General features: G+C 58.2%; 446 protein-coding genes, 4 tRNA genes, 2 pseudogenes and 2 riboswitches (2 of these 454 cut by a window edge). Of the genes and pseudogenes, 225 read left to right on the top strand and 227 right to left on the bottom strand.

The features are described from left to right. The 4 genes from AC2TAD_RS04505 to AC2TAD_RS04490 all read left to right on the top strand — a co-directional run. Positions 1–117: the end of a formate--tetrahydrofolate ligase gene (locus tag AC2TAD_RS04505; RefSeq protein WP_170769970.1), read on the top strand. It extends 1,560 nt beyond the left edge of the window; the window shows 117 of its 1,677 coding nt (coding positions 1,561–1,677); its start codon lies off the left edge, out of view; its stop codon occupies positions 115–117. Positions 118–175: 58 nt separating this feature from the next. Further along, positions 176–481, top strand: a complete 306-nt coding sequence (locus AC2TAD_RS04500; protein WP_170354923.1) for a chorismate mutase — start codon at positions 176–178, stop codon at positions 479–481. A 48-nt stretch (positions 482–529) separates the two neighbouring features. After that, entirely contained in the window at positions 530–1,420 is an 891-nt protein-coding gene (gene folD / locus AC2TAD_RS04495) for a bifunctional methylenetetrahydrofolate dehydrogenase/methenyltetrahydrofolate cyclohydrolase FolD (RefSeq protein ID WP_480866191.1), read from the top strand. 203 nt (positions 1,421–1,623) lie between these two features. Next, positions 1,624–2,370, top strand: a complete 747-nt coding sequence (locus AC2TAD_RS04490; RefSeq protein ID WP_480866190.1) for a LytTR family DNA-binding domain-containing protein — start codon at positions 1,624–1,626, stop codon at positions 2,368–2,370. Between the two features lie 5 nt (positions 2,371–2,375). On the opposite strand, the gene pdeM is transcribed toward AC2TAD_RS04490, so the two are convergent. From pdeM to AC2TAD_RS04415, 15 genes are all read right to left on the bottom strand, one after another. After that, the gene (gene pdeM, locus AC2TAD_RS04485) at positions 2,376–3,038 is read right to left on the bottom strand and encodes a ligase-associated DNA damage response endonuclease PdeM (RefSeq protein WP_480866188.1); all 663 of its coding nucleotides are present in this window, start codon (positions 3,036–3,038) and stop codon (positions 2,376–2,378) included. Positions 3,039–3,056: 18 nt separating this feature from the next. After that, positions 3,057–5,480: a ligase-associated DNA damage response DEXH box helicase gene (locus tag AC2TAD_RS04480; protein WP_480866186.1), complete on the bottom strand. Its 2,424-nt coding sequence runs from the start codon at positions 5,478–5,480 to the stop codon at positions 3,057–3,059. Positions 5,481–5,519: 39 nt separating this feature from the next. Further along, positions 5,520–6,827, bottom strand: a complete 1,308-nt coding sequence (locus AC2TAD_RS04475; RefSeq protein ID WP_480866184.1) for an ATPase — start codon at positions 6,825–6,827, stop codon at positions 5,520–5,522. A gap of 115 nt (positions 6,828–6,942) precedes the next feature. Next, entirely contained in the window at positions 6,943–7,488 is a 546-nt protein-coding gene (locus AC2TAD_RS04470) for a prepilin peptidase (protein ID WP_480866183.1), read from the bottom strand. Positions 7,489–7,492: 4 nt separating this feature from the next. Further along, the gene (locus AC2TAD_RS04465) at positions 7,493–8,344 is read right to left on the bottom strand and encodes a tetratricopeptide repeat protein (RefSeq protein ID WP_170753748.1); all 852 of its coding nucleotides are present in this window, start codon (positions 8,342–8,344) and stop codon (positions 7,493–7,495) included. Positions 8,345–8,355: 11 nt separating this feature from the next. Then, on the bottom strand, positions 8,356–8,910 hold the full coding sequence (locus AC2TAD_RS04460; RefSeq protein ID WP_480866182.1) for a tetratricopeptide repeat protein: 555 nt from the start codon (positions 8,908–8,910) through the stop codon (positions 8,356–8,358). 49 nt (positions 8,911–8,959) lie between these two features. Continuing rightward, positions 8,960–9,949 carry a type II secretion system F family protein gene (locus AC2TAD_RS04455; protein WP_480866180.1) on the bottom strand — a complete coding sequence of 330 codons (990 nt, stop codon included), beginning with the start codon at positions 9,947–9,949 and terminating at the stop codon, positions 8,960–8,962. Positions 9,950–9,959: 10 nt separating this feature from the next. Further along, a complete protein-coding gene (locus tag AC2TAD_RS04450; RefSeq protein WP_170354932.1) occupies positions 9,960–10,928 on the bottom strand; it encodes a type II secretion system F family protein in 969 nt (322 codons plus the stop codon). A gap of 12 nt (positions 10,929–10,940) precedes the next feature. Then, complete coding sequence (locus AC2TAD_RS04445) at positions 10,941–12,380, bottom strand: TadA family conjugal transfer-associated ATPase (protein WP_480866178.1); 1,440 nt, start codon at positions 12,378–12,380, stop codon at positions 10,941–10,943. A 24-nt stretch (positions 12,381–12,404) separates the two neighbouring features. Then, positions 12,405–13,640: a CpaE/TadZ family protein gene (locus AC2TAD_RS04440; protein WP_480866176.1), complete on the bottom strand. Its 1,236-nt coding sequence runs from the start codon at positions 13,638–13,640 to the stop codon at positions 12,405–12,407. Positions 13,641–13,840: 200 nt separating this feature from the next. Further along, entirely contained in the window at positions 13,841–14,464 is a 624-nt protein-coding gene (locus AC2TAD_RS04435; RefSeq protein ID WP_480866175.1) for an OmpA family protein, read from the bottom strand. Between the two features lie 17 nt (positions 14,465–14,481). Then, complete coding sequence (locus AC2TAD_RS04430; RefSeq protein ID WP_480866173.1) at positions 14,482–15,888, bottom strand: type II and III secretion system protein family protein; 1,407 nt, start codon at positions 15,886–15,888, stop codon at positions 14,482–14,484. A gap of 191 nt (positions 15,889–16,079) precedes the next feature. Then, complete coding sequence (gene cpaB, locus AC2TAD_RS04425; RefSeq protein WP_170753757.1) at positions 16,080–16,955, bottom strand: Flp pilus assembly protein CpaB; 876 nt, start codon at positions 16,953–16,955, stop codon at positions 16,080–16,082. A 154-nt stretch (positions 16,956–17,109) separates the two neighbouring features. Further along, positions 17,110–17,313, bottom strand: coding sequence for a hypothetical protein (locus tag AC2TAD_RS04420; protein WP_480866171.1), 204 nt, complete (start codon positions 17,311–17,313; stop codon positions 17,110–17,112). Positions 17,314–17,399: 86 nt separating this feature from the next. Then, complete coding sequence (locus AC2TAD_RS04415; RefSeq protein ID WP_170354939.1) at positions 17,400–17,609, bottom strand: Flp family type IVb pilin; 210 nt, start codon at positions 17,607–17,609, stop codon at positions 17,400–17,402. A gap of 357 nt (positions 17,610–17,966) precedes the next feature. Between AC2TAD_RS04415 and AC2TAD_RS04410 the strand changes: the two genes are divergently transcribed. Next, complete coding sequence (locus tag AC2TAD_RS04410) at positions 17,967–18,827, top strand: lytic transglycosylase domain-containing protein (protein ID WP_170753761.1); 861 nt, start codon at positions 17,967–17,969, stop codon at positions 18,825–18,827. Between the two features lie 34 nt (positions 18,828–18,861). On the opposite strand, the gene AC2TAD_RS04405 is transcribed toward AC2TAD_RS04410, so the two are convergent. The 5 genes from AC2TAD_RS04405 to tldD form a co-directional block, all read right to left on the bottom strand. Further along, complete coding sequence (locus AC2TAD_RS04405) at positions 18,862–19,488, bottom strand: 3-oxoacid CoA-transferase subunit B (RefSeq protein WP_170354941.1); 627 nt, start codon at positions 19,486–19,488, stop codon at positions 18,862–18,864. Next, a complete protein-coding gene (locus AC2TAD_RS04400; protein WP_170354942.1) occupies positions 19,488–20,192 on the bottom strand; it encodes a CoA transferase subunit A in 705 nt (234 codons plus the stop codon). The genes AC2TAD_RS04405 and AC2TAD_RS04400 overlap by 1 nt, the downstream gene beginning before the upstream one ends. A gap of 91 nt (positions 20,193–20,283) precedes the next feature. Then, positions 20,284–22,923 carry a type I DNA topoisomerase gene (gene topA, locus AC2TAD_RS04395; RefSeq protein ID WP_480866169.1) on the bottom strand — a complete coding sequence of 880 codons (2,640 nt, stop codon included), beginning with the start codon at positions 22,921–22,923 and terminating at the stop codon, positions 20,284–20,286. 152 nt (positions 22,924–23,075) lie between these two features. Then, positions 23,076–24,206, bottom strand: a complete 1,131-nt coding sequence (gene dprA / locus AC2TAD_RS04390; protein ID WP_480866168.1) for a DNA-processing protein DprA — start codon at positions 24,204–24,206, stop codon at positions 23,076–23,078. Between the two features lie 239 nt (positions 24,207–24,445). After that, on the bottom strand, positions 24,446–25,867 hold the full coding sequence (tldD, locus tag AC2TAD_RS04385) for a metalloprotease TldD (protein WP_480866166.1): 1,422 nt from the start codon (positions 25,865–25,867) through the stop codon (positions 24,446–24,448). 176 nt (positions 25,868–26,043) lie between these two features. On the opposite strand from tldD, the gene coxB reads away from it, so the two are divergent. From coxB to AC2TAD_RS04330, 11 genes are all read left to right on the top strand, one after another. Then, entirely contained in the window at positions 26,044–26,955 is a 912-nt protein-coding gene (gene coxB / locus AC2TAD_RS04380; protein WP_170354946.1) for a cytochrome c oxidase subunit II, read from the top strand. Positions 26,956–27,028: 73 nt separating this feature from the next. Then, on the top strand, positions 27,029–27,985 hold the full coding sequence (gene cyoE / locus AC2TAD_RS04375; protein WP_170354947.1) for a heme o synthase: 957 nt from the start codon (positions 27,029–27,031) through the stop codon (positions 27,983–27,985). Then, positions 27,982–28,143 (top strand): hypothetical protein, encoded by a 162-nt coding sequence (locus AC2TAD_RS04370; protein WP_209194069.1) that lies wholly within the window; start codon positions 27,982–27,984, stop codon positions 28,141–28,143. The genes cyoE and AC2TAD_RS04370 overlap by 4 nt, the downstream gene beginning before the upstream one ends. Beyond that, entirely contained in the window at positions 28,143–28,718 is a 576-nt protein-coding gene (locus tag AC2TAD_RS04365; protein WP_480866164.1) for a cytochrome c oxidase assembly protein, read from the top strand. Before AC2TAD_RS04370 ends, AC2TAD_RS04365 begins: the two co-directional genes overlap by 1 nt. 22 nt (positions 28,719–28,740) lie before the next feature. Further along, on the top strand, positions 28,741–29,556 hold the full coding sequence (locus AC2TAD_RS04360; protein WP_480866162.1) for a cytochrome c oxidase subunit 3: 816 nt from the start codon (positions 28,741–28,743) through the stop codon (positions 29,554–29,556). A 155-nt stretch (positions 29,557–29,711) separates the two neighbouring features. Next, positions 29,712–30,389, top strand: coding sequence for an SURF1 family protein (locus tag AC2TAD_RS04355; RefSeq protein WP_480866161.1), 678 nt, complete (start codon positions 29,712–29,714; stop codon positions 30,387–30,389). Continuing rightward, a complete protein-coding gene (thrC, locus tag AC2TAD_RS04350; RefSeq protein ID WP_480866159.1) occupies positions 30,386–31,774 on the top strand; it encodes a threonine synthase in 1,389 nt (462 codons plus the stop codon). The genes AC2TAD_RS04355 and thrC overlap by 4 nt, the downstream gene beginning before the upstream one ends. Then, a complete protein-coding gene (locus tag AC2TAD_RS04345) occupies positions 31,771–33,033 on the top strand; it encodes a M16 family metallopeptidase (RefSeq protein WP_480866157.1) in 1,263 nt (420 codons plus the stop codon). The genes thrC and AC2TAD_RS04345 overlap by 4 nt, the downstream gene beginning before the upstream one ends. Further along, entirely contained in the window at positions 33,033–33,617 is a 585-nt protein-coding gene (locus AC2TAD_RS04340; RefSeq protein ID WP_170354954.1) for a GNAT family N-acetyltransferase, read from the top strand. The genes AC2TAD_RS04345 and AC2TAD_RS04340 overlap by 1 nt, the downstream gene beginning before the upstream one ends. 132 nt (positions 33,618–33,749) lie before the next feature. Next, a complete protein-coding gene (locus tag AC2TAD_RS04335; protein WP_234899448.1) occupies positions 33,750–34,538 on the top strand; it encodes an MBL fold metallo-hydrolase in 789 nt (262 codons plus the stop codon). 38 nt (positions 34,539–34,576) lie between these two features. Next, complete coding sequence (locus AC2TAD_RS04330; protein WP_480866156.1) at positions 34,577–35,989, top strand: FAD-binding oxidoreductase; 1,413 nt, start codon at positions 34,577–34,579, stop codon at positions 35,987–35,989. 40 nt (positions 35,990–36,029) lie between these two features. Here AC2TAD_RS04330 and AC2TAD_RS04325 read toward each other — a convergent pair whose 3' ends face one another. Then, positions 36,030–36,509 carry a fasciclin domain-containing protein gene (locus AC2TAD_RS04325; RefSeq protein WP_170354958.1) on the bottom strand — a complete coding sequence of 160 codons (480 nt, stop codon included), beginning with the start codon at positions 36,507–36,509 and terminating at the stop codon, positions 36,030–36,032. Positions 36,510–36,680: 171 nt separating this feature from the next. Further along, the gene (locus tag AC2TAD_RS04320; protein WP_170354959.1) at positions 36,681–37,220 is read right to left on the bottom strand and encodes an adenine phosphoribosyltransferase; all 540 of its coding nucleotides are present in this window, start codon (positions 37,218–37,220) and stop codon (positions 36,681–36,683) included. Positions 37,221–37,540: 320 nt separating this feature from the next. On the opposite strand from AC2TAD_RS04320, the gene AC2TAD_RS04315 reads away from it, so the two are divergent. After that, positions 37,541–37,714: a hypothetical protein gene (locus AC2TAD_RS04315; protein WP_170354960.1), complete on the top strand. Its 174-nt coding sequence runs from the start codon at positions 37,541–37,543 to the stop codon at positions 37,712–37,714. Here the strand turns inward: AC2TAD_RS04315 and AC2TAD_RS04310 are convergent. Then, the gene (locus tag AC2TAD_RS04310) at positions 37,711–38,340 is read right to left on the bottom strand and encodes a LysE family translocator (RefSeq protein ID WP_480866154.1); all 630 of its coding nucleotides are present in this window, start codon (positions 38,338–38,340) and stop codon (positions 37,711–37,713) included. The genes AC2TAD_RS04315 and AC2TAD_RS04310 overlap by 4 nt on opposite strands. Positions 38,341–38,392: 52 nt before the next feature. Continuing rightward, positions 38,393–39,397, bottom strand: coding sequence for a DUF418 domain-containing protein (locus AC2TAD_RS04305; RefSeq protein WP_480866153.1), 1,005 nt, complete (start codon positions 39,395–39,397; stop codon positions 38,393–38,395). Between the two features lie 247 nt (positions 39,398–39,644). Between AC2TAD_RS04305 and AC2TAD_RS04300 the strand changes: the two genes are divergently transcribed. Then, positions 39,645–40,505: an alpha/beta hydrolase gene (locus AC2TAD_RS04300; RefSeq protein ID WP_480866151.1), complete on the top strand. Its 861-nt coding sequence runs from the start codon at positions 39,645–39,647 to the stop codon at positions 40,503–40,505. Positions 40,506–40,511: 6 nt separating this feature from the next. On the opposite strand, the gene AC2TAD_RS04295 is transcribed toward AC2TAD_RS04300, so the two are convergent. Both AC2TAD_RS04295 and AC2TAD_RS04290 read right to left on the bottom strand, forming a co-directional pair. After that, entirely contained in the window at positions 40,512–41,384 is an 873-nt protein-coding gene (locus AC2TAD_RS04295; RefSeq protein ID WP_480866149.1) for an S-methyl-5'-thioadenosine phosphorylase, read from the bottom strand. A gap of 76 nt (positions 41,385–41,460) precedes the next feature. Next, a complete protein-coding gene (locus AC2TAD_RS04290; RefSeq protein WP_480866147.1) occupies positions 41,461–42,018 on the bottom strand; it encodes a hypothetical protein in 558 nt (185 codons plus the stop codon). Positions 42,019–42,180: 162 nt separating this feature from the next. Here AC2TAD_RS04290 and AC2TAD_RS04285 point away from each other — a divergent pair, with 162 nt between their 5' ends. After that, complete coding sequence (locus AC2TAD_RS04285) at positions 42,181–43,815, top strand: SulP family inorganic anion transporter (RefSeq protein WP_480866146.1); 1,635 nt, start codon at positions 42,181–42,183, stop codon at positions 43,813–43,815. 134 nt (positions 43,816–43,949) lie between these two features. On the opposite strand, the gene AC2TAD_RS04280 is transcribed toward AC2TAD_RS04285, so the two are convergent. Next, positions 43,950–44,555 carry a flavin reductase family protein gene (locus tag AC2TAD_RS04280; RefSeq protein ID WP_480866144.1) on the bottom strand — a complete coding sequence of 202 codons (606 nt, stop codon included), beginning with the start codon at positions 44,553–44,555 and terminating at the stop codon, positions 43,950–43,952. A gap of 72 nt (positions 44,556–44,627) precedes the next feature. On the opposite strand from AC2TAD_RS04280, the gene AC2TAD_RS04275 reads away from it, so the two are divergent. The 4 genes from AC2TAD_RS04275 (at position 44,628) to AC2TAD_RS04260 (ending at position 47,141) form a co-directional block, all read left to right on the top strand. Next, positions 44,628–45,122: a GNAT family N-acetyltransferase gene (locus tag AC2TAD_RS04275; protein WP_480866142.1), complete on the top strand. Its 495-nt coding sequence runs from the start codon at positions 44,628–44,630 to the stop codon at positions 45,120–45,122. A 50-nt stretch (positions 45,123–45,172) separates the two neighbouring features. Beyond that, the gene (locus AC2TAD_RS04270; RefSeq protein WP_170753797.1) at positions 45,173–45,916 is read left to right on the top strand and encodes an EcsC family protein; all 744 of its coding nucleotides are present in this window, start codon (positions 45,173–45,175) and stop codon (positions 45,914–45,916) included. 127 nt (positions 45,917–46,043) lie between these two features. Continuing rightward, positions 46,044–46,499, top strand: coding sequence for a DUF1178 family protein (locus AC2TAD_RS04265; RefSeq protein ID WP_480866140.1), 456 nt, complete (start codon positions 46,044–46,046; stop codon positions 46,497–46,499). A 3-nt stretch (positions 46,500–46,502) separates the two neighbouring features. After that, positions 46,503–47,141 carry an SDR family NAD(P)-dependent oxidoreductase gene (locus AC2TAD_RS04260; RefSeq protein ID WP_480866138.1) on the top strand — a complete coding sequence of 213 codons (639 nt, stop codon included), beginning with the start codon at positions 46,503–46,505 and terminating at the stop codon, positions 47,139–47,141. Here AC2TAD_RS04260 and AC2TAD_RS04255 read toward each other — a convergent pair. After that, a complete protein-coding gene (locus AC2TAD_RS04255; protein ID WP_170354972.1) occupies positions 47,135–47,491 on the bottom strand; it encodes a hypothetical protein in 357 nt (118 codons plus the stop codon). The two genes, AC2TAD_RS04260 and AC2TAD_RS04255, sit on opposite strands and share 7 nt — an antisense overlap. A gap of 165 nt (positions 47,492–47,656) precedes the next feature. Here AC2TAD_RS04255 and AC2TAD_RS04250 point away from each other — a divergent pair, with 165 nt between their 5' ends. The 6 genes from AC2TAD_RS04250 to AC2TAD_RS04225 all read left to right on the top strand — a co-directional run bounded on the left by AC2TAD_RS04250 (position 47,657) and on the right by AC2TAD_RS04225 (position 56,442). Next, positions 47,657–48,895, top strand: coding sequence for an aspartate kinase (locus AC2TAD_RS04250; protein WP_480866137.1), 1,239 nt, complete (start codon positions 47,657–47,659; stop codon positions 48,893–48,895). A gap of 46 nt (positions 48,896–48,941) precedes the next feature. Then, on the top strand, positions 48,942–51,185 hold the full coding sequence (gene ptsP, locus AC2TAD_RS04245) for a phosphoenolpyruvate--protein phosphotransferase (protein ID WP_480866135.1): 2,244 nt from the start codon (positions 48,942–48,944) through the stop codon (positions 51,183–51,185). Between the two features lie 125 nt (positions 51,186–51,310). Continuing rightward, complete coding sequence (gene zwf / locus AC2TAD_RS04240; protein WP_480866134.1) at positions 51,311–52,756, top strand: glucose-6-phosphate dehydrogenase; 1,446 nt, start codon at positions 51,311–51,313, stop codon at positions 52,754–52,756. A 2-nt stretch (positions 52,757–52,758) separates the two neighbouring features. Next, a complete protein-coding gene (gene edd / locus AC2TAD_RS04235) occupies positions 52,759–54,564 on the top strand; it encodes a phosphogluconate dehydratase (protein WP_480866133.1) in 1,806 nt (601 codons plus the stop codon). Between the two features lie 3 nt (positions 54,565–54,567). Continuing rightward, positions 54,568–55,200: a bifunctional 4-hydroxy-2-oxoglutarate aldolase/2-dehydro-3-deoxy-phosphogluconate aldolase gene (locus AC2TAD_RS04230; protein ID WP_480866132.1), complete on the top strand. Its 633-nt coding sequence runs from the start codon at positions 54,568–54,570 to the stop codon at positions 55,198–55,200. Between the two features lie 51 nt (positions 55,201–55,251). Next, a complete protein-coding gene (locus AC2TAD_RS04225; RefSeq protein ID WP_480866130.1) occupies positions 55,252–56,442 on the top strand; it encodes a pyridoxal-phosphate-dependent aminotransferase family protein in 1,191 nt (396 codons plus the stop codon). Between the two features lie 90 nt (positions 56,443–56,532). On the opposite strand, the gene AC2TAD_RS04220 is transcribed toward AC2TAD_RS04225, so the two are convergent. Next, positions 56,533–57,636: a pyridoxal phosphate-dependent aminotransferase gene (locus AC2TAD_RS04220; protein WP_480866128.1), complete on the bottom strand. Its 1,104-nt coding sequence runs from the start codon at positions 57,634–57,636 to the stop codon at positions 56,533–56,535. Positions 57,637–57,729: 93 nt separating this feature from the next. Here AC2TAD_RS04220 and AC2TAD_RS04215 point away from each other — a divergent pair, with 93 nt between their 5' ends. Both AC2TAD_RS04215 and AC2TAD_RS04210 read left to right on the top strand, forming a co-directional pair. Continuing rightward, positions 57,730–58,806 carry an SMP-30/gluconolactonase/LRE family protein gene (locus AC2TAD_RS04215; RefSeq protein WP_480866126.1) on the top strand — a complete coding sequence of 359 codons (1,077 nt, stop codon included), beginning with the start codon at positions 57,730–57,732 and terminating at the stop codon, positions 58,804–58,806. A 58-nt stretch (positions 58,807–58,864) separates the two neighbouring features. Then, positions 58,865–59,647 carry a crotonase/enoyl-CoA hydratase family protein gene (locus AC2TAD_RS04210; RefSeq protein ID WP_480866124.1) on the top strand — a complete coding sequence of 261 codons (783 nt, stop codon included), beginning with the start codon at positions 58,865–58,867 and terminating at the stop codon, positions 59,645–59,647. Here the strand turns inward: AC2TAD_RS04210 and AC2TAD_RS04205 are convergent, their stop codons facing one another. From AC2TAD_RS04205 to AC2TAD_RS04190, 4 genes are all read right to left on the bottom strand, one after another. Next, positions 59,648–59,977, bottom strand: coding sequence for a DnaJ family domain-containing protein (locus AC2TAD_RS04205; RefSeq protein ID WP_480866122.1), 330 nt, complete (start codon positions 59,975–59,977; stop codon positions 59,648–59,650). It lies immediately after the preceding gene. 36 nt (positions 59,978–60,013) lie between these two features. Beyond that, positions 60,014–61,177: a benzoate/H(+) symporter BenE family transporter gene (locus AC2TAD_RS04200; RefSeq protein ID WP_480866121.1), complete on the bottom strand. Its 1,164-nt coding sequence runs from the start codon at positions 61,175–61,177 to the stop codon at positions 60,014–60,016. 124 nt (positions 61,178–61,301) lie between these two features. After that, positions 61,302–64,454 (bottom strand): valine--tRNA ligase, encoded by a 3,153-nt coding sequence (locus tag AC2TAD_RS04195; protein WP_480866119.1) that lies wholly within the window; start codon positions 64,452–64,454, stop codon positions 61,302–61,304. Between the two features lie 78 nt (positions 64,455–64,532). Next, the gene (locus AC2TAD_RS04190) at positions 64,533–65,264 is read right to left on the bottom strand and encodes a dienelactone hydrolase family protein (RefSeq protein WP_480866118.1); all 732 of its coding nucleotides are present in this window, start codon (positions 65,262–65,264) and stop codon (positions 64,533–64,535) included. Between the two features lie 116 nt (positions 65,265–65,380). Between AC2TAD_RS04190 and AC2TAD_RS04185 the strand changes: the two genes are divergently transcribed. The 3 genes from AC2TAD_RS04185 to AC2TAD_RS04175 all read left to right on the top strand — a co-directional run bounded on the left by AC2TAD_RS04185 (position 65,381) and on the right by AC2TAD_RS04175 (position 69,528). Beyond that, on the top strand, positions 65,381–67,672 hold the full coding sequence (locus AC2TAD_RS04185; protein ID WP_480866116.1) for a xanthine dehydrogenase family protein molybdopterin-binding subunit: 2,292 nt from the start codon (positions 65,381–65,383) through the stop codon (positions 67,670–67,672). Continuing rightward, positions 67,650–68,726, top strand: a complete 1,077-nt coding sequence (locus AC2TAD_RS04180) for a DUF2235 domain-containing protein (protein ID WP_480866114.1) — start codon at positions 67,650–67,652, stop codon at positions 68,724–68,726. Before AC2TAD_RS04185 ends, AC2TAD_RS04180 begins: the two co-directional genes overlap by 23 nt. Before the next feature lie 268 nt (positions 68,727–68,994). Next, positions 68,995–69,528 (top strand): N-acetyltransferase family protein, encoded by a 534-nt coding sequence (locus AC2TAD_RS04175; RefSeq protein WP_480866112.1) that lies wholly within the window; start codon positions 68,995–68,997, stop codon positions 69,526–69,528. A gap of 242 nt (positions 69,529–69,770) precedes the next feature. Here the strand turns inward: AC2TAD_RS04175 and AC2TAD_RS04170 are convergent, their stop codons facing one another. After that, positions 69,771–70,349, bottom strand: a complete 579-nt coding sequence (locus AC2TAD_RS04170) for a GcrA family cell cycle regulator (protein WP_170354987.1) — start codon at positions 70,347–70,349, stop codon at positions 69,771–69,773. A gap of 126 nt (positions 70,350–70,475) precedes the next feature. Here AC2TAD_RS04170 and AC2TAD_RS04165 point away from each other — a divergent pair, with 126 nt between their 5' ends. The 3 genes from AC2TAD_RS04165 to AC2TAD_RS04155 all read left to right on the top strand — a co-directional run bounded on the left by AC2TAD_RS04165 (position 70,476) and on the right by AC2TAD_RS04155 (position 72,905). Further along, on the top strand, positions 70,476–71,279 hold the full coding sequence (locus AC2TAD_RS04165) for an ABC transporter permease (RefSeq protein WP_480866110.1): 804 nt from the start codon (positions 70,476–70,478) through the stop codon (positions 71,277–71,279). Between the two features lie 100 nt (positions 71,280–71,379). Beyond that, positions 71,380–72,489 (top strand): Hint domain-containing protein, encoded by a 1,110-nt coding sequence (locus tag AC2TAD_RS04160; protein ID WP_480866108.1) that lies wholly within the window; start codon positions 71,380–71,382, stop codon positions 72,487–72,489. Continuing rightward, complete coding sequence (locus AC2TAD_RS04155; protein ID WP_480866107.1) at positions 72,486–72,905, top strand: NusA N-terminal domain-containing protein; 420 nt, start codon at positions 72,486–72,488, stop codon at positions 72,903–72,905. Before AC2TAD_RS04160 ends, AC2TAD_RS04155 begins: the two co-directional genes overlap by 4 nt. Here AC2TAD_RS04155 and AC2TAD_RS04150 read toward each other — a convergent pair. Next, a pseudogene (locus tag AC2TAD_RS04150) lies at positions 72,877–73,792 on the bottom strand (DMT family transporter). The gene AC2TAD_RS04155 and the pseudogene AC2TAD_RS04150 sit on opposite strands and share 29 nt — an antisense overlap. A gap of 288 nt (positions 73,793–74,080) precedes the next feature. On the opposite strand from AC2TAD_RS04150, the gene AC2TAD_RS04145 reads away from it, so the two are divergent. Then, the gene (locus tag AC2TAD_RS04145) at positions 74,081–75,268 is read left to right on the top strand and encodes an aspartate aminotransferase family protein (RefSeq protein ID WP_170753837.1); all 1,188 of its coding nucleotides are present in this window, start codon (positions 74,081–74,083) and stop codon (positions 75,266–75,268) included. Between the two features lie 28 nt (positions 75,269–75,296). Continuing rightward, positions 75,297–76,223 (top strand): ornithine carbamoyltransferase, encoded by a 927-nt coding sequence (gene argF, locus AC2TAD_RS04140; protein ID WP_480866106.1) that lies wholly within the window; start codon positions 75,297–75,299, stop codon positions 76,221–76,223. Here the strand turns inward: argF and AC2TAD_RS04135 are convergent. Both AC2TAD_RS04135 and AC2TAD_RS04130 read right to left on the bottom strand, forming a co-directional pair. Next, positions 76,220–76,816 (bottom strand): ferric reductase-like transmembrane domain-containing protein, encoded by a 597-nt coding sequence (locus tag AC2TAD_RS04135; RefSeq protein ID WP_480866104.1) that lies wholly within the window; start codon positions 76,814–76,816, stop codon positions 76,220–76,222. The genes argF and AC2TAD_RS04135 overlap by 4 nt on opposite strands. A gap of 3 nt (positions 76,817–76,819) precedes the next feature. Beyond that, positions 76,820–77,299: a twin-arginine translocation pathway signal gene (locus AC2TAD_RS04130; protein WP_480866103.1), complete on the bottom strand. Its 480-nt coding sequence runs from the start codon at positions 77,297–77,299 to the stop codon at positions 76,820–76,822. Between the two features lie 149 nt (positions 77,300–77,448). On the opposite strand from AC2TAD_RS04130, the gene AC2TAD_RS04125 reads away from it, so the two are divergent. The 3 genes from AC2TAD_RS04125 (at position 77,449) to AC2TAD_RS04115 (ending at position 80,409) form a co-directional block, all read left to right on the top strand. Then, complete coding sequence (locus tag AC2TAD_RS04125; RefSeq protein ID WP_480866102.1) at positions 77,449–78,291, top strand: phytanoyl-CoA dioxygenase family protein; 843 nt, start codon at positions 77,449–77,451, stop codon at positions 78,289–78,291. A 119-nt stretch (positions 78,292–78,410) separates the two neighbouring features. Next, positions 78,411–79,373: a pirin family protein gene (locus AC2TAD_RS04120; RefSeq protein WP_480866100.1), complete on the top strand. Its 963-nt coding sequence runs from the start codon at positions 78,411–78,413 to the stop codon at positions 79,371–79,373. 67 nt (positions 79,374–79,440) lie between these two features. Continuing rightward, the gene (locus AC2TAD_RS04115) at positions 79,441–80,409 is read left to right on the top strand and encodes a 2-dehydropantoate 2-reductase (protein WP_480866099.1); all 969 of its coding nucleotides are present in this window, start codon (positions 79,441–79,443) and stop codon (positions 80,407–80,409) included. 8 nt (positions 80,410–80,417) lie between these two features. On the opposite strand, the gene AC2TAD_RS04110 is transcribed toward AC2TAD_RS04115, so the two are convergent. From AC2TAD_RS04110 to hrpB, 3 genes are all read right to left on the bottom strand, one after another. Beyond that, positions 80,418–81,896, bottom strand: coding sequence for an inorganic phosphate transporter (locus tag AC2TAD_RS04110; RefSeq protein WP_480866097.1), 1,479 nt, complete (start codon positions 81,894–81,896; stop codon positions 80,418–80,420). A 92-nt stretch (positions 81,897–81,988) separates the two neighbouring features. Beyond that, positions 81,989–82,447 carry an NUDIX hydrolase gene (locus tag AC2TAD_RS04105; protein ID WP_480866095.1) on the bottom strand — a complete coding sequence of 153 codons (459 nt, stop codon included), beginning with the start codon at positions 82,445–82,447 and terminating at the stop codon, positions 81,989–81,991. 139 nt (positions 82,448–82,586) lie between these two features. Then, positions 82,587–85,019: an ATP-dependent helicase HrpB gene (gene hrpB / locus AC2TAD_RS04100; protein WP_480866093.1), complete on the bottom strand. Its 2,433-nt coding sequence runs from the start codon at positions 85,017–85,019 to the stop codon at positions 82,587–82,589. A gap of 153 nt (positions 85,020–85,172) precedes the next feature. Here hrpB and meaB point away from each other — a divergent pair, with 153 nt between their 5' ends. The 5 genes from meaB to AC2TAD_RS04075 all read left to right on the top strand — a co-directional run bounded on the left by meaB (position 85,173) and on the right by AC2TAD_RS04075 (position 89,151). Continuing rightward, positions 85,173–86,162, top strand: coding sequence for a methylmalonyl Co-A mutase-associated GTPase MeaB (gene meaB, locus AC2TAD_RS04095; RefSeq protein WP_480866091.1), 990 nt, complete (start codon positions 85,173–85,175; stop codon positions 86,160–86,162). Between the two features lie 109 nt (positions 86,163–86,271). Further along, positions 86,272–87,423 (top strand): Hint domain-containing protein, encoded by a 1,152-nt coding sequence (locus tag AC2TAD_RS04090; protein ID WP_480866089.1) that lies wholly within the window; start codon positions 86,272–86,274, stop codon positions 87,421–87,423. A 160-nt stretch (positions 87,424–87,583) separates the two neighbouring features. Further along, positions 87,584–87,871, top strand: coding sequence for a 50S ribosomal protein L28 (gene rpmB / locus AC2TAD_RS04085; protein WP_008756960.1), 288 nt, complete (start codon positions 87,584–87,586; stop codon positions 87,869–87,871). A gap of 414 nt (positions 87,872–88,285) precedes the next feature. Continuing rightward, entirely contained in the window at positions 88,286–88,636 is a 351-nt protein-coding gene (locus tag AC2TAD_RS04080) for a hypothetical protein (protein WP_170355001.1), read from the top strand. 41 nt (positions 88,637–88,677) lie between these two features. Further along, on the top strand, positions 88,678–89,151 hold the full coding sequence (locus tag AC2TAD_RS04075; protein WP_170355002.1) for a copper chaperone PCu(A)C: 474 nt from the start codon (positions 88,678–88,680) through the stop codon (positions 89,149–89,151). Positions 89,152–89,231: 80 nt separating this feature from the next. Here the strand turns inward: AC2TAD_RS04075 and AC2TAD_RS04070 are convergent, their stop codons facing one another. Both AC2TAD_RS04070 and AC2TAD_RS04065 read right to left on the bottom strand, forming a co-directional pair. Next, positions 89,232–89,840, bottom strand: a complete 609-nt coding sequence (locus AC2TAD_RS04070; RefSeq protein ID WP_480866087.1) for an HdeD family acid-resistance protein — start codon at positions 89,838–89,840, stop codon at positions 89,232–89,234. Positions 89,841–89,900: 60 nt separating this feature from the next. Continuing rightward, positions 89,901–90,596: an NAD-dependent deacylase gene (locus tag AC2TAD_RS04065; RefSeq protein ID WP_480866085.1), complete on the bottom strand. Its 696-nt coding sequence runs from the start codon at positions 90,594–90,596 to the stop codon at positions 89,901–89,903. A 28-nt stretch (positions 90,597–90,624) separates the two neighbouring features. On the opposite strand from AC2TAD_RS04065, the gene AC2TAD_RS04060 reads away from it, so the two are divergent. Further along, a complete protein-coding gene (locus tag AC2TAD_RS04060) occupies positions 90,625–91,068 on the top strand; it encodes a low molecular weight protein-tyrosine-phosphatase (RefSeq protein ID WP_170355005.1) in 444 nt (147 codons plus the stop codon). Here AC2TAD_RS04060 and AC2TAD_RS04055 read toward each other — a convergent pair. The 3 genes from AC2TAD_RS04055 to AC2TAD_RS04045 form a co-directional block, all read right to left on the bottom strand. After that, complete coding sequence (locus AC2TAD_RS04055) at positions 91,065–92,006, bottom strand: LysR family transcriptional regulator (protein ID WP_480866083.1); 942 nt, start codon at positions 92,004–92,006, stop codon at positions 91,065–91,067. The genes AC2TAD_RS04060 and AC2TAD_RS04055 overlap by 4 nt on opposite strands. 66 nt (positions 92,007–92,072) lie before the next feature. Next, on the bottom strand, positions 92,073–92,381 hold the full coding sequence (locus AC2TAD_RS04050) for a hypothetical protein (RefSeq protein WP_170770048.1): 309 nt from the start codon (positions 92,379–92,381) through the stop codon (positions 92,073–92,075). A 163-nt stretch (positions 92,382–92,544) separates the two neighbouring features. Next, a complete protein-coding gene (locus AC2TAD_RS04045) occupies positions 92,545–93,666 on the bottom strand; it encodes a hypothetical protein (protein ID WP_480866082.1) in 1,122 nt (373 codons plus the stop codon). A 56-nt stretch (positions 93,667–93,722) separates the two neighbouring features. Between AC2TAD_RS04045 and lepA the strand changes: the two genes are divergently transcribed. Continuing rightward, positions 93,723–95,522, top strand: coding sequence for a translation elongation factor 4 (gene lepA, locus AC2TAD_RS04040; RefSeq protein WP_480866080.1), 1,800 nt, complete (start codon positions 93,723–93,725; stop codon positions 95,520–95,522). A 34-nt stretch (positions 95,523–95,556) separates the two neighbouring features. On the opposite strand, the gene AC2TAD_RS04035 is transcribed toward lepA, so the two are convergent. Further along, positions 95,557–96,504 (bottom strand): aldo/keto reductase, encoded by a 948-nt coding sequence (locus AC2TAD_RS04035; protein WP_480866078.1) that lies wholly within the window; start codon positions 96,502–96,504, stop codon positions 95,557–95,559. 191 nt (positions 96,505–96,695) lie between these two features. Between AC2TAD_RS04035 and AC2TAD_RS04030 the strand changes: the two genes are divergently transcribed. The 3 genes from AC2TAD_RS04030 (at position 96,696) to AC2TAD_RS04020 (ending at position 97,888) form a co-directional block, all read left to right on the top strand. Then, positions 96,696–97,010 carry a hypothetical protein gene (locus tag AC2TAD_RS04030; protein WP_234899444.1) on the top strand — a complete coding sequence of 105 codons (315 nt, stop codon included), beginning with the start codon at positions 96,696–96,698 and terminating at the stop codon, positions 97,008–97,010. 116 nt (positions 97,011–97,126) lie between these two features. Then, positions 97,127–97,576: a hypothetical protein gene (locus tag AC2TAD_RS04025; RefSeq protein ID WP_234899443.1), complete on the top strand. Its 450-nt coding sequence runs from the start codon at positions 97,127–97,129 to the stop codon at positions 97,574–97,576. A gap of 165 nt (positions 97,577–97,741) precedes the next feature. Beyond that, positions 97,742–97,888, top strand: coding sequence for a hypothetical protein (locus AC2TAD_RS04020; protein WP_480866075.1), 147 nt, complete (start codon positions 97,742–97,744; stop codon positions 97,886–97,888). 72 nt (positions 97,889–97,960) lie between these two features. Here the strand turns inward: AC2TAD_RS04020 and AC2TAD_RS04015 are convergent, their stop codons facing one another. From AC2TAD_RS04015 to AC2TAD_RS04000, 4 genes are all read right to left on the bottom strand, one after another. Further along, on the bottom strand, positions 97,961–98,098 hold the full coding sequence (locus AC2TAD_RS04015) for an entericidin A/B family lipoprotein (RefSeq protein ID WP_209194128.1): 138 nt from the start codon (positions 98,096–98,098) through the stop codon (positions 97,961–97,963). Positions 98,099–98,172: 74 nt separating this feature from the next. Further along, a complete protein-coding gene (locus AC2TAD_RS04010; protein WP_170355011.1) occupies positions 98,173–98,967 on the bottom strand; it encodes a metal ABC transporter permease in 795 nt (264 codons plus the stop codon). After that, a complete protein-coding gene (locus AC2TAD_RS04005) occupies positions 98,967–99,722 on the bottom strand; it encodes an ATP-binding cassette domain-containing protein (protein WP_480866073.1) in 756 nt (251 codons plus the stop codon). The genes AC2TAD_RS04010 and AC2TAD_RS04005 overlap by 1 nt, the downstream gene beginning before the upstream one ends. Then, the gene (locus AC2TAD_RS04000; RefSeq protein WP_170753880.1) at positions 99,719–100,198 is read right to left on the bottom strand and encodes a Fur family transcriptional regulator; all 480 of its coding nucleotides are present in this window, start codon (positions 100,196–100,198) and stop codon (positions 99,719–99,721) included. The genes AC2TAD_RS04005 and AC2TAD_RS04000 overlap by 4 nt, the downstream gene beginning before the upstream one ends. Positions 100,199–100,290: 92 nt before the next feature. Here AC2TAD_RS04000 and AC2TAD_RS03995 point away from each other — a divergent pair, with 92 nt between their 5' ends. Beyond that, positions 100,291–101,316, top strand: a complete 1,026-nt coding sequence (locus AC2TAD_RS03995) for a zinc ABC transporter substrate-binding protein (RefSeq protein WP_480866072.1) — start codon at positions 100,291–100,293, stop codon at positions 101,314–101,316. Between the two features lie 15 nt (positions 101,317–101,331). On the opposite strand, the gene AC2TAD_RS03990 is transcribed toward AC2TAD_RS03995, so the two are convergent. Further along, on the bottom strand, positions 101,332–101,673 hold the full coding sequence (locus AC2TAD_RS03990; RefSeq protein WP_170355015.1) for an ArsR/SmtB family transcription factor: 342 nt from the start codon (positions 101,671–101,673) through the stop codon (positions 101,332–101,334). A gap of 338 nt (positions 101,674–102,011) precedes the next feature. On the opposite strand from AC2TAD_RS03990, the gene AC2TAD_RS03985 reads away from it, so the two are divergent. From AC2TAD_RS03985 to AC2TAD_RS03960, 6 genes are all read left to right on the top strand, one after another. Further along, a complete protein-coding gene (locus AC2TAD_RS03985; protein WP_170753885.1) occupies positions 102,012–102,644 on the top strand; it encodes an ATP-dependent Clp protease proteolytic subunit in 633 nt (210 codons plus the stop codon). Positions 102,645–102,779: 135 nt separating this feature from the next. Beyond that, complete coding sequence (gene clpX / locus AC2TAD_RS03980) at positions 102,780–104,045, top strand: ATP-dependent Clp protease ATP-binding subunit ClpX (RefSeq protein WP_170355017.1); 1,266 nt, start codon at positions 102,780–102,782, stop codon at positions 104,043–104,045. Between the two features lie 63 nt (positions 104,046–104,108). Further along, a complete protein-coding gene (locus tag AC2TAD_RS03975) occupies positions 104,109–104,468 on the top strand; it encodes a RidA family protein (RefSeq protein ID WP_170753888.1) in 360 nt (119 codons plus the stop codon). Positions 104,469–104,547: 79 nt separating this feature from the next. Beyond that, the gene (locus AC2TAD_RS03970) at positions 104,548–104,931 is read left to right on the top strand and encodes an NADH:ubiquinone oxidoreductase subunit NDUFA12 (RefSeq protein ID WP_170355019.1); all 384 of its coding nucleotides are present in this window, start codon (positions 104,548–104,550) and stop codon (positions 104,929–104,931) included. Between the two features lie 12 nt (positions 104,932–104,943). After that, entirely contained in the window at positions 104,944–105,393 is a 450-nt protein-coding gene (mlaD, locus tag AC2TAD_RS03965) for an outer membrane lipid asymmetry maintenance protein MlaD (protein WP_170753891.1), read from the top strand. Further along, positions 105,393–105,761, top strand: coding sequence for a DUF2155 domain-containing protein (locus tag AC2TAD_RS03960; RefSeq protein WP_170753893.1), 369 nt, complete (start codon positions 105,393–105,395; stop codon positions 105,759–105,761). The genes mlaD and AC2TAD_RS03960 overlap by 1 nt, the downstream gene beginning before the upstream one ends. On the opposite strand, the gene aat is transcribed toward AC2TAD_RS03960, so the two are convergent. The 4 genes from aat to AC2TAD_RS03940 all read right to left on the bottom strand — a co-directional run bounded on the left by aat (position 105,716) and on the right by AC2TAD_RS03940 (position 108,940). Next, positions 105,716–106,348: a leucyl/phenylalanyl-tRNA--protein transferase gene (aat, locus tag AC2TAD_RS03955; RefSeq protein ID WP_209194136.1), complete on the bottom strand. Its 633-nt coding sequence runs from the start codon at positions 106,346–106,348 to the stop codon at positions 105,716–105,718. The genes AC2TAD_RS03960 and aat overlap by 46 nt on opposite strands. A 48-nt stretch (positions 106,349–106,396) precedes the next feature. Beyond that, the gene (accC, locus tag AC2TAD_RS03950; RefSeq protein WP_353390546.1) at positions 106,397–107,746 is read right to left on the bottom strand and encodes an acetyl-CoA carboxylase biotin carboxylase subunit; all 1,350 of its coding nucleotides are present in this window, start codon (positions 107,744–107,746) and stop codon (positions 106,397–106,399) included. 9 nt (positions 107,747–107,755) lie between these two features. Continuing rightward, positions 107,756–108,253, bottom strand: coding sequence for an acetyl-CoA carboxylase biotin carboxyl carrier protein (gene accB, locus AC2TAD_RS03945; RefSeq protein WP_170355024.1), 498 nt, complete (start codon positions 108,251–108,253; stop codon positions 107,756–107,758). A gap of 150 nt (positions 108,254–108,403) precedes the next feature. Further along, positions 108,404–108,940, bottom strand: coding sequence for a LuxR C-terminal-related transcriptional regulator (locus tag AC2TAD_RS03940; protein ID WP_480866069.1), 537 nt, complete (start codon positions 108,938–108,940; stop codon positions 108,404–108,406). Between the two features lie 206 nt (positions 108,941–109,146). Here AC2TAD_RS03940 and AC2TAD_RS03935 point away from each other — a divergent pair, with 206 nt between their 5' ends. The 5 genes from AC2TAD_RS03935 (at position 109,147) to AC2TAD_RS03915 (ending at position 115,032) form a co-directional block, all read left to right on the top strand. After that, positions 109,147–110,442: a helix-turn-helix domain-containing protein gene (locus AC2TAD_RS03935; protein ID WP_480866067.1), complete on the top strand. Its 1,296-nt coding sequence runs from the start codon at positions 109,147–109,149 to the stop codon at positions 110,440–110,442. Between the two features lie 78 nt (positions 110,443–110,520). Beyond that, a complete protein-coding gene (locus AC2TAD_RS03930; RefSeq protein ID WP_170355027.1) occupies positions 110,521–110,901 on the top strand; it encodes a response regulator transcription factor in 381 nt (126 codons plus the stop codon). Next, complete coding sequence (locus AC2TAD_RS03925; RefSeq protein WP_170355028.1) at positions 110,898–111,200, top strand: hypothetical protein; 303 nt, start codon at positions 110,898–110,900, stop codon at positions 111,198–111,200. The genes AC2TAD_RS03930 and AC2TAD_RS03925 overlap by 4 nt, the downstream gene beginning before the upstream one ends. After that, entirely contained in the window at positions 111,200–113,878 is a 2,679-nt protein-coding gene (locus AC2TAD_RS03920; RefSeq protein WP_480866065.1) for an ATP-binding protein, read from the top strand. Before AC2TAD_RS03925 ends, AC2TAD_RS03920 begins: the two co-directional genes overlap by 1 nt. 77 nt (positions 113,879–113,955) lie before the next feature. After that, positions 113,956–115,032, top strand: coding sequence for a FliM/FliN family flagellar motor C-terminal domain-containing protein (locus AC2TAD_RS03915; protein WP_480866063.1), 1,077 nt, complete (start codon positions 113,956–113,958; stop codon positions 115,030–115,032). A 6-nt stretch (positions 115,033–115,038) separates the two neighbouring features. On the opposite strand, the gene AC2TAD_RS03910 is transcribed toward AC2TAD_RS03915, so the two are convergent. Genes AC2TAD_RS03910 through AC2TAD_RS03895 form a run of 4 tightly spaced genes read right to left on the bottom strand, consistent with a single transcriptional unit; the run spans position 115,039 to position 117,216 of the window. After that, positions 115,039–115,470, bottom strand: a complete 432-nt coding sequence (locus AC2TAD_RS03910; protein WP_170753907.1) for a protein tyrosine phosphatase family protein — start codon at positions 115,468–115,470, stop codon at positions 115,039–115,041. A gap of 9 nt (positions 115,471–115,479) precedes the next feature. Continuing rightward, the gene (locus AC2TAD_RS03905) at positions 115,480–115,911 is read right to left on the bottom strand and encodes a DUF6691 family protein (RefSeq protein ID WP_480866060.1); all 432 of its coding nucleotides are present in this window, start codon (positions 115,909–115,911) and stop codon (positions 115,480–115,482) included. Further along, positions 115,911–116,333: a YeeE/YedE family protein gene (locus AC2TAD_RS03900; RefSeq protein WP_170753912.1), complete on the bottom strand. Its 423-nt coding sequence runs from the start codon at positions 116,331–116,333 to the stop codon at positions 115,911–115,913. The genes AC2TAD_RS03905 and AC2TAD_RS03900 overlap by 1 nt, the downstream gene beginning before the upstream one ends. Before the next feature lie 19 nt (positions 116,334–116,352). After that, complete coding sequence (locus AC2TAD_RS03895) at positions 116,353–117,216, bottom strand: MBL fold metallo-hydrolase (protein WP_170355034.1); 864 nt, start codon at positions 117,214–117,216, stop codon at positions 116,353–116,355. Positions 117,217–117,462: 246 nt separating this feature from the next. Between AC2TAD_RS03895 and AC2TAD_RS03890 the strand changes: the two genes are divergently transcribed. Next, the gene (locus tag AC2TAD_RS03890; protein WP_170355035.1) at positions 117,463–117,678 is read left to right on the top strand and encodes a hypothetical protein; all 216 of its coding nucleotides are present in this window, start codon (positions 117,463–117,465) and stop codon (positions 117,676–117,678) included. Between the two features lie 9 nt (positions 117,679–117,687). On the opposite strand, the gene AC2TAD_RS03885 is transcribed toward AC2TAD_RS03890, so the two are convergent. Then, a complete protein-coding gene (locus AC2TAD_RS03885) occupies positions 117,688–117,906 on the bottom strand; it encodes a hypothetical protein (protein WP_170355036.1) in 219 nt (72 codons plus the stop codon). Between the two features lie 162 nt (positions 117,907–118,068). On the opposite strand from AC2TAD_RS03885, the gene AC2TAD_RS03880 reads away from it, so the two are divergent. Continuing rightward, positions 118,069–118,338 (top strand): DUF2312 domain-containing protein, encoded by a 270-nt coding sequence (locus tag AC2TAD_RS03880; RefSeq protein ID WP_170355037.1) that lies wholly within the window; start codon positions 118,069–118,071, stop codon positions 118,336–118,338. A 127-nt stretch (positions 118,339–118,465) separates the two neighbouring features. Here the strand turns inward: AC2TAD_RS03880 and AC2TAD_RS03875 are convergent, their stop codons facing one another. After that, positions 118,466–119,341, bottom strand: a complete 876-nt coding sequence (locus AC2TAD_RS03875) for a hypothetical protein (protein ID WP_353390536.1) — start codon at positions 119,339–119,341, stop codon at positions 118,466–118,468. A gap of 184 nt (positions 119,342–119,525) precedes the next feature. Here AC2TAD_RS03875 and AC2TAD_RS03870 point away from each other — a divergent pair. The 3 genes from AC2TAD_RS03870 (at position 119,526) to AC2TAD_RS03860 (ending at position 120,430) form a co-directional block, all read left to right on the top strand. Then, a tRNA-Thr gene (locus AC2TAD_RS03870) sits at positions 119,526–119,601 on the top strand. Between the two features lie 20 nt (positions 119,602–119,621). After that, complete coding sequence (locus tag AC2TAD_RS03865; protein ID WP_480866057.1) at positions 119,622–119,906, top strand: DUF6538 domain-containing protein; 285 nt, start codon at positions 119,622–119,624, stop codon at positions 119,904–119,906. Positions 119,907–120,344: 438 nt separating this feature from the next. Further along, positions 120,345–120,430, top strand: a tRNA-Leu gene (locus tag AC2TAD_RS03860). Positions 120,431–120,766: 336 nt separating this feature from the next. On the opposite strand, the gene AC2TAD_RS03855 is transcribed toward AC2TAD_RS03860, so the two are convergent. After that, positions 120,767–121,264 carry a hypothetical protein gene (locus tag AC2TAD_RS03855; RefSeq protein ID WP_170752270.1) on the bottom strand — a complete coding sequence of 166 codons (498 nt, stop codon included), beginning with the start codon at positions 121,262–121,264 and terminating at the stop codon, positions 120,767–120,769. Then, a complete protein-coding gene (locus AC2TAD_RS03850; protein ID WP_480866055.1) occupies positions 121,257–121,997 on the bottom strand; it encodes a helix-turn-helix transcriptional regulator in 741 nt (246 codons plus the stop codon). Before AC2TAD_RS03850 ends, AC2TAD_RS03855 begins: the two co-directional genes overlap by 8 nt. 599 nt (positions 121,998–122,596) lie before the next feature. Here AC2TAD_RS03850 and AC2TAD_RS03845 point away from each other — a divergent pair. The 5 genes from AC2TAD_RS03845 to AC2TAD_RS03825 all read left to right on the top strand — a co-directional run bounded on the left by AC2TAD_RS03845 (position 122,597) and on the right by AC2TAD_RS03825 (position 131,202). Beyond that, positions 122,597–125,050 (top strand): beta strand repeat-containing protein, encoded by a 2,454-nt coding sequence (locus tag AC2TAD_RS03845; protein ID WP_480866053.1) that lies wholly within the window; start codon positions 122,597–122,599, stop codon positions 125,048–125,050. Positions 125,051–125,189: 139 nt separating this feature from the next. Then, a complete protein-coding gene (locus AC2TAD_RS03840) occupies positions 125,190–127,127 on the top strand; it encodes a type I secretion protein (RefSeq protein ID WP_480866051.1) in 1,938 nt (645 codons plus the stop codon). 180 nt (positions 127,128–127,307) lie between these two features. Beyond that, positions 127,308–129,392 (top strand): type I secretion system permease/ATPase, encoded by a 2,085-nt coding sequence (locus AC2TAD_RS03835; RefSeq protein WP_480866050.1) that lies wholly within the window; start codon positions 127,308–127,310, stop codon positions 129,390–129,392. Continuing rightward, complete coding sequence (locus AC2TAD_RS03830) at positions 129,392–130,744, top strand: HlyD family type I secretion periplasmic adaptor subunit (RefSeq protein ID WP_480866048.1); 1,353 nt, start codon at positions 129,392–129,394, stop codon at positions 130,742–130,744. Before AC2TAD_RS03835 ends, AC2TAD_RS03830 begins: the two co-directional genes overlap by 1 nt. An 80-nt stretch (positions 130,745–130,824) precedes the next feature. After that, positions 130,825–131,202: a rhodanese-like domain-containing protein gene (locus AC2TAD_RS03825; RefSeq protein WP_480866046.1), complete on the top strand. Its 378-nt coding sequence runs from the start codon at positions 130,825–130,827 to the stop codon at positions 131,200–131,202. A 75-nt stretch (positions 131,203–131,277) separates the two neighbouring features. On the opposite strand, the gene AC2TAD_RS03820 is transcribed toward AC2TAD_RS03825, so the two are convergent. Further along, positions 131,278–132,036, bottom strand: a complete 759-nt coding sequence (locus AC2TAD_RS03820) for an alpha/beta fold hydrolase (protein ID WP_480866044.1) — start codon at positions 132,034–132,036, stop codon at positions 131,278–131,280. 91 nt (positions 132,037–132,127) lie between these two features. On the opposite strand from AC2TAD_RS03820, the gene AC2TAD_RS03815 reads away from it, so the two are divergent. Continuing rightward, positions 132,128–132,502: a hypothetical protein gene (locus tag AC2TAD_RS03815; protein WP_480866043.1), complete on the top strand. Its 375-nt coding sequence runs from the start codon at positions 132,128–132,130 to the stop codon at positions 132,500–132,502. Positions 132,503–132,550: 48 nt separating this feature from the next. On the opposite strand, the gene glyA is transcribed toward AC2TAD_RS03815, so the two are convergent. Continuing rightward, complete coding sequence (glyA, locus tag AC2TAD_RS03810; protein ID WP_170354725.1) at positions 132,551–133,846, bottom strand: serine hydroxymethyltransferase; 1,296 nt, start codon at positions 133,844–133,846, stop codon at positions 132,551–132,553. Between the two features lie 166 nt (positions 133,847–134,012). Between glyA and AC2TAD_RS03805 the strand changes: the two genes are divergently transcribed. After that, positions 134,013–134,774 (top strand): NAD kinase, encoded by a 762-nt coding sequence (locus tag AC2TAD_RS03805; RefSeq protein WP_234899338.1) that lies wholly within the window; start codon positions 134,013–134,015, stop codon positions 134,772–134,774. A 259-nt stretch (positions 134,775–135,033) separates the two neighbouring features. Here AC2TAD_RS03805 and AC2TAD_RS03800 read toward each other — a convergent pair whose 3' ends face one another. The 3 genes from AC2TAD_RS03800 to AC2TAD_RS03790 form a co-directional block, all read right to left on the bottom strand. Next, on the bottom strand, positions 135,034–136,473 hold the full coding sequence (locus tag AC2TAD_RS03800) for an amidase family protein (protein ID WP_480866041.1): 1,440 nt from the start codon (positions 136,471–136,473) through the stop codon (positions 135,034–135,036). An 81-nt stretch (positions 136,474–136,554) separates the two neighbouring features. Beyond that, positions 136,555–138,447, bottom strand: coding sequence for a propionate-CoA ligase PrpE (gene prpE / locus AC2TAD_RS03795; protein ID WP_170724390.1), 1,893 nt, complete (start codon positions 138,445–138,447; stop codon positions 136,555–136,557). A 280-nt stretch (positions 138,448–138,727) separates the two neighbouring features. After that, positions 138,728–141,001 (bottom strand): NADP-dependent malic enzyme, encoded by a 2,274-nt coding sequence (locus AC2TAD_RS03790; protein WP_480866039.1) that lies wholly within the window; start codon positions 140,999–141,001, stop codon positions 138,728–138,730. Between the two features lie 185 nt (positions 141,002–141,186). On the opposite strand from AC2TAD_RS03790, the gene AC2TAD_RS03785 reads away from it, so the two are divergent. The 7 genes from AC2TAD_RS03785 to upp all read left to right on the top strand — a co-directional run bounded on the left by AC2TAD_RS03785 (position 141,187) and on the right by upp (position 147,528). Beyond that, the gene (locus AC2TAD_RS03785) at positions 141,187–141,855 is read left to right on the top strand and encodes a hypothetical protein (RefSeq protein ID WP_480866037.1); all 669 of its coding nucleotides are present in this window, start codon (positions 141,187–141,189) and stop codon (positions 141,853–141,855) included. Continuing rightward, positions 141,830–142,921 (top strand): cupin domain-containing protein, encoded by a 1,092-nt coding sequence (locus tag AC2TAD_RS03780; RefSeq protein WP_480866035.1) that lies wholly within the window; start codon positions 141,830–141,832, stop codon positions 142,919–142,921. Before AC2TAD_RS03785 ends, AC2TAD_RS03780 begins: the two co-directional genes overlap by 26 nt. Before the next feature lie 89 nt (positions 142,922–143,010). Further along, complete coding sequence (locus AC2TAD_RS03775; protein ID WP_480866033.1) at positions 143,011–143,397, top strand: cytidine deaminase; 387 nt, start codon at positions 143,011–143,013, stop codon at positions 143,395–143,397. A gap of 3 nt (positions 143,398–143,400) precedes the next feature. Beyond that, complete coding sequence (locus AC2TAD_RS03770) at positions 143,401–144,708, top strand: thymidine phosphorylase (protein ID WP_480866031.1); 1,308 nt, start codon at positions 143,401–143,403, stop codon at positions 144,706–144,708. Further along, the gene (locus tag AC2TAD_RS03765; RefSeq protein WP_480866029.1) at positions 144,705–145,916 is read left to right on the top strand and encodes a phosphopentomutase; all 1,212 of its coding nucleotides are present in this window, start codon (positions 144,705–144,707) and stop codon (positions 145,914–145,916) included. The genes AC2TAD_RS03770 and AC2TAD_RS03765 overlap by 4 nt, the downstream gene beginning before the upstream one ends. Further along, positions 145,913–146,899 (top strand): adenosine deaminase, encoded by a 987-nt coding sequence (locus AC2TAD_RS03760; RefSeq protein ID WP_480866027.1) that lies wholly within the window; start codon positions 145,913–145,915, stop codon positions 146,897–146,899. The genes AC2TAD_RS03765 and AC2TAD_RS03760 overlap by 4 nt, the downstream gene beginning before the upstream one ends. Further along, positions 146,896–147,528, top strand: coding sequence for a uracil phosphoribosyltransferase (gene upp, locus AC2TAD_RS03755; protein ID WP_170354714.1), 633 nt, complete (start codon positions 146,896–146,898; stop codon positions 147,526–147,528). The genes AC2TAD_RS03760 and upp overlap by 4 nt, the downstream gene beginning before the upstream one ends. A 6-nt stretch (positions 147,529–147,534) precedes the next feature. On the opposite strand, the gene AC2TAD_RS03750 is transcribed toward upp, so the two are convergent. Further along, on the bottom strand, positions 147,535–148,548 hold the full coding sequence (locus AC2TAD_RS03750; RefSeq protein ID WP_480866025.1) for a hypothetical protein: 1,014 nt from the start codon (positions 148,546–148,548) through the stop codon (positions 147,535–147,537). A 148-nt stretch (positions 148,549–148,696) separates the two neighbouring features. On the opposite strand from AC2TAD_RS03750, the gene AC2TAD_RS03745 reads away from it, so the two are divergent. Both AC2TAD_RS03745 and AC2TAD_RS03740 read left to right on the top strand, forming a co-directional pair. Continuing rightward, entirely contained in the window at positions 148,697–149,632 is a 936-nt protein-coding gene (locus AC2TAD_RS03745) for a DMT family transporter (protein ID WP_480866024.1), read from the top strand. A gap of 23 nt (positions 149,633–149,655) precedes the next feature. Continuing rightward, on the top strand, positions 149,656–150,288 hold the full coding sequence (locus AC2TAD_RS03740; protein WP_480866023.1) for a sulfotransferase family 2 domain-containing protein: 633 nt from the start codon (positions 149,656–149,658) through the stop codon (positions 150,286–150,288). 83 nt (positions 150,289–150,371) lie between these two features. Here the strand turns inward: AC2TAD_RS03740 and AC2TAD_RS03735 are convergent, their stop codons facing one another. From AC2TAD_RS03735 to AC2TAD_RS03700, 8 genes are all read right to left on the bottom strand, one after another. Next, positions 150,372–152,573 carry a 3-hydroxyacyl-CoA dehydrogenase NAD-binding domain-containing protein gene (locus AC2TAD_RS03735; protein ID WP_480866021.1) on the bottom strand — a complete coding sequence of 734 codons (2,202 nt, stop codon included), beginning with the start codon at positions 152,571–152,573 and terminating at the stop codon, positions 150,372–150,374. Continuing rightward, on the bottom strand, positions 152,570–153,055 hold the full coding sequence (locus AC2TAD_RS03730) for a cupin domain-containing protein (protein ID WP_170354709.1): 486 nt from the start codon (positions 153,053–153,055) through the stop codon (positions 152,570–152,572). The genes AC2TAD_RS03735 and AC2TAD_RS03730 overlap by 4 nt, the downstream gene beginning before the upstream one ends. Beyond that, entirely contained in the window at positions 153,055–154,266 is a 1,212-nt protein-coding gene (locus tag AC2TAD_RS03725; protein WP_170354708.1) for an acetyl-CoA C-acetyltransferase, read from the bottom strand. Before AC2TAD_RS03725 ends, AC2TAD_RS03730 begins: the two co-directional genes overlap by 1 nt. Before the next feature lie 10 nt (positions 154,267–154,276). Next, on the bottom strand, positions 154,277–154,915 hold the full coding sequence (locus AC2TAD_RS03720; protein WP_480866019.1) for a glutathione S-transferase family protein: 639 nt from the start codon (positions 154,913–154,915) through the stop codon (positions 154,277–154,279). 79 nt (positions 154,916–154,994) lie between these two features. Further along, on the bottom strand, positions 154,995–155,207 hold the full coding sequence (locus tag AC2TAD_RS03715; RefSeq protein WP_170354706.1) for a hypothetical protein: 213 nt from the start codon (positions 155,205–155,207) through the stop codon (positions 154,995–154,997). A 53-nt stretch (positions 155,208–155,260) separates the two neighbouring features. Beyond that, complete coding sequence (locus tag AC2TAD_RS03710; RefSeq protein WP_170752307.1) at positions 155,261–157,042, bottom strand: acyl-CoA dehydrogenase C-terminal domain-containing protein; 1,782 nt, start codon at positions 157,040–157,042, stop codon at positions 155,261–155,263. A 50-nt stretch (positions 157,043–157,092) separates the two neighbouring features. Then, positions 157,093–157,494, bottom strand: coding sequence for a MerR family transcriptional regulator (locus AC2TAD_RS03705; RefSeq protein WP_480866017.1), 402 nt, complete (start codon positions 157,492–157,494; stop codon positions 157,093–157,095). Positions 157,495–157,789: 295 nt separating this feature from the next. After that, positions 157,790–158,158 (bottom strand): MerR family transcriptional regulator, encoded by a 369-nt coding sequence (locus AC2TAD_RS03700; protein WP_170354703.1) that lies wholly within the window; start codon positions 158,156–158,158, stop codon positions 157,790–157,792. A 113-nt stretch (positions 158,159–158,271) separates the two neighbouring features. On the opposite strand from AC2TAD_RS03700, the gene AC2TAD_RS03695 reads away from it, so the two are divergent. The 3 genes from AC2TAD_RS03695 to AC2TAD_RS03685 are packed head-to-tail and all read left to right on the top strand — an operon-like array spanning position 158,272 to position 160,532. Beyond that, positions 158,272–158,691, top strand: a complete 420-nt coding sequence (locus AC2TAD_RS03695; protein ID WP_170354702.1) for a PaaI family thioesterase — start codon at positions 158,272–158,274, stop codon at positions 158,689–158,691. Further along, a complete protein-coding gene (locus AC2TAD_RS03690) occupies positions 158,691–159,209 on the top strand; it encodes a PaaI family thioesterase (RefSeq protein WP_480494534.1) in 519 nt (172 codons plus the stop codon). Before AC2TAD_RS03695 ends, AC2TAD_RS03690 begins: the two co-directional genes overlap by 1 nt. Before the next feature lie 6 nt (positions 159,210–159,215). Further along, a complete protein-coding gene (locus tag AC2TAD_RS03685; RefSeq protein WP_480866015.1) occupies positions 159,216–160,532 on the top strand; it encodes an MATE family efflux transporter in 1,317 nt (438 codons plus the stop codon). Here the strand turns inward: AC2TAD_RS03685 and arsC are convergent. Genes arsC through AC2TAD_RS03665 form a run of 4 tightly spaced genes read right to left on the bottom strand, consistent with a single transcriptional unit; the run spans position 160,529 to position 162,688 of the window. Further along, on the bottom strand, positions 160,529–160,870 hold the full coding sequence (gene arsC, locus AC2TAD_RS03680) for an arsenate reductase (glutaredoxin) (protein WP_170752315.1): 342 nt from the start codon (positions 160,868–160,870) through the stop codon (positions 160,529–160,531). The two genes, AC2TAD_RS03685 and arsC, sit on opposite strands and share 4 nt — an antisense overlap. Further along, entirely contained in the window at positions 160,867–161,925 is a 1,059-nt protein-coding gene (locus AC2TAD_RS03675; RefSeq protein ID WP_480866013.1) for a quinone-dependent dihydroorotate dehydrogenase, read from the bottom strand. Before AC2TAD_RS03675 ends, arsC begins: the two co-directional genes overlap by 4 nt. Continuing rightward, positions 161,922–162,353 (bottom strand): DUF1330 domain-containing protein, encoded by a 432-nt coding sequence (locus tag AC2TAD_RS03670; protein ID WP_480866011.1) that lies wholly within the window; start codon positions 162,351–162,353, stop codon positions 161,922–161,924. Before AC2TAD_RS03670 ends, AC2TAD_RS03675 begins: the two co-directional genes overlap by 4 nt. Then, on the bottom strand, positions 162,350–162,688 hold the full coding sequence (locus AC2TAD_RS03665) for a DUF952 domain-containing protein (protein ID WP_480866010.1): 339 nt from the start codon (positions 162,686–162,688) through the stop codon (positions 162,350–162,352). Before AC2TAD_RS03665 ends, AC2TAD_RS03670 begins: the two co-directional genes overlap by 4 nt. A 108-nt stretch (positions 162,689–162,796) precedes the next feature. On the opposite strand from AC2TAD_RS03665, the gene AC2TAD_RS03660 reads away from it, so the two are divergent. Beyond that, positions 162,797–164,374, top strand: coding sequence for a bifunctional metallophosphatase/5'-nucleotidase (locus AC2TAD_RS03660; RefSeq protein ID WP_480866008.1), 1,578 nt, complete (start codon positions 162,797–162,799; stop codon positions 164,372–164,374). Between the two features lie 50 nt (positions 164,375–164,424). Here AC2TAD_RS03660 and AC2TAD_RS03655 read toward each other — a convergent pair whose 3' ends face one another. Then, the gene (locus tag AC2TAD_RS03655) at positions 164,425–166,077 is read right to left on the bottom strand and encodes a tetratricopeptide repeat-containing sulfotransferase family protein (RefSeq protein ID WP_480866006.1); all 1,653 of its coding nucleotides are present in this window, start codon (positions 166,075–166,077) and stop codon (positions 164,425–164,427) included. A 55-nt stretch (positions 166,078–166,132) separates the two neighbouring features. Between AC2TAD_RS03655 and AC2TAD_RS03650 the strand changes: the two genes are divergently transcribed. Together AC2TAD_RS03650 and mnmH are read left to right on the top strand one after the other, a co-directional pair. Further along, a complete protein-coding gene (locus AC2TAD_RS03650; protein WP_170752980.1) occupies positions 166,133–166,798 on the top strand; it encodes an SOS response-associated peptidase in 666 nt (221 codons plus the stop codon). Between the two features lie 44 nt (positions 166,799–166,842). Continuing rightward, positions 166,843–167,895, top strand: a complete 1,053-nt coding sequence (gene mnmH / locus AC2TAD_RS03645) for a tRNA 2-selenouridine(34) synthase MnmH (protein WP_480866005.1) — start codon at positions 166,843–166,845, stop codon at positions 167,893–167,895. Here mnmH and selD read toward each other — a convergent pair. The 7 genes from selD to AC2TAD_RS03610 are packed head-to-tail and all read right to left on the bottom strand — an operon-like array spanning position 167,890 to position 175,970. After that, positions 167,890–170,046, bottom strand: a complete 2,157-nt coding sequence (gene selD, locus AC2TAD_RS03640) for a selenide, water dikinase SelD (protein WP_480866003.1) — start codon at positions 170,044–170,046, stop codon at positions 167,890–167,892. The two genes, mnmH and selD, sit on opposite strands and share 6 nt — an antisense overlap. Positions 170,047–170,051: 5 nt before the next feature. After that, positions 170,052–170,438 carry a Na+/H+ antiporter subunit G gene (locus AC2TAD_RS03635; protein ID WP_170354691.1) on the bottom strand — a complete coding sequence of 129 codons (387 nt, stop codon included), beginning with the start codon at positions 170,436–170,438 and terminating at the stop codon, positions 170,052–170,054. 7 nt (positions 170,439–170,445) lie between these two features. Next, the gene (locus tag AC2TAD_RS03630; RefSeq protein WP_480866001.1) at positions 170,446–170,715 is read right to left on the bottom strand and encodes a K+/H+ antiporter subunit F; all 270 of its coding nucleotides are present in this window, start codon (positions 170,713–170,715) and stop codon (positions 170,446–170,448) included. After that, positions 170,712–171,212, bottom strand: coding sequence for a Na+/H+ antiporter subunit E (locus tag AC2TAD_RS03625; RefSeq protein WP_480865999.1), 501 nt, complete (start codon positions 171,210–171,212; stop codon positions 170,712–170,714). The genes AC2TAD_RS03630 and AC2TAD_RS03625 overlap by 4 nt, the downstream gene beginning before the upstream one ends. Next, positions 171,209–172,744: a monovalent cation/H+ antiporter subunit D gene (locus AC2TAD_RS03620; RefSeq protein ID WP_480865997.1), complete on the bottom strand. Its 1,536-nt coding sequence runs from the start codon at positions 172,742–172,744 to the stop codon at positions 171,209–171,211. Before AC2TAD_RS03620 ends, AC2TAD_RS03625 begins: the two co-directional genes overlap by 4 nt. After that, entirely contained in the window at positions 172,741–173,100 is a 360-nt protein-coding gene (locus AC2TAD_RS03615; protein WP_480865995.1) for a Na+/H+ antiporter subunit C, read from the bottom strand. Before AC2TAD_RS03615 ends, AC2TAD_RS03620 begins: the two co-directional genes overlap by 4 nt. Further along, on the bottom strand, positions 173,100–175,970 hold the full coding sequence (locus AC2TAD_RS03610) for a monovalent cation/H+ antiporter subunit A (RefSeq protein ID WP_480865993.1): 2,871 nt from the start codon (positions 175,968–175,970) through the stop codon (positions 173,100–173,102). The genes AC2TAD_RS03615 and AC2TAD_RS03610 overlap by 1 nt, the downstream gene beginning before the upstream one ends. Positions 175,971–176,191: 221 nt before the next feature. On the opposite strand from AC2TAD_RS03610, the gene AC2TAD_RS03605 reads away from it, so the two are divergent. Both AC2TAD_RS03605 and AC2TAD_RS03600 read left to right on the top strand, forming a co-directional pair. After that, on the top strand, positions 176,192–176,665 hold the full coding sequence (locus tag AC2TAD_RS03605; RefSeq protein WP_480865991.1) for a rhodanese-like domain-containing protein: 474 nt from the start codon (positions 176,192–176,194) through the stop codon (positions 176,663–176,665). Next, positions 176,662–177,486, top strand: a complete 825-nt coding sequence (locus AC2TAD_RS03600; RefSeq protein WP_480865989.1) for a CE1 family esterase — start codon at positions 176,662–176,664, stop codon at positions 177,484–177,486. The genes AC2TAD_RS03605 and AC2TAD_RS03600 overlap by 4 nt, the downstream gene beginning before the upstream one ends. Here AC2TAD_RS03600 and mdoH read toward each other — a convergent pair whose 3' ends face one another. The 7 genes from mdoH to AC2TAD_RS03565 form a co-directional block, all read right to left on the bottom strand. Next, complete coding sequence (gene mdoH, locus AC2TAD_RS03595) at positions 177,487–179,355, bottom strand: glucans biosynthesis glucosyltransferase MdoH (protein WP_480865987.1); 1,869 nt, start codon at positions 179,353–179,355, stop codon at positions 177,487–177,489. It lies immediately after the preceding gene. After that, the gene (locus AC2TAD_RS03590) at positions 179,352–180,851 is read right to left on the bottom strand and encodes an OpgD/OpgG family glucan biosynthesis protein (protein ID WP_480865986.1); all 1,500 of its coding nucleotides are present in this window, start codon (positions 180,849–180,851) and stop codon (positions 179,352–179,354) included. Before AC2TAD_RS03590 ends, mdoH begins: the two co-directional genes overlap by 4 nt. After that, positions 180,848–182,065, bottom strand: coding sequence for an OpgC family protein (locus AC2TAD_RS03585; protein WP_480865984.1), 1,218 nt, complete (start codon positions 182,063–182,065; stop codon positions 180,848–180,850). Before AC2TAD_RS03585 ends, AC2TAD_RS03590 begins: the two co-directional genes overlap by 4 nt. A gap of 35 nt (positions 182,066–182,100) precedes the next feature. Then, positions 182,101–183,471, bottom strand: coding sequence for a tetratricopeptide repeat protein (locus AC2TAD_RS03580; RefSeq protein WP_480865983.1), 1,371 nt, complete (start codon positions 183,469–183,471; stop codon positions 182,101–182,103). A 180-nt stretch (positions 183,472–183,651) separates the two neighbouring features. Further along, the gene (locus tag AC2TAD_RS03575; RefSeq protein WP_480865981.1) at positions 183,652–184,836 is read right to left on the bottom strand and encodes a CaiB/BaiF CoA transferase family protein; all 1,185 of its coding nucleotides are present in this window, start codon (positions 184,834–184,836) and stop codon (positions 183,652–183,654) included. Continuing rightward, entirely contained in the window at positions 184,823–186,442 is a 1,620-nt protein-coding gene (locus tag AC2TAD_RS03570) for a thiamine pyrophosphate-binding protein (RefSeq protein WP_480865980.1), read from the bottom strand. The genes AC2TAD_RS03575 and AC2TAD_RS03570 overlap by 14 nt, the downstream gene beginning before the upstream one ends. Before the next feature lie 78 nt (positions 186,443–186,520). Continuing rightward, positions 186,521–186,979, bottom strand: coding sequence for a DUF302 domain-containing protein (locus AC2TAD_RS03565; protein WP_480865978.1), 459 nt, complete (start codon positions 186,977–186,979; stop codon positions 186,521–186,523). 127 nt (positions 186,980–187,106) lie between these two features. Between AC2TAD_RS03565 and AC2TAD_RS03560 the strand changes: the two genes are divergently transcribed. After that, positions 187,107–187,463 carry a DUF1636 family protein gene (locus AC2TAD_RS03560; RefSeq protein WP_234899339.1) on the top strand — a complete coding sequence of 119 codons (357 nt, stop codon included), beginning with the start codon at positions 187,107–187,109 and terminating at the stop codon, positions 187,461–187,463. Here AC2TAD_RS03560 and AC2TAD_RS03555 read toward each other — a convergent pair. The 9 genes from AC2TAD_RS03555 to cbiE all read right to left on the bottom strand — a co-directional run bounded on the left by AC2TAD_RS03555 (position 187,460) and on the right by cbiE (position 194,315). Then, complete coding sequence (locus AC2TAD_RS03555) at positions 187,460–187,954, bottom strand: hypothetical protein (RefSeq protein ID WP_480865976.1); 495 nt, start codon at positions 187,952–187,954, stop codon at positions 187,460–187,462. The genes AC2TAD_RS03560 and AC2TAD_RS03555 overlap by 4 nt on opposite strands. A gap of 65 nt (positions 187,955–188,019) precedes the next feature. After that, a complete protein-coding gene (locus tag AC2TAD_RS03550; protein WP_353390461.1) occupies positions 188,020–188,718 on the bottom strand; it encodes a CbtA family protein in 699 nt (232 codons plus the stop codon). Between the two features lie 4 nt (positions 188,719–188,722). Further along, the gene (locus tag AC2TAD_RS03545; protein ID WP_170354675.1) at positions 188,723–188,893 is read right to left on the bottom strand and encodes a CbtB domain-containing protein; all 171 of its coding nucleotides are present in this window, start codon (positions 188,891–188,893) and stop codon (positions 188,723–188,725) included. A 36-nt stretch (positions 188,894–188,929) separates the two neighbouring features. Then, a riboswitch (cobalamin riboswitch) is annotated at positions 188,930–189,134 on the bottom strand. A gap of 43 nt (positions 189,135–189,177) precedes the next feature. Next, positions 189,178–189,921 (bottom strand): precorrin-6A synthase (deacetylating), encoded by a 744-nt coding sequence (cobF, locus tag AC2TAD_RS03540; protein ID WP_480865975.1) that lies wholly within the window; start codon positions 189,919–189,921, stop codon positions 189,178–189,180. Continuing rightward, on the bottom strand, positions 189,914–190,642 hold the full coding sequence (cobA, locus tag AC2TAD_RS03535; RefSeq protein WP_480865973.1) for a uroporphyrinogen-III C-methyltransferase: 729 nt from the start codon (positions 190,640–190,642) through the stop codon (positions 189,914–189,916). Before cobA ends, cobF begins: the two co-directional genes overlap by 8 nt. Next, on the bottom strand, positions 190,639–191,967 hold the full coding sequence (locus AC2TAD_RS03530) for a cobyrinic acid a,c-diamide synthase CobB (protein ID WP_480865972.1): 1,329 nt from the start codon (positions 191,965–191,967) through the stop codon (positions 190,639–190,641). The genes cobA and AC2TAD_RS03530 overlap by 4 nt, the downstream gene beginning before the upstream one ends. Then, entirely contained in the window at positions 191,960–192,754 is a 795-nt protein-coding gene (cobM, locus tag AC2TAD_RS03525; RefSeq protein WP_480865970.1) for a precorrin-4 C(11)-methyltransferase, read from the bottom strand. The genes AC2TAD_RS03530 and cobM overlap by 8 nt, the downstream gene beginning before the upstream one ends. Continuing rightward, positions 192,751–193,119, bottom strand: coding sequence for a cobalamin biosynthesis protein (locus AC2TAD_RS03520; protein ID WP_480865969.1), 369 nt, complete (start codon positions 193,117–193,119; stop codon positions 192,751–192,753). Before AC2TAD_RS03520 ends, cobM begins: the two co-directional genes overlap by 4 nt. After that, entirely contained in the window at positions 193,116–194,315 is a 1,200-nt protein-coding gene (gene cbiE, locus AC2TAD_RS03515) for a precorrin-6y C5,15-methyltransferase (decarboxylating) subunit CbiE (RefSeq protein ID WP_480865967.1), read from the bottom strand. The genes AC2TAD_RS03520 and cbiE overlap by 4 nt, the downstream gene beginning before the upstream one ends. Between cbiE and AC2TAD_RS03510 the strand changes: the two genes are divergently transcribed. Beyond that, positions 194,314–195,063 (top strand): cobalt-precorrin-6A reductase, encoded by a 750-nt coding sequence (locus AC2TAD_RS03510; protein WP_480865965.1) that lies wholly within the window; start codon positions 194,314–194,316, stop codon positions 195,061–195,063. The genes cbiE and AC2TAD_RS03510 overlap by 2 nt on opposite strands. On the opposite strand, the gene cobJ is transcribed toward AC2TAD_RS03510, so the two are convergent. The 7 genes from cobJ to AC2TAD_RS03475 are packed head-to-tail and all read right to left on the bottom strand — an operon-like array spanning position 195,036 to position 202,982. Continuing rightward, entirely contained in the window at positions 195,036–195,788 is a 753-nt protein-coding gene (gene cobJ, locus AC2TAD_RS03505) for a precorrin-3B C(17)-methyltransferase (protein WP_480865963.1), read from the bottom strand. The genes AC2TAD_RS03510 and cobJ overlap by 28 nt on opposite strands. Continuing rightward, positions 195,785–196,510 (bottom strand): precorrin-2 C(20)-methyltransferase, encoded by a 726-nt coding sequence (locus AC2TAD_RS03500; RefSeq protein ID WP_170354667.1) that lies wholly within the window; start codon positions 196,508–196,510, stop codon positions 195,785–195,787. Before AC2TAD_RS03500 ends, cobJ begins: the two co-directional genes overlap by 4 nt. After that, positions 196,507–197,136, bottom strand: a complete 630-nt coding sequence (locus tag AC2TAD_RS03495) for a precorrin-8X methylmutase (RefSeq protein WP_480865961.1) — start codon at positions 197,134–197,136, stop codon at positions 196,507–196,509. Before AC2TAD_RS03495 ends, AC2TAD_RS03500 begins: the two co-directional genes overlap by 4 nt. Continuing rightward, on the bottom strand, positions 197,136–198,257 hold the full coding sequence (locus AC2TAD_RS03490) for a cobalamin biosynthesis protein CobG (RefSeq protein WP_480865960.1): 1,122 nt from the start codon (positions 198,255–198,257) through the stop codon (positions 197,136–197,138). Before AC2TAD_RS03490 ends, AC2TAD_RS03495 begins: the two co-directional genes overlap by 1 nt. Further along, positions 198,254–201,547, bottom strand: a complete 3,294-nt coding sequence (gene cobN, locus AC2TAD_RS03485) for a cobaltochelatase subunit CobN (RefSeq protein ID WP_480865958.1) — start codon at positions 201,545–201,547, stop codon at positions 198,254–198,256. Before cobN ends, AC2TAD_RS03490 begins: the two co-directional genes overlap by 4 nt. 3 nt (positions 201,548–201,550) lie before the next feature. Continuing rightward, positions 201,551–202,606, bottom strand: coding sequence for a cobalamin biosynthesis protein CobW (gene cobW, locus AC2TAD_RS03480; RefSeq protein WP_480865956.1), 1,056 nt, complete (start codon positions 202,604–202,606; stop codon positions 201,551–201,553). A gap of 1 nt (position 202,607) precedes the next feature. Beyond that, positions 202,608–202,982: a DUF1636 family protein gene (locus tag AC2TAD_RS03475; RefSeq protein WP_170354662.1), complete on the bottom strand. Its 375-nt coding sequence runs from the start codon at positions 202,980–202,982 to the stop codon at positions 202,608–202,610. 85 nt (positions 202,983–203,067) lie between these two features. Further along, positions 203,068–203,276: riboswitch (cobalamin riboswitch) on the bottom strand. 111 nt (positions 203,277–203,387) lie between these two features. On the opposite strand from AC2TAD_RS03475, the gene AC2TAD_RS03470 reads away from it, so the two are divergent. From AC2TAD_RS03470 to AC2TAD_RS03455, 4 genes are all read left to right on the top strand, one after another. Next, positions 203,388–204,380, top strand: a complete 993-nt coding sequence (locus tag AC2TAD_RS03470; RefSeq protein ID WP_170752378.1) for an NAD(P)-dependent oxidoreductase — start codon at positions 203,388–203,390, stop codon at positions 204,378–204,380. Positions 204,381–205,311: 931 nt separating this feature from the next. Next, positions 205,312–205,713, top strand: coding sequence for a hypothetical protein (locus AC2TAD_RS03465; protein WP_480865954.1), 402 nt, complete (start codon positions 205,312–205,314; stop codon positions 205,711–205,713). After that, a complete protein-coding gene (locus AC2TAD_RS03460; protein ID WP_480865952.1) occupies positions 205,667–206,563 on the top strand; it encodes a terminase large subunit domain-containing protein in 897 nt (298 codons plus the stop codon). Before AC2TAD_RS03465 ends, AC2TAD_RS03460 begins: the two co-directional genes overlap by 47 nt. Beyond that, positions 206,560–207,378: a hypothetical protein gene (locus tag AC2TAD_RS03455; protein WP_480865950.1), complete on the top strand. Its 819-nt coding sequence runs from the start codon at positions 206,560–206,562 to the stop codon at positions 207,376–207,378. Before AC2TAD_RS03460 ends, AC2TAD_RS03455 begins: the two co-directional genes overlap by 4 nt. 80 nt (positions 207,379–207,458) lie before the next feature. On the opposite strand, the gene AC2TAD_RS03450 is transcribed toward AC2TAD_RS03455, so the two are convergent. Continuing rightward, the gene (locus tag AC2TAD_RS03450; RefSeq protein WP_480865949.1) at positions 207,459–207,776 is read right to left on the bottom strand and encodes a hypothetical protein; all 318 of its coding nucleotides are present in this window, start codon (positions 207,774–207,776) and stop codon (positions 207,459–207,461) included. A 161-nt stretch (positions 207,777–207,937) separates the two neighbouring features. On the opposite strand from AC2TAD_RS03450, the gene AC2TAD_RS03445 reads away from it, so the two are divergent. Next, the gene (locus AC2TAD_RS03445; RefSeq protein ID WP_480865947.1) at positions 207,938–208,477 is read left to right on the top strand and encodes a hypothetical protein; all 540 of its coding nucleotides are present in this window, start codon (positions 207,938–207,940) and stop codon (positions 208,475–208,477) included. 3 nt (positions 208,478–208,480) lie between these two features. After that, positions 208,481–208,786, top strand: a complete 306-nt coding sequence (locus AC2TAD_RS03440; RefSeq protein WP_480865945.1) for a hypothetical protein — start codon at positions 208,481–208,483, stop codon at positions 208,784–208,786. 148 nt (positions 208,787–208,934) lie between these two features. On the opposite strand, the gene AC2TAD_RS03435 is transcribed toward AC2TAD_RS03440, so the two are convergent. The 13 genes from AC2TAD_RS03435 to AC2TAD_RS03375 all read right to left on the bottom strand — a co-directional run bounded on the left by AC2TAD_RS03435 (position 208,935) and on the right by AC2TAD_RS03375 (position 220,461). Continuing rightward, on the bottom strand, positions 208,935–209,732 hold the full coding sequence (locus AC2TAD_RS03435; RefSeq protein ID WP_480865944.1) for a hypothetical protein: 798 nt from the start codon (positions 209,730–209,732) through the stop codon (positions 208,935–208,937). A gap of 468 nt (positions 209,733–210,200) precedes the next feature. Next, complete coding sequence (locus tag AC2TAD_RS03430; protein ID WP_480865942.1) at positions 210,201–210,404, bottom strand: hypothetical protein; 204 nt, start codon at positions 210,402–210,404, stop codon at positions 210,201–210,203. Between the two features lie 595 nt (positions 210,405–210,999). Next, a complete protein-coding gene (locus AC2TAD_RS03425) occupies positions 211,000–213,192 on the bottom strand; it encodes a DNA polymerase (protein WP_480865941.1) in 2,193 nt (730 codons plus the stop codon). A 287-nt stretch (positions 213,193–213,479) separates the two neighbouring features. Then, the gene (locus tag AC2TAD_RS03420; RefSeq protein WP_480865939.1) at positions 213,480–215,048 is read right to left on the bottom strand and encodes a DUF3631 domain-containing protein; all 1,569 of its coding nucleotides are present in this window, start codon (positions 215,046–215,048) and stop codon (positions 213,480–213,482) included. 59 nt (positions 215,049–215,107) lie between these two features. Further along, positions 215,108–216,043 carry a bifunctional DNA primase/polymerase gene (locus AC2TAD_RS03415; RefSeq protein WP_480865937.1) on the bottom strand — a complete coding sequence of 312 codons (936 nt, stop codon included), beginning with the start codon at positions 216,041–216,043 and terminating at the stop codon, positions 215,108–215,110. Next, positions 216,036–216,335, bottom strand: a complete 300-nt coding sequence (locus tag AC2TAD_RS03410; protein ID WP_480865935.1) for a hypothetical protein — start codon at positions 216,333–216,335, stop codon at positions 216,036–216,038. Before AC2TAD_RS03410 ends, AC2TAD_RS03415 begins: the two co-directional genes overlap by 8 nt. After that, positions 216,325–216,837 (bottom strand): hypothetical protein, encoded by a 513-nt coding sequence (locus AC2TAD_RS03405; RefSeq protein ID WP_480865934.1) that lies wholly within the window; start codon positions 216,835–216,837, stop codon positions 216,325–216,327. The genes AC2TAD_RS03410 and AC2TAD_RS03405 overlap by 11 nt, the downstream gene beginning before the upstream one ends. 98 nt (positions 216,838–216,935) lie before the next feature. Then, positions 216,936–217,271 carry a DUF6378 domain-containing protein gene (locus AC2TAD_RS03400; protein ID WP_480865932.1) on the bottom strand — a complete coding sequence of 112 codons (336 nt, stop codon included), beginning with the start codon at positions 217,269–217,271 and terminating at the stop codon, positions 216,936–216,938. Further along, the gene (locus AC2TAD_RS03395; RefSeq protein WP_480865930.1) at positions 217,268–217,798 is read right to left on the bottom strand and encodes a class I SAM-dependent methyltransferase; all 531 of its coding nucleotides are present in this window, start codon (positions 217,796–217,798) and stop codon (positions 217,268–217,270) included. The genes AC2TAD_RS03400 and AC2TAD_RS03395 overlap by 4 nt, the downstream gene beginning before the upstream one ends. Next, positions 217,798–217,989: a helix-turn-helix domain-containing protein gene (locus AC2TAD_RS03390; protein ID WP_480865929.1), complete on the bottom strand. Its 192-nt coding sequence runs from the start codon at positions 217,987–217,989 to the stop codon at positions 217,798–217,800. The genes AC2TAD_RS03395 and AC2TAD_RS03390 overlap by 1 nt, the downstream gene beginning before the upstream one ends. Before the next feature lie 67 nt (positions 217,990–218,056). Continuing rightward, positions 218,057–218,686 (bottom strand): hypothetical protein, encoded by a 630-nt coding sequence (locus AC2TAD_RS03385; RefSeq protein ID WP_480865928.1) that lies wholly within the window; start codon positions 218,684–218,686, stop codon positions 218,057–218,059. Between the two features lie 119 nt (positions 218,687–218,805). Next, entirely contained in the window at positions 218,806–220,170 is a 1,365-nt protein-coding gene (locus AC2TAD_RS03380; RefSeq protein ID WP_480865927.1) for a tyrosine-type recombinase/integrase, read from the bottom strand. Between the two features lie 217 nt (positions 220,171–220,387). Beyond that, positions 220,388–220,461: transfer RNA gene (locus AC2TAD_RS03375), tRNA-Cys, on the bottom strand. Positions 220,462–220,688: 227 nt separating this feature from the next. Here AC2TAD_RS03375 and AC2TAD_RS03370 point away from each other — a divergent pair. From AC2TAD_RS03370 to AC2TAD_RS03360, 3 genes are all read left to right on the top strand, one after another. Continuing rightward, on the top strand, positions 220,689–221,342 hold the full coding sequence (locus AC2TAD_RS03370) for a protein-L-isoaspartate O-methyltransferase family protein (RefSeq protein ID WP_480865925.1): 654 nt from the start codon (positions 220,689–220,691) through the stop codon (positions 221,340–221,342). A 96-nt stretch (positions 221,343–221,438) separates the two neighbouring features. Beyond that, entirely contained in the window at positions 221,439–222,857 is a 1,419-nt protein-coding gene (locus AC2TAD_RS03365) for a TolC family outer membrane protein (RefSeq protein ID WP_480865923.1), read from the top strand. Positions 222,858–222,931: 74 nt separating this feature from the next. Continuing rightward, positions 222,932–223,651, top strand: a complete 720-nt coding sequence (locus AC2TAD_RS03360) for a hypothetical protein (RefSeq protein ID WP_480865921.1) — start codon at positions 222,932–222,934, stop codon at positions 223,649–223,651. A 3-nt stretch (positions 223,652–223,654) separates the two neighbouring features. On the opposite strand, the gene AC2TAD_RS03355 is transcribed toward AC2TAD_RS03360, so the two are convergent. Further along, positions 223,655–225,112: a cobyric acid synthase gene (locus AC2TAD_RS03355; protein WP_480865920.1), complete on the bottom strand. Its 1,458-nt coding sequence runs from the start codon at positions 225,110–225,112 to the stop codon at positions 223,655–223,657. Positions 225,113–225,173: 61 nt separating this feature from the next. Here AC2TAD_RS03355 and AC2TAD_RS03350 point away from each other — a divergent pair, with 61 nt between their 5' ends. Continuing rightward, positions 225,174–225,743 carry a cobalamin biosynthesis protein CobQ gene (locus AC2TAD_RS03350; RefSeq protein WP_480865918.1) on the top strand — a complete coding sequence of 190 codons (570 nt, stop codon included), beginning with the start codon at positions 225,174–225,176 and terminating at the stop codon, positions 225,741–225,743. Between the two features lie 74 nt (positions 225,744–225,817). Here AC2TAD_RS03350 and AC2TAD_RS03345 read toward each other — a convergent pair whose 3' ends face one another. After that, the gene (locus AC2TAD_RS03345; protein WP_108785849.1) at positions 225,818–226,138 is read right to left on the bottom strand and encodes a DUF6280 family protein; all 321 of its coding nucleotides are present in this window, start codon (positions 226,136–226,138) and stop codon (positions 225,818–225,820) included. 218 nt (positions 226,139–226,356) lie between these two features. Between AC2TAD_RS03345 and efp the strand changes: the two genes are divergently transcribed. Then, a complete protein-coding gene (efp, locus tag AC2TAD_RS03340) occupies positions 226,357–226,920 on the top strand; it encodes an elongation factor P (protein WP_480865917.1) in 564 nt (187 codons plus the stop codon). A gap of 52 nt (positions 226,921–226,972) precedes the next feature. Here efp and AC2TAD_RS03335 read toward each other — a convergent pair whose 3' ends face one another. Together AC2TAD_RS03335 and ygfZ are read right to left on the bottom strand one after the other, a co-directional pair. After that, positions 226,973–227,917 (bottom strand): ABC transporter transmembrane domain-containing protein, encoded by a 945-nt coding sequence (locus tag AC2TAD_RS03335; RefSeq protein WP_480865916.1) that lies wholly within the window; start codon positions 227,915–227,917, stop codon positions 226,973–226,975. Between the two features lie 105 nt (positions 227,918–228,022). Next, positions 228,023–228,760 (bottom strand): CAF17-like 4Fe-4S cluster assembly/insertion protein YgfZ, encoded by a 738-nt coding sequence (gene ygfZ / locus AC2TAD_RS03330; RefSeq protein ID WP_480865914.1) that lies wholly within the window; start codon positions 228,758–228,760, stop codon positions 228,023–228,025. Between the two features lie 73 nt (positions 228,761–228,833). On the opposite strand from ygfZ, the gene AC2TAD_RS03325 reads away from it, so the two are divergent. After that, positions 228,834–229,508, top strand: a complete 675-nt coding sequence (locus AC2TAD_RS03325; protein WP_170354652.1) for a TIGR04283 family arsenosugar biosynthesis glycosyltransferase — start codon at positions 228,834–228,836, stop codon at positions 229,506–229,508. Between the two features lie 839 nt (positions 229,509–230,347). Here AC2TAD_RS03325 and AC2TAD_RS03320 read toward each other — a convergent pair. Beyond that, on the bottom strand, positions 230,348–231,211 hold the full coding sequence (locus tag AC2TAD_RS03320; RefSeq protein ID WP_480865912.1) for a MurR/RpiR family transcriptional regulator: 864 nt from the start codon (positions 231,209–231,211) through the stop codon (positions 230,348–230,350). 161 nt (positions 231,212–231,372) lie between these two features. On the opposite strand from AC2TAD_RS03320, the gene AC2TAD_RS03315 reads away from it, so the two are divergent. The 9 genes from AC2TAD_RS03315 to AC2TAD_RS03275 all read left to right on the top strand — a co-directional run bounded on the left by AC2TAD_RS03315 (position 231,373) and on the right by AC2TAD_RS03275 (position 241,818). After that, positions 231,373–232,128: an N-formylglutamate amidohydrolase gene (locus AC2TAD_RS03315; protein ID WP_480865911.1), complete on the top strand. Its 756-nt coding sequence runs from the start codon at positions 231,373–231,375 to the stop codon at positions 232,126–232,128. Further along, entirely contained in the window at positions 232,125–232,709 is a 585-nt protein-coding gene (locus AC2TAD_RS03310; protein ID WP_170354650.1) for a TRAP transporter small permease subunit, read from the top strand. Before AC2TAD_RS03315 ends, AC2TAD_RS03310 begins: the two co-directional genes overlap by 4 nt. Then, entirely contained in the window at positions 232,706–234,025 is a 1,320-nt protein-coding gene (locus AC2TAD_RS03305) for a TRAP transporter large permease (RefSeq protein WP_480865909.1), read from the top strand. The genes AC2TAD_RS03310 and AC2TAD_RS03305 overlap by 4 nt, the downstream gene beginning before the upstream one ends. Before the next feature lie 51 nt (positions 234,026–234,076). Then, complete coding sequence (locus AC2TAD_RS03300) at positions 234,077–235,111, top strand: TRAP transporter substrate-binding protein (RefSeq protein WP_480865907.1); 1,035 nt, start codon at positions 234,077–234,079, stop codon at positions 235,109–235,111. A gap of 148 nt (positions 235,112–235,259) precedes the next feature. Next, positions 235,260–236,945 carry a Na/Pi cotransporter family protein gene (locus AC2TAD_RS03295; RefSeq protein WP_480865905.1) on the top strand — a complete coding sequence of 562 codons (1,686 nt, stop codon included), beginning with the start codon at positions 235,260–235,262 and terminating at the stop codon, positions 236,943–236,945. 56 nt (positions 236,946–237,001) lie between these two features. Continuing rightward, positions 237,002–238,363, top strand: coding sequence for a glutamine synthetase family protein (locus tag AC2TAD_RS03290; RefSeq protein ID WP_170752402.1), 1,362 nt, complete (start codon positions 237,002–237,004; stop codon positions 238,361–238,363). A 92-nt stretch (positions 238,364–238,455) separates the two neighbouring features. Beyond that, positions 238,456–239,838, top strand: coding sequence for an aldehyde dehydrogenase family protein (locus AC2TAD_RS03285; protein WP_480865903.1), 1,383 nt, complete (start codon positions 238,456–238,458; stop codon positions 239,836–239,838). Beyond that, entirely contained in the window at positions 239,835–240,980 is a 1,146-nt protein-coding gene (locus AC2TAD_RS03280; RefSeq protein ID WP_480865902.1) for an iron-containing alcohol dehydrogenase, read from the top strand. Before AC2TAD_RS03285 ends, AC2TAD_RS03280 begins: the two co-directional genes overlap by 4 nt. A gap of 58 nt (positions 240,981–241,038) precedes the next feature. Then, a complete protein-coding gene (locus tag AC2TAD_RS03275; protein WP_170752407.1) occupies positions 241,039–241,818 on the top strand; it encodes an alpha/beta hydrolase in 780 nt (259 codons plus the stop codon). Here AC2TAD_RS03275 and AC2TAD_RS03270 read toward each other — a convergent pair. The 3 genes from AC2TAD_RS03270 to parE all read right to left on the bottom strand — a co-directional run bounded on the left by AC2TAD_RS03270 (position 241,808) and on the right by parE (position 245,009). Then, positions 241,808–242,089: a hypothetical protein gene (locus AC2TAD_RS03270; RefSeq protein WP_480865900.1), complete on the bottom strand. Its 282-nt coding sequence runs from the start codon at positions 242,087–242,089 to the stop codon at positions 241,808–241,810. The two genes, AC2TAD_RS03275 and AC2TAD_RS03270, sit on opposite strands and share 11 nt — an antisense overlap. A 259-nt stretch (positions 242,090–242,348) precedes the next feature. Further along, positions 242,349–243,041 (bottom strand): hypothetical protein, encoded by a 693-nt coding sequence (locus AC2TAD_RS03265; RefSeq protein ID WP_480865898.1) that lies wholly within the window; start codon positions 243,039–243,041, stop codon positions 242,349–242,351. 9 nt (positions 243,042–243,050) lie between these two features. Next, the gene (gene parE, locus AC2TAD_RS03260) at positions 243,051–245,009 is read right to left on the bottom strand and encodes a DNA topoisomerase IV subunit B (protein WP_170354640.1); all 1,959 of its coding nucleotides are present in this window, start codon (positions 245,007–245,009) and stop codon (positions 243,051–243,053) included. A gap of 172 nt (positions 245,010–245,181) precedes the next feature. On the opposite strand from parE, the gene AC2TAD_RS03255 reads away from it, so the two are divergent. Together AC2TAD_RS03255 and AC2TAD_RS03250 are read left to right on the top strand one after the other, a co-directional pair. Continuing rightward, a complete protein-coding gene (locus AC2TAD_RS03255; RefSeq protein WP_170752415.1) occupies positions 245,182–245,994 on the top strand; it encodes a class I SAM-dependent methyltransferase in 813 nt (270 codons plus the stop codon). 91 nt (positions 245,995–246,085) lie between these two features. Continuing rightward, a complete protein-coding gene (locus AC2TAD_RS03250) occupies positions 246,086–246,694 on the top strand; it encodes a peroxidase-related enzyme (RefSeq protein ID WP_170354638.1) in 609 nt (202 codons plus the stop codon). A 4-nt stretch (positions 246,695–246,698) separates the two neighbouring features. On the opposite strand, the gene AC2TAD_RS03245 is transcribed toward AC2TAD_RS03250, so the two are convergent. After that, positions 246,699–247,574, bottom strand: coding sequence for an alpha/beta fold hydrolase (locus AC2TAD_RS03245; protein WP_480865896.1), 876 nt, complete (start codon positions 247,572–247,574; stop codon positions 246,699–246,701). A 128-nt stretch (positions 247,575–247,702) separates the two neighbouring features. On the opposite strand from AC2TAD_RS03245, the gene ppk2 reads away from it, so the two are divergent. Then, a complete protein-coding gene (gene ppk2 / locus AC2TAD_RS03240) occupies positions 247,703–248,611 on the top strand; it encodes a polyphosphate kinase 2 (protein ID WP_170354636.1) in 909 nt (302 codons plus the stop codon). Between the two features lie 105 nt (positions 248,612–248,716). Beyond that, positions 248,717–250,078: an MATE family efflux transporter gene (locus tag AC2TAD_RS03235; protein ID WP_170752423.1), complete on the top strand. Its 1,362-nt coding sequence runs from the start codon at positions 248,717–248,719 to the stop codon at positions 250,076–250,078. Here the strand turns inward: AC2TAD_RS03235 and AC2TAD_RS03230 are convergent. After that, complete coding sequence (locus AC2TAD_RS03230; RefSeq protein WP_170752425.1) at positions 250,075–250,476, bottom strand: hypothetical protein; 402 nt, start codon at positions 250,474–250,476, stop codon at positions 250,075–250,077. The genes AC2TAD_RS03235 and AC2TAD_RS03230 overlap by 4 nt on opposite strands. 13 nt (positions 250,477–250,489) lie before the next feature. After that, positions 250,490–251,692 carry a pyridoxal phosphate-dependent aminotransferase gene (locus AC2TAD_RS03225; RefSeq protein ID WP_480865895.1) on the bottom strand — a complete coding sequence of 401 codons (1,203 nt, stop codon included), beginning with the start codon at positions 251,690–251,692 and terminating at the stop codon, positions 250,490–250,492. A 91-nt stretch (positions 251,693–251,783) separates the two neighbouring features. On the opposite strand from AC2TAD_RS03225, the gene AC2TAD_RS03220 reads away from it, so the two are divergent. From AC2TAD_RS03220 to AC2TAD_RS03210, 3 genes are all read left to right on the top strand, one after another. Further along, positions 251,784–252,176, top strand: a complete 393-nt coding sequence (locus AC2TAD_RS03220) for a helix-turn-helix domain-containing protein (protein WP_480865893.1) — start codon at positions 251,784–251,786, stop codon at positions 252,174–252,176. Beyond that, positions 252,173–252,430, top strand: a complete 258-nt coding sequence (locus AC2TAD_RS03215; protein WP_480865891.1) for a succinate dehydrogenase assembly factor 2 — start codon at positions 252,173–252,175, stop codon at positions 252,428–252,430. The genes AC2TAD_RS03220 and AC2TAD_RS03215 overlap by 4 nt, the downstream gene beginning before the upstream one ends. A 78-nt stretch (positions 252,431–252,508) precedes the next feature. Next, complete coding sequence (locus AC2TAD_RS03210; RefSeq protein ID WP_170354630.1) at positions 252,509–253,006, top strand: MarR family winged helix-turn-helix transcriptional regulator; 498 nt, start codon at positions 252,509–252,511, stop codon at positions 253,004–253,006. Here AC2TAD_RS03210 and AC2TAD_RS03205 read toward each other — a convergent pair whose 3' ends face one another. From AC2TAD_RS03205 to AC2TAD_RS03195, 3 genes are read right to left on the bottom strand one after another with little or no spacing between them, the layout of a single operon-like run. Then, complete coding sequence (locus tag AC2TAD_RS03205) at positions 253,007–253,729, bottom strand: DUF1194 domain-containing protein (protein WP_480865890.1); 723 nt, start codon at positions 253,727–253,729, stop codon at positions 253,007–253,009. After that, complete coding sequence (locus tag AC2TAD_RS03200) at positions 253,726–254,430, bottom strand: DUF1194 domain-containing protein (RefSeq protein WP_480865888.1); 705 nt, start codon at positions 254,428–254,430, stop codon at positions 253,726–253,728. The genes AC2TAD_RS03205 and AC2TAD_RS03200 overlap by 4 nt, the downstream gene beginning before the upstream one ends. Continuing rightward, positions 254,427–254,855 (bottom strand): VOC family protein, encoded by a 429-nt coding sequence (locus tag AC2TAD_RS03195; RefSeq protein WP_170752437.1) that lies wholly within the window; start codon positions 254,853–254,855, stop codon positions 254,427–254,429. The genes AC2TAD_RS03200 and AC2TAD_RS03195 overlap by 4 nt, the downstream gene beginning before the upstream one ends. Before the next feature lie 177 nt (positions 254,856–255,032). On the opposite strand from AC2TAD_RS03195, the gene thyX reads away from it, so the two are divergent. Both thyX and AC2TAD_RS03185 read left to right on the top strand, forming a co-directional pair. Next, positions 255,033–255,944 (top strand): FAD-dependent thymidylate synthase, encoded by a 912-nt coding sequence (gene thyX / locus AC2TAD_RS03190; RefSeq protein ID WP_170354614.1) that lies wholly within the window; start codon positions 255,033–255,035, stop codon positions 255,942–255,944. A gap of 159 nt (positions 255,945–256,103) precedes the next feature. Continuing rightward, positions 256,104–256,304: a hypothetical protein gene (locus AC2TAD_RS03185; protein ID WP_480844989.1), complete on the top strand. Its 201-nt coding sequence runs from the start codon at positions 256,104–256,106 to the stop codon at positions 256,302–256,304. A 76-nt stretch (positions 256,305–256,380) separates the two neighbouring features. Here AC2TAD_RS03185 and AC2TAD_RS03180 read toward each other — a convergent pair whose 3' ends face one another. Further along, positions 256,381–256,587: a cold-shock protein gene (locus tag AC2TAD_RS03180; RefSeq protein ID WP_008758035.1), complete on the bottom strand. Its 207-nt coding sequence runs from the start codon at positions 256,585–256,587 to the stop codon at positions 256,381–256,383. Positions 256,588–256,637: 50 nt separating this feature from the next. Here AC2TAD_RS03180 and AC2TAD_RS03175 point away from each other — a divergent pair, with 50 nt between their 5' ends. The 3 genes from AC2TAD_RS03175 to AC2TAD_RS03165 are packed head-to-tail and all read left to right on the top strand — an operon-like array spanning position 256,638 to position 257,530. Next, positions 256,638–256,772: a hypothetical protein gene (locus tag AC2TAD_RS03175; protein ID WP_269149578.1), complete on the top strand. Its 135-nt coding sequence runs from the start codon at positions 256,638–256,640 to the stop codon at positions 256,770–256,772. 30 nt (positions 256,773–256,802) lie between these two features. Next, positions 256,803–257,120 (top strand): ArsC/Spx/MgsR family protein, encoded by a 318-nt coding sequence (locus AC2TAD_RS03170; RefSeq protein ID WP_480865885.1) that lies wholly within the window; start codon positions 256,803–256,805, stop codon positions 257,118–257,120. 41 nt (positions 257,121–257,161) lie between these two features. Beyond that, positions 257,162–257,530: a hypothetical protein gene (locus tag AC2TAD_RS03165; protein ID WP_170752445.1), complete on the top strand. Its 369-nt coding sequence runs from the start codon at positions 257,162–257,164 to the stop codon at positions 257,528–257,530. A gap of 1 nt (position 257,531) precedes the next feature. Here AC2TAD_RS03165 and AC2TAD_RS03160 read toward each other — a convergent pair whose 3' ends face one another. From AC2TAD_RS03160 to thrS, 5 genes are all read right to left on the bottom strand, one after another. After that, positions 257,532–258,050 (bottom strand): DoxX family membrane protein, encoded by a 519-nt coding sequence (locus tag AC2TAD_RS03160; protein ID WP_170354610.1) that lies wholly within the window; start codon positions 258,048–258,050, stop codon positions 257,532–257,534. Beyond that, positions 258,047–258,808 carry an HvfC/BufC family peptide modification chaperone gene (locus AC2TAD_RS03155; protein ID WP_480865883.1) on the bottom strand — a complete coding sequence of 254 codons (762 nt, stop codon included), beginning with the start codon at positions 258,806–258,808 and terminating at the stop codon, positions 258,047–258,049. The genes AC2TAD_RS03160 and AC2TAD_RS03155 overlap by 4 nt, the downstream gene beginning before the upstream one ends. Next, positions 258,805–259,662, bottom strand: a complete 858-nt coding sequence (bufB, locus tag AC2TAD_RS03150; protein ID WP_480865882.1) for an MNIO family bufferin maturase — start codon at positions 259,660–259,662, stop codon at positions 258,805–258,807. Before bufB ends, AC2TAD_RS03155 begins: the two co-directional genes overlap by 4 nt. A gap of 72 nt (positions 259,663–259,734) precedes the next feature. Further along, entirely contained in the window at positions 259,735–260,037 is a 303-nt protein-coding gene (locus AC2TAD_RS03145; protein WP_170354607.1) for a BufA1 family periplasmic bufferin-type metallophore, read from the bottom strand. 221 nt (positions 260,038–260,258) lie between these two features. Further along, a complete protein-coding gene (thrS, locus tag AC2TAD_RS03140; protein WP_480865880.1) occupies positions 260,259–262,217 on the bottom strand; it encodes a threonine--tRNA ligase in 1,959 nt (652 codons plus the stop codon). A 217-nt stretch (positions 262,218–262,434) separates the two neighbouring features. Here thrS and AC2TAD_RS03135 point away from each other — a divergent pair, with 217 nt between their 5' ends. The 4 genes from AC2TAD_RS03135 (at position 262,435) to AC2TAD_RS03120 (ending at position 265,597) form a co-directional block, all read left to right on the top strand. Beyond that, the gene (locus tag AC2TAD_RS03135) at positions 262,435–263,184 is read left to right on the top strand and encodes an alpha/beta hydrolase (protein WP_480865879.1); all 750 of its coding nucleotides are present in this window, start codon (positions 262,435–262,437) and stop codon (positions 263,182–263,184) included. Further along, complete coding sequence (locus AC2TAD_RS03130) at positions 263,181–264,164, top strand: alpha/beta hydrolase (RefSeq protein WP_480865878.1); 984 nt, start codon at positions 263,181–263,183, stop codon at positions 264,162–264,164. Before AC2TAD_RS03135 ends, AC2TAD_RS03130 begins: the two co-directional genes overlap by 4 nt. A 20-nt stretch (positions 264,165–264,184) precedes the next feature. After that, positions 264,185–264,799, top strand: a complete 615-nt coding sequence (locus tag AC2TAD_RS03125) for a hypothetical protein (RefSeq protein WP_480866648.1) — start codon at positions 264,185–264,187, stop codon at positions 264,797–264,799. An 81-nt stretch (positions 264,800–264,880) separates the two neighbouring features. Continuing rightward, a complete protein-coding gene (locus AC2TAD_RS03120; RefSeq protein ID WP_170752458.1) occupies positions 264,881–265,597 on the top strand; it encodes an alpha/beta fold hydrolase in 717 nt (238 codons plus the stop codon). Between the two features lie 136 nt (positions 265,598–265,733). Here AC2TAD_RS03120 and AC2TAD_RS03115 read toward each other — a convergent pair whose 3' ends face one another. Then, positions 265,734–266,171, bottom strand: a complete 438-nt coding sequence (locus tag AC2TAD_RS03115) for a DUF6151 family protein (RefSeq protein ID WP_480865876.1) — start codon at positions 266,169–266,171, stop codon at positions 265,734–265,736. A gap of 5 nt (positions 266,172–266,176) precedes the next feature. After that, a complete protein-coding gene (gene phaZ, locus AC2TAD_RS03110; protein WP_170752462.1) occupies positions 266,177–267,448 on the bottom strand; it encodes a polyhydroxyalkanoate depolymerase in 1,272 nt (423 codons plus the stop codon). A gap of 114 nt (positions 267,449–267,562) precedes the next feature. Here phaZ and AC2TAD_RS03105 point away from each other — a divergent pair, with 114 nt between their 5' ends. The 4 genes from AC2TAD_RS03105 (at position 267,563) to AC2TAD_RS03090 (ending at position 271,402) form a co-directional block, all read left to right on the top strand. After that, entirely contained in the window at positions 267,563–269,365 is a 1,803-nt protein-coding gene (locus AC2TAD_RS03105) for a PHA/PHB synthase family protein (RefSeq protein WP_480865874.1), read from the top strand. A gap of 132 nt (positions 269,366–269,497) precedes the next feature. Continuing rightward, positions 269,498–269,944: a phasin family protein gene (locus AC2TAD_RS03100; protein ID WP_170354599.1), complete on the top strand. Its 447-nt coding sequence runs from the start codon at positions 269,498–269,500 to the stop codon at positions 269,942–269,944. Between the two features lie 133 nt (positions 269,945–270,077). Then, positions 270,078–270,632 (top strand): polyhydroxyalkanoate synthesis repressor PhaR, encoded by a 555-nt coding sequence (gene phaR, locus AC2TAD_RS03095; protein WP_480865872.1) that lies wholly within the window; start codon positions 270,078–270,080, stop codon positions 270,630–270,632. Between the two features lie 11 nt (positions 270,633–270,643). Further along, positions 270,644–271,402 (top strand): trypsin-like serine peptidase, encoded by a 759-nt coding sequence (locus AC2TAD_RS03090; RefSeq protein WP_480865871.1) that lies wholly within the window; start codon positions 270,644–270,646, stop codon positions 271,400–271,402. A gap of 3 nt (positions 271,403–271,405) precedes the next feature. Here AC2TAD_RS03090 and AC2TAD_RS03085 read toward each other — a convergent pair whose 3' ends face one another. Next, entirely contained in the window at positions 271,406–272,620 is a 1,215-nt protein-coding gene (locus AC2TAD_RS03085; protein ID WP_170752468.1) for a DegT/DnrJ/EryC1/StrS family aminotransferase, read from the bottom strand. Positions 272,621–272,835: 215 nt separating this feature from the next. Here AC2TAD_RS03085 and AC2TAD_RS03080 point away from each other — a divergent pair, with 215 nt between their 5' ends. After that, positions 272,836–273,783 (top strand): formylglycine-generating enzyme family protein, encoded by a 948-nt coding sequence (locus AC2TAD_RS03080; RefSeq protein WP_480865869.1) that lies wholly within the window; start codon positions 272,836–272,838, stop codon positions 273,781–273,783. A 34-nt stretch (positions 273,784–273,817) separates the two neighbouring features. Here the strand turns inward: AC2TAD_RS03080 and AC2TAD_RS03075 are convergent, their stop codons facing one another. The 6 genes from AC2TAD_RS03075 to AC2TAD_RS03050 form a co-directional block, all read right to left on the bottom strand. Next, positions 273,818–275,122, bottom strand: coding sequence for an NAD(P)/FAD-dependent oxidoreductase (locus tag AC2TAD_RS03075; protein ID WP_480865867.1), 1,305 nt, complete (start codon positions 275,120–275,122; stop codon positions 273,818–273,820). Positions 275,123–275,128: 6 nt separating this feature from the next. Then, on the bottom strand, positions 275,129–276,487 hold the full coding sequence (locus tag AC2TAD_RS03070) for a glutamine synthetase family protein (protein ID WP_480865865.1): 1,359 nt from the start codon (positions 276,485–276,487) through the stop codon (positions 275,129–275,131). After that, positions 276,487–277,167 (bottom strand): type 1 glutamine amidotransferase, encoded by a 681-nt coding sequence (locus AC2TAD_RS03065; protein ID WP_170752475.1) that lies wholly within the window; start codon positions 277,165–277,167, stop codon positions 276,487–276,489. The genes AC2TAD_RS03070 and AC2TAD_RS03065 overlap by 1 nt, the downstream gene beginning before the upstream one ends. Before the next feature lie 59 nt (positions 277,168–277,226). Further along, a complete protein-coding gene (locus AC2TAD_RS03060; RefSeq protein WP_480866646.1) occupies positions 277,227–278,546 on the bottom strand; it encodes a glutamine synthetase family protein in 1,320 nt (439 codons plus the stop codon). Between the two features lie 111 nt (positions 278,547–278,657). Beyond that, on the bottom strand, positions 278,658–280,844 hold the full coding sequence (locus AC2TAD_RS03055) for a xanthine dehydrogenase family protein molybdopterin-binding subunit (protein WP_480865864.1): 2,187 nt from the start codon (positions 280,842–280,844) through the stop codon (positions 278,658–278,660). Positions 280,845–280,847: 3 nt separating this feature from the next. Beyond that, positions 280,848–281,312, bottom strand: a complete 465-nt coding sequence (locus AC2TAD_RS03050; protein ID WP_170752479.1) for a (2Fe-2S)-binding protein — start codon at positions 281,310–281,312, stop codon at positions 280,848–280,850. Between the two features lie 142 nt (positions 281,313–281,454). On the opposite strand from AC2TAD_RS03050, the gene AC2TAD_RS03045 reads away from it, so the two are divergent. The 5 genes from AC2TAD_RS03045 (at position 281,455) to AC2TAD_RS03025 (ending at position 285,594) form a co-directional block, all read left to right on the top strand. After that, on the top strand, positions 281,455–282,057 hold the full coding sequence (locus AC2TAD_RS03045; protein ID WP_170752481.1) for a TetR/AcrR family transcriptional regulator: 603 nt from the start codon (positions 281,455–281,457) through the stop codon (positions 282,055–282,057). 106 nt (positions 282,058–282,163) lie between these two features. Further along, complete coding sequence (gene dusA, locus AC2TAD_RS03040) at positions 282,164–283,195, top strand: tRNA dihydrouridine(20/20a) synthase DusA (protein WP_480865863.1); 1,032 nt, start codon at positions 282,164–282,166, stop codon at positions 283,193–283,195. 31 nt (positions 283,196–283,226) lie between these two features. After that, positions 283,227–284,051, top strand: coding sequence for a sulfite exporter TauE/SafE family protein (locus tag AC2TAD_RS03035; RefSeq protein WP_480865861.1), 825 nt, complete (start codon positions 283,227–283,229; stop codon positions 284,049–284,051). Further along, positions 284,048–284,830, top strand: coding sequence for a hypothetical protein (locus tag AC2TAD_RS03030; protein WP_480865860.1), 783 nt, complete (start codon positions 284,048–284,050; stop codon positions 284,828–284,830). The genes AC2TAD_RS03035 and AC2TAD_RS03030 overlap by 4 nt, the downstream gene beginning before the upstream one ends. A gap of 35 nt (positions 284,831–284,865) precedes the next feature. Then, complete coding sequence (locus AC2TAD_RS03025) at positions 284,866–285,594, top strand: SpoIIAA family protein (RefSeq protein ID WP_480865858.1); 729 nt, start codon at positions 284,866–284,868, stop codon at positions 285,592–285,594. Between the two features lie 243 nt (positions 285,595–285,837). On the opposite strand, the gene AC2TAD_RS03020 is transcribed toward AC2TAD_RS03025, so the two are convergent. From AC2TAD_RS03020 to ccmI, 3 genes are read right to left on the bottom strand one after another with little or no spacing between them, the layout of a single operon-like run. Continuing rightward, entirely contained in the window at positions 285,838–286,071 is a 234-nt protein-coding gene (locus tag AC2TAD_RS03020; protein ID WP_170354584.1) for a DUF1289 domain-containing protein, read from the bottom strand. Between the two features lie 16 nt (positions 286,072–286,087). Further along, complete coding sequence (gene ruvX / locus AC2TAD_RS03015) at positions 286,088–286,552, bottom strand: Holliday junction resolvase RuvX (protein ID WP_170354583.1); 465 nt, start codon at positions 286,550–286,552, stop codon at positions 286,088–286,090. Further along, positions 286,549–287,769 (bottom strand): c-type cytochrome biogenesis protein CcmI, encoded by a 1,221-nt coding sequence (gene ccmI / locus AC2TAD_RS03010; protein WP_480865856.1) that lies wholly within the window; start codon positions 287,767–287,769, stop codon positions 286,549–286,551. The genes ruvX and ccmI overlap by 4 nt, the downstream gene beginning before the upstream one ends. A 196-nt stretch (positions 287,770–287,965) precedes the next feature. Between ccmI and AC2TAD_RS03005 the strand changes: the two genes are divergently transcribed. The 4 genes from AC2TAD_RS03005 (at position 287,966) to AC2TAD_RS02990 (ending at position 293,248) form a co-directional block, all read left to right on the top strand. Then, on the top strand, positions 287,966–289,210 hold the full coding sequence (locus AC2TAD_RS03005; RefSeq protein ID WP_170752492.1) for a sarcosine oxidase subunit beta family protein: 1,245 nt from the start codon (positions 287,966–287,968) through the stop codon (positions 289,208–289,210). Positions 289,211–289,286: 76 nt separating this feature from the next. Then, positions 289,287–289,616, top strand: a complete 330-nt coding sequence (locus AC2TAD_RS03000; protein ID WP_170756359.1) for a sarcosine oxidase subunit delta — start codon at positions 289,287–289,289, stop codon at positions 289,614–289,616. 43 nt (positions 289,617–289,659) lie between these two features. Beyond that, the gene (locus AC2TAD_RS02995) at positions 289,660–292,689 is read left to right on the top strand and encodes a sarcosine oxidase subunit alpha family protein (RefSeq protein WP_480865855.1); all 3,030 of its coding nucleotides are present in this window, start codon (positions 289,660–289,662) and stop codon (positions 292,687–292,689) included. After that, positions 292,682–293,248, top strand: a complete 567-nt coding sequence (locus AC2TAD_RS02990; RefSeq protein ID WP_480865853.1) for a sarcosine oxidase subunit gamma — start codon at positions 292,682–292,684, stop codon at positions 293,246–293,248. The genes AC2TAD_RS02995 and AC2TAD_RS02990 overlap by 8 nt, the downstream gene beginning before the upstream one ends. A 1,184-nt stretch (positions 293,249–294,432) precedes the next feature. Here AC2TAD_RS02990 and AC2TAD_RS02985 read toward each other — a convergent pair. Then, positions 294,433–295,194: an FkbM family methyltransferase gene (locus AC2TAD_RS02985; RefSeq protein WP_480865852.1), complete on the bottom strand. Its 762-nt coding sequence runs from the start codon at positions 295,192–295,194 to the stop codon at positions 294,433–294,435. A 100-nt stretch (positions 295,195–295,294) separates the two neighbouring features. Between AC2TAD_RS02985 and AC2TAD_RS02980 the strand changes: the two genes are divergently transcribed. Further along, on the top strand, positions 295,295–295,894 hold the full coding sequence (locus AC2TAD_RS02980) for a superoxide dismutase (RefSeq protein ID WP_170354575.1): 600 nt from the start codon (positions 295,295–295,297) through the stop codon (positions 295,892–295,894). 199 nt (positions 295,895–296,093) lie between these two features. Here AC2TAD_RS02980 and AC2TAD_RS02975 read toward each other — a convergent pair whose 3' ends face one another. Then, the gene (locus tag AC2TAD_RS02975) at positions 296,094–296,840 is read right to left on the bottom strand and encodes a calcium-binding protein (protein ID WP_480865851.1); all 747 of its coding nucleotides are present in this window, start codon (positions 296,838–296,840) and stop codon (positions 296,094–296,096) included. 570 nt (positions 296,841–297,410) lie between these two features. On the opposite strand from AC2TAD_RS02975, the gene AC2TAD_RS02970 reads away from it, so the two are divergent. Further along, positions 297,411–297,863, top strand: coding sequence for a host attachment family protein (locus AC2TAD_RS02970; RefSeq protein ID WP_170354573.1), 453 nt, complete (start codon positions 297,411–297,413; stop codon positions 297,861–297,863). 35 nt (positions 297,864–297,898) lie between these two features. Here the strand turns inward: AC2TAD_RS02970 and AC2TAD_RS02965 are convergent, their stop codons facing one another. Beyond that, a complete protein-coding gene (locus tag AC2TAD_RS02965; RefSeq protein WP_480865849.1) occupies positions 297,899–298,462 on the bottom strand; it encodes an LOG family protein in 564 nt (187 codons plus the stop codon). Positions 298,463–298,588: 126 nt separating this feature from the next. Here AC2TAD_RS02965 and AC2TAD_RS02960 point away from each other — a divergent pair, with 126 nt between their 5' ends. From AC2TAD_RS02960 to AC2TAD_RS02950, 3 genes are all read left to right on the top strand, one after another. Then, positions 298,589–300,001 (top strand): Ig-like domain-containing protein, encoded by a 1,413-nt coding sequence (locus AC2TAD_RS02960; protein ID WP_480865847.1) that lies wholly within the window; start codon positions 298,589–298,591, stop codon positions 299,999–300,001. Between the two features lie 78 nt (positions 300,002–300,079). Further along, on the top strand, positions 300,080–301,885 hold the full coding sequence (locus AC2TAD_RS02955; RefSeq protein ID WP_480866644.1) for an ABCB family ABC transporter ATP-binding protein/permease: 1,806 nt from the start codon (positions 300,080–300,082) through the stop codon (positions 301,883–301,885). 40 nt (positions 301,886–301,925) lie between these two features. Continuing rightward, complete coding sequence (locus AC2TAD_RS02950) at positions 301,926–302,324, top strand: DUF2147 domain-containing protein (protein WP_170354569.1); 399 nt, start codon at positions 301,926–301,928, stop codon at positions 302,322–302,324. Positions 302,325–302,357: 33 nt separating this feature from the next. Here AC2TAD_RS02950 and AC2TAD_RS02945 read toward each other — a convergent pair whose 3' ends face one another. Both AC2TAD_RS02945 and AC2TAD_RS02940 read right to left on the bottom strand, forming a co-directional pair. Then, the gene (locus AC2TAD_RS02945; protein WP_480865845.1) at positions 302,358–306,119 is read right to left on the bottom strand and encodes an efflux RND transporter permease subunit; all 3,762 of its coding nucleotides are present in this window, start codon (positions 306,117–306,119) and stop codon (positions 302,358–302,360) included. Next, entirely contained in the window at positions 306,116–307,348 is a 1,233-nt protein-coding gene (locus AC2TAD_RS02940; RefSeq protein WP_480865844.1) for an efflux RND transporter periplasmic adaptor subunit, read from the bottom strand. The genes AC2TAD_RS02945 and AC2TAD_RS02940 overlap by 4 nt, the downstream gene beginning before the upstream one ends. Before the next feature lie 225 nt (positions 307,349–307,573). On the opposite strand from AC2TAD_RS02940, the gene AC2TAD_RS02935 reads away from it, so the two are divergent. The 5 genes from AC2TAD_RS02935 to AC2TAD_RS02915 all read left to right on the top strand — a co-directional run bounded on the left by AC2TAD_RS02935 (position 307,574) and on the right by AC2TAD_RS02915 (position 312,927). Continuing rightward, positions 307,574–308,245 (top strand): hypothetical protein, encoded by a 672-nt coding sequence (locus tag AC2TAD_RS02935; protein WP_170354566.1) that lies wholly within the window; start codon positions 307,574–307,576, stop codon positions 308,243–308,245. Between the two features lie 41 nt (positions 308,246–308,286). Continuing rightward, on the top strand, positions 308,287–309,609 hold the full coding sequence (locus AC2TAD_RS02930) for a PQQ-like beta-propeller repeat protein (RefSeq protein ID WP_480865842.1): 1,323 nt from the start codon (positions 308,287–308,289) through the stop codon (positions 309,607–309,609). A gap of 48 nt (positions 309,610–309,657) precedes the next feature. Then, positions 309,658–311,121: a ribosome biogenesis GTPase Der gene (gene der / locus AC2TAD_RS02925; RefSeq protein WP_480865840.1), complete on the top strand. Its 1,464-nt coding sequence runs from the start codon at positions 309,658–309,660 to the stop codon at positions 311,119–311,121. Between the two features lie 165 nt (positions 311,122–311,286). Further along, a complete protein-coding gene (locus AC2TAD_RS02920) occupies positions 311,287–312,273 on the top strand; it encodes a fatty acid desaturase (protein ID WP_170752519.1) in 987 nt (328 codons plus the stop codon). A 60-nt stretch (positions 312,274–312,333) separates the two neighbouring features. After that, positions 312,334–312,927: a helix-hairpin-helix domain-containing protein gene (locus AC2TAD_RS02915; RefSeq protein ID WP_480865838.1), complete on the top strand. Its 594-nt coding sequence runs from the start codon at positions 312,334–312,336 to the stop codon at positions 312,925–312,927. Between the two features lie 55 nt (positions 312,928–312,982). On the opposite strand, the gene serS is transcribed toward AC2TAD_RS02915, so the two are convergent. Both serS and AC2TAD_RS02905 read right to left on the bottom strand, forming a co-directional pair. Beyond that, on the bottom strand, positions 312,983–314,275 hold the full coding sequence (serS, locus tag AC2TAD_RS02910) for a serine--tRNA ligase (protein ID WP_480865836.1): 1,293 nt from the start codon (positions 314,273–314,275) through the stop codon (positions 312,983–312,985). 72 nt (positions 314,276–314,347) lie between these two features. Further along, entirely contained in the window at positions 314,348–316,009 is a 1,662-nt protein-coding gene (locus AC2TAD_RS02905; RefSeq protein WP_480865835.1) for a mechanosensitive ion channel family protein, read from the bottom strand. Positions 316,010–316,211: 202 nt separating this feature from the next. On the opposite strand from AC2TAD_RS02905, the gene yajC reads away from it, so the two are divergent. The 10 genes from yajC to AC2TAD_RS02855 all read left to right on the top strand — a co-directional run bounded on the left by yajC (position 316,212) and on the right by AC2TAD_RS02855 (position 323,204). Continuing rightward, the gene (gene yajC, locus AC2TAD_RS02900) at positions 316,212–316,499 is read left to right on the top strand and encodes a preprotein translocase subunit YajC (RefSeq protein ID WP_170325331.1); all 288 of its coding nucleotides are present in this window, start codon (positions 316,212–316,214) and stop codon (positions 316,497–316,499) included. A 33-nt stretch (positions 316,500–316,532) separates the two neighbouring features. Then, positions 316,533–318,194 carry a protein translocase subunit SecD gene (secD, locus tag AC2TAD_RS02895; protein ID WP_480865833.1) on the top strand — a complete coding sequence of 554 codons (1,662 nt, stop codon included), beginning with the start codon at positions 316,533–316,535 and terminating at the stop codon, positions 318,192–318,194. A 2-nt stretch (positions 318,195–318,196) separates the two neighbouring features. Further along, positions 318,197–319,165 carry a protein translocase subunit SecF gene (secF, locus tag AC2TAD_RS02890; protein ID WP_170752525.1) on the top strand — a complete coding sequence of 323 codons (969 nt, stop codon included), beginning with the start codon at positions 318,197–318,199 and terminating at the stop codon, positions 319,163–319,165. Beyond that, positions 319,146–319,904, top strand: a complete 759-nt coding sequence (locus AC2TAD_RS02885; protein ID WP_170752526.1) for a TSUP family transporter — start codon at positions 319,146–319,148, stop codon at positions 319,902–319,904. Before secF ends, AC2TAD_RS02885 begins: the two co-directional genes overlap by 20 nt. A gap of 10 nt (positions 319,905–319,914) precedes the next feature. Beyond that, positions 319,915–320,268 (top strand): Mth938-like domain-containing protein, encoded by a 354-nt coding sequence (locus tag AC2TAD_RS02880; RefSeq protein ID WP_480865830.1) that lies wholly within the window; start codon positions 319,915–319,917, stop codon positions 320,266–320,268. Between the two features lie 146 nt (positions 320,269–320,414). Next, entirely contained in the window at positions 320,415–321,029 is a 615-nt protein-coding gene (gene ccmA, locus AC2TAD_RS02875) for a heme ABC exporter ATP-binding protein CcmA (protein ID WP_170354555.1), read from the top strand. Then, complete coding sequence (gene ccmB, locus AC2TAD_RS02870; RefSeq protein ID WP_170354554.1) at positions 321,026–321,682, top strand: heme exporter protein CcmB; 657 nt, start codon at positions 321,026–321,028, stop codon at positions 321,680–321,682. Before ccmA ends, ccmB begins: the two co-directional genes overlap by 4 nt. A 61-nt stretch (positions 321,683–321,743) precedes the next feature. After that, positions 321,744–322,517, top strand: a complete 774-nt coding sequence (locus tag AC2TAD_RS02865; RefSeq protein WP_480865829.1) for a heme ABC transporter permease — start codon at positions 321,744–321,746, stop codon at positions 322,515–322,517. Further along, the gene (gene ccmD / locus AC2TAD_RS02860; protein WP_170354552.1) at positions 322,514–322,672 is read left to right on the top strand and encodes a heme exporter protein CcmD; all 159 of its coding nucleotides are present in this window, start codon (positions 322,514–322,516) and stop codon (positions 322,670–322,672) included. Before AC2TAD_RS02865 ends, ccmD begins: the two co-directional genes overlap by 4 nt. Then, positions 322,665–323,204, top strand: coding sequence for a DsbE family thiol:disulfide interchange protein (locus AC2TAD_RS02855; protein ID WP_170752530.1), 540 nt, complete (start codon positions 322,665–322,667; stop codon positions 323,202–323,204). The genes ccmD and AC2TAD_RS02855 overlap by 8 nt, the downstream gene beginning before the upstream one ends. A gap of 109 nt (positions 323,205–323,313) precedes the next feature. Here the strand turns inward: AC2TAD_RS02855 and acnA are convergent, their stop codons facing one another. Next, complete coding sequence (gene acnA / locus AC2TAD_RS02850) at positions 323,314–326,004, bottom strand: aconitate hydratase AcnA (protein WP_480865827.1); 2,691 nt, start codon at positions 326,002–326,004, stop codon at positions 323,314–323,316. Between the two features lie 246 nt (positions 326,005–326,250). Here acnA and AC2TAD_RS02845 point away from each other — a divergent pair, with 246 nt between their 5' ends. Further along, on the top strand, positions 326,251–326,952 hold the full coding sequence (locus AC2TAD_RS02845; protein WP_480865825.1) for a DUF1223 domain-containing protein: 702 nt from the start codon (positions 326,251–326,253) through the stop codon (positions 326,950–326,952). Here AC2TAD_RS02845 and AC2TAD_RS02840 read toward each other — a convergent pair whose 3' ends face one another. The 5 genes from AC2TAD_RS02840 to purB form a co-directional block, all read right to left on the bottom strand. Next, the gene (locus AC2TAD_RS02840) at positions 326,953–327,876 is read right to left on the bottom strand and encodes a lysophospholipid acyltransferase family protein (RefSeq protein ID WP_480865823.1); all 924 of its coding nucleotides are present in this window, start codon (positions 327,874–327,876) and stop codon (positions 326,953–326,955) included. A gap of 93 nt (positions 327,877–327,969) precedes the next feature. After that, complete coding sequence (locus AC2TAD_RS02835) at positions 327,970–329,061, bottom strand: flagellar motor switch protein FliG (RefSeq protein ID WP_480865821.1); 1,092 nt, start codon at positions 329,059–329,061, stop codon at positions 327,970–327,972. A 68-nt stretch (positions 329,062–329,129) separates the two neighbouring features. Next, complete coding sequence (locus tag AC2TAD_RS02830; protein WP_480865819.1) at positions 329,130–329,672, bottom strand: tetratricopeptide repeat protein; 543 nt, start codon at positions 329,670–329,672, stop codon at positions 329,130–329,132. Between the two features lie 103 nt (positions 329,673–329,775). Continuing rightward, positions 329,776–329,928, bottom strand: coding sequence for an adenylosuccinate lyase (locus tag AC2TAD_RS02825; protein ID WP_170752535.1), 153 nt, complete (start codon positions 329,926–329,928; stop codon positions 329,776–329,778). A 121-nt stretch (positions 329,929–330,049) separates the two neighbouring features. Further along, on the bottom strand, positions 330,050–331,354 hold the full coding sequence (purB, locus tag AC2TAD_RS02820) for an adenylosuccinate lyase (RefSeq protein ID WP_170752536.1): 1,305 nt from the start codon (positions 331,352–331,354) through the stop codon (positions 330,050–330,052). Positions 331,355–331,443: 89 nt separating this feature from the next. Here purB and AC2TAD_RS02815 point away from each other — a divergent pair, with 89 nt between their 5' ends. The 5 genes from AC2TAD_RS02815 to AC2TAD_RS02795 all read left to right on the top strand — a co-directional run bounded on the left by AC2TAD_RS02815 (position 331,444) and on the right by AC2TAD_RS02795 (position 333,909). After that, positions 331,444–331,776 carry a hypothetical protein gene (locus AC2TAD_RS02815; RefSeq protein WP_480865817.1) on the top strand — a complete coding sequence of 111 codons (333 nt, stop codon included), beginning with the start codon at positions 331,444–331,446 and terminating at the stop codon, positions 331,774–331,776. Continuing rightward, entirely contained in the window at positions 331,773–332,195 is a 423-nt protein-coding gene (locus AC2TAD_RS02810; protein ID WP_480865815.1) for a DUF6314 family protein, read from the top strand. Before AC2TAD_RS02815 ends, AC2TAD_RS02810 begins: the two co-directional genes overlap by 4 nt. A gap of 77 nt (positions 332,196–332,272) precedes the next feature. Beyond that, positions 332,273–332,860, top strand: coding sequence for a biotin transporter BioY (locus AC2TAD_RS02805; RefSeq protein WP_170354541.1), 588 nt, complete (start codon positions 332,273–332,275; stop codon positions 332,858–332,860). 132 nt (positions 332,861–332,992) lie between these two features. Further along, positions 332,993–333,541, top strand: coding sequence for a hypothetical protein (locus AC2TAD_RS02800; RefSeq protein WP_480865814.1), 549 nt, complete (start codon positions 332,993–332,995; stop codon positions 333,539–333,541). Positions 333,542–333,552: 11 nt separating this feature from the next. Further along, a complete protein-coding gene (locus AC2TAD_RS02795) occupies positions 333,553–333,909 on the top strand; it encodes a hypothetical protein (protein WP_170354539.1) in 357 nt (118 codons plus the stop codon). A gap of 6 nt (positions 333,910–333,915) precedes the next feature. Here AC2TAD_RS02795 and AC2TAD_RS02790 read toward each other — a convergent pair whose 3' ends face one another. After that, a complete protein-coding gene (locus AC2TAD_RS02790; RefSeq protein ID WP_480865812.1) occupies positions 333,916–335,130 on the bottom strand; it encodes a bifunctional alpha/beta hydrolase/OsmC family protein in 1,215 nt (404 codons plus the stop codon). 239 nt (positions 335,131–335,369) lie between these two features. Between AC2TAD_RS02790 and AC2TAD_RS02785 the strand changes: the two genes are divergently transcribed. Beyond that, positions 335,370–335,552: a hypothetical protein gene (locus AC2TAD_RS02785; protein WP_170752544.1), complete on the top strand. Its 183-nt coding sequence runs from the start codon at positions 335,370–335,372 to the stop codon at positions 335,550–335,552. Here the strand turns inward: AC2TAD_RS02785 and dddP are convergent. Then, positions 335,549–336,904 (bottom strand): dimethylsulfonioproprionate lyase DddP, encoded by a 1,356-nt coding sequence (dddP, locus tag AC2TAD_RS02780; protein ID WP_480865811.1) that lies wholly within the window; start codon positions 336,902–336,904, stop codon positions 335,549–335,551. The genes AC2TAD_RS02785 and dddP overlap by 4 nt on opposite strands. Before the next feature lie 123 nt (positions 336,905–337,027). Between dddP and AC2TAD_RS02775 the strand changes: the two genes are divergently transcribed. Next, positions 337,028–337,768, top strand: coding sequence for a heme-dependent oxidative N-demethylase family protein (locus AC2TAD_RS02775; protein ID WP_480865809.1), 741 nt, complete (start codon positions 337,028–337,030; stop codon positions 337,766–337,768). Between the two features lie 35 nt (positions 337,769–337,803). Here AC2TAD_RS02775 and AC2TAD_RS02770 read toward each other — a convergent pair whose 3' ends face one another. The 5 genes from AC2TAD_RS02770 to AC2TAD_RS02750 form a co-directional block, all read right to left on the bottom strand. Continuing rightward, positions 337,804–338,718: a hypothetical protein gene (locus AC2TAD_RS02770; RefSeq protein ID WP_480865807.1), complete on the bottom strand. Its 915-nt coding sequence runs from the start codon at positions 338,716–338,718 to the stop codon at positions 337,804–337,806. A gap of 199 nt (positions 338,719–338,917) precedes the next feature. Beyond that, a complete protein-coding gene (locus tag AC2TAD_RS02765; protein ID WP_480865805.1) occupies positions 338,918–339,709 on the bottom strand; it encodes a lytic murein transglycosylase in 792 nt (263 codons plus the stop codon). A gap of 57 nt (positions 339,710–339,766) precedes the next feature. Next, positions 339,767–340,396 carry an MSMEG_1061 family FMN-dependent PPOX-type flavoprotein gene (locus tag AC2TAD_RS02760; protein ID WP_480865803.1) on the bottom strand — a complete coding sequence of 210 codons (630 nt, stop codon included), beginning with the start codon at positions 340,394–340,396 and terminating at the stop codon, positions 339,767–339,769. A 99-nt stretch (positions 340,397–340,495) separates the two neighbouring features. Then, a complete protein-coding gene (gene glnA, locus AC2TAD_RS02755; protein ID WP_170354533.1) occupies positions 340,496–341,902 on the bottom strand; it encodes a type I glutamate--ammonia ligase in 1,407 nt (468 codons plus the stop codon). Positions 341,903–341,932: 30 nt separating this feature from the next. Then, positions 341,933–342,271 (bottom strand): P-II family nitrogen regulator, encoded by a 339-nt coding sequence (locus AC2TAD_RS02750; RefSeq protein ID WP_170354532.1) that lies wholly within the window; start codon positions 342,269–342,271, stop codon positions 341,933–341,935. A gap of 170 nt (positions 342,272–342,441) precedes the next feature. Here AC2TAD_RS02750 and AC2TAD_RS02745 point away from each other — a divergent pair, with 170 nt between their 5' ends. Together AC2TAD_RS02745 and tig are read left to right on the top strand one after the other, a co-directional pair. Continuing rightward, positions 342,442–344,109, top strand: coding sequence for an NAD(P)H-hydrate dehydratase (locus AC2TAD_RS02745; protein ID WP_480865801.1), 1,668 nt, complete (start codon positions 342,442–342,444; stop codon positions 344,107–344,109). 204 nt (positions 344,110–344,313) lie between these two features. Beyond that, positions 344,314–345,645 carry a trigger factor gene (gene tig / locus AC2TAD_RS02740; protein ID WP_170752995.1) on the top strand — a complete coding sequence of 444 codons (1,332 nt, stop codon included), beginning with the start codon at positions 344,314–344,316 and terminating at the stop codon, positions 345,643–345,645. Between the two features lie 95 nt (positions 345,646–345,740). Here tig and AC2TAD_RS02735 read toward each other — a convergent pair whose 3' ends face one another. The 6 genes from AC2TAD_RS02735 to rpsF form a co-directional block, all read right to left on the bottom strand. Then, positions 345,741–346,592 (bottom strand): acyl-homoserine-lactone synthase, encoded by an 852-nt coding sequence (locus AC2TAD_RS02735; protein WP_480865800.1) that lies wholly within the window; start codon positions 346,590–346,592, stop codon positions 345,741–345,743. Positions 346,593–346,688: 96 nt separating this feature from the next. Further along, positions 346,689–347,390: a helix-turn-helix transcriptional regulator gene (locus tag AC2TAD_RS02730; protein WP_170354529.1), complete on the bottom strand. Its 702-nt coding sequence runs from the start codon at positions 347,388–347,390 to the stop codon at positions 346,689–346,691. A gap of 212 nt (positions 347,391–347,602) precedes the next feature. Continuing rightward, a complete protein-coding gene (locus tag AC2TAD_RS02725; protein WP_170354528.1) occupies positions 347,603–348,079 on the bottom strand; it encodes a transglycosylase SLT domain-containing protein in 477 nt (158 codons plus the stop codon). 149 nt (positions 348,080–348,228) lie between these two features. Then, positions 348,229–348,852 carry a 50S ribosomal protein L9 gene (gene rplI / locus AC2TAD_RS02720; protein ID WP_170354527.1) on the bottom strand — a complete coding sequence of 208 codons (624 nt, stop codon included), beginning with the start codon at positions 348,850–348,852 and terminating at the stop codon, positions 348,229–348,231. A 12-nt stretch (positions 348,853–348,864) separates the two neighbouring features. Then, complete coding sequence (gene rpsR / locus AC2TAD_RS02715; protein ID WP_005982441.1) at positions 348,865–349,092, bottom strand: 30S ribosomal protein S18; 228 nt, start codon at positions 349,090–349,092, stop codon at positions 348,865–348,867. Between the two features lie 28 nt (positions 349,093–349,120). Beyond that, a complete protein-coding gene (gene rpsF / locus AC2TAD_RS02710) occupies positions 349,121–349,474 on the bottom strand; it encodes a 30S ribosomal protein S6 (protein ID WP_170354526.1) in 354 nt (117 codons plus the stop codon). A gap of 286 nt (positions 349,475–349,760) precedes the next feature. On the opposite strand from rpsF, the gene AC2TAD_RS02705 reads away from it, so the two are divergent. Together AC2TAD_RS02705 and AC2TAD_RS02700 are read left to right on the top strand one after the other, a co-directional pair. After that, positions 349,761–350,279 (top strand): hypothetical protein, encoded by a 519-nt coding sequence (locus AC2TAD_RS02705; RefSeq protein WP_170724420.1) that lies wholly within the window; start codon positions 349,761–349,763, stop codon positions 350,277–350,279. A 126-nt stretch (positions 350,280–350,405) separates the two neighbouring features. Beyond that, positions 350,406–350,978: a YceI family protein gene (locus AC2TAD_RS02700; protein ID WP_170770485.1), complete on the top strand. Its 573-nt coding sequence runs from the start codon at positions 350,406–350,408 to the stop codon at positions 350,976–350,978. 68 nt (positions 350,979–351,046) lie between these two features. Here the strand turns inward: AC2TAD_RS02700 and AC2TAD_RS02695 are convergent, their stop codons facing one another. Continuing rightward, positions 351,047–352,273: a cytochrome b/b6 domain-containing protein gene (locus tag AC2TAD_RS02695; RefSeq protein WP_480865797.1), complete on the bottom strand. Its 1,227-nt coding sequence runs from the start codon at positions 352,271–352,273 to the stop codon at positions 351,047–351,049. A 171-nt stretch (positions 352,274–352,444) separates the two neighbouring features. Here AC2TAD_RS02695 and fabD point away from each other — a divergent pair, with 171 nt between their 5' ends. The 7 genes from fabD to mltG all read left to right on the top strand — a co-directional run bounded on the left by fabD (position 352,445) and on the right by mltG (position 358,768). Continuing rightward, complete coding sequence (gene fabD, locus AC2TAD_RS02690; RefSeq protein ID WP_480865795.1) at positions 352,445–353,383, top strand: ACP S-malonyltransferase; 939 nt, start codon at positions 352,445–352,447, stop codon at positions 353,381–353,383. A gap of 41 nt (positions 353,384–353,424) precedes the next feature. After that, positions 353,425–354,162, top strand: a complete 738-nt coding sequence (fabG, locus tag AC2TAD_RS02685; RefSeq protein ID WP_480865793.1) for a 3-oxoacyl-[acyl-carrier-protein] reductase — start codon at positions 353,425–353,427, stop codon at positions 354,160–354,162. A gap of 208 nt (positions 354,163–354,370) precedes the next feature. Further along, positions 354,371–354,604: an acyl carrier protein gene (locus AC2TAD_RS02680; RefSeq protein ID WP_008756330.1), complete on the top strand. Its 234-nt coding sequence runs from the start codon at positions 354,371–354,373 to the stop codon at positions 354,602–354,604. Between the two features lie 141 nt (positions 354,605–354,745). Further along, on the top strand, positions 354,746–355,285 hold the full coding sequence (locus AC2TAD_RS02675) for a GNAT family N-acetyltransferase (RefSeq protein WP_170752566.1): 540 nt from the start codon (positions 354,746–354,748) through the stop codon (positions 355,283–355,285). A 117-nt stretch (positions 355,286–355,402) separates the two neighbouring features. Beyond that, positions 355,403–356,146, top strand: a complete 744-nt coding sequence (locus AC2TAD_RS02670) for a 1-(5-phosphoribosyl)-5-[(5-phosphoribosylamino)methylideneamino]imidazole-4-carboxamide isomerase (protein ID WP_170752567.1) — start codon at positions 355,403–355,405, stop codon at positions 356,144–356,146. A gap of 195 nt (positions 356,147–356,341) precedes the next feature. Continuing rightward, the gene (fabF, locus tag AC2TAD_RS02665) at positions 356,342–357,607 is read left to right on the top strand and encodes a beta-ketoacyl-ACP synthase II (protein ID WP_209194334.1); all 1,266 of its coding nucleotides are present in this window, start codon (positions 356,342–356,344) and stop codon (positions 357,605–357,607) included. Then, positions 357,608–358,768 (top strand): endolytic transglycosylase MltG, encoded by a 1,161-nt coding sequence (gene mltG / locus AC2TAD_RS02660; protein ID WP_480865791.1) that lies wholly within the window; start codon positions 357,608–357,610, stop codon positions 358,766–358,768. A 34-nt stretch (positions 358,769–358,802) separates the two neighbouring features. Here the strand turns inward: mltG and AC2TAD_RS02655 are convergent, their stop codons facing one another. Then, the gene (locus AC2TAD_RS02655; RefSeq protein WP_480865789.1) at positions 358,803–360,059 is read right to left on the bottom strand and encodes a DEAD/DEAH box helicase; all 1,257 of its coding nucleotides are present in this window, start codon (positions 360,057–360,059) and stop codon (positions 358,803–358,805) included. 372 nt (positions 360,060–360,431) lie between these two features. Between AC2TAD_RS02655 and AC2TAD_RS02650 the strand changes: the two genes are divergently transcribed. The 3 genes from AC2TAD_RS02650 (at position 360,432) to AC2TAD_RS02640 (ending at position 364,496) form a co-directional block, all read left to right on the top strand. Beyond that, positions 360,432–361,313, top strand: coding sequence for a DMT family transporter (locus AC2TAD_RS02650; RefSeq protein WP_480865787.1), 882 nt, complete (start codon positions 360,432–360,434; stop codon positions 361,311–361,313). A 471-nt stretch (positions 361,314–361,784) separates the two neighbouring features. Further along, a complete protein-coding gene (locus tag AC2TAD_RS02645) occupies positions 361,785–364,244 on the top strand; it encodes a phage tail protein (RefSeq protein WP_480866642.1) in 2,460 nt (819 codons plus the stop codon). A gap of 3 nt (positions 364,245–364,247) precedes the next feature. After that, positions 364,248–364,496 carry a DUF7742 family protein gene (locus AC2TAD_RS02640; protein ID WP_462362596.1) on the top strand — a complete coding sequence of 83 codons (249 nt, stop codon included), beginning with the start codon at positions 364,248–364,250 and terminating at the stop codon, positions 364,494–364,496. Here AC2TAD_RS02640 and AC2TAD_RS02635 read toward each other — a convergent pair. Then, entirely contained in the window at positions 364,477–364,815 is a 339-nt protein-coding gene (locus tag AC2TAD_RS02635; protein ID WP_480865785.1) for a TraR/DksA family transcriptional regulator, read from the bottom strand. The genes AC2TAD_RS02640 and AC2TAD_RS02635 overlap by 20 nt on opposite strands. Before the next feature lie 84 nt (positions 364,816–364,899). Here AC2TAD_RS02635 and cysE point away from each other — a divergent pair, with 84 nt between their 5' ends. Then, a complete protein-coding gene (cysE, locus tag AC2TAD_RS02630; RefSeq protein ID WP_170354513.1) occupies positions 364,900–365,709 on the top strand; it encodes a serine O-acetyltransferase in 810 nt (269 codons plus the stop codon). Between the two features lie 6 nt (positions 365,710–365,715). Here the strand turns inward: cysE and AC2TAD_RS02625 are convergent, their stop codons facing one another. From AC2TAD_RS02625 to AC2TAD_RS02600, 6 genes are all read right to left on the bottom strand, one after another. Then, positions 365,716–365,952, bottom strand: a complete 237-nt coding sequence (locus AC2TAD_RS02625; protein WP_480865783.1) for a hypothetical protein — start codon at positions 365,950–365,952, stop codon at positions 365,716–365,718. A gap of 154 nt (positions 365,953–366,106) precedes the next feature. Next, positions 366,107–367,405, bottom strand: coding sequence for a pyruvate dehydrogenase complex dihydrolipoamide acetyltransferase (locus tag AC2TAD_RS02620; RefSeq protein ID WP_480865781.1), 1,299 nt, complete (start codon positions 367,403–367,405; stop codon positions 366,107–366,109). A 12-nt stretch (positions 367,406–367,417) separates the two neighbouring features. Next, positions 367,418–368,788, bottom strand: a complete 1,371-nt coding sequence (locus AC2TAD_RS02615) for a pyruvate dehydrogenase complex E1 component subunit beta (RefSeq protein WP_170752604.1) — start codon at positions 368,786–368,788, stop codon at positions 367,418–367,420. Between the two features lie 15 nt (positions 368,789–368,803). Next, complete coding sequence (gene pdhA / locus AC2TAD_RS02610) at positions 368,804–369,793, bottom strand: pyruvate dehydrogenase (acetyl-transferring) E1 component subunit alpha (protein ID WP_170752606.1); 990 nt, start codon at positions 369,791–369,793, stop codon at positions 368,804–368,806. A gap of 149 nt (positions 369,794–369,942) precedes the next feature. Then, complete coding sequence (locus AC2TAD_RS02605; RefSeq protein WP_170354508.1) at positions 369,943–370,242, bottom strand: FtsB family cell division protein; 300 nt, start codon at positions 370,240–370,242, stop codon at positions 369,943–369,945. A 123-nt stretch (positions 370,243–370,365) separates the two neighbouring features. Further along, entirely contained in the window at positions 370,366–371,556 is a 1,191-nt protein-coding gene (locus tag AC2TAD_RS02600; protein ID WP_480865779.1) for a phosphoglycerate kinase, read from the bottom strand. A gap of 132 nt (positions 371,557–371,688) precedes the next feature. On the opposite strand from AC2TAD_RS02600, the gene AC2TAD_RS02595 reads away from it, so the two are divergent. Both AC2TAD_RS02595 and AC2TAD_RS02590 read left to right on the top strand, forming a co-directional pair. Further along, positions 371,689–372,195, top strand: coding sequence for a peptidylprolyl isomerase (locus AC2TAD_RS02595; RefSeq protein WP_170354506.1), 507 nt, complete (start codon positions 371,689–371,691; stop codon positions 372,193–372,195). Then, a complete protein-coding gene (locus AC2TAD_RS02590; RefSeq protein WP_480865776.1) occupies positions 372,188–372,736 on the top strand; it encodes a peptidylprolyl isomerase in 549 nt (182 codons plus the stop codon). Before AC2TAD_RS02595 ends, AC2TAD_RS02590 begins: the two co-directional genes overlap by 8 nt. A 48-nt stretch (positions 372,737–372,784) precedes the next feature. Here AC2TAD_RS02590 and aqpZ read toward each other — a convergent pair whose 3' ends face one another. From aqpZ to AC2TAD_RS02560, 6 genes are all read right to left on the bottom strand, one after another. Further along, positions 372,785–373,471: an aquaporin Z gene (gene aqpZ, locus AC2TAD_RS02585; RefSeq protein WP_170354504.1), complete on the bottom strand. Its 687-nt coding sequence runs from the start codon at positions 373,469–373,471 to the stop codon at positions 372,785–372,787. Positions 373,472–373,537: 66 nt separating this feature from the next. Continuing rightward, positions 373,538–374,347 (bottom strand): M90 family metallopeptidase, encoded by an 810-nt coding sequence (locus AC2TAD_RS02580; protein ID WP_480865774.1) that lies wholly within the window; start codon positions 374,345–374,347, stop codon positions 373,538–373,540. An 89-nt stretch (positions 374,348–374,436) separates the two neighbouring features. Further along, positions 374,437–374,937 (bottom strand): bactofilin family protein, encoded by a 501-nt coding sequence (locus AC2TAD_RS02575; protein ID WP_170354502.1) that lies wholly within the window; start codon positions 374,935–374,937, stop codon positions 374,437–374,439. Continuing rightward, positions 374,927–376,249, bottom strand: coding sequence for a DUF5930 domain-containing protein (locus AC2TAD_RS02570; protein ID WP_170354501.1), 1,323 nt, complete (start codon positions 376,247–376,249; stop codon positions 374,927–374,929). Before AC2TAD_RS02570 ends, AC2TAD_RS02575 begins: the two co-directional genes overlap by 11 nt. 181 nt (positions 376,250–376,430) lie before the next feature. After that, the gene (locus AC2TAD_RS02565) at positions 376,431–377,246 is read right to left on the bottom strand and encodes a ferritin-like domain-containing protein (RefSeq protein WP_480866641.1); all 816 of its coding nucleotides are present in this window, start codon (positions 377,244–377,246) and stop codon (positions 376,431–376,433) included. An 83-nt stretch (positions 377,247–377,329) separates the two neighbouring features. After that, positions 377,330–377,791 carry a peroxiredoxin gene (locus AC2TAD_RS02560; RefSeq protein WP_170354500.1) on the bottom strand — a complete coding sequence of 154 codons (462 nt, stop codon included), beginning with the start codon at positions 377,789–377,791 and terminating at the stop codon, positions 377,330–377,332. A gap of 68 nt (positions 377,792–377,859) precedes the next feature. Here AC2TAD_RS02560 and AC2TAD_RS02555 point away from each other — a divergent pair, with 68 nt between their 5' ends. From AC2TAD_RS02555 to AC2TAD_RS02540, 4 genes are all read left to right on the top strand, one after another. Continuing rightward, positions 377,860–381,249 (top strand): YhdP family protein, encoded by a 3,390-nt coding sequence (locus AC2TAD_RS02555; protein ID WP_480865772.1) that lies wholly within the window; start codon positions 377,860–377,862, stop codon positions 381,247–381,249. Positions 381,250–381,293: 44 nt separating this feature from the next. Then, positions 381,294–382,343 (top strand): tRNA preQ1(34) S-adenosylmethionine ribosyltransferase-isomerase QueA, encoded by a 1,050-nt coding sequence (gene queA, locus AC2TAD_RS02550; protein ID WP_480865770.1) that lies wholly within the window; start codon positions 381,294–381,296, stop codon positions 382,341–382,343. Between the two features lie 109 nt (positions 382,344–382,452). After that, positions 382,453–383,736 (top strand): MFS transporter, encoded by a 1,284-nt coding sequence (locus AC2TAD_RS02545; RefSeq protein ID WP_170354497.1) that lies wholly within the window; start codon positions 382,453–382,455, stop codon positions 383,734–383,736. A 109-nt stretch (positions 383,737–383,845) separates the two neighbouring features. Then, positions 383,846–384,421: a DUF924 family protein gene (locus AC2TAD_RS02540; protein WP_170354496.1), complete on the top strand. Its 576-nt coding sequence runs from the start codon at positions 383,846–383,848 to the stop codon at positions 384,419–384,421. Here AC2TAD_RS02540 and AC2TAD_RS02535 read toward each other — a convergent pair. Beyond that, positions 384,418–384,852, bottom strand: a complete 435-nt coding sequence (locus tag AC2TAD_RS02535) for a hypothetical protein (protein WP_170752621.1) — start codon at positions 384,850–384,852, stop codon at positions 384,418–384,420. The two genes, AC2TAD_RS02540 and AC2TAD_RS02535, sit on opposite strands and share 4 nt — an antisense overlap. A 217-nt stretch (positions 384,853–385,069) precedes the next feature. Here AC2TAD_RS02535 and lpdA point away from each other — a divergent pair, with 217 nt between their 5' ends. After that, positions 385,070–386,464, top strand: a complete 1,395-nt coding sequence (gene lpdA, locus AC2TAD_RS02530) for a dihydrolipoyl dehydrogenase (RefSeq protein WP_480865768.1) — start codon at positions 385,070–385,072, stop codon at positions 386,462–386,464. A gap of 137 nt (positions 386,465–386,601) precedes the next feature. On the opposite strand, the gene AC2TAD_RS02525 is transcribed toward lpdA, so the two are convergent. Then, positions 386,602–387,987 carry a M20/M25/M40 family metallo-hydrolase gene (locus AC2TAD_RS02525; RefSeq protein WP_480865766.1) on the bottom strand — a complete coding sequence of 462 codons (1,386 nt, stop codon included), beginning with the start codon at positions 387,985–387,987 and terminating at the stop codon, positions 386,602–386,604. A gap of 311 nt (positions 387,988–388,298) precedes the next feature. On the opposite strand from AC2TAD_RS02525, the gene hemA reads away from it, so the two are divergent. The 4 genes from hemA to AC2TAD_RS02505 all read left to right on the top strand — a co-directional run bounded on the left by hemA (position 388,299) and on the right by AC2TAD_RS02505 (position 392,819). After that, on the top strand, positions 388,299–389,522 hold the full coding sequence (gene hemA, locus AC2TAD_RS02520; RefSeq protein WP_480866639.1) for a 5-aminolevulinate synthase: 1,224 nt from the start codon (positions 388,299–388,301) through the stop codon (positions 389,520–389,522). Between the two features lie 127 nt (positions 389,523–389,649). Then, complete coding sequence (locus AC2TAD_RS02515) at positions 389,650–390,864, top strand: helix-turn-helix domain-containing protein (RefSeq protein ID WP_480865764.1); 1,215 nt, start codon at positions 389,650–389,652, stop codon at positions 390,862–390,864. A 71-nt stretch (positions 390,865–390,935) separates the two neighbouring features. Continuing rightward, positions 390,936–392,057, top strand: a complete 1,122-nt coding sequence (ispG, locus tag AC2TAD_RS02510) for a flavodoxin-dependent (E)-4-hydroxy-3-methylbut-2-enyl-diphosphate synthase (RefSeq protein WP_480865762.1) — start codon at positions 390,936–390,938, stop codon at positions 392,055–392,057. A gap of 93 nt (positions 392,058–392,150) precedes the next feature. Next, positions 392,151–392,819, top strand: a complete 669-nt coding sequence (locus AC2TAD_RS02505; protein ID WP_170752631.1) for a DUF1194 domain-containing protein — start codon at positions 392,151–392,153, stop codon at positions 392,817–392,819. A 42-nt stretch (positions 392,820–392,861) separates the two neighbouring features. On the opposite strand, the gene AC2TAD_RS02500 is transcribed toward AC2TAD_RS02505, so the two are convergent. Further along, positions 392,862–393,620 (bottom strand): DsbA family protein, encoded by a 759-nt coding sequence (locus AC2TAD_RS02500; protein ID WP_480865760.1) that lies wholly within the window; start codon positions 393,618–393,620, stop codon positions 392,862–392,864. Next, positions 393,617–394,999 carry a M48 family metalloprotease gene (locus tag AC2TAD_RS02495; RefSeq protein ID WP_480865758.1) on the bottom strand — a complete coding sequence of 461 codons (1,383 nt, stop codon included), beginning with the start codon at positions 394,997–394,999 and terminating at the stop codon, positions 393,617–393,619. The genes AC2TAD_RS02500 and AC2TAD_RS02495 overlap by 4 nt, the downstream gene beginning before the upstream one ends. Between AC2TAD_RS02495 and AC2TAD_RS02490 the strand changes: the two genes are divergently transcribed. The 6 genes from AC2TAD_RS02490 (at position 394,998) to AC2TAD_RS02465 (ending at position 403,637) form a co-directional block, all read left to right on the top strand. Continuing rightward, the gene (locus tag AC2TAD_RS02490; RefSeq protein ID WP_480865756.1) at positions 394,998–396,161 is read left to right on the top strand and encodes a pyridoxal phosphate-dependent aminotransferase; all 1,164 of its coding nucleotides are present in this window, start codon (positions 394,998–395,000) and stop codon (positions 396,159–396,161) included. The genes AC2TAD_RS02495 and AC2TAD_RS02490 overlap by 2 nt on opposite strands. A 66-nt stretch (positions 396,162–396,227) precedes the next feature. After that, a complete protein-coding gene (locus AC2TAD_RS02485; RefSeq protein ID WP_170752639.1) occupies positions 396,228–397,448 on the top strand; it encodes an N-acetylmuramoyl-L-alanine amidase in 1,221 nt (406 codons plus the stop codon). Between the two features lie 95 nt (positions 397,449–397,543). Next, positions 397,544–400,030, top strand: coding sequence for a penicillin-binding protein 1A (locus AC2TAD_RS02480; protein WP_480865754.1), 2,487 nt, complete (start codon positions 397,544–397,546; stop codon positions 400,028–400,030). An 83-nt stretch (positions 400,031–400,113) separates the two neighbouring features. Next, entirely contained in the window at positions 400,114–401,238 is a 1,125-nt protein-coding gene (gene prfB, locus AC2TAD_RS02475; protein ID WP_170752641.1) for a peptide chain release factor 2, read from the top strand. A 184-nt stretch (positions 401,239–401,422) separates the two neighbouring features. Continuing rightward, positions 401,423–402,820: an amidase gene (locus AC2TAD_RS02470; RefSeq protein ID WP_480865752.1), complete on the top strand. Its 1,398-nt coding sequence runs from the start codon at positions 401,423–401,425 to the stop codon at positions 402,818–402,820. Positions 402,821–402,848: 28 nt separating this feature from the next. After that, the gene (locus AC2TAD_RS02465; protein ID WP_480865750.1) at positions 402,849–403,637 is read left to right on the top strand and encodes a DUF2189 domain-containing protein; all 789 of its coding nucleotides are present in this window, start codon (positions 402,849–402,851) and stop codon (positions 403,635–403,637) included. Positions 403,638–403,649: 12 nt separating this feature from the next. Here the strand turns inward: AC2TAD_RS02465 and AC2TAD_RS02460 are convergent, their stop codons facing one another. The 3 genes from AC2TAD_RS02460 to AC2TAD_RS02450 form a co-directional block, all read right to left on the bottom strand. Beyond that, positions 403,650–404,396: a helix-turn-helix domain-containing protein gene (locus AC2TAD_RS02460; protein WP_480865748.1), complete on the bottom strand. Its 747-nt coding sequence runs from the start codon at positions 404,394–404,396 to the stop codon at positions 403,650–403,652. A 290-nt stretch (positions 404,397–404,686) separates the two neighbouring features. After that, the gene (gene ilvN, locus AC2TAD_RS02455; RefSeq protein WP_170354480.1) at positions 404,687–405,247 is read right to left on the bottom strand and encodes an acetolactate synthase small subunit; all 561 of its coding nucleotides are present in this window, start codon (positions 405,245–405,247) and stop codon (positions 404,687–404,689) included. Between the two features lie 66 nt (positions 405,248–405,313). Next, positions 405,314–407,065: an acetolactate synthase 3 large subunit gene (locus AC2TAD_RS02450; protein ID WP_170774566.1), complete on the bottom strand. Its 1,752-nt coding sequence runs from the start codon at positions 407,063–407,065 to the stop codon at positions 405,314–405,316. Between the two features lie 424 nt (positions 407,066–407,489). On the opposite strand from AC2TAD_RS02450, the gene AC2TAD_RS02445 reads away from it, so the two are divergent. Both AC2TAD_RS02445 and AC2TAD_RS02440 read left to right on the top strand, forming a co-directional pair. Next, positions 407,490–408,335: a HalD/BesD family halogenase gene (locus AC2TAD_RS02445; protein ID WP_480865746.1), complete on the top strand. Its 846-nt coding sequence runs from the start codon at positions 407,490–407,492 to the stop codon at positions 408,333–408,335. Positions 408,336–408,381: 46 nt separating this feature from the next. Further along, positions 408,382–408,765 carry a bleomycin resistance protein gene (locus AC2TAD_RS02440; RefSeq protein ID WP_480865745.1) on the top strand — a complete coding sequence of 128 codons (384 nt, stop codon included), beginning with the start codon at positions 408,382–408,384 and terminating at the stop codon, positions 408,763–408,765. A gap of 75 nt (positions 408,766–408,840) precedes the next feature. Here AC2TAD_RS02440 and AC2TAD_RS02435 read toward each other — a convergent pair whose 3' ends face one another. Beyond that, positions 408,841–409,488: a response regulator transcription factor gene (locus AC2TAD_RS02435; RefSeq protein ID WP_480865744.1), complete on the bottom strand. Its 648-nt coding sequence runs from the start codon at positions 409,486–409,488 to the stop codon at positions 408,841–408,843. Further along, positions 409,485–410,918: a cache domain-containing protein gene (locus AC2TAD_RS02430; RefSeq protein ID WP_170354475.1), complete on the bottom strand. Its 1,434-nt coding sequence runs from the start codon at positions 410,916–410,918 to the stop codon at positions 409,485–409,487. The genes AC2TAD_RS02435 and AC2TAD_RS02430 overlap by 4 nt, the downstream gene beginning before the upstream one ends. Positions 410,919–411,165: 247 nt before the next feature. Between AC2TAD_RS02430 and AC2TAD_RS02425 the strand changes: the two genes are divergently transcribed. The 3 genes from AC2TAD_RS02425 to AC2TAD_RS02415 all read left to right on the top strand — a co-directional run bounded on the left by AC2TAD_RS02425 (position 411,166) and on the right by AC2TAD_RS02415 (position 415,665). Then, entirely contained in the window at positions 411,166–412,248 is a 1,083-nt protein-coding gene (locus AC2TAD_RS02425; RefSeq protein WP_170354474.1) for a TRAP transporter substrate-binding protein, read from the top strand. A 118-nt stretch (positions 412,249–412,366) separates the two neighbouring features. Then, positions 412,367–413,293: a TRAP transporter small permease subunit gene (locus AC2TAD_RS02420; RefSeq protein WP_170752655.1), complete on the top strand. Its 927-nt coding sequence runs from the start codon at positions 412,367–412,369 to the stop codon at positions 413,291–413,293. Between the two features lie 17 nt (positions 413,294–413,310). After that, the gene (locus AC2TAD_RS02415; protein ID WP_170354472.1) at positions 413,311–415,665 is read left to right on the top strand and encodes a TRAP transporter large permease subunit; all 2,355 of its coding nucleotides are present in this window, start codon (positions 413,311–413,313) and stop codon (positions 415,663–415,665) included. Between the two features lie 56 nt (positions 415,666–415,721). Here AC2TAD_RS02415 and AC2TAD_RS02410 read toward each other — a convergent pair whose 3' ends face one another. The 5 genes and pseudogenes from AC2TAD_RS02410 to AC2TAD_RS02390 all read right to left on the bottom strand — a co-directional run bounded on the left by AC2TAD_RS02410 (position 415,722) and on the right by AC2TAD_RS02390 (position 419,543). Then, positions 415,722–417,080 (bottom strand): dicarboxylate/amino acid:cation symporter, encoded by a 1,359-nt coding sequence (locus AC2TAD_RS02410; RefSeq protein ID WP_480865742.1) that lies wholly within the window; start codon positions 417,078–417,080, stop codon positions 415,722–415,724. A gap of 243 nt (positions 417,081–417,323) precedes the next feature. Continuing rightward, positions 417,324–417,712 (bottom strand): annotated as a pseudogene (locus AC2TAD_RS02405) (VOC family protein). A 6-nt stretch (positions 417,713–417,718) separates the two neighbouring features. Beyond that, positions 417,719–418,543, bottom strand: a complete 825-nt coding sequence (locus AC2TAD_RS02400; protein ID WP_170354469.1) for an arginyltransferase — start codon at positions 418,541–418,543, stop codon at positions 417,719–417,721. A 78-nt stretch (positions 418,544–418,621) separates the two neighbouring features. Next, a complete protein-coding gene (locus tag AC2TAD_RS02395) occupies positions 418,622–419,053 on the bottom strand; it encodes an RDD family protein (protein ID WP_480866637.1) in 432 nt (143 codons plus the stop codon). A 67-nt stretch (positions 419,054–419,120) separates the two neighbouring features. Further along, the gene (locus tag AC2TAD_RS02390; protein WP_480865741.1) at positions 419,121–419,543 is read right to left on the bottom strand and encodes a DUF2852 domain-containing protein; all 423 of its coding nucleotides are present in this window, start codon (positions 419,541–419,543) and stop codon (positions 419,121–419,123) included. A gap of 188 nt (positions 419,544–419,731) precedes the next feature. Between AC2TAD_RS02390 and AC2TAD_RS02385 the strand changes: the two genes are divergently transcribed. Genes AC2TAD_RS02385 through AC2TAD_RS02370 form a run of 4 tightly spaced genes read left to right on the top strand, consistent with a single transcriptional unit; the run spans position 419,732 to position 424,555 of the window. After that, entirely contained in the window at positions 419,732–422,518 is a 2,787-nt protein-coding gene (locus tag AC2TAD_RS02385; protein WP_480865740.1) for a [protein-PII] uridylyltransferase family protein, read from the top strand. After that, the gene (locus tag AC2TAD_RS02380; protein ID WP_480865739.1) at positions 422,505–422,774 is read left to right on the top strand and encodes a hypothetical protein; all 270 of its coding nucleotides are present in this window, start codon (positions 422,505–422,507) and stop codon (positions 422,772–422,774) included. The genes AC2TAD_RS02385 and AC2TAD_RS02380 overlap by 14 nt, the downstream gene beginning before the upstream one ends. A gap of 39 nt (positions 422,775–422,813) precedes the next feature. After that, the gene (locus AC2TAD_RS02375; protein WP_480865738.1) at positions 422,814–424,016 is read left to right on the top strand and encodes an RSP_2647 family RNA methyltransferase; all 1,203 of its coding nucleotides are present in this window, start codon (positions 422,814–422,816) and stop codon (positions 424,014–424,016) included. Next, the gene (locus tag AC2TAD_RS02370) at positions 424,013–424,555 is read left to right on the top strand and encodes an RSP_2648 family PIN domain-containing protein (protein WP_480865737.1); all 543 of its coding nucleotides are present in this window, start codon (positions 424,013–424,015) and stop codon (positions 424,553–424,555) included. The genes AC2TAD_RS02375 and AC2TAD_RS02370 overlap by 4 nt, the downstream gene beginning before the upstream one ends. A gap of 71 nt (positions 424,556–424,626) precedes the next feature. On the opposite strand, the gene AC2TAD_RS02365 is transcribed toward AC2TAD_RS02370, so the two are convergent. Continuing rightward, positions 424,627–425,316 (bottom strand): M48 family metallopeptidase, encoded by a 690-nt coding sequence (locus tag AC2TAD_RS02365; protein WP_480865736.1) that lies wholly within the window; start codon positions 425,314–425,316, stop codon positions 424,627–424,629. A 108-nt stretch (positions 425,317–425,424) separates the two neighbouring features. On the opposite strand from AC2TAD_RS02365, the gene AC2TAD_RS02360 reads away from it, so the two are divergent. Then, the gene (locus AC2TAD_RS02360) at positions 425,425–425,889 is read left to right on the top strand and encodes a GFA family protein (protein WP_480865735.1); all 465 of its coding nucleotides are present in this window, start codon (positions 425,425–425,427) and stop codon (positions 425,887–425,889) included. Positions 425,890–425,897: 8 nt separating this feature from the next. On the opposite strand, the gene AC2TAD_RS02355 is transcribed toward AC2TAD_RS02360, so the two are convergent. The 5 genes from AC2TAD_RS02355 to AC2TAD_RS02335 all read right to left on the bottom strand — a co-directional run bounded on the left by AC2TAD_RS02355 (position 425,898) and on the right by AC2TAD_RS02335 (position 430,012). Beyond that, positions 425,898–427,082 (bottom strand): vWA domain-containing protein, encoded by a 1,185-nt coding sequence (locus AC2TAD_RS02355; RefSeq protein ID WP_480865734.1) that lies wholly within the window; start codon positions 427,080–427,082, stop codon positions 425,898–425,900. Positions 427,083–427,084: 2 nt separating this feature from the next. Continuing rightward, positions 427,085–427,255: a hypothetical protein gene (locus AC2TAD_RS02350; RefSeq protein ID WP_353390253.1), complete on the bottom strand. Its 171-nt coding sequence runs from the start codon at positions 427,253–427,255 to the stop codon at positions 427,085–427,087. Between the two features lie 3 nt (positions 427,256–427,258). Next, the gene (locus AC2TAD_RS02345) at positions 427,259–428,623 is read right to left on the bottom strand and encodes a DUF2927 domain-containing protein (RefSeq protein WP_480865733.1); all 1,365 of its coding nucleotides are present in this window, start codon (positions 428,621–428,623) and stop codon (positions 427,259–427,261) included. After that, positions 428,620–429,069 (bottom strand): N-acetyltransferase family protein, encoded by a 450-nt coding sequence (locus tag AC2TAD_RS02340; RefSeq protein ID WP_480865732.1) that lies wholly within the window; start codon positions 429,067–429,069, stop codon positions 428,620–428,622. Before AC2TAD_RS02340 ends, AC2TAD_RS02345 begins: the two co-directional genes overlap by 4 nt. Before the next feature lie 97 nt (positions 429,070–429,166). Next, a complete protein-coding gene (locus AC2TAD_RS02335; protein ID WP_353390247.1) occupies positions 429,167–430,012 on the bottom strand; it encodes an AAA family ATPase in 846 nt (281 codons plus the stop codon). 372 nt (positions 430,013–430,384) lie between these two features. Between AC2TAD_RS02335 and dksA the strand changes: the two genes are divergently transcribed. Both dksA and AC2TAD_RS02325 read left to right on the top strand, forming a co-directional pair. Then, entirely contained in the window at positions 430,385–430,807 is a 423-nt protein-coding gene (dksA, locus tag AC2TAD_RS02330; RefSeq protein ID WP_170354457.1) for an RNA polymerase-binding protein DksA, read from the top strand. A gap of 70 nt (positions 430,808–430,877) precedes the next feature. Continuing rightward, the gene (locus tag AC2TAD_RS02325) at positions 430,878–432,029 is read left to right on the top strand and encodes an FAD-dependent monooxygenase (protein WP_480865731.1); all 1,152 of its coding nucleotides are present in this window, start codon (positions 430,878–430,880) and stop codon (positions 432,027–432,029) included. Positions 432,030–432,031: 2 nt separating this feature from the next. On the opposite strand, the gene xth is transcribed toward AC2TAD_RS02325, so the two are convergent. After that, entirely contained in the window at positions 432,032–432,811 is a 780-nt protein-coding gene (gene xth / locus AC2TAD_RS02320) for an exodeoxyribonuclease III (RefSeq protein ID WP_480865730.1), read from the bottom strand. 278 nt (positions 432,812–433,089) lie between these two features. Continuing rightward, positions 433,090–433,413, bottom strand: a complete 324-nt coding sequence (locus AC2TAD_RS02315; protein ID WP_170354454.1) for a HesB/IscA family protein — start codon at positions 433,411–433,413, stop codon at positions 433,090–433,092. A gap of 76 nt (positions 433,414–433,489) precedes the next feature. Here AC2TAD_RS02315 and AC2TAD_RS02310 point away from each other — a divergent pair, with 76 nt between their 5' ends. Continuing rightward, positions 433,490–434,662: a deoxyguanosinetriphosphate triphosphohydrolase gene (locus AC2TAD_RS02310; protein ID WP_480865729.1), complete on the top strand. Its 1,173-nt coding sequence runs from the start codon at positions 433,490–433,492 to the stop codon at positions 434,660–434,662. Here AC2TAD_RS02310 and AC2TAD_RS02305 read toward each other — a convergent pair. Next, on the bottom strand, positions 434,644–435,195 hold the full coding sequence (locus tag AC2TAD_RS02305) for a putative pterin-binding protein (RefSeq protein ID WP_480865728.1): 552 nt from the start codon (positions 435,193–435,195) through the stop codon (positions 434,644–434,646). The genes AC2TAD_RS02310 and AC2TAD_RS02305 overlap by 19 nt on opposite strands. A gap of 133 nt (positions 435,196–435,328) precedes the next feature. Between AC2TAD_RS02305 and argS the strand changes: the two genes are divergently transcribed. From argS to AC2TAD_RS02275, 6 genes are all read left to right on the top strand, one after another. Further along, positions 435,329–437,074 (top strand): arginine--tRNA ligase, encoded by a 1,746-nt coding sequence (gene argS, locus AC2TAD_RS02300; RefSeq protein WP_480865727.1) that lies wholly within the window; start codon positions 435,329–435,331, stop codon positions 437,072–437,074. A gap of 88 nt (positions 437,075–437,162) precedes the next feature. Beyond that, positions 437,163–438,227 (top strand): SPOR domain-containing protein, encoded by a 1,065-nt coding sequence (locus tag AC2TAD_RS02295; protein ID WP_480865726.1) that lies wholly within the window; start codon positions 437,163–437,165, stop codon positions 438,225–438,227. Then, positions 438,224–439,231, top strand: a complete 1,008-nt coding sequence (nagZ, locus tag AC2TAD_RS02290) for a beta-N-acetylhexosaminidase (RefSeq protein ID WP_480865725.1) — start codon at positions 438,224–438,226, stop codon at positions 439,229–439,231. The genes AC2TAD_RS02295 and nagZ overlap by 4 nt, the downstream gene beginning before the upstream one ends. Next, positions 439,221–440,015, top strand: coding sequence for a segregation and condensation protein A (locus tag AC2TAD_RS02285; RefSeq protein WP_480865724.1), 795 nt, complete (start codon positions 439,221–439,223; stop codon positions 440,013–440,015). Before nagZ ends, AC2TAD_RS02285 begins: the two co-directional genes overlap by 11 nt. Then, entirely contained in the window at positions 440,008–440,658 is a 651-nt protein-coding gene (gene scpB, locus AC2TAD_RS02280; RefSeq protein WP_480865723.1) for an SMC-Scp complex subunit ScpB, read from the top strand. Before AC2TAD_RS02285 ends, scpB begins: the two co-directional genes overlap by 8 nt. Positions 440,659–440,722: 64 nt before the next feature. Further along, positions 440,723–440,962, top strand: coding sequence for a hypothetical protein (locus AC2TAD_RS02275; protein ID WP_480865722.1), 240 nt, complete (start codon positions 440,723–440,725; stop codon positions 440,960–440,962). Here AC2TAD_RS02275 and AC2TAD_RS02270 read toward each other — a convergent pair. The 5 genes from AC2TAD_RS02270 to AC2TAD_RS02250 form a co-directional block, all read right to left on the bottom strand. Beyond that, positions 440,959–442,038 carry a 2'-deoxycytidine 5'-triphosphate deaminase gene (locus AC2TAD_RS02270; RefSeq protein WP_480865721.1) on the bottom strand — a complete coding sequence of 360 codons (1,080 nt, stop codon included), beginning with the start codon at positions 442,036–442,038 and terminating at the stop codon, positions 440,959–440,961. The genes AC2TAD_RS02275 and AC2TAD_RS02270 overlap by 4 nt on opposite strands. 61 nt (positions 442,039–442,099) lie before the next feature. Then, a tRNA-Pro gene (locus AC2TAD_RS02265) sits at positions 442,100–442,176 on the bottom strand. Between the two features lie 61 nt (positions 442,177–442,237). After that, on the bottom strand, positions 442,238–442,864 hold the full coding sequence (locus AC2TAD_RS02260) for a MerR family transcriptional regulator (protein ID WP_480865720.1): 627 nt from the start codon (positions 442,862–442,864) through the stop codon (positions 442,238–442,240). Between the two features lie 18 nt (positions 442,865–442,882). Further along, positions 442,883–443,185, bottom strand: a complete 303-nt coding sequence (gene ihfA / locus AC2TAD_RS02255; protein ID WP_008755922.1) for an integration host factor subunit alpha — start codon at positions 443,183–443,185, stop codon at positions 442,883–442,885. Positions 443,186–443,281: 96 nt separating this feature from the next. Continuing rightward, positions 443,282–444,230, bottom strand: partial view of a beta-ketoacyl-ACP synthase III gene (locus tag AC2TAD_RS02250; protein ID WP_353390221.1) — the 3' portion only. The gene runs 23 nt beyond the window's last position; only the last 949 of its 972 coding nucleotides appear in the window; its start codon lies off the right edge, out of view; its stop codon occupies positions 443,282–443,284.

The raw sequence follows: 444,230 nt of genomic DNA, 5'->3' as shown, positions 1-444,230 counted from the left end.
GCCGGCTTCATCGTGGTTGTCTGTGGTGAGATCATGACCATGCCCGGTCTGCCCCGCAAACCGGCCGCGGAAACCATCTGCCTTAACGACGCAGGCGAGATCGAGGGCTTGTTCTAAGCCCCCAAATAAGACATCTCGTGGTCCGGGGATATCCCCGGGCCATGAGGAGACGAACATGCCCACTCTGACACCTCCGCAGGACTGTCATTCGATGCAGGAACTGCGGGTTCAGATCGACAAGCTGGACCGCCAACTGATCGAGATGTTGGTGATGCGTGCGGGATATATCGACCGCGCCTCGCAGTTGAAACCTGCCGAGGGGCTGCCCGCCCGCATCCCGGACCGTGTCGAGGAAGTGGTGCAGCGCGTGCGCGCAAGTTCGGACGATCTGGGTATGGACCCGGACCTGGCCGAACGGCTGTGGCGCATATTGATTGATTGGTCGATCGCACGCGAGGAACGTGTGCTCGGCGCCGACTGATCGGGCGTTTCAGGCGCCTGATCCGTTTTTGATAGAAGGGATGACAGGATGGTAGCCGAGGTTATCGACGGTAAAGCTTTTGCGGCGAAAGTGCGCGTGCAGGTGGCGGATCAGGTTGCGAAGCTGAAAGAGCAAAGCGGCATCACGCCCGGTCTGGCCGTAGTTCTGGTTGGTGAAGACCCGGCCAGCCAGGTCTATGTGCGCTCGAAAGGCAAACAGACCGTCGAGGTCGGCATGAACTCGTACGAGCATAAGCTGGATGTCGAGACCTCGGAAGAAGATCTGCTGGCGCTGATCGACAAGCTGAACAACGACCCGGCCGTACACGGTATTCTGGTCCAGCTGCCGCTGCCCAAGCACCTGAATGAAGACCTTGTGATCAACTCGATCGCCCCGGCCAAGGATGTGGACGGCTTCCATATCTCGAACGTGGGTTTGCTGGGGACGGGCCAGAAATCGATGGTGCCCTGCACCCCGCTGGGCTGCCTGATGATGCTGCGTGACTACCACGGGTCCCTGTCGGGGATGGACGCGGTGGTTATTGGTCGTTCGAATATCGTGGGCAAGCCGATGGCGCAGCTGCTGCTGGGTGACAGCTGTACCGTGACCATCGCGCATTCGCGCACCAAGGACTTGCCAGACGTTGTGCGCCGGGCCGACATCGTCGTCGCCGCCGTTGGCCGCCCCGAAATGGTGCCGGGCGACTGGATCAAAGAAGGCGCAACCGTAATCGACGTAGGCATCAACCGGATCGAGCGTGACGGCAAGAACAAGCTGGTCGGTGACGTGGACTATGCCAGCGCGGCCGAGCGTGCAGGCGCAATCACCCCGGTTCCGGGCGGTGTCGGTCCGATGACTATCGCCTGCCTGCTGGCCAACACCCTGACCGCCTGCTGCCGTGCAAACAGCCTGCCGGAACCTGAAGGGCTGACGGTCTAGCGCGTACGATCCGCGCGAACCAAAGAATACGACGGGCCGGGAGTGGAAACACTTACCGGCCCGATTGTTTCACGGAACAATCAACGAAACTTAATCTGGCAGGGTTTGAATATGGCGAGAACGATGATAAACCTATGATCTCAGCGAGTTAGACGTTTCAGTGTCATGCTCGACTGGAAACAGGAGAGAGTATCTGAGCTGTCATGCCGAATAAACTAAGCTCATTGGTTGCCGAGTTTACGATGCGCCGGGTGGTTGCCGGTGCGATTTTCCTGCCCTTAATGGCCATTGCATTTCAACCGTTCCAGAATATGGATCTGAGCTTTTCCTTGCGCTTGATATTTTGGACCGGGGTCACAGCCTTGGCTTTGGGGGTGACATGGGCGGCGCGACAACTGCTGAAGAAATGGTTCGCTGAAACCTCTTTCACGGGGTGGGATCTTGCTTTTACGTTTGTTGCTTTTGCGCTGTTCGTTCCTTCGCTGTGGTTGATGACCTTGCTTGTCTTCTCGGCTGGTGGGCAGCAGGCACCAGATGTTCTGTCAGTGGTATCTTACGGAGCTTTGTTTACGACCGGGTTGTTGATCATCCGGCGGGCTCCGGTTCAGCCTCCTACGGATCATGACATCAACCGCTTTGCGCCACGACTTTACAGACGATTGCCGCAAGAGTTCACGGGGCAGGTTCTGCGTTTGGCAGTCCGGGATCATTCCGTTGACGTCGTCACAACCGAGGGACTTTTCACCATCCGATCAAGGTTTACCGATGCCATTGCCGAGATGGAGCCCGAGCGTGGGCATTGCACCCACCGCTCGCACTGGGTGGTCGACGCTGCTGTGACCGGGATTGAAAAGAGTCACGGAAAAACTTTTCTACGCCTGACAAATGGCGAACTGGTCCCAGTCAGTCGCAAGTACAAACCCATACTTGAAAAAGACGGCGTGATCTAAACGCCTCAGCGAGGCATCGGGATCATCTGCGGGGATTGGCCCGTTAGAATCGCCATAGCGCGGTCGCTCATTAGTCCTTTTAGCGCCTCGTCAGAGCTGTATAGACCGCCGGTGTATGTACCATACGCGGGCAACAGTAGGCGCGTTTCGTCGACCAGAAACGCAGCACGCGTGATTGTTCGTCCGCGCAGCCGGAACCGAGCCTTGGGATGGAAGTGACCTGAAACCTCTGCTTGACCGTCCGGTAGGGCTATGTGTCGGAACACAAGCGATCGCAGCTTGTGCTCAGCCAGATGGGTGCCACCCAATTCGACCGGGCCGGGGTCGTGGTTGCCTTCGATCCAAATCCAGGTCCGACCGGCTTGCAACGCCGCGATTTGCAGCTTTTCCCGATTTCCAAGGGCCGAGGCCGCATCTAGGTCGTCAAAGCTGTCACCAAGGCAAATCACTGTGGTTGCTTTGGTGTATTCCATATCGTTTGCTAACCGCACCAGCGTGTCCAGCGTGTCGTAGGGCGGTAGTGAAGCGCCTCCTCGCCGTGCGATGCGTTCTGCCTTTCCCAGATGCAAATCCGAAACGCATAGAAGGCTTTCTTCCGGCCACCACAAAGCCCCGGTTCCAAGTGCGCGCAGGTCATGACCGGCGAAGGAAAACGACAATTCGTTCATGGTACGTTCTTTGCTTGTTTACGCGCCCGAGGCAAGTGATTCCAAGCCCGCCTCTTGCAGCAAACGCGCGCTCTCTTCGGCCAGCAGGCGCTCTTCGGCTGATCCTTTGACTGGGACCTTTCCAACCTCAAGAAACAGCGGTGCCGCAAGGGGTGACACCCGGTTCAGCCGTTTCAAGTCGATCTGGTCGCCGATTCGCGCAATCATGGCTTCGATCCGCCCGAAGTCGACCAGGCCTCGCATGGCTTCTTCACGGGTAATTTGCATCAGCAGGTGATCGGGGTCGTATTTCAGCAATGTGTCGTACAAAATATCCGAAGAAAACGTTGCCTGACGACCGCTTTTGCGTTGTCCGCCCGTGTTGCGTTCGATTAGCCCTGCAATAGTGGCTGAGGCCCGGAAGGTTCGCTTCATAACGGCGTTCCCGGCCAACCAAGTTTCAAGCCCATTGCGCAGTGCCTCTAGTTGAAACAGTGGGCGGGGGTCCGTTACGGCATCCAACCCCCAAATCAACGTTGCGTAGTCGGTCGCGACAAAGCCCAAGGGGGCAAGGCCGGTTTCTTCCATCCGTTTTGTCAGCAACAAGCCCAGTGTTTGCTGCGCGTTGCGACCCGCAAAACCGTAGACGCAGAGGTGTTCGCGCCCATTATCGGGAAAGCTTTCGATTAGCAGCCTGTCGCGGTTGGGCAGGCGCGAGACCTGCCGCTGGAGCGTCAGCCACTCGGCCGTATGCGCGGGCAGTTGCGGCCAGCCAGGTTGCGCGAACATGCGCAGAATACGATCGCTCAACTGGGTTGAGGTGGCAAATTTGGTGCCCGAGAAGGTGGCGATCTTGGGCTTTTTGTCCGCGCGGCGGCTGACCTCGACCGTCATCTCGCGCAGCCCCTCATAGCGCACGATCTGACCGCCGATCAGGAAGGTATCGCCGGGGGTCAGCGAGGCGGCAAAGGCCTCTTCGACCTCGCCCAGTGGCCTGCCGCCCCGACTGCGTTTCAGGCGCACTTTCAGCGTATCGGTGTCCTGAATGGTGCCAAGGTTCATGCGGATACGCTGCGCGGCACGGGGATCACGCAGTTGCCATAGACCGTCAGGGCGCTGTTGCAGCCGCTGCCAGCGGTCATAGGCGCGCAGGGCGTAGCCGCCGGTGGCGCAAAACTCCAGACAATCATCGAACTGCATGCGGCTGAGATCGGCAAAAGGCCCGGCGGTTGTCATTTCGGAATAGAGCGTATCCGCATCAAACGGCCCCGCCGCCGCCGCGATCAGGATATGTTGGCACAGCACGTCACGGGGGCCTGCGCCGCGTGGCTCTCCGTCCAGATCATGCGCGCGGGCGGCCTCAAGCGCTGCGACGCATTCTACCACCTCGAACCGGTTGGCCGGCACCAGTAGGGCCTTGGAGGGCGCGTTGTATCGGTGATTGGCCCGCCCGATCCGCTGGACCAGCCGTTTGACGTTCTTCGGCGCACCGATCTGGATCACAAGGTCCACGTCGCCCCAATCGATGCCCAGATCAAGGCTGCCGGTGCAGACGATGGCGCGCAGATCGCCGCGTACCATGGCGGCCTCGACCCGCTCGCGCTGTTGCCGCTCAAGGCTGCCGTGATGGATACCGATGGGCAACGCATCGTCATTAGCCAGCCAGAGATTGTGAAAGAATATCTCGGCTTGCGCGCGGGTGTTGTGAAAGATCAGCGTGGTCTTGTGCTGTTTGATCTGCTCCAGCACAGCGGGGATGGCATAGGCGGCACCGCCCCCGGCCCAAGGCGGCAGCTCCTGCGTTTCCAGCATCCGAATGTCGGGGTCCGGACCTGGATCGGCCTGCACGATCTGGCAGGGGTCAGGGTGGCGTGCCAGAAAGCGCGCGATGGCCTGCGGGTCTTCGACCGTGGCCGACAGACCCACCCGGCGCAGATCAGGGCACAATGATTGCAAACGCGCAAGCGCCAGCATCAACTGATCACCGCGCTTGCTTTCGGCCAGCGCGTGAATTTCGTCGATGATCACCCGCTGCACCCCCGCAAACATGCGCGGCGCGTCCTCATACGAGGTCAGCAGAGCAAGACTTTCCGGCGTCGTCAGCAAGATATGCGGCGGGTCCACGCGCTGACGTTTCTTCTGCGTAGCCGAGGTGTCGCCAGTGCGGTCCTCGATCCGGATGGGCAGGCCCATTTCGTCAGCAGGGCCGCGCAGGTTGCGGCGGATATCGGCGGCCAGCGCTTTTAGGGGCGAGACATAGATCGTGTGCAGACCGCTATGCGCGCCATCGGCCAACTGCGCCAGAGTCGGCAGAAATCCGGCCATGGTCTTACCCCCACCCGTCGGCGCAATCAGCAGCGTTGCCGAATCGGCAGCCCGGTCGAACATCTGTTGCTGATGAGGGTGGATCGACCAACCTTTGGCGGTGAACCAGTCGGTGATCCGGGTGGGAATCTGCGTCATGGGCGCAGACTACCTGCCCGGCATCGAAATGACAGTGGCTTAGTGAACGATCTTTTCTTCGCGCACGAACATGTTGGCCCAGGCGCGGTCGATCAGGTTGGGGCTCATCTGGTAGGGGATGCCTTCGAATTCGCAGATCGAGATCATCTGGTCGATCAGGAAGATCGGCTGATAGTTCGCATAGATATTGTTAATGGTCGGATACTTGACCTTCAGCAGATGCACCAGCGCGGCCTCATCCAGCGGCATCCCGCGTTTGCGGGCGACCATTGCAAAGATTTTCAGGAAGTTTTCCTGGTTCGGCCCGTCGATCTTGATCTTGAAGAAAATCCGACGCAGGGCCGCTTGGTCGAAGATTTCATTCGGGTGGAAGTTGGTCGAGAAGATGACCAGCGTGTCAAAAGGCACCTCGAATTTCTCACCTGACTGCAAACCGAGGATATCCTTGCTTTCTTCCAGCGGAACGATCCAGCGGTTGATCAGTGCCTGCGGAGGCTCGGCCTGACGTCCAAGGTCGTCCACGATAAAGATGCCGCCCGTCGATTTAAGCTGCAGTGGGGCCTGATAGGTCCGCGCAGTGGGGTTGTAGACCAAGTCCAGCATGCTGAGCGACAGTTCACCACCGGTCACAACGGTGGGGCGCTCGCATTGTACATAGCGTGAATCGAACCGTTTGCGGCGGCGTAGGCTGTTGGGGTCGTCGGCCTCTTGCTCGATAGCTGTGTGAACGATCGGATCATAAACGGTGATCACCTGACCGGCATATTCAATTGCGCGCGGGACATAGACATTGTCGCCAAGCGCGTCACGAATACCGTTTGAGATGGACGACTTACCGTTGCCCGGAGGACCATACATCAGGATCGAACGGCCTGCGCTTACTGCAGGTCCAAGGTGATCCAAAAGACTGTCGGGCAGAACCAGATGCCCCATTGCCCCGGTTAGCTGGTCGCGGGTGACCTGAATGTTTCGGATGGATTGGCGTTTGACCTGTTCGCGGTAGACATCCAGTGGAACCGGCATGGCACCGAAATATTCCGACTGGCTGAGCGCGTCCAGTGCACGGGCTTTACCTGCATCTGTCAACTGATAGCCCATCTCGTTGCCGCTGTTGGCGTTCAGGGTACCTGTCGCCTCGATCAGTTTCTGTTCGCGCGAGATATCGATCAGTTCTTGAGTCACCGAGCCCGGCAGGCAGATCGCTTCCGCCACTTCCGAGACCGTATCAACGTTCTTGCGAAAAATGGTTTTCAACAAAATGTCCCGCATCATCACGATGGGCAATTGCATTTCGCCCAAGCCTTTGGGGGCAGGGGGGGCCATTACCGAGGTCGTCTGCATATTCATGAGGGGTGCTCATCCATCCAGTATTCACGCCATTGGCCCACTCGGGCCGCTTGCGAAAAATCTGGTCCCGCTTTGTGGCATCACCAAGGCGGGGACAAGGCGGAGTAATGATAGTTTACGAGCCGTAAACAGTCCCAAGGATCAGGTAGATGGCGAGGCTGCCGCCAAGTGCAAATCCCATGGGAAACTGTTTGTCGCGGGACCAACTTTCCCAATTAGGTGCGATAGCGCGCAAAGCAGTGTTTTTGGCCAGCCTGTGCGTTACAAACGCTGCGAGCGTTGTGGACATTAGAATGAACATCATCGTCACATAGTCGCCGCCCCAAACGAACGCGGAAGCAGCCGCAATAAATTTGGCGTCGCCCGCTCCCATGACCCCGGCGGCGTTGGCAAGAATGCCTATTACTAAAGCGACAAGAATGTGCAGCAACTGCCAAAGGTAGGGCGGAAGCGTTACCGCAAAGGGGCCGATCCAGCCTTCGGACCAATCGGTCGTCCATGGCGGGATGACGATCAGACCGACAAAGGCAAATACTCCGGCCAAGGCAATAACCGCGTGGTTCTTGATCAACATGTCGCGCATATCGGTGAGCGCGACATAAAAGCAGATCGGCAGAACGAAAGGCAAGAACCACCCCGCCGCGGCTGCCGGAATTTGCATCAACTTAGGCTTCCTCGAGCGCGCGCAACGAGCGGACGGCTTCTTCGAAATGTTGCGGATGCGTGGCAATCGCTTCGCGGAACAGGTTCTTTGCAGTTGTTACATCGCCCTGTTTGACCGCGGAAATGCCCATAGTATTCAACAGCATGGCCCGTTCGGCCTGTGTCAGCGGCACGACCGGCATGCTGTAATTGCCTTGCGCCGCGCGGGCAAGAACGAGGTTGTTTTTGGCTGTGAACAGAGACTTGTCCTGTCGAATGGCTTCAGCGAACAAGCGCTCGGCTTCTTCATATTGACCGCGTGTCAGTTTGGAATAGCCCCAGTTGTTCATCACGCCGCCAGGCCGCGTGGTCAGGCCAATCGCCGTTTCATAGAATTGATCCGCCCGTTTCCAGTCCTGGTTTGAGTCGGCGACAACAGCCTCCAACCGATACCTTTTGAAGGTCTCGAAAGTCGGCGGAACGGAATCCAGTACTTTTTTCGCCTCGGTCCAGTTTCCTGCGCGAACCAGTGCGTCGGCATATTCGACCCGATCAACACTGGCCGAGCCCTTCATGGTGGTCACTTTTTTCCAGGCGGCTGCTGCCTCGGTGGTGCGCTTTGCCCGCGCCAACGAAATCGCCAGCCCTCTTTGCAGGTCAATGCGACCGGGATTCTTGGCTGCAGCACCCTGAAAATAGGTGACGGCCTCATTAGGATCGGCTGCTGTTAGCAACACTTCGTTCAGGTTGGTTTCGTCGATAACGTTCACTTCCTGAAACGTCTTTTCGACCTTTTCTTCCTCGGTTTCTTTCGCGCAGGCGGACAGGATCAGCCCGCACGTCACCAATGACATAATCAAGAATTGTTGGCGCATTTTTGCGTCCCTTACTGCTCTTGCCTGTTTTCCTGAAGCTTGCGAAGCTTGAATTGCCCGTCGCCTTGTTGCTCCAGCGTGTATTCTTGTTCTTCGACGTCAGTATTATCAGAATTTTCCATTTTTGCGAGTGCTAAGCGCAGATTGTCCCGAATTGCGTCACTTTCGCCATTGTCTAACGCAAAAGCCCGTCGAAACACCTGAGCCGCCTCTGGATACTCGCCTTTCTCCATCAGAATGACGCCCAGATTGTTCCATGCAACCGGCCAGTCGGGTTCCTCGGAAACGGCGCGACGCAGCAGAGTTTCGGCGGGCTTCAACTGGCGCAATCCCAGGTTGGCAGTGCCCATGGCAGCCATGATTTCGGCGGTCATGCCCTGGTTCAGCGCGGCGCGGGCAAAGGAATCCAGTGCCAAGTCATACTCACCGGCCCGCAGCAGTCGGTTCCCGACCACCAAAGGATCCTGACCTTGGCCTTGTGGATCAATGCCCGGAGCATCCAAATCACCAGGCAGGTTTTCCGTGCAAGAGGCCACCATGGCACATACCATGGCGGCCCCGATCACGTGGCGAATCCTTGGCCGGACACACCTGAGTGTTGAAATCATAAGGCTATCAGCCCCCTGGATTACCGCCTGCAAACTCTGCGATACCTTTTGCCGAAGGTCCAACCAGAATGACCAGCAACGGCGGCACCGTCAGCATCATTGTGGCAAGTGTCATTTTCGTTGGCAACTTGTTAGCAGCTTCTTCTGCACGCATCACGCGTTTGTCACGCATTTCGCCGGCATAAACACGTAGAGCTTCGGCAATCGAAGTACCGAATGTGGCCGATTGGATCATAACGGTCACGAATGAACTGACGTCCTGAACGCCGCAACGTGTTCCGAAATCCCGAAGAACAGTGTCCTTGTCCTTACCAGCTTTCATTTCGTGGGCTACAACCTCGAATTCCTGCGCAATGTCGGGATAGGAAGCCTTCATCTCAGCCGCGACGCGCACGATAGCCTGATCCAAAGACTGGCCTGCCTCAACACAGACAAGCATCAGGTCAAGGGTATCAGGAAAACCGGCGACAATGGCTTCTTCGCGTTCTGCTACACGGCGGGTGATCCAATACCGTGGAAGGAAGTATAAGGCGATGGCGGGGAAACCAATGCGGATCGCCATTTGTTGGCCGGTAAACTCGTTGTCCCCAGCCAAAACGGTCACCAACATCACGCCGATCGCGATCCCGACCATCCCCAAAGCAAACTGGGCGAAGTGAAAGAACCGTACCGCGTCCTTAGAGTGATATCCCGCCTGCCGCAGTTTAAGCTGCATCGCTGACAGCTCTTCCTGGTTCTGCGGTTCCAGGAACGTAGAAAACTTTTCAAGCTGTTCGTTGCGGCCGGCGTTGCGCAGGCGATCCTGCTTGCCCTTTTTCGTTTTCTTCGGAGCTGCCGTTGAACGCTGTAGCTTTTTCAACGGATCTTCTGGTTGGTTCATCATCAAAGGAACCGCGACCAGGATCATGATCAGGCCGAGGACACCGACGACAATAAGCGGACCGAACTGTCCAAGGCTTTCAGTCAGTAAGGTGTTGATTCGGTTAAAAAATTCCATGGTACTGCCCTCAGACCTTAATGTTTGTCAAAATGCGCATGACGATCAGGTTCAACGTCAGCATGATGCCGACAAAGAAGCAGGCCGGAATGAACCACGGATGGTCAATCACCTCGTCATAATAACCGGGGTCTTTCACAAGGATGAAGACAAGACAGAAGACAGGGAAACCTGACAGGAACTTGCCCGACCATTTGGCCTCGGCGGTGATGGCCTTGACCCTTCTGAACAGGCGGAAACGAGCGCGGATCACCTGTGCCAGACCGGCCAGAATTTCCGCCAGGTTACCACCGGATTGCTGTTGGATGCCGACCGCAACAGACAAGAAGCGAAGGTCCTGCATGTCCAGCCGCTGCGCCAGGTCTTTCAGCGCTTCGCCGACGTCACGGCCATAGGCGCACTCATCTGCGATGACGCCAAACTCGGTTGCCAGGGGATCTTGGACTTCATTTGCAACAATCTGGATCGAGGATACAAACGGATTGCCCACCCGCAAAGAACGAACCATCAGCTCTACTGCGTCGGGCAGTTGTTCCTCTAGCAAAGCCATCCTTTTCGAAGCTTTATGATTGACCCAAGCATAAACGCCACCGACACCGATAGCGATCGAGATGGCTATCCTCAGAAATGTTGCAGTGGCGGTGCCGATGCTGAGCCCGACAAAGGCGAAAGCAGAAACCAGCACCATTATCATGATCAATTGGCGCGGCGAGAACGCAATCGCAGCCTTCTGCGCCTTATCCGCGAGCAGTGAATAAAGCGGGATGGACTGCGTTTGCATGTGCTGCTGCATCTCTTTACGCAGCTGCTCAAGCACTTGTTCTCGGCCGACGCCCTTGTCCAACATGTCCAAACGCCGGTTTACGCGGCTGTTCAGGCTGATGGATTTGCCGAATGCGACCAGATAAATACCTTCGACCAGAGCCAGAACGGCGACGAAGATCACGACATATATGAGAGCCTCAATAGGCAGTTGCATCTCAGGTTCTCCTTACATCGTAGTTGGTTCATAGATGGCGGCGGGCAGGTCAAAGCCCCACAACCGGAAGCGTTCGGAATAGTGGCTGCGTACGCCGGTGGCCGTGAAATGGCCTATAATCTTGTTGTCGGGTGTAAGTCCAACACGCTGAAATCTAAAGATTTCTTGCATTGAGATAACATCACCTTCCATGCCCGTGATCTCGGTGATCGAGGTCATTCGGCGTGAACCATCCTGCAAACGGCTGGCCTGTACAATCAGGTTCACAGCGCTTGAGATCTGGCTGCGGACCGCTTTGATCGGCATTTCGATACCTGCCATTGCGATCATGTTTTCCAAACGCGAAATGCCATCTCGGGCCGAGTTGGCGTGGATTGTCGTCATCGAACCATCGTGGCCAGTGTTCATGGCCTGCAACATGTCGATCACCTCGGCGCCACGCGTCTCACCCACGATGATGCGGTCGGGACGCATACGCAGGGCGTTCTTCAGACAGTCGCGCGGGCTGACTTCGCCTTTGCCTTCTACGTTTGGTGGACGGCTTTCCATCCGGCCTACATGGGTCTGTTGCAACTGAAGTTCCGCCGTATCCTCGATGGTCAGGATGCGTTCGGCATCGTCGATAAAGCTGGACAGAGCGTTCAGCGTGGTCGTTTTACCAGAACCCGTACCACCCGAAACGATCACGTTCAGGCGTGTCGACACCGCAGCTTGCAAATAGGCGGCCATTTCTTCGGTGAACGCACCAAAATTGACCAGGTCGTCGATGCCCAGTTTGTCCTTTTTGAACTTACGAATGGACACCAACGAGCCATCAACCGCAATCGGCGGCACCATGGCGTTGAAACGCGACCCATCTGCCAAGCGGGCGTCAACATAAGGGTTGGATTCATCAACACGGCGACCCACAGCGGATACGATCTTGTCGATGATCCGCATCAGGTGCTTTTCGTCCTTGAAGGTGATGTCGCTGATTTCCAGCTTACCGGCACGCTCCACAAAAATCTGCTGCGGACCGTTCACCAAGATATCGTTGACCGTGTCGTCTTGCAGCAAGGTCTCAAGCGGGCCAAGACCGGTAACTTCGTCATAAAGCTCTTTGTTCAGTTGGAAACGATCGTCCCGATTCAGAACAATGTTCTTGGTCTCAAGGACTTCACTCGCAATGGCACTGATTTCTGAGCGAAGGTCGGATTCGTTGGCGTTTTCCAGTGCAGCAAGGTTCAGGTTTTCAAGTAGTTCACGGTGCAACTCGATCTTGATCTCGCTCAACCGCTCTTTGCGCTTGCGCTCGCGATCGGATGCTGTCGGTTCAGCGGCCTTTTTTGCCACAGGCTTGCGGATCATCGCGTTTGCTGTGGGTGCCTGTGGGGCTGCAGAGGTGGGCGTTGTCGCCTTGACCTCGGCCTGAACAGGCTGCGCTTCGGGCTGTTTTTTGTATCTTGAAAACACGGCGGTTCCCCTTTCGGACCTGTCTTACGCAGCTTCTGCGTCGCTGCTGCCAAGGCTGTGGAGCGATTTTGCCAGCTTTGCGATTTCACGGCGCAGTGGGTTTTTGGCGGCTGAACTTGCCAGCGGTAAACCATGGTCACCGCTTTGCATGACGGGTTTTCCCCCGTCCGGCAGTTGCAGGTCGATGGATATTCCAAGGCTTTCACCCATCCGCTTGACGCGGCTTTTCCCGTTCAGATCGGTAAACTTCGGAGCTCGGTTCAACGCGAAACGCAGTTTGTTGAACGGTAGCTCTTCCGCCTGAAGAGCGCGCTTCAGACGCAGGGCGTTTTGGGCCGAGCGCATGTCGAGTTCGATGACTGCAAAATACACATGGGCCGCTTGCAGGATGGTCTCAGACCATTGCACCAAAGTCGACGGCATATCGACAATCACGTAGTCAAAATGCTTGCGCGCAGTGTCAATAACGCGCTGGATATCTTCCGGAGTGATCAGATCCAACGGCACCATATCAGACGGCGCGGTCAGAACCTCCATCTTGTCCTCGTAGGACTGCAGCGCCTGAGAGAACATGTCGTCATCCATGGACGCCGTGTCAGACAGCATTTCGAACACTGTTTCTCGGCGCGGTAGATCCAGGTAAGTCGAGACCGTGCCAAACTGAAGATCCAGGTCGATCAGGCATACCTTGGGAGAAGTCTTGTCCGACGTGGTCGCAAGTTCCCAAGCCAGGTTCACGGCCATGGTGGTAGATCCGACTCCACCGGCCAATCCGTGAACCACAAACAAGGCACCTTCCTTTGATGCCCCTTGGGGCAGAGACACGGCCGTTTCCTGTGTCACAACCGCGGGATCAGATTTGTTCATACGCGCAATGGCTTCCTGCAACTCACCTTCCGGAAGCGGGTAGGGGACGAATTCATCAGCGCCTTTCCGCAAGAGTTGGTGCAACGCTGCAGGAGTCACGTCCTCGGCGATCAGGACCACTTTGATCCTCTTTTCCTTCGCGCGAGAGATGATTTCACCCATCATGGTCAGGTCATCTTCGTCCTCACCATCAATAGCTAGGGCCACGAATTCTAAACTGTCGGCTTCAGGCTGGCCGAAAAACGCAAGAGCTTCTGCAAATCCCAGATCGCCCCAACGCTCACCCAGTGCCGCTTCCATGTCTTCAATCAGCAGATCAAAGTTCTGGACGTCACGACTGATCGTGCAGGCCAGAATGGCGTTGTTGTCTTCGTTTGTCGTGGCGTTCGTCATTAACAAAATCCTCGTCCAGAGGGCAGCAAACCGCGACGAACCGTTCAGGTTTGCCTCGGCGAGCTGATGCCCGGTTGCGGCTTTTTTTGCCGCACTACACCCAATTGTTGAGAATTTGGCTTGGAACTTAGGCGAGAATGGGGCGCAAAAGAACCAATTGTTGGGAATTGGGCGACGATGTCGCCCAATTCGCGTTATTATTACTCAGATGCCTCGGCGGCGTCTGTGTCTACGATGAAGCTCTCGGTTGTCGCGCTTTCAACGTATTCGCGGTAGATGACTTCTGCGTACTTGCCGTCAAGCAACTGAGGTTTGCGATCTACAAAGCCAGACACTTCTGTAATCGTACGGCGGTTGCGTCGATCCCTGTTCGGCGTGTCGATCAGAGGCTGCGTTTTACCGAAGGAAACAACAGCTTCTAGCCGTGACCGCGAAATACCTTGCCGTGTCAGGAACGCGACCGCTGCATTGGCGCGACGCTGGCCTAGGCTTTGGTTATACGACTGAGAGCCGACTCGGTCCGTATGGCCGTACACGCGGAAGCGCGCTTCGGGGAACTGCTTGATCCAATCGGCTTGCCGTAACAGTACACGCTGTGCGTTTGCATCAAGCTGTGCGCTGTCGAACGCAAAGTTGATCTGCGTTGGCACTTCCGCCGCGAACCTGCGACCCAGGATCTGAGCATAGGTGAGTTCACCTGTCAGAACCTGCTGGTTGTTCAGAGTTGCGTTTCCGAAGGCACCTTGGTCGATTTCATATCCGGCCTCACGCGTACAAGCGGCGACAGCGACCGAAAGACCCAGTGCTATAATCCACTTCTGCATTGGTCCTATCCTCCTAATCATTCCAGGATGTAGCCGTAGGAGCTACCAAAATCCTGTTTGGCGACTTCAGACGCACCACCTGATCCTAAACGTTCGGTGCGTGCTGTCTTGCCGTTGATGAACAGATCAAACTCGCTTGGGGGCTTGACCCGGTCGGTCGGCAGAGCCAGCGCTTCACCACGTGTGGGCGAGACCAGATGCGCGGTGACGATCACGACGAGTTCCGTTTGCTGGCGCTGGTATTCAGCACTGCGGAACAGCGCACCCAGTACGGGAACATCGCCGAGCCACGGAACCTGATTGTTCAAGTCGCTGAAGTCATCCTGAATAAGCCCCGCAATCGCAAAGCTCTCACCATCCCGCAGCTCAACCGTGGTTCTGGTCCGACGGGTGATAAAGGACGGTACGTTGTTACCCGCAATCGTGAAGTCCGAGCTGTTGTCGATTGCCGACACTGACGTACCCATTTCCAGGTTGATCAAGTCGCCGTCCACAACGCGCGGAACAAACAGGATCTGAACACCAAATGCGCGGTATTCAATCGCGATGTTGCCGTCATCCGCGGGAACCGGGATCGGAACTTCGCCACCAGCAAGGAATTCTGCTTCCTGACCCGACAGCGCGGACAGGTTCGGTTCCGCAAGGCTACGCGCCAAACCTTTAGCTTCGAGCGCTTCCAGCAACAAGCGAACCTGTGTGGACCCTGCGCCAAAACCGAACAGGATCGCACCTGTGTTGGTTTGTTGCAGAGGAATGTTATTATTCAACGCGTTAGCCAAAGCACCGGCAGAGTTAAGTGTGTTGAAACCCCCGGTTACGTCGCTTCCTCCAAAGCCCAGCGACGCCGTCAGGCTTTTTGCCACTGATCGGCTCATTTCGGCAAAGCGCACTTTCAGCATGACTTGCTGGACGCCGCCGACCGACATCAGGTTGGAAACACGCTCGGGCGCGTAGCGCTCGGCCAGTTCCAATGCCCGCGCCAGTTTGGCTGAGCTAGAGATGGTGCCCGACAGTACAATACCGTCATTTGCGGTCCGCACTTCGATCGGCTCATTCGGCAGGATCTGCCGCAGCCGCTCTTTGAATTCGGATACATCCGGGGAAACCCGAACGCGCACGTTGGCCAGCAAATTGCCAGCACCGTCGAACAATGTCAGAGTGGTCAGACCGGGCGCCTTGCCCAATACATAAATGGTACGGTCCGAAAGCGACGAAATATCAGCGATTCCCGCGTTGGCAATGCTGAGTTCGGCAAACGGTTCCTCACTCTCAACAACAATTGCGCGGTTCATCGGGACGTCCAGCGTTTCCGCTGTGCCCTTCTTTACCACACGAAGATTTTGAGCCCAGGCGGCATCGCCGACGGAACTCATTACAAGCGCCAACCCCAGAAGGGTTGCGCTAATCCAAGAATGTATTTTCATGTGACCTGCCTCTCCGATCACGCCTCGTTTTAGGGCTAATGCCTTATGTGCAATAACACTGCGTCAATTGCTAATTTATTGCAATAATCAATGGTTTCTGGAATTTTCCTTATGTGGACAATTCGCAACAACCAAAATGAAACAAGCCGCGCTGGGTGCGCGGCTTGTGCCAGTAAATCCCTGATTTAACGTTAGTTTGTACAGGGAATTTGACTCTGAACAATTTCTGCACCACGCCGGATATTGGTGTAGCACTTGCGCTCTTCCACCTTTGCCTCGACAGGCGCGGCTTCCTTGATTCCCAATAGCTTTCGCTGATCAACCTCAATCGCGCTGGCGACCGTTTCGTCCTGAACACCCACCAAGGCCAGAGACATCCGTCCGGTGTTTTGTGCCTGCGCCAGAGACGCAATCTGTTCAGGCGTTGCGGCCACGGTCACCGTACGCGCGATGCTTGCGCCCGTCAGATCAGACCCTGCCGTTTGGTCGACGGCAATCAGTTCAACGTTGGTTTGGATCAGGCGCGTGATTTCACCACCTTCACCCGCAAGGGCCCCTGAAACTGAACCAGTCCAGTAAACATCGACATTGTCACCTGGACGCAAAAAGCCGGATACTCCTGACGCAACGTCGACTCTGATAGCAAAGGCGCGCATTCCCTTTTGGAGGCGCGAGGTCAATCCAGCAGATTCTCCAGGTTTGGTGACCTTGACTTCCAGCAGAGCCTCATTTTTCTCCATGGCTCTCAGAATATACCTGTCGCCTTTTGCGTCTTCGGGAAACAATGTGGCCAGTTCCTGGAAGGTACCTTCTGGAAGTGCGTCTTCAGGCCATTTGACAAGTCGGACATCCTCTTGAACCAGGCGCTCTCCGTATTTCAACGGGCGGTTCGATACAAAAACGTCCACGGTGGCGATGTTGGTGGCATTTGCCATCGCGTCTTGCGCGGCTTTTTTCTCTCGTTCAAGCTGGGCTTGAGTTTGTGCGATGTAGTCTTGCGCCAGATAAACAGCGCCACCGGCCAAAGCGACCCCGACAATCAGGACAAGTCCAAATACTGCGCGCATTTGCGTACCCTCGTATTTTTCTGTTTTGGTTTTGCTGCCGTCATGCGCAGCTAATCTCAATCACAGCTATCGACGAATTGTGTCGAAAAGGGGGACAATCTTTGATTTTTTTTTCGTCCGTGCCAAATCATGAGTTTGGTCACCGACTGATGAGTCAGTAGCTGATATTGAATTCAGGTTGATGAACTTCCATCGAAGAAAGCGCAGTTCCTGTTTCCGAATCAACGTGTTGAATCGGATCTGAAAGGTTCAGGAAAATGATTGACCCAAAACCAACCAAACCGGCCGTTAGAACCACCCAATCAACGGTAACGGCCCCATCTTCGTGTGCAGCAAAGTTTGCAATTCTGTGCATCATGAGAGACCCAACATATAAAGAAAGTTTATAAAAAAAGGGCCACGCTCTGAAACCGTGGCCCCCTTCAAGTACGTTAAGTACTAAACTTAGCTTTGCGGTGTGATGGTGGTCACCGGAGTCGAAACTGCAGTACCCGACAGCGCGCCTTCGACGGTGTTCGCCAACTGGTTGGTACCTTCACCAACCTGGGTGTAAGCAACTGCTGCCAGGCCAACGATGGCTGCGGTCAGAACAACCCAGTCAACTGTTACTGCGCCGTCTTCGTCTTTGCGGAAGTTCTTGATGAACTTGATCATGTTACGTCCCTCCTAAAGGATCAAAAAAGTCAATTAAACCTTGGCGTCTTTCAGAGCTTTCTCTCTCAGTCCGCTCTCGACCGTCTCGGTATGGCATTATGTTTGACGGTCAGGCGTGGCAGGAATTGGGCCAAATCACATTTTTTTTCGCGGAAGTTTAACTTTTTCGCAGGAATTTGGGTAACGCATTGAAAATAAATAAATAAAAAATCGAAAAACGTATGTCGACCTCACTGTTCCGATGTAATTTTACGGCAAATGAGGCGAAAATGCCCCAATTCACGTTGTTTTTATGGCTTTGAACGCAGATTCTTGGTTCAAATCAGTCAAAAGAAAAAAATTCATGAGGCGGGCAAAATGAATCTGCGGGACGCAATACTCTGCGCCGGTGCGGTGGCAATGCTGTTGACAGGGCCGGGCTCTGTTGTTGCTCAGACAATTGAACCACGTGGCGTCTATAAAAGGGTGAAGCCGCCGAAACCTGGATCGCGGCCCAAGATCACCGTGCAGATATCGCCAGAGGAACACGCAGCCCGACCTTCGGCGCCCAGCACTGGTGCGGACCTGCAAGAATCCGAGATTATTACACGTACACGAGTCGCGCCGCCGAGTTTGCCGGGCGGGGCTGACAAACCCGCCGGGTCCTATACGGCTTTTTGGGAAGAAGTGTCGCCCGCGCTAGATCAAGCCGGCGCAGGACGTCTTGATCAAGCGATACAGGCATTAGCAGCCGTCAACGTGTCCTCTCCGCGATTGCAGACTTTGCAGAACATCGCTCAGCAGCAAGGGGTCGATATCCTGCGTTCGACAGTTGGTACGAATGTTTCGCCTGCGCTGGTGTTGGCCGTGATATCGGTTGAATCTGCTGGCCGGGCTGACGCGGTCAGCCACGCGGGTGCTCAGGGGTTGATGCAATTGATGCCAGCAACGGCAAGGCGGTTTGGCGTTGAGGACAGCTTCCATCCCGGTCAGAACATCTCGGGCGGGGTGAAGTATTTAAACTGGTTGATGGAAGAGTTCGGAAACGACCCGATCCTTGTGTTGGCTGGTTATAATGCAGGTGAAGGGGCCGTCCGCAAACATGGCGGGGTACCGCCCTATAAAGAGACGCGCAACTACGTGCCCAAAGTGCTTGCCGCGTTTCAGGTCGCGCGGGCCTTGTGTCTGACCCCTCCGCAGCTCATCTCGGACGGGTGCGTTTTCCAGACGGCAAACTAAGAAGGCCCACGCAGGTTGGTGGGCCTTCTTTGGTTCAGGCGACGATTGTCGCCTCGGTGGCGGCGCGCATCTCGTCTTCGCTGACGCCATCGGCCAGTTCGACGATGCGCAGGCCGCCTTCAACCACGTCCAACACGCCCAGGTTGGTGATGATGCGATCGACCACACCCTGACCGGTTAGGGGCAGGGTGCATTCTTTCAGCACTTTCGAGTCGCCGTGTTTGTTGGTGTGATCCATAACGACGATCACGCGGCCTACGCCAGCCACCAGATCCATCGCGCCGCCCATGCCTTTGACCAGCTTGCCTGGGATCATCCAGTTGGCCAGATCGCCTTTCTCGTCCACCTCCATCGCGCCCAGAATGGCCGCTGCGATCTTGCCGCCGCGGATCATGGCGAATGAGGTTGCACTGTCGAAATAAGCGGTGCGAGACAGTTCGGTTATCGTCTGCTTACCCGCATTGATCAGGTCGGGGTCTTCCTCGCCCTCAAAAGGGAAAGGGCCCATGCCCAGCATTCCGTTCTCGGATTGCAGTGTAATGTCCTTGTCACCCACATAGTTTGCCACCAGCGTCGGGATACCGATGCCGAGGTTCACATACATACCGTCTTCCAGCTCATCCGCCGCGCGGGCGGCCATCTGATTACGATCCCAAGGCATTATGCGTCCTCCTTCTTGCGGGTGGTGCGCTGTTCGATGCGCTTTTCGTGGCTGCCCTGAATGATGCGGTGCACATAGATGCCGGGCAGGTGGATGCTGTCGGGGTCCAACGACCCGGTGGGCACGATCTCTTCGACTTCGACCACACAGACTTTGCCACATGTGGCCGCTGGCACGTTGAAATTACGAGCTGTCTTGCGGAACACCAGATTGCCGGTCTCGTCCGCCTTCCACGCTTTGACGATGGCGAGGTCGGCAAAGATGCCTTCCTCCATGATATATGTCTCGCCGTTGAAGTCCTTATGCTCTTTGCCCTCGGCGATCACGGTGCCTACGCCTGTCTTGGTGTAGAAACCGGGAATACCCGCGCCACCTGCGCGCATCCGCTCGGCCAGCGTGCCTTGCGGGTTGAACTCTAGTTCCAGCTCGCCACTGAGATACTGACGCATGAACTCGGCGTTTTCTCCGACATACGAGCTGATCATCTTCTTGACCTGACGGGTTTGCAGCAGAATGCCGATCCCAAAATCGTCGACGCCCGCATTGTTCGAGGCAAAGGTCAGATCCTTCGCGCCCGAGGCTTTGATCGCCTCAAGCAGAAGTTCCGGGATGCCGCACAGGCCAAACCCGCCCGCTGCGATCAACATGCCATCCGAGATCACTCCGTCGAGCGCCTCAGAGGCATTGGCATAGATTTTCTTCATGGAAAACTCCCCCAATGACATGGTGTTGGGCGAGTTGTGCCGCCACGTCACGGGGAAGTCAATGAAACCAAGGGGGTGGTGGTATTTCTACCTATTCCGCCTTGTTGGTCGTCTTTTTGGCGGCTGCGGTTTTCTTTGGCGCGGCTTTCTTCTTGGGGGTAGCCTTCTTCTTGGTGCCTTTCTTGGCCGCGCGTTCGTTGACCAGTTCGATGGCCATTTCCTGCGTCACGTCTTCGGGCTTGATGTCCTTGGGAATGGTCGCGTTGACCTTTTCCCATTTCACATAAGGCCCATAGCGCCCGTCCAGCACCTGCATCACGCCGCCATCGGGGTGATCACCCAGCTCTTTCAGCGGCTTGGCCGCCGCCCGCCGTCCACGCCCCGGATTGGCGCGTTTTTCAGCCAGCATCTCAACCGCGCGGTTCATACCAATTTCAAAGACGTCATTGGGGTCTTTGAGGTTCGCGTAGACCGGCTTAGCCTCTTCCGGCATCTGGTGCATGATATACGGCCCGAACCGCCCGAAATTCGAGCTGATCATGCCGCCCTCGGGGTGTTCACCGATCTGGCGGGGCAGGGACAGCAGGGTCAGTGCCTTGTCCAGATCCATGTCGTCCTTGCTCCAGCCGCGAGGCAGGGACGCACGGGGCGGTTTCTTGTTCTCGGGCGTGGGTTCGCCGCGCTGGACATAAGGCCCGAACCGACCGGATTTCAACCAGATCTCATCGCCCGCATCTTCGCCCAGCAGACGTTCGTCGCCCTCGGCCCCTTCGCCTGCGATGGGGCGGGTATAGGTGCATTCGGGATAGTTGCCACAGCCCACAAACCCGCCGGTGCGCGAGGTTTTCAGGTGCAGTTGTCCCACGCCGCATTTCGGACAAACGCGCGGGTCGGACCCATCCTCACGCGGTGGATACAGCTGGGGCGCCAATGCCTCATCCAGCTTGTCTAGCACTTCGGAAATCCGCAGCTCGGATGTCTCACCAATCGCGGCCGAGAAATCACGCCAGAACTTGCCCAACAGGTCTTTGTAGTCGCGGTCGCCGGCGCTCACATCGTCAAGCTCGCCTTCCAGATTGGCCGTGAACTCATAGCCAACATACTGACGGAAGAAGTTCAGCAAAAAGATTGTGACGATCCGGCCCTTTTCCTCGGGGATCAGCCGGTTCTTGTCCTTGCGCACATATTCGCGGTCCTGAATCGTGGTCACGATGCTGGCATAGGTGGACGGGCGCCCGATACCTAGCTCCTCCATCCGTTTGACCAAAGTGGCCTCGGTATAGCGCGGGGGTGGCTGCGTGTGGTGTTGCAGGGCCAGCACGGCTTCATTCTCGGCCAGCACGGCCTGTTTGTCGTCGCTGGTGGCCTTGACGAATTGATCCTTCAGCGAGGTCTTGGCGAACCGCGCCGGATCGCCTTGCGTGATCTGCGGCAGGCGCTTGTCGTCGTCATCGGCCACGTCGTCGCGGCCTTCCTCATAGACGCGCATGAATCCGTCGAACATGACCACCTGACCAGTGGCGCGCAGGCCGACCTGACCGTCATCGCTGCCGATCTCGACCGTGGTGCGTTCCAGCCGTGCGGCGGCCATCTGACAGGCAATGGTGCGTTTCCAAATCAGATCATAAAGCTTGCGCTGATCCTCATCCGTGACCTTCAGGTCGCTGGCATCGCGGGTCATATCCGTGGGGCGGATACATTCGTGCGCTTCCTGCGCGTTCTTGGCCTTGTTTTTATAGATGCGCGGGCTGTCGGGTACGTAATCCGCGCCATAGCGGTCGGTGATTGTATCGCGGGTGGCGGCCACGGCCTCGGGGGCCATGTCGATGCCGTCAGTCCGCATATAAGTGATGTAGCCTGCCTCATACAGGCGCTGCGCCACCTGCATCGCGTGACGCGCGCCCATGCCGAACTTGCGGCTGGCTTCCTGCTGCAGGGTCGAGGTCATGAATGGCGCGCTGGGGTTCCGAGCCGCCGGTCTCGCCTCTACCGAGGTTACGGTTAGCGCGCGGCTGGTGATCGCCTGAACGGCCAGCTCCGCCTGCGTAGCGTTCTTCAGATCATGCTTGTCCAGCTTGTTCCCGGCCAGCGTGACCAGACGCGCCTCATAAGTCTGGCCGCGCGGAGTTTCGAACAGAGCTTTGACCGACCAGTATTCGACTGGTTTGAACGCCTCGATCTCCATCTCGCGCTCGACGATCAAGCGCAGGCAGACGGATTGTACGCGTCCTGCCGATTTCGCACCGGGCAGCTTGCGCCACAGGACGGGGGACAGGTTGAACCCCACCAGATAGTCCAGCGCGCGGCGGGCCAGATAAGCCTCGACCAGCGGCATATCGACCTGACGCGGGTTCTGCATCGCTTCGGTCACGGCGTCCTTGGTGATGGCGTTGAAAGTCACACGGCTGACGGGCGTGTCCTTCTTGATCGAGCGGCGCTTGGTCAGCGCCTCTTGCAGGTGCCAGCTGATCGCCTCGCCCTCGCGATCGGGGTCAGTGGCGAGGATCAGGGCGTTGTCTTCTTTCAGCGCGTCAGCGATGGCTTTGACATGCTTGCGGCTGTCATTGCCGACCTCCCATTTCATCTCGAATTCATGTTCGGGATCGACGGATCCATCTTTGGGTGGAAGGTCGCGCACATGGCCATAAGACGCCAGAACCGTGTAGTCGGGGCCAAGATATTTATTGATCGTTTTGGCCTTGGCAGGGGATTCTACAACAACTACAGGCATTTAAGGTGAAACCTCGCTCGACGGATTATGCGCCTTCTATGATGGTGCAAAATGTGGAGGGCAAGAGCGAATTGTCAATGCGTTCCTTTAGGCACAGGAATTTGGCGGGAATTTCAAATTGATACGCACAGAATAACGGTGCGTCCGGCAGGTCAGGTCGAGAGGGACAACAACCCGCCGGGCTGTCTTTGTATCCGCCCATCTAACTCCAGATCGACAAGCGCGGGCCCGATCTCGCCCGCCGTCGCCGCGATATCGCGGATAAGTTGATCTTCGGCTATAGGCGAGGGGCCAAGGCATGCTAAAATCGTCTCGTGCAACGCTGCAACCGTCGTGGGGGTTGTCGATTGAACAGGCGATTCTTTGGGTCGGTCGGCAGTAAGAAGATCGCGTTTCGGCAAGGATTCGATCACATCCTCGGCCGATCGCACCAAAGTCGCGCCATCGCGGATCAACAGGTTGCAACCGCCCGCGCGGGCATCAAACGGGTGGCCGGGGACGGCCAGAACCTCGCGCCCCTGATCCAGCGCGTCGCGCGCGGTGATCAGGCTGCCGGATTTTGCGGCAGCTTCGACCACCACAACCGCTTGGGCCAGACCCGAGATGATCCGGTTGCGGCGCGGAAAATGCCGGGCTAGCGGTGTCACGCCCATGGGCTGCTCCGATACACGCAACCCGGATTTGGCGATTTTATGGGCGAGATCAGTATTCTCGGCGGGATAGATCACATCGACGCCACCGGCCATTACAGCAACAGTACCTGTATCCAAAGCGGCCATATGCGCCGCGGTGTCGATCCCGCGTGCAAGGCCCGAGACGATGACATGTCCCTTTTTGCCCAGATCCGTCGCCAGCCCTCGCGCCATCCGCGCGCCGAGTGACGAGCAATTGCGCGCGCCAACCATCGCCACCGTAGGGCGGTGTAATATCGACACGTCGCCGATGGCCCACAGCATTGGCGGGGCATCATTGAGATCGTTCAAAGCGTCAGGAAAATCGGCGGACCCAAGGCACAAAAGCTGCGCTTTGGCAGCTTTTGCGGCCTTGAGTTCCGCCTCAATCACGCCGGGCGGGCACGTTTCATACCCTTCAATACCGGCGGCGCGTGCCATTTCGGGCAGCGCGGCCAGCGCATTCTGCGCTGAGCCATGTTCCCGCAGCAGCCGACGAAACGTCGCCGGACCAACCTTGCGAGAGCGCAACAGACGAAGCCAGGAAAACCGATCCTCTTCCGTGGTGGGTGGGAGTGTGGGGTGATAGGAAGAAAGCTGCTCTTCGGTCATCCGTTGCTCCGCCTGATTGCAGAACTGGTTTACGACTGCAGGAGTTAACAGCTTCTGAATCGCTTCAAATTTTCCCAATATTCTTTCGAATTGAGTCGTGAAGATGCTATAATTCTCTGAAAAGAATGGGAAAAATTTCGAGGCGCTGCGCGATAAACCGAAGTGTTTCTGGAGCCAATAAGCAGTCATCGGGGCGCCGTGTTAACCCTGCACCCCGAGAAAACCGTTTTGATTCTGACTTATGCCGCTGATCCGCCGACGGTTAGCCCATCCATTAAGACAGTCGGCTGTCCAACGCCTACAGGCACCCACTGACCGTCTTTGCCGCACGTTCCCATGCCGGGGTCCAATTCCATATCATTGCCCAACCCTCGAATGCGGTTCAGCGCGGATGGTCCATCCCCGATCAGGGTTGCGCCCTTTACCGGCGCTCCGATTTTGCCGTTTTCCACCCGATACGCCTCGGTGCAGGAAAACACGAATTTGCCATTGGTGATGTCGACCTGACCACCACCAAAACCAACGGCCCAGATTCCGTCTTTGATTTCGGCCACCAGTGATGCGGGGTCGGCATTTCCGCCCAGCATCACAGTGTTGGTCATACGTGGCATAGGTTTATGTGCATAGCTTTGGCGGCGGCCATTGCCGGTTGGCGAAACCCCCATCAGGCGCGCGTTCTGGCGGTCCTGCATGTAGCCGGTCAGGACGCCGTCCTCGATGAGGACGGTGCGCGAACTGGGCGTGCCCTCATCATCAACCGAGATCGAGCCGCGCCGATCCACAATCGTGCCGTCATCCACAACCGTGACCCCTTTTGAGGCGATCTGCTGCCCCATCAGCCCGGCAAAAGCCGAGCTGCCCTTGCGGTTGAAGTCGCCCTCTAGTCCATGGCCGATCGCCTCGTGCAACAGGATGCCTGGCCAGCCAGGGCCGAGCGCGACTTCCATTACACCTGCCGGGGCAGGGACGGCGTCCAGATTGACCAATGCGATCCGCAGCGCTTCGCGTGCCTTGTCCTGCCAATCGGCGGGGTCTATCAGACCGTCCAGGCCCACGCGACCTCCTCCGCCCGCCGAGCCGCTTTCGCGCCGTCCGTTCTGTTCCACGATGACCGAGACATTCAGACGGGTCATAGGGCGCACGTCCCGAACGATCAGGCCGTCGGGGCGTAGAATCTCGACTTCTTGTACTGACGCGGCGATAGTGGCGCTGACCTGTACGACCCGCGTGTCCAAATCACGGGAAAAAGCATCGATCTCGCGCAACGTTTCGATCTTGACCGGAAAGGTGGCGGATTCGATCGGGTCTTCGTCCGTATAAAGCCGCGTGTTGGTGGCCCGAGGCGCATCCGCCAAGGTGCCGCCGCCATCGCCAACCGCCAGGCGAGCCGTTTCCGCGGCCCGTTTCAACGCACCAATCGAGACATCGGTCGAATGGGCGTAACCGGCCACTTCACCCTGCACGGCGCGCAGGCCGAATCCTTCGGAGGCGTCGTAGGATGCCGTTTTCAAACGCCCGTCGTCAAAGATCAGCGACTCGGATTTCCTGCGTTCGACAAACAATTCTCCGTCCTCGGCGCCGGCAGTGGCAGAGCGCAAAACCGCAAGCGCTTCGTCGTGTGGTAAAGCGCTTTCAAATGGTCGAAACGGGTCGTTGGGCATGGGTTGGGACCTTTCGGGTTTGATCCAGATCAAAAATAGCGTCTGTTTGACGCAAGCATTTTGCTTTATCTACCCACCGGAATATGGTTTTTAACGCGGCTAAAGACAACGGGAGAGGTGCGACTGATTCACACCTTTTCGCCAGGGACGCAAAGATCAAACGATCAGGACAGAATATGAAGAATGCTTTGATGCTTTCGGGCTTTATGACAGCCCTATCCAGCCTGCCCGCCATGGCTCAGGAGCTTGAGATTATTGGCAAACCGGTCGCAGGCGGTGTTGGCTTCCAGCCCGCTGTGACGGATTTGGCAACAGGAATCCAAAGGCTGGACGGGATGATTCTGGTGATCATCACCGCAATCTGTATTTTTGTTGCGGGCCTGCTGGTTTACTGCATCGTGCGCTACAATCAACGTGCCAACCCGACACCGGCGCGGTTTTCGCATTACACTCCGGTCGAGATCGCCTGGACGCTTGGCCCGATTCTGATTCTTGTTTTCATCGGTGCGTTTTCATTGCCGGTTCTGTTCAAACAACAGGAAATTCCCGAAGGCGATGTGGTCATCAAGGTCGTGGGTAACCAGTGGTACTGGACCTATGAGTATGTCGATCACGACTTCGCCTTCGATAGCTATCTGTTGGGCCATCCTGCGACACTGGACGAAGGTGCGCGCCCGGCTGATGCTGATGTAACGCCGTTCGTTCTGGATGATGCGATGCGCGCCAAACTGGCTGACGCGGGTTACAGCGATGACGAGTGGCTGCTGGCAACCGATACGGCTGTTGTCGTCCCTGTCGGCAAGGTGATCGTGATGCAGGTTACGGCCTCAGACGTGATTCACTCGTGGACCATTCCCTCGTTCGGTGTGAAGCAGGACGGTGTGCCTGGTCGTTTGGCCGAACTGTGGTTCCAGGCCGATAAAGAAGGCATCTATTTCGGTCAGTGTTCCGAATTGTGTGGCAAGGATCACGCCTATATGCCGATCACCGTCAAAGTGGTCAGCGAAGAAGCGTACGAGGAATGGCTGCAAGGTGCTCTGGAAGAGTATGCTGGCCAGCCTGTCTCGTACCAAGTTGCCTCGAACTAAGCCCTTCGCGGCCTAGGTTGAAACACGCAGGCTGCGCGGGGAGCGCGCAGCTTCTGCCCCAGAAGGACCCGACATGAGCGACGCAAGCATCAATGCCAGCCAAGTGACCGCCCCGGCGCACGCGGATGAGGCCAGCTTTGGCGATTATTTCGCCCTGCTGAAGCCGCGCGTGATGTCACTGGTCGTGTTCACGGCCTTGGTGGGTCTGCTGGCCGCGCCAGTGCCGGTGCACCCTTTTGTCGGGTTCTGTGCCATTTTGTTCATCGCCATCGGCGGCGGCGCGTCTGGCGCGCTGAACATGTGGTGGGATGCGGACATTGATCGGGTGATGAAGCGCACCAAGGGCCGACCGATTCCGGCGGGTAAAGTGCAGGAAGGCGAGGCGCTGTCGTTGGGGCTGGCACTGTCGGGCCTGTCGGTGATCATGCTGGGGCTGGCGACCAACTGGTTTGCCGGTGCGTTTCTGGCATTCACCATCTTCTTTTACGTCGTCGTCTACACGATGTGGCTGAAACGCTCGACGCCGCAGAACATCGTAATCGGCGGTGCGGCAGGGGCCTTCCCTCCGGTGATCGGTTGGGTCGCGGCCACTGGGACGATGTCGATCGAGCCTTGGTTGATGTTCGCCCTGACCTTCATGTGGACCCCGCCGCATTTCTGGGCATTGGCGCTGTTCATGCGCTCGGACTACGACGATGCAGGCGTGCCGATGCTGACCGTGACCCATGGTCGCCGCGCGACGCGCTGGCATATTCTGGTTTACACGGCTCTGCTTGCCACGCTGGCCGTGGGCACCGCGTTCTCGGGCATTGGTGGTCCGATATACCTGACTGTCGCCGTTGTGATGAATGCATTGTTCCTGCGCGGCGCATGGCAGATCTCGCGACGGACCGAGGAAGATTCCGAGGCGGACAACTTCAAGGTTGAGCGGAGCTTTTTCAAACTGTCGCTGCTGTATCTGTTCCTGCATTTCGGCGCGATTCTGGTTGAGGCTTTGCTGAAACCCTACGGGCTGGGAGGCTGGTCATGAGCTTGCGCAAAAGCCATGAATTGCACGAACGCCGCTTTAGCCGCAATCTGGGCGTGGGTCTGACGCTGGCCGCGTTCATCGTGATTATTTTCGGCCTGACGATCGTGAAAGTCTCGGGCACGGATTTCAACATGGCGCCGCAGGAGGTGCAGAACTGATGGCTCTGTCCGGTCCTCAAAAGACGGTTGCGCAGACCGTGGGCGTCGTGGTGCTGATGGGCAGCCTCGCCTGGGCGGCTGTGCCGTTTTACGATTGGTTCTGCCGCGTCACCGGATTCGGCGGCACGACTGGCGTGGCCGAAACCGCGCCCGAGGATATTCTGGACCGCACTGTCACCGTCCGTTTTGACGCGTCAAAAGCCAAGGATATGGCGTGGGAGTTCAAACCGGTCGAACGCGAAATGGAAGTGCGCATCGGCGAGACTGGCTTGGCTTTCTACGAGGCGTACAACCCGACAGACCGCCCGATCGCTGGGCAGGCATCGTACAATGTCGCGCCTTATTCGGCGGGTGGGTATTTCCAGAAAATTGCCTGTTTTTGCTTTGAAGAACAGGTACTACAACCCGGCGAACGGGTTCAGATGCCGGTAAGCTTTTTCGTCGACCCTGACATGGTCGAGGATCTGGAAGCGAAATATGTGCATACGATCACTCTGTCGTATACATTCTACGAAATTGACCTGCCCGAGGGCTATGCCGCCCTTGACGCGCAGGCTGATACAAACACGAACTAACGCCTTTAGGTGAGGGACGCTGATGGCACACGCTAAAAACCACGATTATCATATTCTGCCGCCGTCGGTATGGCCGCTGATAGGGGCCATTGGTGGCTTTGTGATGCTGTTCGGTGCTGTCCTTTGGATGCACGGCATCACATCGTTCATGTTCTGGATGGGTCTGGTCGCCGTTCTTTACACCATGTTCGCCTGGTGGTCCGAGGTCGTGGCCGAAAGCCGCGCGGGCGACCACACGCCGGTGGTGCGCATCGGCCTGCGCTATGGCTTCATCCTGTTCGTCATGTCCGAGGTGATGTTCTTCTTTGCCTGGTTTTGGTCGTTCTTCAAACATCGCATGTACCCGATGTACGACTATGCCGGAACAGAGTACATCCAGCCCGATATCCACGCAGTTGACCCGTTTCACCTGCCGCTGATCAACACTCTGGTCCTGCTGCTGTCGGGCTGCGCGATCACATGGGCGCACCACGCGCTGGTGCACGACAACGACCGCAAGGCGCTGATCAACGGTCTGGCCATCGGTATCGTTCTGGGTATCCTCTTCACTGCGCTGCAGGGCTACGAATATTACGAACTGCTGGCCCATGAAGGTTGGGAGTTTGGTGGTGACCAGTTCTATTCGAACTTCTTCATGGCAACCGGTTTTCATGGTGCCCATGTGATCATCGGAACGATCTTCCTGACGGTCTGCCTGATCCGGGCTCTACGCGGGGATTTCACGCCTGAGAAACATGTGGGTTTTGAGGCGGCTGCATGGTACTGGCACTTCGTCGACGTTGTCTGGCTGTTCCTGTTCTTCGCCGTCTACATCTGGGGTCAGGCCCCGCTGTTCTGATCCGCTCAGATCGGTAAATTGCAAAAGCCGCCCGTTGGGGCGGCTTTTTCTCTGTCAGGGGCGCAAGATTGCGCCCGATACAATTGCGCGGTTGCAATCGGGGCCGCTCCGCCCTTAACAAGACGCCGGTTTCTGTAACAAGGTTTCACCTGACTATGCGCCGCATTCTGTTCCTGCTGATCTTTGGCTTTGCCGGTCTGGGCGTGCTGATCTCGCTGGGCCTCTGGCAGGTGCAGCGACTGGCCTGGAAAGAGGTTGTTCTGGCCGAGATCGACGCGCGTATCGCGGCTGAACCTGTGAGCCTGCCCCAGAGCGTATCGGAAGATGGCGACAAATACCTGCCCGTGACAATTTCGGGCGATATGGAGCCGGGGGAAATCCACGTTTTGGTCTCGGTCAAGCAGGTTGGCGCGGGCTATCGGATCATCCAGTCTTTCAGCACTGAGGACCGCACCATTCTGGTGGATCGCGGCTTTGTACCGACCACGGCAAAACAGGCCGAGCGTCTCACCGGTTCGATGACAGTGATCGGCAACCTGCATTGGCCGGATGAGATCGACAGCTACACGCCCGAACCCGATATCGACGACAACATCTGGTTCGCGCGAGACGTGCCCAATCTGGCCGCCGCGTTGGGGGCCGAACCCATCCTGCTGATCGCCCGGTCGGAAACCGACCCGGGCATCACACCTTTGCCGGTGGACACGGCGGGCATCCCCAACGATCACCTACAATATGCAATCACATGGTTTGGTCTGGCTCTGGTCTGGGCCGCAATGACCGGTTATTTCCTGTGGCGCAACCGCGCCCCTGCACAGAGTGAAGAGCAATGAAATATATCTCGACCCGTGGCCAAGCGCCGGAACTGACCTTTGAAGAGGCGATGCTGACCGGCCTTGCCCGCGATGGCGGTTTGTACCTGCCCGCCGAGATCCCGGTGATGAGCCATGATGAGATTGCCGCTTTGGCTGGTCTGCCCTATGAAGAGATCGCGTTCCGCGTGATGTGGCCCTATGTCAGCGGCTCGTTCACCGAGCAGGAGTTCAAGGACATCGTTGCCCGCGCTTACGAAGGTTTCGGCCATGACGCCCGCGCGCCGATTAAGCAGCTGAACGAGAACCACTTCCTGCTGGAACTGTTCCACGGCCCCACGCTGGCCTTCAAGGACTTTGCCATGCAGCTGATCGGCCAGCTTTTCCAGGTGGCCCTGAAGCGGCGCAATGATCGTGTGACCATCGTTGGCGCGACCAGTGGCGACACGGGTTCCGCAGCCATTGAGGCGTTTCGCGGACTGGACGCGGTGGATGTGTTCATCCTGTTTCCGCATGGCCGCGTGTCCGAGGTGCAGCGCCGCCAGATGACGACGCCTGCGGACAGCAATGTGCATGCGCTCGCCGTGGATGGTGATTTCGACGATTGCCAGGCCGCGCTTAAGGATATGTTCAACGATTTCGATTTCCGTGACGGTGTGAAACTGGCCGGTGTGAACTCGATCAACTTTGCGCGGGTGCTGGCTCAGATCGTCTATTACTTCTCGGCGGCTGTCAGTGTTGGCGCGCCGCATCGCAAGGTCAGCTTTACTGTGCCAACCGGCAACTTTGGCGACATCTTTGCGGGCTACCTGGCCAAGCGCATGGGTTTGCCCATAGACCGTCTGGTTGTGGCGACCAACCAGAACGACATTTTGCATCGCTGCCTATCGGGTGAGGGGTATTTCAAGGGCGACACCATCCCTTCGATCAGCCCGTCGATGGATATTCAGGTCAGCTCGAACTTTGAACGGGCGCTGTACTATGCCTATGGCGAGGATGGCAGCGCTGTGGCGCAGTTGATGGATGAGCTGAAAAGCGGTGGCTTCAACGTCAGTCAGGGCGCGATGGAAGCCCTGCGCGAAAGCTTCGACTCGGGTCGTGTCTCCGAGGATGAAACGCTAGAGACGATCAAACACACGCTGGCCCATAGCGCTGAGCTGGTTTGCCCGCATTCGGCCATCGGCATCAAGGTGGGTGAAGATCACCGTACGGCGGATGTACCAATGATCACTCTGGCTACTGCTCACCCAGCGAAATTCCCGGCGGCGGTCGAGAAGGCGAGCGGAGAACATCCGCCTCTTCCATCCCGCATGTCTGATCTGTATGAACGTCCGGAACGGGTGACACGGATTGCCAATGATCTGGGTGCCCTCGAGGATCATATCAAAGGGCATATCGCCGAGTGACTGTCAGACAAGACCAACTGAAGAACGGATTTCGGATCGTCAGTGAGAACATGCCGGGGCTGCAATCTGCGGCCATCGGCATCTGGGTGACCGCGGGTGCGCGGAACGAGCGGATCGAACAGAACGGCATCGCGCATTTCCTAGAACACATGGCGTTCAAGGGAACCGAGCGGCGGTCTGCGCTGCAAATCGCCGAGGCGATCGAGGATGTGGGCGGCTATATCAACGCCTATACCTCGCGCGAGGTGACGGCCTATTACGCCCGCGTTCTGAAAGATGACGTCGCGCTGGCGATGGATGTGATCGGCGACATCGTTCTGAACCCCATCTTCGACCCGCGCGAGATCGAGGTCGAGCGTGGCGTGATCCTGCAGGAAATCGGTCAGGCTTATGACACGCCAGACGATGTGATTTTCGACTGGTTGCAAGAACAGAGCTATCACGATCAGCCCCTGGGCCGCACCATTCTGGGGCCGACCGAGCGGGTCAGCGCGTTTTCGCGCGAAGACCTGTCGGGCTTTGTGTCCGAGCATTATGGCCCCGAGCAGATGATTCTGTCGGCGGCGGGTGCTGTGGATCATGATGCACTGATGAAAATGGCCGAAGAGATGTTCGGTCATCTGCAACCGCGTAAAGGGTTGATTGTTGAGGCCGCGAAGTTCACCGGTGGCGAAGCGCGGCAGGAAAAATCGCTAGAACAGGCGCATTTCGCGCTGGCGTTGGAAAGCCCAGGCTATCGTGATGATGCGATCTATACGGCGCAGATTTATTCCACGGCTTTGGGCGGCGGCATGTCCTCGCGCCTGTTCCAAGAGGTGCGCGAAAGCCGCGGGCTTTGCTATACAATCTTCGCTCAGACCGGGGCCTATGCGGATACCGGCACGACGACGATCTACGCAGGAACCTCGGCCGATCAGGTGGGTGAGCTGGCGACGATCACCATCGACGAGATGAAGCGCGCTGCCGAGGATATGAGCCCGGAAGAAGTCGCCCGCGCCCGTGCCCAGATGAAAGCCGGGATGCTGATGGGGTTGGAGAGCCCATCGAACCGGTCCGAACGTCTGGCGCGGCTGGTGCAGATTTGGGGCCGGGTGCCCTCGCTTGAGGATACGGTCGCCAAGATTGACGCGGTCAGCACCGAGGACGTGCGCGCCTTTGCCGAAACCATGGCGGTGCAGGCCCCGGCGGCGCTGGCGCTTTATGGTCCGGTCTCGGGCGCGCCCACTTTGGTGGAATTGCAGGAGAGGCGCGCGGCGTGATGCTTCTGGGCCGACGCAAGCTGAAACTCGAGACAGCGCGCCTCAGCCTGCGCCCGCCAGTGCATTCTGATTTCAACGATTGGGCGGCTCTGCGGCGGGCCTCGAAAGAGTACCTGACCCCCTGGGAACCGATCTGGGCCAAGGATCACCTGAGCCGCAAGTCATTTACCAACCGGGTCTATTGGGCGCAGAGGTCGGTGGCCAGCGGCACGGCGATACCGCTGTTTTTGTTTCGCCGGGAAGATGACACGCTTGTTGGCGCGATCACTTTGGACAATGTTCGACGTGGCCCTGCACAAGCTGGGACACTGGGGTACTGGACTGGTCAGGCCTATGCCCGCAACGGGTATATGCGGGAAGCGATCGGGGCGGTTGTTCACCACGCCTTTACCCGGCTGGACCTGAGCCGGATCGAAGCAGCGTGTCTGCCCGAGAACAAAGCGTCGCGGGGATTGCTGGAGCGGTCTGCGTTCAAATACGAGGGCGTGGCGCAGTCCTATTTGCAGATCAACGGGCGATGGCGGACCCATGTTTTGTATGCCTGTCTGCGTTCCGACCGGCGCGGCAAGACCGACGCGGGGTAGGGGGCTCTGCCCCCGTAGCGGCAGGCCGCGCCTCCCCCGAGATATTTATGGCCAGATGAACAAGGGGCATGACTTGGGGCGCAACTGCGCTAATATCGGGTTATGCGCTGGGTGGTTGCAGCAGTTTTGGTGATGTCAGGCGGGGCAGTCGCGCAGGAGCGACGACCGAGCCATTGCATTGCTATTGCCGATGCGGCGCCCGGCATTGAATATGTTCACAAGGCGGCTTGGACGGACCCGGTGCCTGAGTTCTCGGTTCGGATCAGCTATGTCGCTCATGCTTCGTTTCTGATCCAGACGCAGGGGGGGCTGAACGCGGTCACGGACTTTACGGGTTTCATTGGCGGTGCGGACCTGATCCCGGATGTGGTGACGATGAACCATGCGCACAGCACCCATTGGACCGCGAACCCGGACCCGGCGATTCCCCATGTGTTGCCAGGCTGGGGAGAGTTCGGGCAGGGGATCGAGCATCATCTGGATCTGGGTGAGATGCTGGTGCGCAATGTTTCGACCGATATTCGATCCGTTTATGGCGGCGTCGAGGAACGTGGGAATTCGATTTTTGTATTTGAGATTGAAGGGCTCTGCATCGGGCATCTGGGGCATTTGCACCATATCCCGTCAGATGCGCAGTTTGCGGCCTTGGGACGGTTGGATGTGGTCATGGCAGCCGTGGATGGGGGGACGACCATGCCTTTGCCCGAGATGGTGCAGGTGCTGAAACGGTTGAAAAGTTCGGTCATTATTCCGATGCATTGGTTTTCAGGCTTTTCGTTGGATCGGTTTCTCGTCGATATCCGGGACGAATTTCCAGTCGAGCGGGAAGGTGTTTCTGAGTTGGTCGTTTCGCTTCGCACCCTTCCGGACCGGCCAACGGTCGTGGTTTTGGAGCCTCAATACCTGATTGACATCGAATAAAGCTTGTCGGGTCTGCCGGACTTGGGCAAGGAAAGCCTATGACTTTGAATCCCGCTGATGACGCCTTTGCCCAATCCGTCCGTGACGCCCTTGGCGACGAGGTCTTGCGCAAGCCTGAACCGCGCTATGCTGAGGAGCCGCGTCGCAGGTTTTCAGGGCAGGTCGGCCTATTGGCGGCCCCACGCAGAACAGAAGAGGTCGCGGCCCTGGTGCAGCTGGCTTCAGCCGCGTCGGTGCCTGTTGTCCCCTATGGAGGCGGGACTGGACTGGTTGGAGGACAAGTCATTTCCGCCGGACCTGCGCCCCTTTTGATATCGCTAGAGCGGATGACCGCGATCCGCGCTGTTCATCCGACGGAGAATATCCTGATTGCCGAAGCAGGCGCTGTCCTTGTTGATGTGCAGGCCGCCGCCCAGAGTAACAACCGCCTGTTTCCTTTGTCCTTGGCTGCAGAAGGATCGTGCCGGATAGGCGGCAATCTTGCGACCAATGCGGGCGGGGTCAATGTGCTGCGCTATGGCAATGCGCGCGATCTGTGCCTGGGGCTTGAGGCGGTCTTGCCGAATGGTAAGGTCTGGCACGGGCTCAGCCGGTTGCGCAAGGACAATACCGGCTATGATCTGCGCAATCTGCTGATCGGGTCCGAGGGAACGTTGGGCATCATCACGGCGGCGTCTCTCAAGCTGTCCCCGCGTCCGGCCGGGGTCGGAACGGCGATGGTACAGGTTACGTCGCCTGAGGCGGCCATAGATCTGTTGGCTCTGGCGCGGGATCAGTTGGGCGATGGTGTCAGCACGTTCGAACTGATCCACAGGCAGGGGTTGCAGTTTTTGTCCGAGGTGTTGCCGGACGTTCGCCAGCCTTTCGCGATTTCACCCGAATGGTCGGTACTGATCGAGGTTGGTTTGTTCGGCGGATTGGACCCTCAGACAGCGCTAGAGACGCTGTACGCTGCTGCGGACACACGGGGCCTTGTCACGGATGCCGTGATCGCGCAAAGCGAGGCCCAGCGGGCGGACTTATGGGCAGTACGCGAGCGCATTCCCGAGGCGAACCAGTTAATCGGCTCGGTTTCTAGTCATGATATTTCAGTGCCGATTTCGGATATTCCCGAGTTCATCCGGCGGGGTCCGGACGAACTTGCGCGGATTGGACCGTTCCGTATCAACTGCTTTGGCCATCTGGGTGATGGGAATCTGCACTACAACGTGTTCCCTCCGGCCGGGCGCCAAAGGTCGGACTATGATGCGCAGCGCGGACAAATAAAACGCGTTATCCACGATCTGGTGGATAAGCTCGGCGGGTCAGTTAGCGCCGAGCATGGTGTCGGTCGCCTGAAAACGGATGATCTTGAAAGGTATGGGGATCCGGCCAAGCTGGCCGCCATGCGGGCTATCAAGTCAGCGCTTGATCCAAAGGGTATTATGAACCCCGGGGCTGTTCTGAAGTGATAGATGCGGCTCGGGTGTCCCCGAGCCGCTTGTGGCCGTTTTACGAGGCCGGCAGAATCACTTTGTCGATGACGTGGATAACGCCATTCGTTGTTTCGATATCTGCCTGAACGACAGACGCGTCGTTGACCATCACGCCATTGTCCAGATCAATCGTCACTTCGCCGCCTTGAACGGTTGCAGCCGTCATGTCATCGGACAGATCGCCCGACATCACCTTGCCCGGTACCACATGATAGGTCAGAACGGCGATCAACTGATCTTTGTTCTCGGGCTTCAGCAGTGTCTCGACGGTACCTTCGGGCAGAGCTGCGAAGGCTTCATCGGTCGGCGCGAAGACAGTGAACGGGCCATCGCCTTTCAGCGTATCAACCAGCTCGGCGGCCTGAACTGCGGCGACCAGAGTTTCAAAGCTGCCCGCGCCGACAGCGGTGTCCACGATGTCTTTCTTGGCTCCGGCGAATGCAGCCGATGCGATCAGAGCGCCGGACACACCGGCAATAGCGAGTTTGCGAAACATGGTAACAGATTCCCTTGTTGGAATGCCGTCAGTGGCATCGACAAGGGGTACGGCGCCCAATCACAACAAGATCACTGAATATATCGATAAATTGTTATTGAATATGCAGTGACCCGCGCTAAGCCGACGCGGGTTGGAATTTCCACTCACGTTTTTGTGATCGAAGGGCCGTCAAAGACCTTCGAATTCACACAAAACATGCACATCCATGTCCAGATCTTCCAGAACTTTGCGGCCGCCTAGCTCGGGCAGGTCGATGATGAACGAGCAGGACACGATCTCTCCGCCCAATCGTTCGATCAGTTTGATGCCAGCCGCTGCGGTGCCACCTGTGGCCAGCAAGTCATCCACGACAAGAATCTTCTCGCCGGGCTGGATCGCGTCATCGTGGATTTCGACGATGGCCTCACCATATTCCAGTTTGTAGTCTTGGCTGATCGTGGTGCCGGGCAGCTTGCCCTTCTTGCGGATTGGAACGAAGCCAACGCTAAGCTGATGAGCAATCGCGCCACCCAGAATAAAGCCACGTGCCTCTAGGCCCACGACCTTGTCGATGCGTTCGCCCGCATAGGGATGCAGCATCTGATCAATCGCCATGCGAAACCCACGTGGGTCTGCGAACAGGGTGGTCACATCGCGGAACATGATCCCTTCATGTGGGAAGTCGACGATGGTGCGGATGTAATCCTTGACCGACTTGTTTCTGGACATGGCGGACCCCTTTGGCGTCAGAATACGCTGGGCTGTTTGGCCCATTGGGGTCAGTCATGCAAGGATTGATTGTGTGATCTTATTTGCGGCGTTTCAAAAGAACGTTCGGCAAGCTCTTGTATCGGTACAGAGACGAAGGCAGCCACGACAAATGGGGTTTGCGCCAATTGCGTTGGTCTCGCAAAAGAAATGCCTGAGCAGCATGCAGATTCATTGCCATAATCCTTTTTTATTGTTAGGTGCTCGATAACTACAATTTCTATGCTATGTATATACATTGCATCGCACAAAGAATCAAGGGTCTGTCAGGGATAGGGCGCGTGGCTAAGAAAGACGGTAAAGGTTCTACCAAGAAAAACAGTCAATTGGTTCTGCGTTTAGACAAAGACGAGCGTGATGCTTTCGTTGAGCTGTGCAAAGAATTGGATACCTCGGCCGCACGGGAAATCCGGCGGTTCATCCGCGGTTTCATGAAGGAAAACGCCGAGGATTAGGCCGGGCGCCGCAGGACTGCGGTCGCCACGCCCATTCCGATCAGGGTCAACCCTCCAAATTTTGTCATGGCATTCAGGACGCCTGCGCGTCCGATCATCATGCGCAACCTGTCAGCCATCAACGCATAGGCAAGAGCGTTCAGCCATGCGAGGCCGACAAATGTCGCGATTAAGATGGCGAATTGCGGGCCCAGGGGGTCTGTTGGACGAATGAACTGCGGGACAAATGCGATGAAGAACGCAATCGATTTCGGGTTCAGGGCCGTGACAGCTGCAGCGTGCCCAAAGACACTGCGCGTTGTAACATCGCGACCGGTCTCTACCGTCTCTACGCCGCCCATGGGCGCGCTGCGTAAAAGCTTTACTCCAAGCCAGATCAGATAAGCCGCGCCTACCCATTTCAGCACCGAAAACAAGGTTGCTGATGCCAGAACCAACGCCCCCAACCCAAGCAATGACGCTGTCATCGCGACCAGATCGCCCAAAGCGACCCCTGTGGCCGAGGCGACAGCGACGCTGCGCCCTTTGGACAACGCATAGCTGAGAACCAGCAGAACGGTTGGGCCGGGGATCAGCAGCAAAGCGGTCGAAGCAGCCACAAAGGCAAGCCAGAGATCAAGGGACATAAGGCATCCTGTTAAACGTTTTGCACCACAAAGCCTGTGCGCTGGCGTCAGGTCAAGCCCTCGAACGATCCGTCACGAAGCGCATCAAAGCTTCAAGCGGACCGCGATAGAAGCTCCGACGCCAAACCAGTGCAAATCCGGAGGATGCGACACAGAACCCAACGCCATACCCTAAAATCTGAACCGCGCTCAGGGAACCGTTCAGCAATCCGGCTTCGTCCAGAATACCCATGCCAATCAGAATATGCGCCACATACAGCGTCAGGCTGATGCGTCCCGGTGCTGTTAGGGCTGCAGCAATTCCCAGTCGCTGAATGCGTGGCCAAAGCTTCAGCAGCAACCCGATTACGACGCAGGATGATCCGGTTCCTGCCAGGATATAGAACGGGCCGGGCGGTATCGACGCGGTACCAAGATAAGGGTCCGAGACCAGTATCCTGGGAAACAGGGCCAACACCGCGGCTCCAAATCCCCACATGATCAGGCGGTGTTGAATGCAGATCGTATGCAGTTGCGACCGCCCGATGGCCATGCCGATCAAAAGGAGAGCAGCCCATGGCAACACTGGGTGCCAGCCATTGAAAACAGCGTTGCGCAGAAAGCCGGGCAGGGTCCAAAGGTCGGTGTAGGTCAGCGTGCGCCAATCCCAACCCCGATCATAATCGAAGGTCAGGTGCGCCAGAACAGATAGCCCAACGATTCCCAGTGCCCCAAGCCACAAACCGCGTGGAGAGGATGCCAGAAATGCGGCTCCAATCAGGAAATACAACGCGTAGAAATGCAGGATATCGGCGTCAAACACCGTCATGTTGATTAGGCCGAGCACAAACAGAAACGCCGCGCGTCGAAGCAACAAGCTGACCGAGAGCCGGGCCAATCCGATCCCAATGCCTGCTAAAATGACAAACAAGGCCGCCGCGCGCCCTTCTAATGCGTCTATAAAACCAGAGGCCCAATCCTGACCCGGAACGACCTGTGCTGCGATGCGGAAGTTCACCAACACCATGCCGCAATAGGCCAGAAACCTGGCTGCGTCCAAAGCCTCGTATCTTTGCATACTGCCCTCTGATGCGGTCTCGACCTCGGTTTGACACGCCATTGTGGCGCAACTGCGGCTTAAATTCCCAACCGGGATAAACAAATCGCGAGCGCGGGCAACGGATCATTTTGGGTTCGGTACACAAGAGGTGACCTGCCCCACCGCCGCAGATAAAGATTGGATTAAACTCGCGAGTTGCGCCTTGAAACGTGGCACGTGATGCACGACCTCGGACGAAACCACGTGCTGCGCAAAGGAGTTGATAATGGTGACTGAGACGACCGCTACGAACGCGCGCACAAATTCTGCGCGGTCCGGGTTCGGGCGGCTGAAGCTGTGCCTTGTAGTGGCTTTTCTGTTGGTCGGAATGCTCTATTCAGGCGTGCTTGGGTACATCTATTTCAACCAGCAATCATTGGTTTTCAAACCCGATGGTGAATTGCCGAAACCATCAGAAGTTGGGTTAGCGGACATGGAGGTTGTGTCACTGCCCATGGCTGATGGCACTTTGCTCACAGCATGGTCAGCCCCTGCGGTGCGAGAAGGTGCGCCGACGGTACTGTTCTTTCATGGTCAGAGCGGGAACCTGAGCGACCGATCCGACAGGTTGCGCGAAATTCTCAACAGTGGGTTTGGCCTGTTCGCCCCAAGTTACCGTGGTTTTCCCGGAAGTGCCGGCGAACCTTCAGAGGAGGCGCTGATCGCGGATGCGATTTTGATGTATGACCGGCTAAAGGCCGATGGTGCCTCGGTCATTTTGCATGGTCAAAGCCTGGGGACAGGAATTGCAGCGGCCGTAGCAGCCAAACGCCCGAATGCCCGAATGCTGGTGCTTGAGGCTCCTTACACAGCGACAGTGGACATCGCGGCCGAGCGCTATCCTTTTCTGCCTGTCTCTGCCCTGATGAAGGACCAGTTTAGAACTCGGGACCTGATTGAGAGTGTTAAAGTGCCGACTCTGATCTTCCACGGAACTCTGGATGAGACCATTCCGGTTGCGCACGGTCAGGCTTTGGCCGCACTGGCAGGCGAGACCGTTCAGTTGTTCGTCATCCCGGGCGGAACGCATAACGACCTATGGTCACATGGCCTGTGGGATGAGGTGCAAACAGCCCTGTCGCGGTAGGCCGGATTACAATACCCGACCAGCCACAGCATCCAGTTTAGCCAGCAGGGCCGGGTCGCGTTTTTCAGGCGCGGTCAGGATCGCATATTCCAGCGCCCGGTCACAGCCATGAGGACAAGGCGCACGGTCCGGCCCAAGCAGATCGGGCAACCCCTTGACCAGTGCGCGCCCTTTCTCGGCATTCCCGGTCAGAGTTGCAATGATTGCGGTCACGTCGACTTCGCCATGGTCCGGGTGCCAACTGTCGTAGTCGGTGACCATCGCGATCGAGGCGTAACACAGCTCGGCCTCACGGGCGAGCTTGGCCTCGGGCATGTTGGTCATTCCGATCACGTCGCAGCCCAAGTGTTCGCGGTACATTTTGGATTCCGCCAGCGTCGAGAATTGCGGTCCCTCCATCGCCAGATAGGTTCCGCCCCGGTGGATGTTTATCCCTGCCGCCTTGCCAGCGGTTTCGCATGCATCCGACAGGCGGGGGCACGTCGGGTGGGCGACGCTGACATGGGCTACACAGCCAGTACCGAAAAAGCTTTTGTCGCGGGCAAAAGTCCGGTCGATGAATTGATCCACGATCACGAAATCACCCGGCGCCATATGCTCGCGAAATGACCCGCAGGCCGAGACCGAGATGACATCGCTTACGCCCAGCCGTTTCAGCGCATCGATATTCGCGCGATTTGGAACCTCGGTAGGGGAATGCACGTGGCCGCGCCCGTGGCGCGGCAGGAACGCCATCTCGACCCCGTTCAGTGATCCCGTCAGGATTTGATCTGACGGATTGCCCCATGGTGTTTCAACAGTGACCCATTCAGCGTTCTCTAGCCCGTCAATGTCGTAGATGCCTGATCCGCCGATAACCGCAATCTTGGTCTGGGTCACTTGTTCTCTCCGGGTTGTGGTGCCTGATCCGGGATTTGTGCGCCGCAGTTTTGGGTTTGACAAGGGTCAATACGAGTTACTGCAGCGTCAAAAGGTTACGGGTTTGCGCCTGCTGCTGAAAATCACTCCACGCTGCATCAAATTGCTGCAATGGCCATGTCAGGTCCTGCGCCTGTCCATGTCGGTCACGGAAAACAAAGCGATAAGCGTCTCCGTCCAACATGGCAGCGATGATCTCATCCGCGCCGCTTCCGTCGAAGGTGCAACCAAGGCCGGTAAGGCATCCAGGGCTGCGGGTGCGCCAGACAACGCCGTCGCTGCCGTCAATGCGGAAGCCGGACGGCCAGAACAAGGTGCCTGGTTCTATTCCGAATTCGACCTGAACTCCGGTCGGGGCAGGGGTAATAAAGACGTATTGGGCGCCGAATTTTGGGCGGTACGAGAAGACCTCGGCCCGGCGAATATAGCAGCGCTGCTTCAGCGCGCCGTATTCCTCGCGCTCGTCGCAGATAGAGTTCCACACGCCGAACGATTCATAATGGGTCACGCGCCAATTGCTGGCCGTGTCATTGCCTTGCAGGTCCTGTGCGAACGCAGCCATCGGGGCTAGTAGGAAAAGTATCAACCATCGCATGGCCAATAAGTGCGTATCCGTGACGCCCGGTTCAACTCACGACTCTGCGATCGCTCGGTATGCGCTTTTTGCATAGCAGCCTCCCACCTGGTGCGGTGGCTCCAAGGTTCGATGACGGGTAGAAAGCCCCTTTCGCGCGCGCACCAACCGACAGGACATCTTATGCCCCGAGCCATGCTGGCAAGCTTTGCCAACCGTATCGCCAAACCCGACCTGCGTTGGGTGCCGGATGAGGGGTTGACCGCCTCGCGCCTGCGGATCGAGCTTTTGTCCGGCCTGACTGTGGCCCTTGCGCTGGTGCCCGAGGCTGTGGCCTTTGCCTTTGTTGCCGGTGTGCATCCGTTGGTGGGGTTGTACGCGGCTTTCATGGTCGGTTTGATCACGGCGCTGATCGGGGGGCGTCCGGGTATGATCTCGGGCGCGACCGGGGCTCTTGCGGTGGTAATGGTGGCGCTGGTGGCAGAACATGGGGTCGAGTACCTGTTTGCGACCGTCGTTCTTATGGGAATTTTGCAGGTGATCGCGGGGGCGATGCATTGGGGTCGGTTCATCCGTCTAGTGCCTCATCCGGTGATGCTGGGCTTTGTGAACGGTCTGGCCATCGTGATCTTTCTGGCGCAGCTGGGCCAGTTCAAGGTGCCCGGCACCATGGAGAACACCGGCCATGGCATGGGCGGAGGTGAGTGGCTCTCGGGTCTGCAACTCTATACCATGCTGGGTCTGGTCGCGCTGACCATGGCGGTGATCTGGGTTATGCCGCGCATCACGCGGGTTGTTCCGGCCCCGCTGGCCGGGATTGTCGTCGTTGCCGCGCTGGTGATCGGCTTTGGCTTGGACGTGCCGCGCGTCGGTGATCTGGCCTCGATCGAAGGTGGCCTGCCGCCCTTCCACATCCCGATGGTGCCGCTGACCTGGGAAACCTTTGAAATCATCCTGCCCTACGCCGTCATTTTGGCCGCCATCGGCCTGATTGAATCGCTGCTGACCCTGAATCTTGTGGGTGAGATAACGGGCAAACGCGGCGGTGCATCGCAGGAATGTATCGCGCAGGGCGTTTCCAACGTCGCAACCGGTTTCTTCGGTGGCATGGGTGGCTGTGCGATGATCGGACAGTCGATGATCAACGTGAAGTCAGGGGGGCGGACTCGCATCGCCGGGATCGCCGCTGCGCTATTCCTGCTTATCTTCATCCTTTTTGCCTCACCACTGATCGAACAGATTCCTCTGGCTGCACTCGTCGGAGTGATGTTCATGGTGGTGATCGGCACCTTCGCCTGGAATTCGTTTAACATCATGCGAAAAGTGCCTCTGATGGACGCGTTCGTCATTGTGCTGGTGACGGTTGTGACGGTGATGGAGGACCTCGCGGTCGCAGTCGTAGTTGGCGTGATCGTCTCGGCGCTGGCTTACGCATGGAACAACGCAAAACGCATCCACGCGATTACACGTGACTCGGCGACCGAGAAAGGCGCTAAGGTATATGAAATCCAGGGCCCTCTGTTTTTCGGGTCGTCCGACGGGTTTGTCGAACTCTTCGATGTCTTGAACGACCCTGAAACCGTAATTGTGGATTTCGCCGAAAGCCGCGTTGTCGATCAATCAGCACTTCAGGCCATCGAGAACATCGCTGGAAAATACGAAGCCGCAGGCAAACGGGTCATGCTGCGCCACCTGAGCCGCGATTGCCACAAACTGCTGAACAAGGCCGGCCATCTGATGGTCGATAGTGATGATGACCCGGATTATGAAATCGCGGTGGACTACTCTGTCCGCACCGGCATTCTGGGTGGCCACTGAGGCTATAGGGAGGCTCTGCCTCGCGCTCCGGGGTTGTTACAGCCAGATGGATATAGGATCCCCAGCTTCATCTGGCTAAAAATACCTCGGGGGAGACGCCCGCAGGGCGGCGGGGGCAGAGCCCCTTTTTGCGATCAGTCATCGGGACGGTTGAGGGAAAACAGTTCCGTGACCACGGAGTAGTCACGGTACCCTAGCCGTGCCAGCGGCTGGAATGTGGTGACGTCGAATTTACCGTCTTTCAAACAGTCGTCTCTTAAATGCACGCCAGTTACTTCTCCGAAGACAACGCGGTTTGCTTCTCCGGGCAGCTTCACGATCTGGGTCAGCTTGCATTCAAGGGCAGCAGGCGCCCCCTGAATCCTGGCGCAAGGAATGGTTTCACACTCTATTGCAGTCAAACCTGCATGGTCGAATTCATCCACGTGTTTCGGCAATCCCGCAGAACTTGCGTTCATTGCATCCCGATGCGCATGCGCCACGACATTCACACAAAAAACACCTGTGGCTTCGATGTTGGCGATACTGTCTTTGCCACCGTCCTGATCTGGTTTCCTGCCCGTCGTGGCGAACATAACCTGCGGAGGAGTATATGCGACGCCGTTAAAAAACGAATACGGGGCCAGATTGTTCACTCCATCCTTGTCGCGGGACGAGATCCAGCCGATCGGGCGTGGCGTGATGATGGCGTTGAAAGGGTTATGCGGCAAACCGTGGCCGTCTTCGGGGCGATAGAACATATGTACTCCAAGCGTTTGCCCAAGGCCTAACGAAGTGCTAGGGCGAATTCCAGCAAGGAAAAGAGGGCAGGGGTGCAGCAATTCGCGATCAAGCCGGAGGAACCGGACGATTGGTGGGAGGTCGAGGCTTTGTACGACCTGTGTTTCGCGCCGGGGCGCGAGGCATTGTCCTCGTACCGTTTGCGTGATGACGTGCCACCTGTTTCCGGGCTTTCATTGGTCGCACGGGATGGGCAAGGGATTTTGGCAGGAGCGATCCGGTTCTGGCCCGTGCATGTCGGGGGTCATGATGCCCTGCTTTTAGGGCCCGTCGCCGTGCACCCAACACACCAGGGCGAGGGTTTGGGCGGATTCCTCATTCACGAAGGCCTGCAAGCAGGGCGCGAAAAGGGGTGGCAGCGCGTTATGCTGGTTGGTGATGCGCCTTATTACGCAAGGTTCGGGTTCTCACGTTTGGAACACATCAAGATGCCTCCGCCAACCAACCCAGATAGGGTTTTGGGCGCGGAGCTGACTGAAGCGGCATGGTTTGGAGTCACGGGTTCGGTGATCCGATGGTCGCGCTGAGCTATTGAAAATCAGACAACAAGTTCCGATGTTTCTGTCAGGAGGATTTCATGCAGGACATCGCTCTTGTAGAAAAACTAGATACAGAGGCCGAGTTGGATCGGCTTGCCGCGCATTACAAATCTGCAGGGGGTGCTGGCGTCAAACTGCTCAACAGTCTTGGCGGATCGGCTGAAACCTTGCTGGATCAGCTGCCAGACCCGGTCAGGCGGGGGCTGACAGGCGCGACTGAACAGGCACTATGGGCTGCCATGCACGCGGCAGAAGGTTCGCGCCGTGCGGTGCCGGATCAAAAGCCATGGGTAAACACAGCCGTGACCACAGTAATGGGCGCGGCAGGTGGGATAGGCGGTGTGTCGTCCGCATTGATGGAGCTGCCAGCGACCACAACAATGCTGCTTCGTGCGATACAGGGTGCCGCCGCGTATGAGGGGTTCAATCCTTCAGAGGACGGAGTGAAGTTTGATTGTGTTCGCGTTCTTTCGGCTGCCGGGCCACTTTCATACGATGACGGCGCCGATCTGGGCTTTTTCTCGGTCCGCCTGACTCTGACAGGGCCGGCCATGCAAAAGCTGATTGCTGCCGTCGCGCCGAAACTGTCAGTGGTTCTGGGGCAAAAGCTTGCGACGCAATCTATTCCTGTCCTTGGGGCGTTGGCTGGCGGCGGGACGAACTTCGTGTACAGCCGGTATTACCAACAAATCGCCCGGGTCCATTTTGGCTTGCGCCGCCTTGCCGTTGACGCCGACATTCCTCATGATCAGCTTTTACGTAAGCTCTCTGCGCGAATGTAGGATATTGGACAGCGCATTGCTTAACCGTGATGCGACAGCGGTGCCCATACGGTTACCTGCAGCCATAGAGGTATTGATATTGCGCTGATGGGCGGTATCTATTCCGCATCTGAAGTCTGGACGGATCATGATTCAATACGCGTTGAAATGCAGTAACGGTCACAGTTTTGACAGTTGGTTTCAATCGGCTGCAGCTTACGACAAGCTGGCAGCTGCAGGGATGGTGTGCTGTGCTGTTTGTGGTAACAGCGAGGTCGAAAAAGCGATTATGACGCCGCGTGTCCGGCCAGCCCGAACCATTGAGGCGCGCTCGGAACCCTCTGAATGTTCGGAAAAGTCGGTGGATATGGCGACGCCTACACCGGATGTTGAGCAGGCTCTTGCCGAACTACGTCGCAAGGTCGAAGAGAACTCGGATTATGTCGGCAAGGACTTTGCCAGTGAGGCCCGCAAAATTCATTTGGGTGATGCGCCCGAGCGGGCGATCTATGGCGAGGCCAAACCCGAAGAGGCAAAGGCCCTGATAGATGACGGCGTTCCGGTGGCGCCTTTGCCATTTGTTCCAACGCGAAAGACCAACTGACCCATGCATATTGTGATCACCGGAGCAGGCCGTGGAATCGGACGCACTCTGGCGGATCGTTATCGGGCGCAGGGGCATAATGTGACCGGAACCGCTCGCGATGGCAGTGCCGAGATCGTTTTGGATGTCACAAAGCCTGACCAGCAGCGCGCGATGGCGTCACAGCTTAGAGACACTGCCGTCGATCTGCTGATCTGCAATGCTGGTGTCTATCTGGATAAGTCGGAAAGCATCGCGGGTTACCCGGCCGAAATGTGGGCTCAGACATTTGCATCCAATGTGACCGGAGTATTTCTGACAGTTCAAGCGCTTTTACCCAATCTGCGCAAGGCCAAGGGGAAAATCGCCATCTTGTCTTCGCAGATGGCCTCGCATACGCGGGCGCCGGGTGGCAGCTATATTTACCGCTCTTCAAAGGCGGCTGTGTTAAATTTGGGTCGTAACCTGTCAACGGACCTTCGTCATGACGGCATTGCTGTTGGAATCTATCATCCGGGTTGGGTTCAGACAGATATGGGCGGGCCCGCAGCTGAGATCACCGTAGATCAGGCCGTGGATGGCCTGATAGATCGGTTCAAAGACCTGTCTTTGGAAAATACGGGCTGCTTTGATACCTTTGACGGCCAAGCGCATGCTTACTGAGCGGTCAGGGCAGCCGTCGGGATCTCATAAACTTCGCCGGGATCGACGAAGATCACCATGACATTGCCTTGCGTCTCATAGCTAAGGCGCGCGGCTGAATTTGTTGAATCCGGCACGCCATCGGTGAAATAGATGTTGCGGACTTCGCCGTTGCCCATTCCAACAGCCAAAGTTATTTGCCCATCGTCATGGCGGCGCAGCTCGGCATTGCAGCTGCGCAGCGGCTCTCCGGCATTTGTTGCGCAAGGGACAGTTCCCAAAGCATTTTTCCCGTCTGTTCCTGCCAGTGTTGAAACCTGGGCCAGCGCTGGTGTGGACAATAGAGCAAAGACAAGAGCAAGACGGGGCATGTTGGATTTCCTGAAATAACGGATGAGAGCAAGCTGACACCGCTAGGAGCGGTTGTAAAGCGACCGTACGACGCGACCGAACAGGTTTTGAACACTTGCCCTTAACGCCCCCCTGACTTAAGACGCACGGGATCTGAATTCCAAGGCGCGGAGACGACTGCCCCCATGCCCTTACTCGTGATGAAATTCGGCGGCACATCCGTCGCCAACCTGGACCGTATCCGCCGTGCGGCCAAGCGTATCGGCGTTGAAGTGGCAAAAGGCTATGACGTAATCGTCATCGTCTCGGCCATGTCCGGCAAAACCAACGAGCTGGTGGGCTGGGTGAACGAAACCTCTCCGTTGTTCGATGCGCGCGAATATGATGCTGTTGTGTCCTCGGGCGAGAATGTGACCGCTGGTCTGATGGCGTTGACGCTGCAAGAAATGGATATCCCTGCGCGCAGTTGGCAGGGCTGGCAGGTGCCGCTGATGACCACCAGCGCCCACAGCCAGGCCCGAATTGAGGAAATCCCGACCGACAATCTGAATCAGAAGTTCGGCGAAGGCATGCGGGTTGCCGTGGTCGCCGGGTTCCAGGGCATCAGCCCCGAGGGTCGTATCACCACGCTGGGCCGCGGCGGTTCGGACACGACGGCGGTGGCCTTTGCCGCAGCTTTTGGTGCCGAGCGGTGCGACATCTATACGGATGTGGACGGCGTCTATACCACCGACCCGCGAATCTGTGAAAAGGCGCGCAAGCTGGACAAGATTTCGTTCGAGGAAATGCTCGAACTGGCCTCGCTGGGGGCCAAGGTTCTGCAGACCCGCTCGGTCGAGCTGGCGATGCGCTACAAGGTGAAACTGCGCGTTCTCTCAAGTTTCGAAGAACAATCCAACGAGGCCGGCACGCTGGTCGTCGATGAGGAGGATATCATGGAATCCAATGTTGTGGCCGGTGTGGCCTATTCCCGCGACGAAGCCAAGATGACCGTCGTGTCCGTGGCCGACCGCCCCGGCATCGCCTCGATCATCTTCACCGCGCTTAGCGATGAAGGCGTGAATGTGGACATGATCGTTCAGAACATCTCGGACGAGGGGCGCACGGACATGACCTTTTCCTGCCCCACCGATCAGGTGGCACGCGCTGAAAAAGCCCTGTTGGCGATCAAGGATGCTGGTGAGCTGAACTACGCCGAATTGGTCGCTGACGAAGACGTCTGTAAGGTTTCGGTGGTTGGCATCGGCATGCGGTCACAATCGGGTGTTGCAGCCAAGATGTTCAAAATTCTCTCGGATGAGGGGATCAACATTAAGGTCATCACAACTTCCGAGATCAAAATTTCCGTGCTTGTGGACAGGAAATACATGGAACTTGCGGTTCAGGCACTGCATGATGCCTTTGAATTGGACAAGGCGGCCTGAGCGTTTCAGCCAAGGGTCTTGCCTGACGCACTAATTTGGGTGGGCCATGGCGGACGGTACCGAAACAGAATCTCGTAAGCTGCTGGGGCGGCTGCGCGAAGAGATGGCGAGCGAGGCCGCCGGTCAGGAACGTCTTGACCGGATCACCAGCCTGATTGCGGATAGCATCAGGGCCGAGGTGTGCTCGATTTACCTGTTCCGCGATGAAGACACGCTTGAACTGTGCGCGACCGAGGGGCTGGCACCCGAAGCCGTTCACCAGACCCGGATGCGCATGGGCGAGGGGCTGGTTGGGCGGGTCGCCAAATCCGGCCAGATCGTCAATACGGCGGATGCACCTTCAGCCAAGGGCTTTCGGTATATGCCCGAGACGGGCGAGGAGCGGTTTTCGTCTTTCCTTGGTGTCCCGATTCAGCGCCTGGGCGAAAAGCTGGGCGTTTTGGTGGTTCAGTCGCGGGACGCGCGGGAATACTCAGCCGATGAGGTCTACGCGCTGGAAGTGGTGGCCATGGTTCTGGCCGAAATGGCCGAGCTTGGCGCCTTTGTGGGCGAAGGCGCGGCCTTGTCGCCCCGTCATCAGCAATCTGTACAGTTGACCGGAGGGCCGGCGCAGGAAGGATCTGCCGAGGGTCATGTCTGGTTGCATGAGCCTCGTGTCGTTGTCACCAACCCGATCGCCGAAGATCCACACCGCGAACGTGAACGCCTGATCGAAGCGGTGGATGAATTGCGGGTGGGCGTCGATAAGATGCTCGAGATTTCCAAGGATGGCGATACCGAGCAGTTGCAGGTTTTGGAAGCCTATCGGATGTTTGCCAATTCCAAAGGCTGGATGCGCCGGATGGAGGAAGACATCGCGCGTGGCCTCAGCGCCGAGGCCGCCGTGGAGAAAGAGCAGTCTCAGGCCCGCGCTCGCATGGGCCAAGTGACAGACCCTTATTTGCGCGAACGGCTGGCCGATCTGGATGACCTGTCGAACCGTCTGCTGCGTATTCTGACGGGGCAGGGCAATACAAATGGCACAGATCTGCCCCCTGATCCTATCCTGATTGCGCGCAATATCGGCCCCGGCGATCTGTTGGAATATGGCCGGTCACTTAAGGGCATCGTGCTTGAGGAAGGCTCGGTCGGCAGTCACGCCACCATCGTCGCCCGCGCGCTGGCGATTCCGCTTGTGGTGCATGTGGGCCGCATCACGACCGAGGCGCTGAATGGGGATCATATCCTGGTCGACGGCGACAACGGCACCGTGCATCTGCGCCCCGAAGATACGGTGGTCTCGGCCTTCCGCGATAAGATCGCGATGCAGGCGAAGGCGCAGGAACGCTATGCCTCGATCCGCGAAACCCCGTGCGTAACCCGCGATGGTGAGCGGATCAATCTGGTGATGAACGCGGGACTGATGGCCGATTTGCCGTCGTTGAACAATTCCGGCGCCGAGGGTGTGGGCCTGTTCCGGACCGAGCTGCAATTCCTGATCCGCACGCAGATGCCCAAACGATCCGAATTAGTTACGCAATATCAGCGCGTACTGGATGCGGCGGGCGAAAAGCGGGTCGTGTTCCGAACGTTGGATATCGGTTCGGACAAGGTGTTGCCCTATATGAAACACGTGGCCGAGCCCAATCCTGCGCTGGGTTGGCGCGCGATCCGAGTGGGGTTGGACAAGCGCGGCGTGATGCGCATGCAGTTGCAAGCGCTGCTGCGCGCCGCCAACGGCCGCCCGTTGTCGATCATGTTCCCCTTCGTTGCACAGGCGGATGAGTTCCGCGAAGCCCGTTGGGAGGTCAACAAAACCATCGAACGCGAAAAGCGTCTGGGTCACGTCCTGCCGGAAAAGATCGAAGTAGGGGCGATGCTGGAAACGCCTTCGTTGGCTTTTGCGCCGCAGAAATTTTTTGACGAGGTGGACTTCGTCTCGATCGGTGGCAACGACCTGAAACAGTTCTTCTTCGCCGCTGACCGCGAAAACGAGCTGGTGCGCCGCCGCTATGATACTCTGAACGTCAGTTTCCTCAGCTTCATCGAGCGTATCGTCGAGCGCTGCAATATCTCGAACACGCCACTTTCGTTTTGCGGTGAGGATGCTGGTCGCCCGGTCGAGGCTTTGTGCCTGGCCGCTATGGGCATCAGGTCACTGTCGATGCGCCCGGCCTCGATTGGTCCAGTCAAAAGCGTGTTGTTGCGCGCCGATCTGCAATCGCTGCGCAAGATTATCGCGGATGCCCGGCACCGTGGTGAACAATCCGTGCGACCAGCAGTGATGGAATGGCTACGTAATCAGGGGTGATCGCAGCGCCGCAGGGGGCATAATTCAAATCTGGTGTTGATTTTAACGCCGGTTTTGACTAGTTGCACGGTAAATGTTAGCGATAACATGTCTGGCGATGCCATTGAATCTGAAGGAGCCCGTCGATGGTTTCACGCGTTATTCCCGTTAACCCCTTTGATCTGGTGCTTTTTGGCGCGACCGGGGATTTGGCGCAGCGCAAGATTCTGCCCGGACTTTATCATCGATTCGAGGTTGGCCAGATGCCGCCTGACGCACGGGTGATTGGTACAGCGCGGTCTGACATGGACAGTGACGGGTTCCGCGAGCAGCTTCGAGCGTCGATGCAGGAATTCGCACCCGGGTTCAAAAAGGATGTCCTGGATCGATTTTTGGCACAGGTCGAATATGTGCCGGTGGACGCTTTGGGTGATGCGGGGTGGTCGGATCTGGCCAAGACCTTGCGCCCCGATGTGGTGCGCGCGTTCTACCTGTCCGTCGGGCCCAGCTTGTTTTCCGGGATTGCACAACGCTTGAACGATCACGGACTTGCGACGCCGGACAGCCGTATCGTGGTCGAGAAGCCGTTTGGGCATGATTTGGCCTCGGCCAAGGCGCTGAACGAAGGGTTGCGGGCTTGCTTTGAAGAGCATCAGATTTATCGGATCGATCACTATCTGGGCAAGGAAACCGTGCAGAACCTGATGGCTTTGCGTTTCGCCAATTCCCTTTTCGAGCCGCTGTGGAATGCCACCCATGTCGACCACGTCCAGATCACCGTGGCCGAAACCGTGGGGGTCGAGGGGCGGGGGGCCTACTACGATCAGTCTGGTGCAATGCGGGACATGGTCCAGAACCATCTGGTTCAGTTGTTGTGTCTGACCGCGATGGAGCCACCCTCGAAATTCGCGCCCAACGCGGTGCGCGACGAGAAGGTCAAGGTGATCGAGGCGCTGGAACCGGTCGAGCCTAAAGACATCGCCCGCGGTCAGTACCGCGCCTCGGATGGTAAAAACGGCTATGTCGATCATGTGGGCGATCCGGCCAGCCGCACCGAAAGCTATATCGCGTTGAAGGTTCATATAGGCAACTGGCGCTGGGCCGGCGTGCCGTTTTACCTGCGCACGGGCAAACGCCTGCGCGCGCGCGAGTCCGAGATTGCGGTGTTCTTTCGCGACCCGCCGCATACGATTTTCCCGAATGTTGGCCCTCTGCACGGCAACGTGCTGGTGATCCGTCTGCAACCGGACGAAGGCATCACCCTGCGCACCACGATCAAAGACCCGGGTCCGGGTGGGTTCCGTTTGTCCGACGTGGCGCTGGACATGAGCTTTGCCGAGGCGCTGGGCGCGGATGCACGGGCGCAGGACGCCTATGAACGGCTTGTCATGGACGTCATTCGCGGCGACCAGACCCTGTTTATGCGTGGGGACGAGGCCGAGGCCGCCTGGGCTTGGGTTGATCCCATTATTCAGGGTTGGGAGGACCGCGGCGACCGGCCTGCACGGTATGATCAGGGAAGTTCCGGACCCGAAGAAGCCTTGATGCTAATGCATCGCGACGGGCGCCGTTGGCGTCAGATCGGAGGATAAACATGGTTCATTCTGTAATCACCGACGTCACTCAACGTATCATCGACCGCAGCGCCGATCTGCGCGGCCCTCACTTGGAACGGATGGAACAGGCCAAGTCCAAAGGCCCGGCCCGCGCGCACCTGTCCTGTAGCGGTCAGGCCCACGCCTATGCGGGCGCGGGCGAAGACCAACAATCAATGGCCACCGGAACAGCGGGCAATCTAGGGATCGTCACCGCTTACAATGACATGCTCTCGGCGCACCAGCCGTTCGAGCGTTACCCGGCTCTGATCCGCGATGCGATCCGCGCAGCGGGTGGTACGGCGCAGGTCGCGGGCGGCGTTCCCGCCATGTGCGATGGCGTCACGCAGGGTGAGGCGGGGATGGAGCTGTCGCTGTTCTCGCGCGATGTGATTGCGCTGGCCACCGGCGTGGCACTCAGCCACAACACCTATGACGCTGCTGTTTTCCTGGGCGTCTGCGACAAGATCGTCCCCGGCCTGATCATCGGGGCGCAGGCGTTTGGCCATCTTCCCGCTGTTTTCCTGCCCGCAGGTCCCATGACCAGCGGTCTGCCGAATGATGAAAAGGCCAAGGTCCGCCAAAAATTCGCGACCGGAGAAGTCGGCCGCGATGAGCTGATGAAAGCCGAAATGGCCGCCTATCACGGCCCCGGCACCTGCACCTTTTATGGCACCGCCAACACCAACCAGATGCTGATGGAGTTCATGGGCCTGCACCTGCCGGGCTCCAGCTTCGTCAATCCCAACACACCCCTGCGCGATGCCCTGACCGAGGAAGGCGCGCGCCGCGCCCTGTCTCTCAGCGCGCTGGGCAATCACTATACGCCCGTGTGCCAGATCCTCGACGAACGCGCTTTTGTGAACGGGATTGTCGGCCTGATGGCCACAGGGGGTTCTACCAACCTGCTGATCCACCTGATCGCCATGGCCCGCGCGGGCGGGATCGTGCTGGACTGGCAGGATTTCTCTGACATTTCCGCCGTGGTGCCTTTGGTCGCGCGGGTCTATCCGAACGGTTTGGCTGATGTGAACCATTTCCACGCCGCAGGCGGGCTTGGCTATTGCATCGGCACTTTGTTGGAGGACGGCCTGCTGCACCCCGATACGCTGACGGTCGCAGGGCAGGGGCTGCACAATTACACCAAAGAACCCAAGCTGAAAGATGGCGAGTTGGTCTGGGAAGAAGGCGCGGGCCAAAGTCTGAACGAAAAAATTCTCCGTCCGGCCAGCGACCCGTTCCAACCCACCGGTGGCCTGTCACGCCTGACGGGCAATCTGGGAACGGGCGTCATGAAAGTCTCGGCCGTTGCCCCCGAACATCAGGTGGTCGAGGCACCGGTCCGCGTGTTCCACGACCAAGACGAGGTGAAAGCCGCGTTCAAGGCTGGAGAGTTCACTGGCGATGTCATCGTAGTCGTCCGCTTTCAAGGGCCAAAGGCCAACGGAATGCCTGAACTTCATTCTCTGACGCCCATGCTGTCGATCCTGCAGGGCCGAGGCCACAAGGTCGCGCTTGTCACAGATGGTCGCATGTCGGGCGCATCCGGCAAGGTCCCCGCTGCGATCCATGTGGTTCCCGAGGCGCTGGACGGTGGCCCCATCGCCTGCCTGCAAGACGGCGATATCCTGCGCGTTGATGCGGTAAAAGGCGATTTGGAAATCCTGACGCCCGGCGTGTTGAACCGCCCGCCCGCCACCGCCGACCTCAGCGCCAATCAGCACGGCGTGGGGCGCGACCTGTTCGGAGCCTTCCGCCAGAATGTCGGGTCCGCTGACACTGGCGCCAGCATTTTCGGAGTGTAAAACATGTCCAAAACCCAACACACCCGCGAGATTTGCGCATTGGCCCCGATCGTGCCGGTTCTGGTCGTCGATGACGCTGCTCAAGCACGGCCTCTGGCCGAGGCGCTTGTCGCAGGTGGCCTCCCCGCGCTGGAGGTCACATTGCGCACCCCCTCGGCGCTCAGTGCGATCCGCGCCATGGCGCAGGTGCCGGGCGGTGTGGTCGGCGCAGGCACGCTGATCACCCCCGAAGACGTCCGCGCCGCGAAAGAGGCAGGTGCTCAATTCGGTGTCTCACCGGGCGCAACCGATGCTTTGATCGCAGCGTGTGAGGCCGAGGGCTTGCCGTTACTCCCCGGCGCTGCCACTGCGTCCGAGGCGATGCGTCTGCTGGAACAGGGCTACGACATGCTTAAATTCTTCCCGGCCGAAGCGTCCGGGGGCGCCCCGGCGCTTAAGGCTATTGGCGCGCCCCTTCCGCAAATCACATTCTGCCCGACAGGTGGCGTGTCTCCGTCAAATGCACGCGATTACCTGTCCTTGTCGAATGTTGCCTGCGCAGGCGGTAGCTGGGTCGCGCCCAAACAAATGGTCATCGATGGCGACTGGACCGGCATCGAAAAACTTGCACGTGAAGCGTCGCAGCTGATGGATTGACGCCGCGCCGGACGTCACTAAATTGGGCGTCAATTCAGACAGGTTGACCCCATGACAAACCACATCTCTCTCGCGCAGGGGCGCGAGTATCTGGCCATTCCTGGCCCCTCAGTAATGCCCGACGCAGTGTTGCAAGCGATGCATCGGCCTTCGCCCAATATCTACGATGGCGAACTGATCGAGATGATGCCCACCCTGACCGCCGACCTTAAACGTGTGGCCCGAACCGACCACCATGTGGCGATTTACATCGCCAACGGTCACGGCACGTGGGAGGCAGCCTTGTCCAACGTGATCGCCCCCGGCGAAACGGTGCTGGCCCCTGCGTCGGGTCGATTCACCTATGGCTGGGCAGAAATGGCCGAAGGGATCGGGGCCACGGCGCAGGTAATCAATTTCGGTACATCCTCGGGGTGGGACTTCGACCTGATTGCCGAGGCCCTCGGCGCCGACAAAGCGCATGAGATCAAGGCCGTACTGGCGGTGCATGTGGATACGTCGAGCTCGATCCGCAATGATATCCCGGCTCTGCGGGCCCTTTTGGATAACCTGAACCACCCGGCGCTGCTGATGGCAGATTGCATCGCATCGCTGGGCTGCGACAGGTTCGAGATGGACGCCTGGGGTGTCGATGTCATGGTCACCGCCTGCCAGAAAGGGCTGATGACCCCGGCTGGCATCGGTTTTGTCTATTTCAATGAAAAAGCCGCTGCCAAACGCGCCACAATGCCCCGCGTTTCACAATACTGGGACTGGATACCCCGCACTCAACCCGAACTGTTCTACCAGTATTTCAATGGCACCGCGCCGACGCATCATTTGTATGGGCTGAGGGCTGCGCTCGACCTGATCCACGCCGAAGGGATTGAACATGTCTGGGCCCGCCACGAACGTCTCGCCACAGCTATTTGGGCGGCCTGCGAGACATGGGCCGATGGTGGAGCCCTCCACCTCAATGTCGCCGACCGTACCGACCGCAGCCATGCCGTCACCGCGCTGCGCCTGACCGACGGGCAGGGAACCCCGCTGCGTCAGTTCACTGAAACCCAACTTGGCCTCACCCTTGGAATCGGGTTGGGGATGGAGGATTGGGACGGCTGTTTCCGCCTTGGCCATATGGGTCACGTAAATGGCCAAATGGTGATGGCGATGCTTGGCGGGATGGAAACGGCCATGGCAGCCCTCAACATACCTCGCGGCACAGGCGCGCTGGAGGCCGCTGCCGCGATCTTGGCCGCGTGAACAGAGGGTCCGCTCTTCATCTGGCCAAAAATATCTTCGGGGGGAATCGCGCATCGGCGCGATGGGGGGCAGACAGCCCCCCCTATGCGATCAGCCGCCCCGCGCTACAGCCAATGCCTCTGGCAGCGCGGCTGCAAACAAATCCAGATCAGAAACCGCACCACAGCTGACCCGAATGCAACGGTTCTGGGGCGCCACAAATGGCATCCTAACAAAAATACCCCGAGCGACCAGTGCCTCCAGCACAGCCTTGGCAAAAGCCCCGTCCCGGCCACAATCGATTGCCACGAAATTCGTGGCCGAAGGCAAGGCTTCCAACCCATTGTCCCGCGCGATCTGTCCAATCCGATCGCGCGCGTCGGTGATCTTCGCCTGAACCCGCTCCAACCATTCGGCATCCTGCAGTGCCGCCAGCGCACCGGCTTGCGCCGCGCGATTCATCCCGAAATGGTTGCGAACCTTGTTGAACGCCGAAATTAAACCGGGCGCAGCAATCGCATATCCCACCCGCGCACCCGCCATGCCATAGACTTTGGAAAACGTGCGCATTCGGATCACCCTAGGATCACCGGCATCAATCGGCGCAGCAGTACCTTCTGGCGCGCATTCTACGTAGGCTTCATCCAGCACCAATAAGCATCCTGCGGGAAGTTTCTCCATTGCAGAAACGATGTCTGCGCCCATGTGCCAACTGCCCATCGGGTTGTCTGGATTGGCCAAATAAACCAACTTGGCGTCAACCTCTGCCGCCTTTGCAAACAACGCGTCAAGGTCTTCATGGTCACCACGATAGGGTACCTTGTGAAGGATCCCTCCGAACCCGGCCACGTGATAGTTAAAAGTCGGATACGCCCCGTCCGAGGTCACCACCGCATCGCCGTGACCAACGAACAAGCGCACAAGATATCCAAGAAGACCGTCAATTCCTTCCCCCACGACGATATTCTCAGGCGCGACGCCGTGATGGTCGGCCAAGGCGTTACGCAGATCATAGTTCTCGGGATCGCCATACATCCAGATGCCAGTGTCGGCCATCGCTTCGATCGCCCGTGGTGAGGGGCCGAAAACGCTTTCATTCGCACCCAATCGGGCCACAAATGGTGCGGCCTGCTGCCGCTCCTGCGTTTCGGGGCCGACGAACGGCACTGTGGCAGGCAAAGACAGAGCAAGAGGAGTGTATCGAGGTTGGGTCATGTGGGCAGATAAACGTAAGGTCACCCGTCAGGCAAGCTTGTGTTCCAAACCGTCGCCGCGCAGTCTGCTTGCAAGGCAGCGAGAGGAACATTCATGCGCATCGTATTCGGCCTGATTCTGATCGGGCTTGCCTATCTGGTATTCTGGCCGGTTGATGTTGATCCCGTTGCATGGGAGCCCTCAAAAGCCCCGGAATTTTCCGGCGAATTCGCGGAAAATAACGCGCTGGACAAGCTGGAGCTGATCCGCCTGCCCGAAGATGCAGAGGGCCCTGAAGACCTTGCAATCACGGCAGATGGGGCGATCTACACGACTTCGTTGTCCGGTGCGCTGTACCGCATTGATGGAAACACGCCTGAAAAAGTGGATGAACTTGGCGGTCGCCCGCTGGGGCTGAAGGCCGGACCGGATGGGGCGCTTTACATTGCCGACAGTTTCCGTGGTCTGATGCGCTGGACCGGCCCCGGTACGCTGGAAACGCTGGTTTCCGATATTGCGGGTGCGCCGGTGATTTATGCCAATCAGCTGGATGTGGCGCAGGACGGCACGGTCTATTTCTCGAATTCTTCCGATCGGTTCGACCCCGAGACAATGGGCGGCACCAAGCCAACCTCGGTACTGACCATCTGGGAGCAGTCGGATACAGGCTATGTGGCCCGACGCAATCCTGACGGCAGCACCGAGAAAGTGGCTGAGGGGTTTGTCTATACCAACGGGGTTGCCCTGTCCCCGGACGAAGACTTTCTGCTGATCGCCGAAACCGGTCGCGCACGCGTCCACAAGCTGTGGCTACAGGGTCAGAAATCCGGCCAGCGCGAGGTTCTGTTGGATAACCTGCCGGGCTATCCGGACAATATCGAGGCGCAGGGCGACGGGACCTACTGGATGGCGTTCGCCAGCCCGCGCGTGCCAACCGAGGCGCTTATGCCTTATCCATTTCTTCGCAAGGTGATCTGGCGACTTGGGCCAATGGTAAGGCCGGCACCGATTCACAGGGGAATGCTGATTCAGTTCGACGGTGAAGGAAACATCCTTCAGAACCTACAAGATCCGGGGGGGCGGCTGGGCATCACGACCGGTGGCCGGGTCGTGGGGGAGGATTTTTATGTCATGACGCTGGATTCGCCGTGGTTCGGTCGGATGTCTGCGTCAGACCTGCCCCCACGTTGATCTGGAACTTGACGAGCCTTCGGGGCATTGTTGTGCAAACCTGAATTGAGAGGCCTGCATGTCACGCGTATCCGTCGAATACAAAGATCATATCGCCCACGTCACGCTGACACGCGGCGACAAGATGAACGCGCTGGATGATGCGATGATCAAAGCCATCCTGAACGCGGGTCAGGAAGTGGCCGCCTCGGACGCGAGGGCGGTAGTCCTGTCGGGTGAAGGCAAAAGCTTTTGCGCTGGGTTGGACATGGCCAGTTTTGCCAAGATGGCGCATATTGATCCGTCGGAATGGTTGATGACACGCAGCCATGAAGACGCGAATGAGATGCAGGAACTCGCTTTGATCTGGCGGCGTTTGCCTATGCCGGTGATCTGTGCGGTCCAGGGCGTGGCCTATGGTGGTGGTTTGCAGATCGCGCTGGGCGCAGATATCCGGATTGCCCATCCCGACACCAAACTGGCAGTGATGGAGATGAAATGGGGCATTATTCCCGACATGGGGGGGATGGTGTTGCTGCCCAAACTGGTGCGCACGGATGTGCTGCGCCTGCTGACCTATACTGCGCGACCCATCGGCGCGGCGCAGGCGGAGGAATGGGGACTGGTAACCAAGCTTTCAGATGACCCGCTGACCGAAGCGATTGCGCTGGCTGAAAACATCGCCGGGCAAAGCCCCTCAGCCGTGCGCGCCGCAAAGCGCCTGATCGACTTGGCCGAAACTCAACCACGTGCCGAGGTGCTTTTGGCCGAATCCTCAGAACAGGTGGAGTTGATCGGCAAGCCTGAGCAGATGGAGGTCATCGCAGCCCAGATGCAAGGCCGCAAACCGGTCTTCAAGTGATCACCGCATGAAGGCGCGTCGCGCATCGCGGGCCATGTTATAGCGCATTTCCAGATCTGCGATGCGCGCCATCGCCCGCTTGCGGGCCTTCGGATCGGTCAGCTTGGCATAGTCCTTGCGGGCGGTATCGAGGTCTTTCTTGATCGCAAATTCCTGGGGCAGAACACCCGCCTGTGCCATAATCCTGTGACCAGCTGCGATAGCTGGATCGCACTGCGCATCGGACGAACGATCAGGCAGAGGTTTGCCTTCCCCCTCAAGGCCCTTCAATTGCCCTTCGGCTTGCGCCTTCCTGATCTGGCGTTCAATGAGTTTTCCAAAACGATCCAAACATGGGCTGATAATAGGTCAGAGTAAGGCTAAGCGCTAGCGGATGCGGTTCGACACCAGATAGGCGAGCCCCCCGGCCAGCAAGCCCCAAACCGCTGCCCCCAGACCAAAGACCGAGATACCCGAGGCCGTGATCGCAAAGGTCAGAATAGCGGCCTCGCGCTCGGTCGGAACCTCCAGTGCGGCGGCGGTGGCGTTGGCCAGCACTGCGATCAGCGCAATTCCGGTCAGGGTGCCCATCAGCAGCGGATCAGCGTGTAAAGCAAAGCCGGTTATGGCCACAGCGAACACGCCGAAGATGCAATAGAACACGCCCGCCATCACTGCCGACCAATAGCGTTGGGTAGGGTCGGGGTGACTGTCCTCGTTCGAACACATTGCAGCGGTGATCGCAGCCAGACAGGTGGCCGGAGCGCCAAACGGCGCCGACAGGATGCTGGACGCGCCAACGGACGAAAACAACCGACCGGATGCGGGGTCATAGCCAAAACTGCGCATCACCGCGATACCGGGGATGTTCTGAGTGGCCATAGTGACGATGAAAAGCGGGACGCCGATTCCGATGACCGAGGCCAACGAGACTGTGGGCATCGTCCACACCGGGGCCGACACCCATTGCGCTGGCGCTACCGATGCCTCACCCGCGTTCAAGATGACCATGATCGCCGCGGCCACCACAGCTGCGGGCACGGCAAACAGGCGGTTGATCCGACCGGCGATGAACCATGTCAGGATCACGGGCAGCGCCTGCCAGGGCAACTCTACAGCGGCTTTGAATGGGACGATACACAACGGCAGCAACACGCCGCCCAGCATCGCCTGCGCCAGTGTTGTGGGGATCGCGGCGGCGAGCCGGCCCAAGGGTCTCCAAAGCCCTGCCAGTACCGTCAACGCGCCTGCGCACAGGAAGGCTCCGGTGGCCTCGGCAAACCCGGCGGCGGGCATGGCGGATACGGCCAGCAGCGCAGCGCCCGGCGTGGACCAGGCTACGCTGATCGGCTGCCGGTACCACAGGCTTAACCCGATTGCCGTCAGCCCCATCGCAATCGCCGCCATCATCAAACCGGACGCGGATTGCGCCGCCGATGCCCCCATCGCGGCCAGCCCTTGCAGCACGATTGGGAAGGAACTGAAAAAGCCGACAATCGCGACGACCAACCCGGTCGAGACGGTCTGGAGCGGAGGGGCTGCGCGTGTCATCTGGGCCTCGGGCGTTGTCATGTGCCAGAGCTAACAAGCCTTTGAACCACGCGGCAAGCCCTTTGATGGCAAAAGAAAACCCCGCCAAAGGGGCGGGGTCTGCTTTAGTGTATATGCCTGAAGATCAGGCGATCTCGGCCAGACGGGCCAGCGCCTCGTTCAGCTTGGCCTCTTCTTCCTCGCGGGCGGCTAGGTTGGCTTTGGCTTCCTCAACCACCTCTTCCGGGGCCGAGGCCACGAATTTGGGGTTGTTCAAACGTCCGCGCAGACCGCCCAACTCCTTGGCCAGTTTACCCTTGGCTTTCTCCAGCCGTTCCTTTTCGGCACCAATGTCGATGATATCGGCCAACGGTAGGCCGAAAGAGGCCCCGGGAGCGGCGATCGAGATGGTGCCTTTAGGCAGTTCATCGGCCTTGGTCAGGCTGTCGATCCGGGCCAGACGCTTGATCAACGCCTCGTTGCGGTCCCATGCGGCTTGGCCATGGGCGTCGATTTCCGTCACCAGCATCGGCACGTAAAGCCCTGCCGGAACCCGCATCTGGGCACGGGCCGAGCGGGTGTTTTCGATGACCGAGATCACCCAGTTCATCTCACGATCCGCATCGGCATCGACCAGTTCGGTGCCATACGTCGGCCAGTCGGCGTGGACGACCATTTTCGCGCGGTCGGCGGTCAGCCCCCAGAGTTCCTCGGTGATGAACGGCATGATCGGGTGCAGCAGGACCATGCACTGATCCAAAACCCAGCGCATGGTGGCGCGGGTTTCGGCCTGCGCCTCGGCGTCGTCGCCTTGCAGCAGGGGTTTCGACAGCTCCACGTACCAGTCGCAGACCTTGCCCCAGACAAAGGCATAAAGCCCGTTCGCGGCGTCGTTGAAGCGGTAGCTTTCCAGTGCCGCGTCAACCTCGGCCCGCACGCGGGCGGTTTCGCCGATGATCCAGCGGTTCACGGCGGCTTTGGGTTTCAGGTCGGCCACGTCCAGTTGCGGGACGGTGTCGGTGAAAACCTCGTTCATCTCGGCAAAGCGGACGGCGTTCCACAGCTTGGTGCCGAAGTTGCGATAGCCGGTGATGCGGTCGCGGGACAGTTTCAGGACGCCGCCGATGGCCGCCATCGAGGCGTTGGTGAAGCGCAGCGCGTCGGCACCGAATTCGTCCACGATCTCTAGCGGGTCGATGACGTTGCCGGTGGTCTTGGACATCTTCTTGCCCTTCTCGTCGCGGACGAGCGAGTGCAGGTAGACGGTGTGAAACGGGATTTCGTTCACCACGGCTAGTTGCATCATCATCATACGGGCGACCCAGAAAAACAGGATATCCGCGCCGGTGATCAGAACGTCGGTGGGGAAGTAGCGCTCCAATTCCTCGGTTTGCTCGGGCCAGCCGAGCGTGCCGATCGGCCAGAGGCCGGAGGAGAACCACGTGTCGAGGACGTCGGGGTCGCGCCACACCGGATAGACCAGCTTGGTCGGGTCTTGTTCGACCGCGTAATGGGCAAGGCTTTCAGCGAACTGATGGATCGCTTCATGCTTGTCTGCGACTTCGATGACCGTCGCGTGGCTCAAAGGGCTAGGAATGTCAGCGTTATCGTCGAGGAATTTTTCAGTGACGGCCTCAAGGCTTGCAGCACATTCCATGACATTGCCACGATGCAGCATGCCGCCTTCGTTCAGCAAACGGCCCAATTCGACCAGATCAAGGTTGCCGTCGTTTTCGTCATCCTTGAAGTTCTCGGCCGACAGATCGAGCCCATACCAAACCGGAATCTGATGCCCCCACCACAGCTGGCGCGAGATGCACCAGGGCTCAATGTTTTCCAGCCAGTGGTAATAGGTCTTTTCGCCCGATTCAGGGATGATCTTGACCGTGCCGTCCTTGACCGCATCCAGCGCGGGGCCGACGACTTTTTCGGCGTCCACGAACCACTGATCGGTGAACATCGGCTCGATCACCACTTTTGAGCGGTCACCGAAGGGCTGCATGATCGGTTTACTTTCGACCAGCGGCACCAGCGTCGCCGGGTCGCCATCCTCGCCCAGCTTGGTGCCCAGACGCGGGTCATCCGCGCGGGTCATCACGGCCAGACCGTCGGCAGTGATTTCCTCGACGACCTTCGCCCGCGCCTCAAACCGGTCGAGGCCGCGCAGGTGATCGGGGATCAGGTTGATCGCGTCGATCTCGTTCTCGGTGAATTCGCGACCACGCGCGTATTCCTGTGCCTTGTCGGCCTCATCGGCATAAGGCGCGCCATCGGCCCGCATCGCGCCTTTGGTGTCCATCAGGCGGTACATCGGAATGCCGCCGCGCTTGGCGACCATGTTGTCGTTGAAGTCATGCGCGCCGGTGATCTTTACCGCGCCCGAGCCGAAATCGGGATCGGGATACTCATCGGTGATGATCGGAATCTGGCGGCGATGTTCTTTCGGGCCAACCGGGATTTCGCAGAGTTTCCCGATGATTGGGGCGTAACGCTCATCCGACGGATGAACCGCAACCGCGCCGTCTCCCAGCATGGTTTCGGGGCGGGTCGTGGCGATCGAGATATAGTCGCGCTCTTCCTCAAGCACGACGTTCCCATCCTCGTCCTTTTCGACATAGGTATAGGTCTCGCCCCCGGCCAGCGGGTATTTGAAGTGCCACATGTGGCCGGGCGTTTCGATATTCTCGACTTCCAAATCCGAGATCGCAGTCTCGAAATGCGGGTCCCAGTTGACCAGCCGTTTGCCGCGATAGATCAGGCCCTTTTCGTACATATCGACGAAAACCTTGATCACCGCGTCGTGAAAATTCGCAGAATTTTCGTGGCCGGTACGCGGATCACGCGGCGCGCCCGCCATGGTGAAGGCGTTGCGCGACCAGTCGCAGCTGGAGCCCAGCCGTTTCAGCTGTTCGATGATCGTGCCGCCATATTCGCCTTTCCATTCCCAGACCTTGTCCAGAAACGCCTCGCGCCCCAGCTCACGACGTCCCGGCTGCTGGGTGGCGGCCAGCATCTTTTCCACCTGCATCTGCGTGGCGATGCCGGCGTGGTCCTGACCAGGCTGCCACAGCGTGTCGAACCCGCGCATCCGGTGCCAGCGGGTCAGGATGTCTTGCAGGGTGTTGTTGAACGCGTGGCCCACGTGCAAAGCGCCCGTCACGTTGGGCGGCGGGATCATGATGGTAAAACTTTCGTCGCGCGAGCGGTTCGCGCCTGCCTTGAAGGCTCCGGCCTGTTCCCAGGCCTTGTAAATGCGGGCCTCGGCCTCGGCCGCGTTGAATGTCTTTTCCATCGCCATGGGTTGCGTCCTGCGTCATCAATCTCGGGTCAGCGATTGCAATAGCGAATGCGCGCAGGAAGGGGAAGGGTGCGTGTGCTATCCGGCCTGTGCAAAACGGGCGTGGAAGTAGTCCTGCACCCTCTGATAGGCTGGTTCGTGGAAATCCAGCGTTAGCAGAGAGTGATCCTTGCCCTCATATTCCTGCGTTTCAAGGTCGTCACCAAAGGCGTCTTGCAGAGCACACATCAGCCGTTTCGGGGCCAGCTTGTCATCCGCATAACGCATTGCAAGCCCCGTGCCTTTGGCGACCATGCCCGCACGGGCTTGTGCGATGTCATCGGGGCTCATTTGCAGCTTATCGCCGCCAAAGATCGGTAAGGCGGGCTGGCTGGCGACGCCGCCCAGAACCGCGTCCTCGGCCATCAGGGTCAGAGCGAAGCTGCCGGTCAGGCACATACCGATGACACCCACGCCTGCTGCGTTGTCACGGGACTTTATCTCGGCCGCCAACGACCGCATCCAGCCTGCGATGGGGCTTTGGCGGCCTTTGAGGAACATGTTGAACTCGCGCCGGACGCAGAACAGTCGGGCCATGTTGCGGCCCATCGTGACTTTGCCATAGGTGCCGAACATATGCGGCAGGTAGACACGAAACCCCGCCCCGTTCAGGCGTTTGGCCAGATCCAGCGTTTCCGGTCCGATTCCGGGCAATTCCTGCAGGATCAGGATGGGTGGGCCTTCGCCCCCGGCATAAACGTCATGGGTTGCGGTCTTGCCGCTCGTCATCGCGGCAGAGAAAGGGAAAACGGTATCATGTGTCCAGGTCATGGGGTCTGAGGCTATCGGAATCCCGCAGAACTTAAAGTCCAAACCCCTGTCTTTTTCTGGACATCGCCCACACGCGGGCTAGGGTCGCCTTCGGAACCGCGCACGAGGGTCGCCCCATGGAAAAATTCGGCAGAAGCCAGCCCGTCAAACGGACCGAGGATCAGAGGTTTCTGACCGGGCAGGGGCACTACATGGATGATGTTGTACCAGAAGGTGCCATGCACGCCGTGTTTGTCCGCTCGCAGGTGGCGCATGGGGTGATCACGGCGCTTGATCTGGACGCGGCGCGCGCAGCTGATGGGGTTCGGCTAGTGATGACGCTGGAGAATCTGAAAGAGGCCGGGATTGACACCGTGATCAATGCGACGACGGTCAAGAACCGGGACGGCTCGCCCGCAGCAGCGCCTGCGCGTCACATGCTGTCGACCGACCGGGTGCGCTTTGTTGGGGAACCGATCGCGGTGGTTATTGCTGACACTCAAGCCCAGGCCCGTGACGCCGCCGAACTGGTCTTGGTCGAGATTGACGAATGCCCCGCCAAGCTGGACGTGGATGCAGGCGGAGAGACCTTGCACCCCGAAGCGCCGGATAATCGCGCCTTTGACTGGGGTCTGGGCGACGAGGCCGCGACCGAGGCCGCGTTCCAGGCTGCGGCGCATACTGTATCGCTCAATGTGATGGATAATCGGGTCATCATTGCCTCGATCGAGCCGCGCGGCTGTCAGGCCAACTGGGTCGATGGTCGCTTGCATTTTGCCTATGGCGGACAGGGGGTTTGGGCCATGCGCGCTCAACTGGCGCAAAAGCTGCGGGTTGAGCCTGAAGACATCCGCGTCACCACTCCGGATGTAGGTGGCGGCTTTGGTATGAAGGTGATGCCCTACCCGGAGTATTTCTGCACTGCCGTTGCAGCGAAGAAGCTGGGAAAACCCGTGCACTGGATTTCCGACCGGTCCGAGGCGATGCTGTCTGACCATCATGGCCGCGACCTGACCTCGCTGGCCGAACTGGCCTTTGATGCCGATCACCGGATCACGGCCTATCGCGTTCACAGCAAGATCAATCTGGGGGCCTATAACAGCCATTTCGGGCAGGCGATTCAGACTAGCCTGTTTAGCAAGGTTTTGATGGGCGTCTACGACGTCCAGACGACCTATCTGCGGGTCGAAGGGTTCTTTACCAACACCACACAGGTCGATGCCTATCGCGGTGCGGGCCGCCCCGAGGCGATTTATGTGCTAGAGCGCGTGATGGACCGCGCCGCGCGCGAACTGGGCGTGGACCCGTGGGAGCTGCGCCGCAAGAACTTCATCCGCCCCGAGGCGTTTCCCTACACCTCGGCCACCGGCGAGACCTATGATGTGGGCGACTTCAACATGATCCTGTCCCGCGCGGGCGAACAGACTGTGGGGTTTGCCGCCCGCAAGGCCGCCGATGCCGAACGCGGCCTGATCCGGGGGCAGGGCCTGTGTTACTATATCGAAAGTATTTTGGGCGATCCTTCCGAGAACGCGAAAGTGGAGTTCTGCGAGGATGGCACCGTGAACCTCTATGTCGGCACCCAATCGAACGGGCAGGGGCATGAGACGGTTTATGCCCATTTCTTGTCCGATCAGACCGGGATTCCGGCGGACCGGATTAATGTGGTGCAGGGCGACAGCGATCAACTTCCTCATGGTGGCGGTACTGGTGGGTCTCGGTCCGTTACGGTGCAAAGCACGGCCACACTGGCGACAATCGACGTCATGATCGCCGCATTCACGCCCTATCTGGCCGATAAGATGGGTGTGGAGGAGAGCGATGTGACCTTCGATCACGAAACCTTTCGCGCGTCGGGGTCGAACCTGACGCCTACCCTGACCGAGGCCGCGGATATGGCCCGCGCCGATGGCCGTACTGATCTGCTGCAACATCACGCGCGCGCCAACCTGGATGCGCGCAGCTATCCCAATGGCGCACATGTTGCCGAAATCGTCATCGATTCTTACACCGGAGAAACCTGGGTCGACCGCTATACAGTGGTCGATGATTTTGGTAACCTTATCAACCCGATGCTGGCCGAAGGGCAAGTACATGGCGGTGTGGTCCAGGGGATCGGACAGGCGCTGACCGAGCGTGTTGTGCATGATGCGCAGGGGCAACTGCTCACGGCTTCGTTGATGGACTATGCCTTGCCGCGCGCCGCCGAGATACCCATGATTAAGTTTACCTCGGCGCCGGTTCCGTCAACTTCAAACCCGATGGGTATGAAGGGATGCGGTGAGGCAGGCACCGTGGGCGCGCTGGCCGCAGTGGCAAATGCGGTTCAGGATGCGCTCTGGGATCACGGGGTGCGACAGGCGGATATGCCTTTCACACCTCAAAGAGTATGGGAGTTGCTGACGCATGGATCTGTCGCGGCTGAGTAGAAAGGTACTGGGATGGCTCGGACGGCCTCTGCGGTCCGAACACTCAGCCGAGTCGCGCCACCGTGAACCGATCAGCCATGTGATTATCCTCGACGGGACCATGTCGACGCTGGAACCGGGGTATGAGACCCACGCGGGCCAGACCTTGCGCCTGTGTTGTGAAATGGGCAGCAAGGTTTCTGTCTTTTACGAATCCGGGGTGCAGTGGGAAAGCTGGAGGTCCTCGCTGGACGTGATGATGGGGCGGGGGATCAACCGCCAGATCAGGCGTGCTTATGGCTATCTGGCATCGCGCTACAAACCCGGCGACCGGATTTATTTCATCGGCTATTCGCGCGGAGCCTACGGCGTACGCAGCCTTGCCGGGGTGATCGATTTGATCGGGTTGCTCAAGGCCGAACACGCGACCGAGCGAAACATCAAACAGGCCTATCGTCATTATGAGTGCAACGCCAACGGCAAGGCGGCGGCTGAATTCCGGCAAGCCTTCTGCCACGAGGATGTGGCGATCGAAATGGTTGGTGTCTGGGACACGGTAAAAGCGCTGGGCCTGCGCTTGCCGCTGCTGTGGCGCTGGGCCGAAGAACGCCATTCCTTTCACAACCATCAGCTCGGCCCCGCCACGCGCCACGGCTATCACGCCATGGCGCTGGATGAGACCCGCGAGGTGTTCGAACCGGTTTTGTGGAAATGTACCCCCGATTTCAAAGGTCATGTAGAGCAGGTCTGGTTCCGCGGTACGCACGGGGACGTCGGCGGCCAGTTGAACGGGTTCGAAGAGGCCCGTCCGCTGAGCAACATTTCCCTGATTTGGATGCTGGACAAGGCCGAGATGCACGGTCTGCCTCTACCTGACGGGTGGCGCGAGCGGTTCCCGATCAATACATCGGCGCGGTCGGTAGGCACATGGCGCGGCTGGGGCAAGATTTTCCTGCTGCGTAAGTACCGAAAAGTGGGGCGCGACCGGTCCGAGCGACTGCATGTCTCGGTCTCGCCGGATGATCTGCCGGGGTGGGTGCCGATTCCGGATTTGCCGTCACATCCGGCGCAGTGAAAGTTTGAAGTTGGGCCAGTGCCTCCAAGATTACCGGAACCTCAATGTAGGGGTTTATCCCAATCTTACTTCGCCTTGCTCGTAAGCTACTGTACTGATATCCTTACTATACGCTTGGCACATAAGCTGGGCAGTGGAGATTTCATGTTTACGATTGCGGGAAACCGCTAAGTCCTCAATAAAGGACGACCAAGCCAAATAGTGCCTGCACGAAAGTGTTAGGCTTTCATTTTCGCATGGCTCGTGAACGCTCTAACTGACATCACCGATGCATGAGCTTTGCGCCCGTCACAGCACGCGTATTTGCTTGATTGACGGCACGAAGAAAGACGGAAAATCAATGAAAATTCGACTAACAAAGCAAAACGATATCGCTGCCTTGCAGGAGGTGCTTAACGGCACAGAGCTGTTCTCCAGTGAAATGCTCCCTGACATGGTGGATGGATTTCTATCCGACGGTCAAAGCCTCGAGATTTGGCTGACATGTGAAAAAAACAGTAAGGCTGTTGGGTTTTGCTATGCTGTCCCCGAGGAACTTGCCGAAGGTGCATGGAACATGCTCGCCATCGCAATTCTGCCAACCGAGCAGGGTAAAGGTTTTGGCGGCGCCATCGTTAAGCATCTAGAAGTCGAACTCAAGAAGCGTGGACAACGCATTTTGATAGCCGACACTTCGGGTTCAGACGAGTTCGCAAAGACACGCGCGTTTTATCGCAAAAACGGCTACAGCGAGGAAGCTCGTATCAGGGATTTCTGGGCGGCGGGGGATGACAAAGTCGTTTTCTGGAAGTCGCTGATCTAATCCCCAGGTGTCGTTCTTGACCTGTCCTCAGACAGGTCAGTTTCACGTGTTTGCCCAACTTGGTAACGGCAGTTACGTCATGCACGTCCGACGCCTTGACTTGCAACACCCTCGCAGCTTTCTGCGAGGGTGTCTTTCTTGTCAGAGTCCGTGATTTTGCAAAACTGCCGATAAGAGGGTCTGAGAAACGGCTAAAGCCTTTCCACATCCCACAATACAGAATTGGGTTCTGTCGTTCCCAATCACCGCCGCCGGTCGCGGCGTGAACTCATGGGCTGGAACGCCACGCCCACATGCGCCTCGCAATAGGGTTTGCCGGCTTCAACCGGCAGGCCGCAGAACCAGAAATCCTCGGTCGCGGGGTCGCCGACGGGCCATTTGCACGTCTTCTCGGTCAACTCCATCAAGGTCAGCTTCTTGGCCTTTTTCTCGACCTCGTTGACCTTGGCCAGCGCCTCGGGGCTGATCTCATTGGCTGAGGGCTGCGGTGGCAGGGGCTGACCGGCTGGGATGATCTGGCGGCGGGCGGGCACGGCGGGCTTCGCCTCGGCCGCCGGGGCAGGCGCGGGGCGCGCGGGTTCGGTCTTTGGTGCAGGTTTCGGCTTGGCCTCGGCCTTGGGGGCTGCGGGGGCGGGTTTTTCCTTGGGCTCGGCCTTGGCGGGGGTGGCTCCGGTGGCGCGGTTCGACAGACCCAGACGGTGGACCTTGCCAATAACCGCATTGCGGGTCACACCGCCCAGTTCCTTGGCGATCTGGCTGGCCGACTGGCCCTCGCCCCACATCTTTTTAAGCAGCTCTACACGCTCGTCAGTCCAGGACATCATTTGCCTTTCAAAAGCGGAAAGCGGCCCCGGATTCGGGCCGCCTTGGGAAATCGTCTCAGCCCCCTATTTTAATCACTGCCGCCCGAGTTACAAGCGGTCTTCGAATCAGGTCAGAGGCAGAGCATGCAGATTCCCGCAGAACACACCGAACGTCGCTTTGGCAGGGTCAACTGGATGGGTCTTTACACGCTGTCCAGACGTGAGACCCTGAGGTTCATGTCCGTTTGGACCCAGACTTTACTTGCCCCGTTGGTCACTGCCGGATTGTTTTTGCTCATCTTCAATATTGCCATCGGCCCCAGTCGATCAGCAGTGATGGGGGTACCGTTTTTAACTTTTCTGGCGCCAGGGATCATGATGATGACGGTGATCCAGAACGCGTTTGCCAATACTTCCTCTTCGATGATGGTTGCTAAAGTACAGGGCAACATCGTTGACACCCTCATGCCGCCTCTGTCACCGTTGGAAATCCTTCTGGGCTATCTGGCCGGAGCCATCGTGCGCGGGGTGCTTATCGCATCGATCGTGGCCGTTGCGCTGGCTTTGGTGTTGGGAATCGTGCCGAAATATCCTCTGATCGCGCTGGTATTTGTTGTCTTCGGTGGAGCATTGATGGGTGCTTTGGGCTTATTGGCTGGGATTTTTGCCAACAAGTTCGACCAGATGGCCGCGATTACCAACTTCATCGTGACGCCTTTGGCCTTCCTGTCAGGCACGTTTTACTCGGTTCAGGCATTGCCACCAGTGCTTAGTGTCCTCAGCCATGCAAACCCGATTTTCTACCTGATCGACGGATTGCGCTTTGGAATGATCGGGGTTTCTGACAGCCCAGTATGGGTAGGGGTGGTGATCTGCGGTGTGGCTACGCTCGTGATTGGCGGTTCGGCGTGGACAATGCTGCGGACAGGCTACAGATTGAAATCGTAGAAGCGGAAAATCTTTAAAGTGAGAAAATTTGGTTAAATGTTAACGGCTTGTGTGTTAGGCGGTCGTTGCAGATAACAAGGCGCGGTCTGAAAGGCTGAACATGCAGGAATTGATTGTTGGGGGCGACTTTGAAAGCCCCGGTATTTCGAATGCCAGCAATTTCCAGATTTTCGGATCCTATGGGTCATGGACAGGCACGGAAATTGAGATTGGCCGCGAAAACCTGTTTCTAAACACAGGCGATACGACGAACTTGGTTCTGGAACTGGATGGGAACCGAAACGAAACCTCTGTCGCGGAACAAACCTTTACAGTCACTGGTGACAATAAATCCGCAACACTGAGCTTTGATATCGCAGCTCGTCAAACCGGCAGCGGTGGCCCTTTTGATGATCCTGTGTTGGTCGAAGTTCTCGATTCCAATAACAACGTCATTTTTACGCAGACCGTGACGCCGACTTCTGACGGGTCATTCACGCGGGTAGAGTTCAATTTCGATTTTGGCGCCGAAGGCGACTATACTTTGCGATTTACCGAAGGGGGGGATGACAACAGCCTTGGCAGCATCCTCGATAATATTTCGCTTATGGTCTGTTTTGCCGCCGGCACGCGGATCAAAACACCGCGCGGTGATGTAAACGTCGAAGACTTGCGGGTCGGTGATCTTGTTTCGACGTTGGAAGGTGAAGCAAAACCGATCCGGTGGATTGGCTCTAGAACCCTGGATCGGTTTGATCTTTTGGCCAATCCGAACATGCGTCCGGTTCTGATCCGCCAGGGCGCTCTGGGGCAGGGGATGCCCAATCATGATCTGAAAGTGTCACCACAGCACCGGTTGATGCTGCGATCCAAGGTGGCTCAACGGGTTTTGGGCGACGCGGAGGCGCTGGTTCCTGCCAAAAAGCTAACTCACCTGCCCGATATCGACGTTCAGGCGGACTGCACTGAAGTCCAATACTTTCATTTTGTCCTGGAAGAGCATTCGATCGTCATTGCTGAACACGCCTACACCGAGTCGCTGTACACCGGAAGCGAAGCGCTAAAGATGCTGGGTCCTGACGCTTTGGAAGAGCTGGCATTCCTTTTCCCGGATCTGGCCGTTACCCAACTGACACCTGCACGCCCATTGCACTCGCGCGGCAAGCTAATCGAAAAGATGTGCCTGCGGCTTGTGCAAAACCAGAAACCGGCGGTGGAGCTTGCGCAATGACCTCATCGTCTCTTGTCGAAGGCGGCACCACGATAACGCTTGAGACGGACCGGACGCTGCTGACCTTGGCTGCCAAGCTCGCTGAGAAACAAAGGATGTCGGCGCAGGACGCCATTGGCGAAATCGAGCAGGCCTATACAAGTGCCGCCGAGGCCGAGCACGGCCCCGAATATCTGTTCTGGGCAAAGATTGGAAAAGATGGTGCGATTTCTGTCGCTCAAGTCCTGAAAATTGTTGAGGTATTGACTGATCAATACCGCGAAGTTGCTCTTTCAGACGTAAGAAACAATTTCCCGGATGCACAGATTGGCCAGTTTGTTGTCAATGCAATTGACCCGGTCCACCCACCTAAGGTCGCGCATTGGCTCAACCCGCGCGCCACGGATATCAGCGGTTTGGATCTTTCCTTGAGGTGATCGGGGGGGTGGTACGCGCCTCGCGCCAGACCAGCACCAGTCCACCGGACAGGATGATGGCAGAGCCGGTCAGGCTGACATAATCCGGCACTACCCGAAACACGGTAAAATCGTAAAGCGCAGCGAACACCAGGGTGGCATAGCTGATCGGCGCCACAAACGACGCATCGGCGCGTGCCAAGCCATTGACGAAGCACGCTTGCGCGCAGGCCATCAACACGCCGATTCCCGCCAATGCTGCCCATTGTTCTGATGTAGGCGTTCGGAAAACGAAACTGACTGCGACTGAGGCGATCGTTAGTCCCATCGCGTTGTTGATCAGCAGGATCTGCAATGGCACCTCGCGACCCGCAAGTTTTTTAATGAAAATTAGTTCCATCCCGATTGATGCAGCAGCTGCCTGCGCCAACAAGGCCGCAGGTTGAAAGCTGTCGGGCGTAGGGCGCAGCAGGCAGCAGAACGAGAGCCCCGGCCAGAGCGACGGCGGCGGCGAGCCAGCGCCATGGGCCAATGCTCTCTTTTAGGAGTGGTATGGCCAGGATCATCGCAAAAACCGGGTTCAGGAACGAGATCGCCGTGGCATCCGAGATTGGTATATACGCAACGGAAGCAAACATCAGCGTGATGCCGACCCACCCAAAGCTGGTGCGCCCGATATGTAGACCCCAATGTGGACGACTGAGGCGCGGACGCAAAACGCCAACTGTGCAGGCGATCACCAGAAATGCGAACAGAAAGCGGCCGTGGCTTATCTGCGTCGGGTGCAGGGGCGGGCCAAGCTCGTCGGTCCCAAGAGCTTTGGCCAGGAGGGTTGTTCCTGCCAACAGCGCACTGGCGGCAAGGATCAGAAGTGCCGCAAGGGGCGGGTTGTGGCGCGCAGGTGTCATGCTCAAGCGGTGGGGCACTCTCGGTCAAATGACAAGTGTCAATTTCACACAACAATCGCATTTTGAGCCGTGCGCAATTTTGGGGTTCCCTGACCGGGCGCGCCCCGCTATACGACGGGCATGATCAAAAACGCGCATATTCTGCTACTCCGACGCCGACGCATCGCTGCGTAACCGGCCAGTTTGATCTATTGCGCTGTAAATCCGCGCAAACCTCACCAAATCAGTTGACGACTAGGGCCTTCGTGTATCACTCACGGGGCTTAACATATCGAAAAGGATGATCCGATGATCCCGTCCGTTCTGCCGACCTATAACCGCGCTCCCCTGACCTTTGTGAAGGGTGAAGGCGCTTGGCTGACCGAGGCGGATGGCCGACGTTTTCTGGACCTCGGCGCCGGGATCGCGGTGAACGCGCTGGGGCACGCGCATCCGGCGCTGGTCAATGCGTTGACGGAACAGGCGCACGTGCTGTGGCATGTCTCGAACCTTTATCACATCCCACAACAGCAGGCGCTGGCCGACAAGCTTGTTGAACATACCTTTGCCGACACGGTGTTCTTCACCAATTCCGGGACGGAATCGTGCGAGTTGGCCGTGAAAATGGCGCGCAAGCATTTCTACGACAAAGGCCAGCCCGAGCGGGTCGAGATCATCACCTTTGACGGCTCGTTCCACGGTCGGTCTTCGGCCGGGATCGCAGCGGCCGGGTCCGAGAAGATGACCAAGGGCTTTGGCCCTCTGCTGCCCGGTTTCGTACATGTCACGTTCGGCGATCTCGACGGTGTGACCAACGCAATCACCGCCCAAACTGCTGCGATCATGATCGAGCCGGTGCAGGGTGAGGGCGGTATTCGTCCCGTGCCAGATGCAGAACTAAAAGCCCTGCGCCAGATTTGCAACGACAACGGCCTGTTGCTGATCTTTGACGAAGTGCAATGCGGTGTTGGCCGCACCGGCAAGCTGTTCGCCCATGAATGGGCAGGTGTGACGCCGGATATCATGATGGTCGCCAAAGGCATTGGCGGAGGCTTCCCCTTGGGTGCCGTTCTGGCTACCGAGGATGCGGCCAATGGCATGACTGCGGGCACGCATGGGTCGACCTATGGCGGCAACCCACTGGGCTGCGCCGTGGGGTGCGCGGTGATTGACCAAGTATCGACGCCTGCATTTCTTGAGGGTGTGAACCGCAAGGCGGGCCTGCTGCGGCAAAAGCTGGAAGGTCTGATCGCCGATCATCCTGATGTATTCGAAGAGGTGCGTGGCGCCGGCCTGATGTTGGGTCTGAAGTGTAAGCCCACCAATATCGACGTGGTGAACGCAGGTTATGACAACGAAGTTATCACTGTGCCTGCCGCCGACAACGTGATCCGCCTGTTGCCACCGCTGACCCTGACCGAGGACGACATCGCGCAGGCCGTGATCCGTCTGGAAAAAGCGGCCGCGCAGGTTGCTGCAAACATGGCCTCGGCCTGAGAGATACTTGAATAAAAAGTGACATGATATGAACCACTTCCTTGATATCCACAAAACCGACGCCGCCGCGCTGCGTGGCATGATTGATCAGGCCAGCGCAATGAAACAGGCGCGCCTTGGGCAGCCCAAAGCGGCGCTGGATGATGAACAACCGCTCAAAGACCGTATGGTCGCGCTGATCTTTGAAAAACCCTCGACCCGGACACGTGTGTCTTTTGATGTGGGCGTGCGCCAGATGGGCGGGCAGACAATGGTGCTGTCCGGAAAGGATATGCAGCTGGGCCATGGCGAAACGATCGCCGACACCGCCCGCGTGCTGTCGCGCTATGTGGACATGATCATGATCCGTACATTTGACGAGACGATCCTGACCGAAATGGCTGAATATTCGGACGTGCCCGTTATCAACGGCCTGACCGATCGTACCCACCCCTGCCAGATCATGGCCGACGTCCTGACTTTTGAGGAACACCGTGGCCCCATTGCGGGTAAAAAAGTGGTCTGGACCGGCGACGGCAATAACGTCTGCGCATCGTTCCTGCACGCGGCGGGTCAATTCGGCTTCAACCTGACCTTCACTGGCCCTGCGCAGTTCGATCCCGAGGAAGAATTTATGGGATTTGCCCGTCAGAAGGGGTCGAGGATCGTTGTGGAACGTGATCCGTTCAAAGCAGTTGAGGGGGCCGATCTGGTCGTAGCTGACACTTGGGTCTCGATGCATGACAGCCAATCCGCCAAGGAGCGTCGCCACAATCTGCTGCGCCCCTATCAAGTCAATCCCGAACTGATGTCCCATGCCAAGCCCGATGCACTTTTCATGCACTGCCTGCCTGCCCACCGTGAGGAAGAAGCCACGTCCGAGGTCATGGACGGCCCGAATTCGGTGATTTTTGACGAGGCCGAGAATCGTCTGCATGCGCAAAAGGCAGTCATGCGCTGGTGTCTGGGCGTTTAACGTCTGGAAACATCCCAGACGCGTAATCTGACGAGCGTTCGCGCGCTCGTCAGTAAGATCAAAACGCACAGTATGATCTTGCTCATGATCTCCATCGTGCCTTCGATCAGTAGCGCGTGGATGATGCTGCCTGCGATAGTTACTGATGCCAGCGTGGTGTGCGTCAATCGCCAGACCCGAAATCGAAGGGCTGTGCGCTGACGCAATATCCCCAACGCAGCGGCCGCGAATGCCGTCCACATCGCGATCACGCCCCAAGCCGAGAATGGCGTGGGCGACGTGAAGGTGAGGGCATCAACGACGTCCGGCGGGCTGGTGATCCATAACCCTCCGACGTGGATCACAATCGCGCCCACCAATGCCATCCCAACCCAGCGATGCAGATGGCGGCTGAACACAGGCGTAAGACCGGGCAAGTCTTTTGCGGCCAATAGTGGCTGCAACAACAAAAGGCTCAGGCAGGAGACACCCGCAAAACCTGCCGCGATATAGACCGGATCCCGCCACGCGAGGTATGGGCTGAACCCAGCGGCAATGACCGGGATGAAAATGACGGCGATCAGAACCGCCCAAATCGCCGTGATCTGACGCATGTATCAGGCAGGTTGAAGTACGAAATGTGCGGCAAGTGTTTTGTCCCTCGCGCTGGACATCACCGGACGCAGGAACACCGTTTTGAATTCACCGCTGTCATAGGCAAGATGGCCATGCGGTTGGCCAAATGCAGGCACAATCTGCGGCATCTCCAGCCGAAACTCTCCGTTGGCATCTGTCAACGTGGCCCCGTGGCTTTGAGGGTCGCGTTCATGGCCTTCGGTTGTATGGGCCCAGATCTGGATGCGCTGACCGGGCAGTGGCGCGCCATTGCCGGCGCGGCGTACAGTTCCGGTCATCCAGAACCCGCCGCCTCCGATCCGTTCAACGATCGGCGCGCCCGCGCGATAGTTGTTGGATCCGCCCCTCATGGAGGGTGTTGCCGCCAAGCCCTTTGCCCGAGCAGGCACAAACAGACCCGAGGCCAACACGGCCCCTCCGCCCACGATCAGAGAGCGACGGTTGAGTGATGAACGGGTCATGGAAACCTCCTGAAGCCAGCAACCATGTAATAGATAGCACGCTTGCCATCCATTCCGAGGGGTGTTTGCGAATTGTGAATTCCTTTGACGGATGGCCAGTCGGCTGCAATCCTGACCTACAGGACGTTGTTGCCCATGAGGCCAGCCACATGACCCAAACAGATCGCATCACCTCAGACGAAATTGCCGCCTTTCAGCGCGATGGGGCAGTTGTTCTAAGATCCAAGTTCTCGACCAATTGGCTTGATCTTTTGCGCGCCGGGATCGATGCCGATCTGGCCAACCCGACCGACAATTTTGCCCGTCATACCAAAGACCTGCGCGCGCCCGCGTATTTCGAGGATTACTGGGCTTGGAACAAGATTCCTCAATTCCGGGATTTCGTCCATAACTCGCCCTGTGCGTCGCTTGCTGCACAGCTTTTGGACGCCGAAGCGATCAATCTGGTCATGGACAACTGGTTCCTGCGAGAGGCGGGATCCACCTCGCGCCCACCGTTTCATCAGGATTTGTCCTATTTCGATTTCGAAGGGACAATGTGCGTTTTGTGGCTGCCGCTTGAACCCGTCACCAAGGAAAACGGGATTGCCTTCGTCAAAGGCTCGCATTTATGGGACAAACTGTTCATGCGCGTTCGTTTTGCTGATGGCCACCCAAGTTATGAACCGACCGAAGTTGCCGGGCGTACATATCATCCACCGCCCGACGTAAACGCGGACCCAGATGCCTTTGAACTGTTGCAATGGGATATGGCGCTTGGGGATTGTATCTTTTTTGACATGCGAACTCTGCATGGTGGACTGTCCTCGGTCACACCAACCCAGACGGTTCGGCGGTTTACTTTGCGAATGACGGCACCGGACGGGGTGCTCCGGTATCGTGGGGACTGGGCCAAAGGCGAACGCGCACAGTTCGAGGCCGCAGGATATCGCGAGGGTGATCGCATCGCGGGGCCGTTTTTTCCGCAGTTGTGGCCTCGTCAGGCTAGCTGATCTCATCAACTGGGTTGGGGGCCAGCGCACTGGTGGTGTGCGTATATGATGATATTATTGCCGATCAATGTGCCGTACATTGCAAAAATGCACGAAACTCAGATCGCAGGAGCATAGCAATGAGTTGGAACCCGACCCACAGCCCCGAATGCATGTCCGAAAACACCTCTCTTGAGACGTTGATCATTCCTCGCGCGCGTGATCTGGGCGGGTTCGAGGTGCGCCGGGCTTTGCCCTCAGTCGAGCGGCAGCTCGTGGGGCCGTTCATATTCTTCGATCAGATGGGCCCGGCTGAATTCATAACCGATGGCGGCATCGATGTGCGTCCGCACCCTCATATCGGGTTGGGCACTGTGACCTATCTGTATCAGGGAGAATTTGAACATCGCGACAGTCTGGGCACCCATCAGATGATCTATCCCGGTGAGGTCAACTGGATGGTGGCCGGGCGCGGCGTGACCCATTCCGAGCGGACAAGCGACCAGACTCGCGGTACACGTCACAGCCTGTTCGGCATCCAGACCTGGATCGCCTTGCCTGAACAACACGAGGATATGGCCCCGGATTTTGAACATCACAAGCAAGGCGCGCTGCCCCATATCCAGGATCACGGCGTGTCCGCCCGCTTGATTCTGGGTTCGGCCTATGGCGAGACCAGCCCTGTGACGATGCTGTCCGAAACGTTTTATCTGGATGTGCAGCTTGATCCGGGCGCGTCCTTTCCCTTGCCAGATGATCATGAGGACCGAGGGGTCTATGTCACCCAAGGCGCGGTCGAGATCGCAGGCGATACATTTGATGCGGGCCGCATGATGGTGTTCCGCCCCGGCGACCGGTTGTCTGTGAAGGCCGGCCCGACCGGCGCGCGCCTGATGCTGCTGGGGGGTGCAACGCTGAACGAGGATCGTTACATCTGGTGGAACTTCGTGTCGTCCTCGAAAGAAAAGATCGAGGTCGCAACACGGGAATGGAAAACGGCAGATTGGGCGAACGGGGCGTTCCACCTGCCGCCCGGCGATGATCAAGAATACATTCCGATCTCGGCAGAACTGGAACGCACCCGCCCAAGGCTTGCGCGCTGACGAGGCGTCAGGGGGTCTTGTCCACGACTCCGATCCCGGCGATCTTTACCGAAAGGGGAGGGTCGCCATGAAAATCGTGATCGCTGGCGCGGGCAGTATCGGGTGTTATTGCGGGGCTTTGCTGTCTCAGGGCGGCCACGATGTCACACTGCTAGGACGTGCGCGCATCTTTGCTCCGATCAAGGACCGAGGTCTGACGGTCACTGATTTCTCGGGTCTGCAGCAACATGTCTCGGACCTGACCCTCTCCGAGGTTCCGGACTGTCTTGCAGATGCCGAAGCCGTCATCGTGACTGTAAAAACCCCGGCGACGGCCGAGATGGCTGAATTGATCGCGCGATACGCACCGTCGTCAGCGCCAATATTGTCGTGGCAGAATGGGGTGGAAAACACCCGGGCTTTGCGCGCGGCCCTGCCGGGGCGGGACGTGCGGGCCGGGATGGTTCCGTTCAATGTGGTCCCGACCGACCCCGGCAGTTTCCATCGGGCGACTTCGGGAGAGATTGTGATCGAGAGCGGTGCCAGCGCGCTGGGGCAAAAGCTGAGCAGTCCGAACCTGCCAGTTGTTGAAAGCGATCAGATCGAGGCGGTGCAATGGGGCAAGTTGCTGATCAACCTCAATAATGCGCTGAATGCCTTGTCGGGACTGACGTTGAAGGACCAGCTTTTGGATCGGGAATGGCGCAAGCTGATGGCCGATCAGATGGCCGAAGCCCATGCGGTTCTGAAATCAGCAGGTCTTTCCGTGGTCTCGACCACACCGCTTCCGGCTTGGATGACGCCTTTCATCCTGCGCCTGCCGACCCTGCTGTTTAGTCGAATAGCCGCCCGGATGTTGACGATTGATCCTTCGGCGCGCACATCCATGGCCTATGATCTGATGGACGGTAGGCCAACCGAGATTGACAGCCTGCAAGGTCAGATCATTCGCCTCGCGGCTGTCCAGGGCCGGGCTGCGCCGATTTGCCAGAAGGTTCGCGACCTTATCGAAGGTCGACCCACCACTTCGATGACCCCGCGGCAAATCAGGGGTTGAGCATTGTTTTATTGAAAGGCCGTCAGCATCCAGAAGATCACGGCTGACATAGCAGCAGCAGCCGGAACCGTAACAACCCATGCCGCGATAATGGTCATGAAATGCGAACGCCGCACCAGTTTACGCCGCTTGTGCTCTTCCCGCGCCAAACGACGCTGGGGCGGTCGCTGCTGGTTCGAGGCTTTCCAGCGGCGATCTGAATGCCATTCACGATAAAAACCAACGCCGAACACGGCGCCAACAGCGATATGTGTCGAACTGACGGGCAGACCCAGCCAGCTTGCAACGATCACGGTAATCGCAGCCGACAGTGCCACGCAAAAGGCACGCATCGGGTTCAGTTTGGTGATCTGGCTGCCAACCATGCGGATCAGTTTGGGCCCGAACAGGAACAAGCCGAAAGATATCCCGAAGGCCCCGATCACCATAACCCATGTCGGAATCGCAACTTTCGAAGCAAAGTCACCGAACTCGGCCGCGTGCACGATTGCGGCCAAGGGGCCGACTGCGTTGGCGACATCGTTGGCGCCGTGGGCGAAGCTCAGGAATGTAGCCGAGATGACCAGCGGCAAACCGAACAACGACTTCAGTGATTTGGTCCGGTTTTCCAGCCCTTCGGATTTGCGGCGCACCCATGGAATATTTGCCGACCACGCCAAAATTCCTGACAGCAGCCCAACCAGCAGTGCGATTTCCAGATCGACTTTCACGATCCGCTTCAGCCCTTTAACGGCCAAATATGTTGCGAATGCTCCGGCCATGACGCCGACCAGAATGGGAACCCATCGCCGTGCAGCAGCGATCTTGTCATCCTGATATTGAATTTTGGCCTTGATCAACCCAAGGAAACCCGCAGCAATCACCCCACCCAATACCGGAGAGATGACCCAGCTTGCCGCAATGGCGCTCATGGTTGCCCAGTTGACGGCGCTTAGACCGGCTGCGGCAATACCTGCGCCCATAACTCCACCCACGACCGAATGTGTGGTCGAAACCGGAGCGCCAACCCAAGTGGCAAGGTTAACCCACATCGCCGAAGATATCAGCGCAGCCATCATAGCCCAGATAAACACGTTGCTTGTCTGAACCGAGGCCGGGTCGATGATGCCTTTCGAAATCGTGGAAACCACGTCTCCTCCGGCGAGCAATGCTCCAGCGCTTTCGGCAATCGCTGCGATAACAATGGCGCCACCCATGGACAGCGCATTGGCGCCGACGGCTGGGCCCATGTTGTTGGCCACGTCATTGGCGCCGATGTTGATTGCCATGTATGCGCCGAACGCGGCTGCTGCGACTACGATTAGTCCACCATCTGCCTGGCCAAACAGAACTGCCGCCGACAAACCGGCAAGGGCAATAAAGGCCAGCGCAATCCCCGGTGCCAGCATGGGGCGTGCCACGTGGACATTCGCGGTTTCAACGCGTGAGATACGATTCAGATCGCTGTCCAGCGTTTGCCATCGGGTTTTTGAGCTTTGGTCTGACATAGTGTTTCATACCGAAAATCGGATCGACGCATGCCGCTATCCGGTTTCCGGTTCAGGGACAACACCGTTGTCATCAATTTGTCGCTTAATTGTTACAATCGTCTCAGCAAGTCACGCAGCTCGGGCTCGTGCACCCTCTCGGCTGCGGTCGTGGGCGATACCCACGCGCGTGTGCGCTGATCTTTTTCTGGGTAGTCTTCGGCCAGGTCCTGAACCTCGATGCGGAAAACAGTCGTCAGAACGGGTTGTGCCGAGCCATCCTTGAGGATTTTCTCATATGCAAATTTCCCGATGGGTTTTTCCTGAACGGTTCGCGCCCTTACCCCGGCTTCTTCCCAGGCTTCCTGTCTTGCGGTCTGTGCACCATTGAGCCCGTCAATCGGCCAACCTTTTGGTATGATCCAACGTCCGGTATCGCGGCTTGTAATCAGCAGAACCTGCACGCCTTCGTTTGTATTCCGAGTGCACAACGCGGCAAATTGCACCCTGCGCGGGCGCAGGATCAGAGGTCTTGCGACCTCTTCCCAAATATTGTGCAGCCATTTTGTCATGCTCTTACGCCCTGTGGTTAGGGCGCCTCCTCGGAGCAGCACATAACAACGAAATGGTATATGTTCAATGAACGGGTGAAGGTTTGATCCGTGTTGGCGGTCTTTGTGCCCGGAAAAGGATCAGACTGTCACAAGCGGATCAACGTCGGCGTTTTGCGCGCAGTGTCGGATCAGCTTGGGTTGGATCCTCTGGCCACGGGTGTTTGGGATATTGGGCGCGCATATCTTTGCGAACATCTGCGTATGAGCCGGCCCAGAACCCCGGTAAGTCCCGTGTAATCTGGATTGGGCGCTGGGCGGGGGACAGCAGAGTGATCTTGAGGGGCTCGCCGCCCACGATCGGATGGCGGGTTACTCCGAACAGCTCCTGCAACCGGACCGAGATTTCGGGGGCCGCACCGCCGTAGTCAATCGGCACTTTCCGACCCAAAGGTGTTTCGAATGATCCGGGTGCGCGCCGGTCCAGTTCCTTTGTCTGGTTCCAATCCAACCGGGCGCGCAATGCAGGTAGCAGGTCGAACTTTTTCCAGTCGTCAGCCGACCGCACGCCCGAGAGCATCGGAAGCAACCAGTCCTCTAACGACGCAGCCAGCCCGTCAGGTGAGAAATCGGGCAGGTCAACGCCCTCGGCCCTGACCAATTCGACCCGCGCGGCCAGACGCGCCGATGCGCCGTTCAGTCGTAGACCCAGATCGCGCACTCCGTCCAGCATTGCCATAGCCAGTATGTCTTCGGGCACGTCTTTCCAAATGCGGTCGTCCAGAGTTATGGTACCCAGCCGCTCTTGCCGACGCGCAACAACGCGGCGGTCCCGTTTGGACCAGACGCAGCTATCAACCCAGTCGATCTGATCCGCGAACAGATCGCGAATTTCGCGCTCGGATATTTGCGCGGCCATGCGCACACGCGCCTCACGGGGGTTGCCGTCGGTGTCTGTGACAACCAGATAAGGGCTCGCTGCCAAAGTGTCGGCACTGTCCAACACCACACCTTTTCCGCCAGACAAAACATATCGCGGATCGTCACCCTTGCGACGCTGGCCGATACGGTCGGGGTAGGCCAGCGCAGCCATGGCTGCGGGGCTCAGATCAGATGGCTTTCCATTTCGGCGCAGCCGCTTGGCTTCGACCTTTATGCGGTCAATTGCCCCCGTATTCACTTGCCAGATGCGATTGCGCTGAAAAGCGCGCAGATCGCGTAGTGCTTCTAGCCGCAGCAACATATCGGTCGGCGCGCCGCGCAGCGGGTCTCGTTCGGCCATCAGCGCGGCCAGAGAGGATGCGTCCGACCCGGCATGCTCTAGCATGTGGCCTAACCGGGGATGCAGGGGTAGGGCCGAAAGGGCGCGTCCGTGATCGGTGATCCGCCCCTTGCCGTCCAAAGCGCCCAACATGGTCAACAAGCTGCGGGCTTCGGCCATGGTGCCTTCGGGCGGAGGGGTCAGAAAAGCGAGGTCGTTTGATTCAGCCCCCCAAAGCGCAAGCTCCAACGCCAGACCGGTTAGGTCGGCGGCTTCGATCTCGGCTGGGGGGTAGGCCGCGAGCGCGCCCTCTTCTCCTTTGGACCAAAGGCGATAGCAGACCCCTTCTGCCACGCGCCCCGCGCGGCCTGCGCGCTGGGTGGCCTCGGCACGTGTGACGCGTTCGGTGACCAACCTGGACATCCCCGAGCCCGGATCAAACCGCGCGCGTCGCGCCTGCCCCATATCGACCACAACTCGAATATCTGGAATGGTCAGAGAGGTTTCGGCAATCGACGTGGCAAGAACGATCTTACGCCCCTCCTCAATCGGAGCTATGGCCTTGCATTGTGCTGCAAAGGGCATTGCGCCGAACAGGGGGCGCAGCGTGCATCTGTTAGGCAAGCGTCCGGCCAAAGCGGCCTCAGCGCGGCGAATTTCACCTTCCCCGGGCAGGAACACAAGCATCCCACCTGCCGTTTCACGCTCGGCCTGAACCACCAGATCGACTAACGCGTCCAACCGCCGTGCTTGCGGACCAAGCGGGCGGTCCAGCCAGCGTGTCTCGACCGGAAAACTGCGGCCCGCAGACGTCACTAGCGGAGCGCCCATCAAATGTCCGACCGGTTCAGCGTCCAATGTCGCGGACATTGCCAGCAGGATCAGATCGTCGCGCAGCGCGCCCATCACTTCGAGGCAAAGCGCCAGCCCTAGATCGGCATTCAAGGACCGTTCGTGGAATTCATCAAAGATCACTGCGCTGACGCCGGGCAGGTCGGGGTCAGATTGCAGCATCCGGGTCAGAATGCCTTCGGTCACAACCTCGATCCGGGTGGATTTGGACACTTTTGCCTCGCCACGCACCCGGTAGCCGATAGTCTCCCCCACGCGCTCGCCCAGCGTTTCGGCCATGCGTTCCGCTGCGGCACGGGCAGCCAGCCGACGGGGTTCCAGCATCACGATCTTGTCAGCGCACAGCCCTGCCTCGAGCATTGCTAAAGGCACACGAGTCGTCTTGCCCGCGCCCGGGGGCGCTTGCAGCACGGCGCGCCCCGAAGCTCGTAGGGCGTCCAGCAGATCGGGGATGGCGTCTTCAATGGGCAGGCGAGTCATGCGGGCTTTATCCGCCAAGCACCGGGCCGCGTCCAGTTCTGTGGTTTGCGGGTGACTACCTGCTTACATCCAGACGGATTCCGGCGCAGTCCGGTCTGGACAAATCGGCTTCAGCGACGGCAAGTAGTCGTGCCGCAAAAGATCGGGGTTAAAATGGAAATAGACAGCCTGAGTGACAGGATTTTAAACGGGGATCGGCGCGCGCTGGCCCGTGCAATAACCTTGGTAGAAAGCGGCCGCGCCGACCACCGAGCGCAGGCCAGCGAATTGCTGGCGCGTCTCGCAGGCGCGGGGAGACAGGCATTGCGGATTGGGCTGTCAGGTACGCCGGGCGTCGGTAAATCCACGTTCATCGAAAGCTTTGGCATGATGCTGATCGGTCAGGGATTGCGCGTGGCGGTTCTGGCCGTCGATCCCAGTTCGACCCGTTCTGGGGGCTCGATTTTGGGCGACAAGACCCGGATGGAGCGCCTAAGCCGGGAACCTGCCGCCTTTATCCGACCTTCCCCCAGCCAAAGCCATTTGGGCGGTGTTGCGCGTCGAACGCGCGAAGCCATCGCCCTGTGCGAGGCAGCTGGGTTTGACGTGGTTTTGATTGAAACGGTTGGAGTAGGGCAGTCGGAAACCGTGGTGTCCGAGATGTCAGACCTGTTTCTTTTGCTGCTGGCCCCTGCAGGTGGGGACGAGCTGCAAGGGGTCAAGCGCGGTATTATGGAGATGGCCGACATTATTCTTGTCAACAAGGCGGATGGAGATCTCAAGGCAACGGCCACACGGACCTGTGCCGACTATGCAGGAGCGCTGCGTTTGCTGAGAAAGCGCCCGCAGGACCCTGAAGGTTTCCCCAAGGCCATGACGGTCTCTGCGGTTGAAGAGCATGGGCTTGAGCAATCCTGGGACGAAATGCGCTCTTTAACAAATTGGCGCAAGGAAAGCGGGTATTGGTCCACGAACCGAGCGGAGCAGGCGCAGTTCTGGTTTGAACAGGAAGTGCGCAATGCGCTCTTGTCGCGGCTTTCGACCCCACAGGTCCGCGCCGAGATGGAACGGCTGGGCAACGCGGTTCGAGAAGACGGACTAAGCCCGTCAGTGGCGGCAGAAACACTGTTATCGAACCTGATGCCGGGCCAGGGATACTCCTGAAGACAAGAATTGCGTGATGTGAAACCGAGTTTCCCGTGCTGCGTGCAGGGGGCTGTCGAATGCGCGTAAAGATGGTATCCTGATCGCATAAATCGCAGGACCTGAGACTATGCCTCGTATCAATGGGACCAACAGTGGCGATGATATTGACGTCACAAACGACAGCGGGACGCTGAACGGCACTCCGCAAGGGTCTCCTATTGATAACATTCGCGGTCGAGGCGGCGATGACGATATCACGGTCACGGACAGCACGATTTCCGACAACGTTGTTGGGAATACGGGTAACGACAACATCGTCATTTCCAATAGTACTGTGATTGGACGAGTCTCGGGCGGTGCAAATTCCGATACGATAACAGTCAGCGGGTCTAATGTCGGCTCTATCAGGCTTGGGGCGGGTAATGACACGCTCAATTTCAGCAGTACGGCCGTCAGCGATGACGTCGTCGGCGGAAGCGGTACAGACACGCTGAACCTACCGGAAGGTACGGTCGTTAACGACGCCACATTCGGTACGTTCACGGTTGAGGCCGGCGTTGCCTATTCAGTGTCCAGTGGCACGTTCACGCTGCCGTCGGGCGCAACCGTCACATACAGTGCTTTCGAAAACGGGTCGGGCGTGCCGTGCTTTACTCGAGACACCAAGATTTTGACGCCCAAAGGTGACCGTTGCATCCAGACGCTGAGGGTTGGGGACGAAGTTCTGACGCTAGGACAAGGCGTGCAAGCGCTGCGATGGATTGGGCGACGCAGCATTTTCAAGGCAGATTTACAGGCCAACCCTCGTCTGCGACCAGTTCGTATATTAGCAGGGGCGCTTGGTGATGGCCTGCCGCACGAAGACCTTTTGGTATCGCGACAGCATCGAATGCTGGTGCGGTCCCGGATCGCGCAGCGGATGTTTGGTGCGCCTGAAGTTCTTGTTGCCGCGATCAGACTTGTTGATACGCCCGGAATTTTCGTTGACGAGAACGTGGATGAGGTAGAGTATTTCCACCTGCTGTTTGGTGAGCATCAAGTTGTTTTTGCCGGAGGAGCGCCGACTGAAAGCCTTTTCACCGGTGTTGAGGCGTTGCGGGCGTTGGACCCCAATGCGCGGCGTGAGATTTTCGAGATTTTCCCAGACTTGGCCAAGGGTCTTCCCACACGAGAAACCGCCAGATTGATACCTGAGGCACGGCAGCAAGCCCGGTTGTTGGAACGCCATCTTAAAAACGGTAAACCGCTTTTGTGGTCGCAATCGGGACCTGCTGGCTGAACAAACAAAGTTGGCGTAAAGAATCCGCGCGATCCGTCTTGACCCTTCCGTCGATTCCCACTACACGCATCCAACCAGTTTTCGGGCGCGACTTCGGGTTGCGCCCCTTGTGATTTGGCCGAGGTGTTATGCCGGGCCTCCAGAAACAAAGGAAGAAACCATGTCGCGCCGTTGCGAACTGACCGGAAAAGGCCCGATGACTGGCAACAATGTCAGCCACGCCAAAAACAGAACTCGTCGTCGTTTCCTGCCGAACCTGAACGACGTTACCCTGCAGTCGGAAACCCTGGGTCGTGGCGTAAAGCTGCGCATCTCGGCGGCTGCTCTGCGCTCGGTCGACCACCGCGGTGGTCTGGACGCGTTCCTGGCCAAAGCCAAGGACGACGAACTGTCGGCTAACGCGCTGAAAGTGAAAAAGGAAATCGCCAAGGCACAAGCCTCGGCCTAAGCCTTTTTCACATGTAAAATATTCGGCCCTGTACCCATGATGGCGCAGGGCCTTTTCTATTGCATCAAAGCCAAAAAGCGCGATTTGGTGACAATCCGTGGATATGGAGTGATTTTGTTCACATACCTCCGGTCTGAATGACGTTATGTTTAAGCATATTCATCCGACGGAGATCATTCTCATGTCTTTCAAATCTCTCGAATCTTTCTCCCTGTTGGCCGCTTTTTTCGGCAAAACCTTTGGGACATGTTTTCGGATGCAACGTCAGGTGAACAGGTTGCATACAAGCCTGACCAAAGGGTCTGTCAAGCGTACCGAACGGGACGGTTGATACTTTCCTCCTGACCCACGGGCTTCAAGCGTATTCGATTGCGCTTGAAGCCCTCTTAACGTCCGGCCTATATCAAAGGCGAAATGAAAGCTGTTCTGCATAAGACGTTGCCTTTTGTATTGTCGCTGCTTGTCTTGCTCACCGGGCAAGGAGTAGCCGCGTCTAGGGGCATGGAAACTGCCGTTGGGCAGATGGTCTTGTGTACCGGAGACGGCCCTGTGGTCGTCTATACGGATGCGGATGGACAACCCACGCAGCCTCCGCATTTCTGTCCGGACTATGCGATGACGTTGCTTGGGGCGGTCCTTGATGTTTCGTCCCGCGTGCCCGAAGCGCCAAAGCCCGATCAGGTTCAACCCGCACGGACACGCCGCAACCTGATTGCGGCACCAATTCCACATCACCCTGCGCGGGCTCCTCCTGTCGTGTTCTGACAATCAACTTATTCTCAGACACTTAAAGCAGGAGAAGCCAGATGCGCTTTTCATTCAAACTATTGGCCACTCTGGCCGCCGCCACCATTGCAACCGCCGCAGTGGCACAGGATTCGATTGCAGTCGAAGATGCTTATGCGCGTTCGTCCGGCAAGACTGCCAAAGCCGGTGCGGCGTTCATGATGATCGAAAACACCGGTGACGCAGATGACCGGTTGATCGCCGTTGAATCTGAGGCTGCGGCGCGGGTTGAACTGCACACGCATGAGGTTGATGCCAACGGCGTTGCCAAGATGATCCATGTCGAGGAAGGGTTCGTGATCCCGGCGGGTGAAGCTCGTGCGCTGAAACGCGGAGGGGACCACGTCATGTTCATGGGGCTGACGGCGCCTTTCGAAGAAGGATCCACTGTCCCCGTCACTTTGATCTTCGAAAAGGCAGGCGAGGTCGAGGTCGACATTCCGGTTGATCTGAAGCGTCACGACGCTGGTGGGCACGGGTCGCATTCGCACTGAAGCTCAGCGCGTCTTCGCGCCGCTTTGCGGCGGTCATCCACGCGTCAGGCCGGGCTGAGCCCGGCCTGTTTGCGTCGAGTCTAGCGGTTGACGACGCGCATCGAAACGCGGTCGCGGGCGGATTTGAAACGCAATGCGAGGAAGATCATGACCCCCGAGAAGGCCAGCGCCGAGAACGCAATGGCCCAGCCCAGTGCCACCATTCCGCTGCCTGGCCAGAACATCAGAACCAGCCCAATCAGCAACGCGACGATCCCTGAATTGCGGAAGGTTGCCGAATCTGGATGCTGATCCGGTATTTGTCGCCACGCTGCCAGCGAACCGACGCCAGCAATCAGGGCCCATGCACCCAAAAGGAAGAAGGTCAGTCGCGCCACGCCCTCGGGCCAGATCAGAAGGACCAGCCCAATAAGCAAAGCGCCTATTCCGAATCCTCCGATCAGGCCGCGTCGACCGAACCCAAACAGGGTGACGCCGCCGTCAAGCACCAGTAGCAGACCGACTAGACGCAACAGAAGCGAAATGCTGCCCGTCGGCCAGAACAACGCTGCAACCCCCAACACACCGGCGAGAATGCCGCGCAACAAAAAAGTCCACCACAGATTGGCCAGCTGCTCTCCCATCGCTTCGCGACCGTCCAGGCTGTGGCTATCAAGGATTTCTTCGTGCGGCGTATGAGGGTCGGTCATGTGGGCCTCCGGTTGTGGTCGCGGGTTCAGTATACAATAAATCTCTTTTGTATCTGACGTCTATTGTTGCCCCAGCAGGTCGTCGACCCAGCGTGGGACTGTTTCCGACGCCGGGCCGAGGATGACCGTTTCAAAGCTGGACGCGCCATCCGAGGGTTCAAGGTTTAATTCGACGGTCCGTGCACCAGCATTGGCAGCCTCGTGCACGAAAGCGGCGGCCGGATAGACCTGCCCAGAAGTTCCGATCGAAGCAAAGATCGCAGCCTCGGAAAGGTGATCGTAGATGGTTTCCATGTGATAAGGCATCTCTCCGAACCAAACTACGTCGGGTCTGGCAGACGGTGCGGCACATGCGGGACAGGATTCACCCACGGACATCTCCGGGGGGGCAACCCAGCGGTGGTCGCACGCGGCGCAAAGCGCCCCTGCAAGAGTTCCGTGCATATGAAGAACGTTTTTGGCCCCGCCGGCTTCGTGCAGGCTATCTACGTTTTGGGTCACGATCACAACATCACCGGGCCAGTTGCGTTGCAACCGGGTCAGCGCTTGATGGGCCGGATTGGGTTGCGCGTTCGCCGCCTGTGTGCGGCGGGCATTGTAGAACCCCTGTACCAAGGCCGGGTCACGCGCAAACCCTTCGGGTGTAGCGACATCTTCTATCCGATGCTGAGACCAAAGCCCGCCTTCGTCCCGAAATGTGCCCAACCCGCTTTCGGCCGAGATTCCGGCTCCGGTCAGGATGACAATCTTTTCCATTCCTACCTCACACGTTACACCTTGGTGCATGAGCCACCGTATCCTGTTTGTCTGTTTGGGCAATATCTGCCGTTCACCCGCTGCCGAGGGCGTGTTTCGCGCCCGTGCACCACATCATACGACTGATAGCGCCGGGACCTCGGGCTGGCATGTCGGCGACCCGCCCTATGGGCCGATGCAGAAGGCAGCAATGGTACGGGGGGTAGCACTGGGCGATTTGCGCGCCCGGAAATTTGTGGCGGAGGATTTCAACCGGTTTGATTTGATCCTTGGCATGGATGCCGATAACATCGCCAATATTGAGGATCTGCGCCCCGAGGGCAGCGACACTCCGGTCCGCTTGCTGACCGATTTTGCCCCAGAAACCGGCGCGGACCATGTGCCCGACCCCTATTACACCCGTGATTTTGACGGAGCTTTGGACTTGATCGAGGCCGCTGTGGAAGGCCTCGCCGCTCATCTGCGTGGTTAGGCCATCACCTTAAGCCGACCGTCCAGCCAAGGCAGTTGCGTCAAGGCCGGGTCCACGATCTGGCTGCGCATCAGTCGGCGCATCATATCGGCCACCTCTTGCGGAACCTGATCGGACCAGTCGGTGCGGGTGAACAGCGAGATCATTCGAGAAAAGTCCCCAAACGGGGCAGGGTGCGCCTCAAGCCCGTCGTGGAACCGGGCGGCGCGCATGAAACCCAAGGGCGTGGTGATAGCCCAGCCAAGGCCGCGCGCGACCATCGCCATCAACGCAAGGTGCGAACCGATCTCGAACCGTTCCTCGAACTCTAGTTTCTGGCGGGCCAGATGTGCCTCGATCTGGCGGCTGATAAGCTGTTCACGGGCATAACGCAGAAAGGGTAGGGTCTGCACTGCATCCTGCGCTCCTTTAGGGGTAACCAGAATGAACGGGTCCTGCACCAGCGGGTATTCGGCAACGCCTTCAAGCACTTCACCTGAATGGGCTGATACGGCCATGTGCAGGCGCTGTGCCTCGAGATCGGCAAACAGATCCAGGCTGGGCAGGGTGATCAGCTTGAATTTCGAACGCGTTAGGCTGTCGGCCAGCAATGTCGCCAACCGGGGCGTCAGGTCATTGTCGAAATCGTCGATCAGCCCGATGGACAGGATGGTCAGATGGCCCAGATCCATCACGGTCAACTCGCTCTGAGCCATTTGCAATTCGGCAAGAACGGTCCCGGCGCGGGCCAGAAAGCTGCGTCCGGCCTGCGTCAGGCGCATCGGGCGGCGTCCGTGGTCGACCAGTTCGGTGCCCAACGCGTTTTCCAGATTGCGCAATTGCTGGCTGACCGATGGCTGGCTGAGCCCGGTGATCTCGGCCGCCTGCGCCACCGAACCGGTGCGCGCCAAGGCCTCGAACACTTCAAGTCCCCGCAGAGTAAGCCCTTTCATCACCATCGAACACCTCTTTCATTGCGCCTTTTCTGGGGCGCAGGGCGGGTCAGGTCAAGGATGCTGAGGTGTTTAGCTACAGATCGCCTGCGCCATCTGGCCGAAATTCTGATACCGATCCCAAAGAGCATCATCGCGCGCGCTGCGCGACATCTTCAACTCCTGCGCCTTATGAGGATCAGCGAACCATTTCGAGACGGTCTTTTGGTCGCTGCGCGTCAGCGCCTGATCGGCCACGCGCTGAATGCAACTGCATCGGTCGCGTGTCGCTGCCGAACGGTCGGATGCCAGACATGCCTGTTTGATCTGAGCGGCCCCGACGGCCAGCGGAGTGGTTGCCACAGACGCAGCGCAGAATGCGATCAGGAGGAACTTTTTCATGCTCGAGCCTCGTTTTTGCCTGCCCGGAGGGATCTTGCGCCCCTCTCGGCCTTTGGCGGAGTATGAATCAAACTGGATTCGGGATCAATCGGGCGTTTCAAAATTGTGATTCCACCAGTCGGAGTCACCTCAGCCCGTAGGCTTGGCCTCAGAACGGTGCCGGTCACGGAAGGAATGGTAGCCACCGCTCGATAGCTTCGATCAATGCCTTGATTTTCTCTGGATATAGAGCGACATACCCCGCCCCGATTGCAGGAATGCCCCACTTGATCAAAGTATCGACCGCCAGATCGCCTTTGCTGGCGCACCATTTGAGAAAGCCGGCCAATCCCGACTTGAACTTTGCCAAGATTGAATCAATCCGCTCACGATCAGGTTTTTCCTCTTCCAAGGCGCCCGAAAGCTCGTTCTCGGCCTCCCAGATCAAAGTAATTGAACCGGCTAAATGCGCATCTGGAATGCTCTCGGGAGGGTTGTTCCCTCCAATGCCGAGGCGAGCGGAGACCCGAGTGTTCAAGCTATCTCTGAGGTCATCAAACGCTACTTCAACTGTTGTGCGAGCCTTGATCTGTTCAATCTCAGCCGCAACAGCCTCGGGGCCTGCATCCCACACTTTATTCTCCAATGTCGCGACTTGCCGCTGCAAATCCCAGTCCAATGGATCACCATTCAAAATTGCGCGATACCAATCCGCCCAGAACGTATAAAATTCGGGAGTCGCCTCAAGGTGGCTAATAAACTCATCATTAAGATAGCGCCATCCATTCGGCAAAGAATGGTGAGGCCATAACGGATATTGGTAGACTTGCCGCGCTGAAAATCCGGAATCTATCTTCTCCATATCCGATTCTACTGCGTCCAACGCTTTTGCCAGTTCTTCATCGATGACAAACACACTATTGTTTATCGCCTGCAACGCCTCGGCTTGAGTGTCGTTTGCTAAGGCACAATTTGCTGCTGCGAGAATGGCGGTACATCCCGCTGAAACGGAGTAGTGGCCAAGAGGGGAGGGAGAGTTGCCGTTTACAGCAGCTATGGTATCAAGCGCGCTGGCTGCTCTTGCAGCTGCAAACCCCGAGGGGCCATCCAATTCTACCGAATGGGTAACAGCGCTGATCCCTGCGCGGAGGCATGGTAAGAGCACGGATTCTGAAATAGTTCCTTCGTCTGCTGTTATGGATGGCAATGATCGAACTGCCGACCGTGAAGCGATAACATTGTGGGCTTTGGGGGTATTCCCAGCCAACCAACGTTCGCAGTCATACTGATCTTCGATTTCCGCCATGATGCTGAACCCATTTCTATTGACCAACCCACGATTCCTCTACATATCCCCAACCCATGACAGACCTCGCTCATATCCGCAATTTCTCCATCGTCGCGCATATCGACCATGGCAAATCCACCCTTGCTGACCGGCTCATCCAAGAGACCGGAACGGTCAAGGATCGCGACATGAAGGAACAGCTGCTCGACAGCATGGATATCGAGCGTGAACGCGGCATCACAATCAAGGCCAACACGGTCCGCATCGACTATACCGCCGACAATGGCGAGGCATATGTGCTGAACCTGATCGACACCCCCGGCCACGTGGATTTCGCCTATGAGGTCAGCCGGTCGATGCGCGCGGTCGAGGGCTCTCTGCTGGTAGTGGACTCGACCCAGGGGGTCGAGGCGCAGACGCTGGCAAATGTATACCAAGCCATCGACGCTGATCATGAGATCGTGCCGGTGCTGAACAAGATCGACCTGCCCGCGTCCGACTGTGACCGTGTGGCAGAACAGATTGAGGATGTGATCGGCATCGACGCGACCGACGCCATTCAGGTTTCGGCCAAAACGGGGCAGGGTATCCACGAGACGCTGGAAGCCATCGTGCAGCAACTGCCCGCACCGCAGGGCAACCTCGACGCGCCGCTCAAGGCGATGCTGGTGGATTCGTGGTATGACGCCTATCTCGGCGTGATCGTTCTGGTCCGCATCATGGACGGCACGCTGAAAAAGGGCATGCGGGTCAAGTTCATGTCGAACAACACCCTGCACCATATCGACCGCGTGGGCGTCTTCCGGCCCGAGATGGAAATGGTCGACAGCCTCGGACCCGGTGAGATTGGCTTTCTGACCGCTTCAATCAAACAGGTCCGCGACACGCGCGTGGGCGACACGATCACCAATGACCGCAACGGCACCGAGGACGCGCTGGACGGCTTCAAACCCGCGCAGCCGGTGGTGTTTTGTGGCCTCTTCCCCGTCGACAGTTCCGAATTCGAAGACCTGCGGGATGCGATCGACAAACTGGCGCTGAACGACGCTTCGTTCTCGTTCGAAATGGAAACCTCGGCGGCACTTGGTTTTGGTTTCCGCTGCGGCTTCCTAGGGCTGTTGCACCTTGAGGTCATCCGCGACCGCATCGAACGCGAATATGATATCGAGCTCATCACCACTGCGCCGTCGGTGATCTATCACGTCTACATGAAAGACGGTGAGATGATCGAGCTGCACAACCCCGCCGATATGCCCGATCCTTCGAAGGTCGATCATATCGAGGAACCGCGCATCAAGGCGACCATTCTGGTGCCCGACGAATACCTCGGCGACGTGCTGAAACTGTGTCAGGACCGCCGTGGCATCCAGCTGGATCTGACCTATGCGGGTAGCCGCGCGATGGTCGTCTATGACCTCCCCCTGAACGAGGTCGTCTTTGACTTCTACGACCGTCTGAAATCGGTAACCAAGGGCTATGCGTCCTTCGACTACCAGATGACCGGCTATACCGAGGATAATCTGGTCAAGATGTCGGTGCTGGTGAATGACGAACCGGTCGATGCGCTATCAACCATGGTTCACCGCGACCGGGCCGAGATGCGGGGCCGTGCGATGTGCGAAAAGCTCAAGGACCTGATCCCGCGCCACATGTTCAAAATCCCGATCCAGGCCGCCATCGGAGGCAAGGTCATCGCCCGCGAGACCCTCTCGGCGCTGCGTAAGGACGTGACCGCGAAGTGTTACGGCGGCGACGCCACGCGGAAACGCAAACTGCTGGACAAGCAGAAGGCGGGTAAGAAGAAGATGCGTCAGTTCGGGAAGGTGGATATCCCGCAGGAGGCGTTTATTTCGGCGCTGAAGATGGACAGCTGAGGCTGTCCATTTCTTCCTCTTGGTTTGTCCAAGTTTACGCGGATTCTGGATCGGCGTCCGATTGTCCGAGGTCGGTGAGTTCAGTCCAGACCGCCTCAGGTATGTCCCAATCGGCCCACTCAAGCGTTTGGTTTACATGCTGGGGCCACGTCACCCCGCAAACTGTTGAAGCAATGTTTGCATCTCGAAGCGAGAATTGCAGCGCCAGCGCGCCCATTGGAACGTCGTATCGGGCACAGATATCTTCGACCGCGCGCACAGGCGCGAGCATTTCTTCTGTTGCTGGCCGGTAAACGTAAAAGTGGTGAACCGCGCTACCTCTTGCCAGAATTCCTCCCGCGTAGGGTGCTGCATTTAACACGGTGACACCCTTGGAAACGGCTTGTTCGATTAGGGGTGAAGCATTCACGTTTACAAGTGTGTGCCGGTTATGCGTCATCACAACATCGAAGTCCCAGTCGCGCAGCATAGGCGACAAGACGTCCAGCCGTCCGCCGGCCAAACCAACGGCAGTTGCAAGGCCTTCCTCTTTGATTTTGAACAACTCGTCCAGCGCACCTCCGCTGCGCGTGATCTCTGACATATCACCGGCGTATTCCGGGTCGTGGAGGTGAAGGATGTCGACGCTGTCTACGCCGAGTGCCTTCAGGCTTTGTTCTAAAGACCGCCTCGCTTGGGTAGCGTCGAACACGCTCGTCTCCATGTCGCGGTCGATTTTCGTGGACAATACACAGCCTTCTGGCAAACCACCGAGTTCACGAATTACGCTCCCAATGCGGTCTTCACTTCGGCCCATAGCATAGCCGCGGGCGGTATCGATAAACCCGTCGGGGCGGATAAGTATTGTGCGCAAGGTTTCTCGCGCCCTATTCTCATCAACTTCGTAACCATAGATTTGCGGAATGCTACCTATCCCTGTTGACCCAAAACCAATTCGAGGAATTCGCACCCCGGTTAGACCGATTTCGTGAAACGTCGTCATTGCTCCCCTCCCTGAAAATTCGAATCAGAATATATGAATATTCTGCGGGACCGTTATGCACTTCAAGCTTGAGGGCTGAGTAAAATCACTTGAAATCCAAACAGGATATCCGAATCTGTGATCCAGCTCACAGCCCAACTTTTTAAAACTTGTTAGTGGTGACCTAGCGGCAACTTCGGCAGGAGGCCCCTATGTCCATGGTCCCCATAATCGCCCTCGGATCGGCAGGTCTCTATTCCATTGCCATGATCTCGATGAAGTTCTGGTGGAAAATCCCCGGCCTCGGCCTTAGCCTGTTGATCGTGGCAACCCTGCTGGCCGCCGCAACGCTGGAGCTTGCCGCGCTGCGCGAGGAGCGGTTGGGCATCATCTATACCGGCATTCTGGGGGCCGAGGTTGTGCTGATCGCCATTGCCTCGTTCTTCTTGTTCGGTGAAGATTTCTCGATGCGGGAAGGGATCGGGATTGCCTTGGTTGTCGCCGGAACCGCCTTGGCGTGGGCCTGATTAACCGCAATCTGAACCCTTCATGAAGCTTCCTTCACAAATGTTGTAACGCGTCTGCACCCTCCCAATCTGTTCAGCAGGCCAGCACCGGCCTGGACAAAACGGAGGAAGAGACAATGACCAGATTTATGACTGCCGGAGCAGCCGCTCTGGCCACGAGCCTTACTCTTGCAACGACAGCCATGGCCGACACGCCCGACCTGCGCGGGACGTGGGTGGGCAGCTATACTGCCGTCGGCCCGAACCGGACAACGACCGGCGATGTGCCCCGGTTCAACAACGCCGAGTGGGTGCTGGATATCCAAAAACAGCAAGACAATGTGTTCTGGGGGCCCAGCAAGTGGCGGTCAAGTGCCGCTCAGGACTGGCGAATGCTGGATGCCACCGGGACCATCAGCCTGGACGACCCGACCCGGATCAGCATCGTCGAAAGCTCGGCCAATCCCGAGATCGGTGTGAATGCGCTGATTGATGCCCGGTATGAGGACGGCAAGATTTATGCGGATTTCCGTAGCCTGCGTCGCGGAACGACCTACAGCACCGTTCTGGAACGTCAGGTGAACTGAAGCGTTTCCGGTCCGGTTGGGCTGTAGGGGGTACCGGCTGTAGTTAATCTGCAGCGCTTAGTGGGTAATTCCGGCCGGGTCGGAGCGCTTCTCAAATTGGTCTCCACAGGGAGGAGACGGGTCGGGCGGTGGCTGGATCGCTCGCGATAAGGGCAGGATGGCCCGATGTCGGAATGTGTTCCCGGCATCGGTTTCCTGACCCGTGCGGACCTTCAGCGCAGCCTCGTGTGGCGAAACGAAGCCGTTGTCCGACCCAACTTGTTGAAAATCCTGAAAATGGTGTGGCTGCGCGTTCGCCAGATTTTTGGTTGACCCGGTGATCGCGTCACCGAGTGTAGAGAATGCGCTGCTGTATCACCGGCTTCAGGTCACATGCCGCAGTCGTTAAATAGCCTGCTGTACGTCACTTGCAGTGTTGCTAATCGCGTCGCCAGCTTTGCCGATGTCTTTCCCGACACCTTTTGCCGTTTCACACGCTGTCAAAGTCAATAGGGCGGCCCCAATTAGTAGAGTGCGGATCATCGTTTGCTCCATAGGTTTTGTTCTCTGAGCGTCGTAGCAGTTTTTCCCGTATGTAACCAGCGGTTTGGGCGGTTTCAGTTTCGGTAAAGGTAGGGGCCGCTGACCCCGGTTACCAGAAACACCAGGGCCGCGGCGCAGACAATGCTGGGACCGGCGGGCGTATCTGCCATATAAGCCCCCGCCAACCCACCCAACGCCGCCAAAGAGCCAAGGATCGCGGCGCAGACAGCCATGGCTTCGGGGGTTCGGACCAAAGATCGTGCAGCCGCTGCAGGGATGACCAGAAGCGCCGCAATCAGCAGAATACCCACGACTTTGATCGCCACGGCCACAGCCAGGGCCATAGCCAATGTCAGCCAAAGTTCCTCGCGTTTGGGATCAATACCAGACGCATAGGCCAAGTCTGGATTAAGTGTGGAAACCAGCAGGGCAGACCATCTCTGAACCATCACGGCCAGAATAAGAGCGCCACCGACCCAGATCGTCACCAAGTCTGTTTTTGCCACGGCCAAAATGTCGCCGAATAGAAAGGCATCCAGATCAAGCCGGACGTCCGACAGAAGTGCGACGCTCACCAGTCCGGCCGCCAGTGCGGTGTGGGCGATGACTCCTAACAGAGTATCCATCGCGAAGCCTTTTCCCCTCAGCAGCGTTACGGTTAGTCCCATTGTAAGGGCCGAAACGATGATCGCGGGCAAAATTGGCAGGGAAAATGCGAGGGCCAGAGCAATTCCCAACACAGAAGCGTGCGCGGTTGCTTCGCCCAAGTAAGCCATGCGGCGCCAAACCACGAAACATCCAAGCGGAGCGGCTGCGATGGCTACTCCGACACCAGCGAGGGCCGCGCGTACCATAAAGTCATCCAGCATCAGTCTGCCTTTTCCTGCGAGAGTGTCGAGCCGTGACCATGGTCGTGTGAATGACTATGTTGGTGTTGGTAAAGCGCCATTGTTCCCTTCGTCCCACTTCCGAACAAGGCGCGGTATTCCGGTGCGTCTGCGACCGAGCGCGGAGAGCCCTCGCAGCAGATATGCCCGTTCAGACACAACACACGGTCTGAGGCCGCCATAACGACATGCAAGTCGTGGCTGACCATTACGATCGCGCATCCCAGATCGTGTCTAACCTGCTCGATACGTTGATAAAACGCGGCGGCACCCGGCTGGTCTAGCCCCTGGGTTGCCTCGTCCAGAAGAAGCAATTGCGGCTTCTCCAGCAACGCGCGCGCCAAAAGGACACGCTGAAACTGGCCGCCGGACAGCTTGGTCATCTGACGGTTTCGCAAGTCAGGTACACCCGCATGGTCCAACGCGGTTATGGCGTCACGTGCGGAAACGCGGCGGGGCAGGCTGAGGAACCGTTGAACCGTCATGGGCAAAGCCGCGTCCAGTGCCAGCTTTTGCGGAACATAACCAATCCGCAGGTTTTTGGCCTGTTTGACAGTCCCATGTGCGGGCAAAGCCGCCCCGATCATCGCGCGTAGTAACGTGGACTTACCTGATCCGTTTGGCCCGACAATCGTTACGATCTCACCTTCCGAGACAGTTGCGTTCACATGTTCAAGGATAGTTCTGCCGTCCGCGCGGATCGACAGGTCTTTCAGCGTAATCAGAGTTCTTGTCACGCCTGCAATCCTATGCATTCGGGGCACAGACCCTCGGCTTCGACAACGACGCGTTCGATCTGGAAGCCCGAAGTGTTCGCGGCAGCGCCCAGCCTGCCCTGAGTCAGTTCAGTTTCTGTTTCCGCGACGGCCTTGCACGCCCGGCATATCAGGAAGGCCGGTACATGGTCGTGTGTCGGATGCGCGCAGGCAGCATATGCATTAAGTTGTTCGATACGGTGGACAAACCCGTTTTGAACCAGAAAATCCAGGGCTCGATACGCGACAGGCGGTTGCGACCCCATCCCTTCGGTGGATAACACTGCAAGAATTTCATAGGCTCCCATGGCCTTATGTTTTTCAAGCAGGATCTCTAGGACGCGCCGCCTGACAGGCGTAAAGTGCAAGCGTTTCGCTTTGCATTTGGCCTCGGCTTGCGCAAGGGCAGTCTGAACGCAATGCGTGTGATCATGTTGCCTGAAACCGACTGTACTCATTAGGGGCTCCGTCATTTTGTGGCTTGATATGTTATAACGTGGGGCATATCAAGCGACCAGTAAATGTAATAACATATCATTCAGGAGGCATTATGCTGCGTTCCACGGTATGCGTTCTTGGCGCTGTTATGGCTAGTCAGGTTGTTGCGGAACCGCCCAAAGTAGTTGCTGATATTGCGCCGATTCATTCGCTTGTTGCGCGCGTTATGGATGGTGTCGCGGAGCCCGTACTGATCGTGCCGCCTGGGGCGTCGCCTCACAGCCACGCGATGCGCCCGTCCGAGGCGCGCGCGTTGCAATCTGCTGACATTGTCTTTTGGGTTGGTGAGGAATTGACGCCTTGGATGGACAAGCCGCTGAGCACTTTGTCGGCAGGGTCAAAAAAGATTTCTTTGCTGGAGGTTGACGGTACGATCCTGCATGAATACCGCGATGTTGTTGAAGAGAGTGGTCATGACGACCACACGGATCACGACGACCATGCTGGTCACAAGGACCACGAAGACCATGGTCATGAGGACCACGCGGATCATGATGACCATGCTGGTCACAAGGACCACGACGACCATGGTCATGAAGATCATGCTCATGACCACGACGGAACAGACCCACATGCGTGGCTTGATCCGGAGAATGCGCGGACATGGGCTTTTGCGATTGCCAATATTCTTGCCGAGGTCGACATCGAAAATGCGCAGGCATACCAAGACAATGCCAAAGCGTTCGACAATGAATTGACTCTGCTTGGCGACCAGATCAACGCAGATTTGGCCGACATGAAGGCGCATCGTTTCATCACGTTCCACGACGCCTATCAGTATTTCGAAAAGCGTTTTGGGTTGGAAACATCAGGCTCTGTCAGCTTGGGGGACGCGGCCAACCCCGGTCCCGCGCGCTTGGCAACGCTTCGGGAAAAAGTTTCAGAAGATCAAATAGACTGCGCTTTTGCCGAGCCTCAATACGACACCCGGCTGGTAGAGACCGCGATTGAGGGGGCAGGCGCCACGATCCTTGATCTGGACCCTGTCGGAATCGCTGTTGATCCAGGTCCGAAGCTCTACCCCACGTTGCTGCAGGCTATGGCACAGAGCTTTCTGGTTTGCGCAAACGGGTCGTGATTTTAACAGTTCGGCTCAGGCTGTCTGTTCCTCACAAAACAATTCATAGACCACTTCGAGCATGCGTTTGGGGCGGTCATCAGCAAGGCGGTAATAGATCGCCTTGCCCTCGCGGCGCGGCATAACAAGCCCTTCAAGGCGAAGTCGTGACAACTGTTGTGACACAGCAGCCTGACGCGCTGACAGCAACTCTTCTAGCTCTGTCACAGATTTTTCGCCGGATATAAGATGACATAGGATCATCAGCCGTCCTTCGTGGCTGATCGCCTTCAGAAAATTCGAAGCCCGCGTCGCGCTTCCTGCAATGAGCTCGATGTTATCGTTTGGTATGTCCTGCTTAACCTGCGCCAGTGCCATTATCTTGTCCTTTATGCCCAGTCGGGCGATGGTCTACGTAAAATCCGGACTCGGTTACTCGAGCCGCTTAAGTGCACATACTGACCAAATCTGTCCATATGCATGAATCAAAATGACGTGATGGGAAAGAGAGCATCCGCAGACAAAAGAAGCCCCTAGTTGAAAACGGGCAGTGGCGGTGTCGCGCCACGCAGAAACAACTGCCGATGGCCGACAAAAAGCAATGTGTTGATCAGAAGTCTCCGGCCCCCCTTGCAGCCCCTCTATGGCAACACTAAGACTCAGGTAACGTTTCTTCGGGTAAAGTCCCGATCCATAGCAAAGCAGGCAGGTTCCTAATGTTTGATCCCGTTGATACCTACATGAATACGCTCGTCCCCATGGTCGTTGAGCAGACCAGCCGGGGTGAGCGCGCCTATGATATTTTCTCGCGCCTGTTGAAAGAGCGGATCATTTTTATCAATGGCCCGATCCATGACGGAATGAGCCATCTGGTGGTGGCTCAGTTGCTGCATCTTGAGGCCGAGAATCCTAACAAAGAAATCTCAATCTACATCAATTCGCCTGGCGGTGTCGTGACAAGCGGTTTGTCGATTTACGACACAATGCAGTATATTAAACCTAAGTGTTCGACATTGGTGATCGGTCAGGCGGCCTCGATGGGGTCGGTTCTGTTGGCCGGGGGCGAGAAAGGAATGCGCTTTTCGCTGCCCAACAGCCGTATCATGGTGCACCAGCCCAGCGGCGGATATCAGGGGCAGGCGAGCGATATCATGATCCACGCCGCCGAGACGCAAAAGCTGAAAGATCGACTGTATGACATCTATGTGCGTCATACAGGGCAGACAAAAAAGGCTGTTGAGAAAGCACTGGATCGCGACAACTTCATGAGCCCGGAAGAAGCAAAAGACTGGGGTCATATCGACGAAATCGTCGAAAACCGTGCGAAAATGGACGGCGAAGAGAGCTGAGAATAAGTCCTCGCGTCACGTGCGCGAGGTACATTTTTGAGATTGTAGCCGCCTCAGTGGTGGCCTAAGCTGCAGCAACATGCGGCAAGCGCGGCCCCGGGCGGGGCCGCAGGGACGAAGCCCGAAAGGTAGAACATGGCGACGAATTCAGGCGGTGACGGCAAAAACACGCTCTACTGTAGCTTCTGCGGCAAGAGCCAGCATGAGGTGCGCAAGCTGATTGCCGGACCCACAGTGTTTATCTGTGACGAATGCGTCGAACTGTGCATGGACATCATCCGCGAAGAGACAAAGGCCAGCGGCCTGAAATCCAGCGACGGAGTGCCGACACCCAAGGATATCTGCGAAGTGCTGGACGATTACGTGATCGGTCAGGCCACGGCCAAGCGGGTCCTGTCGGTGGCCGTGCACAACCACTACAAGCGTCTTAACCACGCGCAGAAGGCGGGCAGCGATATTGAGCTTGCCAAGTCCAACATCCTTCTGATTGGCCCCACGGGGTGCGGCAAGACGCTGCTGGCCCAAACTCTGGCGCGAATTCTGGATGTGCCGTTCACCATGGCGGATGCGACGACTCTGACTGAAGCGGGATACGTGGGTGAGGACGTCGAAAACATCATTCTGAAACTGCTGCAGGCGTCCGAATACAATGTCGAACGTGCGCAGCGCGGCATCGTCTATATCGACGAGGTAGACAAGATTACGCGCAAATCTGAAAACCCGTCGATCACGCGCGACGTATCGGGTGAGGGTGTACAGCAGGCGCTGCTGAAACTGATGGAAGGCACCGTGGCCAGCGTTCCGCCGCAGGGCGGGCGTAAGCATCCGCAGCAGGAGTTCCTGCAGGTGGACACGACCAACATCCTGTTTATATGCGGCGGTGCATTTGCCGGTCTGGACAGGATCATTGCACAGCGTGGCAAGGGCTCGGCCATGGGTTTCGGGGCAGACGTGCGTGACAATGATGAGCGTGGCGTCGGTGAGATTTTCAAGGATCTGGAACCTGAGGATCTGTTGAAATTTGGCCTGATCCCTGAATTTGTTGGACGTCTGCCGGTTCTGGCAACGCTTGAGGATCTGGACGAGGATGCTCTGGTCACGATCCTGACCAAGCCCAAGAACGCGCTGGTCAAGCAATATCAGCGCCTGTTTGAACTGGAAGATGCCGAGCTGGCCTTTACCGATGATGCGCTCAAGGCGATTGCCAAGAAAGCCATCGAACGGAAAACCGGGGCACGTGGTTTGCGTTCGATTCTGGAAGACATCCTGCTGGATACGATGTTCGAGCTTCCGGGTCTGAAAAACGTGACCGAAGTTGTGGTCAACGAAGAGGCCGTGACATCTGAATCGCAGCCTCTAATCATTTATGCGGATGCGGCCGAATCTGCTTCGGCGGGTTAAGACCTTACATATCTGATCCATGCGGCGCGGTTCTCCGCGCCGTTTTCTTATGAGGATACTGAAATGATCAAGCGCATCTCATCAGGTGGCGAATTTGAACCTAAGCTAGGGTATTGCCGCGCCGTGGTTGCCGGAGGTTGGGTGCACGTCTCTGGTACTGTCGGGCAGGGTGATACCGTGGTTGAGCAGTGCCGTTCGGCACTGACGGTGATTGAAAAGGCACTGACCGAAGCTGGTGCAGGCTTTTCAGACGTTGTTCGTGTAACTTACATGTTACCCGACAAGGCTGAGTTTGAGCCATGCTGGCCAATTTTGAGCGAGACATTTGGTGCGAATCCTCCGGCCGCAACAATGATCGAATGCGATTTGATCGACCCGAAATACCGAATTGAAATAGAAGTGACCGCGTATTTGCCGGAATAGGGGGTGCGGTCCTTGTGACACTGGACCTTGGCGCGCCTTTGGTCCATATCTGCGGAAACAGAATTGCCGGAGGCAGCCCATGGGGATCCTGAACAGTCTTTTGCGAGCCGTGACCTGGTGGAACGGGGCCACTCTGAACACGCAGATTTACACTGCGCGCAAGGGTGAAAAGGTCGGCGAGGACAACCAGGGCAATGTGTTCTACCGCAATGCGGATGACAGCAAGCGCTGGGTCATTTTCAATGGCGAAGCCGAGGCGAGCCGTGTCGATCCTGACTGGCATGGTTGGCTGCACCGTACATGGGACGAGCCTCCGACTGACAAACCATTGCCGCACAAATCGTGGGAAAAACCACATCAGGAAAACCTGACCGGTTCGGCGCTTGCCTATACTCCTGCAGGGTCCCTGCGTCGCCCGGACCCGATTGAACGTTCCGATTACGAGGCTTGGAGCCCCGAATAAACGAGGCAAATTATGTCGAGCTACAATGTTTCCGAAGTCCTGGTTGGCGGCGCCGTGTTGGCCTGTGCCGTTGCTTTTGGGGTCTATGCCAGCCAGTCCACCGGCCTGTCGCAAGGTGGTACGGGTTATGAACTGGGCGCATCTTTCCGGTCGCTTGAAGGCGTCGGTGTTGGAACAGATGTGCGATTGGCCGGGGTCAAGATCGGTACTGTAACGGATGTAACGCTCAACTCCGAAACCTACCGGGCGGATACGACGTTTTCGATCTCGGACGGTATTCTGGTTCCGGATGACAGCGCGATTGTAATTTCGTCCGAGGGATTGTTGGGCGGTAACTTCGTTGAAGTGATGCCGGGCGGCTCGCCTTTCTATTTCGAGCCTGGGGATCAGGTCACTGATACCCAGGGCGCGGTTAGTCTGATTTCGCTTCTGGTCAAGTTTGTCGCCGGGGATGGCAGCTAATGCGGCGTCTCGCCATTGTGCTTGCCATGCTGGCCGCCACGGGCGCATCGGCGCAGCAAAAAGTCCAGTCGGGGCCGGGTGCGATGCTGCGTGGGTTGGACAAGGTCAGCGGCCAAACCGTTGACGTCGAGATGCGGAACGGTGAAACACAGCCCGTTTTTGGTCTGGACGTCGCGTTGGGCGATTGCCGCTATCCGGCCGAGAACCCGACAGGTGATGCTTTTGCCTATCTCACGATTTGGGAAAATGGCAAGACTGACCAACTGTTTGACGGTTGGATGATCGCCACGTCACCGGCGCTGAATGCACTGGACCATTCGCGCTACGACGTTTGGGTTATTCGTTGTATAACGCCATCCGGCGATTGAGTTAAGTCGGCGGTAAAATCCGCGCTGGCGCTGATCGCCTCTTCCAGTTCTTGCCGATATTGCGTGCGGGGTATTTCTATCGCACCCAAAGAAGCCAGATGCGCTGTCAGAAATTGGGTGTCGAACAGATGAAATCCTGTTCTGCGAAGCCTGTCTGTCAGATAGGCCAATGCGATCTTTGACGCATCCGTTCGTCGCGAAAACATGCTTTCGCCGAAAAACGCGGCCCCAAGGCAAACGCCATAGACGCCGCCTATCAGAGCCGATTCCTCCCACACTTCCAGCGAGTGTGCATGGCCCGTGTGATGTAGGTGTTGGTACAGGTTGCGCAACTCGTCATTGATCCACGTGTCGGCGCGGTCGGCGCAGCCATCGACGACCCCAGCGAAGTCCCGGTTGATCGTGATGGAGAACCCGCAGTTGCGTATGCGCCGCGCCAAACTGCGGGAAATGTGGAATCCGTCCAGCGGGAACACACCGCGAAATTTGGGGTCGACCCAGAACAACTCGGGGTCATCGCGGTGCTCAGCCATCGGGAAAATGCCGATGGAGTAGCCATGCAGTAAGAGGTCGGGGGTCAGGCTCATACTGGAGTCTCAAAGGGCGAAAGGTAAAAACCCTTCGCCCTTAGTATGTTAGTCTGCCATGTTCTCGGCAAGCCACTTTTCCAGCCAATGGATGTTGTAGTCACCGCTGTGAAGATCAGGCTCTTGCAGCAGGGCGTGGAACAGAGGCACGGTGGTGTCAATACCATCCACGATCAGCTCGCCCAAGGCACGTTCCAGCCGCGCCAGCGCCTCGGCCCGGTCACGACCCTGTACGATCAGCTTGGCAATAAGTGAGTCGTAATAGGGCGGGATCGAGTATCCGTCATAGAGCGCCGAATCCATCCGCACGCCCAGACCGCCGGGCGCGTGATAGGCCGTGATCTTGCCAGGGCAGGGTGAGAAGTTGGGCAATTTTTCCGCGTTGATCCGAACCTCGATGGCGTGGCCGTTGATTTCCAGATCGTCCTGGCCGAAGGACATGTCCTCGCCAGCGGCCACGCGGATTTGTTCGCGCACCAGATCGACGCCGAAGATGCCTTCGGTCACCGGGTGTTCCACCTGTAGACGGGTGTTCATTTCGATGAAATAGAACTCGCCGTTTTCATACAGGAACTCGATGGTGCCCGCGCCGATATAGTTGATCTTGGCGACTGCATCGGCACAGATCTTGCCGATTTTCGCGCGTTCTTCGGGGGTGATGCAGGGGCCAGGGGCCTCTTCAAATACCTTCTGATGGCGACGTTGCAGCGAGCAGTCGCGCTCACCCAGATGAACGGCTTTGCCTTTACCGTCGCCAAAGACCTGAATTTCGATATGGCGCGGCGTGGTCAGGTACTTCTCGATATAGACCTCGTCATTGCCAAAGGCGGCTTTGCCTTCGGCGCGAGCGGTCATGAAGGCGCTTTCCATCTCATCCGCCGTCTGCGCGACTTTCATGCCGCGCCCACCACCACCGGCAGTGGCCTTGATAATGACGGGATAGCCGAATTCTTCACCAATGCGCTTGGCGTCTTCCAGCGTCGGAACGCCGCCGTCGGAGCCGGGAACACAAGGAACACCAAGGGCTTTCATCGTGTCCTTGGCGGTGATCTTGTCACCCATCACGCGAATATGTTCAGCGGTGGGGCCGATGAAGGTGATGCCGTGGTCTTCGACGATCTGCACGAACTCGGCATTCTCGGACAGAAAGCCATAGCCGGGGTGGATCGCCTGTGCGCCGGTGATCTCGCAGGCCGAGATGATGGCGGGCACGGACAGGTAGCTTTGCGGGCTGGGCGGAGGGCCGATGCACACCGATTCGTCCGCCATGCGCACATGCATCGCGTCACTGTCGGCTGTTGAATGCACGGCGACCGTTTTAATCCCCATCTCGCGCGCGGCGCGGATGACGCGCAGGGCGATCTCGCCTCGGTTGGCAATCAGGATTTTGTCGAACATGGGCCCGCCTTACTCAACGATGACCAGAGGGGTGCCGAATTCCACAGCGTCGCCGTCACCGACCAGAATACGCTTGATGGTGCCCGATTTGGGCGCGTGGATGTGGTTCATAGTTTTCATCGCTTCGACGATCAGCAACGTGTCGCCTTCTGACACCGATGCGCCGACCGAGATGAACGAAGGCGCGCCCGGTTCGGGCTGCATATAGACGGTGCCCACCATAGGCGAGGTCACAGCACCGGGATGGCTGGCCGGATCTTCCTGCGCTGCGGGGGCCTCGGGTGCGGCAGGGGCTGCTGCAGCAGGGGCTGCTACGGGTGCAGCAGCGGGAACGGCCATCTGAACCGGCGCGGCCGCAGCCTGGGTCATACGGCTGACCCGGACGTTCAGGCTGTCTTCTTCGCCATACTCGCGTTTGACCTGCAATTCGGTCAGGTCATTTTCGCGCAGCAGTTCAGCCAGAGCTTTGATGAATGCCACGTCCGCTTCGTGTTTGGTGTCTGTCATGAGTGTCCTCGACGGTTCCCCTTTGGCCCGTCTGTGCGTTGCGGGCTTTGGTCTGATTACGCAGCGTTATAAGCCAAGCGCACTGCCATGAAAAGCGCGTCTCGACCTGTCGCGGTGCGGTTTTGGTCGAGTAATTCAAGCAAAAAGTCGCTAAAGCGGCATTCCAGAGAGTTTTGCCACAAGTTCAGGTAGTTTTCGGGCGCCGAATTTCTCAAGCAGGCGAGCGCGGTAGGCTTCGATAGTGCGGTAACTCAGGCCCAGTTCGGCGCCGATTTCCTTGGCGGATAAGCCGCGGCATGAAAGAATGGCAACCTCGCGTTCGCGCTGAGTTAGCTCGACCAGAGGGCGTTCCTCGGAGATGTCGGAAAAGCTCCAGATCCCGTGGCGGAACGGGTCGTCAGGGGTCAAGGATCGTCCACGCGCGCGGCACCAGAACAGATCGCCATTGCGTCGACGCATGACTCGTTCATCCGTGTAGTAGCCTGTGCCGCGCATCACCTGCAGGCTGCGCGCGCCGATCCTCTCCCAATCCGCGACTGATGGGTAAAGGTGCAGCAGCGGCATATTGCGGTACTCTGTCTCTTCCCCGCCAAACGTACGCGCGAATTGCAGGTTGCAGCGCCGGATGATCCGGTTCTCCAGCTCTACAAGGCCAATGGGGGCGTATTCGAACGCAGGGTCACTCATTCTTGCATCGTGCCGGGAATTGACACGGAATTGAAGGGGTTGGGCACAGAAACTGACGTTTCGGGCGCGAGAGTGCGTTCTGTCAGAATTGTTAACTATGTAAATAGAGATTGAAAACTAGTCCTTAAGTAAAAGTATTTATTGAATAGTTCTGAAAATAGAAGGTAGGTTAGTCGCGGAATATGCCTTTGGGGAGGGGCCAAAACATGCGCGATACACTGACAGGTAGCCGAATTCGCGAGCGGCGTCTGATCGCGGGGTTGCGGCAGGCGGAATTGGCCCGAAAGGTCGGGATATCAGCGTCTTATTTGAACCTTATCGAGCATAATCGCCGAAGGATCGGGGGCAAGCTGCTTGTTGACATTGCATCGGCTCTTGCTGTCGAACCTTCGGTGCTGACGCAGGGGGTCGAAGCCACCTTGATCTCGGCATTGCGGGAAGCGGCGGCGGACGCAATCGGACAAAACGCTGAAATCGATGCGGTTGAGGAGTTCGCGGGGCGGTTCTCCGGTTGGGCAGGTGTGCTAGCACAGATGCATCGTCGCGTAGTCTCTCTGGAGCGCACAGTCGAAACGCTGTCGGACCGTCTAACCCATGATCCGCATCTTGCGGCTTCGATGCATGAGGTCTTGTCGACCGCCGCCGCCATTCGTTCGACCGCTGCAATTCTGGCAGAAACTCAGGAAATCGAGCCGGAATGGCAGGACCGTTTTCACCGCAACCTGCACCAGGATGCAGAACGGCTTGCAGACAGTTCGAAATCGTTGGTGACTTATCTGGACGATGCTGACTCGGCGGATGACCGACGCGGCGTACCACTGGAGGAGGCGGAGGCTTTTTTCGAGGCGCGCAGCCACCATTTTCCTGAAATCGAAAGCGGCGGCAGCAGTAGCGAAGTCGATCTTGAGGCGCTTGATTCCGCCGCGGTAAAAAGCGTGACCCGCGCGTTTCTGGATGTGTATGCACAGGATGCGCTGGCGATGCCGTTGGAGGCTGTAAAGGCTGCACTTAAAGGGTCTGAACCTGACCCGCTGCAGCTGTCGCGGCAGTTTTCGGTGGATATCGCGACCGTCTTGCGCCGGTTGGCTGCTTTGCCGCCGGGCGTTCTGTCGCGACCGACTGGGTTGGTGATATGTGATGCCTCAGGCAGTATTCTGTTCGCCAAGGCGGTTCCGGGCTTTGCGATGCCACGCTTTGGCGAGGCGTGCCCGTTGTGGCCCTTGTTTCAGGCATTAAACAGACCTCTTGTGCCCATCCGAAAGCGGATTGTTCAGTTGGGGCGTTCAGCGGCCGAATTTGACTGTTTTGCCTATGCATGGCCGCAAGCGGCTTTGGGCTATGATGACGCACCAGTGTATCGTTCTGTGATGTTGGTGCGATCAGTGGATGAAGGCCCTCAGGATGCGCAGAATGTGGCTCGTGTTGGCCCCAGCTGTCGCGTGTGTCCGAACGCTGAATGTGAATCTCGTCGTGAACCGTCAATTCTGAGCGAAGGTTTTTGACAGTTTCCTGACAGACGGCGTAAGCTGGCCTAGACAGGTTTACGGATGGGTAGCCCGTCACGGGGAGGAATACTACAAATGAGCCGTAAGGTTCTGTTAATTGAGGATGAGCCGAACATTGCCGAGGCTATTCGGTTTTTGCTGACGCGCGAGGGTTGGCAGGTTGAAACGCATGCCGAAGGGTTGGACGCATTGCGGGTTATCCAAAGCGCCGACCCTGATCTGGTTATTCTGGATGTCATGTTGCCGGGCAAGAGCGGGATGGAAATCCTGCGCGACCTGCGCGAGCTTGAAGACTTGAAGACCTTGCCGGTTCTGATGCTGACCGCGCGCGGACAGCTGCGGGATCGCGAGATGGCCGAAAATGCCGGAGTCAGTCGTTTCATGACCAAACCGTTCTCGAATGCCGAGGTTTTGACCGCGGTGCGGGATTTGCACGCTCAGGCTACGCGGTCATGAGCATTAGCGAAGATCGACGGCCACAGGGTGTTCGGCCTTCGCTGTTTTTGGAACGTCAAAGCTATCGCCGTCGCCGACTGTCGGATGCCGCTCGCTTTTTGCCGATTCTAGGCGCCGCTTTGTTTGCCATCCCATTGCTGTGGCCGGGGTCTGATGAGGCAGGAGACGGCATTCGGCTATCGTCGGCCATTCTTTATATCTTCGTATGCTGGGCCGTTCTGATTGGCATCAGTTTGGTTTTTGGTTTTGCAGCCAGACGTATGGCCACTCAAGACGAAACCGATCAGAGACCAGACTGATGGCAACGCTGAACGTCCTGATTCTGGTGTGCTTGGGCTATGTTGTACTGTTGTTCGGTGTAGCCTTTGCGGCTGACAGGCTGGCAGCTGCAGGCCGTGGGGCGTGGCTGCGATCCCCCTTGATCTATACGCTGTCGCTGTCGATCTACTGCACCGCCTGGACATTCTATGGCGCGGTCGGGAACGCTGCGCGATCGGGGTTGGAATTCGTGACGATCTACCTTGGTCCCACGCTGGTCATGATCAGCTGGTGGTGGGGCCTTCGCAAACTGGTAAGGGTGGGGCGCAGCCAGAGGGTGACCTCGATCGCAGACCTTGTTTCTTCGCGTTACGGAAAATCCAACACCCTGGCGATTTGTGTGACCGTGTTGGCCGTTTTGGGGGGTACGCCCTACATCGCCTTGCAGCTTCAGTCCATCACCCTGTCTTTCTCGATTTTCGCCGAGGCCGATCCGACAGGTCTTTATCGCGAAGGATCCAGTGTGTTTTGGGTCGCTGCCGGATTGGCAGTCTTCGCGATTCTGTTCGGAACACGGAACCTTGACGCCAATGAACGGCACCACGGGGTTGTGACCGCCATCGCGCTGGAGTCGGTGGTCAAGCTCTTTGCCCTTCTGGCTGTTGGGATCTTTGTGGTTTGGGGCGTCGCGGGCGGGCTTGGTCCCATGTTGGACCAGATCGATTCGTCCGAAATCGGTCAATGGAACGTGGATGCGGGGCGCTGGACTACTTTTGTGTTTCTGTCGGCGGCATGTTTCGTCTGCTTGCCTCGGATGTTTCAAGTCATGGTGGTCGAAAATTCGGACGAGGCGCATCTGAGGACAGCCGCATGGGCATTTCCTCTGTACCTGCTGCTAATGAGTTTGTTTGTCGTGCCCATCGCAGTTGTGGGGTTGGACCTTTTGCCCGAAGGATCCAACCCTGACCTTTTCGTACTCACCGTGCCTCTGTCTCAAGGGAATGAGTGGCTGGCGATGCTCTCGTTCATCGGCGGTTTTTCTTCGGCCACATCCATGGTGATTGTCACAGCCATGGCGTTGTCGACGATGGTGTCTAACCATGTTGTCATGCCGATCTGGCTTAGCACGCAAGGGGGGGCAGGATCGGTCTCGGGGGATGTCCGGCATGTTGTTCTTATGGCGCGGCGGATATCCATTGCAGTCGTCATGGCGCTTGGGTTCTTTTACTACCGTTTGTCCGGTGGCGGAGCGGCCCTGGCGTCTATTGGCTTTATAGCTTTTGCCGGAATTTCCCAGATTTTGCCGGCCCTTGTGGGTGGTTTGTTCTGGCGCGGGGCGACCCGGACAGGGGCTCTTGTCGGGTTGACCGTTGGGTTTGTATTGTGGATTTACACCTTGTTGCTGCCGGAGATGGGTGGCGGGTTCATGTCTGGTACCATCATTCAGAACGGTCCATTCGGTTTGGAGTGGCTGCGACCTCAGGCGCTGTTCGGGATCGAAGATATGGACCCGATCGTGCATTCGGTCATGTGGTCACTGTCTCTGAACACGGTGGCGTTCTGCGTGGCCTCGTTGCTTAGTTTTCCCAGCCCGCTGGAGCGCTTGCAGGGTGCGCAGTTCGTCAATGTGTTCGACCATTCCGTAGCGCCTCGGGGCTGGAGCGGCTTTGTGGCGCAGAGCGAAGATCTGATGATCATGACCCAGCGTATCCTGGGCGCGGGTCCGGCGCAGGACTTCTTTCAGGCCGAGTCGGAACGGCAAGGTGGACGTTCCAGTCTGCCAGAGCCGACACCTGCCTTTCTGGAACGGCTGGAGCGAGAGCTCAGCGGATCTGTCGGCGCGGCGACGGCGCATGCGATGATTGGGCAGATTGTGGGCGGCTCGTCGGTCTCGGTCGAAGACCTGCTGGCTGTGGCCGATGAATCGGCGCAACTGTTGGAATACTCCAGCCAGTTGGAGACAAAGTCGGCCGAGCTGACCCGGACGGCGCGCCAGTTGCGGGATGCGAACACAAAACTGACTCAAATTTCTGAGCAAAAAGACAATTTTTTGGGCCAGGTCAGCCATGAATTGCGCACGCCTATGACCTCAATTCGGGCTTTTTCCGAAATCATGCGCGACACTGACGGATTAAGTCCCGAGGAACAGACGCGCTATGCTGCGATCATCCACGATGAGGCGCTCCGATTGACTCGCCTGTTGGATGATCTGCTGGACCTGAGCGTCTTGGAAAGTGGCAGGGTGAACCTGAACATGGGGGGCGATACGCTGCGCTCGGTTTTGGACCGGGCCGTCTCAAGCGCCCTGGCGGGATCAAGCACTGGTATCGAGGTGCGGCGATCCAAGTCGGCCGAACGTATTCCGCTTCACACCGACCTGGATCGGTTGGGGCAAGTCTTTATCAACCTAATCTCGAATGCGCAAAAATACTGCGACGCGGATGAACCTGTGCTGACCATCTCGGCTCATGACGTTGGTGGGCAAGTGGTGGTTGATTTTGCCGATAATGGCAGCGGCATCCCTCCGGAAGCTCGTTCAATGGTGTTCGAGAAATTTGCCCGTGTGAGCGGTGAAAAGGCCGGAGGCGCGGGCTTGGGCCTGGCAATTTGCCGCGAGATCATGCAGCGGCTGGGGGGTGAGATCACCTATCTTCCCGGTCAGGGCGGCGCTGCGTTCCGAGTTCGCGTTCCATTGGCCTACCGTCAGGCCGCTCAGTAGTGGGCGCGTAAAGACATTCGTAACCTCAGCTGGGTTAGACCGGATGTCAGGCACAGGAACGAAGGGCGGTTTTGGGAATGACGCAACCGGTCGGCACGGCGTTGGCGCGCAAGCTCTCGGCAAGTCAGGAGGAGCGGGGTGACAAACCGCGCTCTGTTCTGCGGGCTCTGCGATTGGCATTCGCACGAGCGGCAGGGGATGTGATGAAGCTGCCCGTGACGGTGATCGGCGCAAAACAATCATGTCGACCGGTGGATACATTGGCTGAAGTTGCCAAGGATGACTGGCTTTTCGTGCTGCTGGGAAATGGGGATGGTGTTTCAGCGGCCGTGTGCCTTGATCCTGGCGCAATGTCTGCAATCGTTCAGGTGCAGACACTTGGGCAGGTCATGTCGGACCCGCCTTCCGCGCGCGTGTGCACGGATACGGATGCGGCTATGGTCGCACCTCTGATCGAAGAGGTACTGACCCGCGCATCCCGTATAGTCGAATCCTCGGGCGATCAGGCCGGTTTGACGGGGTATGAATACAAGGCGCGTTTGCCGGACAAGCGCACGCTGACACTGGCTATGGTCGAAGATATTTATGACGTATACGAACTGACGGTCGAGCTTGGCGGAGGTGTGCGACAGGGACAGATTTCCCTGTTTCTGCCGGATCGTCAAAAAGATGGTGACCTTGATGACCCCGACGAACAGGTCGCAGGCCCCAATCTCGAGCAGTCGTCGGGCGTATTGCGAGCGGAGCTGAACACGGTGATCTGCCGTATGTCGTTGCCCTTTGCGTCATTGTCTGGGTTATCGGAAGGTGATGTTCTTCCGCTGGTCGGGGCGCGTGTAGACAAGGCCGAAGTCTTGACGATTGACCGATCACGGGCTGCTGTGGGTCGCTTGGGCCAATGTGGCGGAATGCGCGCGGTGCGATTGAACGAACACGAAACTATACCCAGCCCGCTAAACGCGGCTGAGCATGAGTTTCTTGAAGCCCGGTCGCCAACGGCGCAATCCAAACCCGAGCATGATCTTGAAACAGATATTGTTCCGATCACCCGAAAGGCACTGGAAACGATTGAGGGTGAGTTGACCCTGGGCGATTCAGATCAGATTGCAGCCGAGATTTCAAAGCTTGCTGGGCTGGATGGCAAACCTGACTAATGCTGCCTAGTCGCTCACGCTGCGAAGTTGATCCAGCGCCGGTCTGAGGTTCTCAAGCGCGTAACCGGCTTTGGTGGTTGCATCCAGAATGTCATCTGTGCTCATCCGGTCACATTGCCCAAGGGCCCAGACAACCGAACAGCGCGTTCCCGAGGCGCAATAGGCCAGAACCGGGCCGCTGCAGCGTTCGGCAAGTTCGCGCTGAAGGGCGACGTTTTCCGGCGTCATCGTCTGGTGAGTCAGTTCCAGCACTTCGTATTCCATTCCAGCCGCGCGAACCGCCTGTCCAATCGCGTCAGATTGCAGGTCCATCGGAACTTCACTGTTAGGTCGGTTGCAGATAACCCGAACAAAGCCTAAATCAGCAATGGTCTGAACGTCCTCGACCGAAATTTGCGGCGAGACAGCGTAGCGGGGGGTAATTGGTCGAATCTCCATGACAATTGATTAGGCCGGGTTTGCGGCTCTGTCCAGTTGCGCCCCGACGACGGGTGCGGCGAACATCCCGGCAATCATGGCGATCAGGAACACCACTCCACCGATGCCACCATAGGTGACAGAGGCAATCGCGGGGCCGGGGCATAAGCCGGACAGACCCCATCCCATACCGAACATCACGGAACCTACGACCAGTCGACGATCCAGCTCGGGCCGGGACGCTTGCGGATACTTGCCCCCTGTCAATGGTTGACCGCGCGCGGCGATTTTCCAGGCGACCAACATCGGCAGGATCGCCCCGCCCATTACGAAGGCAAGCGTCGGGTCCCAGTTGCCGAACACATCCAGCCAGCCCTGCACCTTCGTCGTATCGGTCATGCCCGAAATCAACAAACCCGCTCCGAACAGCGACCCAGCTAGCAAAGCGATCAGAACCCGCATCAAACCCATCCCAACATGTGTCGCAGCAGGTACAGAGTTACAGCACCTGAACCGATATAGATAAGCGTTGCCACGATACCGCGCAGCGAGAACCGCGATATACCGCAAACTCCGTGCCCCGAGGTGCAGCCATTCGCGATCCGCGTTCCGACACCAACCAGGACTCCTGCGATTATAACGACAGGCAGATTGCCGGTCAGATGAGTTTGCGGGGCAGGGGACATGAACAGCCACAGCACCAGGGGCATTCCGATCAGCCCCGCGACAAAAGCCAGCCGCTCGGCGGTGCGATCCGTGCTGTCGACCAGCCCCCCGAGAATTCCGCTGGCCCCCATTATGCGACCGTTCCCAAGCAGGTAAACTGCGGCGCCCAAGCCGATCAGTAGTCCCCCCGCCAATCCCCAAATCCACGCGACTTGCATTGTTCGCTCCCTTTCGGCGCTAAAGCTTGTTGATGGGAAGCTTCAGAAAAACATCACCTTTTTCGTCCGCAGGCGGCATCTGACCTGCACGCATGTTGACCTGCAGAGACGGCAGGATCAGGCGTGGCATACCAAGGGTCGCATCACGCGCGTCGCGCATCTCGACGAATTCCTCGACCGGTCGTCCCTGACCAATATGCACATTCAGAGCTTTTTGCTCGCCCACTGTTGTCTCCCACGCGTATTCGTCCCGACCGGGTGCTTTGTAATCATGACCAACGAACACTCGGGTTTCATCCGGCAGAGACAATATTTTTTGGATCGATGCATACAGCATCTCAGAAGACCCCCCAGGGAAGTCACACCGCGCAGTGCCGAAATCCGGCATGAACAGCGTGTCGCCGACAAAGGCCGCGTCTCCAATCACATATGTCAGGCAGGCTGGTGTATGGCCCGGTGTGTGCAACACATCTCCGCGCATCTGGCCAACGTGAAAGCTGTCACCTTCGCGGAACAAGGCATCAAATTGGCTGCCATCGCGCTGAAACTCGGTCCCTTCGTTGAAGATCTTGCCGAAGGTTTCCTGAATGGTCACGATTTGGTCGCCGATGCCGATTTTGCCACCAAGTTCCTGCTGTAAATATGGAGCGGCCGAAAGGTGATCGGCGTGCACGTGGCTTTCCAAGATCCATTCTACCTTGAGGTCGTGCTTTCGGACGAAGTCTATGATCATGTCGGCCGAGTTGGTGTTTGTCCGCCCCGAGGCATGGTCGAAATCCAGAACGCTGTCGACGATCGCACAAGCTTGACCTTCGGGTTCCTGAACCAGGTAGGACACTGTGAATGTATCTGTATCAAAAAACGCTTTCACCTTAGGTGTCATTTTGCTCTCCGTACGTGCCTCAGTATTCATATATTAATTGCGGAATATAAGGCAATCAACAGTTCGTGACTTGATGTCTGTCAAGGCAGCTTAGGCTGGATTGGCATAGAATTTAAACAATCCGCAAAACCACACGATGACCGGGCACTTGGCAGGCGAGTTTTCGCCCGTATGCGGGCTAAGATCGGCAAGTCTTAAAACGGTTACCTATATGAGGTTAATCAGACAGCATTTGGGAGGATGAACATGTCTACAAGCAATTTGTATTCCGAAGCTGAGCAGCTTGAAGCGAAGTTGCAGGGTGCCTGTCTTGAGACGCGGCTGGCTCTTCAACCCAGCGTGACCAAAATCATCGAGCGTATGCGTCAGCAAGGTGTCCACATCCCATCGCGGTTGCGGCGTTTGGATGCGGCGTTGTGCGAAGACGCAATGGAAGCGCGATTTGATAATCTGCCAGTCTAAGGCACATTCTCAACTGAACGAAATTCCAAGTATCACAAGCATCAGCCCGAGAACCGACAGGAAAAGCGAACCCAGGTTCCAAGGCAGAACGCCCTGAACAACGGCGCGCAACTCATCATCCGACAAACCGGACTTGCGCGCCTTCATCACCCGTAAAATGCACCAGACCAATCCCAGAAGGCCTGCGAGCGAGAGGGCAGCACCGCCCCATGTGATGATTTGAAACATGGTTCCCCACAAACGGTTCACTGATTTCCTCAGCGCTTATCGGATCGTACTGCGTCACACAAGCCTGACCATGGATTGTGCGCTTGCGGTAGGTGCAGAGGCAAGGTATCCCGCGAAAGCCGCTGTTACAGCATCAAACCGCAATCGCTGAGAGAGACGAAAATGGAAGATATGACCGAAGATCAGGCCACCGCCAACTATCGTGTGACAGCGGGTGAATTGCGCCAGTTCATTGAACGCTTCGAGCGATTGGATGCTGAGAAAAAAGACATTGCTGAGCAGCAAAAAGAGGTCATGGCCGAGGCCAAGGCGCGCGGCTACGACACCAAGGTCATGCGTAAGGTTATCGCTCTTCGCAAGCGTGACCAGGATGATATTGCCGAGGAAGAAGCTGTACTTGAAATGTACAAAGAAGCGCTGGGCATGAACTGAGTAAGTCCGGGAAACTTACAGCCTAATTTAGCGGGCGACAGGTCCCTATTTGACCGAAATTGTAGGGGCAGTAGAGGTGGCATCTCGATCATTGAGGTGCAAAGAATGCGTTTATCGATTTTCTTGTCTACGGTCGAAGAAAGCGGACGCCGGTTGTGGTCTCCAACCGGTCGATATCCTGTTCGTAAAGCTCTGAAAACGCGTCCACAATATCCGAATTCCAGCCAGAAAGGTCGAGTTCTTCTTCGATTTTGTCCGGCTGCGCATTCTCTGTCAGAATCAGTGCAAGGGCGTCCGTGACCTCACCGCGAGTCAGGTTTGAATCTGGCTGCGTTAAATCTGCTGCCTTCTGCTTTCCTTCGTCCGTCAGCAAAGACAGAAGCAGATCGAATTCCTTGTTGATCGGAGTATCGTCCGGCAGATCCGCAATCGCGCGGATAATGTCGCCCCAAATGAACGGCGTGTCTTCGTTGCACCAAAGCGTTATTTTCACGTTGGGGGCAAGGTCGCGAATATCGTCAATCATACCGATCCAGCTGAGACAGCTCAGGTCAGTGTTGTCGATAACCGCCGCGCGTTCCGCTTCTGGCAATGACATTAACAACTTGGGGATAAAGCTCCCAAGGTTTTTTAGGGCCAAAAAGATCTCGACCTGATGGCCATGAAACGCGTGCTCGAGCAGGGCCATTCTTTCGCCCGCGCGAGGGTAAAGCTGCCCGTCCAAAAGAGTTGCTCCGCGATCACCAGCGAACTCGTTGCTCAGGAAGATCGCGCGTTGAGCGTTTTCGTCCGAGGGCAGCACATTTCGCAACCGATCCTCGCCTTTTGGGGTCAAAGAGCCCGAGTGTAACGCCTGAAACACCGGATTAAAAACTTGCCGAAATCTTCTGGGGCCAAAAAATCGGGTTCCTGTTTGGGACAGAGTTGTATTGTTGGTCTGTAAAGACGTGAGTAGCCGGCCTTCGTCGGTAAAAGCAGCACCGGCGTGGATGGCAACCTGCATCGTTGGTATACGTCCTTACGTCTTTGGCCTTGTCTGCCGGATTACAGTCTGAGCGTGGTACAGTCAAACCCGGGCTATTACAAAGCGCTTGCCCAATTGGACAAGAAGAAATCGGACTTTCCTTAAGCAAGGATGAAATTTGAGGCTTGCAGTCCCTCGCCAGAGCCATTAATCGACACTCAATGCCCCTATAGCTCAGCTGGTAGAGCAACTGATTTGTAATCAGTAGGTCCGCGGTTCGAGTCCGTGTGGGGGCACCACTTCCCTTGTCAACACATTGATGCACATTGGCTTCTTAAGAGCGCTGCAGGCAACGGACATTTCAGTGCCCTTCTGTTTCAAAAAGAACGGCACATACTATTCCGATCGAGGAGTGCCACAGGACCTCTCACACCACTGTGACTCACCGAAAACCACCTACTCTGTGGGAATCCGGTCGGCTTCAGTGGCAACCCAACGTGAAAGACGGGCTGCGGAACAACTGGACGAGTACGGGTCCCACTTGCGGGTTCAGAGTGTGGATCGGCCCAGGAAGCGCCGTTTGAGGGTTGCCTTGGGCGGTTAAGCTGGGGAAAACCCACCGCCCGTGAGAGAGACTGTGAAGCTCTCGGGCACAGTGGGCATCTAAGGCTTGTATTCAGTGCGTCGCCGACTACGCCCCGATCAATGCCTCGTCTATGTTGCCATCCATGCATTGTGGGCGTGCTTAGTCCGTCGACCGAAGATCAGGTTTGTGGTCTTCGTAAGTGGAGTTTCATCTCTAAACCGAGATTCATTTGCCGAGATGGACAGCACAAAGGGCGTTAGCAAACGAAGAGAGCGGTCTAGTCGAGTGCGCAACTTGAAATTCTTTGCCTAGTCAAATCGATTCAGATTGCGAGATGTTTGAAGCAATATTCTTGAGGTTGCGCCTTTTAACACTTCAGGTCGCCGAAAGCGCATTGTACTCATAGCCTTGTGGCCGTATTGAGATTTTCAGGACCGAGTTAGGCCCGACACGCTCGCCCGCGTGGTGGAATGGTAGACACAAGAGACTTAAAATCTCTGGGCCGGAAGGCCGTGCCGGTTCGAGTCCGGCCGCGGGTACCAACTTCTTAGGCGACAGTAAGATTTGCGCATGCCTCAGAATAGCCTGAGGCCTTTCGCCTCGCTGTCGTAAATCTGGGTGCCCGATGGATGGTCCTCGGCCAGCCGGTGCACTGTCGCCTGAGTGAGTTTCGTGGTCATCTTTGATCGCCGCTATAGGCCATGTTTCGATTGGATCCTGAGAGACCTCAGGACGTGCTATGAGGCGACCAGTTTTGTTTTCTTGACTGCGCAGACCCTCAGCAGGTTCTATTAAGTCATAAAAGGTTTTAAAAACAGCGACTTAAAATACATTCCCCTAAGGCTTTCGGGCTCGATCCTAGCCATCCGCACCATTTGTCATACCGGAAAGCCAAGCTGCCCAATAAGTCGCCAGATATCGCGGTTGGCTTCGGACAATTGGGTGACAACTTTTTCAATTTCCCGCATGGCCTCGTCATCGACTGTGTCTTCACGTCCCAGTCTGATGTCGGTTTTTCGGTCAGCGATGCGCATAAGAATCGTTTTTGGATTCCCGCTGTCTGGATCGAAGGAATAGATGCAGTGATTATACCGATTCCGGATGCCAGACAGTTTAGACAGGCGGTGTGTGTGCTCGAGTATTGGGTCCCGTATTTCGGCAGGCCGCCCTTCCATTTTGGCCAGACGTTCTACAAGGTCGATGCGCGCCCTTGTTGTATTCAAGGTTAAAAAGATGATGACGGCTGTGTCTTTGGGCGTGCCAGACAGGCCGGCGATTAAATGGATCAAAAGGCTTTCGGTGTTGGTCCACATATAATTCAGCCTGCCGACAAGCAGGATGAGACGATCGAAACGGGCTTCAAAATCTTCAGTCAATTGTCGTGTGCTGCGCCTCTTGCGGGGCGACCTCAAAAAAGAACTGTGCCGCCGCGGTTCGATTGCTTACACCGATTTTTCCCGCGACATTGTGTATATGCAACTTCACCGTATGTTCAGTGATCCCTAGATTTGATGCAATAATCTTGTTGCTTTGACCTTTTGAGACCAATCGCAACACCTGCTTTTCCCTTCGCGTCAGTTTGGAATAAAGCGGGTGCGGGTCTGTCGACTCAACCGAATGTTTCTGCGTTGGAGAGGTTGCGTTGCACACTGAGTTGGCGAGAAAACTGGGAAGATAAAGTTCTTCATGTAAGAGAAGGCGAAGGATCGACCGCCACGCGTCGGGTGCAATATTCATCGGAAGGTAACCTATGTCCCCATGTGCACCGGGATCCCAACGGTCAAATACAAACCGAGCCGCATCTTCCTTGCGATACGCAAATACGAGGCTACCTAGCCCTGCACTGTCCTTATAGTGTCGCGGGCGGGCTAGAAAATCTTCTGTCAACATCTGGTCAACAATCAGAATTCTTCCGGGACCATTGTTTTCCGCGCCGTAAATTGGCAGGGACGCAATCGATTCGAAGCGATGCGTAGAGACACCAAATTCAGATTGAACACTTTCGATGGTCTGCTCTGAATAAAACAGCTCCTTGCCGATGAAATTGATTGAGAACTCTTCCAATAAATATTGACTATTCAGGGTATTATCCTGAAGCGGAATGTTCATAACCTCCCCCTTATCACTACCACGCCACACAAGCGGCGAAATCATTAACTGAACATTAGATTAATATTAACTGAATATTAACGCACTTGAGTAGATGGCCATAGAAGAAAGTAGAATTTTCTTCCGTGTCCGGTCGTTCAATTGTGAAGAGTTCTAGAACTTTCGGATAGGCGTCATCGGTGCGATTTTCCAAATAAAATCTGGATAGTTGCGGGAAGTAACTTGCAGGTTTTAAACCAATTTTTTGTTTCGTCTCGACCACTCGCTAATGGCCGATCGAAATTTTTTCAATATAAAATATAGAGTTAACCGTTCTAGCGCTTACGGCTAGCTATCCAGATCACCTTACTGCTGCAACCATGATTGCACTCCAATTTGCGGAGTTGAAGTTCCTATTGCGTCTGCTCATCGCGCATTTTCGCGACGTTTTTCTTCAGACGTAGTTTCGGCTTGGCCGAGAAAGGAGGGTGGGAGAGGAATCACTGAAAAGACACGCACCCATGCGCGGTTTGCGCTTGCGTGCCTCATTGTTTCAACGCGCCAGTCACCGTTTTGGAGATGAATGACGGTCCGTGCGCTCAGTAAGTGGAATTATTGATATGAGTAAACGTCAACAACCGCATAACAGCATCACAGACATTGATGAAGTTAACATCGGTACGGCATATGTTCCCGTGGACGCAGATGTTCACGTTGACGACGCCTATATTGAAGCTGATCTGACTGATCAGGACACCAATGTCGAAAATGAACAGGGTCAAGGCCAGGATCAAATCCAGGGTCAGGCGACCGTGGTCGAGAATGGACAGGGTCAGGATCAGGGACAGGGCCAGGATCAGGGCCAAGACCAGGGTCAAGGTCAGGATCAGGGCCAGGGTCAAAGCCAGACCAATGGCAACAATGACAATTCGAACTGGGTCAACATCGACTTTGGCGATGCCGAGCCTTTGGGCCGTGACGACGACCTGGTCGACGTCGACGTATCCGGCGGGTCGTCGATTGATGATGTGATCACTGTTGGAAACGATTTCGACTACGATCCGGGCGACGATTTGAACCTGGATATTGACCTGAGTGGTGAGGGCAACGACATGTCCGCCATCAACCACCAGTACGCCAACCTCAGCGACGATGATCATCTGGGATCGGCTGCGGTAACCAATACCGGTAGCTTTGACCAGAACGGTAACGCGCGCGGCGGCTCCGCGACAGCCGATGAGGGCATCAGCACGCATTCCGACGGCGGCAATTCGGGCCAAGGTGGCAGCACCCATGCGGGGAATGCCTCGGGCAATACGACTGGCAGCGATGCATACGCACTGGGCGGTCACACCGGTGATGCCGATGGTACCGGTGTCGGTGGTGACGGTGGTAACGCGGGTGATGCGTCTAATGTCGGTTTGGGCGTGGGCTTGTCTGGTGCGGAGTCCAACGGCAGCAGCAGTGCAGGCGCAGGTGGTCAAGCTATCAGTGACTCGGCCGCGCATAACAGCGGCGCTTCGGTTTCCGATGGCACCAGCGTAGCCGGAGAAGGCGGTAATGCCGGATCCGTCGGCTTGGGCCTGGGCTTGGGGCTCTCGGGTGCCGAGAACGGCGGTCTGTCCAGCGGCGGAGATAACGTATCGCATGCTGGTGCGCTGGGTGCTGGTCAGGGGACCAATGACTCTGACGCAAACGGTGCAAATGGTGGCGACGGTTATGCCGACACCGATGGTGTCGCGATCAACGCCGGAAGCAGCGAGACCGAGGCCAATGACGCAGACGCCGGCAATCTGGGCCTTGGGCTTGCAGGAAGCCTGGCTGGCAGTGCGGCCGATGCGGATACCGGGAATGGCACAGGTGCAAGTGGCACTGGTGGCAACGGTAACGGCAGTGGCGGTACCGGCGGCAACGGCAACGGTGCAACCGGATCGGGCGGCAGCGGTAATGGTGCAGCTGGAACTGGCGGTGCCGGAACTGGCGGCGCGGGTACCGGTGGTGACTCGGGTCAGGTTGACGCAGCTCTGGCAGCTTTGAATCAGCAGAATGGTCTGATTGGACTGAATGCTGGTCATGCTGATGCCAGCAATGGTGGCGGAGACACAAATCACGGTAATCCGGGCACCGGTGGCGTTGGTTCGGGCGCAGTCGGCTCTGGCGGCGATGGCACAGGTGCCTTCGGTTCGGGTGGCGACGGAACTGGCGGTGGCGCTGGTGGCGGTGACGGGACCGGTGGCGTTGGTTCGGGCGGCGATGGCTCGGGCGGAATGGCAACCGGAGGTACCGCGGGTGCGACTTCTGGCGCGCAAGGCGTTGGCGATCAAACCACGACTGGCCCGAACGTCACCCAATCGCCTGGCGATGTGAACGGAACCGCGAGCCTGCCGCAGAACAACAGCGGTGACGGTGGCGCGGCCGGTAGCAACACCACCGACGGGTCCGCAACAGGTACCGGTACCGGAACCGCGACTGCCGATGGTTTCGGTGGCGGTGGCGGCGCGATCCAGCAGGATGCGATGTCCAGCGGTACAGGTGCAGGGTCTGCTGATGCAACCAACACCGCAGGCGAGGGCGGCGACTCTGGTCTGTTCTCGGTCGCGGATACGGACGGGTCTGCAGACAGTCTGGCAAGTGCCATTGCAGGGTATGGCGGTGACGCGATGTCCGACAATGACGCAACCTCGACGGGCGCGGGCAGCGCGACCGGGTCGGCCATGTCCGGCTTTGGTGGCGGCGGCGGCGCTGGTGCTGGTAACGGCGGAACCAGTGGCGACGCGATCGGCACTGCGACCTCGGGTGCGACGACCGGCGCAATGGTCAACGGCGGTGACGCTGCGGGTGCCTATTCGGGTGCTGGCGGGACCGGTGGCCATGCAGGCGAGTGGGGCTCCGGCAACGGCGGAGACGGCATTGTGAACGGCGAGTCCTATGCCTCGGCGGCTGCGGTGGTCGACACTTCGGCGTTCAACCAGTCGATTGTCATGGGCGCCAACGTTCTTGGCAACTCGGTCGACACAACCATGGTCGGTGGCTCGATGACCTCCAGCTTCGCCAGCGACGACGCCGACGCGTAACTTGCGTGGTGGCCGGGTCAGAGCTTGGGTTTCCAGGCTCTGACCACTTCTGAAAAACTGTCGGGGCCAAGGACAGATGGCCCCGACTCAACTTAACCCAAGGCAGTTGATTTTGAACGCCGCGGGAAAGGAAATTGAAATGTCGTTTGATAGTATCAGTGAGACGATTGCCCATTTCATCGGAACTTTTGATCTGACGACCGAGCAAGCTCGGTTGCGAGATCAATATCAGGAATTTACTGCTCTCAGGCGCAAGGCTGAGATGGAAGAGCTGGAAGAAGGTGCTGCCGTGAAAGTACGGGCAGACCTTAACCTTGACCCCGGAAAATACGACGCTTTGCCCTATGCGCCATCGGTTAGTCACACTGACATTCCGTTGGCTCCAAACCCTCAACCGTTGGGGCCGGTTCCCGATGGTCCATTGCAGACTGGCCCGGGTCCCGATCAAGTGCTTCCCGATGCGGCGATCGCGTCGACCTCGATACCGATCTTAGTCGCAAAACCGGTTTTGATCCCCGAACTGATCGGCTCGGCTGTCACCTATGCGATTCAGACATTGGACCTGAACGACAACGACACCATCGGTCAGGGGGATTTCCGCGATGTGGACTCATTGGTGCAGCAAGGTCAGGAACTGGCTGATGTTGCGCTTTCTCTACACGCGGTATCGTCCCCATCCTTTAGTATTTCCGATTATCAGTCGATCGAGCATCTCGAATCGATTGTTGCCGAGATGGAGGCCCCGTTCGAAGCCCCGTCTGAGGATGTGACTGTCCACCAGTTTCAAGGCGATGAAGCCATAGGAACGATTGTGAACGGTGAACATGTCGAGGAACTTCCGGATTTTCTGGAATTGGTGCCAAGTCACCATCTTCCTGATGAAGAAGATGACAGTGACCACCCTGATTTGTTGCCAACTGAGTGGGATCAGTCAGACGATGCAGATTTTGGCGATGGTCACACCGTTATCGCGGGGGGCAACCTAGCGATAAACGAGGTGGCCATTACAGTCGGTTGGGTCGATGCTCCGGTAATTGCGGTCGGTGGGCAGTCGGTCAACCTAACCGTTGTAAGCCAGGTGGCGATTGTCTCGGATGTCGACGAAGGGCCCGAGGATAGTCAAAGCGAAACCACGGTGGTTCAGTCGTCAAGTATTGCAGTGGAATCCAATGAGGCGTCCTGGCTTGATGATAATGTCTCGGAAGAGGGACAAGATCCTCTTGTCGCGATCACCTGGATTTCGGGTGATCTGTTCGTCACAAATTTCGTGAAACAAGAAATCAACGCCACTGATATCGACCATATTGAAACCCAGATCGACGCCACGACCAGCCTGTTTGTGTTGGGTGACAACGATCTGGTGAATGAGGTCAGCGTCGTTCAGCTCGGCAGCTATTACGATCTGGTTTTAATCGGCGGAGACATGGTTTCGGTGGATTTTGTCCATCAGACGATTGCGTTGGTGGATGACGATGTAGTCTCGGGGGTGATCGCCGAGGAAGACAATGACAACCTTGTCATGAACCACGTAGAACTGACGACCATTGGGGAAGACACTCATGAAGAGTTGTCGGAAACGCTGGCCGAAGTTTTACCTCTGCAGGAGATGGATACCGACGCTTTGGAAGATGCACTGCTGAACGATCCTCAATTTGCGGGGATGGAGCAGGTGCGGGTTCTGAAAATCGAAGGTGATCTGGTGCAGGTCAACGTCGTCGAACAGGTGACTACCCTGCAGGACCAGGATGATATTCACGTACAAGGAGGGAATGGTGCCATCGCTTCAGCGCTGGGTGCTGGAAATGCGGTGCTGAATGCGGCGAGTATCTCGACCATCGGAGTGGACTCGGTCGTTATGGCATCGGAAGGCGAATATTCGGACGTCGTTCTGCATCAGGCGAGCCTGATTGACACCCAAGACGAAGATCTGGGTACAGAGCTGGCCAATGAAGCCATCGCGATCCTGATGCAGGAAACATCTGGACCGGGTAAGTCAGACCTTGCCCCGGGGCACAACAAACTGACGCCCTCTGAAATGGCCAGCGTGGATGATGCGCTGTCCTCAATGTTAGCTTAATTTCCCAGTTTTTTTTACGAGTGAACCGAAAGTCTGAGTATGTCGAGAACGTTTTCGTCGCGTCGCTCTCTCTTTGCAAGTCCTATGGACGGCGGGGGTGGGGCCAATCCAGTCAAATCAGTTGCCGCACGAACGGCGATGGCGTCCGGCATATTGCCCGAATTACGATTAAGCGAAGACATGCGTGTGCGGCCTTTGAAAAAAGGGCCCGAAAAACCGGAAGCAAACAAAATCAGATTGGACCCCGATCAAAGGTCCGAAACTGACGATATTCAGAAACGCGCTGAATATTCCCTTCGGCGCGCTACGTCGCAGCCTGATCAAGGTCACGGTACTAAGGGCTGCGATGCTGGGGTGGCCGATGCTGAAGGGCTCGGTCCTGAAACCGCCAGAAAGGAGACCGCGCGGGTCCCCCCCCTGTCGCGCTCCAAAGGCGGTGCGAGTATTGGCACCACTATCGAGGCCAAGGCGAACCAACCTTTGCCGTTGAAGAAAAGCGGCGGCGGAGATGGTAATGGGCCACCCCAAACCTTTCACAAACGCACCCCGCCCGAGGATTTTCAGCGTACCCTGCAAGTCTCGCTGCGTGCGATTCTGCGCAACCTTGCCTTTGTACTGGTCCTGACCTGTGCGACGAATATCCTTATTCTGGCGATCCCGATTTACCTGTTTCAGATCAGTGACCGCGTGCTTACCAGTCGATCGTTGGATACGTTGATCATGCTGACCGCGATCGTGGCTGGCGCTGTCATCTTTCAGTCGGCCTTCGATGCGGTGCGTCGCTTCATGCTGATGCGAACCGCGGTCGAGGTTAATGCACGGCTGGGCGCTCCGATCCTCAGCGCGGCCGCTCATGCTTCGTTGCATGGCACAGGGCGCGAATATCAGACATTGGGTGATCTTCAGCAGGTACGAGGTTTTCTAGTATCGGGGACTTTGATCTCGTTTCTGGACGTGCCATTTGCACCGTTGTTCATCCTTATGATCTTTCTGGTTCATCCCCAGCTGGGTATGATCGTGATCGTCACAGCGCTGTTGTTGATGGTCATTGCCCTTATCAACCAACGTATGACTGCCGGACCTTTTGCCGAGGCCAACCGGGCGCAATCCATGGCCAACCAGCATCTGGATTCGATGTCGCGCAACAGCCAGATTATAAATGCTCTGGCCATGATCCCCGAGGCCGTGCGTATTTGGGGCCGAGACACTGCGCAGTCACTGACGTGGCAAGTGCGAGCACAGGACCGGAACGTTATTTTCGCCGCTATTTCGCGAGCGGTGCGTTTGCTGACACAGATAGCCATTCTGGGGTGGGGGGCATTCCTGGCCCTGCAGGGCGAAATCACGGGCGGGATGGTGATCGCGGCGTCGATCATTGCCGGGCGGGCTTTTGCACCCATCGAAGGCTCCATCGAAGGGTGGAACGGTTTCCTGCTGACACGTGGGGCTTACGGGCGGATCAAGAACTTGCTGTCCAACTCGGCGCTTCAGTTCGAGAAACTGCGCTTGCCGCGGCCAGAAGGGCGGTTGGATGTGGAACGGCTGCTTTTTGTTCCCGGCGGCACCAAGCGCGTTGTATTGAATGGGATCAGCTTTGCGCTGAATCCGGGTGAGACTCTGGCGATCATTGGCAACTCGGGCGCGGGTAAGACCACGTTGGGTAAAACACTGGTCGGATCGATTTTGCCGACATCCGGAAGTGTGCGTCTGGACCTGATGGATATCCGCAACTGGGATCCGCGCCAATTCGGCGAAAGCATCGGCTATCTGCCGCAGGATGTGCAGCTGTTTCCGGGCACCATCAAGGACAACATTGGCCGTATGCGCGAAGATGCAACGGACGAACAGATCCACGATGCTGCCGTTCTAGCTGATGTCCACAACATGATCGCCACGTTGCCCCAAGGGTATGAGACTGTTGTGGCCGCCGATGGCTCGCCATTGTCCGGCGGTCAAAAGCAGCGGATTGCCCTTGCGCGTGCCTTCTTTGGAAATCCGCGGCTTGTGGTTCTGGATGAGCCGAACTCGAACCTTGATGTGGCCGGAGATCAGGCGCTGGCACGGGCCATCGCGCAGGCCAAGGAAAACAAGATTACGGTCGTGGTGATTACGCAGAAGCCAACGCTGTTGAACGTGGTCGATAAGATCATGCTGCTGACGGATGGACGTGTTGCTTTGTTCGGGCAGCGTGAACAGGTGCTGCAACAATTGAACGGCCCGCGCAAACAGGCTGGGATTGAAGGCCAGCAGAAAGGGGATGCGTAATGAATGATCTCGTGCCGGTCAATAATGACCCCAAAGACCCAACTGCCTGGTACGCTGAAGTACCGCGCTCGATCAACCGGTTGGTCGTAGTTGGTTTAGTTATGCTGGTCGTCTGCTTTGGCGGCTTTGGCGTCTGGTCTTTCAGCGCACCGCTAGCTGCTGCGGTGATTGCGCAGGGAAGTTTCGTGGCCACTGGTCGCAACAAGATCGTACAGCATCTTGAGGGCGGGATCATTGAAAACATCAAAGTGATTGAAGGTCAGTCGGTTCAGGCGGGGGAAGTGTTGATGACGCTGGACCAAACTTCGGCCGAGGCCAATGAACGAGAACTGTTCATTCGCAAAATCCGCTTGCAAGCCATGTCTGAACGTCTTGAGGCCGAACACAACGAGATGGATCAGTTGGAGTTTTCCGCCGAGTTGCTTTCGGCCACTGACGATGTCGAAGTCATGACCATTCTTGATGGCCAGAAGATCAGCTTCGAAGTATCCCGCAAAACCCTGCTGAATGATATCGCATTGTTGGAACGCAACATGGAGGCCCTCAGGATCCGGTCCAGCGGGTTCGAGGCGCAACTGGACAGCATGAAACGTCGCGCGGAAATCCTGCAGGAAGAATTTGAAACCAAAAAAGCGTTGTTTGACAAAGGCTTGGTTCGAAAGGGAGATTTGAACACGATCCGTCGCGTGCAGGCTGAGGCGGAGGGGCAGCAGGCGAGGCTGGCGGCTGAGACGGCGGAAATCAACCAGATGTTGCTGAAGTATGACGAACAGATCACGCGGACACAATCGGCCTATCGCGAAGCCGCGTTGGATGAGTTGGGTGTGATTGCAGCCGATCTGGAAAGTGTCCGCGAAAAGGCACGTCAGGCGCGTAGTGTTCTGGATCGTGCCGTTGTTCGCGCACCAGTCACTGGGACTGTTGTAAGGCTTCACTATCACACACCTGGGGGCGTGATCGAAACTGGCGAGCCTATTGCTGAAATCCTACCTGCCGATGCGCCCCTTATCATCGAGGCGCAAATTCCCCGAACCGAAATTGACAGTGTGGGCAAGGGCCAGAACGCTACAGTGCGTTTGGTGGCGCTGAACCAACGCACGACGCCAGTACTAAGCGGTGAGGTGTTCTATGTCTCGGCGGATGCTCTGGTCGAAGACTCGTCAGGAACGCCTCAAGAGGTATACTTGGCCCGGATTTCACTGGCCCCGGACGAGATTGACCGGGTACGGGGCTTTATCCCCACTCCGGGTATGCCTGCCGAGATCATGATTCAAACCGAAGAACGCACTTTTGCGGCTTATATCGCCAAACCGGTGACGGACAGTATGTCGCGTGCCTTCCGCGAACATTGATCACGGGTGTAGGGTCTTCAACCTACACCTTCCAGTTTTCGCATGTTATCTTGTTGGGAACACCAACAGGAGAAACGCCTATGTCCTTAACCGTGAAAGAGATGATGGAAGCCGCGAACGCCGCTGTTGAACGGATAGATATGGCCCGCGCGGCCGAGGTTCTGGGGCAGGGTGGTTTACTACTGGACGTACGTGATGGGGCTGAATTGATGAAAACGGGTCGGGCTGCAGGCGCGCATCACATCTCAAGGGGGATGTTGGAGTTTCATGCCGACGATGCGTTGCAATCTCATGACCCCGAGCTGCGTAAGGATCGTCCCATTGTTCTGTATTGCGCAGCCGGAGGGCGCGCGGCGCTGGCGGGCAAGTTGTTAAAGGATATGGGATACGCGCAGGTTTATAACCTGGGTGGTTTCAAAGACTGGGTTGAAGGTGGCGGCGACGTCGCGGGCTCCTGAAGCGAATGACTTGAAGCTGAATGTTAAAGGATCGACGCGGTAGCAGCCGCGCCGGTCGCTTTTGCGGACTTTCTCCTAAGCGTTCAGGAAGGCCCGAACCGAAGCCTCGAATTCACGCGGTTTTTCGGCGTGCAACCAATGTCCCGCACCGGGTATTTTGGCGAAGCGCGCAGTTGGAAACAGCGCCCGGATCGCGGGGCGGTATTCGGGCAGCACATAGTCAGATTCAGCCCCGGACAAAAACAGGGTCGGCTTGTCCCATGTGCCTGTCAGCTCGGGAAAGCCCATGATTGTCGGCATCTCGGCAGACAGAGTATCCAGATTCAGCAACCACCGTTGACCCTTGATGTCCAGCGACTGTGTGAAAAAGCTCTGTAAGGCTTTCTCGACACCTTGTTCGGCCAGTTGCTGTTCGGCATCTGACCGACGCGTGACAGATGACAGGTCAACGGCGCGCATTGCCTCGATGAACTGGATCTGGCTATGCGTATAAGTAACGGGCGCGATGTCAGCGACCACCAGCTTGCGCAGCTTCTCGCCATGCAGCAAGGCCAGCGTCATGGCCGCCTTGCCGCCCATCGAATGACCGAGCACATCCGCCTGTCCACCAAAATGATCAATCACCTCTGCCAGGTCATCGGCCATGCTCGGGTAGTCATGTTGTGTCGTCCACTTACTGTTGGAGTGGTTTCTCATGTCGACGGCCACGACCTGTCGCTCATCAGACAGTCTGCGTGCAATGACACCCCAGTTTCGACCCGAGCCATATAGCCCATGGGCAATCAGCAAAGGCGGGTTTGAAGTCGGTTCACCATGGATGATAGTGTTCAGCATGTCCGTGTGATACCTGTCGTGCCGACAAACAGCCAGCCCCATTGTGGCGCGTGTCCGGCCCGGATACAGTGCCGCGGCAGGAGGCCCCGATATGGCGCAAAACCCCGACATCCAAACTCAAATCGCGCAGACCGTGCAGTTGTTGCGCGACAAGTTGGGTGTGCAGGACAAGACTCTGACGGCCTCGGTCAGAAAAGCCAAACGTCAACTGCCCCGGCGCATATACAAACAGGCGCTGCTTTTGGCGGATGCCGAGCAGATGGCGGCCCATCCCAAGCTGAGGCTGGTGCTGGACACGCCCAAACTGGCCCGCGCGTCAGATGAGGTGCAGGATCATCTGACCGGCATAAATCTGGCCGACCGCAGGCTGGGCTGGTTTCTGGGAATGCTGGGTGGGTTGGCTTTCAACTTGTTGGCCCTGTCGGTTCTGCTGCTTGTGTTTCTGCGGTGGCAGGGCTTCATATGAAAAACGGCGCCGCTGGGGCGCCGTTCAACTTTTTGATATCCTGACACTTTACAGGTTCGGATAAATCGGGAAGCGCGCGCACAGTTCGGCCACTTCGGCCTTGACCTTGGCTTCGACCGCGCCGTTACCTTCTTCGCCATTAGCGGCCAGACCGTCGACCACTTCGATGATCCAATCCGCGATCTGGCGGAACTCGACCTCACCAAACCCACGAGTGGTTCCTGCAGGCGAGCCCAGGCGAATGCCCGACGTGATGGTTGGCTTTTCGGGGTCGAATGGAACGCCGTTCTTGTTGCAGGTGATGTGCGCACGACCCAAGGCTTTCTCGGTCGCGTTGCCCTTTACGCCTTTGGGGCGCAGGTCGACCAGAACCACATGGGTGTCGGTGCCGTGGGTGACCGTGTCCAGACCGCCTTTGATCAGCTGGTCCGACAGCGCCTGCGCGTTGGTCACGACCTGTTGGATGTAGGTTTTGAACTCGGGTCGCAGCGCCTCACCAAAGGCGACAGCTTTACCAGCGATGACGTGCATCAGCGGGCCGCCCTGAATGCCGGGGAAGATGGCCGAGTTCACTTTCTTGGCGATCGCCTCGTCATTGGTCAGGATCATGCCACCGCGGGGACCGCGCAGGGTCTTGTGGGTGGTGGTGGTGGCCACATGCGCATGCGGGAAGGGACTCGGATGCTCGCCTGCTGCAACCAGACCGGCAAAGTGCGCCATATCCACGTGCAGGTAAGCGCCGACCATATCGGCAATCTCGCGCATGCGGGCAAAGTCGATCTGGCGCGGGATGGCCGAGCCACCTGCGATGATCAGCTTGGGCTGGTGCTCTTTCGCCAGCGCCTCGACCTGATCATAGTCCAGCATGTTGTCCTGCTGGCGCACGCCGTATTGAACAGCCTTGAACCACTTGCCGGACTGGTTGGGGGCTGCGCCATGGGTCAGGTGGCCACCTGCGTCCAGGCTCATGCCCAGAATGGTGTCGCCGGGCTGGATCAGCGCCTGGAACACACCCTGGTTGGCTTGGCTGCCCGAGTTCGGCTGAACGTTGGCAAATCCGCAGCCAAACAGTTCTTTGGCGCGATCGATGGCCAGATTTTCGGCGACATCAACGAACTGGCAACCGCCATAATAACGACGACCCGGATAGCCTTCGGCATATTTGTTGGTCATCACCGAACCCTGCGCTTCCATCACCGCGGCAGACACGATGTTCTCGGATGCGATCAGTTCGATCTCGTCGCGCTGACGTCCCAGCTCGGATGTAATCGAGCCGAACAGCTCGGGATCACGGTCAGCGAGGGATTGGGTGAAAAATCCGGTATCACGAAGATTGGCGTTCATGGGGGCTCCACATACTGGGGGGTAATTTGCGGATTTCCTATCGGAAACTGGCCAGCGGCAAAAGGCTTAAAGCGACGATTTGGCCAACTGCGGCGTCAAGACTGGCCTATCGGGGAAAGGTATGGTTGTTTCGGAACCAAATGTGCAGCACCGGAAACCGCAACAGATGATTCAGAGAATCGCTTTTCTTGCCAGCGACGCGAAAGTGGCGCAAACCGCGCGCGACACGCTGGTCAGGCGTTATGGCAACGCAGCGCCGCGTGATGCCGATGTGGTCGTTGCGCTGGGCGGCGATGGCTTCATGCTGCACACGCTGCACAACATGCAGCATCTGGATACACCTGTTTACGGCATGAACCGTGGCACCATCGGATTTCTGATGAACGAGTTCCATGAGACTGACCTGATGGAACGCCTTGATGTAGCGATAGAAGAGGTCATCAATCCACTGGCCATGCGCGCGATGGACCAGTCCGGCAAGATGCATGAGGCGCTTGCGATCAACGAGGTATCGCTGCTGCGGGCCGGTCCGCAGGCCGCACGCCTCAAGATCAGTGTGGACGGACGGGTTCGCATGGACGAGTTGGTCTGTGACGGGGCGCTGTTGTCCACGCCTGCGGGGTCCACGGCCTATAATTACTCGGCCCATGGTCCGATTCTGCCGATTGGGTCCGATGTTCTGGCCCTGACCGCGATCGCCGCGTTTCGCCCGCGCAGGTGGCGGGGCGCTTTGTTGCCCAAGATCGCCAAGGTTCGGTTTGATGTGCTGGACGCGGATAAACGCCCGGTCATGGCGGACGCCGATTCTATCTCGTTCCCGGATATCGACTGGGTCGAGATCAGGTCCGAGCCTTCGATCCAGCATCGCATCCTTTTCGACCCCGGTCATGGGCTGGAAGAGCGGCTGATCTCGGAGCAATTCACCTGATTTTGCGTGCTGTTGGCAATTTTCTCACTCTTGTGTGAACCAGTTCACAGGAGATTGATTAACCATGGATTAATGTGAACTTACCCGGAGACACATCAACGGCGGGAGTGAGTGGCCGCCAACGGTGTTTTCGAAATGAACGCGCAGTTTTCGCGCTGGCAAGGGTAGGTGGTGCTACGCTTGTTATCGGATCTCCGGGCATATTTTAGAAAGTGGGCCCCGGGTACAAAACCCCGGGGTCAATTTCTTTTGGCAGGGGTCAGTTGACCTGATCCATCTTTTCCCACAGCGGTAGGCACATCTGTCCCACACGTGCTTCGATCGCGGCGGCGGCATCTACGGCCATATCCTCGCGCCAGCGCGCTGCAGCAATCTGGACGTTTATCGGTTGTGGCCCGTTTGGTAGATCGGCCAGACGCGCTGGAACACTGGCGGCGGGAAGGCCAAGGAAATTCATCGCGTAGGAATAGACCGCGCAGCCCAGAACTTCGTGGACGCCTTCGGGGCCTTCGGTGTCACGGTCGGGGCCGAAAAAGGGTTGCGGCAGAAACGGTGACAGAATCAGCGGATAATCCAGCATGAATAATGCCCATTCCCGCGCATACTGTGTTCGCTTGGCCAACATTCCGATCAACTCGGTTCCGGTGATGGGCGGAAATTCCTGGAAGTATACTTCAAAGATATCGCGGATGGTTTGCGATCCGGCGGCCTCGATATCTGTTTTCAACAAGGTCAGAACTTCACCCATCAACGCGCGATACCCACCGCGCCCGCATTCGAACACGTCGGGTGTGTTCACCTCTTGCACGTCATACCCCGCGTCCATCAGCGCGTCACGGGCGGTGTCCAGCGCTTTGTCGACCTCGGGGTGTAAATCATAGCCGTAGGTGTTCTTGGTAAAGGCAACCTTGATGGGCCCGTCGGTCTTATCCCCGCGCCACGACACGGCAACATGAAACGGATCGCGGGGATCAGCCGCGATCAGGCTGGGCATCGACAGGTGCAAATCCGCAGCCGAACGGGTGATCAGCCCTTGCACTGACATGGATTGCGCCAGCAAGCCACGCTCAACCTTTTGACTTGGGTTAAACGCGGGTACGCGGCCCAGACCTGGCTTCACGGTCACCGCGCCGTTGGCGGCCGCTGGAAACCGCAGGCTGCCGCCGATATCATTGCCATGCGCCAAGGCCCCGATCCCCGCCATCACCGCCGCACCGGCACCACCCGAAGATCCACCCGGCGAGATATGCCGCCCCCACGGGTTATACGTGCGGCCGTGCAGGTCGTTATCCGTGTCGGCACGAAACGAGAATTCGGGTGTATTGGTACGGCCGATCACAATAGCACCTGCGTTTTGCAGATTTCTGACGACCGGGGCATCATCGGGTGCAATCACATCCTTTAAAGCAACGACGCCGTTCGTGGTTGCATGCCCTCTTTGATCGACGTTGATCTTTATGGTGACAGGCACGCCGTGCAGTGGGCCGGGTTCCGCGCCCCCGGCGACTGCATTGTCCAGTTCACGCGCATGGCTGACGGCCTCGGTACTAAGGTCTTCGACGACGGCATTGAGGTCGGGATTGACCTGATGCAACCTGTCGATCGAGGATTTTATAGCGTCTTCCGTGCTGATCTCGCCCTTGCGGGTCAGGTTCGTCAGGTCGGTGGCGTTCAGACGCCATAAGTCACGTATTGTCATGGGGCCTCACTGTCTTAGTCAGACTGTAGAGGCCCCAAGGCGGGTTGCAAGGGCAGGGGTGCAGCAGCGCTGCACTGTGCTCTATTTCTGGGCGTAGCCGAGTGTTTTCAGGGCGTCTGTGATCTCGTCCAGAATGGCCGGATCGTCGATGGTTGCGGGCGTTTTGTAGTCCTTGCTGTCGGCAATCGACACCATCGTCCCGCGCAAGATCTTGCCCGACCGCGTCTTGGGCAGGCGATCCACCACAACAGCCTGTTTGAAGGCTGCGACTGGGCCGATCTTGTCGCGTACCAGCTTAACCACATCCTGCACGACCTCACCGTGGTCACGATCACAACCTGCATTCAGGCAAAGGAAGCCAACCGGCATCTGGCCCTTCAACTGATCGGTTACGCCGATCACGGCGCATTCCGCTACGTCGGGGTGAGAGGCCAGAACCTCTTCCATACCGCCAGTAGACAGGCGGTGACCCGCGACGTTGATCACGTCATCGGTGCGGGCCATGATGTATAGGTACCCGTCCTCATCGATCATGCCCGCGTCGCCGGTTTCATAGTAGCCGGGGAAATGCTCAAGATATGCGCTTTTGAACCGTTCTTCAGCATTCCACAGTGTTGGCAAAGTGCCGGGGGGAAGGGGAAGCTTTACTGCGATTGCGCCCAGCTCTCCGGCTTTCATGGGGTGGCCGCCTTCGTCCAGGATCTGCACGTCATAACCAGGCATAGGCTTGGCGGGTGACCCAAGTTTGATCGGCAGTTCCTCGATCCCAAGCGGATTTCCTGCGATGGGCCAGCCGGTTTCAGTTTGCCACCAATGATCGATCACCGGCACTTTCAGTGCATCCTGCGCCCAGACGATCGTGTCCGGGTCAGCCCGCTCACCGGCCAGGTAAAGCGCGCCCAAGTGGGACATATCGTAATTGTTGATCAGTTCACCTTGCGGGTCCTCGCGTTTGACCGCACGGATCGCTGTTGGTGCGGTGAAAAAGCTTTTGACCTTGTGTTCGGAAATAACACGCCAGAACGTGCCGGCGTCGGGTGTGCCCACCGGCTTGCCTTCGAACACGATCGTGGTGTTTCCGTGGATCAAAGGCGCGTAACAAATGTAAGAGTGACCCACGACCCATCCCACGTCGGATGCTGCCCAGAACACGTCACCGGGGTCCACATTGTAGATATTCTTCATCGTCCAGTTCAGCGCCACCAAATGGCCTGCGGTGGGGCGAACGACACCTTTGGGCGCACCTGTCGTGCCCGAGGTGTAGAGGATATAGGCCGGGTCGTTGCCGGCGACCGGAACACACTCGGCCGGTTCGACACCGTATTGGAAGCCATGCCAGTTGAAGTCGCGACCTTCAATCAGTTGTGCAACCTCTTGCTCGCGTTGGAAAATAACGCAGAAATCGGGTTTGTGCTCGGCCAAATCGATGGCCCCGTCCAATAGGGGTTTGTAGTGGACAACGCGCCCGGGCTCCATCCCGCACGAGGCGGCGATGATTGCTTTGGGCTTCGCATCGTCGATCCGAACAGCCAACTCGTTGCTGGCAAAGCCTCCAAACACCACCGAATGTACGGCCCCAAGACGGGCGCAGGCCAGCATGGCCTCCAACGCTTCGGGGATCATCGGCATGTAGATAATAACCCGGTCGCCTTTTTCCACGCCCTTGGCCCGCAATGCACCGGCCAGCATCGCGACGCGATTGCGCAGCTCGACATACGAGATCTCGCGCTTGGTGTGGGTGATAGGGCTGTCGTAGATTATTGCCGTCTGCTCGGCGCGGCCGTTTTCCACGTGGCGATCCACGGCGTTCCAGCATGTGTTGACTTGGGCGTCCGAGAACCATTCGTAGATCGGAGCGTTGTCGTCGAACAGGGCTTTGGTCGGTGGACGCACCCAGTCGATGCTTTTGGCGGCCTCCATCCAAAATTCCTCTGGGTTGGATTTCCAGCTGTCGAAAACGTCCTGGTAAGCCACGATAATCTCCTCCGATAGTTCAGTGCGCTTTGTGTAAAGTGGCCGAAGGGTAACGGACAAGCGACGCTTAAGTCGGAGCGTCACTTTATCGCAAAATATTTGCATATCTTTGGAAGTAGAGGTGCAAATTTTTGCAAATGCACTTTTTGGGCGCAGTAAGGTGGGTATCGTGGGGAATTTTTGCAAAGTTGCAAAGAGGGCTGAGCAAACAAGTCTCAGAATCATACCGGGCGCCTTAGCTGGCGCCCGGTTCGAATTATTGACAGATCAGGTTACACGACTACCCGTAGTGGGTAACGGGCGTACCCGCTATTGCGGCCATGTTCAGCAACCCACGCGCGGTGATTGATGGCGTCACGATATGCGCCTTGTTGCCCATCCCCATCAGGATCGGCCCAACCTCCAGCCCGTCCGCCTTCATTTTCAGAATGTTTCGCACGCCGCTGGCCGCGTCGGAATGCGCGAAGATCAACACATTCGCTGCACCCTCCATGCGGGAATTCGGGAAGATGCGCGAGCGCAGCTCGGGGTCCAGCGCAAGGTCAAGATTCATCTCGCCCTCATAGGTAAAGTCACGTGGCTCCGAGTCCAGAATATCCAGCGCCGCCCGCAGACGTTTGCCTGACCCTTCCGCCTGATTGCCAAACTGGGATTGCGAGCAAAAGGCGATTTTGGGTTCAAGCCCAAAGCGGCGCACGTGACGCGCTGCCCCGATTGTGCTTTCGGCCAGTTCCTCGGGGGAGGGCAGTTGCCGAACATGGGTGTCAGCAATAAACAACGGCCCGTCTTCCAGGATCATCAGCGACAGCGCGCCGTGCGGACGTAAGTCTCCGTCGCTCAAAATTTGTTGCACATAGTTCAAGTGCCAGCGGTACTCGCCAAAGGTTCCGCAGATCATACTGTCTGCATCGCCCCGATGCACGGCAATCGAGGCAATAGCAGTGTTGTTGGTCCGCATGATCGCCTTGGCCAGATCAGGCGTAACGCCACGGCGCTGCATCAGTCCGTGATATGTATTCCAATAATCATAATAGCGCGGGTCGTCTTGCGGGTTTACGATCTGGAAATCCTCACCCGGCCGGACGGTCAGACCCAGCCTTTCGCATCGGGCATCGATTACATCGGGACGACCGATCAGAATCGGGGTCTCGGTGGTTTCTTCCAAAATAGCTTGGGCTGCGCGCAGGACGCGTTCGTCTTCACCCTCGGCAAAGACGATCTTGCGGGACGCGGCCGAGGCGGCCTCGAAAACCGGTCGCATGATCAGCGCCGATTTGAAAACGGTTTGGTTGAGCTGTTCTTTATACGCTTCGATATCGGCAATCGGGCGTTTGGCCACACCGCTCGCCATAGCGGCCTTGGCCACTGAGGATGACACCACGCCCACAAGGCGCGGGTCAAAGGGTTTGGGGATCAGATAGTCGGGACCGAAGGTCAGTTGTTCACCCTTATAGGCGGCTGCGGCCTCGGCACTGGTGGTGGCGCGGGCCATTTCGGCGATACCGTCGACACAGGCGATCTGCATCTCATCGTTGATCTCGGTTGCGCCAACATCCAGCGCGCCGCGGAAGATGAAGGGAAAGCACAGGACGTTGTTCACCTGATTGGGAAAGTCGCTGCGGCCCGTGGCGATGATTGCATCCGGCGCAACCTCGCGCGCGGCATCGGGCAGAATTTCCGGGTTCGGGTTGGCCAGCGCAAAGATGATCGGGCGGCTGGCCATTTTCGCGACCATATCGGGCTTGAGCACATTCGGCCCGCTTAGGCCAAGGAACAGGTCCGCATCCCCTATCACGTCATCCAGCGTGCGCAGATCGGATTTCTGTGCGAACTGGTCCTTGTGCGGATTCATATCCTCGGCGCGGCCTTCGTAGACCAGACCGTGAATATCGCACAGCCAGATATTCTCGCGCTTGACGCCTAGCTTGACCAGCATGGACAGGCAGGCAATCCCCGCCGCCCCGCCGCCGGTCGAGACGACTTTGATGTCTTCGAACGATTTGCCGGCAACGTGCAGCGCGTTCTTGGCGGCCGCCCCCACAACGATGGCAGTGCCGTGCTGGTCGTCGTGAAAAACGGGGATATTCATCCGCTCGCGGCAGATTTTCTCGACGACGAAGCAGTCGGGGGCTTTGATGTCTTCTAGGTTGATCGCACCAAAAGTGGGCTCTAACGCGCAGACGATATCAGCCAGCTTTTCGGGATCGGGCTGATCGACCTCGATATCGAAACAGTCGATATTAGCGAATTTCTTGAACAGAACGGCCTTGCCTTCCATCACTGGTTTTGAGGCCAGCGCACCGATGTTGCCCAGTCCCAAAACCGCCGTCCCGTTTGAGACCACCGCCACAAGGTTGCCGCGCGCCGTATAAAGCTCGGCATTTTGGGGGTCGGCCTTAATTTCAAGGCTCGCTTCGGCCACGCCGGGTGAGTAGGCGCGCGCCAAGTCGCGACCGTTGGCCATCGGCTTAGTGGCTTTGATCTCTAGCTTTCCGGGCTTTGGGTGGGCGTGGTAGTCAAGCGCGGCCTGCCGCAGGCTGGGGGTGTCAGACATTGGCGATTTATCTCCGTTCCGAAATTTGATTGACCGTTAAACCATTTTTTCCGGCTTGGCTACGTTACGTCATTTTGCAGCATGTTTTCGGCGACATGAGCGCGTGAGTTGCATTTCAATTCAAAGTAACTAGTTTCGAGCATCTTCGAAAACCTGTCTTTCAGACGCAAGAACAAAGGCCAGACATGAGCTTTAATGAGGATCTCCGGACTGCTTCCAAAGGGCATATTTACTTTGGGCTTCCTGCTGCTCTGGCCGCAATGGCGCTTGTGTTGGTCGTTATCTCTATCTGGCCGGAACAGGCATCGCGTTTCAACCAAGAGGGCGGCTTGATCGAGACTGGCTCGGCTTTTGCTTTGCTGGCGGCGGGCTTTGCAGCGTTTTACCGCTTTCCCGGCGTCAAGCGCCTGTACATCGGCGTCGTGTGTCTTCTGTTGGCCGAGCGCGAGCTTGAAGCGGATGTCTACTCGGTTGGAACCTTTCCTCATACGATCCTCAGTGGTTTGGACGTGATGCTGGACATGACTGCCGTGCGCATAGTGCTGGCGGTGATCGTGTTGGGTGGGTTGATCTGGCACGGTGTCCCGACGGGTTGGCGTGCTTTGAAGGCACGCGCGCCGTTTTTGCTGGTGTTTTTCCTGGCGGGGATGTCGGCAGTGGTCGCGCAACTGCTGGAAGAGGTGTCCGGGATGATGGGCGCGGATATGTCTCAGACCATGATACTGCGCCTGTTTGTGCTGGAAGAAACGCTTGAGATGTTCTTTTCGATTGGCATTCTGGCCGCTGTTCTGATCGGATGGCCGAAAGCCAAGATCGAAGAGACAGTGAATGACCAACAACCAGACCAAAGCTGAGATTCGTCTGCCCACGCGGGAGCTGCGCGACGATATCCCCTTTTTTACCAAGGTGCTGGGGATGCGGATGGATATGATCTATCCCGCCGATGACCCTCGGGTGGCGGTGTTTTCCGGCCACGGGCTGCGGCTGCGGATTGAAAAGGACGCGCCGGAAAGCCCCGGCACGTTGCGCATCCTGACCGATGACCCCGACAGCTTTGCCGACGGACAGCGCAGCCTAGTGGCCCCGAACGGAACAAAGGTCGAGATTGATGAGCTGAATCCGCCCATGGTCATGCCGGACACGGTGCATTCTTTCGTTGTGCGCAGGCTCAAGGATCAGGCCCCGTGGATCATTGGTCGCGCCGGGATGCACTATCGTGATCTGGTGCCCGACCGGCTGGGCGGGTCCATCATTGCTAGCCATATCCGCATTCCCGACGGTGGACCGGTGCCGGACATGGTGCATTTCCACAAGGTCGGATTCCAACTGATCTTCTGCATCCACGGCTGGGTGGATGTGGTCTACGAGGATCAGGGCGACAAGATGCGCCTGACTGCTGGCGATTGCTTTATCCAACCGCCCGAAATCCGTCACCGCGTGCTTGAGGCCTCGGACAATGTGCAGGTGATCGAGATCGGGGTGCCTGCCGAGCACGTCACAGAGATTGATCACGATATGGACCTACCCACCCCGCACTACCGCCCCGATCGTGAATGGCAGGGGCAGAAGTTCGTCTTCAATCAGGCCGAGGGCGCGGATTGGGTGCCGTTCCGCCTGCCGGGCTATATCTGCCGCGACACCACGATTGCGGAAAACACCAAGGGCGTGGCCGGGGTGCAGGTCGTGCGCAAAGGGCAGGGTGATCCGCAATGGGCTGCCCATGACACAGATATCCATTTTACCTTTGTCATGAACGGCGCGGTCACATTAGAAGGTGAAGGGCGCGAGCCATACCCGCTGGAACAAGGGGACGCGTTTGTGATCCCTCCGGGGATGCGGACGCGCCTGTCGGACCCGTCGGATGATGTGGAACTGCTTGAGGTGACGCTGCCGGGCACGTTCAACACACGGCTGGGGTAAGAATTGCGGCGCGCGGGGCTTCACCTTGGCGCGCCGTTTCACTAGAACAGTATTTTTCTGACCAGATGATCAAAAATCGGGGAATCGCCATGAGCCTGAAAGACGCAGCCCTCTTAGTTCGCGAAAACGCCTATGCGCCCTATTCGAACTTCAAGGTCGGGGCGGCGGTCCGATCTGCCTCGGGCGTGATTTATTCCGGATGCAATGTCGAAAACGTGGCCTATCCCGAAGGCACCTGCGCTGAAGCAGGGGCGATTGCCGCCATGGTCGCCGCAGGCGAGCAGGAACTGACCGAGGTTTATGTGGTTGCCTCATCGCCTCAGCCCGTGCCGCCCTGCGGGGGGTGCCGTCAGAAACTGGCTGAGTTCGGCAAGCGCGAGGTCAAGGTGACACTGGCATCGGTCGAAGGGTCTGAGATGGAAACCACCATTGGCGATCTGCTGCCGGGGGCCTTTGGCGCCTCGCATATGGAGTGAGCCATGGACGCCCGTTCGATCATTGCCAAACTGCGCCGGGGTCAGGTGCCCACGGCCGAGGAACTGCGCTGGTTCGCGCAAGGTCTGGCTGATGGTGGCGTCAGTGATGCGCAGGCTGGGGCTTTTGCGATGGCCGTCTGTATGGGCGGTCTGGGCGCGCAGGGCCGCGCTGACCTGACGGTTGCAATGCGCGACAGCGGCGACGTTCTGACATGGGACGTGGATGGCCCGGTGATCGACAAGCACTCGACCGGAGGGGTGGGGGACAGTGTCAGTCTGGTGCTTGCACCTGCACTGGCTGAGATGGGGGCCTATGTCCCGATGATCTCGGGTCGTGGGTTGGGCCATACCGGTGGGACGCTGGACAAGCTCGAGTCGATTCCGGGCGTGACCACTCAGATCAGCGAAGATCGTCTGGCGCAGATTTTGCGCGAAACCGGCGCGGCCATCGTTGGCGCAACGGGGCAGATCGCCCCTGCGGACAAGCGGCTCTATGCAATCCGCGATGTGACGGCGACGGTGGAAAGCCTCGACCTGATCACCGCGTCGATCCTGTCCAAGAAGCTGGCCGCCAGCCCGGATGCACTGGTGCTGGACGTCAAGGTGGGCAGCGGCGCGTTCATGAAAACCCACGAGGATGCGCGCAATCTGGCACAGGCCCTGACCCAGACCGCGAATGCCGCGGGATGCCGCACCTCGGCGGTGATCACGGATATGAACCAACCTCTGGCACCGGCGCTGGGCAACGCGTTAGAGATCTGCGAGGTCATGAAAGCCATGACCGGCGGGCGCAATACGCCCTTGGCCGAAATCTCGGCCGAGTTGGGCGGCGTGCTGCTGGTGGATGCCGGGATGTGCGCAACCTTGGATGAGGGGCGCGAGAAACTGGCCGAAATTATCCGCTCTGGCCGCGCGGCCGAAAGGTTCGGGCGCATGATGGCCGCCGTCGGCGCGCCACTGCATTTCGTCGACAACTGGTCGCGGTACTTGCCCGAGGCCAGCGTGATTCTTGAAGTTCCTGCGCCAAGCACGGGCTATGTCACTGCGATGGATGGCGAAGCGTTGGGACTGGCCGTCGTTGCGCTGGGCGGCGGGCGGCAAGTTGAAAGCGACGTGATCGACCCCGCCGTGGGGATTTCCAATATCGTCCGACTGGGCGACAAGCTGGACAAAGGTACGCCGTTGGCCGTGATCCACGCCGCGCGCGAGGACGCGGCGCAACAGGCGGCGCAAGCCGTCTTGCAAGCGATCAGCCTCGGGCCGGACAGCCCCTCGCTGCCGGGGATCGTGCATGAAAGGATCACCGCATGACCCGCGCGTTTCTGGTCGTGATGGACTCGGTCGGCATCGGCGGCGCGCCGGATGCGGATCAATTTTTTAACGGCACGGTGCCCGATACGGGGGCCAACACGCTGGCCCATATCGCGCAGGCCTGCGCTGAGGGGCGGGCCGAGGATGGGCGCTCGGGCCCGCTGCATTTGTCTCATCTGGATGCGTTGGGGCTGGGGGCGGCGACCCGTTTGGCCTCGGGCGCAGACACGCCGGGGCTGCGGGCGGAACCGACCGGCCTGTGGGGCTGCGCGCGGGAACATTCGCCGGGTAAGGACACGCCCTCGGGCCATTGGGAACTGGCCGGGCTGCCGGTGTCTTGGGACTGGCACTATTTCCCGGATACGCAGCCAGCCTTTCCCGCCGACCTCAGCCGGGCCGCCGCCGAGGCTGCAGGAACCGACGGCATATTGGGCGATTGCCACGCCTCGGGTACGGCGATCATTGCAGACCTGGGCGCCGAACATCTGCGCACCGGCTGGCCAATCTGCTATACCTCGGCTGACAGCGTGTTCCAGATCGCCGCGCATGAGGAGCATTTCGGCCTAGACCGATTGCTGGAAATGTGCCGAACTCTGGCCCCGCGCTTGCACGAGATGAAAGTGGGCCGGGTCATCGCGCGACCATTCGTGGGAACGCCGGAACAGGGCTTCACCCGCACCACCAACCGCAAGGATTTCGCCATCCTGCCGCCTGCGCCGGTTCTGACCAACTGGGCGCAGGATTCCGGGCGGCGCGTGCATGCGGTCGGCAAGATCGGTGATATCTTCTCGATGCAGGGGATCGACACGCTGCGCAAAGGCTCGGACGCCGAGCTGATGCGTCACCTCTCCGATCTGGTCGATGAGGCGGAAGAGGGCAGCCTGATCTTCGCCAATTTCGTGGAGTTCGACAGCCTGTACGGCCACCGCCGCGACATCAGCGGCTATGCAAGCGCGCTGGAATGGTTCGACCGTGAGATCGGCGCAATCATCGCCCGTCTGCGGCCCGGAGACTTGATGCTGCTCACCGCCGACCACGGCAATGACCCCAGCTGGATCGGCACCGACCATACGCGCGAACAGGTGCCCGTTCTGATCGCCGGGCGAGGCGCGGGCCAGATCGGCGCGGTGAATTTCACCGATATTGCGGCTAGCATCGCACACCACCTGAACATCCCGGCGCAGGGGCCGGGGCGGAGTTTTCTATGAGCGTCGCAGACCTTCCCAAAATCGAATTGCACCTGCACCACGAAGGCGCGGCCCCGCCCGCCTTTATCCGGCAGTTGGCCCATGAAAAGCGCATCGACCTGAGCGGGATTTTCAAACCCGACGGCAGCTATGATTTCCGCGATTTCGCCCATTTCCTCAGCGTGTATGAGGCCGCCTGCGAAGTGCTGAAATCGCCCGAGGATTTCCGCCGCCTGACACTGGCCATCCTCGAAGAAAGCGCGGCGAACGGAGTGGTTTATTCGGAAACCTTCCTCAGCCCCGATTTCTGCGGCGGCGGAGACCTACACGCCTGGCGCGACTACCTGACCGCCATCCAGGACGCGGCGGATGAGGCCGAGCGCAAATACGACATCACCCTGCGTGGGGTCGTGACCTGTGTGCGCCATTTCGGTCCTGAAAAAGCAAAGCTCAGCGCCCATTGTGCAGCGGAAACCGTTGGTGATTGGATCACCGGCTTTGGCATGGGCGGGAACGAGGCTATGGGAGCTCAGGGGGACTATAAGTGGTCTTTTGACTGCGCCCGCGAGGCTGGTCTGCGCCTGACCACGCATGCCGGAGAGTTTGGTGGCCCCGAAAGCGTGCGTGATGCTATTCGAGACTTGCGTGTGGAACGTGTGGGCCACGGCGTACGCGCCGCCGAAGACCCAGACCTGATCCGCGAGATTGTGGACCGCGACATCACGCTTGAGGTCTGCCCCGGCTCGAACGTGGTACTGGGGCTTTTCCCCGATTTCGCCGCGCATCCAATTGCCAAATTGCGCGATGCGGGTGTGAAGGTCACAATTTCCACGGACGATCCGCCGTTTTTCCACACCACAATGCGGCGTGAATATGAGATGTTGAGCAAGGCGTTCGGCTGGGATGCTGAAGTTTTTGCCGCGCTGAACGAAACCGCACTGAACGCGGCTTTTTGCGATGAAGAGACCCGCGCGCGGGTCAAGACAAGACTGGAGAGAATATGAGCGAACACCTGACCGTCGTTGACCACCCGCTGGTGCAGCACAAACTGACGCTCATGCGGGACAAGGGCACCTCGACCGCCAGCTTCAGGCAGTTGCTGCGCGAGATCACTCAACTGCTTGCCTATGAGGTCACGCGTGAGATGCCGCTGACCACCCGCCATATCGAAACTCCGATGGAGGAGATGGACGCCCCCATCCTGGCTGGTAAGAAGCTGGCGCTGGTGTCGATCCTGCGGGCCGGAAACGGGATGCTGGATGGGGTGCTGGAGCTGGTGCCCTCGGCCCGCGTGGGTTTTGTCGGCCTCTACCGCGATGAGGAAACGCTGAAACCCGTTCAGTACTATTTCAAAGCGCCCGAGGGGCTGAAAGACCGTCTGGTCATCGCGGTTGATCCGATGCTGGCCACCGGTAACAGTTCGGCCGCGGCGATTGATCTGCTGAAAGAGGCGGGTGCCACCGATATCCGATTCCTGTGCCTGCTGGCTGCCCCCGAAGGCGTTGCGCGGATGAAAGAGGCGCATCCGGACGTGCACATCGTAACGGCGTCACTGGACCGAGAGCTGAATTCCAAAGGCTATATCATGCCCGGCCTCGGCGACGCGGGCGACCGGATGTTCGGTACCAAGTAAGTCGGATCATCCGCCGCAGATATTCTGCAGCCGGACCCAATCGCGGTCCGGCAGGACCTGCTGTTGGGGACGTCCTGCCATTGGGTCAGCCTCGATCAGGCCTAACACCGTTTCACCGGTTACATCCTTGGCATAGGCAAAAGGTGTCGAGGGCAGAGCGGCTTGGGCAAAGACCTCCAGAAGGTCATCATCCGGCAGGGAAGGGCGGGGCTCTGACAGGACCTCTTCGGTATAGGCATCCACGATGTCTGGGGTCAGTTCGCCGGTTGTCAGCAGTCTAAAGGCAGTGCCTGCTCCGGTGCGGTTCAGCAGATCCTCAAGTGGATCCTGCGCCTGCGTTCGTGCGCGTTCTGCAATGATGTACCCGGCGGCAACCGAGGGATCCTCGTGATCTTCGACTAGCGCCCGGTTTAACAACACGATCCCGCCCGGCAGGCTGAGACTGCTTTGCACGCCCGCCGGAAGGATGACGACTTCGCGTACACCTGTGCGTGCGGCCAGTTGATGTAACGCCTCTTGCGCATCTTCGGACGTGCAGGCCCGCCCCGATACTCGCTCGATCCGGTCAAGGATTGCACCACCGATATCATGCCGTTTGATCTCGGGAACAACCGAGACCACGTGGTTCTGAAGCGCAACCGGAACCCAAAGCAAAAGCAAGGCCAGAACAGCGACAATGACACCCGCCACGCTGAGCCACCGCAAACGCCCGGGATGCGGGCGCGCGCGGTCGATGGCGCGTTGCAAACGGTCTATCGCCTCGATCATGGTGGTTTCGGTTTCTTCCAGCTCCAGCGTCTCGTCCGGGTCGCCATCGGGGTTGAAGACCGCCGGATAACCACCCGGATTCTGCCGTTCCAGCGCCGCCAGGGACCAATGTGTCAGCGCCTTGTCATTGAAATCCGAGATTGTCAGTGTGGCTTCGCCGATGGAAACCACTACCTCGCGCCGTTGAACGTCGGGCGAAGGACGCCACAGACCGGTGGCCTCGATCCGTTGGTACTGTTTCAGGGCCGTCATCACGGTGAGAACTGCTCATTATTGATTGAGGTCAGTTTAGCACGCAAAAATCCAGTGGCGCAAACCTGTTGCGCCTGGTTCTGTAAATGTGCTGGATGGTGCAGGGCCTTGGGGGCAAGGCTTTATTGGTTTAACAACAAGGCATACCATGTCGCCCGACACGCAGACCTCACCGATCTTGGCCTCGATCCTGATGATAAGCTCGATGGCGATCATTGGGGTGGTGGATAATGTGGTGATCTTGTTGGCCGAGACGATCGGCCTTTGGCAGTTCCACCTAAGCCGCGCCGCGTTGATGCTGCCGTTGATCGTAGGATTGTCGCTATTGGGTTTCGGGAAGTTGCGCCCAAATCGTCTGGGGCCTGTGATGTTGCGCAGTGTGCTGATCACGTTGGCGATGTTATTCTATTTTGGCGCGTTGGCCCTGATGCCCATTGCACAGGCCTTGGCGGGGCTGTTTACCTCGCCGATCTTTGTGCTTCTGATATCGACGCTGGCGCTGGGGCAAAAGATCGGGCCCTGGCGTATTTTCGCTGTTTTTCTGGGGTTCACCGGCATTTTATGCGTACTGCAACCGAACCCGTATGAGTTCGATGTAAAGACGCTGTTACCTGTCGCCGGGGGGCTGTTCTATGCGCTGAGCGCTGTTATCACGCGCAGTCACTGCGCAGGGGAAAGTACCGTCGCTCTATTAGCGGCCATGGTCGTCACTTTGGGGTTGGCGGGGGCAACGGGTGTGATCGCCTTGACGGTGTTTCCTCTGACATCGCCTGAAGGGCCGGAGGGGTTCGTCACGCGCGGATGGGTTTGGCAGATGCAACCTGCTATCCCCTGGATTGTCGTTCAGGCCGTTGGATCGACAATCGCCGTTTTCATGCTGATCAGAGCCTATCAGATCGGAGAGCCGTCCTATGTCGCGGTATTCGAATACTCGGTCATGATTTTTGGCCCCCTGTTCGCCTGGGTTGCCTTTGGCCAGTCGATCGGCGTTATGCAGATCGCAGGGATTGCCCTGATCGCGACGGCGGGCGCCGTATTGGGCTGGAGAGCCGGGCGCACATCCCCCGAGAACGCCATCGCATGATCATTTCCAGGGGTCGGCGATACGTGTTTGTTCATATCCCCAAAAGCGGAGGGACATCGCTGTCTTTGGCTTTGGAAGACCGGGCTATGAAAGATGACATCCTTGTGGGCGATACACCCAAGGCGCTGCGACGCCGCAAGCGGTTAAAGGCGATGACGGGCGCAGAACGTCTCAGGAAACACGGCGTTTTGTCTGATATCGACGGGATAGTATCCGCGGACGAACTTCGGTCGATGTTCACCTTCACTCTGGTTCGGAATCCTTGGGACCGGATGGTCAGCTACTATCACTGGTTAAGGGATCAAACCTTCGAACACCCGGCAGTCGGCCTGGCCCGCAAACTGCCGTTCACAGAGTTCGTTCTGCACGCTGATACAGCGCAGTCTTTCGCAGCCAACCCGGCGCGACGCTATATGACTCTGGCGAACGGGGTCGAGCACTGCAGCGCGTATATCCGTTTGGAACAGTTCGAGAAAGACGCCGAGCCTTTGTTTGAACATCTCGGGTTCAGGCTGTCGCTGCCACAATCGAACCGTTCAGACCGTGTTGCAGATTACCGAGGTTATTTCACGCCAACGACACGCGCCGCTGTTGCTGCGACGTGTGCCGAAGATATCGAAAGGTTCGGCTACGGCTTTGATGATTTCGGGATATGATCACGGGTTGATTTGACGTCAACATTGCGCCAACCCGCAGACAGGAAAACTGGCGCATGCAGAACATGCGCCAGTTTTTTAGTTCAGGCTGCTTTCGCTTCGGGGTCGAAGCGGCCGTAGAAGGTCTGGCCTTTCTCGGCCATCTCGCGCAGTAGCGGCGGGCAGGCGAACCGATCACCGTATTTCGCCGTCAGTTGGTCGCAACGCTCGGCCGCATAAGGTGCGCCGATGATGTCAACCCAGCTGAGCGGACCACCGGACCAGGGCGCAAAGCCCCAAGCCAGGATCGCGCCAACATCGGCCTCGCGGATGTCTTCCACTACGCCTTCTTCCAGCGCACGGACGGCTTCCAGAACCTGAGCGAACATCAGGCGTTCCTGAACTTCGATCAGATCGGGCTGGTCCTCGGCCAGCGGGAATTTGTCCTGCAGACCTTTCCAGTATCCCTGACGCTTGCCCTTTTCGTCATAGTCAAAGAAACCGGCCTTGGACTTGCGGCCCAGACGCCCCTGTTCTTCCATCCAGAAGATCAGATCGTCGGCGCTGCTTGCCGGATAGGCATCGCCCATCGCGGCCTTGGTGGCGCGGGCGATCTTGACCCCCAGATCGATCGAGGTTTCATCGGTCAGGGTAATTGGTCCCACCGGGAAGCCTAGCTGACGTGCGGCGTTGTCGACCAGCACGGGGCTGACACCTTCGGTCACCATACGCGCGCCTTCGTTCAGGTAGGGGATGATGCAACGGTTGCAGTAGAAGAACCGCGCGTCGTTGACCACGATGGGCGTTTTGCGGATCTGGCGCACATAATCCAGCGCTTTGGCAACCGCACGATCACCAGTTTCCTTGCCCTTAATGATCTCGACCAGCAGCATCTTCTCGACCGGCGAGAAGAAGTGGATACCAATGAACTGATCAGGACGCACGCTGGCCTTGGCCAAATCGGTGATCGGCAGGGTCGATGTGTTCGAGGCAAAGATGCAGTCGTCCGAGATAATCGCCTCGACCTTTTTGGTCATGTCGGCTTTGATGGCGGGGTCTTCGAATACGGCTTCGATGATCAGATCGCAGCCTTTCAGCTTCTCCAGATCAGGTGTCGGAGTGATCAGGCCCAGCATAACGTCTTTCTTGTCTTCTGAGATCTTCCCCCGCTTGACCGACTTGTCCAGATAGGTCTCGGAATACGCTTTCCCTTTGTCCGCGGCAGCCTGATCGCGGTCAATCAGGACAACCTCCATACCGGCTTGGATCGAGACCAGCGCGATACCGGCCCCCATCATACCTGCACCCAGAACACCGACTTTCCTGACCGACTGATCGGGGATTCCGGCAGGGCGCACGGCGCCTTTGTCCAGTGCCTCTTTGTTCAAGAACAGCGAGCGGATCATTGCACCTGATGACGGGTTCATCAGCACAGTGGTGAACCAGCGAGCCTCGATCCGCAGGGCGGTGTCGAAATCGACCAGCGCGCCTTCATAAACCGCGCTCAGCAAAGCTTTGGCTGCTGGGTAAGCACCCTGAGTTTTGCCGTGCACCATCGCAGAGGCACCGACGAAGTTCATGAAACCGGCTGGGTGGTAGGGGGCACCACCGGGCATCTTGTACCCTTTGGCGTCCCAAGGTTTGACCAGATCAGTCTCCTTGGCGTTCAGAACCCACTCTTTCGCGGCGGCCATGGGGTCGGCGGCGATCTCGTCGATATAGCCAGCACCTTTGGCTTTTTTGACGTCCAGCATCTTGCCTTCCAGCAACAGCGGCGCTGCAGCAATCGTACCCATCTTGCGGATCATGCGCGTGGTGCCGCCTGCGCCGGGGAAGATGCCGACCATGATTTCCGGCAGGCCGTATTTGGCTTTGGGATCTTCACCGGCAAAGATGCGGTGGGTCGACAGGGGCAGTTCCATGCCGATCCCGGCGGCGGTGCCGGGCAGAACGGCTGCAATCGGCTTGCCGCCCTTCTTGGTTTTGAAGTCCATGCCTGCCAATTCAATCTTACGCAGCAGGGCGTGAATTTTCATCGTGCCTTCGAACAGGCCTTTGGCGGGATCGTCACCGGCCTCTTCCTTCATCACGGCCAACAGGTTCAGGTCCATGCCGCCGGCAAAGGAACCCTTCTTGCCCGAGGTGATGATGATGCCTTTGATCTCGTCATCGGCCAGCGCCTGATCGATACAGGCGTCCAGTTGCGTCAGTCCGTCAAAGGACATCACGTTCATTGATTTGCCGGGAACATCCCAGGTAATCGTGCCGACTCCGTCGGCGTCTTTGGTCAGGGTAAACTCGGTCATCCGTCGTCTCCAATCTGGTCAGCCGTCAGCGGGCTGCCGTCTTTCCGGGTGAAGGATTCGCCATCTGCGTCGTCCTTCACCATCATGTCGATATCGCTATAAAAGCCGGTCTCGGTCGGGGTCCGCGTGCCCACCACCAGAAAGGTCGCGGGCGCATCGGTTTTGTTTACAAGGTGGTGGCCGTTGGGCTCACCTGCGGGCCAGGCCGCACAATCACCGGGCTGCATCTCATGCTCACCATCGTCGTCGATCAGGGTGCAGATGCCGGAAAGCACAATGGCGAACTCGTCCTGCTCCATGTGGTAGTGCCGCAGCGAGGACATCCCCGCAGGCTCCAACCGCACGATGTTGACCCCATATTGGGTCAGACCGCCCGCATCCCCCAGCCGCTGAACGAAACGACCTGCGGTCGCCTCGGCCAGCTTGCCAGGATAGGACGATCCCCCAATAAACGGGATCTGAGAGAGATCCAGCTTGGGCATCAGACCCGCTCGATGATGGTCGCGGCACCCATGCCCGACGCAATGCAGAGCGTGGCCAGACCGGTTTCTTTGTCCTGCCGCTCCAGCTCGTCCAACAGAGTACCGATGATCATCGCGCCAGTTGCACCCAGCGGGTGACCCATCGCAATCGAGCCGCCATTGACGTTAACCAGCTCTGGGTCCACATCAAATGCTTGCTGGAACCGCAACACGACCGAAGCGAAGGCTTCGTTCACTTCGAACAGGTCTAAATCCGAAATCTGCATGCCGTTGTCGGCCAAGATTTTCTGGGTCACCGGAACCGGGCCAGTCAGCATGATGGTCGGGTCCAAACCGATCTTGGCAGTGGCCTTGATCCGTGCGCGCGGTTTGATGCCGTGCTTTTCACCGAATTCCTTGTTGCCGATCAGAACGGCCGCAGCCCCGTCCACGATGCCCGAGCTGTTGCCCGCGTGGTGGATGTGGTTGATCTTTTCCAGGTGCGGGTATTTCAGCAGGGCGACTTTGTCGAAGCCCGGCATCTGCTCGCCCATCATCTGGAAGGCGGGGTTCAGGCCGCCGAGGCTCTGCATGTCGGTGCCGGGGCGCATGTATTCGTCATGGTCCAGAATGGTCAGGCCGTTGCGGTCTTTGACGGGGACAATCGACTTGGCAAAGCGGCCTTCTTCCCACGCCTGCGCGGCGCGGCGCTGCGACTCCATCGCCAGCTGGTCTGCCTGATCGCGGCTGAAGCCGTATTCGGTCGCGATGATGTCCGAGGAAATCCCCTGCGGCACGAAATACGTGTCCATCGCCAGCGACGGATCAACGGCAATCGCCGCACCGTCCGACCCCATGGCCACGCGGCCCATCATCTCGACGCCGCCGGCGATGTAGCCGTCACCGGCACCGCCTTTGATCTGGTTGGCGGCCAGGTTCACAGCTTCCATGCCCGAGGCGCAGAAGCGGTTGATGGCCAGACCGGGGATCGATTCATCCAAATCCGATGCCAGAACTGCAGAACGGGCCAGACAGCCGCCCTGTTCCATCACCTGCGTGACGTTGCCCCAGATCACGTCTTCAACGGCGTGGCCTTCCAGGTTGTTACGCTCTTTCATTGCGTTAAGGGCGACGGCGGACAGTCGCACCGAGGTTACCTCGTGCAGGCTGCCATCCTTGCGGCCCTTTCCGCGCGGTGTGCGCAGGGCGTCATAGATGTAAGCTTCGGTCATGATGCTCTCCTTAAGCTCGATCCGGCACTTGGCCGGGCATCAGGTCGTAGGGGTGTTGCCAACCCGGCTGTTCAGACAGCCGCGTCAGCCATTTGTCGATATTGGGCCATTCGGAACGGTCAAAACCGAAGGGCTCGGGGTAATACAGGTATCCGCAGCAGCTGAGATCGGCGTTAGCCACGCCGTCGCCCACGATCCAGTCGCGGCCATCCAGATGTGCGTTCAGAATTTGATAGGCCGACTTCAAACGGCCCTGATTAAAGGCAATGACGTCAGCATTCCGATGCTCTGCGGGAAGGAAATTCATCAAAAATCGTGTCATTCCAGCTCCTGAGCTGAGCTTGTGATTGTCCCACAAAACCCAGCGCAGAACTTCGTACCGCTCAGCGTGAGAATTACCACCAAACTTTCCGGTCTTTTCGGTCACATACGCTTGAATGGCACCAGACTGGCTGGTGCTGAAATCACCGTCCACCAAGACGGGCGCTTCGCCCATCGCGTTGACATTCGCCCTGTATTCCGGTGTGCGGGTCTGGCCGTTAAAGAAATCAACTTCGATTGGCTCCCAGTCCAACCCGGACATCTCCAAAGCCAGCGCAGCCTTGTAAGAGTTTCCGCTGACGCTGAAACAGTGCAGTTTGATGGTCATCCTTAGCCTCCCTTGACGTATGCCCGACCGAGTGGTGCCGTTGGCTTTCGCCCGCCCTTTGTCGGGCGGTCGCGGTTCTTTAACGTTTGCGCGCTTCGAGTTCCGAATTGAAGATACGCAAGCGGTGCGTCAGGTTCTCCTCGTGAATGACGCTGTTGAAGTTTTCAAACAGGAAAGACAGTGCTTCGCCTTCGTCCAGACCGGCCTCGCGGGAAAAGGCCCTGAGGCGGCGATATCCATCTTCGGTCATGGCAACCGGGAAACGGCGGGTCAGTCGAAAACGTTTCGGCATGTCTATCCTTTCGAAAACCCGGCTGCGGGAACAGCCCCGCAGCCGGTTTCAGATCAGAAGCTTGCCGCCTCGAGCGCCATGACGGTGTCGGCACCGGTCTGAATGCGTGCAAGGTGCAGCGCAGTAGCCGGCAGGCGACGGGCCATGTAGAACTGACCGGTGGCAATCTTGGTCTCGTAGAACTCGGTATCCGAGGTGCCGCCGTCAAGGGCTGCATAAGCCGCTTTTGCCATTTGTGCCCACATCAGGCCCAGGCAGACATGGCCGAACATGTGCATGAAGTCGTTCGAACCGGCCAGCGCGTGGTTGGGGTTCTTGGCGCCGTTCTGCATGAAGTACATGCCAGCTGCCTGCAGATCCTTCGAGGCCGCCTTGAGCGGTTCGATGAACGCCTTGTCCAGCGCTTCGTTCTGGCCACCGTTTTCCTTGCAGAAATTCTTGACCATCTCGAAGAAGGCCATCACGTGCTTGCCGCCATCCGTGGCCAGCTTACGACCCACAAGGTCCAGCGCCTGAACGCCGTTTGCACCTTCGTAGATCATCGCGATGCGGGCGTCGCGGGTATACTGCGACATGCCCCATTCCTCGATATAACCGTGGCCGCCGTACACCTGCTGTGCCTTGACGGTCATGTCATAGCCTTCATCGGTCAGGAAACCCTTGATGACCGGCGTCAGCAGCGAGATCAGGCCGTCCGCATCCTTGTCATGCGAGCGATGCGCCTTGTCGATCATCGTGGCACCCCACAGGGCAAACGCACGCGCGCCTTCGGTAAAGCTTTTCTGATCCATCAGGCTGCGGCGGATGTCGGGGTGGACTATCAGCGGATCGGCCGGACCATCGGGGTTCTTGGCGCCGGTTACATCACGACCCTGCAGGCGGTCCTTGGCATATTCTACCGCGTTCTGATAGGCAGCCTCGGCCTGTGCCAGACCCTGCATACCTACACCCAGACGCGCTTCGTTCATCATGGTGAACATGGCACGCATACCTTTGTGCAGGTCGCCCAGCAGGAAGCCGGTGGCTTCGTCATAGTTCATCACACAGGTCGAGTTGCCGTGGATGCCCATTTTCTCTTCGACTTTGCCGACCGAAACGCCGTTGCGTTCGCCCAGCGAGCCGTCTTCGTTGACGATGAACTTGGGCACGATGAACAGCGATACGCCCTTGATGCCCTCGGGGCCGCCGGGGATTTTGGCCAGAACCAGATGGATGATATTGTCGGCCATGTCGTGGTCACCGGCCGAGATAAAGATCTTCTGACCCGACACCTTATAGCTGCCATCGTCCTGCGGTTCAGCTTTGGTGCGCATCAGGCCCAGATCGGTGCCGCAATGCGGTTCGGTCAGGTTCATGGTGCCGGTCCACTCGCAGCTGACCATGTTGGGCAGGTAGGTCGCTTTCTGCTCGTCGGTGCCGTGGGCCAGAATGGCCGAGGCCGCGCCATGGGTCAGGCCCTGATACATGGTGAACGCCTGGTTCGAGGATGAGAACATCTCACCCACCGCACTGCCGATCACGTAGGGCATGTTCTGGCCGCCGAACTCTTCGGGCATGTCCAGACCGGTCCAGCCACCTTCTTTGACTTGCTCGAAAGCGTCTTTGAACCCTGTAGGGGTGTAAACGACACCATTTTCGTGGCGAACGCCTTCAGTATCGCCAACCACGTTCAGCGGATGCAGAACGTTTGATGAAATCTTGCCTGCTTCTTCCAGCACGGCAGCGGTGAAATCCGCGTCCAGTTCGTCGTAACCGGGAATGTCCGATCCCGATACGTTCAGCACTTCGTGCAGGATGAATTGCATGTCTTTGGTTGGCGCGTTGTAGACGGGCATTTGAAGCTCCCTTTAAAATTCGAATGTCCGGTGATTGGGACCGCCGGGATTTACTCGGCGGCCTTTTTGTCGTTTTTCATCGAGGCGATCACTTTCTCGCCCCAACGCAACTGTTCTTTCAGATCGTCGATCGCCTGGGTCAGTTCTTCCCGGCGTGCTTCCATGTCGGCTAAGCGTTCACGGGCGATCTCAAATGTGCGGGTCATCTGGGTCATCTGCTGATCACCCACATGATAAAGGTCCAGCAACTGCCGGATTTCCTCGAGGCTGAACCCAAAACGCTTACCGCGCAGGATCAGTTTCAGACGGGCGCGGTCACGTTTGGTGAACAGACGTTTCTGTCCTTCACGGCTCGGGAACAGCAGTTCCTTGGCCTCGTAAAACCGCAAAGTTCGCGGCGTGACATCATAAGTCTCGCACATTTCACGAATGGTCATCAGATCTTCGGTCATGGCTTCAGCACTCTTGTTCACTGGCGTTGATGTGGTTCAGTTGCGCAGTTTGTGCGCCACTTACAACACGGAGATGGCGTTCGCGTAATCCAAACGCTACGTCACAAATAAGTTGACGTAACTTCCGTTTGCGTCAAGTGGATTTGAGGCTGGGCGGTCGTAACGTCACGTCACGAATAGTGTCGGAAACAACCAGATTGGGGCGTGGAGGCGCAACAAAATAACCCTGCCAGTCAACAGCGCGACAGCAGGGTCGAAAGGAATAGCACTATATCGAAGGGCTGGGTGGCCGCGATCAGTTCAGGGATTTCGCGGTCTGATCGCGCATCTGTTTCAAGGCGTCGATCGCATCGTCAAGCTGTTGTTTCTGTGAATTCAGCTCGATCAGTTGAAGGTCAGCCATTTCGACAAACGTCTTCATCTGCGCCTGATTCCCCTGATCTTCATAGATCAGCAACCACTGCCGGATGTCTTCCAGAGGGAACCCGTATTTGCGCCCCCGCATGATCAACGTCATACGCGCACATTCGCGCGGACCGTAAAACCGCGAGCGGCCTTCACGATCAGGCTGCAAAAGCTCGATATATTCATAGTAACGCAGGGTGCGCGGGGTCACATCGAACTCGGCACACATCTCTTTGAATGACAAACGGTCGTCGGACATTCCTGATCTCCTCTGCGGCAGCCTATGACCTGTCGGCTTCAAGCGCAACAGGCGGGCTTGCTCTTTTGCGGGTCACACGCTCATAAAGGGATAAATCAAGAGGACACAAGCAGATGGTCGACAAAGCCGCTATCGCGCGCCAGTTCATCGAAGCGATTCCGCATGCTCGCGCGTTGGGTATGAAGCTGAACAAAATCGGGAATGGCGAGGCTGAAATAACGATGCCGTATAATGCCGAACTGGTCGGCGATCCGCGCACTGGCGTCATTCACGGAGGTGCGGTTTTTGCAGTACTAGATACGTGCTGCGGAGCCGCCGTCATGAGCCATCCTGCCGCCCCCGGCGGTACGGCTACGATTGACCTGAGAATAGACTATATGAGGGCTGCGACGCCGGGTCAGAGCATCACGACCCACGCTACGTGCTACCACTTGACCCGCAATGTCGCCTTTGTGCGCGCGACCGCGATGGACGAGGATCAGGAGTTGCCTGTTGCCACAGCCTCGGGGTCTTTCACGGTGGAGGGTTTGTGATGGCGCGGCAACGTCCCGAACCCATGCAGGTGGTCAAGCACAGGCGCGATGCGGCACTGAACGCGATCGTCGATGGTGTCCCCTACATCCGGTTCCTCAATATTGCCTTCGACCGGCGCGGGGACGAGCTGACCGGAGTGCTGAATTTTGACGAAAAGTTGATCGGAAATCCCCTGCTTCCAGCCCTGCACGGCGGGGTCACTGCCGCTTTTCTCGAAGTGACGGCCGTCATCACGCTGAGTTGGGAGTACTTCCTGCCCAGTATCGAAAGCGGTGAATTGGACGCCGATGCAATCGTCAAGGACGAGTCGATCCGGTTTCCAAAAACGGTCGACTTCACGGTCGACTATTTGCGATCGGGTTTGCCACGCGACGCCTATGCCCGTGCTTTTGTCAGCCGATCGGGGCGGCGTTATGCATCGGTTAGGGTCGAAGCGTGGCAGGACAACCACGCGCGTCCCTATGCGCAGGCATCGGGGCATTTCCTGATGCCGCAACCTAAGGCCAAGGATAGCTAGAACACCATGCAGGACGCTTCGGCACCTATAACGCATGGACGGGTGCTGAAGATTGCCCTTCCTATCGTGTTGTCAAACGCAACCGTTCCGATTTTGGGCGCGGTCGATACCGGCGTTGTGGGTCAGATGGGGCAGGCGGCACCCATCGGAGCCGTCGGCATGGGTGCTGTCATCCTGTCTGCGATCTATTGGATCTTCGGGTTTTTGCGCATGGGGACCACCGGCCTTGCAGCGCAGGCGCGCGGGGCGGGCGACACGGCCGAGACCGGAGCGCTGTTGATGCGCGGCCTGCTTCTGGGCGGTGCGGCGGGTCTTGTCTTTATCGTTACGCAAGTGTGGGTGTTCTGGGGGGCCTTCGCGCTGTCCCCGGCCAGTCCCGAGGTCGAGTCCCTGACTCGCGCATACCTTGAAATTCGTATCTGGGGTGCGCCCGCGACGATTGCGCTTTATGCCGTGACCGGCTGGTTGATTGCTATCGAGCGCACCCGTGGCGTGTTCCTTCTTCAGATCTGGATGAACGGGCTGAACATTCTGTTGGACCTATGGTTCGTTCTTGGGCTGGGATGGGGTGTCGAAGGTGTGGCTGTTGCGACTCTCATCGCCGAGTGGACCGGTCTGGCGTTGGGTCTATGGCTGTGCCGCAGCGCGTTTTCGGGTCGTCAATGGCGCGATTGGCCTCGGATTTTCGATTCGGCTCGCCTGCGTCGGATGGTTCAGGTGAATACAGATATCATGATCCGGTCGGTCCTGTTGACGGGCTCTTTCACCACCTTTCTGTTCGTGGGCTCGGATCTGGGCGACGTCAATCTGGCGGCCAATCAGGTCCTTCTGCAGTTTCTTGAGATCACCGCCTTTGCGCTGGACGGCTTTGCCTTTTCAGCCGAGGCACTGGTCGGCGGCGCGGTGGGGGCGCGGGACCGGTATCAGGTGCGGCGGGCTTCGGTCATCGCGTCGCAGTGGGGGGTAGGGGGTGCTTTCGCGCTGGGCGCGGTATTCTACCTTGCCGGGCCTGCGCTGATCGACCTTATGTCTACCTCTCCCGAGGTCCGTCTGGCCGCGCGAGAATACCTGATCTGGGCGGCGCTGGCCCCGGTGATCGGAGTGGCTAGCTGGATGTTCGACGGCATCTATATCGGGGCAACCTGGACGCGGGATATGCGCAACGCGATGATCCAGTCGGTTGCAATCTACGTGGTTGCCCTGTTCGTACTGGTGCCGACTCTGGGCAATCACGGCCTTTGGGCCGCGTTGATGGTTCTGAACATCGCGCGGGGATTGACCTTGGGCTGGCGCTATCCCCGGCTTGAGGCGCAGATCGCTTAAAGCAGGTCCAGCAGGTTCTCGGGCGGGCGGCCGATGGCGGCCTTGTCGCCATTGATCGCCAGAGGACGCTCGATCAGGATCGGGTGTTTCGCCATGGCCGCGATCAATGCGTCCTCTGACGTGGTTTTGGTCAGCCCGAGTTCCTTGAACTGTTTCTCGCCCGTTCGCATCATGTCGATGGCGGGTACGTTCAAAAGGGCCAGTGTTGCGCGCAACTCATCCGCCGAGGGCGCGTCTTCAAGGTATTTCCGCACCTCGACCTGCGCGCCTTTTTCCTCAAGCAACGCCAGCCCTGCGCGGGATTTGGAACAGCGGGGGTTGTGCCAATATTCGATCATAGCCAGTCCTCACGTTTGCTGCCCATAGCCTGTGCGACCGTGTCGAACCCGTCGCGCGCCAGAAGTTTGTCCAACCCTTGCGCGATCTCCGCGGCCAGTGAAATGCCGCCATAAACCATCGCCGTGTAGAACTGCACGGCATAGGCTCCGGCGCAAATCTTGGCATAGGCCTGTTCCGCCGTACTGATCCCGCCAACACCGATCAGGGGGATCTGGCCGTCGGTCAACTGGCTCAATCTCGCCAATACGCGGGTGGATTTGTCGAACAGAGGTGCTCCGGACAGACCTCCGGCTTGATCCTTGTGAACACTGCGCAGACCGTCGCGGGACAGGGTGGTATTGGTGGCGATCACCGCATCCACGCCGGTTTCCCGAGCGACCTCGGCAATATCCTGCAGCTCGTCTTCGGTCAGATCGGGGGCGATCTTCAGGAACACAGGCAGGATGCGCGGTAGAGCATCGCGGGTCTCGATCACCCCAGCCAGCAACGCGCTTAGCGCGGCCTTGCCCTGCAGGTCGCGCAGTTTCTCGGTATTGGGGGACGAAACATTGACCGTCGCAAAATCCAGATGTGCCGCGCAATGGGCCAGCACCTTGGCAAAATCGCCGGGGCGGTCGTCGCTGTCCTTGTTTGCACCCAAGTTCAGGCCGATCACCGCGTCTTTGGGACGATCCGCCAGACGTTGGGCCATGACCTCCATGCCTTCGTTGTTGAAGCCAAAGCGGTTGATGGCGGCCTTGTCTTCGCTCAGGCGAAACAGGCGGGGTTTGGGGTTGCCGGGCTGCGGGCGCGGGGTCACGGCGCCGACCTCGATAAACCCGAAGCCCACGCGAGACAGGGGTGTCAGAACCTCGCCGTTCTTGTCGAACCCAGCGGCCAGCCCGACCGGGTTGGGCAGGTCAAGCCCAGCCACCTGCGTGCGCAATCGGGACGAGGTCACAGGACCGGGCGCAGGGGCAAGGCCCGCTTTCAACGCCTTTATCGACATCCCATGCGCGGCTTCCGGATCCATCCGGTGCAGGGCGGCAAGGCCCAGTTTCTCGGTCAGTTTCATCCGAAGCTCTCTCTGCTTTGGGTCGGAGCGCAACGGATCAGGCGCGACGTGTCCACCGCCGCCTGACGATGCACGACCGCTTTTTGGTAATCCGGGTCCGTGACCATTTCCATGAACGCATGGGCGGTGGGGTAGCGGGCGATAAAGACTGCGTCCCAAACCTCGTCCTGCGGGCCGATCAGGGTTGTTTGAAACGCGCCGCTCCATAGAATATGCGCGCCGATACGAGCGATGATCGGGGCGGTTTCGCTCCCGTAGTTGCGATAGGCCTGCGCGCCGGTCAGACCGGCATCGGCCAGATCGTGGTCATCCGGGTACGCGGCCTTGACGCGGAATTTCACCAGATTGAGCATCTCGATCGGATGATCACGGTCCAGATTCTTGAACGCCTCGAACTGAGCGCGCTCGGGGTCGACGTAGCGGGTCATTCCATCTCCTCGGGGAACTGGTGGGCCTGCCCGTCAAAAGGCAAAGGCTTGGCCCAACGCACATCCGTCATCCTGATCTGTCGGTAGAGATGCGGGAACAGCGCGCCCCCGCGCGAGACCTCCCATTTCAGGTCGTCACCCATCGCGCCGGCGTCGCAGGCCAACAGGGTCAGACCGTCGATCCCGGCGAAATGCTTGGCCGCTGTCTCGGCTGCTTGCTCGGCCGTCGAGAAATGGACATAGCCGTCTGCGACATCAATCGGAGCACCGTCCGTTGCCCCATCGGACTGCAAAGCGGCCCATTCGTCGGCCCGGAAAATCTTGTAAATCAGCATGGGGCCGTGATGCCTCGCACGGCGGGTAGAATCAAGCTGGATTTCCCCCTTTGACTCTTTGCGCGGCACGGCGCACGATCACGACAAATAACAATTGGGAGTTTGAACATGTTCACCCGCTTACTGACATCGGTCGCCGTTCTGGGCCTGACAGCAGGCATGGCAGCAGCCGAATATAAGCTGACGATCCTGCATACCAACGATTTCCACGCCCGGTTCGAACCCATCAACAAATATGACAGCGGCTGCAGCGCCGAAGACAATGCCGAAGGCGAGTGCTTTGGTGGCTCGGCCCGTTTGGTAACGGCAGTGAACGATGCCCGTGGCCGTGCCGAGAACTCGATCCTTGTGGATGGCGGAGACCAATTTCAGGGGTCCCTGTTCTATACCTATTACAAGGGCAAGGTCGCGGCTGAGTTCATGAACAAACTGAGTTATGACGCGATGACCGTGGGCAACCACGAATTCGACGACGGGCCCGAGGTTCTGCGCGGTTTCATCGACTCGGTCGATTTTCCAGTGCTGATGTCGAACGCCGATGTCAAAGACGAAGAGCTGCTGACCGACAAGATCAAGAAATCGACCGTGATTGAAGTGGGCGGGGAGAAAATCGGCCTGATCGGCCTGACCCCGGAAGACACCCATGATCTGGCCTCACCCGGCCCGAACATAACCTTCTCGGATCCGGTCCCGGCGGTGCAGGCCGAAGTTGACAGACTGACCGGCGAGGGGGTGAACAAGATCATCGTACTCAGCCATTCGGGCTTTGGCGTGGACCAACGCGTAGCCAGTGAAACAACCGGTGTCGATGTGATCGTGGGGGGACATTCCAACACGTATCTGTCCAACGTCTCGGACAAGGCGGCGGGTCCCTATCCAACCGTGGTGAACGGGGTCCAGATCGTTCAGGCCTATGCCTATGGCAAATTCCTGGGTGAGCTGAACGTGACCTTTGACGACGATGGCAATGTGGTCGAAGCCGCGGGCGAGCCGCTGATCATGGACAACACTGTGACCGAGGATCAGTCGGCGCTGGATCGCATCGCGGAACTGGCCGTGCCGCTGGACGAGATTCGCAACAAGGTTGTGGCAAGTGCTGCTGACGCGATTGAGGGCGACCGCGCTGTCTGCCGAGTGCAAGAATGCCAGATGGGCAATCTTGTAGCCGATGCCATGCTGGCCCGTGTTGCCGATCAGGGTGTGCAGATTGCAATTGCAAACTCGGGTGGTTTGCGTGCCTCGATTGATCCGGGTGACGTGACCATGGGCGAAGTGCTGACCGTGCTGCCGTTCCAGAACACGCTCTCAACCTTCCAGATCAGCGGTCAGGGCGTCATTGATGCGCTGGAAAACGGTGTGAGCCAGGTAGAAGAGGTCAAGGGCCGTTTCCCGCAAGTGGCCGGTATGACTTTCACATGGGATCCTGCGGTTGCGCCGAACGAAGGGCGTATCAGCGATGTGATGGTAGCCAAGGACGGGGGCTTTGTCCCGATTGACCCGGCGGCGACCTATCTTGTCGTGACCAACAACTATGTCCGTAATGGCGGCGACGGCTATGACATGTTCGAAGGCGATGACAAGAACGCCTATGATTATGGCCCGGACCTGGCGGATGTAACTGCTGAATATCTTGCGGAAAACGCGCCTTACACGCCGTACCTGGACGGGCGCATCAAGCAGAAGTAACCCGTTATACTATTGGAAAAGGCCGCGCCATGCTGCGCGGCCTTTTTTGGTCAGTCAAAATCGTATTCTGGCCAAAGCTCGGGATCGAGGCCCTGCAACATCGGCTGAAGGTGGTCGGATACGCTGCGCCAACCGCCGATCGACTTAGTTGAAATCTTCTTACGCACCTGATCGATGCTAGCCGTCCTGACCTGCTTGGTGTTTTCTTCCGGATGCATCATCGTCTCGGTCCACTCGAGGTCACAGAACGCAGCAACCTGTTGGCTGTAAGTCTTTGGGTCTTCGACCAGTTTTTCGTATTGGACTGTCAGTATTCGGTCGCCAAACACCGTGTTCCAATGCGTCATGTAGCGTCGATACATATTCGCGGTATGAGCGATCGCCTTTTGGTTTGAAGCATACCGCATTCCACCCGCTGGAAAGCGCCTGATCCATTTTGACAAACCGACGTCCCGCGGATCCCGAAGCATGTTAATGATCTTTGCGTTCGGAAAAGCTGCTAGCAAGAATCCAATTCGCTGGAAATTGTGTGGCATCTTGTCGACAAACGCGACCGATCCTTCTGGGATTGGGGGCATCAGGGCGCGAAAGTCCTGTGCGAACTCGCTTGCATTCTGCGAGCTGAAAGCATGAGACGCCTGCTCAAAATCACGCGAGAGATCGGCGGCCACCGTCAGCTCGCCACATCCTGCAACCCCGGGGGCAGAACTGAGCATCATCTCCATCAAGGTCGTACCCGAACGGGGCTGTCCCAGAACGAAGATTGGTACAGGGCGTTCGCTTATATCAGAGGATGGAAGATCGGTGTTTTCACGGAACTGCCCGGTGATCACTTCGAACTTTTGCTCTTCTGCCGCGAAATCGTACGGGATTGTTTCGTGTTGAATTGCGTTCGCGCGCTCGAATTGAGGCAGCGCAGCGTTAAGCCCCTGAGTTTTGGACAGCAAATGTGCCTTCGCAAATTCAAGCTCGGACAGCTTGTGTTCGCTATTTGCAATGGCTGTCTCAACCTTCTCGATTAAGTCGGGCGCACTGTCCTTGTTGGCCATTGTCGACAACTGAAGAAGTGAAAAAACGTGCTCGGGGTTTTGTGCTGTAATCTTACGCAGGATTTCACCGGCGGTTTCCTTGTCGCCGCTCTGGTGCAAATTGATTGCCTTTTGGAACGCGATGCTCTCGTCGTCCGGAGCAAGCTCGAAAGCTCGGGCAATGTCGCGCGTATTTTCTTCAACAAAGCCAATGCGCCCATAAGCTCTGGCGCGAGACGACAACAGGCTGGCATTGTCCGGGTCGCTTTCTAGCTTCTTGGTTGCGTTGTCGATGATGGCACGCCAGTTGCTGCCTTTAAGCTCAATTTCGTCAATAACCCGGCTCAGCTCTTTGTTATTGGGAAATTTCTGCAGTTTTTGCTCGGCATACTCCAATGCTTTTGGAATTTGCCCGGTCTGCATCAAAGCGTTTGCAAGGTTTTCCGCAAACTGGGGATCGTTTGGCTTTCGTTTGGATGCCTCAACGAAATGTGGAATGGATTTTCGATACTGTTTCAACTCGGTCAGGACAAACCCGGAAATGGCGTGAAAATCCGTGTCAGCCGGAAATTTCTTCAGACCCAACTGCGCCTTTTTCAGTGCCTGTTGAAGCTTGCCAGCCTCTAAAGCGGCCACAGCCTTGCCTTTTATGGTTTTCGCTGTTTGATTTTGCATGAGACCCCGTGAGAACCTTTGCCCGAACGAAACGAATATTGATGGTTCATCTCCTATGTGCGGACGGTTTGCAATAACTCTTCCAAACGACGCTATGGCGCAGCTGTTTTCAGCGCGGCCCGCGAATACGTTGCCCGCAGTGCCCAACTTTAACGTTTGCCCGACAAATCAAGTGCATGTGGTCCGCTCGGATCAGGACGGGCGCACCCTTGATCCCTTGCGCTGGGGTTTTATCCCGCACTGGTACAAAACTGAAACGGCCGGGCCGTTGCTAATCAATGCCCGGTCAGAAACCCTGGCTGAAAAACCTGCCTATCGCGCAGCCTGCCGTGAGAGGCGGTGTCTGATTGTAGCGACAGGGTTTTACGAATGGACGAAAACTCCAAACGGTGACCGCCTGCCATGGTATATCCATCGTCAGGATCAAGCGCCGATTGCTTTTGCGGGGGTCTGGCAGAATTGGGGCTCTGACGAGAACCGACAAGGGACATGCGCCATCGTGACCACGCCCGCCAACACGCGTCTTGGGGCCATTCATCACCGTATGCCATTGATCCTTGAACAACAGGACTGGCCAATGTGGCTGGGTGAGACCGGGAAAGGGGCCGCGCGACTTATGACGCCGGGTGCCGAAGATGTCCTGACATACCACCGCGTTGACCCGGTCGTGAATTCGAACCGGGCCAGCGGGTCGTCACTGATCGAGCCTCTGGTCGAATGACGGCCGTCCTTTTCAAGCCCGCTTGCGCAAGATAGATCGTTGGCATGGCTTTGACATTTAACAGTTTGCCCGATCTCTACGCGCACGAATTCGACACTGTGATCGACGTGCGCAGCCCCGCTGAATTCGCCGAGGATCACCTGCCGGGCGCCATCAGCCTTCCCGTTCTGGACAATGATGAGCGCGCGCGGGTCGGTACAATTTACGTTCAGCAAAGCCCATTTCTGGCGCGTAAGCTGGGGGCGGCCCTGGTCTTCCGAAATGCCGCAAATCATATCGAAAACAGCCTGTCGCATCACGAAGGCGGTTGGAAGCCGCTGGTCTATTGCTGGCGCGGCGGTCAACGATCCGGGTCGTTTACTTGGATGTTGCAACAGATCGGTTGGCGGGCTGAGGTGGTTGAGGGCGGCTATCGGACATATCGCAGGCTGGTGAAGCGGTACCTCTATGATGATCCGTTGCCCCACTGCCTATATGCGCTGGATGGCTATACCGGAACTGCCAAGACAGAGCTACTTACGCTTCTCAAGGCCCAGGGCGTTCAAGTGCTGGACCTTGAAGGCTTGGCCAATCATCGAGGATCTTTGCTGGGCGAGATGCCCGGAGGACAACCCAGTCAAAAGGCCTTCGAATCCGCGCTGGCCTGTGCTCTGTGCAATCTGGATCCAAGCCGCCCGGTCGTTGTTGAGGCGGAATCGTCTAAAATCGGAACTCTGATCCTGCCGCCCTCGGTCTGGTCTGCTTTGCGCAATGCATCGCGCATACTTGTGCGGGCATCGATCGCGGCCCGGTCGGATTATCTTGTGTCCGCCTATGAGGATGTCCTAGCAGATACCGAACGGCTCAAAGATCGCCTGTCGCCATTGCGGTTCCACCGGGGCCATGACGTGGTCGATGGTTGGATCAAACTGATCGAGGCCGGAGATAAGGGTGCTTTGACCAGCGCTTTGATGCAGCAGCACTATGACCCGGCCTATACCAAGTCCAGCCGTACTCGGGTGTCGAACGTGATCGCAAGTATCGATGCTGCGTCATTGGACGCTGTTGGTCTGAGCAATGCCGCGGATCAGATCAAAGCGGTTTTGGACCAGCTATGAAAGCCGCACGCCGGCCGTTTCCGTAATCTGTCCGATCACCACAGCTGGATACCCTGCCGCGCGCAGGCGCTCGCAAATTCCATGGGCGTGCTCGGCGCGGACGGCGGCCAATAAGCCTCCGGCGGTTTGCGGATCAAAAAGCAGGTCGGCCTTGCCGCCTTCGGGCAAATCCGGAGCCGCGACTCGGTTATCTGCAAACAGGGTCGAGCGCACGCCGGTCCGGGTCAGTTCCAGCGCGCCTTTCATCAAGGGAATTGCGTCCAAATCCAGTGTCGCGCCACACCCCGAGGCCTCGCACATGCCCAGCAGATGCCCGGCCAGCCCAAACCCCGTCACATCGGTCATTGCATGGGCGTCGGCCAGAAGCCGGGCGGCCTCACCCTGCGGATGAACCATTTGGTCAAAGGCTTGCGCTACCCATTCACCTTTGGCCACCCCCGCCATTTCCGCGGCCATGATGACACCACTGCCCAGTGGCTTGGTCAGGATCAAGGCGTCTTGCGCGCGGGCGCCGGACAGAGTGATCGGATCGCGCTCGCACAGCCCTGTCAACGTGAAGCCGATGGTCATTTCATCCCCCATCGAGCTGTGCCCGCCAACGATCTCGGCGCCGGCCTGTCGCATCACTTTATGGGCGGTCGTCATGATCTCGGCCATCGTGCGGTGCTGCAGGTCAGCAGACATACGAGGCAGAATAAGCGTTGCCGTCGCGGCCTGCGGCGCGGCCCCCATCGCCCAGATATCCCCCAACGCGTGAACTGCGGCGATACGGGTCATCATTACCGGATCATCGGTCACAGCCCGCAGATGATCCGAGGTCATCACCTGGCGCGTGCCACCGGTTGTCAGAATTGCGGCGTCGTCGCCGGGCAGCGATAAGACGTCTGGCCTTTCCGATCGGGGCAGCGCCGACAGGGCAGACCGCAATCCGCCACGACCAACCTTGGCTCCACAACCACCGCACATGGGTTTGTCACCAGCGGCTTCGGCAAGTCCAGCCGCGTGCTGTGCCGGTAGAGCAGTCTGTGTCATTTCAGGCAGGTTGCGGAATTTGTTCATAAAAGACTGGTCGATGTGGTTTTTCCAACGCCACATCAACGGGCCGCTGAACGATGTTCCCAACCTCTCCCCCAGTGCGGATTTTCCGCCCAACGAGATTAGTTTCAAATAGTCTTTTTGGGGTGCATAGCGGCGCATTTTTCCGGCCCCAAGCGCGGCTCGGAGGTTGTTGAACAGGATTGGCGCCTCGCGGACTGCATAAACACCTGCCTTGGGGCGGGGGTTTTCGGACAGATGGGCGCAATCCCCGGCCGCAAAAATAGCCGGATCGCTGGATTGCAACTGGCCGTTTACGGAAATGAACCCGTCTTGCAGATCAAGCTCTGTGTCGGCGATCCAGCTGTAAGGGCGTGCGCCTGCTGCGCCGGTCACGAGACCTGCGGGAACAGTGCGCCCGTCTTTCAGTGCGACATGATCGTTTGCGATCCTGTCGATTTCGGCGTCTTCGATCACGTCGACGCCAAGCTCAGCCATGGTATGGCGGATAGTGGCGGCTGCCTTTTCCCCAGTCGCGGTCAGAGCTTTCGCATTGTCGATCAGGGTGACCTGCGCCGTTCGACCTTTGGCCTTTAGGGCGTGGGCCATTGCCATGATCAGTTCGACCCCTGCGACGCCGCCTCCGATCACGGTAACAGCGGCAGGGCCGGTGCCGTCCAGATAGGCCGCCCATTGTGCAGCAAAGGGGCCAAGCGGTTTCGCGGGGATGGCGTGTTCGGCAAAACCGGGCAGTGCCGGCATGTCAGAGGTGATCCCTACATTCACCGACGCCACATCGAACGCGACCGGAGGACGTCCGGGGACATGGACGGTACGGTTTTTGCTGTCGATGCCCTGAACGGCCCCCAATATAACTCGCGCGCCTGCGAAACGGGCCAGTTTAACAAGATCGATATCCAGTTCCCAACGCTCATAGTGACCGGCGACAAACCCCGGCAGCATGCCGGAATATGGCGCAGTCGGGCCGGGGTTGATCACGGTGACGCGCGCGCCGGGCAGGGGGTTCATCCCCCACATGCGCAGTAGCAGCGCATGCGTGTGGCCTCCGCCAATGAGAACCAGATCACGGGTCAGGGGCAGCGGAGGCATGTGCATGGTTATCAGGTCTTGCTGTGGTCCGGGACGTCTTCGACCTGTTCGACCGCGTGGGTGGCCCAAAGCTCATCCTCGCCAGCATCCGGCAGATCGTCAGGCTTTTCATGGCGGTGAATATGCCATTTGGCAATGAACAGGGCCGTGATCGGGGCAGTCAGGAACAAAAACAGAGTGATCAGCAGTTCATGAAGGGACAGCTTGCCTTCCAGAAGTACCGAGTGGCAGATTGAGGCCAGCAAAACGCCGCCCACCCCTAAAGTGGTCGCCTTGGTCGGTGCATGCAGGCGCGACATCGGGTCTTTTAACTTGATCATCCCAAACGAGCCGACAAATCCAAAGATGCCCGAGATAACCAGAAAGAAGGCGATCAACAGTTCGAAAATGAATGTCATTCCGCCCTCATTCAATAATGTTGCCGCGCAGCATAAAGCGTGCGTAAGCCACGGTTGAGACAAAGCCGAGCATGGCGATGATCATGGCGGCTTCGAAAAAGATCTCGGTGCCGAGATACAGGCCGTAAAGCACAATCAAAGCGATCGTATTGATCACCATCGTATCCAAGGCCAGAACCCGGGTACCCACGCCATCAGCAGTGATGATCCGCCAAAGACACATCATGATGGCGGCACCGAAACAGACAAAGGCAAATTGTATCGCCACGTCGATCATTCGAAAATCTCCTTCAGCCGCCGCTCGTAACGTTGTTTGATCTGGTTGCGAACCGCATCGGGGTCCGGCGTATCCAGGCAGTGAACCAGAAGACAGTGACCCTGAGCGGACAGGTCGCTGCTGACGGTTCCGGGCGTCATCGTGATGGTGCCGGCCAGCACTGTGATCGCTTCGGGTGTGCGCAACTCCAGCGGGACACTGATCCAGCACGGTTTCCGGTCCGCGTCACGTTTAAACAGGATGATCATGGCCACTGTGACGTTGGCAACAACGATATCCCACAGCACAATCAGCATATATTCTGCGATCATTGGCCAGTTGCGCAGTTTCGGGCGGTCGGGCCAATAAGGTTGCGTGATGAAGGGGATAATAATTCCCAACAGCAGGCCAAACACGACCGAGTTCAACGAGCCCGTGTTGGCAAGTAACACCCAGACGACCGTAAGCAGAAACGTCAGGTGCGGGTGGGGGAAAATCCGGCGCAGAAGTCTGATCATTCTTCTCCTCCCAATACGGCTGAGATGTAGGCGTCAGGCGTGTAAAGCTGCTCGGCCGTTTTCGTAGCATAGGTCAGGGCAGGGCCGGCAAAAATAGTAAGCAGAACCAAACCCAAAACCAGCCCGAAAACCGAGGTCAGAGCAAGAGCAGGATTGGGTTCGGGGGCTGGCTGCTCGGCCACGTCACCCTGGCTGCCATCGCCGATATGCTGCGCGTCGTGGCTTTTCCAGAAGATCAGCGTCCCGGCACGGGCCAGTCCGACAATCGTCACGAAGGACCCGATCAGCACGACGGCCCAGATGGCGTTTGCGTCCGGTGCGTCCCGTGCTGCGTCCAGTACCAGCAGCTTGCCGATAAACCCGGACAAGGGCGGCATGCCAGCCAACGCAATCGCACCGACGAAGTACAGGGCCGAGACCAGCCCGCTTTGCGGCATTGGGGCGGTCGGGGCGATCGCCCCGCCGCGACGTTCGACGACCAGATCGGCCACCAGGAACATTAGGGCGGTCGCCAGTGTCGAGTGATAGACGTAGTAGAGAGCCGCGCCAGTTGCCGCTTCGGTGAACAACGAGATAGCGACCAGCAGCGTCCCCATCGAGGCGATGGCGCAGAAGGCCACCATCCGGGCGATGTGCTGCGCGCCAAGGATACCAATCGCTCCGACGGCCAGCGTCACCAGTGCGGCGGGTTGCAACCAAGTCCCGACCAGGCCCTGCGTGGCTTCGACCTCGGGGCCAAAGCCAAGCGTATACATCCGCAGGATCGAATAGGCCCCGACTTTGGTCATGATCGCAAACAAGGCCGCGACCGGCAGTGGCGCGTTGGCATAGCTGGCGGGCAGCCAGAAGTGCAGAGGCAGAACAGCGGCTTTGATACAGAAGACCAGCAACAGCAGCACCGCGCCCACACGCAACAGAGCAGTATCCTCGGCAGGCAATTCCGCAACGCGCACCGCCATATCCGCCATGTTCAGCGTGCCTGTCACCGCATAAAGCGTGCCCAGCGCGAACAGGAACAGGGTCGAGCCCAGCAGGTTATAGGCGACGTATTGCACCCCCGCCTTAAGGCGAACCGCGCCGCCTCCATGGGTCATCAGGCCATAGGACGCGATCAGAAGGACCTCGAAGAACACGAAAAGGTTGAAAGCATCACCCGTCAGGAAAGCGCCACACACACCCATGAGCTGAAAGTGAAACAACGCGTGAAAATGCTTGCCCCTGTCGTCCCAACCTGAGGCGATGGCATATAGCACGATAGGCAAGGCCAGCAGCGCGGTCAGCAGGACCATCATGGCTGACAGCCTATCCAGCACAAGAACGATACCGAAGGGTGCAGGCCAATTGCCCAGTTCATAAACCTGGATATCACCGCCTGCAGCTTGCGCCGTGATGGTCAGAGCGATCCCCAGCAGGCCCACCACACCAGCGACCGAGAAGATGCGCTGCAGGTCAAGGTGGTAGCGCAGGACCATGATAATGAATGGGGCCAGGATCGCGGGCAGGACGATCGGCGCTACGATCCAGTGGTTCATGCGTCATCTCCTGCCGGGTCGGTATTGTCTTGCGCGTTCATGTCGATGTGGTCATTACGCGCCGACAGATAGGCGGATAACGAGATCATCACGATCACCGCTGTCATGCCAAAAGAAATGACGATTGCCGTCAACACCAGCGCTTGCGGCAGCGGATCGGTGTAAGGGACATCTTCGTATTTGTTCAGCACCGCAGGCGCGTTCAGCGCCAACCGACCAGTGGCAAACAGAAACACGTTCACTGCATAGGTGATCAGCGACAGGCCCAGAATAACCGGGAATGTACGACGGCGCAGGATCAGGAAAATCCCGGCAGTGGTCATGACGCCTACGGCAGAGGCAACCAGCGCTTCCATCAGACCTGCTCCTTCTCTTGTTCTTCTTCTGGCGGATCGTCACGCAGCGGGTTGATATCCATCGGGAATTCCTGCGCCATACCCGGCTGCCACGCAAAACGAGACAGGCTGTCCAGTGCCAGCATGACCGCACCCAAAACCGCCAGGAAAACGCCCGTATCGAACAGGATTGCTGTTGCCCATTCGAACTCTTCGAGCGGGGGCCAGTGAATATAGCCGAAGTCGCTGGTCAGGAACGGCCGTTCATTGAACCAGGCGCCGATGCCTGTTGCCGCAGCGATCAGAACACCCCAACCGATTGTGCCGTGGTAGTAGAACCGCTGACGCTCGATCGCCCAAGTATAGCCGCTGGCCATGTACTGCATCAGGAAGGCGATTGCCACAATCAGGCCGGCGATGAACCCTCCACCAGGCTGGTTGTGACCGCGGAAAAAGATGTAGGCACCCACCATCAGGGCAATGGGCATCATCATACGCGTCACCACCACCATCATCAAAGGATGCGAATCCCCGGATTGAGGCCAGTGCGGCTTGCGGTTCAGCAGATAGGCCCGAACGTTGGTCGCTAGAACGGATTCCGTCAGCGCAAAGATGATCAAAGCGGCAATGCCCAGCACGATGATCTCTCCGAACGTATCAAACCCTCGGAAGTCCACGAGGATCACGTTGACCACATTGGTTCCCCCGCCACCTTTGTAGGAATTGGCCAGATGGAACTCTGAGATTGTGGGAAAGGCAAAGTCTCGCAACATCAGTGCATAGACCAGAGCGCCTGTACCGATCCCGGCCCCGACCGAGATTGCTGCATCGCGCCACCGCCGCGCCGCGCTGCTATCCCATGGTGTGTCCGTGGGCAGGAAGTTCAGGGACAACAAAAGCAGGATCATTGTCACCACTTCGACCGAGATCTGAGTCAGCGCAAGGTCAGGTGCCGACAGATAGTTGAACGCCATCGAAACAATCAGACCAACGACGCCGATCAGAACCAGCGAAAGCAGGCGGTTGCGGTGGAACCACATGATAGCCAGTGTCGCGGTGACCAGACAGATCCAGCCGACGACCGGAATGATCTCAAGCTTAAGCGGTTCGCGGGTGACCGGACCGATCGTGCCTGTGGCATAGGCATAGTATCCCAAACCCACGGTGAACACGATCAGGATCATGGCATAGCGGCTGATCACGCCATTATGCAGTGAGTCCGTGATCCGGCGGCTAAGCGCAGTCAACGCTGCGATCACAGCTTCAAAGATCACCTTGGCCTCGGGGCGGGGCAGGGCGTTCCAAAGGCTTTCCGCCCGGCGATGCTGCGACAGCAGGAACAAGCCGCCCAAGGTTGCGACGACTGACATGTAAAGCGCAGGCGTGAATCCGTGCCACAGTTTCAGCGAGTAGTAGGGAAGTTTTTCACCGCCAATCACCGCGCTGGAAACCACGGCGACCAGTGGGCCAACAATCGCTGCAGAATACAGGCCGATCAGAACGACCAAAACAATCAAAAACGCAGGGGCCAGCCAAAGACCTACAGGTGGATCATGCGGATGCGCAGGATAGTCGTCGCGTTTTGGACCCAGGAACACATGGCTGACAAAGCGGAAGGAGTAGGCTGCCGAAAACAGAGCCGCCAGAAGGGCCAGCCCAGGCACCAGGTAGTGCGAATGCAGCCAGGTGGTGTGGACGGTTTCCTCCAGCATCATTTCTTTCGACAGGAAACCGTTCAACGGTGGCAGACCGGCCATAGACAGGGCCGCTATGGTGCCAATCGTGAAGGTGATTGGCATCAGGTGACGCAAACCGCCCAGCCGCTTTACGTCGCGTGTGCCAGTTTCATGATCGACGATCCCTGCGGTCATGAACAGCGCCGCTTTGAACGTGGCGTGGTTGATGATGTGGAATACGGCAGCCACGGCAGCAAATTTGGTACCAAAGCCCAGTAGCATGGTGATCAGACCCAGATGCGACACGGTCGAAAAGGCCAGCAACGCCTTTAGGTCATCCTTGAACAGCGCAATCACCGCGCCCATCAGCATCGTCACCAGCCCGGTGGTGGCCACGATATAGAACCACGCATCGGTCCCGGCCAGAACCGGCCACATCCGCGCCATCAGGAACAGCCCCGCCTTAACCATCGTGGCCGAGTGCAGATAGGCCGAAACAGGCGTCGGGGCGGCCATCGCGTGGGGCAGCCAGAAATGGAACGGGAACTGCGCCGATTTGGTGAAACACCCCAGAAGGATCAGGATCAACGCCGGCAGGTAATAGGGTGAGGCTTGGACCAGCTCTTTGTTCTGAAGGATCACGCTCAGGTCATACGACCCGACGATATTGCCCAAAATCAGCATCCCGGCGATCATCGCCAGACCGCCCGAACCGGTGACAGCCAATGCCATTCGTGCGCCCTGACGGCCTTCGGGCAGATGTTTCCAATAACCGATCAAAAGGAATGAGCTTAAAGATGTAAGCTCCCAGAAGATAAGCAAAAGAAGAATGTTGTCGGAGAGGACGATTCCGACCATCGCGCCCTGAAACAGCAGCAGATAGGTGTAGAACTGACCCATTGGGTCCTCACGCGAGAGATAGAACCGCGCATAGAGAATGATCAGCAGACCAATGCCAAGAATCAGCAGAGCAAACAGGAAACCAAGCCCATCCAGCATGAAATTCGCGTTCAGGCCCAGAAGGGGTATCCAGTCGAACCGAGCGGTTACGACATCCCCGCGCATAACAGACGGAATGTGGATCAGCAGACCAGCAAGGGCCAGAAACGTGGTCAAACCCGCGGCCGCGGCTGCTGCATTTCGTCCTGCCCTGATCAGCAGGGCTGGAAACACAGCGCCGAGAAAGGGAAGGGCCGCGATGAGGAATAGGGACAAGTGCGATACTCCGGTCTTGGCGGTCAATGTACTACTGTTTTTGTAAGGGAAATTTTTCGACTGTCCAGCTATTGCAAGTTTTTCACTTCGTTCTAGGGGTGCAATCAAATGCATATTTTGAAAAAATCTCTGACAAGAACTTGATCCCTACTCGCAAATTCTGCGCGGAATTGACTGTCTCTGTGTGATAGAACGTCGAAGACCGTTCAGGAGGGTCGGACGTGACAGACAAAACAGTCAAAAACCGCAGGTGGGTATTGGTTGGCGGTGGTGCGCTTGTCGCCACCGGTTTCGCAATCCGGGAATACCGGTTGATCCCGCCCAGCTATGCTGGCGGACATCTCAGTGTCGAAGCCGCGCACCAGCAAGCCCTGTCTGGCGACATTTTACTGCTGGATATCCGAACGCCTCGGGAATGGCAGGCGACGGGCGTGGGCGAAGGGGCCTATCCGCTGGACATGCGTCGCGACGATTTCGTTGTAGCGCTGGATCAATTGACCGACGGGAACAAGAACGCGCCGGTTGCGCTGATTTGCGCGCGCGGAGTGCGGTCTGCGCGGCTCAGCAACAGGCTCAGCGAGGCGGGGTTCACCAATATTATCGACGTGCCGGAAGGTATGTTGGGCTCCGCAGCCGGGCCGGGTTGGGTGCGTGCCGGGCTGCCCGTCGGCGCATATGACGAGGCAGGCCAATGATCCGCGCTGTCGCGATGGCGGTGGCCGCTGTATTTGCGGGGCAGGCCAGTTATGCCGCTTGCGCGGATCAGGATGGGGCGTGTCAGACCGACTCGGGTGCGTATCACATCGAACTGCCCAAAGCAGACAACCCACCTCTGGTCGTGTTTCTGCACGGGTACGGGGGCAGCGGTACTGGCACCATGAAGAACCGCAGCATGGTCAAGCCCCTGCTTGCACGGGGATATGCCGTGATGGCGCCCGAAGGGTTGGAACGACCAAGCCGCCCCGGAATCAAAAGCTGGAATTTCTATCCCGGTTTCGGTGACCGGGACGAGACCGCCTTTCTGACCGAAGTGGTAGATGACGCTGCCGAACGGTTTGGTATCGACAGGGACCGTGTGATTTTGGGCGGATTCTCGGCTGGCGGGTTCATGGTCAATTATCTGGCTTGCGATGCACCCGAGACGTTTTCGGCCTATGTGCCCGTGTCAGGCGGGTTCTGGCGGCCGCATCCCGAAACCTGCGAAGGTCCGGTGCGCCTGTTCCATACTCATGGCTGGATTGACAATGTGGTGCCGCTGGAAGGGCGGCTGTTGGGTGGGGGCCGGTTCCATCAGGGCGATATCTTTGCCGGGCTGGAAATCTGGCGCTTGGCCAATGGCTGCGTTGATACCAAACCCAGCGGTTTTTCGACCACGGGTCCCTTTATGCGCCGCTATTGGAGCGGTTGCGCAGATGGCAGCGCGCTGGAATTTGCGTTGTTCCCAGGCGGACATACCGTACCTAAAGGCTGGTCCGATATGATGGTGGATTGGTACGAGGGCTTGCCCGGCGGGTGATCATTCTGCCGGGGTCATCACGCCTTTGCCCTCGATCACGCGCTTCAACTCGTCTCTGTGACGGCGGGCAGACCGGGTGATCCCGGGTTCATTGACGTCCTCTCTCATCCCGACCATGCGGCGCGCAGAAGCCGAAGATACCCCGCTGAGCGCAGACAGCGGGATCGCAAAGGCCAGGCTGATCGCTATCGGGGCCAGCCAGATGGACACCAGGCCCGACAGAATGCCCACACTCAACGCAATGCCACTTACCGTTTCCAGTGCGTGACACAGGACCAATGTGCGCAAGCCATAGCTGCCGCCATCGCGCGTCTGCGGAGACCACCCCTTTTGAACACCGAAGGCGGTGCGGAAGACGGCAATCATCTGTTGTACCATCAGGATGGGCGCATAGAGGATTGACAGCACCACTTCGGCAAGAAACGAGGTGACGAATTTCAAGCCACCGCCGAACTCGGCATAGCGCACACCGCTCAGCGGCAGGGCCAGAACGCCCAGCACCTTGGGCGCCAGCAGCATGGCGTACATGACTAGGATTATCAGCACATGGCGGGTTTCCGACATCTCGGGCCATTGCGGGAACAGAGGGTTGTCGGGGCTAAAGTAATACAGGACCGACGCGTCCTCACCCTGACCGATCAGCGCCCACATCACCAGCAGGGCAAACCACAGCGGCGACATCAGATAACCGACTGCGCCGTGGAACATGTGGAAGCGGGACACCGCGCGGAACCCGGTCGAGCCCAGCAATTTCAGGTGTTGCAGGTTGCCCTGACACCAGCGCCGGTCCCGCAGCGCGTGGTCGATCAGTGTCGGAGGCGTCTCTTCATAGGATCCGCGAATGCGCGGCAGGAAGCGCACGGCCCACCCGGCGCGGCGCAGCAGTCCGGCTTCAACAAAATCGTGGCTCATGATCAGCTTTTCCTGACCATTTAAAGCGCGCAGCTTGGGAAGACCCGCGCTGGAAGCAAAGGCGCGCGTGCGGATGATGGCGTTGTGGCCCCAATAATTGCCTTCTTGCCCGCACCAACGGGCCAGACCTTCGGCAAAGGCGATGCCGTAGACACCGTTGGCAAATTGCTGCATCCGGGCAAAGACCGATTGCGCGCCGATCAGCTGCGGATAGCTCTGGATCAGACCGGCTCCGGGGTCGCGTGCCAAAGCGTCAGTCAGGCGGGTGATGGCACGACCGGTCATCAGACTGTCAGCATCCAGCACCAGCATGGCGTCCCAATCAGCCCCCCAGCGGCTGACCCAATCGGCGATATTGCCCACCTTGCGGTCAGTGTTTTCAGGGCGACGGCGGTAATACAGCTCAAGGCCGGGGGCGAGCGTGGTGCGCAGCGCCTCGACACTGGCCTGCTCCTGCGCGGCGATCTCGGGGTCGCGCGTGTCGGACAGGATGAACATGGCATAGTGATGCTGACCACCGCGCTTACTCAGATCCTCCAGCATGGTGCGGGCATTGCCCAGCACGTTCCACGGCACCTCGTTGTAGACCGGGGTTAACAGGGCGACGCGCAAAGGTTGCGGACGGCCTTCGCGTTTGGGCTGTTCCTGCCGCGATAGGGACACCATGCCCAGCAGCACGGTGCAGACCGTGAAAGAAATCCAGAAGAAGTTAAACGAGATCAACGTCAGCAGGATGCCTTCGATCAGGTTGATCCCTTCGGCCCCGAACCAGTCGGACATCACCCAAAGCAGCCCCAGAGTGGCCGCCATCGCAGGCGAAAAGGCCAGCGCACGCCAGAACCCGGCCGAGGCGCGCTTGCCATTCGGCACCTGCGCATCCCGAAACCCGGCGCTGAAATCCTGCGCGGGCATCGCCAGAGGGGCCTCGGGCGGCATGATATGCAGATCGCGGCTCATGTGGTCCAACGGTAGAGCCAAACCTCAGAGGCGGGCTGTTTGTCCTTCAGAAGCTGCGCGCGCAGCTCTACGTGGTTCCGCTCGCCCGGCTGGAACGAGAAGGCCAGCCGCAAGCCGCCGGTATCGGGGTTGCGTTGCAGCACGCCTTCCGAGGTCTCGGCATGGGGCGAGTCAACAAAGATGGTCATCGCATCGGGGTCATCGAACAGCTCGCTGTCCTCAAAGTCGATCACTGCCAGGCGTCCTTCGCCGAAGGTATTGTCGCCCATCGCGGTGTTGATCACGCGTGGCATGGGCGTGCGCTGGGGTTCTTCACCCCAGATCAGACGATAGGACATGTCGATCTGGCTGCCGGCGGCATAGGGCTCGGCCGGGCGCCAATAGGCGACGATGTTGTCATAGATCTCCTGATCCGCCGGAATCTCGACCAGCGTCACAGTGCCTTTGCCCCAATCGCCCTTGGGTTCGACCCACAGGCCGGGGCGCTTGTGATAGTTCGCTTCAAGATCCGCATAGTCCGAGAACTTGCGTTTCCGCTGCATCAGGCCAAAGCCGCGTGGGTTCGTATCCACGAACGACGAAATCTGCAGGCGGGTGGGATTGGCCAAAGGCCGCCACAGCACCTCACCCGCGCCATTGCGAACCATCAAGCCATCGCTGTCATGAACGGCGGGGCGGAAGTCGTCAAACCGGCTGTGGTTGGTCTGGTCGAACAGGAACATCGAGGTGCCGGGCGCGATGCCCACATGGGGCAGCTCTTCGCGGGGGAAGAGCGTTGCTTCGACATCCATGATGCAGTCGGCCCCGGCGGTGACGTTGAACCGATAGGCCCCGGTCACGCTGGGGCTGTCCATCAGCGCATGCACGACCATGTTTCGCTGGCCGGGTTTGGGGCGTTCCAGCCAGAAGCGGATAAACTCCGGGAACTCCTCCCCATCCGGATCGCCGGTTTTCAGGGCCAGACCACGCGCGGACAGCCCGTAAACCTCGTGCAGACCAATGGCGCGGAAATAGCTGGCGCCTTGCCAGACGCAGAACTCATCGGTCTTACCGGGGCGGTGCATTTCGGTGCGCAGGCGCAGGCCCGAGAACCCCAGCGTGTCGTCGATGGGCAGGGTCGGCACATCTTCGGATTTGTCGAACATCGACAGATCGAACGTCACCGGGGTGGTCATACCGTCCTCGACCGTTGAAACCTTAACAGTGCGCGGGAAATACAGGCCTGGCGTAAAGAAATCTACGTTGAACGGCGTCTGGGTTTCATACCACAGCGCACGGTCCAGCCGGAACCGGATCGAGCGATACTGTTGATACGTCAAGTCCTGCCATTCCTGCGGAACCATTTCACGCTCGGCATAGGGTTGGCTGGCCAGTTCACGGGCCAGTGCGATCACGTCATTGCGGTCAAAGGGGACCTCGCCACCGGCAGCAAAGGTGGCCGGAGCGAAAGCAAGCGCCGAAGTTGAGGCCAAAAATGCGCGACGTGTGAAATTCATTTTTTAGACTTCCAGGGGTGTGACTTAAACCAACCGGCCAGATAGGCCACGCCGATGATCATGGCAAAGCCAATCATGTTGGCGATGAAGACGCTGGCAACATCCCGCCCACTCAGGTCCAGCCCAACGCCGATCAGGCGCGCTGCTGCCATGGAAAAGACGAAAACTGCCAAGGATTGCTGCCCGACCTTGGTGATGGCGGCCAGCAGGAACTCCCAAACTTTCGCGGCTGCACCCTGACCGGTTGCGATCAGGCGATGGCCATGCTCACCCGCGACGACCCAGCCCAGATAGGCCAGTGAGAGGAAGTGAACATAGCGCAGCAGGCCAAACTCGGTCTTGCCCCGCAGTTCCGAGGTCAGGGGCCAGCCCTTGCGCAGCACGGCACCCAGTTCAGGCGCGGCATTGTTGATCCAAGTGAAGACCTTCCACGATCCAAACGGGGCCGACAGGATCAGGAACAGTACGGCAGCCCAGATCAGGGTTTTCGATACAGGGGGGGCAGGGATCCACCCGCGCATGAAGGCAAAGCCGGTAAAGAACAGCAACTGCCAGCCGAAGGGGTTGAAGAACCACTGGCGGTCCGACCAAGGCTCGGCCGGCAGGGCCAGCGCACCGGTTTGTGCGACTAGCCAGATCGCAATCGACGTGGCTGCCACGGCCCAGAACCCGATGCGATACAGGCCCATGTAAACAGGCATCAGCGCCAGAACCACCAGATACATCGGTAGGATGTCAAAGTAGTTCGGAACATAGGTCAACGTGAACAGACCGACCATCTGTGGCGCTGGTTCGTTGAAGAAATGCTGGAGGTTCAGCGAGGAAATATATGTTTTCTCGAAGAAACCCGACTGGTCCAGCGCCGCCATCGACATGGCCACAAAGAAGAACAGGCAGATATGCGCCCAGTAGACCTGCCAGATGCGGAACGCCACGCGAGCCGTTCCCATCCACCAACCCTTGCGGGCAAAAGCCCCGCCGAACGCAATGGCCGAGGCCATGCCCGAGCAGAACACGAAAATCTCGGTTGCATCTGAATAACCGAACCGCGCCGGAATCCATCTGGCCCAAGGGTCGTTCGGGATGTGTGCGATCAGGATGATGAACATCGCGATGCCGCGATAGAAATCCAGCCGCGGGTCGCGCACGCGGGCAGGGGCGGCTGCTTGGGCCGCCACAGGCGCAAAATCAGAAGCGGGCGATGCTGTCGCCATACGTGTTCTGTCCTTCTTTGGTCTTTTTATTTTTGTTATTCAGCCGGAACGCTTTGTGCATCCCGGTCATCGCGTGCCGCGTCGATCAATGCGCGGCGCGCAAGGGCGTAATTGTCCTCGCCACCGGCCCGTTTTGCGCGGCGATCATCTAGGATGCGCTCGACCGCATCCAGACGCCCGGCGCGCAGGCCGGAATCAATTGTGATGCGCTCGAATACATCACGTTGCGCGTGACTGCCACCTGCCATCTGCATTCCGTCACGTGCCGTCGAAAGGAAATCAAAGGCTTGGCCGTATAGGCCGTCGCCAAAGGCTTCCAACCCTTTAGCTGCCGCGATGCCCGGATCGGACATTCGGATCGGGGTGTCGCCCTGATTGCGTTGGGCGTCTTTCTGGATGCGTTTCAGCATCTTTCCGGTTGCTTCGTCCCGGTTATCGCCAGTCAGAGCCAGCAAATAGTGCAGGTCGGCAAAGATCAGGCAGCCGTCTTCGGTGCGATTGGCGCTCAGGTCAGCCAGTTCTTCCCAGCGATTGCCGACGTTTACGCCCTCAAGTTCCAGACGGGACAACAACGAGGTCGCGTTCGAGATATCGCGGTAATCGTCGGTTTTGTCCTGACGGATGTAGTTGTCATACAAATCCATCACCTGATCGACCTGGCCCAGATCCAGGTGCATCAGCGCCTTGTGCCACCAGACGTGATAGCGGAAGTTGTTACAATGCGCCCAAGCGTCCTCGCGCCCGGCCAGCCAATCCAGACCCAGCTGTGCGTTGCCGGTCATTTCATGCACGTGGGCCACCGCGTGCAGGCCCCATGCGTCATCTGACACCATCCACAGCGCCTGACGGCCTGCAATCTCGGCTTTTTCATAGGCACCGGTTTCTTCCAGCGCGAAAGAATGGCAGCCCAACAGATATCCACGGCCCGCATGATCGGGCTCATAAGCCGGCATCACACGTTCGATCGAGCGACGCATGCCTTCGGCGTCGCCCAGAACAAAGCGGGTGGCATGGCTAAGCTTCATCGCCAGCGAGTCTTGCGGATGGGCGCACAGGATTTCCTCGAACTTCTGAACGGCTTGCGAGGGCAGATCGGACAGATACAGCTCCAGCGCTTGTACATAAAGGCGTTCGCGTGCGGTTACCGGTTGACGCTCCATCGCGGCATTGGCGGCGGCCAGAGCATCGACGGCGACTGGCATCATCTCGCGGCGGCCCAGCAGAACCATGAACAGACCTTTGATCGCATGGCCCAGGGCAAAATCCGGCTCAAGCTCCAAGACTTTTCCCAGATGCTGAGGCGTCACCGCCGCATGCGCCATGAACCCGAGCAGCACGCCATCCCATGCCTCGGCGCTTGCCGAATGGCTCAGGGTGTTCATCTGTCCGAAAACGTCTTGTTTCATGCTCGTGGTCCGATCCGTTGAGAATTAGTACATTATTCGACTTATCAGAGACTCTAGCGGGGTCGTATCAGTATCGACCGACCTCTCGAATTGGTGAAATGCTGTGTGTGCAAAACGTGAAAAAAACCGCCGATTCAACGGCATGTTTCAGCAACATGCCGGCGAATTAGGCATTGTGTTTCAGTCTTCAAACGGGTTTTCGGCGTTCAGAACGGCCTGAGTGTCCGCGCCAAAGGTCGGTGGAGCACTGCGATATGTTACAGGCGTTTTGGACAGTTTCAGTGGATTTCCGATCAGATTCACCTGTGCCGGGTCGGCTTGCATGGCGATCTGCATCTGCCTTGCGGCGACCTGATCGGTGGCAAAAACCTGATCCAACGTCTGCACCGGGCCCACAGGCACTTTGCGCGCCTCAAGCTCGGCAATGACGGTTTCAGTGTCATAGTTTTGCACGGCTGGGCGCAGAATTGCGTTCAGCGCATCACGATGTTCCAGACGTGATGGGTTGGTTGCAAAACGGGGGTCGTCCGCCAGGTCAGGCTGTCCGATGAAGTCACAAAACCGTCTGAACTGGCTGTCGTTGCCAACGGCCAGGATCACGTGCCCGTCTGCCGTCTGGTAGACGTCATAGGGTACGATATTCGGGTGCCCGTTTCCGCGCCGTTGAGGGACATTGCCCGAAGTCAGATAATTTACGCCCTCATTGATCAGCCATGCAATTTGCGCGTCAACCAGCGCAAGGTCGATCTGCTGGCCCTCGCCTGTTTGATCCCGGTGGCGCAGCGCGGCCAGAATGCCGACGGTCGCGTACATGCCGCACATCACGTCAGCGATGCCAACGCCCACTTTCATGGGCGCGCCCTCGGGATCACCGGTCAGAGACATGATCCCGCCGTAACCCTGTGCCATCAGGTCATATCCGGGCTTCGACGCGTTTGGTCCGTCCTGTCCGTAGCCTGAGATCGAGCAATAAACGAGGCTGGGAAATTCCTGCGACAGGGTTGCATAGTCCAGCCCGTACTTCGCCAACCCGCCGGGTTTGAAATTCTCGATCAGGATATCGGCATGCGAGGCGAGACGTCGGATGTCCGCCTGACCCTCGGCTGTTGTGATGTCGATTGCCACTGATTTCTTGTTACGGTTGGCCGACATGAAGTAGGCGCTCAGATCAGATGCATTGCCATCAGCGTCAGTCACATACGGAGGACCCCACTGGCGCGTATCATCGCCGCCGGTTGCTGGGTTTTCGATCTTGATCACGTTTGCGCCCAGATCGCCCAGCAATTGCGTGCAGGTCGGTCCTGCCAGAATGCGGGACAGGTCCAGAACCTTGATACCCTTCAGCGGCCCCTCAGATCCGGCCATCATAGCCTCCACGGTCGATCTCGGCGGCGATGACGGTAAAGCCGTCGGCCTTGACCGCCGCATCCAGCGCCGCGCGCAGTTCTTCGCGGTTGCGCACCGTGTGGCCGTTACCGCCGAACGCGCGGCCCATGGCGGCAAAGTCGTGGCGGTCGAAATCTACGCCTGTGTTGCCCATCTGGCGCTGGCGCTGTTTCAGCTCAATCAGCGCAAGGCTGGCATCGACAAAGACCAGAAAAATCGGGTTACCGCCCATCTCGGCAGCGGTCGACAGCTCTCCGGCGACCATCAGGAACCCAGCATCGCCCGAGAAACTGATCACCGGGCGGTCGGGTTCGGCCAGTTTCAGGCCAATCGCCATCGGCACGGCACAGCCCATGGTACAAAGGGCCGAGGATTGGATCAGCCCGCGTTCCTCGGAGCAATCCCACATCTGGCTCAGCAGGATGCGATGCGCGCCGCTGTCGGCCGTCGCCAGAGTGTTGGCGGGCAGGGCAACGCGGGTTTCAGCGATAACCGCCGCGGGTCCCCAGTCGTCATCCGTGGGAAACGCCTGCGCCAAAGCGGCTTTGACTTGCGCGGGTTCGCCACCCAGCCATGTCTTGCGCGACGGGGTGCCTTTGGCGATGGCCTCCAGCGTCTCGCCGGTATGTGCCACCAAATTCAGCCCCGCCTGATGCATGTAATGGTCATTGGGCACAGCCGAGACGTCGATCACGCGCTTTTCCGCTGGGTCCCAGATCTCACGCCAGCCGGGGCGCATTTCGATCGGGTCATAGCCCAGACACAGCACCAGATCAGCCTGTTCGACCAGCGGAACCAGATGTTTGTCAGCCAGCGGCGAAAGGCCCGCGCCACCTAGGCACAGAGGATGATCCTCAGGCACGACGCCCTTGGCCTTGTATGTCGTCACGAAGGGGATGTCGAAATGCTCCAGAAATGCCTGCACCACGTTGCGCGAGTCGTCATAGAGAACATCCAGCCCGACAATTGCGATGGGCCGTTCGGCCTGCGACACCCATCGGCGGGCTTTCTCGACGCAGTCGCCCGCAGGGGATACAGAGGCAATCTTGGCGCGGCGGCGCGGTTTCACGCCCGACACGCGGGTATCCGCGACCGAGATCGGCACGTCGATATGCACGGGACCGGGGCGCGGCTGATTGGCCAACGTAACCGCCTTATCGGCAATAATGTCTGCGCCTTTGGCGGTCAGTGTAAACGTCCCTTTGGTGATCGAGCGATAGACCTGCGCGTGATCCATCACCTGATGGGTGTAGGTCAGCGCTTCATCGGCATCGACGCATCCGGTCAGAACGATCATGGGCACACGGTCTTGCAAAGCATTGGCGACCACGTTGATCCCGTTCATCGCACCGGGGCCAAGGGTGGCGACCAGAATGGCGGGCGCGCCATCGCGGTGATGCACGGCCTCGGCCATGAAACCGGCGGCGTTTTCATGCTTGGTCAGATGAAAGGTGATCCCGGCCTGTTCCAGCGCATCGACAAGGGTCAGAACCTCACCACCGGGCATTCCAAAGGCGTGGCGACATCCGGCCTCGTACAAACGTTGGGCCAGAAGGTCCGCTGCGCGGGGCGAGAGGTCTTGCATAAGTCATGCTCCGAAAAACTGTTTCACAGCAGATTGCGGAGGACGGCCCCAGACGCAAGGCGGATCACGCCAGTGTGACTATTTGACTGCTGTTTCAGCGACAGCTTGAAACTTGCCATCTAGTTCCTCGGCGATCTCACGTAGGGGGGCTCCGCCCTCAGAAACGTAGGGCGCGAAGACAAAACTGGGAGTCTTGTAGGACAGGGTGGCGGTGCCGTCCTCATTCTCGGTGACATAAAAGCGGATCGGTGCCTCGATCATCGCGTTCACCGAGGTTTCCAGCACGCGCACGGCGTAGTCGTTGTTGAAGGCCCCGATAACCCGATTGCCGGGGATGGTGATCCCGCGCGATGCGGCGGCCTTGGTCGGGCCTGCCTGCGTGACCACGATCAGACCATTGGCCTTGATGGCATCCTTGGTGTCGGCAACCAACGCGTCATAACTTTTGTCGGTTGTATAGCTGGCCCAGCCCGAAAGGGGCTCTTCTGCCAAAGCAGGGGTCGCTATCAGGGCTATCGCAGTCCAAAGGGCATTCATCGGGGCCTCCTGTTACGGGGTTGAGACTGTGATGCCAGAAAGCGGGACAGGGCGCACTCACAATCTTGTGCGTTTTCCCGATTGCGCCTGTGGCCGGAAACCCCCAGAAACAGGCAAGTGCCACCCGATGAGGTCCGAATTGGATCAGATGCGCCTGTTGATATGTTCGTCCTGTGCCGGTGCCCGCGATTGCGGGGCTGAGGTCAAAGCTGTCGAATTAGCCCTGACCCGCGCGGGGATTGAGGGAAGGGTTTCGGTCGATCAGCACGCCTGTTTCAGCGGATGCTCTGAACCCGTGGCCATCGCGCTGCAGGCCGATGGCGGTGCGTCATATGTGTTTTCAGGGGTCGATGTCGCTTCGGACGCCGATGATATCGTGGCGACCTGCCGGACCTATCTGGAAAGCCCCAAAGGCTGGATCGAAGACGCCCGGCCTTGCGGGCGGCTCCGGATGTGTTTGCGGGCGCGTATTCCGGCGCTTTAGTCGACCTGTAGTGTGACCGCCGCGCTGACGGGGATGTTGTCGACCATCAGCGGGCTGTGGCTGTTTGCGTTCAGAGAGACCGAGACTTCGACCTCGCCCTGCGGCAGATGGTCGATATGCATCCAGTTACCGTACAGCCGGGCCAGTTTCTCTCCATTTACGTAGACATGTGCATGCCCCTCGCCGTCGACATCGGTCTTTGAGGCATTTTGTGGTGAGAACCGAAAGTTCTGCGGCATGACATGCAGGTTCCAGCCCGCCATAGGATCGGGCGTAAGAGCGATCTCAAGCCCCGGAGCATCAGCGCCAGCAGGCAGGTTGATGGCAGTCGAATGATCGTGTGCGGCTGCCTCGGCGTGAGACGAACTGTGATGTGCGGGATCGCCATGGTCACGGCCGTCGAAAGTGACGCCATTTGCAGCCGCAACCACAAATCCTGCACCACTGCCAAAAACCATGCCAATTGCAAACAGGGCAAGTGAGCGTGCCATTTTATGTTCCTTGATGGTAGTAGAAACACGCCGAGCTGGTCTCGGCGTGTTCATAAGCGTGCTGGTCAGGCCGCAGCTTCGGCACGCTGGCTTTCATGTCGCCAGAAGTATCCGGCGAATGCCCCGACCAAAACCCAGGCTACCAGTCCGATGCCAAAGGCGCGTGCGGCAAACAGCGCGCCGATCTCGGTCGGAACGGGGCCGGTAAACACGTCCGGCTCGGGCGCGCCGATCAGATGTGGGGCCAACAGCAGGGCGGCTGCGATCACATAGCTGATCAGGGTGCCGCCAAAGGCAATCAGCCACATGGCAACACCTGCTGCGGCGACGGTCGCAAACCACCAGATCTGACGCGCAGCGACATCGGCTGCTGCCACGCCGGGCACTTCTGGCGCGAGTGAGAATCCGGGTGCGAGGTGCACGGCAATGAACCCCGCAAGCCCCCACAAAACGCCGGTGCGCCCGTCAATCTTGTGGCCGTTGCCCTCAGCCACGGACATCAGCGCAATCATCATCAGCGCATAACCGGTATAGATAAGCATCGTGAAAATGACGCTCAGCGCATCGCGGAACAGGTCCGAGAACATTCCCGGCAGCTCGGGGTGAGCACTTACGACGTCACCGCCGAAATGGACCAATTCACCTGATTCATACAGTTCCGCGTGCAGCAACACAGGTTGCACAAAGACCAACTGCAGCAAGGCGGCAATCAGCCCCGCTGCAGCACCAGCGAACAACGCGCTGGTCAGGATACGGCTAAACATGGGTTTAGTGGCAGGGGAAGCCGGTCGCGTGGCGCACATCGTGGGCTGCGTCATGCAGGGCCGCGGCCTGAACGTGGCCGGTCAGCGTGATGACGCCAAGGCCCAGAACCACAGCGAACATAACCGGCAGGATACCAACGCGTGAGGTCGAAGCGGTTGTTGCTTGAGTTGCCATTTTTAGTTCTCCTTTACCGTCGCACCCGACGGTTGGTGTTTTCATTCGTGCCTGGCAGGTCTCCTGGCTCGCGGGTCGATGCCTCTGTTCGCCTTCCCCCTGAAACTCAGGAGTGGCTGGTTGAACAGGGCTCACCGCTTACAGTCGCGGGGGCGGCTGTGGATTCGATCGCGCGCGGTCTCACCACATTCCCTCTTAGCTTGCCGGTATTGCCGACAGGACCAGACAGGTTCATTTAGCCGTTCCATCTGCTGCAGCGCAATCGTCATTTGCGACGTTTTAGGTCAGATCATGCGCTTTTTGAGAAGATAAATATCCATGATCCACCCATGATCAGCGCGCGCAGCGGCGCGGGTGTCCAGAATCGACTGTGCAACACCGGTCAGAGGGCCGTTGATCAGGATTTCTTCAGTCATGCCCACGTAAGCCCCCCACCAGATGTCATAATCTGCCATCTGAAGATGTTGGAACGAGCACTCACCATCCAACATGACCGCCACGTTTGATGCACCGTCCGGCCACCCTTCGTCGCGAATCCGCCGCCCCGTGGTAACGATGTAGGGGGCACCCAGTTCGTTGATCGGAATCGCGTGGGCCGCCGTCAACGCCTGCAGCGCTGTGATGCCGGGGATCACCCGCGTCGTCGGTTGAGGGTCCAACCGCGCCGCGATTCGCAGTGAGCTGTCGTATAGCGACGGATCGCCCCAGATCAGCAGCGCCACGTGCTGTGCGCCGGGATGGGCGGCAATCGCCTCGCGCCAGCGCAGCGCAATCGCTTCGTGCCATTCGTCCACCCCGCGCAGATACCCGTCTTCCGAGCGGCGCTTGGGGATGTCGAAATAGGCGATCTGCGGCGGCGTGTCGGTCACCTGCGCAATGACCTTTTCGCGCAGCCCGGCCAGATCGGCCTTATTCTCGCCCTTGCGGGGGATCAGGATCAGGTCCGCCGAGCGGATCGCCTGCGCGCCCTGAAAGGTCACGTGGTCAGGGTTCCCGGTGCCGATGCCGATCAAGGTCAGGTCAAACATCGTCAAACTCTGCCAGCGGGCCATAAAGGATCAGCGCCGGGGCGGTGCCTATCTCATCCGCCAGTTTTTCGGACAGCGCGCCTACAGTACTGCGATGCAGCTTTTGTTCGGGGGTCGAGACGGATTCGGCCATTAGTGCTGGCGTCTCCAGCGGCAGACCGTGGGCGTTCAGCGTTTCGACCAGCAGAGGAAAAGTCCGCTTGCCCATGAAGACGACGGTGGTCGCATCCGGGTCGGCCAAAGCGGGCAGGTTCAGGTCCTCGGGCAATTTGCCGCTGACATCATGACCAGTGACAAACTGTACTCGCCGCGCGGTCAGCCTGCGGGTCAGCGGGATGCCCGCCGCTGCCGCTGCCGCGACGGCCGAGGGGATGCCGGGTATGATCTCGTATTCGATCCCAGCCGCGCGCAGGGCCACCAGTTCTTCTTCCAGACGCCCGAACATGCCGCCATCGCCGGATTTCAACCGCACGACCCGCTGCCCGGTCAGGGCGTAATCCACCAGCAACCGGCTGACATGGTCCTGCTTGGGCGAGGGGCGGCCCGCCCGTTTGCCCACGCCTACCAGATCGGCATCGTCGCGCGCATGGTTCAGGATCGGCCCGCTGCTGAGGTCATCAAACAGCACCGCATCCGCCTTCTGCATCCGGTCCACAGCCTTCAGCGTCAACAGCTCCGGGTCGCCGGGGCCTGAGCCAATGAACGAAACAAACCCACTCATGCTGAGGCCTGCGCGATCAGGTGAAAGAACGTGCCGGTCACGTTGCCACGCACCGATCCGGTCTGCGGCCCTTCGGCCCCTTCTGCGTCAAACACACGGGCCAAAGGCGCGTCAGGTTGCTCGATGATCGAGGAATAGTGGAACTCATGCCCCCGCAGGCCCGTGCCTACGGCATAGCCGGGCATCGGGGCCAGCAGTTCGGCGCGGCGATAGCCCAGATTGAAATTGCGCTTTTCATAGGACGTCACCAGCCCCAACAACCCCGCCATCTGATGCGAAATACCCTCTTTATCGATCAGAGCCTGTCCCAGCGCCATGTACCCCCCGCACTCCCCATGCACGGGCTTGGTCCGCGCATGTTTCCGTAGCCCCTCCTGAAAGACTGATGCAGCGGCCAGAGTGCCTGCATGCAACTCGGGATATCCACCCGGTAACCAAACCAGATCGGCATCCGCCGCAGGGGCTTCATTCGCCAATGGCGAGAACGGCAACACCTCGGCCCCTGCCGCGCGCCAGCCTTCCAACAAATGCGGATAGGTAAACGAAAACGCAGAATCACGGGCCAGCGCGATCCGTTGCGCCGGTGGCCGCGGCAGCGCGGCGGACGATGGCCCATTCGGGCCTGAGGACGCCGCCCGCTTGATCGCCTCAAGATCGACATGCTCGCGCAGGAACGCGGCGTAGCCCACAATTGCGCTTTCCAGATCGGGATGTTCAACCGCCTGGATCAGGCCCAGATGCCGCTCGGGCAGGGTCAGGTCTCCACGACGGGGCAGCACGCCCAGAACCGGCAAGCCCGCGCGTTCCATTCCCAACCGCGTCAACCGCTCATGCCGGGGGCTGGCGCAGCGGTTAAGGATCACGCCGGCAAAGGGCAGATCGGGGTTATACATTTTGAAGCCCAAAGCCGTCGCCGCCGCCGATTGCGCCTGGCCGCCCACATCCAGCACCAGCACCACCGGCCAGCCCATCCGTAACGCGGTTTCCGCACTGGACCCATGACCCAGTTCACCGGGCTTGGCGACGCCGTCGAACAGCCCCATCGAACCTTCGGCGACTACGATATCCGCGCCCTCAGCCTGCGCTGAAATTGAATTCAACAGAGGCTCACCCATAGCCCAACTGTCCAAATTGAACGAGGCCCGACCCGCCGCCGCCCGGTGAAAGGCTGGGTCGATATAGTCGGGTCCGCTTTTGAAGGGTTGAACGGTCAGACCATCCTCGGCCAGCGCACGTAACAAGCCCAGCATGACCGTGGTCTTGCCCGTTCCCGAGGACGGCGCGGAAATCAAAAGGCCCGGAGGGTTAGTCATCGCGTCATTCATCCTCGGGGCTCCAACTGGACCACGGGCTATCGGCGCTTTGCGGGCGATAGCGGCGGTCGTAATCCTTGGAATACAGACAGCTTTCGTCGAACCCTTCGCCCGTGAGCGCAGGGCCGACCATGATCAGCGCGGTGCGGGCGATGCCGTCGTCCAGCGCGTTTTTCAGCGTCTCCAAGGTGGCGCGGATGATCCGCTCATCGGGCCAGCTGGCGCGATAGACCACGGCCACCGGGCAATCGGCACCATATGCCGGAGTCAGGTCGGCGATGACCTTGTCAAGATTGCCGATCGAAAGGTGAATGGCCAGCGTCGCGCCGGTACGGGCGAAATTCTCAAGCGTCTCACCCTCGGGCATCGAAGACGCACGGCCCGGCGTGCGGGTCAGCACCACCGATTGCGCAAGGCCGGGCAGGGTCAGTTCGGCGCCCAGAGCGGCGGCCGCCGCAGCGAAAGAGGGAACGCCGGGCGTGACGCTGACCGGGATACCCATTTCTTTCAACCGGCGGATTTGCTCACCCATGGCGGACCAGACCGACAAATCGCCTGAATGCAGTCGGGCCACATCCTGACCGGCCTTATGCGCGGCGTCGATCTGGGCCATGATCTGATCCAGATCCATCGGCGCGGTGTTGATGATTTTGGCCCCCTCGGGGCAGTGGCTCAGGATCTCTTCGGGAACCAGCGAACCCGCGTACAAACACACGGGGCAGGACGCGATGATATCGCGCCCGCGCAGGGTCAACAGGTCGGCAGCGCCCGGTCCGGCGCCAATGAAATGAACGGTCATGTTTGTCCTCCGATGGCGATGGCGCAGGTGGCCAGCCGGTCGTCTGATATCTGTCGGGGTGAAAGCAGCCGCGCGCCCAGTCCGGCGGCGGCAAGGGCGGACGCTTCGGACACGCTGCCGGTGCCGTAACTGGCGCGGCTGCGGGGCGAGCAAGTGAGCGTGCGCTGCCCGGCCAAATCGGCGGGTGCGATGAAATGCAGGGGCAGGGCGGTTTCGGCGGCGAATTCTGCAAGCGCGGCGTGACCTTCCTTGTCCGCGACGGTCGCCAAGGCGCTGACGGGGTGGAGTGCGGCGGCAGCCGTAAAGGCCGCGCGCAGGCTGTCCGCGGTCGCGGCTGAGGAAAAGCCAAGGCCGGCGATGATCATAGCGTGACGCTCCACTGAACCACTGGATAGGCAGATTTCCAACCGCGTCGGGGGCCCAAAGGCGCAGCCTGAGCCAGTTCGATCCGCAGAAGGTCGCCGCCTAATGCGTCGTGCCATTGCGCCAGTAACGTTTCGCTTTCCAGCGTCACCGCATTAGCGACCAACCGCGTGCCTTCAGGCAGCGCATCGCGCAACCATGCCAGAAGGTTTGCGTTCAATCCGCCGCCGATAAACACCACATTGGGCAACGCAAGCCCGGTCAAGTCATCTGGGGCAGTGCCGTGGACTACACTCAGCCGATCCTGTCCCAGCGCATCCGCATTGCGGCGAATACGCTCGGCTCGATCTGCGCGCGGCTCGATCGTGGTGGCCGTCAGTGTCGGATCACACATCAGCCATTCTATACTGATCGAGCCGGTTCCCCCGCCGATATCCCACAAATGCTCGCCGCGCTGTGGGGCCAGCGCAGACAGAGTCAGGGCGCGGATGGGGCGTTTGGTGATCTGTCCGTCAGTCTCAAATATCTCATCCGGCTTGCCCGAGGATTTCGGCAGTGCGCGCCCATCACCCGCGACCTCTAGCGCGACGCAGACCGGGTGATCGAACCCGCCCAGCAGCGCCTCGGTCAGGGACACACTGCGGGAACGCTCACGCGGGCCGCCGAGCGCCTCCATCACATGCAGGCGGGTGTCAGCAAAACCGGTCTCGGTCAGGTAGGTCGCGAGTTCCGTCACCGCAGCCCCGTTGCGTAGCAGCAGGATGGCGCGCAGACCCGGCGACAGATGCGGTCGCAGCCGGGTCAGGGGGGCAGCGTGCAGGCCGAAAGTCAGCGTTGCCTCCAGCGGCCAGCCAAGCCGGGCGGCGGCCAGCGAAAAGGTCGACTGTCCGGGCAGGGCGGTCCATTCCCCGGCTTCGAAATTGCGCGCGATGGCAGACCCCGCGCCGAACCAGAACGGATCACCCGAGGCCAGCACCACGGTTTGCCGCCCCCGGAACCCGGTCAGCATGGGCAGCCCGTCGGCAAAGGGCACCGGCCATTCGACCCTTTGGGCGGGGCTCTCGGGGATCAGCGACAGATGGCGCGGCGGTCCCATGATGATTTCAGCGCGCTCCAGCACTTGACGGCTTGCGGGCGACAGGCCATCAAGCCCATCCTCACCCAGGCCCAGAACGGTCAGCCACGGAGCTTCATGCATGACACATCTCCTGATCCTTGGCGGCACCACCGAGGCCAACGCACTGGCCAAAACCGTGGCCGAGTTGGGCATCCCAGCGACCTACTCTTATGCTGGTCGCGTCGACAATCCACGCCCGCAGCCGCTGCTGGTGCGCGTAGGCGGGTTCGGGGGCGTTGCCGGTCTGGCCGCCTATCTGCGCGACCATACTGTAACCCATGTGATCGACGCCACGCACCCTTTTGCCGCGCTGATGAGCGCCAACGCGGTGGCCGCCTGCCATCAGGCCGAGGTGCCTCTGGCTTCGCTGACCCGCCCGGCGTGGACGGAACAGGATGGAGACCGCTGGCAACATGTTCCGGATATCGACGGCGCAGTGGCCGCCCTGTCCGGCGCACCGCAGCGGGTGTTTCTGGCCGTGGGCCGAATGCATCTTGAGGAGTTCGCCACACAGCCTCAGCATCGCTACTTGCTGAGGCTGGTCGATGAACCGGGTACTCTGCCGTTGCCTAATTGCGATGTGGTTGTTTCGCGCGGGCCGTTCACTCTGGCCGATGATCAGGCGTTGATGCAGCGTCATGAGATCCAGTTGGTCGTGTCCAAGAACGCAGGCGGCCTTGGCGCGCGCGCCAAGCTGGACGCGGCGCGGGCGCTGGGCCTGCCAGTGCTGATGATCGACCGTCCGGCCCTGCCGCAGCGGGTCGAACTGTCGAGCGTCGCTCAGGTTCTGGACTGGCTGGCTCATTCTGGCGTGAACCTCGGGGTGTAGACGATCGGCGCGCCGTCACGCTCGATCACGCGAGTGCGGGACGAGCCGACGATGACCACCGTCTGCATATCTGCCATCTCGGGTGTGGCGTCGGCCAGTGTCGAAATCCGAATGGCCTCATCCGCGCGCGATACTGCGCGGGCGAACAGGATCAGCCGTTCGGGCTCGCATTCCTCACGTAGGATTTCCAGCGTCTTTACAAAGCCTTCAGGGCGGGACTTCGACCGCGGATTGTAAAACGCCATCGAGAAATCTGCCTGCGCGGCCAGCCGCAGGCGCTTTTCGATCAAGGACCACGGCTTGAGGTTGTCACTCAGGTTGATGGCGCAGAAATCATGCCCCATTGGCGCGCCCGCACGGGCCGAGGCCGCCAACATCGCCGTAATCCCCGGCAGCACGTCAATCTGGATATTGCGCCACTCGGACGGGCCATTCTCCAGCGCCTCAAACACTGCCGACGCCATTGCAAACACACCGGGATCGCCCGAGGACACAACGACCACGCGTTTGCCCTCCGCAGCCATCTGCAACGCGTGCTGCGAGCGGTCGATCTCAACCCGGTTGTCACTGGCGTGCAGCGTCAGTCCTTCGCGTTCGGCCACGCGTGCCACGTACGGAATATAGCCGACCACGTCCGTGGCCTCGGCCAAAGCAGCGGTCACCTCGGGCGTCACCAGCGCCTCATCCCCCGGTCCAAGACCGGCGATCTTGACCCAGCCGCTCATGGTCTGCGCCCCTGTCCATGCACGATGATGATCGAGAAATAGGGAGTGATGCCGTCGCAGTTTTCAGACAGCTTGCAGACGCGTTGATTGGGCATCTGGGCATATTCGACGATCCACGCCCGGTCATACAGCCCAGCCGTTTTCAGCGCGCGTTTCACTTTGTCAATATTGCGGCCGATCTTCATCACGACCAGCGCGTCGGTCTGCGCCATCTGTTGGGCCAGAACGTCTTCGGACAACGTGCCTGCCAGAACAGTCAGGATGTCATCGCCCCATGTGATCGGGTCACCTGTCGCTGTCCACGCGCCGGACATGCCAGTGATGGCAGGTACGACTTCAACATCAGTTTTATCGCGCAAGCGATTGTAAAGGTGCATGAAAGAGCCGTAGAAGAACGGATCGCCCTCGCACAAAACCACCACATCCTCGCCATTATCAGACAGCGCCTTCAGATGCGCGGCGCAGTCTTCGTAGAACGCTGCAAGCAGTTCGTTATAGCGCGGATCGGTCAATGGGATTTCGGTCGTGACCGGGTATTCCATCGGGAATTCAACGGCGTTTTCGGGGATCATCCCATTGACGATTTTGCGCGCCTGCCCACTGCGACCGGGCTTGCGGAAAAACGCCACATGGCGCGCATTGCGCAGCAGGCGATCAGCCCGCACGCTCATAAGGTCGGGATCGCCGGGGCCGAGACCCACGCCATAGATGGTGCCGCTCATTCCGCGCGGCTCGCGATGGCGTTGATGGCGGCGACGGTGATGGCGCTGCCGCCCAGACGACCCTTCACGATGCAGGACGGTACCGGCTGTGCCTCCCACAAGGCGTCTTTGGATTCGACCGCGCCGACAAAGCCCACGGGACAGCCGATGATCGCGGCGGGGCGTGGGCAGTCGGGGTCTTCCAGCATGTTCAGCAGATGGAACAGGGCAGTAGGGGCATTGCCGATGGCGACAACGGCACCGTCCAGATGTGGGCGCCACAGTTCCAGCGCGGCCGCCGAACGCGTGTTGCTCATCTCGGCGGCCAAGGGGCGCACGCGTTCGTCATGCAGTGTGCAGATAACCTCATTGTCGGCGGGCAGACGGAACCGGGTCACGCCCTCGCTGACCATGCGCGCGTCACACAGGATCGGTGCGCCGTTTTCCATTGCCGCGCGGGCGGCGGCCACAAACCCGGGCGAGAAATGCACGAACTCCTCCAGCCCCACCATGCCAGCGGCGTGGATCATGCGGACAGCGACCTGTTCTTCGTCGGCGTCGAACCGAGCCAGATCAGCCTCGGACCGGATGGTGGCAAAGCTCTCCTTATAGATCGCCGCGCCATCGGTTTCATAAGTATAGGGCATCAGGTGAAGTCCATATTCATAAGTGTTTCTTCGGTCAGGCCGGTCTGGCAGGGCTCATCCCCCGCGCGGCCTTGTTTGACAAGATCAAATCTTCCGGCATTGCCGATCAGGGTCACATCGGCCGGGCCTATGCGCGCGCATCCCTTGGCGCAGCCAGAGACATGCAGGCTGCCCGGTACGCGTGCCGCCAAAGCGCGCGCGATGTCGCGGGTTTCCACCTGCGCCTGCGGGCAATATGGCGCGCCGGGGCAGGCGTCGGTGATCATCAGCGGGTCGGTGCCATCTGTGACAAAGGCTGGGGCGGGTATCGCCGCCCCGCCCTCCAACAGGATCAACCGCCACGGGGTGACGCGTAAGGCAACGGCCCCGCTTTGCGCGATCAGGTCCTTCAGTGCGTGCGCAGGCAATTGCCCGAAGGCCGCACCATAGAGCTTTCCCGGATCGCAGGGGCCGGGTCGCAACGGAGGCCCAATAGATCCCGGAGCTGCGCCCTGCCACTCCGGTGGCAGAACCGAGACCACGCGTGACATGCGTCGCGTCTCGGGCGTGTAGGTTTGGGCGAACCATGCGGCCAGGGCGATCAGTTGGTCGATGGCCTCGGGTTCTTGGACCAGACGTCCGGTCTCGGCCCCATCGGCGCGCAGGATCAGGCCATCTGAAGCTGTTTCCAGCCGGATATCGGCTGAATTCCCAGCCAGCAGGCGCTCAGGTCCGGTGTCGATGGCAAAGCCGAACTTGGCGGGCAGGGCGGGCAGTTCCACCAGCCGGTCAATAAGCTCTTGCGCCAGCCGGGCGGTCAGGTCTCCGGCTTTGTACAGAGGTGAGACCAGAATGTTGCGGCGCACCTCGATCCCCGGCTCGGCGTCCAGCAGGTTCAGCGCGGCCAGTTCGGCCAGCAGGGATTGATGATTCGTCTCGGACACACCCCGCAGCTGCAGGTTAGCGCGGTTGGTCAGGTCGATGGTGCCATTGCCGAAGCGTTCCGCCAGATCGCACAGACCCATGGTCTGCTCAGCTGTCAGACGGGCCAGTCGCGGCCGCACCCGGACCACCAGCCCATCGCCCGACATCATCGGACGGTGCGCACCGGGACACCAGCCCTGGACGATGGGAGCGCTCATCCCAGCCCCTCCAGATCGGCGCGAATCGAGTTGCGGCGTGTGTTCCAAAGCCCCGCCTCCAGCAAGGCGCGGAACCGGTCCTGCATGGCCTGATGGGCCTTCGGGTTGACCTTGGCCAGAAAAGCGTCGACGTCTTCGTTGCCCAACGTGGCATCGTGGTAGAGGTCGAACAGATGCGGCGCGACTGTGCCAGATAGATGCGCGAATGAGGCCATATGATCCAGCGTCGCGGCGATCTCGGCTGCGCCCCGGAATCCGTGGCGTTGCATCCCGGCGATCCAACCCGGATTGGCGGCGCGGGCGTGGACCACGCGGCTGATCTCTTCGGGCAGGGTCCGCGCGCGCGGGGTGTCGGGGTTGGTGTTGTCCAGATGATAGAGCTGCGCTGTGCCGCCGGTGATCTTTTTGGCGGCGGCAAATCCGGCCTCATGCGTGGCGTAATCATTGGCCAGTAGCAGGTCGGTCTCGGTCAGATCCTGCAGGTGGACGAAACTGTCGGCATTGGCGACGCGTTGGGTGATGCCGTCCTTGTCCTGCGCGATGTGCTCGCCCTCCAACGCGTAAGAGCTGGCATCCAGCCATGCTTCACCCGCTTGCGCGCGCGCCTCGTCGGTGTAGACTTCCGACAATTGCGTCATGTTCACGCCATAGCTTCCGGGGGCAGGACCATAGACGCGAGCAACGGGTTCCTGACCGGCATAGGGGTTCCAGTCGGCCGCCTCATCGCGCGCCGACAAGGCCCGGATCGCCTGACCGTACAGCGCCGAGAGCGTCGGGAACACGTCGCGGAACAGGCCCGAAACACGCAGCGTTACATCCAAACGTGGGCGGCTGAGATCGGTGATCGGCAGAACCTCAATGCCCGAGACCCGCTCGGACCCTTTGTCCCAGACCGGTTTGACGCCCAGCAGGTGCAGCGCCATGGCGAATTCCTCACCCGCCGTGCGCATGGTGGCCGAGCCCCAGAGGTCGACAATCAGGCCCTTGGGATAATCGCCTTCCTCTTGCAGATGCCGCCGCACCAGTTCTTCGGCCAGTTTCACCCCTTGCGTATAGGCAGCGCGCGTGGGCACGGATCGCGGGTCGGTGGTATAAAGGTTCCGTCCCGTCGGCAGCACGTCCGAGCGGCCACGATAGGGCGAGCCGGACGGCCCGGCCTCAATCCGCTTTCCGGCCAGCGCATCAATCAATGCGCGGTGTTCAGACTGGGCCGAGGGCGCGGGGTCGAAATTGCCCGTGACCTCGGGCACCCGGCCAAAGATGTGCAGCCCGTCGCCGAACTGGCTTTCCTTGATGTCGCAGACAAAGCGGTCGATGCGGGTGATCGCCTCGGCGGTGCAGGTGGCCTGATCCAGACCCAGATCGCTCTCCAGCCCTATGGCCTGTGCCTCGTCGCGGATATCCTCTTGCAGTCGGTCGCGGCGCTTGGGGTCCAGACCATCGGCGTTCGAGAACTCGTCCAGCAGGGACTCCAGCCGTACCATCCGATCCGGTGTACCGCTTTCTTTCAAAGCGGGCGGGATGTGGCCCAGTGTGACGGCTCCGATCCGACGCTTGGCTTGCGCGGCCTCGCCGGGGTCATTGACGATGAAAGGGTAGATCACCGGCAGATCGCGGATAAGCGCTTCGGGCCAGCAATCGGCTGAGAGCGCGACGGATTTGCCGGGCAGCCATTCCAACGTGCCATGGGCACCGATATGGATCAGCGCGTCGGTGCGCAGGCTTTTGCGCAGCCACAGGTAGAAGGCGACATAGCTGTGGCGCGGGGTGCGTGACAGGTCGTGATAGTTGTCATCGCGCAGCTCGGGCGCGCCGCGCTCGGGTTGCAGTGCGACCAGAACTTTGCTCCGGCGCAGCGCGGTGAAGTGGAAGGCACCATCCGCGAAAGCGGGATCACTCTCGGGCGCACCCCAGACGGTTTGCAGGTCGGTGCGTAGCTGTTCGGGTAGGTCGGCCAGCGCGGCCTGATAGTCGGCAAGGGGCCATGCGATCCGCGCGTCCAACAGAGTTTCAGAAATCGGTTCGGCAGGGGCGGTGTCATAGCCCTCGGCCTGTAGGTCGGACAGCATTGCCTCGGCCGAGGCCAGCGCGTCCAGACCGACCGCATGGGCCATCTGCCAGTCTTTGCCGGGATAGGTGGACAGAACCAGCGCGGGCACCTGATCGGATTTGGGTTTGTCTTGCAAGTTCAGCCAGCCGGTAACACGGTCAAGGATGGCCTCGATCCGTTCCTCTTCGGCCCGGTGGGCAAAGCGGGAATATTCCAGATGCTGGTCGCGCTTGCCCGGCTCCTTGAACGAGGCGATGCCTGCTGAAATCCGCCCGTCCACCTCGGGCAGCACCACATGCATGGCGAGGTCGGCGGGCGAGAGGCCGCGTTCCGCTTCGGCCCAGGCTTTGCGGCGCGAAGTGGCCAGTGCGACTTGGAAGACGGGCACATTCGCAGCATCTAAGGGCGAGGTGCCAGACGCGCCTTTGCCTGAGAAGGACGTGGCGTTGATGATCGCGGATGGGGCCAGCGATACGATGGTGTCGCGCAGCCAGTCGGCAGCAGCCGGGGCTTTCAGAGAGGGGGCGAAGAGCCCCACGGCTTCAAATCCACGTGCGCGCAGACTGCGGATTAGGGCGGCCACGGGGGCGGTGTCGGCGGATGTCAGATAAGCGCGGTAGAAGGTGACGAGGATGCGTTTCGCATCCCCGGAAAACGCCTGTTCCGCCGGGATCACGCCGCGGTCCGGGCACCATGCGCCGCAGTCGGGCAAGGACTTGGTGCCCATCACCGGGCCCGCATACAGACCAGCTGCCAATGCCATCTGCGCCAAAGCGGCTTGTGCTGCAACCTCGCCACCGGTGTCGCAAAGATGCGCCAAGCGGCGCAGGGTGGAGACGGGCAGGGTCGAATAGTCATCCAGCCGCGTATCCTCGCGCCCGTCGGCGGGCAGCACGGCCACAGCAATCCCTTTGGTCTGCGCAAGCGATAGAACCTGCTGCAGTCCGTAGGACCAATAGGGCACCCCGCCGATCAGTCGGATCAGGATGCCCTTGGCGCCCTCCAGCGTCTGCTCGACATAGGTATCCACCGAGAGGGGATGTTTCAGTGCCGTCAGATTGGCCAGCCGCAAGGTCGGCATCCGACCCTCGGGCCCGCCGCCGCGATGCCAGCCTGCCGCGAAAGCACCAAGGTCGCTGTCTGAGAACGACAGCACCACCAAATCCGCCGGGCTCTGGCCCAGATCGGTTGGTGTTTCGGATTCCTCTAACCCGTGGCTTTCGCGGAAGACGACGTGCATGGTTTACTCGGCAGCCTCGGTGACGCCCGCGAGGATGTCGCGGATTTCAGCCTCTTTGATGTCGTCATGCTCGGCAATCACCACCAGACGCGAACGGCGCTCTTCGCCGGGCTGCCACGGACGGTCGTACTGATGACGCACGCGCGCGCCCACAGCCTGAACCAGAAGGCGCATTGGCTTGCCCTGAACAGCGGCATAGCCTTTGACGCGCAGGATGTTCAGTTCCTTGGCCAGACGTTCGATTTTCGCGACCAGATCGGCCGGGTCGGTCTGTTCCGGCAGCTCGACGATGATGCTTTCGAAATCATCGTGCTCGTGATCATGGTGGCCATCGTGATGGCTGGGCCGCGCCTCCATGTCATCCTCGGCGGCAGCCTCAAGACCCAGCACGACGCGCACGTCCACAACGCCTTCGGCCACTTCGACGACCGGCAGAGGGCGCGGGGCCTCTGCGGCGATGATCTCTTTGGCTTTGGCGACACCTTCGGGGCCGGCCAGATCAGGCTTGGTCAGCAGGATGATGTCGGCGCAGGAGATCTGATCCTCGAACACCTCGGACAGAGGCGTTTCGTGGTCGATGGAATCGTCGGCCAGACGCTGGGCATCCACCGCCGCGACATTCGGGGCAAAGCGACCGGCGGCAACGGCCTCGGCGTCGGCCAGCGCTATCACGCCGTCAACGGTGATCTTGGATCGGATATCGGGCCAGTCGAACGCTTTCAGCAGCGGCTTGGGCAGCGCCAGACCAGAGGTTTCGATCAGGATATGCTCGGGGCGCGGCTCCAGCGCCATCAGCGCCTCGATCGTGGGGATGAAATCATCGGCCACGGTGCAGCAAATGCAGCCATTGGCCAGTTCCATGATGTTTTCCGCCGGGCAATCGGGGATGGCGCAGGATTTCAGGATATCGCCGTCCACGCCGACATCGCCAAACTCGTTGACCACAACGGCCAGACGCTTGCCCTGCGGGTTCTGCATCAGGTGTCGCACCAGCGTGGTCTTGCCCGAACCCAAAAAGCCGGTGATCACAGTAACGGGGAGTTTTTCCAAAGTGGACATGTCAGGCTCCAATCGGGGGAATACGCGAGGCGCAGTTTTTGCGGAAATGTTCGGGGCGCTCGCGCCATTTGACCAGACCGTCTTCGGTGGCCAGATACTTGGTGGCACCGTCTACGATCACGTCGACATGATCGACTTCGTTCAGGTTCTCATAAACAAAGGTCCAGCGTTCCGGCCCGCCGCGCAGCACGATGGAACAGCCCTGATCGCAATTCGACAGGCATTCAACAGCCTTCAGCGCCACGCCCTCGGGCAGTTCAGCCTGTTCCAACGCCTTGTGCAGCAACGTGCCTGGGCGTTGGGCGTCATCTTCAATGGGTAGGCCGCGGCGGCAGGTGGTGCAAACCAGCAGCTCGACCGGAGCGGTTTCGGTCATGTCTCTCATCCCCCTAAATCCTCATCGTGGGGGACGGGGTTTCATGCGGGTCGTGCGTGACCCGGCACCGGAACACCCCGTCCGGTTTCAATCGCGGGTGCTGGCAGGTCTCCCGGCTTGCGGATTTCAGGGCGGTTACCCTGTCGGATGACCCGCCTTCCCGGCCTTGTTGGCCAGTGGCTTGGGCACCCTCTCCGGTCACGGTCGCGGGGGCGGCTGCGTTTGACGGATGACCCGCTGACGCATTCCCTTTTCATCCATCTGCAGATGGACACCAACGGATCGGACATGCGGCACCGGGCAGGCCCTTGTCAAGCGAGTCGCAAACATCTTTCGCACCTCGGGTTAAAAGCGACCTGACAGCGTCGCTGGGCGGCATGACTTTGGGTGGGGCGGCATGGTGCCATGAACAAAACGACGCCAAAAAAGGAGGTGTATCGCATGAAGGTGGGCTTTATCGGCTTGGGCAATGTGGGCGGCAAACTGTCAGGGTCTTTGCTGCGCAACGGGATCGAACTGACGGTACATGATTTGAACTCTGACCTCGTCGACGGCTTCGTGTCACAGGGGGCCAAGGCCGCCGAAAGCCCGGCCCAGCTGATGCGCGATTGCGACGCGGTTATTACTTGCCTGCCATCGCCTGCCGCTTCGGACGCGGTGATGCAGGAGATGCTGCCTGAGGTCAGCCCCGGCAAAATCTGGATGGAGATGTCCACCACTGATGAAGCTGAAGTCAAGCGATTGGGCGCCCAGGTGATCGAACGTGGCGGCGCAGCGGTAGACTGTCCTGTATCGGGTGGCTGTCATCGCGCCGCGACGGGCAATATCTCGATCTTCGCGGGCTGCGACCGGGCCACATTCGAGCGCATACTGCCCTTTCTGACCACCATGGGCCGACGGGTTCTGCATACCGGTGACCTAGGGACCGCTTCGGTGTTGAAAGTGCTGACCAATTACCTCGCCACCGCCAACCTGATCACCTGCGCAGAAGCACTTGTGACCGCCAAAGCCGCCGGGATGGATCTGAACACCACATACGAGGCAATCAAGATCTCATCCGGGACATCCTTCGTGCATGAAACCGAAAGCCAAGTCATTCTGAACGGCTCGCGGGACATTTCGTTCACGATGGATTTGGTGAAAAAGGACATTGGCCTGTTTCAGGATGTGGCGGACCGGGCGGGGGTGCCGCTCGAGATCAACCCGGTGATGATGCGTATCTTTGACGACGGCATCGCCCGCTATGGCGACCGAGAGTTATCACCTAATATTATCAAGCGGTTGGAAGAGGCCACCGGGCTGGATATCACGGCCCCCGGCTTCCCGTCCGAAATGGAAGACTACGAGCCGGAAGCGTCCGGATACGAGGTTATTCCTCAGGGACGTCGGGCCGAATGACGCAATTGCACTGCGCGAAAACGCTTTGCCCGGCTTGGAAAAGAGGCGGCGAGTGTTGGGCTCGCTGCCACTTTTTCAGGTCACTGAACTACCTGAACCACCGGGGCAACAGTCAATTTGTGTGCGGATAAACCTAAGTATCGTCAATAGACAAACCCTAGGAAAACCTGTTCAGATACTAAGTGCCAATCATGTCGCAAGTTTCGAGCTTGCATTCCCGCGAGCCGCCCGTTTTCCGTAGATCCGGTACTGCCCGCTTGGTTCATGCCTATGCGTTCAGTAGGATTTCGCCTGCTTACTTCGCGATTACAAGGTCGTGCAAGCATGTATGCCAAGTTGCTTTTTTCCAGTCGCACATCGAAAAACGCTTGTGTCTTAGTGAAAGTCAGCGTCCTTTTTTCAGATCAAAGACCGTATTTGTGACTTTCGCTTGAAAGCGGTAAGCCTAACATCAATCGGCGCACGCCAACGCGCGCAGCGTTGCCCTGAGTTCAATGGCGCACTCGGCTATCCAGATTGTCACTTATGGTTTTTAATCCATCCCGGAGGACGTGGGCGTTGCAGAGGGCAACCCAGTAGTTTTCGCTAAAGCAGCGATATTTTTACAGATGTTCGCTTTTGTTCTATGGACGGAGGGATTGGCCACCGGGAGTAATAAACGCCATGTCTTGAGAGGGTTAGATAGGATGACAATTTCATCGTAGGTGTGTCCCACTTTGTGTCACACCCGAGCACCACAGGGCTAAGTCAATGATTTAGAATAAAATGGAGGCGAGTACCGGAATCGAACCGGTGTACACGGATTTGCAATCTGGTATGTTTTATTTGTTATCAGTGGTTTAATTGTATTCTTTCCAGTCTATGCACATGCTATGACGGGATAACGCGTTCCTAACGTGTTTTTAACGTCCTTTATGTGGGGGATAACGGCTTGGCGAAGTCAGGCGGTACTTTTGTAAAAGGCGACCCGCGTGCGGCGGCGGCTGGTCAGAAAAGCAAACGTGGTCAGGACCGCGTCGTCACGCCGACCTTTATGGATGAGATACGCAATCTGGCACCGGAAGCGTTGGCGGCTCTGAAAAAAGGTTTGAAGTCAGGTGAATCGACATCAGTGCGTTTGGTGGTCGAGCGGCTGGCACCGGTTGACCTAGTCCGCGACGAAACCATGAACGAGATTGTCAGCGCGCTGGAACAGTCGAACGCGGCGTTGGTTGAAGAAAACGAACGCTTGCGCACCGAAATTGCACAGCTTCAAGCGGGGATGATGGATGCGGCGGTCAGCGGCCATGCGCGAACTGATGGACAGGGCGCGCCAGACAATCGCGCGAACTGACGCGCTTCTGGAACTGCGCGACCACCCCGATGCGGTCGTGTGGGCAGAACAGGCGCTAGGGTTTCCGCTGGATGAGTGGCAAGCGCGTATTATGCGGAGCCAACACCACAGGCTTGTTTGTGTTGCCGCCAGACAAAGCGGGAAGTCTGTAATAACTGGTGCAAAGGCGGCGTTTGAAGCGATGACGCGTTCCGGTTTGCGCGTTGCCGTGGTTTCACCAAGCTTCAGACAATCTCAGTTGTTGGCAAACAAAGTGGAAGATGCGTTGAACGGTTCCGGCCAGCCTGTGACGCGGGTGCGAGAACGTCTGACATTGCCCAACGGGTCGACTGTTCAGGTCTTGCATGGTGACCGTGCGTCGACTTTGCGCGGCTATACGGCCGACTTGTTGCTGGCGGACGAGCTGGCGTTTGCAAAGCCGGAACTGGCACCGGCTATTCTGCCGATGGTTGGTGCGTCCAAAGGGCGCTTGATTGCAATCAGTTCGCCCAACGGACCGACTGGCATCATTTATGATTTGGCGCACCAGACTGGCGTCGAGTTTATGCAGATACCAGCGTCATCGGTTAGCCACTTCGACCCTGACGTCATCAAAGAGATACGCGGACGGCTTGGCGAACAGATGGCACGCCAGGAACTGGACGCCGAGTTCGTTGCCAGCGCGTCGTCGGTGTTCGATGCGGACGCATTGGACCGGATGTTCGCCCCAACCGACGCGGACCTGTCCGCCGATGATGACGCGCGTGTCGAGGCTGAAATGGATTTGGAAAAGCGGTTCAAGGTCCAACAAAAGCTGGAGGCGCGCGAACGTGCGTCTGGACCGTTGCGGGTAGTGGGATTTCCTGAATGAGACTTGGACGCAGACGGTCAGTCAATCGGTCGAAAGAGTCGGGCCGGTTTTACGTTGCGGCGGGTGGTGCTCCTAACCAACCGCTTGTGTGTCTTGCGTCTGACATCCACTGGACGGCACTTGAAGATGACTGGCGTACGTGGCTGACGCCGCAAGTCATCGCATTCCGTGCAGCCTGGTTTGCGTCAAAAGACCATCGCGTCTTGTCTGAATGGATTGCTGCTGACTTGGAGCGCTGGCGGACAAAGCACAAAAGCCGCTCGACGATTCCTGCGAGCGTTATTCTTGAGAGTAGCCAGTCACCAGCGGCGTTTGACTTGTTTCGTCCGCTACAGGATGCGCAAACGCGTGTTTCGGCTTTCCGGTTGACGGCGGGCGACGACAGCCCGTTGACCGGTATACGCACTGTCGAGAACGGACAGACGGTCGTTGGTGCGCGTTGGCTGGTCAGTTGGTTCGACGCAAACGTCGCCAAGACGGCACCGGATGACGTTCGGCACGGTAAGCCCTATGTGCCAGACCGCATCATTGTTTCGTTTGACAACTTTACCGACGAAGACCCGCCAGGAATGACGCGGGAAGAAATCAGAGCGTCGATGTCGGCGGCTGAACGGCTGGTGAAGCGCAGCGCCCGCACGACCGACGTTGATGCGTTGCTGGACCTACAAGCAGATGAGGTCGTTGCGGTCGTTGTTATGTTGACGCTCCTGTCGGCGCACACAGAGCCGCCGCAATTGGCATACAGGTCAGATGACACGTACGGATATGACCCGCACGCACCGCGACCGAGATTCCGCGGCGGACCGATTGTCTGATGTTGGTTGGTGTTCTGGGCTGGGTAGGTAGGGTCGACCACAGCGTCGGGATTACGCTGTGGCGTGACTGTGTCAGCCAGTTATTTGATAGAACCACACACTTGTTCGAACAAATTGCGAGCAATGCTTCCGGGCGGCGAGTCTTTGACCCGTCTGACATCATTGCCAACACCAGTGATAGTTTGGGCGGCGCAGTTATTGTCCTTGAACCAGTTTTCTTCGGAGCCATCTTTGTACTCTGCGCGGTAGAAGACACGTTTGCCTTCGAAGGTCCTGAACATATCGTAGTGACCACCTGCATCTTTTCCGTCGGCGACCCATTCCCAAGACTGAGCGAAAGTAGGGGAGGTAAGAGCCATCAGCGTGGCAGCGGCGAGTGCTGTTTTTCTAAAAATCATTTTACGTCCTCATTCTTTGTCCTTCCTCCGAGGTTGACAGGGTCGTCGAGAAGCTATCTCTCGCCTGCCAAGCCCCGTGAGGCACGTCTTGAATATCGGTTCCAAAAGCGGCCAGTGTTTTGGTGTTCGAGCCGTAACCTTTTGAATCTCGGTGATTCGGCGTGCGAGTAGGTGGACTTGACCTAGCCCGCCGCTCCGACCACAGCGTTCTGACGACGTTGCGCCGTGTCGATGGTTTTGATACAGACGGCTGGCAGGTCGTCGACGTGGCGCAATTGCCTGTTGGTGTACCCTACCGCGACCAGTTGGACCACTTGCAACCGCGCTTGGACAAACTGGACATGCTGGCCGTCGATGCTAGCGGCGTTGGGGATGGCGTCACCGAATTAGTTCAGGGTGCGAACCTGAAACGACTCGTGCCGGTTGTCATCGTGGGTGGGACCGGTCGTGGCAAACTGGTCAACGGGCGCGTCAGCGTGGGCAAAGGCTACCTGGTGTCGTCGTTGCTGGATGAAATGTATCACGGCCTGACTGTTCACCCCGATGCGGACGGCCGGGACATCCTGTTGCGTGAAATGAGTGACTTCGTATCGACGCAGGGCGGAAAGTATCAAAAGCAGGAAGCGAGGGCAGGGGCGCACGATGACGCTGTGCTGTCGTTGGCGTTGGCGGTTTATTTGGCAAGGACATTGGAGCGGTAGCTTATGAAAACAGGTTCAGGTTTGGTGGATGTTTATTCCGGAATTGAAGCCACATCACCGGAACGCCTGTTGTGGGTGGGCGTGTTGCGGGTGGCTATCCTAGACGCTCAGGGCAAACCGGTCGCCGTACCTAAAAACAGGGATGATGCGATTCACACGGCCCGCGTTTGGTTGTGCTTCGGGCCGGACCTGGACGAAGTGGCGACGCTGGCCGGTTTCAATGCGGAATTTGTCCGTCAGTGGGCGCATAAACAGCGCGTGGATGGTTGGCCGGATGCATACGCGCACCCCGCAAAACTGGTCGCGTAGGCGGCATAATTCACAAACAACGTTGAAATAACGACGTTAATCAGGACAGTGTGTCTATAATCTATTGATAATAAACAAGACACAACTGATTTCACATCTGTTGTTCTGGTTCAGGTGTTCTGCTTGGGTGTAACTTAGGCTACAGGATCTAACCCAGATCTCGGTTGAATATTTCCCTAACCATCCAATAATATGGAGATTTTGTCATATACTGTATGATTTCGTCTTTGTTTTCTATTCTATCAGAAAGATTTGGGTTTATCTTCTTGTTTCGCGCCTCATAGTCTGTAGGGGTTTGAACGTGAAACTGACTTGCGACACTGCTGATAGCGTCATGTGTCATGCCTTGCTTATCAAAAACATCTTCATAATAATATTCTTTATAGAAAGAATAGCGGGAAAAAAATTCCGCGAATTTTCTCACATTGCCGACATACTCAGAGATATTTCGTTCTGCATCTTTCGGGTCAATCGATATCGAGATGTCTGTTGGGCGTTGCTCATCATTATACACATGAAATAGATCATACTTTTTAGCGATCTGCCATGAGCAATATCGTGCGAATGCGTTCTTTCTAATCAAATGCACTATTGGCATTTGTCGCTGCTTTATGATGTGCACCAGTACTGGCTCTCCAAGTTCCCAAGGCATGTCAGTATCAAGGGTCAAGAAGGTATTGTATTTGATGTCAACAATAAGCGGTCGTTCAGATGTTTTGTTATCAAGCCAGTCGAAGTAACTATTCAGTAACTGTACCATCTCATCAGGGTAAAATGCTCCTAGCGGCCCCTCAAGGCTAAGAAAGGGCAGGCGCCAAAGAAAGTAGTTGTCCCTAACGCTGGTCTTAGAGAAGACTTCTCCACGTGTTTCGAAGCGGCTTCCGGTCAGACAAGAACGAAATGCGTTCGTTCCGCAGCGTTGACTTGAAAGAAGAACTCCAATCATGATCCAAAACAATCCGTAGCTAATTGAGATAAATCACTGGGATTAATCCGAGAGACACAATTTGGCGCCGCTGGTCTGTTCCATTTCAACCTCAAGCTAATCGATTAACACTCCCAACATCGTCATGCCAATGACCGACAGTTAACTTTAATCTAACCGAAATACAAGCTTGCTTGGCGGTGTCTGAGATCGTGTGGGCCAGCCTTTCCCAAATGAACGCCGTTGAGGGGCAGACTGGCCGGGCGCGTGGACCTTTGGGAGACCCGCATACCGTGACTTCGCCTATTCCGAATTATACATTTGCAGTAAATGTCCGACCCGACGGGCCGTGCTGCGGCACTTTGTAGTCTGGTGAAAGGCAACTCCGGACCATTTGCGTTCGTTCCGGACAAAGGTGTCAGTGACCGGAACGTCCGCACAAAAGTCATGCGAGCAACTTGCGGTGAATGACAAGGTTGGTTGCCTGTGTCACGCCAATTCGCTTTCTCGTATCGTTTCTCTGATTTTGGTGATCCGTCCGTCTATGTCTGTCTTGGCCCACGCTGGCGGGTCGATGTGACCAAGCGCGGCCTGAACTCCGTTTATCGTGTCGGGCGGAACCGTACCAAACAGCGTTTGCCATTTCTTCCGACGAAACCCGCGGGCGCTGGGCGACCAGCTGATAGACGTCATCGCGTCCGGGCTGTCTTCCAGATGCAATATTAGACGTAAACCGGAGTATTAGACGTAAACCGGAGTGACCGCTTCGACCGCGGTCATATTGGTAACACTCGAAACTAAGAACGCGGTCGAAACCGACGCGTCGTAGCATTTCGGGCAACGGTGTTGTGTCGACCGACCAGCCATCGTCAGCCAGACAGGTTGGCTAGACGCAGTTGTCGTCATCGTCATCTACAACACTGTCAGCACAACGGGCGCATAACAGCTTGATTTGTCTGAGTTCCGCTTCGGTTGGTCCTGCTTGCTCTACTAAACAGTGCGGACATGCTGGCGGTTCGGGTTCGGTGTTGTTTCGGACGATATTGCGGACGGACTACGAATTCGTATCGTGTGTTGGAATGGTCTGGCTACAGTTGGGACAGATAATCGGGTCACGCATCGTCCAGACCTCTCGGCTGGGGGTCTATGCCGCACGTTTCGCACGACACGTACTGTGACCGTTCTGCCCCCCGACGCGTATAGGTCCAGCCGTCGTTTTCGGATACGGAATGCGTTGCTGGCCTACGACAGCATGGACAGACGGTTTCGGTTCGGATGTTTTCGCGTGTCACGGTGATGACTCTTCTTGTTGGCCCCAACTTGGGCCGGTGGTGATGTCGACAACGCCGCGGAAGGGCGCGTCGGGGAAAAACTCAAGCCAAGCGCGCGTCATCTTGGCTTTCAGGATGCGTCGGACAGCGCGGACTGTTTGCGGGTCGGCCCCACAGTCAATGACCAGTTCGTCGTGAACCGTGGCTGCGATGTGGGCGGGCAGGTGGCGCAAGGCTTCGTCGACGTAGACCAGAGCGACCCCGATGACTTCAGCTGCCGTGCCTTGAATGGGGTGGTTTAGTGCGAAGTTGCGTTCGTAGCCGTCCAGCCAGTCGTCGACCTGCCAGTCTTCCAGTTCATCGAAGCCCTTGTCGTCCGGCGTGTGTGACCGCCAGCGGAACTGCCAGCGCCGCCCGCCGATGGTGCTGACGTCACCCCTGCGGCGGGTTGTGCGTTCCTGGTTGCGTTGCCAGCGTCGTAGGTCGGGGTAGGCGTTAAAGAAGCCGTCAATCAGGTCGACAGCATCGTCGTAGGACAATGTCAGACCGAACGCGGCTTTGGCGTATGTGCGGAACCCGCGGACGCCGGACCCGTATAACAAGCCGAACGCAGCCGCTTTTGCCATCGTGCGGTCAGCGTCAGTGGGTTGGCCGTCGCCGGTCAACATAGACGCCGTGCGGGTATGTAGGTCGATGCCATCGCGGAACGCACCGCGCATGTTTTCGTCACCGGACATTTCGGCCGCGATACGCAGTTCAATCTGAGAGTAATCAGCCGCGATAATGATGTTGTCAGGCTTGGCGGCGAAGATGTTGCGGAATCCCGTCAACAGCTTTCCGCGCTTCGGCTGATTTTGGAGGTTCACGGAACGGCTGGCAAAGCGCCCTGTCCGTGCGCCAGCAATTAGGAAGCTGGACCGGATGCGTTCGTCTTCGTAGATGTGTTCGGCAAGGCTATCGCCATAAGTTGACAGCGCCTTTGCCCAGGCGCGCACGGCAAGCAGTTCTTCAACGCCTTCAACGTCTTCGCCGTGGTTCTTCAACATAGCTTGCGCGACGGATAGCGTTTTCGCTGACTTCGTCTTGGGCCACGATGCCAGCTTGTCAGCGGGTAGCGTCTCGGTCAGATAGTCCGCGACTTGTCGGTTAGTGGGTATCCCGCTTAGACGGCCCCCTGTGGCGCGTTTGAGTGCCTTCTGTGCGTCCTCAAGGCTGGCGTGCCATTCGCCGACCTTTTGCGCGTGTGCGCGCCTGTCGATGGGCAGTCCGGCCAGTTCCATGCGGGAAACGGGAACAACCAGGTCGTCGGCCAGTTGTTGCGCGTGTTCGTCGATACTGTCGAAGTGGTCGCGCTGGGCCTGCCATAGCCAGAAGGTCACCAACGCATCGACGGCGGCGTAGTCCAACTGGTCTTTGTCCAGGTCCGGCCGGTGCCAGTCGGATGCGCCCAAGCCTTTAGGAATGTCGATGTCCAGCAGGGTTTTTGCGGTCTTAGCCATGTTGTCGCGTGAGCCGTCGACCAACCGCATCGCCGTCATCGTGTCGTAGATGCGCGCGGTCGGTTCGATGCCTGGTCCGGCCAGCAAAAACTTAACATCAAAGACGGCGTTGAACGCGGCTAGGGCAGGGACGTCGTGGAACAGAGGCGTGACGACCGACCAGTCGACCCGCTCCATATCGAACAACACGACCTGGTCGCCGCCCGCGTAGGCTTGAAACAACCGGACGCGCGACTTGTGCGGGTTGAGTGCATAGCCCGCAACACCGGTCTTCGGCTGACGTTTGGCGACTGTGCCGGTCTTTGTCAGCGCAACTGGTATCGGCCCCAACAGGTCCAACCGGACGGCTGTTTCGGTATCGAACGCCAGACAGCCGGACTGGTCGGCATCGGTCAGAAGCGTCTGAACGGCACCACGGGCGGTCGTGTCGTCGGTAACGATGTTGACGGTGTAACCTGCCAGCAGGTCAGCAACGGCTTTGCGTTGGTCGCCTGTGATTGCTGGCGTAACCGCGGCCACGATGTCGGACTGTAGGTGGCTCACGCTGGCGGCAATGCTGGCGTCAGTGGTGTCGACCGTGACTGTTCCGTCTGGTTGTCGATACAGCGTCGCACCGGTCGCGCGGATAGCCTGAAATAGCTGTTTTGTGGTGCGCAGCGGACTAACAGTCCGTTGGGTGTCCAATAGTTCCAGTTGGTTAGCGTCCGACATATCAGGTTATTCCTGTTGTTTGTGCGTTCTTGCGCTTCTGGTCTTTGTTGTGCGCGTCGGTGCAAAGTTCGGCGGACATATACCCCCTGTCGGACCCCCTGAAATGCGTATTCAATCCGTTCACCCGTCCACTTTCGTTTGTTTTCAATAGGTTGCGAGACAACCAATCCGTCCACCGCGATGTTTCGGTGGACGGATTGAAAGCGCTGTAAGTCATTGATTGTGTTGCAAAATGGACCGGTGGACGGATTGAAACCCGTTTTCCGGGGGCGTCGGGGGGTATATGCTCACTCGACTTCCCCGTTGTCGGTGTTCCAGCGGCTCAAAAGCGGCAGTGCTTTGGCTTCAATGTCGGCCCTCCGATAGACGCGCGGTGAATCTTTTTTGTCGTTCTTCGTTTTCTTGGACCGGACGTCGAAAGCGGCCAACAACTCGGCTAGTTTCCTTGTTGACAGTTCCTGACCGCGAGCGAGTTCAGACCACGGGCGGTCCTCCATCGCGACCATAGCTTTCACGAGGTCGGTTGGCGTCATCCCGACAGCATTGCCGTCCGTTCCGCGCGTCATCGCGACGCGGCGTCCGCGGGCTTTGGTCGGTGGTTCCTGCATAACTGTGTGTGCGTCACGAAGCGCCTGTTCCGCGATGCCGATGATGCTGGCGTCTAGAGCGTGGCTGGTCGTAAGCGCATCGAAAGTGCGACGCGCCTGGTCAGGGTGGTTGCTACCCAACACAGACGCGACGCGGACCATCGGCCCCCACGCGTTACGCTGGCGACCTTTCGCGGCCAGCCAATCCGGAATGTCTGCGTTCGGGACGGTTAGTGCGTTGTCGAAACCGAACCGCACAAGTCGGGACCGGACGTCGGCGAATTGTTTGGCAATATCGTGGGGGATTTCAGGGATAACCATATCCGCGGGTTTCGGTCGCATGTGGATGACGACCGCGCGGGACTTCAGCGGCGCGTCTATCCAGTCGAGTCCGATACCGGCCATAAGCTTTGGCCCCCATATCGGGATTGTCACAACACGCATTCCTGTCGGGCTGGTGTCGTCCGCAACGTTTTTCGTGGTCGTCGCGTTCACGCGGTCAAAGGCGAGTTTCATATCCGTGACCAGCGCCGCCGCTTGGCCGTCCGAAACCGAATCCATTTCGTCTACGGTTATCGTCAGATATTGCGGGCGACCATCAGCGTCTTCCGACGGGACTTCTGCATAGATGTTGCGAATAGACGCTGGCGTTACGCGCCCGAATTGCTTGGCGATAGGGGTCAGCGCGCTGACCATCGTCACCAAGGCGGATTTTCCGCTTTCCGGTGTCGGTGCCGTGACTGTCAGATGTGGGAAATGCGACCAGCTATCCATGAAGCGGCTTGCGATAATCCAAAGCGCCACGGCTTCAGCTTGTTCGGGCTGGCTGAAATAGACCAGGCTGTTATCTGTAAGCGCGCCCACGATGTCGGCGAATAGCTTTGGGCCGTCGACCGGTTCGGTCGCCGGTTCGTCGAAGTTTATTGATGTGGTTGCCAGAAAGCGTTCGTCGATGTCGGATTCATCTTCGGCTTGGTTGTCGTCTTTGTGCGCCTCAATGCTGTCGCGCCATTCTGTTTGTAGGCTCGGCACCTTCAGCGACGACCAGCGTGCCACCAGCGCGTCAATTACTGCGTCACGGACCAGTCCCGCACCGTCTGAAGCCGCGACCAATTCTTCCATCTTGTCGGCAATGTCATTACGTGGGGGGTTTTCGGACGGGTGGTCTTCGACCCATTTTTCGGCAAGCTGGATTATCAGGTCATAATCGACGATGCCGTCGTCATCTTCGGCGGCGTTTGCGCGTATTGCGTCAAGGTCCAGGTTCATCCGTTTTCGTCCTCAATTTGATGCAAACGGATGTCATGTCCGTTGCTTTTTGTTTCTTTTCAGCGTCTTGCGCGTTTTCTTTCCATGCCAGCACGGCTTGTCAGGATTTGTTGCGCCCAATCCGGCGTTTTTTCGGCTGGCGGGCCGTAAATGCTGTCCAGCGTGCGTTCGACGTATTCGACCCCGATGTCGTCCAGCAGGTCGGCGGCGTGGCGTTCCATGAGTGCGACCAGCGCGTCTTCGTCGATGATGTGGCGACGGGCGGATGTGATGACGGCATAGAGCGACGTGTGTCGGTTGCCTTCGTCGGCCGCTTCCAACACGCGACGGGCCGCTGTGCGCCACGGTAGGCGACGCAGAAGGTTCGCAAGGTGCTTTTGAGGGTCGGCATGATGCGAGGTAGCTGACCGGCGCTGTGTGGCCCATGTGCTGCGTCTGAGCGGTCGCAACGGTCCTTCAAGGCGGGACATCATCGTTGCTACCTGGCTGGACGTCACCAGCGGGACGTCGGAACTGTCGACGGGTAGGGTCAGCAGGTTGGTTTGCGGCCAGAGATAGGGTCGTCCGGCCTTTGCGTGCCAGCCGAACACGGCGCACTGTCCTGTTCCGCTAAACAGTTCGACCGGATGTGGCTTGGCCGACCGGACCGTCCCGTCCGTGCGGTATATCAACAAGCGTTTCGGTTCCTGACCGATGCGGACAAGCGGCGTGTCTCCGAGTGTTTGCGCGACGATGTTGGCGGCTTCGCTGGCGATGTCTTTGTCGATGACATCGACATCCACGGCCAGACTGTTCGGTCCGACCGCCCAACCACAGGCGGCGTCTGCGTTGTGCCTGATTTCAGCCGCTAGCCGGTCGACCTGCCAGCCGTCGCCGTTAAGCGACGACCAGCCGGTCAGCATCGGTTGTTTGGTAGCCGGTGCCAGCGGAATAGGCGCATAGCCGTTCGCGTGCATATCCGGTGCGGCTTCGGCAAAGGTCGTTGCGTCAGACATCACCGGGTTCCGTGTAGTGCGGTGCGGCTGACGACCAGTCTTCCAACACCATGTGTTCTGCAAGCATCTCAATCGCCGCCAGCATTATTTTGCGTGCCATGTCGGAACGTTTGCGCATGCGCGCTAGGAGGTCTTCGGAGTAGTCGACGCTAATATATTCGGGGCCTTCGCCAACGAAGCCGCCAGCAAGCGATATCGTTATCTGGTTCGCGTCCCCAAGTTCGAGTTGTTCGTTCCAGTACGTGTTGAACTGGTCCGCGGTCATATCTGTGGGCGGGAATTTAGCCGGCATCACGGTCACCTTCTTTCTTCAGGTCGGTGACGTTGTCGACTGCGTCCAGTTCATAGACTTCGGTCAGTTCGTTGATGGGCAGACCGCGACCGTCTTGCTGTTCGATGACCGCGATGCCGATGCGTAGGCCGGTGAAAATTGACGGGTCGTCGAAGCTGTCCGGCACCGGTTTGCCAGCGGCTTCTAGGATGTCGGTCACCAGCTTGGCGTTGCGTTTGACGTACCAAGGCACGTCGGGCGCGCCGCCGTCATGGATGCAGAGCGGTTGCAAGCGGATGCGTTCATCCGAACCGATGACCTGCGGAGTCAGCCGCAACGATACGGTCTGTTTGCGGTCGTTGACGGCAAAGTCTGCGTCGACAATCTCGACGTCGTAGTCACCGTCTTCAACGGTCACAGCGGCTTGAGCAGCGGCGGTTTTCAGGTCGATTTTGACTGACGCCGGTGTGTTGCTATTATTTTGACCGGGGGCGGCGCGACGGCTTTTGCGAATACGGGCCATTGTGGTCCCTCCATTCATGGTTGTTTCTAATACTGACCCGCTTCGGCGGGTCATTTTTCATGCAAACGGAAAGTGTGTCCGTTGCGTTTCGTTTGTTTTCAGGTGGCTGGCACCTCGCTTTCCAAGATGTCGCCGTTAAACAGGTCCGGTTGAGGTCTTGTTGCTTCGGCACATGCCGCCGCGATGGCTGAGTAGCCGACCAGGTCGTCAAATGTGTCTTGTGGCGGGCTAGCGCTTTCCGCGATGCGCGCGACTTTCAGCAAGTTCAGCATGATGGCCGCGTCGGTTGCCGTTAGCGGGCGGTCGAGATAGGCGGACCAGAATTTTGCTATCCGGTCGTGCGTCTGGATAGCGTCGCCGTGTTTGCTCTGGCGATGGACCACGATGTCGGTGACGTGGTTCAACACACGGGCGGTCTGTTGCGCGCCGTTCATGCCGCTTGCCTCCCATAGAAAGACGCGGGTTTGGCTGACGCCTTCTGGAACAAGCCCCAGACGCAGTTGTCTTTGCCCGTGTGCTTGCTGTCTGGAATCCACTTCAAACGACCGATTGCAACGACCTTTGTCAGTCTCGGCACGTAAGGCGCGGCTTGCATCGTGTGCATCCAGTCGGCGTCGAACAGAAGCCAGGTCGGACGTTGGTCGGACAGGTGTTCGATGACCGCGTGAAGCGTTCTGCGTTCCCAAGGCGGGTTGGTCGCAATGACGTCGACGTCCGATGCGGCCGAGTAGTCAAATACGTCCAGCGTCGCCACATCCTCACGGCGTGGTTCTATGTCGGATGCGTGAACGCAGGTCATTCCCGCGCGGTTCAGGTGGTCAACCAGCGCGCCGTCACCGGCCATCGGTTCGGCAAAGCGGATTCCTGTCTGGATATGTGGGATAAGCGGCGGGACGGCTGGCGCGGGCGTCGGATAATAATTACGCGGCCGACGCTCGAACCGATGGCATCGTTTGCTCATCACGCCGCGCCTTTGACTTTAACCGCTTGGCGGGTTTTGTATTCGTCCAGGCTTTCGCGCGGGATGCGACGCGACCGGCCGACCTTGTAGGATTGCAGTTCACCTCCGCGGATTAGTTCCCATGCAAAGCGTTCGCTGATGCTGAGTTCTTTCGCGGCGTCACCGACTTTCAAATCTGGTTCTCGTGTCATTCTATTCCTTTCCGAGGCGCGCTTGTGCGCTCTCAGGAATAGAAAAGACCCGCCGTGCTAGGGCGGGTCACGAATTATCGTTTGTTCGCTCACAACCGTCGACGGTCGTGACATAAGCCTGCACGGTTGTGACAGACTCGGGCGTGTTCGGCCAGCCTACTTTACGCCAATTGTTGCGAATCGTGCCGAGTTTCCACGCGTCGTCGGGGGTCTGCCGGGGATGGCCGGTCGCCCACTCACGCATCCAGAGGGCTATTAGTGATTGTGCAAGGCCGACGTCACCTTTGGCTTCTGCCAAAGCAACCGATTTATTTTGCGCAAACCACTCTCGCCGCTCATCTGCTTTACTGGCTCCAACCGCACGACCCTTCGCCGGTCCTACTTTGAAACGGCCGAGTTTGGCTTTGGAGTTGTCGATTTCGTCAAGCAGTTCGCGGACACGGTCACCGGCTTCGTTTTCTAGGTGGGCGTACATTTCACGCAACCGACCCACGATGTCGTTCAGTTCGCTGGCTGTGTTGCGTTCGCGGGCAATGTCGCTGCCCATGTCACCAACAGCGTATTCCAGTTCGTCAATACGCTTCAGGAGTCGGCGTTGATACTTGTTCGCGTCTTCCGGCGTCTTCCATACGATGTCCGGTTCGTCCCAACCGCCAAGGATTAAAAGCCTGTGGTGGTGGTCTGGTTGGTCGACCATGTAGAACCGGCCTTCGTCGTCCTTCTTGGCGTAAAACCCGCGGACAGAATAAACCGTGTTCGGGTCGCTATGCAGTTGTTAGGCTTCGTCGCCGCTGATGAGATTAAACTGAATGTTGGTCATGCCCGTTTACCCCCGATGTTGGTCACGTTGTCAGCTTCAAGACCGGTCAGGTGGTCAACCCAACGCTGCGTCCATTGGCGGGCGGCTTCGTTGTGTTCGGCGGCAACGTAAACGTGGTCCGCACCGTCTTTCGGTGGCGTGTGGTTGGACAACCGGTCGCGGATGTCACGACCGCCGCCGTTCTCGGCAACCCATGTTAGCGCGGCGTGTCGTGTCGCGTGGCTGGTAAACTCGGCAGGAATCCCAAGCTTGTCGCGGTTCTTACCAAGCGTGTTGATTGCCAGTGATGTTGATAGCGGACGTGTCGCGTCTGTGCGTGCGGTAAAGACAAATTCTGACTGGCTGTCGGCTTTCAGTGTGCGTAACCGCTCGACGGTCTGGTGGGCCAGCATGACGGTGTGCGCCTTTCGGTTCTTCGACCGTGTTGCGGGTAGCGTCCATGTCGCGCTGTCCAGGTCGATTTCATCCCAACGCATTCCCGTGACCTCGGCGATACGGGCAAAGGTTTCCAGTTGTATGCGTAGCACATCGCCGAACACGCCTAGCTGGTCGAGATTGCGGACGTAGTTGCGCAATTCTGCTGGCGTCGGATTGTGTTGTTTGGGTTCGCGCTTGGGCAACATGACCGCTTCAACGGGGTTGGGGTGGTCGGGTGGTAACCATGTACCGTCAAGCGTCGATATTTTGCGGGTTTTGCCGGATGCCACGTTGAACATGGTGGACAGAACAGACCGGACCTTCTCAGCCTCGCGCGGTGCGCCGGACCGGTGGATGTTGGACAACACAGCTTTTGCTTTCAGATGGTCGAAGTCGGATGCGGGCAGGTCTGCATAGTGTGGCAGAATATGTTTCGACAACATGCGTTCGTCTTCGCGCGCCGACGAAGCCGCTTTTACCGGACGCGCGTACTCGGCCATGAACCGCTTGACCAGTTCACCGATAGTCGGACCGGCTGGCGCGTCAGCATCGTTTGTTGTCAGACTTGGTTCATGTCCTGCCTGTCGTTGTTCTCGCAGGGTGCGCCACAACTCGCGCGCTTCGGCGGTGCCGAGTTCTGGAAACCGGCCGAATTGTAGTTCGACCTGCTTTTTGGTCTTCGGATGTTCGTAACGGTATATCCAGACTTTGCCGGTGCGCTTTCCGTTGCGCATCAAAAGACCTGGTCGGTCAGGGTCAGCCAGCTTGCCGCCTTCGGCTAGATGTCGATACTCAAGGTCGGTGATTGTTGTTGCGCGTCGTCCGGCTGCAATGTCAGCGGCCTTCTTGAGTGCGTCGCGTAGTTCACCACGGACGCCAGTATCTAAGGCGGCTTCGATGTGGGTTGCCGCGATTTCACGGGCTGATAGTTTCTGTTTAGGCATGGCCGGTGTTCCTTTCCGTGGCTCGGCTGTGTCGGGGTCGGACGTTGCCGCGTCTGGCCCCACGCTGAATGTAAAAAAGATTCCAGGTTTTTTCCAGACAAACCGGCGATGTTGGGTCATCGCGGTGCATTTCAGTGCAGTTTCGGCATCGACGGAATGAAGCGGGAAACCCCCTGTTTTATGGGGTTTTCGGCCATATTTGTTGGGGTTTGGGGGGTGGAGGCGAGTACCGGAATCGAACCGGTGTACACGGATTTGCAATCCGCTGCGTCACCACTCCGCCAACTCGCCTTTTCAAGTAAAATCAAATACTTGTCGTGGTGTGGCCGGCGTTTTAGCAGCTTTCGTCTGGGGCGTCCAGAGGGGTGGGCGCAAATTTCAGTCTGCTTATTTGTCACAGCAGTGCTCTTGTCCTGAATTATTGCCTGATATCGTAAGTTTGAAGGCACTGAGGCGTTGCCGGTTTCTTCTGGATATGGCACAAGCCACGCACACTAGGGAACAGAACGAGCGATCCAATGACAGATTTCGCAGCCCGTCGCCGTACAATGGTTGACACGCAAATCCGACCCTCTGACGTCACGAAATTTCCTATCATCGACGCGATGCTTACCGTCCGGCGCGAGAATTTCGTCCCGGATTCGCAGCGCGAGGCGGCGTATGTCGAGGAGCTGATCGACCTCGGGAACGGTCGCTGTATGCTTGAACCCAGAACTCTGGCTAAGATGCTGGATGTGTTGAATATTTCCAATGATGAAGCCGTGTTGGATATTGCTCCGGCCATGGGGTATTCGACAGCAATTGCAGCGCGGATGGCCGAATTGGTCGTGGCCGTGGAAGACGACGAAGACCTGGCAGCAGAGGCTCAGACCATTCTTATGGACGCAGACGCCGACAATGCCATCGTCCATGTCGGGCCGCTCGAGCAAGGCGCGACCGAGCATGGGCCATACGACGTGATCATGGTGCAAGGAGGGGTCGAGCAGATTCCGGACAGGCTGATTGATCAGTTGAAAGACCACGGTCGAATTGCGTGCGTGTTCACGGAAGGTGCACTGGGCACCGTTCGGATCGGTCATAAGTCGAATGGCCGTGTGACCTGGCGTCATGCGTTCAACGCCAATGCACCGGTTTTGGCGGCATTTTCCACAGAAAGTGTATTTTCGCTATAATTCCGTGATAGTTTTTTCTGTCGCCTTGATTAGTTGAAAACAAACACGCAAACTGTCGACAGGGCAGCGTAATTTTTGATTTGAGAGGATTTCGTGATGAGTTCCAAAGCGGGAGGTAAACTGGTCAAGGCGATGGCGCTGACGGCCGGAATTGCGCTTAGTGTTTTACCCGGGCGGTTCGCCTGGGCGGATAATCTGACGGATGCGTTCATCGGGGCATACAATACGAGCGGGTTGCTCGAGCAGAACCGGGCTTTGCTGCGTGCTGCTGACGAAGACGTTGCGATTGCGCTGGCAGCTTTGCGGCCGATCATCAACTGGACCGTGCAAATCAGTCAAGACTACACTCGCTCGACTGTTGATGACGTTGTGAACCGTCAGGAACCGACTAACTTCTTTACCGGCCTGACGTTGAGCCAATTGATCTATGATGGTGGTTTTTCGGTGCTGGGCAAACAGTCTGCGCAAGAAATCGTTCTGTCCACGCGTCAAAATCTGATTGATATCGAACAAGCCGTTTTGTTCCGGGCTGTGAACGCTTATCTGGATGTAGTTCTTCAAGAAGAAACCGTCCAAATTCAGTTAAACGATGTCGAAGTCTCGGCCGAAGAACTGCGTGCGTCGCAGGACCGATTTGACGTTGGTGAAGTAACTCGTACTGACGTGGCGCTGTCCGAAGCACAGCTTGCCAGTGCACAGGCAGAACTGGCGGTCGCGCGCGGTAACCTCAGCACCGCGCAGGCCGAATATGTGAACGCTGTTGGTAATGCCCCCGGCGCTACGGCGGGTCAGCCCAATTTGCCGAGCCTTCCCAATTCAGAATCTGAGGCCATTGCTTTTGCGCAACGCAACCACCCGGCGATCTTGTCCTCGCAGCATGAAGTGCGCGCTTTTGATCTGCTGGTTCAGCAGCAAAGGGCCAATCTGGGTCCGAACGTGTCGCTGAACGCCGATGCGGGTATCACCGAAAGCTTTGACAATGATGATGACCTCGAAGATGCAACGATCGCGTTGAACTTCAACCAACCTATTTACGCCGGCGGTGCGTTGGCCGCTCAGGTCCGTCGCGCTATGGCGACACGTGATGCATCCCGCGCCAACTTGCTAAACGTCCAAAAGGACATCACTCAGGGCGTTTCGGCATCTTACGCCAACTTTCAGGCTGCAGCGGCTAGCCTTCGGGCCTCGACAGAACAGGTTCGGGCCTCGCAAGTTGCCTTTGATGGCATCCGCGAAGAAGCAACACTGGGTGCTCGGACTACGCTGGACGTGCTTAATGCGCAGCAAGATCTGCTGGATGCGCAGTTGAACGAAGTTGCTTCGCGCACTGAACGGTCGCGGGCGGCATATCAGCTGCTGCAAGCGCAAGGCTTGCTTACCGCTGAACGCCTGGGTCTTGCGGTGCAGATTTATGATCCGACGCTTTATTACAATCTGGTGAAGAAAGCCCCAGCACAGGTTAGCAGGCAGAGCAAGGATCTGGATCGCGTCCTCAAAGCATTGCGGCGTGATTAAACGCCGCGACTATCTGTTGTGAGGTTGAAAGTGTTTGGCTACACTCAATCCTGAGGAAAGAGTGGTATTCAAGAATGTCGGACAATGTCGCAAACGGGAATGTAGAGGACGTCCTGTCCTCTATTAAGCGGTTGGTAAGCGAAGAAGGCCGCAAAATCCCGGATATCATGCAATCCACTCGTGCGCGTAAGCCTGGCCGGTTGGTTCTGACCGATTCCTTACGCGTAAGCGAATCCCAAGGTGATAAGGAAACTCCGTCTGATACGAAGGTATCAGGCTATGCGGCCGAGGTCTCTGTGAAGCCCATGGTTCTGCGGTCGTCCGACGCAGTGAAAGAAAACGAGCCACGCATTGAAGAGCCAACAGATCACGTAAACGATCCTGTTGAAAGCCTGAGCTCGAAGATCGAAGCGCTGGAGGCGGCGATCGCCAAGACAGAGGATCAGTGGGAACCCGACGGTGAAGGTCAAGATGCCTATGCTGGGACCTTGACTCAGTCGTTGAGTTGGCAGGCCGAGGCCGACGAAGACGAACCAGTTGCCGCTGACGCACCGCTCGTCTCGGAAACCAAAGCCACTTTCATCCGCGATCCGAAGGTGACGGCGAAGGCTGACCCGGTGCAAGACGTTAAAACGGAGCACACACCGCTGGATGAAGACGCGCTCCGGGACTTGATCGCACAGGTGGTTCGCGAAGAACTGCAGGGCGTATTGGGTGAGCGGATCACGCGCAACGTTCGCAAACTGGTGCGGCGCGAAATCTACCGCGCGCTGGCGGAACACAAGCCCGACTAACGCTCACGCCCTGCGGGGTGTTTCGGCCAGCGAAAGCAGTCGGTCCAAGTCCATGTTCTGTTCCAAATGATCGGCCAGTGCGTCCAATGTCTTGTCGACACCGTCCTCATAGGACAGATCGGAAGTTACGCCTAGTTCCGACAAATACCGCGCGCGGAACGCATCTGATGAGAATATGCCGTGCAGGTAGCTGCCGCGGATGCGTCCGGTTGTATCAGTGGCACCTTCGGCGCGGCCTGCAACCTCGAGCCAGGCACGCGCGCAATCGGGGCCATCCGTGCGACCCATGTGGATTTCGTATCCAGTTACCGGCTCGTGTCCCGGTAGGGCGCGCGCCGTTCGGAGTGTCACTTTTTTCTGTCCGACCATGACGGTCTCAACATTCAAAAGACCCAAACCTTCGACAGTACCGGGTCGCCCATCCACGCCCTCGGGGTCAGAGATGATCTTGCCAAGCATCTGGTAGCCGCCGCACAGACCCAGCACATGCCCCCCGCGCCGCACATGGGCATAAAGGTCAACGTCCCAACCCTGTGCGCGGAAATAGGTCAGATCACCGATGGTGGATTTGCTGCCGGGCAAAAGCACGAGGTTCGCGTCACCGGGTAGGGGGCGACCAGCTGGAATGACCTCGACCGTGACGCCGGGCTCGGCAGACAGCGGGTCCAGATCGTCGAAGTTTGCCATGCGTTCCAGTTGCGGGACTACAACTTTGCATGCCCCACCGGTGTGAGAGCGGATGTCCATCATGTCTTCGGCGGGCAGCTTCCAGGCGTCTTGGAACCACGGCACGACGCCCAGGCATGGCCAACCGGTACGTGCGGCGATGTCATCGCGCCCCTCGTCGAACAGGGACACATCGCCCTTGAATCGGTTCACTGCAAAGCCCTTGATCATCGCAAGGTCACCGGCATCCAGCACAGCCTGCGTGCCCACGATCTGCGCGATCACGCCGCCGCGGTGAATGTCGCCGACCAGCACTACGGGTACGCCTGCAGCGCAAGCAAATCCCATATTGGCAATATCACCCTTGCGCAGGTTGGTTTCAGCCGGACTGCCTGCGCCCTCGACCAGGACAAGGTCGGCATCACCGCACAAACGGTCAAAGCTTTCCAGCGCGGCGCTCAACAGCTTGAATTTGTCCTTGCGGTAGTCACCCGCCTTCATCGTGCCCGCCCTTTGACCCTGAACGATGATTTGAGCACCGGTGTCGGTTTCGGGCTTCAGCAGGATCGGGTTCATGTCGGTGTGAGTTGGCCTGTTCGCAGCCCACGCCTGCAGCGCCTGCGCACGCCCGATCTCACCTCCGTTTTCGGTTACGGCTGCGTTGTTCGACATGTTCTGCGGCTTGAACGGAGCCACTCTAAGCCCACGCCGTGAATAAGCGCGTGCCAGGCCGGCCACGAGAACCGATTTGCCCACATTGCTGCCAGTACCTTGAATCATGATGGCGCGAACCATGATTGATCTCCTATAACCTGACGGGCACATGACCCGATTTGACGGGAGAGGAAAAGACCGGATGAACACACCCGCCCATCTTTTGATCGGAGCCGCCGTCTTTGCCCGCCCGCCGCAAGGGCGCATTCTGCGCGCAGTGTTGATCGGATCAGTTTTGCCGGATCTGTCCCTTTACCTGATGGCTGGTGTGTCGCTGTTCATTCTGGGTATCCCCGAGCAGGTGGTCTTCGGGCAACTGTACTATTCCGATGCATGGCAAACAGTATTCTCCATCGACAATTCGTTTCTGGTTTGGGGGTTGGCTTTAGTCGTGGCGCTGTGGGTGGGCGCGCGGCCTGTGGTCCTTGGGGCCTCGGCCGGGTTACTGCATTTGATAACCGACTTTGTATTGCATGCCGGGGATGGGCGGCCGCAGTTTTGGCCGATAAGCAACTGGGTTTTTCATAGCCCGGTCAGCTATTGGGACAGTGCCCATCATGCGCAATGGGTTGTTCCCGTCTCGATCACGGCGTGTGCGGCATCCTACGTGATACTCTGGCGGCGCGGGTTAGACGCTTCGACCAAGATGTTCTTTGGGGTGTTGCTTGGAGCGGAAATATGGGTCGCGCGGCAATGGCTGATGTTCTTCTGAGATAGCCACTGGCCAAAAGAAAAGCGCGCTCTGCAATGCACGAGCGCGCTTTTTCTTGGAAACAGCGGCTTAGGTCAGGCGGCTTCGGCCTGCTGAGCAGCGTTACGGCGTTCGCTTTCTTCACGCGACAGTGCAACCGAGGTGCGCACACCACGACCAACGAAATCCATTAAGCCGCTCACAACCCGTTCGTTCGGGTCGATACCGGCGCAGGACAGCACTTCGCGGCCGTCGCGCGAACGTGCCCAGCGGGCAATTTGTTCGGGGCCATTGCCATATTTCTTGTCATCGGCAATAGCATCATCCAGCGCAGCCAACACAACGGCTGCAAAAAGTTTGCGCGCACGGTTGCCTTGTTCGTTGTTAAAGGCGGTGCCGTCAACGAAATCTCTCATCTCGTTTTCCTTGTTGTTCTTGCTCTTGCATTTTCGGCGTGACGGTCCTTATGACCGATAAAGTGTGATTCGGATACAGCTAATATGCATAGTTGCGTTGCGTCATCTGCATGGCTCGCTGCACCTGCAACGCAAGGTTTCGTTGTCTTGCCACGTGTTGTCCCGCCAGATATAGGAAGCGCAACTGACGCATCAACCGTTTGTGAAGGATTTATGTCATGCCCAAGATAAATGGGAACGAAATTCGCCCCGGCAATGTGCTTGAGCATAATGACGGTCTGTGGGCCGCTGTAAAAGTTGATCACGTAAAGCCTGGAAAAGGCGGCGCTTTTGCTCAGGTCGAACTGCGCAACCTGCGCAACGGGTCGAAACTGAACGAACGGTTCCGCTCGGCGGACAAGGTTGAGCGCGTGCGGCTGGAACAGAAGGATCAGCAGTTCCTCTACGAATCCGACGGGATGCTGGTGTTCATGGACTCCGAGACCTATGAGCAGATCGAACTGCCATCGGACCTGTTGGGTGAGCGTCGCCCTTTTCTGCAGGACGGCATGACAATTGTGGTCGAGTTCTACGAATCCGAGGCGCTGAACGCCTCGTTGCCCCAAAAGGTGACCTGCAAGATCGTTGAAACCGAACCGGTCGTAAAAGGTCAGACCGCGGCGAACTCATTCAAGCCGGCCATTCTGGAAAATGGCATCAAGGTCATGGTTCCCCCCTTTGTTGGTCAGGATGAGATGATCGTGGTGAACACTGAGACCATGGAATACTCCGAACGCGCCTGATCCGCGTTGAAATCACCAAGAGGCCGCGTCAGCAACCATACGCGGCCTTTTTTTATGTGCGGCGCTTGATGTGGCGGTATTGCTCGGGGTTGGGGCCGAACAGTTCCAACATCAGCTCATACTTGATGCGGTTGGCGCTTACCTGTCGGTAGAAGGCGATCAGAAACGCGGTAGGTCCCTGTATCCGGGCCAACCCGCTTGTCGCAGCGACCACAGTGCCAACATCTGTGCGGCCTTCTAGGACCAGCCAGCCACCCAGCATCAATATGCCAACAGTACCTGCGCCATTGATGACGCTCAGCAGGAATTTGGCGGATAGTTTCCAGATGAACATTTTGCGCCGGGTTTCATAGATTGAATCGAATTCAGTCTCGATCTCGCGCGAGGTTTCCTCGATCTGCTCAGTGGTCAGTCGGTCGGTCGCATTGCGCAGGATGCGGACTCGTTCGGCGACAAAGACGTTCACCTTGCGCTGTGAAACCAGCACGATGACGATCTGCGGAACGATCATCGAGAACGCGATCAGCCCCAGTCCCGGTTGTGTTGATGAGATATAGCCGATCACGCTGATCAAAGTCCCGATCTGCACGACGGGGTCAGAAAAGGCACCACCTGCGAATTTGCCAAGCTCTTCGGCCTCGGCGGAAATGGCGGTGGTCATGGTGCCCTTACGTACATCTTCGCCGGTTTCATTCAGATCGGCCGAACGCAACAACAGCCGTTGGCGGATCAGGCGGACCATGTCTTCGCCCAGTGTTCCGGCGCGATAACCCAGAACCCATTTCAGGCCGAGGCTTAGAAGAATGACCGCCATCATACCGGCCCCTAGCCATAACAGGCGGTCAGCCTGCACATCGTCGGTTGTAAGGTGATTGATAATGTCGCGCTGAAATTCAAGCGGTACAGCCGCCAAAGCGGCCACGGCGATCGAAAGAATGATAAGGATGATCTGCCGTCCGGCACTGGCACGCCAGATTGCCCTATATAGTTTGAACATGCCCGCACCCGTCTTGTGACCTGCCCGTATTGTGACAGGGCCAGGGTAGGGGGTGCAATCTATACGCGCTGTGCCGCAGTTCAGCCGTGCCGCTTGCGCAACAATTCAATCGCTTAGACCAACGTTGGCCAGATCGGCCTGCATATCCCCTGTGGCGCGATCCAGTCGCAGATAGGCAATTCCGGCGCCGCCAGATTGGGTGAACAAGGTTCCCACTGGCTTGCCGTTTGCAAAGATTTCAGTCCCGACCGGGGCGCTTCCATCTACCGTCACGCGGCGTAGTCCCTTGCGCAGCTCGGTTTTGTGCTTCATCCGAGCTGTAACCTCTTGCCCGACATAGCAGCCTTTTTTGAAATCGACACCGTTCAGCAGTTCGAACCCGGATTCAAGGATATAGCTTTCTGGGGTCAGCTCGATGCCTGTTTCCGGGATGCAATGGCGAACGCGGATGTCATCCCAATCGGAGTCATCATCGCTTTCGGGTGCTGCGGTGTAGGCTCGCCAGCCCATGTCAACGTGACGCGGGTCAGGTAAGGCACCTTGTGGTGCCGGGCCGGTGCCTCGCTGCAGGTTCAGCCCACTTTCCTCGATGGTGACGTCCGCACGCAGCTTGTACATCCCAAGACGTTTGACCAGCCCTTCGGCCAAAATCTCGGCCACATCCAGCAGTACCGCATCGTCTTCGCGCTTGAGGAAGAAATCGGCAAGATATTTGCCTTGCGGAGTCAAAAGCGCAGCGTAGACCAGACCATCCTGAAGCCCGCCGATGTCATTTGTCACCAGCCCTTGCAGGAAACTGTCAGTGTCTGCGCCGCTCAGGCGCAGGATGCGGCGATTGGGCATGGGGGTATCCTCGTGCTTTCCCTCGGTCCCGTGATATAGGAGTTCGCGCCGACAAGACCAGAGGGTAATCCACGTGCCAGCACCGATCTCGATTGTCATTCCGACTTTGAACGCGGCCGAGACCTTGCCTGCGACCCTTCAGGCATTGATGGAAGGACTGCACACCGGGCTGATCCGCGAATTGATCGTTACGGATGGCGGATCCACCGACCAAACTCTGGAGATTGCGGATGAGGCCGGGGCCGAGATCGTCACCGGCGCCGCGTCGCGTGGCGGGCAGTTGCGTCGCGGGTGCAAACAGGCGAGAGGCGAGTGGCTGCTGGTTCTGCATGCCGACACGGTTCTCGAGGATGGTTGGACCAAAGCTGTCGGCGATCACCTTCGATCAGGCAAGCCAGCGGTTTTCCGACTGGCGTTTCGCGCTGTGGGATTTGCGCCCGGTTGGGTTGCTGGATGGGCCAATCTGCGCAGCCGGGTGTTGGGGTTACCCTATGGGGATCAGGGGTTGCTGATCCCGCGACGGACTTATGAACAGGCCGGAGGGTTCCCGGATCAACCCCTCATGGAAGACGTTGCACTTATGCGCCGGGTGCGGGGCGTCGCGTTATTGCCTTCTCGTGCGTTTACGAGCGCGGATCGATACCAGAAGGCGGGGTGGATGCGCCGAGGGGCGCGGAATCTGTGGACTCTGTTGCGGTATTTTCTGGGGGCAGATCCTGCAAAACTGGCGCGGGCGTATCGGCGCTGAAGGCAGTGCGCATTTCTACGATCGACTTGCCCAATCGGAACGGGGCGGCGAAGCTGACAAGGCACAAAGCGATAATCTGCAGCACTAGGATATGTGCGTTGGCCTGCAGGTATTCCCATTCGTCCTTCAGCTTTCCGACCTGCGCAATCAGATCCTCATAGCTTCGGGCAAGGATCAGATAGTCACCGGCTATCGCAGGCACCTTGCGGCGCATATTGTCGATGGCAATCTGGGTCTTGTCGTCAACGGTCGTAAAGACAAGAAACTGGTCAATGTCGAAAGCGTTGGCCTTTGCGGCCATCGCGCGTGCGTCGTCCATATCGTCTTTTGCCTGACGTCCGAATAGGAAGTGCAATCCTTGCAGCGGCGCGACTTCGTTGGTCACGGCGATAAACAGGGGCAGGTCAGCGTTGCTGGCGGTTGAGGCCGATAGGAACTCCACCTTTTCGCACAGAACGCCAATGTCATCATCATAGGCCGGGTCGCAAAACCGCAGGCGAAAGCGGGCAGCGTCTCGGTCAAAGGCCAGGGTTGCGGCATAGGCTACGTCGATCTGCCGGTCCAACCGAGAACTGTCGGCGGTGTAAAGACCGGCCAAAACGGCAACCAACGCACCGATACCGCCCAACACGACCCAAACCAGATCGGCCAGTTTCCACGCCCGATGCCCCGCAGGTTTGCGGAACAGAAACCCGGTGCCCACGAGTCCGACCAGAAAGAACAGGATCAGAAGCGGCAGTTGGTTATCGGCGATAAAGCTCATGCCCATAAAGTGAACGCGCGGCCCCCAAGTGGCAACACTGATCACGGGCAGTTGTAAATTATAGCAAATTCAGATGTTAAGAACCCGAGCTTTGGCCGAATTTACGAAACAGCTTGGTGCGGTCAAAAGCGGCCTCAAGCTCGTCGGTGCGGTTCTTGACTGAGTCCCAAAGGCGTTCTTGAACCTCGGCGATGGCGCATTCCATCAGTGTCAGGATTGACGCCATCGAATCCCAAGCGGACGGCACCGCGATCCGTGCGGCAAAGGTATGTTTGGCCAGCCGGTGAATGGGGGAACGCCACTGGTCTGTGAACAGCACAATCTCGGCCCCGCGTTCCTGGCAGAGCTGACCGATCAACATGGTCGAGTTTTCATATCGTCGCACGTCCAGCGCGATCAGGACATCATCTTTGCGTACATCCAGCAGATCATGGGTCCACGACGCAGCCACCGGTAGCATTCGGACGTCGGGACGGATCATTTGCAAATGCAGGTACAGGTACTGCGCCATTGTACCCGTGATGCGCCCCCCAGTGATGAAAATGCGCCGATCGGGATCAGATAACAGGTTGCAAAAACTGTCGAATTCTTCTGGGTCGACCTCATCAATCGTGCGCTTTTGATTGGCGAGGGATTGCTGGGAGTAGCGGTTGAGTATGTGTTCCTCGGGCAAGTCGTTTTGCCAGACGTCGCGCTTGGCTATGGGCCCCGAGATCATCTCTTTCACTTCGCCCCGCAGGGCGGCCTGAAATTGCGGATAGCCGTCAAACCCGGTCTTTTGCAACATCCGCGCAACTGTGGTGGTCGAAACCGAGGCGGTGCTGGCCAATTCGGTAATGCTGCCCAGCCCGGCCATTGGATAGTCATCCAGCAGAACACTGACCAGTTGCCGTTCCGAGGGCGTCATCTTGTCCCGATGGGCCAGCAGCCTGTCCGTCACCCGCACTGAACGATCCTCCTGTATGCGACAAAGGCATAATGTGAATAATTTTTCATCAAGATCAAGTGTGGAGAAAATTATACAGGAAAATTATTGACAGGTGATCGGACTGTGTGGAAATTTTTCCGCAATGAGGATTTTGGGAATCGCAGGGCAGTAGGTTGGATTTCGGAACAGTCGTTCACACGGATATGGCAGACGGTGCGCCAAAAGTCGTTCTTGTCTGCGAGCACGCGTCGAACCGGATCCCGGCGTTTCTGGGGGATATGGGGCTAAGTGCTGAGGCACGTGAAAGCCACATCGCATGGGATCCCGGAGCTTTGGCGGTGGCCAAGCGGATGTCGGTGCAAATGGCCGCACCGCTGGTACATGGTGGTGTGTCCCGGTTGGTCTATGATTGCAACCGGCCGCCCGAGGCAAAAGGCGCTATGCCGTCGCGCAGTGAAGATATCGACATACCCGCAAATACTCGGATGACGCAGGATCAACGGCAGGCGCGGATTGAGGGCGTCTACGAACCGTTTCGCCAAGCCCTCTCCAAGCTGATCCTGCAGCACCGGGGAACGCTTGAGCTGATGGTGACGGTCCACAGTTTCACTCCGGTCTATTTGGGCAAGCGCCGACAGGTCGAACTGGGTATCCTGCACGGCGCCGATGACCGGTTTGCAGCAGCGATGATGGCGCATAAAGCGGTTGAAAACCCCTATGTTACCATGTTGAACGAGCCATACTCGGCCGCTGATGGCGTTGCACACACTCTGGATGCGCAGGCTTTGCCGAATGGTTTGCTGAATGTGATGATCGAGGTTCGGAATGATCTGATCCGCACGCCCGAGCAGCAAAATGCGGTGGCGGGCTGCCTTGTTCCTTGGATATCGCGAACTCTTTCAGGGTTTGAAGAAAGGGCGGCAGAATGATCCGGGCCATGCGCGTATATGTCCGTGTTGTTGACGCGGTCAATTACAGGATCGGACGGGTGATGATGTGGGGTCTGTTCGTTATGATGGGCATCCTGCTGTGGTCGTCGATCTCGAAAACCTTCTTCCTGCCATCGCTATGGACCTTGGAAATGGCGCAGTTTGCCATGGTGACCTATTACATCATGGGCGGGCCGTATTCGATTCAGCTGGGCTCGAACGTGCGGATGGACCTGTTCTATCACAACTGGAGCCACAAGAAAAAAGCGTGGTTCGACGCCTTCACCGTTCTGTTGTTGATCCTGTATTTGGGCGTGCTGTTTTACGGCGGGCTGGGGTCCACCGCCTATAGCCTTGGATATTGGGGGGATTCTCCGATCTCGTACTTCACTGGTCTGTTGACCGGCAGTGAAGAGATCGGGCGGCTAGAACGCTCGTCCACCGCATGGCGGCCTTACATCTGGCCGATCAAGGCGATCATGGTGCTGGGCTTCTTCCTGATGCTGCTGCAGGCAATTTCGGAATTTTTCAAAGACATTGCCCGGATCAACGGGCAGGAAATCGGGGTCGCTCGGGCATGAGCCAGGAATATATCGCCATTTTCATGTTCGCGTCGATGATGCTGATGCTGTTCACAGGTCAGCGCGTCTTTGGCGCGATCGGAGCGGTTGCCACAGTGGCCGCACTGGCCCTGTGGGGTACAGGCGGGCAGGACATCACGTTCTCGGCCGCGATGAAGCTGATGAAGTGGTATCCGCTGCTGACGCTACCAATGTTCATTTTCATGGGCTACGTGCTGTCGGAAAGCCGTCTGGCCGATGACCTGTACCGGATGTTCCATGTCTGGATGGGTCCGGTGAATGGCGGGCTTGCGATTGGCACGATTGGCCTGATGGTGCTGGTATCGGCCATGAACGGGCTGAGCGTCGCGGGGATGGCCATTGGCGCGACCATTGCGCTGCCGGAACTGCTACGGCGGGGCTATGACAAGACGATGGTCACGGGTGTCATTCAGGCGGGGTCCAGTCTGGGAATCCTTGTACCGCCCTCGGTCGTGCTGGTTCTCTATGCGATGATTGCGCGGCAACCGGTGGGGCAGCTGTGGCTGGCGGGGATCGTGCCGGGGCTGCTGATGGCGGGTATGTTCATCCTCTATATCTGGATCCGTTGTCGCATTCAGCCCGAGCTTGGCCCCGCGATGAAAGACGCCCATGAAGTGCCACGCGCGGAAAAGCTGCGGCTGCTGGGCGCGGGCGCACTGCCGCTGATCATCTTTGCCGCTATGATGGTGCCCTTTGTGAATGGCTGGACCTCGCTGGTGGAAAGCTCGGCCATCGGGGCGCTGACGGCGCTGGTGGTGTCAGTCGTGAAACGCCGCATGAAGTGGAAGATTTTCGAAGACTGCACCAAGCAGACACTGGCGATTTCGTGCATGTTTATGTGGATCATCCTTGCGGCTCTTGGCTTTGGCGCGGTGTTCGACGGGCTGGGTGCGGTGAAAGCCATCGACAACCTGTTCACCGAACAGCTTGGCCTGTCGCCCTGGGTGATCCTGATCCTGATGCAGCTCAGCTTTATCGTCATGGGTACGTTTCTGGACGACACAGCAATGCTGGTCATCGTGGCGCCGCTCTATGTGCCTTTGGTGGGCGTGCTCGGATTTGACCTGATCTGGTACGGGGTGCTTTATACGATCACTACCCAGATCGCCTATATGACGCCGCCCTTCGGCTATAACCTGTTCCTGATGCGCGCGATGGCCCCGCCCGAGATCACGCTGCGCGACATCTATCGCTCGATCTTCCCGTTCGTGGCGGTGATGGTGCTGGCGCTGACGATAATCATGATCTTCCCGGAACTGGCCCTGTGGCTGCCCGGATATGTCTACGGAAATTAACAAGAATGCCCGCTCAAGAGGCACGCGAACCTGCAACAGAGAGGAAATGACATGACAACAAGACGTAAGTTTCTGAAAACAGCCGGGGTCGGCGTTGCCGCTGCCCCTCTGGCCGCGCCGGCATTGGCGCAAAGCACGATCACATGGCGGATGCAGACCTATGCCGGTCCTGCGCTGGCTGCTCACGTGATCGACCCCGCGATCGAGATGTTCAACAAGATCGCTGGTGACCGGATGCAGATCGAGCTGTTCTATGCTGATCAGCTGGTTCCCACCGGAGAACTGTTCCGCGCCATGCAGAAGGGCACGATTGATGCGGTTCAGTCAGATGACGACTCGATGGCTTCGCCCACCGATGTGACCGTGTTCGGCGGCTATTTCCCATTTGCCTCGCGCTACTCGCTGGACGTGCCGGTGCTGTTCAACCAATACGGCTTGAACGAGATCTGGGATGAGGAATATTCCAAGGTCGGCGTCAAGCACGTCAGCGCGGGTGCTTGGGATCCGTGCCACTTTGCCACCAAAGATCCGATCAACAGCCTGGCCGACCTGCAGGGCAAGCGCGTCTTCACCTTCCCGACAGCGGGCCGCTTCCTGTCACAGTTCGGCGTTGTGCCAGTCACTCTGCCGTGGGAAGACATCGAGGTCGCGGTGCAAACCGGCGAGTTGGACGGCATCGCGTGGTCGGGCATCACCGAGGACTACACCGTGGGTTGGGCCGATGTGACGAACTACTTCCTGACGAACAATATCTCGGGCGCATGGGCGGGATCGTTCTTTGCCAATATGGACCGTTGGAACGAGCTGCCCGAAGACCTGCAGACCCTGTTCCGTGTCTGCTGTGACCAGTCGCACTACTATCGTCAATGGTGGTATTGGGGCGGCGAGGCCAGCCTGCGGGTGAATGGCGACAAGATGCAGCTGACCACGATCCCCGATGAAGAATGGGCGCAGGTCGAAGAGGCCGCCGTTGCCTTCTGGGATGAGATCGCAGCTGAATCCGAAACCAAGGCCAAGGTTGTCGAAATCTTCAAGCAGTATAACGCCGACATGCTCAAGGCCGGACGGCCTTATCGTTACGGCTAAATTCCATACAATTTCGGCGCGCGGCCTCGGTCGCGTGCCGGTATTGGACCTCTGGACCCCCGATCCCTGATGCTAGGCTTGCCTCTGATACAGACAAGAACACGCTGGTCGCGCTTTGGCGTGAACCGGGCGAGGAGGGTATAGGCCAATGGCGATAGCTGGGTTCCTGATCGAGATTTTTGCGGCGACCATGTTGCTGCTGTTTGCGGTGCGGCTGGTCCGTACGGGCATCGAAAGACGTTTTGGCGCATTGTTCCAGTCGCTGCTGACGCGTCACTCGAACACTTTTGTTGCCGGTGGGGCCGGAATGGTTCTGGCAACGATCCTGCAAAGCTCGGCTGCGGTTACAGTTTTGCTGACCGGTTTTGCCGCGGCAGGCATGGTCAGCTTTGGCCTTGCATTGGCCGGGGTGCTGGGCGCGGATCTGGGCGCAGCGCTTGTCATTCAGGTTTTGTCTTATGATCTGGGCTGGCTGCAGCCCGTGCTGCTGGCGCTGGGCGGGTGGCTGTACCTCAAGTCCGACCGCGCCAATGTGCGGCTGATCGGGCGCATTGTTCTGGGCATCGCGTTCATTCTGGTTTCACTGCAGTTCTTGCGCGATGCGGTTGACCCGATCCGCGAGAGCGCTTTTTTGCCCGCCATCGCGGGCTATCTGGAAAGCGACTATTTCAGCGCCTTTATCGTGGGCGCGGTACTGGCCTTTGTCATGCACAGTTCGGTTGCGACGATCCTGATGTGCGTGACACTGGTTCAGATCGGAGCCATCCCTTTTGCTGCCGGGCTGTCGCTGGTTCTTGGGGCCAATCTGGGCTCGGCCTTTATTCCGATCTGGCTGACCCGTGACCTGACCGTTTCCGCACGTCGTATTCCACTGGCCAACCTTCTGCTACGCGGCAGCGCGGCGCTGGTGATGCTGATTGTGGTCAACGTGACCGGCACGCATCAGACGTTGATGGTCGCGGGGGCAGGGCAGTCGTTGATCCTGGCTCATATCGGATTCAACCTCGCCGTTTTTGTGCTGGCCACAGGGTTCGTGGACTGGATGGAGCGACCGATGGCGCTGCTGCTGCCCGAGCCCGAGGTTAAGGCGCACGCGATGGACCACTTCTCGGACGCGCTTAGCCCACTGAACGATCCCAGCGTTTCGGGGGCGAATGTTGCGATGTCCTCGGTCCGGCATGAGCTGTTGCAGATGGTCACACAGGTTGAGCGCATGTTCCGCCCGGTTCTGGATATCTATGAGCAGGATGACAGCGATGCGATCTCGGCTCTGTGGCAGCAGGATGAGAGGGTGAACGCGCAGCTGACCGAAATCCGACGCTTTGTTGCACGACTGCCGCGCCAGAACATGAACAAAGCGCAGATCAAGGCCGCGCGCGGCCTAGTCGAATACGCGATCCGGCTTGAGGCGGCGGGCGACGTGGTGTCGAACCGCATGACCCGAACCGCGCAGATCAAACACACCGAACGCACCGATTTTTCGGCACAGGGCTGGAAGGAACTCAAGGATTTGCACGCGGCGGTGCTGGCCAGTTTCTCACTGGCTCGTCATGTGCTGCTGGTGGATGACATGGATTGCGCCCGCCGTCTGGTGCTGGACAAGGCCGAGGTTAAGCGCCTGTCGCGGAACAGCCGAAAGGCGCATTTGAAGCGGCTTGAGAGGGGGCAGACCGAAAGCTTTGCCTCAAGCGATCTGCATCTTGAGACGTTGCGCGCCATGCGCGACCTGCACGGGCATATCGCCGCCATCGCCTATCCGATCCTCTACCAAAGCGGGCAGCTGCTGGAGACACGTCTGGTGATGGAAATGGATAACGAAACGGTCGAGGACTAAGGCCGAGGGCAAGAGCTTGGGACAACAGTCCCGGAAAGTGACAAAGGATGAACGGGATGGGCAATGAAGCACGTTTGAACGACCTGAAAACCAAGGTCGAAGCCGGTGAGGTCGATACCGTGCTGGTCTGCATGGTCGACATGCAGGGGCGTCTTATGGGCAAGCGGTTCCACGCGGGGCATTTCGTGGCGGGCGCGTGGGAAGAGACCCATTGCTGCAACTATCTGTTGGCCACCGACCTCGAGATGGCGACGCCCGATGGCTATGCTGCCACCAGCTGGGAACGGGGATACGGCGACTATGTGATGAAGCCTGACCTAAGCACTCTGCGCCCGGTTCCGTGGCTTGAGGGCACCGCCATGGTGATGTGCGATGTGTTGGATCACCATACGCATGAGGAAGTACCCCACGCACCTCGGTCCATCCTGAAAAAGCAGGTGAACCGGCTGAAGGCCATGGGCTATGACGCCATGTGCGCCACCGAGCTGGAGTTTTTCCTGTTCGAGAAGAGCTTTGACCAGATCCGCAAGGAAGGGTTTCGCGATCTGGAGCCGATCTCGGGCTATAACGAAGACTATCACATCCTGCAGACCACCAAGGAAGAGCATGTGATGCGCCCGATCCGCAACCATCTGTGGAACGCGGGGATTCCGGTCGAGAACTCGAAAGGTGAGGCTGAGACCGGGCAGGAAGAGCTAAACATCAAATACGCCCCCGCGATGGAGACGGCCGAGTATCACTCGATCGCCAAGAACGCGGTGAAAGAGATTGCCTGGCAGCACGGCCACGCGGCGACGTTCCTGCCGAAATGGCATCATGAGAAAGTCGGCAGCTCGTCCCACGTGCATCAGTCGCTTTGGGCGGATGGGGTGCCAGCCTTTTTTGATGAAAAAGATCCGCTGGGCATGTCGGGTATCATGAAAAGCTATATGGCGGGTTTGCTGAAATACGCCGCTGATTACACCTATTTTATGGCCCCCTATATCAACAGCTATAAGCGGTTCATGAAGGGTACTTTTGCGCCGACGCGGATCATCTGGTCGGTGGACAATCGCACGGCGGGGTTCCGTCTTTGCGGCGATGGCACCAAGGCGGTTCGGGTGGAGTGCCGGATTCCGGGTTCGGACATGAACCCCTATTTGGCGATGGCCGGGATGCTGGCTGCAGGGATTGCCGGGATCGAGGAAGCGCTGGAATTGCAGCCTCCGACACAGGGCGACGTCTACCAGGGGGAAACGGGCATGATCCCCGGCAATCTGGGTGCGGCGCGGGATGCGTTGCATGGGTCGGCCATGTTGCGCGCGGCTCTGGGGGATGACGTGGTCGATCACTACGCCCGCGCGGCAGAGGTCGAGATTGAAGAGTTCGAGCGTGTGGTGACCGATTGGGAAATTGCGCGCGGGTTTGAGCGGGCTTAGCGGTGGAAGCGAGGGGCCAGCCCCTCGCGCTCCCCGAGGTATTTTTGGCCAGATGAAGCAGGGATCCTGTTTCTTTCGGAAATGGAGTAAAGATGGGGCAGATGTTGAAATGTGTCTCGCCGATTGATGGATCGGTTTATGCAGAGCGTGAAGTGCTGTCGGCACAAGCGGCTTTCAAGTCCGCCGCGCGGGCGCGTGCGGCGCAGGGGGAATGGGCGGCGCGCCCATTGCAGGAGCGGATTGATCTTGTAATGGCAGGTGTGGCCGCAGTTGGGGCGATGAATGATGAGATCGTGCCTGAGCTTGCGCATATGATGGGCCGTCCGGTGCGCTATGGCGGTGAGTTTGGCGGGTTCAATGAGCGCGCCAGTCATTTGGCCGAAATTGCTTCAGACGCTCTGGCCGATATCGCCGTGGGTGAGGATGAGACCTTTAAACGCTATATCAAGCGCATCCCGCACGGGGTCGTGTTTGTGGTGGCGCCGTGGAATTACCCCTACATGACGGCGATCAACACGGTTGCGCCTGCGCTGATCGCGGGCAATGCGGTGGTGTTGAAACACGCCACGCAGACCTTGCTGGTGGGTGAGCGTATGGCGCAGGCGTTCCATGCGTCGGGAGTGCCCGCGGATGTGTTCCAGAACGTGTTCCTCAGCCATGACGTGACCAATGATCTGATCGCGGGCAAAGCGTTTGATTTCGTGAACTTTACCGGCTCGGTCGGTGGCGGGCAGGCGATGGAGCGCGCGGCGGCGGGCACCTTTACCGGCGTTGGCACCGAACTGGGTGGCAAGGATCCGGGTTATGTCATGGAGGATGCCGATCTGGATGCGGCGGTCGATACGCTGATCGACGGGGCCATGTTCAACTCGGGCCAGTGTTGCTGTGGTATCGAGCGGATTTATGTGCATGAGAGCCTTTATGGCGATTTCGTCGCCAAGGCGGTAGAGGTCGTAAGGGGCTATAAGCTGGGCAACCCGCTGGACGAGGAGACGACGATCGGGCCGATGGCCAATGTTCGTTTTGCTGATGAGGTACGCGCGCAGATTTCTGAGGCGGTCGCGGCAGGTGCCGTCGCTCTTATCGAGACCTTCGCCGAGGACGATGGTGGTGCCTACCTGACGCCGCAGATCCTGACCAATGTCAGCCATGACATGCGCGTGATGCGGGACGAGAGCTTTGGCCCGGTTGTGGGCATCATGAAAGTGTCCTCGGACGAAGAAGCCATCGCGCTGATGAATGACAGCGAATTTGGCCTGACTGCCAGCCTCTGGACCCGCGATGTGGATCGTGCGGCGAAGGTGGGCGACCAGATCGAGACCGGCACCGTGTTCATGAACCGTGCTGACTATTTGGACCCGGGCCTGTGCTGGACCGGCTGCAAGAATACCGGGCGCGGGGGCGGATTGTCGGTCATCGGCTATCACAACCTCACACGTCCCAAATCCTACCATCTGAAAAAGGTGACATCATGAGCCTTGTTGGAAACTGGTCTTACCCGACCGCGATCAAATTCGGCGCTGGCCGGATCAAGGAATTGCCCGAGGCCTGCGCGGCTGCTGGGATGAAACGCCCTCTGCTGGTGACCGACAAGGGGTTGGCTGATCTGCCGATCACCACGGCCACTCTGGATATACTTGAGGCCGCCGGGCTGGGAAGAGGGCTATTCAGCGAAGTAGACCCGAACCCCAATGAAAAGAACCTCGAAGCCGGGGTTGCCGCCTATAATGCGGGTGGCCATGACGGGGTGATTGCCTTTGGTGGCGGTTCGGGGCTGGATCTGGGTAAGATGGTTGCCTTTATGTGCGGCCAGACCCGCCCTGTTTGGGATTTCGAGGATATCGGCGACTGGTGGACTCGCGCGGATGCCGACGCCATCGCACCGATCATTGCCGTGCCGACCACCGCCGGGACCGGGTCCGAGGTGGGCCGCGCCAGCGTCATCACCAACTCGGAAACGCATGCGAAGAAGATCATCTTCCACCCCAAGGTTCTGCCTGCGGTCGTGATCTGCGACCCCGAGCTGACCGTCGGGATGCCCAAGTTCATCACCGCAGGCACCGGTCTGGACGCGTTTGCGCATTGTGTCGAGGCGTTCAGCAGCCCGCACTATCACCCTATGAGCCAGGGCATCGCGCTGGAGGGGATGCGGCTGGTCAAGGACTACCTGCCGCGCGCCTATGCCGACGGCACCGACATCGAAGCCCGCGCCCAGATGATGAGCGCGGCGGCGATGGGGGCGACGGCGTTCCAAAAGGGCCTCGGAGCGATCCACGCGATGAGCCATCCGATTGGCGCGGTGTTCAACACCCATCACGGCACCACCAACGCGGTCTGCATGCCCGCCGTGCTGGACTTCAATGCGCCCGCCATCGCCGAACGGCTCCAGCAGGCCGCGGCCTATTTGGGCATAGAAGGCGGCTTTGACGGCTTCCGCGCTTTTGTGCAGGAGTTCAACGACAGCTTTGCCATCCCGCGCAAACTCTCTGATCTGGGCGTGACCGAAGCGTCGATCCCTGAACTGGTCAAAGGCGCGATCACTGACCCGTCCTGTGGCGGCAACCCGATTGAACTGACCGAAGACAACCTGACCGCGCTGTTCAAAGCCGCGCTGTAACAGGGTTGCAGACCCGCTCCCTCACCTCGCATACTGTGTGCAGGTGAGGGAGATTTTCATGACCAAAGAGATTGTTCTGATCCACGGGGCCTTTGCCGGGCCGTGGTGTATGGAGGATTACGCGGGCTTCTTCCGCGCGCGCGGCTGGACGGTTCACACCCCTGCGCTGCGCTACCATGGCGGCGACCCTAAGGCCGAGCCCGATCCCGGCCTGACCGACACCAGCGTCATGGACTACGCCGATGACATCGCCGCATTCGTGCAGGGGCTGGACAGCAAGCCAGTGCTGCTCGGCCACGCCATCGCGGGGGTTGTGGCGCAGCAGGTGGCGTCTCGCGGGCTGGCCAGCGCCATTGTTCTGATCAACCCGAACGCTGCCTGGGGGACGTTGCCTGAAACCGATGATGAGCGCGCCGTGCCGCGTGCGCTGATGGAGGGCGGGGCATTCTGGAAACAGCCCATGCGGGTTGATTTCGACCTGATGGCGCCCTTTGCGCTGAATAAAATGCCCGAAGCGCAGCAGCATGAGGTGTTCGACCAACTCGGCCCCGAAAGCGGGCGAGTGATGTTCGAGATGTTCTTTTGGATGTTCGACGACCACCACGCGATGAAGGTGGATATCGACAAGGTCGACTGTCCCGTCCTGATCGTTTCCGGCACCGAGGACCGGGCCGTGAACCCCAACACCTGCCGCGCGTTGGCGAAACTCTACGGCGACCGCGCAACCTTTCTACCCGCCGAGAACCACGCGCATTTTCTGTTTATGGAGCCCGGCTGGGAAGGACCGGCCGGACAGATCGCGGATTGGCTGGATCAGACGCCGGGTGTCACCGACTGATCTGAAAGCTGCTTTGGGGTTTCCAGCTGAGTGAGCCGTCGTCGTTCTTGACACAGCGCAGTAGGTGCTCTTCACGGGTACTGATCGTGTCGGTCACAGTATTGTCGCCGAAGATCACGACAAAAGCGTCCTGTGAATAGGCCATGCCTGCGTAATAGCAAAACCGGGTCTCAGCCCCATCCGGAATTGGCGATGCAGTGCTGAGCGTTTGTTGCGCGGTCACTTGGCTGGCCAGCAGAGTCAGGGCCAGCCCGAGGGGTAATGTCTTCATGTCGTCCTCCCGTTGAGAGATCAGTGGGTCAAATGGCTCTTGGACGCTCGGGAACCTCAAATGTCGTTCTTGCATGACGGGTTGAGAGTAAGTGTGAACGGGATCAACGGGTTAGGCAAGGGGCGTGTTTGAAGATCGTTTGGGGGGGCGTCCCGCGCTATCCAACTAATGCATGTTGGGAAGCACAATGTACGCTCCCGGCCCGAGGGTGGGTGCGTACGCATCCTAAACTCGTTTAGGAAGTCAACATGTTTGTAGGCTACCACGCCACCGTTTCGACCGTAGTGCGCGTCTGAACCACCTCAGTTCCCTTCAAGTCGTAGGGCTGGATTTTCGTGCGGCCCATTTGGTTCTCTGAAATGAGTGTCAATTCGTGAGTTTGTTGGAAGTCTACCTGTTCCGTCTCATTGTCAAATACAACTTCGAATGTGACTTCCCCGTTGCTTGGTACTGCCCTGAATTCAAGGGGGTAAACCTTCTCCAGCGTGGGCGATATCGATAGGCTAATTCTGACCGCCGATTTGCCAATATTAGTGATCTTGTATTCATAGAATGGGTGGCCGTAATTCGTCCCGTGCCTGTGCCGCGAGACGACTAAATGAGGCATCTCAGCCTCTTGTCTCATCCACGAATTCTCCTTGAACGCTGCTTCTTCAATTTCCAATTGGCGTCGGGTTACACCGACCATTGTCTTTTGTTGGCCAACTGCGTTCTTTAGTTCTGCAGCTTGCAGATTCAAGGCTTCGACGCTGTGCTGCAGTTCTCGACCTTGTTGAAAATAGCCAAGAATTAGCCAAAATACGGCTACAGGCCCTAGTGAACCGGCTAAAAAGTCACCCCATTCATTGGGGTCTAACGAGGAAAACTCACCCCAGTTTTCTACCAATAGGTATGTAAGAAAAATAGCGTAGAGCGTGGTTACAAAAACTCCAAACAATAAAAGCTTGTTCAATTACTTTCCTCAAACATCCAACTCCTCCACAAACCGCGCGTTCTCCTGAATATACTGGAACCGCAGTTCGGGTTTTTTGCCCATCAGGCGCTCGACCAGGTCTCCGGTTTCGCCGGGTTCGTCCTCGTCAATCGTGACGCGGATCAGTTTGCGGGAGGCGGGGTCCATGGTTGTCTCTTTCAGGTCCTTGGCGTCCATTTCGCCCAGACCTTTGAATCGTGAGACGTCGATCTTGCCTTTGCCGCCCAGACCTTTTTCCAGCCATTCGTCGCGCTCGGCCTCGTCCAGGCAATAGACGCGTTTGGCGCCTTGGGTCAGGCGATACAGAGGCGGGCAGGCCAGATACAGGTGGCCCGCGTCGATCATTGGCCGCATCTGGGTGAAGAAGAACGTCATCAGCAAGGACGCAATATGCGCGCCGTCCACATCCGCGTCGGTCATGATGATGACCTTGTCATAGCGTAGGTCGTCGACGTTGAACTTGGTGCCAAGGCCCACACCCAGCGCTTGGGTCAGATCGTTGATCTCGGCATTGGTGCCCAGTTTCGAACTGGCCGCGCCCAGCACGTTCAGGATTTTGCCGCGCAGGGGCAGCAGGGCCTGCGTTTTGCGGTCACGCCCCATTTTGGCCGAGCCACCGGCCGAGTCGCCCTCGACAATGAATAATTCGGTGCCGTCCCGTGTTGAACTACTACAGTCCACCAGCTTGCCGGGAAGACGAAGTTTTTTAGTGGCGGATTTACGTTGTGTCTCTTTCTCGGCTCGTCGGCGCAGACGCTCCTCGGCTCGGAGTATCACAAAGTCGAGGATCGCGCCGGCAGATTTCGTGTCCGCGGCCAGCCAGTTATCGAAATGGTCGCGGACCGAATTCTCAACCAGTCGCTGGGCCTCGACCGTGGCCAGACGGTCTTTGGTCTGGCCGACGAATTCCGGCTCGCGGATAAAGCAGGACACCAGCGCGCAGCCGCCGGTGATCAGGTCTTCGCGGGTGATCTGCGCGGCTTTCTTGTTGTTGATCAGCTCACCATAAGCCTTGATCCCCTTGAGGATCGCGGCCCAGAATCCCGCCACGTGTGTGCCGCCTTCGGGGGTGGGGACGGTGTTACAGTAGGATTGGATGAACCCATCGCGCGAAGGTGTCCAGTTGATCGCCCATTCGACCTTGCCCGGTGTCCCGAACTTCTCGGTGAAGTCCACGGTGCCTGCGAAGGGCTGCTCGGCGTAGGTGGACGAGCCGTTCATCGTCTCCTTGAGGTAATCAGACAGGCCGCCGGGGAAATGGAACGTGGCCTCGGTCGGGGTTTCGCCGTCGTCGATGGCGGATTTCCAGCGGATTTCCACGCCCGAGAACAGATAGGCCTTGGACCGGATGGATTTGAACAACCGCGCCGGTTTGAACTTGTGGTGGCCAAAGATTTCGGCATCGGCGTGGAATGTCACGGTGGTGCCGCGCCGGTTGGGAGCCGCACCGATTTTCTCGACCGGTCCCAAGGGGATACCGCGTGAGAACCGTTGTTCGAACAGCGTCTTGTCCCGCGCTACCTGTACGACCATCGAGTCCGACAGGGCGTTCACCACCGAGGCACCAACCCCATGCAGACCGCCCGAGGTCTGATAGGCCTTGCCCGAGAATTTACCACCCGCGTGCAGGGTACACAGAATGACTTCAAGCGCGGATTTGTCCGGGAATTTCGGATGTGGATCAATTGGGATACCGCGCCCGTTGTCGCGCACGGTCAGGGCGTAATCTGCGTGCAGCTCGACCTCGATCCGGTTGGCGTGACCGGCGACCGCCTCGTCCATCGAGTTGTCGAGGATTTCGGCCACCATGTGATGCAGCGCGCGCTCATCCGTGCCGCCGATATACATGCCGGGGCGTTTGCGAACGGGTTCCAGCCCTTCAAGCACCTCGATCGAGGAGGCGTCATAGGTGGAAGTCGCTTCAGGCGTCAACAGATCGTCGGGCATCGGTGCTGCTCTTGTTTTTGAGTTTTATCCATTATGGCAGGTGATGTAGTCCGGGGGAAGAGGGGCGCGAAGTGTTGTAGAAAAATGCGAGGATCACGCGGGTTTTCGTATATGGCCTGTTTTCGACTAAGATGGGGGCAGTTTGTATTTTCTATCAACTAGGGGCAATTGGATGACGGCAAATTCCGCAGAGTTTATTGGTGACATTCCGACATATTATGACACTGGTCTTGGACCAAATATTTTCGTCGATTACGCACAACACTTGGTCGAGACATGTTGCAGCGAACCCGCTAGCGAAGTGGTCGAACTTGCAGCCGGAACCGGCATAGTCAGCAGAATGCTCCGAGATCAGTTGCCTGCAGCAGCAAACCTGCTGGTCACTGATTTGAACGCGCCGATGTTGGATGTTGCCAAGACTAAGTTTTCTAGCTCGGAAAACGTTCGTTTTGACGTTGTCAACGCGATGGAACTGCCATTCGAAACACCAAAGTTCGATTTAATGGTGTGTCAGTTTGGCGTGATGTTTTTTCCCGACAAAGTCGCCTCGTTCCGTGAGGCCGCGAGAGTGCTGAAACCCCGAGGGCGTTACGTTTTTAATGTCTGGAGTTCTATGGCTGAAAACCCGGTTTCGCAGATGGCTCAGGACGTTGTTGCGCAGGTCTTCCCGGACGACCCTCCGGGTTTTTACCAAGTTCCGTTTCACTACGGAGACCCGCAGGCCGTATTGGCTGACTTGTCCGCCGCCGGTTGGCACAATGTGACATTCCAGACGATACGGTTGAGTAAAAAGATCCTGGATCCCGCGGCATTCTCGCGCGCTTTGGTGTTCGGAAACCCTTTGGTGGACGAAATAAAAGAGCGCGGCGGTGCCGATCCCGAGGAGGTCGCGGTGGAAATGGCAAAGGCATTGGATCAGCGATTTGGGTCAGAGGACATGGTGATGCCCTTGTCGGCCACGACTTTTGTCGGACAAATGGATTAACCCCACCTTTGAAATCGAAGCTTGCCTCCTGGGGCATCGCCGGTAACAACTCAATCTGTGATTGACGCGACCAAAATCGTAAGGAAGTGGAATGAGTTGGATCAAGACGGTGCCCTTCGAGCAGGCAACAGGTCGACTGAAGAAACTGTATGAACGGGTCACCGGGCCGGGGAACAACGTTGACAACATCATGATGGTGCATTCCCTGCGCCCGCATTCGATGGAAGGCCACATGGCGTTGTACAAAAACGTGTTGCACCATTCGGCCAACACCATTCCGAAATGGTTTCTCGAGGTTCTGGGCGTCTGGGTCAGTTCGTTGAATCGTTGTGGATACTGTGTCGAGCATCACTTCAGTGGTCTACAGCGTTTGCTGGACGATCCTGCACGCGCAGAAGCTATTCGTGCAGCGATTGAGGCCAAAGCGCCAGATACCGCCCCTTTGGATGCCGCGCAGGTCGCTGGGATGCATTATGCGCGCATGTTGACTCAGGCACCGGCGGATATGACAGAAGCAGATATCGACGCGTTACGCGCGGCGGGGTGGGATGACGGCCAGATACTCGAGATTAATCAGGTCTGCGCCTATTTCTCGTATGCCAACCGCACTGTTCTGGGGCTGGGGTGCGACACCGATGGGGATGTTTTGGGACTATCTCCCAACAACTCCGAGGACCCGGCGGATTGGGGGCATCGCTAGGCCGTCAGGCACCGCTCCAGTCCAGAATTGCCTGCGCCATTGCATCAGGTCGTTGGTGATGCAGCCAGTGATCGGCACCGGGAATGTCGACACGCTTCAGGTCGGGCGCGAAGGTTTCGAGCCCAGAGGTCGCCTCTGGCAGCAGCGCTTTGTCTTCCGGTCCCCAAAGAAGCAGATGCGGGCATCGGACCATCAGGCGCTCTACCGGCAACTCGGGCAGGTCCGTCAAAGGCTCGCCCGGTTTGGCCACCACCAAAGGAGAAGCGCGATACCAGTTCAACATAGCGTTCAACCGACCGGGCCGACCCCACTCGGTGCGATAGTCTTGCATCTGATGATCAGACAACCAATCCAACCCCATGCCGTATCTGAAGAAACGTTCAAGCAGGGCGAAGTTATTGGCTGAAAATCGATCGGCTGCGTCCTCGGCGCGCAGGTCATTGATATATTGCGAGGCTGCGGACTGCGCTCCTCCGGCCGCCATGGCGCGCTGAAATGGAACCGGATGAACTCCGTTCGCGATGATCAGGCGGTCGACCAGTTCGGGCCGAAACATAGCCAGGCCATAGGCCACCGAAGCCCCCCAATCGTGACCCAGAACCGTTACAGGCCCGCCCTGCGTTTCGATCAGTGCGGCCATGTCCGTCACCAGGTTGGACAGGGTGTAGTGGCCAACGCTTTCCGGCACCCAGCTTTGCCCGTAACCGCGCTGATCGGGCGCAACACAATGGTAGTGCGGGGCGAGGTACGGTGCCAGATCGGCCCATGCGCCGCCATATTCTGGAAAGCCGTGCAGCAGCAGCAGCGTGGGCAAATTTGGATCACCCCAGCTGCGTAGAAAAAACGGCTGACCGTTGAGTGTGACAAACCTGCTGTTCATGGGGCTAACCCTATGGTCTGAAATCGAAATACAGAGCACCTAAGATACAGCAATTTGACACCAATCAAAGCGCGAAGTGCCGGTCCCTGTTAGCCTTTCATCTAACAAGCTTAGCAAGGAGAAACTGAATGGAAACAGCGGCACAGATAGAAAAGACAGAAACGCCCGTTACTGTGGTGCCCGCCTCTGCAGCGCCCAGTCCCGAGAAAATTCGCCTGGCTTTTGAAAGCGGCAAATACCCCTATGGTCGCAAAATGGCGCGCAGGACGTATGAGGCGCAAAAGGCCGAGTTGCAGGCCGAGTTGCTGAAGGTTCAGCTGTGGGCGCAAGAGACGGGTCAGCGGTTTGTGTTGTTGTTTGAAGGCCGCGACGCTGCTGGAAAGGGTGGCACGATCAAACGGTTCATGGAGCACCTGAACCCGCGTCAGGCCCGTGTGGTCGCGTTGAACAAACCCACCTGGGAAGAAAAGGGTCAGTGGTATTACCAGCGCTATATTCAGGAACTGCCGACCGTGGGCGAAATGGTGTTTTATGACCGCTCCTGGTACAACCGCGCGGGCGTTGAGCGGGTGATGGGCTTTTGTTCGCCCAATGAGTATCTGGAGTTCATGCGTCAGACCCCGGATTTTGAGCGGATGCTGGTGCGCTCTGGCATTCAGCTTTACAAATACTGGTTCTCAGTCACGCAGGAAGAGCAACAGCGCCGGTTCAAAAGCCGTGAAACCGACCCGCTGAAACAGTGGAAATTGTCACCGATCGATAAGGCGAGTCTTAGCAAGTGGGACGACTACACCGAGGCGAAAGAGGCGATGTTCTTCTACACCGATACGGCCGATGCGCCCTGGACGATCATCAAGTCCAACGACAAGAAACGTGCCCGTCTGAACACGATGCGCCACTTCCTGTCGACGCTGGACTATCCCGGTAAGAACCATGACATCGTAAGCGATCCGGATCCTCTGATCGTCGGGCAGGCACATCACGTGATCCATCGGTCCGAGCACATACTGGGTACGTCTCTGCATCCGGACGCTTGAAAGGGCCATTTGAAGCTGACTACCGGCTCTTGATAATGAGTCTCATCTTGAAATTTCGTTGATCTGGTCTTGTCCCGGCTTCTAGCCGGGCATAAGGCTGGGGCAATGAACAAGGTGATGACATATCGCGGCCACTTCCGGGCCATCGCCGTGCTCGGCCTGCCGTTGGTGGGCGGGCATCTGGCGCAGTTCGCGATCGGCTTGACCGATACAATCATGCTGGGCTGGTACGGGGTCGAGGCTTTGGCTGCTGTAACCTTGGCCAGCAGCTACTATTTCGTGCTGTTTCTGTTCGGGGCCGGGTTCGGCTGGGCCGTTATGCCTATCGTCGCCACGGCCGCTGCGGAAGAGGACGAAACGAGTATTCGCCGCTCGACCCGCATGGGGTTGTGGCTGTCACTGATCTATGCGGCTCTTATGATGCCGTTGCTATGGTGGTCCTACCCGATCCTGATTGCTTTGGATCAGGACCCTGATGTTGCGCGAACGGCTTCCCAGTACCTGCGGGTTGCTGGGTGGGGCCTGTTCCCGGCGCTTATCGTGATGGTCTTGAAGTCTTATCTGGCCGCGTTGGAACGGACCCAGATCGTTCTTTGGATTACGGTAACAGCCGCCGTGGTCAACGGCCTAACTAACTATGCGCTGATCTTCGGGAACTGGGGCGCGCCCGAGATGGGCGTGATCGGCGCCGCCGTGGCCTCGGTGGTTACACAGATCGTTTCGCTGGTCTTTGTGGTGATCTATGCGGTGCGTGTCTTGCCCGAACACAGCCTGTTTCAGCGTTTCTGGCGCCCGGATTGGGAGTTCTTCTTCAGCGTCCTGCGTCTGGGCGTGCCCATCGGATTGACTACTCTGGCCGAGGTTAGCTTGTTTGCGATGTCCGCGATCATGATGGGGTGGCTGGGTCAGGTGCCGCTGGCGGCGCACGGGATCGCGCTGAATTTGGCCTCGGCTACGTTCATGGTGCATCTGGGCCTGTCGAACGCAGCCACGATCCGAGCGGGCAACGCGCTGGGGCGCAAGGACCGGGCGCATCTGGAAAAAGGCGCGATTGCCGTAACGGGCATGTCTTTGGTGATGTCGGTGCTGACGGTCATCCTGTTCCTGACCTGCGCCGAGCCGTTGATCTCGTTGTTTATGGAAACAGACGATCCGCAGCGGGGGGAAATCCTGTTGATTGGCACCGGGTTGCTGGCCATGGCGGCCCTGTTCCAACTGGTGGATGGCGCGCAGGTGATTGCGCTGGGCCTGTTGCGTGGTTTGCAGGACGCCAAAGTGCCGATGGTAATGGCGGGGCTTAGCTATTGGGTCGTGGGCATTCCAGCGTCGTATTACTTTGGCTTTGTCCGGGGGATGGACGGAATTGGAGTCTGGCTGGGTCTTGTTCTGGGGCTGGCTTGTGCGGCGGTGCTTCTGATGGCACGGTTCTGGATGCGATCGGTTCGGTCTGTGCCGGTGGCGGCTTAGCCCTTGCTGAGTCGATCCGCCTTTTTGCGCACGAGGACGCTGCGCAGGTCATGCATGGCCATCAACAATCTGTCGGTCACATCCTCAAGCTGATCATCGGTCGCCTTTGACTGTGCCCATTGAGTCGTCAGGTTCAGGTAATCCACGGCCCGGTGGATATCATCCATGTCGCGCTGGGCCAGCAAGGCCTTGCGCGCCTCCATCCAGCGCGCGATTTCGGCTTGGTCGGCTTCGGTCAGGGTGCGCTGGCCTTGCGGTTTGACCTCGCCATTTCGGATGTTGATGACGGCGATCTGGTCCATCTCGATCCGTTGCTGGCGGTTTTCAGTGTCGATCCGGAATACCGCAGCTCCATTCTCGCGGATACGGAAATAGTATTCGGGCAGTTCAGTCGCCATACGGCCTCCGGGCTCAGGTCAGTGCAGCGCAGAAATTTTGGATGCGGGTGCAAGCCTCGGTCAGCGCCTCATCCGATGTAGCATAGCTGACACGGAAATTCGGAGACAAGCCAAACGCGGCACCAAAAACAACGGCAACGTCAGCCTCTTCCAGCAACGCTGTGGCAAATGCCTCATCCGATGCGATCACGGTACCCGCCGGGGTTGTTTTTCCGATCAGACCCGCGATCGAAGGATAGACGTAAAAAGCACCTTCGGGCGTGGGGCAGGTGATGCCGTCGATCTGGTTTAGCATCTTCACCACAAGATCGCGGCGTCGTTTGAATGTCTCGGCATTGGGGGCCAGAAAATCCTGCGTGCCGTTCAGCGCCTCGACCGCAGCCCATTGGCTGACCGAACAAGGGTTCGAGGTCGACTGCGATTGGATCTTGCGCATCGCTGCGATCAACTCGGCCGGGCCTGCGGCATACCCGATCCGCCAGCCGGTCATGGCATAGGCTTTGGACACACCGTTACAGGTTAGTGTGCGCTCATACAGGCCGGGTTCGACCTCAGCCGGAGTGCAAAATTCGAACCCGTCATAGGCGAGATGTTCATACATATCATCAGACATGATCCAAACATGCGGATGGCGCATCAGCACATCGGTTAACGCCTTTAGCTCGGTCCGGCTGTAACCCGCACCAGTAGGGTTGGAAGGAGAGTTGAAGATGAACCACTTGGTGTTCGGCGTGATCGCGGCCTCAAGCTGTTCGGCTGTCAGCTTGAACTGGTTTTCCAAGGTTGTTTCCACCACGACCGGCGTGCCGCCTGCCAGCAGAACCATATCGGGATAGCTGACCCAGTAGGGGGCGGGGATGATCACCTCATCGCCGTCGTTCATGGTAGCAATTAAGGCGTTATACAGCGTCTGCTTGCCGCCGGTACCTACCGAGATCTGGGCAGGCTTATAGTCCAACCCGTGATCACGTTTCATTTTGGCACAAGCCGCCTGTTTCAACTCGGGGATGCCATCGGGCGCGGTGTATTTCGTTTTCCCCGCGGCAATGGCGGCGACAGCCGCGTCCTTGATGTTCTGCGGCGTGTCGAAATCGGGTTCGCCCGCGCTCAGTCCGATGACGTCGCGCCCTGCGGCCTTCAATTCGGCGGCTTTCGCTGTCATTGCGATGGTCGGTGATGGTTTTACGCGTGACAGTGTCGCAGACAGGAAACTCATGATGGGCCTCGGTTTGTATGTTCAACCTGTCTGTCATAGGGTGCGCCCGAATGACGATCAAGCGATATGCACAGTGGAATTGGAGACGCGAATGAACGACGAAAGCGACTGGTACGGCCCGGAATCAGCAACTTTTGGCGACCGGCTGGCAGGCGCGCGTGAAGCGGCAGGTATGACGCAATCGCAGCTTGCGCGGCGGCTTGGCGTCAAGAAGGCCACGATCGTCGCTTGGGAAAACGACCTGTCTGAGCCGCGCGCCAACCGTTTGTCGATGATGGCTGGAATGATCAACGTCTCGATCATGTGGCTTTTGACTGGCGAGGGTGAGGGCATGGATGCCCCGGTTGAAGTGGTGGAAAACGCGCCTGAGCTTGTTGAAGTCGTGACCGAGTTGCGCGCCATCCGTGGCGAGATGCGGGCCAGCGCCGAACGGGCCGCCAAGTTGGAGAAACGCGTGCGCCTGATGTTGGTGCGAAATCAATGACCGAGCCGCGTGACGTTCAGATCAAGCGATTGAAAATGCGCTCCATGCGCCGGGGGATTAAGGAAATGGACCTGATCCTTCAAGCGTATGCCGAACGCAATTTGGCGGCGATGGACAGTGCGGGGTTGGAAACCTATGATGCGCTGCTGCACGAAAATGATCAGGACCTGTATCAATGGGTGACCGGGCAGGTCACCGCCCCAGAGCGGTTCGGGGATCTGATAACTGATATCGCACAAACATTTCAAAAATAAAGAAAAAGACGGTTTAACCGAATTTTCGGTTTTTCGATTCATTCTGCCTGAAACAGCGCGATTGAATCGGAGGATCGGATGAGTATGGAAATGCAGGTCTCCGCGCACGGGGCCAAGGGCTTCATGACCAGTTATCTTGAGGCGCTTGCCCTTGTCGAACGGCTGCACCGTCTGCTTTTGGACGTCATCAAGGACGAGTTCGAACGTGTCGGCGTACTTGAAATCAACGCGGTTCAGGCATTGCTGCTTTTCAACATCGGCGATCATGAAGTCACGGCAGGTGAGCTGAAAAGCCGGGGATATTACCAGGGCAGTAATGTCAGCTATAACCTGAAAAAGCTGGTTGAGATGGGCTATATGCACCACCAGCGTTGCGAGATTGACCGCCGTTCGGTCCGTGTGCGTCTGACGCCGCGTGGACGTGAAATTCGTGACACTGTGTCCGAGCTGTTCGCGCGCCATGCCGATGGTTTGCAGTCACGTGGCGTGTTGGGGCTTGAGGGGATTGAGGACATCACCACCTCTCTCCGTCGGGTTGAACGGTATTGGACGGACCAGATCCGTTATATTTACTGATCAGGGTCGGGTGTATGGCCTGGCGTCGGACAGGACCAAGCCCTCAAGCTCGCGGATTAGCTTGCGGGTCATCGCATCCTCATAAGCTTCGAACCCGACGGCAACCTCGACAAAGGCGTCGGGGCCCAGAATGACCCAGGCATTGTAGTAAGCGGATAACTCACTGATCTGTACGTCGCGCTTGTCCCCGACATTGGCGTCATCGGGGCCGATAACCAGACCGTTGACGGTGATCCCGCTGGCTTGCAGTGCTTGTTTCACCTCGCGGGGGTGAGGGCCAATGTTGTGCTTTCCGTCGCCAGAAAGGTCCAGCGTTTGCTTCCAGCACTCGGGCTGTTGGGACAGTAATTCAGCGCCAAACAGCATTGCCGATCCAACTGCTGTCCCCTGAGGCGCCGAGCTGCGCATTACCGAGTTTAACAGGTTTGAAATGCCAACCAGTTGTTCCTCGGATCGGATTTCTGTCCAGTCCAGCAGCATGTGCTGATGACTGGCCTCACTCCATTCGAATACGGCGAGCCGCACCGCAGGACCAAGGCCCGAAAGAAGCAGTTGCTTGACCTTGGGTTGTTGCAGGGCAGCGGCCAGACCACCGAGTTGCAAACTGTATTCGGCGCTATCGACCGAGCCAGAGACATCCAGACCCAATGCAAGAGCCTGTCTGCACTCAGACAGGGCGGGTGTTCCCAAAAAGGCTGCGACAGCGGCAAGGTACCGGATCATTTTGGCGCTTCACCGGACAAAGCGCCGATTTGCAGGCCTTGCAATTCCCTCTCAAGCTTCCGGCGCATGGCGCGCTCGAAGTCTTCGAACCCTTGCGCCACTTCAAGAAAAGCGCCGGGGCCATGCAGGACATTGTTCTCGAAAAACGGGATAAGGAACAGCTCGCCTTCGAAATCAGCAGCGTTGATGACCAGCCCGTTCACCACGACGTCCTGAAACGGAAAGTGGCGGTAGGCCGAATCCGGCCCGTACCCGTCATTGTTCGACCCATCACCAGACAGATCAATGGTCTGGAAAAGGCAGGGCGGGGCTTGCTGCATCAGTGTCGCACCAAAGGCCAACGCATATCCCATCGCCGTGGCCGAACCGCTATCGGAACGAACTGATTGCTGTATCGTCGTGGCTGCAGCCAGCAAATCCGCCCGTGTACGGATCATCGACCAGTTCAGAATGACGCGCTGCGTGCTGCGCCCGCTCCATTCATAGACCGCAAGCGCGACGGGCATTGGCGATGAGAAAAACGCCTTGGTCACTTCAGGCGCGACAAGAGCTGCGGCCAGACCCTGCCTTTGCAATGTGTCTTCAGTGGCGTCCACCGAGGTCGATATGTCCATCGCCAAGGCAAGCGCCAGTCGGCAGGTCTCGGCCCGCAAGGGGCTGGCCAATACGGCCAAGCCCAAGGTTGCCAGCCAGCGGATCACCAATGTCCGGTGCTCTCCATGCTGGCCCAGGGTTCGGCGGGGTCCAGCGCGTCGCCGTTTTGCAGCAGCTCGACCGAAATGTTGTCGGGCGAGCGCACAAACGCCATGCGCCCGTCACGCGGCGGCCGGTTGATCACGACGCCATTATCTTGAAGCAGTTGGCACATTTCATAGATATTATCGACCCCGTAGGCCAAATGACCGAAATGGCGGCTATCGCCAGGTAATCCGTCGTCGCCATCCCAGTTATATGTCAGCTCGATCGGACGATCTTCTTGCCCCGGAGGCGCCATGAAGATCAGCGAAAACCGCCCCTGTTCACTGTCATACCGGCGGGTTTCTTGTAGCCCCAGCAGTTCGTAAAACGCCATGGATTTCTCAAGATCTTTCACACGGACCATGGTGTGGAGGTATGTCAGCCCCATTGCGGTTTCCTTTTTTGTTCAGGTGATGCCATGCACCTTAGCGCGCTAACGTAGTCTGTCGAGGGGCGCAGCGGACACAATTTAGAGTTTGCGCAAGTTAGCGCACATATCGCGGTTCCTGTCGTGGTTTTGCCGATATATAGTGGTCTGCGACTCATTCGCTGGAAAGGAAATTTCATGCCGCTGTCCTCTGACCAACTGACCGAGATCGAAGCGCAACGGGCGCAATCGTATCAAACGCGTCGTGTTGTTGCCCCGGGGATGGAGGATCACCTGTACACCGCGCATCAGGTTCTGGACCACGGTTTTGTGCGTGTGATCGACTATATGGGCGACGACGCGGCGATTTGTCAGGCTGCCCGTGTGTCCTATGGCAAGGGTACCAAATCCGTACAGAATGATGAGGGCCTGATCCGTTACCTGATGCGTCACTGGCACTCGACCCCTTTTGAAATGTGCGAGATCAAGCTGCATGTGAAACTGCCCGTCTTTGTGGCGCGGCAATGGATCCGACATCGGACTGCGAATGTGAATGAATACTCGGCGCGATATTCTATCCTGGACCGCGAGTTCTATATCCCCGCGCCCGACCATGTCGCGGCACAATCCGAGGTGAACAACCAGGGCCGGGGCGACGCGCTGCAGGGCGAAGAAGCCGCGCGCGTACTTGAGATGCTCAAGGCAGACAGTGCCCGGTGCTATGACAATTACGAGGCGATGATCAGTCAGGATGGTCAGCAGGGTCTGGCACGTGAACTGGCGCGGATGAACCTTCCGGCGAATATCTACACTCAATGGTACTGGAAGGTGGACCTGCACAATCTGTTCCACTTCCTGCGGCTGCGAGCGGACCCCCACGCGCAATATGAAATCCGTGTATATGCGGACACGATGTGCAAAATCGTCGCCGACTGGGTTCCTTTCGCTTACAAGGCGTTTGAAGATTACCGTCTTGGCGCGGTGAATCTATCCGCGCAGATGGTCGACTGCCTGCGGCGAATGTTGTCCGGGGAAACCGTTTCTCAGGAAAATTCGGGAATGACCGCCCGCGAGTGGCGCGAGTTTGAGGCCGTCATCCGCGAAAGCTAATCGCATATCGTTTGTCTATACGTTTTGTCGTGAAGCTGTTACATTGGCTTCATGACATGTCTTTCTTACATCCGATTTGCATGCCTCTTTTGCTTGCTTGGCGGCCCGGTTTTCGCCAAGTCTCCGATTGCCGAGGTATTGTGTGAACCGACATCCCGAATGCACGACAAGCTTGAACGTCAGTTCGGCTCGCAGCGCGCGGCCACCGGGGTGCGCAGTCCCGAACAGATCATGGAAGTCTGGACTAGCGAGAAAGGTGATTGGACGATGGTTGTCACTTATTCGACCGGCACGTCCTGCATCGTTGCGATGGGTCAAGACTGGTTCACGCACGCCGACACAGATCCGGCGCGCGGTTAACATTGGTCGAACCATTATTGGTCAACGGCCGGAAATTGGCCGTTGCCCTGCTTTGTCTTCCCGTCGGGAGGGGGCCTTACAACGGTTTCAAATCGGCGGCCATCTGGCGACCGTCGCGTCCGTCCTGCAATTCGTATGAGACTTTCTGATTGTCTGCGAGCCCGGTCAGACCTGACCGTTCAACAGCCGAGATATGTACAAATACGTCCTTGCCACCTTCATCGGGGGCAATAAACCCATAGCCTTTAGTGGTATTAAACCATTTCACGGTGCCAGTTGGCATTTCCCGTGTCTCCTTCTACTTACAAGTTGTCCCACAAATTGGTGGGGGAAGTGATTGACGCCACCGCCTTTCATCACCGCCGCGCCCACACGCTTCGGCCCGAATTGCGTATTTCGTCTTTTTCAACATTGCACGGTGAAGTAAAAAATCAAGAATTACCGGAACACCTTGGCGAATTTGCCTAAAATTCACACAAGCATAGGAAGCCCCCTAAAATGCGCCTATATGGACTAAAGAACTGTGATGCCTGCCGTAAGGTACTGAAATCATTGAGAGGTGTTGATTTTGTCGACGTGCGAGCGGATGGGGTGCCCGAAACAGTGCTGTCACAGGCATTTACACAATTCGGCGAGGCTTTGCTCAACACCCGGTCCACGACATGGCGGGGCCTAAGCGAAGACGAGCGCGCGCGGGCACCGCTGGAGCTGTTGCACGATCATCCGACCTTGATGAAACGTCCTTTGATCGAGCGTGACGGGCAGCTTTTTCTTGGCTGGACGGCGGCGACGAAGGCGGCTCTTGGCGTCGACTGAGCGGATGCTTATCTGCAAAGGCGCAAGCAAGAGGACGAAAGATGCGTAACGCAGCGATGATTTTGGGTGTGATTGCCGGGCTAATCGGCATGTTGGTCGGTTTTGTCGGCTATGGATATGTCGAACTGATCGACCGGTTCGGAGAGATCGACGGCCTTGCCGAGCAGGTGGACAACGCGCAGCTTATCCAGGCTATGTCGATCCTGGCACCTTTGCTGGCGATTGCCGGAGGGGCTATGGCCAAGGCGAGGGCATTGATTGGCGGGGCATTGTTGCTAATTTCAGCCGGCGGCATGTATTACGCGTTTGGGTTCAATGCCTTTACCATGTTCCCGGTTGCATTTGCCGGGGTGGCAGGGGCCCTTGGGCTGGCCGCGGGTAAACCGGACGAGCCCAAGGCGCATTTCTAAATCACTTTAGACGCAAGATGCGGTCTATTGAAATGGGGCCTGCACCGTTGATCACGATGACCAGGAACAGGAAAGTCCACATGACGCGCTGGTCCATCAAGGTGATGGCATTGTCGAACAGCCCACCCAGTTTCACACCGTGACCGGCGACATCAACGATGGTTTGAACCCAGACGAAGCCGATCATGGCCAGGGCCGCGACGCGGGTGAGTAGACCCACCAGCAGCAATGCTGGTAGAACAAACTCGGCCACGGTGCCTAAAAAGATCACGATACGCTGGAAGAAGGTCATCTGGGTGACGTCATACAAAACGGCTTCAGCCGCTTTGGGGAAGATCTGGCCAAAGGCACCGGCTGACGCCGAGAAGATCGACCCGTCAATCTTCAGAGTGGCCGAATTCCAGTAGTAAACAAGCAATACAGCAACAAAAACAAGCCGTGCCAGGGTCGGTGTCAGCCAGTTGGCCGAGCTGTCCAGCCGTCCCAGGACATTGTTGTGAAGAGAGATCAGGGCAGTCATTGTGCCAGCCTTTCGATAGTCACAGAAGTAATGGCGCCACCTTGAAGCAGAGGCGCCAGAGTGGCCCCAAGGTCAAACTCGGGGGTGGTAGCGGATACGCTTTCGAATGCTTGACCGATCGTATGACCGGTCTGCATCTTAGATATCCAATCTGCGCCGCCTGCAGGCAGCAGATGCGGCGCGGGATCAAATTCGGGGCGGGTAACCAGCACGTCTTCAGCACCGGGCTGGGGTTTGGGGGCGTCGTCCATGGTGTTGAACCGCCACAACGAGAATATTGGCCACTCAGAGCGGACCACCTGCATTGATGGTGCGAATTCCAGCTTGGCCCGCATGACCTGTTCTGGGTCCACGGCCAGTGCGTCACCCGGTGCAGGCGTGCTGTCCGCCGCGTGGTAGGAGCGACGCAGGGCCAGTTCCAACCGGGCAACGTCGGGCAAATATCCCAGGTGCGAAAGCTGCTCCATTCCCGCCAGAAATTCAGGGAACGCTTCGCCGTAGAACATCATCATCGGCGTCGTCGGGGGATGCTGGCGTAGGAAAATTCCCGACAGACCATCCATGTTCTGAGCGCCTAACAGCTTCGCGATTACCGGGAAGGCCTGATGCATTGCTTCGGTCAGGGACACCGCAACATTGTTGCGATAAACGCTGAACCGTCGGCCTGCCGGTTGGGCGCGGGCATCCACCAACCCCTCTGGAACCGCCTCAGACGGGTTCAAAAGGGCAGTGTGAAAGGTGGATTGAGACACGCTCATGCCGGGATGCGGTCCAATGCCGCTTGTGCCCGGTCAGCCTCGGCTCGAAGAACAGGCCAGTCGGGAACATCTGTATCCCATTCGATCAGGACTGGTTTCGGACCCGAACTTTCCAGCACGTAGTCCAGCAATGCCCAGACGGGGTCCACGACCTCGCGCCCGTGGCTGTCGATCAGCAGGGGGCGACCGTGGTCGTCCTCGTCTTCGTCGTGGCCGCCTAGATGAATTTCGCCAACTTTTTCCAGTGGATAGGCGTCAATATAGCCCTGTGGTGAAAAGTCCAGATTGGTGGCCGAGACGAAAACGTTGTTCACGTCTAGCAAAAGGCCGCAGCCAGTGCGGCGCGAGATTTCGCGCAGGAAGTCAGGCTCGGACCACGTACTTTCCTCAAACGCCAGATAACTGGAAGGGTTTTCCAGTAGCATCTGCCGCCCGATAACCGCTTGCACCTGATCGATGTGTTCGCAAATCCGGGCAAGTGTTGCGTCAGTATAGGGCAGAGGCAACAGGTCGTTCAGGAAGTGGCTGTCATGGGTTGACCACGCCAGATGCTCAGAGAAACTGGCTGGGTTCAGCCAGCCGACCAGATGTTTCAGACGGGCCAGATGATCGGGGTCCAATGGGCCTTCGCCGCCAATGGACAGGCCGACACCGTGCACAGAAACAGGAAACTGTTCCGACAGGTGGCGCAGCTGCGCCAGCGGGCGTCCGCCATCGCCCATGTAATTCTCGGCATGGATTTCCAGCCATGCCACCGGATGCGCGTGATCCAGAATCTGTTGAAAATGCTGGGGTTTGTATCCGATACCCGGCGCTGCGGGCAGTCTGTTTGATCGAATAGCGTTGTCCAGCATTACAATGGTCTCCGGTTCGCGACAAAGAGGCGGGCGACAAGGCCCGCCCCTTCGGTTTTCCTAAGCGCGGGCTTATGCCGGCAGGTCGCGGTCCAGCGGCTCGAGCGAGCCTTTGCGGTCCGAACCGTCTGCGGTCTGGGGCAGCTCGATATCGGCGCAGGTGCCTGCGTCGACCAGCGTCCATGCGTTACCCTGATAATCAACGGTCGAAGTACCGGCGCAGGTGGTGCCGGGGCCTGCTGCGCAATCGTTTTCACCTGCCAGCGAAACGCCATAGCACTTTTCTTTGGCTTGGGCGGTTGCGGTGGTGGCGGCACCGGATACGGCGGCTGCGACTGCGGTTGCGATAACCAGGGATTTAGCGGTGTTCGACATCTCGGTAATCCTTTTGATGACTGCGTATGTCCGTGTTTGACACTAACAAAGGTAGTAGCTTGCGGGGCAGAGTTGAATTCACGAGCCCGTGTCTCACAACCCCGTCAGGCACTGTCATGCCCTATTGCAAGTTAACACATTGTTTTTGAAATCTAAAAAGGAAAATATTTCAACCCGGCCCCTATCTTGGGGCCGGATCAGCGGTGAATTTTCACCGAATGTTACAGCAGATCGGGCGGAGTTGCCGACTTGGAAAGTTCAATTGTTACAGCCTCAAGTGATTGAACCTGTGTTTGTTTCTCACCCAGACGGCGAACGCTGACGGTGCGTTCCTCAACTTCACGGTGTCCGATGGCCAGAATGACAGGCACTTTGCCGACTGAATGCTCGCGAACCTTGTAGTTGATTTTCTCGTTGCGAATGTCGGCCTCGGCCCGGACACCAGCGGCGCGCAGGGTTTCGACCACTTCATTGACGTAGTCATCCGCCTCGGAGGTGATCGAGGCGACAACCACCTGACGCGGGGCGAGCCAGAAGGGCAGTTTGCCTGCGTGCTCTTCGATCAGAATGCCGATGAAACGCTCGAACGATCCCAGTGTTGCCCGGTGCAGCATGAAGGGGCGATGCTTTGCGCCATCTGCGCCGATAAAGCTGGCATCGAGACGCTCGGGCAGGTTGGGGTCAACCTGCAGCGTGCCGCATTGCCACGTCCGCCCGATCGCGTCGGTCAGGGTGAATTCCAGTTTGGGTCCGTAAAACGCGCCTTCGCCTTCGAGGATCTCATAGTCGTACCCGGCCGCCTTGCAGGCATCACCAAGGGCCTTTTCCACCAGATCCCAGCTTTCATCCGACCCGATGCGCTTTTCCGGGCGGGTGGATAGTTTAATCGTCCAGTCGTGGAAGCCCAGATCGGCATAGACCTTGGATAGGAAGGCAATGAACTTTGCGGTCTCGGATTCGATCTGATCCTCGGCACAGAAGATATGGCCGTCATCCTGCGTAAAGCCGCGCACCCGCATGATCCCGTGCAGCGCGCCCGAGGGTTCATAACGTGCGCAAGACCCGAACTCGGCCATGCGTAGCGGCAGGTCGCGATAGGATTTCAGACCCTGATTGAACACCTGCACGTGGCAGGGGCAGTTCATCGGCTTCAGCGCGTTGATCGCCTTTTCGCGGGCGTGATCTTCGTCAACCTCGACGATGAACATGTTTTCCTGGTATTTGTCCCAGTGGCCCGAGGCCTCCCACAGCTTACGGTCGACGACCTGAGGCGTGTTCACCTCGACATAGCCGTCATGCTCCTGCATCCGGCGCATATAGTCCTGAAGGGTGGTGTAGATTTTCCAGCCGTTGGGATGCCAGAAGATTTGGCCGGGGGCCTCTTCCTGCATGTGGAACAGGTTCATCTCGCGGCCCAGCTTGCGGTGATCGCGCTTGGCGGCCTCCTCCAGCATATGCAGGTGGGCTTTCAGCTTTTCCTTGCCGGTGAAGGCCACGCCATAGATGCGTTGCAACATCGCGCGGTCGCTGTCGCCGCGCCAATAGGCGCCCGCGATGCTCATCAGTTTGAACGCATCGCCGGGCAGTTGGCCGGTGTGCTGCAGGTGCGGGCCGCGGCACAGGTCCTGCCAGTGGCCGTGCCAATACATGCGCAGTGGCTCATCGCCCGGAATGGATTCGATCAACTCGACCTTATAGGGCTCGTTATTGGCCTTGTAGAATTCGATCGCGCGGTCGCGGTCCCAGACCTCGGTGGTGACGGGGTCGCGTTTGTTGATGATCTCTTTCATCTTTTTCTCGATGAGGCCGAGATCTTCGGGCGTGAACGGCTCTTCACGGTCAAAGTCGTAGTACCAGCCGTTTTCGATGACGGGGCCAATGGTGACTTTGGTCGCGGGCCAGATTTCCTGCACGGCGCGGGCCATGACATGCGCCAGATCGTGGCGGATCAGCTCATTGGCCTGTTCCTCATCCTTCATTGTGTGGATGGCGATTTGTGCGTCGGTCTCAATAGGCCATTGCAAATCCCAATGCTTGCCATCGACCGTGGCCGAGATTGCCTTTTTGGCCAGCGAGGTCGAGATATCGGCTGCCACCTGCGCAGGTGTGATGCCTGCGTCATAGGATCGTGCATTGCCATCGGGGAAGGTGAGTGAGACGGATTTTGAATCCAAGGCCATGTTGGCTCTCCTCGTCGGTTTGGCGCCCACTGAACGCCCGGTTGCGGGTTATTTGCATCTGGCTGCTTTGGCAGGTGGGTGCGCGTGTGTCAAGTGTTGGAGCGAGGGGCGCTGCCCCTCGCGCACCCCGAGGTATTTTGGGCCAGATGAAGGGCGGATCAGGGAATTGCGGTTGGGGTTGGGACGTGCATGATGTCGGTAAAGCAAAGAGGGTTTTATGGCAGTGGCTGAATTTATGGACACCGCGCAGGGGCGGCGGTTGGCGTTTCGCAAAAGCGAGGGGGCGGCGCCTACGATCGTTTTTCTTGGCGGGCTGAAGTCGGATATGGAGGGTACCAAGGCGGTGCATCTTGAGGCGTGGGCACAGGAACGCGGGCAGGCGTTTTTACGGTTCGATTACTCTGGGCACGGAGAAAGTTCCGGCACGTTCGAAGAGGGATGCATTGGGGACTGGCATGAGGATACAGTTGCGGCGATTGAGGCACTGACCGAAGGGCCCTTGGTCGTTGTGGGATCGTCGATGGGCGGATGGCAGGCGTTGCTGTTGGCAAACGCGATGCCGGAACGGATCGCCGGGATGGTTACAATCGCTGCTGCGCCGGATTTTACCGAGGACGGGTATTGGGCCTCGTTCAGTGATGAGCAGAAGGCAGCGCTGGAGACGGTGGGGCATGTGGAACTGCCCTCGGACTACATGGAGCCTTACGTCATAACCAAGCGGATGATTGAGGACGGACGGCAAAGGCTGGTCTTGCGCGCAGCGCTGAATTTGCCCTTCCCAGTTCGGTTTTTGCAAGGCACTGCAGATACTGCCGTGTCCACTGAAACTGCCGTTCGTCTGCTGGACCACGCCGACGGGCCGGATATGAGGCTATTGCTGGTCAAAGACGCCGACCATCGGTTTTCGGATGGCCCTTGTCTTGAGCTGATCGAACAGGCGGTACTTGACGTGATGCCATCACAATGAAGCGCGCATTGGTTTGGACTGGTCTGCTTTTAGTCGCAGTAGGTTTCGGGACTTATTGGTTTGGTCCACGCGAACCGGTGGAACTCAACCCCACATTCGAGTCACGCAAGTTCGGGGAAGGTGTTCAGGTCTATTTCGAAAGCACAGAATCGGCATATGACGATATCGTACCCGGTGTTGAAAAGCGCGTGATCTGGCAGGACGGTTTCAAAGAGCAGCGCACACCTGTTTCCATTTTGTATCTTCATGGGTTTTCAGCCTCATCCGAGGAAATCCGCCCGGTCCCTGATTTGGTGGCCGATGCGCTTGGGGCCAATCTGGTCTACACACGGCTTCAAGGTCATGGCCGCAGTGGCGAGGCAATGGCTGAGGGCACGGCCTCGGGTTGGATGCAGGATGTCGCCGAAGGATTGGCCGCAGCCCGCGCCGTTGGGGAAAAGGTAATAGTGATCTCAACCTCAACCGGCGGGACACTTGCAGCAGCAGTAGCGGTAAACCCTGAGTTAAGCCAGGATGTAGCGGGGATGGTATTCGTGTCACCGAATTTCGGTGTGAATGCGCCCGGGGCTTGGATTCCTGGTCTGCCATGGGCGCGAAGCTGGTTGCCGCTGGTGATGGGTGAAACCCGTGATGTCTCGGGGCCGGACGAAGAAAAGAACACCTATTGGTCAGCGTCCTATCCTTGGGAAGCAGTGGTTCCCATGACTGTATTGCTGGATGTGGTCTATGCGCTTGATTTTTCGGATGCGCAGGTGCCGGCATTATTCTGGTTCTCGGATGACGATCAGGTGGTGCGCCCTGATCTAACCCACAAAGTTGCGCAAGCCTGGGGCGGACCGGCTGTGGTCGAACTGGTGACTATGGGCCCCGAGGATGATCCGGCATCGCATGTCATAGCCGGACGCCTGATGTCGCCGGGGCAAACCGATGCGACCGTATCGGGTATTCTGGCATGGCTTAAAACTCTGGGGGTCGAATAACCATGCGCAAACCAGGCAGCATGTGGAGCCTTGAGGCGTTGGGCCGCGTGCGACTGTCCAAACATTTCTACATGCGCGATTTCCTGTATTCCGAGATCGGGAATTTCCATGAAAAACAAAACCTTCCCGATGACCCCAACCTTGCCATAGAAACAGGTCAAGCCCTGTGCCAAACCTTGCTGGATCCTTTAGAGGAAACCTTTGGGCGTGTCGCCGTACGCTCGGGCTATCGGTCGCCGTCGCTGAACCGGTTCGGCAATGAAAACCGGCTGAATTGCGCGCGCAACGACAATCCATTGGAGTGCCACATCTGGGATCGGGGCGAAGGGGACGCGCGCATAGCGGGGGCTTCGATCGTGATTCCTTGGTTTGCTGATCAGTATGACGCAGGCCGGGACTGGCGGGATCTGGCGTGGTGGATGCACGATCATCTGGACTATTCCGAGATATGGTTTTTTCCCAAACTCTGCGCGTTTAATTTGGTCTGGAGGCCGATGCCCCACAAGCGGATCGACAGTTATATTGCGCCGCGCAGATGCCTGTTGCGACCCGGCGCCGAGCCTGCAGAAAATCAGCATCGACGGCGCGCACGCTATGCAGATTTTCCGCCGTTCAAGGGGATCGCTTATCCCTGAACTTTTGCTTGCCCAGTTCAACAAAACTACGCATCTTACGGAAAACGTAACACAAAGTGGTCGATTTCAAGGAGGCCCTGTGTGATTGAACCGTTGGTATTTCTGCCCGGGTTTATGTGTGATGCAAGGTTGTTCGGCGCCCAGATTTTGCAGATTTCTGGTGCTCGTGCTGTGACGGTTGCCCCGGTATCGGGCGGCGAGCGGATCGAGGAAATAGCCTCGGGGTTGTTGGACCAGTTGCCACATCGCTTTGCGCTCTGCGGGTTTAACATGGGCGGGGTCGTTGCTTTGGAACTTGTCCGTAGGGCTCCTGACCGGGTGACGCGTTTGTGTCTGATGTCTACCGACGCACAGGCCGATACACCCCAGATTGCTGCTGACCGAGAGGAGTTGATCGTAGGGGCCAAATCAGGCCGGTTCGAAGAGGTCATGCAGCGCTTGATTGGAACGGAGACGCTTGCTCCGGGGCCGGGGCGCGTACCGATTTTGAACGAGGTTATGGCCATGGCAAAGGATCAGGGGCCAGAGCTGTTTGAACGGCAGATGCGGGCGCTGCAGAGGCGCACGGATCAGCAACCTGCGCTTAGGCATATAAACGTGCCGACACTGATCATTTGCGGGGCACATGATCAGCTTACGCCAGTCAAGCGGCACCGGTTTATGGCCGAGATGATCCCTAGCGCCGAACTGAAGATTATGGAAGACGCAGGGCACTTGCCCCCTCTAGAGACGCCCGCAGAAGTCACGCAAGCGCTGGAAGAATGGCTGAATATTAGAGTCGGGTTGCCTTACTTATAAAGTGCTGAACGTTCAGCCTTGGTTAGGATAACAGGGGTTCTGATCGGATCACCCGTGCCGATGTCAAAAAACGGAGTGTGCTTCCAGCTTCCTGTCAAAAGAGACTTGAGTACCCGTGAGACAAGCCCGAAAGCCGCTATCCCAGCTTTTCATGCTCTTGTTTGCCGCCGGGATTTGGAACAAAGCCACGTGTGGTGATAGGGCCGAGGGCGGATGTATCCAACATGCGCGCGACAATGAATCCTGCGAATGGGAATTTCGCTGTGCGTGACGTGGTGGCCAATGGGGCATCACAACAACTGGCGTACCAGCGCAGCATTCCTTTTGGGCTGAGTTGCATCAATGCCAATTGTTCGGCACCGGTTTCGATACGAACTTCTTCGGGCAACATCTGCAGAACTTCGACCGGCCCGGGCGCTGGATCGGGTTGGTTGAAATAGAGCTGGGCCGCGCGGCAGTCGTTGCAATAGCAAACGACATGTGTCGAAGACCTTATACCTGCCGCGGTAATATGACCGCGCAGACAACCACACGAACAGGCAAAGGCTGTATCCACTGCCTTTGCCTTACGCATCTTGGTCAGGCGACTTTGTTTTTATTTGCCGGGCGACGTTGAGGCTTGCGCGTGTTGGCGTTCATGAAATCGATAACCAACGGACGAATATTGTCGCGCCAGCTTCGCCCTGCGAAGATGCCGTAGTGGCCAGCGCCGGGCTCGACGTGGCTGGCTTTTTTCGAAGCGGGCAGGCCGGTGCAAAGTTCAAGCGCTGCGATACACTGGCCAGGCGCAGAGATATCGTCATTCGCGCCTTCAACCGTTTTAACTGCTACGTCAGTGATCTTGCCGATATCTACTTTGTGTCCCGCTACAATGAATTCGTTCTTTGCAATTTCACGGTTCTTAAAGATGCGCTCCACGGTGGACAGGTAGAACTCGGCCGTCATGTCCATCACTGCAAGGTACTCATCGTAAAAGCGGTTATGTGCGTCATGGTCCGACGCCTCACCGCGCATGACGCGCTGAATTTGGTCCGAGAACGCCTTGGAGTGGCGATCCCCATTCATCGACATGAATGAGGCAAGCTGCAGCAGGCCGGGATAGACCATACGCCCGACGCCTTTGTACTTGAAGCCCACGCGTTGAATCATCGTTTCTTCCAACTGCCCCATGGTCACGCGGCGGCCAAAATCGGTGACGTCAGTTGGCGTTGCATCCGGGTCCACTGGTCCTCCGATCAGCGTCAGGGTGCAGGGTTGTGCCTTTGGCTCGACTTCGGCCAAATAGGCTGTCGCGGCCAAGGTCAAAGGAGCAGGTTGGCAGACGGCAACTACATGCGTTTCAGGGCCGAGCTCCTTCATGAAATCAACAAGATATAGCGTATAGTCCTCTACATCGAACTTGCCCTCAGACACAGGGATGTCGCGCGCATTATGCCAATCGGTGACATACACTTCGCAATTTACCAGCAAGCTTTTGACTGTGGACCGCAACAGGGTGGCGTAGTGCCCGGACATGGGCGCAACCAACAGAACCTTGCGAGGTTGTTCTTTTCGTCCGTTGACGCGGATGTGGATCAGGTCACCGAAAGGACGCTCCAACACAGGCACGATGTCTACCAAATGGTCCTTACCATCTTCGCAGGTGAAGGTGCGAATGCCCCAGTCGGGTTTGACAATCATTCGCTGAAATGTCCGTTCGGTCACTTCGCCCCAGGCAGCCATCATGCTGAACGCGGGATTGGGTACCATTGCAAACAGCGGGTACGAAGCCATCGCACTTGCCGTCGCGCCCATCCATTGGTTGGTATTGCGCATGGTTTCCATCAGATCGTAGGTCATCATGTAGCGCATGGATTGGGCCCCCTATGAGTGTCAGCCTGTACGTAAGGACTTTTCGTCGCTTTGCCTTATAGTTTCCGCGACGTTATTCTGCATAGCAGAAAATAGTAGGGGGGAATTGTTAAAATGACAACAACCGAAGACCGATCGCCAGAGCTAACCGAGGAACACCTTGAGCGGCTTAAAGAAAATATGAACAAAGTCGAAGCTTTGTCGAAGCGGCTGGTTGAAGTCATGGCTGGAAAAACTGCGCATTCCCCCGCGTTAGATGGCCCGAATCAAGATCTTTTTGCAAAAGCAGCAACGGCCTATATGACCGAGGCATGGCAAAATCCTGCCAAGCTGTTGGAGCATCAGATCGAGTTTTGGGGAAAGTCAGTTCTGAACTTTGCCGAAGCGCAGCAGGCTCTTGCGTCCGGAAACACCGACGCTGCGGAACTCGGCCCGAAGGACAAGCGGTTTTCCAACCCGATGTGGGACACAAACCCCTATTTCCGCTTTGTACGTCAGCAATACCAGACAAACGCCCAAGCGATCGCTCAGGCGGTCGCGTCAGTTGACGATATGCCCGAAAAAGACAAGCAACGGCTTCAGTTTTTCTCGCAGCAGATCATCGATATGATGTCCCCTACGAATTTTCTGGCCACAAATCCCGATGCCTTGGAAAAGGCGGTTGAGACCGAAGGTCAATCCTTGATTAAAGGTCTGGAGAATCTCGTCTCTGATCTCGAAGCCAACAATGGCGAGATGGTCGTACGTCTGGCCGATGACAGCGCGTTCGAGATTGGAGGCAATATTGCCACGACACCGGGTGAGGTGGTCTACCGCAATGAGTTGATGGAGCTGATCCAGTACAAACCCGCGACCGAGACCGTTTTCGAAACACCGATTATTCTCTTTCCGCCTTGGATCAACAAGTTCTACATTCTGGACCTCAAGGCGAAGAACAGCCTGATCAAGTGGGTGACTGAACAAGGCTATACTCTATTCGTTGTCAGTTGGGCGAACGCGAATGCCTCCCACGCGGATATCGGGATGGGCGACTATATCGAGCAAGGCTATCTGACCGCGATTGAGCAGGTGAAACAGATCTGCAAGGTCAAGCAGGTCAACGCTGTAGGCTATTGTATTGCGGGAACGACGCTTAGTCTGACCTTGTCGCTGCTCAAACAGCGCGGGGACAAGTCGATCAAGTCGGCCACATTCTTCACCACTTTGACCGACTTCGGAGATCAGGGCGAGTTTACCCCGTTCCTCCAGAATGACTTTGTCGACGGGATCGAGGATCAGGTCGGCAAAGACGGTGTTCTCAAAGCTTGGGTGGTTGGGCGGACGATGTCTTTCCTTCGGTCCAATGACCTGATCTATGGTCCTGCAATCCGTAGTTATATGATGGGCGAAACCCCCCCGGCCTTTGATCTGTTGTTCTGGAACGGGGATGGAGCAAACCTGCCCGGTCGAATGGCAATCGAATACCTTCGGGGTCTTTGCCAAAGCAATGATTTCGTCAATGATGGGTTCGAGCTATTGGGGCATAAGCTGAATATCCGCGATGTGGATGTGCCATTGATGGCCATAACATGCGAAACGGATCACATCGCGGCATGGAAAGCCTGCTACCGTGGCGTGCAGCAGATGGGCTCGCGGTCAAAAACGTTTGTTGTCTCGCAATCCGGCCATATCGCCGGGATTGTCAATCCGCCCAGCAAGAAGAAATACGGACACTATACCAATCCCGATCTAAAGGCGGATGCCGATGGTTGGATGAAAGAGGCGGATTTCCATGAGGGATCGTGGTGGCCTCTTTGGGAAGCTTGGTTGAAAAAGCGTTCTGGCAAGCAAATCCCGGCGCGTGAACCGGGCGATTCGGACCATCCGTCTTTGTGTCCGGCACCCGGAACCTATGTTTTGGTCAAGGCAACCGATTGATTTATCAGGGAATCAGAAGTTTTTTCTGCATCGCAGCAAGAAAATTCTTGTAATGCTGCGATGCAGCAATCATATTGTCCTCAAGCTGATGAAAACCGGGGCAGGCCCGGTTCGGCAAAAAGGATTTGGACAATGGCTAAGACACAAGACTTCACCGCTGCTCTGAAAGACATCATGGGCGCGTTTCCCGTTGACACCACCGCACTGGAAGGTGCCTTCAAGTCGACCGCAACCCTGAACGAAAAACTGTCGGGTGTTGCTCTGGAAGCTGCAGAGAAATCGGCAGAAATTTCGAACAAATGGACCAAAGACACTCTGGCCAAACTGACCGAGATGTCGAAAGCAAAAGCAGAGCCTGCTGACTACGCAAAAGCCGCAACCGACTTCGCAAGCGCGTCGGCCGAAGTTGCCGCTGAAAACATGGCTGCTTTCGCTGAAATCGCGAAAAAAGTTCAGAGCGAAACCGTCGAGCTGCTGATGGCTGCCGGTAAAGACGCTGCAGAAGACGCAACTGCTGCTGTCAAGAAAGCCACCAACGAGGTGACTGCTGCTGCCAAGAAAGCAACAGCTGCCAAGTAAGTAAGGCCGCGAGGCGCACCCATCCTCCCATCTGGTGCAATCGCGTCGGGCAGGTCGAAAGACCTGCCCTTTCTTTTTGTTCTGCAGTCGCATAATCTCTGCTGCAACGCATCATCCTTGGGGAGGGTAAACGGTGTCAGAACAAGAAAAACCGTTGTTGATCAAACGCTATGCCAGCCGTCGGCTGTATAACACCGAGACCAGCGACTACGTCACGCTAGAGGATATCGCCGTGTTCATCCGCGATGGACGCGAAGTGCAGATTATCGACCTGAAGACAGGGGATGACCTGACACGCCAATATCTGCTGCAAATCATTGCGGAACACGAAAGCCGGGGCGAAAACGTTCTGCCGGTGAACGTGCTAAACGATCTGGTCCGCAGCTACATGCTGCCGGGCGGGGGTATGATGCCTCAGTTCCTGCAAAGCTCGTTCGAGATGCTGCGCGAAAGCCAGTCGAAGATGATGGAAAACATGAGCGCCATGAATCCGATGTCGCAGATGCCGGGGTTCGAAGCGATGCAGGCGCAGCAACAGGCGTTTTTGAAGGCGATGACCGGTGGACTTTCGGGCAACTGGTCCGGTCCGGACAAAGAAGAACAGCCTTCGACAGAACCCAAAGAGGATCTGGACGAAATCAAGAAACAACTGGCTGAGCTGCAGCAAAAGCTATCCAAGCTGAATTGACGCGACCGGTAATGCTCCGGCTTGTTTTGGGTGTCGCATTAGCGTGGTCAAGCCCTGCGCTGTCGCAAGGTGTTTATTCGGATGATTGGTCCGAGGTTTGCAGGTTGGGCAGCGCGGCCTCACTCGGTTGCGACGCCGTGCGTGAACGAGAGATCCAGGACGCGACGCAAGTGCCCTGGCGCGCAGTCGGGCGGGTCAATTTTGCAGGTCGGGACCAACGATCACATTGCACTGGCACTCTGGTGGCAGAGCGTTTGGTTCTGACTGCGGCGCATTGCCTTTTCAACACGGCACGCAACCGTTGGATCCCACCCGCCAGCATACGGTTCGCAGCTGGTTATCAGCGAGGAGAAGCGGTCGCGGTCTCGGGCGTGTCGGGCTATCGGCTGCCGCCCGGGCAGGGACCAACAACATTCAACCGGCGCGCGGATCTGGACTGGGCGCTGCTGGAACTGACCGAGCCTCTTGGACAACAGATCGCACCGGTGCCTTTAGCGAAAACCGCTGCGCCCTCATCCTATCTGGTGGGCTATCCCGGCGTGCGGCCGCATGTCCTGAGCCGCACCCCGTCATGCCCGCCAACCCGCGCAGAGCAAGGAATTTTAGTGGCTATTTGCCCCGTGATGATGGGGGATTCGGGTGCGCCGCTTTTGGTGGATGGCCCGGAGGGGCCACAGGTGGCAGCCGTTCTGTCGCGTGTTGCCGCGACCGCGCAAGGGGTCACGGCGCTGTTTGTCTCGTCGGACCTTGTTGGTCCTCAAGGGAACTAGCAGCTAGGTGCCATAGACCGGAACCGGCCCGGTTACTTCACCAACCGAAGCCAGTAGGATGTCGGCGATCACGTCTAGTTCCTCACGCGTCAGACGCACGGGCAGGCGCACGTCACACGCCTTCATCAGCATGTCACGCGTCTGCGGCAGTTCAAACTGTTCCGGTAGGAACTGCCAATTCCAAAAGGCGCGAGCGTTATCCGCGCTTTGACCAAAGACCTGAACCTTGACCCCACGCGCCTCGGAAGCTTCGGCAAAGGCGCGGATCTCGTCATCGCTGAGGCCCACCAGATTGAACTGGATCGAATCCGGTGCGCGGCGCTCGGGCGACAGGGGGGCAGGGACGTCGATGAAATCCGAGCCATTCAGACGCTCGGCCACATAGTCATGATTGGCCAAGCCATCCTTGACGCGCCGCGCCAGTTCGGGAATCTGGGGACGGATCACGGCGGCGCTGAGGTTGCTCATCCGCAGGTTATACAGTGGTAGTTTGTTCTGCCAGCGGGCAAAGGCCTGCTCCAACTCGGGCGAGTTGTCGCCGTGCGGGGTTTTGTGTTTCTTCCAGTTATGCTCATACGCGCCTGACATGATCACGGCCTGCGCCACCAGATCGGCGTCGTCTGTGATCAGAATGCCACCTTCGCCCGCGTTGATCATCTTGTAGGACTGGAACGAGAAACAGCCGACTTTGCCAATCGTGCCGATATTCTTGCCGTGCCATGTGGTGCCCAGCGAATGCGCCGCGTCCTCGACAACTGGAATGTCACGCGCGTTGCACAGCGCCATGATCGCGTCCATGTCGGATGTATGGCCTCGCATATGGCTGATGATGACGGCCTGAACACTGTCCAGTTTGGCCTCGAAATCGGCCATGTCGATGCGATAGTTCTCGCCCACTTCGCACAGCACCGGGATGCAATCCGCATGAACGACCGAGGACGGCACGGCCGCAAAGGTAAATCCGGGGATCAGCACCCGCGCATCCCGAGGCAGACCCAATGCCTTGAGCGACAGGAACAAAGCGGCCGAGCAGGACGATACGGCCAGCGCGTATTTCGCGCCCAAAAGGGCCGCGAATTCGCTTTCCAGAAGCGCGACCGGCGCGTCTTGCGGCGCGGTATAGCGGAACAGGTCGCCCGATTGCATCAGGGCGTCGATGGCCTCACGCGCGGCGGCAGGGATGGGTTCGGCGTCATGAACGTTAGGCGGAAGCGTCATATTTGATTTTCCCAAATTCTATCTTTGGAAAAGATAAAGCTAAAAGAGCGTCAATCCAAGCCCTTACGTGACCATGCAGCAAAATTTCACCTAACTGTCGCAATCCAGAGGATAACTTCGTTCGGACCCCGGATAGCGCCTTGCATCCGTTGGGGAATCCGGGTGGCAATGGGAAAATCTAAACATTGCATTTCACGGTTCGGATTGTTCCCATCATGCTTGCTAGACTTGCTTTTTCATTGTCCATTCTCGCTCTGCCAGCTCAGGCGCAATACGTCCTGTCCGACGGAACCGAGGTAGCCCCGCTTGAGATGTTTCAGGAATGCGACGTCTGCCCCGAGATGATCGTGTTGCCGTTGGGAGAGTTCCTGATCGGCGGGCCGCCGGGTGAATCTCGTTTGAAAATTCACTTGGGCGCGAATCCTATGCGGTGGGCCACTCCTGAGGATCCCTATATCGCGTACCACGAGGGCCCTGTTCATCCTGTTAAGATTGATATGCCAATTGCTATTGGTCGAAATGAAGTGACGCATGAACAGTGGATGGCGTGCGTCAATGACGGTGGCTGTGGAGGGCATGTTCCGCGCGATTGTATATTACAGCGCGATGCTGCCTGCGTAGATGTTCGGGGCAACTACCCGGTTGTTGATGTCTCTTATTCCGACGGCGTGGCTTATACAAAATGGCTCAACGACAAGATTGGCGCCGATGTGTACCGTTTGCCAAAGGAAGCAGAGTGGGAGTATGCAGCACGCGCCGGAACGCAGACCCCATTTGCTCAGGGTGAGGAAGTAACAACCGATCAAGTCAATTTCCACGGCAAACCAACCGAAGAGATGTTGGGTGTCAAGCGTCCGGAACTGGCACGGCGTGGTCATCCGGTTCGGGTTGATGATCTCGACGCCGCCAATGCGTGGGGATTGCGCCATATGTCAGGCAATGTAGTTGAGCGTACAATGTCTTGCTGGACTTCAACTCACATAGGTTTTGCGACTGTAAGTGACTATCTGCGACACGCTATGTTGCCTGCGTGTACAGACCGCGTCGGGAGAGGTGGTGCCTATTGGACCGCTATGGATTTCTCTAGGGTCGCTTCGCGCGGGCGAGTAGATGAGGACGCAAGGCTAATGGCCGCTGGGTTTCGAGTGCTACGCGATTTTTGATAGTCTGCAAGACCTCAGTTAACTGGGGGCTCGATCACACCCCCAGCCGATCCCGCAAAGCAAACCACGTCATCGCCAGCACCAGCAGGGGGCTGCGCAAGGCGGGGCCTCCGGGGAAAGGTAGGGCGGGGACGCGGGCCATGGTGTCGAACCCTTCGGCCTGCCCCTGAATGGCCAGTGCCATCAATTGCCCCGCATGGGTGGCTGTTCCGACCCCGTGACCAGAGTAGCCCGAGGCTGACAGGATATTGGGCGCAACCCGCGTCAGATACGGCATCCGCCGCATGGTAATCGCCAGCGTGCCGCCCCAGGCATAGTCGATTTTGACGTCGCGCAGGTGTGGAAAAATCTCGACCATTGGTTTGCGGACCTTGGCGGCAATGTCTGCCGGGAAGCGATAGCCATAGCTTTCGCCGCCGCCAAACAGCAATCTGTTATCCGCGCTAAGGCGGAAATAGTTCACCACGAATTTCGTATCGGCCACCGCCACGTCCCGGGTCAGAACACGGGCAGCATCGGTGCCCAAAGGCTCGGTCGCGGCGATGAAATTGTTGATCGGCATAACACGCGCGGCGACCTTGCCGTTCAGATCGCCAAGGTATCCATTGCAGGCAAGAACAACGTGATCGGCCGTGACCTTGCCCTGCGCGGTATGGATGATGGCGGGTGAGGTTTCCTCGACCCCTCTCACCTCGGTGCCTTCATATATCCGCACGCCTGCCTTGGCCGCTGCCTGCGCCAGACCCAAAGCGTAGTTCAGTGGATGTAGATGCGCGGCACCCATGTCCAGATAGCCTCCGCGATAGGCGGGCGAGGGGCACAGACCGTGGCCCGCGCCTTCGTCCAGCAGTTCCATCTGGTCATAGCCATAGCGGTCGGACAGATGCGCCGCGTGGTCGTGCAATTCCTGCTGTTCTCCAGCGGACAGGCCCAGAACGGCGACGCCCGGTTTCAGATCGCAGTCAATCTGGTACTTGGCAATCAGCGATTTGACCAGCGCCTTCGCGTCCTCGGCCAAATCCCACAGCTTGGCGGCGTCGTCATCGCCAACCAGCCGCTCAAGATCTTCCTGATCCATCCGCTGCGCGCTGCCCAATTGCCCGCCATTGCGGCCTGATGCGCCAAAGCCCACACGATGCGCCTCAAGCAGCACAACGCTGAACCCTGCCTCAGCCAGATGCAGCGCGGCGGACAGGCCGGTATAACCGCCGCCCACCACGCAGACGTCGGCTTTTTCATCGCCTGCAAGAACAGGAAAGCGGTCAATCGAATTGGCCGTAGCCGCGTACCAGCTGGCCGGGTATTCAGCCTTGCGGTCGTTGGAATAAAGCAGGTTCATCGCGGATCAGACGTTCAGCAGCAGATGCTCACGCTCCCACGGAGAGATGACCTGCAGGAACTCTTCATACTCGGCGCGTTTGACGATGCCGTAGACGCGGGCAAATTCGGGGCCCAGAACCTCATGCAAGGCGGTCGCCTCATCGAACAGGTCCAGCGCGTTGCCCATGACCTGAGGGATATCGCCTTCGCCTTCGTAAGCGTCGCCATAGAACTGACGGCGCGGGCGTTCCTGTTGGACCAAGCCCAGATAGCCACAGGCCAGAGATAGCGCGATGCCTAGATAAGGGTTGCAGTCCATCCCCGCGATGCGGTTTTCGACCCGGCGCGCCTCGGGCCCCGACAGCGGAACGCGGATGCCGGTGGTGCGGTTGTCGCGTGCCCATTCCAGATTGATCGGCGCGGCGTGATCTTTCACATAGCGGCGATAGGAATTCACATAGGGCGCCATCACCGCCAGACCCGAGGGCAGGTGGTTCTGCAACCCGGCGATGAAGTGATAGAATGCGTCCGTCTCGCCCCCTTGTGGGCCGGAAAAGATGTTCTGCCCGGTCTCCATGTCGATGATCGAGTGGTGGATATGCATGGCCGAGCCCGGCTCATCCACAATCGGTTTCGCCATAAAGGTGGCAAAGCAGTTGTGGCGCAGGGCGGCCTCGCGGATCAGGCGCTTGAAATAGAACACCTCGTCGGCCAGCTTCACTGGATTGCCGTGGCGCAGGTTGATTTCCAACTGGCCCGCGCCGCCTTCCTGCGTGATGCCGTCAATCTCAAACCCCTGATGTTCGGCGAAATCATAGATGTCGTCGATCACCGGGCCGAATTCGTCCACGGCCGTCATCGAGTATGCCTGCCGCGCCGCCGCCGGACGGCCCGAGCGGCCCATCATAGGCTTGATACTTTGCGCAGGGTCCACATTGGGGGCGACCAGAAAGAACTCCATCTCGGGTGCGACGACGGGTTTCCAGCCCTTGTCGTGATACATCTGGACCACGCGTTTCAACACGTTGCGCGGGCTGAACGGGATCGGATTGTCATCACGATCATAGGCGTCGTGGATCACTTGCAACGTCCAGTCGCCGGTCCACGGTGCCGCGGATGCTGTCGAGAAGTCAGGCTTCAGGATCATGTCGCGTTCGATGAACCCGTCCTCACCCGCGGCCTCGCCCCAATCACCGGTAATGGTCTGGTAAAAGATGCTGTCGGGCAGGTGGAAATAGGATTGCTTGGCGAATTTCGAGGCGGGTACCGCCTTGCCGCGCGCGATGCCGGGCAGGTCCGAGATGATGCATTCGACCTCGTCCAGTCGGTGGTCTTCGAAATAGGTGCGGGCTGCCTGCGGCAGTTGGTCTGTCCAGTCGGCCATCAGGCCCTCTCTTTCTTCAAAAACTCCGCCATGAACTGCCCGATTTTGGGGTTGTCGTCATTGGCGGGCAGGCGGTCAGTGGCCGCTTGCATCAATTCATCGGGGACCACGCCCTTGCCGCGTGTCTCGATCAGGCCCTGGATAAAGCTGTCACCATATTCAGGGTGGGCCTGTACGGTCCAGATCGTGTCGCCATAAGCCACCATGGCGTTGCGACAGAAATCGTTGGTACCGGTGACGCGTGCGCCGTCGGGTAGGGCGACTACCTGATCCTGATGCCACGCATTCAGCGTAACTGTTTGGCCATCAAGGTCATAGTCGGTGCGCCCAACGGCCCAGCCTCCGGTGAACTTTTCAACCTTTCCGCCCAGCGCCTGTGCGATGATCTGGTGGCCAAAGCAGACGCCAATCAGCGGCTGGCCTTTGTCGCGGATCGCGCGGATCAGATTTTCCAGCGGGGGTATCCACGCGTGATCCTCATACGCCCCATGGCGCGAGCCGGTGATGACCCAGCCGTCGGCAGAGTCTGTGCCGTCAGGGAACTGGCCGTCCACCACGTTGTAGGTCTGAAACGTAAAGCCGTTGCCGCCCAGCAGGGTACGGAACATGCCGTCATATGTGCCGAAGTCTGAACGCAGCTCATCCGGAGGGTGGCCGGTTACAAGGATGCCGATTTTCATAGGTCACCAAATTTGATCAAATTCATTCTAACGAACCAAAAGGGGCCGGGCAAGGGGGGTCAGACGGCCTCGACGTAGCTTAGCCAGTGCTCTTCTGGGGGGCGCTCGGCGAAGCGGCGGATTTCCTGCCGTTTGGTCATCGCCAGAAAGCGGATCATATCAGCGGGGAAGATACGCGCCACGTGGGGATCGGATTCGAAGGTAGTGATCGCGGCCTCCCAATCGCCGGCCAGTTGGGGCAGGCCGTCGATATCATAGGCGTTACCGGTGATCGGGGCGGGCGGGTCGGTTGCGTCCTCGATCCCGTTCATCGCAGCACCCAGAACGGCGGCCAGCATGAGGTAAGGGTTGATGTCGCCTCCGGCCACACGATGTTCAATCCGGCGGGCGGCAGGGGCACCGCCGGGAATGCGGAGGGCGGCAGTGCGGTTCTCATAGGCCCAGCTGGCGCCGGTGGGCGCGTGGGCGCCGGGAACCAGCCGGGTATAGGAATTGCCATGCGGCGCAAAGATCAGTGTGCTGCCGGGCATCGCCGCCAGACAGCCTGCAATGGCGTAGCGCAGCGTGTCCGTCCCCTCGGGGCCTTCATTGTCAAACACATTGCGGCCCTGATCGTCTACAACCGAAAAATGCACATGCATTCCGTTGCCTGCGTCATCGGCATAGGGTTTGGACATGAACGTCGCGGTGAACCCGTGTTTGCGGGCAAGACCGCGCGTCAACACCTTGAAAAGCCATGTATCATCAGCACAGCGCATTGCGCCCTGATGGTTCAGGTTGATCTCGAACTGGCCAATGCCGCTTTCGGAAATGGCGGTCTGGGCGGGAATGCCCATCGCGGCGCAGCCATCGTAAAGCTCGGTGAAAAAGGCATCGAATGCGTCCATCTCGGCCATGGACAGCACGGCCTCATCCACCAGCCTGCGCCCGGTAATGGGGTTCATCGGCGGTTGTGGCTGCGCGCCCGAGGAATCGAGCAGAGTGAATTCCAGCTCGGTCGCCGCGATCACGGACCAACCGCGCTGGGCATAGCGGTTCAGTACAGCGCTCAGCGCGTGGCGGGGGTCTCCGGCGAAGGGGGTGCCGTGGTCGTCGTACAGACACATCGGCACCAGTGCGGTGTCCACCTCAAGCCAAGGCATCGGGACCGCACCGCGATCGGTGGGCAGCAGCACACCATCGGCATCACCAGTTTCAAACACCAGCGGACTGCCGTCAATATCTGCGCCCCACAGGTCCACATTCAGCGCCGAGAACGGCATCCGCACGGAGCCTTTGTCCAGCTTGTCGGAATACGAGGGCGGCACGCGTTTGCCCCGCAACTGACCGTTTAGATCACAGGCTGCAACGCGAAAACTGTGCAAGGCGCTCAGGTCCATCGGGGGCTCCATCATTGTGGTTCCTCCGAGGTTTAGTCGACACGACGCGCCTTGTCACGAAATTTGATCAAATTAACCCCGCGCCGGGTTCAGGCGGCGCGGGGCAGAGGGTCAGGCGAAGCTTACACCGTTTTCAGCCATTGGATGTTCGGCCACCAGAACGCCTGACATCGCGTGGATCGCATTGGCCAGCGCCGGTGCCGAAGGCGGGGTTCCGGGTTCGCCCACGCCAGTCGGCGCTTCGGCAGACGGCACGATATGCACGTCGATGGCGGCGATATCACTGATGCGCAGCGGCTCGTAATCCGGGAAGTTGGACTGATCGACCGCCCCGCTTGTCAGCGTGATCTGGTCGCGCATCACATGGCCGATGCCATAGCCTATGCCGCCTTCCATCTGCGCTTTGACCACATCGGGGTTCACCGCGATGCCGCAATCCACGGCACAGGTGACCTTTTCGATCTTGATGCCGTCTTCCGGATCGCCCGAGATTTCAACGACTTCAGCCGCATAAGACCCAAAGGATTTATGCACCGCAATCCCCTGCGAGCGCCCCGCAGGTGCGTTGCCCCAACCCGCCTTTTCAGCCGCAAGTTTCAGAACGGCGGCCTTGCGTTGCTGATCTGGATTGGCGCTATCGGACAGGTGGGCCAGACGGAATTCAACCGGGTCACGACCTGCGGCTTCGGCCACCAAGTCCATCATGGTTTCCATCGCGTAGGCTGTATGGGTATGACCCACCGAGCGCCACCACAGAACCGTTGTCGCCTTGGGCGTGTCGGTCAGGCCAACGGCCATTCCAGGGATGGAATATGGGCTGTCAGCCACACCTTCGACCGAGCTGTGATCGACGCCATCATGGACCAAAACGGCCTCGAACGCGGTGCCTTTGATCACCGATTGCCCGGCGATCTGATGTTGCCAGCCTACGATATTGCCATCCGTATCCAGACCCACACGCACCTTATGGCCGAAGGCAGGACGGTAGTAACCGCTGCGAATGTCATCCTCTCGCGTCCAGACCAGTTTCACCGGGCGCGAGCGGTCTGTGACCACAAAGGCCAGCGCGGCTTCGACCTGATAATCCGCATCGGGCGTGGCGCGGCGACCGAACGAGCCTCCGGCCAGCATGGTCTTGATGTGGATCTTCTCGGGCGGCATCTGGAAGATCTGCTGATAGGCCATATGCGGGCCCGTCGGCATCTGCGCGCCATCATGCAGAACGATGTCACCCTCAGCAGTTTGTTCGATGGTGCAGTTCAGCGGCTCCATCGGCGCGTGGGCCAGCAGTGGGAAATAAAAGGTCTTTTCAACCACCTTATCCGCGCCATCGATGGCTGCTGAAACCGCTGCAACATCCGCCTTGTTCACGATGTAGGTGGGCTCTGCATCCAGCGCGGCCATGATCTCGGACCTGATCTGATCTGAATCGCGGGTCTCCGCGCCCGACATGTCCCAATCGACCTCAAGCGCGTCGCGGGCCTGGATCGCGGCCCAGGTGTTTTCGGCATAGACCGCAACACCCGCCTGATTGGGCAGAACAGCGGCACTGATATAGCCTTTGACCTCTTTTGATGCGCTGTCATCAAAGCCAAGTGCGATTCCGCCCTTGGATTCAGGCCGCTTGATCATCGCGACCATCTGGTTCGGCAGATGCACATCCATCGCATACATCGCCTGACCGTTGCCCTTGATGGCCGAGTCCTTGCGGCGCACGGCTGCGTTGCCGATTAGGCGGAACTCGGACGGGTCTTTCAGGCGCGGCTCGGCCGGCGCTTCTAGCTGCGCAGCGGCCGCCACGAACTCCGCAATCGGAGCGGATTTGTCACTAGCCTTGACGATGCCTTCCTCGATAGTGATGCCCGATGCGTCCACGCCCCAACTTTGGGCGGCGGCCTTGATCAGCATCTCGCGTGCGGCAGCACCGGCCTGACGATATTGCAGCCAGGAATTCGCCATCGCGGTCGATCCGCCTGTACCCTGGAACGGGCCGAACAGCAGGTTGTTATAGACATTCGGGTTCGACGGCGCAAATTCATATTCGATCTGATCCATGGTCAGGCCGATTTCCTCGGCGATCAGCGTCGGCAGGCCGGTGGCCGGGCCCTGACCCTTTTCAAAATGCTTTACGATGGCGGTTACGGTGCCATCCGCGTCGATTTTCACGAAGGGGTTGAATTGAGCGGTCTCGGACGAAGCCGCAGCCAGCGCGCCATCGGGGCGGGCACCGACCAGCAGCACGGCACCGGCAGCAGCGGCACCTTTCAGAAATCCACGGCGAGAGGTGTTGATGGTCATGGATCAGGCCTCCAGAATCTCGGATGCGCGCTGGACGCCGGCGCGGATGCGTTGATAGGTGGCACAGCGACAGGCGTTGCCATACATGTACTCGTCGATTTCCTCGGCCGAGGGCTTGGGGTTTTCAGACAACAGCCCGACAGCCGACATAACTTGACCCGACTGGCAATAGCCGCACTGAACCACGTCCAGTTCGACCCAGGCTTGCTGGACTGCGGCGCCGATTTTGTCGTCGCCCACGGCCTCGATCGTGGTGATCTCGGCATCTTCGACGTCTTCGATGTAAGTTTGGCACGACCGTACGGGCTCGCCGTTCAGATGTACGGTGCAGGCCCCGCAGGACGCAACGCCGCAGCCGAATTTTGTTCCGGTCAGCTTAAGCTCATCCCGGATCACCCAAAGCAGGGGGGTGCCGGGTTCGGCGTCGACCGTGTGGGTCTGGCCGTTCAGTTTCAAGGTCAGTGACATGAGGGGGGATACTCCATGTTGGGCTGGCTACCTGAATCGGTAAACTTGCGGGTTTACCATAAGTGACGTTGTCAATCGTGTAAACCCGTGGGTTTACCTAGTGTTTGACCTTGTCATGTCAATGGGACTATAGCTTTCAGACATGAACGAATGCAGCGCGCCGAATGCGGCCAAACACGCTCAGATCATCGAGGCTGCGGTGGCCGAGTTCCAGGAAAAGGGGTTCGCCGCCGCCAGCATGGACCGTGTTTCCGCCCGCGCCGAAGTGTCCAAGCGGACGCTGTATAAGTATTTCGAAAGCAAGGAAAACCTGTTTCGCTCTATTGTGGTCGAGCTATCAAACCGCTTTGCCGGTGTACTGGATATCCGCTATGAAAAAGGCCGTGATATCCGGGAGCAACTGATCGAACTGGCATGGGCCGAAGGGCGCATCCTGATGTTGCCCGAGGTGATGGCGATGTCGCGTATGGTGATCAGCGAAACTTTGCGCAACCCCGATCTGGCGGCAGCGGCGCAGGGCAAACTGGATAAGACTGCGATATTTGTGTCGATGCTGAAGGACGCGGCAGAAGACGGGCAGTTGCGGATAGACGACCCTCAAAGTGCGGGGCAGGAGTTCATCGGGTTGATCAAGGCCAAGGCATTCTGGCCGATGGTCTTCACTGGCAGCGTCCTGAGTGAGGCCGAAATGACGGCTACGATTGACAGCAGTGTTGAGATGATACTTAGCCGTTATGGCATTTGACCCCCCCTTCGCTGTCCGCTTGGATGGCTTTGCCTGTGGCGTTTATGGTCTAAACAGTGCTAGACGCCCCCCTCGTAAGATGTGTTTCGAGGTAAAAGCCAGGAAAATGCCAGAGGTTCAGATCGCACATTCAAACCACGCCACAACTCGGCGGGCGGCGCGGCTCTCGGTTGCGCCGATGATGGATTGGACGGACCGTCATTGCCGGTTTCTGCATCGACTGCTGAGCGGTCAGACTTTGCTCTATACGGAAATGGTAACGGCCCCGGCGTTGGTTCGGGGTGGGGCGTTGCATCTGCTGGACTACAGCCCGCAGGAACACCCTGTGGCGTTGCAACTGGGCGGCTCGGACCCGCAAGAGCTGGCGCAAGCCGCGCGGTTGGGGTCCGAGGTAGGTTATGATGAGATCAACCTGAATTGCGGCTGCCCGTCCGACCGGGTGCAATCTGGCACGTTTGGTGCGGTGCTGATGAAAGATCCCGCGCGTGTAGCCGAATGTGTTGCGGCGATGCGCGAGGCTGTAGGCGTCGAGGTCACCGTGAAGTGCCGGATCGGAGTAGATGATCAGGATCCTGACCTCGTGCTGCCAGCGTTTCTGGATGCGATCCACGCTGCGGGTTGCCAGAGGGTTACAATCCACGCACGTAAAGCGTGGCTTCAAGGGCTGAGTCCAAAGGAAAACCGCGATATCCCTCCGCTGGACTATCACTTGGTGCACCGCATGAAGGCGTTGTTTCCCGACATGCATATCTCGATCAACGGTGGAATAAACTCTTTGCAGGAGGCGCGCACGCATTTAGATGCCGGCCTTGATGGGGTAATGATCGGACGCGCTGCCTATCACCAGCCTGCAGACATCCTGGCAGGGGCAGATCCTTTGATCTTTGAGGCTGGGCAACCTGCGGACCCGTTCGAGGTGGTTCATGAGATGGTGCCTTACATCGAACAACACCTTGCCAGCGGCGGGCGTTTGCATCAGATCACCCGTCATATGCTTGGGCTGTTTGCAGGGCGGCCAGGGGCGCGTGCATGGCGGCGCGTCTTGTCCGAAGGTGCCGTTCACGAGGGGGCAGGCCCTGAGGTTCTGCTGCAGGCGCTGGATCGGGTCGCGCCCGACGCGCAGGTCGAAGTGAGTTAAAAAGCGGCCAACCGGCCGATATGGGGGGGGAATGCCCGAAACGTTTTTGCTGGCCCAGATGCTGGGCCTATTGCTGGTGATCGGCGCATTGGCCGGAGTTCTGGCGGGCTTGCTAGGGGTTGGCGGTGGCATCGTATTGGTGCCTGCATTTTTCTATGCGTTTCAAACCCTTGGCTATGGCGGCCCGCAATTGATGCAATTGTGTCTGGCGACGTCTCTGGCGACCATCATCGTGACCTCGGTCCGGTCCGTGATGGCCCACAACAAAAAAGGGGCCGTAGACTGGGAAATTTTGCGCGGCTGGGGGCCGGGGATCGCAATTGGGGCAGTGATCGGAGTTACCGTGGCTTCGGCCCTACGCACCGAGGCACTGCAGGCGCTGTTCGGCATTCTGGGGATGGTGATTGGTGCTTATTTGGGTTTCGGAAAATCTGAATGGCGGCTTGGGGACGCGATGCCCAAGGGGCTCCGCCGGGCCGCTTTGTCACCGGGTGTAGGGTTTCTGTCGGTATTGATGGGGATCGGAGGCGGCAGCTTTGGTGTGCCCTTGATGAGCCTGTTCAACACGCCCATTCACCGGGCCGTTGCGACGGCAGCTGGCTTTGGGGTGATCATCGCGGTTCCGTCCGTCATCGGGTTTCTGTTTTTGAATATCGCGCCTGAACACCGCCCGCCAATGACCGTTGGCGCGGTGAATTTGGTGGCATTTGCGATTGTTGTGGCGATGACGATGATCACCGCCCCTTGGGGGGTTAAGCTGGCCCACGCGATGGACCCCAAACCGCTCAAACGTGTTTTTGCCGTTTTCCTGACGCTGGTGGCCCTTAATATGCTGCGCAAAGCGATGGGCCTTTGACGACGTTTTGGCAGAAAGGCTGGGTAAAGTTTCCCTATGACCCCGCCGTCGCTGAATGGGTAGCACACGTTCTGCCAGCTGCTCGGGCTGCAGTCGTTGATCCGGCCCATGGCGAGTGGATAGACTGCGAAGGCACGTGGTTCATCGGTGTGGATGCGCTGGACAACGATGTAGAGGGCAGGGTGGGGCGATCAGGGCCGCTGCAGGGCCAGGCGCTGGAATTCGTGACCGAGCATTATGGAACTCTGCCGTTGCACAAGGGGCAGGTGTCTGTGATGTATCCCGGCTACCCCAAGCCACGCCGCGGCGAAAGCGAGGCAGCCGGGCGTTACCGACGCAACCGTGATGCAGCGCATGTGGATGGGTTGCGCCCTACGGGTCCTGACCGTCGCCGCAGAGTGGACGAGCCGCACGCCTGGATACTTGGCCTTCCGCTGACCGAAGTGAGCGCTGATGCTTCGCCGATGGTTTTATGGGAAGGCAGCCATAAGGTCTTGCGGGCAGCTTTCGAAAAGGCTCTGCATGGTAGACCGCGTGATACGTTGCACGAGGTGGATGTTACAGACATCTATCAGTCTGCCCGACGCGAGGTGTTCGAGACCTGCACTCGCCTGGAATTGCCCGCCAGTCCTGGTGAGACGTATCTTTTGCACCGTCACTGCCTGCATGGGGTGGCCCCTTGGTCGGACAGTGCTTCGGCTGGGCCAGATGGTCGGATGATCGCCTATTTCCGCCCGGAATTCCAAGGCGGTGTGGCCGAGTGGATCGAATTCCCGTAACCTACAGCCATGTATTGGTTAGGAGGTATGGGGTCATGATTACGGTCCACACACTCGCCGACGGAGCACAGATCGAAGTCGAGCTGTCCGGCGAAGTCACCAGCGCGGATTACAGCGATACTTTAATTCCCGCCATCGAGGCCGCGCTGATCGAACATGAAACCGTTCGATTGATGGCAATCGTTCAGCCCGAATTCAAAGGGTACGACCTGGGTGCTGCTTGGGCGGACACTAAGTTGGGCCTAAGCCATTGGCGCGGGTTCGACCGGATTGCCGTGGTGGCCGATCAGAGTTGGGTTCAGACCAGTGTGCGATTGGCGGCTCCGATTTTGCCTTGTCCGGTCCAGGTATTTGAACTGTCCGAGGTCGAAACAGCGCGTCGTTGGATCCGCGAATCCCTCGGGTTGATCCATGTGACCGATCTTGGTGGGCCATGCGTTCAGATCAGCCTGTTGGGTAAGGTTGACCCCGAAGAGTATCAAAAGGCCGAGGCGCATCTGGACCAGATGCTTGCAGGGAAAACCGGTTTTCGCCTGCTGATCGACCTGCGGGAGTTTGACGGATGGCAGGGATTGTCTGCTCTGGCTGCGCATTTCCGACTGGCACGCGGTCATATCGGGTTGCTGGATCGTGCGGCGATTGTTGGCGACAAGGCCTGGCAGCATATGGCGCAACGCGTGGCCGGTCATGTGCTGGGCACCCGAACCCAATATTTCCCGTCGGAAGATATTGAACACGCGAAAACTTGGCTGGCTGCAGGATAACCGGCACCATCAAGTTGGATCGCCCTTAGGTTGACGCAAGGTAAGCGCGCTCGCCTCTGATTATTTCTTGATCAGTCAGTCAAAAAAGAAATAGGGTTCAAGGGTTTTCCGGTCTTGCCACGTCTGGAAAACACCAATGCTGAAGCGCGCCGTTGTGGGTTGCCACTCACTCACCACTTGTCTTCGAACTTGACCCCCTCGGAGTTCAGACCAACCTGCAACGGCGCAGGCTCAGCCTGTGGCTCAGGATTTGTTCAGGCGGGCCGAACGACCGCCACGCCGTTTCGCAAGCTGCGGCTTTCGTGCGGGCAGGGCTTCCATGATCTCGGCGCGTTCGGAACTGTCCATCTTGGACCAACGTGTGATCTCGTCGATGGTCCGATAGCAACCAGTGCAGATCCGCTCGGTCGGGTGAACGACACAAATCTGGACGCAGGGGCTTTCGACCTCGTTCCGTTTCCAGACCATGTTTGTCATTGGTGTCATCCGATCCTTAGAGAAAGCGCAATCTGTCCAGCGCTCCTTGCAGAATATAGCCTGCTGCAACGTGGTCGATAACCTGTCCGCGACGTTTTCGTGTCGTATCCGCCTCGAGCAGTGCCTTTTCTGCCGCAACCGTGCTGAGGCGCTCGTCCCAGAACCCGATGGGAATTTCGGTCAAACGCATCATGTTGCGGGCAAACGCGCGCGTGGATTGGCACCTCGGACCTTCTGATCCGTCCATGTTTTTCGGCAGGCCAAGAATGACCCCTCCGATCTCGCGCTCGGCGATCAATTCCAGCAGGCGCGCAGAGTCCAGAGTGAACTTTTTGCGCCGAACGGTTTCCAAAGGGCTGGCCACACCGCGCATCCGGTCCGAGACGGCCACACCGATGGTTTTTTCGCCCAAATCCAATCCCATCAATGCGGTCATCGGTGTGAGCGAAGCGGCGAAATCCTCGAACGCGTCATGGATCATTGCGCGATCCCGGCCTGCAATGCGGCGGCGTCAATGATCTCCAACGCCTCGGCATCCCGGGCAAAGACCGCGTTTGCCTCTTGCATGATGTCGATCGCGCGCTGACCTTCACCCAAAACGCCCAGTGCACTGATCAGCCGCGCCCAGTCCTCGGGTGGTCCGCCTTCGGTCGCCAGTCGATCCGAAAGCTGGTTGACCATGCCCATGATCATCTGTTGGCGTTCTTCAGGTGTCAGGTCTGCGGCGGCTTCCACGTCTTCCTGAGACGGTCCGGACGGGGCCGGGATGTTTGGTGGGTTGAAGACACCGGCGCGGAACGCCAACTCCTCCAACTGGGCGCGCATGGCCTGTGCCCAGGGCGAGTCTGCGGGCGATGTGCGCAGCGCCTCGACCCAGATGCGATATCCGATGTCAGGACGGCCAACCTGTGTCATCATCCGTCCAAGATAGTATTGCGCGGGGCCGTTTCGGGGATCACGTTGCAAGGACTGCCGAAGTGCGTCTTCGGCTTCGGGTGATATATATCCGTTAGCGGCCAGGATCATCATTTCGGCCAGATGTGCGTAAGCATCTGCAGGAACCGCTCCACCCGAGAGTTCAATCACCCGCTGCTGCGCTTTGTATGCCGCTGCAAAATTGCCAGCATTCGCCTCGTGCTGGGCAAGCAGTACGTGCCCTTGCAAATCGTCGGGACGTTCGGCAACCGTATTGCGCAGCTGTTGCAACAGGTTGGCGTATCCTTCGTCCAGTTGCTCGGGCAAGTCAGGTAGAACTTCGGCTTCGGCTTCGGCCTGGCTAGGGCGTTCGGCCCGCATTGTTTCGGCCAACTCCTTACGTAGCGACAAGGGCTGGTCCGGCAATCCGGCGGCGCCCATTTGGCGGTAGATCCAAAAACCGCCGCCGATCAGGACAGCGGCAACCACGACAATAGCCACCGTATTGGCCCAGACTGGAGGGCCATCCTGTGTCCCCTGCGCACGCATCTGCGCGTCAGCAGACAGAATCCGGCGCGAGATTTCGGTCCGCACCCGTTCCGCATCGGCCTCACTGATCACACCACGTGCAAGATCACGGTCCACACCAGCCAACTGCTCGCGATAAACGCGAAGGTCAAAAGCGGCTGCGGGTTCGCGGTCTTTGCGTCCCTTCAGCATGGAATATCCAAGGAACACTGCGATCAGCAGCGCGGTCAGGATCAAGAGGGCCCAGAAAGTCATGTTAGCTCCTAAATGGCTGCCTTGACTTAGACCCGCGAGCAGTCGGAAAAAAGGGGCAAATGGCCGCGAGACGACTTCATGTCGCAATATTGAGGGCTATGTCGCAATAGTGCGCTATTACGGCGTTGGATGGCAGGGGTATACTGTCGTTACACGGCATATCTGCGCACAATCACCGAACCGGATGGATTCGCTTATGAAACACTATTCAGCCTTTGCTGTGGCGCGCGAAGCGCTGCGCTATCACACAGGATGGGAGCGCGCTTGGCGCTCGCCCGAGCCAAAGAAGAAATATGACGTGATCATCGTCGGTGCTGGCGGCCATGGACTGGCCACGGCGTATTACCTTGGAAAGAACTACGGCATTCAAAATGTCGCGGTGATCGAAAAGGGTTGGCTGGGTGGTGGGAATACCGGCCGGAACACGACCATCATCCGGTCGAACTATTTGCAGGATCCGTCGGCGGCGCTGTATGAAAAGGCGCGCAGCCTTTACGAGGACCTGAGCCAGGATCTGAACTATAACGTGATGTTCAGTCCGCGTGGGGTGATCATGCTGGCGCAAACCCAGCACGAGATCCGTGGCTATCAGCGCACGGCCCATGCCAACGCGTTGCAAGGCGTGAAGACCGAATGGATCACGCCCGAGCGCGTCAAAGAGCTGGTGCCGATCATCAATCTGGACGGGCCGCGCTATCCGGTATTGGGCGGTCTTTGGCAGGAACGCGGTGGCACCGCGCGTCACGATGCGGTGGCCTGGGGTTATGCCCGTGCGTGTTCGGCTATGGGGATGGACATCATCCAGCAATGCGAAGTCACTGGCGTACGTCAGGACAATGGCCGCGTTGTCGGCGTCGACACCACCAAAGGTGCGATTGACTGTGAAAAACTAGGCATCGTGGTCGCGGGCCATTCCGGTCAACTGGCTGAGATGGCGGGCTTCCGTCTGCCGCTTGAGGCCGTAGCGCTGCAAGCGCTGGTGTCCGAGCCGATCAAACCCTGCATGGACGTGGTCGTAATGGCCAACACCGTGCATGGCTATATGTCGCAATCCGACAAGGGCGAGATGGTCATCGGTGGCGGCACCGACGCTTATAACAACTTCACCCAGCGCGGTTCGTTCCATCATATTGAGGAAACTGTGCGGGCGCTGGTCGAGACCTTCCCGATGATTTCGCGCCTGAAGATGTTGCGCCAGTGGGGCGGTATTGTGGACATGACCGGCGACCGGTCTCCGATCCTGTCGAAAACGCCGCTGCAGGGCTGTTTCATCAACGCAGGTTGGGGCACGGGTGGCTTCAAGGCCATTCCGGGTTCGGGCTGGGGTATGGCGCAACTGATGGCCACGGGCCATTCGCCGCTGACCGAAGCCTTCACGCTGGAGCGTTTTAAGGAAGGCCGTTTCATCGACGAAAGCGTCGCCGCCGGGGTGGCACACTAAGGGCTCTGCCCGAAGTGACCACAACACAGAATTCTGGTCGGCCCGAGTGTCGACCAACCGAGAAAAGGATGACCATATGCTGATCCTGAATTGCCCCTATTGCGGCGTCGATGCCGAAGAAACTGAACTGGCCGCTGGCGGCGAAGCGCATCTGAAGCGCTTTGGTCCCGGCGCGTCTGATGACGAGTTCCACGACTATCTGTTCATGCGTGAAAACCCCAAAGGTGTGCACTTTGAACGCTGGCGTCACGTGAATGGCTGTGGCAAGTGGTTCCACGCCGCGCGTGCGACCGACACGCTAGAGGTATTTGGCACCTATTCGGCCCAGACCACCGAGCCGCCCAAAGAAATCCGCGAAGCGATAACCGCCAAGCGCCCCGGCTGGACCTGGAGAGAGTTCGAATGATCCGCCCAGCCACCCGTAATTCCGCCTGCGAAAGGTCCGCAACATGAGCACCCGTCTCGCAAACCAAGGCCGGCTGATCGACCGGTCGAAACAGGTCACATTCACCTTTAACGGCACCTCGATGCAGGGCTACGAGGGCGACACGCTTGCCTCGGCCCTGCTGGCCAATGATCAGATGATGATGGGCCGGTCGTTCAAATATCACCGTCCGCGCGGCGTTGTCGCCAGCGGCGCGGAAGAGCCGAACGCTCTGGTCGGCCTGGGACAGGGCAACCGGTTCGAGCCGAACCAGCGCGCCACCACGACCGAGCTGTTCAATGGCTTGACCTCGATCTCGCAGAACCACTGGCCGAATCTCGAGTTCGACATTGGTGCCGTGAACACGGCGCTGGCGCGGTTCCTGCCGGCTGGCTTCTACTACAAGACGTTCATCCATCCGAAACCGTTCTGGAAACACGTCTACGAGCCGTTCATCCGTCAGTCCGCCGGTCTGGGCAAAGCGCCCGACAAGGACAACCGCGATGCGGACACCTATGAGCACTTCTATCACTTCACCGATGTTCTGGTGATCGGCGGCGGTGTGGCGGGTCTGCAGGCTGCGAAGGTGGCAGCCGCGTCCGGTGCCAAAGTCATGCTGATCGAGCAGACAGCGCATTGGGGAGGGCGTGCTCCGGTTGATGGCGGCACGATCAATGACGAGCCTGTGGATAAGTTCGTGGAACAATTGGTTTCCGAACTCGAAGCAATGGACAACGTCACGATGCGCAATCGTTGCATGGGGGCCGGGGTTTATGACCACGGTTACGTGCTGGGATATGAGCGCCTGACCGATCACAAACCGGGCACCCAAGGCCCACGTCACCGGCTGTGGCGCATCCGCGCGAAACAGGTGGTAACTGCCACCGGCGCGATCGAGCGTCCGTTGTCCTTTGCGGGCAACGATGTGCCGGGCGTGATGCTGGCCTCGGCCATGCGCGACTATGTGGTGAACTGGGGCGTGACCCCCGGCGAGCGTGTGATTGTGGCCACCAATAACGACGACGCCTATCGCACCGCGATCACCCTCAAGAAAGCCGGTGTGGATGTGCTGCGCGTGGTCGATGCACGCGACACGGCTGGTCCGCTGGCGAATGAGGCGCGCGAACTTGGTATCCGCGTTGACCCCGGCAAAGCGATTGCCAAGGTCAAAGGCGGCAAGCGCGTCAAAAAGGTCGAGCTGTGCAACCAAGAAGGCATCGGTGGCGCGCGTGAAGAGGTCGAATGCGACGCGGTCGCCATGTCGGGCGGCTGGTCTCCGGTCGTTCACATGTGGTCGCATTGCGGCGGCAAGTTGATCTGGGACGAGGCGCAGGCGCATTTCCGTCCTGACCCGTCGCGACCTCCGCTTGGTGCTGATGGCGAAGGGTTCGTGCTGGCCGCGGGCTCGTCGAATGGTCCGCTGGCGCTGGGCGATGTTCTGACCGACGCGGATGCGGCGGGTAAAGCAGCGGCCAAGGCGGCCGGGTTCACAGCGAAGCGCACCAAGGCCCCGGTCGGTGAGACCACGGCTGAGGCTCCGATGGCGGCGGTCTGGCTGATGCCGGCGAATGCCGAGATCGGTTTGCGGATGAAATCCTGGCTGGATTTCCAGAACGACGTCAAAGTCTCCGACGTTCAGCTGGCGGCGCGCGAAGGTTACGAAAGCGTCGAACACACCAAGCGTTACACCACGCTGGGCATGGCGACCGACCAAGGTAAGTTGAGTAACATCAATGGTTTAGCGATCCTTGCTGATGCCCTGGATTCAGAGATTCCGAAGGTCGGCACCACCACCTTCCGCCCGCCCTATACGCCCATCTCGCTGGCGTCGATCGGTGGCGAAGCGCGCGGTGAGGTGTTCCAGCCGATCCGCCAAACCCCGATGCACAACTGGCACGACAAGAACGGTGCAGACTGGGAGCCGGTCGGCCATTGGCGTCGGACCTATGCCTATGTCCGTCCCGGTGAGTCCGTGCATGACGCGGTCAATCGCGAGGTGAAGAATACCCGTGAAAACCTCGGCCTGCTGGACGCCTCGACATTGGGTAAGCTGATCGTCAAAGGGCCCGATGCGGGCAAGTTCCTGGACATGATGTACACTAACATGATGTCCACGCTGAAGGTCGGCAAATGCCGCTATGGCCTGATGTGTTCAGAGAACGGCTTCCTGATCGACGACGGTGTTGTCGCGCGGATCGACGAAGATACATGGCTGTGCCACACCACCACCGGCGGTGCCGAGCGTATCCATGGTCACATGGAAGAATGGCTGCAGACGGAGTGGTGGGACTGGAAAATCTATGTCGCGAACGTCACCGAGCAATACGCGCAGGTTGCTGTTGTTGGCCCCAACGCCCGCAAGGTGCTGGAGAAGCTGAACGCTCAAGCAGGCGGCGGCATGGATGTCTCGAAAGAAGCGCTGCCTTTCATGGAATGGCGTGACGGCAAGATCGGTGCGTTCGATGCGCGGGCCTACCGCATCTCGTTCTCGGGTGAACTGTCCTATGAAATCGCGGTTCCCGCGTCTCAGGGTCAGGCGTTCTGGGATGCTCTGATCGACGCGGGCAAAGAGTTCGGCGTGATGCCTTACGGCACTGAATGTCTGCACATCCTGCGGGCCGAAAAGGGCTTTATCATGATCGGGGACGAGACAGACGGCACCGTGATCCCGCAAGATCTGGGGCTACACTGGGCGCTGTCGAAAAAGAAAGAGGACTATCTGGGCAAGCGCGCCCACACGCGCAGCCATATGGCCGATCCGGACCGTTGGAAACTGGTCGGACTTGAGACTGTGGATGGTTCTGTCCTTCCCGATGGTGCCTATGCGGTGGGCGAGGGCGTCAATGCCAACGGTCAGCGCAACATGATCGGGCGCGTCACCTCGACCTATTACTCGGCCAATCTGGGCAAGGGCATCGCCATGGGCCTGATCAAGCACGGTCCTGACCGAATGGGCGAGATTGTCGAGTTTCCGGGAACCGACGGCAAAACCTACAAGGCCAAGATCGTCGATCCGATCTTTTACGATAAGGACGGGGAGAAGCAGAATGTCTGAACCCATCAGCGCACTGAACCACGCCAGTTATGACGGCATCGCCAAGGTAGCGGAATGCGGCTTGCAAGGAATGATCACCCTGCGCGGCGATCTGTCCGACAAGGTACTGGCCAAGTCCGTCAAGGACGCTACCGGGCAGAAAGTGCCCGGTCAGCGCGAGGCAAGCGTCAACGGGGATACCGGCGTGTGTTGGATGTCTCCGGACGAATTGCTGGTGCTGGTGCCCTATTCAGAGGTGAACGCCAAACTGGCGCAGATGACCGAAACGCTTAGCGGCACACATGCGCTGGCCGTGAACGTCTCGGATGCCAGGGCGGTCTTCTGCGTTTCGGGATCTTCTGCGCGTGAGGTAATGGGCAAGCTGGCTCCGGTTGATTTGTCGGCAGATGCCTTCCAGCCCGGCCAGATCCGCCGCTCGCGTTTGGCGCAGGTTGCGGGCGCGTTCTGGATGGACGACGCCGAGACCTTCCGCGTGGTTTGCTTCCGATCAGTCGCAGACTACGCGTTCAAACTGCTTAAGGTTGCGGCGCAACCGGGCAGTGAGGTTGGTGTTTACTAAGCATTTTAAAACGCTAGATTTTTGGGCTGCCGGGGAACCTGGTGGCCCTTTTTGTTGCTGCGACAGCACAGTTGTGATTGATCCGATCAGCTTGGTTCGTGACGTAAGAATGGATTTCCTTCAAGCGACACTCATTGTTAGAGTGTTGGCTGATATTATCACGTATGACGTGTGGAGTGCCGATAGTGTTCAACAGTGCTGCTAGAGTAAACGGAATTAATGATTTCACTAAGAATGATTGCGGTTTGTGCCGCATTGATCGTCTCGCCAGCTGTGGTTTTGGCTGAGACATATAAAGAAACTTTGGGGTGCACATTCGGCAAAGGCCTGGCGAATCGTCCGACACCTGAGAAAGTGGTGTTTCCAGTGGACGAATTCGGGCGTTCCGCTCTGCTGCATGAGGTCGAGATTCCGGGCATCGTAACTGACACAGGGCCGGGCCGAATCCGACGAGATTCTCCGATCAAATTGTCGATCGCGTGGGTCGGTCAGACCTGTTTTTATGCGGCTACGGGAAGAACGTATGCAGGTAATGAATCGCGTATTGATGCAATCGATTTGAGGGATCAGGAGTTCTCGATTTCTTTGGATCGCAGAACGATGAAAGCGATTACAAAGCCTTCCACTGTATCCGCATGAGCGGCGCGCGACGGTTTTGCAAAAGGACGTTGCAAAGGTATTGGAACCCCCAAATCCTGATTTAGGAGACTAGGATTTTGAAACAGTTTTTGTATTCGATCGCGGCTGTGATGTGTACGGCGTCTGCTCAGGCGGGCATCGTGAATTATGAGTGCGAGTTACACAGCTTGGAAGCGCAAGGATGGATTCCTCCGGTTGTCTTGCTGAGTGTCGATGCTGACACTAAGCGCGCGCGGGCATTCGATGGCGCAATCCGCTCTGCCAATGAGCTTGCGCGGATTGATGAAAACACACCAGCAAATGCCAAGTTGAAACTCACGCGAAAAGGCGAATACCGATTGTCATGGCGCCTTACACTGTCCTCAAACTCTACGCGCCAATACCGTGTGTCGTATACTGCGACAGTCGACCCCGAGACGAACAAGTTAAAGATGTCGGCAAGTTTCCCGCAGGCCAATTTGGGAAACCGACCCAGTGGAATTGGGCGCTGCCAGCCGATATCCGCGCCTACCTTGTTTTAGACCTACAAGCGGCTGGGAAAAAGCCTAACCGCTTAAGACAAACGACTGAAAACCGTTCAACGACGTTGGCGCAGTCAGGGCTTGCACCCCGACCTCTTCGCCGTTGGCATTGCGGCAAGATGGGTAAAACGACAACAAATCCGCCAGTTTGGCCATTCGATCCTGACGTTGCGCCTCGGGCAAAAGCGGCGCGTGGGTAGAAAGATAAAGCGCGGGGCGGGTCACTTTCAGAAACGGAATAAGGCTGGGCAGAACCATGTATTCTGCCCCCTCGATATCCATTTTAACGAGTGATACACTGGACAGGTCGGTCGCGGCTTCGAACTGATCCCAGGCAATGGTCAGCGCATCACTGCCATGAGCCGCGTCATGCAAAAGGGAACTGGTGGAATCACCGGGCTCTCCCCTTACCGAGGCCATACGTGCAACGCCGAACCGATCCGACAGGGCTACGCCAAAGGCCGAGACGTTGCGGACGTTGTTCAAATCCATGTTCCAGGCCAGGTACCGGTAAGCGGTGGGGTCAGGCTCAAAGCACCATACATGTCGCGCGCGCCTCGCGCCGTAAAGAACGGTAGGGCCGATCCATGCACCTATATCCAAATAATCACTTTCGGGTTTCAGATGAGCATCCAACACGGCAAAAGTCTCGGGCTCCCACAGGCCAGCAGTGGCCTTGCGCCAGAATTTCGAATGGTAGGGGTCCAGTCGAAACCGTTCTCCATTCAGGCTGCCTGAATAGTATCCGCGGGCGCGGTAAAACATCTTGCGCGCCTGTGTCAGCATCGCGGACCTCCGGGTTTTCTAGTCTCTGCCCTTGACCTATGGCCGTTGCCAAAGCATTTAACCTTTGGAACCGCAACAATCATTTCAACAGGGGGCCGAGATGGCTTTTGAACTTCCTGATCTTCCTTATGCACATGACGCGCTGGCAGCCAAGGGCATGTCCGCGGAAACATTGGAATATCACCACGACCTGCACCACAAGGCCTATGTCGACAACGGCAACAAGCTGATCGCCGGAACCGAATGGGACGGCAAGTCGATGGAAGAGATCATCGTGGGGACCTATGACGCAAATGCTGTCGCCCAGAACGGTATCTTCAACAACATCAGCCAGTTGTGGAACCACAACCAGTTCTGGGAGATGATGGGCCCCGGCGATAACGCCATGCCCGGTGAGCTGGAGAAGGCTCTGGTCGAAAGCTTTGGTTCGGTTGACGAATTCAAATCGCAGTTCAGCGCGGCAGGTGCTGGCCAGTTCGGCTCGGGCTGGGCCTGGCTGGTCAAGAACGCAGACGGCTCGCTGGCTGTCACCAAGACTGAAAACGGCGTGAACCCACTGTGCTTTGGTCAGACAGCGTTGCTGGGTTGCGATGTGTGGGAGCATTCCTACTACATCGACTTCCGCAACAAGCGTCCGGCCTACCTGACCAACTTCCTGGACAATCTGGTCAACTGGGAAAACGTCGCCTCGCGGATGTGATCGGCTGACCGGTAGTACGTTTTTGAGGGCCTGCTTGCGTGAGTGAGCAGGCCTTTTTCTTTTGAAGTAAACAGTTGCTGCAGGAGGTTGAGGAATCGGCAGCATTCTTCATTTCTATGACCGCTTTGAGCCCAAAGAAGACGTTTGGATAAAGCGCAGCGAATGATTGCATCAATGGTGGTTCACGCGACTTTCCACACTAGGCAAAGACGAAATCATCAGCACTTACACCGACGACTCCTAGAAGTGTAATTTCGTTCAAGTCCAAAGCGGTGCTGTCAAGGTCGATGATCGTGTTACCGTTTATCTCTTGAATATCCAGCGACAAGAACTCTGTCTCGGCAATACCATACCCGGAAATATCCAGCTTATCTTTTCCCACTTCAAAGTCATGGATGGTATCTAGCCCACTGTCCGGTTCAAAAACGAAGCTGTCGGCTCCTCCTTGGGCCTGTTCAAAGAGAGAACCATCTCCCCAGAGGTCGTCGTTCCCAGTCCCTCCGACAATGATATCGTTCCCTCCGACAGTGTCGCCGTATAGGTTCGGAGCGTCGCCTACGATCAGGTCATCGTCTGCTCCGCCGTTCAAAACATCGTCGGAGTTCTGGCCGAAGCCAACTGCCCAATCCGTATCTCCGAACAAATAGTCGCCACCATCACCACCCGAGATTGTATCATTCCCATACAGACCGACGACCACGTCGTTGCCGTCACCCATTTCGGCGACATCGTCCAAGTCAGTGAGAATAACATCCTCACTGACATCACTGCCAACAACATGAACCGGAGCCTGTTTTCCCTTGGCGGAATAAAAATCGAAGTGAGGAACATTCTCCTCTTCAGTATAAAGGTGATCTATATAGCTATCGAAGTTCTTTTTGGACGCAAGCACGCCCAAGTCGACTACAGAGCTTTCGCTATCGTTTTTCGGTGGTTTTCGCGGCATTATACTTCCCTCAAAGATGGAAAGGAATTGCTTCTGCCTGATCTGCCGTCGGTTCACGGTACAGCATCGGTTTGACTACGTCTACCGCCATTGATTTCGGTCGACCCGAGCTTGAGGGTTTCGCGTCCCCGTCAAAGCTCAGAATTAGCAAGTGGAATTTTGAGAGCGTGGGCTAAAGGCTTTCCTCGAATGGCACCAATGTCCGCCAACCGGACGTTCATTCGGGTAAGGCGTGCTGCGGTGCGGCCAACGGCAGCTTTGTCCCGCTCGGCAGAAATTGAATTGGTTGCACTGTGCGGCAAACTTTATTTGCCGGTTCGCATATTAGCATCTTCATCCGCTTCTGGTTCGCTAGCGTACCCATCGGTAGTTTCCCGCCGATAAATTCGAATTAATCTGAATGAGTATTGTACGGGCCCCGGTCGTCCCTAGCTATATTAGGCGGAGGGAGAGAACCGCCAATCTACTAAAAAAGCTCGAGCAGCGCGCTGAAAAACCGTTGGCGCGCAAAGGGATACCTATGTCCGTTGAACAAGGGATGGTCACATAAAACCACAACAGGAGATCACGATGGTCGCACTTTCACAGGGAACTTGGATTGTCATTGCTGACGGCGAAAAAGCACTGTTCATGGAGAACATTACGGACGCGGAAGACCCGAATTTGATGATTGTTTCCGTCGAAGAGACCGACGGGCCGGCAGGCCGACCATCGGATCGGGCAGGGCGGCGCGCTGATGCTGGTCCGAACCAGAAATCCGCGGTTGAAGAACCCAAGTGGAAAGCGCAGGCAAAGTCTCTGTTCGTGCAAGACGTTGCTAACCTGTTGAACCGAAAGGGGTTGAAGGGAGCGTATAAACGGCTTGTCCTGGTCGCCAGCCCTCATGTCCTGGGCCTTTTGCGTCGGCGTCTGCACAGCGAAGTGCTGGGCAAGGTCGTGGCCGAAGTTGACAAGACTTTGACCAACCACCCACTCCATAAGGTCGAGCAGGTTTTGATTAACCGTTTGAAGCCTGCAACTTAGACTAAATTCCGAAAGCAGGCGACACGCTCGCCTGCTTATCCCATGCGGGCGGCCAACAGTGTCCGCAGATTTGCCATGGCCGTCTCCGGCCCGTCGACCCACGTAATGAAATCGCCCAGCGAAGCGTCGGCAAAGCCCTGACCAATGACCTGCTGCACTAGATCGTGCAGGGCGTCCCAATACCCGTCCACGTTCATCACCAGAATGGGTTTGTCGTGCAGGCCCAACTGGCGCCATGTCAACGCTTCGAACAGCTCGTCCAGCGATCCGGGGCCGCCGGGAAGGACGACAACCGCATCCGCGTTCATGATCATGACCTTCTTACGCTCGTGCATCGTTTCGGTGATCACAAAACGGGTCAGGTCGGTCTTGCCAACCTCGCGCTGTAACAGGTGAACTGGGATGACGCCGAACGTGTCTCCTCCTGCGTCTTGTGTGGCGCGGGCGACCTCTCCCATCAGCCCCACATCTCCGGCGCCGTAGACCAGACGCCAGCCTTCTTTGGCAAGGTGCCGCCCGAATGTGCGCGCAGCCTGTGCATAGGCCGAATTAACACCATTGCGTGACCCGCAATACACACAGACGGATTTCTGGGTCATTATATAGGCTCTCCGGGGTTGTAACTGCGGTTTTGACCCCTGATAGCGGGATTGATAGATTGGCTCAACCGTCACGCAGAATGTGTGGAAGTCAAAGCATTTGCGCTGCGGAGTGAAAGGAAAAAAATGGACGCCAAGTCGGGAAGCGAAAGCACCGGTCCTGTCACCTGGGGGGTGATCATCGGGATACTGGTTCTGGTCGGGGCCACAGGGGCCTATATGTCCGGGGTGTTTGACCAAGAGCCCGAAGGGTCGGGCGCTCAAACGGATGTGGCAGATCAGCCGGTTCAAGACACCGCAACAGAGCAAAGCGCGGCCGTGTCCGAGGGTGAAGGCAGCAAACCAAGCCCTTCGGAAAACACAGAAGCGGCTGAGACCGAGGCTCCCGCAGAGCCGAAAGTAGAAACGGCCCAAGCAGAAACTGAAGCGGCGCCCGAAGTGTCACCGCCGACTCTTGATCAGATATTCGTTGAACCGGACGGGAACGCGGTTCTGTCCGGCTCGGCTGAGCCAGGTGCTTTGGTGCGCGTCCTGCTGGATGGGGAAACTCTGCACAGCTTTACGGTCGACGGCAGCGGCCAGTTTGCCGTATTCGTCACGATCCCGTTCGCCAACACCGCGCGGGGGCTTGTGTTGGAGACAGACAAAGACGATCAGCCGGTCCGGTCGGATGACTACTTGATCGCTGCCTTACCCGAGCCCAAGGTCGAAATTACGGCGGCTGAACCCGCTGAAGACGCACCGGCAACGCCCGAAGCGCGGGAATCCTCTTCGGCAGGTGCTGAAACTGCGCAGACTGAGACGTCAGTGCCCGAGGATGATCAGGTCGCGAGCGCCAGTCAGCAGTCCGACGATGAACAGAACGAGACGGGCGCCCCGACACAGGGCGGCGAACTGCTAGACACCGCGCAAGCGGAAACCGCTCCGACCGCGGATGCTGTGCTTGACGCTCCGGAAGAGCCTGTGCAGGAAGAAACCCAAAATCAACAGGTTGCGATACTGCGTTCGGGTGAAGACGGGATTGAGCTGGTGCAACCTGCGTCTCCACAGGACAGCGCATCGGATCAGGTTGCACTGGACACTATCGGGTATTCTGACGCCGGTGATGTCGAGTTGACGGGCCGCGTGCCTGATGGTTCGGTGGTGCGCCTTTACTTGAACAACCGATTGGTTGCGGATTTGCCGCCAACCGATGACGGTAAGTGGCGCAGCGAGCTTGAGGGGGTCGACCCCGGTGTTTACACCTTGCGGGTGGATGAGGTCGGTACGGACGGAACCGTCGTCAGCCGTCTTGAGACGCCCTTCAAACGCGAACCTCTAGAAGTTCTGCGTGCCGCTGATGCCGCCAATGGGTCTGCCGCACCCGATGCGCCGGTCATCCGTTCGGTCACTGTTCAGGAGGGCGACACGTTGTGGGCAATCTCGCGTGATCGCTATGGGGATGGGCTTTTGTTCGTGCGTGTGTTCGAAGCCAACCGCAATGCGATCCGTGATCCTGATCTGATCTATCCAGGGCAGGTCTTCACCATTCCCGAGTAATCCTGTACTTCTGACCCTCTTGGGTCAGGGGCCAATCTCTGACCGCAGGTTTGGTACGTGATGAGACGAGCAGCCCATATGCATTCCGACGACATGCCCCAGGTCGACGAACGCCGTTCCGGCTGGCGAACGATCCGCAAGGTCGCCCCCTATCTATGGCCCGAGGATGAGCCATGGGTGAAACGACGTGTCGTTATCGCCATGAGTATGTTGGTTATCGCCAAGCTGATCGCTGTCTACACGCCGATCCTTTACAAGGGCGCGGTTGACAGCCTTGCCGCCGAGGGGGTGCCTCCGCTCGCACTCGGAGCCGTTGGGCTGACGGTCGCTTACGGTGTTGCGCGGATGATGACGGTGGGGTTCCAGCAGTTGCGCGATGCGGCGTTTGCACCTGTCGGTCAGCGGGCATTGCGGGCCTTGGCGCTTGAGACCTTTCAGCACATACACCAATTGTCGATGCGCTATCACGTGACCCGCCGTACCGGTGGCCTTAGCCGGATCATCGAGCGTGGCGTCAAGGGGGTCGATTTTCTACTGCGATTCCTATTGTTCTCTATCGGGCCTTTGATCCTTGAGCTGCTATTGGTTGCGATCATCCTGATGTGGTTGTTCGACGTGTGGTATCTGGTTGTGGTCGCGGTCACCATCGCGCTGTACATCTGGTTCACTTTTGCGGTGACAGAATGGCGCGTAAAATTGCGCCGTGAGATGAACGATCAGGACACCGAAGCCAACCAACGCGCCATCGATAGTCTGCTGAATTTTGAAACCGTCAAGTATTTCAATGCGGAAGAACGCGAAGCTGAGCGGTATGACGTGTCGATGAAGGCTTACGCTGGGGCCGCGCTCAAAACGGCGTACTCATTGGCTTTCCTGAATTTCGGGCAGTCCTTCCTGATTACCTGTGGGTTGATCGGGGTCATGGTGCTGGCCGCGCTGGGCGTGCAAGCGGGTACATTAACCGTGGGCGATTTCGTGATGGTGAATGCCTACATGATCCAGATTACAGTGCCTTTGAACTTTCTGGGAACGGTCTATCGTGAGATCCGGCAGGCTCTGGTTGATATGGGGCAGATGTTCGATCTGTTAGAGCAGCCGGCCGAGGTAACGGATAAGCCCAATGCGCCCGCGCTGGATGTGACCGGCGGCGAGGTGACGCTACAGGATGTCCGGTTTGGGTATGATCCTGACCGTGAAATCCTGAAGGGCGTGTCGTTGACCGTTCCTGCGGGGCAGACTGTGGCAATCGTGGGGGCAACAGGGTCGGGTAAATCCACAATAGGGCGTCTGCTGTTTCGGTTCTATGATGTGACCGGCGGGGCATTGAAAATCGACGGGCAGGACGTACGGGACGTGTCGCAAACCAGCCTGCATTCGGCCATCGGAGTTGTCCCGCAGGATACCGTATTGTTCAACGATACGATCCGCTACAACATCGCGTACGGCCGCAATGGTGCCACGCAAGAGGATGTCGAAGCCGCCGCAAGAGCGGCGCAAATCCACGACTTTATCGTTACGTTGCCTGAAGGCTATGACACCAAGGTTGGGGAACGTGGGCTGAAACTTTCAGGCGGGGAAAAGCAGCGGGTTGGGATCGCGCGCACGTTGCTCAAGAACCCTCCGATCCTCTTGCTGGACGAAGCGACATCGGCGCTGGATACCGACACCGAGCAAGAGATCAAGGACGCGTTGGCCCAAGCTGGCAAAGGACGCACGGTGCTGACCATTGCCCATCGTCTTAGCACAATCGCCGAGTCCGATCGTATTGTTGTGTTGGAACGTGGCGAGATCATCGAACAAGGCACTCATGACGAATTGCTGCAGCGTGAAGGGCGGTACGCGCAATTGTGGAACCGGCAGCAATCGGACGCGCAAGCAGCGTAATCTTGTGCTAGACTTCGGGATATTCTCCGGAGGTGTTGGAATGCGTCAGTTTTCGTGGATATCCTTTGTTTGCGTGGCAACGCTGACATGCAGTGCAGCTTGGGCCGGAGATGACCCGATCATAGGCGTCTGGAAGACCGAGCCGGATCGCAAGAACCTGACGTCGCACATCAAGATTACCGCGTGTGGCGATGCGTTTTGCGGGCAAATCCTGTCGGCGTATGACGCGTCGGGCAAAGAGGTTCAGACGCCCAACATCGGTAAGAAACTGTTTTGGGATGTGACCAGCGAAGGCAATGGCAAATACGGAGGGGGCGAATTCTGGGTTCCCCTGATTGACGTGGATGCCGTGCCGCAGATGACGCTTGAGGGCGATACTTTGCGGGTGAAGGGCTGCGAGCATCATATCTGCGCTCATCAATCCTGGACGCGCCTGTAAGGAAGCGGGGCCGGCACTGCCGACCCCGATGTATTACTCAGCGGCCCTAAGAGGTGACCCCGGTGGAGTGTCCTTGCGTGGGTCTTCGGGTTTGTCGTCCCAGATCACTTCGGCCGATTGTGCTTCAAGTGCAGCCTTGTCTGTCTCCATGTCCTGGGCGACCTGGCTGGACTGACCGCTAGACGCACGAACCACAAGTTTCGCAAGCAACACTGCATAGGTCGAAACCCAGACGCGCAGGGCTAGGAATGATGGCGTGACGATCAGGGTCAGGATGGTTGCAATTCCCAAACCAAAGACCACGGCTGTTGCAAGTTGCTTCCACCACAGCGCAGTCGGGCTGTCGATGGAATAACCACCGTTGATAAAGTCCAGCGACAGGCCGAACATCATCGGGGTCAGACCTGCCATAGTGGTCAGGGTGGTTAGCAGAACCGGGCGAATACGGGCCTCGGCGGTGCGGATGATCGCCTCGATCCGAGGCATGTAGCGGCTGTATTCCTGATAGGTGTCGATCAGAACAATGTTATTGTTCACCACGATCCCGGCCAAAGCTACGATCCCTGTACCCGTCATGATGATCGAGAAGGGCTGCTGCATCACCATCATGCCCAGCAACACTCCGGTGGTCGACAGCACCACCGCCAACAGCACCAGAACCGAGTTGTAGAAGCTGTTGAATTGCGCCAACAGGATCACGAACATCAACCCCAGTGCACCCAAGAATGCATTGGCAAGGAAAGCCCCGGATTCGGCCTGTTCCTCTTGGTCGCCGGTCCATTCCCAAGAGATCGCCGGACCAAAGGGGTTCGTGTCCAGCCATTCTGTCAGCACTGCAATGCGTTCGTTGGGGTTCACCGGCGAGATCGACGCGGACCCTTCGTCGATCAACGCCTGAAGGGCGCCCACGTTTTCAGACCCGGTCAGCAACACAACATCGTACTCAACGCCGTTGGTGCCAGTCAGGCTTAGATCGGTTGCGGTCGTGTCTGCAGCGACCTGTCGCAGCACGGCCAACCTTGTGGAGGTACCGTCAGCGGCCTGAGTTGTAACCTTGCTGAGGCCCGGTTCCACATCCGCCTTCACATCGAAGTATCGCTGCTGGTCGACACGGTTGATCTCGGCCAGTTTTGCAACCGGCTGGCGGGTGACAAAGTTGGAAAGCGGGACCAGTCCGTCGGCTGTCCGGACTTTCAGAGTATCCAGCGTCGACAAGACGCGATCTTCATCGGGCAGGCGGACACGGATCTCGATCTCTTCATCGACCGTTTCGGGGCGCATTTCCCCCAGCAAAAGGCCGCGTGTGACCAGTTGCACCATCGCGCCAACGGTCGCTACATCCGCGCCAAACCGGCCCGCTTTTGCGACGTCGACGTCAATCTGCCAGTCGATACCCGGCAGCGGGAGGGTGTCCTCGATCTTGATCAGGCCGGGAGTTCTATCGAACACCGCCCGCGCGGCAGTCGTGGCGGCTGTCAGCTGCTCTCGGTTGTCGCCCTTGAGGCGCAGGTGCACCGGTTTGGCCGAAGCCGGGCCTTGTTCCAAGGGCAGGATCTCGACCACGATCCCTGGCAACGTCGCCAGTTCCGCGTTCAACTGATCCAGAACGAAGTCACCGTCATACTCCGGAGCGATCGTCTGGCGGTCCAAAAGGCCAAAGAGGATCGGCTCGGACAGGGTAGGGCGGTCCTCCCACGGGATAATCTCGAACTGTACGCGACCGATCGTGTCGGCCGGTGCCTGTGCGCCACCGTTGTTCTGGTTCAGCCCCCCTTCACCCGCAAACGAAAACACATTGATGACCGCAGGATGGGCACCAATGATTTGCTCGGCAGCCAGCACCATCTCGTCTTTTTCCGACAACGAGATATTGCCCCGTGCGCGGACATAGGCCGTGGCCTGCTCTGGCTCGCTTTCGACAAAGAACTCGACCCCGCGGTTGTTATTGCCGTAGGCGAACATGACCGCCATCACCAGAATGGCAACGACGACGATGGAAACGACCGGCATGATCGGGTTGCCAACCAGAAACTTGATGAAATGCCCGAACCGAGTGTGTTCGCGCACAGTATGCACGTGCTGATCCGGAGCGCGCTCGATCTTGATCGCGCTCAGCGTGATCGACCCGGCAAAAGCTCCGAGGATGAACAGAACCGCGCCCAACAAAAGGCCACCCGCAGGAATCAGGAAGGCTGGGTTCAACATTTGCATCGCGCCCAGGAACATCAGCAGAAGGGCGGGCGGCACCATCAGGGCGCGCATGTTCCATGAGAACCTCGCACGTAGCCAGTGCGAGGCGCGGTCAAACATACGGCTCAGACGGCCCGAAACACCGCCCATGACCGGCAGGTAGATTAGGGCAACGATCAACGAGGCTGACAGAACAAAGATCAGGGTGACCGGAAGCATGCCCATGAACTCACCCGGTACACCGGGCCAGAACAGCATGGGCAGAAACGCGCACAGCGTTGTCGCGGTCGAGGACACGATGGGCCAGAACATCCGCTGGGCGGCTTCGACATAGGCGTGCATTGGCCCGACGCCGTCCTTGATGCGTTTGTCAGCATACTCCACGACAACGATCGCGCCGTCGACCAGCATGCCCACCGCAAGGATCAGACCAAACATAACGATGTTTGAGATGCTGACACCCATAACTGCAAGAAAGGCGAAACACAAAAGGAACGAGGTCGGAATGGCGAACCCGACCAGCAGGGCTGCACGTGTACCCAATGCGGCCAGCACCACGATCATAACCAGTGCAATCGCCGTCAGGACCGAGCCTTCGAGCTGGCTAACCATTGATCCGACGATGCGGCTTTGGTCGTTCGATGTGCCAAGCTGGATCGCGGCCTGCATCTCGGGCGGCCATTTGGTGCGAGCCTCGGCAATGGTCTTTTTGACGTCTTCAACCGTGTCTATCAGGTTGAAGCCCTTGCGCTTGACTACCTGCAAGGCGACGGTGGATTCGCTGTTGAACCGGGCAGTGCCTTCGCGATCCTCGAACGTATAATTGATCTGCGCCAGCTCTCCCATCGTGACGACGCGGTCACCGTTCACCTTGACCGGCAGGTCATACACGTCCTGAGCCGTTTTGAACGATGAAGGAATCTTGACCGAGAAGGTACCTTGTTCGGTTTCGACCTCACCGGCTGCAATCAGTTGGTTGTTGTTCTGGACGACGTTGATCAATTCAGCGGCCGTGACGTCATAAGCCTCAAGCCGCAACGGGTCGATGATGACCTCAAGCAGTTCGTCCCGGTTGCCCGCAATGCCGGCTTCCAGAACCGAGTCCATGGCCTCAAGATCGTCCTGCAAATCTTTGGCAACGCGCGCCATCGTGCGTTCGGGGACTGCTCCGGTCAGGTTGACGATCACGATCGGGAATTCGGAAAAGTTGATCTCGGTCAGGGAATACTGTTCGGCCCCGTCCGGAAACTCGGCCTGAGCACTGTTCATCGCGTCGCGCACATCGGCCATGATGGCTGTCTTGTCCCAGCCAAAGTCGAACTCGAGCGCGACCCCGGCGTAGCTTTCTGCCGCCGTCGAGGTCATCTCTTTCAGGCCGTCCAGGTCGGCCAGCTCGGTCTCCATCGGTTTGACCAGAAGGTTCTCAGAGTCTTCGGCCGAGATCCCTGGAAACTGAACCGAAACGAACAGGGCAGGGATTTCGATGTCCGGCTCGCCTTCCTTGGGCAGGCCAACATAGGCAAAACCACCGATCACCAGCGAAATCGCGATAAAGGCGAGGACCATGCGGGCCCGGCCAGCGGCCCAACTGACGATACCGGTCATTCGGAGGGTTCCTTGTATGTAGGCTCAACCGTCACACCGCTGGTTACGAATTCCTGACCAACAACAATCACGTCAACGGTTTCGGGCAACCCACCCAACCACACGCCCTCTGACGAGTCGCGCAGCAGACTGACAGGCTTGAAGTCGACCACGTTGCCACTGCCGATCGTCCGTATGCCCACTTTTCCTTCGTGGTTCAGGGTCAGGGCCGATTGCGGCAGCAGATGCGCCTTGGCGCCTTCCGCGGCAATGCGGATATCCGCAGTCTGACCGTCGCGGATCGAAAGATCGGGGTTGGGAACGGTAACTTCAACTTCGAAGGTTCGCGTGGTTTCGTCGGCCGATCGGCTCAGAAATGTGACGCGACCGGCGACCTGCAGCCCGGTCACCAATGTTGCCGAGGCCTCGGACCCGACAATCACACGGTTGACCTCGGCTTCGGGGACAAACCCAACCAACTTGATTGGGTCCAGCTGAATCACGGTCGCACACAAAGACCCCGGTTGCATGAGACTCCCCAGTTCAGCCGTATCGCTTTCCAGCAGACCGTCAAAAGGTGCCTCAATGGTCTGACGATCAATTTCGCGCCGCGCGGCTTCGACTTCGGCGATGGCGGCTTCAATGCCTGCGCGGGTCGCCTCAAGCCCCGCCTCGGCGGTCTTGATCCCTGCCTCGGCTGTGCGCATGGCCGCCTGGCTTGAAATTTTGCGCGTTTCCGAGCCGAACCCGGTTTCAGACAGGCGCTCGGCGGCGGTCAGATTGATCTCGGCCTCTGCGACCAGGGCGTGCGCCTCTTCCAGACGGGCTTCGGCTTCGGGGATACGGCTTTCGGCCTCCAGCTTGCCCGCCATGGCCTCGGCCAGGCTGGCTGGACGCGTGCCCGGATCAAGTTCACACAGCAAGTCGCCGGCTTTCACAAAGCTGCCCTTACGTTTGGGATCTGAGATCACGGTCGAGGTTGTTTCGGCCAGAACTTCGACCTGCCGGTTGGCTTTCGTCTGCCCACGCAGCAGAACAGCACTGTCAATTTCGCGTGCGGATGACCTAACGGCAACAACACCGACGACGGCCTGAGAAGCCCCCGAAACAGCCTCACCTTGTGCGTCAGAAGCGACATTTTCGTCGGCTTCCGCACGGTCAGCCAAAGCGAAAAGGGCGTCGCGTTCGAAGACTAGCAGAAACAGCGCGACGACAACGAGCAAGGCATTTACCAGTGAAATCAAACGCATGTAGAATTTCTCCCAGAATTCTTCGCCAAGATTTCTTCGGCGCTCAGGCATAAATGTGGGCCTGATTATGTATCTTTTCTACGCTGAACTGAATAGTTTGGTTCACATTTTTGCGCAACCCTGACGGGATAGGGTGAAAATGTGCGAATTCCGGCCCTTGGCTTGGCAAGGGTGCCGGGGTATGACATGGCGCCATACACCACTGACACAGCCCGGAGGGCAGGGATGAGCGACGTCGACAGTTTTATTGATGAGGTGACCGAAGAGGTGCGCCGAGACCGCCTTTACCTGCTGTTGCGCCGGTGGGGGTGGATTGGTGTCCTGCTTGTGGTTCTTATCGTCGGCGGTGCCGCGTTCAACGAAATCCGCAAATCGCGGGCAACTTCGCAGGCTCAGGATTTAGGCGACGCGATTCTTGCAGCGCTGGCCAAGAACGACTCGGGTGAACGCGCGACTGATCTTGCAGCAGTCGAGAGTGCCTCGCCGGGTGGTGACGCTGTTCTGAACATGCTGCTGTCCGCATCACAGGTTGAAGCCGGATCCGAGCAGGATGCAGTGGATAGCCTGAACACGATTGCGGTTCAGGGGGACCTGCCAGAAATCTACCGTGCAATTGCCGCTTTCAAAGCGCTGCTGTTGCAAAGCGATACGATGCCCGCGGCAGACCGCCGCCAACAATTCGAGGCGCTTGCTGCGCCCGGTGCACCGCTGCGGTTGCTGGCTGAAGAACAACTGGCGCTGATAGACGTCGCCGAGGGTAACACCGATGCGGCTATCGAACGGTTGCAGACATTGCGCCAAGATGCCGAGATCGGTGCTGACCTGCAGCAGCGCGCTGCGCAACTGATTGTGGCCCTTGGGGGCGTACCGGAACCCTTGGTGGCCCGTCAGGGCTGACCTGCGGCGCAAACAACACTGACAGACGAGTTCGGATCATCATGGTAACAAGTCTCTTTTCTCGCGTTGGAGTGTCGGTCGCATTGGCCTCTGTCACGCTTTTGGCGGCATGTGAGGAACCTCAGGTCATCCTGCCCGGCGTCCGCGAGGATATTCGTCCAGCCTCGGACAATGAAGCAGTCGAGACACGCGGATCGAAACCGATCAGCCTGCCTGCACAACAGGCCAACGCCAATTGGTCGCAAAGTCCCGGCACTGTTGCCTATCGTACAACGCACCCGCAACTGCGTGCGACCCCTCAACGGGTTTGGTCGGCGTCGATTGGGAAAGGGGATTCGCGTAAACAACGGATCACAGCAGAGCCCGTCGTCGCAGGCGGATTGATCTACACGCTGGATTCCGAGGCTAATGTGACCGCGACCTCGACCCAGGGTCAGAAAGCTTGGAGCACGAACCTTATTCCCGCAAATGATGGTGACGAGGACGCAACCGGCGGCGGAATGGCGTATGCGAACGGGGTGCTTTACGTGTCGTCCGGGTTTGGCCGTCTGACAGCACTGGATGGCAAGACTGGGGCAATCCGCTGGCAAAAGCGCTTGAACGCGACAGGAAGTGGCGCGCCACTGGTCAACGATGGGCTGCTCTATCTGGTCGCAGGGGACGAAACAGGTTGGGCCGTGGATACCAGCAACGGACGCATTGCCTGGCAGATTCAAGGCACACCGAGCGTGGGTAATGTTCTGGGGGCTCCGGCCCCTGTGATCGCGCAGGATTTTGCGGTGTTTGCATTTGGATCCGGCGATGTGGCGGCCACTTTCCGCAAGGGCGGAATTCGTCGCTGGAATGCTTCGGTCGCCGGAGGGCGTCGAGGACGGGCGGCGGCCCAGATCGTGGATGTTACCGGTGGGCCGATGGTGGCCGGGGACACTATCTATATTGGCAACCACTCGGGTCGGACCGTGGCGTTCGAGATCGGATCGGGCGAGCGGAAATGGACCGCCGATGAAGGTGCAATTGACACTGTATGGCCGGTTGGCGGAAGCCTGTTTCAGATCAGCGACCGCAGCCAGTTGGTGCGTCTGGACTCATCCGATGGGGCGGTCATATGGGCGCAGGATCTGCCGGGTTTTGTCAAGGACAAGCCCAATCGCCGAGGACCGATCGTTGCCCATTATGGGCCCATTCTGGCTGGGGGGCGCATTGTTGTTGCCTCGAATGACGGCTTTGTACGGTTCTTCAATCCCGTTGACGGGACGCTGTTAAACCGTGTGGAAGTGCCTGGCGGGGCGACAACTGCGCCGGTTGTAGCGGGGCAGACGCTGTATGTCGTATCGAGCAAAGGTGATCTACACGCTTTCCGTTGACGCAAAGATGCGCTAAAGGGCGCGTCTGAGTCTTGAAAGTTGAATGTTATGTCGCTGACCCTCGCCATCGTGGGGCGCCCCAATGTGGGCAAATCCACCCTGTTCAATCGCCTTGTGGGCAAACGCTTGGCCCTGGTCGACGACCAGCCAGGCGTGACGCGAGACCTGCGCGAAGGCGAGGGGCGTCTGGCGGATCTGCGCTTTACCGTGATCGACACCGCCGGGCTTGAGGACGCGACCGATGACAGCTTGCAGGGCCGGATGCGCCGTCTGACCGAGCGTGCGGTGGACATGGCCGATGTCTGCCTTTTCATGATCGACGCGCGGGTTGGCGTGACACCGACCGACGAGCTTTTCGCTGATATCCTGCGCAAACGTTCGAAACATGTGATCCTTGCGGCGAACAAGGCCGAAGGCTCGGCCGCCGATGCCGGTGTGCTTGAGGCTTATAACCTTGGCCTTGGCGAGCCTGTCCGCCTGTCGGGTGAACACGGCGAGGGGATGACAGACCTTTATACCCAGTTGATGCCTCTGGCCGACGCGGCCGAAGAGCAGGCGCAGGATGAGGCCCCGGAAACCGATATCGAACTGGATGAGGATGGTGAGGGCGAAACGCCTCTGATCACTGCGGCCAAGCCGTTGCAGGTGGCCGTAGTAGGTCGCCCAAATGCAGGCAAATCTACGCTGATCAATAAGATCATGGGCGAGGACCGTTTGCTGACAGGCCCCGAGGCCGGGATTACCCGCGACGCGATCAGCCTACGTATTGACTGGGCTGACCCGGATGGCGATAGCACGCCGATGCGGATTTTCGACACGGCGGGTATGCGCAAAAAGGCAAAAGTTCAGGAAAAGTTGGAAAAGCTATCCGTCTCGGACGGCCTGCGCGCGGTGAAATTCGCCGAGGTCGTGGTGGTCCTGCTGGACGCGGCGATTCCGTTTGAACAGCAAGACCTTCGCATCGCCGATCTGGCCGAGCGTGAGGGCCGTGCGGTCGTGATCGCGGTGAACAAGTGGGATATCGAAGAGGACAAGCAGGAGAAACTGCGCGACCTCAAGGAATCCTTCGAACGTCTGCTGCCGCAGTTGCGCGGCGCGCCTCTGATCACCGTGTCTGCGAAAACAGGCCGGGGACTGGAGCGCTTGCGCTCTGCCATCCTGCGGGCCCATGATGTGTGGAACCGCCGTGTACCGACTGCGGCGCTGAACCGGTGGCTGACCGCAATGCTGGAGCAGCACCCGCCGCCAGCGCCGCAAGGTCGCCGAATCAAACTGCGCTATATGACACAGGCCAAAACCCGCCCGCCGGGATTTGTGGTGATGTGCTCGCACCCTGACAAGATGCCCGAAAGCTATAACCGCTATCTGGTCAATGGTCTGCGAGAGGATTTTGACATGCCCGGCACACCCATCCGCCTGACGCTGCGCGGGCAGGGTGACAAGAACCCATACAAGGGACGGCGCAAGAAAAACGCTGGTGCTTTAGCCAAGCATCTCAAAGGTCGCGCGTAACTGCGCCAATTTTCAGCATTTTCAGCGGTAGGGCGTGACATGCCTCGAACTGCGCGCTAGCATTCAAGCGCGTGCATCTGTTTTTGCACGCACGGGTTGCATGCGGAGATTCCGCGCTTAATTTCATGTTGATATTGAACCGGGCCATCGTGAGGGGCGGGCTGGATGGATCTTAGGGAATACACACGACAATACGCAGTCCAGGACAATCGCCTGGCTGCACTGAGTTACTTTGGAACTTTTGCCGTTTATTTTACGTCGCTGGCGCTGGCGATTGCATATGTGGATCAATGGTTCATCATGATCCCTGCCGGAGTAGTTTTTGCCTTCTCAGCTGTGCGGCTTTACGTCTTGCAGCATGATTGCGGGCATCACTCACTGTTCGAGACGCGCCAGCAAAACGAGTGGGCGGGGCACGGGCTGTCCCCCTTCACATTTGCCCCTTTTGAAGTGATGAAGCAGAACCATAACCTTCACCACTCGGGCATAGGCAATCTGGAACATCGCGAAACCGGTGAAATCCACACCATGACCCTGCGTGAATGGAATGAGGCAGACTGGAAAACCCGTTTTTTCTATCGCCTTTATCGCAATCCGTTCATTCTGGTTCCAGTAGGTGCGTTGTTTACCTATTTCATTCGTTATCGCTGGCCCAAAAACACTGTCCGGTTTGGGGTGGCGGGGGTGGTACTGCACAACCTGTCGATCGTCGTATTTTTGGGTCTGCTTTACCTCATCGCTGGCGGTACCGGCGTTTTGGTGTGGATTGTGTTCTCATTTCTGGGCGGGATGCTGGGTGTGTTCCTTGTGTACCTCCAGCACAATTTCGAGGACACCTACTGGGACCGCCGTCCCGACCTTGACCCCAAGCTGGCAGCTTTGCATGGTTCCTCTGCGCTGGATTTCGGCTGGTGGTTCGACAATGCTGTCGCTTGCATCACGTTGCACGACATCCATCATTTCAATGCGCGTATCCCATCCTATCGGCTGCGCGAATGCCACTATAACCTTCCTGCCGAATATACGCCCCGCCGGATCAAGTTCCCCGAGGCCGTCGCGGCACTGAACCTCAAGCTGTGGGACGAGGATGCCAAACGACTGGTACCGTTCCCAAAGAAGACGCGGACAACAAATCTGGCCCATAGCAGCTAGCGTATAGATCATATTCGCTTGCGGAATTGTATATTCTGTGTATATACAATTTATTGGGCGATGAAGAAAGGACAAAGAATGACCGCAGTGACCAATGTCAAAGGTGTAGGCGAAGCGTTGGGAAAAGCGCTTGTAGCCAATGGCTTCAAAACAGCCGAAGCCATTGCCAAAGCAAACCCCGCTGATCTGGTCAAGGTCCCGCGAATTGGGGCGGCGCGCGCTCCTTTGTTGATTGCCGCCGCGAAAGAGGCGGTGTCGTCCAAACCTGCAACCAAACCCACTGCAAAACCTGCCGCACGTCGGACGGCCGTACGCAAACCGGCCACGCGTAAACCTGCGGCTCGCAAGACCGTGGCCGCTGCCGCCGCTGAAAAACGTGCGCAAGAGGCGGCGCGTAAAGCGACCGAGGAGAAAGCAGCAGCAGAAGCTGCCGAAGCAAAGGCAAAGAAAAAGGCCAAAGCTAAGGCCAAGGCTGAAAAAGCGGCGAAGAAACGGGCAGAGATGGAAGCCGTGTTCTCGAAAGCCAAGGATAAGGTGAAGGCCAAGACGAAGAAGGGCAAAAAGTCCAAAAAGGACGACAAAGCCAAAGACAGTAAGAAAAAAGATGACAAGAAGAGTGGCAAGAAAAAGGATAAGAAAAAGGCGAAGAAGTAAGACCTCTTCGCCCCTTGATCTTGTTGTAACCTGCGGCTGCGGCGCGCCGGTTTTCTTATGCCAGCGTTCCGTCCGTTTGCAGCGTCAGCTTGCCTCCTAGATAGGGCGAGAGCACCTCGGGCAGGGTGACGGTGCCATCGGCGTTCTGCCCGTTTTCCAGCACCGCAATCAGGCAACGCCCGACCGCCAGACCCGAGCCGTTCAGCGTGTGGACATATTCCGGTTTACCGCCGCCTTCGGGACGGAATCGTGCGTTCATGCGACGAGCCTGAAAATCACCACAGCTCGAAACCGAGCTGATCTCACGATACGTGTTCTGACCGGGCAGCCACGCTTCGATGTCATAAGTGCGGCGCGCGCCAAAGCCCATGTCGCCGGTGCAGAGGATCACAGTGCGATAGGGCACGCCCAGCTTCTCCAGAATCCCTTCGGCGCAGCGCAGCATGCGTTTCTGCTCGTCGTCCGAATTGTCCGGATGCGTGACCGAGACCATCTCGACCTTTTCGAATTGGTGCTGGCGCAGCATCCCGCGTGTGTCTTTGCCTGCCGAACCGGCCTCAGACCGGAAGCACAGCGAATGCGCGGTATAGCGGCGGGGCAGGTAGTTTTCCTCGATCATCGTGTCGTTGACGATATTGGTCAGCGAGACCTCGGACGTCGGGATCAGCCACCAGCCTTCGCGGGTCTGATAGCTGTCCTCTCCGAATTTCGGCAATTGGCCGGTGCCCTGCATCATTTCCGACAGAACCAGTACGGGGCCGTTCACCTCGGTCAGTTCGTTTTCATTGATATGCGTGTCCAGCATGAACTGCGCCAACGCGCGGTGGATGCGGGCGACGCCGCCGGATAGCAGCACAAAACGCGAGCCGGACAGTTTAGCGGCAGTTTCAAAATCCATACCGGTCTGAACGGCGTCGATCTCAAAATGCTCTTTCGGGTTAAAGTCCAGCTCGCGCGGGTTGCCCCAGCGGTTGACCTCGACATTGTCGTTTTCATCCGCGCCTTCGGGCACGTCCTCGGCGGGCAGGTTGGCGATGCGGATTAGTTGATCCGCAAGCAGAGCGTCCAGGTCCTTGGCCTCGGTCTGCATTTGGGCGATCTCGGCCTTTTTCTCGGCTACCAGCGCGCGCAGGCGTTCGAACTCGGCCTCATCACCGCGCGCTTTGGCAGCACCGACCTCTTTGCTGGCCTTGTTCTGTTCGGCCTGTGCGGTCTCAGCGGCCAAAATTTTAGCGCGGCGGCTTTCGTCCAACCGCAGCAGGTCCGACGACACCGGCGCGTCCCCACGGCGCGCAAGGGCGGCGTCGAAGGCGGCAGGGTTTTCGCGAATGGCGCGGATGTCGTGCATGTCTCAGATCCTTGAATGCGTGAATCACTGAGACCGCTTATGCACCATCTGAACCGCAGGGTGTAGCACCGGTTACGACTTATCCGCTCCCTCGTGGGATTCATGCGCCAGATGGCCATCCCATTCTCCGACCGGGATCTTGGGTTCGGGTGGATCAGCCATGTAAGATGGGGTCATGATCTGTACTCCGTTTTCATTAAAAACGGCCACGATATTGCGGTGCAGGTCGGATCGGATCTTGGGAATGATGCTGCCCCGCGTGCTATAGCCGTTGATCTGGTAATTGATCGCGTAATCGGCCAAAGCCGTCCACAAAACAAAGGGTTCGGGCTTGGCTTTGATCCCTTTGGTTCGGCGGGCGGCCTCGATCAGCATGGCCTCGACCTTTTCGGGCGGTTCTTCATATCCGATGCCGACGGTGGTGTGCAGCAGCAGCCCGCTGCCATCGGTTTTCTTTGAGAAATTCACCACGTCCGAGTTCATCAGCTGCGCGTTGGGGATCGAGATCAGTTCGTTCTTGATGGATTTCAGATGTGTCTCCATCAGCTTGATCTGAACCACGTCGCCAATGTGGTCGCCAATCTGAATGCGATCCCCGATTGAGGTCGAGCGGCGGTAAATGACGAACAGCCCGGCCAGCATGTTCGACACGACCGAGTTCGCACCTAGTGACAGCATCGCGCCTACAAGAATGGTCAAGCCTTGAAAAGCAGCGGAATCTGATCCCGGAATGTAAGGAACGGCAAAGACCAGCGCGATCAGGATGACGACGACGCGTGCGATGTTGAAAGTTGGACTCACCCAGTGTTTTTCAAAATCCCCCAGATCGAATGACCCGGCCTCGACGGCGTCAAAGAACACTCGCATGCCCCGAATGATATAAAGCGTGACCCAGCTGATTAGACCCAGCATGATCAAGTTGGGTATGTAACTAAGGATGCCCTTGAAGATCAGTAGAACAGGCTCAGTCAGGTAAGTCAGCAGAAGCTGCGCAAAGTACCGGGTTTCTGCAAAGGCGAGCAGGACGAAGGACAGATAATAGTAGAAACCCAGAAAGAAGATCACCAGCAGAACGAAATTCAGGCCATATCGAACCAGTGCGGCAATTGCTTCAGCCTGAACGCTTTTGGCGGTGGCAGTCTCCACGTCCTTCAGATGCCGTTGTACGAATTTCAGCGTCTTGCGTCTGATCCTGCGATGCAGCCAAAGGATTATTGCAACAAAGATAGCAAAGCCGATTGTCCATGCGGTGGCTTCGATCGCTCCGGAAACTCGCGCTTGATCAGTTCGATTGGACCTGTAGGCCTGGATCGCTTGCTCAATGGCCTCGCCATGGAGAAAACCGAGAACTTCCAGTTCAATTTGCTCCAGTTCCGCGTCGGCGACTGTCACAACCGATACCGACAGTCCGTCGACCAGTATGCGTGTGCCGAGTTCAGTATCCTCATAAGTGATTGTGACTTCGAGGCTATCCGAAGCTTCGGCCGCTTCTATTATTTTTTCCTGTACTGCTTCGGCGCGTTCCGATGCTGGTAGTGCACTGGAACCACGTAAGAAAAACAGAGTATCACCGTCCACGATAACGGGTGCTTTGAAAGTCTCGGATTGTTCTTCATTTTCGACAGGGACTTCGACCGTTTCCTGACCAGAAGCAGGCACCGCACAAAGGCAAACCCATACTGTCGTGACCAGTATCTGAAGTAGCAATCCCAGTTTCAGATGAATGTGCGCCATTGGACCCCCCGCGGTTCAACTATATCGACGCAAGCGCTTGTTTCTAGGACTTAACTGCAACGCTTGGCCAAATCTTTGCGCATTATCTAAGTTTGGGTGCAAAAACCTGTACCGCCATTCCTTGCAAACAGTCAGTTCAAAGAATAGGTTCTCGCAAAATTTGCGGGCCTTTCCGCAAACACCAAACCAAAAGGAATATCCCATGGAAGGTGGCGCAATCGCCCAGTTTCTCCCGCTGATCCTGATCTTTGCGATCATGTATTTCTTGCTGATCCGTCCGCAGCAGAAAAAGATGAAGGAACATCAGGCCATGGTCGAGGCCGTGCGCCGGGGCGATCAGGTCGTCACCCAAGGTGGTCTGATCGGCAAAGTATCGAAGGTCAAGGAAGGCGAGAACGAGATTGAGGTCGAGCTGGCTGAAAACGTCAAGGTCCGTGTTGTTAAATCGACCATCGCTCAGGTTCTGAACAAGACCGAGCCTGCGAAGTAATTTCGCGCGATATCTCGTTGAAAAGGCAGGGTAATGCTGCAAATTGATACCTGGAAGCGGGTTCTGATCTGGTCGGTCTGCGTGATCGGCTTGCTCATGGCCCTGCCGAATGCGTTCTACACGCGCGTCGAGCAATCCAACGATGCCAAAGCCGCGATCGAGCTTGGCATCGACACCCCAGACATGCAGGCTGAGGCGGCGCAGTGGCCGAATTGGCTGCCGTCCTCGCTGGTCAATCTGGGGCTGGACCTGCGCGGCGGCGCGCATCTTTTGGCCGAGGTTAAGGTCGGCGATGTCTACGAATCCCGCATGGATGCCATGTGGCCGGAAATCCGCGACGCACTGCGGGATGAGCGCGCCACCGTGGGAACCATCCGCCGTCAGAACTCGGCGCCCGATGAGATTCGCGTGCGCATCAGCCAGCCCGAGGGGATGACCCGTGCTCTTGAGGTCGTGCGCGGTTTAGCCCGTCAGGTCCAGACGCTTTCGGGCGTTGGCGCGACGGATATCGAAGCCCGCGCCGAGGGTGACACCATCGTTGTGCAACTGTCGGATGCCGAAAAGCTGGCCTCAGACGACCGCACCGTGCGCCAATCGCTTGAGATCATCCGCCGCCGGATTGACGAGGTCGGCACCCGCGAGCCCACGATTCAACGCCAAGGCGCGGATCGTATCCTGATTCAGGTGCCAGGCATCGGCTCGGCGGGTGAGCTGAAGGACATCATCGGCACGACCGCCCAACTGACCTTCAATCCCGTCGGCGGTCGCACCACCGACGCAGATGCAACGCCGGGTATCGGGCAGGAAGTTGTGCCCTCGATTGACGAAGAGGGCCTGTATTACATCATCGACTCGGCCCCTGTTGTAACGGGTGAGGAGCTGGTCGATGCCCAGCCCGCGTTCGACCAGAACGGCCGCCCGGCGGTCAGCTTCCGGTTCAACACCTCGGGCGCGCGTAAATTCGGCGACTATACGCTGGAAAACATCGGTGCGCCGTTTGCGATTGTGCTGGATGATGAGGTGATCTCGGCCCCTGTGATCCAGAGCCACATTCCGGGCGGGTCGGGCATCATCACCGGTAATTTTACCGTCGAGGAAAGCACTAATCTGGCCGTCCTGCTGCGCGCAGGCGCGCTGCCTGCTGGGTTGGATTTCCTGGAAGAGCGCACCATCGGCCCAGAGCTTGGGCAAGATAGCATCGACGCTGGCAAAGTGGCGACCATCGTGGCCTTTGTGGCTGTGCTGGTCTTTATGGCGCTCAGCTATGGTTTGTTCGGTATCTTCGCCAATATCGCGTTGATCCTGAACGTCGGGCTGCTCTTTGGCCTGTTGTCGCTGATAGGGGCCACGCTGACCCTGCCGGGGATCGCGGGGATCGTGCTGACGGTCGGCATGGCGGTGGATGCCAACGTGCTGATCTTTGAACGTATCCGCGAGGAACTGAAATCCGCCCGAGGTCCGGCCCGTGCAATTGAACTGGGTTATGAAAAGGCACTGTCGGCCATTCTGGACGCGAACGTCACCACATTCATCACGGCGACGATCCTGTTTGCCATGGGTAGCGGCCCGGTACGCGGCTTTGCCATTACTCTGGGTCTGGGTATCCTCACCTCGGTCTTCACCGCGATCTTCGTGACGCGCCTGATGATTGTGATGTGGTTCGAACGCCGCCGCCCGAAAACGATCGAGGTTTGATCATGAGACTGAAACTTGTCCCGCAGGAAACTTCGTTCGATTTCTTCAGCCGCTGGAAGGTCTGGCTGGGCATTTCCGGCCTGATGATGGTCGTGGCCTTCACGTCCTTCATGCTGCAAGGTCTGAACTTCGGCATCGACTTCCGGGGCGGCACCACGATCCGCACCCAATCCGCGCAAGAGATAGACGTCGGTGCCTATCGCGACGCCATCGCGCCGCTGGAATTGGGAGATGTCACCATCACCGAGATTTTCGACCCGACCTTTGGCGAGGACGAAAACGTCGCCATGATCCGCATTCAGGCGCAAGCCGACGCCGAGGCGGTCTCGGCCGCGACGGTAACGGCTGTGGAAGAGGCATTAAAGGCGGCAACCCCCGATATTCAATTCGTGTCGGTCGAATCCGTCGGCCCCAAAGTTTCGGGTGAGTTGATCCAGACCGCCGTGATCGCCGTTGTCCTCGCGATCGGGGCCGTGCTGGTCTATATCTGGCTACGGTTCGAATGGCAGTTTGCCCTGGGGGCGGTTGCGGCCCTTGTGCATGACGTGATCCTGACCATCGGCATCTTTTCGGAACTGCAAATCCGCTTCGATCTGGCGATCATCGCCGCTCTGCTGACCATCGTGGGCTATTCGCTGAACGACACGGTGGTTGTCTTTGACCGGGTGCGTGAAAACCTGCGGAAGTACAAGAAGAAAGACCTGAAAGAGGTGTTGAACATCTCGATCAATGAGACCCTCAGCCGGACGGTCATGACCTCGGTCACAACCTTGCTGGCGCTGATCTCGCTTTATGTGCTGGGCGGAGACGTCATCCGTGGCTTTGTCTTCGCGATGATCTGGGGCGTGATCGTGGGGACGTATTCCTCGGTCTTTGTGGCCTCGACCATCCTGCTGTGGCTGGGTGTCAAACGCGACTGGTCCAAGCCGTCGAATACGGCGGGCAACCAGTTTGCAAACGTCGACGCCTGATTTTATCGGCCAGTCCCCGGCGGGGCTGGCCGTTATTCTTTTTGCGGCCTTCCTCAGCGGTATCGTGCGCGGGTTTTCCGGCTTTGGCACCGCTCTGATCTTCTTGCCCATCGCGACACCTTATCTCGGCCCGTTCGGCGCGCTGATCGGCCTGACCATCATGGACATCTTCGGGCCGCTCCCCAACCTGCGCCGCGCGTGGCGCGAGGTTGAGCGGGGCGATCTGATCCGCCTTGTGGCCGGATGCGCGCTGATCTTGCCCGTTGGCCTTTGGGTGCTGACGCAGGTCGACCCGGATGTGTTTCGATACGCTGTCAGCCTGTTGGCCCTCGCGATGCTGGCCATCCTGATCCTGGGCCTGCGCTACCACGGTCCTGTCGGCCGCGCGATGGTGGTCGGGATCGGCTGCGCGGCGGGGTTCCTGGGCGGAGTAGCGGGCTTGCCAGGCCCCGCCGTGATCCTGTTCTACATGTCGCGCCCTCTGCCAGTTACCGTCATCCGCGCAACGATCCTGCTATTTCTGTTCGCGTTTGACTTCCTGCTGTTCGGCTATCTGACCGGAATGGGCCGCGTAACCCTCGCGGCCGCGCTGCTGGGCCTCATGCTTGCCATCCCCAATCTGATCGGCAACTGGCTGGGCGGGAAATTGTTCCGCCCCGAATACGAGCGGCTATACCGCGCCGCCGCATATGTTGCGATTGCACTTGCCGCCTTGTCGGGCCTGCCAGTTTGGGGCTAAAAACCCCTCTATGCGCCTTAACGAGATCACCTATACCAACGCCACCCCGATAGACGGCTACGGCCCCGGCTTTTTTCGCATCGGCGGACAGGTCCACGATGGTCCGGTTCTAACCGGCCCAAACGGAACAACCGGGTGGAACGGGTATGACGACCAAACACCTCTGCTAAACCTTGCCGATCATATCGACGTGCTGTTCATCGGCACCGGTGCCGAGCTGACCCATATCTCGGCCACCCTGCGCCGTACGCTCGAAGACGCAGGCATCGGCGTCGAGATCATGAATTCTCCGGCCGCCTGCCGCAGCTACAATGTGTTGCTTTCTGAGGGTCGCCGTATCGCGATGGCCGCACTCCCTGTCTGAAGGATCCTCCTTCATCTGGCCATAAATACCTCGGGGAGCGTGAGGGGCTGGCCCCTCACTCCTGACCTGACCACACAAAGCCACCGTCAAAGCTCTGCGGCAATTCCCACCTTTTGTCCGCCTCCACAATCCGTTAAGCGGGCGCTATGACACTGACCGTGACCGATCTGGCCATCACCCGTGGCGGCATTCCCGTGCTCGAAGGGCTCAGCTTTACGCTGCCTGCCGGCAAAGCGCTGATCCTGCGTGGGCCAAACGGAATCGGCAAGACCACTCTTCTGCGTACGCTGGCCGGGCTACAGCCTCCGTTGCAAGGGCGCATTGAAGGGGCCGAGGATCAGATCGCCTATGCCTCGCATTCCGACGGGCTGAAACCCACGTTGACGGTTGTTGAGAACCTTAACTTCTGGGCCTCGGTATTTGGAACTCAAGGCATCCAGCCCGCGCTGGACGCTTTTGCCCTGAATGATCTGGCCGACCGCCACGCGGGCAACCTGTCGGCTGGGCAGAAGCGGCGTCTCGGGCTGGCGCGGATGCTGGTTACGGGGCGGCCGATCTGGATGCTGGACGAACCGACCGTCTCGCTGGACCAAAACGCGGTGAAGATGTTCGCCGACGCGGTACGCACGCATCTGGGGCAAGGGGGCTCGGCCCTGATTGCCACCCATATCGACCTCGGCCTGGACGGAGAAGTTCTGGATGTCGGCCCCAACAAGGCCAAACCCAAACCCATCGACGACTTCGACGGAGGTTTCCTGTGATAGCCCTTCTGCTGCGGGACCTTAAACTGGCGCTGCGTGCGGGCGGCGGGTTCGGCCTTGGTCTAGCCTTCTTCCTGATTGTCACCGTATTGGTGCCGTTCTCAGTGGGGCCGCAATCCTCGCTGCTCTCGACCATCGCTCCGGGTATCCTGTGGCTGGGCGCTCTGCTGGCCTGCCTGCTGTCGTTGGACCGCCTGCTGGCGCTGGATTGGGAGGACGGCTCGCTCGACCTGCTGGCCACGGCACCACTGCCACTGGAATCGGTGGTCACGATCAAGGCGTTGGCCCATTGGCTGACCACCGGCCTGCCACTGGTACTGGCCGCGCCTTTTCTGGGCGTGCTGCTGAACCTGCCGGTGCCGGGGTTCTCGTGGCTGGTGATCTCGCTGCTGATCGGCACCCCGGCCATGAGCGTCATCGGCACCTTCGGCGCCGCGCTGACCGTCGGCCTGAAGCGTGGCGGTTTGCTGCTGTCGCTGCTGGTCCTGCCGCTGTACGTCCCCACGCTGATCTTCGGCGCCGAAGTCGCCCGTCGAGGCGCCACGGGGATGGAAACCCAGACCCCACTGCTCATGCTGGCGGGGATCACTGCCGCCACTATTGCGCTGCTGCCGTTTGCCAGCGCCGCCGTTTTGCGTATCAACCTTCGGTGACCTGCTCAAACTTTGACTGAGGTCAATTGAGAACACGCCCGACTCGGACTAGATAAGGCCCATGTCTATCGCAGCCAAAGCCAACGCCCTCTGGGAATACGCCAATCCGCGCAAATTCCTTTCCACCAGTGAACGGGTGATGCCGTTTTTCTGGATCACGTCCATCGCCTGCATCGTCGTGGGGCTGATCTGGGGGTTCTTCTTCACACCTGATGATTACAAGCAAGGATCAACCGTCAAGATCATCTACTTGCATGTTCCCGCAGCGCTGATGGCGATCAATTGCTGGCTGATGATGTTGGCGACCTCGCTGGTTTGGCTGGTGCGTCGCCACCATGTCAGCGCATTGGCTGCGCGCGCTGCCGCCCCCATCGGTATCGTCATGACGCTGATCGCGTTGGCAACCGGTGCAATCTGGGGTCAGCCAATGTGGGGCACGTGGTGGGCCTGGGATCCGCGCCTGACCTCATTCCTGATCCTGTTCCTGTTCTACCTGGGCTACGTCGCCTTGTGGGAAGCGATCGAAGACCCGGATACCGCCGCCGATCTGACCTCGGTTCTGTGTCTAGTGGGATCCGTCTTTGCGCTCCTCAGCCGCTATGCGGTGAATTTCTGGAATCAGGGGCTACATCAGGGTGCGTCCGTGATGCGGGCTGCCGCAGTGACCGGTGCAGATACCGAGGAAAAGGTCAGCAATATATATTTCTATCCGCTGCTTCTGTGTATGATCGGATTTGTCCTGCTGTTCATCGCGCTGGTGCTGTATCGCACGGGTACGGAGATCCGCGCGCGCCGGATTAAGGCGCTGCTGGCGCGAGAAAGGGTAAACGGATGATCCCTGATCTTGGAAAATACGCCGACACGGTGATGTGGTCCTATGTCGTCTCGATTGCTTTGCTGGTCGCGTTGATCGTGTTCAGCGTGATGCGAGGCCGAAAAGTCCGCGCCGAAATGGAGAAGGTCGAGCAAAGGATGACGCGCAATGGCTAAAATCTCACCTCTGATGGTTGCGCCACCGCTGATCTTTGGGGCGTTCGCCGTGCTGGCCGCCGTAGGAATGTTTCGCGACGATCCGAACGCGCTCCCCTCAGCCCGCGAAGGACAACCCGCGCCGCCGGTTGTATTGACACAGTTCGAGGGCAAGCCAAATTTCGACGATGCCACCCTGCGCGATGGTGAAGTCAAGCTGGTCAACTATTGGGCCAGTTGGTGCGCGCCCTGCCGGGTTGAGCATCCGAACCTGCAGGCGCTGTCCGACGAAGGCATCCCGGTCTACGGCATCAACTACAAGGACCAGTTGGACAATGCCGAAGGTTTCCTGGCTGAACTGGGTGATCCCTATGCGGGGATTGGACGAGATGAACAGGGCCGCATGGGGCTGGACTGGGGCGTCTACGGCGTGCCGGAAACCTATGTGATCAACGGCGAGGGTACGATCATCCTGCGCTTTGCCGGTCCGATCACGCAGCGGGTGATCGAAAGTACGATCCGCCCGGCTTTGGAAAAGGCGGCAGCCAACTAGAACCCGCCCCTTCTTCTGCTCAAAAACATTTCGGAGCGGGGGGCAGAGCCTCGTAAAGCAAAAAAGGACGCCTGCTGGCGTCCTTTCTGGTTTCAAACCTGGCCTTAGATCACCCCACTTTGGCGAGGTTCCGCAGCACATATTGCAGCACACCACCGTTCTCGATGTATTCGATCTCGGGCGCGGTATCGATGCGGCATTTCAAGGTGATGGTCTTCTCGGACCCGTCCGCATAGGTGATGGTGCAGGGCACCTCTTGCAGCGGCTCAACACTGTCCAGCCCGGTGATCGAGACCGTCTCATCCCCCGTCAGACCCAGCGACTTGCGGGTATCGCCGCCGGTGAATTCCAGCGGAATAACACCCATCCCCACAAGGTTCGAGCGGTGGATACGCTCAAAGCTTTCGGCGATCACCGCCTTAACACCCAGCAAAGCAGTCCCCTTGGCGGCCCAGTCGCGGCTGGAGCCTGCGCCATATTGCTCACCGCCAAAGACCACCAGCGGCGTTCCCTGCGCCTGATAGGCCATCGACGCCTCATAGACCGAGGTCTGCTGACCATCCGGCCCCTTGGTGTAGCCGCCCTCGACGCCATCCAGCATCTCGTTCTTGATGCGGATATTGGCGAAGGTGCCGCGCATCATGACCTCGTGATTACCCCGGCGCGACCCGTAGGAGTTGAACTCGCGCGGTTGCACCTGACGGTCGGTCAGATATTTGCCCGCAGGCGTCTGCGTGGCAAATGACCCGGCGGGCGAGATGTGGTCGGTCGTCACCATATCGCCAAGGATCAGCAGCACCTTGGCCCCGTCGATGTTCGAGATTGTTCCCGGTTCTGGGCTCATGCCCTGAAAATAGGGCGGGTTCTGGATATAGGTCGATGTGGGCGGCCAGTCATAGGTTTCCTGCTGGGGCACCTCGACGTCTTGCCATTTCTCATCGCCTTTGAAGACATCGGCATATTTCGATTGGAACGCCTCGCGGGTGACGGTCTGCTGCACCAGCTCGGCAATCTCGCTTTGGGTTGGCCAGATGTCTTTCATGAAGACGTCGTTGCCGTCGTTGTCCTGTCCAATCGGTTCCGAGGTCAGGTCGATATCCATCGTTCCTGCAAGCGCATAGACCACCACCAGCGGCGGTGAGGCCAGATAGTTGGCGCGCACATCCGGCGAAATCCGCCCCTCAAAGTTGCGGTTGCCCGATAGGACCGAGGTGGCGACCAGATCGCCCTCGGCAATTGCCTCGGACAGTTCTTTCTGGATGGGCCCCGAGTTGCCAATACAGGTGGTGCAGCCATAGCCTACAAGGTTAAAGCCGATCTTGTCCAAATCGGCCTGTAGACCGGCCGCCTCAAGATAGGCCGACACAACCTGCGACCCGGGTGCGAGGGAAGTTTTGACCCATGGCTTGCGGTCCAGCCCCAGCGCGGCGGCCTTACGCGCCACAAGTCCCGCGCCGATCATCACATAGGGGTTCGAGGTGTTGGTACAAGAGGTGATCGAGGCGATCACGACATTGCCCGATTCCAGCGTGTAGTCTTCGCCTTTGACAGGCACTTCCTTGCCCATCGGGCGCTTGAACGTCTCGGCCATTTCACGCTCGAACGCAGATTTGGCGTCGGTCAGGGCGACGTAGTCCTGCGGCCGTTTGGGCCCCGAGATTGCCGGAACGATGGTGCCCATATCCAGGCTCAGCGTGTCGGTGTAGATCGGGTTGTAATTCTCATCCCGCCAGAGCCCGTTTTCCCTGGCATAGGCTTCAACCAGCGCCAGACGATCTTCATCCCGGCCGGTATTACGCATATAGCGCAGGGTCTCGCCGTCGATCGGGAAGAACCCGCAGGTCGCACCATATTCCGGCGCCATGTTCGCAATGGTCGCTCGGTCGGCCAGCGGCAGACGGTCCAGACCTTCGCCAAAGAACTCGACGAATTTGCCCACCACGCCCTTTTCGCGCAGCATCTCGACGACTTTCAAAACCAGATCGGTGCCGGTGGTGCCTTCGACCATTGCGCCGGTCAGCTCAAAGCCCACAACCTCGGGGATCAGCATCGAGATCGGCTGACCCAGCATCGCGGCCTCGGCCTCAATCCCGCCGACGCCCCAGCCCAAAACGGCCATGCCGTTGACCATCGTGGTGTGGCTGTCGGTGCCGACCAGCGTGTCAGGGTAGGCGACCTCATCCCCGTTTTGGTCGGTGTCCGTCCAGACGGTTTGGGCCAGATATTCAAGGTTCACCTGATGACAGATGCCGGTGCCGGGGGGTACAACGCGGAAGTTGTTGAACGCCGACTGGCCCCATTTCAGGAACTGGTAGCGTTCCATATTGCGTTGATACTCGCGGTCCACATTCATCTGGAACGCGCGCGGGTTGCCGAATTCGTCAATCATGACCGAGTGGTCGATGACCAGATCGACCGGGTTCAGCGGGTTGATCTTTTGCGCGTCACCGCCCAAGCCCTTGATCCCGTCGCGCATCGCAGCCAAATCGACCACCGCGGGAACGCCGGTGAAATCCTGCATCAACACGCGGGCCGGGCGATAGGCGATCTCGCGAGGGTTTTTGCCGCCATTGCTGGCCCATTCGCCAAACGCCTTGATGTCATCGACCGAGACGGAAAAGCCCGCATCCTCGAACCGCAGCATATTTTCCAGCACCACTTTCAGAGCGGCAGGCAAGCGCGAGAAATCGCCAAGCCCGGCCTCTTGCGCGGCGGGGATTGAATAATAGGCAATGGACTTGCCATTCACGCTTAGACTGCGGCGTGTCTTGGCGGTATCCTGTCCGGTTTTGATGGGCATCAGGTGGCCTCCCTCTCAAATGACTTGGAAATTGGGATTCGCTATGGGTTTTCTGTAGCATGATTGTTTCCTGTATGGGCGCAGGAAACCCTTCTCATTTATTTTGTATGCGGTGGTATGCAATTCAAGAGGCTTCTATTGCGGTTTCTCAAGAAACCTTGATTGGTGGGTGAAGCGCAAAGAATGGTACACCATTCACGCAGGTTATCGCATCCAGACATAATAGTTATCAGCCCGAGGTCAGATATGATCAGAACCGCCGCCATTGCCTCTTTGCTTTCACTTGTTTTGACCGCTCCTGTAGCGGCCGAAAGCGACCCGGTCGTGATCGAGCTGTTCACCTCACAAGGTTGTTCGTCCTGCCCGCCTGCCGACAAGCTGATGCACGAGCTGGTCAAGCGCGATGATGTGATCGGTCTGGCCCTGCATGTGGATTACTGGGATTACATCGGTTGGGAGGATGAATATGCCAAGCCCGACCACACCTTGCGCCAGCGGGCCTATGCCCGTTGGGGGGGGCGCTCGATGATTTACACGCCGCAGATGGTCATCAACGGTCAGCAAGATGTTGTCGGCGCGAAATCGCAAGAGCTTGAACGGATCATCGACGCCCATCTGACCGCCGCGCCCGAGGCCGAGGTCGTAGCTGCACGTGTTGGAAACGAAGTGACTGTGGATGTCACCCCAGTCGACCTGCCAGGTGGCGGGACCTACGACGTGCGGGTGGTCCAGTATTCACCCATGCGCCATGCCTCGATCCGTCGCGGAGAGCTGGCGGGGCATGAGCTTGACTATGCCAATGTGGTCGAATCCTGGCAGATGGCCGGGAAATGGGATGGGGTCGCGCCGCAGCAGTTTTCGGCTCAGCTGACATCGGATTTGCCTGCAGTCGTTCTGGTGCAGATGGCCGGTCACGGCCCGATTGTTGCGGCGGCTAAGGTCAAGTAATCAGGGCATGTCCTCGGGCTGGACCCCCAGCCCATTCCAGGTTTTCCACCGGCGGTGAATCCAGAACCACTGACCCATGTTCTTGCGAACCATGGCCTCAAGGTCGTCATTGGTGAACTGGGTCATTGTTTTGGGGTCGGTGTGCTCGACAGGGTCGTGCAGCACGATTTCGAAATCAATACCGTTAGGTTGGCGTACAGCATAACAAGGGATCAAAACGGCGTTGTATTTCATCGCCAATTCCGCATTCAGTACCGAGGTGACAGCGGGTTTTCCGAAAAACGTCAACTCTTCACCGCCATGCGCGTGGAGATCGGACACAATCGCAATGATCCCGCCTTTCTTAAGCGTGCGAACCATCTCGACCATTCCTCGGCGACCCTGTTCGAACATCGGGGCACCGGTTTTGTAGAAAGCATCGACATACATATCGTTGAAGTACGGATTCGCCATACGGCGATACAGGCATCCAATGGGTTGCCCGCTGCGGGTTTGTAGGGCTATCCGCGCGGCAAGGTAATGCCCAAAATGCGCCGTGATCATCATCACCGGCTTGCCATGTGCAACCGCGTCGTCAAACGCGGCGATACCAGGACCAGAAATCTTGGCGTGGCTTTGGCGTTCGGTGAAGCCTTCGGGTGAAAAATGCTCCATGATTGCGCGCCCAGCGTTGTCGGGTACTGCCTTGCAGATCCGGCTGACCTCTTCTTCCGGCAGCTCTGGGCAGGTCAGCTTGAGGTTGGTGCTCACGCGTTTTGTAAAGCCGACCATAGGTGCCAGAGCGCGCATGAGTGCGCCCATGGTTGCTATCCGCCGCTCGTAGGGCAACAGCCGCATTGCGCCGATTAGGCCCCTCAGAAAAAGACCGGTCACATAGTATTTGCCAAGCTCAAAACGGCTGAGTTCAGACTTTTCAACGGGCATTCGGGGTCTCGGCGGCTGCTTCGAATTGGATGTCAGACATACAAGCCGACGGTCGCAACCACAAGCGTCCAGCGAAACACGCTGAAGGCGGGGTCATTCTTCGGTTTCGTCTTCCACTAAAGAGATCGCACCGTCGTTTACCAGGGCGCGAATGGCCCCGACAATTTGTGTCATGGCGTCTTCACCCTCTGCCTGCTTGACCTTGCCGCGCTCAGCCATTTCCTCGCGCAGATTGTCTGCCATCCGCGAAGACATGTTGGTCAGAAGATATTCGACCGAGGCCTTGTCGCCTTCGGTATCGGCCCCTGCAAGAGCGGTGACAAGCACGGTTTGGTCGACACCCCGCAAGACTGCGGGAACATCCCTAGGCAAGATGCGGGCAGGGATATGAGCAAAGGTGAAAATCGATTGTCGCACAAGGCTGGCAAAATCGGAATCTTCTTCGTCCAATGCCGTTAGCAGGCCTTCGCGGGTAGAGGCCGCAGATTGATTTAGGATAGCGCCGACCCGTTCTCCGGGCCCTTCGTTAAAGGCGGTTGCTGGTCGTTGATCAAGCTGCGCCGCCAGAGACCAGCCAATCCGTTCAACAGCCTCGGGCGTGATATTGGTGGTTTTGGACACGGCGTAAGTGATGCGCCGCGCCACGGGGCCGGGCAGATGCCCCAGCATTTGCGCAGCCTTGGCGGTTTCCAGTTTGGACAGCATGACAGCGGCGATTTCGATGCTTTCGGCCTGCGCGATCTGAGCCAGATCTTCGGCCGGAATTTCCCTGAGACGCTGCCACGGATCACCGACTTGGCGTACACCGGCCACTCTGCGCAATCGTGCCGCTGTTGCCGGAGCGATCTTGCCGTTCACGGCGTCCAATGCGCCCGCCAATCCGTGAGGGAAGGACAAGCCGATACTTTCCAGAGCCTCGGCGAACTCGGCAGCGACGGCGTCCAGTGTTACGCGATCCACCAGCCCCATTTGCCCCAGCTGATGAGTCGATTTTTCCTGTAGCTCGTCGGGAAGCTCCTCCAGCGGAATGTCGGCCCCTTCGTTCAGCAATAGCCTGACAACGACGGCAGCCTTTTCCCGGCCGCTGAGTGCGCGTGGTACAACGCGCGGGGCATCGTCAACACTGTCGCTTGCGGAAGGTGTGGCCCCCGGTGCCACCTGTATCAATGTGTTTGTGTCCTGCATCTGCCTGCGGTGCCAAATTGCTGTTCCGCAGGCAGACTACAGAGAGTCGGGTAAAGAAAAGCTGAAGCTTAGTAGTTGAAGGTCAGCCCGGTGCGGATCGCCTCGCGCAGGGATGCCTCGGCCCAAGTACCCTCACCACCGCGTGCCTTGATCTCGCGCCATTGTTCGATGGCTAGATCAGTTTTACCCGCGGCCACAAAGCCCTGCGCCATGTAGGACCGAGCAAGAATGTTGTCAGGGTTCGTCTTGATGGCGTCCTGGTAATAGGCATTTGCCAGTTCCAGCTTACCCATCTTGCGAAAGGTAAAGCCCCAATAGGTCTGCACGCGATCATCGTCCTGATCCATGATGCGCAGAATGCTTTGGGCATTTTCAAATTGTCCGTCATACGCAAGTTCGCGCACTGCACTATACAGTTCGTCTTCCGAAAAGCTGGTTTTGTCGGGCTTTACGCAACGGCCACGGTCTTTGTCATACACCCGACCAAACAGGCATTTCTTTGTCGTGTTCGTTGTTTTGGGGGGACGGGTGTCGTTTCCACCCGCTGCATATACGGCGGGTGCGAATGCAAATGCCTGAAAGGCAATGGCAGAAGCTAGTACGAGGCGCATATTCCTACTCCGTTCTCTGGGCTGTTCTGATCAATCATAGTGCGATCTGACAAAAAGCTAACAACCGCAGGCTCGCTTTTATTCACGAGTAGGAAATAATTTCTTAGCCGCTGACGTTTTCTTTACAGCTGTGGCTTACCGCGTCCCAAGAGGTTCCGGGCGCACAGGACTGTGTTTGTTCCGTGTGCGCACCGCAAGCCAAAGCGGCGGTGGTCGAACTTGCCAGCGCCAACGCGCAGATAAGAGATCGGATCATTGTGTTTCTCCTGATTGGAAATACACAAGCATACTATCTGAATTTGGTCGAATTTTCAAAAGAACAAGGCCCGGATCCGCCAATGCAGTCCGGGCCTTTGAAAGGATTGATAATAGTCAGCTTACTCGCCGAAGACGCGGGCGAAGATCGTGTCTACATGTTTGGTGTGATAACCAAGGTCGAATTTCTCTTCGATCTCGGCGGGGCTGAGGGCAGCAGTGACATCCGCATCGGCCAGAAGTTCTTCTTTGAAATCAGTGCGATGTTCCCAAACCTTCAACGCGTTGCGCTGAACCATGGCATAGGCGTCTTCGCGGCTGACGCCCGCTTGGGTCAGGGCCAGCAGAACCCGTTGGCTCATGACCAGACCGGGGAACTTGTTCATGTTCTCCAGCATGTTTTCAGGGAAGATCAGCATCTTGTCGATCACACCGGTCAGACGGGCCAGCGCAAAGTCCAGCGTGATCGTCGCATCCGGGCCAATCATTCGCTCAACCGAGGAATGTGAGATATCGCGTTCGTGCCAAAGCGCTACGTTCTCCATCGCGGGGATCACGGCGGCGCGGACCATGCGCGCCAGACCAGTCAGGTTTTCGGTTAGGACAGGGTTCTTCTTATGCGGCATAGCAGACGAGCCTTTTTGGCCCATCGAGAAGAACTCGGCCCCTTCCAGCACCTCGGTCCGCTGCATATGGCGGATTTCGATAGCGATGTTTTCGATGCTGCTGGCGATCACGCCCAACGTGGCAAAAAAGGCCGCGTGTCGGTCGCGGGGGATGACCTGCGTGCTGATCGGCTCGGGCACCAGACCAAGCTTGTCGCAGACATGTTCCTCGACTGCGGGATCGACATTGGCAAAGGTGCCGACCGCGCCGCTGATTGCGCCGGTTGCAATCTCGGCCCGCGCGTCGCGCATCCGGGACAGGTTGCGGTCCATCTCGGCGTAGAAACGCGCGAAGGTCAGACCCATGGTGGTGGGCTCGGCGTGGATGCCGTGGCTGCGGCCGATGCGTACGGTGTTCTTATGTTCGATCGCGCGGCGTTTCAGGGCGGCTAGCAGACCTTCGAGATCGGCGATCAGCAGGTCGGCGGCGCGAGTCAGCTGCACGTTCAGGCAGGTGTCCAGCACGTCGGACGAGGTCATGCCCTGATGCACAAAGCGTGCCTCTTCACTGCCGACATGTTCGGCCAGGTGGGTCAGAAAGGCGATGACGTCATGTTTGGTGACGGCTTCGATTTCATCAATCCGTGCTACGTCGAACTCCACATCCTTGGCTTTCCACACTGCCTCGGCGTTTTCGCGCGGGATCACGCCCAGATCGGCCATGGCGTCACAGGCATGGGCTTCGATCTCATACCAGATGCGGAACTTGCTTTCGGGCGACCAGATGGCAACCATTTCAGGGCGGGAATAACGTGGAATCATTGGCAGCGGCACCTTATTGTGATTTGGCAGGAGGCGTTGCGGCGGGGTTTAAACCCGACCCGCCACAGGAACAAGGTGCGAGTGCGCAGATGAGACGGTTTGCCCTGATTTTGGCTCTCTGGCCCGGTTTTGCCGCCGCGACCGAGTTCTGGCCGCTGACCGGAGATGAGATTCATTCGACGTTGGCCGGGCAGACACTCAGCTACGCGGAGGGCGTAACGCAGAACTTCGAAGCAAGCGGAGTGACGCATTACTTCTCGGGGCGACCCAGTGCTGGACGTTGGGCGGTGCGAGAGGACAGGTATTGCTCGACCTGGCCCCCGTCCGAGCTGTGGGCTTGTTATGACGTTTTGCAAAGTGGTTTGATCATTCGCTTCATTGATGACAATGGCGAAATCACGGATGGGTATCTGTCCGAATGAACGCACCCGGCGATTTGTTTGATTTTGAAGGCCAATGGACCTTAACCCGGACAATCCGCGATGCGCGGGCAGGGCAGGTGGTGCAGGCTGACGGAACAGCCGTTCTGCGCCGCGCCGATCACGGATTGGTCTATGACGAAGAGGTCACGCTGCGCATTCCCGGTCAGGCCGAGATGAAGGGGACCCGGCGCTATATGTGGCACGCGGATCGTGATGGGATCGCGATACATTTCGACGACGGACGGTATTTTCATCGGTTGAAACTAGGTTTGCAGCAGGTTGCCGATCACCATGATTGCACACCTGACAGCTATGACGCGACCTATGATTTCGAGGACTGGCCGCGCTGGAACGTGCGTTGGGTCGTATCCGGGCCGCGAAAATCATATGAAATGGACACGCAATACGTCCCGCGATAACGTATTCACCTTGAAGTGATCGCCCGGATTGGGCATTGCTGTTGCGGAATTCCGATCCGAATTGGGGAGAAGTGAAGATGAATGCAAACGTACTGGCCAACGCGATTGGCCCGCGTGAGGGCACAGCACTGCGCGTCAAGCAAGTGGTTCTGGTCGCGCTGGGCATCGTTGCTCTGGCCGTTGCCGCGAAAATCAAAGTACCGATGTTTCCGGTACCGATGACAATGGGCACTTTTGCAGTGCTGAGCATCGGCACCGCATATGGCGCGCGTCTGGGTCTTGTGACCATGCTGGGCTATCTGCTGATTGGTGCGTTGGGCTTTGATGTATTCGCGGGATCGTCGGCCGAGAAATTTGGCCTGACCTACATGATGGGTGGCACTGGCGGCTACCTTGTCGGCTATCTGATGGCGACCGTTCTGTTGGGCGCTTTGGCAGCACGCGGTTGGGACCGTTCGGTCGGAAAGCTGGCGCTGGCGCTGGTTCTGGCGAACGTCCTGATCTACGTTCCGGGCCTGCTGTGGCTGGGTCAGCTTTATGGCTGGGACCAACCGATTCTGGAGTGGGGTATGACTCCGTTCCTGGTGGGCGATGCGGTTAAACTGGCGCTTGCAGCCCTGTTGATCCCCGCTTTGTGGAAGCTGGTGGGCGACGCCCGCGCCTGATTTTCAGCGCAACTCACATTTACGACCCGCGCTAGGAGCAATCCTGGCGCGGGTTTTTTGTTGTGCCAAGACTGGACAAACCCGAAGATCACAGGTCAGTCTACGTTAAAAGAAACAATAGGTTATTTGGATATGTTTTTGCGATTGAGCTCTGCTTTTGCGGCGATATGGCTAAGCGCTGTTCCGGCCTTGGCCGAAACGCCGGTCACGTATACCGATAACGGGCGCGCGCTGTTCAGCTTTTCTGTGCCCGACTTTTGGGCGGTCCGCACCGGTGGCCCGCGCGAGATCGAGGATACCGAACTGGGTGATCCGCGTGCTGTCGCGCGGGTGATGGGCGTCCGGCCTGTGACCGATGATACGGTCTGGATCGGGTTCGTATCCCCGGCCGGGGTCGCCTCTATAGATGGCGGGCTGCGGTATTTGCAGGACATTGACAAGTTTCTGGTTAAGTCCCCGGTTGTATCCGATACCGTCTCGACGCGGATCGGCGGGCTGCCGGCACAAGTTATCCGTGGCACCGGAACCCGTGAAGGACGGGGGGTCAACTTTACCGCAACGGTAATCGATCTGCCGCGTGACCGTGTGGCCGTTGCTGTCGCTGTTCTGCGCGACGGCGCGGATCCGGCTTACGTGGACGACCTGAACGCGGTGTTCGACTCGTTCCGGGCAGCGCGGTGAGGAGAGTGGACATGACCAGTAAACTGATCAGAAGAACCTTTCTGGCGCTGAGCCTGGGCGCCGCCAGTTTCACGCTCTCGGCCTGCGACGGAGTCACCGTAGGTGTCGGCTACGGGTATGACCCGTTTTATGACTCGCTGCTATGGAACGACTATTATCACGATGTCGACGTCGATATTGATGTTGATCGCCCTGTTCGTCCAAGACCGCCAGAGGGGCGCCCCCCTGCGCGACCCGTGCCGCCAATTGGTAAACCACCCGCGCGGCCCCGTCCGCCGGTTGCGAAACCGCCGGCCCGACCGCGCCCGCCGGTCGCGCGACCGCCAACCGCGCGCCCACCGATTCATCGCCCGTCGCCGCGACGGTAACGGGCGTCAAGCCAGCAATTCGGTGGTGATCTGAGCCGTTCCTTCAAGTGTCCTGTGAACGGGGCACTTGTCGGCAATCTCTAGCAACCTTGCGCGTTGTTCCTGATCCAGTGGGCCTTCCAACCGGATTTTGCGCCGGAACAGATCGACTTTGCCGTCGCCTATCAATCCGGCGTCCTGTGCGTGGACCTTGTTGTGACAGACATCGACCGTGATACCCGTCAAGGGCCACCGTTTACGACGCGCATACATCCGTATTGTCATCGAGGTGCAGGCCCCCAAACCTGAAGACACGAAACCGTAGGGCGACATGCCGCGGTCAGTGCCGCCATAGGACGCGGGTTCATCCGCGATTGCGTGGTGTCGGGGGCCGGACTGAATATCCTGCAAAAAGCCATTCGGATCAGCCTCGGTCACGCGGACGATGCCTTCGGGCGCGCCGGGCGGTGGGGCAGGCGGGTGGAGCGCGACATAGCGCGTCACCCAGGCTGCGATAACGTCCGCAGCATATTCAGCGTCTGAGGCGCGGGTGATCAAGTGGTCGGCGTCGTCCAGCGTGACAAAGCTTTTGGGATGCTTGGCAGTCAGGAAAATCTTGCTGGCGTTGTCGATGCTGACCGTTTCGTCCAGTGGAGCGTGCAAGATCAGCAGCGCGGCCTTCAGCTCTTTGATGGCCGGCGTCATTGCGGATTCCGAGATATCGTCAACAAACGCCTTGCCAATGCGGAAGGGTCGCCCACCCAATGTCACCTCGGCCGAGCCTTCTTGTTCGATCTCGGGCAGCGCTGCTTGGAAATGGTGCGATACATGGCCCGGATCGGCAGGCGCACCCAGCGTAACTACGGCCTTAACGCTGGGAATTCCTGCGCGCGCGCGCAGAACAGCGGCGCCGCCCAGCGAATGTCCGATCAGCAGAGACGGTGGCATGTCGCGCCTTGCTAAGTATTGCGACGCCGCGATCAAGTCCTCGACATTGGATGAGAACGTGGTGTTGGCAAACTCGCCATCGGAATGGCCCAGCCCGGTGAAGTCGAAGCGCAGAACAGCAATACCCATCCCAGCCAGACGCGCAGCGATCCTGCGGGCTGCAGGGATGTCTTTGGAACAGGTAAAACAGTGTGCAAACAAAGCGGTGGCCAGAACCGGACCGTCCGGCAGGTCAAAGCGCGCAGCAAGTTGGTTGCCGTCGTGACCGGCAAAAGTAATACGTTCGGTGGGCATGGCAGTTCCTTACGTCGCGAGTTGCCTTAATACTGTGGGCTTACTTGGGGTCGCTCAACCCATTTGTCGTGGCCGTCACGGGAAGGTGAGGAAAGATCGCCCCTATAGATCATGGCAGTTAAAGCAGAGAAGTTGAAGCATCACAGATTGTGATGAATAGACTTTCAAATATTCGTTTTATTAAAGGAAGAACCTTCCCCATCTTGGGCTTGTGAAGCAAAGCAGCCAAGGAGGCAATCATGGCACATGTCACTTCCGCACCCCGTGGCGCAACACCGCGCCCAGACATTCTGATCGTTATCGCGTTGGCGGGGGTTATCGGTTTTTCAGCCGGTCAGAACTGGCCGAACACGCACTCGGCCAGCGCAGTGATGGCCGAGGACTGGCATGGTAACGTCAAGCGTTCGACCTGGCCGGATTAAAAGGTCAAACAAACGAGCCCCATCAATTGGGCATCAAAGGGATAGGTCGAAAGGTTCTCATACCCGTCTTCGGTGATGAGAACCTGATCTTCCAGTTTGATCGAGAAGTCCCCGCCCACTTCGCCGACGGCGGCTTCGACGCAAAGGACCATGCCGGGCTCAAGAGGGTAATCATACGCGCCCGGCACTGCCTTGTCCGGATAAGCGACCAGAGGCCATTCGTCACACAGCCCCACCCCATGCATCAGGCAACCATATTTCTGCGCCTGAAACTTGTCGTCCAGTCGATGACTGTTGGCGGTCAGTTCTGGGATCATGACGCCGGGTTTCAGCATCTCCATATTGGTCATGATATGCTCATGGGCGTGCTGCATGGCATAGATCATGTCGGGTCGCGGTTTTTGATCACCGATCCACCATGTGCGTGAAATATCGATGCAAATCCCGTACGAGCCGATAAGATCCGTGTCGAAGGCGATGATCTCGTTGGCTTGCGTAATGCGCGGGCCACATTCCTGAAACCAAGGATTCGTACGCTGCCCCGAGGCCAGCAGTCGGGTTTCGATCCATTCGCCGCCGCGCCGGATATTTTCAGCGTGAAGAATAGCCCAGATGTCGTCCTCGGACGTCTTGCCGTCGCCCACATTGGCACGGGCAAATTTCTCCATCTCGGCGACGGCTGTTTCGCAAGCGTGGTTCGCGCAGCGCATCGCCAGAATCTCATCCGGTCCTTTGATGGAGCGGGTTTTTTCGGTGACCTCTTCGCCTTCCATGATCTCGAACCCTTGCGCTTCCAAAGCGCGCAGCCCGTGCAACATGATTTTGTCGACAGCCAGCCGCATGTTGCCACCACTATGTTCTTCGATCAGGGCGCGTACTTCGTTCGAGAACACATCTGCCGCCACATCCACCTTGTCGCCACGGTCAAAATAGAACAGATCCGCGCCCGAGCGCTGTTCGCGTACCAAGGGGTTGAAAGTCGAAAGAAACGGAGAATTCTTGTAGTCCCAGATCACCATGTAGCCGTCCGCACAGAGCAGCACGGCACGAAACGGGTTATGTGTGTTCCACAGCTGCATGTTTGTGCTGTCGGTCGCATAGCGGATGTTGAGCGGGTCAAACATCAGCAAGCCGCCGTAACCACGATCAACGACAGCTTGGGTCAGACGTTTCCATCGATATTCGCGCATTGATGCCAGATTGGGCAGGGTCAGGCCAGCGGCCTCCCATTCGGCAAAGGCCAGTTGTGTTGGGCCTATCTCAATCCGGTCCAAGTCGTTTGGCGTACCATCGCCAAGGGTCGCGCCCTTTGTCGGGTCGATCTTTCGACCATCGCGGTAGTGAGTGTTCATGGCGGCCCTCCCTGCCTATTTATTAAGCGTGGAGAATCATTGCGCTGTCGTCTTGATATTTTGCGACGGTCGGCCCGTCGCTTTTTGACCGACAACAGAATGGCGTGGTGGTAAGTCGACCTCATGACGATTTTGCAAAGCTCGATCCCGTACGACCCTCTTTCGGAAAGGCCCCTGCCGGGCATCCAACCTGCCAGCATGGAGACGTGGCTGCATCGTGATGATGCCTTCGCCGCACAGATGCAACATCGAGGGGCGTTGCTACGTGATCGTCGCGCTGACGTTTTGGCGCTGGATCCCGCCGCCGAGCCTGCCGCGCAAGAAGTGTTGGATCTGGTGCTTCACCACGCTTATCCGGGGTGTTCTGGCACTGTCATTCGACCGGATGGGCAAGAGGTTTGCATTGATCGCAAACACCCGTTGGAGACTCTTTGCAATTTGGTGCAAGAGGATATTTGCATCCTGCTAAAGCGGGGCGAAGAGCACGTTCTGACCGGTGCAATCCTGTGCTTTCCGGCCAGTTGGCGATTGTCCGAGAAATTCATGCGTCCGTTGATCGACATCCACCTGCCAGTGGACAGATATGACGAAAACGTTGCGCGCCGCGTGCAACGCCTGTTTGATGGAATTCAACCCGGCCGACCACTGTGGCGTTATAATGCTTTGTGGTACGACAACGCCGAGTTGTACCAGCCGCGCAGTGCTCAAGAACAACGCCACATCAAGGACCTCGGTACTGCACCTTACTTACGAAGCGAGCGCCAAACCCTGCTGCGTCTTCCCAAATCGCAGGCAGTCATATTTTCGATCCACACATACGTTTTGGCAGCAGAGCGTCTGCGCAAAATAGAAAACCCCGCCTGATGGCGGGGCCTCCTAGGAGGGTCTTGTTTTGTGAGTTACATGCCCAAAGCGTTGGCAACGCCCGCGAAAGCCCCGCTTGTGCTGAGAGCAGAGATCGTTACGGAATAGGCAAGTACCTGGGTGTTCAGGCGAAAGTCTTCGCCCCTTATCAGGTTCACAGCGGCCATTGAGGCCGCGATCGGGACAGACACACTGGCCACGGCACCGGTTAGTCCCCAACTGGTCAGTCGCAGGATGTCACTTGGTTGTTCGTGGTCGAGGGGGGGCGTGTCCTCCCGATCTATTGGCTGCTCGATAGGTTCTGTCCGAAAAGCGATGCTGAGCAACTGCTCATCCGACAACTGGATCGGCCGGGCTGCCGGAGGCGGCGCCTTTTTTTGTGGCTCGTCCAGTGGGTCTTCCTCAATAGTGTCCAGCTCCGCAAATGGGCCAGAAACTGCCTCGAAAACTTGCTTTCTATTCCGCTTTTTTTTAGCGGGGGGCAGAGTGTCAAATGCACTCATGAATTGTTCGATGGTCAGAACCGTGTTGGGCGATAGCCACTCGACCCGTTTGGTCGCGCAAATGTCGACCATGCGATACAGGATCACCACCAGCATTAGTTCTGAGATTTCGGTGTCATCCAGCAATTCTGAGACGGGAGACACAGTTATTGTCAGTCGATTTTGCGGCAAGGTCACGGCGGGGCGTTTAATCGTTTTCAATCCGGCCGCGCGGTCCACACGTTCGATCCGCGTCTCGCTTGCTGGCACCTGAGTGTCCAGTGTCAGCCGCACAAGATACTGGCTACAAACGATGCTGGCTTCGGTGGAATCGAGAACGCTTTTACGCTCTACCAGATGGCCATAATCTTCCAAAGTCGCAGCCACAATCGCGCTGAAACGCTCGATCGCGCCATCGGTCTCGCCGTCAAACTGCAGGCCACCATGATAGCTGTTCTTCGGAGTCACTGCGCATTCCTCTGCCGCATGTTGTGTTGAAATACAGCCTAGCAAGGAAAATAGGGCAGATTTGGGCGGTAATGGAAAAAAATCACAAATTGCAAAGATTGATTACGCTCAGGAAACCTAGGCATTTTGGGGGCCGTTTAATGTTCATGGCAAGAATGTGACCAAAATGTGGGGCAGTTGCGCGGAAATGTGGCCAGGGTCAGCCGTCGATTCGGGCGGCCATTATCGCGATCGATTGTTGGTACACGGTGGCGGCATTCCATTGCTGGATGACCGCAAAGTTCGGCTGCCCCGGTTGGTAGCCGCGCCCCGGTTTCCAACCCTTTTTGCGCAAAAAGTTGGCTGTCGATGCCAGCGCGTCAGTCATGTTGTAAAAGTCGACGTTACCGTCACCTGTTGCGTCGACTCCATAGGTCAACGCATTGCCGGGTAGAAACTGTGTGTGCCCCAATTCGCCATGTTTCGCGCCCTTGGTAGCTGTCGTAATGCTGCCTTGATCGACCAGTTTTAGGGCACCAATTGCGTGGGGAATAAAGAACTCGGACCGACGACAATCATAGGCCAGCGTGGTGATAGCCGATACAACCTGACTGTCGCCCATAAAACCACCAAAGCCCGTTTCCATCCCATGGATGGCAATAAGTACACCTGCGGGCACTCCGTATTGCCGTTCGAGAGCGGCGTAAAACTGAGGGTTTCGTGCTTTTCGTTTGCGCCCTTGCGCGACGATTGTATCTGTTCCGCGCACTTGCATGAATTTGTCTAACGAGTACTTAAAGCTTTTTTGATTGCGGTCTGCGGCAATTGTTCGGGTGGCATAGGTCGTTTGGGCCAATGCCTGAAGCCCCTTTTTCTTGACGCCAGCACGTTTTGCCTGTCGTGAGAAGTCCTTTTTCCAGGCTTCAAACCCGGCGCTGGTGTTTCCGCATTGGGCAGCAAGCCCAGCTGTAGGAAGGAAAACGGTCAGAGCAATTGCCAAGCGCAACATCATAATAATCCCAAAATACACACCCCAACCTTACGATGCGTCTTTGGTCTGGCAAAGGGCTTAGTACAGGTCCAACTCTCCGCTGTGCTTGAGGGCCTCAAACCACTCATCCGGCGTTTTGTTGATCTTGGCATGTTTGACCATCATGGCGTTCATGTTCGGAAGGTTGGACGAGTCCGGCCAGTCCTCGGGGCTCCACAGGTTCGCGCGGATCACGCATTTAGGGCAGTGCGCAAAAACAGTTTGCACCTTAATCAGAAGTGCAAGTTTGGGCGGTCGGGCTTGCACAGTCATCGAGGCCAGTAGTTTTGGATCAGCGCATATTTGGGCAGTTCCTCGGATACGCAGCGTCTCCATCTTTCCTGGCACGAAGAAGATAACACTGGCGCGTGGGTCTTTCAGGATGTTGTGAAAGGTATCCACCCGTTTGTTGCCGGGGCGGTCAGGGATGGCGATCAAGTTGTCCGACAGCACCTGAACAAAGCCACATGGATCCCCACGCGGGGATACATCCAGATGCTCGTCCGGATTGGCCGAGGCGATCAGGCAGAACGGCGAGGTCGCGATGAAGTCGCGGCACATCTGGTCAAGTGCCGGCAGTTCTTTGGCGATGATCTGGGGCAGGGGCGCGCCGGTGATCCGTTCCAGTTCTTCGGGTGTGGTCACGAAGTTGGTGAATTCGGTGTCCATGCGATCTCCTCCTAATCGTTAGTGTGGAAGATCACCCGGAATGAGACAAGGGCGCCCGGTTGGACGCCCTTGAAAGAATTTTCATCGAAAATTCTTGGATCAGCAGCTGTAGTACATGCCGTATTCTACAGGGTGCGGTGTGTGCTCGTAGGTTTCGACCTCTTCCATCTTCAGCGCGATGTAGCCATCGATCTGGTCTTTGGTGAACACGTCGCCTTGCAGCAGGAAGTCGTGATCGGAGGCCAGAGCTTCCAGCGCTTCACGCAGCGAACCACATACGGTCGGGATGTCGGCCAGTTCTTCGGCCGGCAGATCGTACAGGTTCTTGTCCATAGCTTCGCCCGGATCGATCTTGTTCTTGATGCCGTCCAGACCAGCCATCAGCAGAGCAGCAAACGCCAGGTAGGGGTTCGCGGCTGGGTCGGGGAAGCGGGCCTCGACGCGCTTGGCTTTCGGGCTTTCGGTCCACGGAATACGGACACAACCCGAACGGTTACGGGCCGAATAGGCGCGCAGAACAGGTGCTTCGAAACCCGGGATCAGGCGCTTGTAGCTGTTGGTCGAGGGGTTGGTGAAGGCGTTCAGGGTCTTGGCGTGCTTCAGGATGCCGCCAATGAAGTAGATCGCTTCGTCCGACAGGTCAGCGTACTTGTCGCCAGCGAACAGAGGTTTGCCGTCTTTCCAGATCGACATGTTCACGTGCATACCGGTGCCGTTGTCACCTGCGATCGGCTTCGGCATGAAGGTGGCCGATTTGCCGTAGGCATGTGCAACGTTGTGGATGACGTACTTGTACTTCTGCAGCTCGTCGGCCTGCTTGGTCAGGCTGTCAAAGATCAGGCCCAGCTCGTGCTGGCAGGACGCAACCTCGTGGTGGTGCTTGTCCACTTTCATGCCCAGACGCTTCATGGTCGACAGCATTTCCGAGCGCAGGTCTTGCGCTTCGTCAACGGGGTTCACGGGGAAGTAGCCGCCCTTAACGCCCGGACGGTGGCCCATGTTGCCCATCTCGTACTCGGTGTCGGTGTTCCACGACGCGTCAGTCGCATCAACTTCGTAGGATACCTTGTTGATGCTGTTCGAGAAGCGGACATCGTCAAACAGGAAGAATTCTGCCTCGGGGCCCATGTAGGCAACGTCACCAATACCCGATGCTTTCAGGTAGGCTTCGGCTTTCTGGGCGGTGCCGCGTGGGTCACGCTCATAGGCTTCGCCGGTGTCGGGCTCAACGATCGAGCAGTGCAGGCAGATGGTCTTTTCTGCGTAGAACGGATCGACATAAGCGCTTTCGGTGTCGGGCATCAGTTTCATGTCGGATGCTTCGATCGACTTCCAGCCAGCGATCGACGAGCCGTCGAACATGAAGCCTTCTTCCAGGAAGTCTTCGTCAACCTGGTCCGACATGATGGTGACGTGCTGAAGCTTGCCGCGCGGGTCGGTGAAGCGGATGTCGACGTATTCTGCGTCTTCATCACGGATCAGCTGAAGAACTGCGTCCTTGCTCATACTCTATTTTCCTCTGATTGGAGTGTTCGATTACAGCGCTTCCGAGCCGGTTTCACCGGTCCGGATGCGAATGGCTTGCTCAACGGGCGACACAAAGATCTTGCCGTCGCCGATTTTGTCGGTCTTAGCGGCCGAGACGATGGCGTCGATGGCAGCATCGACCTGATCGTCGTCCAAAACGACTTCGACCTTCACTTTGGGCAGAAAGTCGACCACGTATTCCGCACCGCGGTACAGTTCGGTGTGGCCTTTCTGGCGACCAAACCCTTTAACCTCGATCACGCTGAGACCCTGGACGCCAACGTCCTGCAGTGCCTCTTTTACCTCATCGAGTTTGAACGGTTTGATGATCGCTTCGATCTTCTTCATCCCGGGCTCCCTTTAACTCTTGTCAGGATCGCAGTGACCACGTCTAAGATCGGGCGGCAATCGGATTGCGAATTTGGTCCCGTTTGGCCGCTGGGAAAATAGGCTTAGGTTTAAATTTTAATCAGGTTGCACAAAAAGTAATCGAAACTGAATCGACTGGGAATTTTGAGATGACGGAACTGCTGACGGCTGCTCAGATGCGGGCCATCGAACAGGCCGCGATTGAGTCTGGTGAGGTGACCGGACTGGAGCTAATGGAGCGGGCCGGGCAGGGCGTTGTCGACGCGATTTATGAGGAGTGGCCCGAGTACAAGGATCGAGGGGCCAGCCCCTCGAGCTCCCCGAGGTATTTGAGGCCAGATGAAGGGGATCCACCGCGCGCCGTGGTGTTGTGCGGGCCGGGGAACAATGGCGGTGATGGGTTTGTTGTTGCGCGTCTGCTGCATGCGTTGGGGTGGAACCTTGAGGTGTTTCTGTACGGGGATGCTGAGAAGCTGCCGCCGGATGCGCGAGTGAATTATGAGCGGTGGATGGAGTTGGGGGCTGTCAAAGCTCGAAAGATTGATCCACCACCCTTGGTGGATGAGTATCTGCCTTTCCCGGATCATTTGGACCTGATTGTCGATAGCTTGTTTGGAACCGGTTTGACTCGTCCTTTTGGGGGGGCGTTTAGCCTTTTGTCTCAAGAGGCGGTGAAAACTTTGCTAACAGAGAAAGGTGTTCGGGTTGTGTCCGTAGACACACCGAGTGGATTGTGCGCAGACAGCGGTCGGGCGATAGGCTCTGCAATTTCGGCTGATTTGACCGTTTCATTTCATACTAGAAAGATTGGTCATCTAATCGCGGATGGTCCACGATATTGTGGAAAGACTGTTGTGGCTGGCATTGGGCTGCCGTCACTGGAAAAGCCTGATTCAGCGGCCCGAAGTGCTTTGGTTAAGCTCCACGATCAGGAAAAACTGGTTCGGGTGCTGTGTACGGAAGCAGATCAAAGCAACTTGCCACAGTATCTCTTCAAAAAGCTTTACGAGCATAAATACTCCCACGGTCACGCCCTGATCCTCTCAGGCGGCGCTGCGAAAACTGGTGCTGCGCGGTTGGCGGCGCGGGGCGCTTTGCGGATTGGGGCTGGGTTGGTGACGCTTGGGGTGCCGGGCTCGGCTCAGATGGAGGTGGCGGCGCAGGTGACGGCCCTCATGGTGCAACGGGTTGATGGGGCCGAGGGGTTTGCGGATGTGCTGGGCGACGAGCGGTTGAATGCGCTGTGTCTTGGGCCGGGAATGGGGTTGGAGCGGGCGCGCGAACTGGTGCCGGTTGCGTTGCTCGCCAAGCGGGCGACCGTGCTGGATGCGGATGCTCTGACGGCGTTTGCAGATGATCCGGCGGCCCTGTTTGGGCAGTTGCACGAGAATTGCGTTCTGACCCCGCATGGGGGCGAATTTGCGCGCCTGTTCCCGGATATTGCCGAGAAATTGGCGGCTGCGCCAACCAAAGGCCCGGCCTATTCCAAGGTGGACGCCACGCGCGAAGCCGCCAAGCGGGCGGGGTGTGTCATTCTGTTCAAGGGGCCAGACACGGTGATTGCCGCGCCGGATGGGCGATGTTCGATCAATGCCGCTGTCTATGATCGTGCGGCACCGTGGTTGGCCACGGCCGGGTCGGGGGATGTTCTGGCAGGGTTCATCACGGGCCTTTCGGCGCGCGGGTTCAGTCCGATGCAGGCGGCGGAAACGGGCGCTTGGCTGCATGTGGAATGCGCGCGCAACTTTGGTCCGGGTCTGATCGCCGAGGATTTGCCCGAGCAGTTGCCTGCTGTTTTAAAACAGATCGAAGCCTGATCGCGCTTTGGAGGCAGGCTTGTGTTGCTGTCTGTCTCTTCCGCGTCGCGGGAACCTAGTCACCAACAATTTTAGACAAAAGACGGTCAAAACAAGGCTGATCGGGCAGTTGCCTCTTGCACGCGGGGGACTGGGCAAATAGAAGGCGTCAAATTTGCCCGGCGCGCCGTTTTGCGCGCCCCGAATCCTATGGGGACTACCATAATGCAGGTTACCGAGACGCTGAACGAAGGTCTGAAACGCGGCTATAACATTGTCGTATCCGCCGCCGAGCTGGACGACAAAGTGAATGAGAAACTGGTTGAAGCGCAGCCAGAAGTCGAAATGAAGGGTTTTCGCAAAGGCAAGGTGCCGATGGCGCTGCTGAAAAAGCAGTTCGGCCAGCGTCTGCTGGGTGAAGCGATGCAGGAAAGCATCGACGGTGCGATGAACAAGCATTTTGAAGACAGCGGCGATCGTCCGGCCCTGCAGCCCGAGGTCAAGATGACCAACGAGGACTGGAAAGAAGGCGACGACGTCCATGTCGAAATGTCCTATGAGGCTCTGCCCGCGATCCCCGAGGTTGACCTGAAATCAGTCGAGCTGGAAAAACTGGTCGTCAAAGCCGATGACGCAGCCATCGAAGAGGCGCTGAACAACCTGGCCGAAACCGCGCAGGATTTCAAAGCGCGCCGTAAAGGCTCGAAAGCCAAGGATGGCGACCAGATCGTATTCGACTTTGTCGGCAAGGTTGACGGCGAAGAATTCGAAGGTGGCTCGGCCGAAGACTACCCGTTGGTTCTGGGCTCAAACAGCTTCATTCCCGGTTTCGAAGAGCAGCTGGTTGGCGTTAAAGCCGAAGAAGAAAAAGACGTGAACGTCACCTTCCCGGCCGAATACGGTGCCGAGCATCTGGCCGGCAAAGACGCTGTTTTCACCTGCACCGTGAAAGAGGTGAAAGAACCCGTCGCTGCAGAAGTGAACGACGAGCTGGCCACCAAGTTTGGCGCTGAGGACCTGGAAGCCCTGAAGGGCCAGATCGCCGAGCGTTTGGAAGCCGAATATGCCGGCGCTTCGCGCGCAGTCATGAAGCGTGCCCTGCTGGATGCGCTGGACGAGAAAGTCTCGTTCGACTTGCCGCCGTCGTTGGTTGAGGCGGAAGCCAAACAGATCGCACACCAGCTGTGGCACGAAGAAAACCCGGACGTTGAAGGTCATGACCACGATCCGATCGAACCCACCGACGAGCACAACACATTGGCCGAGCGCCGCGTGCGTTTGGGCCTGCTGTTGGCCGAGCTGGGGCAGAAAGCCGAAGTTGAAGTCACCGATGCGGAGATGACTCAGGCGATCATGAACCAGGCACGTCAGTACCCGGGTCAGGAACGTCAGTTCTTTGAGTTCGTGCAGCAGAACGCTCAGATGCAGCAGCAACTGCGTGCCCCGATTTTTGAGGACAAGGTCATCGACTATATTGTCGAGCTGGCTCAGGTCACCGACAAGGACGTCAGCAAAGACGACCTGCAGAAAGCTGTCGAGGCTTTGGAAGAGGAATAATTCTCTTTCGCCCCTTTCGGGCGAGCAAGATAAAATGCGGAGCCGTCTGGAAACAACGGCTCCGCTTGAGTGGCTTACGCTATGAGGTGAGGGGGTCAGGCCTCATGAGCGAAAGCGCGGGGGGTACTCAGCAGAGCGAACTTCTGCTCTGGCGTAAACTTATCCGAAAGTTCTTCAATCAGCCTCAGAACAGCGTCAACTTCGTCTTTCGAGGTGGCTGCACCCATTTGTTCCACAAAGTACTTTTCGAGCTGATTGAGCGGCTTACGGTCGTAGTTTGCAGCCTTGGGTGCCGCTTTGGTCTTGTCGAACAACGTGCGTGCTTGTTCGTCGCTTAGAAACACATCGTGCGCGATTCCTGCATATTTCCGAATTCCGGAAATCCTTTCGTCCGAGCAATCCATAAGTGCGGCCATGGCAACAACTTTGCCCATTGGTTTGGCAGAGCCTAAATAGTCATACGGAGCGTTACCAGACCGTTGCAGAACCCGGTTCATGACAGGATCAATCACAGCGATCGAATCCAGCACTCCTGCCATCTTTGCGTATTCGAACGACCCTATCATGACCTCGCTGGTTACGTACGAGACCGAATTTTCGCCCCTGCCACGCCCCAGTTTCTTTGTGTCGACGCAAAAACGGGTTGCTTCCCAAACTTGCGCGCTGCGCAGAGGCGGTTCGCCGTCCAGGATCGAGTTAAACACGTCTGCCAGCATATGTGGCCCCGTGGTCTGCAGCAACCGCATGCAGCCTACGACGTCCCCCTCGTCGTTTAGGCTGACCACGTGTGCAGGATTAAGCGTATCAAATTTGTCGACTTCCCGACCGTCGCGGATGTTCACATCCCATCCCAAGCGGTCGCCGAAAACGCGCGCGCGCAGTTGATACATTTCGTCCAAGACGTCTTTGAATTTATGTTGGTTTATACCATCAATCACGATGATCATTTCCATCCCCCTACAGATTGGTTACCGTGAATGGAAAATTAACCAAGTTATGATCTGAGACTATTGGGGGTTTCCCGTAGAGAAGCGGTTTTTTGGTTAACCAGGGGCGATTATTCCAAGTCCTATGGCGCGACCAATCGCCTGTGGCGTGGTCAAAGCCCCGAGTTTCTCGCGGCCGGACCTAACGTGAACTTCAACTGTGCGGTGCGAGATCGAAAGAATATCGCCGATGTCCTGTTGCGACTTCCCTTCCGCCACCCATTGCAAAATCTCTTTCTCACGCGTGGACAGGGTTGGCAGATACAGGGCTTTTGCCAAAAGCCCGGACTGCATGACGGTGTCATGCGCCTGGACTGCCGCCAACTGCAGGTCTCCCATAACGTGTCGCTTCAGTCTTTCCCATTCCTCATCCGAGCAGTTGCGGGTCACGTTCAGCAAGCCACATTCGCCATAGGGACCCCGGACCGGAACGGTCAGCCCCCTCGGGGTAATTCCAAAGTCGTGGGCGTCTTTGAAAACCGTGTGAAACTTTTCATCTTGGCTAAAACGACTCCAGTCCACCGGTGCGATGCTAAGCATGGATTGGTACAAAGTTGGATCGAAGTGATGAAACCCTTGGCTTCCGTAGTGGATCTTCCATTCGTCGGGGTAATTTGCATAGCCCTGAACATCCCCTTTGACGGGGTTGAAAGTTGCATAGGATGCGTAATCAAAGCCAAGTTCGTTGCAAACGGCATTGATAATGTCCGCCGCAGACCTTTCTTCCTGTTCGATCCTGGCTAGGTCGATGAGTTTCAAGTGTCTAACCTTCGTGATGACTACCCTCTCCCCAGAGCATAGTCGTATCTGTCCAAATTAAAGCATACGTTGCGTCACCTTGATGATGTGACGCAAGCAAATAGTTCGCTTTGCATGGTGTTAATGCAGTGAAATGGCAATAGATACGTAGGAATTGGCCTGTTTTTGCAGCGGTATTTTGCGGATTGTTGCCGACTGCAGGACAAGTTGTCTCACTCGGGTTTCAACCCAGTCTCGACGAGCAATCCGCGGGCCTTGGCCTCAGGCCAATAGCCTTTGGCATACAGGAAAATCGCGCGCTGCTGATCGCCGTCGGACAACAACCATGCTCCGCGTAGGTATTTGCCCGCGAATTCCAGATTGGTATCGGCGTCCAATAGGCCCTGTGGGTCACCACTGTAACCCATGGACCGGGCTGTCGCCGGAAGGATCTGCAACAGTCCGTAATAGGGACGGTTCACCGCCCACGGCCGGTGCGTGCTTTCGCGGATGGCGAGCTTGTGAACCAACTCTCGCGGGAGCTCGTAGTGATCGGCCCATTTGTTGATCGAGGCCCGCAACTCGGGCGTCTCATTGGGATAAAGCGGAGGATCAAATGCGGCACGTGTCGGGGTGTCCGGGCTTCCGCATGCAGCAAGAGGCGCGGCGAGCAACAGGGCAATCAGATTACGGCGCATGATTTTGGTCATCGAGATCTCCGGCGTTTGTCGCGATACTAGGAAACTTGGTTTCGTCCGCAAGGGTAGCGGAAGATTCCGGCTGAAATATGCCGTTGGGACCTTGAATGAAAAAAGGCCGCGCATGATGACGCGGCCTTTCTCAAATCCAGTGAAGAAGATCAGGCTTTTGCTTCGTCTTCTTCCGCAGCTGGTGCTTCGTCAGCAACCAGGTCATCGTCGTCCGACGCGGCCGAACCGATGTCGTCGAACAGCTCGGCGATTTCGAATTCAGCGGCTGCTTCTTCTTCGGCAGCCAGTTCCTGGATCGACTTGCCCGAAGCTTGCAGTTCGGCTTCTTCTTCCGAACGGGCGACGTTCATCTGAATCTCGACTTCGACCTCGGGGTGCAGTTTGACTGCGAGCGAGTGCAGACCCAGTTCCTTGATCGGTGCGATCAGGGCGATCTGTTTCTTGTCGACGGTGAAGCCAGCTTCGGTCGCGGCCTCTGCGGCGTCACGCGGAGTGACCGAGCCATACAGAGCGCCAGCATCCGATGCCGAGCGAATCACGATGAACTGCTGACCGTCCAGCTTTTCAGCCAGTGCTTCAGCTTCTTTCTTGGTTTCCAGGTTGTGCGCTTCAAGCTGCGCCTTGCGGGCTTCGAACGAGGCGATGTTCGACTCGGACGCGCTCAGGGCTTTGCCTTGGGGCAGCAGGAAGTTGCGGGCGTAGCCAGGCTTGACGTCAACGACGTCGCCCATCTGACCCAATTTCGCAACGCGTTCCAGCAGGATAACTTGCATGTCAGTCTCTCCTTACTTCACGGCGTAGGGCAGCAGGGCGAGGAAGCGGGCGCGCTTGATAGCACGGGCGAGTTCACGCTGCTTTTTCGCCGAAACGGCGGTGATGCGCGAAGGTACGATCTTGCCACGCTCAGAGATGTAGCGCTGCAGCAGACGGGTGTCCTTATAGTCGATCTTCGGCGCGTTGTCGCCCGAGAACGGGCAGACCTTGCGGCGGCGGAAAAATGGTTTTGCGGCCATGGTTTAATGTCCTTTCGTCAGGCGTTGATCAACGGCGCTCGCGGCGGCCTTCGCGCTCGTCGCGCTTCTGCATCTGGACCGAGGGGCCCTCGGCATGTTCGTCGACCTTGATGGTCAGAACGCGCATGACGTCTTCGTGCAGGCGCATCAGGCGCTCCATTTCCTGAACCGCGCCAGCAGGCGAGTCGGTTTTCAGGAAGGCGTAGTGGCCTTTGCGGTTTTTGTTGATCTTGTAGGCCATCGTCTTGACACCCCAGTACTCGCTTTCGACGACGTTGCCGCCGTTGTCAGCCAGAACGGTGCCGAAGTGTTCGACGAGGCTTTCTGCCTGCGCGTTGGACAGATCCTGACGCGCGATCATTACATGCTCATACAGTGGCATGTGCACTCCTGTTTATATCAAGGCGCATTTCATAGGCGGGGCCATCTGGTCCTTCGCGACCCTGCCACGAGAGGCTGCGCGATTCATACGATTAGCGAAGGATGGCCCCGTATACACGTTTATTGCGACGGGGCAAGTCCCGTCACATATGCCTTGGTGAAGTCGTGCTATTTCCACCGCGACGCCCAATTCCTGACGCTTTTCAATTCGATCTTAACTCTCATACCGGGACAATAACCGGACACACCGGACCCAAGTCGGCAACCTGAGAAACAGGGTGAGAGAAATGACCGCGATAAATACGAATACACTCGAACAGACCGCGTCAAACGCGAGTTTTGAGAAATCCGTTCCAGTTCTGATCGCGTTCGCGCCGAACTGGAAAGTCCGCATGATCCTGGCGCGCATGGTTGGTGCGTTCCTGATTGTGATGGCATTTTCAATGTGGCTCGCTCCGGGCTCTGCCATGGCTACCGAAGTCTGGCCGATCAAACTGGCCGCGTCGCTTGCCTTTCTTGTTGTCGGTGTCAGTCTTCTGACCATTCAGGTGATGGATGCCCGTCCTGATGCGTATTTCGATCCGATCCGCCGTGAGGTGCGCGTTTTGCAAAAGAACGAAAACGGTCGGCCCCAGACTGTTCTGCGCCGCAGCTATGACACGCTGGGCGGTGCCAAGTTCAGCGATGACCAGGTCGAGCTGTTCGACGTGGACGGCAGCTTGTTGATGAAGCTGCCGTTGCAATCGGCGGATGTCAGCCGAGCGCTCAAGGGTCAACTGAGTGGAAGTGTAACAATCTTCGCCTGAATTTTATTCTGTTCATATAGGAACAGAAGTTGTGAGCGAATAAAGCTTGTGTGCCGCCCCTTGGCGGCACATTTTCGTTACCGAGCAACCCAACAGGTTTGCATCCACAACATTGCGGAGTTTGTCATGAAACCCATCCTTCTTGCTGCTGCACTGGCCGTGTCGGCGACTTCGGCGTTTGCAAGTGCCGAGAAATACGTTCTGGACCCAAGCCACAGCCAGGTAATTTTCAACTATAACCACCTTGGTTTTTCGACCACCTATGGCATGTTCTCGGGCTTTGAAGGCGAGATCCTGTTCGACAAGGAAAACCCGGCTGCGTCCAGCGTGACGGTTTCGATGCCCGTTATCGAGATGTTCACGGGCTGGAAACCGCGCGAAGATCACTTCATGACCGAAGATTTTTTCGGTGCCGCTGAAGGCGATCTTGTTACCTTCACGTCCACCAGCATCGAAGTGACAGGCGAGAACACCGCCAATATCACCGGCGATTTGACAATGAATGGTGTAACCAAATCGGTCGTACTGGACGCCAAGCTGAACCAGGCGGGTGAGCATCCGATGGCAGGCAAGCCGTGGGCTGGCTTCGACGCGACGACCACTCTGATCCGCAGCGATTTCGATCTGGGCCAGTTCGCACCCTTCGTGGGTGACGAGGTTAATGTTCAGATCTCGGTCGAGGCGCAGAAAGCCGAGTAAATAAGGCTACTATTCTAGAATCGAAACCGCCGGAGCTTTTTGCCCCGGCGGTTTTCGTTTGTTCGCCGCTATTCACCGCGCGTAGCAGTCAGCTCGACGCTTACAGTGACTGCGAAGCCCAGTGAAGCTTCGGTGGGTTGCGATGTGCCCACATCGAAATCCATGCGGTTCAACTCTAATTCACCAGAAACCGTCGCGGTGTCGCCTTGCAAATCCAGAGTGAACGGCAGCACAACGTCCAAGGACTTGTCGCGGATGGTCAAGGGGCCGCGTGCCTCATACCCGGTTTCGGTTTTGAATAGATCTGCCTTAAACAGCGCCGTGGGATATTGTGCGCCGTCGAAAAAATCCGCGCCCATAGCTTGATCACTGACCGTGCCTAGGCTGAGCGACGGGATTGAGATCGTCACCTCGACCGAACCGGCCAAGCCGGGCTCGGCGGGCTCATCAAAGGCTATGGCGGCCGTCCAGTCCTGGAAGCTACCGGTGACTGGGCTACCCAGCTGGTTGATGGTAAGGCCCAGAGTTCCTTCCTGAACCTGCCAGTCCGATTGGACTTCGGCCAGTGCCGTGGCTTCGCCCTGAGCGTAAGAGTGATGGCTGAACGCGCCGATGCCCCAGCCGCCGACCAAAACCGCACCCCAGACGACGAGCGCGGCAAGCGCGGGTGTCTTCGAATGGTGTTGGGCCGGGGGCTCGGGGGCTTGGGCTGAGCCAGGCAACATACGCCGCAATGTGCTGTCTTTGTCGATGACGTGGTGTTTCAGCGCCCCGGCAATATGCAGCACCAGCGCACCTCCAAGAGTCCAGACGAACAGCCAGTGCAGGCTGGCGGTGAATTCGGCCAGATGTTGGGATTTGGGGACCAGCGGCAGGTTTTGACCAAACGGCCAAAGGATCGGCGCAAAGCCTTCAGCTGCGGCGTGGTGTATCCAACCGGTCAGCGGTGCCAGCACCAACGAGCCGTATAGCAGCCAATGCACGGTTTCCGCGGCAAAAGCCTCGGGCTTATTGTCGGCGTTCAAAAGGCCGGGTTTGGTTTGGGTCAGGGCCCAGAGAATGCGCGCGAGGGCTACGAAAAAGACCGCCACGCCCAGCGTTTTGTGCAGTGAGAACAGGCGCGCCGCGCGGGTGATGTCATCCTCGGTCGTCGGGATGTTCGGGTCATAGATGGCCTGTGCCAGATCATTGGCGAAATAGCCCAGCGGAAAGGCGGTTAAGATCAGCAGGGCGGTCAGCCAGTGGAAGGTCTTGGTGACGCTGCCATAGCTGGAAAACGTGTTGGTCGAGGGCATCGGGTGCTCCGGCGAAAGGGTGGTTGGGTTCAACCTATCGCCGTGCGGGCAGGACTCAAGGGCGCAGGGCGCACAGATACGGTGCCTTTGTGCAGAGATCAGGCAATGCTTGTGCCGCGCGATCACACAGTTTACACCCCGCCGCAACCTAACGTCATCCAAGAGGTTGCAATGACACGCGCATTTGTTTTCCCGGGGCAGGGCGCCCAGACCATCGGAATGGGCAAAGCTCTGGCCGAGGCTTACCCTGCCGCACAGGCGGTTTTTGACGAGGTGGACGAAGCCTTGGGAGAAAAGTTGAGCAGCCTGATCTGGGACGGTGATATTGCCGAGCTGACCCTGACGCAAAACGCACAGCCTGCACTGATGGCCACGTCCATGGCGGCGATGCGGGCGCTGGAGGCCGAGGGCGTCTCGATCACCGATGCAGCCTTTGTTGCCGGGCATTCGTTGGGGGAATATTCCGCGCTGGCCGCTGCTGGTGCGCTGACGGTTGCGGATACTGCGCGTCTTCTGCGCACCCGTGGTCAGGCGATGCAAAGCGCCGTGCCAGTGGGCGAAGGTGCGATGGCCGCGATCCTTGGGCTGGACCTTGAGGCCGTGCGCGCCGTGGCGGATGAGGCCGCACAGGGTGAAGTCTGTCAGGCCGCAAACGACAATGACCCGACACAGGTTGTGGTCTCGGGCGCGAAGGCTGCTGTGGAACGCGCGGCCGAGATTGCCAAGGAAAAGGGCGCCAAGCGCGCAGTCATGCTGCCTGTCAGCGCGCCCTTCCATTGTGCCTTGATGCAGCCTGCTGCTGACGTGATGGCCGAAGCTTTGGCAGGGGTTGAAATCAAATCGCCTGCCGTGCCGCTGATTGCCAATGTGCGCGCCGAGGCGGTCAGTGACCCCGATCTGATCCGTCAGTTGCTGGTCGAGCAGGTCACCGGCTCGGTCCGCTGGCGCGAAAGCGTGCAGTATATGGCCGCGCAGGGCGTTACCGGCACGTGGGAGATCGGGGCAGGGAAAGCTCTGTCCGGGATGATCCGCAAAATCGACCGTTCGATCGCGGGTAAAGCTGTCGGCACGCCGGATGACGTGCAGAATGTGACCCAGGCCGAATCGTAAGATACCGCGCGTCGCGTGGCGCGTAGATAAAGGATAAGAGAATGTTTGATTTGACAGGTAAGAACGCACTGATCACCGGTGCCTCGGGCGGGATCGGTGGTGAGATCGCGCGCTCTCTGCATGCTGCAGGCGCTACGGTGGCGCTTTCGGGCACGCGTGTTGAACCGCTGGAGGCGCTAGCCGCCGAACTCGGCGATCGTGCCCATGTGCTGCCCTGTAATCTGAGCGACCCTGAGGCTGTGGTCGCCCTGCCAAAGCAGGCGACGGATGCGATGGGGTCGGTCGATATTCTGGTCAACAACGCGGGTATCACGCGTGACAACTTGTTCATGCGCATGTCGGATGACGAATGGCAGAGCGTAATCGACGTTAACATGACCTCGACCGCGAAACTCTGCAAAGGCGTGCTGCGCGGCATGATGAAGGCGCGTTGGGGCCGGATCATCAACATCTCGTCCGTGGTGGGCGCGACGGGCAACTCCGGTCAGGCGAATTATGCCGCGTCCAAGGCGGGGATGGTCGGGATGACCAAGTCGCTGGCATACGAGGTCGCAAGCCGCGGAATCACGGCCAATGCGGTGGCGCCCGGCTTTATCACCACGGCGATGACCGACAAGCTGACTGACGATCAGAAGTCGGGCATCCTGGGTCAGGTTCCGGCCGGACGTATGGGGGACGCGTCGGAAATTGCCGCGGCAGTTCTGTACCTTGCCAGCCCCGAGGCCGGATATGTGACCGGAACCACCTTGCATGTAAACGGCGGTATGGCCATGTTGTGACCACCTGTCGGGGCAGGCGCGAAAGCGTTTGCCTTGGGCGTTGTCTGTGCTATAGGCGGCGCATCAATTCGGGGGTCGGCCGTAGGGTCGGCCTTCTAGTTTCCCGGCAATCGGGAACCCAAACCGCCCAGACGGGCACATCAAGGCCAGCCTGAGCGGGCAAGGGCAGAACCGGGCACTATGCCCTGAAATGGAATGAGGAATAGACATGAGCGACGTCGCAGATCGCGTTAAGAAGATCGTTGTTGAGCACCTGGGTGTTGAAGAAGATAAAGTAGCGGAAAACGCTTCCTTCATCGACGATCTGGGCGCAGACAGCTTGGACACTGTTGAGCTGGTCATGGCCTTCGAAGAAGAGTTCGGCATCGAGATCCCCGATGACGCAGCCGAGACCATCCAGACCTTTGGCGACGCCGTCAAATTCATCTCTGAAGCGTCCTAAGACCTTAGAGAATCCTAAAAAGCGGCGCTTCCGGGCAACGGAGGCGCCGTTTTTTGTTGCGTGGACGCTATTCGGGCTTGTCAGAGGTTGTTTTCGTCCGCACCCTTTCCACTGAGGCAAAAAATTCAGAGCGGGCAGGGCATGATACGATCCACCCCGATGATAAACACGGCACGCTTGACGCTCTGCGCCATGCGGCCTGAGGATTTCAACCGGTTCGCCGAGATCTGGCGCAATCCGTGTGTCGTGCGGCATATCGGGGGCAAGCCACGGTCGCGCGGCGAAGCCTGGGATTCGTTCTTGCGCAATGCGGGGCATTGGCAGATGGCCGGATTCGGCCAATGGGCTGTAATTCAGCAATCGAATCGGCAGATGATCGGACAGGCCGGGTTTTTCTATGGCAATCGCGCGCTGGGCGAGGATTTCGACGACTTTCCCGAAGCGGGTTGGGTGCTTGCCCCAGAAGCCCAAGGGCAGGGCATGGGCCTTGAGGCCGCGCAGGCCGCCCATGACTGGTTCGACCGGATTATGCCCGGTCCATTGGTTGCAATGGTAAATTCCGACAACTTGGCTTCGCAAAAACTGGCGGCGCGGTTGGGATATGTCGAAATGCGCGAGGATGATTATCAGGGGTCTCGCGTGTGCCTGTTGCGGCGAAACGGTCCTCCGACGCGGCACTGACAGTGCGGTTTGCGATGCCGCAAAAAGTCCGCAGTTTGCCGAAACTGGTAATTTCGCGGACCGGTACTGCGTGTATGCTGATCTCATGTGCAAAGGATTGAGCGGAGGATCAGGCTCATGAGGATTTACCCCACTATGGAATTGCAGAACGGCCGGTGTGTCACGCTGGACAAGGGCCGTCTGGACGAAGCTATGATCTGGCATGTGAACCCTGCCGAAACAGCCCGCAGCTGGGCGGCCGCAGGGGCGGAATGGATGCACCTGACGGATTTCGACGCCATCGAAGGGCGTGATACCAATTCGGAACTGGTCGAAGAGATCATCCGGTCAGCCGAAATCCCGGTGCAGTTGGCTGGCGGTATGCGCACGCGCGAACAGGTCGAACGCTGGATTGACAAGGGAGCGGGCCGGATCGTCATCGGGACGTTAGCTGCCTGGGACCCCAATCTGGTGAAGGAATTGGCCAAGCTGTATCCGGATCAAATCGTTCTGGCTGTTGATGTCTGGCAGGGCTTCGTCATGACAGAGGGGTGGCGCAGCCAAAGCGCCTTTACGCCGGACGCATTTGTCGAAGCATTTGCAGACACGCCTTTTGCGGCCATTCTGGTGACCGATATTGATAGCGATATGAACGATGTCGAAGCTCAGCTGGGTCTGATTTCCGGGTTGGCAGAAAAGTCACGCACGCCGATTATTGCCAGTGGCGTGGTGCGCTCTGCCGACGATATCTCACGGCTGGCCTACATCCCGAATATCTCGGGTGCGCTGGTTGGGCGCGCGCTATTCCGTAAGACATTGGAACTGTCCGATGCGTTGGAGGTTGCGACCGCTGCGCATGAACCGGTCGCAGAGTTCCAATAATCGAAGACCAACCCAAGGACGCCGCCCTTTCAAGCTATAGCAAGGGCGGTTTTCCGCCTTTTATGCTGTTTGCCAGTGTGCCGATACCAAGATGGCGCGAACAGCTTTCCGGCGGAATGTACCCTTGCTCTTGCCCCCACACCCCGGGCCGGGGTATGAGCGTTTCTTAAACACGAAGCAGGCAAGAGGCACTTCATGCGCAGAGTCGTTGTAACCGGTCTGGGATTGGTCACTCCGTTGGCCAGCGGGGTCGAGGAAACCTGGTCGCGGCTGCTGGATGGAGAATCCGGCGCTGGTCCGATCACTCAGTTTGATGCCGAAGGCAGTGGGGTCACAACGACCTACGCCTGCGAAGTCCCGCGCGGGGACGGCACCAATGGGACGTTTAACCCTGACGATTGGATGCCGCCGAAAGAGCAGCGCAAGATCGAGGATTTCATCCTGTATTCCATCGCAGCGGCCGATATGGCCTGCGAAGATGCGGGTTGGATGCCCGAAGATGAAGAAGCGCGCTTACGCACCGGAGTCCTGATCGGCTCCGGGATTGGCGGTCTTGGGTCCATTGCGGAAACAGCCAATCTGATCCGCGACAAGGGTCCGCGCCGCGTCTCACCATTCTTTATTCCGGGTGCACTGATCAACCTGGCCTCTGGGCAAGTGTCGATCCGACGTGGGTTTAAGGGGCCAAACCATTCGGTTGTAACGGCCTGTTCGACTGGTGCGCATGCCATCGGTGATGCAAGCCGCATCATCCGTGCAGGTGATGCGGATGTCATGGTTGCTGGCGGTGGCGAAGGCTGCATCTGCGAGATCGGCATCGCGGGCTTCAATTCGTGCAAGGCGCTTTCCACTAAATTTGCCGATGACCCCAAGAAAGCCAGCCGTCCGTATGACATTGATCGTGACGGTTTTGTCATGGGTGAAGGCTCTGGGATCGTGGTCCTGGAGGAATACGAGCACGCCAAGGCGCGTGGTGCAAAGATTTATGCCGAGGTTCTGGGCTATGGCATGTCTGGTGACGCCTATCACATCACCGCGCCTAGCGAAGATGGCGATGGGGCTGAACGCTCGATGCAGGCCGCGCTGCGCAGCGCGGGCCTTGAGCCCAAGGATCTGGACTATATCAACGCGCATGGCACATCGACCATGGCGGATACCATCGAATTGGGCGCGGTCGAGCGTTTGCTGGGCGATCATGCGGCGAATGCCACGATGAGCTCGACAAAATCCGCGACGGGCCACTTGTTAGGTGCTGCGGGCGCGATCGAGGCGATCTTCTCGATCCTCGCAATCCGTGACCAGGTTGCGCCTCCGACGATCAACTTGGATAACCCGGCGGTTGAAACTCCGATCGACCTAGCCCCTAACGCCAAGCGCGAACGCAAGATCGATGTGGCGCTTTCAAACTCTTTCGGCTTTGGCGGCACCAATGCCAGCGTGATCTTCGGAAAGGTCAGCTAAATGTGGCGGGCCCTGGCATCTAACATGCTGACCATTCTAGTGGTCGGCTTGTTCTTGATGGGTGGTCTGATCCTGTGGGGGCAGTCGCGGTACAAAAGCGAAGGCCCGTTGGAAACGGCGATCTGTTTGAGGGTCGAACGCGGATCGAATATGGGCGGGGTCAGCCAGGTTTTGCAGGATCAGGGTGCAATCAGTAGTGCCACGGTATTTCGTATGGCGGCGGATTACACTGACCGGTCCCAGCAGTTGAAGGCTGGCAGCTTTCTGGTGCGCGAAGGCGCGTCGATGGAACAGATCATCGACGAAATCACCAGCAGTGGCGCCAGTACCTGCGGGTCTGAGATCGAATATCGCATCGGTGTGACCCGTATCCAGACCCGTGTACGTGAACTGAATCCTGCCACTCTGGCCTTTGACGAAATTGCATCTTTTGACGTCACCGATGAAGACGTGCCCGCCGCGTATACTGAGAAAAGCGAAGATGCGGACACGCGCTATCGCGTTTCAGTTGCCGAGGGCGTGACTTCGTGGCAGGTGGTTGAAGGTTTGAAACAGATTGGCGCCTTGACCGGCGAAGTGGCTGAGATTCCTGCCGAAGGGATGTTGGCGCCTGACAGCTACGACATCGCGCGCGGAACTGATCGGATGGCCGTGCTGAAGGGGATGCAGGACAAGCAGCAACTTCGGATCAACGCGATCTGGGAAAGCCGTCAAGATGATCTACCGATCTCGAACCCCGAAGAAATGCTGATCCTTGCCTCGATCATCGAAAAAGAAACCGGTGTTCCACATGAGCGTGGGCAGGTGGCCAGTGTGTTCGTCAACCGTTTGGAGCGCGGCATGAAGCTGCAAACCGACCCGACGGTGATCTATGGCGTTACCAAGGGACAAGGCACGTTGGGACGCGGATTGCGTAGGAGTGAACTTCGTCGGGCAACCCCTTGGAATACTTATGTGATTGACGGCTTGCCGCCGACACCAATTGCCAATCCGGGGTTGGCCAGTCTTGAGGCGGCCGTGGCACCGGAGGAGACAGACTATGTGTTCTTCGTGGCGGACGGAACAGGGGGGCACGCTTTCGCGGAAACGCTGGACGAGCACAACCGAAACGTCGCCAAGTGGCGCGAGATTGAAGCCCAGAGGAACAGCTCGGGCAACTAAAAAAGAGCCGCGTCCGAAACGCGGCCCTTTTTTATTATGCTGCTGGACGCCTGCGTGGGCGGCGCCTTTTAGAGGCGGCGGGTTTGGGCCCGGACTTGGCCCCTTGTGGCTTACGCGCCCGGAAGCCGCCCTGTTTGCGAGGCTTCTTGGGCTCGGCAAATTCAGGCACAGTTCCGCTGGCGACCGGAATGTCGATTTTCATCAGCTTTTGTATTTGCTTCAGCTGGTCCAACTCATCCGGGGCGCAGAAAGCGATGCCCTCGCCCTCGCGCCCTGCGCGGGCCGTGCGGCCAATGCGGTGGACATAATTGTCAGGCACTTCGGGCAGGTCATAGTTGATCACGTAAGCGACGCCTGGAATGTCGATGCCACGCGCAGCAACGTCGGTTGCGACCAGCACATTGACCTCGCGAGCGCGGAAGGCTTTGATGGCCCGGTCGCGCTGACCTTGGCTTTTGTTGCCGTGGATTGAAGCCGCGTTGAACCCGTCTTTGACGAGGTCTTTCATCAGCCGCTCGGCCCCGTGTTTGGTGCGCGAGAAGACCAACGTCAGAGCGTCCATATCGGCGGAGAGGATTTCACGCAGCTTGCGAGGCTTATCCGCCCGCGACAGGAAGTGAACGGACTGAGTGATCTTGTCCGCTGCTTTACCCGGGGGCGACACCTGAATGCGCTGCGGGTTGGTGAGGTAAGATTGGCTCAGCTCTTCCATCTGTTTCGGCATGGTGGCCGAGAACAGCATCGTCTGGCGCGGCGTGCCCAATGCGGGTGCGATTTTTCGGAGCGCATGGATAAAGCCCATGTCCAGCATCTGGTCGGCCTCGTCCAGCACCAGATGGCGCACTGAACCAAGGTCGACGGCTCCGCGCTCCATCAGGTCTATCAAACGACCGGGGGTGGCGACCAGAATATCGGTGCCGCGCGATAGGAAGGAAATCTGCTTACCGATGGATTGGCCACCGACAACGGTGGCGACGCGTAGTTTTGTCTTTTGCGTGAGGGTACGCAGGCTGTCCGCGATCTGGTTCACCAGTTCGCGCGTCGGAGCAAGGATCAAAGCCTTGACCGTCTTGGGTGCAGGTTTGGACGGTTGCGCAAGCAGGTGATCAATCAGCGGTAGGCCAAAAGCCAGCGTTTTGCCGGTGCCAGTCTGGGCCAGACCAAGAATGTCATGTCCATTCAGCGCCATCGGGATGGCCTGGTTTTGGATCGGCGTGGGTTGGGTAAAGTTCGCCCGTTTCAGGGCGTCGTTCAAAGCCGGAGCCAGGCCCAGCATGTCGAAGTCGAACACGTAATAATCCTTTAATATCCGCAACTTTGAGCGCGGATGCTTATTGCCGCGCAAAAGCGCGACAGGCAGGGTTTAGCGAGACCTCGGGACGCACAGGCGTATCCTGCACCGTCCGGTCGTCGCATCAAGAACCCTGCGTGAAGGGGAACCAGGAGAGATATGGTGCGCCGGTGGGGCTAAGGCCCGAATGCTCACGCGGCGGCGCTGATGGCGTGCACATGAGGGTTGGCGCGGGCATTGTCAAGTATTTGTCTGATGGACTGGCGGTCGGAGTTCTAAATTCTGCTGGCGTTCTCAATCAGTTTGAGCCATCGATTTCCGAGTGGCGGTTTAGCGCTTCGTAACACTACGGGGCGAAGTTTGGGGTAGGGAATGAAAGGAAGTGCACAGCAGGGCGATAGCCTGAAACTCGCCAGCGGTGCCCTGGTTCTGGGCGGTATGATGTGGGGGCTGTACTGGATCCCTGTCCGCTACTTCGTGGATCAGGGGCTGGACGGGGCTTGGCCGGGGATTGTGATGTATTCGGTCGCGCTGCTTGGCCTTTTGCCGCTTTTGTGGCGCGACAGGCACGATCTGGCACGGCGCTGGCAGGATTTGATGTTCAGCGGCATGTTTACCGGTGCGGCCTTTGGTCTGTTCACGATCAGTCTGGTCTACACGGATGTCGTTCGAGCCATCCTGTTGTTCTACCTGACGCCGGTTTGGGGCACGATCTTAGGCCGGGTTTTTCTTGGCGAGCGTCTGACCAGAGCCCGCGTTTTGGGGTTGATATGTGGCCTTGGAGGCATGGCGATCGTCCTTGGCAGCGGCCACGGCATCCCTTGGCCCAGCAATGTCGGAGATTGGGCGGCGCTGGTGTCCGGCATGGCTTGGGCGGTGGGCACGCTGGGTTTGTATCGCTCCTCGGGCATTTCGGTTCCGGGGCAGGTTTTTGCGTTTATTGCCGGGGCTCTGCTGCTGTCGATGATCAGCCTGGTGTTCAGCGCAGGCGGACTGCAACAGCAAAGCGCGATTGTTGTCGGTGTGCTGCCCATTGCGATGCTGTCGGTGCTGTACACTCTGCCGATGATCTTTCTGACGATCTGGCCCGCGACTTTACTGACACCGGCTCGGGTGGGGTTGTTATTGATGAGCGAGGTTGTGGTCGGCCTAATTTCGGCTGCTGTGTTTTCGGGCGAGCCCTTTGGGCTGCGCGAGGCCGCGGGGGCGGTACTGATTGTGAGTGCCGCTGTGCTGGAGATCGCTCGGGGCTGAGCGAGTTATCGGTGGGTAGACAGATCAGACGCCAACAGTCTTAACAGGCAGTGCGGTTCCCGTTGCATGGGTGTTGCGCAACATATTGACTTTGCGCGCTTTATGCCGTAGTTTTGTGTCATGCTAGGAGAAATGGGCGACGGCCCCGGGTTAACCCCGGTGGCCGTTTTTTGTTTCTATCGTGCGGAGAAAACTCACGCATGAGGTCACAGGCACACATGACTTTGATTACCCCGGAAGAGCGGATTTCCCAGACGGCTGACTTGTTGCAGTCGCTCGAGCGATCCATTCGCGATCTGCGCCAAGCAGCGGAAGAACTGCGCAGGCAGATCGACGCCGGGGAGGATGCAGACTTTGCCGGAGCAGGCAAGCAACTGGATCAGTTAGAGGGGCTGATCCGAAGTTGTCAGAAAGTGGAGACAAGCTTTGTCGAACAACATCACAGACAAGCCGGAATTGCCCAAGGGGGATATGCGCTCGACCTTGAGCGCGCTCGATTTGAAATCGGGTGCAGGCTGGCTCGCCTCCGCCGATGCTGCGGTGCGGGACAGGTTTCTGAGTGACATCGGGGAGGGGGGGCTGTGTGCCCTCCCTTTCCTCTTCGAGTTCTGGGCGCTGCCGCACCAGCTGCCGCCCGAGGGCGGCTGGCGGTCCTGGGTGATCATGGGCGGGCGCGGCGCAGGCAAGACGCGCGCAGGGTCCGAATGGGTGCGGTCGATGGTCGAAGGGCCCAAGCCGCTGGATCGCGGTGAGGCTAGCCGGGTGGCGCTGGTGGGTGAGACCTTCGATCAGGTGCGCGACGTGATGATTTTTGGCGACAGCGGCATATTGCAATGCTCGCCCCCGGACCGCCGGCCGGTCTGGAAGGCATCGGAACGCAAGCTGATCTGGCCCAACGGGGCCGAGGCGCAGGCGTTTTCGGCGCATGATCCCGAGGGGCTGCGTGGCCCGCAATTCGATGCGGCCTGGGTGGATGAATTGGGTTGTGCCGCGATAGACAAAGGAACAAACCAGCCGAACAAATTTCTGGACCCAAAGTCGTCGGAGTCGAGCTTGCCCGTGTATTCCAACGGCCAGCGTGACGATTTTATGCAAGTTCAATACCTACGAGCGGTTCTGGGGTATTGGTCCGACCCAAAGATCAACCCGATCTCAGACGTGTATGGCGGCCCGATGGTGGACATGTCCAATGCCTATGTCTGGGCCTGGGACGCGCGCCCATTTCCCGCCTTTCCGAACCAGCGCAGTCAATGGAGCGATGGCGAAAACTATGCCCGCGGCCATTGGCTGAATGGGCGCTCGGGATCGCGAACTTTGGCCTCTGTGGTCGCCGAGATCTGTCATGGCGCGGGCGTCACGGATATCGACACCACGGAGTTGCACGGGATCGTGCGTGGATACGTGATCGAACAGGTTTCGGACGGGCGCGCCGCGTTGCAGCCACTGATGCTTCGGTATGGCTTTGACGCTATCGAACGCGACGGTGTGTTGCGTTTTCAGATGCGTAACGGGCGGGCTCCGGTTCAGCTTGATAGCGACCTGCTTGCAACCAGTTCTGAGATCGATGGCACCATCGAACATCGCCGCGAAGCCGAGGCGGAGATGACCGGTCGTGTCCAACTTCGATTTGTCCAGTCTGATGCGGATCATGATATCGTCTCGGAAGAGGCCGTTTTGCTGGATACCAGTACCCATTCGGTTTCCGTCAATGAGATGCCGTTGTCGATGACACGCGCCGAAGGCCGTCAAACCGCCGAGCGGTGGCTGAGCGAATCCCGCGTGTCGCGAGAGAGCGTCCGGTTTGCATTGCCGCCTTCGATGCTGAATGTCGGTGCGGGTGATATCATCACCCTGTCCGGCGAACAGGGCGCGCGGTATCGTATCGACCGGCTCGAACAGGCCGAAATGCAGATGGCTGACGCTGTTCGCGTTGAACCGGGTGTTTATACGCCTTCCGATTTGCCAGACGACGACGTCTCGGAAAACCCGTTTGTGGCACCAGTCCCCGTATTTCCAGTTTTCTTGGACTTGCCGCTTATCACAGGATCCGAGGTGCCCCACGCACCTTATCTGGCGATCTCGGCTGATCCATGGCCGGGAAGTGCAGCGGTCTACTCCTCTGCGACTGATGAGGACTATGCTTTGCAAGAGGTGGTCAGCGGGCAAGCTGTTGTCGGATTCACGCAGTCGCCGATGCGCCGGGCAGGTGCCGGGCTGTGGGATGAGGGGGCACCCCTGACTGTCGAACTGATTACGGGTGTTCTGGAATCCCGACCGCGCGACGCGTTGCTGAACGGCGCAAACCTTGCGGCAATCGGCGATGGATCACCGGATAACTGGGAACTCTTTCAGTTTGAACGCGCCACTCTGCAAGAACGCGGTGTATACACTCTGTCAGGCCGTCTTCGCGGACAACTGGGGACAGACGCCAAAATCCCGGAGGTATGGCCTGAAGGCTCGACTTTTGTGCTTTTGGACCAACGGGTGTATCAAACCAACCTGCTGAGGTCTGAGCGCCGTGTCGCCAAGCACTACCGGATAGGCCCTGCGGCGCGCAGTTATGACGATCCGTCCTTTGTACATAGGGTCGAGGCATTCAACGGCAATGGTCTACGCCCTTATGCGCCATCCCACCTGCGTGTTGCCAAATCTGCGAGTGACGATCAGCTGTCGTGGATACGTCGCACGCGCATCGACGGTGATGATTGGTCGGGTATCGACGTGCCATTAGGCGAAGAAACGGAATCCTATCTGGTGCAAGTGCGCGCCGAAGGCGAGTTGGTGCGCGAACTGATCTCAGCCAATCCAAGTTGGATATACACGGCCGCAATGAAATCAGCCGACGGTGTAAGCGCAGGATACACCGTGCAGGTTGCGCAGGTCTCGGCCAGTTATGGTCCGGGTCTACCTGTCAGCCTTGACGTAAGCTAAGTCATACGTCCGGCTCTTCACAGAGATGTAAGTGCTGCGGCGCGCATGCTTACCGAGGCCGAGTTGGCAGATCGGTACATGCGTCGAACCGGTCATCTTCATCCGGTATTCAGCAATGGATTGCTGGCAACCGCAGCATGTATCCGTCCCTTGGACGTTGAACCCAGTTTTGACGATCTACAATACTGTCAGTGTTTCGCGATGGTTTTGAACAGTCTGGTACGGCTTCATCTTAGCCAGACGCGCAGCTGACGCATTTTGTGGCCGCCAGATCCAGTTTTAGCCGACCTGCAGGAATCTCTTCTCCGCAATCTTCGCAGAAACCATACTCGCCGTCCCGAATCCGGCTCAGGGCGGCGGTCAGTCTGCGCCGTTCCAGATCGCGACTGGCTTGATGTGCTTTGGCCATAGCCTGGTTTTGCAACGCGTCCATCCGGCTAAGGCGGCCAACAGCCTGCTGATCCAACTCAACCACAGCCTGCGCGCTTTTGCCCGATGCAGTGCTGTCTGCCAACTCGTCCAGACGAGCGAGGATCAAAGCGCTAAAATGTGCCAGTTCCGAGTCATTCATTTTCGTTATCGTGCGGATCACGGGTTTGCGTTTGGCGTTTTTACCACTAAATGGCATCTTAGGCGCAGCAAAGGATGAAAAGCCATGTTGGAAAAGCGCAGTCACGTGACCCCCGTCGATCCCGTTTGGGATCGTATCACGACCGAAGCTCAGGCGGCCGTGGAGAATGAACCGCTGATGGGCGGGCTTGTCCATGCTTGTGTCCTTCATCACAAAAGTCTTGAGCGGGCGTTGTCATATCGTGTTTCCGCCAAGCTGTGCTCGAACGAGATGTCGATGATGGTTCTGCGTGAAATCGTGGACGAGGCTTATGCCGACGACCCATCACTGATCGAAGCCGCGCGCGCAGACCTGATGGCCGTATATGAACGTGATCCGGCCTGCCACCGGTTGCTGCAGCCAATTCTTTATTTCAAGGGTTATCAGGCGATGCAGGCCTATCGTGTGGCGCATTGGCTTTGGCGTAAGGGTCGTTATGACCTGGCTTACTTCTTCCAGATGCGTTCATCTGAGATTTTTGGCATCGACATTCACCCTGCAGCGAAGATTGGCAAGGGGATCATGATCGACCATGCGCATTCCATAGTGATCGGTGAAACTGCCGTGGTGGGCGACAACGTCTCGATGTTGCACTCGGTGACGCTGGGCGGAACCGGCAAAGAAGAGGAACAGCGTCACCCTAAGATCGGGAACGGAGTTCTGATTGGTGCGGGTGCCAAGGTGCTTGGGAATATCGAAGTCGGCCATTGCAGCCGCATAGCGGCCGGTTCGGTTGTTCTGCAGGAGGTCCCCCCCTGCAAAACCGTTGCGGGTATTCCTGCCAAGATCGTGGGCGAGGCCGGGTGCGATCAGCCCTCGATCTCAATGGACCACATGCTGGGTAAAAACCAGTAAACAGTCTTAGTTCGAGCGGTTGTTCTTTTCGTTCAACCGCTTGAGACGACGTTCTTCCCTGCGCTTTTTACGATCCTCAATGCGTTTGGCACGTTCGGCCTCCCATTTGCCAACCGCACTCTTGGAATTGAACTTCGAGTTCTCTCCTGGATAGCTGTTTGGTTTGGCGTAGGCGTCCGCAGGGGCAAGCGCCGCCAGCATCAGAAGAACCAGAAATGTGCGTGTAATTTGAGTGATGGTCATATGGCACCTGTGCGTCCTTGAATGTCGTGCCACCAATCTGGAGCCCCACAGGTCCCCGAGCAATAGTACGCCTGATCACGTCGGCTCACATCCCGTCAGGCCATGAAAAACCGCGCCGGGGTTGCCCGACGCGGCCTCTGCAAGTTTGCGGGAATCAAGCCAGCATAACCATAGGATTTTCAAGGTTTTCCACGATGGCCTGCAACAATTCAGCCCCAAGCGCACCGTCGATAACCCGGTGATCCACTGACATGGTGACGGACATAACGGTTGCTACGGTCAGCTCTCCGTCGTCTCCGACAACCGGTTTTTTGACGCCCGAGCCCACAGCCAGAATTCCGGCGTGAGGCGGGTTCACAATGGCGTCAAAATTGTCGATGCCGAACATACCCAGGTTCGAGATCGCAAAGGTGCCACCTTGATATTCATGAGGCGCCAGCTTGCGTTCGCGCGCGCGACCGGCCAGATCTTTCATCTCGGTCGATAGCGCCGACAGCGATTTGGTGTCGGCGTCCTGCAGAACCGGGGTGAACAGCCCGCCCTCGATCGCGACAGCGACGGCCACGTCCGAGGGTTTCAGTTGCAGCACCCGATCACCGACCCATACCGCGTTACAGGCCGGAACCTGTTGCAGCGCGTTGGCGACGGCTTTGATGATGAAGTCATTGACGCTGAGCTTGACGCCCCGACCTTCCAGCTGTTTGTTCAACTGGCTACGGAATTTGAGAAGCGCGTCCAGTTTGATATCGCGACGCAAATAGAAATGCGGGATCGTCTGCTTGGCCTCGGACAGGCGTGCAGCAATAGTTTTGCGCATGCCGTCGAGCTTGATTTCCTCGTAGTCGCGGCCTTCGTACATCTTGGCTACGGCATCTGCCGACGGGCCAGCCGGAGCTGCCGCCGCCGGAGCCGCTGCTGCAGCTGAGGGCGCTGCCGTTGGGGCCGTCGCCGTTGCGCCTTCCACATCTGCTTTGACGATACGTCCATGCGGACCCGAGCCGGTGATCTGCGCCAGATCAAGACCCTTTTGCGCGGCAATCCGGCGGGCCAGAGGCGAGGCAAAGATACGACCGCCATCGGCCTTGACCGGAGCAGCCGGGGCAGGGGCGGGTGCCTCGGACGCCGCTGGGGCGGCCTCGTTACCCGCGGCGACTGTCGGGGCAGCCGCGGGCGCTGCGGCAGGTGCTGCGCTGATGTCGTCAGCGCTTTCGCCATCTTCCAGCAGAACCGCGATGGCGGTGTTTACTTTGACCCCTTCAGATCCTTCGGGGATCAGGATTTTACCAATGGTGCCTTCGTCAACGGCTTCGAATTCCATCGTAGCCTTGTCGGTTTCAATCTCGGCCAGCAGGTCGCCAGACGACACGGTGTCGCCCTCTTTGACCAGCCATTTGGCAAGTGTGCCTTCTTCCATGGTCGGCGACAGGGCGGGCATCAGAATTTCTGTGGGCATCTGTGTCGCTCCTTACCGGTAGGTCACTTGTTTGACGGCCGCGATCACCTCATCCGTGGTGATCAGCGCCAGCTTTTCGAGGTTCGCAGCATAGGGCATCGGAACGTCCTTACCGGTGCAGTTGATGACCGGAGCGTCGAGATAGTCGAACGCTTCCTGCATCACGACCGAGCTGATGTAACTACCGACCGAGCCTTGCGGCCAGCCTTCCTCGACCGTCACCAGACGGTTGGTTTTCATCACCGAGTTGATGATCGCGCCTGTGTCCATCGGGCGGATGGTGCGCAGATCTATGACCTCGGCGCTGATACCTTCTTCGGCCAGCTTGTCGGCGGCTTCCAGCGCGTATTGCATGCCGATGCCAAAGCTGACGATGGTCACGTCCGAGCCTTCACGCCAGATGCGTGCTTTGCCCAGTGGGATGGTCAGATCATCCACTTGAGGCACGTCGAAGGAGCGACCGTAGAGGATTTCGTTTTCCAGGAAAATCACAGGGTTGGGGTCGCGGATGGCCGATTTCAGAAGACCTTTGGCATCAGCAGCCGAATAGGGCATGACGACTTTCAGGCCGGGGATTTGCATATACCATGCGGCGTAGTCTTGGCTGTGCTGCGCGGCCACGCGGGCAGCGGCACCGTTGGGGCCGCGGAATACGATGGGGCAGCCCATCTGGCCGCCGGACATATAGAGCGTCTTGGCGGCGGAGTTGATGATCTGGTCAATCGCCTGCATGGCGAAGTTGAAGGTCATGAACTCGACAATTGGTTTCAAGCCGCCAAAGGCAGACCCCACGGCGATACCGGCAAAACCATGTTCGGTGATGGGGGTGTCAATGACGCGCTTGCTGCCGAATTCGTCCAGCAGACCTTGGGAGATTTTGTAGGCACCCTGATATTCGGCGACTTCTTCGCCCATCAGATAGACGTCTTCGTCGCCGCGCATTTCTTCTGCCATCGCATCGCGAAGTGCTTCGCGGACGGTTTCGGACTTCATCTCGGCATCGGCTGGCCAATCGGGCGACAGGTCAACGACCGGTGCCGCTGGTGCGGCGGCGGGAGCGGGGGCCGGGGCCGCCGCAGGGGCGGCCTCGGTCACCGCTGCTGCTGCGGGCGCAGCCGCGGGCAGGGCGGAAGCGTCTTCGCCTTCTTCCACAAGGACCGCGATAGGCGTGTTGACCTTTACGCCTTCGGTGCCTTCAGCGATCAGGATCTTGCCGACGATGCCTTCGTCGACGGCCTCAAACTCCATCGTCGCCTTGTCGGTTTCGATCTCGGCCATGATATCGCCGGATGATACGGTGTCGCCTTCTTTGACCAGCCATTTGGCCAGCGTACCCTCTTCCATTGTGGGCGAAAGGGCGGGCATGAGAATTTCGGTTGCCATGTCTTAGTCGTCCTCTCAGGCGTAAATGTCGGTCCAGAGCTCTTCGACGGAAGGCTCGGGGCTTTCTTTCGAGAATTCGGCGGCCTGGTTGACGATCTCTTTGATCTCTTTGTCGATCGCCTTCAGGTCATCCTCGGTCGCGTGTTTGCCGGTCAGCAGCAGTTCGCGCACATGCTCAATGGGGTCGCTTTGTTCGCGGACCTTCTGAACCTCTTCACGGGTGCGGTATTTTGCCGGGTCGGACATCGAGTGGCCACGATAGCGGTAGGTCTTGACCTCAAGGATATAAGGGCCTTTTCCGGAGCGGCAGTGTGCGACGGCTTTCTCACCAGCGGCTTTGACCGCAAGCACGTCCATACCGTTGACCATTTCGCCCGGGATTCCGAATGCTTGTCCGCGGTGATAGATATCCGCTGAAGAGGTGGAGCGCGCTTGCGCTGTACCCATGGCGTATTGGTTGTTCTCAATCACGAAAACCACCGGAAGGTCCCACAGGGCAGCCATGTTGAACGTCTCGTAAACTTGACCTTGGTTAGCCGCGCCGTCGCCAAAATAGGTGAAGGTGACGCCGCCGTTTTCCTTGTACTTGTCGGCAAAAGCCAGACCTGCCCCCAAGGGAACCTGCGCGCCAACGATGCCGTGGCCGCCATAGAAATGCTTCTCTTTCGAGAACATGTGCATCGAACCACCTTTGCCCTTGGACAGGCCGCCAATACGTCCGGTGAGTTCCGCCATCACGCCGCCCGGATCCATGCCGCAGGCTAGCATGTGGCCGTGGTCGCGATAGGAAGTAATCCGCTTGTCGCCTTCTTCGGCTGCCGCCTCAAGTCCGACGACAACAGCCTCTTGCCCGATATACAGGTGGCAGAACCCACCGATCAGGCCCATGCCATATAGCTGACCAGCCTTCTCCTCGAATCGGCGGATCAGCAGCATTTCCCGGTAATATGTGGTGAGCTCTTCCGCAGAAACATTTGGTTTCTTTGTGGTTTTTCGCGCAGCCATATCGGCGATCTCCCCCTCTCGGCAAGATAGTTTAGCGTTAAACTATTCAATAAAGCATTTGTCGCTTTGTGGCGAGGAGAAATGTGACGCAGCGTCGAAACCTGCGGAAATCGTCGCGAAGGTATTTTGGGTTTACTCAGTAGAAAGGGTCACTGAATAACGATCTCATCCGAACGGATCATGCCCAATACTGAACGCGCCTGCTGATCCAAAAGGTCCAGATCCAGATATGTATCTGACAGACGGCGTGTGAGGTTTTCCATCTGAGCAATCTCGGCTTCTAGCTTCCCAAGATCGCGCGACAGGGCGTCCCGTTCCGCTGCAATCTCGACCCGTCGGAACAGGCCATAGTCACCCTGAACGGCAGCAAAGGTGAAATACACACCCAGCATAAAAGCTACCATAAAGAATGCGACTGCGCCCAAACCGGGCCGATGGGAACGGGACACTCTGTTTACCGCCGTATGAAACGCCTCAATAACGGGCCCTTTTGGACCTCTGAAAGTACTATGTCACAGGCGATTCGGGTTGTGAATCCCCTGATTCGCAAAAATGCGTCAGAGGTCGAGTTTTTATTGATCCAGCGCGGCGACGCCCGGCAGGGTTTTGCCTTCCATCCACTCCAAAAACGCGCCGCCTGCGGTCGAGATATACGAGAAGTCCTTGGCGGCACCCGAAGCGTTCAGCGCCGCGACCGTGTCGCCTCCGCCAGCGACTGATACCAAGTTACCCGAGCGGGTCAGGGCGGCGGCTTTCAGGGCGGATGCATTGGTGGCGGCGTCAAAGGGCTCGATCTCGAATGCGCCCAGCGGGCCGTTCCATATCAGCGTCTGGCTTTGGTCGAAGATATCCGAGATCGCTGCGACACTGTCGGGGCCTGCGTCTAGGATCATGCCCTCGTCAGTACACTGGTCCGCAGGCAGGATCTGGTGCGGCGCACCGGCCTCAAACTTTTCGGCGACAACGATGTCAGTGGGCAGAACGATGGTGCAGCCCGCGCCGTCGGCCTTGGCCATGATTTCGGCCGCGGTGCCCTTCATCGCGGTTTCGGCGAGGGACTTGCCGACATTCACGCCTTTGGCCACGAGGAAGGTGTTGGCCATGCCGCCGCCGATCACAAGATAATCCACCTTGGTGATCAGATTGCCCAGCAGCTCCAGCTTGGTCGAGACCTTGGCCCCGCCCACCACGGCCGTCACCGGGCGTTTCGGTGCGCCCAATGCGCCCTCGAGCGCCTCAAGCTCGGCCTGCATCAGGCGACCTGCACAGGCGGGCAGCAGCCGGGCAATGGCCTCGGTCGAGCTGTGGGCGCGGTGCGCGGCGGAAAACGCGTCGTTGCAATAGACATCGCCCAGACGCGCCATACCTGCGGCCAGATCGGCGTCATTCTTGGTTTCAGCCGCATGGAAGCGAGTGTTTTCCAACAGCAGCACCTGGCCGGGCTGCAGTTGTTCAGCGGCCAGTTCGGCCTCGGTCCCGACGCAATCGGCCGCGAACAGAACATCTGCGTCAAAAGCGGTGGTCAGGGTGGGGATCAGCTGTTTCAGCGACAGGTTCTCGCGGCGCTCGCCACCCGGACGGCCGAAATGCGCCAGCAGGATCGGCTTTCCGCCCGCCGCAAGGATATCGCGCACGGTGGGTACGATGCGCTGAATACGGGTGGCGTCGGTCACAACGCCGTCAACGACCGGCACGTTGATATCCACGCGCACCAGCACGCGCTTGCCGTTCAGGTCCATATCGTCCAGCGTTTTCCAGCCCATCGTTCCATCCTTGCCGTTAAATACGATTTAGGCGGTTCTTTTCCTGCATTTTGCCCTCAGGTCAATGCGTCACTTGGCATTCACGCCCATGCCGCATAGGTATTTGCGCAAGACAAACGACAGGAGGGCCTCATGGCCGAGATCAAGGATCCCGAAAACACCATCATCATCGAACTCAAAGGCGGCAATGTCGTCATCGAGCTGCTGCCCGACGTGGCCCCTCAGCACTCGGCCCGGATGAAGGAACTGGCCCGTGGCGGTGAGTATGACAACGTGGCCTTCCACCGTGTGATCGACGGTTTCATGGCGCAAACCGGCGACGTTCAGCACGGCGACATGGAAGACGGGTTCAACATCCGTATGGCAGGCACAGGTGGGTCGTCGCTGCCCAACGTTCCGGCTGAGTTTTCGAAACTGCCGCATGACCGGGGCACGCTGGGTGCCGCGCGGTCGCAGAACCCGGATTCAGCCAACTCTCAGTTCTTTATCAACTTCAAGGACAATCACTTCCTGAATGGCCAATACACCGTGTACGGGCGCGTCATCGACGGGATGGAGCATGTAGACGCGATTGTTCGCGGCGAGCCGCCGATGAACCCCGACCGGATGATCAGCGTCAAGGTGGCGGCCGATGTATAAGCTAGCCGCCGCCTTTGCCGTTTTGGCCAGCCCCGCGCTGGCCACTGGCCTTGAGATCGAGATTGAAGGTGAGGGCGCCAATGGCACCGTGACTGTCGATCTGTTTGATGACCTTGCCCCGAAACATGTCGAGCAGATCAGCGCTCTGGCGGCTGAAGGCAAATATGACGGGGTGGTCTTCCACCGCGTGATCGAGGGGTTCATGGCGCAAACCGGCGATGTTGAACATGGCCGTCTGGGCAGTGACCTGCGCCGCGCCGGGACAGGCGGGTCGGATCGTCCCGATCTGGCAGCCGAGTTTTCGGACTACAATTATGATCGTGGCGTGATCGGTATGGCGCGAGCCCAGGACCCTAACAGTGCAAATTCGCAATTCTTCATCATGTTTGCGCCGGGGCCGTTCCTGAACGGCCAATACACGGTTGTAGGTCAGGTAACCGGCGGGATGGACGTCGTCGATGCGATCAAGCGTGGTGACGGACCTAACGGCGCAGTGATCGGACAGCCTGATGTAATGAAAAAGGTCACAGTGACCGATTAACAGAAAAGGCCCCGTGGCAATGCGCTTCGGGGCTTTTCTTTGAATGGCTCAATCGTCGCCGATCACATTCCAGATGATTGCGCCAATGATGCCCCCCGCCAATGGGGCCGCCCAGAACAGCCATAACTGCTCCATCGCGGGGCCTTCGGCAAACAGGGCAACTCCGGTTGATCGGGCCGGATTGACCGAAGTGTTTGTCACCGGGATCGAGATCAGGTGAATCAGTGTCAGGCCAAGCCCGATGGCAATCGGCGCAAACCCGGCAGGCGCAAATTTCGACGTCGAACCCAGAATGATCAACAGGAAGAAAGCGGTCAGCGTGATTTCGATCACCAGCGCCGATGCCATCGAATATCCCTGTGGCGAGGCCTCATCGAAACCGTTGGTGGCAAAACTGCCGACCCCTTCGAAACCCGGCGCGCCGCTGACGATCACGTATAGGACGGCAGCGGCAGCGACAGAGCCCGCAACCTGAGCGATCCAATACGGGATGAGAAGCTTTGGTGAAAACCGGCCACCAACCGCAAGGCCGAGACTGACTGCCGGGTTGAAGTGCCCGCCCGAGATTTGACCGACCGCATAGGCCATGGTCAGAACCGTCAGGCCAAAGGCAAAGGATACACCCAGCCAGCCGATGCCCACATCGGCCACACCAGCTGCCAGAACGGCGCTGCCGCAGCCGCCCAGAACCAGCCAGAACGTGCCGAAGAATTCGGCCATGAGTTTTGATGACATGAAAAGCCCTCCCAAAAACAATGGGTTCACTATAATTCAAAAATGAATTTTTGTGAAACTGTACTGTCAGGCCCAGCTTGCAGGGTCCAGTTGGAATAATTTGGCCAGTTGTTCGTAGACCTCGGGCGCCTCGGACTTGAGCGTGACGGGCCGCTCGAAGAAAACTTCGACCGAGACTGCAAAGAACTCTTCATGCCCGGTAGCGCCATAGGGGTCGATAACGGTGTGTCGACCATGTTCGACGGCGCTGACATGCGCGTCGTAGGCGCTCAGGAACACCCGTTCCCATTCTGCAAAGCTCTGACCGTTGCTGAGGATTGGCACTCCGTTTGTGCCCCCCGAGAGGTCGTCGACTTGATGCGCGAACTCGTGCAACACGACATTCTGCCCGTCGCGATCATTCAGCGCGCCTTGCTGACTGTGCGTCCAAGACAGGATCACCGGGCCGCGATCCCAACTTTCGCCCGTGCGCACGATCTCTTTCTCGCTGATAACGTAGCCATCCTGCCTGCGCTGACGCGACTTAAATGCAGTGGGGTAGATCAGAATGGTGGTCAGGTTGTCGTACCAGATATCCCGATTGACCAGTAACAGACTGGCCTGTGCGGCGATGGCCAATTCCATATCTTCGGTGACGTCCAGCCCGTCACAACCAAAAAAGCGGACCTGGTCTAGGAACAGATTGACCTTGCCGTCCAGCTTGGCCCTCAGATCTTTCGGTAGGCGGCGTATCAGAGGCACCTGAGCGTCGATCACACGACGCTGATGATCGGACAGCGGGGCGGCCAGCAGCGCATTGCGCGCCTGAGTCTTGGACCAATGACGATAGGCAAAAAAGCCGATGACCAACAGCAGAACCGAGAAAAAAATCAGCATTCGCAAAGACTACTATGCGCAGCCGGGGCTTGAAACCAAAAACGCCGCAGGTTTCCCCGCGGCGTTCATAGAATAAGGCAGAGCCTGCTTTACTGTTTGACCTCTGCAGCCGGGTTTGCACCACCCTTGGCGCTGCGGCCGGGGTTCAGCGGGTCGTCCTGACGCTGAACCGAACCTTCGAAATGCGCGCCGCTTTCGATCGCGATGGTCTTGTGGATGATGTCGCCTTCGACACGTGCGGTCGAGGTCAGGCGGACTTTCAGACCGCGCACGCGGCCTACGATGCGGCCGTTGATCACGACATCATCTGCGGTGACCTCACCCTTGATGGTCGCAGTTTCACCGATGGTCAGCAGATGGGCGCGAATGTCACCTTCGACAGTGCCTTCCACCTGAATATCGCCGGATGTTTTCAGGTTGCCGGTGATGTGCAGATCTGACGACAGAACCGATGCCGGGGGCTTGGGCTTGGGCGCAGTGCTGGCCTTGGCTTCTGACGGCGCAGGCGCGGCAGGCGTCGCGGGGGCAGCCGGTTTTGCGGCCTCTGTGTCTTTGGTTCCGGGCTCGTTGATTTTGCTCTTAGAAAACATTTCTCGCAGCCTTGATGTAAGTCATTGGGTTAACAGGTTTTCCATTCACGCGTACCTCGTAATGAAGATGCGTGCCGGTCGACCGTCCGGTGCTACCCATATCAGCAATATGATCCCCGCGCGAGACCCTTTGACCAACCTTTACGCGTATCTTGGTGTTATGAGCATAAAGTGTCTCAATTCCAAAGGCATGCTTAATTTTTACCAATCGTCCGAACCCTGATTGCCAGCCAGCATGGGTGACCACACCATCGGCGGTCGCGAAGATATCCGTTCCATGCGCACCAGCGAAATCGGCACCGTTGTGCATGCGCCGGCCACCGGTCTTGGGGTCCCGGCGGGTGCCGAAGCCACTGGTGTAACGCACGACCGCGTTCACAGGGCTTGCAAACGGCGCCTTTTCGGCGGCAATGCGATAGAGGTTCAGCTGGTCCATCTGCTGCAGCAGAGTATTCGCGCGGACTTCGTCGGGGGTCAGTTCCTCGCCGCGCGTGCTGAAGGATATGGGGGTTAGGGGGCCGCCCATGCCGCTGTACCCGCGCCGTACTTCTTCAATGATACGGTCTGTGGGCATTCCTGCCTGACGGAACATCTTGTCGAGCGGCTCGACCGAGATAACCATCGCCTCTTCCAGCTGACGGAAAATTTCGTCGCTTCGTTCCTGCATGAGCCGGATTTCCAGCTCAAGGTCATCACGCTGTTCAAGCGCGTCCTTGGCGTCGGCTGCGATCTGGTCCCGTTCCAAGGCCGTGCGGGCCAAAGCCTGGGTCATGAAATCCATCTGAGCCGGGTTGCTCACGTTTGCCATGTAAGCGTCCGCGCCATCCTCCTGCTTGAGGCTGGCCAACTCTAGCCGCGCGTCTTCGCGCTGCTTCATCGTCGCACGCAGAGTGGTTTGAATGACTTCAATGCCCGTTTCCAACTCGCGGCGGCGGTTTTCCGACGCCAGAAGCTCGGATTGCATCGTCGAAATTTGTTCAAGCGCCGTGTTGAAACGGTCCTGCGCCATTAGCGCCTCAGAGGCACGCATATCCCGCTCGGCTGAAAGTACGTTCAGACGTTCCTGATAGGTTGCCTGATCCCGCTTGGCCTGCTCGCGGAAATTACCTGATCCAATGCTGTCCATCAGCAGGATTGCGGTTGCGACGGCAGTCCAGCCAACGAAGACGGCGACGCCCGCAACGGCAATCACCTGCGTCTCGGAACTGAGACGGATAAACCGCGTATCATTGTCAGATTTCAGAAAAACCCGGCGTTCCGGAAAGTGCCGCTCGAGCAGTGAGTGTAGTTTGATTGCCAGACGTGTTCGCACGCGTCTTCCCTCTTTCCATCCCCAAATTTGGGACCGGTTGTGAGTGATCTCCGTCCCTTGAGGCAACTGCATAGAGGGGACATGTGATTTGGGCAAGTTTGTTGACCAGTTCACACATGAAACCGGTTTTTTCCCGCCAGTTTTAGGCGGGAAGTTGCCGATAGCGTCAACTTGCGCATGTTTAATGGGCTTGTCCTGGCGCAGGCAGGTCTTCGGTCAGAGGCCAGTAAAAGTCGGGTGGCAACCCGGCTTCAGCGCGTTTTTCCTCGTTGAACGGAGGTTTAAGGACCCCGTGGAAATAGCGCCGTACAAGCTCATGAAACACATCCTTGGGATCTGCATTCTCTCTTCCGCACAAAAAGTGGAACCATTTTGATCCATAGGCGACATGTCCCACCTCTTCGGCATAGATGACCTCAAGCGCGGCGATGGCGTGGTCGTCGTTGGCTTTGCGGAAGATGTCGATCATGCCCGGCGTAACGTCCAGCCCGCGCGCCTCAAGCACCATCGGGACAACGGCCAGACGCCCCATCAGATCCTCGGCCGTGTCTTCAGCGGCACGCCACATGCCGGCATGGGCGGGCAGGGCGCCATAGTGACTGCCCATGCGTTCAAGGCAATCGCAAACCATTTCGAAATGGCGCGATTCTTCTTCGGCGCATTTGACCCAGTCGTCATAGAAACCAATTGGCATGGGAACATGACCGAACCGCGCAATGATGTCCCAATGCAGGTCAACCGCATTCAACTCGATATGGGCGACTGCGTGCAACAACGCGATCCGTCCAGCTACGGTGCCAGGTTTGCGTTTGGGTACTTCGCGGGGAGACAGCAGTTCAGGCCGTTCCGGCCGCGCCGGTTGTAGCGGAGGCGTCGAGGTACCGACCTTGATCTCGGGTGCATCGCCTTTTCGCGCAGCGAACCATTCGGCAGCATAGCGTTTGGACAGGGCGGTCTTGGCCCGCCCATCCGCCGTGGTCAGAACTTCGGTTGCCATCAGGGTCAGTGTTTTGGGCACAGGTCCGCTCCGTTCAGGTTTGGGCGGGTCTTAAACCGGATGGCAACCGCAGGAAAGAGCCGTCAGAGCGCGCGCACCGCCTCAAGCACCTCATCCACATGACCGGGCACTTTGACTTTGCGCCAAGCGCGGGCAATCTTGCCCTCGGCGTCGATCAGAAATGTAGACCGTTCGATCCCCATCGACTTGCGGCCATACATGTTCTTTTCGACCCAGACGCCATAGTCTTCGCATACGGTTGATCCTTCGTCGGACAAAAGCGGTGTGGTCAGGCTGTGTTTGGCGACGAATTTGTCATGCTTGGCGACGCTGTCGCGCGAAATGCCGAAAACGTGAGCCCCGGCATCGGCAAAGGCCTGAAGTTGTTCCGAGAAACCGATGGATTCCTTGGTGCAGCCCGGCGTATCATCACGGGGATAGAAAAACAAAACGACGGCACCTCCGCGCAGATCCGACAACGTGACCTCGCCACCGCCGTCACGGGGCAAAGTGAAATCAGGGGCGATGTCTGTAACGTCGGGCATTGGAAACTCCGTTAAAGGTTTTTATGTGCTGCTCGGGATCATAGGGCGGCACGAGCGGGTTGAAAGGCGTGGATAGCAATTTGGTGCAGCACGACGAAAAAAGTGCAGACCAGAGCCAGACACCTCGGCGTCGCAGGTCGCGTCGTCGGTTGGCCGCCTATGTGACCCTTGGCGTTACTTTGACACTCGGTGGGTTGGCTGTTGCCGGTTGGTTCTTTCTGATCGGTCACCAGTTGCACGCGCCGCAATGGATGCGCACTCAGGCTGAAAATCGGCTGGATCAGACGTTGGGCGGTTTGAAGGTCAGGTTTGGAGAGGCGACGTTTTTTGTCAATGAGCAGTGGCTTCCTCGCCTCAAATTAAGTGACGTGACGATCAGCGACGCGACCGGGCAACAGATCGCTCAGGTCGGAGATCTGCGCACGCGCCTGTCAATGCGGGGCCTTCTGCGTGGGCAAATCCGGCCCCGCCGCATCATCCTGCAAGATGCGCAGATCGCGCTGACGCGTAACAAGGACGGAGCGCTGTCGCTGACGGTCGGGTCCGGCAGCTCTCCGGTGCAAGAAGCGCCGACGCTGGCCGAGTTGATTGAAGAATCGGATGACGTGTTCTTGTCACCGATCTTGTCCGGTTTGCGCTCGGTCGAGCTGCAATCGCTGACGTTGGATTATCAAGACCTGCGGCTGGGACGGGCTTGGGTGTTTGATGGCGGTCATATCAACGTAACGCGCGATGGGGACGAGATGCGCCTTGCCACGGGGTTTTCGGTTCTGACGGGGCGGGACTATGCCAGTTCGATTGAGGCAAACTACACAAGCCTTCTAGGCAGCCCACAGGCGAGTTTCGGGTTTTCGATCACAGACTTACCAGCTGAAGATATAGCGGGGCAAAGCCTCGCCCTGTCGTGGTTGCAGGTTCTGAAAGCCCCGATTTCAGGATCTTTGCGTGGCAGCGTCGATGACCAGGCGTCTCTGGGCCCACTATTCGCGACACTGAACCTTGGTGCGGGTGCAGTTCAGCCGACGCCCGAGACGCGCCCAATACGGTTCGACTCGGCCCGTACATATTTCACCTATGACCCGAGCCAGCACGTACTGGACTTCAACGAAGCATCCGTGGTCTCGGATCTCGGGGCGGTTCAAGCTGAAGGCAAAGCGTTTCTGGAGGGCATCGAAGATGGTACGCTAGAGAGCCTGACCGCTCAGTTGAAACTGAACGACATCGACATCTATCCCGGTGGTCTTTTCCCGGAATCGTTGGAATCAGCCCGAGCTGAGTTGGACTTTCAGATGAAGCTCCTGCCTTTCGAATTGCGCCTGGGGCAAATGACGCTTGTCGAAGCTGGTCATACGCTGCGGGCCTCGGGGCGCTTGCTGGGTCGCCCGGACGGATGGGTGGCGGCGCTGGATGCTGATCTGGACAATATGACCGCGGACCGATTGCTAAACTATTGGCCCGAAATTCTGGCTCCTAAGCCGCGCTTGTGGGTGTCTGAGAACCTGTACGAAGGCGATTTTTCGGGCGTAGAACTCTCGCTGCGCCTGCGCCCTGAAACCAAGCCAGATATCTATTTGGGGTTCGGTTTCGATAACGCAAAGATAAGATACGCCAAGACCTTGCCGCCCATCCAGAACGCGCAAGGGCGGGTGAGTTTGTTGGAAAACCGGTTTACGGCCTCGGCAGAAAGCGGCGTTGTGATCGCCGATCAGGGTGGCGCCGTGGATGCGTCGGGGACGTCGTTTATCATCCCTGACACGACACTTAAAAAGAACTCGCCCGCGATTGTGCGGATCAAGGCCAAGGGTAAAGCCACTGCCGCGCTGTCGCTGCTGGATCTGCCGCCACTGGAGTTGCTGAGTAAAGCCGGGTTGCCGATAGACCTTGCAGCAGGAGATGTCAGCCTTTCAGGCACGCTGTCGCTGCCGATGAAGAAGGGGCTAAAGTTCGAAGACACCGAGTTCCACTTTACCGGTGACATAGACAACGTGGAAAGCGATCGTCTGGTTCCGGGGTTCGTCGTCAGCTCCGACCGGCTGACCCTGTCCGGAGATCAGACTGCCGTCGAGATCGGAGGGTACGGCCTGTTTGGCGACGTTCCAATGCATGCAACATGGCGACAGCCCATCGGAGGGGCAGCTCCGCAACGCAGCGAACTCTCAGGCGAAATCGAGCTGTCTCCACGTCTGATGACCGAGTTGAAGGCCGGGCTGCCGCAAGGGATGCTGACCGGAGAAGGGACGGCTGACATCACATTGGGCATCGGCGCGGGCGAGCCCATAGAACTCACCGCGACTTCTGATCTGGTGGGGGTGGGCCTGTCGATCCCCGAACTGGGTTGGAGCAAAGGCCGTCGGATCGAAGGCGCAATGACCCTCGACGCGACCTTGGGCGATCAGCTGCGGGTCAACTCGTTGAAACTGGATGCGGCTGGACTTCGCAGCACCGCGTCGATTTCGTTCCGCGAGGGTGGTGAGTTCGATAAGGTCGAATTCAGCTCGTTCGATCTGGGCAACTGGCTTGCAGTTCCGGCGGAACTGGTCAGCCGCGGCGCATCCGTGCCCGATATCCGGGTACAGGGCGGGGTGATGAATCTTGGGGCGGCCACCTTCGGAGGAAGTGGCGGCAGTGGTGGCGGAGGGGCTGGAAACGGGCCTAACTTGGATGTGGTACTGGACCGCCTGCAAGTGACAGACAGCATCGCCCTGACGGGTTTCAAAGGCGATTTCCGAACCACGGGCGGCGTCGCCGGTGCGTTCACGGCACGTATCAACGGTGCTGCGCCGGTTCGAGGTACTATCACGCCCAGAGGTGCACGCAGCGCGGTCGAATTGACATCAGAAGATGCCGGTGAGGCGTTGCGATCTGCCGGGGTGATTACGCAGGCCCGCGGCGGGACCTTGACCATGACATTGGAACCAGTAGGCAACGGCAGCGACTACGACGCCAACCTGAAAATTTCGAACACCCGCATAACCGACGCTCCGGCGATGGCGGCGCTGCTGAACGCCATCAGCCTTGTCGGTTTGATCGACGAAATGGCCGGGCAAGGCATCTTTTTCTCGACTATCGAAAGTCGGATGCGCATTACGCCGACCGAGATCAAGGTCTTAAGTGGCAGCGCCGTTGGTCCCTCAATGGGGCTGTCGTTCGACGGTACGGTTGATCTGGCAAACGGGCTTCTGAATCTGCGGGGGGCGATCTCGCCGATCTACTTGGTCAACGCGATCGGCAGTGTTTTTACCAAGAAGGGGGAAGGGGTGATCGGCTTTAACTATACGCTGACCGGCCCGTTGAGTGCGCCTAAAGTGTCGGTCAATCCACTGTCCGGTCTGGCCCCTTTGTTTTTACGTAATCTGTTACGTGCACCGGCGCCGACCGTGGCAGATGGCCCGAATGCGCAACCCGTTCGACCCGACAAGCCGAAAAAGACCTTTGGGTCTCCGTCCGGCGATCGGTAAATTGGGCTGTTGCTGAATCCACTGTGGCCTTGTAAGGCGCGCGCATGAAACTGAGCGATTTTGATTTCCACCTACCTGAAGATTTGATTGCCACGCGGCCTGCGACTCCTCGGTCATCGGCGCGTCTGTTGGTTGCAAACGGTGACGTGACTTCGGATGCGCATGTTTTCGATCTGCCCGACTGGCTGCAACCCGGAGATCGCCTTGTTCTGAACGACACCCGCGTGATCCCCGCACGGTTGAGCGGCCGCCGTCATCGGGACAGTGCGCAGGGGCCGGTCTCAGCCGCGATCGAGGCGACCCTGCTGGAGCCGCAGGCGGACGGGACATGGACCGCTTTGATCAAGCCGTTGAAAAAGGTCAAACCCGGTGAGGATATCAGGTTTTCGGATGAGTTGAGCGCGACGCTGGACCGGGTCGAAGACGGGCAGGCCCACCTGCGGTTCAACCTGACGGGTGAGGATTTCGACACCGCACTGGAGCAGGCCGGAGCGATGCCTTTGCCGCCCTATATCGCTGCCAAGCGCCCGGCAGATGAACAGGACAAGACCGACTATCAAACCATCTGGGCGCGCAATTCTGGCGCAGTCGCGGCCCCTACGGCATCGTTGCACTTCGACTCGGCGGTGATGCAGGAACTTCAAGCGCGGGGCGTGGCGATCACTCATGTTACATTGCATGTCGGGGCGGGGACTTTCCTGCCGGTCAAGGTCGAGGATGTAACAACTCACAAGATGCATGCGGAATGGGGCCGGGTCAGCGAAGCGGCCGCGCAAGAAATCCGTGACACCAAGGCTGCTGGTGGCCGGGTGATCCCGGTCGGCACAACGGCTTTACGACTGATCGAAAGCGCGGCGCGCGGTGGCGACATTCAGGCATGGGAAGGTGAGACAGACATTTTCATCTACCCAGGATTTCAGTTCAACGTGACCGACGCGTTGATGACGAACTTTCACTTGCCGAAATCAACATTGTTGATGCTGGTATCGGCATTGATGGGGCAAGATCGGATGCGCGACGTCTATGCCCATGCGATTGAACAGAAATATCGCTTCTTCTCGTATGGGGATGCGTCGCTGCTGGTCCCAAAGTGACGTAAGTGTCGGGATCACGTCATCGTAATGTCGTAGACAAACACGACGGATACCCGCTTTCATATCAAAACGAACCTAAACGTCAGGTCGGCACAATTCGGAGGCCCCAATGATTCAGGTCCTTTCCAGCGCATGGGCGCTTCTTCTTGGGATGGGTCTTCTTATGATCGGCAACGGCCTGCAGGGGACGATCCTCGGTGTCCGTGGCGAGATCGAGGGGTTTTCGACCCTCCAAATGTCATTCGTGATGTCGGCCTATTTCGTGGGATTCCTCGGCGGATCCCGCCTTGCGCCCGAGATGATCCGGCGCGTCGGACATGTCCGTGTCTTTGCTGCGCTGGCCTCATTCATTTCGGCAGTGATGATCATGTATCCACTGCTCACCAACGAGATTGCGTGGATTCTGGGCCGGGTGGTGATCGGGTTTTGCTTTTCTGGCGTGTATGTCACCGCTGAAAGCTGGCTGAACAACGCGGCCAACAACGAAAACCGCGGGCAAGCACTGTCGCTTTACATGATTGTGCAGATGACCGGGATCATCTCGGCGCAGGGGCTTGTTCTGATTGGTGACCCGTCCGGCTATGAGACGTTCGTGATCGCCTCGATTCTGGTTTCGGTTTCTTTTGCACCGATCCTGCTGTCGATCTCGCCGACACCGGCCTTCGATACCACCAAACCGATGACCCTGCGCGAGTTGATGGGGAAATCTCCGTTGGGATGTGTTGGGATGTTCCTTCTGGGCGGCGTGTTCTCGGCGCAGTTTGGCATGGCTTCGGTCTATGGCGCGCGGGCGGGTTTGTCGTTGGCCGAAATCTCGACCTTCGTGGCTGCGTTCTATGTCGGAGCGGTGCTGCTGCAATACCCTCTGGGATGGTTCTCGGACCGGATGGACAGGCGATTTCTGATCATGCTGGTGGCGATCACTGGGGCTGCCGGGGCGGTCTGTGGCATGCTGTTCGGCGTGTCATTCCCGATCCTGTTGGTCTCGGCTTTTGTCATTGGCGGCATGTCTAACCCGCTTTACTCGATGCTGATCGCCCATACGAACGACTTTCTGGAGCATGAAGATATGGCAGCTGCGTCCGGAGGGCTGGTGTTCATTAACGGTATGGGCGCAATCTCGGGGCCGCTGATTACAGGTTGGTTGATGGGGGACAAAGTCTTGGGACCGCCGGGCTTTTTCCTGATCATTGCTGCGTTGCTGGCCATGACGGCTGTTTATGCGATGTACCGCATGACACAGCGCGCTGCGATTCCCGTCGACGAGACCGGTACAATGTCTCCGATCTATCCAACATCCTCGCCCGTTGCCTTCGAGGTCGCGCAGGAAGTAGCCATCGAAGCTGCCGAGGAAGCGGCAGAGGCCGAGCAGGATACGCAGAATGTTGCCTAAAACACGGAATTATTGCGCAAATGTTGCAATATGTTACTGTCACAAATCTGTAAAACGCCCTTAAATGACGTTACGTCCCTGGGGAGGCGAACATACGGAGTTAAGGGCAATGGCAGGGCCTGAAGACGTACTGAGTTTTTGGTTGGATGAAGTCGGCCCCAAGGGTTGGTATCTGCAGGATGAGGCACTGGATGCTGAAATCCGGGAAAAATTCCTGACCACGTGGGAAGCCGCGAATGAGGGCAAGTTCTCACTTTGGCTTACCTATCCCAGCGGCGCGCTGGCCTACATCATTCTGATGGATCAGTTTCCGCGCAACATGTTCCGAGGCAGCGCCAAGGCGTTTGCGTCTGATCGTGCGGCGTTGTCGGCCGCGAAGTGTGCCGTCGACAAGGGTTGGGATCTTAGGATCGACGAACCCGCCAGGCAGTTCTTTTATCTGCCACTGATGCACTCTGAGAACCTGTGTGATCAGGAACGCTGTGTGCGACTGATGTGTCAAAACATCCAAGGCGACGCCAGCAATCTGTTGCACGCCCGAGCCCATCGTGAGGTGATCCGCCAATTCGGTCGTTTCCCTTATAGGAACGAGGCGCTGTCGCGCCCCATGACCGAACACGAAGCAGCCTATGTGGACATGGGTGGCTATGGGGCGACGGTGCGGGAATTGCAGGCTGCTGGTTAACTACCCGGTACGCACCCACGGATAGCGATAATTCGGTCGGCGGCAACGTCGGCCGTGGTTGTAATAGCGGTTTGTATCAGCTCATCCGGTGCTTCGGTCAGGTCTGCGATGCGTGTCTGAGCTGCTTGCAGTTTAGTTTCGAGCCCGTCGAGTTTACCTAGTGCCGCTGAAATCTGTTGCGCTGTGGCGCTGTCGAAAAGGATTGTATTGTCTCGCAGCGAGGAAAGCTCGCTGCGCAAGGCCGTCAATTCTCCGCGCACGCCCTGAACCTCGTCTTTAAGCGGGGCAACGATGTGAAGGTTCTCTGCGAAGGCTGTCGTGACGCCTTCGACGGTCGATGCTAGTTTCCAGCCCAAAAACAGACACAAAGCCACCAGGATCAGCGTTGCGTTCAACATAGCAAGCAACAGGTCGGAGAGTGTTCTGGCCATGATAAGTCATTCCAATTCGTCGTGAAAAAATAATGGGTCGGGTTGCCCCGGTATCTATGTTCTAGCCATTAGCAACTGTGCGGTATAGGCTGAAAAATGCGCGATGAGCGCGAATTGACCCGCCGCTAGTAATGTCGCGGGCAATTTCGTTGATGCATGTCTAAATATAGTTTAATGGTGAACTAATTTCTGCATCGACCTGCGCCGAGAGGGAAACATGGCTGCAAAATCTTTTGATCTTATCGTAATTGGCGCCGGCCCTGGCGGCTATGTGGCCGCCATTCGTGCGGCGCAGCTTGGGCTGAAGGCTGCTGTGGTAGAGCGCGAGCATCTGGGCGGCATCTGCTTGAACTGGGGATGCATCCCGACCAAGGCGCTTCTGCGCTCGTCTGAGGTGTTCCATTTGATGGAGCGGGCAAAGGATTTCGGCCTCAAGGCCGAGAAGATTGGCTATGATCTGGATGCGGTGGTTAAACGATCACGAGGAGTCGCGGGCCAGTTGTCGGGTGGCATTGGCCACCTGTTGAAAAAGAATAAAGTGACCGTAGTGATGGGCGAGGCGACGATCCCCGCCAAGGGCAAGGTTTCGGTAAAAACCGAAAAGGGAACTGAAGAACTGACGGCCAAGAACATCGTTCTGGCCACCGGCGCCCGCGCGCGCGAGCTGCCGGGGCTTGAAGCAGACGGTGATCTGGTCTGGACTTACAAGCACGCGTTGCAGCCACCACGGATGCCGAAGAAGCTTTTGGTTATCGGTTCGGGCGCGATCGGTATCGAATTCGCCAGCTTCTATAACACGCTTGGGGCTGATACGACCGTGGTCGAGGTGATGGATCGCGTATTGCCTGTCGAGGACGCGGAAATCAGCGCCTTTGCCAAGAAAGCTTTTACCAAACAGGGCATGACCATCATGGAAAAAGCGATGGTTAAGCAGTTGGATCGCGCCAAGGGCAAGGTTACCGCGCATATTGAGGTCAAAGGTAAAGTCGAAAAACACGAGTTCGACACCGTGATCTCGGCCGTTGGAATCGTTGGTAACGTCGAAAATCTCGGGCTGGAGGCTTTGGGTGTCAAAATCGACCGAACCCACGTTGTGACGGATGAATTCTGCCGAACCGGGGTCGATGGTCTTTACGCGATCGGGGATATCGCGGGCGCGCCTTGGTTGGCGCATAAGGCAAGCCATGAGGGCGTCATGGTTGCTGAGTTGATCGCTGGCAAACATGCGCATCCGGTCAAACCGGAAAGCATCGCGGGTTGTACTTATTGCCAGCCGCAGGTCGCCTCGGTCGGCTATACCGAAGCTAAGGCGAAAGAGCTGGGCTATGACGTCAAAGTGGGTCGCTTCCCCTTTATCGGAAATGGCAAAGCAATCGCGTTAGGTGAACCAGAGGGGATGATCAAAACCATCTTTGACGCCAAAACCGGTGAATTGCTGGGCGCGCACATGATCGGCGCAGAAGTCACGGAGTTGATTCAGGGCTACGTGGTCGGACGTCAGTTGGAAACCACGGAAGAGGATCTGATGAACACGGTTTTCCCGCATCCAACCCTGTCGGAAATGATGCACGAAAGCGTGTTGGACGCTTATGGCAAGGTCATTCACATGTGATCGACCAGGGTGGGGGCGCTGCCCCCGCCGCCCTTTGGGCGACTCCCCCGAGGTATTTCCGGCCAGATGAAGAGACGAATCCTTCATTCATCTGGCCAAAAATACCTCGGAGCGCGAGGCAGAGCCTCGCTGAAAACCTAGCGCGTTAGCGCGTCCAGGATGCGGGCCCAGGACCGGATGCCTTTGTGAAAGCTTTTGACGTCGTATTTCTCATTCGGCGAGTGAATTGCGTCATCATCGTTGGCAAAGCCGACAAGCATCGAGTCCAAACCCAGCTCGGTATTGAAATATCCGACCACAGGGATTGAGCCGCCCATACCAGTGAACACGGCTTCGCGGCCCCATTCATCAGACAATGCGCCGCGGGCGGCTTCGAATTCAGGCCGTTCTAGATTCATGACCGAGGCTGGAGAGCCTTCCAGATCATTGTCCCATTCGACATTTGCGTCGGCGGACAGACGGTCTTCGACATGTTTGCGGATTTTGTTGCGCAAATCATCAGGATCCATGTCGCCAACCAGACGACAAGTAATCTTGCAGTGCGCGCGTGACGGAATCACCGTTTTTGAACCTGCGCCGTTGTATCCCCCCCACAGGCCGTTGACTTCGAGCGTTGGCCGGGCCCATTGCTGTTCGAGTGTTGAGTACCCTTTTTCACCGTGCGGTTGAGAATAGCCCACGGAGTTAAGATAGTCTTCCTCGTCAAACCCGCAGCCTTGCCACTGACGAAGTTGGTCAGCTGGAACTTCGTGGACGCCATCATAAAAGCCTTCGACAGCAACGCGGCCGGACGCGTCGTCATAGAAAGAAGCAACGATCCTTGACAATTCGCGCAGTGGATTCAGACCGGGGCCGCCGTAATGCCCCGAGTGCAGATCGATACGCGGACCAATGATGGTGAATTCGTCCTTGAGCATCCCGCGCAGTTGCGAGGCAATCGAGGGCACTCCGCGTGACACCATCGAAGTATCGCAGACCAAAGCCAAGTCGGCTTTCAATTCGGCGGCGTTCTCGCGCAGGAAAGGCACCAGAGAAGGTGAGCCAGACTCTTCCTCGCCTTCGAAGAAAAATGTGATGCGACAGGGCAGGGTACCGTGCACTGCTTTCCACGCACGACAAGCTTCGACAAAGGTCATCAATTGGCCCTTGTCGTCAGATGATCCGCGACCGCGGATGACAGGGCCGTTTTCTGTGTCCTCGATTGCGGGGTCAAACGGATCACGGTTCCACAGGTCTAACGGGTCCACCGGCTGTACATCATAATGCCCGTAAAAGAGAACATGAAGGGCGTCGCTGTCTTCTCCGATGTGACCAACTACCATCGGATGACCTGTGGTTTCGCGCTTTTCGGCGTGAATGCCGATTGTTTTCAGATCGGCGACCAACCAATCGGCGGCCTGGCTGACCTGAGCGTCAAACGCGGGATCCGTCGAGATGGAGGGGATGCGCAACAGCTCCATCAGGCGGTCGATTGAGGTTTGCAAATCGGCGTCGATACGGTTCAGAACTGCGTCAAGCGTCATGGAAGGCTCCTGCCAATGGGATTGATGGCCGAACCCTATCAGCGCGGATGGCGCCGTCCAGCCCATATGCCGGCGAATATTGGGTAATATCGGAAACATGGCGCGCTGCCCTGCGTCGTTTCCCCACGTCCGATAGCCGTAACTTTACTTGTCGCGTCACAAGTGAAGCGATATTTGATGCAAATCAAATAAGCATTCCCGGACTCGGTTATATGGTCCGAGCACTTGGGAACACATCGGCGTCGTTCGAAGACGGGGTCGTGGAATATGTCCGGTCAATGTGGATTGGCTGGGCTGTTAAGGAGAAACCGGTGGACTATACTGCTCAGCTCGATACTGCGATTGCCATGCTGCACGACGAAGGACGCTACCGGACCTTCATCGACATTGAACGTCGCAATGGTCATTTCCCGCATGCGGTTCACACCCGCCCAGACGGGTCCCAGCAAAACATCACGGTGTGGTGCGGCAACGACTATCTTGGCATGGGGCAAAACCCTGTTGTCCTGAACGCCATGCACGCGGCTGTGGAGTCCGCCGGTGCCGGCTCGGGCGGTACACGCAATATTTCGGGCACAACAGTTTACCATAAACAGCTTGAGGCCGAGCTGGCCGATTTGCACGGCAAGGAAGCCGCGCTGCTGTTCACGTCTGCTTATATCGCCAACGACGCGACGCTGAGCACTTTGCCCAAACTGTTCCCCGGGCTGATTATCTATTCGGATGCTTTGAACCACGCCTCGATGATCGAAGGCGTACGCCGCAATGGTGGGGCGAAACGTATTTTCCGTCACAATGACGTTGCGCATCTGCGCGAACTGCTTAAAGCCGACGATCCTGCCGCACCCAAGCTGATCGCGTTCGAATCCGTCTATTCGATGGATGGTGACTTTGGTCCTATCGAAGAGATCTGTGATCTCGCCGATGAGTTTGGCGCTCTGACTTATATCGATGAGGTCCACGCGGTGGGCATGTATGGCCCTCGGGGCGGTGGCGTGACCGAGCGGGACCGTCTGGCCCACCGGATCGACATCATCAACGGCACGCTGGCAAAAGCCTTTGGCGTCATGGGCGGCTATATCGCGGCAAGCGCGAAAATGTGTGACGCAGTGCGTTCTTACGCGCCGGGTTTCATCTTTACCACGTCTCTGCCGCCAGCCGTCGCTGCGGGTGCCGCGGCGTCGGTCGCTTATCTGAAGAATGCTCCTGAACTCCGCGAGCAGCACCAGACGCAGGCCAAAATTCTCAAGCTGCGGCTCAAGGGGTTGGGCCTGCCATTGATCGACCACGGCAGTCACATTGTCCCGGTGATTGTTGGCAACCCGGTTCACACCAAGAAGCTGAGCGATATGTTGCTGGATGACTATGGCATCTATGTCCAGCCGATCAATTTCCCGACCGTTCCACGCGGAACGGAGCGCTTGCGGTTTACGCCGTCACCTGTTCACGGACCCAATGAAATGAACAGTCTGGTTCAGGCGATGGACGAACTTTGGTCACATTGTGCGCTAAATCGCGCCGAACTCGCAGGTTAACCTCACGCCAAAGTGTGCAACGTGTTTTTCACGTGTTAGGCTTAAGCTAACAAAAGAAGTGACCGAATCGTGTAGGATTGATTCGGTTCTTGCGTGAAACACGCGTAGGCAGAATGGGGCAGCAGGGATGATTGGGCGCAGATCTCAGCGCGAATCCGAAGATGAAACCGACGTCAGGCCAAAGGGCTTTGACGATTACGAGGTGAGTCTGGGTGATCGGATGCGCGGGGAACGCGCAACGATGGGCAAGTCCCTACTGGATGTCCAACGCGAGCTGCGGATCAAAGCCAACTACATTGCAGCCATAGAAGACGCTGACCCTGACGCATTTGATACACCGGGTTTTATCGCAGGGTACGTCAGGTCTTACGCGCGTTACCTGGGTATGAACCCGGATGAAACCTTCGCCACCTTTTGTGCCGAAAGCGGGTTTGAAGTTGCCCATGGCATGTCGGCCGAAGCATCGGTTGTACGCAAACCAAATGGAGGGCTGCCCGCGCGCGGTCCCATGGGACGCGATCCCTTTACCTCTCCTAACACGCCGTTTGTTCCCGGACGTGAGTCGTTTGTCAGCCAGATCGAACCGCGTGCAATCGGGTCTTCGCTGGTTTTGCTGGCTGTAATATGTGGCATAGGATACGGCGGATGGGCGGTGCTGAACCGCATTCAGCAAGTTCAAGTCAGCCCGGTTGAGCAAGCACCTGTTGTTCTGTCCGACCTCGATCCGTTGGACGTTGCGCGCAGTGCGACACCAGACGAACAAGTGGCGGCGACCGATTTGCCAAGTGCTGAAGCTCTGGACCGGCTGTATCGTCCCCAGGCGTTGGACCTGCCGGTATTGGTGGCCCGAGACGCGCCGATTTCTACTCTGGACCCTCGCACAGTTGGAACATTCCAGCCGCCCGAGCCGCCTCAGATTGAAGTGGCCGAGGTGCACACGGTCGAACGTCCCGCTTTGCCGCAGGTTGTTGAAAAGCTGGATACGACGCTGAAGATTGTGGCCGTGAATCCTTCGTGGATGCGCGTAACTGCTGCGGATGGCAGTATCATCTTCGAAGGCACATTAGGAACGGTAGAGCAGGGCAACACTTTTGAGGTGCCTCTGACGGAAGAACCTCCGCAACTTCGGGCCGGCGCGTCGGGTTCTGTTTACTTTTCAATGAACGGTGAACATTTCGGCCCGGTAGGCGCGCCGGGAACAGTTGCTAAAGGCGTGATTCTATCCAAGGACGCTGTTGCCGAAACCTACAGTGTTGCGGATCTGGAAGCCGAGCAGAACAGCGCGCTCAAGCGCCTTGTGGCCGAGCTTCAGGCGCAGGAACCTGTTGCTGCATCTGATTGATCTAGCCATTGCGATAGTGGGGTAAGCGAACTATCTAAAGGCGCAACCTAGTCTGTCTTGGACCTGTTCCCATGTCGCTCAATCACGTTCGTCCGTGGCGCAATATCTATCGCCGCAAATCCCGTCAGATCATGGTTGGCGATGTTGCCATCGGCGGCGATGCCCCAATTGCCGTGCAGACCATGACCAACACTCTGACAACCGACGTTGCAGCAACGGTGGCGCAAGTGCAGGCCGCAGCCGAAGCAGGGGCGGATATCGTGCGGGTTTCGGTCCCGGATGAGGCGTCTTCGAAAGCGTTGAAAGAGATCGTGCGCGAAAGCCCTGTACCGATCGTGGCCGACATCCATTTCCACTATAAACGCGGGATCGAAGCGGCTGAGGCGGGCGCCGCTTGCCTGCGGATCAATCCGGGCAATATCGGCGACGAAAAGCGCGTGCAGGAGGTGATCAAGGCCGCCCGCGACCACAATTGCTCGATACGGATCGGGGTCAATGCGGGGTCGCTGGAGAAGCACCTGCTTGAGAAATACGGCGAGCCGTGCCCCGAGGCGATGGTCGAAAGCGGGCTCGAACATATCCGCATTCTGGAAGACAACGACTTTCACAACTTCAAGATCAGCGTGAAGGCCAGTGACGTGTTCCTGTCGGCGGCGGCCTATCAAGGTATTGCCGAGGCCACAGATGCCCCTATCCATCTGGGCATCACCGAGGCTGGGGGGCTGGTCAGCGGCACCATCAAATCCGCCATTGGGTTGGGCAATCTGCTGTGGATGGGGATCGGCGATACGATCCGCGTCAGCCTGTCCGCGGACCCGGTGGAAGAGGTCAAGGTGGGCTATGAGATCCTGAAATCTCTGGGCTTGCGCCATCGCGGTGTGAACATCATCTCATGCCCGTCTTGTGCGCGGCAGGGGTTCGACGTGATCAAGACGGTCGAAGCGCTGGAACAGCGGCTGGAACACATCAAGACACCCATGAGCCTGTCGATCATCGGCTGCGTCGTGAACGGCCCCGGTGAGGCGCTGATGACCGATGTTGGCTTTACCGGCGGCGGTGCGGGGTCTGGCATGGTCTATCTGGCGGGCAAAGCCAGCCACAAGATGTCGAACGATCAGATGATCGACCACATCGTTGAGCAGGTCGAAAAGAAAGCGGCTGAACTGGACGCGGCAGCTGAGGCTGCGGATTAGCGCAGCCAGGCGGTTCCAGGCAGGCCGGGATTCTCGACAGGGTGGAGAGGTCTGTGTTGACAGGCCGCGCCGTTCTGGGGCCAAGTCGGTGCTATGAAGGCTATAATCGTCGTTGTTTTACTGATGTGGACTGCCCCCATTGGCGCGGCGCGTGCGTGTGAGTTGGCCTTGGCCTTTGCGTTGGATGTGTCGGGGAGCGTCGATGAGGCCGAACATCAGTTGCAGCGCGATGGCGTCGCCGCCGCCTTATTGGACCCTGACGTGGTAACGGCAATTTCGGCCCAACCCGGTGGCGTGGCGCTTATGGTGTATGAGTGGTCAGACTCACGCCAGCAGACGCAGATTTCGGCCTGGCGTCTGGTCACTGGGGTGGCAGGGTTAAAATCGATTGCCGCCGAAGTGCTGGCGGCCCCTCGAAGTGCAACGGGTGGAACCGGCATCGGCCCGGCGGTGGCGTTCGGAGCGTTGATGTTCGACTATGGGCCCGATTGCCGTCGGCGCGTCATTGATGTGTCGGGGGACGGCAAACACAACAACGGCTTTCGTCCCCATGTCGCGCGCGAAATGCAGGTGATGCAAGATGTCACCGTGAACGCACTGGTGATCGAAGGGGCCGAGCCCGAAGTGCTGGCCTATTACCTCGATCACGTCATTTCAGGGCACGGTGCGTTTGTGGAAATCGCCGCTGGGTATGAGAACTATGCTGCAGCGCTTCGGCGTAAATTGCTGCGTGAAATTCCGATGGCTGTGGCCGATCGGTAAGAGATAGGGCGGCGCACAAATGCGCACCGCCTGCGTTCAAACTTAACCCTGTTCGGCCCGCACGGCGTCTGCGATCTGCAGCATCTGATCGGCAGTCAGATAGCCGCGCAGCATTTCGGAGCCCAAAACGAAAGAGGGCGTACCCGAAATCTGCATCCGACGCGCCAATTCACGGGTCTGATTGATCTCGTCGGTTACACGATCGCTGTCCATCGCCTCCATGATTGCATCGCTGTCCAGCCCAAGGCCATCTGACAGGCGGCGCAGGGTGACTTCGTTGGGCTCTCCGCCAAATTCCATCAAGGCGTCGTGGACTTGTTTATAGGCGTCGTCGCCAGCTACGTGTTTTGTCGCCACGGCAAAGCGGGACGAGACGACGGACGCGTCGCCGAGGATCGGAAACTCTTTGATGACAAACCGGATGTTGCCATCCTCGGCCAGCAATTCGGCCACTTCAGGCACGGCTCGACGGCAATAGCCGCACCGATAGTCCATGAACTCGACAAGGGTGATATCGCCGTCCGGGTTTCCGCCAACCCAGCTATAGCCGTCGTTGAACAACTCATCTGCATTGACGGCCACCAGTTCCTTGTCGGCAGCGGCCTCGGCAACGGCGTTGCGTTGTTCAAGCACGTTTATGGCTTCGATGATCACTTCGGGGTTTTCCAGAAGATATTCCCGAATCTGAGCGCCGAACTGCTCTTTCTCGGCATCGCTCATGGCGTTCAGGTCCAGCGCTTGTGCGGGACCGGTGATCAGGGAAAGACCCAGAAGGGCCGGTGCAGCATGTCTGAGGATCATTTCCGTTTCCTTTTCTTTTTTTCTGCTTGTTCCGAGGCAATCAGCACATCCTGTGCGCGTTGCCAACCAGGGGATCCCTCGGGCAATTGCCCGACGGCGCGTCTTGCGTGAATACCTGCATCTGCCAGCTGGCCTTGCAAGGCAAATCGTTCGGCGGTGACTGTAGATGCCATGCCGGTATTGCCGGTTTGTGAATAGGCAACGCCCAGATCGCGTAGTAGGCGCGCGTTCTTGAAGTCCCTTGCCCGTGCCTTTTCAAGCACTTGCAGGGCGTTCTTCGTTTCACCATGCGCCAAGAGGGCGCGACCGTATCCTGCCAGAATTAAAGGATCATTGGGCGTCATCTCGACCGCGTGGCGGTATGCCGCGACAGCTGCCTCCACTTGCCGATTTTCAAGCAGGATCTGCCCTTTCAATTCGTAGTAAAACGGATCGTCAGGACGGACAGCCAGTGCTGCGTTTATTGCAGCACGCGCGTTATTCAGGTCCCGGTTCTGGTGATAGGCGGCGGCCTCGCGCATCAGGCGAATGTCCTGAGCGGATTCCTCTTTGGCGCGGCGCATTGTCCAGCTTGGGGATCTGAGAAAGGCGGATAATTTGCCTTTAACACGGGCAAACCAATATTTGGCGTTCTGATCTGGAAGCGCACTATCCCCGAACGCGTCCAAAAAGGTTTGTGCGGCCCGCAAGCGTTCGCGGCTTGTGGGATGCGAACGCATATAAGGGTCCTGGTTGATCTCGCTCAGCAACTCCTGCCCTGCGAATTTCTGGTGTAGAGCAACCATGCCGCTGGGTGAAATGCCAGCCCATCTGAGGTAACTGGCGGCGCTTTGGTCGGCCGAGGATTCTTCGGCCCGCGTGTGCCCTAGAAAGCTGCGCAAGGCTGAACCTGATGTGCCCGCGGCGATACCGGCCGCAGCCTCGCCGCCGCCTGCAGCTGCGACAACCAGTGCAAGGGCTGTTCCCAATTGCGAATTGCGTTGTGCGGCCTTTAGGTTTTCGACACGGCGCGCCAGATGGCCATTGGCGATATGCGCGGCTTCGTGGGCGATCACGGCCTGCAGCATCTCGGGGGACTCGACGTTCAGGATCAGGCCGTAGTTCAGATATATGGTATTGTAATCAATGACAAAGGCGTTGAACGTGCTGTCATTCACCACCAGAATTTGAACTCTGTTGGTATTCAAGCCCGCAGCACGCAGCACGGGAAACGCCAACTCTCGCAGGCCATATTCGATGTCCGGGTCGCGGATCAGGCTTTGCGCGGCGGATTGAACAACTGTCGCGGCCCATGTCGCTACAAGCAGCAACAGGGCCGGGATTGACGCCAGCCTGGATACACGTTCAAAAGCCATGTCAGCAACATGGGAGATGGGCATGCGAAACTCAACCCGGTCCGGGGTCGATCCGTTTATTGTGATGGACGTGATGGAGGCCGCGCGCAAAGCGGAAGAAGCCGGGCGCACCATCATCCACATGGAGGTCGGCCAGCCTGGCACCGGCGCCCCCACGGGGGCGACAGCCGCGTTGACCCAAGCGATGCAGCATGAGCCGCTGGGCTACACTGTCGCGCTGGGTATGCCTGCGCTGCGTCAACGCATCGCTCGGATGTATGGTGAATGGTATGATGTCGACCTCAACCCTGATCGGGTGGTGGTCACACCCGGATCGTCAGGGGGGTTTTTATTGGCGTTCACCGCGCTTTTCGACAGCGGAGACCGGGTTGGAATCGGCGCACCGGGCTATCCATCTTACAGGCAGATTTTGAAGGCTTTGGGGCTGGTGCCGGTCGACCTGCCCACTGCACCGGAAAATCGGCTGCAGCCCGTACCGGCGGATTTTGCAGGGCTGGACCTGCAAGGGTTGATGGTGGCGTCTCCGGCAAATCCCACCGGGACAATGCTGGATCGCACGGCAATGGGCGCGCTGATCGAGGCGGCGCAGGGGCAGGGGGCCTCGTTCATCAGTGACGAGATTTACCACGGGCTGGAATACGAGGCCAAGGCTGTCACTGCGCTGGAGCTGACGGATGAGTGCTATGTGATCAATTCCTTCTCAAAATATTTCTCGATGACAGGTTGGCGCGTCGGTTGGATGGTAGTGCCCGAAGATCAGGTGCGAGTGGTCGAACGGATTGCCCAGAACATGTTTATCTGTGCTCCGCATGCCAGTCAGGTGGCGGCGCTGGCCGCGATGGATTGCGACGAGGAATTGCAAGCCAATCTGGATGTATACCGCAGAAATCGCGCGTTGATGCTGGAAGGGTTACCCAAGGCAGAGTTTACAAATATCGCGCCTCCTGACGGGGCATTCTATGTTTATGCAGATGTCTCTGAACTAACCAATGACAGCCAAGCCTTCGCCGCCGAGATTCTGGACAAGGCTGGTGTCGCCGTGACCCCGGGCTTGGATTTTGACCCTCAGCGGGGCCACACGACTTTGAGGTTCTCGTATGCGCGGTCAAGCGATGATATCGCCGAAGGCCTAAGCCGACTTGCGCGCTTCATGACCGAGCGGGGATTGTCCAAGGCCAAAGCCTAAGGCGTTCACAAGTGGGCGTAGGTCGGTTAGTCTTGTGCGCAAACGATCTTGGGAAAACTCGAGGCCATGAGCAGGATATTTTTTGCCATAGCGCTCATCTGCGCGCTTGCAGGTTCAGCCTTTGCGCATGATTTCAGCGCATTGGCCCGGATTGAACCTGCAAACAGCCATGTCCAAAATGATGGGCAGGCTGGGGTTCGTGTACAGCTTGGTCTCAGCCAGGGTGTGCCGTATCGGGTGTTCACTCTGGAAAACCCCTATCGCGTCGTCCTTGATTTCAAAGAGGTCGATTGGACCGGGCTTGAGAGCGACAGCCTTCTGCAGGCGGATCGCGTGACGTCTGTGCAATTCGGGGCCTATGTGCCGGGGTGGTCTCGGATGGTGCTGGAGCTTGGCGCGCCAATGGTCGTCGATACGGCGGGCCTGCGGATTGATTCCGCGTCCGGAGCCGCTGAGTTATCTTTGCGCCTTAAGCGATCGACTGCGGAAACCTTTGCCATCAGTGCCGGCGCACCGCGACAACCGGGATGGGATCTGCCGGAAGCCGCTGATTTACCCGACGCTCACCCCAATGACGGTCCGCGTCCGCTGCGTGTCATGTTGGACCCCGGACATGGCGGTATTGATCCGGGGGCCGAGGTTCAGGGCGTGAACGAAAAGTCCCTCATGCTGACTTTTGCCCGCGAACTGCGCGAGCTTTTGCTGCGTCAAGGCGGGTATGAGGTGATCCTGACGCGGACAGACGACCATTTCGTGTCGCTCGAGCGGCGCATTGCGCTTGCGCACAGGGCGGGGGCGGATGTGTTCATCTCGCTGCACGCGGATATCCTGTCAGAAGGCCGCGCACATGGTGCCGCTGTTTATACCTTGTCCCAAGACGCCTCGGATGTGGCCAGTCACAAACTGGCCGAACGGCACGATCGTGCCGACCTGATCTCGGGTATTGATCTGAGTGGTGCGGACGATCAGGTGGCGGATGTTTTGCTGGATTTAGCGCGTCAGGAAACCCGTCCACGCACAGATGCGTTGGCGGGGGCTTTGGCCAACGGAATGGCTCAGCAAGGCGGACCGATGAACAGCCATCCAATCAGAACAGCGTCGTTTTCAGTGCTTAAGGCGGCCGATATCCCTTCGGTTCTGATCGAACTGGGCTTTCTGTCCAGTCCCAGAGACCTGAAAAACATAGTAGATCCCGAATGGCGCATGGGCATGGCGCGGGGGATCCGTGACGGGCTAGAGGATTGGCGTCAGCAGGATGTGATCCGGCGGTCCCTGATTGGTCAGTGACCCTACGGCGTAATCCGGCTAATATGGGCCATCGTGTTTTGACCCAGAGCATGCGCGCCCTTATATAGACCGCACCGCGAGCAAAAGGCAGTGACGTGATCCGTTTCATATTTTCAATCTTCGGGGCGATCTTCAGCCTCGTGACCCTTGGTGTTTTCATGGCCGCGCTGGTGATTGGCGCGATCTTCTGGATGTATGGGCGCGACCTGCCCAGCCATGAATCGCTGGCGCAGTACAAACCGCCCACGATCAGTCGGATCTATTCGGGCGAAGGCCATTTGATCGACGAATTCGCGCAAGAACGCCGCTTGTTCACGCCGTCCGAGGAAATTCCCGATCTGGTCAAACAGGCGTTTATCTCGGCCGAGGATAAGAACTTCTACACGCATCAGGGCTATGATCCGCGCGGTATCATTGCTGCGGGTGTTGAGGCGGTGAAGTCCAAGGGCGAAAACGTGCGTGGTGCGTCCACGATCACGCAGCAGGTGATGAAGAACTTCCTGCTGTCCGGCGACCGCCGCGCAGAGCGTAAGATCAAGGAAATCATCCTCGCCACCCGGCTTGAGGATACATTGGACAAGGAACAGATTCTCGAACTCTATATGAATGAGATCTTTCTGGGCCAGAACTCGTATGGTGTAACCGCCGCTGCCCAGACCTATTTTAACAAGACGTTGCAGGAACTGGCCCCGCATGAGGCTGCGACTTTGGCCGCGATGCCCAAAGCGCCCTCGGATTACCACCCGGTCCGTCAGAAAGACCGCCTGCTGGCGCGCCGCGACTATGTTCTGCGCGAGATGAACCAGAACGGCTATATCGACAAAGCCACCTATGAGGCCGAGGTCGCGCAACCGTTGCGTTCGGTCCAGAACGGCGATTTCGAAAGCTTCCGTACCGCGTTGCCGCCGCGTGACTATTTCACCGACGAAATCCGCCGTCAGCTGAGCGAGGATTTCGGAGAGGGTGAGTTCTTTACCGGCGGCTTCACCGTCCGAGCCTCGGTGGACGAGGAAATGCAGGTCGAGGCCGCCAAGGCTTTGCGCACAGCGCTGCAGAAATACGACCGGTCGCGCGGGAAATGGCGCGGCACAGGTCAGGTGATCGCCGAAGATGCCCTGTCGAATGAGGCGCAATGGCGCGAGGCGCTGGCCACAATGGAAATCCCCCGCGATGTAGAACTACCGACGCAATGGTATCCGGCCGTTGTGCTGAACGTGGCCGAGCAAGCTCTGACCGTAGGAATTGAAGACGGCCCGGCAGACGGCACGGTTCCACGTTCGGATATTCAATGGATGCAGGGCAACTTCTTTGACAATTTCAAGCGCGGCGACGTCATTTTGGTGATGGCCGGCGAGGAAGGACAGTGGTCCGCCCGACAAGTGCCCGAAGTACAAGGTGGGTTTGTTGCCATGGACGTGAACTCGGGCCGCGTTTTGGCCATGCAGGGCGGGTTCTCGTATCAGGATTCGGTTTTCAACCGCGCCACGCAGGCGCAACGACAGCCGGGTTCCAGCTTTAAGCCGTTCGTCTACGCTGCCGCGCTGGACAGTGGCTATAGCCCTGCAACTATCGTTGTGGACGCCCCGATCGAGGTGAACACACCCCAAGGTCTGTGGCGGCCCAAGAACTCGTCGAATAAATTCTATGGCCCGACGCCCTTGCGGACCGGGATTGAACAGTCGCGGAACCTGATGACCATCCGTTTGGCGCAAGAAGTCACGATGCCCGTGGTTGCGGGCTATGCCGAACGGTTTGGAGTTTATGACCGGATGGGCGCATTCCTTGCGAACTCGCTGGGGTCAGAGGAGACGACGCTTTATAAAATGGTCGCCGCCTACGCGATGTTTGCGAATGGTGGTGAGCGGGTCGAGCCCACTCTGGTCGATCGCATTCAGGATCGGTTCGGCAAGACGATCTATCGCCATGACGACCGGCAGTGTCTGGATTGCAACTCGGCATGGTTGGAGCCTGACGAGTCGCCCACCATCGAGACCGACCGCTGGCAGGTCATGGACGCCATCACCGCGTATCAGCTGACGTCGATGATGAAAGGTGTTGTGGATCGTGGGACTGCATCTGCTCATGTAAACCTGCCAGTGCCAACGGCTGGCAAGACCGGTACGACCAACGAATCCAAGGATGCATGGTTTATTGGTTTCACCTCGAACATCGTGGCCGGGTGCTACATTGGGTATGACCGCCCGCGTCCGATGGGTAGAGGTGCCTATGGGGGCACAATGTGCGGCCCGGTGTTCCAGAGTTTCATGGAACATGCCACCGAGAAGTATGGCGGCGGTCCGTTCGAAGTGCCCGAGGGTGGCCATTTCATCAAAATCGACCGCTTCAGCGGCGCGCGTCTGCCTGCGGACGCAACCGGTGATTATGTCGTCGCCGAGTATTTCCGCGATGGAGTGGATGGCTTTATCGACCGGGTTTACGATGGTGGGTTTGCGATGGGCTCGGACCTGCCTTTGTTTGAAGAGGCCAGCTCGGGCCGACAGGTGACGACGTCGACCGGTGATACGATCACTGTTGGCCCCAACGCCAGCCAGGGCGATCTGCAGGGCGGCGGGCTTTACTGAAATCTTTAAGGGCCGCTCTGTCTTGTAGCGGTCCCATGCTCTTGCTATCACGCAGCACTGATCAAGCAAGTTGGGACGTAACCATGCGCGCCGAAACCCAGAATATCGTGGCGGAAATCGAAAAGTCGCTGGAGCTGCTGGCGCAGCGTATGGACTATGAAACCGCACCTCATCGTCTTGAGGAATTCAACGCGCGTGTTGAGGACCCCAACCTATGGGACAACCCCGAAAACGCACAGAAGCTAATGCGCGAGCGGCAGATGCTGGTCGATGCCATCGAAACCTATGAAACCATCAAGACCGATCTCAGCGACAATATTGAGCTGATCGAGTTGGGCGAAATGGAAGAGGATGACGAGGTCGTCGCCGACGCCGAGGGGGCGATCAAGGCGCTTGGCGAAAAAGCCGCCAAGAAAGAGCTTGAGGCGCTGCTGGACGGCGAGGCCGACAGCAACGACACGTTCCTCGAAATCAACTCGGGCGCGGGGGGGACGGAAAGCTGCGACTGGGCCTCGATGCTGGCGCGGATGTATGTCCGCTGGGCCGAGAAAAAGGGCTATACGGTTGAACTGCAGTCCGAGACCGCAGGTGAAGAGGCCGGGATCAAATCGGCGGCCTACAAGATTTCCGGTCACAATGCGTATGGCTGGTTGAAGTCGGAAAGCGGTGTGCACCGTTTGGTGCGAATTTCGCCCTACGACTCGGCGGCCAAGCGGCATACATCGTTCAGTTCGGTCTGGGTCTATCCCGTGGTTGATGACAATATCGAGATTGAGGTGAATCCGGCGGATATTCGGATTGATACCTATCGGTCGTCAGGTGCGGGTGGTCAGCACGTGAACACCACGGACTCGGCGGTGCGGATCACGCACATTCCCACCGGTATCGTTGTGACCAGTTCCGAAAAGTCGCAGCACCAGAACCGCGATATCGCCATGAAAGCGCTGAAGTCGCGCCTGTATCAGCAAGAGCTGGACCGCCGGAACGCCGATATCAACGCCGCCCATGAAGCCAAAGGTGATGCGGGCTGGGGTAACCAGATCCGGTCTTACGTGTTGCAGCCTTACCAGATGGTAAAGGACCTGCGGACCAACCATGAAACCTCGGACACAAAGGGTGTGTTGGATGGGGATCTGGATGGGTTCATGGCGGCAACTTTGGCGCTGGATGTGGCTGGTAAGTCCCGGTCCGAGGCGCAGGGCGACTAAGCCGGGCAGGGGGCTCTGCCCCCGCCGCGCGGTGCGCGACTCCCCCGAGATATTTTTGGCCAGATGAAGTCGATCCCCGTGTAGTTGCTGCTGGAAAAGATACATCTAAACAGTGGGTTTAAATGGGGATAAGCCCCGGATAGGCTGATCGAGTCAGTGTGACCTGTCAGCCGAAGAGATCCGAATGAACCTAAGCCAGATTACCGCAACCGCGTTGGTGACCGAATTGTCCGAGGGGCGGGTCTCTGCGTCTGAAGTGATGCGTGCCACGTTGGACCGCATAGCAGCGGTGAATGGCGATTTAAACGCCATAGTTGGATTGCGGGACCAGGGCGATCTGTTGGCAGAGGCGGCTGAGCTGGACAAAGGGGCGAAGCGGGGTCCTCTGCATGGGGTTCCGATCGCGGTCAAGGACTTGGTCAATGTGGCCGGGGTTGTGTCGACCCAAGGGTCGCCGTTGTTTCGCGATCATATCCCTCAGAAGGATGACATGATCGCTGCCCGGATGCGGGCGGCCGGAGCGATTTTGATCGGAAAGACCAACACGCCCGAATTCGGATTGGGGTCACACACGTTCAACCCCGTTTATGGCGCCACGCGCAACCCGTATGATTCATCACGAACTTGCGGTGGATCTTCTGGTGGCGCGGCGGTTGCTTTGGCGTCCGGTATGGTGGCGCTGGCGGATGGCTCGGACATGATGGGTAGTTTGCGAAATCCCGCCGCGTGGAACAATGTCTACGGGTTTAGACCAAGCTGGGGGAGGGTTCCGTCCGAACCAGTCGGAGACGCGTTTCTGCATCAGCTTTCGACCCTCGGCCCGATGGCGCGTTGCCCCGAAGATTTGGGCCTGCTTTTGGATGTAATATCCGAGCGTGACGCGCGACAGCCCTACAGTGTGAAACCTGAGCCCGTTGGGCCGGTTCAGGCACAAGACCTGACAGGGGTTCGTATCGGTTGGCTTGGCGATTGGGGCGGAGCCTATCCGTTCGAAGACGGGATAACGGACCTGTGTCGGGATGCAGTGTCCGTTCTTGCCGGGTTGGGGGCACAGGTCGATGAAGTCGTGCCTGATTTCGAAGCCGAGCGTCTGTGGGAAAGCTGGACGGTGCTTAGATCATGGAGCATAGCCGCCGGCCTTGCCCCTCTGACCGAGCATAGATCAATGTTGAAAGACACGGCGCAATGGGAACTGGATCGGGGGCTTGCCTTGACCGCAATGCAGGTTCACCGCGCCAGTGAGATGCGTTCAGAATGGTTCCGGCACGCTCTTGGAATGTTCAACACCTATGACGCGCTGATCCTGCCATCAGCGCAAGTCTGGCCTTTCGAGATCGAAACGTCGTATCCGACTGAGATCGCTGGCACCAAAATGGATACTTACCACCGTTGGATGGAAGTTGTTCTGCCAGTGAGCCTGATTGGCTTGCCGTGCCTGTCAGTGCCGGCGGGGTTTGGCCCAGAAGGCGTGCCGATGGGGATGCAGATTTTCGGTCCGCGCGGCACGGACGCAAAGCTTTTGTCAATCGGGGCTGCCTATCATGCGGCGACTGAGTGGCCACAAAAAAGACCCGCCAGCTAATAAGCGACAAAGGGAGGAGGGAGACAGAATGGAGAAGCCTTTCGGAGTTCCGAAAATGGGGCCGGTTACGACAGACATGTTGCGTGAAGCCTTGAGCCGGGCTTGGGCGGATTTTCGACGTGCGCCGGTCTATGGCCTTGTGTTCGCAGGCTTCTACGTCCTCGCAGGCTGGGCAATGGCGTGGGTCACGGTACAAACTCAGACCTCGTATTGGCTGGTACTGGCCGCGATCGGATTCCCACTATTGGGGCCCTTTGCAGCAGTCGGGCTTTATGAAGTCTCTCACCGGTTGGAGTTGGGGGAGCCACTTGATTATGCTTCTATTTTCGGCGTTGTGGCGCAACAGGGCCGACGTCAGCTGCCTTCAATTTGTGCGATCATCGTGGTCATGTTCCTGTTCTGGTTCTTCCTTGGCCACATGATTTTTGCACTGTTCATGGGACTGTCGACCATGACCAACGTTTCTACCTCTCTTGAGGTTTTTCTGACTGTAAATGGCCTGACGATGCTGGCGGTCGGAACTTTGGTCGGAGCGGTTTTTGCCACCCTTCTTTACATGATCACTGTACTGTCCATCCCAATGTTGCTGGATCGGGAATTGGATTTCGTGACAGCGATGATCGCCAGCTACAGCTATGTTAGTGCGAACCTGACGGTGATGCTGGGTTGGGGCGTGTTCGTCGCCGTGCTGACGTTTCTTGCCATGATCCCATGGTTTCTTGGACTGCTGATCATCTTGCCGCTGCTTGGACATGCGAGCTGGCACTTGTATCGGCAGATCACACAAGCCGAATCCGCTGCTGCAGAGCCAAGTTAATCCACGTTTATTCTAAGCGTTCAAGGCCATGGTATGCGCACGTCGGGCGGTGCGGGCCGCGCTTATGGCTGCGGATGGTTGTGTACCAAGGTAACGCAAATTCAAGCGACGCATGGTTGTCTCGTTGGCCGTGGTTTTGGACAAGCAAATCGCAACACCTCGCCAGGTGTCCGGCTGATCTCCTCCACAGCGAGTCATCAGGTAAATTTTGCTGTTTTGCGCCGTACGGTTCGACATCAATATGTAGACTTGGCTTCCTGCGCAGGCGGCAATGCCCTGAACTTCGCGCAACTCAGGCGAGGTCGCCTCGCTGGCCGTCGGCGGTTCGTAGCTGCGGATCATGGTGCATTGCGGCAGGCGTCGCGCATGGATCACGCGGTACCGTGTCGCTTGCGCCCCGTCCAGAGCGGTTTCCGAGACATAATAAAAACCAGCGGGCAGAAGGTCCTCGGTCAGAGTGCCGGGCCCGGAACCCAGAAATTCTGTCAGAGCAGTTGCAGCAGGATGAGGTGTAGGTAGATCGATTTCGTTAAGGGGTCGTAGAAGAATACGTGCGTCCACGTCGAAAAAACAGCAAATACGATTAAGCACGTCGGGCCGGGGAAAGCTCTCTCCGCCAAGGTACCGGTTGAACTGAGTGCGGTTGATCCCAAGCTGACGGCACAGTTCAGAAATCGAGGGGTAGTCCGATGCTAGCAGTCGAAGATTATCACCGAACATCTTGCGCAGCTCAGCCGGGCTGCGGGTTTCGTTGGTCATTTCTGTCCCGGTCTTATTATGTGTTGCCGTGTTCACCCTGTTTGTCCGAGCAATAGACCGGACAATCGCGCTTCAATCGTACTGAGGACCCTGACCAGCGCATCCCAACGCCACGTCACAAGACGAGGCTAACGTCCTGATGCGTAAAAGCAATAGTCTTTTAAGTATATTGTATGGAATTTTTGGTGTTTTGGCTCGTTTTAGGCAACACATTGCTAAAACGCGTGTGGCCGCTATCAAACCCGAGTTGACCCGTCCGCTACGTAAGCGCAGTGGACGGGACAGAATACTCAGTCGCCGCGCAGCAGTGCGGCGACACCTGTGCGGGCGATCTCGATCAAACCCAACGGGCGCATCAGGTCGGCAAAGGCGTCGATCTTGTCCGGCGCACCGGTGATCTCAAAGATGAATGAATTCAAGGTGCTGTCGACCACATTGGCACGGAAAATATCTGCCAGACGCAGCGCTTCGACCCGCTTGTCGCCTTCGCCGACGACTTTAATGATCGCCAGTTCCCGCTCGACCGATGGGCCCTCGACCGTCAGGTCATGCACCTCATGCACGGGCACGATGCGGCCCAGCTGCGCCTTGATCTGTTCGATCACCTGCGGGGTTCCGGTTGTGACGATGGTGATACGGCTCAGGTGACCAGTGTGGTCCACCTCGGCCACTGTCAGGCTTTCGATGTTGTAGCCACGACCCGAAAACAGCCCGATCACGCGGGCTAGAACGCCCGGTTCGTTTTCGACCAGAACCGCGATTGTATGACGTTCCTGTACGTCCGAGAAGGTCGGCCGTAGGTTATAAGCGGAATGGCGGGTAGAGCCTTTTTTGATATGTAGGGCAGACATTTACGTCCCTTTCATCATCTTGCGAAAACCGGGCGTTGGGCGCCCGGTCAATTCCGACGAATGTTGTTAAACCAGAACCGAACCTTTGGAGTCGATCACGCCCTGCGTCTCGGCCTCGCCCAGAAGCATCTCGTTATGGGCTTTGCCCGACGGGATCATGGGGAAGCAGTTCTCGTGCTTTTCAACAAGGCAGTCAAAGATCACCGGGCCGTCATAGTTGATCATCTCCATGATCGCGTCATCCAAATCGGCCGGGTCGGAACACAAAATGCCCTTGGCCCCGAAGGCCTCAGCCAGTTTGACGAAGTCGGGCAGGGCCTCGGACCACGAATGCGAGTACCGCTCGCCATGCAGCAATTCCTGCCACTGGCGTACCATGCCCAGACGCTCGTTGTTCAGGATGAACTGTTTCACGGGCAGGCGGTACTGAACGGCGGTGCCCATTTCCTGCATGTTCATCAGCCAAGAGGCTTCACCCGCGACATTGATTACCAGCGCGTCGGGATGCGCCATCTGCACACCGATCGAGGCCGGAGTGCCATAGCCCATGGTGCCCAGACCACCGGATGTCATCCAGCGGTTGGGGTCTTCGAACCCAAGATATTGTGCTGCCCACATCTGGTGCTGGCCGACCTCGGTGGTGATATAACGGTCGTGGTTTTTGGTCAGCTCTTCAAGACGTTGCAGCGCGTATTGCGGTTTGATCGTCTTTTCGCTGTTGGTATAGGCCAGGCAGTTGACCTTGCGCCAATCCGCGATCTGCGACTGCCATTGTTTAACCGCCGCTGCGTCGGTTTTACGCCCACGTGCTTTCCAGACCTTGAGGATATCTTCCAGCACATGTGCCACGTCCCCGACAATCGGGATATCGACGCGGATCACCTTGTTGATGGACGACGGATCAATGTCGATATGCGCCTTTTTCGAGTTCGGCGAGAACGCATCAATGCGCCCGGTGATCCGGTCATCGAAACGTGCGCCGATGTTGATCATCAGGTCGCAGTCATGCATCGCCAGATTGGCCTCATAAAGACCATGCATTCCCAGCATGCCCAACCAGTTCTCGCCCGACGCCGGATAGGCCCCCAGTCCCATCAGGGTCGAGGTGATCGGAAAGCCGGTTGCATCCACCAGCTCGCGCAGCAACTGGCTGGCCGCGGGGCCCGAGTTGATCACGCCACCACCCGTGTAGAAGACAGGTTTTTTCGCCGTCTCAATCGCGGCAACCAGTTCGGTGATCTCTTCGAGATCGCCTTTCAAAACTGGCTGGTAATGTGAGGTCGAAGGTTTCGGGCCGGTATAGTCGCCCGAGGCGAACTGCACGTCCTTAGGAATGTCGATCAGCACAGGACCAGGGCGGCCAGAGGTGGCGACGTGGAAAGCCTCGTGCATGGTCTCAGAAAGCGAATCCGTATCCTTCACCAGCCAGTTGTGCTTGGTGCAGGGGCGGGTGATGCCAACGGTGTCAGCCTCTTGAAACGCGTCCGAGCCGATCATGAAGGTCGGAACCTGACCGGTCAGAACCACGATCGGGATCGAATCCAGCAACGCGTCGGTCAGGCCGGTCACCGCGTTGGTGGCACCGGGGCCGGATGTCACAAGCGCAACGCCGGGCTTGCCGGTCGACCGCGCATAGCCTTCGGCGGCGTGCACGGCCCCCTGTTCGTGACGCACCAGAATGTGACGAATGTCGTTTTGCAGAAAAATCTCATCATAGATCGGTAGCACGGCGCCGCCGGGGTATCCGAATACCGTGTCCACGCCCTGATCCTTGAGGGCCTGAACCACCATCTTTGCGCCGGTCATCTCACGTGTCATCTGCTTTGCTCCGTTCGCGACATGTGTCTTGCGTGTTGCCAAAAAAAAGCCCCCGAGATTTTCGGAGGCGCATGGGTTGGATTATGGTTTACCGTCACCGGCCCATGCGCGTGTTTCCTACGATTACGACTAGCGCTTTCATCGCCAGAGGCTCCTTTTTTGCGTGCAGGGACATTATGGGCGGCGCGACGGGGCGTCAACAGGCAATCGCGCCAATTTTCTATCTCAGGCAGTGAATTTTGCGACATTTTATTGCGCAGATTGCCGCATGCCTGGAATTTTTGCGAAATAGGGGTGCTGATTCCCTGCATTCGCCTGTTTCGCTTGTGCTCAAAAGCGTCACGACGATGTCCGAAACGAGCATGATTGCGGCTCAAAGCTGAGGCAAGCTGACCCAGACCTTTGCTGGCAACGGAGGCAGGCCATGCTGCATGATCTGATTGATCTGGGACGGTATCCGATAGATTGTCCGGACTCGCGGGCATATGAGCAGTTAATCAACGATCTGCGAAAAGAACTGGATCAGGATGGCTGCGCCGTCATGCCGGGGTTCGTTCATGCCGAAGGTGTCGCGTCGCTGTTGCAAGAGGCTGAGCGTGTCGCAGGTCACGCCTATCGCTCGTTCAACCGGACGAACGCCTATTTCACGCAGGACGATCCTACGCTGGAAAGATCCCACCCAGTGCGGCAGTTTTATGATCGTTCGAACGCGTTTGTGCCTGCGGATAATTTACCGAATTCCGGGCCGCTGAGGCGTATATATGAGTCTGAACCTTTTTTGCCTTTTATCCGGGCGGCGCTGAACGAACCGGAAGACAAGTTCTTTCGCTACGATGACCCGTTGGCGGATGTGATTATCAACGTTGTGGAGGAGGGGCAGGGTTTTCCATGGCATTTCGACACCAACAACTACACGGTCACACTGGCCATTCAAAATGGTGAGGCAGGCGGTGCGTTCGAATACGTCCCGAACCTTCGAACCGCCGAGGACGAGCAGTTTGAATCGGTCGCTTCGATTCTTGACGGAAGCAGGTCAAGGGTCCGTGAATTGGAACTGCTTCCTGGCGATCTGCAGATATTCCGTGGGCGGTACGCGTTGCACCGGGTGGCCCCTGTGAAAGGGCCGCGCAGCCGTTACGTCGGCATTTTCTCATTCGCCGAAGCCGAAGGGATGTGTGGCAGCGTTGAGCGAACCAAACAGCTCTATGGTCGGGTGCTACAACATCACCATGATCGGGAGGGGCTGAGAAACGATCTATTGCTGGATTGAAACGTGGTAGCCTGCGCGTGAGATAGATTTTCCGCCGGAGGCGCGTATGCCTGAAATATTGCAGCTCACTCCATTTGTATTGTGCTCTTCGTTGCAAAAGCAGATAGACTTCTATTGCGACCGTCTTGGGTTTGCCTGCGGGTTTCGGCAAGACAATTACGCGTTTCTGTCGCTTGGCCCAGTGGCCGTTCGTTTGCTGGAATGCCCGCCGCGCGAAGACCGACGACAGTTAGGCGACGAGCAATCGTTCTACATAGACGTGGATGATGTTGACGCGCTGTATGAAACCCTACGCGCGGGGTTGGAGAGTTTGCCCGAGGGACGCGTGCGGCCACCATTTGACCAACCCTATCAGCAGCGCGAGTTTCACGTCATTGATGAAGATGGAACGCTGGTGTTTTTCGGTCAGGACATCAGGCCACGGGGCTGAGTGCTCCCGCCCGTTGTCAATGCGTCTGCGGCGCATCTCCGCCGGTTGGGCCGGGCAGCGCGTGCCGCGCTGCGGTCAGAAACCGGGGCTGGTGCCCTGCAAGACTCCATGCTCGAGCGCATAGCGAGTCAGACCGGCGGTCGAAGAAATTCCCAGTTTGCGTTTGATGTTCTTGCGGTGGGTCTCGACTGTGCGGACCGAGATGTCCAACGTTTGGGCTACTTCTTTGTTGGATTTTCCCTGCGCCAGTTCCAATAGAATGGTCTGTTCCCGACCCGTCAGGGCCTCGCGCGCACCACCTCTTTTGGGTTCCAGCGATCCGCTGGCCCCGGTGCACAGGTATTGCTCGCCTTGCATAACGGCATCGATGGCCTTCTTGATCTCGTCCGTCGGAACATCCTTGAGGACATATCCCTTGGCCCCGTGACTGAGGGCCGTCGAAATGTATTCAGGGCTGTCGTGCATGGACAGGACCAGAACGCGGGTTTGAGGCAGGCGTTCCAGAATGATCTCGGTCGCACTGAGGCCGCCCATGCCGGGCATGTTCAAATCCATCAAGATCACATCAGGTGCCAGAGTAGCGACCTGATCTACGGCGTCCTGCCCGCTGCTGAGCGTTCCGACAACAGTGATTTCGTCGTAGCTTTCGAGGATCGACTGTATCCCTTCGGCGACCATTGGGTGGTCGTCTACGATAAGGACACGGATTGTGGCGTCGCTCATGTACCGGCCTTTCGGTTGGGCGTGGCGTCTTCCTGTGGCGGCAGCAAATGGCTGAGAGGCAGGCTGACCTCGATCACCGTTCCGCTGCGTGGGCCGCGTGATGACAGAATACGCAGCGATCCGTCAAGCTGTTCGATACGCTCCTGCATGTTTCGCAACCCGATCCCCGTACTGCCGTCGCCGGGTGCACTGCGCAGTCCGCGGCCGTTGTCGGTGATCCGCATGGTTGCGCCCTTTTTGTGGCCGCGCAGGTCTATCGTAACACGAGTTGCGCCGGAATGGCGTTCGATATTGGTCAGGGCCTCTTGCGCGATACGGTAGAGCGCAATCTTGCTGTCCTGATCCAGACGGTTGCGGAAGACAACCGTTGAGAACTCGGTGTCGATTCCGGTGCGGTCCCTAAAGTCATCGGTCAATGCCTTGAGGGCAGGGCCAAGCCCGAGGTCGTCCAAAACGCCGGGACGCAGGTCGCGGCTTATGCGACGAACTTCGGTGATGGCAGACCCCAGATGGTCGATGCCCTTGCCCAAAGGATCACGCGCGCCCGCATCATCGCCACGTTCCAACCGCCTGCGGGCGTTATCCAACGCATAGCGCACGCCCACAAGGATCTGGCTGATCCCGTCATGTAATTCGCGCGCCACGCGGCCCCGCTCTTCCTCTTGCGCATCGAAAACGCGTTGTGTCAGCTCTTTCAGCTTTGCGTCGGCCAACCTGCGCTCGCGAACGTTCAGCAGCATCCCCGATGTGAAAACGATTAGGACAGCCGCCAGAACGATAGCGCCGATGTATCCAAAGGTGCGCTGCACACGGGCCTCGACCTCGGCACGGGCATTGGCGACGGTTGCTACGATATCGTCGATGAAAACGCCGGTCCCCACGGCCCAGCGCCAGTCCTGCAGGCCGACCACATAGGCGATCATCTGCGCCTCTTCCCCGGTCGAGGGCTTTTGCCACATAAAGCTGTGCCATCCCGCGCCCTGACGGGCGAGGCGAATGAACTCATCCACGACAGGGGTGCCATCGCTGTCGGTCAGCCCCTCCCAGTTGCGGTTGATGAATTGCGTCTGACGTGGGCTGACAAGGTTGTTGCCGTCATAGTCATAGACGAAGAAGAATCCGTCCTTACCGTAGATCATCGCCGACAGGATCTGTGTCACAAGATTCTGCGCGACCTTATCGTCGGGCGTGGCGCGGCCATAGATATAGGCAAACCCGTTGCGGGCCTGGGTGACATAGTTGCGCAGTTCTTCTTTCTTGGCCTCGATCAGGCGACGTTCAAGTGCCTGAATTTCGCGCTCGGCCGTGGCGCGGGCTTCCTGTGTAACAAAGAACGCAATTGCCGCCACGGCCACCAATAGCGGGATAGCTGCCACAAGTGACAGTTTCTGGCCATAGGTCAGCGAGATCAGGTTGCGAAATCCTTTCATGGACGAATCGATACGCAAGCGCGCGGGAAAATGCAAAATCTTTGCTCGAGACCGGTTTTTTCTATCGTTCGCGAGCGGAAAGCACTGGACGTTTCCCCAATTTCTAAGCCTCGCCGCAGAAAAACCGGCTTACCTACGTAGTAGTAGGTATTCACATTCAAATTCCTGTCATTAGGCTGGCGCGCACTGAAAACGACTGCCCCGAGATCGTTCGGGGGTTTGAACTATGTAGGGGAGGAACACTCATATGGATCGTCGTTCATTTCTAAAAACATCTGCTCTGGGCGGCTCGGCTGCTGCGGCCACCACGCTGGCAGCACCGGCTTATGCACAGGGCAAGCGCACCCTGACCATGGTGACCTCGTGGGGTCGCGGTCTGGCGGGCGTTTTTGACAGCGCACAGCGTTGCGCCGACAGCATCACTACGATGTCCGATGGCGACCTGACGGTCGAAATCAAAGCCGCGGGCGAACTGGTTGGCGCGTTCGAGGTCTTTGACGCCGTTTCGTCCGGTCAGGCCGACATGTACCACGCTGCCGATTATTACTTTGTGGGTCAGCACCCGGGCTACGCGTTCTTCACCGCTGTTCCGTTCGGCATGACCGCGCAGGAACTGGTGAACTGGTACTACCACGATGGCGGCATGGAGCTGCATGACGAGCTGGGCGAAATCTTTGGCCTGAAATCCTTCCTGGCCGGGAACACCGGCGCGCAGGCGGGCGGCTGGTACTCGAAAGAGATCAACGGCCCCGAGGATTTCCAGGGTCTGAAATTCCGCATGCCGGGTCTGGGTGGTCAGGCGCTGGGCAAGCTGGGCGCATCGGTTCAGAACATTCCGGGCTCGGAAGTGTATCAGGCGCTGTCCTCGGGTGCGATTGACGGCACCGAGTGGATTGGCCCCTGGGCGGACGAAAAAGCCGGTTTCCAGGAAATCACCAAGACATACTACACCGCGGGCTTCCACGAGCCGGGCGCAGGTCTGTCGCTGGCAACGAACCGCGACGTGTTCGACGAACTGACACCTGCACAGCAGAAGATCATCGAGATCGCAGCTGGTGAAGCACACCAGTGGAACCTGGCGCAATTCCTGGCCAACAACGGCGCGGCGCTGCAGCGCCTGCAGTCGGGTGGCGTGAAGGTTCTGGAATTCCCCGACAGCGTCTGGGATGCCTTCGGTCAGGCTAGCCAGGAAGTGCTGGACGAAAACATGGGCGACGAGCTGTTCAAGAAAATCCACGACAGCGCAATGTCGTCGATGGCAGCGTCTTCGGCATGGAACAACCTGTCGTCGGGTGCCTACACCACCCAGCGCGACCGCGTTCGCGGCTAAGCAGCGTTTCTTCGACCAAACGGTTTCCCCACCACGCGTGGGGAAGCCTTTCCCGTTGCAACAGCGCGGTTCGGACAGCCGCGCATCATAGGTGCAACTGACGCGACCTGGGGACAACATGCAGGACGAAAACGGTATCTCGTTCTTCGGCGCCCTGTGGAATGGACTTGTATGGTTCATCCAGAACATTGCCGAAGCCTTCTATAATTTCGGATACGCCATCACGCATCCGCAACTCTGGCTAGACTGGTCAGACAAGGCGTCGATCATGCGCTTTGTCTATTACGGTGGCTCGGTCGAGTTCTTCTTTGTGATCTTCACCTTCTTTCTGGTTCTGACCGCCGTCGGCCTGTACTACCGCAATTTCATGTGGGGGATGGTGCGGGTTCTCGAGGGCTTTGCGAACACCACAGGTCGGTTCTTTGCATGGGCCGGTTTGTTGATGGTCATCCAGCAGATTGTCATCGTTTTCATGCAACGGGTGTTTACCCGCCCTGATATGTCCTTTGGCCTTGGTATCCCATTCACACAGGATATCAGTTGGTTCGCGGAAGAACTTAAACTGTATAACGCCATGGTGGTCTGCCTGTGCTGTACCTATACGTTCGTGCAGGGCGGGCATGTGCGCGTTGACCTGATCTATGCCGGCATCAGCCATCGGGCCAAACGCGTGGTCGACATGTGCGGCGCGGTTCTGTTTATGATGCCTATGGCCGTGCTGACGTGGATGTATGGCTGGTACTTCATGTGGCGGCACCTGATCGTGCCGAAACCCTCGGCTAGTGATACGTTGGACCGCCTGGTCGCCAAATCCCGCGCGCTGCGCTGGAACGTGGAAACCATCGGTTTCAGCCCCAACGGGTTCAACGCGTACTTCCTGTTCAAGATCCTGCTGGTGGCTTTTGCGGCCATGGTGTTCCTGCACGCCATTGCATTCCTCTACCGCTCGTTCTTGGAATACTCGGAAGGGTCCGAGAGCACAGGAAAATACCTCGACAAGGATAGCCTTGGTGAGGGTGAAGAAGCCTACGAAGGCGCACATTAGGGACGGAGACCCAGACTATGTTATTCGGACTTGATGGCGTCGAGATAGGCCTCATTATCGTATTCTTCTGCCTTTTCGGAGGCATCCTATCCGGTTTCCCGGTGGCGTTCGCCATCGGCGGGGCAGGGATCATTTCCTTCGGGATCATCGCAGCGCTGGACAGTGCCGGGCTGCTGATCCACCAGGCAATTGATACCGGCTCCCAAGCCTACCGAGATCTCGTGAATTCGGGCGTCAAACCCGACACGGTGTCGGTTTTCCGCTTCCCGGACTTACCAAGGATCGCCGAGCCGGTCTTTGTGCAGGGCTGGGAAACCGCGCTGGACCGCAACGTGTCCTTCATCGTGAACCGCATGAACGAACGCGTTCTGGCCGGTCAGTCGATTGAAACCCTGCTGGCCGTTCTGATGTTCGTCCTGATGGGCATCACGCTGGAACGCTCGAAGATCGCAAACGATCTGCTGACCACGATGGCACGTGTCTTTGGCCCGCTGCCCGGTGGTCTGGCCGTGTCGATTGTGGTTGTGGGGGCGTTCCTTGCCGCTTCGACCGGGATCGTGGGCGCGACCGTTGTGACCATGGGCTTGCTGGCGCTGCCAACCATGCTGCGCAACAACTACTCGCCAGAACTGGCAACCGGTGTGATTGCGGCCTCGGGCACGTTGGGGCAGATCATCCCACCGTCGATCGTGATCGTTCTTTTGGGGACGCTGGCCGGTGATCTGTATTCGACCGCGCAGGAAACCCGCGCGCAGGATGCAGGCTGTACAGACGCGCTGACCTATCTGGGTGAGCCTGCGGTGGTCTCGGTTGGGACATTGTTCCAAGCCGCTTTGCTGCCGGGGATCATGCTGGCGCTGCTTTATGCGCTTTATGCCTTTGGCTATGCGTTGCTGAATCCGGAAAAGGCCCCGGCCGTTGAAATGTCAGGCGGTAGTGGTGAGCCGATCACCCGTGCCGAAGGTCTGACCTGGTTGCTGGGTGCACCGGTTGCGCTGATCGTGGGCATGATGGTTCTGAGCAGTGCTGGTGTTGTCGGAAGCCAGAACATCAGCGTCTCGGCTTTCTCGGATATCGGTGAGGGCGCATCGCTGCGCACGAACGTGTCTGAGGAATGCAAAGCCTCGATGATCGACTTGCACGGACAATTGGCCTGGGATCAGGCCGTGGCCGAGCAAGAGGCCATCGATGCCGCAGGTGGCACCGCCGAGTCGACACGCCTGACCGAAGAGGAACTGGTTGCTGCGCAACAAGCTAAGATCGCTGCTGCTGCGCCGATCGGCACGGGTGTGGCTGTCATGGTCGTGCTGCTGGGTCTGACGCTGGTCATGGGTCGCGGCATTGCGCCATCGAAGCCGACGCAGCCGCTGATCGTAGGGGCCATCGGCCTGTTGCTGATGCTGCTGGTCGATGTCCTGCTCATTGCGCCAACCACGTCCTCGGGGGCGACCTTTGTCTTGATGGCGGTGCCGTTTGCGCTGGCCATTTATGGATGCAAAGAGGCCGCTGCGCGCTGCGCGACCAATGATCTGATCCGCGTGGTCTTCCCGCCGCTGGTTCTGATCATCGCGGTTCTGGGCTCGATCCTGGGCGGTGTGACCAATCCGACGCCCGCTGCGGCGCTGGGGGCAGGCGGGGCGATCATGCTGGCCGCGTACCGCAAGCTGCAGGATCAGGGCCGCTCGGCCAAGGTGATCATCTGGGCGACTTTGGCCGTGATCGTGGCCTTGCTGATGGGTGTGAACTTTGACCTGCGCATCAACCAGAGCGATGTTAGCGTCGAGACCTGGATTGCCTTCATCGTGGCCTATGGCGCCTATCTGTTTGCCCTGTTCGGCTTGCTGTTTGGTTGCTGGGTCTTGTTTACCAGCGGGGTTCTGACGCCCGTGGTGCGCGAGACAGCCAAGGTGACCTCGATGGTCTTCACCATCCTGATCGGCTCGCAGTTGCTGAACCTTGTGGTGATCTCGTTCGGGGGTGAGCACTATATCCAGCAGTTCCTGCGCAGTTTCGACAACGAGTTCACGGTCTTCCTGATCGTGATGCTGGTGCTGTTCATTCTGGGCTTTGTGCTGGACTTCCTCGAGATCATCTACATCGTGATCCCCATCGTGGGCCCGGTGATCTATGGCGGGTCGTTCGATCCGAAATGGGTCACGATCATGGTGGCGGTGAACCTGCAGACCTCGTTCCTGACGCCACCTTTCGGGTTCGCGCTGTTCTACCTAAGGGGCGTTGCGCCTAAAGAGGTCACAACAGGTCATATCTATCGCGGGATCATTCCATTCGTGCTGATTCAGGTAGTCGGGATTGGTATCCTATGGTTCTTCCCGACCATCGTGACCATCGTGCCGGATCTGATCCCGAATTGATCAGGCCGACATAAAAATGACAGACCGGAGGCCCTGTGGCCTCCGGTCTTTTTTGTTCAGGCTTCGGCTTTGGGATGCGTCAGTTCCGCAAAAGCAGCTTCGGCCTCGTGGTCGATATCCAGCGTGGCAGGGGTCAGGGTCCCGGCGTCGGGGTCATTGAAGACCGCCCTGTCCAGCTTGTCGACACGCTGGGCGACAATGGTGGTGACAACCGCGTCGCCGGTTATGTTAACCACCGTCCGCATCATGTCGATGATCCGGTCAACGGCGAGGATGATGGCGATCCCGTCCAGCGGCATTCCCAGTTGATTCAACACCATGGCCAGCATCACGATACCCACGCCAGGCACTCCGGCAGTGCCGATTGAGGCCAGAACCGAGATCGAGATGATGGTCATATAGCCACCCAGCCCCAGATCAATCCCATAGGCATTGGCCAGGAACACCGTCGCCACCCCATGCATGATCGCGGTGCCGTCCATGTTGATCGTCGCGCCCAACGGGATGCCGAACGAGGCAACCGAGCGGTCTACACCGATGCGCTGGGTCACGCATTGCATCGAGGCCGGGATCGTCGCGTTTGAGCTTGAGGTCGAGAAGGCAAACACCTGTGCCGAACGCATTTTGCGCAGAAACGCACGCGGGCTCAGGCCGGTGCAGACGTAAAGCAGCACCATCAACGTCACGCAAAGGTGGAAGACAAGCGTCAGGCTGATGGTCGCTAGATATCCGATGACCGGGGCAAACAGGCCGAACCCTTCCAGCGCAAAGGTCTTGGCAATCAGACAGAAGACGCCGATCGGAGCGAAGGCCATCACGATCTCGACGATTTTCATCGCCAGTTCGTTCATGAAGGTACAGCCCTCGACAAAGGCTTTGGCGCGGCTTCCGATCATCAGGACCGCAATGCCGACAACGATCACATAAAAGATGATCTGCAGCATTTCGCCATTGGCCAGCGCTTGAACCGGGTTCTTGGGGATGATGTTTGCCAGTATCTGCCACGCGGTATCCTGCGTTGCGACGGACACATCCGCGCTGGCCATATGCAGGCTGTCAAATCCTATGCCGGGGTTGATGATGTTGGCAAACACAAGCGCCGTCATCACCGCCAGCGCCGTGGTCGCCAGATAGGTCACAAAAGTCAGCCCTCCGACACGCCCCAAGACCTTGAGATCACCAATCCCAACCACGCCGCACAGTAGGGAAAAAACCACCAGCGGTACGACCAGCATCTGCAGCGCGTTCAGGAACATCTGGCCGACCATGCTGAACAGGCCATTGACCAGATGTTCTTGAAGGAACGGTATGTGCCAATAGTTCAGGGCCAGTCCAAGGGCTGAACCAAGCGCAAGGGCCGTTAGAATTTGCGTCGTCAGGTTGGCCGCAAGCAGCCGTCGAATAGCATGAGTCATTGTCCGTCTCCCTTTACCAAAGCCAAACCCGCAGGTCGGGAACCTGTTGCATCACGGGCTATGTCATTGAAGCCCAGCCGAGCGGATCTAAACGGGGTCGAACGGCTGAGGGTCAGGATTACTTGGTGACGTAGGGTAAGGATTCAATCGCTGGGCGTAGGGAAGTCGCCATTTAGATGATTAATAATTGTTCATCTTTTCTGACGGATCTGCCCCGAGACAGTCAAAATGCTGGAACAAGCGCTAGCTGAACTCGATCAAATCCCAGCGATTTCCAAACGGGTCGCGCCAGACCGCGACGGTTCCATAAGGTTCACGACGCGGGGTTTCCTCGAACGTCACGCCAGCCGCCGTCATGGCCGCGTGGTCGCGTTGAAAATCATCCGTTGCCAGGAAAAAGCCGACACGTCCGCCGGTTTGGTTGCCTATGGCCTTGTTTTGATCGGCGTCAGCCGCTTTGGCCAGCAGCAAAGACCCCTCGGGCGCGTTGGGGGGGCCACGCGCACCCAACGTTTACCATCACCCAAATCAATGTCCTGCTCGAGCGTAAAGCTCAGGGTCTGCGTGTAAAATGAGATCGCAGCATCGTAGTCTGGCACTACGAGGGTCACCGCATGCAGGCTCTGACGCATGGGACTTCAGCCTTTGGTCGGGTGTCGGTCAGGCAATTGAATATTCGCGACTTGTTCGGCAATCGGAGCGGTCGACAGAGGGTGGTGGCCCGATCCTGCAAGATCAGCCGGGTTTCCGACCTTGACCCATTCACCTTGAATATATGCCTCCAACCCCGAAAACCGGGCCTTATATCCCATCTTGGGGCTGCCAGGGACCCAATATCCAAGATAAACATAGGGCAGTCCGGCCTCGCGCGCGATGTCGATATGATCAAGGATCATATAGGTGCCCAAGGAATTCTGCGGTTGATGCGGGTCATAGAACGAGTAGACCATGCTAAGCCCGTCATCCAGAACATCGGTCAGACTGACGGCGATCAGGTTATCGGTGTCGGGGTCCGCATATTCCACAACGCGGCTGCGGATCGGAGTTTCCTCGATCATTGCGGCGAATTCGAACACGTCCATATCGGCCATACCTCCATCGGCATGGCGGGTATCCAGATAGCGGCGAAACAGCTCGTACTGTTCATCGGTGGCCCAAGGCGAATTGGCCTTGCGCTGCAGGTACGCGTTTCGCTTTACCGCGCGCTTTTGGCTTTTGCTGGGGGCAAACGCGGATACGTCGATACGGGCTGACAGACAAGCGGCGCAATCGGCACATGACGGCCGGTACAGGACGTTTTGCGAGCGGCGAAACCCTTGTTGCGACAACGAGTTATTCAGTTGATCTGCCCCTTCACCCTGTAGGGCTGTGAACAGCTTCCGCTCCATCCTGCCCTCAAGATAAGGGCAAGGCTGTGGGGCCGTCACATAGAATTGTGGCGCGATAGGCAGCGTGTGTCGCATGAAAGTCCCGTGTTTTCTGACCGGGATGATAGCAATCGATCCCGGAGCCGCCAAGTGATTCACGCGACAGGGTTACTATTACGCGCGCTGGTTGATCATCACCGTTCCAAGGAAGGAATCCGTCAGGCCCTGTCCGCGGGAACTGGTCAGCATCATGATGATCGAGATGACCTGCACCACAAAGATCGCCATACTCACGAAATATCCCGCTGTATGGGCGATAGCCTTGCCCAGGTCCATCCGTGTGCCGAATGCATCACGCAGTTCGATTCCCATAAAACGCATGCCCAAAGTGGCCGACCCGTTCGCAATCGTGACGACACGGTAGACAAAGCTGATGACGGCATAGATCAGAGGCAGGAAAAACAACCCCGCACCCAGAGTGAGGAAGATCGGAACAATACAAAGCAGCGATATCAGCGCGATATCGAACAGCCAGGCGACAAAGCGCTTGGTCGCCACCGATTGATAGAATTCCGGTTGGCGATCTGGATCTGGTAGATGAGTCATATAGGGATATCCGCGTCGTTGAATGGGTTCACCCTGTCCCGAAAACCGGGGCAGGGCAAGGATCAGATCAGGCGCGTGCGTCGCTTTCGTCTGCATCGTGGTTATCACGGGCGCGTTCGTCCATGAATTGATCGAACTCGGCCTTGTCCTTGGCATCGCGCAGGCGGCGCAGGAAGGCTTCGAAATCCTGTTGTTCGCGCTCGAGCCGGGCCAGGGTGTCGGCCTTATAGGCATCAAAGGCGCTGTTGCCCGACGGTTTCATCGCGCTCATGTGGCTGTTCCAGGATGTGCGGCGGCTGCAGGATTTGCTGAACATGCGTTTGCTCCAGATCATATAGGCCAGAAGGGCCAGGCCCACAGGCCAGAAAAAGATGAAACCTAGGACCATGGCGCCAATCCAGGCGCCTTTGCCCTTGTCGTCCAGCCAGGCCTCGATACGGTGCAGCCATCCCGGATTTGAAGGGACGGCGGGGTCGGATAGTGCGGTCATTTTGGTCTCCGGGTTGATGTAAATTGTTTTCACATTGAATAGATGGGAGTTGGGCGGTAGGTTGCAAGGGGTGTATGTAAAAATGTTTTACATTGGCTTTAAGGGGGTGTCGCAGCGATGCAGTTAGGACTTGTGCAAGCCTTTGAAATCAGGCCATTTGGGGACAGTAACACGCCGGAGGCCCCATCATGACCGCTCTGTCGATCCAGCGAATGCCGCGCCCGTTCGATCCCGCGTTGGGTGATGAAACACAGGGTCTGGTTGCGGATCTGACGCCTGAACAGGCTGAGCTGATCGCGGGTGTCGCGGGTTCTAGCCCGTATCTCAAAGGGTTGATCGAGCGGGAAAAAGACTGGCTGGCCGGGGCCTTGCAGCAGCCCGATCAAGCGCTGGCTGAGGTGATGGCAGCCGCCCGCGCGCTGCCGCCGGATCAGCTGAAACCGGGGTTGCGGCAGGGCAAACGACGGATGGCGCTGCTGACCGCGCTGGCCGATGTGGCGGGGGCGTGGCCCTTAGAAAAAGTGACAGCTGCGCTGACGGATTTCGGGGCGCTGGCGGCGGATGTGGCGGCCAAGGCCGAGATCGCCGCGCTGATCCGGCGAGGCAAGTTGCCGGGCATGAGCGAGGACGACGTTGAAACCGCCGCCGGGATGATCATTCTGGCCATGGGCAAGATGGGCGCGCATGAGCTGAATTACAGCTCGGATATCGACCTGATCGTGCTGTTCGATGAGACCCGGTTTGACCCGGATGATTTCTACGAGGCGCGCCATGGCATGGTGCGTGCCACGCGGAATTTCTGCGCCACGCTCAGCGACAAAACCGCCGATGGCTATGTGTTCCGCACCGATCTGCGGTTGCGCCCCGATCCCGGGGTAACGCCCGTGTGCATGGCCGCCGAGGCCGCCGAGCGGTATTACGAAAGCCTGGGCCGCACGTGGGAGCGCGCGGCTTATATCAAGGCGCGCCCCTGTGCCGGGGACATCGCAGCAGGGCAGCGGTTTCTGGACACGCTGCGCCCCTTTGTCTGGCGGCGGCATCTGGATTTTGCGGCCATTCAGGACGCCCATGACATGCGCCTGCGCATCCGCGAAAACAAAGGAACCGGCGGTGCGCTGACCATTCCGGGCCACGACATGAAGCTGGGGCAGGGCGGCATTCGTGAGATCGAGTTCTTCACCCAGACCCGCCAGTTGATCGCCGGGGGGCGCGACCCCGATCTGCGCGTCCGCGGTACGGTGCCGGGGCTGGCCGCGCTGGCCGAAAAAAGCTGGGTGCCGCAGGAGGTCGCCGACAAGCTGACCGACCATTACCGTGCTCATCGCGACGTCGAACACCGCATCCAGATGATCCACGATGCGCAGACCCACAAAGTGCCGCAATCTGCGGAAGGTATCGAACGTGTCGCCTGCCTTATGGGGATCGACAGCGCCGAGCTGACCTCCGACCTGACCCGCCGCCTGACCGAGGTGCATGAACTGACCGAAGGGTTCTTCGCGCCCGGAGCAGTAGCCCCCGCGCCAACCCCCGAGGTTAGCTTTGACGAAGGCGTCATGGCGCGCTGGCCGACCTATCCGGCGCTGCGCTCGCAACGGGGCGCGCGGATATTCGAACGGCTGAAACCCGAATTGCTGGCGCGTTTGGCCAAGACCGCGAAACCGGATGAAGCGCTGCTGGCGCTCGACGGGTTCCTGTCGGGCCTGCCTGCGGGGGTGCAACTGTTTTCCCTGTTCGAGGCCAACCCGCATCTGATCGACCTGCTGGTCGATATCGTCGGCACGTCTCATGCGCTGGCGGGGCATCTGTCGCGCAATGCTTCGGTCTTTGACGCGGTGATCGGGGGCAGTTTCTTTGACGACTGGCCCGGGCAAGCGGTGTTGCACGCCGATCTGGAGCAGGCGCTGGCGCAAGAGGCAGACTATGAGACGCAGCTGGATTTCGCCCGCCGCTGGTGCAAGGAATGGCATTTCCGCATCGGTGTTCACCACCTGCGCGGGCTGATCGACGGCGCACAGGCCGGGCAGCACTACGCCGATCTGGCTAGCGCCGTGATCGCCGCGCTTTTTCCCTGCGTGACCGAACAATTCGCCCGAAAACACGGGCCCGCACCGGGACGAGGGGCGGTGGTGCTGGGCATGGGGTCGATCGGGGCAGGGCGGATCAACTCGCAATCCGATCTGGACATGATCGTGATCTATGACCCGCTGGATCAGGACATGTCCGACGGTCCGCGCCCGCTGGCCACGCGCACCTATTACGCGCGGTTCACGCAGGCTTTGATTACGGCCCTGTCCGCGCCCATGTCGCAGGGGCGGCTCTATGAGGTCGACATGCGTCTGCGCCCTTCGGGCAATCAGGGGCCGGTGGCGACCAGTTGGGCCAGTTTCACCAACTACCAGCAGAATGAAGCATGGGTCTGGGAACACTTGGCCCTGACCCGCGCCCGCGTTGTGGCTGGAAATGCTGATCTGGCGCAGGATATCGAAACCTTCCGCGCCGAATTTCTGACCCGTCCCCGAGATACCGCGAAGGTGCTACGCGAGGTGGCCGAGATGCGCACGAGACTTGCCGCCGCCAAATCTCCGGCCGGTATCTGGGATGCCAAGAACGGCTCGGGTCGGATGATGGATATCGAACTGATGGCCGAGACTGGCGCGTTGCTGTCCGGTTTACCTCAACGTGATGTACACACGGGGATGGACGGCGCGGTCGCTGCTGGCTTGCTGAATGTCGCGCAGGCGCAAACGCTGAAGGACTGCTATGATCTATGCTGGTCGGTACAATGCGCGGCCCGGCTGCTGTCGGGCAAGGTGATCGAGGCCGACAAGATCGGCGAGGGCGGTGCCGCCTTCCTGTGCCGGGCCACCGGGTTTGAAAAGGTCGACCAGCTTCAGGCCGCGCTGCAGGACAGTTACGACACCGCCGCCGGGATCATCGGCTGCGTTATTTCGGAGGATACTCATGGCGCGCAGTGACGACCCCAATGACCACAAGGGCCTGATCCGCGAGGCATATAACATGGAGGGCATCACATTGCCCGAATGCCGAAGCATCTTTCTGGACTGGGCACTCAGCCTGCCTGCGGATCGGGATCAGACGCAGGCGCTGACCGATCTGCACGCCATCTACGCGGCGCAGGCGGATCACCCGATGACGCAGGTGCTGACCGAGGGATTGCAGGCAGCACAAAAACCCAAACGCCGCGGCGGCTGGCGGTCCCGCGATCGCTAGGGCTTTTCCCCGCGCGCCGGAGCCACTAAGAGGAGCGGCATGACCCAATCCGCCGACCGCCCCCGTATCCGCCTGAAACCCAAAGCCAATGCGCGCGGACTGCGCCACGGCTTCCCTTGGGTCTATGCCAATGACGTCGTTACAGACCGCCGCACCCGTAAGATCCCGGCAGGGGCTTTGGCCGTGTTGGAAGACGAAAACCGCGCGCCCATCGCGCTGGTGGCGGTGAACCCCGAGTCCAAGATCATGTGCCGCGTTTTGGACCGCGATCTGGATGCCGAGTTAAACGCCACGTGGTTCGAAACCCGCCTGCGCCGCGCGCTAGACATGCGCGAGCGCCTGTTCGACGCGCCCTATTACCGTCTGATCCACGCCGAAGCCGATGGCTTTCCCGGTGTGATCATCGACCGCTTTGGTGACGCCTGCGTCATCCAACCCAACGCGGCGTGGGCCGAAGCGCATCTGGACACTCTGACCGACGCGCTGGTCGCGGTGACCGGCGTGACCACGGTGCTGAAAAACGCCTCGGGCCGGACACGCGGGCTTGAGGGGCTAGACGATGCCAACCTCACCCTGCGCGGCACGGCCCCCGATGCGCCGCTGCCGGTGCCTATGAATGGCGCGACCTATATGGCCGACCTGACCGGCGGCCAGAAAACCGGGCTGTTCTACGACCAACGCCCCAACCACGCCTTCGCGGCCCGGCTGGTCCAACCCGGCGCACAGGTGCTGGATGTGTTCAGCCACGTGGGCGGGTTCGGTCTGGCGATGCTGGCTGGCGGAGCCGGGTCGGCGCTGTCCGTCGATGGCTCAGCCGCCGCATTGGAATTGGCCGCCCAAGGCGCGCAAGCCTCGGGCTTTGCCGACCGGTTCCAAACCCGGCAAGGCGACGCCTTCGATGTCTTGACCCAACTGGCCGAAGAGGGCGCGCAATACGACGTGGTCATATGTGACCCGCCCGCCTTCGCGCCCTCGAAACAGGCGCTGGACGCGGGGCTGCGCGCCTATGAGCGCATCGCGCGTCTGGCCGCGCCGCTGGCCAAACCGGGCGGTTATCTTGGCCTGTGTTCCTGTTCTCACGCCGCCGATCTGGGCCGTTTCCGCGACGCCTCATCGCGAGGGATCGGCCGAACCGGGCAGCAGGCGCAACTGATCCACACGGGCTTTGCGGGGCCGGATCACCTGCAACTGCCGCAACTGGCCGAAAGCGGATACCTCAAAGCCGTGTTCTACCGGGTGTGAGGGCGGTTCTGGATACCTGCGTCATCTATCCCACGGTGATGCGAGCGATGCTGTTGGGCGCGGCAAAGATGGGTCATTTCGAACCCATATGGTCCGCGCGCATCCTCGAAGAATGGGCCCGTGCTGCACGAAAGCTGGGCTCCACGGGTGAGTCACAGGCCCGCGCCGAAATTGCCCTGACTCAATCTCAATGGCCCAAAGCAGAGCGTGAAGCACAACCAGGTCTTGAGCAGCGCCTCTGGCTGCCCGATGCCGCTGATGTTCACGTACTGGCCATCGCCATAGCGTCGTCGTCAGATGTAATTGTCACTATGAACGCGAAAGACTTCCCCCGAAACATCCTGTCGGAAGAAGGGTTGGACCGCCAAGATCCCGATAACCTGCTGCACGGCTTTTGGCGCATCGATCCGGAAGGCATATCTAAGATGGCCGACCGTGTTCTCGCAGAAGCCAACCGCCTCTCAGGCGACCAATGGACCCTGCGTGCGCTGATGAAAAAAGCTCGTCTGCCACGCCTGGGCAAAGCCCTCACCACTTAAATCCGATCCGCCCTTCATCTGGCTAAAAATACCTCGGGGTGTGTGAGGGGCTGGCCCCTCACGGCCGCAACCTATCCACCCGCCTTCCAACGCTGTTCAAGCGCCTCCAACGCCGCAATCCGCTCATCCGTTTTGGGATGGCTCATTAACCAAGCTGGCGTAACTCCCGCCCTCTGCTCGGTCAGCTTTTCGAGCTTGTGAAACAGAGATTTCTGCGGCCCAATCCCAATCCCGGCCTTGGTCAGCAGCGCGGCGGCATATTCATCCGCCTCATACTCATCCCCGCGCGACAGGCGCGAGGCCAGCAGATGCGCCAGCATATTCGCGATCCACGCCCCAATGAACGGAATGAACCGGTTCAACACCATGATCAGCGCCGTCCGCAGCGCGTTCTGACCGGAAAAATCAATCATCCGCCGCCGCGCATGACCCAGCGCCACGTGACCAAGCTCATGCGCGATCACGCTGGCCATTTCCTCGGCCGAGACGTCGCCATCGCGGAACTTGCGATAAAACCCCCGCGTGATGAAAATCCGCCCGTCCGGCGCGGCCAACCCATTTACAGGGTCGATTTCGTAGATGTAGACCGGAACCCGCTCGATCTCGAGCGCCGCCGCCAAACGATCGGTCGTGCGTTTCAGCGCAGGGTCCGCCAACTCGGTCGACTTCGCGTCTAATTCGCGATGGGTACGCCACACGGAAATCCGGTACATAACGACGGCATAGGCGATGGCCAACAGGATTGGGGTCAGGCGCAGCATAGATCAGATATGGGGCTGCGCAGAGGCCGAAGCAACAGGAAAATGACGCTGCGCAACAGCCTGTGAGGGCGCGTTGACCGGTCGCGAGAGGCGTGTTTAACCTGCGCCATGACACAGATCCAGACATGCTGTTCCTGCGGTCAGACCAAAGTGACCGTCACCGCCGCGCCCCGTGTTCGTTTTCGCTGCCATTGCACGAAATGCCAGTCCGTTTATCAGGCGCCCTACGCGGATGCCTTGCTGCTGCGCCGGGGGCAGGCGCGTCCTGCTGATCCGTCAACCATCAAATGGATTCACACCGAAAACCCGTCGCCTCTGTCACGCGGTCTGTGCAAATCTTGTGGCGATCCGATGCTGGCTTATCTGTTCGGCGCGCTCTCGGTGGTTCCGGCCCGAACGGCGCAGCAGATGGAACTGCCACCGGTCGATTGCGACATCTATTACGGCACGCGGGTCGAAGATCAGTTGGATAATGTCCCGAAATACTCGGGCGCGGTGTCAACCTATCTGGGCCTGACTTTACCCCTTACGCGGGTGCTGACCCTTCCGGGCCGGGATCCAATAAGCAGTTGAGAGCCGGTTCAGCGCGTCAGTTCGCGCATCCCTTGCTCCAGCCCGGCCAGAGTCATCGGCACCATGCGGTCCTCGAAAATCTCGCGGATCATGCTGATGGAATGGGTGTAGTCCCAGTATTTCTCGGGCACCGGATTGATCCACACGTTTGAATTCCACTGATCTCGTGCGCGTTGCAGCCAGACCTGACCTGCCTCTTGGTTCCAGTGCTCATTCGCCCCGCCGGGGTAGGCGATTTCATAGGGGCTCATGGAGGCATCGCCTACGAAAATACACTTGTAATCGGGGCCGTAGGTGCGCAGCACTTCATGGGTGGGGGTCTGCTGATCCCAACGACGGGCATTGTCGCGCCAGACGCCTTCGTACAGGCAGTTGTGGAAATAGTAATATTCCAGATGCTTGAACTCGGTCCGCGCGGCGGAAAACAGCTCTTCGACCACCTTGATATGCGGGTCCATTGATCCGCCTACGTCCAGAAACAACAGCACTTTGACCGCGTTGTGACGCTCAGGTCGGGTTTTAACGTCCAGATAGCCGTGTTCGGCGGTGGCGCGAATTGTGCCGTCCAGATCCAGCTCGTCCGCCGCGCCCTCGCGGGCCCAGCGGCGCAGGCGTTTCAGGGCGACCTTGATGTTGCGGGTGCCCAGTTCAACTGTGTCATCTAAGTTCTTGAATTCACGCTTATCCCAGACCTTGACTGCGCGCTGGTGACGGCTTTCCTTCTGGCCGATGCGAACGCCCTCGGGGTTGTACCCATACGCTCCGAACGGCGAGGTCCCGGCGGTGCCGATCCATTTGTTGCCACCCTGATGGCGGCCTTCCTGATCCTTGAGCCGCTCTTGCAGCGTCTCCATCAGTTTCTCGAACCCGCCCATGGCCTCAATCTCGGCCTTTTCTTCTTCGGACAGGTGTTTTTCTGCCATCTTGGCCAGCCATTCGGCGGGGATGTCCACAGCCTCGATCACCTGGTCAAAGCTAATTTCTTCCAAACCTTTGAAGCTGGCGGCGAAGGCTTGGTCGAACTTATCGATATTACGTTCGTCCTTCACCATCGAGACACGGGCGAGGTAATAGAACGCCTCGACATCATAGGTGGCCAGACCCTTTTTCATGCCTTCCAGAAAGGTCAGGTATTCGCGCAGGGATACTGGAATACGGGCTTTGCGGAGGTTTTCAAAGAAGGGAAGGAACATGGCTACGAAATCAGTCTGACGATGATCAATGACAGGATAAGGCCCACCAGCGAAAAGGCGATACCATAGCCAGCGGCGTATTGTGCCATGTCCGCACCACTGCCGTTTCGCTTGCGCGCGGCCATCGCTCCTAGGACCGCCCCCAGTAATGCCATTCCCAGAACTACGACCATGCGTTAACCGCCTCTGTTATTCGCGGGTGCCTCTGCAACGTCCTGCATCAGCGACCGGACCACCGTTTCCGAGCCAAACCCGTAGCGTGCCCACCCCAGACTGTCCAGCCTGACGGAACGTGCTTCGGTTGGGCGTCCCGCCTGATTTAGAGCCTCGGATTTCAGCAGCAATAGTGTTGCCAGCTGCGAGGCGTTTTCAGCGCGCGTCATAACGTCGATGGCTTTGTCCAATTCGGGCAGGAATTGCGGTCCGCTGCCTTGTGCCAATGCATAAGTTCCAAGTTGAGTCGTGATATAAGCCTGATGAATCTCTGTGTTTGGTGTCGCGCGGAGGTATTGCAGGGCGGTGTCATAGTCGCGCAAGGCTTTTTGCGGATTGTCGAACTGTTCCATCCGACCCATCAGGAAATAGGGATAGGCACGACGGTGGTCGGTCCATCCTTGTTCCGCGCCAATCCGGGCGGCGCGACTGGCCGAGCGTAGTCTGGCGTCAACACTGCGGTTGGGGTTGAGGGAACTCTGGATGGCTCGAATCCAGTCTCGCGTGGTCTGGGTCGTTGGTTGCGCCGGCACGTTTTCACCGCGCGGGTTCAGACGTTTGAGCACGTCAGGTATGACGGCCTCGACCTCTTCGCGGGTCATGCCGCTGCGCAACTCAGGCGCATAGGCCGCGCGCAGGACCAGCATATCGAACCCAGTCAGAACGGTGTGTATGTTGTCGTCGTTAAAGATCGAATCCGGTAGATGATACAGGTCGTTCAAAGGGCCCAAAGCCTGCGCAAGCTCTTCGTGCAGGCAGTCGCGTTTTTCCTGTGGGCTCGCGTCAAATGGGATGAAAATGCCCAGTCTTTCCCGGTTACGCAGGCGGAGCCAACTGCTTTTCTGTTTCCGCCGATCCCGGCGGTATTCCTCAAAGTCCGAAGAATTGGGCACCACGAAACAGGCTGCCTGGGGCAGGATGCTTTGGATTTGTTCCTGGCTGACGGCTTCGATGGTGATATTGGCGGGGCCGTCCTGGATTTGCCGGATATCGATCCCGGCTTCACGCTGTAAGCGGGTCAGAAGGCGTCGGAGATCGCGTTGCATTGAAGGGGTGACCTGACCCCTAAGGCGCACGGTTACCGGTTCTTCAAACCGGGTGAAGACAGGCAGCGCAGTGCCGCTTTCCAACGCGAAGTGAAGCGACACGAAATCCTGCGCGATACTCACGTTGGATCGCGTGGGCGGGGTAGGGCGCGCGGTCGCGAATGACTTGGCCGGCGGCAGGATGTCTTCGGTTGGTTTGACGCGCGTCGGCGGTTCGGGTGGGGTGACCGTGGTGCAGCCTGCAAGGGCCAATCCGAACACCATCGCACCAAGCCTGATCATGGGCGTTGATACCGGATGAAGGGCGTTTGCTTGCCGATACGGTCATAGAGCTTGCGCGCGGTGTGGTTGAACTCCTGCGTCAGCCAATAGACCGAGGGCGCGCCCTGACGGTCAGCTTCGTCATATACAGCCTGAATCAACGCACGGCCGACGCCGGTACCGCGTGATGCCGGGGTTGCGAACAGGTCTTGCAGGTAACAGACAGACTCTTCCTTCCACGCATGACGGTGGAACAGGTAGTGTGTCAGTCCGACCAACTGTCCGGCGCTTTCGGCGACAAAGCAGGAAAAATCGTTCGGGTCATCACCCAAAAGGCGGGCAAAAGTGGCGTCATAGGTGCCGTCGGGAACGGTCGTTTCATAGAACGCCAGATAATCGCGCCATAGTTCGGCCCATTGGGCGCGATCATCAGGCCGCAAGGCGCGGATCGTAAGGGTGTCAGACACTCAGCTTGTCCCATCTGCTCGGATGCCCGGTCTTCGGGCCGTCGTTAACCAATGCTGACAGCCCGCTTGCCGTATGGCAAGGCCGATCACCCCATGATCAGCGTTTGCTACGCGCCATAAAAGCCAGACGTTCGAACAAGTGCACATCCTGTTCGTTCTTAAGCAGCGCGCCGTGAAGCTTGGGTAGGGCATTCGCTCCGTCGCGTTTCAGATCCTCGGCGGTCAGATCCTCGGCCAGAAGCAGTTTCAACCAGTCCAGTACTTCCGAGGTCGAGGGCTTTTTCTTCAGCCCCTGCGTGTCGCGGATTTCATAGAACTGCGTTAGTGCGGTGGTCAGCAGCGCGTCCTTGATGCCGGGGTGATGAACCTCGACGATGCGGCGCATCGTGGTCTCATCGGGGAAACGGATATAGTGAAAGAAACACCGGCGCAGGAAGGCGTCGGGCAGTTCCTTTTCGTTGTTCGAGGTGATGATCACGATAGGCCGGTTCTTGGCTTTGATCGTCTCACCAGTTTCGTAGACGTGGAACTCCATCTTATCGAGTTCTTGCAGCAGGTCGTTTGGAAATTCGATATCGGCCTTGTCGATCTCATCAATCAGCAGCACGACCTTTTCGTCGGCATCGAACGCCTGCCACAGCTTGCCCTTGCGGATATAGTTTGACACGTCATGCACGCGCTCATCGCCCAACTGGCTGTCACGCAAGCGGCTGACGGCGTCATATTCGTACAGGCCCTGTTGCGCGCGGGTGGTGGATTTCACGTTCCACTCGATCATCTTCAGACCCAGCGCGCCAGCCACCTGTTTGGCCAGCTCGGTTTTGCCGGTGCCGGGTTCGCCCTTGACCAGTAGCGGACGCTCCAGTGTGACCGCGGCATTCACCGCGATGGTCAAATCATCAGTGGCAACATATTCGGCTGTGCCTTGAAAACGTGCGGTCATGGGGTCCTCATCCTGTATCGCGCGGCCTGTGGTCTTTGGGTTACAGAGCAGTGAGGATTTTTACAACCCGCGTCGCTGAGTGCCGTCGCGCCAAATTGGTCAGCGAGTCCAATGCCTTTGGTTGATTCGAGCGCTAACAGACCCTGCGGCATTTTGGGGGATGCCTTGAAAAGGCCCGCCAATTTTCACAGAAAAACAAGGTTTTGTTGTTTGATGTCTCATATTTAGACTGTTTATGATCACACTTGTTCGGCGCTACGTTTGCATAGTGACAATCCCCGCGCCGTCAGATAAACGCTCCGCAGAAGGGAATGCCTCATGTCTGGTGAAGAGAGTGCACTCGGCGTTGAAGGCCACACCGAGGGAGCAAAAATGAAGCAGGAAGTATTTCTGCCCGAAGATTATCGTCCAGCCGAAGACGAGCCATTTATGAACGACAGGCAGCTTGAGTATTTTCGTCGCAAGCTGTTGGACTGGAAGACCGAACTTTTGGCAGGCAGCCGCGACACGATCGAAGGTTTGCAGGACAACACCCGTAACATCCCCGACGTTGCCGACCGCGCAAGCGAGGAAACCGATCGAGCGTTGGAACTGCGCACGCGCGACCGTCAGCGCAAACTGGTGGCTAAAATCGACTCGGCCCTGCGCCGGATCGATGAGGGTGAGTATGGTTACTGCGAAAAAACAGGCGACCCGATCTCGCTGAAGCGTCTGGATGCGCGCCCGATCGCAACCATGACGCTCGAGGCGCAGGAACGGCATGAGCGTCGCGAAAAAGTCCACCGCGACGATTGATCGTCCTGAAATGTCAAGAATTCAAACGCCGGGGCCTGTTGCTCCGGCGTTTTTGCGTTAAGGCAATGCTATGAAGATCAATGGTTTGAAGTTTTGCGTGGTTGGCGGCGGCATCGGCGGACTTGCTGCGGCGTTGGCCATGCGCCAGCGCGGTGCGCAGGTGACGGTGCTAGAGCAGGCCCCAGCACTGACCGAGGTCGGAGCGGGCCTTCAGATCAGCGCCAACGGGATGTCCGTTCTGCGCGCCTTGGGGGTTGCGGGGGATCCGCCTGAAGCCGCGCAACTCTCGCACGGAACTATTTTGCGTGACTATCGCAAGGGTCGGGTTATCAGTCGCATCCCAGCCCCTGCGGCGGGTCCGACATTCTACTATCACCGCGCCGATTTGCTGGAGCTGTTGCGACGGGCGTCCGAGGATGCAGGTGTCGACATACGCCTTGGCGCGCGAGTGCAGACGGTTCGCAAACACCCGTCCGAGGTCGAGATCGTGCTGGATGATGAAGAGCGCCTCCGCGTCGAATGTGCCATTGCCGCAGATGGTGGACGCAGCACCCTTCGCCCGATCCTGAACGGCCCCGAGGCCCCAGCCTTCACCCACCAGATCGCCTGGCGCGCGACGGTGCCTTGGGAGGATAAGGTCGAGAAGTCGCAAGCCTCACTGACAATGGGGCCGGGGCGGCACATCGTCACCTATCCGCTGCGCGACCAACGCCTGATGAACGTCGTAGCAATTGAAGAACGCTCGGACTGGCAGCAGGAAGGCTGGCGTGTAAAGGGCGATCCCAATGACTTGCGCGCTAGGTTTGCCGATTTTGGAGGGCCGGTGACAGACATTCTGACAAAGGTCGAAGAAACGCATCTGTGGGCACTGTTCCTGCGTCCGGTGGCCGAGAGATGGCAGAACGGACGCTTGGCCCTGTTGGGCGATGCGGCCCATCCGACGTTACCCTTCATGGCGCAAGGAGCGTGTCTGGCGCTTGAGGATGCCTGGGTTCTCGCACGCTCTTTCGACAACCAATCGGGCGTAAGGCAGGCCCTTGTAGCCTACGAATCCGTGCGCCAACGCCGCGCGCAGCACGTGGTAGCTGCCGCATCCGCAAATGCACGCAATTTTCACTTGCGCGGTCCGATGCGTTTGGCCGCGCAAGCAGTTCTGGCGGCGATAGGTCCGCGCCTGACGCAGAAATACGACTGGATCTACAACTACGACCCAACCGTTTGATCTCAGATGTCCAAATCAACCCAGACTGGCACGTGATCCGAGGGTTTTTCGTGCCCACGCACCTCCTTGTCGATTTGACAGTCTCGCATCAGATCTGTGGCCTGAGGGGTTAGTAGAAAATGGTCGATGCGAATGCCGTCATCCTTGTTCCACGCTCCGGCCTGATAGTCCCAGAAGGAATAGTGGCCAGCACCTTGTACTCGGGCACGGAACGCCTCGGTGAACCCTAGGTTCAGGATTTTGCGGAAGGCGGCCCGGCTTTCGGGTCGGAACAAGGCGTCCTCGCGCCATGCATCGGGGCGTTTTGCATCTTCCGCTTGCGGAATGATGTTGTAGTCGCCCGCCATCAACGCAGGCTCTTCGGTTGCCAGCAGGTCACGGGCGCGATCATACAGACGCTCCATCCACGCCAGTTTGTAGTTGTATTTTGGCCCGGGCGCGGGATTTCCGTTCGGTAGATAAAGGCCACAAATCCGGATCGCCTGCTTGCCGACAACAGTCGCTTCGATCCAACGGGCTTGTTCATCCTCGTCGTCACCGGGCAAGCCGCGCGTTACATCCTCCAATGGTAGCTTCGAGAGGATTGCGACACCGTTAAAGCTCTTCTGACCATGCGTTTCGACATTGTATCCGCGTTCTTCGAAGATTTCGCGAGGGAAGTTCTCGTCGACGGACTTAATTTCCTGCAGCAGAGCGATGTCCGGTTGTGCCTCGTCCAGCCACCGGGGCAGGGCCTCGGCCCGCGCTTTGATCCCATTGATGTTGAACGTGGCGATTTTCATGCGCGGCCCTCCAAAGCTGTTGGCAACCTATCGCGCAGAATGAACCCAGCGGCAAGTGGCGGTGAAGGATGCGAGGCTCTGCCTCGCGCTCCGAGATATTTTTGGCCAGATGAAGAAACGGATTGTTAACCAACTTTTGCGATCTATGGGAGGCGGTACAGGCGGAGGCGCCGATGACCGCGCCAGGTGAAGCTCTCCGGCGGTAGGGTCGGAGAGCGGATCCCTCTTCATCTGGCTGAAAATACCTTGGGGGTGTGGGGGCAAAGCCCCCACCTACGTTACATCGAAAACGACGTGCCGCAGCCACAGGACGATGTGGCGTTGGGATTATCGATGACAAACCGCGCACCGATCAGTTCCTGAGTAAAGTCGATGACCGCGTTTTCCAGAAAGGGTAGGGAAACCGAGTCCACGATGACCTTTTGGCCTTTGCCTTCCAACACAAGATCATCGTCTTTTGGCTGATCCAGTGCAATTTCATATTGAAACCCTGAACATCCACCGCCTTCGACCGCGACGCGTAAAGCCTGCCCTTGATCCGCAGCGCCGATTTCGGCAAGACGGTCAAAGGCGCGTTCGGTGACTGTGGGAGGCAGATTCATGCCGGACTCCAAAGGTTTATTTCCTTGTTCCGCTACAATATATGTAACCAAAGGACAGGCGACAAGGACAAGACCTTTGGACAGAGCGGGTTTTGCCTCGGATCCCGGCCGCGCAAGAGGGCGGTTGGTGCCGGAGGACGAAAGCAGTTTCCGGTCATGCTTTCAGCGCGACCGTGACAGGATCATTCATGCCAGCGCGTTTAGGCGGCTCAAACACAAGACACAAGTGTTTGTCGAACATGAAGGGGACAGCTACCGCACCCGTCTGACCCATTCAATCGAAGTGGCGCAAGTTGCGCGGACTATAGCCGGGGCCTTGGGCCTGAACCCCGAACTGACCGAGGCCGTGGCTCTGGCGCATGATTTGGGTCACACGCCTTTTGGTCATACGGGCGAAAACGCATTGCACACGCTGATGCGGCCATATGGCGGGTTTGATCACAACGCTCAGGCCATTCGGATTGTCACCAAGCTGGAACGCCATTATGCCGAATTCGACGGTTGCAACCTGACTTGGGAGTGTCTGGAAGGCATTGCCAAGCACAACGGTCCGGTGGTTGGTGAATTGCCCTGGGCGCTGGCCGAGTGCAACGGCGCGTTTGATCTGGAGCTGCACACTCATGCCAGCGCCGAGGCGCAGGTTGCGGCTCTATCCGACGACATTGCCTATAACAATCACGATTTGCTGGACGGGCTGCGGGCGGATTTGTTCAGTGATGATGAAATTCAAGCCCTGCCGATTGTGGGTGCATGCTATGCCGAGGTTGATCGCGCCTATCCAAATCTTGATCCGTATCGGCGCAGGCATGAAGCTCTGCGGCGCGTCTTTGGGGTCATGGTCTCGGATGTGATCGATACATCTGCCGCGTTGATTGCCGAATCCGGAGCGCAATCGGTGGAAGATATCCGCCATTTGGGCCGCCCGGTGATCCAGTTCTCGGGGCAATTGTGGTCGCAGTTGCAGGACATCCGCGCCTTTCTGTTCACCCGGATGTATCGCGCGCCCTCGGTGATGGAGGTGCGGGCCGAAGTTAGCAAGATCGTCGAAGAGTTGTTCCCGATTTATCTCGGGGACCCCCGTCAAATGCCGGCCCGCTGGCACGCTGATATTGAGGCGGCAGGGAATGAAACCGCACTTGCCCGGATCGTGTCAGACTATATCGCCGGTATGACGGACCGGTTTGCGATACAGGATCATGTACGGTTGACGGGACGACCCGCGCCGGCGGGTCACTCGATCCCGATATAGGCCAGCGCCCAGACCTGTTGGCTGGCTTGAGCGTCGGCTGCGTCTGCATCGTCGGTTGGCGGGAACACGATCATGGTGGGGCCATAGCCTCCGACCCCCATCGGCGCACCGTCGGCATGGGTGGCCAGTATGGGTTTGTACGTCGAAATGCTGTCCCACGGAATTTCCGCCTGATACCCGTCCATTGCCATGGGGCGTGCGGTTTTTCCTTCGGCCCCCGCAAGGATCATGACGTCCGACAGCAGCGGGCCACTGAACGTGTAGTCGCGCTGATGATCGGGCGGGCCGTAGGGGATGGTGATCTGAACCTGAGGCAGGCTGTCCAGAAGGGCGGCGTCAAACCCTGCTGCCCCGTCATGAGTCACTTCGAGAAACCCAAGCAGCCCGCCATCATTCTCGCCCCGCGCGGGCAGGTTGGTTTCGCTGACAGCGCCACCCAATGTCACCAGCACATGTCCTTGCGGTGCGGGCATCTCGGCCAGAACGGGCAGGGCGGTGGACAGAAGCAGGCTGAGGGGTAGGGCGAGGCGCATCAATGGTCTCCGAATTTCGCAGTTCGGGCAGACTGTAGCGGGGATTGCGCCCAAACCAAGGTCAAACTTTAGGCATCCATTGACCTTACCGCGCTGCGTGATAAACCGCCGGGCAAGCAAAAGGACATTCGAAATGAACCTGTTTTCCGAGATCCGCGCCCTTGTACTGGACGCGCTGGCGCAGATGCAGTCCGAAGGTGCTCTGCCCGAGGGGCTGAGCTTTGACAACGTGGCGGTTGAGCCTCCGCGCGACGCGGCACATGGCGATATGGCGACCAACGCGGCGATGGTATTGGCAAAACCAGCCAAGATGAAGCCGCGCGACATTGCCGATGTGCTGGCTGGTAAGCTGGCCGCTGATGAACGGATCACCAGCGCCGAGGTGGCAGGGCCGGGGTTTTTGAACCTGCGGCTGGCGCCGTCGGTCTGGCAGGGTGTGCTGACCGCCGTGCTGGAACATGGCACCGATTATGGCTGCTCGACCATGGGGCACGGGCAGAAGGTGAACGTCGAATATGTCTCGGCCAACCCCACAGGCCCGCTGCATGTTGGGCATACTCGGGGCGCGGTCTTCGGGGACGCATTGGCAAGCCTGCTGGCCTATTCCGGCCATGATGTGACGCGTGAGTATTACATCAACGACGGCGGCGCGCAGGTGGATGTACTGGCGCGTTCGGCCTATGAGCGGTATCGCGAGGCCAATGGCCTCAGCCCCGAGATTGCCGAAGGCCTTTATCCCGGTGACTATCTGATCCCGATCGGTGAGGCTCTGAAAGAGAAATACGGCGACAGCCTGATCGACAAGCCTGAAAGCGAATGGCTGGAAGACCTGCGCAACTTTGCTACCGACGCGATGATGGACCTGATCCGCGCCGATCTTAAGGCGCTGGGCGTCGAGATGGATGTGTTCTTTTCTGAGAAGTCCCTCTACGGTACAGGCCGGATCGAGGCTGCGCTGCAGTCGCTGACCGAGAAGGGTCTGATCTATGAAGGTGTGCTGGAGCCGCCCAAGGGTAAAAAGCCCGAGGATTGGGAGCCGCGCGAGCAGACCCTGTTCAAATCGACCGAACATGGCGATGACGTGGACCGTCCGGTCAAGAAATCAGACGGCGCGTGGACCTATTTCGCGCCCGATATCGCCTATCACTATGACAAAGTCAGCCGTGGCTTTGACGCGCTGATCGACGTGTTTGGTGCCGACCACGGCGGCTATGTCAAACGGATGAAGGCGGCTGTGTCGGCTCTGTCTGACGGTAAGGTGCCGCTGGATATCAAGCTGACCCAGTTGGTAAAGCTGTGGAAGAATGGCGAGCCGTTCAAGATGTCCAAACGGGCAGGGAACTTTGTCACTCTGCGCGATGTGGTAGATCAGGTGGGGCCGGATGTGACCCGCTTTGTGATGCTAACCCGCAAGAATGACGCGCCGCTGGATTTCGATTTTGACAAGGTGCTGGAGCAGAGCCGCGAGAACCCCGTGTTCTACGTGCAATACGCCCATGCCCGCGTCATGAGCGTGCTGCGCCGCGCGGCTGAGGCCGGGATTGCCGCAGATGATGCGACCCTCAAAGGGGCCGATCTGAGTAAGAACGATCACGCATCCGAGCTGACAGTCGCCAAAAAGCTGGCTGAATGGCCGCGACTGGTGGAAATCGCCGCCCGCACGAACGAGCCGCACCGCGTTGCGTTCTACCTCTATGAACTGGCCGGCGACTTCCATGCGCTGTGGAACAAGGGCAACGACGAAACCCAGCTGCGGTTCATCCAGGATGGCGATGTTGCCACAAGCCAGTCAAAAATCGCATTGGCTCGTGCCGTTTCTGTTGTGATTTCAGCGGGCTTGGGTATTCTTGGCGTTACCCCGGCGCAGGAGATGCGGTAACAAACACCGCCCGACGCGCCGGTACGAGGTAGGCAAGAAATGACCCGCGCGCCTTATTTCCCGGCGCGAAACGGGCGGTGAGGCGGACATGGCGAACTACGATTACTCGGGGCAAATGCGTCCCGAGCAAATGCATTACACGAATCAACCGCATCCTCAGGGTGGGTACGACTATTCCGATGAGATGCACGGATACGAAGATGCGCCCCGTGCCGCCGGTTTAGGTCGTATCGTGAATGCGCTGGGCGCGGTTGCATCCCTGGCCTTGGTCGCGGGGATCGGTGTCTGGGGCTACAAGCTTGTGATGCGTGATGTCAGTGGCGTTCCGGTGGTACGTGCTGTCGAAGGCCCGATGCGTATTCAGCCAGAAAACCCCGGTGGAACCCCCGCTGATCATCAGGGCCTTGCAGTAAATACTGTCGCTGCGGTCGGGACGGCTGCGCCTCCGGCAGATCGTCTGATCCTTGCTCCGCGCCCGGTTTCGCTGACGGATGAGGACACGCCGGTTGAACCGCTGCGTGCAACCCCTGCGGTGCATGTGGTTGAAGAGGAAATCTCGAACCAGGAGGCGGCTCAACTGCGTCAAGGCGCGGTTGATGCGTTGGTTGCCGAATTGGCGGGTGAGGCCGAAACGCCTGACACCGTAACAGACGAAGGTGTTCAGCTGGCCTCGTTGACTCCGTTGGATGATGAGCCCGCGATTGATCCTGCCGACCTGGCCGCGCAACTGCCTGACCCTGCGATTGCAGCCCTGCCAGGCGTCCGGCGCTCATTGCGTCCGACCACGCGGCCCGCACGAACGACTGCCAGTGGCATTACCGCATCCAGCAAGACCGAAGATGCCATCAACGCGGCAGTCAAGGCGGCCGTGGGGCTGGATGTCGATCCGAACGCGCTGTCCAAAGGTACCCGCATGGCCCAATTGGGCGCGTATGAAAGCCCTGATGTCGCACGGGCCGAATGGAATCGTCTGAATGGGCGTTTCGGTGAGTATATGTATGGAAAACAACGTGTTATCCAAAAAACCTCAAGCGGTGGCCGGACGTTCTATCGCCTGCGGGTTCTGGGCTTTGATGACCTGAGCGATTCACGCCGGTTCTGTGCCGCGCTGCAAGGGCAAGGCGCTGACTGTATCCCGGTGGCCGCTCGGTGACATTCTGCGCCGCAATTACCGATGCCGAGGGGCTGCGCCTGACGCCTCAGGAAAAGAAACTGTTTCGAGAAATGAACCCGTTTGGGTTCATTCTGTTTGCCCGCAATATCGAGACCGAGGATCAAGTCCGCGCTCTGTGTGATGAGTTCCGCGAGGCGGTAGGTCGCAATTGCCCAATTACCATTGATCAGGAAGGCGGGCGCGTGCAGCGCCTGCGCGCGCCCATAGCGCGCGAGTGGCTGCCGCCGCTGGATCACGCCGAACGCGCCGGGGATCGCGCCGAACGCGCGATGTATCTGCGCTATCGGCTGATCGCGCGGGAATTGTTCGAGCTGGGCATCGACAGTAACTGTGCCCCCATGGTGGATCTGGCGCGCGCAGATACGCACGTTTTTCTAAAGAAGCGCTGCTATGGGTCTGACCCTAAACAGGTTTCCAAGATTGGGCGCGCCGTCGCGAAGGGACATCTTGAGGGCGGTGTTCTTCCCGTTATCAAGCATATGCCCGGCCACGGGTTGTCAACGCTGGACAGCCACCATGACCTGCCGCATGTGGACCTGACACAAGAAGCGCTGGAAGGGGCTGATTTCGCACCGTTTCGCGCTTTGAACGATCTTCCCATGGGGATGACCGCGCATCTGGTCTATGACCGGATCGACCCGCAACCGGCGACGATTTCACCTACGATGATAGGCCTGATCCGAGATAAGATCGGGTTCGATGGGCTGATTATGACCGACGATATCTCGATGAAAGCCCTGAGCGGTGCGCCCGAAGAGATAGCCCAGCATGCGTTGGTTGCGGGCTGCGACGTGGTCTTGCATTGCAACGGCTCGTATGAGGCCCGCGCTAAAGTGCTGGAGGCTGCTGGAGAGATGACCCCGCAAGCGCAAAAACGCGCCGAAAAGGCACTGTCGATGCGGCAAAAGCCCGTGGAACTTGACATCGAAGCCGCCGAGGCGGAACTATCTGCCCTAATGGGCGGGCAGGTATATGAACGATAACCTTTTCAGCGAAGACCCGGTCTCGGTCGCGGATCGGCTTGCCGCCGAGGCGTTGATTGTTGACGTTGACGGGTTCGAAGGCCCGCTGGACGTGCTGTTGACCCTGTCGCGGACGCAAAAGGTTGACCTTCGGAAAATCTCGGTTCTGGCGCTGGCGCAGCAATATCTGACCTTCGTGGAAAAGGCCCGTGCGCTGCGGATCGAACTGGCGGCTGATTATCTGGTGATGGCCGCGTGGCTCGCCTTTCTAAAATCCCGCCTGCTGCTTCCGCCCGATCCCGATGACGAAGGACCGTCGGGCGAGGAATTGGCCGCGCACCTGGCCTTCCAACTGGAACGTCTGCAGGCCATGCGCGATGCTGCTGCCCGTCTGATGGCGCGCGACCAGCTGGGGCGCGATTTCTTCAAACGCGGGCAGGGCGAGGATATCACCCGCATCCGTACAGTGACCTATTCGGCCACGCTGCTTGACCTGATGCAGGGCTATGCCCGTATTCGTACCCGCGACGAATTCCGACCCTTTGTCATGGACCGCGATGCCGTCTTTACCATGGAACAGGCGCTGGAACGGATGCGCCCTCTGATCGGGTTTGCGGGCGCGTGGACGGATATGGAAACCTATCTGCCCGATGGCTGGGACGCCGATCCGGTGCGGCGGCGCTCGGCCACGGCGGCGACATTCGCGGCCTCGTTGGAGCTGGTGAAAGAGGGACATATGGAAATCAAACAGAGCGAGACGTTTGCTCCGATCCATCTGCGCAAGAGGGCCGAAACACGTGACTGAAACCTCTGAGGAAACCGGCACACTGTTCGAAGCACCCCCCTTGTCCGAACAGGAGCGCATGGTCGAAGCCGTGCTGTTCGCCAGCGCCGAACCGGTGACGATCGGCGATCTTGAGGCCCGGATGCCTCATGGCAGCGATGCAGCGCAAGCGGTTGATCTGTTGCGCAAACGATACGAAGGCCGCGGCGTGCGCGTGGTGCGCGTGGGCGAAGCCTGGGCCATCCGGACCGCCCCCGATCTGGGTTTTCTGATGCAGAAGGAAACGGTTGAGACCCGCAAACTCAGCCGTGCCGCGATCGAAACGCTGGCCATCGTGGCCTATCACCAGCCCTGCACGCGGGCCGAGATCGAGGAAATCCGTGGCGTGTCCGTCTCGCGTGGGACTATCGACCAGTTGCTGGAAATGGAGTGGATCAGGCTGGGCCGCCGACGGATGACTCCAGGCCGCCCGGTGACCTTCGTGGTAACGCCGCAGTTTCTGGATCATTTCGGGCTGGAAAACGCGCGCGACCTTCCGGGGCTGCAAGAATTGCGCGCCGCCGGGCTGCTGGAAAACCGGCCGCCTCCGGGAACGATCCCAATGGGCGAAGGGCGCGAGGATGAAGATGACGACGAGCAGACCGAACTGTTCGAGGAAGAGTGATCGCGCGGCCCTTTTGTTGACGCAAGAATCACCTATGTTGAGGCGCAGGAAACGGAGTTAAGCAATGAATGCCAATCGAATTATCGATATGATTGTGCGTCAAGTCATGCGTCGGCTTGTGACAAAAGGCGTCGATAAAGGGTTCGACTTGGCGGGCCGAGTTGGAAAGCCGCAGCAAGGACGGCCTTCTGCCAATGATCCTCAAGCTGCCCAGCATATGAAACAGAACGGCGACCGTCAGGCGCAAAACATGAAACAGATGCAGCGGATGACCCGTCAGATGCGGCGGTTCATGAAGTTTTAAGAAACAGCTTTAAAGTGCTTGGACAGTTTCAAGCCCTGTCCCTGATAGTTTGACGCGATGCCCGCCCCATAGAGCTGTGTGGGCATTTCAGCCATTTTCTCGTAGACGAGCCGTCCTACGACCTGCCCATGCTCTAGCACGAATGGGGCCTCATGGCAGCGCACCTCCAATACGCCGCGCGACCCTGCACCCCCAGCTGCAGCATGACCAAAACCAGGGTCGAAGAAGCCGGCATAGTGCACCCGGAATTCACCAACCATAGCGAGATAAGGGGCCATTTCGGCGGCATACATTGGTGGGATATGAACAGCCTCGCGGCTGACCAGGATATAGAAAGCGCCGGGATCAAGGATGATACGCCCCTCGGTGGTGCGCACTTCTTCCCAATATTCCTGCGGGTCGTATTCACCAATCCGGTCCAGATCGATCACGCCCGTATGGGGCTTGGCACGGTAGCCCACCAGATCAGTGTCAGGCAGGCGCAGGTCAACTGAAAAGCCAAGCCCATCCTGAATGACCGCAGGTCCATCGACCAGCGGGGACTTATTGTGCAGCGCGCTCAGTTCTGCGTCGCTCAACACGGCTTGTGCCTGACGGAATCTTATTTGGTTCAAACGCATGCCAGGTCGCACTAGAACCGAGAAGGAGCGGGGGCAAATTTCGGCATAGAGCGGGCCGCGGTAGCCAGCGGGCACACGGTCAAATTCGGCCCCTCCATCTGTGATTGTACGTGTCAGCAGATCCAGGCGCCCGGTCGAGCTCTTGGCGTTGGCCACAGCGGTCACGCTGTCAGGCAGGGCCAGCGATTCCATCAGCGGCACCAGATAGACACATCCCTTTTCCAGAACAGCGCCGTCGGTGATGTCGATGCGGTGCATCTCAAACTCGGTCAGACGGTCGGCGACGGATCGCCCTTCGCCGGCCAGGAACGAGGCACGCACGCGGTAAGCGACTGTTCCAAGACGCAAATCCAGACTGGCCGGTTGTACCTGCGCGTCGATAACCGCCGGGTTTGCAGTGATCTCACCGCGTGCGATCATGCCTTCGATTTGCTGGTTTGGGCATACACCTGTCATCTCGATCCCCCCTGATGCCAGAGCGGGATCTGGCCTGTCTGCCATAAACGTCGGTGTGATTTGGTCGGGCTAGCAGGACTCGAACCTGCGACCTTCCGTCCCCCAGACGGACGCGCTACCAGGCTGCGCCATAGCCCGACGTTGAGGTGTTCATAAAGACTTTCCCGGCGGGGGCAAGAGGAAATCATCGCCTTTTTTCTTATCCCGCGGATCGGTTTTCAATTCTGTTCAGAACAGCGCGCAATTCCTTTGCGACGGGTGCAATCCGGCGCAAAAGATCGTCGTCGAAATCGGTTCTTGCCCAGGCACGGGCTGCAATTCCGGAAATCGCCGGAGACCGTTCGACATGGACAGGTGCAACCGCTTCACGCGGCATAGATGTGTCTTGTGGCGTGGCCGGAGTGGGTTTTGCAGCAGGGCTTTCCTTAGGCGCACCGGGGGTCGTGCTGCTATCTCCCAAGTCCAGAGTGATCTGCTGGCTGGGCTCAGGTTTTGCAGTAAATGGAACCACGACCGCGTCGTTTGCCTTGGTTTCGGGTTCGGCCGTTTCATCAAGCCCCTGCGACAGCGAAGCCACATAAGCCACGCCTTGCTCACGTAGAATGCGCTGCACGCCTTTGATGGTGATCCCATCTTCGTGCAGCAGCTTTTTGATACCTCCAAGCAGGCGCATGTCATTGGGTCGATAATACCGCCTGCCACCCGCGCGTTTGACCGGTTTCACCTGTGTGAAACGGCTTTCCCAAAATCGCAGAACATGGGCCTGAACACCCAGCCAGTCCGCAACTTCACTGATCGTGCGAAAGGCGTCGGGTGACTTGCTCATGGTGTCGCTGTCCTGATGTTACTTGCGGTTCCCAGCTGCGACGCGATCCTTCATCAGGTGCGACGGGCGAAAAGTCAGCACGCGACGCGGCTGAATAGGAACCTCTTCCCCGGTTTTGGGGTTGCGGCCGATGCGGGCAGTTTTGTCCCGAACGCTGAAAGTCCCGAAGGATGAAATCTTGACCTGTTCGCCGCGCACAAGCGCGTCGGACATATGGTTCAGAACGCTTTCGACCAGTTGCGCGCTTTCATTGCGTGAGAGGCCCACCTCACGAAAGACGGCCTCGCTCAGATCCATTCGGGTCAGTGTTTTGTCGCCCATGCCAATTCCCCTGTTGATGGTAAAGCATAGGGTCAGGGCAAATTCACTGTCAATATCAATGAATTGCACGGCTGTGTGTAAGCCGTTTTGCGCCTGTTACCACCGCAGGAGGACAGAACCCCACGCCAATCCACCCCCGATTGCCTCTGTCACTAGCAAATCGCCGGGTTTGAACTGCCCGCGTTGCTTGGCGACGGACATAGCCAAGGGAATCGATGCAGCAGACGTATTGCCGTGGTCCTGAAGCGTCACGACAACGTGATCCATGGGCACGCCTAGCTTCTTGGCGGTGCCCTGAATGATACGAATATTCGCCTGATGGGGAACGATCCAGTCCACATCCTCATGTCCAAGGCCAACTTTTTCCAAGCAAGTTTCGGCAGTGGCGGTCAGACGTTCCACCGCTTGGCGGAAGAGTTGGTTGCCCTTCATACGAAGAAAACCAGTGGTCTGGGTCGAGACGCCTCCGTCTACGTAAAGCAGGTCTTTGTAGCGGCCGTCGGAATTCAGGTCAGTAGCAAGGATACCGCGATCCTCGGCTGTACCAACCCCTTCCTGGCGTTCAAGAATCAAGGCACCAGCGCCATCACCGAACAACACACAGGTGGAACGGTCCGTCCAATCCATGATTCGGGAAAAAGTCTCGGCCCCGATCACCAGAACCCGCTTGGCCTGATCCGACAAGATCAGAGCGTTGGCATTGGTCAGAGCGTAGACGAATCCCGCACAAACGGCCTGGACGTCAAAGGCAAAACCTTTGGTCATACCCAACCGTGATTGCACCATGGTGGCTGCTGAGGGAAAGGTCAGGTCCGCCGTCGAAGTTGCCAGCACGATGGCGTCGATGTCATCCGCTGTCAGTCCGGCATCCGCAAGTGCGGCTTCGGCTGCCTTGGTCGCCATGTCCGAGGTGGTTTCACCTTCGGCTGCGAAATGGCGGCGTTCGATACCCGAGCGGGTTTTGATCCACTCATCAGATGTATCAAGCGACTTTTCAAACTCGGAATTCGGAACGATGCGCTCTGGCAAATAATGTCCGACACCT

The sequence above is a fragment of the Ruegeria sp. HKCCD7628 genome, assembly GCF_057221005.1.
This window is presented reverse-complemented; position numbering and strand designations above follow the sequence as displayed.

What these genes read in the sequence shown, in the direction of transcription:
- AC2TAD_RS04500 (WP_170354923.1), top strand. Translation starts at nt 176, where the DNA reads ATGCCCACTCTGACACCTCCGCAGGACTGTCATTCGATGCAGGAACTG.
- folD (WP_480866191.1), top strand. Translation starts at nt 530, where the DNA reads ATGGTAGCCGAGGTTATCGACGGTAAAGCTTTTGCGGCGAAAGTGCGC.
- AC2TAD_RS04490 (WP_480866190.1), top strand. Translation starts at nt 1,624, where the DNA reads ATGCCGAATAAACTAAGCTCATTGGTTGCCGAGTTTACGATGCGCCGG.
- pdeM (WP_480866188.1), bottom strand. Translation starts at nt 3,038, where the DNA reads ATGAACGAATTGTCGTTTTCCTTCGCCGGTCATGACCTGCGCGCACTT.
- AC2TAD_RS04480 (WP_480866186.1), bottom strand. Translation starts at nt 5,480, where the DNA reads ATGACGCAGATTCCCACCCGGATCACCGACTGGTTCACCGCCAAAGGT.
- AC2TAD_RS04475 (WP_480866184.1), bottom strand. Translation starts at nt 6,827, where the DNA reads ATGAATATGCAGACGACCTCGGTAATGGCCCCCCCTGCCCCCAAAGGC.
- AC2TAD_RS04470 (WP_480866183.1), bottom strand. Translation starts at nt 7,488, where the DNA reads ATGCAAATTCCGGCAGCCGCGGCGGGGTGGTTCTTGCCTTTCGTTCTG.
- AC2TAD_RS04465 (WP_170753748.1), bottom strand. Translation starts at nt 8,344, where the DNA reads ATGCGCCAACAATTCTTGATTATGTCATTGGTGACGTGCGGGCTGATC.
- AC2TAD_RS04455 (WP_480866180.1), bottom strand. Translation starts at nt 9,949, where the DNA reads ATGGAATTTTTTAACCGAATCAACACCTTACTGACTGAAAGCCTTGGA.
- AC2TAD_RS04450 (WP_170354932.1), bottom strand. Translation starts at nt 10,928, where the DNA reads ATGCAACTGCCTATTGAGGCTCTCATATATGTCGTGATCTTCGTCGCC.
- AC2TAD_RS04440 (WP_480866176.1), bottom strand. Translation starts at nt 13,640, where the DNA reads ATGACGAACGCCACGACAAACGAAGACAACAACGCCATTCTGGCCTGC.
- AC2TAD_RS04435 (WP_480866175.1), bottom strand. Translation starts at nt 14,464, where the DNA reads ATGCAGAAGTGGATTATAGCACTGGGTCTTTCGGTCGCTGTCGCCGCT.
- AC2TAD_RS04430 (WP_480866173.1), bottom strand. Translation starts at nt 15,888, where the DNA reads ATGAAAATACATTCTTGGATTAGCGCAACCCTTCTGGGGTTGGCGCTT.
- cpaB (WP_170753757.1), bottom strand. Translation starts at nt 16,955, where the DNA reads ATGCGCGCAGTATTTGGACTTGTCCTGATTGTCGGGGTCGCTTTGGCC.
- AC2TAD_RS04420 (WP_480866171.1), bottom strand. Translation starts at nt 17,313, where the DNA reads ATGATGCACAGAATTGCAAACTTTGCTGCACACGAAGATGGGGCCGTT.
- AC2TAD_RS04415 (WP_170354939.1), bottom strand. Translation starts at nt 17,609, where the DNA reads ATGATCAAGTTCATCAAGAACTTCCGCAAAGACGAAGACGGCGCAGTA.
- AC2TAD_RS04410 (WP_170753761.1), top strand. Translation starts at nt 17,967, where the DNA reads ATGAATCTGCGGGACGCAATACTCTGCGCCGGTGCGGTGGCAATGCTG.
- AC2TAD_RS04405 (WP_170354941.1), bottom strand. Translation starts at nt 19,488, where the DNA reads ATGCCTTGGGATCGTAATCAGATGGCCGCCCGCGCGGCGGATGAGCTG.
- AC2TAD_RS04400 (WP_170354942.1), bottom strand. Translation starts at nt 20,192, where the DNA reads ATGAAGAAAATCTATGCCAATGCCTCTGAGGCGCTCGACGGAGTGATC.
- topA (WP_480866169.1), bottom strand. Translation starts at nt 22,923, where the DNA reads ATGCCTGTAGTTGTTGTAGAATCCCCTGCCAAGGCCAAAACGATCAAT.
- dprA (WP_480866168.1), bottom strand. Translation starts at nt 24,206, where the DNA reads ATGACCGAAGAGCAGCTTTCTTCCTATCACCCCACACTCCCACCCACC.
- tldD (WP_480866166.1), bottom strand. Translation starts at nt 25,867, where the DNA reads ATGCCCAACGACCCGTTTCGACCATTTGAAAGCGCTTTACCACACGAC.
- coxB (WP_170354946.1), top strand. Translation starts at nt 26,044, where the DNA reads ATGAAGAATGCTTTGATGCTTTCGGGCTTTATGACAGCCCTATCCAGC.
- cyoE (WP_170354947.1), top strand. Translation starts at nt 27,029, where the DNA reads ATGAGCGACGCAAGCATCAATGCCAGCCAAGTGACCGCCCCGGCGCAC.
- AC2TAD_RS04370 (WP_209194069.1), top strand. Translation starts at nt 27,982, where the DNA reads ATGAGCTTGCGCAAAAGCCATGAATTGCACGAACGCCGCTTTAGCCGC.
- AC2TAD_RS04365 (WP_480866164.1), top strand. Translation starts at nt 28,143, where the DNA reads ATGGCTCTGTCCGGTCCTCAAAAGACGGTTGCGCAGACCGTGGGCGTC.
- AC2TAD_RS04360 (WP_480866162.1), top strand. Translation starts at nt 28,741, where the DNA reads ATGGCACACGCTAAAAACCACGATTATCATATTCTGCCGCCGTCGGTA.
- AC2TAD_RS04355 (WP_480866161.1), top strand. Translation starts at nt 29,712, where the DNA reads ATGCGCCGCATTCTGTTCCTGCTGATCTTTGGCTTTGCCGGTCTGGGC.
- thrC (WP_480866159.1), top strand. Translation starts at nt 30,386, where the DNA reads ATGAAATATATCTCGACCCGTGGCCAAGCGCCGGAACTGACCTTTGAA.
- AC2TAD_RS04340 (WP_170354954.1), top strand. Translation starts at nt 33,033, where the DNA reads ATGCTTCTGGGCCGACGCAAGCTGAAACTCGAGACAGCGCGCCTCAGC.
- AC2TAD_RS04335 (WP_234899448.1), top strand. Translation starts at nt 33,750, where the DNA reads ATGTCAGGCGGGGCAGTCGCGCAGGAGCGACGACCGAGCCATTGCATT.
- AC2TAD_RS04330 (WP_480866156.1), top strand. Translation starts at nt 34,577, where the DNA reads ATGACTTTGAATCCCGCTGATGACGCCTTTGCCCAATCCGTCCGTGAC.
- AC2TAD_RS04325 (WP_170354958.1), bottom strand. Translation starts at nt 36,509, where the DNA reads ATGTTTCGCAAACTCGCTATTGCCGGTGTGTCCGGCGCTCTGATCGCA.
- AC2TAD_RS04320 (WP_170354959.1), bottom strand. Translation starts at nt 37,220, where the DNA reads ATGTCCAGAAACAAGTCGGTCAAGGATTACATCCGCACCATCGTCGAC.
- AC2TAD_RS04310 (WP_480866154.1), bottom strand. Translation starts at nt 38,340, where the DNA reads ATGTCCCTTGATCTCTGGCTTGCCTTTGTGGCTGCTTCGACCGCTTTG.
- AC2TAD_RS04305 (WP_480866153.1), bottom strand. Translation starts at nt 39,397, where the DNA reads ATGCAAAGATACGAGGCTTTGGACGCAGCCAGGTTTCTGGCCTATTGC.
- AC2TAD_RS04300 (WP_480866151.1), top strand. Translation starts at nt 39,645, where the DNA reads ATGGTGACTGAGACGACCGCTACGAACGCGCGCACAAATTCTGCGCGG.
- AC2TAD_RS04290 (WP_480866147.1), bottom strand. Translation starts at nt 42,018, where the DNA reads ATGCGATGGTTGATACTTTTCCTACTAGCCCCGATGGCTGCGTTCGCA.
- AC2TAD_RS04285 (WP_480866146.1), top strand. Translation starts at nt 42,181, where the DNA reads ATGCCCCGAGCCATGCTGGCAAGCTTTGCCAACCGTATCGCCAAACCC.
- AC2TAD_RS04280 (WP_480866144.1), bottom strand. Translation starts at nt 44,555, where the DNA reads ATGTTCTATCGCCCCGAAGACGGCCACGGTTTGCCGCATAACCCTTTC.
- AC2TAD_RS04270 (WP_170753797.1), top strand. Translation starts at nt 45,173, where the DNA reads ATGCAGGACATCGCTCTTGTAGAAAAACTAGATACAGAGGCCGAGTTG.
- AC2TAD_RS04265 (WP_480866140.1), top strand. Translation starts at nt 46,044, where the DNA reads ATGATTCAATACGCGTTGAAATGCAGTAACGGTCACAGTTTTGACAGT.
- AC2TAD_RS04260 (WP_480866138.1), top strand. Translation starts at nt 46,503, where the DNA reads ATGCATATTGTGATCACCGGAGCAGGCCGTGGAATCGGACGCACTCTG.
- AC2TAD_RS04255 (WP_170354972.1), bottom strand. Translation starts at nt 47,491, where the DNA reads ATGCCCCGTCTTGCTCTTGTCTTTGCTCTATTGTCCACACCAGCGCTG.
- AC2TAD_RS04250 (WP_480866137.1), top strand. Translation starts at nt 47,657, where the DNA reads ATGCCCTTACTCGTGATGAAATTCGGCGGCACATCCGTCGCCAACCTG.
- ptsP (WP_480866135.1), top strand. Translation starts at nt 48,942, where the DNA reads ATGGCGGACGGTACCGAAACAGAATCTCGTAAGCTGCTGGGGCGGCTG.
- zwf (WP_480866134.1), top strand. Translation starts at nt 51,311, where the DNA reads ATGGTTTCACGCGTTATTCCCGTTAACCCCTTTGATCTGGTGCTTTTT.
- edd (WP_480866133.1), top strand. Translation starts at nt 52,759, where the DNA reads ATGGTTCATTCTGTAATCACCGACGTCACTCAACGTATCATCGACCGC.
- AC2TAD_RS04230 (WP_480866132.1), top strand. Translation starts at nt 54,568, where the DNA reads ATGTCCAAAACCCAACACACCCGCGAGATTTGCGCATTGGCCCCGATC.
- AC2TAD_RS04225 (WP_480866130.1), top strand. Translation starts at nt 55,252, where the DNA reads ATGACAAACCACATCTCTCTCGCGCAGGGGCGCGAGTATCTGGCCATT.
- AC2TAD_RS04220 (WP_480866128.1), bottom strand. Translation starts at nt 57,636, where the DNA reads ATGACCCAACCTCGATACACTCCTCTTGCTCTGTCTTTGCCTGCCACA.
- AC2TAD_RS04215 (WP_480866126.1), top strand. Translation starts at nt 57,730, where the DNA reads ATGCGCATCGTATTCGGCCTGATTCTGATCGGGCTTGCCTATCTGGTA.
- AC2TAD_RS04210 (WP_480866124.1), top strand. Translation starts at nt 58,865, where the DNA reads ATGTCACGCGTATCCGTCGAATACAAAGATCATATCGCCCACGTCACG.
- AC2TAD_RS04200 (WP_480866121.1), bottom strand. Translation starts at nt 61,177, where the DNA reads ATGACACGCGCAGCCCCTCCGCTCCAGACCGTCTCGACCGGGTTGGTC.
- AC2TAD_RS04195 (WP_480866119.1), bottom strand. Translation starts at nt 64,454, where the DNA reads ATGGCGATGGAAAAGACATTCAACGCGGCCGAGGCCGAGGCCCGCATT.
- AC2TAD_RS04190 (WP_480866118.1), bottom strand. Translation starts at nt 65,264, where the DNA reads ATGACCTGGACACATGATACCGTTTTCCCTTTCTCTGCCGCGATGACG.
- AC2TAD_RS04185 (WP_480866116.1), top strand. Translation starts at nt 65,381, where the DNA reads ATGGAAAAATTCGGCAGAAGCCAGCCCGTCAAACGGACCGAGGATCAG.
- AC2TAD_RS04180 (WP_480866114.1), top strand. Translation starts at nt 67,650, where the DNA reads ATGGATCTGTCGCGGCTGAGTAGAAAGGTACTGGGATGGCTCGGACGG.
- AC2TAD_RS04175 (WP_480866112.1), top strand. Translation starts at nt 68,995, where the DNA reads ATGCATGAGCTTTGCGCCCGTCACAGCACGCGTATTTGCTTGATTGAC.
- AC2TAD_RS04170 (WP_170354987.1), bottom strand. Translation starts at nt 70,349, where the DNA reads ATGTCCTGGACTGACGAGCGTGTAGAGCTGCTTAAAAAGATGTGGGGC.
- AC2TAD_RS04165 (WP_480866110.1), top strand. Translation starts at nt 70,476, where the DNA reads ATGCAGATTCCCGCAGAACACACCGAACGTCGCTTTGGCAGGGTCAAC.
- AC2TAD_RS04160 (WP_480866108.1), top strand. Translation starts at nt 71,380, where the DNA reads ATGCAGGAATTGATTGTTGGGGGCGACTTTGAAAGCCCCGGTATTTCG.
- AC2TAD_RS04155 (WP_480866107.1), top strand. Translation starts at nt 72,486, where the DNA reads ATGACCTCATCGTCTCTTGTCGAAGGCGGCACCACGATAACGCTTGAG.
- AC2TAD_RS04145 (WP_170753837.1), top strand. Translation starts at nt 74,081, where the DNA reads ATGATCCCGTCCGTTCTGCCGACCTATAACCGCGCTCCCCTGACCTTT.
- argF (WP_480866106.1), top strand. Translation starts at nt 75,297, where the DNA reads ATGAACCACTTCCTTGATATCCACAAAACCGACGCCGCCGCGCTGCGT.
- AC2TAD_RS04135 (WP_480866104.1), bottom strand. Translation starts at nt 76,816, where the DNA reads ATGCGTCAGATCACGGCGATTTGGGCGGTTCTGATCGCCGTCATTTTC.
- AC2TAD_RS04130 (WP_480866103.1), bottom strand. Translation starts at nt 77,299, where the DNA reads ATGACCCGTTCATCACTCAACCGTCGCTCTCTGATCGTGGGCGGAGGG.
- AC2TAD_RS04125 (WP_480866102.1), top strand. Translation starts at nt 77,449, where the DNA reads ATGACCCAAACAGATCGCATCACCTCAGACGAAATTGCCGCCTTTCAG.
- AC2TAD_RS04120 (WP_480866100.1), top strand. Translation starts at nt 78,411, where the DNA reads ATGAGTTGGAACCCGACCCACAGCCCCGAATGCATGTCCGAAAACACC.
- AC2TAD_RS04115 (WP_480866099.1), top strand. Translation starts at nt 79,441, where the DNA reads ATGAAAATCGTGATCGCTGGCGCGGGCAGTATCGGGTGTTATTGCGGG.
- AC2TAD_RS04110 (WP_480866097.1), bottom strand. Translation starts at nt 81,896, where the DNA reads ATGTCAGACCAAAGCTCAAAAACCCGATGGCAAACGCTGGACAGCGAT.
- AC2TAD_RS04105 (WP_480866095.1), bottom strand. Translation starts at nt 82,447, where the DNA reads ATGACAAAATGGCTGCACAATATTTGGGAAGAGGTCGCAAGACCTCTG.
- hrpB (WP_480866093.1), bottom strand. Translation starts at nt 85,019, where the DNA reads ATGACTCGCCTGCCCATTGAAGACGCCATCCCCGATCTGCTGGACGCC.
- meaB (WP_480866091.1), top strand. Translation starts at nt 85,173, where the DNA reads ATGGAAATAGACAGCCTGAGTGACAGGATTTTAAACGGGGATCGGCGC.
- AC2TAD_RS04090 (WP_480866089.1), top strand. Translation starts at nt 86,272, where the DNA reads ATGCCTCGTATCAATGGGACCAACAGTGGCGATGATATTGACGTCACA.
- rpmB (WP_008756960.1), top strand. Translation starts at nt 87,584, where the DNA reads ATGTCGCGCCGTTGCGAACTGACCGGAAAAGGCCCGATGACTGGCAAC.
- AC2TAD_RS04080 (WP_170355001.1), top strand. Translation starts at nt 88,286, where the DNA reads ATGAAAGCTGTTCTGCATAAGACGTTGCCTTTTGTATTGTCGCTGCTT.
- AC2TAD_RS04075 (WP_170355002.1), top strand. Translation starts at nt 88,678, where the DNA reads ATGCGCTTTTCATTCAAACTATTGGCCACTCTGGCCGCCGCCACCATT.
- AC2TAD_RS04070 (WP_480866087.1), bottom strand. Translation starts at nt 89,840, where the DNA reads ATGACCGACCCTCATACGCCGCACGAAGAAATCCTTGATAGCCACAGC.
- AC2TAD_RS04065 (WP_480866085.1), bottom strand. Translation starts at nt 90,596, where the DNA reads ATGGAAAAGATTGTCATCCTGACCGGAGCCGGAATCTCGGCCGAAAGC.
- AC2TAD_RS04060 (WP_170355005.1), top strand. Translation starts at nt 90,625, where the DNA reads ATGAGCCACCGTATCCTGTTTGTCTGTTTGGGCAATATCTGCCGTTCA.
- AC2TAD_RS04055 (WP_480866083.1), bottom strand. Translation starts at nt 92,006, where the DNA reads ATGGTGATGAAAGGGCTTACTCTGCGGGGACTTGAAGTGTTCGAGGCC.
- AC2TAD_RS04050 (WP_170770048.1), bottom strand. Translation starts at nt 92,381, where the DNA reads ATGAAAAAGTTCCTCCTGATCGCATTCTGCGCTGCGTCTGTGGCAACC.
- AC2TAD_RS04045 (WP_480866082.1), bottom strand. Translation starts at nt 93,666, where the DNA reads ATGGCGGAAATCGAAGATCAGTATGACTGCGAACGTTGGTTGGCTGGG.
- lepA (WP_480866080.1), top strand. Translation starts at nt 93,723, where the DNA reads ATGACAGACCTCGCTCATATCCGCAATTTCTCCATCGTCGCGCATATC.
- AC2TAD_RS04035 (WP_480866078.1), bottom strand. Translation starts at nt 96,504, where the DNA reads ATGACGACGTTTCACGAAATCGGTCTAACCGGGGTGCGAATTCCTCGA.
- AC2TAD_RS04030 (WP_234899444.1), top strand. Translation starts at nt 96,696, where the DNA reads ATGTCCATGGTCCCCATAATCGCCCTCGGATCGGCAGGTCTCTATTCC.
- AC2TAD_RS04025 (WP_234899443.1), top strand. Translation starts at nt 97,127, where the DNA reads ATGACCAGATTTATGACTGCCGGAGCAGCCGCTCTGGCCACGAGCCTT.
- AC2TAD_RS04020 (WP_480866075.1), top strand. Translation starts at nt 97,742, where the DNA reads ATGTCGGAATGTGTTCCCGGCATCGGTTTCCTGACCCGTGCGGACCTT.
- AC2TAD_RS04015 (WP_209194128.1), bottom strand. Translation starts at nt 98,098, where the DNA reads ATGATCCGCACTCTACTAATTGGGGCCGCCCTATTGACTTTGACAGCG.
- AC2TAD_RS04010 (WP_170355011.1), bottom strand. Translation starts at nt 98,967, where the DNA reads ATGCTGGATGACTTTATGGTACGCGCGGCCCTCGCTGGTGTCGGAGTA.
- AC2TAD_RS04000 (WP_170753880.1), bottom strand. Translation starts at nt 100,198, where the DNA reads ATGAGTACAGTCGGTTTCAGGCAACATGATCACACGCATTGCGTTCAG.
- AC2TAD_RS03995 (WP_480866072.1), top strand. Translation starts at nt 100,291, where the DNA reads ATGCTGCGTTCCACGGTATGCGTTCTTGGCGCTGTTATGGCTAGTCAG.
- AC2TAD_RS03990 (WP_170355015.1), bottom strand. Translation starts at nt 101,673, where the DNA reads ATGGCACTGGCGCAGGTTAAGCAGGACATACCAAACGATAACATCGAG.
- AC2TAD_RS03985 (WP_170753885.1), top strand. Translation starts at nt 102,012, where the DNA reads ATGTTTGATCCCGTTGATACCTACATGAATACGCTCGTCCCCATGGTC.
- clpX (WP_170355017.1), top strand. Translation starts at nt 102,780, where the DNA reads ATGGCGACGAATTCAGGCGGTGACGGCAAAAACACGCTCTACTGTAGC.
- AC2TAD_RS03975 (WP_170753888.1), top strand. Translation starts at nt 104,109, where the DNA reads ATGATCAAGCGCATCTCATCAGGTGGCGAATTTGAACCTAAGCTAGGG.
- AC2TAD_RS03970 (WP_170355019.1), top strand. Translation starts at nt 104,548, where the DNA reads ATGGGGATCCTGAACAGTCTTTTGCGAGCCGTGACCTGGTGGAACGGG.
- mlaD (WP_170753891.1), top strand. Translation starts at nt 104,944, where the DNA reads ATGTCGAGCTACAATGTTTCCGAAGTCCTGGTTGGCGGCGCCGTGTTG.
- AC2TAD_RS03960 (WP_170753893.1), top strand. Translation starts at nt 105,393, where the DNA reads ATGCGGCGTCTCGCCATTGTGCTTGCCATGCTGGCCGCCACGGGCGCA.
- aat (WP_209194136.1), bottom strand. Translation starts at nt 106,348, where the DNA reads ATGAGCCTGACCCCCGACCTCTTACTGCATGGCTACTCCATCGGCATT.
- accC (WP_353390546.1), bottom strand. Translation starts at nt 107,746, where the DNA reads ATGTTCGACAAAATCCTGATTGCCAACCGAGGCGAGATCGCCCTGCGC.
- accB (WP_170355024.1), bottom strand. Translation starts at nt 108,253, where the DNA reads ATGACAGACACCAAACACGAAGCGGACGTGGCATTCATCAAAGCTCTG.
- AC2TAD_RS03940 (WP_480866069.1), bottom strand. Translation starts at nt 108,940, where the DNA reads ATGAGTGACCCTGCGTTCGAATACGCCCCCATTGGCCTTGTAGAGCTG.
- AC2TAD_RS03935 (WP_480866067.1), top strand. Translation starts at nt 109,147, where the DNA reads ATGCGCGATACACTGACAGGTAGCCGAATTCGCGAGCGGCGTCTGATC.
- AC2TAD_RS03930 (WP_170355027.1), top strand. Translation starts at nt 110,521, where the DNA reads ATGAGCCGTAAGGTTCTGTTAATTGAGGATGAGCCGAACATTGCCGAG.
- AC2TAD_RS03925 (WP_170355028.1), top strand. Translation starts at nt 110,898, where the DNA reads ATGAGCATTAGCGAAGATCGACGGCCACAGGGTGTTCGGCCTTCGCTG.
- AC2TAD_RS03920 (WP_480866065.1), top strand. Translation starts at nt 111,200, where the DNA reads ATGGCAACGCTGAACGTCCTGATTCTGGTGTGCTTGGGCTATGTTGTA.
- AC2TAD_RS03915 (WP_480866063.1), top strand. Translation starts at nt 113,956, where the DNA reads ATGACGCAACCGGTCGGCACGGCGTTGGCGCGCAAGCTCTCGGCAAGT.
- AC2TAD_RS03910 (WP_170753907.1), bottom strand. Translation starts at nt 115,470, where the DNA reads ATGGAGATTCGACCAATTACCCCCCGCTACGCTGTCTCGCCGCAAATT.
- AC2TAD_RS03905 (WP_480866060.1), bottom strand. Translation starts at nt 115,911, where the DNA reads ATGCGGGTTCTGATCGCTTTGCTAGCTGGGTCGCTGTTCGGAGCGGGT.
- AC2TAD_RS03900 (WP_170753912.1), bottom strand. Translation starts at nt 116,333, where the DNA reads ATGCAAGTCGCGTGGATTTGGGGATTGGCGGGGGGACTACTGATCGGC.
- AC2TAD_RS03895 (WP_170355034.1), bottom strand. Translation starts at nt 117,216, where the DNA reads ATGACACCTAAGGTGAAAGCGTTTTTTGATACAGATACATTCACAGTG.
- AC2TAD_RS03890 (WP_170355035.1), top strand. Translation starts at nt 117,463, where the DNA reads ATGTCTACAAGCAATTTGTATTCCGAAGCTGAGCAGCTTGAAGCGAAG.
- AC2TAD_RS03885 (WP_170355036.1), bottom strand. Translation starts at nt 117,906, where the DNA reads ATGTTTCAAATCATCACATGGGGCGGTGCTGCCCTCTCGCTCGCAGGC.
- AC2TAD_RS03880 (WP_170355037.1), top strand. Translation starts at nt 118,069, where the DNA reads ATGGAAGATATGACCGAAGATCAGGCCACCGCCAACTATCGTGTGACA.
- AC2TAD_RS03875 (WP_353390536.1), bottom strand. Translation starts at nt 119,341, where the DNA reads ATGCAGGTTGCCATCCACGCCGGTGCTGCTTTTACCGACGAAGGCCGG.
- AC2TAD_RS03865 (WP_480866057.1), top strand. Translation starts at nt 119,622, where the DNA reads ATGCACATTGGCTTCTTAAGAGCGCTGCAGGCAACGGACATTTCAGTG.
- AC2TAD_RS03850 (WP_480866055.1), bottom strand. Translation starts at nt 121,997, where the DNA reads ATGAACATTCCGCTTCAGGATAATACCCTGAATAGTCAATATTTATTG.
- AC2TAD_RS03845 (WP_480866053.1), top strand. Translation starts at nt 122,597, where the DNA reads ATGAGTAAACGTCAACAACCGCATAACAGCATCACAGACATTGATGAA.
- AC2TAD_RS03840 (WP_480866051.1), top strand. Translation starts at nt 125,190, where the DNA reads ATGTCGTTTGATAGTATCAGTGAGACGATTGCCCATTTCATCGGAACT.
- AC2TAD_RS03835 (WP_480866050.1), top strand. Translation starts at nt 127,308, where the DNA reads ATGCGTGTGCGGCCTTTGAAAAAAGGGCCCGAAAAACCGGAAGCAAAC.
- AC2TAD_RS03830 (WP_480866048.1), top strand. Translation starts at nt 129,392, where the DNA reads ATGAATGATCTCGTGCCGGTCAATAATGACCCCAAAGACCCAACTGCC.
- AC2TAD_RS03825 (WP_480866046.1), top strand. Translation starts at nt 130,825, where the DNA reads ATGTCCTTAACCGTGAAAGAGATGATGGAAGCCGCGAACGCCGCTGTT.
- AC2TAD_RS03820 (WP_480866044.1), bottom strand. Translation starts at nt 132,036, where the DNA reads ATGCTGAACACTATCATCCATGGTGAACCGACTTCAAACCCGCCTTTG.
- AC2TAD_RS03815 (WP_480866043.1), top strand. Translation starts at nt 132,128, where the DNA reads ATGGCGCAAAACCCCGACATCCAAACTCAAATCGCGCAGACCGTGCAG.
- glyA (WP_170354725.1), bottom strand. Translation starts at nt 133,846, where the DNA reads ATGAACGCCAATCTTCGTGATACCGGATTTTTCACCCAATCCCTCGCT.
- AC2TAD_RS03805 (WP_234899338.1), top strand. Translation starts at nt 134,013, where the DNA reads ATGATTCAGAGAATCGCTTTTCTTGCCAGCGACGCGAAAGTGGCGCAA.
- AC2TAD_RS03800 (WP_480866041.1), bottom strand. Translation starts at nt 136,473, where the DNA reads ATGACAATACGTGACTTATGGCGTCTGAACGCCACCGACCTGACGAAC.
- AC2TAD_RS03790 (WP_480866039.1), bottom strand. Translation starts at nt 141,001, where the DNA reads ATGTCTGACACCCCCAGCCTGCGGCAGGCCGCGCTTGACTACCACGCC.
- AC2TAD_RS03785 (WP_480866037.1), top strand. Translation starts at nt 141,187, where the DNA reads ATGAGCTTTAATGAGGATCTCCGGACTGCTTCCAAAGGGCATATTTAC.
- AC2TAD_RS03780 (WP_480866035.1), top strand. Translation starts at nt 141,830, where the DNA reads ATGACCAACAACCAGACCAAAGCTGAGATTCGTCTGCCCACGCGGGAG.
- AC2TAD_RS03775 (WP_480866033.1), top strand. Translation starts at nt 143,011, where the DNA reads ATGAGCCTGAAAGACGCAGCCCTCTTAGTTCGCGAAAACGCCTATGCG.
- AC2TAD_RS03770 (WP_480866031.1), top strand. Translation starts at nt 143,401, where the DNA reads ATGGACGCCCGTTCGATCATTGCCAAACTGCGCCGGGGTCAGGTGCCC.
- AC2TAD_RS03765 (WP_480866029.1), top strand. Translation starts at nt 144,705, where the DNA reads ATGACCCGCGCGTTTCTGGTCGTGATGGACTCGGTCGGCATCGGCGGC.
- AC2TAD_RS03760 (WP_480866027.1), top strand. Translation starts at nt 145,913, where the DNA reads ATGAGCGTCGCAGACCTTCCCAAAATCGAATTGCACCTGCACCACGAA.
- upp (WP_170354714.1), top strand. Translation starts at nt 146,896, where the DNA reads ATGAGCGAACACCTGACCGTCGTTGACCACCCGCTGGTGCAGCACAAA.
- AC2TAD_RS03750 (WP_480866025.1), bottom strand. Translation starts at nt 148,548, where the DNA reads ATGACGGCCCTGAAACAGTACCAACGGATCGAGGCCACCGGTCTGTGG.
- AC2TAD_RS03745 (WP_480866024.1), top strand. Translation starts at nt 148,697, where the DNA reads ATGTCGCCCGACACGCAGACCTCACCGATCTTGGCCTCGATCCTGATG.
- AC2TAD_RS03735 (WP_480866021.1), bottom strand. Translation starts at nt 152,573, where the DNA reads ATGACCGAGTTTACCCTGACCAAAGACGCCGACGGAGTCGGCACGATT.
- AC2TAD_RS03730 (WP_170354709.1), bottom strand. Translation starts at nt 153,055, where the DNA reads ATGCCCAAGCTGGATCTCTCTCAGATCCCGTTTATTGGGGGATCGTCC.
- AC2TAD_RS03725 (WP_170354708.1), bottom strand. Translation starts at nt 154,266, where the DNA reads ATGACCGAAGCTTACATCTATGACGCCCTGCGCACACCGCGCGGAAAG.
- AC2TAD_RS03720 (WP_480866019.1), bottom strand. Translation starts at nt 154,915, where the DNA reads ATGACCATCAAACTGCACTGTTTCAGCGTCAGCGGAAACTCTTACAAG.
- AC2TAD_RS03715 (WP_170354706.1), bottom strand. Translation starts at nt 155,207, where the DNA reads ATGCCGAAACGTTTTCGACTGACCCGCCGTTTCCCGGTTGCCATGACC.
- AC2TAD_RS03710 (WP_170752307.1), bottom strand. Translation starts at nt 157,042, where the DNA reads ATGCCCGTCTACAACGCGCCAACCAAAGACATGCAATTCATCCTGCAC.
- AC2TAD_RS03705 (WP_480866017.1), bottom strand. Translation starts at nt 157,494, where the DNA reads ATGACCGAAGATCTGATGACCATTCGTGAAATGTGCGAGACTTATGAT.
- AC2TAD_RS03700 (WP_170354703.1), bottom strand. Translation starts at nt 158,158, where the DNA reads ATGTCCGACGACCGTTTGTCATTCAAAGAGATGTGTGCCGAGTTCGAT.
- AC2TAD_RS03695 (WP_170354702.1), top strand. Translation starts at nt 158,272, where the DNA reads ATGGTCGACAAAGCCGCTATCGCGCGCCAGTTCATCGAAGCGATTCCG.
- AC2TAD_RS03690 (WP_480494534.1), top strand. Translation starts at nt 158,691, where the DNA reads ATGGCGCGGCAACGTCCCGAACCCATGCAGGTGGTCAAGCACAGGCGC.
- AC2TAD_RS03685 (WP_480866015.1), top strand. Translation starts at nt 159,216, where the DNA reads ATGCAGGACGCTTCGGCACCTATAACGCATGGACGGGTGCTGAAGATT.
- arsC (WP_170752315.1), bottom strand. Translation starts at nt 160,870, where the DNA reads ATGATCGAATATTGGCACAACCCCCGCTGTTCCAAATCCCGCGCAGGG.
- AC2TAD_RS03675 (WP_480866013.1), bottom strand. Translation starts at nt 161,925, where the DNA reads ATGAAACTGACCGAGAAACTGGGCCTTGCCGCCCTGCACCGGATGGAT.
- AC2TAD_RS03670 (WP_480866011.1), bottom strand. Translation starts at nt 162,353, where the DNA reads ATGACCCGCTACGTCGACCCCGAGCGCGCTCAGTTCGAGGCGTTCAAG.
- AC2TAD_RS03665 (WP_480866010.1), bottom strand. Translation starts at nt 162,688, where the DNA reads ATGCTGATTTACAAGATTTTCCGGGCCGACGAATGGGCCGCTTTGCAG.
- AC2TAD_RS03660 (WP_480866008.1), top strand. Translation starts at nt 162,797, where the DNA reads ATGTTCACCCGCTTACTGACATCGGTCGCCGTTCTGGGCCTGACAGCA.
- AC2TAD_RS03655 (WP_480866006.1), bottom strand. Translation starts at nt 166,077, where the DNA reads ATGCAAAATCAAACAGCGAAAACCATAAAAGGCAAGGCTGTGGCCGCT.
- AC2TAD_RS03650 (WP_170752980.1), top strand. Translation starts at nt 166,133, where the DNA reads ATGTGCGGACGGTTTGCAATAACTCTTCCAAACGACGCTATGGCGCAG.
- mnmH (WP_480866005.1), top strand. Translation starts at nt 166,843, where the DNA reads ATGGCTTTGACATTTAACAGTTTGCCCGATCTCTACGCGCACGAATTC.
- selD (WP_480866003.1), bottom strand. Translation starts at nt 170,046, where the DNA reads ATGCACATGCCTCCGCTGCCCCTGACCCGTGATCTGGTTCTCATTGGC.
- AC2TAD_RS03635 (WP_170354691.1), bottom strand. Translation starts at nt 170,438, where the DNA reads ATGACATTCATTTTCGAACTGTTGATCGCCTTCTTTCTGGTTATCTCG.
- AC2TAD_RS03630 (WP_480866001.1), bottom strand. Translation starts at nt 170,715, where the DNA reads ATGATCGACGTGGCGATACAATTTGCCTTTGTCTGTTTCGGTGCCGCC.
- AC2TAD_RS03625 (WP_480865999.1), bottom strand. Translation starts at nt 171,212, where the DNA reads ATGATCAGACTTCTGCGCCGGATTTTCCCCCACCCGCACCTGACGTTT.
- AC2TAD_RS03620 (WP_480865997.1), bottom strand. Translation starts at nt 172,744, where the DNA reads ATGAACCACTGGATCGTAGCGCCGATCGTCCTGCCCGCGATCCTGGCC.
- AC2TAD_RS03615 (WP_480865995.1), bottom strand. Translation starts at nt 173,100, where the DNA reads ATGGAAGCGCTGGTTGCCTCTGCCGTAGGCGTCATGACCACTGCCGGG.
- AC2TAD_RS03600 (WP_480865989.1), top strand. Translation starts at nt 176,662, where the DNA reads ATGATCCGCGCTGTCGCGATGGCGGTGGCCGCTGTATTTGCGGGGCAG.
- mdoH (WP_480865987.1), bottom strand. Translation starts at nt 179,355, where the DNA reads ATGAGCCGCGATCTGCATATCATGCCGCCCGAGGCCCCTCTGGCGATG.
- AC2TAD_RS03590 (WP_480865986.1), bottom strand. Translation starts at nt 180,851, where the DNA reads ATGAATTTCACACGTCGCGCATTTTTGGCCTCAACTTCGGCGCTTGCT.
- AC2TAD_RS03585 (WP_480865984.1), bottom strand. Translation starts at nt 182,065, where the DNA reads ATGGCGACAGCATCGCCCGCTTCTGATTTTGCGCCTGTGGCGGCCCAA.
- AC2TAD_RS03580 (WP_480865983.1), bottom strand. Translation starts at nt 183,471, where the DNA reads ATGAAACAAGACGTTTTCGGACAGATGAACACCCTGAGCCATTCGGCA.
- AC2TAD_RS03575 (WP_480865981.1), bottom strand. Translation starts at nt 184,836, where the DNA reads ATGGCCGGATCTGAGGGGCCGCTGAAGGGTATCAAGGTTCTGGACCTG.
- AC2TAD_RS03570 (WP_480865980.1), bottom strand. Translation starts at nt 186,442, where the DNA reads ATGCAAGACCTCTCGCCCCGCGCAGCGGACCTTCTGGCCCAACGTTTG.
- AC2TAD_RS03565 (WP_480865978.1), bottom strand. Translation starts at nt 186,979, where the DNA reads ATGAATGCCCTTTGGACTGCGATAGCCCTGATAGCGACCCCTGCTTTG.
- AC2TAD_RS03560 (WP_234899339.1), top strand. Translation starts at nt 187,107, where the DNA reads ATGAGGTCCGAATTGGATCAGATGCGCCTGTTGATATGTTCGTCCTGT.
- AC2TAD_RS03555 (WP_480865976.1), bottom strand. Translation starts at nt 187,954, where the DNA reads ATGGCACGCTCACTTGCCCTGTTTGCAATTGGCATGGTTTTTGGCAGT.
- AC2TAD_RS03550 (WP_353390461.1), bottom strand. Translation starts at nt 188,718, where the DNA reads ATGTTTAGCCGTATCCTGACCAGCGCGTTGTTCGCTGGTGCTGCAGCG.
- AC2TAD_RS03545 (WP_170354675.1), bottom strand. Translation starts at nt 188,893, where the DNA reads ATGGCAACTCAAGCAACAACCGCTTCGACCTCACGCGTTGGTATCCTG.
- cobF (WP_480865975.1), bottom strand. Translation starts at nt 189,921, where the DNA reads ATGTTTGACCTGACCTTGATCGGCATCGGCACCGGGAACCCTGACCAC.
- cobA (WP_480865973.1), bottom strand. Translation starts at nt 190,642, where the DNA reads ATGAGTGGGTTTGTTTCGTTCATTGGCTCAGGCCCCGGCGACCCGGAG.
- AC2TAD_RS03530 (WP_480865972.1), bottom strand. Translation starts at nt 191,967, where the DNA reads ATGAATGACGCGATGACTAACCCTCCGGGCCTTTTGATTTCCGCGCCG.
- cobM (WP_480865970.1), bottom strand. Translation starts at nt 192,754, where the DNA reads ATGACCGTTCATTTCATTGGCGCCGGACCGGGCGCTGCCGACCTGTTG.
- AC2TAD_RS03520 (WP_480865969.1), bottom strand. Translation starts at nt 193,119, where the DNA reads ATGATCATCGCCGGCCTTGGCTTTTCCTCAGCCGCGACCGCGGACAGC.
- AC2TAD_RS03510 (WP_480865965.1), top strand. Translation starts at nt 194,314, where the DNA reads ATGACACATCTCCTGATCCTTGGCGGCACCACCGAGGCCAACGCACTG.
- cbiE (WP_480865967.1), bottom strand. Translation starts at nt 194,315, where the DNA reads ATGCATGAAGCTCCGTGGCTGACCGTTCTGGGCCTGGGTGAGGATGGG.
- cobJ (WP_480865963.1), bottom strand. Translation starts at nt 195,788, where the DNA reads ATGAGCGGCTGGGTCAAGATCGCCGGTCTTGGACCGGGGGATGAGGCG.
- AC2TAD_RS03500 (WP_170354667.1), bottom strand. Translation starts at nt 196,510, where the DNA reads ATGAGCGGCACCATCTATGGCGTGGGTCTCGGCCCCGGCGATCCCGAC.
- AC2TAD_RS03495 (WP_480865961.1), bottom strand. Translation starts at nt 197,136, where the DNA reads ATGCCCTATACTTATGAAACCGATGGCGCGGCGATCTATAAGGAGAGC.
- AC2TAD_RS03490 (WP_480865960.1), bottom strand. Translation starts at nt 198,257, where the DNA reads ATGAGCGCTCCCATCGTCCAGGGCTGGTGTCCCGGTGCGCACCGTCCG.
- cobN (WP_480865958.1), bottom strand. Translation starts at nt 201,547, where the DNA reads ATGCACGTCGTCTTCCGCGAAAGCCACGGGTTAGAGGAATCCGAAACA.
- cobW (WP_480865956.1), bottom strand. Translation starts at nt 202,606, where the DNA reads ATGTCCACTTTGGAAAAACTCCCCGTTACTGTGATCACCGGCTTTTTG.
- AC2TAD_RS03475 (WP_170354662.1), bottom strand. Translation starts at nt 202,982, where the DNA reads ATGACCGAAACCGCTCCGGTCGAGCTGCTGGTTTGCACCACCTGCCGC.
- AC2TAD_RS03470 (WP_170752378.1), top strand. Translation starts at nt 203,388, where the DNA reads ATGAACAAAACGACGCCAAAAAAGGAGGTGTATCGCATGAAGGTGGGC.
- AC2TAD_RS03460 (WP_480865952.1), top strand. Translation starts at nt 205,667, where the DNA reads ATGCGCGAACTGATGGACAGGGCGCGCCAGACAATCGCGCGAACTGAC.
- AC2TAD_RS03455 (WP_480865950.1), top strand. Translation starts at nt 206,560, where the DNA reads ATGAGACTTGGACGCAGACGGTCAGTCAATCGGTCGAAAGAGTCGGGC.
- AC2TAD_RS03450 (WP_480865949.1), bottom strand. Translation starts at nt 207,776, where the DNA reads ATGATTTTTAGAAAAACAGCACTCGCCGCTGCCACGCTGATGGCTCTT.
- AC2TAD_RS03440 (WP_480865945.1), top strand. Translation starts at nt 208,481, where the DNA reads ATGAAAACAGGTTCAGGTTTGGTGGATGTTTATTCCGGAATTGAAGCC.
- AC2TAD_RS03435 (WP_480865944.1), bottom strand. Translation starts at nt 209,732, where the DNA reads ATGATTGGAGTTCTTCTTTCAAGTCAACGCTGCGGAACGAACGCATTT.
- AC2TAD_RS03430 (WP_480865942.1), bottom strand. Translation starts at nt 210,404, where the DNA reads ATGACGTCTATCAGCTGGTCGCCCAGCGCCCGCGGGTTTCGTCGGAAG.
- AC2TAD_RS03425 (WP_480865941.1), bottom strand. Translation starts at nt 213,192, where the DNA reads ATGTCGGACGCTAACCAACTGGAACTATTGGACACCCAACGGACTGTT.
- AC2TAD_RS03420 (WP_480865939.1), bottom strand. Translation starts at nt 215,048, where the DNA reads ATGAACCTGGACCTTGACGCAATACGCGCAAACGCCGCCGAAGATGAC.
- AC2TAD_RS03415 (WP_480865937.1), bottom strand. Translation starts at nt 216,043, where the DNA reads ATGTCTGACGCAACGACCTTTGCCGAAGCCGCACCGGATATGCACGCG.
- AC2TAD_RS03410 (WP_480865935.1), bottom strand. Translation starts at nt 216,335, where the DNA reads ATGCCGGCTAAATTCCCGCCCACAGATATGACCGCGGACCAGTTCAAC.
- AC2TAD_RS03405 (WP_480865934.1), bottom strand. Translation starts at nt 216,837, where the DNA reads ATGGCCCGTATTCGCAAAAGCCGTCGCGCCGCCCCCGGTCAAAATAAT.
- AC2TAD_RS03400 (WP_480865932.1), bottom strand. Translation starts at nt 217,271, where the DNA reads ATGAACGGCGCGCAACAGACCGCCCGTGTGTTGAACCACGTCACCGAC.
- AC2TAD_RS03395 (WP_480865930.1), bottom strand. Translation starts at nt 217,798, where the DNA reads ATGAGCAAACGATGCCATCGGTTCGAGCGTCGGCCGCGTAATTATTAT.
- AC2TAD_RS03390 (WP_480865929.1), bottom strand. Translation starts at nt 217,989, where the DNA reads ATGACACGAGAACCAGATTTGAAAGTCGGTGACGCCGCGAAAGAACTC.
- AC2TAD_RS03385 (WP_480865928.1), bottom strand. Translation starts at nt 218,686, where the DNA reads ATGGTCGACCAACCAGACCACCACCACAGGCTTTTAATCCTTGGCGGT.
- AC2TAD_RS03380 (WP_480865927.1), bottom strand. Translation starts at nt 220,170, where the DNA reads ATGCCTAAACAGAAACTATCAGCCCGTGAAATCGCGGCAACCCACATC.
- AC2TAD_RS03370 (WP_480865925.1), top strand. Translation starts at nt 220,689, where the DNA reads ATGACAGATTTCGCAGCCCGTCGCCGTACAATGGTTGACACGCAAATC.
- AC2TAD_RS03365 (WP_480865923.1), top strand. Translation starts at nt 221,439, where the DNA reads ATGAGTTCCAAAGCGGGAGGTAAACTGGTCAAGGCGATGGCGCTGACG.
- AC2TAD_RS03360 (WP_480865921.1), top strand. Translation starts at nt 222,932, where the DNA reads ATGTCGGACAATGTCGCAAACGGGAATGTAGAGGACGTCCTGTCCTCT.
- AC2TAD_RS03355 (WP_480865920.1), bottom strand. Translation starts at nt 225,112, where the DNA reads ATGGTTCGCGCCATCATGATTCAAGGTACTGGCAGCAATGTGGGCAAA.
- AC2TAD_RS03350 (WP_480865918.1), top strand. Translation starts at nt 225,174, where the DNA reads ATGAACACACCCGCCCATCTTTTGATCGGAGCCGCCGTCTTTGCCCGC.
- AC2TAD_RS03345 (WP_108785849.1), bottom strand. Translation starts at nt 226,138, where the DNA reads ATGAGAGATTTCGTTGACGGCACCGCCTTTAACAACGAACAAGGCAAC.
- efp (WP_480865917.1), top strand. Translation starts at nt 226,357, where the DNA reads ATGCCCAAGATAAATGGGAACGAAATTCGCCCCGGCAATGTGCTTGAG.
- AC2TAD_RS03335 (WP_480865916.1), bottom strand. Translation starts at nt 227,917, where the DNA reads ATGTTCAAACTATATAGGGCAATCTGGCGTGCCAGTGCCGGACGGCAG.
- ygfZ (WP_480865914.1), bottom strand. Translation starts at nt 228,760, where the DNA reads ATGCCCAATCGCCGCATCCTGCGCCTGAGCGGCGCAGACACTGACAGT.
- AC2TAD_RS03310 (WP_170354650.1), top strand. Translation starts at nt 232,125, where the DNA reads ATGATCCGGGCCATGCGCGTATATGTCCGTGTTGTTGACGCGGTCAAT.
- AC2TAD_RS03305 (WP_480865909.1), top strand. Translation starts at nt 232,706, where the DNA reads ATGAGCCAGGAATATATCGCCATTTTCATGTTCGCGTCGATGATGCTG.
- AC2TAD_RS03300 (WP_480865907.1), top strand. Translation starts at nt 234,077, where the DNA reads ATGACAACAAGACGTAAGTTTCTGAAAACAGCCGGGGTCGGCGTTGCC.
- AC2TAD_RS03295 (WP_480865905.1), top strand. Translation starts at nt 235,260, where the DNA reads ATGGCGATAGCTGGGTTCCTGATCGAGATTTTTGCGGCGACCATGTTG.
- AC2TAD_RS03290 (WP_170752402.1), top strand. Translation starts at nt 237,002, where the DNA reads ATGGGCAATGAAGCACGTTTGAACGACCTGAAAACCAAGGTCGAAGCC.
- AC2TAD_RS03285 (WP_480865903.1), top strand. Translation starts at nt 238,456, where the DNA reads ATGGGGCAGATGTTGAAATGTGTCTCGCCGATTGATGGATCGGTTTAT.
- AC2TAD_RS03280 (WP_480865902.1), top strand. Translation starts at nt 239,835, where the DNA reads ATGAGCCTTGTTGGAAACTGGTCTTACCCGACCGCGATCAAATTCGGC.
- AC2TAD_RS03275 (WP_170752407.1), top strand. Translation starts at nt 241,039, where the DNA reads ATGACCAAAGAGATTGTTCTGATCCACGGGGCCTTTGCCGGGCCGTGG.
- AC2TAD_RS03270 (WP_480865900.1), bottom strand. Translation starts at nt 242,089, where the DNA reads ATGAAGACATTACCCCTCGGGCTGGCCCTGACTCTGCTGGCCAGCCAA.
- parE (WP_170354640.1), bottom strand. Translation starts at nt 245,009, where the DNA reads ATGCCCGACGATCTGTTGACGCCTGAAGCGACTTCCACCTATGACGCC.
- AC2TAD_RS03255 (WP_170752415.1), top strand. Translation starts at nt 245,182, where the DNA reads ATGACGGCAAATTCCGCAGAGTTTATTGGTGACATTCCGACATATTAT.
- AC2TAD_RS03250 (WP_170354638.1), top strand. Translation starts at nt 246,086, where the DNA reads ATGAGTTGGATCAAGACGGTGCCCTTCGAGCAGGCAACAGGTCGACTG.
- AC2TAD_RS03245 (WP_480865896.1), bottom strand. Translation starts at nt 247,574, where the DNA reads ATGAACAGCAGGTTTGTCACACTCAACGGTCAGCCGTTTTTTCTACGC.
- ppk2 (WP_170354636.1), top strand. Translation starts at nt 247,703, where the DNA reads ATGGAAACAGCGGCACAGATAGAAAAGACAGAAACGCCCGTTACTGTG.
- AC2TAD_RS03235 (WP_170752423.1), top strand. Translation starts at nt 248,717, where the DNA reads ATGAACAAGGTGATGACATATCGCGGCCACTTCCGGGCCATCGCCGTG.
- AC2TAD_RS03230 (WP_170752425.1), bottom strand. Translation starts at nt 250,476, where the DNA reads ATGGCGACTGAACTGCCCGAATACTATTTCCGTATCCGCGAGAATGGA.
- AC2TAD_RS03225 (WP_480865895.1), bottom strand. Translation starts at nt 251,692, where the DNA reads ATGAGTTTCCTGTCTGCGACACTGTCACGCGTAAAACCATCACCGACC.
- AC2TAD_RS03220 (WP_480865893.1), top strand. Translation starts at nt 251,784, where the DNA reads ATGAACGACGAAAGCGACTGGTACGGCCCGGAATCAGCAACTTTTGGC.
- AC2TAD_RS03215 (WP_480865891.1), top strand. Translation starts at nt 252,173, where the DNA reads ATGACCGAGCCGCGTGACGTTCAGATCAAGCGATTGAAAATGCGCTCC.
- AC2TAD_RS03210 (WP_170354630.1), top strand. Translation starts at nt 252,509, where the DNA reads ATGAGTATGGAAATGCAGGTCTCCGCGCACGGGGCCAAGGGCTTCATG.
- AC2TAD_RS03205 (WP_480865890.1), bottom strand. Translation starts at nt 253,729, where the DNA reads ATGATCCGGTACCTTGCCGCTGTCGCAGCCTTTTTGGGAACACCCGCC.
- AC2TAD_RS03195 (WP_170752437.1), bottom strand. Translation starts at nt 254,855, where the DNA reads ATGGGGCTGACATACCTCCACACCATGGTCCGTGTGAAAGATCTTGAG.
- thyX (WP_170354614.1), top strand. Translation starts at nt 255,033, where the DNA reads ATGCCGCTGTCCTCTGACCAACTGACCGAGATCGAAGCGCAACGGGCG.
- AC2TAD_RS03185 (WP_480844989.1), top strand. Translation starts at nt 256,104, where the DNA reads ATGCACGACAAGCTTGAACGTCAGTTCGGCTCGCAGCGCGCGGCCACC.
- AC2TAD_RS03180 (WP_008758035.1), bottom strand. Translation starts at nt 256,587, where the DNA reads ATGCCAACTGGCACCGTGAAATGGTTTAATACCACTAAAGGCTATGGG.
- AC2TAD_RS03170 (WP_480865885.1), top strand. Translation starts at nt 256,803, where the DNA reads ATGCGCCTATATGGACTAAAGAACTGTGATGCCTGCCGTAAGGTACTG.
- AC2TAD_RS03165 (WP_170752445.1), top strand. Translation starts at nt 257,162, where the DNA reads ATGCGTAACGCAGCGATGATTTTGGGTGTGATTGCCGGGCTAATCGGC.
- AC2TAD_RS03160 (WP_170354610.1), bottom strand. Translation starts at nt 258,050, where the DNA reads ATGACTGCCCTGATCTCTCTTCACAACAATGTCCTGGGACGGCTGGAC.
- AC2TAD_RS03155 (WP_480865883.1), bottom strand. Translation starts at nt 258,808, where the DNA reads ATGAGCGTGTCTCAATCCACCTTTCACACTGCCCTTTTGAACCCGTCT.
- bufB (WP_480865882.1), bottom strand. Translation starts at nt 259,662, where the DNA reads ATGCTGGACAACGCTATTCGATCAAACAGACTGCCCGCAGCGCCGGGT.
- AC2TAD_RS03145 (WP_170354607.1), bottom strand. Translation starts at nt 260,037, where the DNA reads ATGTCGAACACCGCTAAATCCCTGGTTATCGCAACCGCAGTCGCAGCC.
- thrS (WP_480865880.1), bottom strand. Translation starts at nt 262,217, where the DNA reads ATGGCCTTGGATTCAAAATCCGTCTCACTCACCTTCCCCGATGGCAAT.
- AC2TAD_RS03135 (WP_480865879.1), top strand. Translation starts at nt 262,435, where the DNA reads ATGGCAGTGGCTGAATTTATGGACACCGCGCAGGGGCGGCGGTTGGCG.
- AC2TAD_RS03130 (WP_480865878.1), top strand. Translation starts at nt 263,181, where the DNA reads ATGAAGCGCGCATTGGTTTGGACTGGTCTGCTTTTAGTCGCAGTAGGT.
- AC2TAD_RS03125 (WP_480866648.1), top strand. Translation starts at nt 264,185, where the DNA reads ATGTGGAGCCTTGAGGCGTTGGGCCGCGTGCGACTGTCCAAACATTTC.
- AC2TAD_RS03115 (WP_480865876.1), bottom strand. Translation starts at nt 266,171, where the DNA reads ATGCGTAAGGCAAAGGCAGTGGATACAGCCTTTGCCTGTTCGTGTGGT.
- phaZ (WP_170752462.1), bottom strand. Translation starts at nt 267,448, where the DNA reads ATGCGCTACATGATGACCTACGATCTGATGGAAACCATGCGCAATACC.
- AC2TAD_RS03105 (WP_480865874.1), top strand. Translation starts at nt 267,563, where the DNA reads ATGACAACAACCGAAGACCGATCGCCAGAGCTAACCGAGGAACACCTT.
- AC2TAD_RS03100 (WP_170354599.1), top strand. Translation starts at nt 269,498, where the DNA reads ATGGCTAAGACACAAGACTTCACCGCTGCTCTGAAAGACATCATGGGC.
- AC2TAD_RS03090 (WP_480865871.1), top strand. Translation starts at nt 270,644, where the DNA reads ATGCTCCGGCTTGTTTTGGGTGTCGCATTAGCGTGGTCAAGCCCTGCG.
- AC2TAD_RS03085 (WP_170752468.1), bottom strand. Translation starts at nt 272,620, where the DNA reads ATGACGCTTCCGCCTAACGTTCATGACGCCGAACCCATCCCTGCCGCC.
- AC2TAD_RS03080 (WP_480865869.1), top strand. Translation starts at nt 272,836, where the DNA reads ATGCTTGCTAGACTTGCTTTTTCATTGTCCATTCTCGCTCTGCCAGCT.
- AC2TAD_RS03075 (WP_480865867.1), bottom strand. Translation starts at nt 275,122, where the DNA reads ATGAACCTGCTTTATTCCAACGACCGCAAGGCTGAATACCCGGCCAGC.
- AC2TAD_RS03070 (WP_480865865.1), bottom strand. Translation starts at nt 276,487, where the DNA reads ATGGCCGACTGGACAGACCAACTGCCGCAGGCAGCCCGCACCTATTTC.
- AC2TAD_RS03065 (WP_170752475.1), bottom strand. Translation starts at nt 277,167, where the DNA reads ATGAAAATCGGCATCCTTGTAACCGGCCACCCTCCGGATGAGCTGCGT.
- AC2TAD_RS03060 (WP_480866646.1), bottom strand. Translation starts at nt 278,546, where the DNA reads ATGGACCTGAGCGCCTTGCACAGTTTTCGCGTTGCAGCCTGTGATCTA.
- AC2TAD_RS03055 (WP_480865864.1), bottom strand. Translation starts at nt 280,844, where the DNA reads ATGACCATCAACACCTCTCGCCGTGGATTTCTGAAAGGTGCCGCTGCT.
- AC2TAD_RS03050 (WP_170752479.1), bottom strand. Translation starts at nt 281,312, where the DNA reads ATGTCACTGACCTTGAAACTGAACGGCCAGACCCACACGGTCGACGCC.
- AC2TAD_RS03045 (WP_170752481.1), top strand. Translation starts at nt 281,455, where the DNA reads ATGAACGAATGCAGCGCGCCGAATGCGGCCAAACACGCTCAGATCATC.
- dusA (WP_480865863.1), top strand. Translation starts at nt 282,164, where the DNA reads ATGCCAGAGGTTCAGATCGCACATTCAAACCACGCCACAACTCGGCGG.
- AC2TAD_RS03035 (WP_480865861.1), top strand. Translation starts at nt 283,227, where the DNA reads ATGCCCGAAACGTTTTTGCTGGCCCAGATGCTGGGCCTATTGCTGGTG.
- AC2TAD_RS03025 (WP_480865858.1), top strand. Translation starts at nt 284,866, where the DNA reads ATGATTACGGTCCACACACTCGCCGACGGAGCACAGATCGAAGTCGAG.
- AC2TAD_RS03020 (WP_170354584.1), bottom strand. Translation starts at nt 286,071, where the DNA reads ATGACAAACATGGTCTGGAAACGGAACGAGGTCGAAAGCCCCTGCGTC.
- ruvX (WP_170354583.1), bottom strand. Translation starts at nt 286,552, where the DNA reads ATGATCCATGACGCGTTCGAGGATTTCGCCGCTTCGCTCACACCGATG.
- ccmI (WP_480865856.1), bottom strand. Translation starts at nt 287,769, where the DNA reads ATGACTTTCTGGGCCCTCTTGATCCTGACCGCGCTGCTGATCGCAGTG.
- AC2TAD_RS03005 (WP_170752492.1), top strand. Translation starts at nt 287,966, where the DNA reads ATGAAACACTATTCAGCCTTTGCTGTGGCGCGCGAAGCGCTGCGCTAT.
- AC2TAD_RS03000 (WP_170756359.1), top strand. Translation starts at nt 289,287, where the DNA reads ATGCTGATCCTGAATTGCCCCTATTGCGGCGTCGATGCCGAAGAAACT.
- AC2TAD_RS02995 (WP_480865855.1), top strand. Translation starts at nt 289,660, where the DNA reads ATGAGCACCCGTCTCGCAAACCAAGGCCGGCTGATCGACCGGTCGAAA.
- AC2TAD_RS02990 (WP_480865853.1), top strand. Translation starts at nt 292,682, where the DNA reads ATGTCTGAACCCATCAGCGCACTGAACCACGCCAGTTATGACGGCATC.
- AC2TAD_RS02985 (WP_480865852.1), bottom strand. Translation starts at nt 295,194, where the DNA reads ATGCTGACACAGGCGCGCAAGATGTTTTACCGCGCCCGCGGATACTAT.
- AC2TAD_RS02980 (WP_170354575.1), top strand. Translation starts at nt 295,295, where the DNA reads ATGGCTTTTGAACTTCCTGATCTTCCTTATGCACATGACGCGCTGGCA.
- AC2TAD_RS02975 (WP_480865851.1), bottom strand. Translation starts at nt 296,840, where the DNA reads ATGCCGCGAAAACCACCGAAAAACGATAGCGAAAGCTCTGTAGTCGAC.
- AC2TAD_RS02970 (WP_170354573.1), top strand. Translation starts at nt 297,411, where the DNA reads ATGGTCGCACTTTCACAGGGAACTTGGATTGTCATTGCTGACGGCGAA.
- AC2TAD_RS02965 (WP_480865849.1), bottom strand. Translation starts at nt 298,462, where the DNA reads ATGACCCAGAAATCCGTCTGTGTGTATTGCGGGTCACGCAATGGTGTT.
- AC2TAD_RS02960 (WP_480865847.1), top strand. Translation starts at nt 298,589, where the DNA reads ATGGACGCCAAGTCGGGAAGCGAAAGCACCGGTCCTGTCACCTGGGGG.
- AC2TAD_RS02955 (WP_480866644.1), top strand. Translation starts at nt 300,080, where the DNA reads ATGCATTCCGACGACATGCCCCAGGTCGACGAACGCCGTTCCGGCTGG.
- AC2TAD_RS02950 (WP_170354569.1), top strand. Translation starts at nt 301,926, where the DNA reads ATGCGTCAGTTTTCGTGGATATCCTTTGTTTGCGTGGCAACGCTGACA.
- AC2TAD_RS02945 (WP_480865845.1), bottom strand. Translation starts at nt 306,119, where the DNA reads ATGACCGGTATCGTCAGTTGGGCCGCTGGCCGGGCCCGCATGGTCCTC.
- AC2TAD_RS02940 (WP_480865844.1), bottom strand. Translation starts at nt 307,348, where the DNA reads ATGCGTTTGATTTCACTGGTAAATGCCTTGCTCGTTGTCGTCGCGCTG.
- AC2TAD_RS02935 (WP_170354566.1), top strand. Translation starts at nt 307,574, where the DNA reads ATGAGCGACGTCGACAGTTTTATTGATGAGGTGACCGAAGAGGTGCGC.
- AC2TAD_RS02930 (WP_480865842.1), top strand. Translation starts at nt 308,287, where the DNA reads ATGGTAACAAGTCTCTTTTCTCGCGTTGGAGTGTCGGTCGCATTGGCC.
- der (WP_480865840.1), top strand. Translation starts at nt 309,658, where the DNA reads ATGTCGCTGACCCTCGCCATCGTGGGGCGCCCCAATGTGGGCAAATCC.
- AC2TAD_RS02920 (WP_170752519.1), top strand. Translation starts at nt 311,287, where the DNA reads ATGGATCTTAGGGAATACACACGACAATACGCAGTCCAGGACAATCGC.
- AC2TAD_RS02915 (WP_480865838.1), top strand. Translation starts at nt 312,334, where the DNA reads ATGAAGAAAGGACAAAGAATGACCGCAGTGACCAATGTCAAAGGTGTA.
- serS (WP_480865836.1), bottom strand. Translation starts at nt 314,275, where the DNA reads ATGCACGACATCCGCGCCATTCGCGAAAACCCTGCCGCCTTCGACGCC.
- AC2TAD_RS02905 (WP_480865835.1), bottom strand. Translation starts at nt 316,009, where the DNA reads ATGGCGCACATTCATCTGAAACTGGGATTGCTACTTCAGATACTGGTC.
- yajC (WP_170325331.1), top strand. Translation starts at nt 316,212, where the DNA reads ATGGAAGGTGGCGCAATCGCCCAGTTTCTCCCGCTGATCCTGATCTTT.
- secD (WP_480865833.1), top strand. Translation starts at nt 316,533, where the DNA reads ATGCTGCAAATTGATACCTGGAAGCGGGTTCTGATCTGGTCGGTCTGC.
- secF (WP_170752525.1), top strand. Translation starts at nt 318,197, where the DNA reads ATGAGACTGAAACTTGTCCCGCAGGAAACTTCGTTCGATTTCTTCAGC.
- AC2TAD_RS02880 (WP_480865830.1), top strand. Translation starts at nt 319,915, where the DNA reads ATGCGCCTTAACGAGATCACCTATACCAACGCCACCCCGATAGACGGC.
- ccmA (WP_170354555.1), top strand. Translation starts at nt 320,415, where the DNA reads ATGACACTGACCGTGACCGATCTGGCCATCACCCGTGGCGGCATTCCC.
- AC2TAD_RS02865 (WP_480865829.1), top strand. Translation starts at nt 321,744, where the DNA reads ATGTCTATCGCAGCCAAAGCCAACGCCCTCTGGGAATACGCCAATCCG.
- ccmD (WP_170354552.1), top strand. Translation starts at nt 322,514, where the DNA reads ATGATCCCTGATCTTGGAAAATACGCCGACACGGTGATGTGGTCCTAT.
- AC2TAD_RS02855 (WP_170752530.1), top strand. Translation starts at nt 322,665, where the DNA reads ATGGCTAAAATCTCACCTCTGATGGTTGCGCCACCGCTGATCTTTGGG.
- acnA (WP_480865827.1), bottom strand. Translation starts at nt 326,004, where the DNA reads ATGCCCATCAAAACCGGACAGGATACCGCCAAGACACGCCGCAGTCTA.
- AC2TAD_RS02845 (WP_480865825.1), top strand. Translation starts at nt 326,251, where the DNA reads ATGATCAGAACCGCCGCCATTGCCTCTTTGCTTTCACTTGTTTTGACC.
- AC2TAD_RS02840 (WP_480865823.1), bottom strand. Translation starts at nt 327,876, where the DNA reads ATGCCCGTTGAAAAGTCTGAACTCAGCCGTTTTGAGCTTGGCAAATAC.
- AC2TAD_RS02835 (WP_480865821.1), bottom strand. Translation starts at nt 329,061, where the DNA reads ATGCAGGACACAAACACATTGATACAGGTGGCACCGGGGGCCACACCT.
- AC2TAD_RS02830 (WP_480865819.1), bottom strand. Translation starts at nt 329,672, where the DNA reads ATGCGCCTCGTACTAGCTTCTGCCATTGCCTTTCAGGCATTTGCATTC.
- AC2TAD_RS02825 (WP_170752535.1), bottom strand. Translation starts at nt 329,928, where the DNA reads ATGATCCGATCTCTTATCTGCGCGTTGGCGCTGGCAAGTTCGACCACC.
- purB (WP_170752536.1), bottom strand. Translation starts at nt 331,354, where the DNA reads ATGATTCCACGTTATTCCCGCCCTGAAATGGTTGCCATCTGGTCGCCC.
- AC2TAD_RS02815 (WP_480865817.1), top strand. Translation starts at nt 331,444, where the DNA reads ATGAGACGGTTTGCCCTGATTTTGGCTCTCTGGCCCGGTTTTGCCGCC.
- AC2TAD_RS02810 (WP_480865815.1), top strand. Translation starts at nt 331,773, where the DNA reads ATGAACGCACCCGGCGATTTGTTTGATTTTGAAGGCCAATGGACCTTA.
- AC2TAD_RS02805 (WP_170354541.1), top strand. Translation starts at nt 332,273, where the DNA reads ATGAATGCAAACGTACTGGCCAACGCGATTGGCCCGCGTGAGGGCACA.
- AC2TAD_RS02800 (WP_480865814.1), top strand. Translation starts at nt 332,993, where the DNA reads ATGTTTTTGCGATTGAGCTCTGCTTTTGCGGCGATATGGCTAAGCGCT.
- AC2TAD_RS02795 (WP_170354539.1), top strand. Translation starts at nt 333,553, where the DNA reads ATGACCAGTAAACTGATCAGAAGAACCTTTCTGGCGCTGAGCCTGGGC.
- AC2TAD_RS02790 (WP_480865812.1), bottom strand. Translation starts at nt 335,130, where the DNA reads ATGCCCACCGAACGTATTACTTTTGCCGGTCACGACGGCAACCAACTT.
- AC2TAD_RS02785 (WP_170752544.1), top strand. Translation starts at nt 335,370, where the DNA reads ATGGCACATGTCACTTCCGCACCCCGTGGCGCAACACCGCGCCCAGAC.
- dddP (WP_480865811.1), bottom strand. Translation starts at nt 336,904, where the DNA reads ATGAACACTCACTACCGCGATGGTCGAAAGATCGACCCGACAAAGGGC.
- AC2TAD_RS02775 (WP_480865809.1), top strand. Translation starts at nt 337,028, where the DNA reads ATGACGATTTTGCAAAGCTCGATCCCGTACGACCCTCTTTCGGAAAGG.
- AC2TAD_RS02765 (WP_480865805.1), bottom strand. Translation starts at nt 339,709, where the DNA reads ATGATGTTGCGCTTGGCAATTGCTCTGACCGTTTTCCTTCCTACAGCT.
- AC2TAD_RS02760 (WP_480865803.1), bottom strand. Translation starts at nt 340,396, where the DNA reads ATGGACACCGAATTCACCAACTTCGTGACCACACCCGAAGAACTGGAA.
- glnA (WP_170354533.1), bottom strand. Translation starts at nt 341,902, where the DNA reads ATGAGCAAGGACGCAGTTCTTCAGCTGATCCGTGATGAAGACGCAGAA.
- AC2TAD_RS02750 (WP_170354532.1), bottom strand. Translation starts at nt 342,271, where the DNA reads ATGAAGAAGATCGAAGCGATCATCAAACCGTTCAAACTCGATGAGGTA.
- AC2TAD_RS02745 (WP_480865801.1), top strand. Translation starts at nt 342,442, where the DNA reads ATGACGGAACTGCTGACGGCTGCTCAGATGCGGGCCATCGAACAGGCC.
- tig (WP_170752995.1), top strand. Translation starts at nt 344,314, where the DNA reads ATGCAGGTTACCGAGACGCTGAACGAAGGTCTGAAACGCGGCTATAAC.
- AC2TAD_RS02735 (WP_480865800.1), bottom strand. Translation starts at nt 346,592, where the DNA reads ATGATCATCGTGATTGATGGTATAAACCAACATAAATTCAAAGACGTC.
- AC2TAD_RS02725 (WP_170354528.1), bottom strand. Translation starts at nt 348,079, where the DNA reads ATGACCAAAATCATGCGCCGTAATCTGATTGCCCTGTTGCTCGCCGCG.
- rplI (WP_170354527.1), bottom strand. Translation starts at nt 348,852, where the DNA reads ATGCAAGTTATCCTGCTGGAACGCGTTGCGAAATTGGGTCAGATGGGC.
- rpsR (WP_005982441.1), bottom strand. Translation starts at nt 349,092, where the DNA reads ATGGCCGCAAAACCATTTTTCCGCCGCCGCAAGGTCTGCCCGTTCTCG.
- rpsF (WP_170354526.1), bottom strand. Translation starts at nt 349,474, where the DNA reads ATGCCACTGTATGAGCATGTAATGATCGCGCGTCAGGATCTGTCCAAC.
- AC2TAD_RS02705 (WP_170724420.1), top strand. Translation starts at nt 349,761, where the DNA reads ATGACCGCGATAAATACGAATACACTCGAACAGACCGCGTCAAACGCG.
- AC2TAD_RS02700 (WP_170770485.1), top strand. Translation starts at nt 350,406, where the DNA reads ATGAAACCCATCCTTCTTGCTGCTGCACTGGCCGTGTCGGCGACTTCG.
- AC2TAD_RS02695 (WP_480865797.1), bottom strand. Translation starts at nt 352,273, where the DNA reads ATGCCCTCGACCAACACGTTTTCCAGCTATGGCAGCGTCACCAAGACC.
- fabD (WP_480865795.1), top strand. Translation starts at nt 352,445, where the DNA reads ATGACACGCGCATTTGTTTTCCCGGGGCAGGGCGCCCAGACCATCGGA.
- fabG (WP_480865793.1), top strand. Translation starts at nt 353,425, where the DNA reads ATGTTTGATTTGACAGGTAAGAACGCACTGATCACCGGTGCCTCGGGC.
- AC2TAD_RS02680 (WP_008756330.1), top strand. Translation starts at nt 354,371, where the DNA reads ATGAGCGACGTCGCAGATCGCGTTAAGAAGATCGTTGTTGAGCACCTG.
- AC2TAD_RS02675 (WP_170752566.1), top strand. Translation starts at nt 354,746, where the DNA reads ATGATACGATCCACCCCGATGATAAACACGGCACGCTTGACGCTCTGC.
- AC2TAD_RS02670 (WP_170752567.1), top strand. Translation starts at nt 355,403, where the DNA reads ATGAGGATTTACCCCACTATGGAATTGCAGAACGGCCGGTGTGTCACG.
- fabF (WP_209194334.1), top strand. Translation starts at nt 356,342, where the DNA reads ATGCGCAGAGTCGTTGTAACCGGTCTGGGATTGGTCACTCCGTTGGCC.
- mltG (WP_480865791.1), top strand. Translation starts at nt 357,608, where the DNA reads ATGTGGCGGGCCCTGGCATCTAACATGCTGACCATTCTAGTGGTCGGC.
- AC2TAD_RS02650 (WP_480865787.1), top strand. Translation starts at nt 360,432, where the DNA reads ATGAAAGGAAGTGCACAGCAGGGCGATAGCCTGAAACTCGCCAGCGGT.
- AC2TAD_RS02645 (WP_480866642.1), top strand. Translation starts at nt 361,785, where the DNA reads ATGCGCTCGACCTTGAGCGCGCTCGATTTGAAATCGGGTGCAGGCTGG.
- AC2TAD_RS02635 (WP_480865785.1), bottom strand. Translation starts at nt 364,815, where the DNA reads ATGAATGACTCGGAACTGGCACATTTTAGCGCTTTGATCCTCGCTCGT.
- cysE (WP_170354513.1), top strand. Translation starts at nt 364,900, where the DNA reads ATGTTGGAAAAGCGCAGTCACGTGACCCCCGTCGATCCCGTTTGGGAT.
- AC2TAD_RS02625 (WP_480865783.1), bottom strand. Translation starts at nt 365,952, where the DNA reads ATGACCATCACTCAAATTACACGCACATTTCTGGTTCTTCTGATGCTG.
- AC2TAD_RS02620 (WP_480865781.1), bottom strand. Translation starts at nt 367,405, where the DNA reads ATGCCCACAGAAATTCTGATGCCCGCCCTGTCGCCGACCATGGAAGAA.
- AC2TAD_RS02615 (WP_170752604.1), bottom strand. Translation starts at nt 368,788, where the DNA reads ATGGCAACCGAAATTCTCATGCCCGCCCTTTCGCCCACAATGGAAGAG.
- pdhA (WP_170752606.1), bottom strand. Translation starts at nt 369,793, where the DNA reads ATGGCTGCGCGAAAAACCACAAAGAAACCAAATGTTTCTGCGGAAGAG.
- AC2TAD_RS02600 (WP_480865779.1), bottom strand. Translation starts at nt 371,556, where the DNA reads ATGGGCTGGAAAACGCTGGACGATATGGACCTGAACGGCAAGCGCGTG.
- AC2TAD_RS02595 (WP_170354506.1), top strand. Translation starts at nt 371,689, where the DNA reads ATGGCCGAGATCAAGGATCCCGAAAACACCATCATCATCGAACTCAAA.
- AC2TAD_RS02590 (WP_480865776.1), top strand. Translation starts at nt 372,188, where the DNA reads ATGTATAAGCTAGCCGCCGCCTTTGCCGTTTTGGCCAGCCCCGCGCTG.
- aqpZ (WP_170354504.1), bottom strand. Translation starts at nt 373,471, where the DNA reads ATGTCATCAAAACTCATGGCCGAATTCTTCGGCACGTTCTGGCTGGTT.
- AC2TAD_RS02580 (WP_480865774.1), bottom strand. Translation starts at nt 374,347, where the DNA reads ATGCTGATTTTTTTCTCGGTTCTGCTGTTGGTCATCGGCTTTTTTGCC.
- AC2TAD_RS02575 (WP_170354502.1), bottom strand. Translation starts at nt 374,937, where the DNA reads ATGTTTTCTAAGAGCAAAATCAACGAGCCCGGAACCAAAGACACAGAG.
- AC2TAD_RS02565 (WP_480866641.1), bottom strand. Translation starts at nt 377,246, where the DNA reads ATGGCAACCGAAGTTCTGACCACGGCGGATGGGCGGGCCAAGACCGCC.
- AC2TAD_RS02560 (WP_170354500.1), bottom strand. Translation starts at nt 377,791, where the DNA reads ATGCCCGACGTTACAGACATCGCCCCTGATTTCACTTTGCCCCGTGAC.
- queA (WP_480865770.1), top strand. Translation starts at nt 381,294, where the DNA reads ATGAAACTGAGCGATTTTGATTTCCACCTACCTGAAGATTTGATTGCC.
- AC2TAD_RS02545 (WP_170354497.1), top strand. Translation starts at nt 382,453, where the DNA reads ATGATTCAGGTCCTTTCCAGCGCATGGGCGCTTCTTCTTGGGATGGGT.
- AC2TAD_RS02540 (WP_170354496.1), top strand. Translation starts at nt 383,846, where the DNA reads ATGGCAGGGCCTGAAGACGTACTGAGTTTTTGGTTGGATGAAGTCGGC.
- AC2TAD_RS02535 (WP_170752621.1), bottom strand. Translation starts at nt 384,852, where the DNA reads ATGGCCAGAACACTCTCCGACCTGTTGCTTGCTATGTTGAACGCAACG.
- lpdA (WP_480865768.1), top strand. Translation starts at nt 385,070, where the DNA reads ATGGCTGCAAAATCTTTTGATCTTATCGTAATTGGCGCCGGCCCTGGC.
- AC2TAD_RS02525 (WP_480865766.1), bottom strand. Translation starts at nt 387,987, where the DNA reads ATGACGCTTGACGCAGTTCTGAACCGTATCGACGCCGATTTGCAAACC.
- AC2TAD_RS02515 (WP_480865764.1), top strand. Translation starts at nt 389,650, where the DNA reads ATGATTGGGCGCAGATCTCAGCGCGAATCCGAAGATGAAACCGACGTC.
- ispG (WP_480865762.1), top strand. Translation starts at nt 390,936, where the DNA reads ATGTCGCTCAATCACGTTCGTCCGTGGCGCAATATCTATCGCCGCAAA.
- AC2TAD_RS02505 (WP_170752631.1), top strand. Translation starts at nt 392,151, where the DNA reads ATGAAGGCTATAATCGTCGTTGTTTTACTGATGTGGACTGCCCCCATT.
- AC2TAD_RS02500 (WP_480865760.1), bottom strand. Translation starts at nt 393,620, where the DNA reads ATGATCCTCAGACATGCTGCACCGGCCCTTCTGGGTCTTTCCCTGATC.
- AC2TAD_RS02490 (WP_480865756.1), top strand. Translation starts at nt 394,998, where the DNA reads ATGCGAAACTCAACCCGGTCCGGGGTCGATCCGTTTATTGTGATGGAC.
- AC2TAD_RS02495 (WP_480865758.1), bottom strand. Translation starts at nt 394,999, where the DNA reads ATGCCCATCTCCCATGTTGCTGACATGGCTTTTGAACGTGTATCCAGG.
- AC2TAD_RS02485 (WP_170752639.1), top strand. Translation starts at nt 396,228, where the DNA reads ATGAGCAGGATATTTTTTGCCATAGCGCTCATCTGCGCGCTTGCAGGT.
- prfB (WP_170752641.1), top strand. Translation starts at nt 400,114, where the DNA reads ATGCGCGCCGAAACCCAGAATATCGTGGCGGAAATCGAAAAGTCGCTG.
- AC2TAD_RS02470 (WP_480865752.1), top strand. Translation starts at nt 401,423, where the DNA reads ATGAACCTAAGCCAGATTACCGCAACCGCGTTGGTGACCGAATTGTCC.
- AC2TAD_RS02465 (WP_480865750.1), top strand. Translation starts at nt 402,849, where the DNA reads ATGGAGAAGCCTTTCGGAGTTCCGAAAATGGGGCCGGTTACGACAGAC.
- AC2TAD_RS02460 (WP_480865748.1), bottom strand. Translation starts at nt 404,396, where the DNA reads ATGACCAACGAAACCCGCAGCCCGGCTGAGCTGCGCAAGATGTTCGGT.
- ilvN (WP_170354480.1), bottom strand. Translation starts at nt 405,247, where the DNA reads ATGTCTGCCCTACATATCAAAAAAGGCTCTACCCGCCATTCCGCTTAT.
- AC2TAD_RS02450 (WP_170774566.1), bottom strand. Translation starts at nt 407,065, where the DNA reads ATGACACGTGAGATGACCGGCGCAAAGATGGTGGTTCAGGCCCTCAAG.
- AC2TAD_RS02445 (WP_480865746.1), top strand. Translation starts at nt 407,490, where the DNA reads ATGCTGCATGATCTGATTGATCTGGGACGGTATCCGATAGATTGTCCG.
- AC2TAD_RS02440 (WP_480865745.1), top strand. Translation starts at nt 408,382, where the DNA reads ATGCCTGAAATATTGCAGCTCACTCCATTTGTATTGTGCTCTTCGTTG.
- AC2TAD_RS02435 (WP_480865744.1), bottom strand. Translation starts at nt 409,488, where the DNA reads ATGAGCGACGCCACAATCCGTGTCCTTATCGTAGACGACCACCCAATG.
- AC2TAD_RS02430 (WP_170354475.1), bottom strand. Translation starts at nt 410,918, where the DNA reads ATGAAAGGATTTCGCAACCTGATCTCGCTGACCTATGGCCAGAAACTG.
- AC2TAD_RS02425 (WP_170354474.1), top strand. Translation starts at nt 411,166, where the DNA reads ATGGATCGTCGTTCATTTCTAAAAACATCTGCTCTGGGCGGCTCGGCT.
- AC2TAD_RS02420 (WP_170752655.1), top strand. Translation starts at nt 412,367, where the DNA reads ATGCAGGACGAAAACGGTATCTCGTTCTTCGGCGCCCTGTGGAATGGA.
- AC2TAD_RS02415 (WP_170354472.1), top strand. Translation starts at nt 413,311, where the DNA reads ATGTTATTCGGACTTGATGGCGTCGAGATAGGCCTCATTATCGTATTC.
- AC2TAD_RS02410 (WP_480865742.1), bottom strand. Translation starts at nt 417,080, where the DNA reads ATGACTCATGCTATTCGACGGCTGCTTGCGGCCAACCTGACGACGCAA.
- AC2TAD_RS02400 (WP_170354469.1), bottom strand. Translation starts at nt 418,543, where the DNA reads ATGCGACACACGCTGCCTATCGCGCCACAATTCTATGTGACGGCCCCA.
- AC2TAD_RS02395 (WP_480866637.1), bottom strand. Translation starts at nt 419,053, where the DNA reads ATGACTCATCTACCAGATCCAGATCGCCAACCGGAATTCTATCAATCG.
- AC2TAD_RS02390 (WP_480865741.1), bottom strand. Translation starts at nt 419,543, where the DNA reads ATGACCGCACTATCCGACCCCGCCGTCCCTTCAAATCCGGGATGGCTG.
- AC2TAD_RS02385 (WP_480865740.1), top strand. Translation starts at nt 419,732, where the DNA reads ATGACCGCTCTGTCGATCCAGCGAATGCCGCGCCCGTTCGATCCCGCG.
- AC2TAD_RS02380 (WP_480865739.1), top strand. Translation starts at nt 422,505, where the DNA reads ATGGCGCGCAGTGACGACCCCAATGACCACAAGGGCCTGATCCGCGAG.
- AC2TAD_RS02375 (WP_480865738.1), top strand. Translation starts at nt 422,814, where the DNA reads ATGACCCAATCCGCCGACCGCCCCCGTATCCGCCTGAAACCCAAAGCC.
- AC2TAD_RS02365 (WP_480865736.1), bottom strand. Translation starts at nt 425,316, where the DNA reads ATGCTGCGCCTGACCCCAATCCTGTTGGCCATCGCCTATGCCGTCGTT.
- AC2TAD_RS02360 (WP_480865735.1), top strand. Translation starts at nt 425,425, where the DNA reads ATGACACAGATCCAGACATGCTGTTCCTGCGGTCAGACCAAAGTGACC.
- AC2TAD_RS02355 (WP_480865734.1), bottom strand. Translation starts at nt 427,082, where the DNA reads ATGTTCCTTCCCTTCTTTGAAAACCTCCGCAAAGCCCGTATTCCAGTA.
- AC2TAD_RS02350 (WP_353390253.1), bottom strand. Translation starts at nt 427,255, where the DNA reads ATGGTCGTAGTTCTGGGAATGGCATTACTGGGGGCGGTCCTAGGAGCG.
- AC2TAD_RS02345 (WP_480865733.1), bottom strand. Translation starts at nt 428,623, where the DNA reads ATGATCAGGCTTGGTGCGATGGTGTTCGGATTGGCCCTTGCAGGCTGC.
- AC2TAD_RS02335 (WP_353390247.1), bottom strand. Translation starts at nt 430,012, where the DNA reads ATGACCGCACGTTTTCAAGGCACAGCCGAATATGTTGCCACTGATGAT.
- dksA (WP_170354457.1), top strand. Translation starts at nt 430,385, where the DNA reads ATGAAGCAGGAAGTATTTCTGCCCGAAGATTATCGTCCAGCCGAAGAC.
- AC2TAD_RS02325 (WP_480865731.1), top strand. Translation starts at nt 430,878, where the DNA reads ATGAAGATCAATGGTTTGAAGTTTTGCGTGGTTGGCGGCGGCATCGGC.
- xth (WP_480865730.1), bottom strand. Translation starts at nt 432,811, where the DNA reads ATGAAAATCGCCACGTTCAACATCAATGGGATCAAAGCGCGGGCCGAG.
- AC2TAD_RS02315 (WP_170354454.1), bottom strand. Translation starts at nt 433,413, where the DNA reads ATGAATCTGCCTCCCACAGTCACCGAACGCGCCTTTGACCGTCTTGCC.
- AC2TAD_RS02305 (WP_480865728.1), bottom strand. Translation starts at nt 435,195, where the DNA reads ATGCGCCTCGCCCTACCCCTCAGCCTGCTTCTGTCCACCGCCCTGCCC.
- argS (WP_480865727.1), top strand. Translation starts at nt 435,329, where the DNA reads ATGAACCTGTTTTCCGAGATCCGCGCCCTTGTACTGGACGCGCTGGCG.
- AC2TAD_RS02295 (WP_480865726.1), top strand. Translation starts at nt 437,163, where the DNA reads ATGGCGAACTACGATTACTCGGGGCAAATGCGTCCCGAGCAAATGCAT.
- AC2TAD_RS02285 (WP_480865724.1), top strand. Translation starts at nt 439,221, where the DNA reads ATGAACGATAACCTTTTCAGCGAAGACCCGGTCTCGGTCGCGGATCGG.
- AC2TAD_RS02275 (WP_480865722.1), top strand. Translation starts at nt 440,723, where the DNA reads ATGAATGCCAATCGAATTATCGATATGATTGTGCGTCAAGTCATGCGT.
- AC2TAD_RS02270 (WP_480865721.1), bottom strand. Translation starts at nt 442,038, where the DNA reads ATGACAGGTGTATGCCCAAACCAGCAAATCGAAGGCATGATCGCACGC.
- AC2TAD_RS02260 (WP_480865720.1), bottom strand. Translation starts at nt 442,864, where the DNA reads ATGAGCAAGTCACCCGACGCCTTTCGCACGATCAGTGAAGTTGCGGAC.
- ihfA (WP_008755922.1), bottom strand. Translation starts at nt 443,185, where the DNA reads ATGGGCGACAAAACACTGACCCGAATGGATCTGAGCGAGGCCGTCTTT.